Below are 330,021 nucleotides of genomic sequence, written 5' to 3'. Positions count from 1 at the left end.
GAACGGATCTTTATCCAAGATTATTCAATTTTTCTGGCAAATTTTTTGCAAAATAAAATACCCTATTTTACCGATACCGAAAAGATCTATAGGGATAAATTTTAAAAGAACTACCTTACAACGTTTGATTGACTCAACGAATGAGGCTTGATCAATTTTCTAAAATATTACACGCAATAACAAGAAAGCTAGGAACAAAATTATTATAGCACATAAATTTTTAGAGAGAGCCAAGTGCAAAATCCGTAGAGATATTTATATGGTTTATGGATTTACCCGTATTGATAGGAAAGCAATCAGTATGTTACTTATTTAGATTTGTCGAGATGGCGTTTTGTTTTTATCCAGATACAAAATTCATCAATCAGAATGGAAATTGCACCGAGCGTTATAAAGGTATCAGCAAGATTGAAAATGGCGAAAGAAAAGACACCATCAATATAAAATAATATATAATCCGTGACAGCTTGAAAACGAATACGGTCAATAAGATTACCGATTGCTCCACCAATGATAAGAACAATACCAAAACGTGATAAAGCTTTGTCAAGCTCAGTGTTTTTCCATAGCCAGAAAAGAAAAACAATAATGGTGATTGTGAGAGCAATGAGCCCCCAATGGGAAAAAGAGGAAAAAAACGAAAATGCAATGCCAGAATTACGCACATGATAAAGAGAAATAAAGGGAAAAAGTGGAATTTCTGTCCCTAAGAGCATAGTGTGCGTAATCCAATATTTGATGGCTTGATCAAGCAATACTGTAATTATTAAACCCAAAAGAAGAAAAAACAGTGATTTGAGTGTCATTTTTGTTCTCACTTTAGGGTTAAGTGTTAAACACGTGGTTCAAGCGTTAAATCAGAGCGACGGATTTCATAAAGCATAATTGCTGTGGCTATCGCTAAATTAAGAGAATCAGCATGCCCATTTTGTGGAATACGTGCAAGTTGGTGACAGCGATTTGCCAGCGCATTTGATAGACCTTGTTGTTCATTTCCCATTAAAAGTATAATAGGACCTTTAAAATCGATAGTGCGGTAATCGACAGCCCCTTGGAGGTGTGCACCAATTATCATACCTTTGAAGTTTGTAGACCAGTCCAAAAAGGCATTTTCGTTAAAACGGTAAAGGGGGATAGAAAAAATTGAACCCATTGTTGAACGGACTGTTTCAGGCGAGAAAGGATCTGTTGTCTCGCCAATCAAAATAACACCTTTTGCTCCTACTGCATCGGCTGTGCGGATTATGGTGCCGAGGTTTCCAGGGTCTCGCACACGATCAAGAGCAATATAAACATCTTTTGCTGACTCTGTTATGGTTTCGATAGGGTGCCATTGTTGCTTGAAAATACCAACAACAGTTTGCGGATTATCGCGGTGGGTGATGGATTCCATAATTTTTTGTGAAGCTCTGATAACGTAACCACCATTGGCAAGAATATGTGCGGCAGTATTTTCAATAGTGGTGTTACCTTGTGTGCTTTTGGAAAAAATGAGTGTTTGAATCGTCCAACCGAGATTTAAAGCATCAATTACCAATTTAAGTCCCTCTGCCATAAAGAGTCCCTCTTGATTGCGCTTTTTCTTTTTATTGAGCGCTTTAAGATCTTTAATGATAGGGTTACTAAGAGAAGTAATTTCTTTAACTTGACCGTGCATATTCAAGCAATCCAACGGCTAAAGAGAGAAGTAGACAGAGCACGTTTGCCAGCTTCTTCACGTAAAATCAATTCTCCTGATTCAATTATACCACCAAGATTTGTGAATTCATCGCGCATTAAAGTATGAAGTGCATAAAAGGAAGCGCGAATAGAATAAGCCGTGAGTACAACAGCAAGTGGCTCATCAGATAAAAGGTTGCGACAGTTTTTAATCATTGTTGGTAAGTGATCGAAAAGTTGCCAAATTTCACCATTGGGTCCGCGTCCATAAGCAGGAGGATCGAGAAGGATCATATCATAAGTTTTTTGACGACGCAGTTCACGTTCGACAAATTTTACTGCATCGTCGCAAATCCAGCGAATAGGGTGATTTGATAATTCTGCTCTTTCCTGATTGGTTTTTGCCCAAAGAATAGCTTTTTTAGAGGCATCAACATGGGTGACAGAAGCACCGGCACGCGCACCAATCAAAGAGGCAATACCTGTGTAGCCAAAAAGATTTAACAATTTGATGGGACGTTCTGCTTGCAAAATTTGCTTTTCTATTGAGCGCCAATGTGCGTCCTGTTCAGGAAAAACACCTACATGGCGAAAAGAAGTAAAACGCCCTAGAAACGACAAGCCATTCCAAGAAAGAGGCCATGTTTCATCAAGAGTTTTTTTAGGAAAATGCCAACGACCTATACCTTCTTCATCTCGATTGCCTGTGAAAATAGCGTCAACATCATCCCAAATTTCTTCTGGTAAGATTGGTTTCCATAGCGCTTGGCCTTCTGGCCGAATAATGCGATAAGAGCCGTAACGCTCCAGCTTTTTTCCGTTACCAGAGTCAATCAAAGCATAGTCTGTACTAGCTCCTGTTTCTAAAATAATAGGTAATTTCTCTTTCGGATATACACTGTCGGAATGTGGTTGAAAGTGTTGTGTAGGTATATTCAGTGTCATGGCACGTTTATTGTAAAAGGAAATAGTTTTTAAGAGGCTTTTAAATTTTCATAGAGCTTTAGAGTTTAAGGCTAATGAAAATACGATAAGAGAAGAAAAATACCTTTGAATCTGTTATCAAACACAATAGAAAAAAATCATTAAAGTACTGATATTAGATTTTTGAGCTCTCGTCATTCTAATTTCTTAAAGTTCAGCGCTATTTTTTCTTAAGATCCTTACGATATTGGCATCGTGTAAACCAATTGATGCTACTGTTTAATACAATACCAAGACCAAAAAAAATAAAAAGCCAAACGAAAAAAGGTGCTTGATATGTAAAGCTTTGAGAACTGCTCCAAAAAGGGTTGAGAGTTAGTGTAACAATTTGACGATTGGCTACAATAAAAGCGACCAAAAAAACTGTGAGAGGTATCAAAATAATTGTTAAAAGAATATTTTTAGGTGTCATAAATTTACTCATTGATTTAAGCGGTCACGCAGCTCCTTACCTGTTTTGAAAGAAGGAACCCATTTTTCTTCAACCATAACAGTTTCCCCTGTCCGTGGATTACGACCATTACGAGCGGATCTATTTTTGACAGAAAAAGCTCCAAAACCGCGAAGTTCAATGCGATGACCTTTGGCAAGAGCTATTGAAATTTCCTCAAAAACGGTGTTAACAATATTTTCTACATCGCGTTGAAGAAGATGTGGATTGCGACGAGCAATAATTTGTATGAGTTCTGATTTGATCAAAATAACCTCTCCAATTTATACGAAAAAAATCATTTTCCTATTTATTTTTACGTGTACGTTACACACATAAATTGATGAAAGCAAAATAAAACCAAAAAAAGTTGAATTGCAATAAGCGAAATTTAAAAATACATTGTTATAAAAACTCCATGGACTAAAAGATGGGGTGTTTGAGAGATGAAAACAATATGGCCATACACAATCGCAATGAAGTTTTTTCAGTAAAATCGTCTTTTAGCGATGTTTTTAAAACAGCTTATTGTCATTCGCGTTGGATTCACGTGTTAAAAATTTTTTTACCCTTCTTTGCATTTATTATAGCGCTTGTTTTTTGCTGGTTTACATTTTTTTCCGTTTCTACTTCTTTTGAGACTGTAATTTTGAATAATGGAGAAGATGGGATAACAGCATTGACAATGGTTGATCCAAGATTAGAAGGTTACACAAGTTCTAATCAACCTTATCAGCTTAAAGCGGAAAAAGCGTTTCAGGATCATATGCGTTTAGGAGTGGTGGAGTTAGAAAATATTACAGCTGAAGTTCCTGCAAGTAAGCAGGTATCGGTTTTTCTCCAAGCACAAAGAGGAATTTACGACAATAGTAATACTCACTTGCAATTGAACAAACCCTTTACAATGAAAACAAAAGATGGATTGGTTGCACAATTTATGGCCGCAGATATTAATTTATCTGAAGGTCAATTAAAAACTGATCAACGTGTAGATATTTACAATGCAGATTTTTCTCTCACAGCTGGTAATTTGCGGGTTTGCGAAAAAGGACAAATAATGCATTTTCAAGGTGGTGTGCATTTGCTTATTAGCCAGCAATAGATAATTTCAATATGAACCTTAACGCGTGTTTGAAATTTATATAAATATAAGAGCTGAGAGTGATCAGATGAGATCAAAAACATCATGGAAAAAATGGGTAGGTGGGTTTTTGATTTTAAGCATAGGGTTATTAAAATGGGGGGGGCTTGGACATGCTGAAGTGGCTCATATGGGAATTGATTTATCAAATGGAGAAAAGCCGATAGAATTATATTCAGATTCTTTGGAAATACATGAAAAAAAGGGTATCGCTATTTTCAATGACAATGTTTCAATTGTTCAGGGTGAACGGCTTTTGCAAACATCAAAATTAGTTGTTTATTATGATCAAGATCATCAAACAGTTGGTATCAATGAAGTAAGAAAAAAGTCTAGATTGTTTGTCGGATCTGGTTTAACTGGTGTAAAAAAAATGGAAGCGTTGGGGAATGTTTATATTAAAATAGCGACACAAATCATTACAGGCGATAAAGGTATTTTTGATGGAAAATCAAATGTGGTGACCTTGACAGGCAATGTTGTTTTGAAGGATGGCCGTAACGTTGCGACAGGATGTAAATTGACAATCAATATGAAAACAGGAAAAGCGTTGCTTGAAGGATGTGAAGCATCTGAGAAAAAAAGCCGTGTTTCGATCATTTTACAATCAAATCAAAAGAGTGGCCATTAAAATTTTATGTTTGCAATCAAAACAGTGAAACGAGTAACGAGACAAAACTCTGAAAGTAAAGCTTTGGAAAAACCTTTAAAACGAACCTTAGCTGCCCGCGATTTGATTAAAATTTATCAAGGAAGACAAATCGTTAATGGTGTTTCTTTTAGTCTTCGTACGGGAGAAGCTGTTGGCATTTTAGGCCCTAATGGTGCTGGTAAAACTACCTGTTTTTATATGGTTACAGGCTTAGTTAAAGCCGATGGAGGGTCCATAGAGATTGATGGATTTGATGTTACGCATATGCCGATGTATCGGCGCGCTCGTTTGGGTATTGGTTATTTGCCGCAAGAAGCTTCTATTTTTCGTGGTCTCTCAGTAGAAAATAACATTAAAGCTGTTTTGGAGATTGTTGAAAAAGATCGTTTTAAACGCGGTGAAGAGTTAAATGCACTTCTGCATGAATTTAAAATTGATCATTTGCGCAAAGTCCCTGCAATTTCCTTATCAGGGGGTGAAAGGCGGCGGCTTGAAATTGCTCGTTCTTTAGCGTCTCGTCCTGATTTTATTCTGCTTGATGAACCATTTGCAGGAATTGATCCTATTGCTATTTCTGATATTCAACAACTTATTCGTCATTTAACTCAACGCGGTATTGGTGTTTTAATAACTGATCATAATGTGCGTGAGACATTAGGTCTTATCGATCGCGCTTATATTGTTCACGCAGGACAAGTGTTAATTCACGGGTGTCCAAACGATATTATCAATGATGCTGACACACGAAGAATTTATTTAGGAAATCAGTTTTCTCTCTGAGAGTTGTAGTTTGTAAACAGTTCATTGAAGTTTAGGTAAAGCAACGACTGCAGATATAATGTCATTTTCAATGAGAGACAATCAATTTTATTTGTTTGTATCAATGAAGCTTTATTCTTGATTTCTCATATGAGCGCTGTTAACATACGTTTCCATCGCAGGATAAGAAGCCTATAAGTTGTTGTAGGTGAATGACGTAATGATCTGGTTAAGACCTTATGAATTAAGGGGGAAAGTGCGGTGGTTTAAAGGGATCTTCATGAAGAGTGAAGAAGGGATGATCGTTAAGTCTTTTCGTGTTATTTGTTGGCATCATGAGATATTTTTTCTCGGTGGGATATAACATTTTTCTTCTAAGTTTTTTTTATTTGTATGAAAATTTCTTTTTGACGATAAACCGGAATGAATTTTCCTGCTGATTGCTTAGAAAGACATCTTATGAAAAGATGATTTTTGTTGGTTTTTCGATTTGTTTTGTTTTTTATTTTATAGGAAATCTATCGTTAGATTAATCTTGTAATGAGTGATAAACGAGTTTGTTATGGATCTGCAAGCGTCTGAAAGGGATATGGATTGGTAAGTTTTTTTACAATCAGCACAAACGACGTTTTGGTGATGCCGTCTTGATATATTTTAGTCATCATACTATGGGTACAGTTGTTGAGCCTAGAGTGCACTATTTTGTATGGGGCATTGTGCATCTAAAAAAGAAGGCGTCGTTACACGTGTTAAATCAAACACGAAATATGCAGATGATTTTTAGTAATATTGCTAAAAAAGTAATCTCTTTTTGTGTTGTCATGATTTTTACTTTAAATCGCGTAATCATAGCCAATTTAAGAACATTATTGGGTTCTTATGCATGTCTCATTATTGCAGCAATCTTTGAGAAAAATTTTCTAAAGAAAAGTGATACTGCTGAGGTTGGGCGATTAATGTATTTACAAATGATATTTATTGTTTTTGCTGTGGTAGCAATAAATGTAACGGATCGTCTTCTTTTTCCAGGAGCAAATAATGATGATAATTGAACCAAGATAATATGGGCAGGATGTTATCATTAGGGAGTAAATATACATGCGGTGATGCAAACAATTGACGAAAATCTTTAGAATCAAAACTATTTATTTGTAGATTTTATGAGTGACATTTTAGTGTGTAAAAGGAAAATGAAACATGGATTTGAGTGAGTTAATTGCACCGGAGGCAATTATTCCAGTGCTTAAGGCAAATTCGAAAAAACAGGTTTTGCAAATTTTAGCTGAAAAAGCTGCTGAGTTAACAGGGCTTGAAGGGCGTGCTATTTTTGATATTATTTTGCAACGTGAAAAATTAGGATCGACATGTGTAGGGGGTGGTATTGCAATTCCTCACGGAAAACTTGCTGATATTGATCGAATCACAGGTATTTTTGCTCGTCTTGAAACTCCTGTTGATTTTGAAGCTCTTGATGATGAACCGGTAAGCCTTGTTTTTCTACTTTTGGCACCTGAGAATTCAGGAGCAGATCACTTAAAAGCTTTGTCGCAAGTTGCGCGTGTTTTGCGCTATTCTGGTATTAGCCAGAAATTATACAATACAAATGACGTTTCTGTACTTTACAATTTATTGGTTCATCACTCAGAATTAAGTGCAGCCTGAAACATTCTTAATGATCGACTGAACATAGGTTAAGAGAACGACACACTATGTTTTGAAAGTGAGTGATTAATTGGTATCGCATTGGAGCGCATTATATTTTTCTAGTGTACATAATTCTCTGTCTGTAATCATTGTATTGATTATGGTTAAAAAATTTTCAATTTAAATTTTATAGAGAAATTTTTACAAGGATTTACAATAAATTGTTTATTGATGACATAGGTGATTTGTGCTTGATTGATTAAGTCGTGTATTCACTTTTTTTCTATTTTGAAGTTGAAATGAAAAAAGATTTTTTGTTTTGAAAATGAGAAAAACGTTTATCGTATTCAAAAACCTGTATGTTTTTTGAAAAAAATTAACAAAATAAAATCAAAATATTATTTCGAAAATTTGGTTATTGAATAAAAAAAGTTCATGTTTTAGTAAGATCTAAGAGGTCACAATTAAGTGAAAGATCTGTTTTGGCGATATAATATGATTTCTATTAAAGAAAATTTTGTTGAAAAATAAAGAAGTGAGCTAAATGAGAATGTTTAAGAAGATTTTTGTCACTATATCTATGATGATTCTTGCAACTACTGGAACAGTATGGGCACAAACACCAAGTCGTTTACATCAGTTTGAATCTTGGGGAGCCTATTCTTATAAATCTGCAGAGAATACAATTTGCTATGTGTTATCAATGCCTTTAAATGCATTACCAACAAATGTTAGGCATGGCGATAATTTCTTTTTAGTGACTAAGCGTTTTAGTTCGCCTGTTTCATTTGAACCGCAATTTATGGCTGGCTACGTCTTGAAAGAAGGGTCAGAAGTTATTGTGACTGTTGGTGATAAGGTTTTTAATTTCTTCACGAAGGATTCATCGGCTTGGTTAGCGTCTTCAGGGATGGAAACGCAGCTTGTTGCAGCTATGCGTGCAGGTGCAACGATGAAAGTGCAAGCCGTCTCAAAACGGGGAACACGCACGACTTATACTTATTCCTTAAAGGGAGTGACTGCGGCATTGAATGCAGCGCAAAATTGTCATTAAGAACTTATAACCTAAAATTGGGAAGTAATGGCTATTTCGTATAACCACTCAATGAGTGCATGCCAAAAAATTAAAACAGATCAGGCGATGGTAAGAGATAGATTAAAGCAGTCTCAGTCTTTGATTGGTTTGTCGCATGATGAAATGGTACAAGCATTGAGGAGTATTGGTGTTCCAGAGCATCAAACGCGTATGCGTGTACGTCAACTTTGGCATTGGTTTTATGTGCGTGGTGTCTCATCTTTTGATGAGATGTTCAATATTTCTAAGCCGATGCGGGAGATGCTAAAAGATAATTTTTCTATTGCATATCCCGAAATTGTTGAAGAACAGATATCAAAAGATGGCACATATAAATGGCTTTTACGGTTTCCAGCACGTGGAGCAGGAAAGCCCGTTGAAATTGAAACAGTCTATATTCCTGGAGAAGGGCGTGGTACTTTGTGTGTCTCATCTCAGGTAGGATGCACGCTGACTTGTTCTTTTTGTTATACGGGAACACAAAAACTGGTTCGCAATTTGACCGCTGAAGAGATTTTGTTGCAGTTATTGTTTGCACGTAATCGTTTAGGCGATTTCCCTGGGAAAGATAAACCTGATCATTCAAGTCTTTCAGAGGAAAGACGTAAAATCACCAATATTGTTATGATGGGTATGGGTGAGCCGCTTTATAATTTTGAAGCGGTCAAAAAAGCTTTATTGATTGCTTCTGATGGCGATGGACTTTCTTTATCAAAACGCCGCATTACTCTTTCAACCAGTGGGGTTGTGCCTGAAATTATACGTGCTGGAGAAGAAATTGGTGTAATGTTAGCCGTTTCGCTTCATGCGGTGTGTGATAGTTTGCGAGATGTTCTTGTTCCTATCAATAAAAAATACCCACTGAGCATGTTAATGGAGGCTTGCCGTAATTATCCTGGTCTTTCTAATGCTAAGCGTATTACGTTTGAGTATGTTATGTTAAAGGACGTCAATGATAGTTTGGATGACGCTAAGAAATTAATTAAACTGCTTAAGGGTATTCCTGCTAAAATTAATTTAATTCCCTTTAATCCATGGCCGGGGAGCCATTATGAATGTTCTGATTGGGAGCAAATTGAACGTTTTGCTGATGTGATTAATAGAGCAGGTTATGCTTCGCCTATTCGAATGCCACGTGGACGTGATATTTTGGCTGCATGTGGAAATCTTAAATCAACTTCAGAGCGTTTGCGTAAATCAGAGCGTTTGCAGCTTGAAAGTATGATGGGCGATGATTTGAGCTCAATTTAAAATCTATTGTCGATCAGAAGACGTAGAGCAAAGCTTGTAAAAATACCCGCAACGATCCAATCAAGAACGCGCATATAAGAAGGGTTTTGTCTAAGACTCGTGGAGAGTTTGTGGGCCATAAAAACGATAGAAATTGTGACAGGTAGAGAAAGAGGGATATAAAAAAACCCTAAAAAGAGCAATTTTTGTGTGGCCATAGGGTCATTAGCATTAATAAATTGCGGTAAAAAAGTTATGTTAAAGAGAATAGCTTTGGGATTTAAAAGACTGGTTCCAATGCCAGCCAAATAGTTACGTTTGAGGCTTTGTTTTTTTTGCGGTTTTTCTTTTAGAGAAAATTTTGAGTGTGTTCGCACCATTTGAAAGGCAAGCCATAAAAGATAAAAAGCGCCAGCAATTTTAAGAAGAAAAAAGGCGATTGGTGAAGTAAAAATAAGTGCTGATAAGCCAATGGCAACAGATAATACCTGAATAGCAAAACCTGTTGAACTCCCTAAGACACACATAATTCCAGCTGTTGTGCCCTGTGCAATGGTTCGTCCCACTGATAGCATGACATCAGGTCCTGGTATGAGAGCGAGAACCAATGATGTTAAAGCGAATTCTATAAGAACAGACCATTCAGGCAAAAATGACATAACCTCTCCCCTTATAATAAAGAAGCAGTTGCGATTTACATCACCTCTCTTCCATTTTTTCTTTACGCTTTTTTATTTTTTTTTGCATCTTTTAAATGCTGTTTACAAAGAATTTATTTTCATTGCTTGCATGGTTTTAATTTGTGAGTAAAAGAGTAGAAAACAAGTATTGTAGAGCTTTAAAATGAACAAATGGACAGATGTTAAGAAAGTTGTTTTGGCCTATTCGGGGGGATTGGATACATCGATTATTCTCAAATGGTTGCAAAGCGAATTGGGTGCTGAAGTTGTAACTTTTACAGCTGATTTAGGTCAGGGGGAAGAGTTAGAGTCTGCGCGTCGTAAAGCTGAAATAATGGGTATTAAAGAGATCTATATTGAAGATTTGCGTGAAGAATTTGTGCGTGATTTTGTATTTCCCATGTTTCGAGCAAATGCAGTCTATGAAGGGGTCTATCTTTTAGGAACGTCAATTGCTCGTCCACTTATTTCAAAACGTCTCATTGAAATTGCTAAGGAAACCGGAGCTGATGCAATTGCTCATGGTGCAACAGGAAAAGGGAATGATCAAGTTCGTTTTGAACTTTCTGCTTATGCTCTTGATCCTGATATAAAAATTATTGCTCCATGGCGAGATTGGACTTTTAAAAGTCGAACAGATTTAATTGAATTTGCACGTGTGCATCAAATTCCAGTAGAGAAAGATAAGGAAGGTGAAGCACCTTTTTCGGTAGATGCAAATTTATTGCATTCATCATCAGAAGGGAAGATTTTGGAGAATCCTGCTATTCCTGCTCCTGAATATGTGCATATGCGCACTCTTTCGCCGGAGACTGCTCCAGATAAAGCAACGATAATCACAATCGGCTTTAAAAAAGGTGATGCTGTTTCGATTAATGGAGAAATGTTATCTCCAGCTACCTTACTGGCTCAATTGAATAATTACGGACGTGACAATGGTATCGGTCGGTTAGATTTAGTTGAAAACCGCTTTGTGGGTATGAAATCGCGTGGCATTTATGAAACACCAGGAGGAACCATTCTCTTAACAGCTCATCGAGCGATAGAATCCTTAACCTTAGATCGCGGTGCAGCGCATTTGAAAGATGAATTAATGCCACGTTATGCAGAGCTGATTTATTATGGCTTTTGGTTTTCACCTGAGCGTAAAATGTTGCAGGCAGCTATTGATTTATCTCAAGAACATGTTGAAGGAGAGGTTACATTGAAGCTTTATAAGGGTAATGTGATTGTTGAGGGTCGGCAAAGTAAAAAGTCGCTTTATTTTGATAAGTTGGTAACTTTTGAAGATGATCAGGGTGCTTATGATCAAAAAGATGCTGCTGGATTCATTAAATTAAACGCTCTGCGCTTACGCACATTAGCAGCACGTTCATCAGTATTATGAATAAGAAATAACAGTTTATGATTCTCATATTCTTTGTTCTATCAACATGAAAAAGATTAGAACTAAAATAATGAAACATAAGCTATAGAGTGAACAAAAATGGGATAAGAATTTTGCAGTTTTTATTCTGCTATTCTTGGCGAAAAAGTTCAACAACCATACACCTTGATTGTTAAAGAATTTAATATATAGGATAAAATCATGACGCGTAATCAGTTTGATGCTTTTGGTTTTACATCTAAATTAAGAGATGAAGCTGTTCAGTCGAAAGCTTGGCCGTTTGAGGAAGCACGCAAGCTTATCAAGCGTTATGAAAAGACAGGTTATCCAGAGACTGTTTTATTTGAAACAGGTTATGGACCCTCTGGTTTGCCGCATATTGGAACCTTTGGGGAAGTCGCACGGACGACGATGGTACGCCACGCATTCCATGTTCTAACTGAGGATAAAATTAAAACAAAACTTATTTGTTTTTCTGATGACATGGATGGTTTGCGTAAGGTTCCTGAGAATGTGCCTGACCGTGAAAAAATGGCAAATTATCTTGGTCAACCGCTCAGCCGTGTTCCAAATCCTTTTGGCGATGCATCTCCTTCTTTTGGAGCGGCGAATAATATGCGCTTATGTGCTTTTCTTGATCGTTTCGGTTTCGATTATGAATTTGCTAGCGCTACCGATTATTACAGTTCTGGCCGTTTTGATGAAGTCCTCCTAAAAATACTGGCTTCTTATGATGAAGTGATGAAAATTGTTTTGCCAACATTGGGGGAAGAACGGCAAGAAACTTATGCGCTCTTTTTGCCTATTTCTCCTGTTTCTGGAAAAGTATTGCAAGTCCCGCTTATCGATCGGAATGTTAAAAAAGGCACTGTCACCTATATTGAGCCTGAAACAGGTGAAACTGTTGAGACAGAGGTTACTGGTGGAAAAGTTAAGTGTCAGTGGAAGGTGGATTGGGCGATGCGCTGGAAAGCGCTTGGAGTTGATTATGAGATGGCAGGAAAAGATCTGATTGATTCAGTGAATCTGTCTTCTAAAATTTGCAAAGTGCTTGGTAGCAATCCACCCGAGGGATTTAATTATGAGCTCTTTTTGGATGAGAAGGGGCAGAAAATTTCCAAATCCAAGGGAAATGGTTTGACCATTGATGAGTGGCTAACTTATGCACCAACAGAAAGTTTAGGGCTTTATATGTTTTTAAAGCCTAAAACAGCAAAACGCCTCTATTTTGATGTTATTCCAAAAGCTGTTGATGAATATTATGCGCATCTTTCTGCTTACGGTCGCCAACAATGGAAGGAACGACTTAATAACCCTGTATACCATATTCATAGCGGTTGTCCTCCACAGGTTGATATGCCCGTATCTTTTGCTATGCTTTTGAATTTGGTTAGTGCTTCAAATGCTGAAAATGAAGACGTGCTTTGGGGATTTATTTCTCGCTATTCTAAGGGAACTAATGCGCAAACATGTCCAGCGCTTGATTTGTTGGTGAAGTGTGCCATTAAATATTTTGATGTTTTTGTTAAGCCCAATAAACAGTTTCGAGCACCTGATGATATTGAGCGCGCGGTATTAGCTCAAATCGATGAAAAATTAGCAAATTTGCCAGAAATTGTTGATGACAACGCACTTCAAAATTCACTTCTTGATGTTGCGCGTTTAACGGAACGTTATCAAGATCATAACAAAAAAAGTCCTGAAGGTGGCCCAGGTGTTTCAGTTGCTTTTTTTCAAATGCTTTACGAAGTTTTGTTAGGACAAGAACGAGGACCAAGATTTGGATCTTTTATAGCGCTTTATGGGGTTGATGAAATGCGGGCCCTGATTGCTAAAGTACTTTCTCAGCCTATGGGGGAATAATGGATTGTAGAGTGCAAGAAGTAAAGCGGCGGCGTACATTTGCTATTATTGCTCACCCTGATGCAGGAAAGACAACGCTAACAGAAAAATTGTTGTTGTTTGGTGGGGCGATTCAGCTCGCTGGTGAGGTTAAGGCAAAAAAAGATCGTATTCAAACACGTTCTGATTGGATGAATATTGAACGTGATCGCGGTATTTCTGTTGTGACATCGGTCATGACGTTTGAATATGAAGATCATATCTTTAATTTATTAGATACCCCAGGCCATGAAGATTTTGCAGATGACACATATCGCACTCTTACAGCTGTTGATAGTGCGATTATGGTTTTGGATGGTGCCCGTGGGATTGAACCAAGAACACTAAAATTATTTGAAGTGTGTCGTATGCGAGATATCCCTATTGTTACTTTTGTTAACAAAATGGATCGTGAGGCCTGTGATCCTTTAGAAATTTTAGATGAAATTGAAGAAAAACTCGCGCTTGATACTGCACCAATTACATGGCCCATTGGTATGGGTAAAGATTTTGCTGGTACCTTTGACCTTCATCATAATTCTTTTCGTCAACATGATGATGAAATAACTTCACGGGCGGTTTCTGGGCCGGATGAGGTTGCCGATTTACTTCCTGAATATCAGCGTTCCCTCTTCATTGAAGGTGTAGAGCTTGCCCGCAATGCTTGCAAACATTTTGATATTCAAGCTTTCCGTGAAGGACATATGACACCGGTTTATTTTGGTTCAGCTTTACGCAATTTTGGTGTTCGTGATTTGATTAATGCATTAGTCGATTTTGGTCCCAGTCCTCGTGATCAGATGGCAGATCAACGCACAGTCAGTGCTGATGAGCCAAAAATGACAGGATTTGTTTTTAAAATTCAAGCCAATATGGATCCCAATCATCGTGATCGTATTGCATTTTTGCGTGTGTGCTCGGGAAGGCTTGAGCGTAGCATGAAAACGAAGTTGGTACGGACAGGAAAGCCAATGACACTTTCATCTCCGCAATTTTTCTTTGCTCGTTCGCGTCAAATTGCTGATCAAGCTTATGCTGGTGATGTAGTGGGGATTCCCAATCATGGAACTTTGCGTATTGGAGATACATTGACTGAGGGAGAAGATATTCTCTTTAAAGGTGTGCCAAATTTTGCACCGGAAATTCTGCGTCGTGTTTGTTTGCATGATCCTATGAAAGCAAAAAAGCTCAAGCAGGCGTTGCAACAAATGGCTGAGGAGGGAGTTGTACAATTATTTACTCCTGATGATGGATCGCCTGCTCTTGTCGGTGTGATTGGTGCTTTGCAAATTGATGTTTTAACCGAGCGGCTTAAAGTAGAATATTCTTTGTCTGTGGGCTTTGAGCCAGCACGCTTTAATGTATGTCGTTGGATTTCTGCAGAAAGTAAAGATGAACTCCAAAAATTTCTCACTAATCATCGATTCGCTATTGCTTATGATTTGGATAATGATCCAGTTTTTTTAGCAGAAAATGCTTTTTCCTTGAATTATGAAGCAGAACGAGCTCCGAAAATAAAATTTGCAACTTTCAAAGATTATCAGACGCGTTCTGAGTAAAAGAATGATTCTTAAAAAATCAAAAAAAGGGGCTGCTTGTTTGCCCCCTTTTCTTTACGAAAAAAGTTATTATGCGTGAAATTAGCGAAGATTATCTTTAATCCATTCGCAAAGACGCCCTTTAGATGTAGCGCCAACCACATTGGATGAGACATTGCCATTTTTGAACATCAAGAGGGTAGGAATTGAACGCACTCCATATTGTGTGGCCAGTTCTGGATTTTCGTCAATACTTATTTTGGCGATTTTAACTTGACCTTCCATTTCTGCTGAAATTTCATCAAGTATTGGTGCAATCATTTTGCAAGGACCACACCATTCTGCCCAAAAATCAACCACAACAGGAATGGAGGAGGTGAGAACTTCATTTTCGAAATTGCTATTATCAATTTTTATACAAGTCATTGATTTATTCCTTTATATTCCACTTTTGTACATTGATTGGTATGATTTCGGTTTATGTCAAGTATAATAAAGATAAGTGATTATAGGCTCTTTTGGAAAGGATTTTTTACTTATAGAGCAATTTCATCAAGAAGCGTATCGAGTTTTTTAGGGAGAAGCGTAAAGATTTTCGCTCCTTGACTATAAATAAGAAAGGCCTGAATGGTTTTTTCGGGGTAAATAGTTTGCAGCATTTTTCGATAAAGAGCCATTTGTGACCAATAGTTTTGGGTAATCGCAGTTTCATCTTCTGGTGGAGTTCCAGTTTTGAAATCAGCGAAGAGAATACAATCTTGGGTGATACATAAACGGTCAATGCGACCAGAAATCATTTGTTCTTTACCACGGATTTTTACAATGCCCATTAGGGATACTTCGGCGCGTGAAGAGTCTGAAAAAAGTAATTTAAGATGCGGATTGTCTAAGATTGCCCAAATATCGTGTAAGGCATTGTTTTTTTTGGTATCATCCCAATGAGAAGCCTTGATATTAAGATATTGTTGAGCGTAATCTTGTCGTTTTTCAGGAGGGCAATCAGGCAAATATTGCAGCAGTTTGTGGATCAAATTACCATATTCGATGCTAAAGGCTTTGTTGGTGTTTTTTGCTTCTAAAATAGGTGAAACATTTAAAATTTTCTGAGCAGAGAAAAGTTCAATTTCGCTATCTGTATCCGTTGCAAAATTAGTAACGGAGGGTTTGAGTATTTTGGGTAGAGCTGATTCTGCAGGTATTTTATGATGAAAAAAAGCAGGCAAAGGTGGAAATTCTTGGCTCGCCTCACCAAGTATTTTCTGGTCTATTGGGAAGGAGGTCGAGGGGGTGATGGAATAGCGCCAGGCGGCAATATCGTCTGCGGGGCCTTTTGTGGGGACAGCATAGGGCTTAAGGGCATTTTTCACTAAATGTAACCACGTATTGGGAACTTCCCGTTTTTGGCTGTAACCGCAAATAATCAATCGATCCTCAGCACGTGTCATTCCTACATAAAGAAGGCGTCGATATTCTTCTTCAGCGCTTTCTTTTAAATGGGAAAGTGCTTTTTCAAAGGGCTTTGTTTTAAATTCCGCATTTGGGCGCCAGATAAACGCTTGTTTGCCATTTAAGGGAAGTTTGAAAAAGTGTGGCGCGTAATGTGAATTCCAGATAGCACTGCCTGAATCAACCAAAAAGACAACAGATGCTTCAAGCCCTTTGGCAGCATGGACAGTCATGATACGCACTTCTTCGTGATTTTGATCAAGTTCACGTTTAATTTCTGGTTCGTTTTTACTCAATGTTTCCAAAAAAGCTTGTAGCCCTGGTAAACCAGTCTTTTGAATCGTGAGTGTATAATCCATAAAAGCATCAAGAACTTCATTGGATTCAGGTCCGAGACGAGCAAGGATTTTTTGTCGTCCTTTATCATTATTGAGAATATGGCTGTAGAATTCAAAAACCGGTATTTGGTCAACCAAAGCGCGATATTTACTTAAATTTTCAAAAATTTCTTTAAAATAGTCATGTGATGATGCATGAGCGTTCAAGCTTTGCCAAAGTGATCCTGTGCGTTGAGCTGCCAATTGATAAAGTGCCTCTTCACTCAGCGCAAAAAGTGGGCTTTTTAAAACACAAGCCAAGGACAGATCATCTTTGGGATGCAAGACAAAACGTGCAAGCGCCATCAAATCTTGTACACTAATATGGCTAGTAAGTTGTAAACGATCGGCACCAGCCACGGGAATATTGCGCAGTTTTAGTGCACGAGAAAGAGCGGGTACAAATTGATCCCGTTTACGGACCAAAATCATAATGTCACTGGCACGGAGTAGACGCCCTTTTGCAGGAAGCATTTCGCCTTTTTGCAACCAATCGGCAATGGTTGTTGCAATTTTATCTGCTAAACGCACTTCAGGTGTATCTAAGTGATCAACCGTTGAGTGCCAATCATCAGGTAGGGTACTTGTTTGTTTGGAGATGACATCCCATACAATGACATCACCCGGGCTGTTCACCCGAATGGGTTCATGCACTGTTTTTGCATTGTCTGCTGAAAGTCCTTTATAATTTTCTGGTGTTTCAAACACGAGATCGACGCTTTTTAGCACATCAGCTGTCGAGCGAAAAGAATAATGCAGCTGTATCTTTTCAAATTTCTCGTTAACATGCTGTATCTGTTTTTGGATCATCCGTCCATTTTTAGCAAAATTTTCTGGTTCAGCTCCTTGAAAGGAATAAATAGACTGTTTTTCATCGCCAACGGCAAAAATAGTCCGTGTATTTGTTCGTTGACTGTCTCCTGTGAAAAATTCTTTCGCTAAAAGCTGAATAATTTGCCATTGTGCAGGATTAGTATCTTGCGCTTCATCAAGCAAAATATGATCAATACCATGATCAAGTTTATACTGCACCCATTGGCTTGCACCTCTGCGTTGCAATAGATGGAGTGTGCGTTCAATGAGATCATCAAAATCTAACAGACCATTGGCCTTTTTTAAATCTGCATAGATTTTAAGATAAAGAGAACAAAGCTGAAAAACAGCCATATTCAGTGTGACGAGTTGTACACATTGATATTTTTCTAACAGAGTAGAGAGCTGATTTTGTTTTTTTTCAATCTCTTTTTGAACAAAGGGCCAAATTTCATCTGATTTGTTAGAAAACAAACGTGAGAAATCACGTGGTTTCCCTGTTGTTGTCAAATAAATATTTGAAACAAGAGTGATGATATTTTCTTCATCAGATGTGCTCACTAATTGTAAAAAATCAGCAATGATATTTTTAGCTTTTGAATTGCCATTAGTTTGATAATATTTCATTGCATGGGGCGAGAGTAGGGCCGTTTGTTTAATTTTTTCTAAGAGCCGTTGGTGTGTTTCATCAACTGCTAAGTTGAAAAGCTGGCGCAACTGCTCCTCTCCATTTTCATAGAGAATGAAAGATAAGAAATCAGAGAATTCATGTTGTTTTTGAGTTGCTTCATGCAGCAATTGATTGAATGTTTCTTCGCTAATAATTTTAAACAGTTGTTTTAAAAGCGATTGTGCATCGTCATGTATCAAAAGTTGACAACGGGCTTGTTGTAATAATTTTTTACGGCTTATATCGTCTAATAATTCAAAATGACCAGCAATATTGGCCTCTAGAGAAAATTGGTGCAATAAAGCTTCACAAAAGGCGTGAATGGTCTGGATTTTTAGACCCCCTGGTGTTTCTAAGGCTCGGGCAAAAAGCTGGCGAGCATAGGTAAGTTTTTGCGCATTTACGGGCTTATTTTCAAGTCGTGATAAAATGGTTTGAAGTTGATGGTCATCCAGTTCACTCCAGCTGGAAAGTGTGCGAAAAATACGCGATTGCATAACAGCAGCAGCAGCTTTGGTATAGGTTAGGCATAAAATGCGTGCTGGAGGTGTCCCATTTAAAAGCAGGCGGATAACACGTTCGCTCAAAACATGCGTTTTCCCAGATCCCGCATTGGCAGAAACCCACACGCTTGTTGTTGGATGTGTAGCGGTTGCTTGTGCATCAAGGGCAGCTTGGGGAATAGAAAAGATTGTCATGATTGGCCTGCTTTATGAAGATCATTTGACCATTCTAATACTCTTGCTAAGTGATCATAATCCCCTTCATAACGGTTTTGTGAGGGGAGAGCATACGAGAGATAACCTTGTTGTGGATTTTGATAGTAGTTCATTAATGAGATAAGGCGTTTCCATGCTTCTTTACCAAGATCAGCAGCGCTTTTTTGATTTATTACTTTTTTATTTAGGATGATCGATTGTGGTTTGATCTTATTCTTTCCTTTAAGAGGAATGTATAATAAATTTAAAGGGGTAAGATCCTGAAAGTCTACGAACGCGCCTTGCATTAATAAAGCTGCTTCCAGTGCCAATTGTGGAGATAATAAAGTCAAAACCTGTGTGGATGAAGGAGGAGTGCTGATTTTAAAATCAAGAATTTCAGCCATTTTGCCAGGTAAAATATCAATACGATCAGCGCGTCCTGAAAGGGTTACACCTGTTGTGCCTATGGGTGTTTTTTGAGCCTCTACTTCAGCGTGTCGTTTTCGGGGGCCAAGGCTTTGTTCCCATTGAATAAGGAGAGGTGCTAGATTTTCAAACATTGGCCACCAGATAGCTTCGATATCGGATGGTAAGTTTAGTTTGTCAAATTCTTCACGCCCAATGGTCAATAATGTATCTAGCGCATCCGTGGCATGTGGATTTTTTATACGCGTGCAAAAGGCAGAAAGAATAGCGTGATAAAGTGTCCCTCGTTCAGTATTACAAGGATCATGGATAAGCGGTTTAAGCGGTTTGAGACGCAGGATTTTTTTAGCATAAATGGCATAAGGGTCCTGTCGTAATGTTTCTATTTCAGTAATTGAAAAATGACGTGGACGCATCTCGAGTGGTGGAATAGGGCAAGGCCGTTCTACAAAGGAAATCATATTTGTTGTGTCAAGAATTTTTGCCCAATAAAGCAATGTGTTTCCCCGTGCGCAAATTTGTTTCCAAACTTGTTGACCTATGACTGTTTCTAGGCGTTGTAACCAGCGTGAGGGAACAGAAGGAACGTGGTTAACCCGCGTAGCTCGGCTCATGATCACTTTATCCATTCCCATAGCCCATTGGAAATCATGTGCGGAAAGGCCAATACGCTTTTCTGGTGGTTCAAGAGTTAACATCATTTTCATTGGTCGTGATAAAAAAGCATCATTGCGGGTTGTAACAGGCCATGATCCTTCATTAAGACCGCCAATGACAACTGTATCAACTGTTTGCAGGCGTGATTCCAAGGTTCCCCAGATAAATAAACGTGAATGTCCCCCAGGGGCAGGACTTACAGAGCGGGTTGCTATGAGAGCTGAAAAAATAGCTGGCCATTCGTAAAGATGAAATTTTAGTCCTGATTGGTCATTGACTAATTCACGCAGAAAAGTTGATAAGGCCTCTCCTGCTTCATCCTGATAAAGATGAGCAAGAGAATGATTATCATCACGCCCAAAATTTTCTAAAACTTCAACAGTGGCTATAATTGTTTCATTGATTGTGCATTCTCTATCTTGTTGTATCAAAGAGACCAAGGGTTTTACAGCTTTTACCAACAGGTGGCAAAGCAGGCGTGCTTCTTCACTCTTTTGTGGATCAAGGCTACAATCATTTAAATTATTGGCATTTAAACTATTGAGTGTGCGTGTTTTGATCCATGTTTCAAAAAATTGATCACATGTGCAAAGATTAATGCGGCCAGTTCCACCTCGGAGAACAAAGAGCTCAAAATTTTCCACTATTTCACGTAAGCGGTGACGGTTTTGCTCCAGAGTTGTGAGTGGATGTTTGAGAAGAGAGAGAAACGCAATAGGGTCACCAGGTTTGAACAGATTTTCTAAAAGAAGCCGTAACAAAGTTGCAGGCAATGTTTGAGCAAGTGGTATACCCCCTGAATCATTGGCTTCAATTCCAAATCGCTGCAACTCAGCAGAAACACGGCGTGCTAAATTACGATCATTGGTGATAAGCGCTGCAGTTTTTTTAGGGTCTTCAATGGCATGGCGTAAAGCAATAGCAATAGCCAGAGCTTCTTCATGTTCATTGGTAGCTTCAATCAATGATAAATCAGCACAGAGATTTTCATAATCATCGCGTGTGATTTGTACCCATTGATCTGTCGTAGAGGCAGGTCTTAACGCTTCTGATAAGAGGGCAGCGCGTTTTTTTTTCATGCTACTTTGCTGGCCAATTTCTTTAACATGGGCGCGCTGACATTGCATAAGAAAGAGAAGTTTTTTTAAGTGATATTGAGGATGGCTAAAAGCAGCGGATGCATGGTTCAGGAAGTCAAAAGTTGTTGTTTCTTCATTAATCAAACCTAATGCGTTCCATTGTTCTTCATCCATTTGGAGATCAAGGTTTGGAAGAATAACAGCTCCTTTAGGCAGGGAGGCGATCACCTTTAAAAGATTTGCAATTGAAGGGATAGACCCTGTTGCACCGGCAGCAATAATTGGTTTATTGGGTTGTGTTCGGTATAAAATGTCTGCCTGCATTTTGAGGATTTGGTTGCGCCATTCAACTGGATTATTTAACTGTCTTTCTTTTAAAATATGTGGCCAATTTTGTGTAACAATTGTCAAAAAATCGAGAGTGATTTGCCACCATTCAGCAACCATATCAGGCTCAATTTCTTTGAGTTTTGACCAATCAGCAGATTCAGTTTCAACTTCATCCATCAAGCGTGCTAAATCTTGGGCAAGCCAGATCGCATCAGCTGTATTTGTAGGAATGAGCACATCTTCTGTTCCAAATATAGCACGTAGATGCATTGGTAATTTTTCACGCCAAGGGCGAATGAGACGCGCTAAAAGCAGGAGACGTTCACTCTCTTTGATAGGAGGATGAATCGTCAAAGCATTGGTATAATCGTCAGTAAAAAGGAAACTATCTTCATCCATATTTCCCAAAGGAAGGATTTTTGGCAAGAAGCTTGATTGGGTAGGACTTTTTTCAACAAAAGTTGCGCGTAAAGCGCGGGCAGCACGGCGCGTTGGTACATAAATGAGGGTATCAGCAAGAGCCGCTTGGATATTTCCATTAGGTGCAAAATCACGAATAATCTCTCCTGAGAGAAGGGCATCAACAAAATGAGGTAGAAACGGAGTTCCAGGAGAAATAGAAAATATACGTGGCTGATAGGTCATTTGCTTTGATTGTGAGTGTGTCAAAATTATTTAATTTACCGATCATTTTAATAAGTTTTACTGTATATTAGTTTTATTCACGGCAAAATTGAAAAATTGCATCTACATAATAGCTTTACCGTTATAAAAGTTAAGAGAATAAGCCATATAGGTAATGCATTCAAAATTGGATGTTTATGTTGTTTCTACAAGAATGCCAATTTCTTGATAAAAGCTTTTTAAAGGAGCAAGAATTGGGTGTGAAAGATTACGGGCAAGATAATCCTGCATATGGGGTAAATGTTTGAGATAAGACGATTTTCCATATTGTTGGTGTAATTGTACAAAAATGCCTAAAATTTTTGAAACACGTTGAGCACCTGCAAGAGCGTAAAGTTTGCGCAATTCATTTTCATCAAAAGGTTGCGGTGCTTTATGGCGCGCATGACAATAAGCATTGAAAATCTTCATCTCAAGTTCTGGTGAAATATAAAGACGTGCATCTTGTGCCAAGGAAACAAGATCATAAGCTGTTGGTCCTTTTAAGCCATCTTGAAAATCAATAAGACCAATGCGAGCCACTCCCTCTTTATTTGCACGCCACAGTATATTGGGCGAGTGATAATCGCGCATAACAAGGGTATTTTCTCCTTCAATGAGCATGTCAAGATAAGGTTGCCAGCAGGTAAAGAAAGCTTTCCGTTGTTCTTCATTTAAGGTTTTTTGCTGCTGAAAAGGTATGTACCAGTCTAGCAGTAATGCAAGTTCTGCTTGCATAGACTGGTGATCATAGCAAGGAATTTGAAGCGAAAATGTTGCAAATTGCTTTTTAAAAACCCATGATTTTTGATGGAAGGTAGCCAACAATTCACTACAAGCGATATAACGTTCTTCTATAGGATTGCCAGTTTGATCTAAAATTCCTTCACGTCCCAAATCTTCTAAAATCAAGAACCCCTTTTCAAGATCTTCGACAAAAATATGAGGAGCAGAAAATCCATTCTCTAAAATGATCTGGTTAATGCCTACAAACTGACGGATATCTGTTGCAAGATGCATTTTTTCTGCAAAGGCAGGATCAGTCTTTTGTGCCATTTGCATGATGGATGCATTCATAAAGATTTCTTGATGATGGTCACTATGCAAAAGTTCATAAGATCGTGCAGAAGCGTCGCTTGCTAAAAAACGACGATGAACATGACCGCGACCATGAGTGGTTAAAAAGGTGCGGATTGCAAGGGATTGTTGTAGACGTTCAATATCATGTGTTGCTGCTGTGATGGTGATATGACGTCCACAGTCTTGGTGTTGTAAACTGATAGCAAAAGTCGTGGGCCCTAAAGAATCTGCACCTTTTTCTGGCCATTCAATTAATAAAATACTTTGTTCACGTGCTTCGTGAAGCCCTAATTCATCAATTTCTTCTGCCATAGAGAGGCGGTAAAGATCAGCGTGAATAACTTCAAATTGTGGCAGTTTATAGTTTTGAACAAGAGTAAAAGTGGGGCTTGGTACTTCTAAATTATCATCATTGGCAAGTGTATGAATGATTGCACGTGCAAGAGTTGATTTTCCTGCTCCAAGATCACCTTGAAGTGTTACAAGATCACCTGGTTTTAAAGCAAGGGCTAGGTCTTGCGCAAATAATTTTGTTGCTTCTTCATTTGCAAGAAAAAAACTAAAATTCATAAAAATTTCCATTGAATTGGTGAATGAATAAGTGAAAAAATGGTTTTGATGACAAGAGTACAGACTTAAAGGATTATATCTCCCTTTTTCAGTGAGAAAAAACATTTAACTGTTGTTCCCTGACCTGTGCCGGTGAGAATTTCAACATATCCACCATGGAGTTCAACAAAGCTTTTGACAAGAGAGAGGCCAAGGCCTGCTCCAGCACGTCCACCATGATGTGCATGAGAAGAAAACCGTTTGAAAATCCTATCAAGAATATCAGATGGAATGTCCGATCCCTCATTATGGACACTGAAAACGATATGATTATCTTGTTTATGAGCACAAAATTCGATGGTGCTTGCTTCTGGGGCAAAGTTAACAGCATTACTAAGTACATTCACAAAGATTTGATGTAAACGTGTAGCATCCGCAAAAATGACATCTAAGGAAGGAGAAATGTGTTGAGAAAATAGAATATGACGCCCGTTGAGGTGTTCTTCTATGCGTGTTACTGCTTGTGCCATAGCATCAACAATGTTGACCGATTGTATATTTAATTCCATAATCCCTGCATCAAGAGTTGCAAGGTCAAGAATATCATTAACAAGATTCAAAAGTGTGTTAGACTCTGATTGAATATGGCCGAGATATTCGTGTTGACGTTCATTAAGAGAGCCAAACATTTGATCGCGTAAAATATCAGAAAATCCAATAATATTGGTGAGAGGTGTGCGTAATTCGTAGGACACATGTTGGACAAATTCATTGCGTAGACGATCAGTACTTTCTAAGGCTTCATTTTTTTCTTGCAGGGCACGCGCTATATGGACGGTGTCAGTAACATTCACAAAAGTTAACATTGTTTGTCCATTGGGGAGTGGCACGAATGTGTAATCAATAATCATCCCATTTCTCAGATCTATGCGACCTGAACGGGCATCGCGTTTTTCAGCAAAGCCTGTAATCAATTGGGTAAATTGCTTCCATTCTTCCCCGACTGTCAAGGCTGAGCAATGGGTCTGTAATTGCGTAATATGAGTACCTTCTACCAGTAAATTATAGGGTAAAGACCACAATTTTGATAAAGCAGGATTTGATAAGCATAGACGTCCATCTGTGCCAAAAACCACTACGCCTTCGGAAAGTTTATCAAGTGTTTCACCTTGTATTTTGATCAATGTATTATAGCGTCGTTCAAGATCAATTTTTTCTGTAAGATTTTCGTAAAGCCAGGTAATACCTCCTTGTGGGTGGGGGCGAGACATGACACGCACTGTACATCCGTTAGGAAGATTCCAAATTTTGGGGTTAGATTCTATTTGGTGGTGGCTTGTTAAAAGCTCTTCTTTCCATGCGCGCCAATCGGGATGTTCACCGATAAATCCTTTTTCGCGCAAACGCTCAAGAAGGAGTGTATGGCTTGGTTCACTCTCTAGAAAAGAACTTTCCAACGGCCATAAAATTCTAAAGGCATGGTTGCAAAATTTTAATTTTTGATTGCTATCAAAAATCGCCACAGCTGTTGAAATTTGATCGAGTGTTTCATGGTGGCTTTGAAGAATTTGTTCCATTTCATTGGTAAGATTTTTATATGCGCTGTCATCACGGGCAAAAGCTGCCATTCCTTCTTCTGTTGTGATACGTGTTAGGTGAAAATGACGTCGTTCTCCATTCACGACGGTATGAACGTGTTTTTGAAACACTGTCTTTGTCTCATCTAGTTGATTTGTTCCGTTTGTTTGGCTCCTCTCATTTATTTGATTTCCTTTATTTATTTGGAATTGTATTGTTTCATTGAAAGGATCAGTGATGGTATCACAGCCTTCTTGAAAATTTGTCATGTCTCGAAAAGCATTATTTACGAAACAAATTTTCCCCTCACTATTTCGAATCCACACCGGTTCTTGGATATAATCAAGAAGGTTGCGCTGTATTTTCAGCTCTGTGAGCATTCGGGTCATATCTTCCCGTAAGCGAATGTTTTCACTCTGCTGTTTTGAGAAATCTTGGAAACGTGCAATGGCTGCTGTTCCTGCAATAACCCCTGTAACTTGTAAGGCGATTTTATTGATGGTGGTGATAGAAAGTTCAAAAGAACAGCCATGACAACGTAATTGAGTCAGTGCTTGGTCAAGTTGTTGCAGAAAAGATTCTTCGAGCCAGTCTTCGAAACACTGAAAATTTTGTTCGTTTATTCCTGCCTTTTGTAATTTAGAAATATTGCCAACGATATGTGGTAGGGCTGTTGGGTGCTCCCAAATAAGAAGGTATTGTTCTGTTTCTTCTAAAAGCCATTCATATTGTTTAAGCTTTTCAGAAAAATTGGCTTGAATCACTTGTAAAGATTTCTCAGCATTTTTCTTTATGTTTATAATAACGGTTATGCATGTTAGCAAGGAAGCGCAAGAAATACTTCCGCAAAGTGCTAAGATAAGCCATTGATGTTCTGACCAAATAAAGGCCGATAGTAAGTGAGATATTGGTGATTGGGCAATAGCATGTATCGGAAAAAACAGCGAAAGAAAGCAAAAAATACAGGCAAAAATTCTGATCATTTTTAAGGTCTTTCTTTGGGATTATTGCTATCAAAATTGTGCACGATGCATCTCCTTTTACTTTTTAGCAAGGAAAGATTCTCGTAACAGTAACAATTTAACTTACAATGTTTTTGTCATGTAATCTCAATAAGATATTTTATCTTATTTTCAGCTGATCAGGATAAAAATATACGACTTTTTTGTCAAAATGGTCAATCTTGCGAAGAGATACACATATCTTCAGTTGGCCGCAATATATCAAAAGGATATCATTTTTATCGTTCATGGTTGTTATGATCGTGAGGTTATACCATACAGGTTCATCACTGCGTGATTGTCTAAAATTTTTTAATATAAAGAATCGTTGCTTAATGAGATCAGGAAAAATCTTATCTGTATAAGCTCAATATACTACGAAGATTTGGATTACAAAAGGAAGTATTAATATCTTTTCCAGGAAAGAGAAGGCACAACATAGATTTTACTGCTGATGTCTGTTATTATTTTCCTTTTTGGGGATGAAACAGATTTGGTTATAAAAATATCCGTCAGGGAAAATTGATTAGGTTAGTAAATTTTTAGAAAACTGTCCTTGTGGACGGAAATGCCATAAATAACTTGGCAAAATAGACGCCATAGTTTTTGGAGTAATGCCTACCCCTTCTAAAGTATATCCACTATCTATAGCTTTTTGAGAAACAATATTGTTTAGTTGCAGAAAGCGTATTTGATCAGCTGTTGTTAGTGTTGGCAATAAAGGTAATTTACCGATAATGCCCAAGATATCTCCAACACAAAGTCCTACAGAAAGTGGCATGGATAAAATTGTTTTTTTGCGATGAATAATTTTTAATATATTTTCAATGATATGCCGGACTGTAATTACTGTCGGCCCACCAAGTTCATAACTGTTCCCAAAGGGGATTTTTTCCTCTAAAGCACGCACAACAAATTCAGCAATATCGCCGACATAAATAGGTTGCAATTTATTGTGTCCACCGCCAAAAACTGGCATGATCGGCAAAAAACAGGATGCCTTTGCCAAGACATTGAAAAAACGATCTTCTGGTCCAAAAATGACAGATGGGCGCATAATGATTGTTTGAGAGTGCTTGTCCTGAACAATTTTCTCGCACATAAATTTAACGCGTGCATAAAGAAGCGATGCATTTTCATGAGCGATGAGCGTTGATGCATAAATGAGAGGGATACCTGCTTTTTGAGCTAATTCCGCAACATTTGTTGTTCCATCAATTTGTGTGGTTTGAAACTTTGATTGATTGGATTGCGCCAAACTCCCAGGCAAAAATACCACACCATCTGCTCCAGATAGTGCACGTGCAACAGAAGCACGATTCGTAACATCTGTTGTACACATTTGGGTTTGGCTTACTTCACCTATTTGTAGCATGTAATAAGCTCTTTGTGGACGACGCACAGCGACGCGAACGCGATAACCCCGTTTCGTTAAAGCTTCAACGACATGCCGCCCCACAAAACCTGAACCACCGAAAACAGTAATAAGTTTAGGATTTTGATAAAGTGTGTGATCAAGTTTCATAATTAGAGATTTTATCCATTAAAATGCCATGAACAGCAAATTTCTAGCATGGAGGTGTCTCATTGTCACGTAGAATATTGCCCGCAAGGTAAAGAGAACCACCAATAAAGATGATGGCTTCTTTATGTTTTAAACTGATTTTAAGAAGGGCTTCTTGAAGATCCGCTTGTGGGCTAGCCATGAGGCCTGCTTTTTGTGCTAATTCTGCTAAAATTTTTGGGCAGAGACCTGCGTCGCTAGAGGTTAAAGGGATTGTATAGACTTCATCGACAAGATTTTTGAAAGGACGAAAATAACCGACATTGTCTTTGGTCTTGAGCATACTAGCAATCATAACAATGGGGCGTTTTGTTTTTTTTTTCCATCGAGTAAATTCTGCTGCAACAGCTTTGCCAGCAGCAGGATTATGGCCACCATCGAGCCATAAATCTGTATGGGGAGGAAGTTGATTAACCAATTGGCCACGAGTCAGATGTTGCATGCGTGCTGGCCAGTAAAGATTGCGTAAAGCTTGGTTGATTGCTTGTTCCGAAAGTTGAAAACCTGCTTGGTAAACTGCTTCAATAGCAGCACCAGCATTGGCAATTTGATGCGCACCGATAAGGTTAGGAAGTGGTAGATCCATTAAACCATGGTTATTTTGAAAGACCATACGTCCATGTTCTTCATAGCTTTGGTAGTCTTGGTCAAAAATAGAGTAAGGTGCTTTGTTTTTATCAGCAAGGCTACTTAAAACAGAAAGAGTGACATCATGGTCTTGTTTGCCAATTATAACAGGAATTTTTGGTTTGATGATACCCCCTTTTTCAAAAGAAATTTGCGCAATTGTGTTGCCTAGAAAAGTTTCATGGTCATAATCAATAGGCATGATAAGGGATACGGCTGGATTTTTAATAACATTGGTTGCATCAAAACGTCCTCCTAATCCAACTTCTAAAATGATTGCATCAGCTGGATGGGTGCTAAATAGAGTAAAGGCTGCAGCGGTAAAAATTTCAAAAACGCTAATTGGTTCTTGACGGTTCACTTTTATGGTGTGACGAATGACCTCAAGCAGTTGATTATCTGTAATAAGTTGGCCGCCTCCTATTTGACCTAGTCGACAGCGTTCATTCCAATTTACCAAATGTGGTGAGCTGTATACATGAACGCAGTAGCCTGCACTTTCTAAAAGAGCACGACAAATTGCTGAAGCCGATCCTTTACCATTTGTTCCAGCAATATGGATAATAGTAGGGGTAAGCTTTAAATGTGGGTTACCAAGGCGCTTTAAAAGGCGGATGATACGATCTAAGGAAAGATCCAGCTTTTTGGGGAATAGCCCCAATAGATCATCAACCACCCTTTGCACATGGCTTGTTTCCATAATTTAAGCGGCTTTTGTTTTAGAAATCTGTGTTTGAGAGTCTTTGGAGAATGCATGAGAAGGTTCGGGCGCTGCCGGAAATTTCATCATCAGGCGTAAAATCTTTGCAATTGTAGCTTTCATATCCAAACGCGACACGACCATATCAACCATGCCGTGCTCAAGGAGATATTCACTGCTTTGAAAACCCTCTGGCAAAGTTTCTCGAATCGTTTGTTGAATAACACGTGGACCTGCAAAACCAATCATGGCGCCAGGTTCAGCAATGTGAACATCACCAAGCATAGCATATGAGGCGGTTACACCGCCGGTTGTAGGATTAGTAAGCACCACAATATAAGGAAGCCTTGCTTCTTTCATCATTTCAATTGCTACTGTCGTACGAGGCATTTGCATAAGGGATAATGTTCCTTCTTGCATTCGAGCTCCCCCTGAAGCGGCAAAAAGAACTAAAGGGCATTTGTCTGCAATGGCAGTATGAAAAGCTTCGATAATAGCTTCTCCTGATGCCATACCAAGTGACCCACCCATAAAGGCAAAATCTTGAACGGTAGCAATGATTGGTAAACCTTCAATGGTGCCTCGTGCACTTAAAATATTATCATCAACACCGAGCTTGGCCCGATATTCTTTTAATCGGTCAATATAGCGTTTTGCATCACGGAATTTTAATGGGTCCGTTACCACTTTTGGATTTTCAATTGGTGTATATACACCATCATCAAAAAAATGCATGAGACGGTTTTTGGCGCTAATATGCATATGATGACCAGAAGCAGGAATCACATATTGATTAGCTTCTAGATCTTTATGAAAGACCATTTCACCACTGGTAGGATCTTTGATCCACAAATTTTCTGGAATTTCACGACGACCTAATATGGAATTAATTTTAGGACGAACGTAATTTGTAATCCAGTTCATTTTTGTAGTCTCTCCTTAAAATTTTACATTTTGTGTGTGGTTTAAAGGAATGTAAGACTGAACGGTTGGGTTCATTTTACTAGCTGTATGGATGCTTTATTTAATTCTTTTATCAAAATATGTACAGCTTTAATTGCAGTATCAATGGCTTCAACATAATTCAAATCGCCTATTGCAACTTTTTAACAAATATTTCTAGTGTTGCGAAACTGCATTAAAGTTGAGAGAATTTTTTAAGAAAATACTTCTAAATTGATCTATCCGATAGCCATTATTTCGATGAAACGGGCACGGGGATATAACAGAAGAGCATTTTGTGTAGATATGTCATGAAGGCGGCTGCGAAAAGCGGTGTTGCTAAATTTAAAATGGGAATAGAAACAAAAAACGCTATTAACAAACCTCCACCAAATACTGTTATCCAGTGGGTGCGTAGCAAGGTATAAGCTTCTTTTTCGGATTGGAAACGATAAGCAGCAAATAAAAAATATTCACGACCAAATAGATAGCCATTAATAACATAAAAAGCGATCAAATTGATACCTGGTACGAAAAACAAGATAAGAGCGATTCCATTTCCTAAAAGGCTTAAAAGAACAAATTTTAGTGAAAGAACAAGAGAACAGCTAAAGGACATAGCTTGCCCTATGGGTTCATTTGGATAATCTTCTTTTTCAATAATTTCAGCTGCATCATCAATAAAAAAACTCCCTATCATAGCTGTGATAGGAGCAATCAAAAAGGCCATAAGGAAAACGAGGCCGACGTTAAAAATGATAAGCACACTTAGTCCTAGCCATCCTGCTAAATCCGGAAAATCAGGAAAAAAATGGACAGTCCAAGGCCAGAAATAAGCTATAAAAAATTCATATACCGATAGCAATAGGGCTATAAGAGAAGCACAAGTAAGTCCTAAAACTTTCAAGAGGATAGAACGATATTGCCTAGTAAAAAGGCGCTGTAAGGCACGGTGGGCGGCAGAAAAAATCATAAATGGTAAATAAGAAGAAAAGATTAAAAAACAAGAGATGGATTATGGAAGATTTCATATAATTTTTAATTATTTTGTTAATTATATGAATTAGCTTAAATTTGACATAATTAAAAATGCAAAATAATTTTAAAGTTTATATTGAGTGTAATTTTTACCCCTCTATGGTTGCGACGCATGAGAGTGATTTTGGACTTGCGATCACCAAGAAGATGGCCAATTTCGTCATTGAATATAATTCAGGAATAATCGATAATTCTTTTAAAATGAGAAGAAATTTCCTAATTTTTATGGAAAGTCCTTTTAGGCGGTATGTAAGATGTGTTTATTTGGGCTGCATCAAATTTCTGAAGATTATTTGTTTTCATTTAAAACAAAAAAAGTTCTGTTTTTCTTAATCAGCGAAAGCAGAAGAGTCAAAAAATGATATGATAATGTCAGTCAATTTTTGGGCTACTTGTTGTTTACTCATGCGTGGCCATTGTTCAATATTGTCTTTGCTGATGAGACATATTGTATTTGTATCAGAACCCATAACGCTTGTACCATCAGCATGGAGAGAAATGTCATTAGCAAGAATAAAATCTGCTTTTTTCTGGATACATTTTTCCTTCGCATTGATGACGATATCACATGTTTCAGCTGCAAAACCAATTACGAGTGGAGGGCGGTTGAGGGCGTGGCCGATCGTTGCCAAAATATCAGGATTTTCGACCATATGTAAGGATGGTGGTGTTGTATTCGCTTTCTTTTTGATCTTTTTTAAAGAGTGCGTTTGGCTTCGCCAGTCACACACAGCGGCAGCAAAAATAGCACCATCAGCAGGCAAAGCTGCTTGAACAGCCTGTAACATTTGCAAGGCTGTTTCAACGTGAATAGTTTTTACTCCCTGAGGATCAGGAAGATTAACAGGGCCGCAAATAAGTGTTACTGTAGCACCTAAGTGAGCCAAGGCTTCTGCAATGGCATGGCCTTGTTTGCCTGATGAGCGATTGGCAAGATAACGTACCGGATCGATGTGTTCATGGGTAGGGCCAGAAGTCACAATAAAATGACGGTTGACAAGAGGTTTTTTTTTCACACATAAAAGAATTTGTGCTGAGGCTACAATAGCTAAGGGTTCACTCATTCGCCCATAACCACTTTCATCGCGTTCGGCCATTTCACCGTTTTCTGGTCCCACCATATGCACTCCATCTGCTTGCAATCTGGCAATGTTGCGCAGGGTTGCGGGATGTGTCCACATAGCGGGATTCATAGCTGGTGCAATTAAAAGCGGGCAGCGTGCTGCCAAAAGAATACAATTGGCTAAGTCATCTGCTATGCCGTTGGCTATTTTTGCAATACGATTGGCAGTTGCTGGTGCTAAAATAATTAAATCAGCGTGACGTGCTAATCGAATATGGCTAATGTCGAATTCTTTTTCAGATGAAAATAAATCACAATACACATTACCATGGCTCAAGGTTTCAACAGCTAAAGGGGTAATAAATTTTTGCGCTGCTTGTGTCATAATAACATTCAAGTGCGCTCCATGTTCCTGTAAACGACGGATCAAATCAAGAGCTTTATAGGATGCAATACCACCACCGATAATAAGAAGAATCGATTTTGATTGCAGTGATCGCATCTCTGCAATACTTTCTTGATTTGTTGATATGGATGATCCTTTGGTGTTACTGAGCAGGTAATGCGTTTCTTCTTTCATAGACATAGAAATCCCTTTTTCGCAGCGTGCATACATATAAAAATTCTCTGGCTTTAGATGCAAAGACTGCGAATGGTCATACTAAACATAAAATGCATCTAAGAAATAAAATAATTTCAACGATTTCATATGCTACATTTTTTTAGCATGTTAAGCAGGTTAGGCAAAATGAAAAAAAAGCAAAAAGGTCGAAAGAATACAACAAAGAGCAATGATGAATAGACTATAGCGACTATGACGATTAATGTGTTTTTGTTCAAAAGCAAGCTGTTTGAGAGTGAGAGGGGAAAGATAAAGTCCTGTTTTTGTCATTTGGCTTAAGCCTTCTTCTATACGCTCAAAATTTTGTACCAATTGCGGCGTTTGACGTACTAATGAAAGCAGTGCTTGTGCTCCTTCATTTAAATCTTTTACAAGTCCTACAGGCCCTAAATTTTTGCTAATCCACTCTTTGACAACAGGTTCAGAAGCTTTCCACATATTAAAATTTGGATCCAACGTGCGGGCAACCCCTTCAACAACAACCATAGTCTTTTGTAGCAACAACAATTCAGGTCTTGTTTGCATGTCAAATAATTCAGTAACTTCAAATAAGAGTGTGAGCAATTTGGCCATGGAAATGCTTTGTGCTGATTGTCCATGAATGGGTTCACCAATCGCTCGGTTAGCTTGAGCAAAGCTCTCAATATTATGATGCGCTGGTACATAGCCTGCTGCAAAATGTGCTTGTGCTACACGATAATAGTCGCGCGTGATAAAACCATAAAGAATTTCAGCAAGAAAATATTTTTCTTTTTTACCAAGTCGTCCTGTAATTCCTAAATCAACAGCAACAATACATCCCTGTTGATCCACAAACAAATTACCAGGATGCATATCAGCGTGAAAAAAACCATCACGTAAGGTATGACGGAGAAAAGATTGAATGAGTGTAGCTGCTAAGGCTTTCAAATCAAAACCAGCTTTTTTGAGTGCTGAAATGTCAGATATTTTTATGCCATCAATCCATTCCATTGTTAAAACATTACGCCCTGTTCGTTCCCAATTAATAGCAGGAACTCGAAAACCCACGTCATTTTGAGTATTTTCAGCCATTTCTGATATGGCTGCTGCCTCTAAGCGTAAATCCATTTCCATGTGTGTGGTTTGTGCTAACGTGTCAACGACACGAATAGGGCGTAGGCGCCGGGAAGCAGGTATGTAACGTTCCTGTAAATGAGCAATAAGATAAAAGCCTTTAAGGTCTTTAGCAAAACGTGTTCTGATATTGGGGCGAATAACTTTAACAGCACATTTTTTTTTATTCCCCATTTCGTCATAATATTCAGCTGGATGGACTTGAGCAATAGAAGCAGCCGCAATAGGTGGATGAAAATTTAGGAATAAATCACTGATAGAGCGGCCAAGTGAATTTTCAATTTGGGAAATGGCTGCAGTGCAAGGAAATGTTTGAACACGATCCTGGAGTTGTGACAATTCTGTTGCAATATCGCGTCCAACAATATCAGGGCGGGTCGCAAGAAATTGACATAATTTGATATAAGAGGGACCAAGTTTATTTATGGCATATGAGATATTTTCAGCTCGGCGCTTCTTTTTTGTTTTGCTTCGCGCTAAAATACTGGCTATACGATGACAGAAAGCTGGAAAGCCTTGCAGGCCATCATTGGGGAGAGCACTTATAACTCCTTCACGTGTTAAAACCCATCCTGCACGTATAATTTGGAAATAAGTGGAAATTCGTGCCATTGCTTAGATTTTCCAGCCTGAATGCAGCGCTGCGATGGCGCCCGTGAAATTGCGATAAGATACCCGTGAGAAACCTGCGCGATTGATCATACATGCAAAATCATCTTGTTTAGGAAACATACGAATGGATTCAACCAAATAGCGATAAGCATCACTATTTCCTGCAATCAGCTGACCAAGTTTAGGAATAGCATGAAAAGACCAAAGGTCATAAAGTTTATCAAGGAGAGGCATTTCAACGTTTGAAAATTCTAAACATAAAAAACGTCCTCCTGGTTTTAAAACACGAAAAGCTTCAGAGAGAGCTTTATCAATATGTGGTACGTTGCGAATTCCAAAGGCAATCGTATAGGCATCGAAGCTTTGATCTGAAAAAGGGAGTTGTTCTGCATTGGCTTCAACAAAGTCAATAAAAGGGGCAAGACCATTTATCTGTGCACGTTTTTTGCCGACGTTAAGCATCGAATGATTAATATCAAGTACTGTGGCATGAGCTTTTTTGCGTGAGGCGTTGAGGATTCGAAACGCGATATCACCAGTGCCCCCGGCGACATCGATTACTTTCCAGCCAGATATCGCTGGTGGAGCTAACCATGTAATCATGGAATTTTTCCAAATACGGTGTAGTCCAAGAGATAAGATGTCATTCATTCTGTCATAATTTTCAGCAACAGAATGAAATACACCATCAACCATAGATTGCTTTTGTGCTTCATCAATCTGTGTGAAGCCAAAAGAATTTTCCATGCCACCTGTAGCTCCTACACGTTTTGTTTCAGCTGTCATGTGTGTGATCCTTTTTATTTTTCTTTTATCGTAGATGCAGGATAGAGAAAACGCCAAATACGAGAAAATAATTTCAACAACCACGATGGTTGATACAGCTTAAAATAAAGAGCACACTTAGATATCAAGATTAGCAACGTTTAGGGCATTTTTTTGAATAAAAATTCGCCGTGGTTCAACTTCATCACCCATTAACTGGGAGAAGAGAGAATCTGCATCAGTTGCGTCATTGATTTTAACTTGTAAAAGAGAACGCGCATCAGGATCAAGAGTTGTTTCCCAAAGCTGATCAGCATTCATTTCTCCAAGGCCTTTGTAACGCTGTAAAGTAATACCTTTTTTACCGTTTATAAAAATACTTTCCAATAAACTCGTAGGACCAAAAATGCGTTCTGACTTATCTTTGCGACGCAAAAGAGGAGGATCACGATAGATGTCTTTGAGATTTTTGGCAATATGACCAATTTGGCGTGCATCTGCTGAATTTATAAACCCTGCATCAAGAGTAATAACATCTTTAACTCCGCGCAAAACGCGTTCAAAGCATAAACTTCCATCTGATGTATATTGACCGCTCCAACCACGTTCCATATCATCAGCAATTAAATCAAGACGTTTTGCTATCGTATCCGCTATTTTTTGTGCTGTTTCTGGTGTTGCAAAAGCCTCAAAATTGAAAGCACCAGCGATTGCTGCTTGCTCAACAATATTGCGGTCATAGCGGGTATGGAGACCGTTTAAGAGTTGGCGCAACAAACGGGCATCTTGGACGAATTGGCGTAAATCAATGCCTGCACAAACCTCACCACTTGATAATTCTAATGTTGTTTCTTCCAAACCACTATCAATTAAGAAATCTTCAAATGCTGCTTCATTTTTAATGTACTGAGAGGATTTACCACGTGATACTTTATAAAGAGGTGGTTGCGCGATATAAAGATGACCACGTTCAATTAATTCAGGCATTTGTCTGAAAAAGAAAGTGAGAAGCAAGGTGCGAATATGAGCGCCATCAACATCTGCATCTGTCATAATGATGATTTTGTGATAACGCAATTTATCAGGTGAAAATTCATCCTTACCAATAGAGGTTCCAAGGGCAGTAATAAGCGTACCAATCATTTCGGATGAAAGCATTCGGTCGAAACGTGCTCGTTCGACATTAAGAATTTTACCGCGTAAAGGCAAAATTGCTTGATTTTGGCGTGAACGTCCGCTTTTAGCTGAACCACCAGCTGAATCCCCCTCGACGATAAAAATTTCTGATTTTGTAGGATCACGTTCCTGACAATCAGCAAGTTTACCTGGTAAAGAAGTGATATCGAGAGCTCCTTTTCGCCGTGTAAGTTCACGCGCTTTGCGTGCTGCTTCGCGCGCTGCAGCAGCTTCTACAACTTTGCTAATGAGAATTTTTGCTTCATTAGGGTGTTCTTCTAGCCATGCTGAAAGTCCTTCATTTACCAAATTTTCAACAATTGGACGGACTTCAGAAGAAACCAATTTATCCTTTGTCTGTGAAGAAAATTTTGGATCGGGAACTTTAACGGAAAGAATGGCTGTGAGTCCTTCACGGCAATCATCGCCAGTTAAATTAACTTTTTCTTTTTTTGCAATGCCTGAGGATTCAGCATAACCGTTAATTTGACGTGTTAAGGCGCTGCGGAATCCCGCTAAATGGGTTCCTCCATCGCGTTGAGGAATATTATTGGTGAAACACAATACTTTCTCATGATAAGAATCGTTCCACCATAAAGCAACATCTACACTGATCCCATCTTTTTCGCTTGTGATGTAAATCGGTGCATCAATTAAGGGTTTTTTTGATTGGTCAATATATTTGATAAATTCAATTAATCCACCTTCGTAATATAATTCTACTGATCGAACATCAGCATGGTGTTGGTTAACAAGAAGAATGTGTACACCAGAATTCAAAAAAGCTAATTCTCTAAGACGACGCTCTAATGTTTCGAAATCAAATTTAACCATGGTGAAGGTTTCGGGGCTTGGTAAAAAGCTGATTTCTGTGCCACTTTCTGTACCGCATTGACCAACGACTTTGAGCGGAGCATCAGCCACTCCATGAGTAAACGACATTTCATGGATTTTACCATCACGCTTGATTCGAAGGCGCAACCAAACCGATAGTGCATTAACAACAGAGACACCAACGCCGTGTAATCCCCCTGAAACTTTATAAGAATTTTGATCAAATTTTCCACCAGCATGAAGTTGCGTCATGATCACTTCAGCAGCTGATACATGTTCTGTTGGGTGAATATCAGTTGGAATTCCACGTCCATTATCACAAACAGAACAGGATCCATCGGCATGGAGCGTAACATTTACAAGAGTTGCGTAGCCAGCTAATGCTTCATCAATAGCGTTGTCGACGACTTCATAAACCATATGGTGTAAGCCTGAACCGTCGTCGGTATCACCGATGTACATACCAGGACGTTTACGGACAGCATCAAGACCTTTGAGAACCTTGATAGAAGCGGCACCATAGTCACCAGATGTCGGTGAGGTTGTTTCATCACTCATAAGTCAATCCATTTCTGTTTTAAGTTTATTAGCTCTTTTTAGGCTTATTGTTCAAATAAGTTATTGATGAAATAATCATATTGACATTTACCGTATATCACCCAGATGTTCAACATTTGCCAATTATAATAATGGAATGATTTGTGCATACCCAAATGATATCAATTTTCTTATTTTTTGTGTTTATTAGATTGGAAGAAAATCAAAGAGATTTTCTGGTATTTTTACGATTAGTAATTTTAATTGAGAGAGTGTGATAGTATTTTACTACTTCACAATTATTAGGGGAAAAATAATATCAGTAAATATACTTACTACAGAAATTTTTAGAGTATGATGGCATTCTTACAGGGTTTTATTTTTCTGATTATTTCATTTTGTTTTGATAAAAGATTCCGTTTAATTGAGAGCTACTAATCGTTCATTGCCCAATCTATAAGAAATAGCTTCTGCGAGATGGTGACGAGAAAGTTTCTGCGCTTCATCAAGATCGGCAATAGTGCGTGCAACTTTGAGAATACGATGATAAGCGCGTGCAGAAAGGCGCATTTTTTCACTAACATCCCTTAGTAAGACAGCTGCATTTTGGTCTGGGGTGGCAATCTGTTCAATAATTTTTGCAGGACAATCGCCATTGGTGCGAATATGGGCAAGATCCATTTTGGCAAACCGTTTAGCTTGAATAGCACGGGCTCGTGCGACGCGTTTTGCAACATTACAACTTTTTTCGGATTGTTCTGGCTGCATAAGATCCATTGCTGTTAAAGCAGGGACATCAATGCGCAAATCAATTCGATCGAGCAGGGGACCAGAAATACGAGCCTGATAATCGGTTTGGCAACGTGTCCCTTTGGCACAAACATAACCTTTTTCACCTGCCATTCCGCATCGGCATGGGTTCATTGCAGCAATAAGTTGGATACGCGCGGGGTAGCTAATATGATGATTAACACGGGCGATGATACATTCTCCACTCTCTAAGGGTTGACGAAGAGAATCGAGGACTTGAGGAGCAAATTCAGGAAATTCATCAAGGAATAAAATGCCATTATGAGCGAGAGATACTTCTCCTGGTCGTCCTTTAAGGCCACCGCCAATCATTGCTGCCATAGAAGCAGAATGATGTGGAGCACGAAAAGGGCAGTGGAGTGAGAGGGTATTATAGGCTGTTTCCCCTGCAATAGAAGCAATTAAAGAGACATCTAAAAGCTCACGGCTATCAAGAGGTGGTAGAATAGAAGGTAAACATTGGGCTAACATAGATTTTCCTGCTCCAGGAGGGCCTACAAACAGGAGGTTATGTCGCCCAGCTGCGCAAACTTCTAAAGCACGTTTAGCGGTTTTTTGTCCTTTAATCTCGCAAAGGTCTGGTAGTTCAGTTTGGATTGTGTATTGTCGCGGTTGTGGCCGTTTTTGAATTTGAATTCCTTTAAAATGATTAATTATTGTAAGAAGAGTATCGGGTGCTAGGATGTCCATATCTGCATTAACCCATGCAGCTTCGGGTCCGCATTGGCGAGGACAAATTAGACCTTTATCAAGTGATAAAGCTGTCATTGCAGTTGGTAAAACGCCATTGACAGCAGTAATAGATCCATCCAGTGATAATTCCCCTAAAATGAGGTAGTTTTTTACGATTTCAGAGGGTAAAACTCCCATAGCAAGCATTAAGCCGATAGCAATGGGTAGATCATAATGCGATCCTTCTTTGGGCAAATCAGCCGGAGCAAGATTAATGGTAACTCGTTTGTTTGGCATTGAAAGTCCGCAAGCGTAGAGAGCTGCTTGCACACGTTCACGGCTTTCTGCGATGGCTTTATCCGCTAACCCAACAATAGCCATTCCTATTTTGCCGGAAGAAATCATGACCTGCACATCAACAGGGATTGCCTCTAGACCACGAAAAGCAACTGTCGTAACACAGGCAATCATTAATTGATTTTCCCCCTTGATAATTTTAAGAAACAACCATATCTGCTTATAAAAATCAAGAAATGTCTATATATTTTTTTGATAAAAAGATCTGTATAAGCAATAAATACGCTTTTTATGGTGCCGTTATAATTTGTATAAATTTAACTATAATATATACGGCCGAAAAAATATATTAGATTAATTCAATGAATATGTTATAAGGGAAAAAGACAACTATTTTGTTTAACGAGGGGTTAGATTTTTAGCATAAGAGAAAAAACACTGTAGAAAACACACTATAGGTGAGAGTGCTATTTACTCCCATTAAAATGCGTAAGAATCTCAAAATAGATATGTTTGTATTGCTCTTTTGGCGTTATTTTTAAGGAAAACAGTACTAAGTATTTGTTTAAGAGTATCTGATTTGATGATATGTCAGGCAAAGGTTTTGTTGCAATCAGGAATCTTACGCACTGCGTGTTTAGGCTTGTGTTTAGTCTTTTCTTTTCCGCAGCCACTTGCAGCATTTGAAATTTTTGGCATTCATTTATTTGGTGAAAAAAAGTCAAATGCTCCTTCAGATGGCATTCAGGGTGCACAAAAATCCTATAAAGTTGATGTTGTTGCGCCGCCAGGTGCACCACTAGAGGGCGTGAAAATAGTAAAAACTGTTTCTTCTCTTGTTGCGGATCAGGATAAATCTGTTTCTAGTTCTGCAGGTTTGTTGGCAAAAGCTCGTTCAAATTATAGGGAAATTCTGTCTGCTTTGTATGCGGATGGGCGTTATGGCGGTGTTATTAGTATTAAGATCAATGGATTGGAAGTTGCTGATGTATCTCCCATGACTGAATTACCCGATAAATCGACTATTGTCATTACGGTTGATGCGGGTCCACAATATGTTTTTAATGCTGTGCGTATCAATAAGGCTTCTCCGCTTGCAAAGTATAAAACAGGTGGAATGATTTCAGTTGAGGATTTAGGCTATAAAGTTGGAGCTTTGGCAAAATCAGAGACTATTCTTAATGCAGAAAGGTGGGCAATTGAAGGGTGGCGCCAGCGAGGTTATGCGAAAGCAGATGTTATCAGTCGTGATATAGTTGCGGATCATGCTAGGCGTATAATTGATGCGCAAATTGTAGTTGATCCTAAGCAAAAAGCTTATTACGGTTCGATAAATGTGCGCGATGTAAATAAACACCCACACATAGATCCAATGTATGTCGTATGGATGACAGGATTGAAGCCTGGGCAGCAATATGATTCTGAGGCTGTGGCCAAAGCGAATAAGCGACTCGCACGGCTTGATGTTTTTCGTTCTATCGATGTGCGTGAAGCAGATACAATTAACTCTGATGGTCATTTACCGCTTACAGTCGTTGTAGAAGAACGTAAGCTAAGACGTTTAGGCATGGGTGGTAGCTATTCAACATTAGATGGTAGTGGGGGTGAGATTTATTGGACCCATAGCAATCTTTTTGGTCATGCAGAACGTTTTAAAATTGAAACCAAAATAAACAGTATCGGTCGTCGCAAAGAGCAATCTTATCATCCAAAGAATTTCAATTATCTTTTGGAGGTAACGTTTATTAAGCCTGGTATCATCACCCCTGATACAGATTTGGGGGCAGAACTAAAAGTGCAACGGGACGTCTTAGATAGTTATATCACAACAGCTATTAAAGGAAAATTGAGTCTTACACACGTCATCAATGATAATTTATCAGGGCGGGTTGCTATGGTTATTACTAGAGGCCATTTACATGATAATCATCTTGGAAACCGCAATTTCACGGTGATTGGGTTACAAAGTGATTTAATTTATGACAGCCGTAACAATAAGCTTAATGCAACAAAAGGTTTGTATAGTGAAGTGATCCTTAATCCTTTTTACGAAATGAACTTGAGCAGTTTTATGACAAAAATGACAGTAGAAGGTCGTTCTTATTGGGTACTTGACACGAAAAATCGTTTTGTTTTTGCAACGCGGGCAAAGCTTGGCACAATCATCGGGAATAATAAGATTTTATTGCCTCCAGATGTGCTTTTTTTCTCTGGTGGGGGTGGATCTGTTCGTGGTTACGCGTATCATAATATTGGCATTAAAACAGAAAATGGTATTATTGGCGGGCGTTCACTTATTGAAGGTTCAGCGGAATTACGTTTTTCTTTGAATGATGATATAGGGCTTGTCAGTTTTGTTGATGGTGGTCGTGTAGAGGAAAAAGCAAATTTTGGTTTTTTACAAAAAATCAAATGGGGAATGGGTATCGGAGGACGTTATATGACAGGTCTTGGTCCTGTACGGTTTGATGTAGCCTGGCCTCTTAAGCGGGAGAAAGGTGATCCTCGCATAGGGATTTATGTGGGGATAGGGCAAGCATTCTAATGAAAAAAATATTATGTTTAGGGGGAATTTTATTTGCTGTTTTTCTTCTTGTGATAAGTTTTTTTCTGTTTATACAGAGAGATCGTTCATCTTCTCTTGAAGCGGCAGCAGATAATCGTTCTTGGTTTATTTCTTTTATTGAACGTAAACTTTCAACGCCTAATCACCAAGTTCGTTTGAACAATGTGCAAGGAATACTGTTTTCTAAGACGTCAGTTGATGCCATTACTGTCAGTGATCATAAAGGTATTTGGCTTAAAATTGTCAATGCTAAGATAGATTGGAATCGTCTAGCTTTGCTCAAAGGGCATGTTCAGATTGATCAGCTTTCAGCGGAATATATCACGTTTTTACGCAAACCGCAGGATTCTTCATCAATTTCTTCTTCCGACTCTAGCCGATTTTCCATACCTAAATTACCTATAGATATTTCCATCAATACGTTTGTTGCAGAACATATAAATTTTGAACAAGATTTTTTTGGTCTTTCTTCTGATGTGTCGTTAAAAGGACATGTAAGCTTGGTCAATGGTGATTTTAACGCGGATATAACAATTGATCGTTTGGATGCGCCGGGTCATTTTTCTATTCTAACAAAGTTATTGAATAGCAGCCGTACAGCTAAGATTAATATCACTGCTGATGAGCCCAAAAATGGTATTTTGGCCAATATTCTTCGTGTTGATAAGCGTCCTGCACTCAATTTCGTCGTTACAGGCAATGGTACTTTTGATGATTTGAATATTGCACTTCGTTTGGAAGCTGATCATCAACCTATTTTGAATGGTAATATTGTTCTTGCCAGTGTTTCAGAAGGTCACCGCCTTTTTACTGAGTTAGCAGGAAAAATTGGTTTCTTAACACCTGCACAATATCGCAGCTTTTTTGAATCTGATGTTGCATTAAAAGCAGAAGCGGTGATGACAAAAGAAGGTGCGCTGCGCCTTGATCATATGATGATTCAAGGTGATGTGATTAACGTTGTTGCTAACACTGAAATAACAGCTGACGGATTTTTACGACGTCTTTTTGTTGATGGCCAAATAGACTTGAGTAAACACGGTGAATCTGTCCGTTTACCAATGTTAAAGGGAAAAGCGCGTGCAGATAATCTTGCTTTAACCATTGATTATGGTGGTGAGGGGCAACAAGCTTGGAAAGGCCAGCTTCATATTCACCATTTAAGTAGTGGAAATGTTCATATTAATGATGCAGTCTTTGATATGGGAGGAGTAAGCGAGAATCTTGATGATGTAGCTTCTCGTCATGTCGGTATTCAGATTAATGGTACTCTCCAAGGTGTTGTAAATTCTAATGATGAGTCTGCGGATGATAGTCAAACGATTTATGTAAAGATGGATACGGATATTTTTGCTGATAAGCCTGTATTGGTTCGTGATTTTAGTATTACAGCTCAAGATTTTTCCGTTTGGCTAAAAGGAGAAATAGATCGTTTCGTTTTTAAAGGTGATCTTGGTTTAAAAGCAAAAACACTTGCACCATTTGGTTTTTTAAGTGGGCAACCATTTTCTGGTAGTGCAGATATTGAAGCGAGGGGAGCTATAAATTTAACTGGGAGTGTTTTTAATCTTGAACTATCAGGGACTACTGATACAGTGAAAATGGGAGTAGAGGCGGTTGATCGTTTTATGCAGGGGAATCTTGTTGTTTCAGCTGCTGTTATTCGGAACACGAAAGGTGTGATTATCCGTCATTTACATTTAGAAAATCAACGCGCAAATGTAAGAGCTAATGGTCATTTTTCAAATTTAAACGCTGAGATGGATTTTTCTGCTCAAATATCCGATCTTGCCATTTTAGATCCAAGATTGGTGGGGGCAACTACAATAAAGGGTGCTGCTAGAGGGCACAATAATTTCATAACGATTAGCACGCATGTTGATGTTTCTGAAGCGCTTTTTGTGGGCAAAAAACTGCAAAATGCAACCCTGAATATCAATGCACTCATAGATAATACATCGCCGGCCATTTCCTACTTCAATGGTCTTGTAAAAGGAGAGGGAACTTTTGCTGAGAAACCATTGCAATTATCTGTTGCTTTTAACAATTCTGATCATCTTTGGAAATTTCAGGATATTGATATTAAAGGAGGTTATGCAAGTATAACAGGTAATCTTGCGCGAACGCTTAAAGGCTTTATGAAGGGGACTTTGCATATTGATGCTGATGATATTTCAATAATTTCTGCACTGATCTTGCAAGAAGGTAGCGGAGATGTGAAAGGGGATGTTGTTTTTGATGAACAAAATGGTAAACAAAGCGTCAATCTAAAAGCCAATATTGATCATTTAATATTTGCGAAAAATGAAATCAAAAAGTTAGAGATACAAGCGAATATATTCGATCCTTTTGGCACGATTCAGTTTGAAGGCTTTGTGAATGCAGAGCAAGTTCAGACACCGTTGATAATGGTCAATCATTTAAACGCTCATGCCAATGGTAGTCATGGGCAAACAGCCTTTCACGTTCAGGCGATGTTGCATGATGATGCAGATGCAAAGCTTTCTGGTTCTATAGTGACAAAAGGGTTGCCAGAGGGTGTGAAGCGAAAAGTGCAGCTTGAAACTGTAAATGTGGAGCAATCCGATTTTCATGCAACATTACTCAAGCCGGTTACAATCATTTTTAATGAAGACGAGGTAACGATAGGCAAGCTAGGACTTGCTATCAATGAAGGCAAGATTGTGCTTGCAGGAAATTTGCAAGATACTCTTAACCTACAGCTCACAATGGATGCTATTCCTGTTGCTTTAGCCAATTTGTGGAGACCTGATCTTGGTGCTGATGGAACTTTGACAGGGACAGTTTTGATGAACGGTCCTTTTGAAAAGCCTGATGTAACCTATGATGTCAAAGGTCAGGGATTGACGATTGCTGCTCTCCGGGAGAAAAAAATAACACCTTTTGTGCTTTCTGCTACGGGAAAAATGACTGATGGAATCCTTACTGTAGACTCGGATTTGTTAGGAGAGGGGTTGCAAGCACAGACACAAGGGACATTAGCTTTAAAAAACAACAAGCTTGATTTACATGTTCATTTAAAAAACTTACCTGCACATTTTGCCAATGGCTTGATGAATAATCAAACCTTTGGAGGAGTGGTAACAGGCAAAATCGATATTAGGGGAACATTAAAAGATCCATCCGCTCATTTTGAATTTTTGGGCCATGATTTAATTTTTTATTCTACAGCACATAAGAGGAGTGTACCGGTTAATATGGATGCTCGTGGTTCCTATGAACAATCAATACTTCATATTGACCATCTGATAGCGACTGGATCTAAGGAGTTGGATTTTGCTGTAAAAGGGTATGTTTCTTTATATGATGCCGGAATAGGATTGAGTATTAAAGGGACAATGCCTCTCGTTTTTATTGATCAATTTTTGGCTGAGCGTGGGGCGCATATAACAGGAACAGCAGAAGTTGACACGACTATTAATGGTGTTTTGTCGCAACCACAATTAGTGGGTCAATTTTCTGTAACTCATGGTAGTTTTTCTGATTCACAAACAAATTTGGGACTACGCGATATAACACTTGAGGGTAAATTAAATGGCGATCATATGATTCTAGAGCGCGCCCATGCTACTTCATCTAGTGGGGGATCTATTTCTGCTACAGGTCGTATTTCTAATGATTTGCAAACAGACTTAGTGATTAAGCTCAATCGTGCTAATTATAATAATGGGTCTATTCTGGCAACCCTAACAGGTGAAATGACAGTAACTGGTCGTGTTTTACATGATGATCTTGTTCTTGGTGGTGATATTACCGTTGAAAAGGCTGAAATTTTTATTCCTGACCATTTTCGAAATAATATATTTTTCAATATTAAACAGAAAAATTTAACTAAACCAATTCGAAAAACGCTTGAATATGCTAATGTTAAAATTGATAGCCAAAATCACAATGCTTCTGAACAAGATTTCTCTCTTATACATTTGAATATGAAAATTAAGGCTAATAATCAGTTTTTTGTACGTGGTCGAGGTTTAGATGCTGAGTTGGGAGGATATATTAATTTAACTGGTCCATTGCATGACGTATATCCAGTTGGTGAGTTACAGATGATACGTGGACGTTTTGATATTCTTTCACGACGTCTCAGTTTTGATCAAGGGCGAGTAAACTTTAATGGTTATCTTAGCCCTACTGTTTATTTTGTAACCAACAGTGATAATGCTGATGTTAATGTCATGGTAACGGTAAGCGGAACTATTGATAATCTCGATATTAAATTTACTTCACAGCCTGTTTTGCCGCAGGATGAAGTTTTGGCGCGTTTAATTTTTAACCGTTCTCTTAGCGAATTATCGGCCTTTCAAATTGCTCAGCTTGCCACTGCTGTAGCTGAACTTGCAGGCGCGACTAACGCATCTTTGTTAAGCGCTTTACGTAATAAAATTAATCTTGATGATCTTGATATTGTTGTTGATGAAAAAGGGAATACAGGTTTACGTGTTGGACGCTATATCCATGATAATATTTACCTAGGTTTTGAAACAGGACCGGATGGGGCAACAAAAGGAACAATTAATTTAGATATTTCACGCCGTTTCAAAATGAAAACTGCTATATGCAATGAAAAGAACTCTAGTTTTGGTCTATTCTATGAGAAGGATTATTAAAGATTATATTTTAAAGGAGGATCACTTACAATTTTTGCTCTTTAAATTGAATATCGTGCAGCTTTTTGTAAAGACTGTTTTTCTTTTTCAGTAATTCTGACTGAGTTCCTTGCTCAACCAATTGTCCATTTTGTATCACAATAGTTTTATGAGCATGGGCAATTGTTGAAAGGCGATGGGCGATGACAATTGTCGTGCGTCCCTTGGTAAGGCGATGAAGGGCTTCATTGATTTGTGCTTCAGCATGTGAATCCAAAGCGCTTGTTGCTTCATCAAGAATCAAGATTTCGCCATCATGAAGCATTGCTCGGGCAATAGCGATGCGTTGTCTTTGTCCACCTGAAAGATTATTACCATTGTCACCTATTTGTGTATCATAACCATTCGGAAAATCCATAATAAAATCATGAGCATTGGCCGCTTTTGCTGCTTTTATAATATCGTCGTTATTGGCTCCTTCTTTGCCAAGTCCGATGTTATATTTGATAGTGCCTTGGAATAAGAAAGTATCCTGTCCTACATAAGATATGAGATTACGAAGGGAATGAAATGTGATGTAGCGGATATCTTGATTACCGATGAATATACGTCCCTGTGTAGGGTCATAAAGGCGCATAATGAGATTAATAAGGGTTGATTTTCCTGAACCAGATGGCCCTACCAAGGCTGTCATTTTTCCTGCTTCTATTTCCAGATTGATATCATTGAGCACTTCCTGATCATCTTTATAGGCGAAAGAAACATGTTCGAAGCGAATAGAATGTTGCGTTTTATTAAGGTTTTTAGCTTTCTTATGTTCTATAACAGTTAAGGGGTAGTCGAGTATTTCGAACATTGTACGGATACTCACCAAACCAGATTCAATTTTAACGCGGACATTTGCTAATCTTTTGGCAGGTTCATAAGCTAGAAGTAAAGCTACAATAAAAGACATTAGCTCACCTTGAACACCTGCATGTTGGTTTGCAAGGTAACCAGAAAAACAGATAACAACAGCGATTGCAATGCCAGCGAGTGTTTCCATAATAGGACTTGTTGCAGCTTCAAGTGTTGAGATACTATTTGCTTTTTGTTCGACATCACTAATGGCTTCATTCATGCGTTTTTTCATCAATTCTTCTAGCGAAAAAGCTTTAATCACTTGAATGCCGATAGCAGTTTCTTGCATGACTTTAATGATTTCACCAAGCGAATGAAGTTCTTTCTCCATAAGGTTACGCACGCGCTTTAAGGCTATTCGAACCCCTAAAAATGCTAATGGCCCAACAGTTAAACTAATAGTCATTAATGTAAAATTTTGAATGAACATAACAAACAGGAGCCCAATAACAGAAAGTAAGTCACGCACAAAAGTTGTGATAATTGTGTCAATAACAATACGGGCTTCTGTCGCGTTGTGGGTTACACGAATAAGAAGATCAGATGAGGTATTATTATGGTAAAAGGAAACTCCTTGTTGCATAAGTCTGGCGTAAATTTTGCGTTGTTGTTCAGCAACAATACTATTGCCTGCTTTGCTAAGAAAATAGGTTTGAGCAAAGGTTGCAATTCCTTTAAGAGTAAAAATGAAAGCAATAGCACCGGAAATGAAAATAATTACATTAAAATTTTTTGCATCAATAATATGATTGACAACATCGCGCATGATCCACGCACTAGTCGCAGTGGTTAAGGAAATGATAATCATTGAAACAATCGCGGCACTGTACCAGTGCACATGTTTTTGAAAATTTTCTCGCAAAAGGCGGGTAATAAGATGCTTATCGAAAGAGGATGTTTGTTTTTTTACCATAAAACACTTGTATCCTCTATCATTATTCTAGACAAGATTAGATATCCTCTATGGAAAAGATTTAACTTTTCTGGCAAACAAAGAGCGCTTTGTATAAAGAGATTTTATGCATCGATTAATTAATTCTCAAAAATTACTCAAACACTTTAAATAGCATATTATATTTTTAAGACCATGCGTTTGCGTGCTGAATGAAGTTTATAAATGCGCCTTTTGAATTATGATTTAGGTGCGATCACCATCATCATTTGACGATTTTCAAGTTTTGGCTCAGATTCGATTTTAGCAATTTCGCTTACGTCTTCTTTCATTCGTTCAAGAAGCTTTACTCCAAGATCTTGGTGCGCCATTTCACGACCACGGAAACGCAAAGTAATTTTTACTTTATTGCCATGCTCAATAAAACGATGGATAGCTTTAAGCTTAACTCCATAATCATGGACGTCAACATTCGGTCGCAGTTTGATTTCTTTGATCTCGATGATTTTTTGCTTTTTACGCGTTTCAGCTGCTTTTTTTTGATTCTGATATTTCAGCTTACCTAGATCAACAATCTTACACACAGGCGGTTCTGCATTTGGCACGATCTCAACGAGATCAAGTCCAATATTTGCAGCCATAGCGAGCGCTTCTTGTGTCGAAACTATTCCTTGATTTTGTCCCTCATCATTAATAAGTTGAATGCAAGGAACTCGAATTTCTTGATTTGAACGTGGCCCATCTTTTTGATTAGGCGTCATTTTAAACGGCCGGCGAATGATTTATGCTCCTTAATTTTGATTAATTATTGAAGATTTTAATATACAATTATGTCTGAAAAAACAACTAGAATTGATGCTTTTTTCAGGCTTTTGATAAACGCTTTTGATTTATTTTTTCAAAGATAGTAGTTTTTTATTAACAAGGTATCTTATTCAAGGAAAGACAATAATGGATCAAAATACTCTTTGCCAATTTTTTTCGTTTGATAATACAGCTCTTGCTGTACGTTATCGCAAAGGTAATCGTTCTCCAGGAGTAGTTTGGTTATCTGGTTATCGATCCGATATGCTGGGGAGCAAAGCGATGACTGTTGATGCTTTTGCTCAAAAAAATGATTTATCTTGTTTACGTTTTGATTATTCTGGCCATGGAGAATCTGAAGGGGATTTTTTTCAAGGAACCATTTCACGTTGGGTGAAAGAGAGTTTAGCTGTGTTTGAAGCTTATTGTGAGGGACCACAAATTTTGATTGGTTCCTCTATGGGAGGATGGATCGCCATAAAACTCGCTATGATGTTGGCAGAGAAAAAAAAGGCACTAGCTGGTATGGTGTTGATTGCACCTGCTCCTGATTTTACACAAAATTTGATTGAACCGGCTTTGGGTACAGAAGAATGGAAGGCTTTAGAAGAAAAAGGTTATTTTGAATGGCCTTCAGCTTATGGTTTGGAACCAACACCGTTTACAAAAGCATTGATTGAGGATGGGCGAAACAACAGGGTTATGAAAGGGTGTATTGATGTTGGGTGTCCAATTCATATTTTGCAAGGGATGCAAGATGAAGAGGTTCCTTATCAACATACACTAGGTTTACTTGATTATTTACCTTTAAATAATGTAACATTGACACTTGTTCGTGATGCAGATCATCGGTTTTCACGTCCGCAAGATTTGAATTGCTTTGAAAAAATATTGATGTCATTGATTGACCAGATTAACGCAGAATAAAAGCGAGTTTCATTTATTATCAAAAACATTGATTTGGTTATTAAAGACGTAATGTATGGCGGTTTATGAACGGAATTTTATTTTCTGTGATCGCATTGTCCCTTTACGGGTGCGAGAACACCGAAGAGCACGCCGTTTTACATTGCGTATTGATGCAAGTGGGCAGAGGATTAGCCTGACAATACCGCCGGCGGTAAGTTCCTGTGCGGTGCAGCGTTTTATTGAAAAGCATCAGTTTTGGATTGAAGAACGCCTTGCTCGTTTGTCCATTTCTTGCGAAAATTTGCATATTAAAGAAGGTGCAACGATTCCCTTATTAGGCGTTTCACACATCGTAACACGTAAAGAAGGGCGTGGGGTCGTTGAAGTTGTTTCAGGTAATGGAGAACAAAAACCGCAAATCATCATCTATAGTCAATTAGAATATTTACCAAGGCGTGTTGCGGATTTTTTGAAAAAACAGGCTGAGATCACAATAACGCCGTTGGTAGCTCATTATGCATATAAGGTGGGGCGCAAGGTCAAATCAATCCATTATAAAGATATAAAAAGCCGTTGGGGATCTTGTTCAACAGATGGGCGTCTCTCTTTTTCATGGCGCCTTATTATGGCACCAAAAGAAGTTGTTGAATATGTTGTGGCACATGAGGTAGCTCACCTTATCGAAATGAATCATGGGGAGAAATTTTGGACCCTTTGTGAAAGACTTTGCTCTGGTTATAAAATGTATCGCACTTGGTTGAGGAAAAATGGTTATACATTGCATAGGATCAATTTTCACGGATAGTGGATAATATGAGATAATATACAGGAGCATTTTTGAGGTTTTACAATGTTTTTACTTTATCTTTTTTGTAATTCATCTTAACATTTTATAGCCTTTAGTTCAGATCGGAAAAATTCTCATGCCTGTCCTTACAGATCCTGTCCAGTTGTTACAGGCGCTTATTCGTTGTCCCTCTATTACGCCTAATGAAGCTGGCGCTTTATCAATTTTGGAACAGTTTTTAAGAAAAATGGGATTTAGTGTTGAGCGTCCCATTTTTTCAGATAAAAATACAGCAGATGTTGAAAATTTATATGCGAAGATGGGGAATAAGGGGCCGCATCTTATGTTTGCTGGCCATAGTGATGTTGTGCCACCTGGTGAATTAGATAATTGGATGTATCCTCCTTTTGAGGGGATAATTAATCAGGGTAAAATATATGGGCGAGGTGCTGTTGATATGAAGGGCGCAATAGCTTGTTTTATCGCAGCACTGGCCCGAGTTCTTGAAAAACAACCTATAAAAGGGGCTGTGAGTCTTTTGATTACAGGCGATGAAGAAGGTCCCGCTATTAATGGTACAGTAAAACTTCTAAAATGGGCAGCACAAAAAGGCGAAAAATGGAATGCAGCCATTGTCGGTGAACCAACAAGTGTAAAACGTGTTGGTGATATGATTAAGATTGGTCGTCGGGGATCAATTTCTGGCATCATTACAGTTAAAGGTCGGCAGGGACATGTTGCGTTTCCTGAGCGCGCGGCTAACCCATTGCCTTTAGCACATAAACTGATTCAGGCGTTGACAGATACTGCTTTGGACCAAGGAACAAAGAATTTTCAAGCAAGTAATCTGGAATTGACAACTATTGATACAGGAAATTCTGCTACCAATATTATTCCAGCGCAAACAGTAATTCGTTTTAATATTCGCTACAATGATCTTTGGACAAAGGAAGCGCTGATTGCCGAAATTGAAAAGCGTCTTGCTTTGGTGCATTCGGAAAATAATAGCAATCAATACCCCTATTATCAGCTTGAATGGATACAAAATTTAGGCAGTGTTTTCTTGATCAAAAATGATCACTTAATTGAAATATTGTCGAATGCTATTGAAATAGTGACAGGAAAAAGACCAGAATGTTCAACTTCTGGTGGTACTTCCGATGCGCGGTTTATTAAAGATTACTGTCCAGTCGTTGAATTTGGTTTACCAGGGAACACGATGCATATGGTAGACGAATGTGTCACTCTTGATGCTATGGAAAGCCTCACGGTTATTTATGAACGTTTTATCATTGATTTTTTTGCGTAAAAAAGTGATCACTACGGGTGCAATGGTAGGTTGCAATTTTGGAAATTTTAATGAGCTAGTTGGCTGATTATATGGTCAAGCAGGATGCGCCCTGTCTTCGTCACTTTTAAGCGCTGGTTATCAATCATTTCTACTAATCCTTGTTGTTGTAGATTAGTGAGTTTTTCTGACGATACGCTTTTGGTGCTTAAAGTTTCATAACGTGTAAGATCAAAGCCTTCTGAAAGACGCAAACCCATAAGCAGCATTTCATCAGCTTGTTGCTCTCCTGTTAATTCTTCTGTTTCAATGCAACCATGACCTTTTGTGTCTACTAATTTGAGCCAACGTTCGGGATGTTTTTCATTAATTGTCACATGACGGGTCTGTTGAGATGAGGGCCTTTCTGAAAGGGCAAGGGAATGTTTCGTAAAGCGTCCATGTGCACCTGGGCCAAAACCTGCATATTCGTGATAACGCCAATAAAGAAGATTATGACGCGATTCTGCACCAGAAATTGCATGATTTGAAATTTCATAGGCGGGAAGGCCGTGTAGTGCTGTTATTTCTTGAGTAAGATTATAAAGGTCTGCTGCTAATTCTGGCTCGGGGAGGATAAGCTTTCCTTCAGCATGAAGCCGCTTAAAGGCGGTTCCTTTTTCAATGGTGAGTTGATAAAGGGAAAGATGGTCTGCGGCCAGATCAATAGCTTGTAGAAGTTCATCTTTCCATTGTTTAAGCGTTTGCTCAGGGCGAGCATAAATAAGGTCAAAGGAGAGACGTGGAAAGATTTTGCGTGCTAAATTAATAGCATGAAGGGCCTGTTTAACATCATGGAGACGGCCAAGTTGTTGCAGTGCTTTATCATTGAGTGCTTGTACACCTAAAGATAAACGGTTGACTCCTGCTGTACGGTAGCCATGAAAGCGCTCTGCTTCCACACTGGAAGGATTGGCTTCAAGGGTAATTTCGATTTTATCATCGATTGTCCAGTTTTTGGCAACAGATTGTAATAAGGCATCGACTGTGTGAGGAGTCATCAAGGAAGGAGTGCCCCCTCCGATAAAAATACTGGTAATATGACGTGGGCCTATCTCATGATATTGTGTTGTCATTTCGCGTTCAAAAGCTTTTACAAAATGTTGTTGATTTACACCCTTGACGCGAACGTGCGAGTTGAAATCACAATAAGGACATTTAGCAGTACAAAAGGGCCAATGGATGTAAATACCAAAAGGTTCAATCATGAAATTACCAAAAGACTTTCCGCAAAAAGCTTGAAAGCACGTGCGCGATGTGAAAGAGGTATCTCATCATTGAGTTGCCAACCATGTTTTTGCTCTGTTGACATTTCTCCAAAGCTATTGTCGTACCCATCTGGTAAAAAAATGGGATCAAAGCCAAAACCTTTATTTCCGCGTGGTGGCCAAATGAATGTGCCATCAATGCTACCGCGAAAATAATCCGCGTAGCCGTCAGGCCATGCAACACAGATGACAGATACAAATCGGCCTTTTCTTTGGTTTTTTTCAACGGCTCCGATTTTTTGCAGTTCATTTTCTACTTTTTGCATGGCTTTTGAAAAATCACGCGTACCATCGGGTTGCATAGCCCAATTAGCTGTATAAACTCCTGGGGCATTGCCTAGCGCATCAATTTCCATGCCTGAATCATCAGAGAGAGCAGGAAGTCCCGTGGCTTTTGCAGCTGCAAAGGCTTTGATATAAGCATTTTCTTCGAATGTTGTTCCTGTTTCTTTTGGTTCAGGCAGGTTAAGCTCTGCTGCTGATTGTATTGTTAAATCGAAAGGGGCAACCAATGTGGTGATTTCGTATAATTTACCGGTATTATGCGTAGCAATGACGAGTTTTTTACCAATTATACTTCTCATGCCTACTTCTCCTAAAATGAGGAATTCATTGTTTATTTGAGTAAAGAGGTTTGTTTTGACAGGGTAAAACGCTCGGCAATACCAGTTTGATAAAATGGCAAATGTAGCGTTACTGAAAGCTCATTTTTAGTGGTTTCCTTAACATTTACAAGAATTTTATATACTGTCGTATCAGCGTTAATCGGTTTGATGTTTATAAATTATTATAATTAAAATCAATAACGGGTGTTTTTTGTAGAAATCGTAAGAATTTTGTATCAAGAGGGTTTTTAAAGATTTTGTCGTGGAGCGTATATTTTCTATGTTTGCAATGAGTGCAAACAATTATAAAATGTGGGTATTATCAAATTTTATAAATGTTATCCCTTTGTACATCTTTTAATATATCATTCAAAAGCAAGCGTTTGAGTTTAATTAAAGAGTAGTGATTAAAAAACACATAAATTACTTTTCTCATTTGCAATGAATGGTACTTTATACAATAAAATAGTGTGTTTCTCAGACTGATTTAGGTTATTTGACCAGATTTTAGAAAAAATTATGTAAGAGGAAGATATTTTTCAACGGTGACGCAAGAGTAGTAAAATAACATCTATTGCTAATGAATTAGAAGGACTAGATGAGCGTTCTCTTGATATTTTTCGCCACATTGTTGAAGTTTATCTTAATGATGGTGAACCTGTGGGATCGCGTAATTTTTCACAATTTTTATAATAAAACTTATCGTCTGGGACGATTCGTAATGTGGTGAGAGGTTTTCATCATCTGAGTTTAATCTATGCACCTCATGTATTTGCAGGATGAATGCCAACACATCAGGATTACGATTTTTTGTTGATGCATTTACGGAAGTTAAGTGATTTACCTCATTGAAAAGCGTGAAAATATTGACACGTCTCTCAAAAGAGGTTGGTTATGCACAATCTGTGGAATATTTTTTAACCCAAGATAGCCGAATTCTCTCAGGTTTGTCGCGCAGGATTGGGTTGATTTTAGCGATGAAACATGAAAGGACATTGAAGCATGTCGAATTTGTACGTCTTGATGGAGAGCTTATTCTTGCGGTTTTGATGATAGAAAAAGGCGAGGTTGAAAATCGCATTATTCGTTTACCAGAAGGTGTTATCCATGCACATACAATTGACAAAAGTGACAAAAGCAAAAAAATTTCTCAATGTCCATATTCAGAGTTGTACACTCCAGTGAAGCTAAAATAGAAATTGAGTGCTCATGCTTAAAAAACACGGGCGCTCTTGATGAATTGTCTCATCATCTTGTTGAGACCGGGTAGCTCTTTGAGGAGGACAAGACGCAGATCATAAGATGCATCTTATCGTTTGTAGGCGGAGCAATTTGCTTGAGTATATAAGGGTAGGAGAAGATTTAGAGCGGTTGAAATATTTATTAATGATCTTGAAACACGTGAAAGTATGGCATAATAGCTGCTTGATTTGGCAGATGACGGTTTAGGAGTGCGTATTTTTATTAATTTAGAAAATAAGTTATTTTTGCTTTCTGGCCCTTCGTCTAGTGGGTAGTGCCTTATTGTGATGCACAAGCAAGGGTGTGGTGCTCTAGGCATTATTGGGCCAACACAGCTTAATTATGCAAGAATTGAGCCTATAGTTAATTATATAGTTCAGCTTATGTATCTGCTGCATTAGTGTGTGTGTTAAGCATTTTGTTGATAGATATTCATTCGTGTTAAGATGCACAAATACTTCTTGATTTTTGATGACAAAATTTCGATATCAAGAGCAATAAACCTTATAAAGGAATGCAACTTTTATGTTTGATGAAAAAAACAAATTTACTGACGCTTCATTTGAAAATTGCGATTTAAAAAATCCAGCTGATCGTGATACCCTTAAACAGGCTGCTGATGAGCTTTTAAAAATGCACAGAGGAAAAGAAGAAGTATGCGCAGACGTTGAAGAAGAAAAAAATGAGTCTACGGATCTTTTAGCCACTTTACAGGATGAAAATAAAGAACTGAAGGATCAATTTTTGCGTCTTGCTGCAGATATGGAAAATCTTCGGCGTCGTACGATACGTGATGTAGCTGATGCAAAAATTTATTCAATTGCCAATTTTGCTCGTGATATGTTGTCTGTTTCTGATAATCTTAATCGTGCTTTGGAGGCTATTCCAGCGGATGCACGTGAAAGTGATACAAATTTAAAAATGTTAGCTGAAGGTGTGGAAATGACTGAACGTGCGATGATGGCCGCTCTAGAACATCATGGAGTGAAGAAAATTTGTCCAGAAGGGCAAAAATTTGATCCTAATTTTCATCAGGCAATGTTTGAAATTTCCAATTCTGATGTTCCAGATAATACTGTACAACAGGTTGTTCAAGCCGGTTATATCATTGGTGAGCGTGTTTTGCGCCCAGCAATGGTTGGTGTGGCTAAGGGGGGGCCTAAAGAAAATTCCACAGAGGCCGATTCGGCATGAAAATATTAATAAAGCATTTTTAGTGTGAAGCTGCGTTGTTGTTGACTTTTATGCTATTAAGGGTGTTTATTTTGATGGTTGATAAATCTTAGAGGGGGCGCGTAGAAGCTGCCCCGCTGATAGACTTTTCTCTTCCTGTTGAAAGGGATTTGTGTGTAAGTTTTTCACTTTGTTGTTCTGTTTTTTGCTTCACTTAGAGAATTTACCTTTGCAAGGGGAAGCATAATGATAAATCGCGCACCAATTTTGCTATTTTCAAGGGTAGGATCAATAATATTTTCAGCGGTGAGCGTTCCATTATGAGCTTCAATAATTTGCCGACTAATAAAAAGACCCAGTCCTGAATTTTGTCCAAATGCATCTTCATTTGGTCGGTCAGTATAAAAACGTTCAAAAATATGATTAATATTCTCTGAACGAATACCAGGGCCATTATCTTCAACTGTTAAAATAAGCGTGGAAGCTTTACCTGTCATAGTAATCCAAATTTTTCCGTTATCATGAGGAACGAAGGAACGTGCATTCGCAAGGAGATTAGAAATAACCTGACCTAACCGTAATTCATACCCTAAAACAAAGTAATGCTTATCGTGAGGATGGGGAACGATATTAAGATTGATATCGATTGTTTGTTGACTAGAATATACTTCACGAACAGCGTGGATGAGGTTTTCCAAAAGTAGATTCATATCGACGATTTGTGCAGTTTCACGGGCAAGTTCTGCATCTAATCGTGAAGCATCAGAAATATCAGTAATTAAACGATCAAGACGGCGGATATCATGTTGAATAATTTTAAGCAATTTTTCCTGTGTTTCTTTATTTTTAGTTAGTGGTAGCGTTTCGACAGCGCTTCGTAGCGAAGTGAGAGGATTTTTTAGCTCATGGCTTACATCTGCAGCAAAACGTTCAATGGCTTCAATGCGCATGTAAAGAGCATTTGTCATATCACATATAGAAGTTGAAAGATGACCAATTTCATCTTCACGTTCGGAAAAATCAGGAATTTCTATTCGTTTGTTGTTACCATGACGTACACGATTGGCAGAAGCAGATAGTTTGCTCAATGGATGAGCAATTGTATGCGCTAAAAATAGGGAAAGTACTAAAAGAACACTCCCAACGACCGCAAAAACTTTAAAAATTACGAGTCTTTCACCTTTTACGATATCATCAATATCTGAACCAAGGGTTGAAAGAAGAAGAGCACCCACGACTGCACGATAACGCTGAACAGGAACAGCAACTGAAACAATTAATTGACCTTGCCTGTTACGTCGTTTAGCGGTCGCGGAAGAGCCATTTAATGCTTGGTAAACTTCCGGGTGGATATCGACGTAACCTTTGGCTTTCTCTCTATCAAGGGCAAGACCATTGCCATAAAGTGTATTTGAAAACCATGAACATAGAGATTTCCATAGGGTTTCTTTGGTTTCAATAGGTGGTAAATCATAGCTGAAAACTTTGCCACTAGAATAAAGAACACGTGAATCAAGAAGCAAAGTGGCATCACGGTCATAGATACGCGCTCTTGTTGTTTCGGGTGCGATGAGTCGGCGTAATAATGGTGCAATTTGTTCAGGATTAATAGGGAAATCCCAAGAGTCCGTTGATTGAGGTGTTGGAGCAACACTTTCTCCAATTTGTAACTCTAGAAGCTTTTGAGGATCAATTAAAATAGAATTTGTATCTACTGTTGCAGAAGCAGCAATAGCTCCGGCAATAATTTTTCCTTGAGTACGCAAACTTTCAATTTTCGCTTCAATTAAACCATCACGAAATTGATTAAGGTATAAAATACTTGTAACCAGAACACCAAGAGCAGCAAGGTTTAAAATGACAATACGGCGTGTAAGGCTGGAAAGAAATAATTTTTTAAAGAGGCTCTGTATCCGCTGATGCAAATCAGCTAGTATGAAAAGACGTGTTGGAGGAAGAGCACTTGGCGTTTCGTTTGTAAGAGTGCTTGGTTGAATGTTCTTTTTCATTAGTTTCATTGTTACGCAAGCTTTTTCAGTGAAATGGTTTTACACGTCATGAAAACGATAACCTACACCATAAAGTGTTTCAATCATTGCAAAATCATCATCCACTTGTTTAAATTTTTTACGTAAACGCTTAATGTGACTATCGATAGTCCGATCATCTACATAGACTTGATCGTTATAGGCGGCATCCATTAAAGCATCACGACTTTTAACCACTCCCGGACGTTGTGCTAAGGTTTGAAGAATCAGAAATTCTGTGACCGTTAAGATAACAGGTCTATCTTTCCATGTACAGGTGTGGCGTTCTTGATCCATTATCAGGTCTCCTCGTTTAAAGGAAGAGGTAGGGGATACACCTGTTGGTACCGGTTGGTTACGAGCGTTGAAACGGCGCAAAATAGCTTTGACTCTCTCGATGAGAAGACGTTGAGAGAAAGGTTTGGTAATAAAATCATCCGCTCCCATTTTGAGGCCAAAAAGTTCGTCAATTTCATCATCTTTAGAGGTAAGAAAGATAACTGGAATATCAGATTTTTGGCGTAGTCGACGCAGAAGTTCCATACCATCCATACGTGGCATTTTAATATCAAAAATAGCTAAATGTGGAGGATGCAGTGTTAAAGATTTAAGTGCAGATACTCCATTTGTGTAGCTTTCAACGCGATACCCTTCTGTTTCGAGCGCAAAAGATAAAGATGTCAAAATATTGCGGTCGTCATCAACAAGTACAATCGTTTGGGTGACTGTTGGAGTATTCTTCATGGCTTCCTGAACCTCTCTGTTTCTTTAATAAGACATTGACCACACTAAATTATATGGAGATTTACATTTTTTTTGCAAAACAAATATGGTGCAAATTGTGGCAGAGTCAAAGATCTTTCATTTTCACAGTGAAAAGCTATTTTATTTTGCAAATTTTTAATGTTTTTTTGCTAATTAAGATTCCTATACAGATTAGAAAATTCTATTGTGATGTTTTTTTGTCGAAATTTACTACAGTTTTCGTCTAAGAAGTAGATGGAGTTATTTTCAATAATTCAAGTTTATAGAATCTGCCTATATATTTAAAATAGTGAGAGAAAATACTGTTATGGTAAGGCCAAAAGGCCACCATCCTCCTATGAAAAAAGATGAATGGGGTTTTATTTTTTTGAAATGGTTGATATTGGTCATCATTAAACTGAAAGAGACAATTTTGAATGCGAGAGTTTTACACTAAATTTGCTTGATGAAGCTTAATCTTAGAAAAATTCTGTGCGTGTCTGAAATGCGCTCAAGCTTAACAAATTGGTGAATAATCTTTTTATAATAGTAGACTGCTCATTTTAATCTATGCTTAAGCTAAGGGAGAATATAGAATTTTATTCTATGTTTTTCAGTGTGTTATAGGGGTTGGATAATTATGTGAAGCATCTACATTAAAGTAAATATCAATGACACCAGCTTTTTCAAATGTCAACTTTGCATTGATTTTGTCACCTTTTTGGAATGGTTGTGAAAGTCCCATGAACATTATATGATCACCACCAGGTTTCAGTTTAATTTCGCCAGATCCTGGAATTTCAATACCATTGGTGAGGTGTTTCATTTGCATAATATCATTATTAATTGCCATAGAATGAATTTCTGTTGTTTTTACTCCATCCGTTTCAACAGAGATGAGTCGATCGGGAGTATTTCCGTGGTTAATAATGTGAAAATAACCACTGCTGACTTTTGTACCCTTTAACGTTGTACGTGTCCAAGGATGCACGATTTCTATATCACCAATTTTATACTGGTGAGCGTTTGCAGTTATAGGTAAAGTTACAAAAACAGAGATAAGAACAATATACCAAATGCTGGTGACAAGCTTTTTGAATGCATATTGTACGTGAGCAATCGGTGTAGACATAAATTTTCCATTCTGCAAACAATAAATGTTGTCATTGGCTGAATCCTCAGGCATTGAACTTACTTTATCAATGCTTTCTTGTATTTTGAACTGAGCCTTTGCTTATATAAGCATGAAAGATGGTATTGTTCAAATTATATTGGCTTGAAAAATTAAAATAGTTAAGAAAATTCATTAAGAATAGCCAGTTCTTTTTTGCATATCTGTAACTTTAAAAGGATATATAGAGAAATTTATAGCAGCTGATTTTCAGTTTTTCTTCAAAAAATGCATTTAATACTACAATAAATGCAGAATTTTCTGTATTTATTGACGAATACAGGGATTGTTGATTAGTGTAAATCTGATTAAATATGTTCTATTTTTTGTAGATTTATTGTTTGAAAAATATACTTTCACAAAGTTTTCATTTAAGTATTTTTTGTAATTTTGAGAGATAAAACACCAAGCGAAAATTAGACAATAGCTTTTATTTTTCTAATCTTTATAGTGCATTCACATTTTTGTGAGAATTGAAGATAAGATGTGCTATGATATCTGTGCCTATGGTGTTTAAAGCAGTAGAAATACTTATTTTAAAAGAAAATTTTCATTTTAAGAATGTTTTTTTGTTATTCTCTTGTAGGGATGAAAGGCTGTTCTTATATACCAAAAAAGACTCGTTGTGATTCTCAAATTATTGTATGTGATTTGGAGTTAAATATGGGCGTTGAATAATAAGGAGCTGTTTTGGAAAGATGCTTAATAAAGATTTAGACAGCTTGCTGAATGGAGATTAAAATATGGCAAAAGTAATTGGTATTGATTTGGGGACGACCAACTCTTGTGTTGCTGTCATGGATGGCAAAAATGCAAAGGTTATTGAAAATTCAGAAGGAGCACGGACAACGCCTTCTGTTGTTGCTTTTACTGATAGTGGTGAACGACTTGTGGGGCAACCTGCTAAACGACAGGCAGTTACCAACCCTGAAGGAACAGTTTTTGCAGTTAAGCGTTTGATTGGACGCCGCTTTGATGATCCCATGGTTGAGAAAGATAAAGCGCTTGTACCTTACAAAATTGTTAAAGGTGACAATGGTGACGCATGGGTTGAGGAAAACAGTAAAAAATATTCTCCATCACAAATTTCAGCAATGATTTTGCAAAAAATGAAAGAAACAGCGGAATCTTATCTTGGTGAAAAGGTTGAGCAAGCTGTTATCACTGTTCCTGCTTATTTCAATGATGCACAGCGTCAGGCTACCAAAGATGCTGGTAAAATTGCTGGGCTTGAAGTGTTACGGATCATTAATGAGCCCACAGCTGCTGCTTTGGCTTATGGTTTGGATAAGAAAGATGGCAAAACTATTGCTGTGTACGATCTTGGTGGTGGTACGTTTGATATTTCTGTGCTTGAAATCGGAGATGGCGTTTTTGAGGTTAAGTCAACCAATGGGGATACGTTCTTAGGTGGTGAAGACTTTGACATGTGCTTGGTGAGCTATTTTGCCGATGAGTTTAAGAAAGAACAAGGAATTGATCTCAAAAATGATAAATTGGCTTTACAGCGTTTGAAAGAAGCAGCAGAAAAAGCAAAAATTGAGCTTTCTTCTTCACAGCAAACTGAAGTTAATTTACCGTTTATCACCGCTGACCAGTCTGGTCCTAAGCACTTAACGATGAAATTAACCCGAGCAAAATTTGAATCTCTCGTTGATGATTTGGTGCAGCGCACGATCGAACCTTGTAAAGCTGCATTGAAAGATGCAGGATTACGTGCTGGTGAGATTGACGAAGTTGTTTTGGTGGGTGGTATGACTCGCATGCCTAAGATTCAAGAAGTAGTGCAAAACTTCTTCGGTAAAGATCCCCACAAAGGCGTCAATCCTGATGAAGTTGTAGCGATGGGTGCAGCAATTCAGGGTGGGGTTTTGCAAGGTGACGTGAAAGATGTTTTGCTTCTGGATGTTACGCCTCTCTCTTTAGGTATCGAAACGTTAGGAGGGGTATTTACACGTTTAATTGAACGTAATACCACCATTCCGACTAAGAAATCTCAAACTTTTTCAACAGCTGATGACAATCAAAATGCGGTAACTATTCGTGTTTTCCAAGGCGAACGCGAAATGGCCAATGATAACAAATTATTAGCTCAATTTGACCTTGTTGGTATTCCACCAGCACCGCGTGGTGTTCCTCAGATTGAGGTTACTTTTGATATTGACGCAAATGGTATTGTGAATGTTTCGGCTAAGGATAAAGGCACTGGTAAGGAGCATCAGATTCGTATTCAGGCATCAGGTGGTTTAAGTGATGCTGATATTGAAAATATGGTTAAAGATGCGGAATCACACGCTGCTGAGGATAAAAAGCGTCGTGAAAATGTTGAAGCCAAAAATCAGGCAGAAGCCCTCATTCATTCAACTGAAAAGTCATTAACTGAATATGGCGATAAGGTCTCAGCTGAGGATAAAGGTCAGATTGAAGCAGCAATAGCAGATTTGAAAGCTGTTCTTGACGGGGACAATTCTGAAGAAGTGAAAGCAAAAATGCAGAAATTAGCAGAAGTCAGTATGAAGCTCGGACAAGCTATGTATGAGGCTTCGAATGCATCTGCAGAGGCTGATGCTGTAGCAGATTCAGCAAATGATGATGTGGTTGATGCTGATTTCGAAGAAATTAATGATAAAAAGAAATAGTTGAAACCAATGGATTGATAGGTTAATAAGCCCAGCCCGTGAAATATGAGGCTGGGTTTATTGTTGGGGAGCAGTTGTCATTCTGTTGCTGACAAATATACATTGAAACAGATATTATTCATGAAATGAATAACGGAAAATTTATCAGGAATATATGATGAAAGTCGATTATTATGCAGTTCTTGGCGTGACACGTGAATGTGATGATAAAAAGCTAAAATCTGCTTTTCGCAAACTTGCAATGCAATATCATCCTGATCGTAATCCAGGGGATAAAGAAGCGGAACAGAAATTCAAAGAAATCGGTGAAGCTTATGAAGTTCTAAAAGATCCTCAAAAGCGGGCTGCATATGATAAGTTTGGTCATGCGGCTTTTGACAACAATAGTCGTGGAGGAGCTGGCCCATTTGGCGGTGGATTTTCTGCAAGTGGTGGATTTGCTGATATTTTTGAAGATTTCTTTGGCGAAGTTATGGGGGGTGGGTACCGGAAACGAAGCGATGGTCGTGAACGTGGTGCAGATCTAAGCTATAATATGGAAGTGACATTGGAAGAAGCCTTTGCGGGAAAAACTGTGCAAATTAATATTCCAAGTTTGATTATGTGTGATGCTTGTGAAGGATCAGGTGCAAAAAAAGGTTCTAAGCCACAAACTTGTGGAATTTGCCATGGATCTGGACGTGTACGCGCTGCGCAGGGATTTTTTTCTATTGAACGGACATGTTCAAAATGCCATGGTCGTGGCGAAATTATTACAGATCCGTGTTCGAAATGTCATGGGACAAGGCGCGTGGAAAAAACACGTTCGTTACGTGTGAATATTCCAGTGGGTATTGAAGATGGGACCCGTATTCGTCTTTCTGGTGAAGGCGATGCAGGCAGTCGTGGTGGTCCTGCGGGTGATTTGTATATTTTTCTTTCCATTAAGCCGCATGAATTTTTTCAACGAGAAGGAGCAGATCTTCATTGTCGCGTTCCTATTTCAATGACTACAGCTGCTTTAGGGGGAGAGTTTGAGGTTGCTGATCTTGAAGGTATTCAATCACGGGTTAAAATACCAGAAGGAACACAAAATGGACGTCAATTCCGCCTTAAAGGTAAAGGAATGCCTATATTGCGCCAACAGGCAAGGGGTGATCTTTACATTCATATTACCATTGAGACACCACAGAAATTGACGCAAGAGCAACGCGAATTGTTACAACAATTTGATAAGCTTTCAAATCATGAAAATTCACCACAATCACATGGTTTTTTTTCGCGTATGAAAGAATTTTTTGAAAATATTTCTGGTCAGCATTAATGGATCTATGTGAATTTAGGAAAGTGATAAGAAATACACAGTGTGATTGAAAAAAGATTTGTTAGAATATTCGATCAAATAGACAAGCAGATTTTTCTTCAAAAAAGTCATTGAAGTTTTAAATGGAGAACAGAAAATATAAATCGGTATCATATATTTCGTTTTTATTATATGATGCACATTCGTTTGTTAATTGTGCACAGTTTCTCCGAAATTCTTCCGTATTTTTTGCTCATAAATAAGGTTATCGGATAGTGATATTCTGTATTTCCTGAAAGTTCTTCAGTATGAATTAGTATGAGGAAAGAAATTCCTTGTGTTTGATCTCAAGAATATTTAGGGAGCGGTTTTAAGGAAAAATTGATGATTGTCATAGGTTGAGTAGAGAGAAATTTATTTTAAAATCTGTTTTTATTTTCCTAAACTCCTTTAAGAGAAGGAAAAAATAATAAAGAGGTTCTTTTGATGGATAATGTTGCAAATAATGATGTAGATGTTTTGGAAAAACAAGCGGCATTTTTGTCATCTGCTTTACCTTATATGCAAAAATATGAAAATGAAACGGTTGTTATAAAATATGGCGGACACGCTATGGGCAATCTCGCTTTAGGGCAGGCGTTTGCACGTGATATTGCTTTATTGAAGCAATCTGGCGTTAATCCTATTGTCGTTCATGGTGGTGGTCCACGAATTGCTGAAACTTTAAAGAAAATGGGGATCGAATCACGGTTTGAAAGTGGTTTACGCGTGACGGATGAAAAGATCGTTGAAGTCGTTGAAATGGTTTTGGCAGGATCAATTAATAAAGAAATTGTAGCGCTTATTAATGCTGAAGGTGAATGGGCGATTGGACTTTGCGGCAAGGATGGTAATATGGTTTTTGCTGAAAAGGTTCATAAAACGGTAATCGATCCTAATTCGAATAGTGAACGTGTTCTAGACTTAGGATTTGTTGGTGAGCCTGTTGAAATTGATCGAACATTGCTAGATTTTTTAGCGTGTTCTGAAATGATTCCGGTTATTGCTCCTATTGCTCCGGGTCGTGATGGCAAAACTTATAATATTAATGCTGATATTTTTGCAGGAGCAATTGCTGGAGCTTTGGAAGCTAAACGCCTTTTGTTTCTAACAGATGTGCCTGGTGTTCTGGATAAAGAGGGGAAGGTTTTAAAAGAATTAACAGTTACTGAAGCTAAAAATCTCATCAAAGATGGAACAATTTCAGGTGGTATGATTCCAAAAGTTGAAACCTGTATTAACGCTATTCAAGGTGGTGTAGAGGGTGTGGTTATTTTAAATGGCAAAACCTCCCATCCTGTTTTGTTGGAATTATTTACCGAGCATGGAGCCGGAACGCTTATCATTTCGTAATATATAAGGAGTAAGTTTAAGGGTGAAGCTTTTCATGGCCAGAATAAAACAGTTTAAATACCCTTTATTAAGTAAGCAAGAATTGGCCTTGTGTGCTGCAACAATGCTCTGGGGTATTACATTTTTAATCATCCATATTGCGGTACGTTATAGCGGTCCCCTTTTTTTTGTAGGATTTCGTTTTATGGTTGCAGCACTTATCTCTGGGATGATTTTTTGGCGATCGATGAAAGGCATAACCATTTATGAAATTTTTGCTGGTATGTGTATTGGTCTGGGAATGTTTCTTGGTTATGTTTTACAAACAGCAGGACTTCAGACGATTATCAGTAGTCAGTCAGCTTTTATTACGGCGCTTTATGTGCCGGTGGTACCAGTATTGCAATGGATTTTTTTAAAAAAAACCCCACATTTAGCGAGTTGGGTTGGTATCGTTTTCGCTTTTATCGGGCTTATGCTTGTTTCTGGGCAGGGGATACAAGGTATTAATTTTTCAACAGGCGAAATTCTCACCCTGTTAGGAGCTGTAGCAATTGCTGTAGAAATTATTCTGATAGGTTTTTTCGCAAGCAAAGTAGATAGTCGGCGTATAACGGTTATACAGTTATTTTTTGGAGGTCTTTTTTCATTTTTCTGTATGCCTTTGATGGATGAAACTATTCCTGAATTTTCATGGGTGTGGTTCAATATAGGTATAGCGTTAGCTCTTATGAGTGCAGTGATTCAATTAATAATGAATTGGGCACAGAAATCTATTTTGCCTACTCGTGCAACACTTATTTACGCAGGCGAACCTGTGTGGGCTGGTATTGTTGGGCGTTTAGCTGGTGAGCGTTTATCTGCTTCTGCTTTATTAGGTGGTTTGCTCATTCTGATTGGGATTATAGTATCAGAGTTACAACCTTCACAATGGTGTAAAAAAGATAAAATTGTCAAAAAGATCGATTAGGTTTCTTGTTTTTAGGTCGTTCTCTTGTGCGACAATGTTTCCTGAAAAAAGTCAGTGCGTGACATTTTTTAAAGATCTATGAGCTCTAAAAAGAGTAAAAATTAAAATAGGGCAATTTTATTAGTCAATTTTTTTGATATTTTTCAAGGCTCTTAAGAGGGGGGATAATTGGTCTTTGCGTTTTGTGTTATTCTTTGCTAAATCGCCCTCTATGACAATAGATCGTAATTATATCCGTAATTTCTCCATTGTGGCTCACATTGACCACGGCAAATCAACTTTGGCTGATCGTTTAATTCAAATGACAGGAGGCCTTGAAACACGAGAGATGAAGGATCAAGTACTTGATTCTATGGATATTGAGCGTGAACGTGGCATTACGATTAAAGCGCAAACAGTACGCTTGCGCTATAAAGCAAAAAATGGTGAAACATACATCTTAAATCTTATTGATACACCTGGCCATGTTGATTTTGCTTATGAGGTATCGCGTTCATTGGCAGCTTGTGAGGGGTCATTGCTGGTGGTAGATGCTAGCCAAGGGGTGGAAGCACAAACGTTAGCAAATGTTTACCAAGCTATTGATAATAATCATGAATTAGTTGTTGTTCTCAATAAGGTGGATCTCCCTGCTGCAGAACCTGAGCGTGTGAAAAAGCAAATCGAAGATGTGATCGGCATTGATGCATCTGAAGCAGTAGAAATATCAGCAAAAACAGGTTTAGGTGTTATTGATGTCTTAGAAGCAATTGTAATGCAATTGCCACCTCCTAGCATTGGTGATGTTACCAAACCTTTAAAGGCGATGTTGGTTGATAGCTGGTATGATGCTTATCTTGGTGTTATTGTTTTGGTGCGCGTGATTGATGGTGTCTTGAAAAAAGGCCAAATTATCCGCATGATGGGTACAGGCGCAAAATATCCAGTTGAACGGGTTGGAGTATTTACTCCCAAAATGGTTCAGGTTGATGAATTAGGGCCAGGAGAGATTGGTTTTATCACGGCTTCTATTCGTGAAGTTGCCGATACGCGTGTTGGGGATACAATCACTGAAGAGCGACGCGCTTGTGAAGAGATTTTACCAGGTTTTAAACCTGTTCAGCCGGTTGTTTTTTGTGGTCTTTTTCCAGTTGATGCAGCCCATTTTGAAGATTTACGTATCGCCATGGGAAAGTTGCGTTTAAATGACGCTAGCTTTTCTTTTGAGATGGAAACATCAGCGGCTTTGGGTTTTGGTTTTCGTTGTGGCTTTTTGGGGCTTCTTCATCTTGAGATTATTCAAGAACGGTTAGAACGCGAATTTAATTTGGATTTAATTGCGACAGCGCCTTCAGTTGTTTATCGCATGAATATGAATAACGGTTCTGTTAAGGAATTGCATAATCCAGCTGATATGCCTGATATTGTTAAAATTTCTTCCATTGAAGAACCATGGATTCGTGCAACAATTATGACACCTGATGATTATTTGGGATCAGTTTTAGCACTTTGCCAAGAACGACGTGGGTTACAAGTTAGTTTGAGCTATGTTGGGACGCGTGCTATGGTAACCTATGATTTACCCTTAAATGAGGTAGTGTTCGATTTTTATGACCGTTTAAAGTCACTTTCGAAAGGATATGCTTCTTTTGATTATCAGATGACAGATTATGCTGAAGGGGATTTAGTCAAAATGTCTATTTTGGTTAATGGAGAACCGATTGATGCATTGTCGATGCTGGTACACCGCAGCATAGCAGAAAAGCGTGGGCGTTCCATGTGTGAAAAACTAAAAGATCTTATTCCGCAACATATTTTTCAGATTCCAATTCAAGCAGCCATTGGTGGTAAAATTATTGCACGTGAAACAATTCGTGCATTGCGCAAAGATGTGACAGCAAAATGTTATGGTGGTGATGTTACCCGTAAGCGCAAACTGTTAGAAAAGCAAAAAGAGGGCAAAAAACGTATGCGCCAGTTTGGAAAGGTGACAATTCCGCAATCAGCTTTTATTCAAGCACTAAAAATGGATAAATAGTCAAAAAATAGAAAAAATTTCCTTTTTTACTTTATTGGTTCACTGCTTACTGTACTGCTCATTCTTAGGTATTTGAGAGTTTTTTAGTCACGCAAGAGATCATTAATCGATGTTTTTTCTCGTGTTTTTTGATCAACCCGTTTAACAATAACAGCGCAGTAAAGGTTGGGACCTGCTTCACCGTTTGGTAATGGTTTTCCAGGGAGAGAACCTGGAACGACAACTGAATAAGCTGGCACTTCACCTATAAACACTTCACCTGTTGATCGGTCGATAATTTTTGTAGATTTTCCAATAAAGACTCCCATGCCTAAAACAGAACCTTCACGGATAATACATCCTTCAACAACTTCAGAACGTGCACCGATAAAACAATGATCTTCAATAATTGTTGGGCTTGCTTGTAGTGGCTCTAAAACACCTCCAATGCCCACTCCACCAGAAAGGTGAACATGTTTACCAATTTGTGCGCAAGAACCAACAGTTGCCCATGTATCAATCATCGTTTCCTCATCTACATAAGCACCAAGATTAACAAAGGATGGCATCAAGATGACATTGGATGCAATATAAGCAGAATGGCGTACAATGGCTCCAGGAACTGAGCGAAAATTAGCTTTTTTAAAATCAGTTTCCTGCCAACCAGAAAATTTTGAAGGTATTTTATCCCACCAAAATGATTCATTTGCACCACCAGAAATTATATGCATAGGATTAAGCCGAAAGGACATAAGAACTGCTTTTTTCAACCATTCGTGAACATGCCATTGGCCGTTTTCTTGGCGTTCTGCAACACGAATTTCACCTTTATCTAAAAGGTTTAGGGTATACTCAACACTGTCACGGATTTCTCCTTTTGTCGCTGTGTTAAGAGAATCGTGATTATTAAATGCTTTTTCAATAATCATTTTAAGTTGTATCAAATCGGTCATAGCTAAAGTTCCGTTAAACAAGTTTAAAGCATCGTATCTGTATTATTATTATGATCTATAGTGTATGCGGTCAATAAAAGGATTCAAAAAGGGTACAAGATCAAGACAGAGGTATAGAAAAGGCTAAAAAAAGATGAAAAAAAGCTTTCCCATCCGCAACAATGAGAGAATAGGTGATAAAGTGTCTAATACACCACAAATGCGTTCGCTAACGTATCGTTTAGCTTATGTAGATCAGGAATTTATGATGCGCCCTGAATTGCGTTCACAACGTATTGGCCTTGAATTTTTAAAGCCAGAAATAGTGCTTCAGGAATGTGATATTGAATCAACAGTTGTTATATTCGGTGGGGCCAGAATTCCTGAACCTGGGCAAGATGCTTGGACAGCAAAAAATGAAACGCAAAAGAAAAATTTGCAAACAATGTCACAATATTATGATGAAGCAAGAGAGTTTGCACGTTTATGTTCGCGCTATTCTGCTACCACAGGGTATCGCGAATTTGTGATTGTCACAGGGGGAGGGCCTGGGGTTATGGAAGCAGGAAATCGTGGTGCTGTTGATGTTGATGCTCCAACGATAGGTTTGAATGTTGTTTTGCCTCATGAGCAAACACCCAATATTTATGTGTCTCCGCATTTGTGTTTTAATTTTCATTATTTAACAATGCGCAAAACGCATTTTTTAATACGGGCGAAGGCATTGGCTGTTTTTCCAGGGGGATTTGGGACTTTGGATGAGCTTTTTGAAGCTTTAACTCTTATGCAAACAAGACGTATGCAAAAGGTTCCAATTTTAATGTTTGGTAAGAAATTTTGGAAAAATCTTATCAATTTTGATTACTTATCTGAGCAAGGGGTGATTTCTCCTACGGACATAGATTTGTTGACATTTGTTGATACAGCAGCAGAAGCGTTTGAAGAAATTCGTTCTTTTTATCAGCTTGCTTAATGACAGTTTGAGAATAAATTCTCTGAAATGTGCTAATAATCAACTTGTGTCAAATAAAGGCCTGAAGGAGGTGCAACCATGCCACAGCGTGCGCGATCTTTAGCATGGAGGGCTTCTTCAAGATCTTGAGCTGTCCAGCGTCCTATACCAACTTCCATAAGGCTTCCCGCAAATGAACGGATTTGATGATGAAGAAAAGAGCGGGCTCGTGCATAAAGAAAAATTTCTTCTCCTTCTCTTTGAACATCCAGACATTCAAGAGTGCGAATAGGACTTTTAGCTTGGCAGTGTGCTGATCGGAAAGTCGTAAAATCGTGTTTTCCTACAAGTTTTTGTGCGGCTTTATGCATCGCATCGGCATTCAGAGGTCTCGGCAGCCACCATACGCGTTTGGCGTTTAAAGCTGGCGGTGCACGACGGTTGAGAATTTTAAAAAGATAATGACGTTTAACTGCAGATAATCGTGCATCAAAGCTATCGGGAATATTTTCTACATTTAAGATAGCAATATTGTCGCCTTGTTGCCGTAAATGAGCATTAAGCGCATTATGTATCGTATTCACATGCCAGTCTTTTTCAAAATCAACATGAGCAACTTGCCCGGTAGCATGCACACCAGCATCGGTTCTTCCTGCTGTTGTAATGGTGAGTTGTTGGCCGCTAAAGTGAAAAATAGCTTGTTCAACAGCACCTTGCACGGTACGAAGTTCTGCTTGGCGTTGCCAGCCAGCGTAATTTGATCCATCATATTCAAGGGTAAGTTTAAAACGTGCCATATCAGAAAACTGCAGAAATATTAGCACCACGCAAAAATGTTGAACTATCAAGAATTCTACTACCGGCTCTTTGGAGGTGGGTTATTTCTATTCGTCCTTGTCCACAATGGATAATCAAATGTCCAGCTTCTATTCGACCGATCCCAAGAGAATCTCCTGTGGCTAAGCGACTGCCAAGAATTTTTACCCGTTCTGGCTTGCCACCGATAGTCATTGTGCACCAGCAACCAGGATAGGGAGAGAGCGCGCAGATATATTTGTGAATAACTTCTGCGGATTTTGTCCAATCAATTTGGGTTTCTTCTTTTTTGATTTTGGAGGCATAGGATACGCCTTCGAGTGATTGCGGGGTCAATGTGAGTTGACCTTTTTCAAGAGCAGATAAAGCTTCTACGATGAGTTCTGCTCCCATATGTGAAAGTTTATCTGACAGTTCAGCTGCGGTGATATTTTCAGTGATAGCAATAGAACGAGATAAAGCAATGGGTCCTGTGTCAAGCCCTTCATTCATTTGCATAATCATCATGCCAGTTTCTTTGTCACCAGCCATAATTGCACGCTGAATAGGTGCTGCACCACGCCAGCGTGGTAATAATGAAGCATGGGCATTAAAACAACCAAAACGTGGTGCTTCGAGAATAGCTTTTGGTAGAAGTATTCCATAAGCAACAACGACAGCAGCATCGACGGATAGGGCTGCAAATCGTGCTTGCTCTTCAGCTGTTTTAAGACTTTGAGGGGTAAAAACGGGAATGGACTTTGCTTCTGCGGCATTTTGAACAGGTGAAGAAACTAGCTGAAGACCCCGCCGTCCTGCTGGGCGTGGAGGTTGGCTATAAACAGCTACAATATCATGACCTGCGTTTAACAAAGCATGTAAAACAGGAACAGCAAAATCAGGTGTTCCCATAAAACTTAGTCGCAATGCCATTTACAAAATTTCTTTCTCTAGATTATTCTCTTTTGCCCGTTTTTCAAATTTGCGTATCACCATATTACGTTTGACCTTTGAAAGGTGATCAATAAAGAGGCAGCCATTCAAATGATCAATTTCGTGTTGAAGACAAGTGGCCAAAATATTATCTGCTTCAATTTCTTTTTGTTCCCCTTCGCGATTTCTATAACGAATACAAAGGCGTTTAGGGCGCTCAACTTCTGCAGAATATCCAGGAATAGAAAGGCAGCCCTCCATGCAAATATTGCGCTCATCTGATAACCACAAGATTTCTGGGTTAATAACAATAATTGGATCTTGAGGAGCATCTGGTTCAAAAATACTCGTAAATATGGAAACATCTACCACTAACATCCGCAATGGGATACCAACCTGAATAGCAGCAAGGCCAATTCCTCCAGCATTATACATGGTTTCTAACATGTCATCAGCAAGTTGTTGAATAGTGGAATCGATATGTTCGACAGGTTTTGAAATTTCACGGAGAATTGGGTCAGGTAAAATAACTAAAGGTTTTATTGGCATGGCTGTAAATTAATCAATGGTTTATAACTGGTCAATATTGAATCGGTGATTCATAGACTTTTTGCGATGACTTTTTTGCGATGAAACCGCTATATTATTTTCTATGTCTGATTCACTTTTGATCTCTTTTAGTAAATATTGGGGCGAATTTATGGCTATGCCTTTATTAGTTGGCATAGGATTCTTTGTTATCATACATTATTATCGAAAAAGAGCACTGTTGGGAAGTGAAGCGGCTGAACGTGCTCGTGAAACGCAAATGCAGATGGCCACGTTGCTGAAAACACAGGCTGAAATGCAAGGACGTATGCAAACAATAGCAGAAATCTTTGGTCAAAGACAAGCAGAGTTGAATCAGTCTATTTGTGAGAGGCTCAATGGAATGACAACCAATTTAGGCCAAACCCTTCAGGTACAGACACAGTCTACTCATGAGAATTTGACTCGCTTGCAAGAACGTTTAGCCGTTATTGATGCAGCGCAAAATAATATTCAATCACTTACAGGGCAGGTTATTCAATTGCAGGCTATTTTAAATAATAAGCAAACGCGTGGCATTTTTGGTCAGGGACGGATGGAGGCAATTATTGCTGATGCTTTGCCAGCTAATGCTTATGTTTTTCAGGCGATTCTTTCAAATGGAAAGCGACCAGATTGTCTCATTCATATGCCCAATAAGGCGCCAGATCTTGTTATTGATGCTAAATTTCCTTTAGAAGCTTGGAATGCAATGCAGAAAGCTTCATTGTCTCAAGAACGTCAAGAAGCTGAACGCCAATTTCGCACCGATATGGATGTCCATATTCGCGATATTGCACAGAAATATTTAATTCCTGGTGAAACACATGATACAGCTTTTCTTTTTGTGCCATCGGAATCAATTTTTGCAACAATTTATGAAGAGTTTGAGCCATTGGTGCAAAAAGCTAATCGGGCGCATGTTATCATTGTATCGCCATCTTTATTGATGTTATCTGTTCAAGTTGTACAGACTATTATGAAAGATGCGAAAATGCGGGAACAAGCGCACTTGATCCAGTCAGAAGTAGCTAAATTGATAGAAGATTTCGAAAGAATGGATGTACGTGTCCGTGCTTTACAGAAGCATTTTTACAAAACGAGTGATGATATTGAAGCGATTTTAACATCATCTTCGAAAATTATGAAACGTGCTAACCGTATTGAATCCTTTGAATTAAAAGAGGATGTTTCTCTTTCGACATCGGTAACAACTCATGCACAGTCGAAAATATTGCATTCGATTGATGAGGAATAAAAAAGCTCTCAATAAAGTATATTTTAATCATTTGATTGATTAATGAGAGTTTTTGAGTATCGATACTTCTTTTTACCGATTGACAAGAGGAACAAGGATGATGCGGCATTTTTTATTTTGGGGAGCATTTGTTTTTCTTTTGGGCGGTTGTTCAACGAAACCTCCTATGTACACAAATAATGCTTGCGCCGTTCTGGCTCAAAAAGATGGTTTTTTTGAAAATTGGAGAAAAGCGTCTAAAAAAGCAGAAGCGCGTTATGGGATCCCGATGCCCATTATTCTTGCGACAATTCGTATGGAATCAAATTTTCGTCATAATGCACGTCCTCCACGTACGAAACTTTTGGGTTTTATTCCATGGAAGCGCCCTTCAACAGCTTATGGTTATTCTCAAGCGCTTGATGGTACATGGGAAGCCTATCTTCGCTCTACAGGACAGTCTTTTGCAAGGCGTACTAATTTTTCTGATGCCGCTGATTTTGTTGCTTGGTATCATCGTCAAAGTGTTCAACGGAATGGTGTTAAACATCATGATGCTTATAATCTTTATTTAAATTATTATATGGGGCATGGTGCTTATGCGCGCAGCAGAGGCCTTGGAAATGCAAAAGCAATAAGAGTAGCGCAGAATATGGAGAAAACAGCTATACTTTACGATCAGCAGTTAAGAATGTGTGGGCAACGCTAGAGAATTATGAAAATATTGCATTATTGCATTATTGCATATTTTTGAGAATTTTCCATATTTTCTGTCGATAATGTATAGAGTGACAAGAGTAATGCATGTAGCAATAACTTAGGTTAAGTGCATTTTTTGATAGCAGGTATGTGTGATACTTTCCAAGTAAGACAATAGAAATTAGATGGCTGAAAGAAGAATAAAATCACTAAAGGTGCAAGATATTACTAAAACAGACATTACTAAAACATTTTATAGAGAAGACGAAATTGCAGAAATATTTCGCCGCTTTTCTATTCAGCGTCCCACCCCTGAAAGTGATCTTACATATACTAATGTTTTTACTCTTTTGATAGCCGTTGTTCTTTCAGCTCAAGCTACAGATGCTGGTGTTAACAAAGTGACGCAAAAATTATTTCGTCTTGCTGATAGACCAGAAAAAATGGTTGCATTAGGGGAAGAAGGAATTGCACATCATATCCGTGCCATTGGTCTTTGGCGTGCAAAAGCTCGCAATATTTATGCACTTTGCTGTCTTTTGATTGATCAATATGGTGGTCACGTTCCTGACAATCGTGAAGCACTGATGGCACTTCCTGGTGTGGGGCGCAAGACGGCTAATGTCATTTTAAATGTTGCTTTTAGTCAGCCCACTATAGCCGTAGATACGCATATTTTTCGTCTCGGAAACCGCCTTGGTTTAGCACCAGGAAAAACACCAGAGATGGTTGAAGAAAAGTTGGTGAAGATTATTCCGTCTTATTACATGCGTTATGCGCATCATTGGCTTATTTTACATGGCCGTTACATTTGTAAAGCACGTAAGGCACAATGCACACAGTGTATCATCGCTGATCTTTGCAAAGCGGCGATCAAGACAAACACAATCCCAGCGCCTTTAGTTGAAATTAAAGGCAATGGAGCACCAGTTTTTTTCCAATAGATCTTGCTATTTTATATATACTGGCTTATGAAAGGGGTTTCGATCCGCCCGGCAGGGCATGCCGTGGCTGTTCAAGTGCTTATTCAAGCTTTGGTCAGCTTGATTAAATTTAAATATATGGAGTAGCAAAATGCCCAAAATGAAGACCAAATCGTCCGCTAAGAAGCGGTTTAAAATTACTGCGACAGGTAAAATTAAGGTGGCAGCTGCAGGTAAGCGCCATGGTATGATTAAACGTTCTAATAAGTTTATTCGTGATGCACGTGGAACAATGATTCTCGCTGAACCCGATGCTAAAAAAGTCATTCATTGTTATTTGCCGAATGGGCTTTAAGCTTTGCGTTTTTGATTTTTAGGAGATTATTACATGGCACGTGTAAAAAGAGGTGTGACAGCTCACGCTAAGCACAAGAAGATTTTAAAGCAAGCTGAAGGTTTTTACGGTCGTCGTAAAAATACTATTCGTGCGGCTAAGGCAGCAGTTGATCGTTCAAAGCAATATGCTTACCGTGATCGCAAAAACAGAAAACGTACCTTCCGCGCTCTATGGATTCAGCGGATCAATGCAGCTGTTCGTATGGAAGGTTTGACTTATGGACGCTTCATTGACGGTTTATCGAAAGCCGGTATTGAGATTGATCGTAAGGTTCTTTCTGATATCGCTATTCATGAACCTACAGTATTTTCTGCTTTAGTAGCTTCTGCAAAGAAAGCTTTAGAATATTTGAAAGATACAACGCCTAATGCTTTCGAAGGAGCTGTTAAGTAAGCTAGTCGCGTTTTCTTAAAGCATTCATTTTTTGGGATCCCGCGCTGGTTATTGCTGGTGCGGGCTTTTTTATTGAAACAACAGGCAGGGATATGAGCGATATTGAGCGTCTGGAACAGGAAATTTTTTTAGCTTTAGAAGCTGCGTGTGATGAACAGGAACTTGAAGCCGTGCGTGTTGCTGCGTTAGGCAAAAAAGGCAGCATTTCTGAACGATTAAAAGCATTGGGAAATATCAGCGCCGATGAGCGTCTTAAAGTTGGGCCGGCGCTTAATGAGTTAAAGAAACGCATTTTAGAATTATTAGCGCAAAAACGTGATATTTTTAAGCGCCAGGCAACGGCTTTGCGCCTTTCCAAAGAGAGAGTGGATGTGACTTTACCTGTTCGTTCTTCACCTGTAGAACGAGGCCGTATTCATCCTATCTCGCAGGTTATTGATGAACTCATAGCCATTTATGCGGATATGGGTTTTTCTATTGCGGAGGGGCCAGATATTGAAACAGATTATTATAATTTCACGGCATTAAATTTTCCTGAAGGTCATCCAGCACGGGAAATGCATGATACTTTCTTTTTTAGTGAGGATGCAACAGGGAATCGGAAGGTGCTACGCACGCATACGTCACCCGTGCAAATTCGCGTAATGGAAAAAAAACAGGCACCGATACGTATTATTATTCCTGGAAAAACTTACCGTATGGATTCTGATGCAACGCATTCACCGATGTTTCATCAGGTAGAAGGATTGGTAATTGATAAAACTTCTAACATTGCTCATATGATGTGGCTTCATGAGACTTTTTGTAAAGCTTTTTTTGAAGTGCCGTCGGTGAAGATGCGTTTTCGTCCATCTTTTTTTCCTTTTACGGAACCATCTATGGAAGTTGATATTCAATGTGATCGTTCTGGTTCAGAAGTGAAATTTGGAGAAGGTCATGATTGGTTAGAAATTTTAGGATGTGGTATGGTGCATCCTCAGGTTTTAAAGAATGTTGGTTTTGACCCAGATGAATACCAAGGATTTGCTTGGGGCATGGGTATTGATCGTATTGCTATGTTAAAATATGGCATGCCTGATTTACGTGCTTTTTTTGATGCTGATCTGCGTTGGTTAGATCATTATGGCTTTCGCTGTTTTGATATTTCCACCCTTTTTTCTCGTTTGGGCAATGTGTGATCTTGTAACAGTTTTCATGTGAGGTTTTAAAATGAAATTTACATTATCCTGGTTAAGGGATCACTTAGAGACAAATGCGTCTTTGGATGAAATTTGTGACAAATTAACAGCAATTGGTCTTGAAGTTGATCATGTTGATTGTGCTTCTTTAGAAGGCTTTGTTATTGCAAAGGTTTTAACAGCTGCTAAGCATCCTGATGCCGATAAATTACAAATTTTGTCTGTAGATACGGGGGCTGGTACACCTATACAAGTTGTTTGTGGAGCAAAAAACGCGCGTGTTGGGCTTGTTAGTGTGCTTGCGTTGCCAGGCACCTATGTTCCTGGGTTGGATATTACATTATCTGTTGGTAAAATCCGTGGTGTTGAAAGCTTTGGTATGATGTGTTCACAGGAAGAGCTGAAGCTTCCAGGTATGCGTGATGGAATTATTGAACTTCCCGAAGATGCTCCTGTTGGGGCACAATTTGCAACCTATGCAGGATTAGATGATCCGGTTATTGATGTTGGTTTAACACCTAATCGTTCTGATTGTACTGGCGTTCGTGGAATTGCTCGTGATTTAGCGGCAGCTGGAATTGGGCGATTGAAAGAGTTACCTTTGTCACAGTTGACGGGCTCTTTTGAAACATCAACTCAGGTTTCTTTAGATTTTTCATCAGGTGCATCATTATGTTTAGGCTTTGCTTGGTGTGAAGTGCGCAATGTGAAAAATGGTGCATCACCACAATGGATGCAACAACGCTTAATTGCAATCGGTTTGAGACCAATTAATGCACTGGTTGATATAACCAACTATATGACTTTTGATCTTGGCCGTCCACTGCATGTATTTGATGCAGATAAGGTAAAAGGGGTTTTAAAAGTCCGTCGTGGTTTTGAAGGAGAACAACTCCAAGCACTTAATGGCAAAATCTATAATTTAGGACCACAAAATTGCGTAATCGCAGATGATGAGGGCGTTGTTTCTATTGCTGGTATTATGGGGGGTAAAAGAACAAGCTGTGATGAAATGACACACCGTGTTATTATTGAATCTGCGCTTTGGGATTCGCAAAATATTGCACAAACGGGTCGAGCCCTTGGATTGATTAGTGATGCACGTTATCGTTTTGAACGAGGTGTTGATCCTGCTTTTATGGAATCAGGGCTTGAAATTGCAACAGAATTGGCTTTGCGTCTTTGTGGTGGTGAAGCATCGATGATGCGGGTTATTGGGTATCAGAAGCCAAAAACTAGACAGATTGTTTTTCCATTTTCTGAAATTAAGCGTTTAACTAATTTAGAAATCGATCATGGACAAACTGTAGCTATTTTGACACGGCTTGGATTTAGCGTTGCAGGAGAAGGAGATGTCGTTACGGTTACAGTACCAACATGGCGCTCTGATGTTGTTGGTAAGGCCGATTTAGTAGAAGAGGTAATGCGGATTTATGGGTTGAATAAGATTGAACCTATGCCGTTGGAAAATTTTGTAGAGGTGAAGAATAAAATTCTAACATTTTCGCAGATTTGCTCACGTTCTGCTCGTTGGGCTTTAGCATGTCGGGGTATGATGGAAGCTGTAACTTGGTCATTTATTTCTGAAAGCCAAGCATGTGCTTTTGGAGGGGGGCAAGCGCAGCTAAAATTAGCAAATCCCATTGCAGTAGATATGTCGGTTATGCGTCCGTCTCTTTTACCTGGTTTGCTTATGGCTGCACAGCGAAATGCTGATCGTGGTTTTGCAGATCTTTCTTTGTTTGAAATCTCAAATATTTATGAAGGTGATACACCGGATAAACAACAGTGCGTTGCTGCTGGTATTCGTCGTGAAACAGAGAAATTTGAAGGAGCTGGGCGCTTTTGGGCTGGAAATGCCAAAGCGGTTGATGTTTTTGATGCAAAAGCAGATGCATTTGCTGTTTTAACAGCGTGCGGTGTGGATGTGAGTAAGGTACAGATTGAGGTTGGAGCACCTAATTGGTATCATCCTGGTTGTTCAGGGGTTATTAAACTTGGACCAAAGATCATTCTTGGTTTTTTTGGGACTTTTCATCCTGATACGCTAGAAACATTGGATGTCAGTGGTCGTTTATGTGGTTTTGAAATTTTCCTTGATCGAATTCCTGAACCAAAGAAAAAGGCAACAAAAATCCGTCCTGCTTTAAAGGCATCTCCTTTCCAAATGGTACGGCGTGATTTTGCGTTTGTGGTTGATAAAACAGTTTCATCTTCTCTGATTATTCGTGCTGCGAGTGCAGCAGATAAAAAATTTATTCATTCAGTGCAAATTTTTGATCTTTTTGAGGATTTAACACTTGGTGAAGATAAAAAATCTGTTGCGATTGAAGTTGCGATACAACCTGTTGAGCGAACTTTGACAGATGAAGATCTCGAAGCTCTTGCGTCAAAAGTGGTAGACAATGTTACCAAAATGACAGGTGCATATTTGCGTGGTTAATTAGTGTAGTTTGCAGAGCTGATTATTTTTTAATTGGTTATTTGATGAATAGGGAGCTCTTTATTATTTTTAAGCATTTAAGAAATAAATATAAGGGGTTAAAGTTCTTTTTAAAATTGTTTTTCATACTGATAAGAACTTATTGAAATCATAAATATTTTTTGGGTAGTTTAAAAAAGCTATTATTTTAGAATGGCTTTCTATTGCAACAATGTATATTAGCTGCTATCTATAAATTCAAATGCAAATCATTTGCAATAGAGAGAAATCAATGAAAATAAAAGCGTTTTTTACAACAATTTTTTTAAGCACAATCTTTTTGATCCCAGGTTTGGCTTTGAGTGCTAATAAATTTAAGGCTGTGACAACCTTTACCATTATTGCTGATATGGCGCGTAATGTGGCAGGTGACATTGCTGATGTTGAATCGATCACTAAACCAGGTGCTGAAATTCACGAATATCAACCTACACCACATGATCTTATGCGTGCGCAGGGAGCTAATCTTATATTGTGGAATGGATTAGATTTAGAACTTTGGTTTGAAAAGTTTTTTCAAAATATTGAAAATGTCCCAAGTGTTGTTGTTTCAAAAGGTGTTAAACCTATTAAAATTGGCGAAGGGCCTTATAATGGTAAACCAAATCCTCATGCATGGATGTCACCGATTTCAGCTCTAATTTACATTGATAATATTCGCGATGCTTTTGTAAAATATGATCCTAAAAATGCGGCTATTTATAAAGAGAATGCCGAAATCTATAAGCAGAAGATCCGCTTAAGTATTGATCCAATCAAAACTAAATTAAAAACCTTACCAAAAGGCAAGCGCTGGCTTGTAACCAGTGAGGGTGCATTTAGCTATTTGGCGCGTGATTTTGGTTTGAAAGAACTTTATTTGTGGCCAATTAACGCTGATCAGCAGGGAACGCCGCAGCAGGTGAAACGTGTTATTGATATGGTTCGCAAATATAATATTCAAGCAGTTTTTTCTGAAAGCACTATTTCTGATGCACCTGCTAAGCAGGTTGCCAGAGAAACAAAAGCTAAATATGGCGGTGTTCTTTATGTCGATTCACTAAGTGAGGAAGATGGTGAAGTCCCTACCTATATTGATTTATTACGTGTTACGAGTGCGCGTATTGCTCATGCTTTATCGGAAGGGTTTAAAGGTCAATGATTAAGTCTGAGATTGAGCCTGGGATATTTGCTCAAGGGATCAATGTGACTTATCGCAATGGGCATACAGCTTTGCGTGAAGTGAGTTTTGAAAGCCCAAGGGGTTCTATTTCCGCACTTGTTGGGGTTAATGGCTCAGGGAAGTCAACATTATTTAAAACGATAATGGGATTTGTGTGTCCTTCAAAGGGGAAAATTCGCGTTTTGGGTTTGCCGGTTGAAAAGGCTTTGAAGAAAAATCTTATTGCTTATGTTCCCCAGAGTGAGGATGTTGATTGGAATTTTCCTGTACTCGTTGAAGACGTTGTTTTGATGGGGCGATATGGTCACATGAATTTCTTTCGTTATGTGAGAAAGCAAGATCATGAAGCTGTTCGTGTTGCGTTGGAACGTGTTGATATGTTGGCTTTTGCCAAACGTCAAATTGGTGAGCTTTCTGGCGGGCAGAAAAAACGTGTTTTTTTGGCACGTGCTCTTGCACAGCAGGCAAAAGCTATCTTACTAGACGAGCCATTTACAGGGGTTGATATTAAAACAGAAGATAAAATCATCGCTTTGTTAGAAGATTTGCGTAAAGAAGGTGCTGTCATATTGGTTTCTACGCACAATCTAGGTTCTATTCCTGAATTTTGTGATCACACAATTTTAATAAAGGGAACTGTTTTGGCTTGTGGGCCAACAGAGAAGGTTTTTACTCAGGAAAATCTTGAAAAAACTTTTGATGGTACTTTGCGACATCATATTTTTAATTTCCAGGATGCAAAAAAAAGTCATAGTGCTACAGAGAACAGAGACCCTACGTTTCTTGATGGCAATCAAAAGCTGGAGCCTATGTCATGATTGCTTGGTTGCTTGAGCCATTTAGCTACCAATATATGGTTAATGCAATGTGGGTTTCAGGGTTGGTTGGGTGTGTTTGTGCTTTCCTTTCTGCTTTTCTGATGTTGAAAGGTTGGTCTTTGATTGGGGATGCGTTATCCCATTCGATCGTACCTGGGGTAGCTGGAGCTTATCTTTTAGGATTACCTTTTTCTCTTGGTGCTTTTTTTTCTGGTGGGTTGGCTGCAGTGGTGATGTTATTTTTTCATCATCGAACAAAGTTAAAAGAAGATACCATTATTGGTTTAATTTTTTCCTCTTTTTTTGCTCTTGGATTATTTCTTAAGTCACTAAAACCAATGGCTGTTAATATTAATACAATTGTTCTTGGGAATATTTTAGCAGTCAGTTTGTCAGATATTGTACAGTTAGCTTTTATTAGTTTTATTTCTCTCTTTATATTACTCTTAAAGTGGAAAGATTTATTGGTTTCTTTATTTGATGAAAATCATGCACGTGCCATTGGGTTGAATGTAAAGTTGCTTAAACTTCTCTTTTTTACATTGCTTGCTGCTTGCACGATTGCGGCTATGCAGACGGTTGGAGCTTTTTTGGTTATTTGTCTTGTGGTGACACCAGGAGCAACGGCTTATCTTTTAAGTGATCGTTTTATAAATCTTCTGATGATTGCGGTGGTGATTGGAACACTAACAAGTATGCTTGGCGTTTATGTTAGTTATTTTTTGAATGCACAAACCGGTGGTGTTGTTGTGCTTTTCCAAGCGTTTTTATTTATGATAGCTTTTATTTTTTCTCCTAAATATGGTTTTATTGCTGCGCGCTTACGCATAAGAGAAGCAAAAAAGATGTGTTAATATCATGATTGATCAGTTACTCCTTCCTTTTCAGTTTTCTTTTATGATTAAGGGTATGATAATTACTATTATTATCGCTATTCCAATGGCTATGCTTTCTTGTTTTCTTATTTTGAAAGGATGGGCGCTTTTAGGAGATGCAATTTCTCATGCCGTTTTTCCTGGTGTTGTTATTGGCTATATAATGACACCGTGGGTGATAGCGCTTTTGTCTTTTTTGCCGTTTTCTTGGTTTCAGCATGTGCGCCCAGCTAATATTACAATGATTTTAATTACTTGTGGCGCTTTTATCGCTGGCATGATGTGTGCCATTGTTACAGGTTTTTTAGGGAGCAATAGTCGTATTAAACAGGATACGGTTATGGGTGTTGTTTTTTCATCGATGTTTGGTTTGGGGCTTGTTTTAGCCACAACAATTCATAGTCATTTAGATTTGAATCATATTTTATTTGGAAATCTTTTGGGTGTGAACTGGCTTGATATTATCCAGACAGCCATAATTGCTATGGTTGTCACTTTGATTTTGGGAACAAAATGGCGCGATTTTATGCTGTATATTTTTGATTCAGTTCAAGGACGTGCCATAGGATTGCGGGTATCGGTGCTTCATTATACTCTTTTGACATTAATTTCTTTAACTATTGTTGCGGCTTTAAAAGCAGTCGGCATTATTCTCGTTGTTTCTTTGTTAATTGCACCGGGAGCTATTGCGTATCTTGTTACTAAGCGGTTTTTTTCTATGGTTTGGATCGCTATATTTATCGCGGCTTTTTCTAGTTTTCTAGGAATTTATCTGAGCTTATTTATTGGTTCTGATTCTGCTTCAACAATTGTTTTGGTTTTAACACTAATTTTTATTGCTATTTTTGTATCGATCTTTTTTCGTCAGAGAATGGTGCAGGATATTTAACTATAACAAACCTGCGCATGGTAGCCATGCATTTTTGTCTGTTGTTTCTAGTCCTTGTCTCCCTTAAGTATAAAGCACCGGGCTACTTCCTCCTAAAGTCTGGTAGATGAATGCAGTATTTTTCCTCCTAAGCACTACATTCGTAATCGTGATAAAGGCTGCATTATAATTTGTTTATGCAGCCTTTTTTTCTTCAGTAATTATTTGATTTCATGCCTATTTTATATTCTCTTCCTTTTTTTGGAAGAATGGTGCAGGATATTTAACTATAACAAACCTGCGCATGGCAGCCATGCATTTTTGTCTGTTGTTTTTAGTTCTTGTCTTCCTTAGATATAGATCATCAGGCTATTTTCCTCCTAGCTTGGTGGATGAGTGCGGTTTTTTCATCCCAAATACTGCACTATAATCATGATCATAATTAAAAAGCTGCATTGATTTATCAGGCAGCTTTTTTTTTGACTTTCTAAATTGATTTTTAATAGCCTGGAAATTTTGAAATAATCAACATATTGTGTAAATTATCTTATATTCCATTTTATCAAGGTGTACTCTTTGATGGATAATATTTGAGTAGTGATTATTTGCTTATTTAATGACTAAAAAAATTCAGATAACGTTGTATTTCTTGAGGGTTTCCAATAGTTTTTTCAGGATTATCTGAGAGCTTTACGGCTGGCCGACCATTAGCGCTGGTAACTTTGCAGACAAGAGAAGTAACGTCAAGATCTGCGATTTCTTGAGGGGCGCAGTTTGCAAAATCATTGGTAAGGTTAGTGCCCCATCCAAAAATCATGCGCACTTTACCATGGAAGTGATGATAGGTTTTTTCAATTGTATCTACATCAAGGGCATCAGAGAAAATCAACAGTTTTTCCTGTGGTTTTTTCCCTTGTTCTTGCCACCATTGGATAATGCGCTCACCTCCTTCAATAGGTGGAGCACTGTCAGGTCTAAATCCTGTCCAATCTGCTACCCATTTTGGTGCATTGCGTAAAAATGCTTCTGTACCAAAAGTATCCGGTAAAACAATTAAGAGATTTCCTTCATAGTAACGCTTCCAATCTTGCAGAACTTGATAAGGTGCTTTGCGCAAATCATCATCATTATTGGTAAGAGCAGCGATAACCATAGGTAATTCATGTGCATTTGTGCCAAGCGCTTCTAAGTCTGTATCCATGGCCAGAAGAACATTGGATGTTCCAGTAAAAGAAGCGCCAATTCCTTCTTTTAAAGCTTCAACACACCAACGTTGCCATAAAAAGGAATGACGACGCCTGGTTCCAAAGTCAGATATTTTAATATCAGGAAGTTTTTTTAGACGTTCAATTTTGCTCCACATTTTTGCTTTAGCACGAGCGTAAAGGACATCAAGTGCAAAACGATCAAGATTTTTCATAGCAGCTCGAGAACGTAATTCACTGATAATCGTTAAAGCAGGGATTTCCCACATGGAGCTATAAGCCCACGAGCCATGAAAATGGAGTATATATTGGCCATCTTTACGGGATAATTCATAGTCAGGCAGCTGGAAATTTTCAAGCCAATGAAGAAAATCCGGTTTAAAAATTTGTTTTTGGCCGTAAAATGTATTGCCGGCAAGCCAAATTATTTCTTTTTTAGTAAAGCGCAAGCTAAGAGTGTGATCAAGCTGAGCGCGTAGCTCACCTTCATCGATATCGTCGGCAAGATGAATGGCTTTATTACGATTGATGAGTGAAAAAGTAACATGAACATCGGGGTAAAGTCCCCAGATCATCTGTAACATAAGGAGCTTATAAAAATCCGTGTCAAGAAGCGAACGAACAATAGGATCAAGTTTCCAGGTATGGTTGTAGACACGTTTAGCGATGTCAGTATGATTCATAATACTTTTTCTTTCAAATATGATGAAGTCTAAAATTATTGCACATTCAATGTGTGTTATCATAAGCAATGAAAGAAGTGTAATAATTCTATAATCTTGAAACAATATAAAACAATCTGATTATTTTGTATGATACTCAAGATTTGAGGGTACGTATGATTTCATAGTGACCTGTTTTTTCAAGTTCTATTCCTATATCAATGTTGTATTCTTTGCCATTAATACTTAGGGTATCTTCTTTTGTTCTTTTGACTTTAATCGTGTAAAGGGCATCGTGAATCTTTATTTTTGCTTCATATTCAGGCCAAAAGGAAGGCAAGCGTGGGCGTAAAAATAATTGATTAGCCTGACGGTGAATCCCAAGAATAGTTTGTGTTGCTGCGTGATAGAACCAACCTGCTGAGCCTGTATACCATGTCCAGCCGCCTTGTCCGCGGTGTGGCTCAATAGCGTAAATATCTGCAGCCATGACATAAGGTTCAACACGATATATTTCAGGATTTTGACCATGGGTTATTGGATTTATCATTGAAAGTAAGGTGTAAGCTTTGTCTATTTCACCTATTTCAGCAAGCGCTATAATGCTCCAAATGGCACTATGGGTATATTGACCACCATTTTCTCGAACGCCTGGTGGATAACCTTTAATATATCCTGGATTAAGGGTATTTTCATTAAAAGGTGGCCAGAAAAGACGTAAAAGATTGCCTTTTTCATCATAAAGATGGTTAAGCATTGATTCCATTGCTTGTTTTTGACGATGAGGAGGGGCTATTTTAGAAATGACAGCCCAAGATTGGGTAATGCTATCAATTTTGCATTCAACATTTGTTTGAGCACCAAGGGGCATTCCATTGTCAAAATAAGCACGTCGATACCAAGCACCATCCCAACCATTCTCTTCCAGAGCTTCTGTTAAACGTTCAAGGTATAGACTCCAAGCTTTATAGTGTTTTTGGTCACCACGGTTTTTAGCGAGAGGAATAAATTGTTGTAAAGTGGTTCCAAGAAACCATCCAAGCCAAATGCTTTCACCTTTTCCCTCAATTCCGACCAAATTCATGCCATCATTCCAATCACCCCCTAAAATGAGTGGGAGACCATGTTGACCAGAGCGCTCGATAGCAAGATCTAAAGCTAAAGCACAATGTTCATAAAGTGTTGCAGTTTTTGAAGATTGCATCGGTTGAAAATAAGCATCGTGTTGCTCAGCTTTCAGCGTATCTCCCTCAATGAAGGCAATGGGGGTATCAAGGAATGCATATTCGCCAGTTGTATTGACATAATGAGCTGTTCCATAAGCAAGCCAGATGATATCATCAGAAATGAGTGTGCGAACACCAGCATTGGTGTGAGGAATCCACCAATGCTGTACATCACCCTCTAAAAATTGGTGAGCTGCAGCGTTTAACAATTGTTCACGTGCCAGGTTTGGTTCAAGCAATAACAGAGATAAGCTATCTTGCAATTGGTCGCGGAATCCGAATGCGCCACTAGCTTGGTAAAAAGCTGAACGGGCCATCATACGGCATCCGTAAATTTGATAAGGGAGCCAATGATTGACCATAAGATCAAAAGAATGATCCGGCGTTTTAACTTGTAACGGGGCGAAAAAATCGTTCCAGTTTTCTACTTGTTGTGCAAGAAGAACTTGAAAATCATCCATAGAAATTTGGTCTAATAATTTTTGGGCTTCTTGCATAGTGTCAGCACTGCCAAGATAGAAGATGATTTCTTTTGTTTGGCCTGGCAGCAAATCAATATCATATGCTAATGCTGAACAGGGGTCGCGGCCTGCTTCAACCGTATTTGAAAGTGCTTCAGCTTTACGGATAGCACGGGGATGTTGAACTGTTCCTGTTGAACCGATGAATTCTGTGCGATCTGTAGTAAAGCTGGTTGGCAATTGGGATGCTGATAAAAAAGTAACGTGTTGGGACTTTTCGAGGTGATAAGGATTTTGAACAAAATGTGCACCACGTTTGGGATCATGATAAGGAATAATAAAAGGGGCATATTTTGTACGGACATTACCCAAAACCCATTCGACGTAGTTATAAAGGCGTAGATTGCGTGGTTTTTTCCCTTTATTTTTGATGGTAAGGCGGGAAAGTCGAATTGGCTTTTCGCGATGAAGTGTGTGAGTCAGTTCTAGTTCGATATCTGAATGTATAGATTTAAAAGTTGAAAATCCAAAACCATGGCAAGCTTCATAGACAACGTTATCATCACATTCAACAGCAGAAACTGGCGAAAAGCATTTTAAAGATAGACGGTCAATGAGATAAAGCGCTTCTCCAGGGCGGTTAGAGACGGGATCATTAGTCCAAGGAGTGAGTTGATAATTGCGGCTATTGTTAGCCCAGGTAAAAATTGCTCCCTCGGCTGATACGTGAAAGCCAAAGCTGTGATTGGCAATCACGTTAATCCATGGATGTGGTGTGGTGGTGCATCCGTTAAAACGCATCACATAATAGTTATGAGAGTTAAAACCACCATAACCATTCCAATAATTGAGATCTTCACCATGAACAGGAGAGTATGATGGTTTTTTTCGGCTGACGAGGCTAGGAGAAGAAAAATCATTTTTCTCAAGTAATAGGGTTATTTGCTTTTTTTTGTCGTGCTTGCTGTCGTTTAATTGATGATTTAATTTTTGATCGCTTTTGCGTGACATCAGATCGGAATCAATATTTTCCATACGCTTGAGCTGTTCAGATAAAGATCCATTTTGAGCGTGCAGGATAATACGTGCTGATGCAAGGAGTGTTTTTAAACTTTGCTCACTCATTTGGTCACGCTGAAGCGTAAAGATGTGTTGGCGCTCATTTATTGCATTGGAGTGATGACGGTAAGATTCACATACCCATTCAATAGTGCGCTGAGTATCTTGTATATAGGAAAATGTCTGCTCATTCAGGATAACGAGATCAACGATTAATCCACGTATACGCCAATATTCATGAGCTTTCAGGAGTTCGCGTAATACAGTTATACCTGTTTCATTATCTAATCTGAGAAGGCAGATAGGATAGTCTCCTGAAATAGACATTGGCCAAAGATCAGATTGTTTTCCAAGAGTGTTTGCTAATATTTCAGGGGGAAGACGCCATGTTCGCTCAGGATAAATAAGCGGTGTTGCATATTTTTGATAAGTCATAGCTTCTTTGGGATGGATGTTGCTCTGATATAATGCAACTTGCGAGCGTGTCCATGCCATTGCAAATTCTCTCTGAAACATATTGGGTTGCCGATAATGTTCAATATGTTCACGCAATCTTTCTTTTGAATGAGCTGCGAAAGTCCAAAAGATGAGTTCTACTTTTTCATGTGCTGGAATTTTTACATAGCAGCGGATAGAGATGATTGGATCAAGAACGCAGCCTTGATTACCACTGAAATGAGAATTTTTATCAAAGGCCGCTGGGCGATGAAGAGATCGACCACGGCCGATAAAAAGACGACGGTCAGTTTCAGCTTCTGCTTTTTGGATTATACCAGAGGTATCCGTAACAAAATGAGCAATATGAATATCAGGATCATCAGGAGCACGTTTGCGCCTTTTGGCAAAAATTGTTCTCCCTGAATCAGTGATTTCTGTTTCTATAAACATGCGTGAAAAAACAGGATGAGCACAATCAGTTTCTACTGTTGCAAGTGCTAATTCACCGTAAGAAGTAATTTCAATGAAGCGATCTTTGTTTGTTGTATTGATAAGTTGGAGGCGTCTACTTTCACCATCACCTTCAGAGGCAACAAGACATTCAAGTGTTGATTTGATTCCATTAACCGCTTTCGTATATTCAGCTTTTTCATCTGTAAAAATGCTGATCATTTCTTCATCAACAACGCGTGTTGGTTCACCCGTGAGAGACCACCAACGTTCATTATGTGTATCACGTAGGAAGAATAAAATGCCTTGTTGATCTTCTGTAGCATCGGGGATAAAGCGCGTGAGAGTATAATCATACCAACGGCTATAACCCGAGCCATTGGCTGTTAACATCGTAGAATAAACGCCATTCGATAAGAGCAAAGTTGCGCGGGGCTTAAGAAGCGGATTCGTAATAATACGCGTAGAGGTATCATCAAATTTTTCAGAATCATTGCACATAGGATTGGCAACTTTGGCGTGAATAACAGGAATTTGATGTGGTGCTTTTTCTTGTAATAACAGTTGCACAGCTTTAATCGCTGGATCACGGTGAAAACGATTGCGCATCCGTTCTTCAAAAATGATATTATTGATAGCAATAATGGACATGCCATGGTGATGTGCATAATAATTGCGTACAATGGCGTATTTTTCTCCTTCTTTCACACGGGAAGGAGTAAAATCAATAGAGTCATAATAACCATAATCCCCCAAAGCTCCAAGATCACGTAAGCGTTTTAAATTGGTTACAGCCTGGGTTGGCATATATTGTGCAGCCAAGAGGCTAGCATAAGGAGCAACGACAGTATTACGTGATAGGCCGCGTTGAAGTCCAAGGCTTGGAGCACCAAAATTAGAATATTGATAATTCATTAAGTGATCACGGGCATTAAATGCAGCTTCTGAAATGCCCCACGGCAGTTTTCTCTTACGGGCGTATTGTATTTGATGACGGATAACTAACCAGTTAGTTTGATTGAGTATCGATCCTAAAGGTTCATGCATAACAAGAGAAGGCATAAGATATTCAAATATGGATCCTGACCATGATAATAAGGCACCTTTCCAGCCAATTGGAATAAGAAATCGGCCGAGATGAAACCAGTGTTTGAATTTGATATCACCTTTAGCAATAGCAAAAAGGCTTGATAGGCGTGCTTCTGAAGCTAGGAGATCATAACAGCTTTCATCGAGTTTATTATCTTGAACACGATAGCCGATGGATAAGAGTTGTCGCTCAGGCCGTTCCAAAAAATCAAATTTCATGTCAAAAGCTATTTTCCGTGCTTTTTCAGCTAAAATATTTAATTTTTGACGCAGTTTTTCAGTATCATAATTATCAGTAATTTTGTGATTGTGAGCTTCGCAGGTCTCGACAAGGCATTTGGCCCAAGATAGTGCATGAGCAGATTGCGCTGTTTGCATTTTTTGATCGAGTTGATTGGTTAAACGCACGATATCATGAGCAATAAGCAAAAGGCTGAGAGGGAAGCAAGTTATTTTTTCTAATTTTTCTGCGAAAGTGCTGACGGAAGCATGAAAATGGATTACTCGTTTTTCGATTTGGTGACGTAAAGAGTGTAAATTATCTTGATTATTTGGAATTTCTTTTAAAGTTTCTTCAAGAATATCATTGACATCCAATAAGCCTAACAGATTGCTTTGTGTAAAAATACTAGGGACTTCAGCCCATTCATTTAAGGCTGAAGAAAGCGTGACTAAATGACCAGCAAGGTTTCCTGAATCAACGGTTGAAACATAGGTTGGTGATAGAGGTTTAAGAGTATCTGTTTCATACCAATTATAGAGATGGCCTCGAAATTTTTCCATTTTTTCAAGGGTATTCAATGTGCGCTCAATGCGCATAAGTGTTTCATTAGAACTAATCCAACCAAAATCATGAGCAGCAATAGTGGAAAGAAGATAAACTCCAATATTCGTAGGTGATGTGCGTTGGGCAATAAGAGGTTTTGGATCCTCTTGAAAATTATCAGGGGGCAAATAGTTATTACGCTCGTTAACAAAGGTTGCATAATACAGCCATGTCCTTCGTCCAATAAGCCGCAGAGTTTTTTTATCTTCTGAAGATAGTGTCAGAGTATCCTGAAATGTTTTTGGTTGGCTCACAAACCATGCAATAAAAGGTGAAAATAACCATGCTATGCCAAAAGGAAAAGCAATAAAGCTTGTTAAATTATGCAAGAGTACAGGCAATGCTATGGCGAAAAAACCAATAAGTGATGCTGGCCACATTGTCAGGGTATAAAATTTTAGACTATTCGGGATTGATTTTGTTGCAGCCGATGTTTTCCATTCAAGGAGATGGTGTTTTGAAATGAGCATACGGAAAAGTGTGCGGATAATCGCATCGGTCATAAAATAAGCTGAATGGGCCATAAATGCTGTTTTAAGAAGTATATTGGCTATCGTAGAAACAATGCTACTCATAATTGATTGGATTTGCCCGCGTGAAGAATATTCAATACCAGGCGGTATAAGTGATCGAAACATTCCTAAAATCGGGGAAATGAATAGACTGAGTAGCAAGAATGTTTGCCAAATAGTTGCTGTCTTTAATGGTAAAATAGACCATCCTATAATTGTAGCGATTAGCCACATGAGTGGTGTAAGAGAACGGCGCAGATTATCCTGCATTTTCCAGCGTGTTATGAGGTTAATGTGACGGTTCTCAAAGAGATAGGGCAATAATTGCCAATCACCGCGTGTCCAACGATGATGGCGAGCAACATCAACATTATAAGCTGTAGGATAATCTTCAATTACTTCTACATCACTAACTAGCGCGGCACGTGCATAGCCACCTTCTAAAAGATCATGACTGAGAACAGCATTTTCTTTGATTTTGCCAGCTAGTGCTTGTTCAAATGCATCAATATGATAGAGACCTTTTCCGGTAAAAGTTCCTTCTCCCAACAGATCTTGGTAAGTATCAGAAACAGCAAAAACATAAGGATCAAGACCACGATTGGCAGAAAAAACACGTTGTAGAATAGATGTTCCCTCTTCTGCCATGAGAGAAGGTGTAACACGGGGTTGTAAAATACTATAGCCTTTTACAACTGTTTTATGTTTAGGATCAAAAACAGGATGATTAAGTGGATAGTTAAGTTTACCAACTAATTTAGCGACGCTTTCAGGGGGTAGGATCGTATCTGAGTCCAGTGTCATAACGAAACGACAATCTAGAGGAAGATGAGGATCTGGAGGATAAAAACTGGTATTTTGATTCCCTCGTAATAAAAGATTAAGCTCATGAAGTTTGCCACGCTTACGTTCCCACCCCATCCAGCATTTTTCGCTAGCGTTATAAAGGCGTCGGCGATGTAAAAGGAAAAATAAAGGAGTGTTATCTTTGCAGTGGCGATGGTTAAGTTTAGCGATATTTGTTTGCGCATAAGATAGCAGATCAAGATCTTCTTGCGTTTTCTCTCGTGGGGAATCTACCCAATCTGTGATAAGTGCGAAATGAATAGCACCTTGTGGGTTAGCAAGATAATGGACTTCAAGATTGCGTATTTGCTCATCAATATAATCGCGTGATGTCATCAAAGTGGGGACAACAACCATTGTGCGTGCGTGCTTGGGAATACCCTCTTTATATTCATAACCAATCAGTTGGTTTGGTGGGATAAACCATGAAACAACAGTGTTGAAGAAAGCAAAAGCAGCATCCATAGCAGGAAAAAGCGCTAACGCGGTGAAAAGAAGAGTCATGGATGGTGTGAGGCTAGAGGTTCGTAAGAAAGCATAAACTGCAAGCAAAAGAGCAAACGTTAAAATAGAAACAGGGATTGCAATCATTCCTATCTGTAAACGGCTGTAGATGCGCATCCACTTCGTGAGAAAGGATGGATTATATCCGCAAGCTTTTTCAAAAATGTAGCGTCCATCATCGACAAGATACCACCCAATAGAGCAATGCTTTTCAACGGAGGAACTGTTTTGATGAGGAGTATATTCAAGAGAGGTTTGTGTCATCTCTACAGCTTTAAGTGTGACGTCTAGTTCACTCAGAGGCGAATGACGTGCAATTTTCTCTATCACTTTTCGATAGGCATTACGTGAGTGAGAATCAATTTCAGAAAAGTCACTGTTTTCACGCAAAACAAGGTCTACAGAACTGACAGTTTCAAACCATACTGTCCAGTCAATGTCATCAATAGTTTTGAGAGAACGAATAATATTGCCCATGGTGACACCGTCTGCTGCTTGACGGGTATGTTCATTGGCTGTTGTAATTTCTGGGCTACTGCCATGGCGACACAAATTTTTTTCAAGCCATGTTAATGCTGTTGTAGAATCAATGGAGGAACCCCGAAGACGATAAAATAAATGGGCTGAAAAGGTCGAATCAGTGATTAATTTTTCATAAAAAGTGAAAAGAGTATGTAATCTAGCTTCATCTTTATCTTTTGCGAGAGCAATTTTATCGGCTGCTTGATTGGCGCAATGGCGCATATGCTGAGCATGTTCAATATGCGATGAAAGACGGCGAACATTTTCAATTAAAATCATACGAATAATAGAGGGTAGAGCCCACAATTCGCCAATTTTTAAATAACAAACTTTTTGAAAGCCATTGACTATAGCCGTAAGTGTTTCTTGTGAAATTATGCTATCTGTATGGGCGATATAAAGCCAGGCTAAAGCAAAAATACGTGGAACTTCTGCTTTTTTTTCATAAGAGGGGAGCTGTTTTATAAATGATTTAGATAAGTTACAGCGTAGTTGTTGTATGGTTTTGTCGATGGTATAATGATTATCGATAAGCCATTGAGCAGAAGGTGCAATTGTCTCGTTGTTTCTGGCTGCAACATCACTGGTGTGAAAGGCGTGGAGAATGAGTTTAGCATTTTCAACCAATCGTTCGCGAAAATAGTTTTTTTCTTCATATTCGGGAAGTAAAATTTCTTGTCCAAAGGCCATATCATAGCCTAATTTATAGAGTTCTTCCTGCGATTTATAAGTCGAACGAATAGGAAAGTTGGTTTGAGAAAGAGAACCGATCTCTATTTGTCGGGAAAAGAACCATTTCATGCATAATTGTTTGAGCACCATAATATTTTTGTTATTCAAAGATACAATCTTTCTCTTTATCCAGTAAGTTTTTAGCATTTTATCCTAATAATGAACGGTACATAGAAAAAATAATTTTTTGTCCGAAAATGTTTGAAATTGTCTTACCAGACAAATAATTGAATTCTTAAGAAGATGTTCCATTGATGGATAAAAAAAGACCGCCCAAATAGGCGGTCTTCATTCTTAATAATTGATGATTAATCTTGTTCTTGCTTTTTTAATGCAGCACCGAGAATATCACCAAGGGAAGCTCCTGAATCTGTTGAACCATATTGAGCAACAGCTTCTTTTCCTTCCGCAATTTCTAAGGCTTTAATGGATACTGAAAGCTTACGCGTTTTTTTGTCAAATGCAGTAATACAGGCATCAACTTTCTGTCCAATAGAGAAACGCTCAGTGCGTTGTTCATCACGATCACGTGCCAAATCAGTTCGACGGATGGTTGTTTCTAAATTATGGTTAACCAATTTTATATCAATACCATTGTCATTGATTCCAATAACTTCACAGGTAACGACAGCACCTTTACGGAGCTCACCAGAGGCTGCTGCTTCTCCAACTTTATCAGAGGAAAGCTGTTTAATTCCTAGAGAGATACGCTCTTTTTCAACGTCAACATCAAGAACAACAGCTTTAACGACGTCACCTTTGTTATAAGTCTCAATGACTTGCTCACCAGGACGATTCCAATCAAGATCAGAAAGATGAACCATACCATCAACATCACCTTCAAGGCCGATGAAGAGACCAAATTCTGTCTTATTTTTGACTTCCCCTTCAACTTGCGAATTTATAGGGAAATTATTGGAGAAAGCCACCCATGGATTTTCGGATACTTGCTTGAGACCAAGGGAAATTCGCCGTTTAGAAGGATCAACTTCAAGAACAGCAACTTCTACTTCTTGTGATGTAGAAAGGAGTTTTCCAGGATGAATGTTTTTCTTCGTCCAGCTCATTTCAGAAACATGGATCAGTCCTTCGATTCCTGGTTCGATTTCAACAAAACAACCGTAATCTGTGATATTGGTAACAGAACCAGTGATTTTTTTACCCACTGGATATTTTTCGCTAATGCTATCCCACGGATCATTTTCAAGTTGTTTCATTCCGAGAGAGATACGATGTGTGTCTTGATTGATACGAATAATCTGAACTTTAATCGTTTGACCGATTGTCAGGATCTCAGAGGGGTGGCTAACACGTCGCCATGCCATGTCGGTAACATGCAAAAGACCATCAATTCCACCAAGATCAATAAAAGCACCATAATCAGTGATATTTTTGACCACGCCTTCAACGATTTGATTTTCTTCAAGGTTTTGAACAATTTCTGAACGCTGTTCAGCACGACTTTCTTCTAAGACGGTACGGCGTGAGACAACAATATTGCCACGACGACGATCCATTTTCAAAATTTCAAACGATTGTGGATTGTGCATTAAAGGGGCAACATCACGAATAGGGCGAATGTCAACTTGGCTACGAGGTAAAAAGGCAACAGCACCATCAAGGTCAACAGTAAATCCACCTTTTACTTGGCTGAAGATAACTCCATCCACACGCACACCGGCATTGAATTTTTCTTCAAGACGGAACCAACTTTCTTCACGACGTGCTTTTTCACGTGATAGAACAGCTTCACCCATCGCATTTTCAATGCGATCAATGTAGACTTCAACTTCATCGCCGATTTGCAACGAACCGTCTTTACCTTTGTTACCAAATTCCTTAAGAGGAATACGTCCTTCTACCTTAAGGCCAGCATCAATAATGGCCATGTCTTTTTCGATTGCGATGATACGACCTTTAACAACAGATCCTTCATTGAGATCGTTGGTTTGGAAAGATTCCATTAAAAGGGCTTCAAAATCCTCTACCATGGGATTGTACTGTGACATAAAAACTCCTAATACATACCTTTATTACAAAAGGCATTAGCGCTGGGTTAGTGTTGACATAGGATCATTCCATAATTTTTTCCTTTAAATGGGAAGAAAAATTAGCGCTAGATATGGAAATCACCTTGATGATTCTACAGAGCTGCTCGGGCTTTTATGAGAGGATCAATCAATGTACAAGCAGCTGCAAATGCTTCTTCTATACTCAATTCGGATGTATCAAGCAAGTGGGCGTTTTCTGCTGATTTAAGAGGACTTTGTTGACGAGTCATATCGCGTTCATCGCGCTGTTTTAAATCAGCAAGGATTTTCTGATAATCTGCGTGTCTTCCTCTTTTTAAAATTTCTTGATAACGGCGCTTTGCGCGTGTTTGAATATTGGCCACAATATAAAATTTTATATCTGCATCGGGACAAACAACGGTGCCAATGTCGCGTCCATCAAGCACGCTTCCTGGAGGAATTTTGATAAAATCCCGTTGCTTAGCGACAAGAATTTTTCGTACAGCTGGTATAGTTGCTATTTTTGAAGCGGCTTCGCCAATTTCATGAGCATTGAGAAGATTTGGATTTAAAATGTTAAGATCAAGTTTTTTTGCATGTGCAATGGCACTTGTTTCATCATCACAAGTCAATCCTTGTTGTAAAAGTGCATGAGCAACGCTACGATAGGTGAGGCCAGTATCCAAATGGTGAAAATGATAATGAGCAGCAATTTTGCGTGCTAAAGTGCCTTTACCAGAAGCGGCTGGGCCATCAATTGCAATGACAAAAGGGTTCAATGAATTTTGCCTCCAAGCTGGTTCATTAAGGGGATAAATGCTGGAAAGCTGGTCGCAATTACCCGTCTATCGTCAATAGTAACAGGTTTTTCTGATGCCAACCCAAAAACAAGAAAGCACATTGCAATACGATGATCAAGATGTGTTTTGATGCATCCACCACCTAGACCTTTGGATGAGTTTTGTCCATGGATAATGAGAAAATCTACACCCTTTTCGCAATCTACATGGTTAATTTTTAATCCTTGCGCAATAGTAGAAAGCCGGTCTGATTCTTTAACACGCAGTTCTTCAATTCCGAGCATGGTCGTCTTACCTTCAGCAAAGGCTGCTGCTACTGCTAAAGCAGGATATTCATCAATCATTGAGGGAGCTCGTTCTTTTGGTACAGTAACACCTTTTAACACTGATGATCTAACACGCAGATCGGCAATATTTTCTCCACCTTGTTGGCGTTGGTTTAAAAATTCAATCTTTGCTCCCATTTCCCACAATGTTTGGATAAGACCGATTCTAGAGCTATTTATGAGAACATTTTCAATTATGATATCGGAATCTTCAATAAGAAGAGCAGCAATGAGTGGAAAAGCAGCAGATGAGGGATCACCTGGGATATCAATACTTTGTCCAGTAAGATGTGGCTGGCCGTGCATATGGATGAAACGCGTGCCCTCTTTATTTGTTTCTATATCAAGTTTAGCACCAAATAATTCTAATATTTTTTCTGTATGATCCCGGGTAAGAATGGGTTCAATAACGGTTGTAATGCCAGCTGTATTCAGGCTAGCAAGGAGGATTGATGATTTAACTTGGGCAGAGGCTATAGGCAGGCGGTAGCAAATTGGATTAGCCATTTTGGGGCCATAAAGTGTTAAAGGCAAATTGTTCGATGTTGCTTCAATATTGGTACCCATTAAACGCAGTGGATTGAGGATACGCTCCATCGGACGTTTGGATAAGGAAGCGTCGCCTGTAAAAGTTGTTTTCATGTGATAGGAACTAACCATTCCCATGATTAAGCGGGCTCCTGTTGCAGAATTGCCAAAATTTAAAGGTTTTTGTGCTTGCAATAGGCAGCCATTACCAGTTCCGCGGATAATCCAAATACCGTTTTCCTTACGAATATGAGCACCCATCGCTTGCATGGCTGCAGCTGTATGCAAAATGTCATCGCTTTCAAGAAGTCCATGAATATGTGTTTCACCATTTGCTAATCCCCCCAATATAAGAGATCGATGAGAGATTGATTTATCACCTGGTATTTTAATTTTTCCAGAAAGAGCAGTTGATTTTTGAGCTGTTGCAGGTATTGCATTTTGCATGGAAACTATATCGATTTTATCTAAATTTGACAGAATTAGGTACTTGTTAGCACATGCTGTGATAAGCTTCATAAGAAAATTCGTGCAGAATATACATTTATCTTTGACAAACACATTGTTTTTCGCTTAAGCACCGTAAAAACTTGTCATTTAAAATGAAATAACTAACTGAAGAGGCACGGTCCATGGCAAATAAAGAACTTGGAACTAAGCGTGTTGACCCAGAAACGGGAAAGAAGTTTTATGATCTTAATCGTGATCCTATAGTGTCACCTTATACGGGGATTTCTTATCCACGATCTTATTTTGAGGTTGTAGCCGCTGAGGCAGGTAGTGAAGAAGACGCTGACACTGAAGAGCTTGATACAGTAGAAAAGTCTGCCTTTATGTTACTTGAAGAAGGTGTTGACGATTCTAAAGATGATGATATTCCTGATTTAGTGGATGAAGATGTAGATCTCGGGGATGATGAAGATACGTTCTTGTCTCATGATGAAAGTGATGAGGATGACGATATGACTGATATCCTTGGTAATAATGTTCTTAGTGATGATAATGTTTAAAAAAGGCAAGAGAATTTTGTATTCTTTTTATTGAAGACGAATTCTTCTTGATCTTAGACTTTTCTCGTTCTAAGAACTTCGTTTTATGCTTTATCTTGTTTTTGAAAGAGAATCTGCTTTTTGTGGGGCTATAGCTCAGCTGGGAGAGCGCTTGCATGGCATGCAAGAGGTCAGCGGTTCGATCCCGCTTAGCTCCACCAAAAATATCAGTATACTTTTCTTTGTAGCATAAACATTTGAAATCAGGTTTATGTACTGATTAAAAAGCGCTGTATATATAATAGTTATTAAATCTCTCTTAAAGAGATGATTCTTTTTCAAGTTTTTTAAGACGATAAAGTTCTTCTAAAGCATCTTTAGGTGAAAGCTCATCAGGATGGATATTTTTTAAAGCTTCTTTAATTGCGTCATATTTATCTGTTTTTTTATGTGTGGTGGATATTGTTTGAAGATTAAATAGGGGTAAGTCATCAATTAATTTGTGCCCTTTTCCAGCCATTTCGCTTTGTTCTAATTGATGGAGAACGTCTGTTGCGCGGGTAATAACTTCTTCGGGAAGTCCAGCAAGCTTTGCAACTTGTACTCCATAAGATCGGTCAGCAGCTCCTTCAGTCACTTCGTGAAGAAAGATGACATTACCCTCCCAATTTTTGACTTTCATGGTTACATTATGAAGGCGGTCGAGTTTCTTGGTGAGTGCTGTCATTTCGTGAAAATGCGTGGCGAGAATGGCACGACAATGATTAACTTCGTGAAGATATTCAACAGCTGCCCAAGCAATTGAGAGGCCATCAAAAGTTGATGTACCGCGTCCAATCTCGTCGAGAATCACAAGAGAGTGGCTACTTGCATGATTAAGAATAGTTGCTGTTTCAACCATTTCCATCATAAAGGTTGAGCGCCCTCGTGCAAGATCATCAGAAGCGCCGACACGGCTAAATAAACGATCAACAACACCGATATGGGCCGAAGTAGCTGGTACAAATGAGCCCATTTGTGCCATAATAGCAATAAGGGCATTTTGTCGCAAAAATGTTGATTTGCCTCCCATATTTGGACCTGTCAACAACCAGATTGCTGCATATTGGTGATTGTTTTTCGCAGAGAGATTACAGTCATTGGCAACAAATGGTTCTATTGCTTGTTTTCGTAGTGCTTGCTCTACGACAGGATGGCGTCCTGCAGTGATATGAAAGGTTAGAGAATTATCAATGATTGGACGACAATATCCTTGTTCTTCAGCTAAATACGCTAAAGCAACAGACACATCTAAAACAGCAAGTGCTTCAGAAACTTTACGAATGAAATCAGCTTGTGCGATAATTTCATTCACAAGCATATCGAAGATTTCAAGCTCAAGCGTTATAACGTGATTTGCTGCATGGGCAATGCGGCTTTCAAGTTCAGCAAGCTCTGTTGTAGTGAAGCGCATAGCATTCGCTATTGTTTGTCGGTGAATAAAATGCGCTTTTGCTTGTGGATTATTCGTGAGCGCGGATGCTTGTAAGGTTGTAACTTCAATGAAGTAACCTAAAACATTATTATGCTTGATTTTAAGTGTTTTAATGTCCGTTTCTTTAGCATATCGTACTTGAAGTTCCGCAATGATGCGGCGTGATTCATCACGTAAATTGCGCATTTTATCCAGCTCTTGGTGATAATTAGGGCGAATAAATCCTCCGTCACGCTTAAGAAGTGGAAGATCATCAGTCAATGCTTGATTGAGACGAATATGCAAGGCAGTAGGTAAGCGTGAAAACACTTCTTTCACATCACTTATTTCTTGGGGAAGCAATTTATTATTGAGTAATTGATTTAGCTCACTAATAATTTCAAAACCACGCCGAATTGTAGCGATATCACGTGGTTCTCCTCGACCAAGAGCTAAACGTGAAACGGCACGCGACATATCTGGCCCCCCTTTCAAAATAAGATGGGCAGCTTCTGAAAGAGAAGTATTACGCAAGAAAAAGGCAATTGAATCAAGGCGTTTATCAATAGCTTCAGGAGATGTTAGGGGAGAAATTAAGCGATCAGCAAGAAGACGTGAACCACCTCCTGTAACTGTGCGGTCAATGGTTTTTAACAAACTTCCGTCGCGTTGGCCAGATGTGGTTCGAATAAGTTCAAGGTTAAGCCTGGTAGCAGCATCAATGAAGAGAGTCGCTTTTTCATTCTGGCGTTCGGGACGCATGAGAGGGGGGCGATGGGTGATTTGTGTTTTTTCAATATAACGAATAGCAGCAGCAATAGCTGAAAGTTCAGGGCGTGAATAATCAGCAACGCCTTCAAGGGTTGATAATTTGAAATAATTGCAAATATCATGTTCAGCGGTGATTGTATCAAAAAGAGTAGCTGATTGAGGTGAGATGATATGACCAAGAACATTAAAAAGTGATTTCAGAGATTTGTCATGCAACAATGAATCGGCCACTATCACTTCTTGCGGGTCTACGCGCATGATATCTGTTAAAAGCTTTTCATGATGACTTTCTGTAACACGAAATATGCCAGTGGAAATATCAATCCAAGACAAAGCAAATTCTTCTCTATCACTAGTTTTGATGCGGGCAAGTGTCATTAGATAATTTGCGCGTGTTGGATCAAGGAGCTTTTCTTCTGTTATGGTTCCAGGCGTAACAAGGCGAACAACTTCACGTTGAACGATTGATTTTGAGCCACGTTTTTTTGCTTCTGCAGGATCTTCCATTTGTTCACATACAGCAACTCGATAACCACAAGCGATGAGTTTTTGCAAATAATCATCAGCAGAATGAACAGGAACACCACACATTGGGATATCTTTACCTAAGTGTTTGCCGCGTGTTGTAAGTGTAATTCCTAAGGCTTGAGAAGCGATAATTGCGTCATTGAAAAATAATTCATAGAAATCACCCATACGGTAAAAAAGCAGGCAATCATTATTGACTGCTTTGATTTCTATATATTGCTCCATCATGGGGGTAAGACGTTCTTGATGTGTGCTAGATGAGGTGAAAGACTGTAGAGTTACGTTACTTTTATGTTCAGTCCCTTTTTCCATTTTTCTGCGCTTATCCCTTTACGTCTTTTTTATTTACTTCAGTCCATATCTTCATTATCTGTGAATGAAAATATATGGTAAATTACCTATAGAGAATGAGCATAATGGTTTCTGGACTATGAATCAAATTTAAAATCAAATAGTTGAACCTATAAGCCAAGCAAGATTTATACTATTTTTGGAGAAAAATAAGTAAAATGAAAAAAAGTGAGCAAGATTACAAAACCCATAAAGCGGTTTATAGTGAAAATGAACAAAAAGCTCTTGATTTTCATAGTTATGGTCGACCTGGAAAGCTCGAAATTGTTGCGACAAAATCTATGAAAACGCAGCATGATTTGGCACTTGCTTATTCGCCAGGGGTTGCTGTGCCTGTTAAAGCAATTGCTCAAAATCCTGAGCTGGCTTATGATTATACAGCCAAAGGTAATCTTGTTGCTGTTATATCAAACGGAACAGCTATTTTAGGTTTAGGAAATTTGGGTGCTTTAGCATCTAAACCAGTGATGGAAGGAAAAGCAGTGCTTTTTAAGCGCTTTGCTGGTATTGATGCCATTGATTTGGAAGTTGATACGAATGATACGGAAAGTTTTGTCAATTTAGTGCGTCATTTGGAGCCATCTTTTGGTGGTATTAATCTTGAAGATATTAAAGCACCTGACTGTTTCATTATTGAAAATCGCTTATGTGAGATAATGAATATTCCTGTTTTTCACGATGATCAGCATGGAACGGCAATTGTTGCGGTTGCTGGTATGATAAATGCTTTGCGTTTAACAGGACGCAATATAGAGAATACGCGGTTGGTTTGCAATGGTGCAGGGTCTGCAGGTATTGCTTGTATTCAATTGCTTAAGGAGATCGGTTTCCGACCTGAAAATATCCTATTATGTGATACGAAGGGGATTGTTTATGAAGGTCGTGAAGAGGGCATGAATCCTTGGAAATCTGCTCATGCTACTAAAACAGATAAACGCACTCTTGCTGAAGCGATGGAGGGTGCTGATATATTTTTCGGGGTTTCAGCGAAAGGCACATTAACCGGAAAAATGGTAAAGTCAATGGCCCCGCGGCCGATTATTTTTGCTATGGCTAATCCTGATCCAGAAATCACACCGGAAGAGGTTATGCAAGTGCGTGATGATGCTATCATAGCAACAGGTCGATCAGATTATCCTAATCAGATTAATAATGTTCTTTGTTTTCCGTATATGTTTCGTGGTGTACTTGATGTCCGTGCGACAATTATTAATAAACACATGAAAATTGCTGCAGCAAAAGCTATTGCAGATTTGGCATGTGAGGAAGTGCCGGAGAGCGTTATGGAAGCTTATAATGGCCGTCGATTGAAATTTGGTCCGGATTATATCATACCCGTTCCATTTGATCCTCGTTTGCTTTCAGTTGTTTCAACTGCAGTAGCCTGTGCAGCTATGGAAAGTGGTGTTGCCAAAAAGAATATTAATAATTTAGAGGCTTATAAGCATGATTTGAATGCTAGACGTGACCCATTTTTATGATAGATGGTGTTTAATTGTCATGTTCATTAAGCATTAGAAATAAAAAAACAGGTTAAAGATACTCTTGGTCGTGCTAAAAAATGCTGAGATCTTTGAAGAAATAATTTCTTTTATCAATGGATTAGGATTATCAGGAATGAAAAATATTGTAAGCATTTCCAAATTTCAGCTTTGTAAACAACAAGAAGGCTATGGAATTTTAAGAGTGTAGTTATCTTTCATACAAATGGAGCCTCTATTATAGAGGCGATGTAGCAATATCCTTTAATGCGATTAACAGGGTCAACTCATTTTATGAAGCCTGGCTAATCATTACCTTAAATGATTAGTATAATGTCCAAGATTATTGGTGAAGCGCTATTATGAACTTTTGAATGGATATGATACAGATTTTATAAATATGATACTACCTATATTCTCGACAAATCTTGCTAAAAAAACAAAAATACCTAATTTTATGATCTTACCAATGATAAGAAAAGCAACAACAGAGTACACATGATTGTGCTAAAAGACTGTTAGGACGATTGTGTTGGTTTATCTTTTTGCTCTGCAGTAATACGTCGTTGAAATAGAGTTACAAAATCAATTGGATCGATCCACAGAGGTGGAAAGCCACCATTTTGAGTCGCATCAGATATAATTTGCCGTACAAAAGGAAATAAAAGACGGGGACACTCAATGAAAACCAGCGGCATAATATGTTCTTGTGGGATATTTTGAATATGGAAAACACCACCATAAACTAGTTCTACATGAAACAATATGTCATTATCATCATCGGCTTTGACTGAAAGTGATAAGACAACATCGTAATTATCATCACCAACTGGATTAGCATCAACGTTAATATTGATGTCAATTTTGGGTGATTTTTCCCGTGGACGCAATGACCGAGGAGCGTTTGGATTCTCAAATGAGAGATCTTTCAAATATTGAGTCAATACAGCGAAAATAGGTTTTTCATTATCATTATTTATTTCACCACCTTGAGCCATATTAAAAACCTTTCATTATCTTAGATAATTTGTTCTAACTCTAAAAATAAGTTGGTTATCATGCCTTGCAAAAGGTTGCAAGAAACGTCCTCATTATCTTTATTATTTTTCTGTGTCTGTTAAGTTTTTTTCATTTGAATGATTATCATTGCTTTTATGCCAAGGAGATTCTTTAGCATCATAGCTTTGATAATTTTCTGCGTTAAGCTCAATTATATTTTCAAATTTATTTTGAGTAGTTGTTTTAGCGTTAGCATTGGTTTTATTTTTTAATAATGAGAGGAGGGATTGAGCACAAGTGCGTACTGATTTTATAAGAAGTAATATTCCTATAATATCGCTTACAAAACCAGGAATAATGAGTAAAATTGCACCAATAAGAATAAAAGCTTCATCGCTTATATTATGGGTTGGCATATGCCCTTGAATAAGATCACGTTGTATATTTTTAAGAAGGTTAATGCCATAAATACGGAGTAAAATGCTCCCACTTATCATTGTCAAAAAGATTAAACTTAAAGTTGCTAAAACCCCAATTTCCCTTCCAACGAGGATAAAACCAGTAATTTCGACAAAAAGAGCGCAAAGGACAATAATCAGTAAAAAGCGGGGTTTTATATGATAAAATTTTGTCACGCGAAAATTCCCTTTTCAATATTTTATATAGAAAGAATTTATATAAGCACTATTGTTTTAACTTAAACAGGGAATCATAAATACAATTTAATTAACACTATTTTGAATGGCTTTGAATGGCGAATTAACTTATTTTACATGTGTATTGATAGATGTTATTGATTGCAATGTTTTTATGGATCATTTTTAGGTTTGGAGATTGACGACAATCATGGGATTTGATGTTGTATTTGTGATTGCTCTTGTTGTTATGGTTATTGTTTTTGTACAATTACGTAATGTATTAGGTAAACGTACTGGTTTTGAAAGACCTCCTTTCAATCCTTATTCTGGTCATTCTAAAAAACAGGTTGAAGCAGATACAACAGGTGATATTACCTCATTTCCTCAGCAAATTAATGCGCAAAAGGGTGATTTTAGTGACATTGACGCAATTGCACCAAAAGGAAGCGCATTAAATGACGGTTTGCGAGCTATTCGTCAGGCTGATTCTAGTTTTTCTCCTCAATTTTTCATAAATGGTGTTCAAGTTGCCTATGAAATGATCATGACAGCTTTTGCGCAAGGCAATCGCGATCAGCTTAAAGAACTTCTTTCTCAAAATGTTTTTGAAAGTTTTTGTAAGGCTATTGAACAGCGCGAAAAAAGAAATGAAAGAATTCAATTTACTTTTGTTGGGATTAATAAGGTTGAATTTATTGCAGCAGAAATGCAAAAAAGAGAAGAGTTGCTCACTGTGCGTATTGTCAGTGAAATTATTTCCGTGATTTATAATGAGCAAGAAGAGCGTATAGATGGTGATCCTGAAGCTATTGTAGAAATCAGAGATGTCTGGACTTTTGTTCGTGACAGTGTATCGAAAAATCCAAATTGGAAGCTTTTTGCAACGGAAGATGAAAGTTAAAATAATTTTTTGTTTATTTGGTGTTTTGAATAAGATTCAATAAAGTTGGAAGATCAAGTGGCCATAAATGAATGGGAAGAAAAACTAAAGCTATTGATTGCACAAGATCGTTTGTTGTGGGAAAAGGTTTGTCAGACTGTCATACCTCTTCATAGAGATTTATCTCCTTCCGTGCAAAAAGATATTGAGAATATCGGAAATAAAAAATTACAAGTGGCACAGGTCGCTCCACTCTTTCAAGAACCTCAACAAAGATCAGCGATGGTTAGGGGAAGAAAGGAGATGGTTGCGCAAACAGAAAAAATACAGCATTTCAATCGCGCAATATATCGTAAAGTTGCGAAAGGTCACCGTCCTATCGAAGCACGGATTGATCTCCATGGTCTTGTACAAGATGAGGCTTATTTTTCTTTAAAAGAATTTTTTCAGTCTTCTCAGCAGCGTGGATTGAGTCATGTTTTGGTTATAACAGGAAAAGGCCGATCACATGGGAGTGATGGTGCTTTGTATCGGTTTGTTCCTCATTGGTTATCAACGGCGGTTTTTCGATGCTATGTTTATGCATTTGAGCAAGCTAGTCCCCAGCATGGTGGCCGGGGTGCGCTTTATGTTTGGCTGCGTCGTTCTATCTAAAGGGCATAATGCTTTTGGCTTTATACCAGTTGCATAGAGTATGATGTTTTCGGGTAATATTTTGGAGAGACGCTGTAGGGTATAAAAGGCGATTTTTACATTACAGTTTTGCTTCTTTCGATTGATTAAGGGCAATATAGTGCAAATTATTTTGTTCTATCCATTTTAATGAAAATAATTTCATATATTTGTGAGCGATAGGAAAACTATAAATTTTCCGAGGTTAATCTGTAACGAATTCTAAAATTTCCTCTTGATTCCTTATTTAAGGTAGCGCTGATGAGTTATCTTTATTTTACAGGCATATAGGTTAAGTGCAGAGATAAAGACAGCATTGATATTCATATTCCGAAAGGCGAAAAATCCGTGTTTTTTGCTATTCTTTAATGAGAGAATAAAATTTTTCTCATCACAGAAAATATTTTTACGTTTTTGTTTCAGACAGTTCTTGTGGTTTGAAATGATGAATTGTTGAGCAAAATTCACATGTAACGGAAATTTTTTCATTTTCTGTTATTTGAATTCGTTCTTCTGAAGAAAATCCATCTAATATTTCTTTAATTTTCTCGTGGGAACAAGAACATTGAGCAACAATTGGGAAGGCTTTAAAAACTTTAACACCTTGTGCATGAAAGAGGCGGAATAATAATCGTCCAGTTCCCACTTGAGGGTCAGTAAGTTCTGTATTTTCAATGGTTTCAGTAAGCGCCTTAACTTCTTGCCATTGGTCTTCAAGTTGGTTATGGGTTTTGACTTCTTGTATTTTTTGATGAGAGGATGCTTGAGGCAGGAGTTGTGTTAAAATACCTCCTGCTCGCCAGCTTTTCTTCATTTGTCCTTGCTGGTCACGATGAATTAATGTAGCGACCGCTAAACGGATATTGGTCGCAATTTGTTCTGATTGGTCAAAATAAGTACAGGCAACTTTTTGTAAATTTGATCCATCTAATGCAACAATTCCTTGGTAGCGTTGCATATGGGCTCCTTGGTCAATAGTGAAGGCCAAAGTGCCTTTTCCAAGCAGCATTTCTGGAGATGTCTGATTGTCAATGATTGCTTGTTTTAAGCGTTCTTCATCAAAACGTGCATAACCTCGTAGATTAGAAGGAACTGTAAAATCGCATACTAACATATTTACTGGCCCATCGGAATGGGTTTGTAAAATAAGTTTGCCTTCAAGTTTAAGTGATGTGCCGAGGAGAACAGTTAAAACTAAAGCTTCTGCTAAAAGATATGAAACAGGTTCAGGATATTGATGTTGTGTAAGGATAGAGTTTAAAACCTCTCCGAGTTGTACAGCTCGTCCACGGGTGTCAAGTCCTTCAACTTGAAAGGGGATGACAGTATCCTCTCTGTTTAAGTCAATGTCATTGAAATGGATGTCATTTTTAGTCTGGTCGGATTTTTTTTTCATATCTTTTTTATGTTTGGTTTTGACAAATTATTATGTGGAGAAGAACGCATCTTGTAAACACCAAGAAAGAATTGCTTTTTGAATGTGAAGACGATTTTCAGCTTCATCAAATACAACAGAATGTGGTCCATCGATTACAGAATCTACAACTTCTTCGCCACGGTGAGCAGGAAGGCAATGCATAAAAAGAGCATCAGGTTTCGCTAGTTTTATTAAGGCTTCATTAACTTGATAGGGTTGAAAAATCGAGTGATTGCGAGCACGAAATTCTTGTCCCATAGAAATCCACGTGTCAGTGATAATGCAATCAGCATTTTCGACAGTTTCTTGCGGATTATGGGTGCATGTAATATGAGCGCCTCGTTCACGTGCCCAGTTGATATATCGTGCTTGTGGTTCGCTCCCCTGTGGTGTCGCAAAGCGTAAGTGAAAATCAAAAAGAGCTGTTGCTTCAATCAAAGAATGGAGAACATTGTTACCATCTCCTACCCAAGCGAATATTTTGCTAGCAATGGGGCCACGATGTTCTTCATAAGTAAGAATATCCGCCAAAATTTGGCAAGGATGTGTGTCATCTGTAAGGGCGTTAATAACAGGAACTTGGGCATATTGCGCCAATTCAAGCATTCGGTGATGTGCTGCAGTACGCAATAAGATAATATCTACAAAACGCGATAATACGCGTGCTGTATCAGCGATAGTTTCACTATGGCCAAGTTGCATTTCTGAACCTGTTAACATAAGCGTGTCCCCACCAAGCTGACGCATACCAATATCAAATGAAACGCGAGTGCGTGTTGATGGTTTTTCAAAAATCATTGCCAGTGTTTTTCCAACAAAGGGTTTTGAGGCTTTTCCTTCTTTAAAAGTTTTTTTGAGGGTTTTGGCGTAATCGATAAGAGTGCGCGCTGTTTGTGGAGTTAAAATAGATAAGTCGGTGAAGTGACGAAGAGCATGTGTCATAGATATTATATTTGTCTTTCTTTGTTAGTTTGCGAAAGATGATCAATTGCTTTTTTAATACGATGCAAGCCTTCACATACTTCGTCTTCAGTTATTATAAGAGGGGGCAAAAAGCGTACGACATTTTTGCTTGTACCAACGCTTAGAATATGTTCATTTTCTAATGCAGTGATTAGCTCTTGTTGAGGGACTACACATTGAACACCTATCATAAGGCCTGTTCCTTGAATTGCGCTGATCACATCAGGATAAGTATCAAGAAGGGTTGAAAGTCCTTGTTTTAGTTTATTGGCTACGTGTTGAACATGATCAAGAAAGCCTGGTTCTAAGACAATATCAAGGACGCTATTGCTAACAGCCATGCCAAGAAGATTACCTCCAAAAGTTGAGCCATGAGTTCCTGGTATCATACATTTTGCAGCTTTATCTGTTGCAAGACAGGCTCCTAATGGAAAGCCTCCTCCTAGTCCTTTTGCAAGGGTAAGAATATCGGGTGTGATATCACTCCATTCATAAGCGAATAATTTTCCTGTTCGTCCTATTCCGGTTTGAATTTCATCCAAAATTAATAACAGATCATTCTCATCGCATAGGTTGCGTAAAAACTTTAAAGTTTCATGAGGGACTATCCGCAATCCTCCTTCTCCTTGAATGGGTTCAATAAGGATGGCTGCTGTATTGTTATTAATGGCATTACGCAAAGCTTTTTCGTCATTAAAGGGAACTTGAACAAAGCCACCAGCCTTAGGGCCAAAGCCTTCAAGATATTTTTCTTGTCCACCGGCTGCAAGCGTTGCAAGTGTACGACCGTGAAATGCACCTTCAAAAGTAATAATTTCAACACGCGTTGGTTGACCTAGGGTATAATAGTAACGGCGAGCAGTTTTAAATGCACATTCCAGTGCTTCAGCACCAGAATTACAGAAAAAAACTTTATCGGCAAAGCTATTCGCACAAAGACGCATAGCAAGAGCCTCTTGTTCAGGGGATTGAAAAAGATTAGAAACATGCCAGAGTTTTTCACTTTGTGTTTTAAGAGCATTAATCAGTTTTTGGTGACCATATCCCAAAACATTGACAGCAATGCCAGATGTAAAATCAAGGTAACGCTCTCCTTTATCAGAAATAAGCCATACACCATCGCCTTGTGTAAAATGTAAATTACGTCGATTAAAGCTATTATAAAGTGACTGCGCAGAGGTTGTGCTCATCATTATTTCCTTTTTCTGAGCACTGTTCATGATAAATAAAACAACGCTGCATTTGTGAAGCAATGTAATCAATGCTTTATTAATGATAGACTATCGCGCTAATTAATAAAAGGTTTCAATAAACTGTATTTGCGTACAAGAGTCGAAATAAATACAAAGGTTTATTTATGATATTGATCTGCAAGTTGGGGAAAACACCTTAAAAGCACACTTCAAGAAGGAAAGGCTCTTGTCATAGAGTTATTGGACATTGTAGTTTAAATTAACAAACGAGATTATATATCCGTTTGCAAATCTCACGGGTTCAATGAAGTTTCGAATGCTTTGTTTCAAAGTATTAAGATACTTCGTTAAACTGTTTTAAATATGGTTAATACATTTGAGGTGCTTTTGAATATACCTCAATGGAATGATCGGAATGGAGTTCTGGTATGAGTTGGACACATGAGCGCGTTGAACTGCTTAAGAAGCTTTGGAATGAAGGTTTAAGTGCAAGTCAAATCGCTGCTCAGTTAGGTGAGGTTAGCAGGAATGCTGTAATCGGTAAAGTACATCGCTTAAAATTACCAGGACGTGTTAAAACAGTGCAGGTAGTGTCGCGTGCGCAAAAAACACTTACCGCTGATATAGTATCTTCAGTATCTAGAGTGCATCGTGTTACGCCATCGGTAACGCCAGAAATTTCTCCGTCTTGTAGTGTTAGAACAACAGCTTTAAAAGTAGATCTTATGACGCATGACACGACAGAAAATAATGATGTCTCTGCAACATCAAAAGTCGTTGTTCCTATGGCGCGTCATCTTAATCTTTTGCAACTGAGTGAGAATACATGTAGATGGCCGGTTGGGGATCCTTTATTATCAGATTTTCATTTTTGTGGTGCTGATTCCGGGGAAGGCAGTCCTTATTGTGTTTTTCATGCTAAGATAGCATTTCAACCAATTTCAGAAAGACGGCGGGCAAGAGTGTAATGCTCGCAATATATTTTGAGTTGAACATCAGATTGCATTAATTAAGTTTTGATTTGGTGGATATAAATTTTCTTTCTTTGAGAAGATGCTGTTATTTTCATTATTTGAGATTTGAGCTTCTTATTGAAATGAAGATGAAAAATTTTCTTCAACAAAATATGAGTAGGTCTTGAGTGCAACAAGAAAAATAGACATGTATTTTTAAGCGTACATAATTTAAATCAAAGCAGAATTTCTGCTTTGTTCGATTTTTAACAGTTCATTTGGGTAAAATGAGTGATTTATCATCGGATGATTTTTGTATAGTCGCTATGGCTTGTTCAATTTTGGGTAGGATTTTTTGCTGATAAATTTGCCATGTTAAAGGGCCAATATGTGTAGCGATAATAACGCTGTCTTTGTTTAAAACAAAAGTTTCCGGTGGTCCATATATGCCCCAGTTGATAGCGGTGTACCCTGAAGCATCAAAACCAACATATTTAAAAGGGTTACCAAAATTATTTAAAAAACGTTGGGCGTTATCTTTATTATCCTTATAATTAATTCCAATAAGATCAAAACGTTGATCTTTTGCGATTTCCATGAGAATGGGGTGTTCTTGACGGCAAGGTGGACACCAAGATCCCCAAAAATTAACCAATGTTACGCGTCCTTTAAATTCTTCTGAATTTAAATAATTCTCATTATTTAATAAAGGAAGGTGAATTTTAGGAGCTGGTTTTCTAATGAATGCGTTCGGAATGAAAGAGGCATCATAGAGATATTTTTTATCTATAGAGCTAAAAAAAAACGTGATCAGAAGGAGAAATAGCAAGAATGGTCCAAAAAGGCTCAATAAAACAAGCCAAGACATTTTTTTTCTAGATTTGGATGGAGCGGTTTTCATTGTATTTTTCTTTCCAAATCAGCTCTTTTGTTTGCAGTTGTTGCAGGATCTTTTTTTGGTGTGCGCTCTTACGAATGATATGTCCAATGAGACAAAGAAGAATTATTGCAGAAAGTACATAGCTTAAGACAACAATCTGTTCATGATGAAGGGTACCGAGGAGACGATCAATGCGTTGAGAAAAATTTTCCAAATGTTGATTTTGGATGTTATTTAGGTCGAGCATAACGAAGAGTCCTGGTTCTGAGTGCGGTCGGCTGCTTTATTTTGAAGTGTTTGTATATAACGGTAAGTGATTTCATTTTGCATAGCCAGTAAATGCAATATGATGAACAGAAAAGTAAAACAAAGAGTCATTGTTATCAATGGCCATAACATGGTGCTGTCAATTGTTGTGCCACCTGCGCGTAATAGTGATGCCGGTTGATGGAGTGTATTCCACCAACTGACAGAAAATTTGATAATGGGGATATTGACTGATCCGACGAGTGTCAGAATTGCTATAGCATATGCAGCTTTGACCTGGTTATGAAAAGCGCGAGAGAGCATGACAATAGCGAGGTAGATAAAAAATAGGATCAAAACTGATGTCAGTCTAGCATCCCATACCCACCATGTTCCCCATGTGGGACGCCCCCAAAGAGCTCCTGTCATTAAAGCCAAGGCTGTAAAGATTGTTCCAATAGGTGCAGCACATTTAAGGGCTATACTAGCAAGGTGATGACCCCAAACTAAGCTGCTGAGTGCGGCGGCGCTCATCATGATGTAACAGAGTGTAGATAACCACGCAAATGGTGCGTGAATATACATAATTCTGACAGTAATTCCCTGTTGATAATCATGAGGAGAATGTATAACCAAAGTTAGACCTAGAATAAGCAAAAACACTGTGATACTAGCTAACCAAGGCAAAATAGTGCTGCTGACCTGCATGAAACGGGTTGAATTTGCGAAGGCCAATTTCGTGTTTTTATTGTGCGATAATTTATCCATAAATTTATAATAGGCAGACTTTGGTTTCGCGACAATTTCTTTTTTACTCTGATAAATATTTAAGTGTTATCGCTGCTACAAAAGAACTAAATACACTAAAAAAGAGTGAAAAGGCTATAAGAAAAGCCAGGGCAGTAAAAAAAGAAACATTTTGTGTTGTTGGAGCTGTGGCAGTTGCAATGCCAAAGATCATTATTGGAATTGTCCATGGTAAAATGATGATAAAAATAAGGATAGTACTGTGTGAAAGTGATATTGCTAATGCCGCACCAATAGAGCCAATAAAAATGATAGCAGGTGTTCCGCATAAAAGGGTAAGCATTGTCGCAAAAATTGTCGTCATATCCAAATAGAGAGTAAATGCCAAAATAGGAGTCACAAAAATGATGGGCAGCATGGTTCCTAACCAATGAGCAAGGCATTTGGTAAAAACAATTAATGCTAAGCTTTGCCTTTGGTCAAAGAGGATAAATTGGTCGAGATTTCCATCATCATGGTCAGTTTGAAAAAGTTTGTTAAGGTTAAGGAGTCCTGCGAAAAGAGCCCCAAGCCACAACATGCCTGGACCTATTCGTGCAAGAATGTCTGGATCTGGCCCTATAGCAAAAGGGGTCATCATAATGATGGCAATGAAAAACAAAAGCCCTGTTAATAAAGAATTTTGTGGAGCTAAGGTTAGTTTGAGATCGCGCCAGAATAGAGCTTTCATTCTACTCTCTCCTGGGAAGGTAAAAAATTCTCTAGAGTAATCATATGGTTTTCAGGAAGACCAAGAGGCGTATGGGTTACCGCTATAATCATTCCGCCTCGGTTGAGATGATGTTGAAAAAGATTAGCGCAGATAGCTTGAGCATGATTATCCAGCCCGGATATTGGCTCATCTAAAATCCAAATAGGGCGATAAGATAATAAGAGGCGAGCGATAGCTACGCGTCTTTTTTGACCAGTTGATAAAACGTTGAAGGGTAAATGTCCAAGATCGGCAAGACCAACATCTGCAAGGGCCTCATAAGGTTGGCAAAGATTTTGACCATAAAATTCTGCCCAAAATTTCAGATTATCGATAACTGATAAAAAAGCTTTCATGGCATTTTGGGTACTAAGATAATGGCATGCAGCTGCTACAGGGTATGTTTGTTTTTGGTCCTGAAGCACGACATGACCTTCAGAAGTTTTAAGAAGACCGACAATGATTCGTAGCAATGTAGATTTTCCAATGCCATTTGGACCTGTGATTGTCATGAGTTGTTGCGTGGATAAACAAAAAGAAAGGCCTTGAAAGAGAATTTTTTCATTTCTATACGCTGTTAAATTTTTGCCCAATAACATCATGGATTGCTTATTCTCTCCTTTGTCTCTGTAATTCTTATTGTATTATAAAGCAAAAAACATATTTTTTGTGCAATTGTATCTAGAATAGTTCTAAGAATAATTCTATAAAGCATGCACTACACTAATGATTGGTGTGAAACAGATTTTGGGGCTAATCTCCAAATTTGCTAGTGAGAAGACGGGGAATGGATAGCGGAAAAGTTTTATACCCGCATTCAAGTTGCGACTTGGCTTGTGGTTTGTATTATTCATTCTGGGAAGCGAGTGATTTGATAGTATGAGGGTGAATAGCCATGTCTCAAGTTGATAGTTTTAATTGTCGCAGAATTTTAAATTTTGGTGGCAAAGAATATATTTATTATAGCTTAATTGAAGCGGAAAAAAATGGACTTGAAAATGCTTCCCGTTTGCCATTTTCGATGAAAGTTCTTCTTGAAAATTTGTTACGATTTGAAGATGGTCGCACAGTCAAGAAAGAGGATATCCTCAATATCGCTAAATGGTTAGGTGATAAAGGTCGTGCTGGTGCAGAGATTGCTTATCGCCCTGCACGCGTTTTAATGCAAGACTTTACTGGTGTTCCTGCTGTTGTTGATCTTTCTGCAATGCGTGATGCTATGGTTAATCTTGGGGGTGATGCTAACAAAATCAATCCTCTTATTCCTGTTGATCTCGTTGTTGATCATTCAATTATCGTTGATCATTTTGGGAATCCGAAAGCATTTAGTCAAAATGTTGAGCGTGAATATGAACGTAATGGTGAACGTTATCGTTTTCTTAAGTGGGGACAGAAGGCTTTTCAAAATTTTCGTGTTGTTCCTCCGAGAACAGGGATTTGTCATCAGGTCAATCTGGAATATTTGGCGCAATGTGTGTGGATGAAGGATGAGAATGATTGTCAGACAGTTTATCCTGACACGTGTGTGGGAACCGATTCGCATACAACGATGATTAATGGTTTAGGTGTTTTAGGCTGGGGTGTTGGGGGTATTGAAGCAGAAGCGGCAATGTTAGGACAGCCGGTTTCAATGTTGTTACCTGAAGTCATCGGTTTCCGTTTGACAGGGAAGTTGAAGGAAGGTGTAACTGCTACTGATTTAGTTTTGATGGTTACGCAAATTCTACGTAAGAAGGGTGTCGTTGGTAAATTTGTTGAATTTTTTGGTCCTGGTTTAGAGCATATGACACTAGCGGATCGAGCAACGATTGCGAATATGGCACCTGAGTATGGAGCGACGTGTGGTTTTTTCCCCATTGATAAAGAAACAGTGCGTTATCTCAATATGACAGGGCGCGATGAACATCGAATTGCTTTGGTAGAAGCTTATTCTAAGGCACAAGGGATGTGGCATGATGAAAGTACAGCTGACCCTGTTTTTAGTGATACAATTGAATTAGATATGCGAAGCGTTGTATCCTCTATGGCTGGCCCCAAGCGTCCTGAAGGACGTATTGCGTTGGAAAGTGTAGGGCAGGGGTTTAAAATGGCCTTAGTTGAGGATTATAAGAAAGTCAGTGGCCACAATGATCGTTATAGGGTTGAGAATGAACACTATGATCTTGGTCATGGGGATGTTGTGATTGCTGCAATTACTTCTTGTACGAATACGTCAAATCCTAGTGTTCTTATTGCAGCGGGTCTTTTGGCGCGTAATGCTGTTGCAAAAGGTCTTAAAAGCAAACCATGGGTTAAAACGTCTTTAGCACCGGGTTCACAAGTGGTAGAGGCTTATCTTCTTAGTTCAGGTCTTCAAAAAGGTTTAGATGCTTTAGGATTTAATTTAGTAGGGTTTGGATGTACAACATGTATTGGAAATTCTGGTCCGTTGCATCCAGCCATTTCTAAAACGATTAATGATAATAGTTTAATTGCTGCAGCAGTTCTTTCAGGTAATCGCAACTTTGAGGGACGTGTGTCGCCTGATGTGCAAGCAAATTATTTGGCTTCGCCACCGTTGGTTGTTGCCCATGCTTTAGCAGGGACAGTGTGTAAAGATTTAACTAAGGAGCCTCTTGGTGAAGGTTCAGACGGTCAACCGGTGTATTTAAAAGATATTTGGCCAACTTCTGAAGAAGTACAGGAATTTATCGAACAAAATGTTACGCGTGAAATTTTTGTTGAGAAATATGCTGATGTGTTTAAGGGGGATGAAAATTGGCAAAAAGTTCAGGTTCCTGCTGGTGTAACTTATTCCTGGGATGATCAGTCAACTTATGTGCGTAATCCCCCTTATTTTGAGGATATGCAAAAAGTTCCTGGTGCATTAGCAGATATTAAAAATGCACGAATCTTGGGTTTGTTTGGTGATAAAATTACAACTGATCACATTTCCCCTGCGGGTTCGATCAAGCTTGATTCACCTGCTGGAAAATATTTGACTGACAACGGTGTTAAAGTCACTGATTTTAATCAATATGGAACGCGTCGTGGGAATCACGAAGTTATGATGCGTGGAACCTTTGCCAATATTCGCATTCGTAACTTTATGCTAGGAGAAAATGGTCGTGAAGGGGGGTATACAATTCATTATCCATCAAAGCAGGAAACAACAATTTATGATGCAGCAGTGTCATATAGGCAGAACGGAGTTCCACTTGTTGTTTTTGCAGGTATTGAATATGGCAATGGGTCATCTCGTGATTGGGCGGCTAAGGGCGCTAATCTTCTTGGTGTAAAGGCTGTAATTGCTCAATCCTTTGAGCGTATTCATCGGTCTAATCTTGTTGGTATGGGTATTGTTCCCTTTGTGTTTGAAGAAGGTGCAAGTTGGCAGTCGTTTGGCTTAAAAGGAGATGAACAGGTAACGATTGAGGGAATCAATGATTTGAAACCTCGTCAAAAGACTAAAGCTACAATCACTTTTATGGATGGAACAGTAAAAATTATGCCCTTGTTGTGCCGTATCGATACTGAAGATGAGTTAGATTATTTACATCATGGTGGCATTTTGCAGTATGTTTTGCGTCAGTTAGTGGTTTAAACAGAGCATATCTGTTTAAGAGCTTAATAAAATCGTGGTAAAAGCGCTTTATTTTTACTCTTGGTTTTTGAGAATTTAATTGACGTCAACCTTAAGGTTACGTTATAAGCTCACAATTAGCAGATAGCTTTAGTTTAATTATTATTTGTTTCGGTATCGATGTGGCTTAGACTCATTTTACCGATGAGTAGAAAAGAGAGATTCATTTATGGCGAATACACCTTCGGCTAAAAAGGCGGTGAATAAGATCGCAAAACGCACGCAAGTTAATAAAGCTCGCCGTTCTCGCGTTCGCACCTTTATTCGTAAGTTTAATGATGCTTTGGCTGGGGGTGATAAAGCATCTGCAGAAACGGCATTTAGAAATTGTGAACCTGAAATTATGCGCGCAGTTTCCAAAGGGGTTTTGCATAAAAATACTGCAGCACGGAAAGTGTCACGTTTGGTAAAACGTTTGAAAGCAATCAGCGCCTAGAGCTTTTTTCATTTGATATAGAAAGCCAGTACCTGCCGTGAGGTACTGGCTTTTTTTATTTACTGCTGGATTATATTGCAAAATGGTTTACCCATTTAAAAATATACTAAATTTATGAAATCCAGATAGTTATCCACAAGAATTGTGGATTTTAATAGAGTCTTTTTTTGTCAAGCTTTTTTTTATTTTTTTTGACATGAGCAGATTTTTTATTATTGGTAAATTTTTTGTAAAAAAAAGTTAATTGAATCAATAAGTTTTCTTATTCTTTTATAAAATTATAAATTTATTGCGGATTTTTTTGGTCTTTTGATTTTATTTTGACCTCTTGCATTTTACCTCTGCTGTTTTGTATGGTTCTTGTGGAAATTGAAAATGCACAAGATTTATGTCAGCTCAGTATTATGGTGTTGAGTAGGAAATTTTTTAATCCAGGATTGTGTAAATCTTTGATTTAAATAGGCTTTGTGTTTGGTTTTTGAGTTTCCTTATTTATATATCTCCGTATGGAAGAACGTATCGTATGATCAGTGTAAGGTAAATTTATTGGTCATCTTTATCAATGAAGCCGTGAGGGTGATGTCCTGGGGGAGGATAAGAAGTCTTATGGGGAAGGGTGTTCTACTCTGCTTCAATTTCTTTGTTTAGCAAAGTGGGAGTATGGTTTTTATCGATATGAAAATGGTGGATAAATTGAGTTCGAAAGTTAGTTCCTTAAAAAGAGTTTCAGTGGATATCTTATCGACGGAGGAAATGGTAAATAAAATGATGGATATCAGTGAACCAGTTAGTGCAAATACTTCTGTGGAATATCCGGTTATTTCAGAAGAGGAAGGAGCAGCTGCTTTTGCACGTGTGATGGCGCAGTTGAAAACGCAAGTTGGTATTGAAGCTTATACCAGTTGGTTTGGCCGTTTGAAGCTTTCCGAATATAATCGTAATCTTGTGAAACTTTCTGTTCCTACAGCGTTTTTACGTTCTTGGATTAATAATCATTATGGCTCTCTTTTAACCGGTTTATGGAAGCAGGAAAATTCTGCGATTCTTCGTGTTGAAGTTATTGTTCGTGATATGAAGCGTGTTGCGAAAAACGTTGTGTGCAGGACGAATGGTAATCCTGTTCTTCCTATGTCGGAGAAATCAAACGCTTTACCTTTAGTTGAGAATTATACAGAGAATTCAGCAAGGAATACGCAAACGGGGGTTTTTGGTTCACCACTTGATTCTCGCTATACTTTTGACAGTTTTGTTGAAGGGGCTTCTAATCGTGTTGCATTAGCAGCGGCGCGTTCGGTTGCTGAAGGGCATAAAAGTGCTTTGCGATTTAATCCTCTTTTTATTCATGCGTCTGTTGGTTTGGGAAAGACTCATTTATTGCAGGCTATTGCTGCCGCTGCTTTAAAGCGTTTGACGTCTACGCGGGTTATTTATTTGACTGCTGAATATTTTATGTGGCGTTTTGCAACAGCGATTCGCGATAATGATGCTTTGTCTTTTAAAGAACAGCTTCGTGATATTGATCTTTTGATCATTGATGATATGCAGTTTTTACAAGGAAGGTCGATTCAGTATGAATTTTGTCATTTGCTCAATATGTTGCTTGATAGTGCAAAACAGGTTGTGGTTGCAGCAGATCGTCCGCCAGCAGAATTAGAATCGTTGGATCTTCGGGTTAGATCTCGTCTTCAAGGAGGGGTAGCTCTTGAGATTGAAGCACCGGATTATGAAATGCGTTTGGAAATGTTACGCCAACGATTAAAGATAGCACAACAAGATGATAATACGATTGCGATTTCTGACGATATTTTGGAGTATATTGCTAAAACGGTTTTAGGATCAGGTCGTGATATTGAAGGAGCATTCAATCAATTATTGTTTCGTCAGTCTTTTGAAACTGATTTATCATTGCAGCGGGTTGATGAATTATTAGGCCATTTGACCCGTTCAAGTGAGTTAAGGCGAATTCGAATTGAAGAAATTCAGCGTACTGTTGCGCGCCATTATAATGTTTCTAAGCAAGATTTATTGTCTAATCGTCGTACTCGTACGATTGTTAAGCCAAGACAAGTAGCGATGTATTTGGCAAAAGTGTTAACACCTCGTTCATTGCCTGAAATTGGGCGTCGTTTTGGAGGACGTGATCATACAACAGTCTTGCATGCAGTACGTAAAATTGAAGATTTGGTTTGTGATGATCAGACTTTAGCTAAAGAGCTTGAATTGCTTAAGCGATTAATTGGAGAGCAGACTGTATAGCATTGATAACTTTAATAGAAGAATAGAAAGTTGATGAGATTGACTATTTTTGCTTATGCAGTGCCTATTGCCATTTTAAAAGAGGTTGAATAAAATTTGATTTGTGATTCTTTTAAGGAATCAAAGACTCTTAGTTTAGCAAGTTTCTAAAGTTATGAAGTCAATGATCAACGGGGATTTTTATGCGCGTTACAATTGATCGCAATCAATTTTTAAAGTCTCTTGGCTGTGTTCACCGTGTGGTTGAACGTCGTAATACTGTTCCTATTTTGTCGAATGTACTCATTGACGCAGATAGTGATGGTATGCGCTTAAAAGCAACAGATCTTGATTTAGAAATTACGGAATTTTCAGTTCCTCACATTGAGCAAACGGGGGGAATCACTGTCCCAGCGCATTTGCTTTATGATATTGTTCGTAAGCTTCCTGATGGTAACGAGATTATATTAGCTGTTGATGCAGACCGCCCAAACACAATGTCTGTTATCTCTGGTTTTGCTAATTTTCGACTTCAAGGATTTCCTAAAATGGATTTTCCTGAATCCCTTCCAGGTCAGTTTAATTTTCGTTTTTCTTTATTAGCATCAGATTTAAAGCATCTGCTTGATTGTACGCAATTTGCTATTTCTACTGAAGAAACGCGTTATTACCTTAATGGTATTTATTTTCATATCGTTAATGATGGCGCTTTGAAACTGCGTTTAGTTGCTACTGATGGTCATCGTTTAGCACAAGTTGATATGGAAGCTCCTTCAGGATCCGAGGGTATGCCAGGTGTTATTATTCCTCGTAAAACCGTGGGGGAATTACAAAGGCTTCTCTCAGAGGAAGCTGATAATTATGTGTGTATAGAGCTTTCAGAAACAAAAATTCGTTTTTCTGTAGGGTCTGTGGTTTTGACATCAAAATTAATTGATGGAACATTCCCAGAATATCAACGCGTTATTCCTCTTGGAAATGATAAAAAATTGACTGTAAATCGGCGGGATTTTTCTTCTACTGTTGATCGTGTTTCTACGATTTCAAGTGATCGTGGACGTGCAGTAAAGTTGACGATTGAAAATGGGCAGTTAAGATTTGTGGTAAATAACCCTGATTCAGGGAGTGCAGAGGATCAATTGGTTGCAGATTATGCGTCTGATCCGCTTGAAATAGGCTTTAATTCACGATATCTCCTGGATATTGCTGCGCAGCTTTCAGGTGATGAGATAGTTTTTATGTTGGATGAAGCTGGAGCGCCAGCGCTGATTCGTGATAGTCATGATACAAATGCGCTTTATGTGCTGATGCCCATTCGTGTTTAAGGATGATGTGTTTTGCAATGCAGTGCTGGCCATGTGCATAGAGTGGCAGTAACACAGCTGAAGTTAGCGCATTATCGTAATTATCACTTTTTGAATGTTAATTTTTCAAGCCGACATGTTGTTTTTACTGGTCATAACGGCGCGGGTAAAACCAATTTACTAGAAGCACTGTCTTTTCTTGCTCCTGGCCGTGGTTTACGGCGTGCAGCTTATTCTGATGTTAGCTGTTCTAGGGGTGAGGGAGAGGGGTTTGTTGTGTTTGCTCGCCTTCAATGTGCTCTCTATGGTGAAGTGAGTATTGGTACAGCTTTGGAAGCTGGTGGTAGCAATCGCAGGTTACACATCAATGGTGAGAATGAGGCGTGTGATTGTTTGACAGATTATTGTCATATTAGCGCATTGACTCCTTCTATGGATGGGCTTTTTATGGGACCTACACTCGATCGACGCCGTTTTTTGGATCGTATGGTTTTGGCTATTGATTCCTTGCATGGTCGGCGTATAGCTGATTATGATAAGGCTATGCGCGCACGGAATCGTTTATTTGCAGATGGAAATGATGATCGTGCTTGGTTTAACGCTCTGGAAATGCAGATGGCTGAGCTTGCGACAGCTATTGCAGCAGCACGGATTGATGTTGTTCAGCTCTTGAATGATACGTTTGTGCAAATGTCAGCATCTATACCTTTTCCAAGAGCTTTTTTACAAATTGATGGTTCTTTGGAGGAAGCTCTAAGGAAGATGTCAGCAGTAGATGTTGAAGAGGAGTTTCTAGACCGATTGCGTCGCAATCGTGCAATGGATCGTGCTGCTGGACGGACACTGGAAGGACCACATCGCACAGATTTGCAAGTTTTTTATGCTGATAAAAATATGGCTGCAGCATCATGTTCAACAGGTGAACAAAAAGCTTTGTTAATAGGCTTAGTTTTGTGTCATGCGCATCTAACAGGTGTGATGTCGAATATGGCGCCTATCTTTCTTCTTGATGAAATGGCTGCCCATCTTGATTTTTATCGGCGTGCGGCTTTATTCGATATTCTTGATGATCTAGGTGGTCAAACATTTATGACGGGGACAGATCGTATTTTGTTTGATTCCTTAAAAGGACGGGCAGAATTTTTTGAAATTGAAGATGGAGCTTTGTTAAAAGAAGAGATATGCACTTAAGTTGTATAGGCTAATAATTGAAAAAAAGAGGCTTATCATGTCCACGGTTATAACGATTTTAAATGGCCCTAATTTAAATTTTTTGGGTAAACGTGAACCAGAAGTTTATGGCACTGAAACTTTAGAATATATTGAAAAATCTTGCCAAGATTATGCAAAAAAGCTTGAATTTATGGTGCAATGTCATCAAACTAATTGTGAAGGTCAATTGGTGGAATGGATACAAGAAGCAATTGGTATGAGTGCTGGGTTGATTATTAATCCAGCTGCTTATGGTCACACATCTATTGCGATTTTTGATGCGTTAAAGATGTTTTCAGGGCCCATAGTTGAGGTTCATTTATCGAATATTCATCGACGTGAAGCTTTTCGTCATCATTCTTACGTTTCTGCAAGCGCAGACGCTGTCATTGTTGGATGTGGTCATGAAGGATATTTGTTTGCTCTTGAATATATCGCTAAACAACTTAGGTATGGGTATAAAAAAAGAAGCAATCAAACACTGTTAACTTAAGTATTTAGAATTTTTGATAACTTTTTGTTGAATAAATAAAGTATGCCTATAATAATGCCATTATTGTTTTCGGTAATTTCCAAGCATATAATGGGACAGGTAAGATGAGAAGCTTTGTTAAACAGATAGAGATGCTCACAATTTTGGGAGTAGGGTTGCTTTTATCTGGTTGCAAGATCGATGTTCTTCAGCCGGCAGGATATGTTGCGCGCCAACAGCTTATTTTGATTGCTATATGCGTTTTTGTTATGCTTTGCGTTGTTATTCCTGTGATGGTTGCAGTGATTGTTTTGGCAATAAAATATCGTGCTTCGAATACGAAAGCAGATTATCTACCTGATTGGGGACATTCAAATAAAGTTGAAGCTTTTATGTGGGGTGTTCCAATTGCGATCATAGTGATTCTAGGTGCTTTGACAGCTTATTATACTTATAGGCTTGAACCCTCAAATCCTCTTCCAGTGGAAGTTGCTGGTGAGGAAAAGCTTTTGCAAGTTAATGCTGTAGCCTTAGATTGGAAGTGGTTATTTATTTATCCGGAATATGGTATTGCATCGATTAATGAGATTTATGCACCGAAAGATCGTCAGGTGTTACTACAGTTAACGTCAGAAAGTTCTCTTAATGCTTTCTGGGTACCAAAACTTGGTACTGTTCTCTATGCTATGCCGCAGATGAATTCTAAATTGCATTTAGTTGCTGATGAAAAAGGAATATTCAATGGAAATTCAGCAAATTATAGCGGTGATGGTTTTTCACATATGCGTTTCCATTGGCATTCTGTGTCTTTGGAGGATTTCAATGATTGGGTGACCAAGGTTCGAGATAATGGTCAAAAGCTTGATCGTGTATCTTATCGTCAGCTTGCTATTGCGCCTCGTATGAATGATATTGCCGCGAAAGAAAAAGATGCTGAAGTGCGTTATTTTGCACCTGTTGAGAAACGGCTTTATTATCGGATTGTTAATCGGTGTGTTGATGAAAATACGATATGTAATGAGGACTTAATGAAGCGTGCTGCTGCTCAGACACTTTGGGGTGCCCTTTGTTCTGTTTTTGATCCGGATGCTATTTAGGAATTATTAATTGAGTAAAAACCCTTTTTAAAAGAAGGGTTTGTTTAAAACTGAAATTATTTTTATACTGAAATTATTTTTATTGGGCTGAAAAATGTTTGGAAGACTCACAGATCCTACAGCAGGTGCTTTTCATGCACTGACACATGAGCCGATTGTTCTTTATACATGTATTGCAATTGTTCTCGGTGGTATATCCGTTGTTATTGCTTTAACAGTACTTGGTTGGTGGGGTGTATTTTGGCGAAATTGGGTCACAACAGTTGATCATAAACGTATAGGCATTATGTATGTCGTTCTTGGCATTATCATGCTGTTTCGTGGTTTTGCTGATGCAATTATGATGCGGACACATCAAGCTTTGGCACTTGGGAGTGAAAAATCAGGTTATTTACCTCCGGATCATTTTGATCAAATTTTTTCAGCTCATGGTGTTATTATGATTTTCTTCATGGCAACACCAATTTTATTTGGTCTTTTCAATTATCTTATACCGCTTCAAATTGGTGCTCGTGATGTTGCATTTCCATTTGCAAATAATTTCGGATTCTGGATTACAGTTGCTGCAGCGATACTAATTAACGTATCGCTTGGTATTGGCAATTTCGGTCGGGGGGGATGGCTTATGTATCCGCCCTTCTCAGGATTGCAAAATAGTCCAGATACAGGGGTAGATTATTATTTATGGTCGCTTCAGCTTGCTGGTATTGGGACGACTATGGGATCAGTTAATTTGATAGCAACTATAATTAAAATGCGTGCTCCTGGGATGACCATGCTGAAAATGCCTGTTTTTTGTTGGGGTGCTTTCGTTAGTAATATTCTTATTGTGGTTATTTATCCTGTTTTAGCTGTGGCGTTCCTATTATTGGCGGGTGACCGTTATTTAGGTATGAATTTCTTTACCAATACAGCTGGTGGTAATCCAATGGTGTGGATTAATTATGTCTGGATTTTTGGTCACCCTGAGGTTTATGTTTTGGTTATTCCTGCTTTTGGAATTATTTCTGAGATCGTGCCAACTTTTTCTTCAAAACGTCTCTTTGGTTATGCTTCAATGGTTTGGGCGATTATCGTTATTTTGGTTCTTTCGCTTCTTGTTTGGGGACATCACTTCTTTACAATGGGAGGTGGTGAAGCTGTAAATACCTTCTTTGGTATTGCGACCATGATTATTTCGATCCCAACCGGTGTGAAAATTTTTAATTGGCTGTTCACAATGTATAAGGGGCGGATTCGCTTTGAACCTCCGATGCTTTGGTGCATAGGAATGATATTTACATTCGTTGGTGGTGGATTAACCGGCGTTTTGATGTCAATTGTGCCAGCTGATTGGCAATTTCATAATTCTCTGTTTTTGATAGCACACTTCCACCATACAATTATTGGAGGTGTTGTCTTTGCTTATTTGGGTGGGTTAGCTTTCTGGTTTCCAAAAGTTTTTGGTGTTAAACCAAATCGCGCTTTGGGGATTGCATCTTTTTGGTGCTGGTTTGTTGGTTTTTATTTAGCTTTTTTCCCAGTTTATATTCTTGGTTTAATGGGCGCTACGCGTCGTCTGCAACATTACATTGAACCTGGTTGGCAGCCGATGTTTATTATTGCTGCACTGGGTGCTTGTATTATCCTTATTGGTATTCTCTGTCTCGTGTTGCAAATTGTTTTGGCAATTTGGTATGGTGTTAAACATAAAGGGCGCTTACCAGTAATTATTAATGATCCTTGGGGTGATGCGCGTACGCTTGAATGGTCTGTTTCTTCACCTCCTCCTGATTATAATTTTGCAATTATTCCAACAGTGCATGCTGAGGATGCTTATTGGGATATGAAAAAGAGAGGCTATCAGCGTCCAACAAGTGGGTTTTCAAAAATTCATATGCCTGCAAATACATCGGCTGGAGTTATAGCATCATTCTTTTCATTAATTGTTGCTTTTTCTCTCGTTTGGCATATTTGGTGGCTTGTGGTGATTGGGCTCATTGGCTTTATTGCGACAATTATGTGTCGTTCATTATTGGGCAATCATCATGGTTATTATATCCCTGCTGAAGAGGTGCAAAAAACGGAAGATATTTTCACAGCTGTTCTTAAAGAACAAGGAGTAAAAGCATGAGTGTGATAACAATGCATGATGATCATCCGCATGAGCATCACCACGACGATAGTTCGACAATGATATTTGGGTTTTGGGTTTATATCCTGTCGGATTTGGTTGCTTTCTCAACGCTCTTTTCGAGTTTTGCTGTATTTTCTGCTGCTTATGGTGGAGGAAAGGCTGGCAATGAATTTATTAATTTAAATTTTGTTTTGGCTGAAACCGCTGTTTTATTGCTGTCATCACTGACTTATGGATTTGTGATGATACAAGTTCATAAGTGTAATCTTGCTGGTGTGCGTTTATGGATGGCTGTTACCTTTGTCCTTGGATTGATCTTTATTGGGATGGAAATTTACGAATTTCATGAACTTTTGCATGAAGTGTACTATTATGATGCTACTGCTTATGCTGGGATCGATCTTGAAACAGGTAAGCAGATTTTTGGGCGAGAAGTTCTATCCGCTTATTGGTCTGCATTTTTTGCTTTGGTTGGTATGCACGGTCTTCATGTGAGTGCTGGTCTGCTTTGGATGGTTGTGATGTTTATTCATTTGCGTCGTAATGGTTTAGATCAAGATAATAAAACACGTTTATCGTGCCTTTCAATTTTTTGGCATATGCTTGATATCGTTTGGATAGGTGTTTTCACAATGGTTTATTTGTTAGGAGCATTATAATGAGTGAGCATAACGAAACACATGATCCAAGTATTCGCTCTTATTTAGTTGGATTTGTTCTGGCTGTAATTTTCACTTTTTGCTCTTTTATACCCGTGATGTACGGTATGCTGGAAGGGTGGGCAATTAGCACAAAGGTTATCTATCTTATCGGCATGGCCATTATTCAGATTATCGTGCAGATTATTTTCTTTTTGCACTTGAATTCTGGTCCAGATGCAAAATGGAATTTTGTAGCTTTGTGGTTTGCAGTGACGTGTGTCACCATTATTATCGGGGGTACTTGGTGGGCCATTTCTCATTTGAACTATAATATGATGGGGGGATCAGGGCGTATTGTTGAGCCAGAGATATTAGACCAGAGACATTAGAAATGGATGTAACTACACCTAAAGAGTCGTTTCCAAGTGCAGAGATACCAGAGGAAAAGTTATTAGATACGCAAGTGCCAGAAGATCGTTTACCAAATGCACCGATGCTAAAGGAACAATCGTCAGATACAGAGCAACTACCAAACGCGTCACAGGTCCAGGAAAGCCGTTACTAGAGGGTTCGTTGCCTTTCAAGGAATAAGAGTTTTAATTTAATTCTGAAGATATAGAGATGACTCTGCTTACTGCAGAGTCACGTTCTTTATAAATTCAAAATATCTTTTAAAAGTCTTGAAGAGTTTTTAAAATAAAAATTTTGGCTATTTTCCGATATTATGAATCATTATTCTTCTTGAGATTCTTCGCTTTGCTTTAATTCTTCAAGCGTTGGCGTAGACATAATATTATATCCTGAATCAACATAATGGATTTCACCAGTAACACCTGATGATAAATCAGAAAGCAAATAAAGAGCAGATTTCCCGATCTCATTGATATCTACAGTACGGCGTAGTGGTGAATTACGACGCTGATATGAAAAAATTGCTCGTGCGGCCGCAATACCATTACCTGCTAAAGTTCGTACAGGACCAGCTGAAATTGCATTAACGCGGATATTTTGGGGACCAAAATCTGCTGCTAAATAACGTACCATAGCTTCTAATGCAGCTTTAGCAATACCCATAACATTATAATTTGGAACAACTTGCTGCGAGGCTCCATATGTCAGTGTTAAGAATGCACCACCATGAGGCATGAGCTTACTAGCATATTGCGCGACTTCAGTGAAAGAATAAGCCGATATTACCATTGTACGTTCAAAATTTTCACGTGTTGTAACATCAACATAGCGCCTTTTTAGTTGTGCTTTATCGGAAAAACCAATAGCATGGACAACAAAGTCGATAGTTTTCCATTCTTTTTCAAGGCACTTAAAGACATAGTCAACGGTTTCAATTTTCTCAACATCACACTCAAATAATAATTTGCAACCAAGTTTTTCTGCTAGTGGCTGGACACGTTTTCCAAAAGCTTCTCCTTGATAGGTAAATGCCAACTCAGCACCGGCTTCGGCTAATTGACATGCAATACCCCAAGCAATTGAATGATCATTGGCAACTCCCATAATAAGGCCGCGCTTGCCTTTCATCAAACCTTTCATATTATTCTCCGTAAGATTATGTTTTGCAGTCAGCTAAAAATTTCCACTCATGCATAGCGCTGAAAAACAAGCGTTGCATTAGTACCGCCAAAGCCAAATGTATTTGATAATACGGTATTAAGTTCTTTATGATCAGAGCGTTTACGGATAATTGGCATATCTGAAAAAGCAGGATCAAGCTCTTCAATATGCGCGCTTTCGCAAATGAAATTATGATTCATCATTAACAGTGTATAAATTGCTTCTTGAACACCCGCTGCGCCTAAAGAATGACCAGTTAAAGATTTTGTAGCGGAAATTGGGGGACATTGGTCACCTGTTCCAAAGATACGGCGAATTGCTTCTATCTCAGGGGGATCACCAACAGGTGTTGCTGTTGCATGGGGATTGATATAATCAATTTTATTATTTACGGTTGCAAGCGCCATGCGCATGCACCGCTCTGCTCCCTCTCCAGATGGAGCAACCATATCATGTCCATCTGATGTAGCACCATAACCAACAATCTCACCGTAGATTTTTGCACCGCGTGCCTTAGCAACTGCTAACTCTTCAAGAATCAAAACACCCGCTCCACCAGCAATGACAAATCCATCACGATTCATGTCGTAGGCACGTGAAGCTTTTTCTGGCGTATCGTTATATTTGCTAGACATAGCACCCATGGCATCAAATAAAACAGACAATGTCCAATCTAGATCTTCACAGCCACCTGCAAAGATACGTTTTTGTTTTCCATACTGTATCAGTTCATAAGCATTGCCAATGCAGTGACTGGATGTAGCACAGGCTGAAGAAATTGAATAATTAACCCCTTTAATTTTAAAAAAAGTTGCAAGAGTTGCTGAAGCTGTAGAACTCATTGCTTTAGGCACAGCAAAGGGACCAACACGTTTTGGACCTTTTTGGCGTGTAATGTCGGCAGCCTCAACAATTGATCGCGTTGAAGGCCCTCCAGAACCCATAATAATACCGGTGTGCTCATTAGAAACTTCGTGAGGTTCTAAACCTGCATCAACAATTGCTTGGTCCATAGCAATGTGATTCCATGCTGTTCCACGACCATGAAAACGCATAGCTCGCCGATCAACAAGTGCTTCTATATCGACATTCGGTTTGGCATAAACATGACTACGGAATCCTAATTCGGCATGTTCTGGTGCATAGGAAATTCCAGATTTTGCTGCGCGCAAACTAGCTAAAACATCCTGTGTTCCATTCCCAATTGCCGAGACAATTCCCATTCCTGTTACAACAACACGATGCATTTACATCTCCTTGTTTCATACAGAGTGACACAATGTTCTATCTGATTGAAATATACTAATCTTCTTTAAACAGAGCAACACGCAAATCACTGGCTTTATAAATGGCTTCTCCATCCGCCTTTACCCATCCATCTGCAATTCCTAAGACTAAATTTCCACGTCGAATACGTTTAAAATCTATTCCATATTCAAGCAGCTGAATTTTCGGAGTTATCATACCTGATAATTTCACTTCGCCCGTTGATATAGCGCGCCCTTTTCCTTTTTCGCCCAACCAACCAAGAAAAAAACCTGTTAATTGCCACATAGCATCTAACCCAAGACATCCTGGCATAACAGGATCGCCAATGAAATGACAAGCAAAAAACCATAGATCTGGCGTTATGTCAAATTCTGCACGAACCATTCCTTTATCATATTCACCACCAGTCTCATTGATTTGAGTGATTCGATTAATCATCAACATTGGTGGAGCAGGTAGTTGAGCATTACCCTTACCAAACATTTCGCCGCGAGCGCAGCTCAGAAGCTCTTCATAAGTGTAGCAAGACTTTCTTTCAGCCATTGTTATTCCCTTTATTTACGTAATTTTTCTGCGCTTCGTATCAACTTGCTTTTTAGAGCAAATTTTAAAGAGAAGGAAATGATTTTATGCTATTTTAAAATGACAAAAGATCTTTTTTATGCATCTTACACTCGAAAGGCTATTTTTGCATAAAACGAAAAGTTCATACTTTGTACTCTCCTTATTTTATTGAACTTCGGACCTATTAAATATATTAGATCCTATTTAAATATAGATGTGATGCAGTTTATAATATGTCAATGGGTAAAACAATTTAGAATTTGGTAAAAAAATATCCGTGAGAAAGTTGTGAATTATCATTCTTTATCTGAACTGGAAGAGCATTTACGTAAAAATGGTTTGCGATTAACACGCCAACGATTGGAGCTTGCTCATATGATTTTTTTTCAAGGCAATCGCCATATTGCTGCTGAGGAATTATATGAAGAAGCAATTAGATCAGGCGTACCCGTGTCTTTAGCAACTGTTTATAATACGCTTCATCAATTTACTGAAGCCGGTTTATTACGGATTATTGCTGTAGAAGGTTCAAAAACTTGGTTTGATACCAATACATCTGATCATTATCATTTCTATATTGAGGGCGAAAATCGTATTCTTGATATTCCTTATAATGTAGAAGGATCTCCTATTATTGAAAATCTACCTCAACCACCTGAAGATATGGAAATTGTGCATGTTGATTTGATCATTCGGTTAAAACCCAAAATCCAGTCTGATGATCAAGAATAGGTCCGTTTGATAAGAGATAAAAACTCAACATAATGGGTGTTAGGACAATTTGTTAATTTTTAATTTTTTCACCAGGATAAATCCCCCATAATTGGGTTTGATGAAGCCATCCACGGACTTTACCAATACTCAATTCACACCAGTATCCATCACATTGACGAATATTACCGATAATATTAGGCTCTACTTCTGCAACAAGTGGTGCATTATCTGTTGGCGTTTTGCGTAACATAAGCCTTTTTGTTTTATCTTTTTGCCATGGAATGGTTATAGCAGTTCGTTTCCCCGATAAAAGTGATTGATAAACCCATCCCTCGTCACCCTCGGCATCACGAATTTTACGCCATTGATCATATTCTTGAATAATTTCAATAGGCAAGCCTTTCTTTTGGTAAGTAAAGACAATGGCGTAGTTGCTACCAGGGCCGACGCGGACATTAACACGGGCAGGTTTAATTGAAACAAATCGCGGGAGTGGCAAACCACTAGGGCCAAAATTTTTATTCAAAACCTCTGCATATGAAAAGGTGAGGGAAGCGAATAAAAATCCTCCTGTTATGGACACACATGTTAGGAGAACGAAAAAGCGAAACCAGAGAGAATTTTTCACGTTTAAATCCCTTTGTTGTCTTCTTTTATAGATATGTAGTTATAAGATTTGGAAGGCATACTCAAAAGTTAATTCAAGCTGTGGCATACAGCTAGTTAAAGAGATCTAAATAATTGGCAAATTGCTATAAAATCAGCAAAAATTCATCATAGTCGTAATGCATTTTTTCTTACGAAAACTGCAGATATGTAAGGCTTTTGATACTAAACAATACACCTATAACATAAAATATTTTGATTAAATTTTTATGTCAACAGATGTCTCAATGAGAGAAAAGCTACGCTTTTTTGCATATAGGAAAGTAACAACGTACCGCATCACTCTGATGAGTTGGAACAGTCTGGTGATGCGAGATGTCGTAAACGATGTTGATAGTATTTTTAAAATGGACGGCGTCTTGCTACAGGATATCCATCTTTTTTGGCAATACGTGCGATTGCTTCCTCTAAAGGTTCGATCGTAACATACATCGAGTTGCCATTGGCATGAATGATATTTTGATAATCGAACATAATAGCAACGTGGCCTTGCCAGAAAATTAAATCGCCTCGTTGAAGATTTTCATTTTCTGAGAGTTGTTTTCCTATAGTTTTTTGCTGCATGTCAGCATCACGTAAAACCGTGTGACCAGCCATCATCATAGATAATTGAACAAGCCCTGAGCAATCAATTCCAAAGCCACTGACACCACCCCAAAGGTAAGGCGTACGGATAAGAGTTTGTGCAACGGCAACATAATCTTCATATACATGTTCAATGGATCGAAGATGTCGGGAAATAATAGCCGTTCCATCTTCAAGAACAGAATAGAGTGTATCACGGACTTCAACTTCATCAACAACACTTACCTTGCTTCCCATAGATAAAGTTCTTTTTACGGGGCCACGTAGTTCAGCTTGTGAATACTGAAAGGTTCGTGGCACAGAAACGATGTGCGTTTGTTTTGTTGTTGGTATCTCAAGAGCTTGTGTATCAATGTAACCTACGTAACCATCTTTGAGTGATTGACCCCATGACCGAGTTTCTCCTTGTTCAAATATCAAGAGCTCCTCCCCGAAAAGACACTCCGTTTGCATTTCGCTTGTTGTACTTTTATCTTTAAACAAACCAGCAACAGCTACACCAACACGCTTTTTTTCTCCTTGAACGAAGCGTTTGGCAGTGACTTCTTGCTCAAGGCGTTGGTCTGCAAGATCATCTCTGAATGCGTGTAACCGTGGATCTTTATGTTCCATCTAAATTACCTTTCATTTTTTTAAAATAGGACAGTGAGTTATGTTGATGTTTTTTCTTTCGATATAAATGGTATGTTATCATCTATTTTTAAGGCAGGATTACAACATTATTTTGATTTTATATAATTTAAGATCTTGATAAATCATTTGTCTTATAGTTTTTTTTAAAAAAATCATAAAGAGCGCGTATAGCTTGTGCTGTGCCACCAGCAGGATAGCCTGGTTTTTCTTTTGGTACCCACCCAAAAAGATCAAAATGAGCAAAATGTTCAGCTTTTTCAACAAAATAGTTAAGAAATAAAGCAGCAGTTATAGAGCCAGCGAAGCTGTCACCCGTTGTGTTATTGAGATCAGCAATCTGTGATGATAATTTCTCCTTATAAGGCTTCCAAAGAGGCATTTGCCAAAGAGGATCAGCAACAGAGTGAGCAGATTGAGAAATCTCTTGTGCCCATAGAGGATCATGACAATAAAATGCAGGAAGGTCTGGACCTAATGCTACGCGAGCAGCTCCTGTTAAAGTTGCCATGCAAATCATAAATTGAGGGCTTTTTTCATCACCATAAGTGAGTGCATCAGCAAGAACAAGTCGACCTTCGGCATCTGTATTGCCAACTTCAACACTTAAACCTTTACGACTTTGAAGAATATCGCCTGGTCGGAAGGCATTAGCAGAAATTGCGTTTTCAACAGCTGGAATCAAAACTTGTAAACGAACAGGCAGTTGTGCATCCATTATAAGTTTAGCCAGTCCTAAAACATGTGCTCCTCCCCCCATATCTTTTTTCATGAGCAGCATGTTTTTGGCTGATTTAATGTCCAATCCTCCAGTATCAAAAGTTACACCTTTGCCAACTAATGTTATTTTGGGGTGATTTTCTTGTCCCCACTGTAATTCAATGAGTCGTGGTGCGATGTTGCTTGCTCGTCCTACAGCATGAATCATTGGAAAATTTTGTGTTAAGAGCTCATCTCCACAAATGCTTGTTACATGAGCATTATAGGTTTTTCCCAGTTGGCGTGTTACTGTTTCCAAGGTTTCAGGATTCATATCATTTGCAGGGCAATTAATGAGATCACGAACAAAAAAGACAGTTTCAAAAATGCGTTTGAGTTCGTTAAGATTAATGACATTATTGACATGGATTGATAATTGTTTGGAAGAGGGGTTTTGGTGATAGCGGTTAAATTGATAGCTTCCTAAGGCTAATCCCAGATAGCTATTCATTTCATTTGCTGCCGTTCCTTCCAAATGCCAATGGCCCGTGGGCAGGTGTTTAGCAAGAAGTCCAGTGATGAAAGGCTCTTCATCATTGCCAAGCCCAAATAAAACTTTTTTTAATGTTCCTGTTTCATGAGGCACAAATAATATTTGTCCTGTTTTTCCAGTAAAATCATTAACTTTCATCCACGCAGTTGTTGACGCATCAAATGATAAATCACTAAGATTTTTTGGGTGTATTAAGAAGATAGGACAGCTGTTGTCAGCACGTTCTGAAGTAAAATTGATTTGGTATTGTTGCATATTTTTTCGGCCTTTATAATTTTCGAAGTGCGACATATTCGACTAAATGGTTTTTTCCCTTCCGTAGAATGAGGTCAGCTCGGGATCGTGTTGGCAATATGTTTTCTTGTAAATTTTTTAGATTGATTGTACGCCAAATATTTTCAGCAATTTTTAAAGCTTCTTCTTCGCTTAATAGTGCGTAACGATAAAAGTAGGATTCAGGATTTTGAAAAGCTGTTTTACGTAAACGTTTGAAACGTTCCAGGTACCAGTAGCAAATCATATCTGTTTCAGCATCCACATAGATCGAAAAATCAAAAAAATCTGATACAAAAGGCACAATTCTTTTATCATTAGGAAAACGATTAACTTGAAGCACATTGACACCCTCAACAATTAAAATATCGGGATGGTCAATAATAACCTTTTGGTCTTCTAATACATCATAGGTTATATGTGAATAAAGTGGTGCGCTGACCTTGCTAATGCCGGCTTTTATAGCAGAAAGAAAATGCAGTAATTTTTTAATGTCGTAAGAATCAGGAAATCCTTTACGATTCATGCGATTTTTTTTCTGCAATACAGCATTAGGATAGAGAAAGCCATCAGTCGTGATTAAATCGACTTTTAGGTTGAATGCCCAACGTTTCAGAAGTTCTTGAAGAATACGTGCAGTTGTTGATTTTCCTACTGCAACAGAGCCAGAAATACCAATGATAAAAGGATTTTTTTTAATATTTTCTTGATGCAAAAATTGTTGACGCTTTTGGAATAGATTCTGTATGGCTTCAACATGACATGATAGCAAACGCGCCAAAGAGAGATAAATGCGTTGCACTTCTTCAAGGTCGACAGGATCATCAAGTGATCGTAAATGTTTAATTTCATCGAAGGTTAAAGTCAGTGGTGTATCTGCGCGAAATTGAGACCATTCTTGTGCAGTGAAGACTTTATAAGGAGAATATTTCTCATACATGCACCGGATCAGGTCATCTTCTTGATCAGTTTTTGACATAGAGGTCCCAAATTATTATTATTGGCTGAGAATTTCTTTTGCTAGGTGTTGTTTCTAATAGTGGCAATAATTAGGAATGAAAAGACAGTTCTTTTTTTTCAAAAAGCTTTTATTGGGCACATTTTCTTTTAATATATTGTTTAGCTGATAGTCCAATCATTCCAATGTGTACTGATTTGTTCTTTCGATAAACCTTGTGCCAAAAAAGCCCATAAAAGTAAACGCGCTTTTAATGCTGATAAATAACCAGACATGAGAACACCAGAAGCAATCATATCGATTTCTGAACCTTTATAGCCATAAGTTGTACGGGTGGTTGAGCCATCATGAGAACGGCTCGCGATGATGATTGGTATTTTAGGGGCATAGTGTCGTACAATATCTGCTTCTTGAAAACTGCAATGACCTGAACCAAAACCAGCTATAACGAGACCTGCGTAATGTCCGCTTTCAAGACAAAACTTCATGAGGTTTGTGTCAGACGATAAAGAGGAATATAAGAGTGCCACTTGGTGGTCATGATTGTGAGGACGCTCGAAAGTTGTTGGGAAAAAATTTTGGTTATTAAAGTAAAAAAAATTTCCTTCTAAAATTGTTCCTAAAGTGCCTGCCGGACCTGATTGAAATGTTTCTACTTTGACGGTATGGCTTTTTTGTACCCAATAAGGTGAATGAATTGTGTCATTCATCACAACTAAGACGCCTCTGTTACGGCTTTGTTGGTCAGTAGCAACACGAATTGCAGCTAAAAGGTTAGCGGGTCCGTCAGCACCTGCATCAATGGGTGTACGCATAGCACCAGTTACAACAATAGGTTCAGGTTTATTCCAGTAAAGAGAAAGAAAAAAAGCTGTCTCTTCTAATGTATCAGTGCCTTGTGTTAAAACAATACCATCTGCACCAGCCTTGATTTGTTGTGTTGCCCACTCTATTGTATCAAAAAGGACTTTAAAAGATAGAGATCCACTTGGCAATTGTGTTAATGTTTGCGCATGAATATGAGCAATATTTTTTAAACTAGGAATATTGTTAATTAGTGCATCTGAAGTCACAATTGGCTGCATTTTTCCACAGCTATCCGTTGCCATTGCAATTGTTCCACCCAATGTTCCTACTGCTATCTTTCTCATAATTTTCCTTTTAACAATGTGTGCTGTTTACAAGAGTTATTTAGCAATAATTTGAATGAACAACAATTATGTCATTGTCTCTGATTCAAATAAATTGAAAGATGCTTAGTCGTTGTGTTTTTTAGTATATGTCCTTAAATAGAGATATTGGTGATTAGATTTTATATCTAATGAAGGGAAGTAATATTAAGGAGTAGCTTATGAGAGAACATAAGCCTGATAGAATGTATGGGACAACTATTATCACTGTACGAAAAGGTAGCAAAGTTGTTATAGCTGGTGATGGTCAGGTTTCGCTTGGGCAAACAATTATGAAAAGCAATGCACGCAAAGTGCGCCGTCTTGGGAAAGATGGAACAGTTATTGCTGGTTTTGCAGGGGCTACGGCTGATGCTTTCACATTGTTAGAACGTTTAGGAATGAAGCTCGAGCAGTATCCTAATCAGCTTATGCGTGCATGTGTAGAACTTGCAAAAGATTGGCGTACTGATCGCTATTTGCGTCGTCTTGAGGCGATGATGCTTGTAGCTGATAAAAAAACAACCTTAGTTTTAACAGGCCTTGGTGATGTATTAGAGCCAAAAGATGGGATTATGGCGATTGGTTCTGGGGGTAATTTTGCTCTGTCAGCTGCGCGGGCACTTATGGATATGGATTTAGATGCAGAAGCTATTGCACGTAAAGCCATGAATATTGCTGCTGAAATTTGTGTTTATACCAATGACAATTTTACCATTGAAACATTGGATACAGAGTTGTCTTCTTTGGAGAAAGTTATTTAAATGTGTGTTGTGTTTTCCCCTCGTGAAATTGTTTCTGAACTTGATCGTTTTATTATCGGCCAAAAGGATGCAAAGCGTTCTGTTGCTATCGCATTGCGCAATCGATGGCGTCGACAACAACTTGAAGGGCAGATACGTGAAGAAGTGATGCCAAAAAATATTTTGATGATAGGGCCAACAGGAGTCGGTAAAACAGAGATAGCGCGTCGATTAGCGAAACTTGCTGGGGCGCCTTTTGTGAAAGTAGAAGCTACTAAATTTACAGAAGTTGGTTATGTCGGGCGTGATGTTGAACAGATTATTCGTGATCTTGTTGAAATAGCAATTTCTCTTGTGCGTGAAAAAAAACGCGATGAGGTGCAAGAAAGAGCGCATATTAATGCTGAAGAGCGAGTCTTAGAAGCTCTTGTTGGCAAAACGGCAAGTCCTGCTACGCGTGACAATTTTCGTCAGAAATTGCGTGCAGGCGAATTGGATGACAAAGAAATTGAGATTGAAGTAGCTAATAATAGCAATAATAGTGCGCCAACTTTTGATATTCCTGGCATGCCAGGTGCACAAATGGGCATTATGAATTTGTCAGATATTTTTGGTAAGATTGGTGGTCGTACAAAAATACGTAAAACAACTGTGAAGGATGCTTTCAAACCATTAATTGATGATGAATCTGAAAAGCTTCTTGATCAAGATCAAATTATTCAAGAAGCATTGTGCATTACTGAAAATGATGGGATTGTTTTTATTGATGAAATTGACAAAATTGCAACCCAAGATGGCGGAGCTGGTGCCGCTATCTCGCGTGAGGGGGTACAAAGAGATCTTTTGCCTTTGGTTGAAGGAACAATAGTTGCTACCAAATATGGGCAGATAAAAACAGATCACATTCTCTTCATTGCTTCTGGTGCATTTCATGTATCTAAGCCATCTGATTTATTGCCAGAGCTGCAAGGTCGTTTGCCTATTCGTGTGGAGTTAAATGCTTTAACGAAAGAAGATTTACGGCGTATTCTTACCGAGCCTGAGGCCAGTTTGATTAAGCAATATATTGCTTTAATGGCAACAGAAGATGTGCATTTAGAAATTACTGACGATGCTATTGATACTTTAGCTGATATTGCTGTTGATTTAAATGCAAGGATTGAAAATATTGGAGCCCGTCGTTTGCAAACAGTGATGGAACGCGTTTTAGATGAAATTTCTTTTACAGCACCTGATAAAGCCGGTACCTCATTTAAAGTGGATGCTACTTATGTTAGACAATCTGTAGGTGAACTTGCTTCTGATGTCGATCTTTCTCGTTTTATTCTTTAGGCGCTATGATTTGTTTATCAGCGTGCTTCGATAACTTTGAAGCCATTTGCTTCTTCATGTATAAAAATTGTGCGAAAAAGGCTTTTTAACAATATTTCATAAGGGAGGTGGTGGTTTGCAACAAGAAGCAACCGACCTCCCGGTTTTAGATATTTTGCAGCATTTGTGATGAAATGCTTCCCTAATGAAATATCTGTCGTGCATGGTGTGTGAAATGGTGGGTTTGAAATGATGGTGTCGTAAAGGTCTATGATGGGCTCATGAACAATATCATGCCAATAAAAATTAATCGGAATAGGACTTGTAATATGCTTTATATGCTGTTTGGCTGCTTCTAAAGCATTATAGTCTGCTTCATAAAGGTCGAGTGCTGTTAAGCTTTCGCTCATTTCAAGAGCAGAATAAGAAAGAAAGCCCCAGCCAGCACCAAAATCAGCCGTTTTTCCAGAAATAACTTTTGGCATATGACGGACCAGCATAGCAGATCCTGGATCAATACGACCATGAGAAAACATACCAGAAGTGGTTTGAAATTTATTGTCAAAACTAATCGGAAATGAGCGCAAATGTTGGATATTGTCTTGATTTATTTGTTGCGGCACTTGAAGCCAAAATACAAGACCGTGATTTTTGGATAATTTATTGCTGATAGGAATAACTTTTTGAATCCATTTCATCATTGAGACTGCACCAGTGGTCTTTTTTCCACTGATAACAATCCATCCCCCTGGTTTAACATGTGTTAGCAAATCAAGAAAACGGTCTTGATTGAAACAACGATATTTATTTAAGTGTAGAAGTCCACCATCATAATATGTGCAGTTTTTGTTTATTTGGGGGTAGCAACAAAATTTCGCGTCAATAAATTTTAAAAAATCTGGGCGCCAAGAAGTTATAATTTCAAGATTTTGTATCCATTGTCTGTCAGGGACTTCAGTGATACCAAAACCCAGCCAACATTGGTCTGGGTTAGGGAGGGAGAGGTCATAGTTTTTAAAGGGTAAAAACAGTGACACATTTAACTCTTTCAAAGAGAAATATTATTCCAACATTGTAAACGACATTTTACTTTATGATAAAAAAGAAGATCAATCTTCTTTTTTCCTATTATGACGCTTTTTCTCAGATTTATTCTTTTCATCAGGATTTTGTTCTTTTTCTGTTTTTATCAAGTCATCCTGGGGTATTTCTTTTCCAGTTTGTTGGTCGACAACTTTCATCGATAACCGGATTTTACCACGTTCATCAAAACCCATTAATTGAACCCAAACCTTATCTCCTTCTTTAACAACATCGGTTGTTTTTGCAACGCGTTTCGATGCGAGCTGAGAAATATGAACGAGCCCATCATGTGAGCCAAAAAAGTTTATAAATGCACCAAATTCTGTAGTTTTGACAACTGTTCCTTGATAGATGGTACCGACTTCAGGTTCATCAACGATTGAATGAATCCAACTTTTAGCAGTTTCAATGGATTTAGTATCAGGAGAAGCAATTTTAATCGTTCCATCATCTTCAATGTTGATTTTTGCTCCAGTTTGTTCGACAATTTCTCGGATAACTTTACCACCAGAGCCGATAACTTCGCGGATTTTTTCTACGGGAATGGTCATCATTTCGATACGCGGAGAAAATTCGCTGAGCTCAGTACGTGCATCGGTTAAGGCTTTTGCCATTTCGTTGAGAATATGGTTTCGGCCATCTTTAGCCTGCTCAAGAGCAATTTTCATAATATCTTCAGTGATACCGTCAATTTTTATATCCATTTGCAAGGAGGTAATACCATTTTTTGTACCTGCTACTTTGAAGTCCATATCACCAAGATGATCTTCGTCACCCAAAATATCGGAAAGAATAACAAAGCGTTCACCTTCTTTAATTAAACCCATTGCAATACCAGCAACAGGACGTGCTAAAGGAACACCAGCATCCATGAGCGCGAGTGAAGTGCCGCAAACAGTTGCCATTGAAGAAGACCCATTTGATTCAGTAATTTCCGATACGACACGAATAGTGTAGGGGAAAGCTTCTTTTGTTGGCAACATAGGATGAATAGCACGCCATGCCAACTTGCCGTGACCAATTTCACGGCGGCCAGGAGAAGAAAGACGTCCTGTTTCACCTACTGAAAAGGGGGGGAAATTGTAATGGAGTAAGAATGTTTCTTTACATACACCTGTTAATAAATCGACATATTGTTCATCTTCGCTGGTTCCTAATGTTGCCACAACAAGTGCTTGTGTTTCACCGCGGGTAAATAATGCTGATCCATGTGTACGAGGTAAAATACCAACTTCTGACTGAATTGGACGTACGGTCGAAAGATCGCGTCCATCAATGCGTTTTCCAGTGTCAAGAATATTCCAGCGAACAATTTTTGCTTGTAACCGTTTGAAAACAGTTGCGATTTTATCTGCAGTTAGCTCGCAATTTACTTCCATTTCTGGCGCAAACTTGCTGAGGATTTCTGTTTTGATGGCATCAATCGCATCATAACGTTGCTGTTTATCAGTGATAGTATAAGCTTTTCGTAGATCTTTTTCGATCATTTTAAGCATAGTTTTTTCTAAGTCAGAGAAGTCTTCGGGGATAAACTCGCGTGGTTCTTTTGCAGCAACTTCAGCAAGCTGAATGATTGCATCAATCACCGGTTGAAAGCCTTTTTGACCAAATGTGATTGCACCCAACATGACTTCTTCAGATAATTCATGTGCTTCTGATTCAACCATTAAGACGGCATTCTCTGTTCCAGCAACCACAAGATCAAGTTTTGACTCGGGCATTTCATCAAGAGTAGGATTGAGGACATAGTGCCCATTACAATAGCCAACGCGAGCACCAGCAATAGGACCCATGAAAGGAATTCCTGACAAGGTCAATGCAGCAGAAGCTGCAATCATAGAGAGAATATCAGGATTATTTTCTAGGTCATGCTGTATAACGGAAACAATAACTTGCGTGTCGTTTTTATAATCATCAACAAAGAGAGGACGGATCGGACGATCAATTAAACGTGAAATTAAAGTTTCATTTTCACTCGGACGGCTTTCACGTTTAAAATAACCACCAGGTATTTTGCCAACGGCATAAGTTTTTTCTTGATAATTAACGGTGAGTGGAAAAAAGTCTTGATCTGGTTTTGGAGCTTTGGCTGAAACAACAGTTGCTAAAACTACGGTTTCGCCGTAGGTAGCGACAACTGCACCATCAGCTTGGCGTGCAACTCTTCCTGTTTCGATGGTGAGCGGCCGGCCGGCCCACTCAATTTCTACCTTATGGGTTTTAAACATTTTTTATCCTTAATAGCCAGGTGTTCGCATTGACTCGGTGCACACATTCTGATTCTATGTGTTATGTTTTTAAAGCAGTGGGCAAGATCAACAAAATGCGTTTGTTTTTCACAAGGGGAGAAGCACATTACAATTTAAACACAAGGTTATTGGTAACTTTGCCACATGACAATTTCCTATTAGCTTTCGGCTGAAAGCAATGAACTGAAATCAAGAGGGTAGTTTTTGTAAAACAAAAACATATACCCACTTTTTTAACGGCGTAGGCCTAATTTTTCGATAAGCACCTGGTAACGACTATGATTAACTTCTTTAAGGTAATCAAGAAGGCGACGACGTTGAGAAACCATCTTTAAAAGACCACGACGAGAATGGTTATCTTTTTTATGAGATTTGAAGTGATTGGTCAAATTAGAAATACGCTCAGAAAGAACAGCAACTTGCACTTCTGGTGATCCTGTGTCACCAGCTTTGGTTGCGTATTCTGTAATAAGCTCTTGTTTACGTTCAGCTGTAATCGACATCGTGTAATCCTTTCAAACAATGAAGAAACAAAATCACCCGTAGCCGAGATGTCGTTCAGCAGGGGTCGTTAGGTCACAAGAGGAGCAAAAATTCTCACTCACTGTGACCACTTATATAGGAAAGAAAATTAAAATGCTAGTCTTTGTGAGAAAACCTTAAAGATCTTCTTGAGCAAAATGTTACCAACATGGGAGGGATTATTATTTTTATAATCATTGTGCTACAAAAGCTGATGCACAAAAGTGCATAATATCTTAATCGATTAGTGTATCCAGTGATACAAGATTGCGCGTAATTGAGCAGCATAAATAATACCACAACATAACCACAGTTGATGATTCATTATAGAGATTTTACAGACCAATAATCTTTAAAGTGTACATTTGAATGCGAAGTAATGAGGATGGATTTATCTTATGTGTTGGTTATAAAAACTATTTTTTGAAGCTATCTTAGGATAGAAATTTATAAAGTAGTAAAAATTCGTTTTGGCTTGAATTGATTTTGATCAATAGTGCCTATAGCAAGCAGTTGGGCTTTATAGGTTACACAGATATCAATATTACTCGTTGGCATGTTTTGATCACATAAGAGGATTGAATTTCCCATTCTAACACGCTGTGCTTGAATTTGGTTAAGGGTATAATGAGCAAGACACTTTAATGCAACATCTGTTTCAATTAATAATCCATCAAGTGTAGAGAAATTTTGCTTGAGAGGTATACAATTTTCATCTGTTGTGTTTTCGTGTGGTATTGCAGCTTTTAATGCATCCCATGTAATGAGATCATTTTCACAAAAAGGCGCGACTGCAGTACGGCGTAAATCAGCAATATACCCATAACAACCAAGATCATGTCCCATATCGCGTGCTAAGGAGCGCACGTAGGTTCCTTTTCCGCATGTCATTTCAAAGATGGAATATCCTTGATCTGTTGTTCCAATGAGTTCAAGGGAATCAATTTTTACTTGGCGGGGTGGAATTTCGAAAATTTCACCTTCACGTGCTAGATCATAGGCACGGTTGCCGGCAATTTTGATCGCAGAGAATTGTGGTGGGGTTTGCAAAATAACACCCGTATATTTAGGTAAAAGAGCAAAGATTTCCTCCTGTGTTGGTCGTTTAGAGGATGTTTTAGTCACCACTCCTTCTAGATCATCTGTAGAGCGTTCTTCTCCCCAAGCTACATGAAAATGGTAGGTTTTTGTTCCTTCCATAACATAAGGAACAGTTTTGGTTGCTTCTCCCAATGCAATAGGGAGTAAACCAGAAGCAAGCGGATCAAGTGTTCCTGCATGTCCTGCTTTTTGTGCATTAAAGAGCCGTTTGATTTTTGAGACGGCTTCTGTTGATTTCATTGCTTTTGGTTTATCAAGAATAACCCAGCCAGAAATAGAACGACCTTTTTTTTTAGATTGCCGTGACATATTTTAATCTTCAGGCTTATGATGATGAAGATCGCGTGCTACTTCAGGTAAGCGAAGTAAAGCATCAATTTTTGAAAAATTATCGAAACTATTATCAAGCCGAAAACGTAATTCAGGCATATATTTCATTTGCCGCAATGAAGAACTGATTTCTCCACGGATAAAGCGACTGTGTTTATTCAAAACTTTAATGAGAGTAGCACGAGAAATGTCATCAACAGTATTCAGAAATGAAACAAAGCAAGTAGCAATTTTTAAGTCTGGTGACATGCGTACTTCAGAGACAGAAAAAACAACATCTTTCAAAGCATCATCAAGCAAAATACCTCGCTGTAGCATATGAGCCAACGCATGGCGAACTTGTTCTCCTACTCTTAGTTGCCGTTGAGATAAATCTGCATGTTTCATTGAAATTATTACCTTTGCTGCAATTTCTGTTCCCTTTTTCATTGTAAAAGAAGAAGCATAAAGACATTAAATTAGATCCAATAGCTTTCCTTATTTTACAGAAAAGAAAGCTATTGGGTAATTTTATAATGTTCGATTAACATGCTCAACTCGAAAGATTTCAATGGTATCGCCTGCACGCATATCTTCATATTTTTCAAATGCTATTCCACACTCTTGACCAATTTGCACTTCATTGACTTCATCTTTGAAACGCTTGAGTGTTTTAAGTTTTCCTTCATGAATAACAATATTATCCCGGATAAGACGAACACCAGCTCCTCGTTCTATTTTACCTTCTGTGACTTGACAGCCTGCAACTTTTCCAATTTTTGTAATGTTAAAGATTTCTAGAATTTCAGCATTACCAAGGAAAGTTTCGCGTTTCTCTGGTGAAAGCAACCCTGACATAGCTGCTTTGATATCATCAACAAGGTCATAAATGATATTATAATAACGAATCTCAATTCCTTGTGTTTCAGCTAAATCACGTACTTGTTTATTGGCTCGAACATTAAAGCCAATAACAACAGAATTAGAGGTTTCAGCGAGAGAAATATCACTTTCAGTAATACCTCCAGCACCAGAATGAACGATGCGTGTCTGCACTTCCTCATTTCCTAATTTTTCTAATGCTGCAGTAATCGCTTCTATAGATCCTTGAACATCTCCTTTAATGATGAGTGAAAACTCTTTAACGCCAACAGTTTGTAGTTTGGTCATCATCTGTTCAAGAGAACTACGAGAGCCAGTTTTGCGGGCTGCAGCTTTATCACGTGCTAATCTTTGGCGATATTCAGCAATTTCACGTGCTTTTGCTTCGTGAGCTACAACAGCAAAGCGGTCACCCGCTTGTGGTGTACCTTGCATACCCAAAATTTCAACTGGTGTAGAAGGACTTGCTGTTTTGATGTGGTTGCCATGATCATCAATCAAAGCACGAATACGTCCCCATTCATTGCCAGCAACGATAATGTCAGAAAGATGCAATGTACCTTTTTGAACAAGAACAGTTGCAACCGATCCACGTCCTTGATCGAGTTTTGCCTCGATAACTATACCATCTGCGGTTCGTTCTGAATCCGCTTTCAGATCAAGAATTTCAGCTTGCAGGAGAATAGCTTCAAGAAGTTTATCAAGGTTTTGACCAGTTTTTGCAGAAACTTCAACTTCTAAAGTTTCCCCACCCATGGTTTCGACAAAGACTTCGTGTTGCAAAAGTTCTGTACGCACTTTTTGTGCATCAGCAGTTGGTTTATCAATTTTATTGATAGCGACAATAATAGGCACATTAGCAGCTTTTGCATGATTAATTGATTCAATTGTTTGCGGCATGACACTGTCATCAGCAGCGACGACCAAAACGGCAATATCGGTAATTTGAGCACCACGAGCACGCATAGCTGTGAAAGCAGCGTGTCCAGGTGTGTCAATAAAGGTAATCTTTTGTCCATTTTGTTCAACTTGATAAGCACCAATATGCTGTGTAATACCACCTGCTTCACTAGAGACAACATTGGCTTTACGAATAGCGTCAAGAAGAGAGGTTTTTCCATGATCGACATGGCCCATTATTGTTACAATTGGTGGACGTGTTTTCATCTTTTGAGGATCATCATCCACATTAAAGATACCTTCTTCTATATCCGATTCTGAAACACGCTTAACTGTATGACCAAATTCGATAGCAATAAGCTCAGCAATGTCTGCATCAATAACATCACCAGGCTTCATCATTTGTTCTTGTTTCATGAGAAATTTAATAACATCAACAGAGCGTTCAGCCATACGCTGTGCGAGTTCTTGTATAGTGATGGTTTCAGGAAGAATAACTTCCCGAGAAATTTTTTCTCGTGGTTCTTGGTTTTGTGCGCGTTTAAATTTTTCCTGTCGACGACGCATTGCAGCCATTGAGCGGCCACGCGAGTTGCCTTCTTCATCCAGCGCGCTATTAAGGGTGAGTTTTCCACGGCGGCGTTCATCGGTACCTTTTATAATTTTAGGTGCACGTATTTCTGATTTTGAAAGATTAGCACGTCGATTATATTTCTCATCGTCGTCATTTTCATCTGCCTTACGTTTGCTGGCAGCTGTGTTTTTAAGCGTGAGAGCAGCTTCTATCGATTCTATTGGAGAGACTGTAGAGGAAAAAAGAGGCGTTGGTTTTGTAGTATTTGAACTACTTTTTTGTATTTTTTCCTTATGAGTTTTTTGCAAATGCAAACCTTCTTCACTCTCTTTGGCTTGTTTTTCTGCAGCCTGCCTTTCTGCAATTTGTTTTTCTGCAGCTTGTTTACGGATTATCTCGTCTTGGATATGCGCTTCTTCTAATGCACGAAGTCTTGCATCCATTTCAGTTGATGAAAGATTGCTTTGAGCCGTAGGGGTAACAAGCACTGGTTTTTCGATTCGTGGCTTGGAACGCGGGGGTGCTACATGCGGTTTAGTAATTGGTTGTGGCATTTCAGTTTTTTCATCAGGACGCGCAATCTTACGCCGTTTGGTTTCGACAACCACAGCTTTTGTACGACTATGATTAAAATTTTGTTTGACCGTATTTGTTTCTGATCCCGACCGTTTTAGAGTTAGCGTCTTTTTAGCTGTTATTTTGTCATTATTATTTTCACTCATTGCATTTCCTTCACGGCTTTTGCCGTCATCTCATCAAGCTTGTTGCGCTTGTCCTCACGATAGGTGATCAGTTTGTATATTATTTTGATAAATCCGTCTGCAGCCTTTGTATTTAATAAGGCTGCATGTATCACATGATTAGTCCCAAAAGCCATACTCATTTCATCATTTGTAAATAAAGATACGGCTTTTACAGTATGATTTGTTTGTCTTTGTAACGCATGAATAGCTTGTGAAATTTTTTGTATTCCGTTATCTGTTGCTTCTTTTGCATGAAGTACAAGAGCGGCTTGACCAGAACGAATAGCCGCATCAACTTTAGTTGCACCTGTAACTATAGTTCCTGCTTTTCGTGCCATAGAAAGTGCACTAAGAGCTGATTTTAACAAGAGTTTATCCACAATACTAGGAAGGTTTACAGCAACCTCAACATCTGTTTTAAAACTTTTGCTAAAACTTTTGCGTTTGACCGCTTCTTCAATGGTAGCGTAGTGGCTAGAAACCCAAACACCACGCCCAGGTAAATTAGCTTTAAGGTCGGGGACAATTTGATTGTTTGGACCAATAACAAAGCGGATCAGCGTTGTTGCTGAAGCGCTTTTTCTTGTTACAATGCAGGTCCGTTCATTCATTTTAAAGTGTATCCACGTCCGAATTACTGATTTCTTGATTTTCCTCAGGATCTTCTGTGGTAAGATCAGTTTGAGTTATCCAGCCTGCTTGCACACGTGCATATAAAATCATAGCTTCTGCATCAGCACGTGTGATATCAAACGGGGTCAAGATACCAGGAAAATTTTGTGTTTGACCTTTTTTGCGTTCTCGCCAACCAACTAGGTCGTCAACTGCATAGCCTGCAAAATCATCCATTGTTTTGACGCCATCTTCGCCAATGGCAATTAACATAGCATTTGTTATACCAGGAAGTGTTTGCAATTCATCAGCAACGCAGAGACTTTTGCGTTTTTCATCCAGTTCTTTTTCTTTATTTTCTAGATATTCGCGTGCACGTTTTTGAATTTCTGTAGCAATTTCACTATCAAAACCATCGATGGAAGCGATTTCATCAAGGCCAACATAAGCAATTTCTTCAATGGAAGAGAATCCTTCCGAGGCCATCACTTGTCCAACTATTTTATCAACATCTAAGGATTCCATAAATAATTTGCTACGTTCGGTGAATTCTTTTTGACGATTTTCAGATTCTTCTTGTTCTGTTAAGATATCAATGTTCCATCCTGTTAATTGTGAAGCCAAACGAACATTTTGTCCACGCCGACCAATAGCAAGGCTAAGCTGGTCATCAGGAACAACAACTTCAATACGCTCCGCATCCTCATCAAGAATGACTTTCGAAACTTCAGCAGGTTGTAATGCATTCACAACGAATGTTGCAGCATCCGGTGACCAAGGAATAATATCGATTTTTTCACCTTGTAATTCCGCAACAACAGCTTGAACTCGACTTCCTCGCATTCCAACACATGCTCCAACAGGATCAATTGAACCATCGCGTGAGACAACAGCAATTTTGGCACGGGAACCTGGATCACGAGCAACGGATTTAATTTCTATAATACCATCATAAATTTCTGGCACTTCCATGGTAAAGAGCTTTGCCATAAATTGAGGATGTGTACGTGAAAGGAAAATTTGTGGCCCCCGCGGTTCACGATGCACATCATTAACAAAGGCACGGATACGATCTCCATAGTGAAAGGATTCACAAGGGATCAACTCATCACGACGTACAACAGCTTCTCCGCGTCCTAGGTCAACAATGACATTTCCATATTCTACGCGTTTGACTGTACCAGAGATAATTTCACCAACTTTGTTTTTGAATTCTTCAAATTGATGATTGCGTTCTGCATCACGCACTTTTTGCACAATAACTTGTTTGGCCGATTGTGCTGCAATACGCCCAAAGTCCATAGAAGGCAGAAGGTCAAAAATAAAATCACCAATTTTTGCATCTGCTTGGTGTTTTAGCGCGTCAGATAAAGAGATTTCCGTTGTATAATCCTCAACAATGTCAACTATTTGAAGTAAACGTTGTAATTTGATTTCACCTGTTTTCGAATTAATTTCAGCACGGATATTGGTTTCCTGACCATAACGCGAACGTGCTGCTTTCTGAATAGCATCGGCCATTGCAGAAATGACAATTTCACGGTCAATTGACTTTTCGCGTGCAACAGCATCTGCAATTTGCAGAATTTCAAGCCTGTTAGCGCTTATAGCCATCGATTTTCTCCTTTTTTGTGCCACATAATGGGCATTGTTCTATTGATATTAATTGCTAAAATTTATCTCGGATTCTGAAATGTTGAAATCATCTTCAGGAATTAGTTGCTGGCGTAAATTTTTATCTTTTTTTAATGCATCGCGAATAAGTTTATCAGTAAGCACTAAATGCGCATTGGTAATATTAGAAAAAGAGACATACACTGTTTCTTCTTCAGGGGCTGCATCAATATTTAAAATAAAGCCATCTTGAGTAACATTTTCAAGCGCCCCACGAAATTTCCGACGTCCGTTAACTATTGTCCTCGTTTCGATTTTTGCAGTATATCCCTGCCAATGAAAAAAATCCGATTTTCTGACTAGCGGGCGATCAATACCAGGGGATGATATTTCTAAGTGGTATTTACGTTCAATAACATTTTGCACATCAAGAAGTGGAGAGATTGTTTTACTAATAATTTCGCAATCTTCTATTGTCATAGTGCCATCAGCACGTTCAGCCATAATTTGAAGTGTTAAACCATTTAAACCGAGAAGTTTTACACGAACTAAACGATAGCCCAAAGGCTTAAGTAATGGTGCTACGAGAGCGACGACAAGTGCTTCAACTCCATCTTCTTCAAACAGGCGCGGCTCGTCAATATCGTCCATTATTTCAGTTGCATTTATGTACTGCATCAAAACTTCTTTTGTTGGCTTTATAACATTAAAAAAGAGCGGATCCAAACGGCCCACTCTTTATCATAAGATCAAGAATTTTCCCAACTGTACTCTTAAATTCAAAATTTTTCAAGTCATCTGTAACCAAAGCATTTCATCATTTATTTTTTGATAAAAGTGAGATAAGTAGGTACTCTATTTTCACGCAAAGCTTTTGCTTCATAGCGGGTACTTGGCCACAGCGGATAAGGAATTTTCCAATCTTTAGGAGTGTCCGATTGCCATTCAAAGCTAATGTGATTTGTAAAATAGTATAGTGTCCAATTTACATAAGTATCTATATCGCTAGCAAAGCGGAATTTTCCACCCTTTTTAAGAACTCGTGCAAAACGATCAAGATTTTTTACATTGATAAAACGTCTTTTCCAATGCTTTTTTTTAGGCCATGGATCTGGATAGAAAAGGTCTATTCCATTCAGAGATTCTTCTGGTAGCCAATCAAGAAGGTATGTAGCATCATCATCATAAAGCCGAAGATGATTTTGATGTTGCGTATATTTTTCAAGATACATCAACATTTTTGCCATGCCATTGATAAAGGGCTCTACACCGATAAAACCAGTTTGTGGGAAACGTGCCATTTCATGGCATAAATGTTCACCTCCTCCAAAGCCGATTTCAAGTCGGATTTCCTTAACTAGATCGGTAAATAAGGATGTTAGATCTGAGGGTGCAGGCTTATTTAGATCGATATTAAGAATGGGAAGAAGTGTCTTTATGGATGTAAGTTGGTTACTACGAAGCTGTTTCCCTTGTCGGCGACCAAAAAAGGCTTTATCTATACATGGTTTATGAGCAATCATGATTTTCTATCGTTGCTTTGAGAGCTTCAATCAAATCGGTTTTTTCCCATGAGAATGAACCATCCTGTTCTGGTTTACGCCCAAAATGACCATAAGCCGCTGTTTTTGTGTAAATGGGCTTATTGAGTCCAAGATGTTTTCGAATACCTGTTGGCGAAAGGTCCATTATTTTGCTGATTGCAGCCTCGACAATTTTTTCATCTACTTTTCCTGTGCCATGAAGATTAAGATAAACGGATAAAGGTTGCGCAACGCCAATAGCATAAGAAAGTTGAATAGTGCATCGTTCTGCTAAGTCTGCTGCTACAATATTTTTAGCTAGATATCTTGCAGCATAAGCTGCAGAACGGTCAACTTTTGTTGTGTCTTTACCTGAAAAAGCCCCGCCGCCGTGAGGTGCTGCACCACCATAGGTATCAACAATAATTTTGCGTCCGGTCAGTCCTGCGTCGCTTTGAGGACCGCCAATAACAAATTTTCCTGTTGGATTAATGTACCAACTACAGTGATCAGAAATAGGAATATCTTGTAAGGCCTTACGAATATAGGGTTCAACCACTGTGCGGACTTTATTTGAATCCCAACGTTCATCCAAGTGTTGTGTCGAAAGAACAATCGATGTTACTTCTGCAGGTTTTCCATTTATATAGCGTATTGTTATTTGGCTTTTGGCATCTGGTCCCAGTTTTCCAGTTTCTCCCTCTTTCTTATGACGAGCCACAGCGAGATACTCTAAAATTTTATGTGCATAATAAATTGGTGCAGGCATGAGATCTGGGGTTTCACGGCAAGCGTATCCAAACATAATGCCTTGATCTCCTGCTCCTTCTCCACTCTGATAATCGTCAGTAGCGTTATCGACTCCTCGTGCGATATCAGCTGATTGCGGACGCAAAAGAACATCAATTTTAACAGTTTTCCAATGGAAGCCTATTTGTTCATAGCCAATTGCACGAATGGCGCGGCGTGCAACTGTTCGAAAACGGGTAGGATTAATAACAGGGGTACCGGTTTTATCAAGTATAAACTCCCCATTTTTATCTTTTTTTAAAAGCGTATCAGGAACACGTATCTCACCAGCAATGACAACGCGGTTTACACTTACTAAAGTTTCACAAGCAACGCGAACAAACCATGGATCAGTGCCTGTTTTCTCAGCTTCTTTATAGATCATATCAACGATTTCATCAGAAATACGATCGCAAATTTTGTCAGGGTGTCCTTCTGATACCGATTCACTTGTAAAAAGATAACTTTGACGCGGCATAAGAGCTCCCTTAAAAGAAAACTGATACTCTACAGATAACATTTTCCCCTATTTGCCAATCTTATGGCAAATCGTCAATGCTGATCAATAAGGTGATATGAAAGAAAAAATAAATTTTTACTTTTATAATTTGTTTGTCTGATCTTCTTCAGAAAGAGCCTTGGCCAAATCAATAATTTTGCGACGCACTTTAGCATCTAGTATATTGGTGAAAGCACGCATTAATTGGATCCCTTCATTACTGGAGCAAAAGTCCATAAAATTGCTATCGCTCTCAGCAAAACTCTCTTCAGGTTGATTATTAATGCCTTTATCAAAAAAATAAGAAACAGGGACATCCATAATTTCTGCAATTGCCTGAAGACGACTCGCGCCAACACGATTTGTGCCTTTTTCGTATTTTTGGATTTGCTGAAAAGTAATCCCTAATTGTTCACCTAATTTTTCTTGGGTGAGACCCAACATGTTACGACGCAAACGAATACGGGTTCCAACATAAATATCTATTGGATCAGGTTTTTTTCTAGTTTCGGTCATAATGCAACTCTTTTATTTTCAGCGCTTTGTTTCCAAACCAATATTAGGTGCACGTGAGGTCAGTTTATCATAAATTAAGATAGCATGTAATACTCTTCCCTGGCGTTACTGGTACGCATAACATGACATTTGTACATAAGAACTCAATCATTAAAGTTGTTTTGCAGAACCAAAACTAATGCGGCACAATAACATAAGAATGAATAAGATGAAAGTAGAGAATATTCTGCACTCATTGTCCCATATTGGGATGATTGGTGATGGAATTGGCGAATCAAGAGAGCCAATAACATTTAGTTTAAGAGAGGAAATGATTCGTCCATAAGGATCAATTACAGCAGATATTCCATTATTGGCTGCTCGTATGAGAGGGATGCCTAGTTCAACAGCACGTAATTGTGCTTGTTGCAAATGTTGATAGGGGCCGGGTGTTACACCAAACCATGCATCATTTGTAACATTAATAATAGCTTGAGGGGGAGAGCCTTTGAAAGTCATTTCATTAGGAAATATAACTTCATAGCAAATGAGTGGAAGATAAGAAAATCCATTAGGCATAGTAACAGTTTTTCTTACAGTAGATGCACTATATCCACTCATAGTGTTAGCAATGGCATGCAATCCAATTTTATTCAATAAACTTTGATAAGGGATATATTCGCCAAAAGGAACCAGATGAAGTTTATCGGAAGTATTAAAAATATTGCCTTCTGAATCGATAACTTGAATTGTATTAAAATAGTTTATTGAGGCGTTAGAGGAGCTAGTGCGTACGGCACCGACAATAGCTGCTTGTTGTGATTTGAGAAGAGAGGCGATTTGCTTTGTAATAGCAGAAATATCATTTAGAATATAAGGAACAGATGTTTCTGGCCACACGATAAAGTCAGGTTCTGGGGTTTTGTTATTTGTCTGTGTTCTGCTTAAATTCAGATGAGTTTCAAATATATTTTCTTGTGTAGCACTGTTTAATTTTTTGCTTTGTTGAATAGAGGGTTGGACGATGCGTACCCAGTAGCTACTGTTTTGATAATCCGCTATATTGGGTGCTGTATCTAAACGGTAAAATCCAAAGCTACTATGGATTAACATAAGAAAGAAACAAAAAAAAAGCGCTCCGCGTTTTTTTTCATTTGTTAATAAAACAGTAGGTAAACTGTAATCTAGAACGGCAAGAATATTCATTCCATAAAGCCCTATGATAGCATTTGATTGCATAAGCATTGGGGTTGGCATGGCTGTGTAAGCGATGGAATTCCAGGGGAATCCTGTAAATAGGGTAGCGCGCAACCATTCTGCTAATCCTACCGCAAAAGCCAATACAAAGAAACGTGCTATTCCTTTTGTCCATAATAAGCTAACAAGTAATCCAGCAAGAAACCAATAAAGAGCAAGGCAAGCAGGAAGACCAAAAATAGCGAATGGGATGACCCAAGCAAAAGCAATCGGATCTACCAGCAAGGCATTGCTTAGCCACCAAAGGCTAAAAACAAAATAACCGAAGCCAAAATTCCCACAGGTAAGTGCACTTGTTAAAAGACGTGTTTTTTTGTTTTGAATGGTGTTTATTGCATCAAGTAAAACAACAAAAACAGGGAAGGTTAAAAAGCTGATAGGGGTCAGAAAAAAGGGTGGGAGCGCAAAAGCCGTAAGACCACCGCATAAAAAGGCACATATTTGCCGTTTCCAACCGGTGACAGAAAGCAGGAAAGATGTAAACTTTTTAAAAAGTACATCGCTATTCTTTTGGCGTAGAATTTTCTTTAAAGTTGTCATTTTCTGAAATGCGAACGATACGTAATCGTTTAATTCGGCGTTTATCGGCTTCTAGAATACGGCATCGGTAACCAGGGACAGCTTCGATGATTTCACCTTTTGAAGGAATACGATCAAGAACAGAAACAATTAAACCACCAATGGTATCGACTTCATCACCGTATTCCCCTACGATGAAATCAGGACCAAGAGCTTTTTCTACATCTTCCAGTTTAGTTCTTGCATCAACAAGCCATTTATTATCAGGTTCACGCACAATAGCATTATCAACACTGTCATGCTCATCTTCAATATCACCAACGACGAGCTCGACAATATCTTCCATAGAAACTAAACCATCCGTGCCACCGTGTTCATCAATGACTAAAGCCATTTGCGTTCGTGTCATTTGCATACGCGTTAATAATTGTTTTGCAAGCATAGAACTAGGAACAAATAAAACAGTTCGAACCAGGTCTAACTCACCAATTGGACGGCTTAAATGTGTGTGGTTTAACTGAAGTGCACTACTGGATTTTTGCCCATTGTGAACTTCTCTGGTAATAAAGCGGGTCATATAGTTCAAAATATCGCGAATATGAATCATGCCTCGAGGATCATCTAAAGTTTCAACGTAAACAGGCATACGAGAATGACCAATTCTTTCAAAACACTCAAAAGCTTCTCCAAGAGGGGTATTTATGTCCAATGCTTCAATTTCAGAACGCGGAATCATAATATCATCAACACGTGTTTCACGCAGGCGTAAAATATTGTGCAGCATGATGCTTTCTTCAGATGAGAAGAGTGCTGTGCCATTTTCATTATCAGCAGCGAGTGCATCGATGAGGTTATTATGCAGAGACGTATGGTTGCGTCCATGCAAAAATGAAAATAAGTAGGTTAGTAAGGAATTTTTTTCTGTATGGCTTGTTTGTTGAGGATGAGACCTTTCAATACTAGAAGATGTTTGACTGCTATTTTGTGTATTCACTTTCTCCGCCATAATCTTAAAATCTTCTAAACTTTCTTTATTGTAATAGATGTACGAAATTCTCTAAACTTTAAAGTTGTAATATTGATCCTTAAAAGTCACTCTTGTATCATTTTAAAGTAGCTCAGTATAGGGATTTTTTATTGCTATCTTTTGTAGAATTTCTTTTTCTAGCTCTTCCATTTGATAGGCTTCATCGTCTGTTTCATGATCATAACCAAGGAGGTGAAGGATGCCATGAACAATCATATGTGTTAAATGATCATGGAATGATTTTCCTTCTTCCTCAGCTTCATACACAATTGTTTCTCTTGCAAGGACAATGTCACCAAGCATTGGTCCAGGATTTTGTCCAGCTTTAAGAGGAAAAGCAGGAAAAGATAAAACATTAGTGGGTTTGTTTTTATTGCGCCATTGTGTATTAATTTGTGCCATGCGCATATTATTCGTAAACAGTAAACTAAGCTCGCTTGTCACTTGAGTTAATGAAAGACGATCGATTGTAGCGATTAGTGCTTTTTCGGTAATAGTATACAATATTTTTTCATCACCCCATTCAGCATTTTCAATAGTCATATTAATAGAAATCATGATAAATTTAAATCATTTTGTTGATGGAAACATGAGGGTGATATGTTTGTCTTTGTTCATTCGAGTCTCGATCATAAGCGTTAACAATAGAAGCAACAAGAGGATGGCGTACGACATCTTTTTCATCAAAGCGAACAATCGCAATATTCTCTATATTTGAGAGAATATGTGTTGCTTCCACTAAACCTGATTTTTGCCCTCTGGGAAGATCAATTTGGCTGACATCACCTGTTATAATCATTCGGGATCCTTCTCCAAAACGTGTGAGGAACATCTTCATTTGCATGGGAGTGGTATTTTGCGCTTCATCAAGGATAATCGCTGAGTGAGCAAGTGTTCGCCCGCGCATGAAGGCAAGAGGAGCAATTTCTATGATTCCAGAAGCGAGAACACGTTCCACTTTTTCAGCAGGCATCATATCATAAAGGGCATCATAAAGTGGCCGTAAATAGGGGTCTACTTTTTCCTTAAGATCACCAGGAAGAAAACCGAGATGTTCTCCAGCTTCAACGGCAGGGCGAGAGAGAATAATCCGCTCAATGATACCGCGCTCTAGGAGCATTGCAGCATGGGCAACAGCAAGGTATGTTTTGCCAGTTCCTGCTGGACCTATAGCAAAAATAAGTTCAGCGTTTTCCATAGCTCGCATATAATAATCCTGCGTTGGGGTACGAGCGTGGATTGTTGTTTTGTAAGTACTTAATCGCGCAGGCACACGTTTTGTTGCAGATTGAGTTGTTTGCGGAAATTTTTGCTGTTCATTTGGCAAATTTGCCATAACAATTGCACTTTCTGTATCTGATAAAGTAAGTTCTTGACGTGTTTTAGCAAGTTCACAAAGCTGGTCGAGTACGCATTGTGCATGTTTTGCAGCTTTAGCTTCCCCACGGATTAAAACTGTGTTACCGCGTGAATGAATATCAAGCCCAAGTCTTTTTTCAATGTAGGAGAGATTTTCATCAAAGGCTCCAAAAATTATTTTTGCGTAGTGATTGTCTTCAAAAGCCAAAACAATATGATCAATATTTTTTGAGTTAATTTTTTCAAAAATATTCATATTTACAAAGGAAGAACTTCTTTTCTTTTTGGTATTTCTTAGTTTTTCGGTTGATATTTTCAACCTATTCTCCTATATTTTTGACTGTTATACGCGTCATTTCAGCGAAATTCATGAAGCAGTACGCTGCTTTTTCTATAAAACCCACACTCAAATATAATCTCTTTCTCTAAAAATAAAAGAATTTTTATACTGTAAATAAAGCTTTAAAATTTTTTTTCATGAATTAGCTTTTTCACCGACAAAACTGTTTGAGCTTGCATTTGTAATCTGAATTGCCATCACAGTACCAATAGGGGCTTGTGTATCCACAACAACAGGTAAAAGCCAAGGTGAGCGCCCCACAATTTGTCCAGGGTGGCGACCATCTTTTTCAATAAGGACATCAGTTGTTTGACCAATTTTAGAGCGTAAAAATCTATGCTGTTGGTCGAGAAGAAGTGCTTGTAAACGTTGAAGACGATCATTTTTCACTTTTTCATCAACCTGATTTTTCATTGTTGCACCGAGCGTTCCAGGACGGGGTGAATATTTGAAAGAATAGGCTGAACTATAGCCTACTTGTTCAATGAGTTTGATGGTTTCTTCAAAATCGTCGTCAGTTTCTCCTGGAAATCCCACAATAAAATCACCTGAAAAAGCAATATCAGGCCGTGCGGTGCGAATTTTTTCAATGAGATTGAGATAATCAATAGCTTTATGTTGTCGATTCATTGCTTTTAAGATGCGATCTGATCCCGATTGAACAGGAAGATGCAAGTAAGGCATCAGTATATCAAGGTTTCTGTGTGCTGCAATGAGACTTTCATCCATATCACGGGGATGACTGGTTGTGTAGCGCAAGCGCTTTAAGCCATCAAGTTTAGCAAGATGATAGAGAAGGTCACCAAGACGCCAAGTTTTGCCGTCGGTACTTTGTCCATGCCAACCATTAACATTTTGTCCAAGAAGTGTAATTTCTTTGACATCAGCTTCGATAAGTTGGCGAGCTTCATCAGTAATTTGTTCAACAGAACGTGATATTTCAGCGCCTCTTGTGTAGGGAACAACACAAAAGGTACAGAATTTGTCGCAGCCTTCTTGAACTGTTAAAAATGCGCTGACTCCTCTTTTTTGGACAGCACGTTTATTATGAGGTGGTAAATGATTAAATTTATCTTCAACAGCATAATTTGTTTCAACAATTTTTTTCCCTTGTTGAGCTTGTTGTAATAGTTCTGGTAGGCGATGGTACATTTGTGGTCCAACAACCAGATCTACCGTTGGAGAACGGCGTAAGATTTCATCTCCCTCAGCTTGAGCGACACAACCAGTAACACCAATCATCAAAGGTTTTTCAGATGTCCGTTTTTGGCGCATCATGCGCAAGCGACCGAGGTCAGAATAGAGCTTTTCTGCTGCTTTTTCACGAATATGGCATGTATTAACAAGAATGAGGTCAGCATCATTAGGTGTTTGTGTCGTGACATACCCTTGCGCGCTGAGACTATCATTCATTCGTTGGCTATCATAAACGTTCATTTGGCATCCATAGGTTTTAATAAAAACCTTTTTGGACGCAATAGGAGGCGTATTTTTCGAGTTTGATTGTTTCATAGTTCATTGTTAAACATTTTTTATGCAAATCTCAATCTGTTTGCTTAAAAGTTTTCTGCATAATGATGGCATCTACGAAACCATCTTTTGAAGGATAGTAAGCAAGACGTTTGGAAATTTTTTTAAATTTGAAGCGTTGATAAAGAGCTAAAGCAGAAAGATTGGTTTCTTCCACTTCTAAAAAAAGTTTTTTAGCGCGCTCATGATAAAGATGACGAAGGGTATGATCAATGAGAAAATAGCCAATTCCTTGCTGACGATGATGAGGATGAACCGCAATCGTTATGATTTCTGCTTCATCAAGAATAAGACGGCATAAACAAAATCCAAAAATTTGGTGAGGTTGCCCAATAGGGCAGGCTTTGTAGCCAAAAATGGAAGGATCTTTTAAAAAAGTATCAAAAGTTTGCTCTTTCCAGGTTGGAATAAAGCAACTTTGGTGAATTTTATGAAGAGCTGCACTGTCATCAGGCTGTAGAAATGTGATCCAAAAATGCTTTTTTGTTAATGAAAATTTAGCCATTATTTTTTCTGGGCAAGGCAAAATTGGTTTGTTGTTTTGCATCAGCATCACGTAAATAGAGTGGACGAGGTGAAGCTTGTGGTTGCTTATTGGAAGCAAGGTGAGCATAGATTGCGATGTCAGCTGTTTCACATGCGACTTGATCTGATATGATCACCGTGTTTGTTTTATCGTTCTGGTTCTGAATGTGTAAAGCAACGGTGTTGGTTGCTGAACCCGTTAATATGGTTTGTGGTGGTAGATCTGCAATAATATGCTCAAGCGTCTTCAGGCTAGGTTCACTCAATGCTGTGAGATCTTTATTGAAATTTTGATGATAAAATATCCCTCTGCCAGCTTCAATGATAACAGCAACTGCTGATAAGGTATCTTCATTGGGGGCTTGTTGAAGTGCTTGTGCTGCTAATGCTTCAAGTGAGCTTATCCCGATAGCTGGTATTTCTAATGCTAGTGCTAGAGCTTTTGCTGTCGAAACACCTACACGCACACCCGTAAAAGATCCAGGTCCAATATTGACGGCAATGCGATTAATTTGATTAAGAGTGATATTGGCATTGTGAATTATTTGGGCGATTTGTTCAATAAGTTTTTCAGCGTGGTTTTTGTTCATGCGTTCGCTGATGCGCGCAACAACTGATGTGTGATGAATAAGTGCAACGGTGCAGTGGGTGAAAGCAGTATCTATAGTAAGAATGAACATAAATACCTTTTAGCTGAATATAGAGATAAACAAAAGATTAGCCATAGCTTTTTAAGTATTTTTGTTTTGTTAGTGTATTTTGGAATTCTACAAGAAAAAGTGATACCAATGTATAAAATTTTAGAAATATTTTATCATGATGATTTACAAATTATATTGAAGAAAACGCAGTTGGATTCTCTAATCAAAAGGAGCAGTAATAGATAAAATAAGATGATGGATAAGCGGAGATAATTTTAAAAATTGGTTCTTGCTCGTAAAGCTGCAGCTAAAGTCCCATCATCAAGATAATCTAATTCTCCACCTACTGGCACACCATGGGCAAGTCGGGTAATTTTAATGGAAAAGTTGGAAAGTTGATCAGTAATGTAATGAGCTGTTGTTTGCCCTTCAATAGTGGCATTAACAGCGAGAATGATTTCTGTAATTGGATCTTTAATAACACGGTTTATTAAGGAGGTAATGTTGAGCTCATCGGGGCCTATACCATCCAATGGAGATAATCTTCCACCTAATACATGATAACGTGCTAGTAAAGTTCCTGCGCGTTCAAGAGCCCAGAGATCAGAAATATCTTCAACAACAATAATCGTTCCATTATCGCGTCGAGGGTCTGTACAAATTGAACATGGATCAGTGGTATCGATATTACCGCAAACAGAACAAATGCGGACTTTATCGACAGCATCTCGTATTGCGGTTCCCAATGGTTCTAAAAGTGCTTCTTTTTTTTTGATAAGGTGAAGTGCAGCACGGCGCGCTGAACGCGGACCAAGTCCTGGTATTCGCGCTAAGAGATGAATAAGACGCTCAATCTCAGGACCTGTAATATGTTTAGCCATGCTATCTGTTATTCTGAAAGTTTAAACCAAAGTTAATTCATGAAAATGGGAGCTTAAAACCTGGTGGAATTGGTAGACCTGCCGTTATATTTTGGGTTTTTTCTGCCATAGCTGTGCTAATTTTTTCTTTAGCTTCGTTATGGGCTGCCATGATAAGATCTTCAAGAATTTCAGATTCTTCAGGTTTGATAAGTGAAGGATCAATTTTAACTTCTGAGATAATATTTTGGCCATTTAAGGTAATGCTGACAAGTCCACCGCCTGCTGTACCTGTGACTTTCAGATTCACCATTTCATCCTGAATCTGCTGCATTTTTTGTTGCATTTCTTTGGCTTTTTTCATTATGTTTGTCATATCATTCATAGCAATTTGTCTCCTCATTTTTCATTCGGGTTATTATTTTCATTTTCAAAGCTATTCAATGTTAAATCAAGATCATTTTCTTGTTGATTTAGACGAATATCAACAATTTTTGCTCCTGGAAAATGGTTGAGAATTTTTACAATATCAGGATTTGTTTGTACATCAGAAAAAAGGGCTTTTTGGGCAGCTGAATTTTCTTCCTGTAAAGTTGGTTTTCCTCCCTTATTGACCAAAGTTATAGCCCAGTGTTGTCCAGTCCATTGATGTAGCATTTTTTTGAGATCACGAGCAAGTGAGTGTGGAGCGTCTTCAGCAAGTCTCAACACGATATGCCCTGGTTCAAAAGAAACAGGGTGAATAAATTCTGTGATAAGCAATTTGAAGTGGATGTCACGATGCTGGTCAGCCAGTTTAACGATATCATGCAAAGAATTGATAACGAAAGGGTGTTGTTCTGATTCTTTCACTGTTGATGAGGTAGAGAATAAATTTGCGGAATCTGGTAAAGATTCAATCATCGAAGAAATTTCTTCTGTCTTAAGAGAGTCTGCGCTTTTAGAAGTTTGAAACCCTAATGATTTTGAGAATTGTGAAGAAAAATCAGGTTTGTTGTCTAAAGGTGTTGTTAGATTGCGTTGGTCTTTTTGTGAGTTTGAGCTTTGTGAAGCAGAATGTATATGTGCAGTTTTTTCCTCTATTGTGTTGTTGATGTTTTGCGTCTCTTGATGAGAATGATTCTGAATAGTTGTGAGGGAAGAAGAAAGATTTTGTGTAAGTTGTGTTAAAGCTTCATCAAGTGTTGGTAAATCAGTAGCGTGGGTGAGACGAATTAACAACATTTCAGCAGCTTGAAGAGGGCGTGCTGCTTGGTTGATTTCTTGCAGACCTTTGAGCAACATTTGCCAAGTTCGAGAAAGAACGCGGATAGAAAGTTTTTGAGAAAAATCTAAGCTTCGTAAGCGCTCATCCTCTGTCAAAGATAGATCTTCCGTTGTTTCTGGTATCAAGCGCAATCGTGTAACCAGATGATTAAAGTTAGCTAATTCTGCTAATACAGAAAAAGGGTCAGCACCTGCATCGTATTGACTGCGTAATTCGTGCAATGCACTAACAATATCTCCTTTCATGACATAGTCAAAGAGGTCGATAATACGTGCCTGATCTGCTAGCCCTAACATTGTGCGCACAGCAGTGGCATTGATTTTGCCATTGCTATGAGCGATTGCTTGATCAAAAATGGATAATGCATCGCGTACAGATCCTTCTGCAGCACGGGCAATTATTGATAACGCTTGTTCTTGAACTTCAACTTTCTCGTGTTGAGCAATTTTATGCAAATGTGCTACCAGAGCAGATGATTCGACACGTCGTAAGTCAAAACGCTGACAGCGAGAAAGAATCGTAATAGGAACTTTGCGAATTTCTGTTGTTGCAAAAATAAATTTTACGTGCGGTGGTGGTTCTTCCAGTGTTTTCAATAAGCCATTAAATGCTTGTGTTGAAAGCATATGCACTTCGTCAATAATATAAACTTTATAGCGTGCAGAAACAGGGCAGTAACGTATTTGTTCAATAATCTCACGAATATCATCAATACCAGTATGCGAAGCAGCATCCATTTCTATGACATCGATGTGGCGACCTTCGATGATTTGTGTACAGTGTTCACCGAGTGTATTAAACACCGTTGTCGGTTTGTTAATATCTTTTGTTTCGTAGTTGAGTGCTCGTGCTAAAATGCGGGCTGTAGTCGTTTTTCCTACGCCACGAATTCCTGTCAATATCCACGCTTGCGCAATACGTCCTGCTTCAAAGGCGTTAGTAAGGGTGCGAACCATTGTTTCTTGACCAATGAGGTCAGAAAAATTTTGAGGCCGATATTTACGAGCGAGAACGCGATAAGGTGTTGCTGTCGGCATATTGTTTATCAATGGTTCCAGTTTTAAAGGCTTTTTTGAGTATATCTCAATAATATAAAGATACAGATTAAAGAGAATATTCTCATATAAAAAAACTTTTTATCAAATCAATTTATTTTCTGTAAGAAAATGGAACTATTTATTTGAGAATATCCAAAATTTCTCAGTTTATTAAACAGCATAACCATAAAGAGATTTAAGATACTGCATTAATCAAAAAGTAGATAGATAGTTGATTTGATGAGGTAGGAAGCTGACACAATGACCCGTACCAGAACTCGTTGGGGCTGCTTCTTTCCAGACCTGACCCGGTTGGCGAGCGGTTCGTCCACTTGCAGCCTCCCAGTTTCATATTGTCGATTTATAACCAAAAATCAAGCTAAGAAACAAAAAATATGGCAAGAATAATTGAAAAGCTTTCCTTTGTTTAATTTTTTATTTGAAATAAAAGGCACTAACTTCTTCCAGTGTTTTAGTCGCTGTTTTTGTTACGCTTGGGCAATATAGAGAATACACAAATTCTTGGTTTAAGACAGGATATTATTTTATTGTTAGCATGTAATTATTCAGATAATTCAACTAAAAGAGAAAATGTTATCAATCTCTATGAATATAGGAGGAAACTGGCTATGAGCCCAGAAATGATAAAGGTTCAACTTGTTGAATAGTCCATCCAATGCGCAATTATTGCCGAATATATATGAGAAACACAAAATTTAAGGAACAGGAATGGTCACTCCATTTTTATGCTAAAATCTTGCGTACTTTTTCAAGGTCGTGGTGTGTATCGACACCTAAGAGAGCTGTATCAACAATTTCTACATCAATACGCATATTATTTTCTAATGCACGTAATTGTTCAAGTTTTTCACGTTGTTCGAGGGTGGATGGTTTAAGTGATACAAATTTTTCAAGCGCTTTGCGTCGATAGGCGTATAGCCCAATATGATGATACAGAGGGCCATTGCCATAAGGAGCTGTTGCACGGGTGAAATAGAGTGCGCGGAGGCGATTTTGAGCAATCGGTGTGCCAATAATTTTGACAATATTAGGATTGTTTTTTTCATTATCTTCAATAATCTCAGCACCCAAGGTTGCAATATCTGTTAAGTTGTTTTTTAAGAGCTGTAAGACACTAATAAGAGCATTGGGTGTAACCGTTGGCAAGTCACCTTGTACATTTAAAATAGCATTGTAACGTTGTTCAGGATCAATGCGGGTTAAAGCTTCATAAATACGATCAGATCCTGATTGATGATGAGTATGCGTCATAACATATTCATGGCCGTAAGCTGTAACGGCTTGAGCAATTGCATCATGATCTGTTGCAATGATGGTAGGCCCTAGTGCAGCTTCTTTTGCTCGTTCTGCAACATGAACAATCATTGGTTTCCCAGAGATTTCAGCAAGAACTTTTTCTGGAAGACGGGTTGACCCCATACGGGCAGGAATAAGAATAAGTGGTTTAAGAGTCATTGCAAAAGTTCCAAATGCTTTAGTTTGATATTCCTGTATTATTGTAAAGGATAATGAAAAAGCTTAAACTTAAGGTGATGTAAAAATATGAACGTTAAATTTTAATGAATCGATTGATATTCGCTTGTTGCATTTGTGTTTGTTTGTTACTGCCAATTGTTTTGGTAGGGTTTTTCTTTATTTACCATGTCGTTGATAGTGATTCTGAACAGGTTCAAAAGTCCCATAACATTAAGGATAATAAAACGATTCAAGAAACACAACATATGTCTCATCCTCCTCTATTATTGAGTGATCGCCTTCAACAAGGAAATATTGAAAATGGGCGTAAGCTTTTTCGTCAATGCGCCATATGCCATGCATCTGAACGTGATGGAGCCAATCGTATTGGTCCACCACTTTGGGGGGTAGTAGATCGACCTTTCGCAGTTATGAAAGGTTTCACATATTCAAAGGCATTACGGGAAAATTCTGATAAGAAATGGGATTTTGTTACTCTGGATCGTTATCTTCAATCGCCTCGTAAAGAAATTCCAGGAACAACGATGTCTTTTCGTGGGGTCAAAAATGATCAAGATCGTGCTGACCTTTTGCTTTATTTGCGCAGTCTATCTGATCATCCTGTTCCTTTATTAGGTCATGAAAATGGTGAACAGAATTAGTTTATGTTAACAATGTTTAATTTAGGAGCATATATAGCAAGTTTTTTTCTGTTATTTTGGCTGCACAGATTTATTAAAAGATTTGTTATCAATCCACTATTTGGAGGAGTTGATTTAATGCAGTTTTGTCAAAAGGTGAAAACAAAAAAATGCTAGCCTATATTCTGCGGCGTTTTTTACTAATTATACCAACGCTTATCGGAATTTTAACGGTAACGTTTATCATTATCCAATTTACCCCTGGTGGGCCTATTGAAAATATTATTGCTCAATTGCAAGGGATGGGGGGTAATGCTGCGGGGTAAATAGCTGGGGAGTGATATTGGTCTTTCTTCCCAGGTGGTGTTGGATGGCGTTTAATTGAATCATCTGCCCATGGGGATTTTAAATATCGTAGTGCACAAGGGTTGGATCCAGAATTTATTGCTAAGCTCGAACAGCAATTTGGTTTTGATAAGCCGCCTTTGGAACGTTATTTGACAATGCTTGGTAACTATTTGCGTTTTGATTTTGGAGAGTCTTATACACAAGGGACGTTCGGTTATTGCACTTATTAAAGATGATTTACCTGTTTCTCTCTCTTTAGGTTTTTGGCATTTATTAATTTCTTATGCTATTTCTATACCACTGGGAATTCGTAAAACTTTCAAAGAAGGATCTTCTTTTGATATTTGGACAAGTGCTATCACTGTTATTGGTTATGCGATTCCGAATTTTCTCTTTGGTATTTTTTATTAGTTTTCTTTGCTGGTGGGTCTTTTTTTGATTGGTTCCTACTGAGCCATTTAATTTCCGATAATTTCGATCAATTACCTTTTTTAGGAAAAATATTTGATTATCTACATCATTTGTCTTTACCATTGACAGCGATGATTATTTCTTCTTTTGCGACAACGACCTTGACTAACAAAAAATTATTTTCTGGAAGAAATTTGCCAACAATATGTCATTGCAGCTCGTGCGAAGGGATTGAGTGAGCGCTCGATACTTTATGGTCATATTTTTCGTAACACCATATTAATATATTAATTTTGGCAGCTGGTTTTCCTGCAGCTTTTATGGGATCATTTTTTAGTGGGTCTTTATTGATTGAAATGCTCTATAAATGGCATGGAGTTTTTGGGTTATACTTCTATTGTTTATCGTGATTACTCTGTTGTATTTGCGACCCTTTATATTTTTTCGCTGATTGGTCTTATTGTTAGTCTCATTTATGATATCATTTATATGCTAATTGATCCACGCGTTGACTTCGATAAAAGGGAGTTATGATGGAAAAGACACAACATCGTAAAGTGTATAACTCTAAATTAGAGAAACAGCCTTTTTGTCTCCGTTGAATGCACGTCGTTGGCGTAATTTTAAACAAAATCGTCGAGGTTTTTTGGTCACTGTGGCTTTTTTTATTTTTGTGTTCTTTTTCAGCAGAATTTATTGCCAATGACCGACCGTTCCATTATCGCTTCTTATAAAGGGGAGCTCCTTTTTCCTGTTTTTTGTGATTATCTTGATGAAAAATTTGGTAGAAGTTTGGCTGTAGCAGATTTTCGTGATCCTTTAATTCAAAGTGAAATTACAGAATATGGTTGGGCAGTATGGCCACTGGTTCGTTATTCTTATAGTACACTAGTCAGTAATAAAACTACAGCATTGGCGCTTCTTTTTTGGTTAGAAAGTACAGTGTATCAATTATTCATAAGGGGGTTCCGATCCAGATTGTACCATAAGTCGGTGGAATTGGCTTGGAACAGATGACCCTGACACGTGATATTTTTGCACGGGTTTTATATAGTTTTCGATTATCAATAATTTTTAGTATTCTTCTGATAGCTATTTCTACTTTTATTGGGATTATTGCGACGGACAGTTGATTATGTAAAGGCTGTTCACGATGTTGATATTACTATTCGTGCTGGTCAAACGCTTTGTGTTGTAGGTGAATCACGTTCAGGAAAAACCACTTTGGGGCTTGCGCTGATACGGATGTTTATTTCTGAAGGTCATATTAATTTTGATGGCATTGACATTAGTAAGTTTACTTTTAAGAAGATGTATCCTTTGCGTCGTCATATCCAGATTGTTTTTCAAGATCCTTTTGGCTCACTTTCACCGCGTATATCTGTGAGTGAAATCATTACTGAAGGGTTATCGATTCATGAATCCAAGCTTTCCTATTTTGAGCGCAATGATCGTGTAGTCGAAGCGTTGTGTGAAGTTGACCTGGATTCTTCTATACGAGATCGTTATCCCCATGAATTTTCTGGTGGACAAAGGCAGAGAATTGCTCTTGCACATGCAATTATTCTTAAGCCGCGCTTTATTATGTTTGATGAACCAACATCATCTTTAGATATGAGTGCACAAGCACAAATTATTGATCTTTTACGTCGTCTACAACAAAAGTATTGCTTGGGTTATCTGTTTATTAGTGATGATTTGAAAGTTGTTAAGGCACTTGCTCATGAAGTGGTTGTGATGCGTAATGGAAAAATAGTTGAGTATGATTTTGCGGATCGTATTTTTTCTTGTCCTCAAAATTCCTATACGCAAAATTTAATGGCTGCTGCATTTTCTTGAGAAGTTGGCCGTTTGTAGAAAATTGTATTAAATTTTGCTGATAGTCCATTATAGAGAAGGATTTTTCCTACCAAGGGATCTCCAATATTTGTAATAAGTTTAATGGCTTCCATTGCTTGTAGGTTGCCTATAACGCCTGGTAAAGTCCCGATGATTCCAGCTTCAGCACATGTGGGTATTATGTTGGCATCTGGTGGGTTAGGGAATAAATCACGATAATGAGGATTATTGTCTTTATAGGGCATGAGTACTGTTAATGAGCCATCAAATCGGTTTATAGCACCACTTATTAGAGGTTTAGACAAAAGAGCAGCACGGTCAGCAAGCAAATAGCGTGTTGCAAAATTATCACTGCCATCGATAATTATGTGATAAGCACTAAGCAATGTATCTACATTACTCTCATCTAAGCGTAAATTATGTTTTTCAACTGTAATATGAGGGTTTATTGCCTTTATAGTGCTTTCAGCACTGACAGTTTTATATTGGTGAAGTGTATTCGTCGTGTGGATAATTTGACGATGTAAGTTAGAAAGTGAAACGATGTCATCATCAACAATTCCAAGTGTTCCAACACCTACTGCAGCAAGATAGGTTAGAACAGAAGAGCCAAGACCGCCTGCGCCGATAACAAGAACACGGGCAGCTTTGAGTTTTTGTTGTCCCGCTCCGCCAATTTCAGGCAAAATAATATGGCGCGCGTAGCGCTCAATTTCTTCTTCGCTAAATTTTTCGTCAATTTCTTGTATCATGAGCTTTCTCCTGTCATAGTCTTTTTATCGTTTAATAAGTTTATGGCTTATTAAGCCAGTTTGCTTTCAGCAATAGGAGATTTTACTGATGAAAATTGCGTTTCAGATGGATCATATTTCAACGATTCAAATTCAAGGAGATACGACATTTGCACTTGCTTTGGCAGCGCAAGAACGCGGACATCATCTTTTTCATTACACACCGGATCGCTTATCTATGCATAATGGCTGTATCATTGCATGGTTAGAGCCATTAACTGTGCATGATAAAGAAGGAGATCATTATCAATTAGGGAAGCCTGTACGCACAGAATTAATGGATATGGATGTGGTTCTTTTACGCCAAGATCCGCCTTTTGATATGCATTATATCACGACAACTCATCTTCTAGAACGCATTCATCCTAAAATTCTGGTTGTGAATGATCCGGTATGGGTACGTAATAGCCCAGAGAAGATTTTTGTTACGGAATTTTCTGATTTAATGCCAGAAACATTAATTACAAAAGATATTGAAGAAGTGAAGGCATTTAGAACAACAGTTGGTGATATTATTATTAAACCGCTCTATGGTAATGGGGGAGCGGGTGTTTTTCATCTGAAACAGGATGATCGCAATTTGACATCGCTCTTAGAAATGTTTGAAAAAAGTTATCGTGAACCTTTTATTGTTCAGCGCTATTTGGATGGGGTTCGAAAAGGGGATAAACGTATTATTTTGCTTGATGGTATGCCTGTCGGGGCGATTAATCGTGTTCCAGCAGAAACGGACGTCCGTTCTAATATGCATGTTGGAGGTCGAGCAGAAAATACTGATTTGACTGAACGCGATCATGAAATTTGTGCACGTATTGGTTCAGTCTTGCGGGAACGTGGTTTTTTTCTTGTAGGAATTGATGTGATTGGGGATTATATAACGGAAATTAATGTTACTTCTCCTACAGGAATTCGTGAAATTAAACGCTTTGGTGGTGCAGATATAGCCTCTCTTTTTTGGGATATTATTGAATCCAAACGTTCGCGTTAAATTTGTTTGAATAGATGGCTAAAGTGTGATTTGGTTATAAAGTAACAAACATTTTTTGATTGTGTGGTATGCTGCAGATTGTAAACGAGCATTTAAGTTGTTTCAATGATACTAAAAAAGGCCTTTTAACATTAGGGAATTTATAGATGAGTAAATTATCATCGGTTGGAGTAGGACTGATTTTCATGGTTACATCGTTGGTTGATGTTAGCAATGCTCGTGATCGAATTCAGATTGCAGGTTCATCTACAGTTTTACCTTATGTAAAAATTGTTGCTGAGACATTTGGAGAAGTTTATCCTAATTTTAGGATTCCAGTCGTCGAATCGGGCGGTTCAGGTGCTGGTATTAAAGAATTTTGTCGTGGTATTGGAAAGAGTACAATTGATATTGTAAATACCTCACGCGCAATGAAACCAAGTGAGTTACGATCTTGTTTTGATGCTGGTGTAAAAGATATTGAGGAAGTTCGCATCGGGTATGATGGGATTGTTTTTGCAACAGATATTAGTGGTCCTGATTGGGAATTACGACCAATAGATATTTATAAAGCTCTTGCTGCTCAGGTTATGGTGAATGGAAAATTGCAGCCAAATAAGGTAAGAAAGTGGAGTGCGGTTAATAGTGCTCTTCCTGATTGGGTGATTGCGGTTTATATCCCTGGTGAAAAACATGGAACACGTGAAGTTTTTGAAGAAAAATTGCTCATTGAAGGCTGTAAGGACAGTGGAGCCGTTAAGGCGATGAAAGCTTTAGGGATGAATGATAAAGAGATTAATGCTGCATGCATTGCTGTGCGTAAGGATGGGAAGGCTATTGATATTGATGGAGATTATTCTGAGACATTTGCTCGTCTAACTTCTCACAAAACAGGTATTGGTGTTTTTAGTTGGTCTTTTTATGAAAATAATGCTGACAAAATTAAGGTTGTACGTATTAATGATGTTGAACCAATCACTGAAACAATTTTCAGTGGTCAATATCCAGTTTCGCGTCCGCTTTTCTTTTACGTTAAAAAAGAGCATTTAGGCATTGTACCAGGTTTATGGGAATATGTTGACTTTTTCCTTTCTGAGGAAATGATTGGTCCAGATGGTCCATTAGCTGAATATGGTTTGGTTATTGCTCCTGAAAAAGAACGGCAAGAACAACGAGATTCTTTTTCTGCGAGTACAGTGATGACTTTGAAGTGATTTTCTGAGTTTTGATATATAGATTCTTCTGTGTTGCTTTTTTGTAAACATTAAAAGATAATATGCCCGTGTCTCTGGTTATTTCACTGCTATTAATTTTGGGTTGTATAGGCTTTTGCATTTCTTATATGCGAGCTTCTCATCTTGAGTCGACAGGACTCAAAATGCATTCTCGTGCACATTATTATGGTTGGTGGACATTTGTAATGATTGTTATTCCAGCCCTTGTTTTTTTAATGTCTTGGCATAGTGGGAGTTTAGTTTACTTAGAATATAGTGCTTTGCAGGAAGTTGAGGCTGTAGAAGAATCTATAATAGAAACTGTTAATCGTGATATTGTTTGGGCGACTATTTGTAGTTTAGTCAAAATTATGCACAATTTTGAGGAGATTCTGTCTATTGCTTCTTATGGAGATGTGCGGACACAATTGTTAGCAAAGGGATTTGTTTTGCCCGTAGAGGCACCGGAATATGTGTTGCGGATAGCAAAGTCGTGGTACTTTTTTTCTGAAAAATTGCAATTTATAGGGCGTATTTTACTTTTTATTATTGCGTTTGGTGGCTTTGTCTTTGGAGTGATGCATGTTGCTCCACATCAACGTGTGCGCAATAAAGTGGAGCGTTTAATTATTATTGGGTTGTTTTGTGCATCTACGATGACGGTTTTAATAACAATCGGTATTGTAGCTTCCATGTTTTTTCAGACGGTTAGTTTTTTTCAATTTGTGCCGTTTTCAAATTTCTTTTTTGGGACGGTTTGGGATCCCCGTTTTTCAGCTAGTGGTTCTGGGGATGAGATCGGACAATTTGGTTTAATACCGTTACTTGCCGGTACATTTTATATTGCGTTTGTGGCAATGATTTTTGCTGTTCCTGTTGGGTTATTTGCTGCTATTTATATGGCTGAATATGCTTCTAGTAAATTACGGTCAATTGTAAAACCACTATTGGAAGTACTTGCTGGTATCCCAACAATTGTTTATGGTTTTTTTGCTTTGATGGTTGTTGGACCTTTTTTGCGTGATCTCTCTATTGCTCTTTCTGGTGGAACTGGTTTTATCATGGCCCAAAGTGTTCTGACTGCTGGTTTAGTGATGGGAATTATGCTCATCCCATTTGTTTCATCTTTATCGGATGATATTATTACTGCTGTTCCACATTCTTTGCGTGAAGGTTCATATGGCTTAGGAGTAACGCAATCTGAAACGATTAAAAAAGTTGTTATACCAGCAGCACTTCCTGGGATTGTGGGAGCAATTTTGTTGACAGCATCACGTGCAATCGGGGAAACAATGATTGTCGTTTTAGCAGCAGGTGTTGCAGCGAATTTGACTCTTAATCCATTTGAAGCAATGACAACGATGACAGTTAAAATTGTTAATCAATTGACCGGTGATCTTGAGTTTAATTCACCACAAACTCTTGTAGCTTTTGCTCTAGGGATGACGCTTTTTGTTTTTACTCTTTTGATGAATATTTTTGCTCTTTACATAGTGCGTAAATATCGAGAGCACTACGAATGAAAGAGCATTCTCTCTCTCATCGTAGAAATATTGGCCTAAAACGTCGCTATTGGGCTGAGCGTCGTTTTCGTGCTTATGGTTTAATCGCCATTTTTATTGGTTTGTCCTTTTTGGCTATTCTTTTATGGTCTGTGATCAGTCGAGGTTATACAGCTTTTTTTCAAAGCGAAATGGCATTATCGGTTTATTTGGACGAGAAAATAATTGATCCAAATGGACAACGTATGATCAATCCAAAAATATTAATGACTGCCAATTATCCGCTTCTTATAAGCAATGCTTTAGCTACAAAACTTGGAGTAGATCACAATGATCAGGTATTGATGCGCAATGTTAGCCGCATGTTTTCTCATGGCATACGTGTTCAGTTGCGTGATATGGTGATAAAGAATCCAAATCTGATTGGAACAACACAAAAAATTAAAGTTTTAGCGGCAGCAGACATTGACTCAGCTTGTAAAGGGCAGATTAATCTTCATGTTACAGGAAAAAATCGCAAGATTTTTGATCAAAGAATAGAGTGGATGAAGCATTTAACGGATGATGGTACGCTTTATCAGGCATTTAATTATGGTTTTTTTATATCGGGTGCATCAAGTCGCCCTGAGACTTCAGGATTAGGTGTCGCCATCATGGGCTCTCTTTTTATGATGATTATTGTTTTAATGGGTTCATTGCCTATTGGGATGGCAACAGCTATTTATCTTGAAGAATATGGGCACAAAAATAAATTGACAGATTTGATAGAGATTAATATCAATAATCTTGCTGCGGTTCCTTCGATTATTTTTGGTCTTTTAGGGCTTTCTGTTTTTATTAATGTGTGTGGGATGCCGCGTTCAGCGTCTTTTGTTGGTGGGCTTGTTTTAACTCTTATGACATTGCCAACAATTATTATTGCTACCCGTTCTGCTTTGCGGGCTGTTCCGTTTTCTATTCGTGCAGCAGCTTTAGGGTTGGGAGCATCGAAAACGCAAATGGTTTTCCATCATGTTGTTCCTTTAGCTGCACCTGGTATTTTGACTGGTACAATTATTGGTTTAGCCCAGGCATTGGGAGAAACAGCACCTTTACTTTTGGTTGGGATGGTTGCTTTTGTTGCGAATATTCCTACAACGCCGATGGATCCAGCAACTGCTTTGCCTGTTCAAATTTTTATGTGGGCTGGTGAGGCAGAACGAGCTTTTGTCGAAAAGACATCGGGTGCTATTATTGTATTAATGATTTTTCTTGCTGTTATGAATATTGCAGCTGTTCTTTTGCGGCGACGATTTGAGCGGCGTTGGTAATTTAAAGAAAGTTTTTATATTAAATAAGGTTAGGTCTGTAATGAAGATCAAAATGCGCGGTCAAAATGTGAAAGTTTTTTATGGAGGGAAAGAAGCGCTTCATGGCATTACTCTTGATATCTTAAAACATAAAGTTACTGCGTTAATTGGCCCTTCAGGCTGCGGGAAATCAACTTTTTTACGTTGTTTTAACCGTATGAATGATATCATTGAAGGCGCTAAAGTAACGGGTCTTGTTACTTTAGATGATGAGAACATCTATGATTCTCAGATTGATGTTGTAGAATTGCGCACACGTGTTGGGATGGTTTTTCAAAAACCCAATCCTTTTCCAAAATCTATTTTTGAAAATGTTGCTTATGGGCCAAGAATTCATGGTTTAGTGAAATCCCGTGCTGAGTTGCATGATGTGGTTGAAAAAAGTTTGAGACAGGCTGGGTTATTTGAAGAGGTAAAAGATCGCCTTCATGGGGCAGGGACGAGTTTGTCAGGAGGGCAGCAACAACGTTTATGTATTGCGCGCGCTATTGCGGTGAATCCTGAAGTGATTTTGATGGATGAACCATGTTCAGCTCTTGATCCAATTGCAACAGCACGTATTGAAGAACTTATTGATGCGTTACGGGAAAATTATACGATTGTTATCGTAACACATTCAATGCAACAAGCTGCGCGTGTTTCTCAATATACAGCTATGTTTCATTTGGGGCATCTAGTAGAAGTTGGTGAAACTGAAATGATGTTTACTTCACCGAAAGAGGAACGTACGCAAGATTATATTACAGGGCGTTTCGGGTAAGTCGAATTGAGGAGTATACGATATGTCTATGAGTCATACCGTCCGTTCTTATGATGTAGAGTTAAAATATTTAGCAGAAAAAATTGTAGAGATGGGTGATTATGCGGAGAGAATGATTGAATGTTCTTTGGCATCGATTGTTTCTGATGATCTTCATCTTGCTGCTAAGGTAATTTCTGATGATTTATTTTTAGATGAAGCAGAACGTGATATTAATGAAAAAGCAATGACGATTATTTGTAGACGTCAACCGATGGCTGTTGATTTGCGTGAAATTGTTGGTGCTATTCGTATTTCTTCTGATCTTGAACGGATTGGGGATATGGCAAAAAACATCGCTAAGCGAGCGGTTGCTATTTCAGAAATACGTCAACCAGCTGCTTTTTACCGTGGGCTTGAAGCGATTACAGCTTTGGCACTCAATCAGCTAAAAGAAGTGTTAGACGCTTATACACATCGATTATTGGATCGCACTGATGCGGTACGTGACCGTGATAATAAAATTGACGCTTTGTATACGTCTCTTTTTCGGGAGCTTTTGACTTATATGATGGAGGATATGCGTAATATTACAGTTTGTACGCATTTGCTTTTTTGTGCAAAAAGTGTTGAACGAATTGGAGACCATGTTACCAATATCGCTGAAACACTGCATTATATTATAACAGGTCATTATATGTCCTTTGATCGCCCTCGTGATGACCTTACGTATGAAGTTGGAGTGAAAGATAAGAAAATAGATTAAGCGCTAGTCTTGAAAGAAAATGAAAGTGGGCAAAAGAATATTTCAGACATTAATAGTTGCTTCAGCGATTAAGAATAGAATAATTTATTAAATACGCATCATGCGGGTAATGAAATATCCTTTAGATTAAGATTTTCTTATTATTTTTTATATATTAGTTCTCCCTGATTACTCTATGTATTAAGATCTTCTGAAAAGCTAATAATTGGCGATATATATTTCTTCAATTTACATTTAGAGTTTATCCTCATTTTATTGTTTTCAGAAACATAGGAACTTATTGCATAAGATGAAAAAAAATCGTTGGATTATGATTGTTGCACTTTCTTTATTATCGTTTATTACGGCGGGCTGCTCTGCAAATTATTTGGGTATAAAAAAGGTAGATGATAATAAAAAAGCTAAGGAAACTGTATATCCACTGACAGAGCGCCAATGTTTGATGCGTGCAATGTATTTTGAATCCAATCGTTCAAGTCGTGAAGGTATGATTGCTGTTGGCACGGTTGTTATGAATCGTGTTAATTCAACGGCTTATCCAAAGACAATTTGTGGTGTTGTTGGTCAGCGCAAACAATTTGCTCCTGGTGTGTTAACGCGTCCTATGACTGAGCGGGCGTCTGTTGCTCGTGTTAAAGAAGCAGCAGATGCTGTTTTACGTGGTGAAAGAGATAAAAAAAGTAAAAACGCCATGTTTTTTCATACCGCTGGATTGTCTTTTCCATATAAGAATATGCACTATGTTCGTGTAGCAGGGGGAAATGCTTTTTATGAAAAGCGGGCGCGTAATGGGTCGCTTCAGGTTCCTATTAATGACCGCCCTTACGATGTTTCTTTTGCTTTTGCTCAAGAACGTTCCGGTAATGTACCGAGCTTTGTCGATTTAGATCTGGACAAGAGAGAAACAAAAGAAAATGAGATTCAAAAAGCGTTTGCTTCAATGGAGGTAAAGCGGAAAAATAAAATAGATATATCTTCTTCTTTTGCTGTTGCGCAACTTAGTACAATTCCCATTCCTATGCCTTCACCTAATCGTACTGATAGGATGCAGGGTAGTAAATTAGTTCAGGTGTATGCTATTCCTTCACAAAGTAAGTTAAATGCAGTTGTTGCAATGTTAGAAGAGCGTTACAGAATTCGATAATTGTTTATAACCAAAGAGGTATTGGTGATGTGCTTTGACATTCATATGAAGGCGATTTTTCCTGAAATGCTTGATCATCTTGCAGAAGTTGCAGTAAAAGTAGGGCTTAATCTACAAAAAGGACAAGATCTTGTTCTGACGGCTCCAGTTGAAGCTTTACCTTTGGTACGACGTATTGCTTATCATGCTTATAAAGCTGGTGCTGGTGTTATTACACCAATTTTGGGCGATGAAGCTCTGGTATTAATGCGCTTCGAAAATGCACATGCTGAAAGTTTTGATTGTGCACCTTCTTGGCTTTACGAGGGAATAGCGAAAGCTTTTGAAAATGGTGCAGCGCGTTTAGCGATTGTTGGTGATAACCCCTCACTTCTTTCTAATCAAGACTTAGATAAAGTAACACGGTTGAATAAGGCCTCTTCAATGGCTTATAAACCCGCTCTTAACAAAATATCCAATTTTGCTATTAATTGGTCAATTATTGCTTATCCCACAGTAGGATGGGCTAAGACGATGTTTCCTGATTTGCCAGTTGATGAAGCCGTTAAAAAATTAGCTGATGCGATTTTTTCTGCTTCACGCATTATAGAAAATGATGCAGTGCATGCATGGAATGCACATAATACAAGTTTAAAAAAGCGTTCATCATGGCTCAATGAGCAGCGTTTTTCTGCTTTGCATTTTACAGGGCCCGGCACTGATTTAATCGTTGGTCTGGCTGATGAGCATGAATGGCAGGGGGGAGCTTCTATAGCTCAAAACGGTGTTGTTTGTAATCCTAATATTCCAACTGAAGAAGTGTTTACTACCCCTCATGCTTATAAGGTTGAAGGTTTTGTTCGTTCAACGAAACCACTATCTTATCAAGGAGCACTGATTGATAATATTGAGGTGCGTTTTGAAGCGGGGCGTATTGTTGATGCGCGTGCTTCGTTAGGTCAGCAAGTCTTACAACAGGTTTTACAAAGTGATGAAGGTGCAAGTCGATTAGGTGAGGTTGCTCTTGTTCCGCATTCTTCACCCATTTCTAAGAGTGGATTACTTTTTTATAATACATTATTTGATGAAAATGCTGCATGCCATATTGCGTTAGGGCAGTGTTATTCCAAATGTTTCTTAGGTGGGTCATCGTTGACAGCAGAAGAGATCGCAATGCGTGGTGGTAATAAGAGTATCATTCATATTGATTGGATGATTGGATCAGGTGAGATCGATATAGATGGTATTACGCAGGCTGGTACGAGAGTTCCTGTATTTCGTCGGGGAGAGTGGGCTTAATATTGTTATTTTTTTAACAGCACTGTGTTTGTAAGATAAAAAGATAAATGCCTGAACTTCCTGAGGTAGAAACGGTTCGTCGTGGTCTTGAGCCAGTTTTGATGGGTTCAAGGATTATATCTGTTTCACTGGGCTGTAAAAATCTACGATTTCCTTTTCCAGAGTCGTTTTCTGAGCGTCTTACAGGTAGAATAATCATAAAGCTTAGTCGGCGTGCAAAATATTTATTGTTTCATTTATCACAGAATGAAACGATTGTAAGTCATTTGGGAATGTCAGGATCATGGCGTGTAGAGGATGATCTTTTAAGGAAAAAGCACTCTTATATGGGTAAATTGGTTGCGCATGATCACTTCATCATGAGTTTTCAAGCAACAAACGGTAAAATATATCGTCTTATTTATAATGACTCTCGTCGTTTTGGTTTTATGCTTTTAGCAGATACAATGAGACTTTATGAACATCCGCTTTTAAGGAATCTAGGGCTTGAACCTATAGACAATGCGGTTTCTGGGGCTTATTTACAAAAGGCTTTTATCAATAAGAAGACATCTCTCAAAGCTGCTTTGCTTGATCAGTCTATTGTTGCAGGTCTTGGGAATATTTATGTGTGTGAAGCACTTTGGCGCAGTTATTTATCTCCAGAGCGTAGAGCATTGACGTTGGCATCAAAAAGTGCACATGCATGCGAATTAGCAAAGTGTTTAGCACAGAATATATGCGATGTGATTTCTGAAGCGATTTTTTCTGGTGGTTCTTCTTTGCGTGATTATGTTCATATTGATGGCTCACTTGGTTATTTTCAACATTGTTTTTCGGTTTATGGGCGAGAAGGAAAAGAATGTTCACGATGTGGTATGCATATTGTGCGTATTGTGCAGTCTGGACGTTCAAGCTTTTATTGTCCACAGTGTCAGAAATAAATAAAGCGTCTTGCAAAATCTTATAATAGGCTTAAAGTAATTTATAAGTTTTCGCTAGGATTAAGAGTTTTTTATGCTTGATAAAGTTTTAACACACCTTGATAAAAATATAGACAAAAGCTTGGAACGTCTTTTTTCTCTTTTGCGTTTTCAATCAATTTCTACAGATCCGGCCTATAAAGACGCGTGTCGTCAAACAGCTGATTGGCTGGTGGAGAATTTGAAAACTATTGGTTTTGAGGCTTCACGCCGTGAAACATCAGGTCATCCGATGGTTGTTGCCCATCATCCAGGGCCTTCAGATGATTGTTTGCATGTATTATTTTATGGGCATTATGATGTCCAACCTGTTGATCCATTGAATTTATGGAAAAATGAGCCGTTTGAACCTTCTTTGCAAGAGCGGGATGGAGAAAAGGTTATTTGTGCTCGGGGCGCTTCAGATGATAAAGGCCAGCTTATGACTTTTGTTGAAGCATGTCGTGCATTTAAGGAAGAGACAGGTCAGCTTCCTGTTAAGGTTACTATTTTATTTGAAGGTGAAGAAGAAACGGGTTCTCCTTCATTGGTTCCTTTCTTAAAAGAAAATGTTGATGAGCTTAAAGCTGATTGTGCATTAGTTTGTGATACCTCAATGTGGGATGCTAATACACCTTCGATTTCTGTTGGTCTTCGAGGGTTGGTCGGGGAAGAAATTATTATTACGGCAGCTGATCGTGATTTGCATTCTGGTTATTTTGGGGGTGCAGCAGCCAATCCTATTCATATTTTAACCAACATTTTAGCGGGCCTTCATGATGATAATGGGAAGGTGACGCTTCCTGGATTTTATGATGGTGTAGAAGAAACACCTCCACATATTTTGCAATCATGGAATGAGCTTGGTTATGATGCAGAAAAATTTCTAAACCCTATAGGTCTTTCTATTCCTGCTGGTGAAAAGGGACGTAGTGTTTTAGAACAAATATGGGCTCGTCCTACAGCTGAAATTAATGGTATTAGTGGGGGCTATGAGGGTGAGGGGTTTAAAACGGTTATTGCTTCTCAAGCAAGTGCAAAAGTTTCTTTTCGCTTGGTACATAGACAAAATCCAGAAAAAATACGTCAAGCTTTTCGCGATTATGTAAGTAGTCTTATACCCGCTGATTGCTCAGTTATATTTAAGGAGCATAGCTCTTCTCGAGCTATTCAACTCTCTTATGATTCACCTTTTGTTGAGGCAGCAAAGGATGCGTTATCACAAGAGTGGGGTAATCCTGCTTTATTAATTGCTATGGGTGGTTCAATTCCAGTTGTTGGTGATTTTCAGTCAATTTTAGATATGGAAGCTATTTTGGTTGGATTTGCATTAGCTGATGATCGTATTCATTCACCTAATGAAAAATATAATCTAAAGTCATTTCATAAAGGGCAGCGGTCTTGGGCACGTATTCTTACAACTTTAGCAAATAGGAAGATAAATGATAGACATTCGCGTTCATCAAGGTGATTTGCCGAATTTAGATAATTATTGTGTTGATGCTGTTGCAATTGATACTGAAACTTTAGGGTTACAACCGCATCGTGATCGTTTATGTGTTGTGCAGCTTTCTTCTGGTGATGGCACAGCGGACATTATACAGATTGCTAAAGGGCAAAATAGTGCTCCCAATTTGGTAAAATTGCTTGCAGATAAGGCAATAACCAAAATATTTCATTTTGGGCGTTTTGACCTTGCTATTTTAGCGCATACATTTGGCATTATGCCAGATGCTGTTTTTTGTACGAAGATTGCATCAAAGCTTACTCGCACCTATACGGATCGTCATGGTTTAAAGGAAATTTGTAGCGAATTATTGAATGTTAATATTTCTAAACAGCAACAATCATCGGATTGGGCAGCAGAAACTTTATCGCGTGCACAGATTGAATATGCGGCATCTGATGTTTTATATCTGCATCGTTTAAAAAGTGTATTTGAAGAGCGTTTAAAGCGTGAAGAAAGAGAAGATGTTGCAAAGGCCTGTTTTCAATTTTTACCTGTGAGAGCAAAACTTGATCTTTTAGGATGGCCAGAAATTGATATTTTTGCACATAGTTGAACTTAAAAACTTATTTTACATGCGTAGAGAAAATGGCTTATCAATGATTCTTATGTGTAGATGTTATGCGTGTCCGTTTTTATTAATGTAAACAATATTACCAAAAGGCATTGATTTTCGTAGAAATTCAAAATCGGTTTCTTCACTTTTTGTTTTCTCAAAGTGGACATCTCCCACTTACGCATTGATTAACTAAAGCGCTTATCGGTAAACGCCCATTTCCTCTTCTATCATCTCCTTCTCCAGTACAATTATTTTGAGAAATCGTGACACTCAGAGGATTTGTTTCTTCTCCGATTAATTGCAATGTTGCGAAAGAACTAACAATGTTTAAATGACTTCTTTGAGCAAGTCGCAATAAAACAAGATTAGGGTCTGTTGTTTCTGAGACTTGATCAGTAAAATCGAAAAGACTCATTGAAGTGTTCGTTGGAATAACCTTAAGTCCAGAAGAAGAACGCAAAATTGGAACTGCATGCCTAGCTATTTCACCACCTGGAAGATTGTAGGTAATTAGACCTATCCAAACTGTTCCAGGAGATGCAGCTAAAAGCGCTCTAATAGAGTTTAAAATCTCACTTTGACCAGTGGCTAAATTTGATAATCTCCAATTAAAACGTGGTAAAATAGACTGTGTTGTTGAAGATGCTATTCTGATGGCTATCATATCACTTGTTTCCGTTGGACTTAAAGGAACGCCATAGAATTGGGGAGCATTACGCATAACACTATGGATAGAGGGAAATCTTTGACTTAATGAGATCATAGGATCAGTATGGGGAGCTGTATCGAAAAAATACCCTCGATTTGGAAGAGATGATCGTGAATAATATTCTTGCAGTTCAGCAATCATCTGGTAAGTGTGCAAAAGACAGGTTCCACATATTCCCACACTCAATGTAGTATCTGTTGTCGTGGTAGCGATATCATGAAGCCGTTTCCGCCATTCATCATTCAATTTGAAAGTAGGAGGCAAAGACCGCTTAACTCTTGTTTTAACATGAGAGACGGTTTCCTTTTTTCCGGGAGCAGGGCAATAGGCAAGTGTGTCCTCTAGATTTCCATTGACATAGCGAGTCCAGCGCTCAATGTCTTCAGAGAAAATAAACCGAGATTTAGGGGAATTGCCTGTATCTTGTTTAAGATAACCGGGTTTAGCTGTATAAGGTATTCCCCAACTGGTGCCATATTGGGTAATTCTTAAAAAATTACCTTGATGATCCATGAGTGGTCCCTCGCGTCCGGTCAAAATAGAAAGGTTCCAAAAGCCAATATCCTTTTTACTATAGACTTTATCGTTGCAAAATTTCCATTCTACCCAATCCCAATTATCTGAGGAGGACTGTTTGGAAACCATGCAAGCAATCACCCCAGAGGAAGGAAAATATCTAGCAATGTGACCATTTTCTGGATTGTAGTAAAGATCAAAAATTTTTGGTTGAGGTCCATTGTCTGAAATATAATATGTAGAAAAGCTAGAGCGGCTTACAAATTTCCAACCCAAGAAGGTTTTGAGATTTAAATTTGCAGGAGAAGCGATAGTATTTATCCATTTCTGCATTGTGATGCTCAAGGTATGATTATAATAATCTCCTGCATTTTTTGAAATATAAGCGTACCATCCGTAGTCTTTAACACGAAATCTTTCATCAGCTGTATAAAAAGCATTATCTTTAATAATCCAACGCTGGTTTGCGTCGTTGATGACACAAGGTCTCAATAAAATATAATTCCAATTTTGTGTGTCATCATCTCCAATGCCCGTAACAGAACTAGGGGCCGTCATGCACAACCAAACATTATTCACATTCCAACCTATTCGTTGAAAGACATCATATCGAGCAGGTAGAGCACTGGAAGAAGAACAATCGTTGAGGTAAATATAACTTTCACCATTCACAAATGCTGGAGCATAACAATATTCGCTTCCAGTATGCACTTTAACACGAATTGCTTTATCAATAGGCTTATCGGGAAGTTTTTGAGAAATAGGCGCAGCAGAGAGAACAGTAATACTAATTACAATTGTATGCAGTAAAAAAACACAGATAAATAGAAGCAATTTCGACAATGTATTTTTCCTGATATTTTGAAAAAACGAGACACTATTGATTATGTATTTTGCTACATGTGCATTCTGACACTGAATATTCTTTATGGTTTATTTAAGGCAAAAGACAGATTAAATTATTTGAAATAAAGGTAAGAAAGTTATGCAAAATTAATAAAAAATATATTGGATTATGATAGTTTATATCTTTATTTACCAATTTAAACAGCTTTGGTTTTATAGAAAAATTATATTATCTTTTTAAATGTATAGTCACAAATGTACGCAAAGGAAGGAGAAGATTATAAAAAAGTCATAATGTAGTCTACATGATTTGCAGAGGTGCCAAAATGTTTACGTTAAGGTGGAGCTACAATATTCATTATAATTTGGGGTTCTGGTATCATTTCCAATAAAGGATGCTGTTTTGTTATATTCTTGGTAGTGGGTGTTAATTACACAATATGAGTATTTTAGCTTTAGCAAACAGGGAGTTTGCAAAGCAAAAATTTGAGATTGGCTATTCACCAGATAATAAGTTGAACTGGTGTTGTTTATCGATCTCATTATACATGGGGTTAAATGGTTAAAAGAAGGCTCTATCTTTGATGGAGCCTTTATTTTTTTATAATTGTATCGTTATTGTGATTTATATAAATCCGTTTTGGATAATTAATCCTGAAGGTAGAGCCAATGAATATAAGATCTATTTATATCATTGTTTTTGATTTTAAATCATATATTTAACCATATAGATTTGTTTTTATTTTTTTGTTTCGTGTTATTTTTCTATAGATATTTAAGATAAAATATTGTACAAAAACACGTTTTGTATAAAATAAAACATGTTTTGGATAATTTATTGAGGAGATAAATCTATGAATGCAAAATATCCTGTTATTATATCTATTTTTTCTTTGGGTTTAATTACTGCGGCTCAGGGAGCTAACTTTGCAGTTATTAAAGAGCAAATGGATGTTGATATGACTATGGAAAATTATCGCTCTGATCATCAAAAAAGTAGCTCTTTAGATCGTGTTTTGGAGAGTGATGTCGATGCTGGTGATTATACTGGTGATTATAAATGGGCATCAACTGATGAACGAGTACAAAAGATAAGTTACAGTAAAGGAAAAAATAGGAATTTCTGGAGTGGTGGCCAGCGGAGAAGGAGTACATCTCGGATGTCTCCGCTTAGCTTTTAATTAGGATAGTGGGCGACTTTTGTCGTTAGGGGGTTGTTTTTCTCAAAGTGTGTCTATCTTTATGTTTGTGTAAATTCTAAAGGTGATGTTCGTTTAGTTGAAGGCGGGGGGTACACTGCTTTCGAGATTAGGCAAATGAAGCAAAAGGATCAGTTATTACGGTATGTGCAGGATAGTTAGCAAAGAGCGAGTTAGTTATTAAATAGCCAAAAAATTGGTGAATTTTTAAGGTGTAGCTCGTGAATTTATTGTTTTGTAATGAAGCTGCTGCGAGGTAGGTAGTGTCTAGAAAACTCCACCTACAATAGGGTTTTTATATACTAAAAGTAGTATTATTTTTATTTATTAACTTTTAGTTGCATTTTTGCTACAGACATCTGGAATGGATTTTTGTAAAGTCTATTGTGTAAGTGTTTACATAGAAAATGGAGATAGGAGCTATGAATAAAAAAAATGTTTTATTGTCGCTATGTGTAGTTGCTGTAAGTTCGCCTTCTTTGGTGCAGGCAGCTGACACTGTAGTTGTATCAAGAGCTGTATCAAAGACGCAAACAGCACAAAATGCAATGTCCGTTGTTGATCATTCTGATCTTTCTTGGGGAGGTTTGTATTTCGGTGTGCAAGTTGGGGGGATATCAGGTAATCTCTCATTAAATCGCAAAGCAGTGAGTGGAGAAGATAAAAGCAGTTCTGAAACATTGCCTAAACTTTCAGGTTTTATAGGAGGCTTTTATTTAGGTTCTAATGTTGAATTCGGTGGTGGTCTTGTAGTGGGTGTTGATACAGATGTGGTTTGGTCTAATCAAAAGTATAAACAACTTAGTGATCCAATACATGTTGATGAAGAAGTATTAAAATTGCATCAGGCGTTAATGAGCGACTATGGCCACAATTCTAATTCTCTTAAAATTGGTGATAAAATTGCTTATAATGTTACTCGTAAAACAAACTGGATTGGCGCTACGCGGATACGTTTTGGTTTGGCTGGTGAGCGTATGATGCCTTATGTTGCAGGGGGTATTGCTTATACACAGCTTCAAGTCACTCCTTGGTTTGAAGTGACTCCAACAAAAGGGGAAGTTTCTTCAATAGACTTTATGAATGATAAGAAGACAATGGTTGGTTACACTCTTGGTGCAGGGTTTGAATTTTTAATGACCGATGATGTTATTCTTCGCACGGAGTATCGTCATTCCGATTTTGGTAAAAAGAACTTTTTGAAAGACACATCAAAAGTTAGCTATAAAACTAATGATGTGCGTATTGGTGTAGCTTACAAATTTTAATCATTTTTTAAGGTTAAGTGAATGAAAGGCCTTACTTTTAGGTAAGGCCTTCGTTTTTTGTCTAGAATTGTGTCATTTTTACTACAGATATTTTGGGAAAGTTAGGTTACATTCTGCATTCTTAACTTACGGAGTATATTATGAATATAAAATGTTTAGTGACAGCGTCTGTTTGCGCTTTAATTTCAGCTTCTGCAGCGCAAGCAGCGGATGTTATGATTCCCCAGGAAATATCACCGATTATTTCTGCTCCTACTTTCTCGTGGACAGGTCTTTACCTTGGTGGTCAAATTGGTGGTCTTTCAGGTAAACATGACTTTAAAGCTATTGGTAAAGATTCAGAATGGCCTTTTGCAAATAAAGATCTGAAAGTTTCAGGTTTTGTAGGTGGTTTGTACGCAGGTTCTAATATTGATCTCGGCAGTGGCCTTGTCTTGGGTGTTGATACAGATATTGTTTGGGTTGATAAGGAAGGTAAATTATCTTCCAACCACAAGGCAGAGACTCAAGATGATGCAGATGCTTTCAAGCAGATTTTTGACGAGAATAAGATTGAGGTCGCTAAGGGCCAAATTAAGGAACTTACACAGAATTTTTCTCTTAAAGAAAAGTGGGCTGGTGCCACACGGGTACGCATCGGTTTTGGTGCTGACCGTATTATGCCTTATGTCTCAGGGGGTGTTGCTTACACGCAGGTACAAGCTATTGGTTCAGCTATCTTAAAAGGCACGAAAGATACTGGTACTGAAGGCGGTGGCGGTACTGAAGGCGGTGGCGGTACTGAAGGCGGTGGCGGTAGTGCTAGCAAAGCAGTACGTTCAGAAGCGCTTGATGTACTTGCTTCTGGCACTATAACCGATGAGAAAAAGACACTGCTTGGTTATACCCTTGGTGCTGGTGTTGATTTTGCAATGACCGACAATGTTATTCTGCGTACAGAGTATCGTTACTCTGATTTTGGCAAAAAGAAATTTGTAAAAGACGCGATCGAAACAAACTACAAAACCAATGATTTCCGCGTTGGTGTTGCTTACAAATTCTGATTTCTTTTACAATTAAATGATTGGAGGCCCTGTAAAAACAGGGCCTTTATTTTTTGTAACTGTATCATTTTTACTACAGATATTTTAAAAATTGTGTTTTATATGAACTCCATTTCGAATATTTGTTTATGGAGATAAATCTATGAAAATGAGATATCTGAGTGTCTTATTTGGTATCACTTTGGGTTCATCCTCTGTGGTAAATGCAGCTGATGTTGTTGTTATTAATAAAACGGAAGAAGAAGCACCAGCGTCGTCGTCTGTTTTTACTCCTGCGGATCTTTCTTGGACAGGTGTCTATCTTGGCGGTCAGATAAGCGGTTTCTCAAGTAAGGTTGATATAGACCGCTATAGTGACAACACATGGAGTTCAGTTGAAAAAAGTTTGTTACCTGAAATCTCAGGTTTCTCAGGTGGTCTTTATGTAGGTTCTAATATTGACCTTGGTGAAGGATTCATTTTGGGTGTTGAAACAGATGCATTGTGGTCTAATACAGGGGATAAAAAGACTTTACCAACTAAGAAAGTTGGAGCAGCACATCGTTTAGAAGCAGCAGAAAGAAATAGAGAGGATGAAGTCGTTCAGGAAAGAAGGGTTGCTGCGGCTAATAATTCTGCTAAAGCTCCTGAAGCTAATGTGCGGATGACAGGTGAATACGCTCTCAGACAGCAGTGGATTGGTGCTACACGTGCTCGCGTTGGTTTTGCTGTTGAACGCTTTATGCCTTATGTTACCGGCGGTCTTGCTTATGGGCAGCTCCGAGGCGTTAATCTGCTCGCTCTTGCCACAAATAATACAGAAAATAGTGAAAAAGAAGAAAAATTGATGGTTGGTTATGCTGTTGGTGCAGGTCTTGACTTTGCAGTTAGCAGCAACATTTTCTTGCGTACAGAATATCGTTTTTCGGATTTAGGTAAAAAGAAATTTGCAAACGAAAAAATTGAAGTAAACTACAAGATCAATGACTTCCGTGTTGGTGTTGCATATAAGTTCTAATTTGTTAAACAATTAAATGACTAAAAGGCCCTGTTTTTAACAGGGTCTTTTTTTTAGTTTTATTTTATGGTTTTCTTTCTGAATAGTTTCATGATAGAGCTGCTGAAGCAGAAGATGTATCTTCTTGATTAATGTTTGAGTGAATTGTTTGTTTAGTTTTTTCTATTATAAATAATTAGGGAGCAAGATTCAAAGAAGTTATACAAAAATAAAATCATAGAATTGGACAGGAAAATTTCACAATGGCTGTGAAAAATGAAACGATAGATTATTCAAAAACTCTTTATTTGCCACAAACCAATTTTCCTATGCGTGCTGGTTTGCCACAAAAAGAACTTGAATTGTTAGCGCGGTGGGAGGACATGGATCTTTATGTTCAACTGCGCCAGCAAGCAAAGGAACGTCCATGCTATATTTTACATGATGGGCCACCTTATGCAAATGGTAATATTCATATTGGGCATGCTCTGAATAAAGTTTTAAAGGATGTTATTATTCGTTCATTTCAAATGCGTGGTTTTAATGCGAATTACGTTCCTGGTTGGGACTGTCATGGGCTTCCGATTGAATGGAAAATTGAAGAAAAATATCGCTCCCAGGGAAAAAATAAAGATGATGTGCCCCTTAACGAATTTCGTCGAGAATGCCGAGAGTTTGCGCGATATTGGGTAACTGTTCAAAGTGAGGAATTTAAGCGTCTTGGTATTATCGGTGATTTTAAAAATCCTTATACTACGATGGCTTTTCACTCAGAGGCGCGCATTGCTAGTGAATTGATAAAATTTGCTATGTCAGATCAGCTGTATTGTGGTTCAAAACCTGTAATGTGGTCTGTCGTTGAGCGTACAGCTTTGGCTGAAGCAGAGGTTGAATATCACGATCATGAGTCGGAAGTTATTTGGGTTAAATTTCCAATTTTCGAAACCATTTCTGATGATTTACACGGTGCTTTTGTTGTTATTTGGACAACAACACCATGGACCATTCCTGGTAATCGTGCAGTTAGCTATTCTTCGCAGATTTCTTATAGTGTTTATGAAGTTGAAAGTGCAGAAAATGATTTTGGTCCTCAAGCAGGGGAAAAATTACTTTTTGCTGATGCTTTAGCTGATGCTTGTGCAGAAAAAGCAAAGCTTATTTTGAAACGTTTGCGTTCTGTTTCTGCGGAGGAATTGAAAACACTTGTTCTTTCTCATCCACTTAAAGGTTTTGCTGGAGGTTACAGCTATAAAATTGCGATGCTTGATGGTTCGCATGTGACGGATAGTGCTGGTACAGGTTTTGTCCATACAGCACCTAGCCATGGGCGTGAGGATTTTGAAATTTGGAATGCACATAAGTCTATTTTAGAACAGGCAGGTATTGATTCATCTATTCCTTTTCCTGTTGATGATGCTGGTTTTTATACAAAAGATGCTCCTGGTTTTGGACCAGATCGTCAAAAGGGAGCTGCTCGTGTTATCGATGAAAATGGAAAAATGGGTGATGCAAATAAAGCGGTTATTAATGCTTTGATTGAAGCACATCGATTATTTGCACGTGGTCGTTTGAAACATTCATATCCTCATAGTTGGCGTTCGAAAAAACCAATCATTTTTCGCAATACGCCGCAATGGTTTATTGCAATGGATAAAGATCTTGGTGATGGTTCAACATTACGAAGTCGAGCTTTAGAAGCTGTTTCAACAACACGTTTTGTTCCTTCTTCTGGCCAAAATCGTTTGGCTTCTATGATAGCAGATCGTCCTGATTGGGTGTTATCTCGTCAGCGTGCTTGGGGCGTTCCTATTTGTATTTTTGCAAATGAGGATGGTCTCATTTTGAAAGATCAAGAAGTGAATAAGCGTATTTTGCAAGCTTTTGAAGAAGAAGGAGCAGATGCATGGTTTGCAGAAGGTGCACGTGAACGTTTTTTAGGTTCTCGTTCACATGAATCTTGGTATCAGGTGCGTGATATTTTAGATGTTTGGTTTGATTCTGGGACAACACATAGTTTTGTGTTAGAGGATCGTCCTGATTTGCAATGGCCTGCTGACGTTTATTTTGAAGGATCTGATCAACATCGTGGTTGGTTTCAGTCTTCTCTCTTGGAAAGTTGTGGTACGCGCGCGCATTCACCTTACAAAGCAGTGGTTACACACGGTTTTACTTTAGATGAACATGGCAAGAAAATGTCTAAGTCTCTGGGGAACACAGTTGTTCCACAAGATCTCTTGAAGACATCTGGTGCTGATATTTTTCGTCTTTGGGTGATGATAACTGATTATTGGGAAGATCAGCGTTTGGGTAAAACGATTCTTCAGACGAGTGTGGATTCATATCGTAAATTGCGGAATGCCATTCGATGGATGCTTGGCACTTTAGCACATGATGAAGGTGAAAAAATTCCCTATTGCGCTATGCCAGATCTTGAAAAATTTATATTACATCAGCTTTATGAGCTCGATCAACTAATCCATCGCTCTTATGATGCATTTGATTTTAAGAAAATTATGCGTGCATTGTTAGATTTTGCAATCACTGACTTATCTGCGTTTTATTTTGATATTCGCAAGGATTCTCTCTATTGTGATGCACCTTCATCATTAAAACGTAAGGCTTCTTTGAACGTTGTTCGTGAGATTTTTAAGCGGATAGTAACATGGCTTGCGCCGATGTTGCCTTTTACAATGGAAGAGGCTTGGTTAGAGCGTTATCCAGAGAGTCGTTCAGTGCATTTGGAGCAGTTTCGTCCTGCTTTAGCAGAGTGGAAAAATGAACCTTTAGCTGAACGTTGGAAAAAAATTAAAAAAGTTCGCAAAGTTGTCACGGGTGCTTTAGAGATTGAACGAGCAGATAAGCGTATCGGATCATCTTTGGAAGCTGCACCTATTGTGTTTATTTCTAATTCAGTCTTATTGGAAGCATTAGAAAATATAGATATGGCGGAAATCTGTATCACTAGCGCTTTGACAGTTATTCAGGAAATGCCTCCATCAGATGCTTTTATTTTAAATGATGTTGAAGGTGTTGGTGTATTTCCAGGCAAAGCGGATGGTAAAAAATGTGCTCGATCATGGCGTTATACTCAGGATGTTGGAAGTGACCCAGAGTATCCTGATGTATCTTCTCGTGATGCAGCTGCTTTGCGTGAATTACGGGCTCTTGGTAAAGTTTAAAAGCTCTTAGATCAAGGATGATCTCAATGGGAGGAGTTAAAAGCTTTGTAGTCATTTAATTTCTGCTATTGATAAGAAGAGGCTGTTTAATAGTAGCGAAGGTTGTTTTTCCTATGAGTGGGTAGTAGATGTGTGCGTATATAGTTCCAGTAAGCTGTCATGATAGAGGTAAACCCTATGCTTAGCAAAGCGGATAGATAGACAGCGAAAACAAAACATTTAAAGCATTAGGAAATTTATATCAATAAGAGGCAAATCAAAGAGAGGTGGATCGTCGGTGTTTGAGTGATCTTCTTTTGATGGAGTGTTAATCAGTTAAGACTGATCCATTAATTAATAAAATAGGATAAAAAAGCAAAAAGAAACTTGTTTTGTAATTGGGTTTTAATAAAAGAATTAACCATTTTTCTTCAAAAGAGAGACTTTATTGTTCAAGGGGTAATTTTTTCAGGTGAAAGGAGAAATTTTTTATTTCCGCTTTTGTGCAAAAAAATCTTTAAGTAATTGAATGGCCTCCCTTTCCTTAAAACCAGAATATACATCAGGTCTGTGGTGACAGGTTGGTTGTTGGTAAAGGCGCGGACCATGTTCGATAGCTCCACCCTTTGAATCACTTGCTGCGTAATAGAGGTGCTGTATGCGTGTGAATGAAATGGCTGCAGCACACATCGCACAGGGTTCAAGTGTTACATAAAGATTGCAATCGGGCAGCCTTTCGCTTTTGAGTGTTTCACAAGCCATACGAATGACACGTATTTCTGCATGTCCTGTAGGATCATACGGTTTTTTTATAGAGTTGCCAGCGCGGGAAATGATTGTTTTTCCACGTGTAATGACAGCCCCTACAGGGACTTCACCTTTTTCTGCTGCTAATTGCGCTTCTAAAAGGGCTATTTCCATAGGAGTCAGTGTCATATTTTGCTTTCTATTTGAAGAGGAGGTCATCAAAAGTTATATAAAGGTTTGCTGTGAAGTAAGTGAGCTTTTTTATAATACAAGGATTTCATTACTTTTTAAAAGTGTCTAGAGCTGATTTGGAAGTAAACAGGTACATTATGGCTACCAAAGGATAGAAAATGATAAATGATCACGCTACCCCTACTTTTCAGAATAAACAACATAAGAAACGATATAGGACAGGTGATGTATTATCTGAACAGTTTAGAAAAAACCAAAATGAGGAGGACGTATATACCAACTGTGACAGTGAGCGGATTGCTAAAAGGTTAGCGCGTGCTGGTATAGCATCACGTCGTGATGCAGAAATGATGATTATCGCAGGCCGTATTGCTGTAAATGGTACAGTTGTGACAACTCCTGTTTTGAATGTTATTCCTTCTGATCACATTACAGTGGATGAGATACCTATTCCTCCTATAGAACGAACGCGGTTATGGCTTTATCATAAGCCTTCAGGATTAGTGACTACCAACCGTGACCCTGAAGGAAGGCCAACAGTATTTGATAACTTGCCGAAAGAAATGCCCCGTGTTGTTTCTGTAGGTAGGCTTGATATTAATACAGAAGGATTATTGTTGTTGACCAATGATGGTGGTTTAGCACGTGTATTGGAGCTTCCTTTAACAGGATGGGTACGTAAATATCGGGTTCGTGCTCACGGAAAGATTAAACAGAGTGAGCTTGATAAGCTTAAAAACGGTATTGCAATTGATGGTATTTTTTATGGTTCGATTGATGCATCAATTGATCGTGAGCAGGGATCCAATGTATGGCTATCTGTAGCTTTGCGTGAAGGAAAAAATCGTGAAATTAAGAATTTCTTGGGTGCTTTAGGGTTATCAGTTAATCGTTTGATACGTGTGTCCTATGGACCGTTTCAGTTGTCTGATCTGGAAGAAGGAGCCGTCCGTGAATTAAAAGGTCGGACATTGCGTGATCAATTGGGTGAGCGTTTGATTATGCAAGCCAATGCAAATTTTGATGCTCCTATTTTAAAGCCATTTTCAAATTCTGCGGTTGTTGTTAAACAACAAAGCAATAAAAAATTATCTCAAGCAAATGATGAATGGATTTCTTCTAGCGGTCATCACAAACAGCGTAACAAAAAAGATGGCTTTATTGAACATAATCGTGCTCAATTAAGTAAAAAGCCTAATGAGCAGCCTATAGAACAAAGGAAAACAGAGCGTTTTTCATCACGTTCACGTCGTTCTAATGTTTGGATGGCTTCTGGTGCACGCCCGCAGATTACACGCAAAAGACCTTATTATGGTGAAGAGGATAATCAAGATCGTTCGAGAGTTTTTGCTGGTGAAAAATTCTTATATAAAAACAAGGAAAAGCAACCAGAAGGTCGTTCTCAGAAAGAAAAGTCTACTAGTTTAAATAAAAAACACAGCAAAATATCGCATTCTGAAGCACGTGTTTCTAATCATAATCCTCGGTTTTCTAAGAAAGAAGGAAAAATTGTTAAGGGAGATAGTGATAAGAATTTTTCAAATAGCAAACGAAAACCTAAAGTATCTTATGATAGCACGAGGAAATCTAAGTTGCATCGCACTGATGTAAAAATGTCTAAGCCATTTGGAGGGGAGCGTGCGAGTCGTAAGTGGTAAATTTGCGGGGCGTGTTTTATTTTCGCCTAGAGGTCAGTCTATTCGCCCGACAAGTGATCGTACACGTGAAAGTCTTTTTAATATTTTTTCCAGTCGAGAAGGACAATTTTGGACAGGTAAGCGTATTCTTGATCTTTTTTCTGGCACGGGTGCTTTAGGGATTGAAGCACTTTCGCGTGGTGCAAAAGCTGCTGTTTTTGTTGAAAATTCAATTGAAGGGCGCAGCTTAATTCAAAAAAATATTGAATCTTTTGGGTTGCAAGGCATTGGACGGATTTTGCGCCGTGATGCAACCAAACTGGGTAATATTGGGACAATGCTGCCCTTTGATGTCATCTTTGCAGATCCTCCTTATGGGTATCGCTTAGGTGAATTGGCTTTTGTAGAAGTCTTAAAAGGGGGATGGGCAAAAGCTGACGCACTCTTCGTTCTTGAAGAAGCAAAAGAAGCGGTAGTTAATTTACCTGATATATTTTGTTTGGATGATGAGCGTTTTTATGGTGATACAGCAATACGTATCTATAAGCTGCAGCCATAATTTGCAAATTGTGAGGAAAGTTTTATTCTAATCCGAATTTAATATTCTTGCTTATTAATTAACGGGAGAGCACAATACATGTGCAAAGTAATTGCTGTGGAGAGAGGGAATTTCCTTATATTTTCTCAAGAATGATAAAGGGAAAATAAGATAAAATTGATTGAGCACTTGATAGCAGAAAAGCAAGCAGTGTAAACTTAGAAAAATCTGCTTTTTGTTGGAGTGCTTGGGGATTTTGGTTGAAAGCTCAAGCGTTATTTTTGAGATCTCTTATTGATTCGATTGTCGATGCAGATTTGTAAAAAAGCTAGAGGAAACAATTATTCGATTTATTATAAAGAAAAAGAGTGCATTCACGGTGTATAATTTAAAAGCTATCAGTATACAGGAATTATATTTTATAAGTTTTCCAGATTTCTTGCCAAATTGAATGATAGATATTTATAGGAGTCTATGATGCTTATTGAAGACCAGATTGATAAAACTGTTTCTTTGGTTAAAGCAGCCAAGCATTTTGGAGCTGATGCTGCTGATGCTGTTGTTATCCGTTCACGCTCTATTTCTGTATCAGTTCGCCTTGGTAAAGTTGAGTCGACAGAGGCTTCAGAGAGTGATGATTTTACATTGAGGGTTTTTGTTGGAAAGAAAGTAGCAAGTGTTTCTGCTAATTTAGCAACTCATTCGCAAGAACTAGCAGAACGTGCTGTTGCCATGGCTAAAGCTTCACCTGACAGTATTTTTGAAGGTTTGGTTGATAAGAAATACCTAGTTACACATCCTCAGGATCTTGATCTTTTTGATAATTTTGTTCCACAAAGTGATTTTTTGGCAGAGGATGCGTTGAAAGTGGAAGCTGCAGCTCTTGATGTTAAAGGAGTTAGCAATTCTGGTGGTGCTGCAACAGCCTATGGCAATAACAAAGTTATTCTTGTTACGAGCAATGGTTTTTGTGGTTCTTATCGTTCTAGTAGTTTTTCACGTTCTTGTAGTGCACTTGCTGGTGAAGGCACGATGATGGAACGGGATTATGATTATACAATGGCTTTGCATTTTTCTGATTTGAAAGAAGCAGAAATTGTAGGTAGAAATGCAGGAATAGGTGCAGTTAGACGTTTAGGAGCAGTTCGTGCGGCTACGGGGGATATTGATGTTATTTTTGATCCGCGTACAGCTCGTAGCATTGCTGGGCATATTGCATCTATGGTTAATGGAGCATCAGTTGCGCGCAAAACCAGCCTCTTACAAAATTTAAAGGGGCAAAGAGTGATGAAGTCTAATATCAATGTGACAGACCAACCTTTAAGATTGCGTGGAAATGCTTCTCGCCCTTTTGATGGTGAAGGAGTAGAAGGACAAGCACTGAATATCATTGAAAATGGTGTTTTAAAAAATTGGCTTCTTGCATCATCTTCAGCGCGTGAACTGGGGCTTGAAACGAATGGGCGTGGTGTACGTTCTGGGTCGTTTGTTCAACCAGCAAGTACCAATTTTTCTATCGAGCCAGGTTCAGTATCGTCTCATGATATGATAAAAGCTTTGCGAAAGGGTTTTTATGTTACAGAATTATTTGGGCATGGTGTTGATTTTGTAACAGGTCAATATAGTCGTGGCGCTTCTGGTTTTTGGATTGAGAATGGTGAGATTGCTTATCCCGTAAATGAAGTAACGTTAGGTTCTAATCTACTTCATATGTTAGCACATTTAACACCTGCAAACGATATTGATTGGTGTTATAGTACAGCTGCTCCAACATTGTTAATTGAAGGGATGGTACTTGCAGGAAAATAACGCGCACTATTCCTCTGATCTCAATCTTTTGCTTAATGTTTGTCAGGAAGCAGGAGATTTAGCGATGAAATATTTTGGATGTGAGCTGAAAGTGTGGATGAAAGATGGCAATTCACCGGTTAGTGAAGCGGATTCTGTAATTAATCACTTTTTGAGGGAAAGACTTATTGGAGCACGGCCTGATTATGGTTGGATTTCAGAAGAAATGGAAGATGAGCGAAAATTACAGACTCATGGGCGCTGTTTTATAGTTGATCCCATTGATGGGACTCGCGGTTTTCTTGCTGGAAGTATTTATTGGTGTATTTCAGTTGCTATTATTGAAAATGGGCGTCCTGTTGTAGGTATTTTGCAGTGTCCTGCTAAGGGTGATGTTTATGCAGCTGTTATTGGTGAAGGGGCAACACTAAATGGCGTAAGATTGCCTCTTATTAAATCGCAGATCAATCAGAAATACAGGGTTTTTCTCGATAAATCGATTGCTCAAAAATTACCACATGATTTTTGCAATCAAGCTAGTTTTTTTCTGATATTCCCTCTCTTGCTTACCGTATAGTTCTCGTTGCTCGAGGTGAAATTGATATTGTGTTGGTTCGACCAAATTGCCATGATTGGGATATTGCTGCTGCTGATCTTATTCTTCAAGAATGTGGGGGGCATTTTATGTCGCTTGATGCGCCATTTATTCCTTATGGGGGTGAAGTTTATCAGTATGGATTTTTAATTGCTGGTGAAAAAAAATGCTGTCAAAATATGATAGATGTTGTTCGTCGAGCAAAGTTAGTTTAATCAAGTAACAACATACTGAAATTTTTTCATGATACGCAGGTGAATATGACTGAAGATAACAAAAAACAGTTACTGTATTTTGTATTTGGTGGGAAATTAAAAAATCTTAATAGTAACGAATTCACAAATCCAGATGATTTGGATATTGTTGGTATTTTCATGGACTATCAATCAGCGCAAGATGCATGGCGAGCGAAAGCGCAAAGTACTGTAGACAACGCATTACAACGTTATTATATTGTTGACTTGCATCAGTCTCTTCACTCTGAAATTAAGTGATGCGTAATAAAGTTTAAGCATTTAATCACTTTTTTAAACTTAAGCTGGACAGCGATATTCAATGAGCTGGATTTAATATTAAATGAGTAAAATAATTCAAAAAGAAAAGGAGGGAATTTTAAGGCGATTTTGGAGAAAAAATCGTAATTTATTGTTAAAAAATTGGTTTGTACAGGTTTTTTTTGTTTGGGTATTGGCCAGCTATCTGCGTTTTGTTTATTGGACAAATCCGCGATTGAAAAGTTCAGATGATGCGCGACAAGCGCATAATACCTATAACCCATTTATTATTACTTTTTGGCATGGACGCCACATTATGGGGCCTTTTCTTCGTCCTTCGGATGAGGTAATTATGGGGATGTTTTCTCGTTCTGCAGACGCAGAGATCAACGCACAATTAGCAAAAAAATTAGGGCTTGAGATTGTACGTGGTTCGGGGGGGCGCGGTAAAACACATTATGTTAATAAAGGAGGGGCAAAAGCGTTGTTGACGCTTAAAAATTCCCTCAAATCCGGCAAGACAGTGGCTATGATTGCAGATATTGCAAATGGAAAAGCACGGGAAGCTGGGAAAGGAATTATTTTATTAGCTAAAATATCTGGTCGTCCTATTATTCCTTACATATACGCATTTTCAAGAGAGAAAATTCTTGAAAACACATGGGATCGAGCTGCAATTCCGCTTCCTTTTGGTCGTTCAATCTTTCTTATGGGGGAAGCGCTTTTCGTTCCCGATGATGCAGATGACATTCTGTTGGAGGAGAAACGTATAGAATTAACAGATATGATGAATCGCTTAACAGATGAAGCTTATAGCCGTCTCAGAAATGGTCAATGAGGTTTAATAAAAAATGATGGAATTAAAGGCACGTACAGTTCTTTTTCTCTATCGGATAATTGGCTTTTGTCTGTATCCTCTGATGTTCTTTTATTTATTTTTTCTTTCTGTACGTGATCAAGAAGAACTAAGGCGCCAAAAAGAACGTTTAGGTAAAAGTTGTAAAGTGCGTCCCTCTGGTCCGTTAATTTGGTTTCATGCGGTTAGTGTTGGAGAAACACAGGCTCTTGTACGACTCATTAATTATATTTTATCTCTGAAAATCAATGTATTATTAACAACAGGTACGGTAACATCTTCTATCTTTGCGCAGAAATATTTTGGTAATCGGTTAATTCATCAATATGCTCCATTGGATTTAGGGTTGGTCGTGCGCCGTTTTATTGGCCATTGGAAGCCTGATTTGGTATTGACGTGTGAATCAGAAATTTGGCCTTTACGTATTATAGAGCTTTCTAAAATGCGTATTCCGCAGATTTGGGTGAATGCTCATATATCTGAACATTCTTTTCAAGCTTGGGAAAGACGGCCAGCTCTTGCTCAATATGTTTTTAGGCATATTGATGTGGCTATTGGCCAGAATGAAAGAGATATAGCTTGTTATCAAACGCTTGGAGTGAAATCTGTTGTGCTTTCTGGAAATCTCAAGGCTGATATTATTCCAGTTGAAGATCAGGAATTACTCATGCGTTATCGCCATGCTGTTGGAAACCGTCCAGTTTGGGCGGCTGTTTCCACTCATGAAGGAGAAGAACAAATTGCTCTTGAGGTTCATAAGACTCTTAAGAAACATTGGCCAAATTTATTAACTATTATTGTTCCACGTCATCCTGAACGTGCAGGTGATATTATTAAGATGTGTAGTGATAGAAGCATGCATTTTGTTTGTAGAAGCAATAATGCTGTTCCAGATGTCGAGACGGATATTTTATTGGGAGATACGATTGGGGAGATGGGGCTTTTCCTACGTTTATCACAAGTTGCTTTTATTGGTAAGTCTTTATGTAGTCGTGGTGGCCATAATCCATTAGAGTCTGCTTTTCTTGGTGCAGCTATTGTCACAGGGCCGCATGTCTCAAATTTCCAGGATATATTTGAGAAATTTTTATCTCATTATGCAGCTTATATGGTTGAAGATACGATACAACTTACCTTTCAAGTGAATGAGCTTTTAAAAAATGAAGCATTACGACAGAAAATGGTCGATAAAGCTTATGAGGTGGCAACAAATATGGCAGGCGCTTTTGAATGTACGTTAAAGGTTTTATATCCGTTTTTACAGCCACTTATTATTCAAAAAACTCTAAGCCAGTGTTCAGAGTAGGTAATGTATATTAGCGCTCCCCATTTTTGGTGGAAAAATAAAAGTTTTCTAAGTTTTTTACTGACGCCGTTTTCTAAAGTTTATGGCTATTGTGCACGTCGTGGTATGGAAAGGAAGCCTCCCGTTATTGACTTACCAGTTTTATGTGTTGGTAATTTCACACTAGGAGGGGCAGGTAAAACGCCTGTTGTTATTGTTTTGTCTCAAGCCGCTAAGAAGCTTGGTTTAAAGCCTGGAGTGGTATCACGTGGTTATGGCAGAACAGTTAAAGGGGTACATCTTGTCGATGTGGAATGTGATGATGCGTATCATGTGGGGGATGAGCCGCTTTTACTAGCACGCCATGCTTTGGTTGCAATATCACCTGATCGTTATGCAGCAGCGAAACGGCTTAAAGAAGAGGGCTGTGATCTTATTTTGATGGATGACGGGTTTCAAAGTCGTCGCCTTTATATGGATTATGCACTGCTCGTTGTAGATGCTATGCGCGGTTTAGGGAATGGAGCTGTTTTTCCGGCAGGGCCTCTGCGTGCACCTTTAGAAACGCAGCTTTCTTTGATGGATAGTGTTTTATGCATTGGCCATTTGAAGGCTTGTAATCATGTAGATGCTTTTATAACGGGTACTGGCAAGTCTTTGCATTATGCTCATCTTAAACCTTTGGCTTCTGATGAGGTTTCTGGAAAATCTTTTTTAGCATTTGCCGGTATTGGCAATCCAGATAAATTTTTTGAATCCATTGAAGAAATATCTGGTCATGTCATAGAAACTTGCTCTTATCCTGACCATTATTTTTTTACTGATGCGGATCTAAAAAATCTTAAACAAAAGGCTAAGATTCAAAATCTGTGGTTAGCTACAACTGCTAAGGATTACACACGTATACAAGCAAAAGCTTTGCAAAAAGATATAGAAAATTTGATCGTATTTGATGTCACACTTGATTTTGCTCAAGCAGATTTTTGTTATAGGTTGCTTGAAGAAGTTATTGCTCGTTTTAAGAAAAGAAAACATTCTCTTTAATCTGTTGATTGTAAAAAAATTCTTCTTAGTGTTGTAGAGGATCAATGGGTTATTTTTGCGTGTTTAACAATTGGCGAAGATATGAATTGCATTCCAATTCACGCTGATAAGAAAATTCACAACAGGCATATGCTTCCTGACGCTTATGGTTCCAGTATTTTAGATCATCTATAGGGATTTTTTGTCCACTGACAGCACAAAGAGTATACGTTCCATATTTTACAATTTTGTATCCACCACTCGAATAATGAATTATTGCTTCACGTTCATCACTAGAAAACATCTTTTATATGTCCTTTCTATTTTTTATAAAGAGATCATGTTAAGAGGTACCGTAAGGCGCTTTATATAATTGAGAGTGAATTTAAAAATATTTTTTCCCAGTTACAATAGTTAATCAAGTTTTATTTTCTACCAAAAAGGCGCTCTATATCAGCGAGTTTAAGTTCAATATAAGTAGGGCGGCCATGATTGCATGTACTTGAATGGGGTGTTTCTTCTATTTGTCGTAAAAGTGCATTCATCTCTTCAGGGCGCAGGAGGCGTCCTGAACGTACTGAGCTATGGCAAGCCATAGTTGCTGCAACATAATCAAGCATTGCCTTTAAATTATTCGTTGTATCATATTCAGCTGCTTCGTCAGCAAGGTCTTTAATAAGAGCTTGTGCGTTGATTTCTCCTAACATGGCAGGTGTTTCGCGCACAAGGATTGCACCAGGCCCAAATGGTTCAATTCCTAGACCAAATTTTTGCAAAGAATCTTTGTGCGTTAAGAGACATGCTGCATCTTCTTCAGAAAGTTCTACAATTTCAGGAATAAGCAATAACTGTGAAGAGAGTGGTTTGGAATAAAGCGCGTTTTTAAGTGCTTCATAGACTAATCTTTCATGCGCTGCATGCTGATCAACAATGATTAAGCTATCTTGGGTTTGAGAAATAATGTAATTTTTATGGATTTGTGCTTTTGCAGCACCTAGTGGATAGTGTAATTCTTCTGTTGGAGAAGTTTGGATTGTTGCCCGTGTATCACTACTTGGCGCGCTTAAGCATTCCATCATAGGAACAATACCTTCTCTTAAATCAATAGAGTCATCTAAGGGTTTTTGAAGCATTGATGTGGTTGTTGATACCCTATGATATGGTTGTGAGGTATAAGAAAAAGGCCGTTGAGCACTTTTCAAATTTTCCAATGGATGTATTTGAAATGCTGTCAGCACTGATTCAGAGTGTGTTGAGGTATGACGAACGCCAGCTTGATGCAAAGCCTCATGGATTGCTCCAATAATTAAGCCGCGAATTAGACCTGGATCACGAAATCGCACATCAGCTTTCGTTGGGTGCACATTGACATCTACATCAGCAGGCGGCAGATCAATAAAAATAATAGAGACAGCATGACGATCCCGGGCGATAGCATCAGCATAGGCTCCTCGAATTGCTCCCCATAGCAATTTATCACGTACTGGGCGCCCGTTAACATAAGCAAATTGATGCAGACTATTGCTGCGATTGAAAGATGGTAAGCAGGTAAAACCAGTTAAACGAACGGATTCGCGTTCGGCATTAAGCGCTATACTATTGGGTGCGAATTCTTTTCCCATGATCTGTGTAATACGTTGCAATTGCCCTTGAGTGTTGTTTTCTGTGGCAGGAAATTCCATGAGCATTCGATCTGTGCTAGAAAGAGAAAAGCGAATATGTGGAAATGCGATAGCAATTCGTTTAATCATATCCGTGATCGCACTTGTTTCAGCACGATCTGTTTTCATAAACTTTAATCGTGCTGGTGTAACAAAAAAGAGATCACGAACTTCAACAATAGTTCCAGGATTAGCAGCAGCGGGTTTTGGTCCTTCAATCTTTCCTGCTATGACGCTAATTTCATTAGCATTATCAGCATCTTGCGTTCGTGAGGTCAGCTTAAGTTTGGCAACAGAACCAATAGAGGGGAGAGCTTCTCCTCGAAAGCCAAGAAAGCAGATATTACTTACGTCATCGACAATTTTAGATGTACAATGGCGAGAGACAGCTAAAGTCAATTGATCTGCTGGAATGCCGCAACCATTATCACTGACTCTTATAAAATTTTTTCCACCGTTTACTATGGAAATTTCGATTCGGGTCGCTTGTGCATCAATAGCATTTTCAACAAGTTCTTTGATAACATTAGCTGGCCGCTCAATCACTTCCCCAGCGGCAATTTGATTAATAATGTTCTCGCTAAGATGACGTATAATCATAAACAAATTTTAACAGATTTTACTTTTTCTGTATAGAAACTTTAGAAAAAGACAACACTATTCGCTGAATACACAAAAATAGCTGGAAACAGTATGTTTAGAATAAGTCAATCTATTTCCAATAGAAAAAGTTGCTCACAATTAGTCCTTCTCTTATCATGTCGTTCTTTACTGAGTAGCTTTCTATCGTTTACAATTTTAAATCATTAATTATGGTTGCAAACCAGTTAGTTAAATTGGAAAAAGATAAATTATTTATTGTCTTTAAAACAATTTAGGCCAATTATGATTTAGGTCAAAAAGCAGTCAAGAGAAATGGAAAGCAAATATATGATGCGTACAAATGGCATTCTTGCAGATAGTGATATAAAAGCCTTAATTGATAATGGCGTTCTTCAATCTATAAGCACGTTTGATACGGATCAAATACAACCCGCAAGTCTTGATTTACGTTTAGGAAATAAAGCCTATCGTGTACGTGCTTCCTTTATGCCAGGACCTGATACACAAGTTTTTGATAAGCTTGAACGATTAAAGTTGCATGAGTTTGATTTGCGAGACGGAGCAGTTTTAGAAACGGGTTGTGTTTATATCGTTCCTCTTTTGGAAAGTTTAGCTTTACCACAAATGTTGGCTGCGGTGGCGAACCCTAAAAGCTCGACAGGACGGCTAGATATTTTTACACGTGTAATCACTGATAATGCTCAGGAATTTGATAAAATTGGTGCAGGTTATCATGGTCAACTTTATCTTGAAATTAGTCCACGGACATTTCCGATTTTGGTACGTACAGGTTCGCGTTTATCACAACTTCGATTTCGGAAGGGGAAAAGTTGTTTAAATGAAGTTGAATTGTACACTTTGCACAAAAATGAAACACTTATATCGGATGATGTTCCCAACATTAGTGATGGAGGTGTTGCACTCTCCATTAATTTGAAGGGAGATAAAAATGGGTTTGTGGGGTATCGTGGTAAACGTCATACGAGTGTCATTGATGTTGATAAACGCGCTGTTGCTAATGTTTTAGATTTTTGGGAACCTCTTTATGATCATGGTCAAAAAGAACTTGTTCTTGATCCTGACGAGTTTTATATTTTAGCATCACGAGAAGCTATCCATATTCCTCCACTTTATGCAGCTGAAATGACACCATTCGATCCTTTAGTTGGTGAATTCAGAGTGCATTATGCCGGTTTTTTTGATCCAGGATTTGGGCATATGGAAGCGGGTGGAAAAGGGGCAAGGGTAGTTTTGGAAGTGCGTAATCATGAAGTTCCATTTATTTTAGAACATGGTCAAATTATTGGGCGTTTGGTGTATGAGCATATGCTAAATAGACCATCAGCACTTTATGGTCATGATATTGGTTCACATTATCAAGCACAGGGATTAAAACTGTCCAAGCATTTTAAATGAATATAAGGCGTACGTAAAATTCTACTCTGAAAAAGAAAAATTGAGCTTTATCATCGATAAGGCTAGTATCGTGGTGATTATTTCTTCAACATTTGATTATCGCAAAGTAGCAGAACGTCAGTTACCTCCTTTCTTATTTCATTATATTGATAGGGGTGCTTATGCCGAAGAGACAATGCGGCGTAATTATACAGATCTTTGTAAACTGACATTACGTCAGCGAATTTTGCGTCAGATTGGTGAGGTTGATCTTTCAACAAAGATTTTTGGTCAAACCCTTGATATGCCGGTGGTGCTTGCTCCTGTTGGGTTAACGGGTATATAGTGCGTCGTGGTGAAGTACAAGAAGCGCATGCAGCCGTTGCGAAAGGCATTCCGTTCACTCTCTCCTCAGTTTAAGTTTGCTCTATTGTAGAGGTGCAAGCAGCCGTTGGAAATGCATTTTGGTTTCAACTTTACGTTCTCAAGGATCGTGGTTATGCGTGATGTTTTGGAGCGTTTTCGGGAAGTTGGCGTGCGTACATTTGGTTTTTACAGTTGATATGCCGGTTCCTGGTGCGCGTTATCGTTATGCTCGCTCAGGGATGGCTGGTCCTTATGCTAGAGTACGTCGTTTACAGGCTATGATTCACCCGCATTGGGCTTGGAACGTTGGTATTATGGGGCGTCCGCATGATCTTGGAAATGTTTCTACTATTTCCAGAGGAAAGTCGAATTAGAAGATTATATTGGTTGGCTTAATGCAAATTTTATCCATTAATTGGTTGGCCTGATTTACAATGGATACGCGACTTTTGGAAAAGAAAAATGATTTTGAAAGGTATTCTTGATCTACAAGATGTGCATGAGTCAGTAAAATTTGGTGCAGATGGGATTGTTGTGTCTAATCATGGATCATGGTGACGCCAGCTTGATGGAGTGTTGTCAACTGCACAAGCCTTGCCTATGATTGCTGAAGCTGTAAAAGGTGATATCGCTATTTTAGCTGATTCTGGTGTTCGTTCTGGTCTTGATATTGTGCGCATGTTAGTAGCACAAGGGGCGAATGCCGTTATGATTGGCCGCGCTTTTGTTTATGCGCTTGCCGCTGCAGGTGAGAAAGGCGTTACTCATTTGCTTGATCTTTTTGCTAAAGAAATGCGGGTGGCTATGACATTGATTGGTGTATGCGCAATTAGAGAGATTGCACATGAGACTCTCGTTCATGATTGATATTTAAAAGATTGATCAGAGACAGAAGGATATGAGGTAATCTTTTTGGCAAAAAAGTACCGATTATTGAGTGCGAGAAAGATGTAACTTAATGTGTCGTTTTTGATATGTTTCCAATAATTTCTAATGTAAACTTCGCAATGGAAAGAATTGCAATTTAAAATCTTACTGAATTAATTTTATGGCTATTTTTGGTGCCGCATGCCGGATTCGAACCAGCGACCCCATCATTACGAATGATGTGCTCTACCGACTGAGCTAATGCGGCATAAGTTTGTATATTAATTAGATAGAAATTAGAGTGAGGGTAATAGCCAAAAGTATGTATAAAAGCAAGCATGCAATTTTTTCGGGATTTTATGGGGTGGAGATTGAAGAGAGAGGTTTTGCGAAAATTTATAGCAAAATTCTTTATCTTATAAGGGGAAGGCGATCGCTTGTTAGAGACGTTTTGCAACAAATTGGGCGTGTTTTTTCGTGAGTAAAAAATTATGTCATATGAAAATCGATTAATTTAATGGAATCAAAAGTTAAGTTAATTAAGCAAGAAAGGCATATTATTGAGCTTTTTCGTATAGTAACTGATCAATAAAAAGTTTAGCACTGTTCAGAAATTTAAATATTTTCGTAAAGCGGTTTGCAGATTTAGAAAAATAAATTTTTTCCTTACTTTTTAATCTTTGTAACGCATTCAAATAAATGAGTTGCATAATGGTGAAAAAATAAATTACCATCTACAGTTTAAAAAATATATAAGTGTTTTTTGTGTAAAGGTTGGTACACAAAAATGAGGGGGAAATTGATGTTTGAGGTAAAACACGGTGAATTGAAGCGTGACCTTCAAAATCGTCACATTCAGATGATTGCTTTAGGAGGCGTCATTGGAACAGGGCTTTTTTATGGATCAACAGAAGCTATTCAATTAGCGGGGCCTGCAACTATTTTAGCTTATCTTTTGGGTGGTATAATTATCTATTTTATTATGCGAATGCTTGGGGAAATGTTGGTTGAAGAACCAGTTTCAGGTGCTTTCAGTTTTTTTGCTTATAAATATTGGGGGAACTTAGCTGGTTTTATAGCTGGTTGGAATTATTGGTTTCTTTATATTCTTGTCAGTATGGCGGAATTGACAGTTATCGGATTTTATCTTGATCATTGGATTATAATCGATCATTGGAAATCATCTTTCATTATTCTTATTTTGGTTACATTAGTTAATCTTATTAATGTTCGCTTTTATGGAGAATTTGAATATGGTTTAGCTTTAATCAAAATATTAGCTGTTATTGGTATGATTATTTTTGGAATTTTCCTTGTTCTCACTGGGATGAATGGGGGGCAAGCGAATATCCATAATCTCTGGGATCATGGCGGTTTTTTCCCTTATGGAGCGACAGGAGTTTTATTGGCGACTTCTGTGATCATGTTTGCTTTTGGTGGAACCGAGCTGATTGGTGTAGCTGCTGGAGAGACATCGAATCCACAAAAAACAATTCCTATTGCTATTCGTAAAGTTATGTGGAGAGTTTTGATTTTTTATATTGGTTCTATTGGTATTATTATGATGATAATGCCGTGGAATATGATTGGAAAAAGTGGGAGTCCCTTTGTTGCTATTTTTGAAGCTGTAGGCATTCCTGCAGCTGGCCATATTTTGAATTTTGTGGTAATTATGGCCGCCATCTCAGTTTATAATAGTGGTATTTATTCGAATGGTCGTATGCTTTATAGTTTAGCAGTGCAAAAGAACGCGCCACGTATTTTTAGTAAATTGAATCGTTCTTGTGTTCCTTATGTTGGCGTTCTTTTTTCATCACTTTGTACTGCGGTGATTGTTGTTGTTAATTGCCTTATGCCTGATAATAGTTTTATGCGCATAATGGCTATTGCAACTGCAGCGGCGGTTATTACTTGGGCTCTTATTGTTATTGTTCATTTGAAATTTCGAAAAGCGCATAAAAGTAAAAAAGATAAGCTTGTTTATCCATTTGCTTTATATCCTTATGCTAATTACTTCTGCCTTTGTTTTCTTGCTTTATTGCTTTGCATTATGTTTATCAGTGGTTTTGGGAAAAGTGGATTCATGACTCAATTCAGTCATATAGTAGGAATAGAAGTGCCTTCTATTGATTCTTATATTCCTGTACAGATGCCCGATATGAGTTTGGCAGTTATCATCATTCCTATATGGTGTTTGCTTTTAATGGTAGGATATAAGTTTAAGCGATAGATAATTTCTGAAAAGAGCACTTAAATAGGGCGATGGGAATAAAGCTTGGGAATAATAAAATTTGATAAGGTGACACAAGTTTTTGGTCATTTGTGCGTTTTAAGAGATATTACGGTACAAATTACTGAAAAACGGGTTGCTATTGTTGGTTCGAATGGGTCTGGAAAGAGTACATTTGTTCGTCTTATTAATGGTTTGCAACTACCGTCAAGTGGTTTTGTAAGTGTTGATGGGCTTGATACAAAGCATGACGCAAAGGCTATAAGACGTAAAGTGGGATTTGTTTTTCAAAATCCTGATAATCAAATTATACTACCATTGGTAGAAGAGGATTTATCTTTTGGTCTCAAAAATTTAAAACTGAGCAAAGATAAAATCAGAGAGCGTGTTGATGAAATTTTACAGCGTTATGATCTCCAAGCGTTCAAAGATCATGCTGTTCATTTATTAAGTGGTGGACAAAAACAATTAATTGCTATTTCGGGTGTGGTAGCAATGAAACCAGATTATATTATTTTTGACGAGCCGACGACATTACTTGATTTACGTAATAAACGCCGAATTGCGCAAGTTATAGAAGAATTACCGCAACAAGCGATTGTCGTCTCGCATGATTTAGAATTTTTAGAAAATTTTGATAGAGTTCTCGTTTTTGATAAGGGAGAGATAGTGGTTGATGATGTACCTGCAGTTGCTATCAAAGAATATGTAACAAGAATGACATGATTGGTTTATATCTCCCAAAGGATACATTGATTCATAAGTTGCAACCAGGGGTTAAGCTCATATTTCTCACTGTGTATGGAACCAGTATATTTTGGGTTTCATCAATGTCTGTTCTTTTACTATTTTTACTGTTAGTGGTCTTATTATATAAAATGGCTGAGATCCCTTTTCATCATGTGGTAAAGCAGATTAAACCAGTATGCCCATTTTTAGTTCTGGTATTTGTTTTTCAAGCTATTTTTGATAATTGGCTTACAGGATTTTGGATTATATCGCGTTTTATACTTCTCATTTCTTTAGCATCGCTTGTTTCGTTAACAACCAAAGTTTCAGATATGGTCCACTCAATTGAAACAGGGCTTCGACCTTTTCAATGCTATGGTGTTAATTCATCAAAATTGGGTATGGTTTTGTCCATGGCGATTAGGTTTATTCCTGTTGTTAGTGAAAAATTTAATGAAATACGTGAAGCGCAGAAAGCACGTGGGCTTGATACAAACATCATGGCTCTTGCTATGCCCTTAATTATACGCACAATAAAGATGGCCTCGGAAGTTGCTGAGGCATTAGATGCGCGCTCTTATGATAGTGATATTGATAAGCTACCGAGTGATAACAAAAATTCTCATACAGAAGGAATAATTGAATGAGTACAAAAGATCTAATTTATATTGCTTTATTTGCTGCCATCTACGCAGTTTTAGGTCTTTTCCCGCCTATTCTTCTCCCTTTTTTGGTTGGAATTCCTATTACCGCTCAGTCTATGGGATCGATGTTGGCAGGATCTATACTAGGAGCGAAGAGGGGAGCTTTAGCGTCAGCGCTTTTTCTTTTTCTTGTTGCCATTGGCCTTCCTCTGTTAGCTGGTGGTCGAGGAGGTATTGGTGCCTTTTTAGGAGCTGGTGGTGGTTATATGATAGGTTACCCATTTGCTGCATTTTTTATTGGTTGTATGGTTGAGTTATTTTGGCGGCGGCTCAATTTTGTGACACTGGTTTTGATAAATGCTGTGGGCGGTATTGGAATTGTATATCTTTTTGGCATACCGTGGGTTGCTTATGTTGCTCAAATTCCTTTACTTACTGCTTTAGTGGGATCGTTAGGTTTTATGGTTGGCGATTTTTTAAAAGTGCTGATTGCTTCCTCTATAGCGCTTACCGTTAAGAAAACTATACCTCTCATTTTTCCAAAAAACAGATAAAGATAATTGGTACTTATACAGGATTTTGAGAAGCAAAAAGAGAGAGGCAGCTCATTATTGAGCAATAATTACTTTCTTTTTCTGTATCTAACAAAAAAGAGAAGACGCTGAATAAAGGGAGTGCAATTATTATAGCCATCATTCCTAGGAACAATGCTGTAATGTTATCAAATTTTTTATGAAAATATTGAAAAACGCTAAAAAAGCAGAGAATATGATTGATAAATTAATGGAAATATCTCTTATTTTGGTGCCGTGACCTTGTTAATGAGGGAATTTAATGGCATAAAACCTGTGTATAAGTTGGTCGATTTCCTAAATATCTGCCTGAAAGAGATTATCCAATATTGTAACAAAAACTATTTTGGTCCAGCATAACACGTTTGTGAAGCGTGAAGTATCGATGATTGATGTTTTGTTAGTGTAACAAATATAAACGTCATAAATTGAAATAGAGAACGAAATATATTTATTTCCTATTATTTGAATAGATTAATTCATGTGACGCATTCAAATAAACGAGTTGCATAACGATAGAAAAATAAATTAATTTTTGTTTTTTAAAAAATACATAAATGCCTTTTTTATAAAGGTCGATTACGTAATGATGGTGAGGAATAATGTCTGAGGTAAAAAACAACGAATTGAAGCGTAGCCTTAAAGATCGTCACGTTCAAATGATTGCTCTGGGAGGCGTCATTGGAACAGGGCTTTTTTATGGATCAACAGAAGCTATTCAATTAGCGGGGCCTGCAACTATTCTTGCTTACGCTTTGGGTGGGCTGATTATCTATTTTATTATGCGGATGCTCGGAGAGATGTTAGCCGAAGAGCCAGTTTCAGGTGCTTTTAGTCATTTTGCTTATAAATATTGGGGGAACTTAGCTGGTTTTATAGCTGGTTGGAATTATTGGTTTCTTTATGTTCTTGCGAGCATGGTCCAAATAACAGTTATTGGACTTTATCTTGATTATTGGATTATGATCGATCACTGGAAAACATCTCTTATTGTTCTTGCACTTGTTACATTGCTCAATCTTATTGATGTTCGCCTGTATGGAGAATTTGAATATGGTTTAGCTTTGATCAAAGTATTAGCTGTCATCGGTATGATTATTTTTGGAATCTTCCTTGTTCTGACTGGGATGAATGGGGGGCAAGCGAGTATTCGGAATCTCTGGGATCATGGCGGCTTTTTCCCTTATGGAGGAGTGGGAGTTTTATTGGCGACTTCTGTGATCATGTTTGCTTTTTGTGGAACTGAGCTTGTTGGTGTGGCTGCTGGAGAGGCAATGGAACCAGAAAAAACAATACCCACTGCTATTCGTAAAATTATGCAACAGGTTATGTTTTTTTATGTTGGCTCTATCGGTATTATTATGATGATAATGCCGTGGAATATGATTGGAAAAGAGAAAAGTCCTTTTGTCACTATTTTTGAAAGCGTAGGCATTCCTGCAGCTGGCCATATTTTGAATTTTGTGGTAATTATGGCTGCCATTTCAGTTTACAATAGTGGTCTTTATTCGAATGGTCGTATGCTTTACAGTTTAGCGGTACAAAAAAATGCGCCAAGTATTTTTGGTAAATTAAGTAGTGCTCATGTTCCTTATGTTGCTGTTCTTTTTTCGTCACTTTGTACTGCGACAATTATCATTGTTAATTCTTTTATGCCCGATAATGTTTTTGCGCGTGTCATGGCTATGTCAACTACAGCAGCAGCTATGACGTGGGCTCTTATTGTTATTGTTCATTTGAAATTTAGAAAAGCTCATAAAGACAAAAAGGATAAGTTTGTTTATCCATTTGGTTTATATCCTTATGCTAATTATCTCTGTCTTTTCTTCCTTGCCCTATTATTTTGCGTTATGTTTATCAGTGGCTTTGGGCAAGATGGATTAATGACTCGATTTTGTCATATGATAGGAATAGAAGCATTTCCTCTTGATTCTTACCTTCCTGTGCCAATCTCTGACATGAGTTTGGCAGTTATTATCATTCCTATATGGTGTTTGCTTTTGGTGGTAGGATATAAGCTTAAGCGATAGATAATATATGATAGAGGCTTTATTAAAACTTTAGTTTCTATCTTAATGAGTAGATTTAGTAATAATTTTAGATCTATATTCTTGATATAGGGCCGATGTTATTGTCTTCGGTCCATCCAAGAATGATTTCAGTTGCAATGCGGTTAATCTGAATAGAACTGCTCTCATTATGGCCAGTTTTTTAGCTTATGTACTGTTTTTCTCTATGTTATATCAAGTTTAATGAATCTCTTACTAAAAATTTCCTTAATTAGCTTTTTTCTTCTTTTTCCATAAATAAATGTTTCGTGTCTTGTAGAGTTAGCTTCAGGTGTTGTAGCTAGTTTAAGAAAAATGTTAAAAAGATATCTATTTAGAATATGGTTTAATGATGATATGAGCTTTTCAGAGGGCTAATGATGCAAAATCTGTTGCTATCTAAATTAGATCAAGCTGTGAATGCACTTTGATTTTTTGATAGGAAGTTTTAATGATAACAGCTGGATTATTCTCTAAAAATCTTTGGTTAACGACCCCATATTGAATTTAAATTGCTTTTGCGGGGTTCTCCTGCATTAACGAACGAATTAAAGCTGTCATTTTTTCATCAGGGTACTCATACTTTCTAGGGGGCTTTTCCCTTGAATGATTTTTTGGATTTCTGTAGCGATAGGAGTGTAGATACCTTCTTTTTCAGAAATTTGAGTAATTGCTTGAGAAGTTTTAATACCTTCCGCTACTTCGCCCAAATCTCTTAAAATATCTTCTAAACGGTTATTTTGAGCCAGTCCCAGTCCAACACGATAGTTCCTGGAAAGAAGAGAATTAGCTGTTAAAAACAAATCACCTGCACCAGAAAGTCCCAAAAAAGTTTGCATTTTTGCGCCGAAATATTCTCCAAATTTGCACATTTCCACAAGTCCACGTGATAAAAGAGATGCTTTAGCATTCTGGCCTAAATTCAGCCCGTCGCAGATTCCTCCTGCTATAGCAATAACATTTTTATACGCACTCGCTACTTCGCCACCAATGATGTCATCTTCAATGTAGGGTTTGATAAAAGAAGGCATTTGGTTTGCAAATTTTTGAGCCAGGATTGGATTACACGAATGAATGGCTAATGCACATGGGAGACCCAGGATAATTTCTTTAGCAAAACTTGGACCTGCTAAAAAACAAAGATTTTCTAAAGAAATGAATTTTTTTGCGATTTGGCTAACGAATATCCCTGTTTTTTCCTCAATACCTTTGCTAGCAATGAGTATTTTTGAGTTTTGGTTTAAGCGTGCGCGAATAAACCATTCTCTTAAGGCTTGAACACTTATGGCAATGACAAAAAGTTCAGAATTCAAACTCTCTTCTAAGGAAGATTGTAAGATAATTCTATGGGAATTTTTATTCAGGATTTCATTTAAAGGCATTAGTGCAGTTGAAATGTTTCGTCTCGAAACAATTTGAACTTCATTTTTTTGCGCAAAAGCAAATGCAAGGGCTTGTCCCCATGCCCCACCTCCAAAAATTGTTATTTTCATCTTACTCTCTAATTATTTGGACAGTATATTTTATCTAATATGCTGTTAAATTTTGCTCTTCAGGGTAGAAGGAGATTAAGGTAAAAGTTTGGATAGTACAATTATAGAGGATATTTACTTGAGTAACAAAAAATACTGCAAAGTTAGGAAAAAACAGGCAACAGTTTATAACAGAAAAAATCTATAAAATATTTTGTGAAACATGTAAATTTCTATATTTTTAATAAGTTAAACTGATTTTTTTGAGGGTATTGTTGGTTTTTTCTATCTTTAGCGTTATAAAAGTGACTTATTTTTTTAAACAAGAGGACAAGAGCAATATAAAGAGTGCAGCTAAGAGTCTTCATGCTGCACTATAATATTTTGTCGTAGAAGACCAAATCTTGTCGTATCTTGTTGGTTCATGGTATATCGCTCTCAATGCATTCAGAATTTTAATTTTTATTGAATAGCACATCTACCACTTAAACACTGATTGATAATAGAAACTCTTGGAAGTTCTCTATTGCCTCTTCTATGATCACCTTCTCCAGTGCAATTCCTCTGCGACACATAAAGGTTTAAAGAGGGAAGATTTAGCTGAGTCATTTGAATGGTTGAGAGTGAATGAAGTCTCAGAGTGCCCCTCTCTGAGAGATGATAAAGCAAGGTTTCTGGATTTGTTGTTGCGATAATATTACGTCTGAATGTTCTGAGATTATAGTTAGGTATATTTGTAGGAATTAAGAATAATTGTTCGCGTATTCTTAAAATAGGTTGGACATGACCAGATATTCCTGTAGAACCTTCAACAACAATTGTTACAAATCCAAGTGTTCCAGGAGGAGTATTTATAAAATCTTGAAGCAAGATTCTCATCTCATCATTGGTTCTTGCAACTGGTGAAGGTCTCCACAGATATTGAGGTAAAAATATTGATGCTATAGTGCGAGATATTCTATCTGTTCGTTCATAAATATCTTCTCCTGGATGAGAAGGCATTGTAATATACTGCTCTGTAATTTGAAGTCTATTTACAATTTCAGGAAATCTAGAACGCAGCGAGTTAAAAGGATCTGTTCTTTGCTGCGTATTAAAGAAATAACCTTCTCCGTCTTGAGGAGGAGTACTGTTGTGATATTCTTGCAATTCAGCAAGCATTTGCATAGCATGCAGCATGCAAATTCCACAATAGCCAATTATTTCGTCACCTTTTTTAGTATTACTTCTAGAGATTTCCCATAGTCTTTTTGTCCATTCATCGGAGAGAGTAAATTCAGGAGGTAACTGTCGTTTTTTTCGTGTCTGAGAAGCTTGCAGAATATTTTTCTTATTTCCAGGAGCAGGGCAATAAGAAAGTGTTTCTCCTAAATTCCCATTCACATAACGGTTCCATTTTTCAATATCAGCAGAAAACAGAAAATTAGAGGTTGGCGAGTTACTGGTGTCTTGTTTAATATAACTGGGCTTTGCTGTGTAAGGGACCCCCCAATAAATACCATATTGCGTTACTCTTAGCGGATTACCTTGAAAATCCAAAATAAGACCTTCAGTCTCATCTAACTGAGAAATATCCCAAAAAGAGGCATCCTTACTTGAAGGAACTTTATCCGTACAAGGTTGCCATGTAACCCAATTCCAATCATCTTCAGCAGATTGCTGAGAGACCATACAATAAAAATCCCCAGATGCAGTGTAATATTGAGCGATATGGCCATTTTCTGGATTGTAATAAAGAGGCAGCGGCGTTGTAGAGAGGGAGGAGGAGTCATTTTGCAGATAATAGAGGGCAAATACAGGAGGATATGTATTGACATATAGCCAGGCGACAAATGTCTTGGAACTGAGATTTACAGGAGGAGAAATCGTTTGTGTCCAGTGGTTCATTTCAAAAGTTAAATGATGGTCATAATAATCTTTCTCGTTCTTTGAAATATAGGCATACCATTTATAGTCTTTAACACGAAATCTTCCATCGGCTGTGTAGAAGCTTCTGTCTTTAATGATCCAGCGTTGATTTTGATCATTGATCACACAAGGCCGTAAGAGCAGATAATCCCAGTCAGCGGTGGAGCTTCCGTCAATGCCTGTAACAGAGCTAGGAGCAGTCATGCACAACCAGGTGTCGTTGATATTCCAGGCGACTCTTTGAAATAGGTCATAGCGAGCGAATTTAACGTTAGAGGAAGAACAATCACTGAGATAGATGTAGCCCTCTCCTTTTGTAAAGACAGGGGCATAGCAATATTCATATCCTGTATGGACTTTAACGTGAATAGCTTTGTCATGAGGGTGGTCCGTAGGGGTTTGCAGGATTTGAGCAGGAATAGGTGCGGCAAAAGAAGTATGAAGAGACAATAAGAGGCTAGACAAGAACAACAACAGCTTCGATTTCATTGTGTGTTTCCTTTGACGTCGTTTTCGCTATGATATTGATGTGTGAGTTGGAAAATGTGCTTGATCGCTACGTTCTGAATGAAGAACAAGGGGATGGGATTTGGGATAAACAATAAATTCGTGATTTATTGATGTTATGTTTGTGGTTTGTTTATGGTTTGCTATTTGTAATGGAGGTTGTTTGAACATGAACCTTCATTATAATTAGGAGAAAAAAGGCACTGTGATGAGATTGCTGAAGAGCGCGCATAATTAGGTATCCTACCTGCATGAAAATTTGCAATTAAGCTCAAAGAGATGTCCTATAAAAGCGCGTCAAATATGTTTTAAGGTTTAAGGATAGGGCGATTTATTTGTGATTGATGATTAAGGCTTGAGTGAATAAACATCATTCAGATTAGCGTGCCAATTTATTGATGTTATATTTTATCTATAGAGCGCATCGAAAATTTTAAACATCATTTTTGTACAGTGGTGGTTATACGACAAGCAGTGATTGCGAATTATTTGAGGAAGAGCAAGAAGACACTGTAAAAAGTATGACAGACATTACCCAAAGCGATGTGTAAAGCTTATCTCGTTAGGACAAGAAAGGATATCGAATAGTTTTCGCCTATTTGCGCGAAGACCGTTAAGATTGTAGCTATCTAAAATGATAATGCCATACACACATTGCAGTTTTTTGTTTTTGAGGAATATATGGGGAGAGAGGCTTAATCAGAGGATTTTTAGAGGATAAGAAATATCAAAAAACACAAAACAGGTATTACTTTGTTGACAATTATGACCATAATGTGTACCGGGACCTTGATAAGGTCCTTTAAATAAGGTCCTGCGTAAATTTTGTTATTTTATAATTATTTTTTGCGTAAGGAGTTTATCTCAATGAAACGTTTTGTTTTAGCTTTAGCTTTGTGTTCGGCCGCTTTTTGTTCAGTAGCAGAGGCCAACAAGTACGATCGTAATTATGTTAAGAACATGAATCTTCGTCATAATTTTATGATGAAATTAGAAATGTATAAGAGTTTGATGCAATTCGATCTCTTTAGGGAAAAAGTGAGGGGGTATGAGTGTCAGCGCTTTAGCCGTTACTCGAGATCTCAAGGATATAGAATGTACATGAAGTGTTCCAAAGATAGTATAGTGTAGATATTTTCTAAATAAGAGAAATTTATTATTTCGTGAAAGCGCATGCTTTTATTAAAGAGGAAACACTGATATTTGTATCGGTTTAGGTTTGAAAAAACAGAATGAGCGAGATTTATCTTCTGTTTTTCTTACCGAGTTTGCTATGAGTGCTTTTGAAATCTTTTTGCCTTAAATGATAGGGTTTATCTATCACGCAACAGATCAAATCTAAGATATGTTGCGCATTTATTGCAGATAAATCAGATCATGTTTACAGTGTAGCGCTACATTACATATCTTACTATCTATAAAAATAAAATTTCTATACTTTTCTAAAAAGTATTTGAAGAATTCATTTAATTGGTCTTGCAGCATATCTGGTTTTTATATCCTCATCTCCTTGAAGGACGAGGTTTTACGACGCTCAGGAATAATACTTAGTGTTTCGATTAATACCTCAATTTCACAAATGGCGTTTTGTTTCGTACTTTTCCTTGACAATATTGTTTCAATATGAAACTTTCGAGTCAGGTGCTTAAGAAACACCTTACAACAACTAGCGGATAGATTGCCGAAACAATTATCCTCCTGCACATCAAAGGCTTTAACTCGTTGTATGTTTGCAAGCATACAATGATCTTGTCGGGTGTGGTTACGCCGTAAAATACCCTCATAGGAAAAGTGTATGACGGACTATGCACCGTGTTTTCTAGCACCTGATGCCTTTTAAAGGTATCAATAGAAAACCTCTAATTGCATAGGAGTTCATTATGAACACTCTTATAGAAATATCAGAACAAACTGTTAGAAATATCAGAACAAACTGTTGGGCAGGAAACTATTCAAACTGTCTATGCACGTGAATTGCATGTGTTTTTGGAAGTGACATCTCGTTTTAATGACTGGATTATTAATCGTATTAAAGAGTATAATTTTTAAGAAAATCAATACCTTATAGATTTCACTAAAATTTTAGTAAAACCTAAAGATAGTCGTCCAAGCATGGAATACTATTTCAGCTTAGACATGGCAAGGGAACTTGCCATGGTTGAAAGGAACGAGAAAGGAAAACAAGCACGCCAATATTTTATCGAGTGTGAATAGCGTGCAAAACAATAGAAGCACCTCGCGTTGACTACTCCAGCCCCGAAGCAGTTCTTGGTGTTTTGACGTATCTAAAAAGCGAAAATGAACGCAAAGACAATGTCATTGCTGAATTACAACCAGAGGCAAAAGTCCTTGAAAGCTTAAAGCGGAGTGATGGTCTATTCGGTCTCATTGAAGCAGCAAAGGTTTTAGAAATGCGGCCAAAGGATTTCATTAACTATTTGTGGAAGCACGATTTGGTTTATAGGCCTGTTCCAGGGGCTCCGTTATTACCGTATCAGGATAAAATCAAGAAAGGTCTGATGGATTGTTCAACTCTGACTATTCACAAACTTGATGGGACAGAAAGAATAGTTTCCTCAGCTAAAATCACTGCTGATGGATTGGCGAGCTTAAGAGAGCCATTCCATGGAGGTGTGCAATGAAGATAGAGACCGACTTTTTGTGAAGATAGAGACCGACTTTTTGTGCGATTTGTGGATGAAGCTGTCTCAGCTTTCTAATCATGAAGACATTGAAGATGAAGAATGCACCGCCTTGGTTAGTATCATGGATGAGGTAGAAATAGCTTTACTGTTAAAGCTTCAGGATGAAGTTCCGAATGCTTTTAAGATTTTGGCCGTTTTGACAAATTTTGGCGATTCAGAATTGTCTCCGAGTTTTGATCCTTGGTTGAAGGCTTATAGCTCGGATTTAGACAAGGCACTTTGCCATTAATGAGAAACACACAAAGGCTGGAATTGAACACCAGCCTTTTCTCATTCTTAGGATTATCTTGAGTGCTATAAAACCTCGTTCTGCAAGAAAGAGGATGCCAATTCTTAATGGCTGTATTCCGTTTGTTTATCAATTTTTATAATTGTTAACATTAAGAATAGCAAAAACATCAATATCTCGCAATACGTGCCAATGTATCTTGACATCTTCTTCATACTGAAGAGCGATGTTGTATGGCATTTAGAAAAAACACTACAAATTATCTGTTTTAAAAAATGGAAGTGAATGATGCCTGTCCATAAGGGATGGGCTTTTTTATGGGGAGAGACATATGCGAAAAATATCCAAAGAAGGACTTGCACTCATTAAGCGATGGGAGGGGGTACGTTTATGCGCCTATCAAGATGCCATTGGAGTGTGGACAATAGGCTATGGCCATACAGCACAAGCAGGACAACCCATTATACAGGAGGGCATGAAGATCACTGAAAGTGAAGCAGAGATCGTTTTACGACAAGACTTAAAACAATTTGAAAAAACTGTTGAACAGGCTGTCATTATTTCTTTAAGCGATGAGCAATTCGCTGCTCTTGTATCATTTTGTTATAATGTGGGAGGAGAAGCTTTTTGCAACTCGACGCTTTTGAAAAAGCTGAACAAAGGTGATTATGAAGCCGTACCCTTCTGAATTGCAGAAATGGATCCGGGCAGGGGGAAAGCGTTTGCAGGGGCTTGCCCAATCGTCGGGCAGCAGAAGCAGGCCTATGGGTTAAAGGGGCTTATGTGTGTTCCAATTATCAAAAAGTAGAAACCAAAGGGCCCAGTCATTCTTTTAAAGCAGAAGTTCTTGCTCCCATCATTGGTTCTTTATCAGGTTTAACAGGGATTTTTACAGGGTAGGGTCCTGTTCAATGGGCTTTAGCCTTCCATTATGGGTTTTTTCTGCCTGTATAGGACTTGTCTTCGTTGCCAAACATTTTCAGGAAAAACGCTTATGATTGTTATGACCTGGTTGAAAGAATATTTCTTGATTACTCTAGCAGCTTTGGCTGCTTTTTTATGGCCTTAGCAAAAGTCTTTGATCTTGGGAAGAAAGCTGAACAGTGCCAGCAGACGGAGCGTGCCTTAAAGATAGCAAAAACACGGCTTGAGGTAGAAAATGAGATTAACCGAAAAAGTGATGCTGATGTGCGTTCTGCTCTGTTTCAGTGGGTGCGCAACAAATGAGTGTGCTTCTTGTGTGGGGTGGTTACCCATTTATTTGGAGCGTCAGGATTTAGAGGTGATCAGTTCTAATGTAGTGAAAGATCTCTTAAAGCATAACAAGCAGGGGGGAAGATATGTGTGGTTAGCAGCATGGCAAGAAGACAAAATAACAAAAATGTAGAGCTCACGGAATCAGAGAAAGAGCTTTTGCAGGAGATGATGAGTATTACCAGGGGATGAAACTGATGTCTCGTTTGACGCGATGGATAGTGTTGATCATATTTTTGTTAGTTCTTGATCTTGAACGGCTTATGAATGCACTGGATACGATCTTCACACATTTGAAGCAATGGCTTTGCAAAGACTTAAAAGGCTAAGCTATTGTCCATTGAAAGAGTTTAGTAACATTCGTCTTTTTGAAAAAAACTTATCTAGCTGATCCCGTGCTATTTCTTTACAAAACTCTTCTGGACAATAACTTTTAATCTTCAATATGATTCACATACATCTGCCGCTACCACATTGATTAATGGTTGCAGTGTTTGGAAATTCTCCGTTACCTCTTCTATGCTCTCCTTCTCCAGTACAGTTTCTTTGAGACATAAAAACACTCAAAGGAGGTGCATTGAATCCAACCATTTGAAAAGTTGTAATTGCATAAATGTGTCGACGTCCCTCAGTTGAAAGATAATACAACAATCTTGCTGGGTCTGTGGTTGGGGTAAGAAGAGTTCTGTATCGTTCAAGAGGTATGCCAAGTGTATTTGTAATTATTAATGTGAATCCTTGGTGTGTCGTTACAAAAGGTTGAACATGAGCAATTCTGCCTGTACCAGCTGCATTAGCTCTGGAAATTAAAAGAAACCCAATCGTTCCAGGAGGAAGATTCACCAGATCTCGAAGCGTTCTTTGCATGTCTTGTGACGTGCTTGCAGTAGCTGAAGATCTCCACAGATAGTCGGGTAAAAGCATTGACATCATTAGATGAGCTGCTCTATGCGCTCGTTCATGTCTACTCTCCCCTACAGACAGAGGTACTGTAGCATAACTTCGTGTTGTTTCAAGTCTTGCTGTAAGACCAGGGTATCTTTGACGAAATGAGAGAAATGGATCCGTACCTCCTTGCGTATTAAAGAAGTAACCGCCATCTCTAAGGGGGGGGCCTTGATAGTGTTCTAGCAATTCAGCGAGCATTTGTGCAGTATGCAACGTGCAGGCTCCACAATAGCCAACTTCTTCTTGACGTCCAGGGGCAGTACTTGTAGCAATCTGCCATAGTCTGCGTATCCACTCCGGAGTGAGAGTAAAATCAGGAGGTAAATGTCGTTTTACGCGTGTCTTGGAAGGTTGAGCAACATTCTCCTTGTTTCCAGGAGCAGGGCAATAAGTGAGTGTCTTTCCTAAATTCCCATTAACGTAGAGATTCCATTGTTCAATACCAGGAGAAAGCATAAATTTAGATTTTGGAGAATTTGTCGTGTCTTTTTCAAGGTAATCAGGCTTAGCTGTATAAGGGACACCCCAATGGGGACCATGTTGGGTAACTCTTAACGCATTACGATTAAAATCCAGAATAAAACCGTCACGCCCATCTAACTGAGAAAGATCCCAGAAGGCAGAATCCTTCTTTTTAGGAATTTCATCTGTACAATATGTCCATTCTACCCAATTCCAATTTTGTGAGAGAGATTGTTTGGAAGCCATACAATAGAGGTACCCACTGTTAGGGTAATATTGCGCGATATGGCCATTTTCTGGGTTATAATAAAGAGGCGTTTCAGAGAGTGAGGAGGAGTTATTTTGAAGATAGTAGAGCTGGAAAACAGGAGGGTATACATTAATAAATAACCACGCTATAGACGTTTTGAAACTGAGATTAACGGGAGTAACAATCCTTTTTATCCAGGAATCCATTTGAGGGGTTAAAGTGTGGTCATAATAAGCGCTTTTGTCTTTTGAAATATAAGCATACCAATTATAGTCTTTAACACGGAATTTTTTATCGGCTGTATAAAAGATGCGGTTTTCAATGACCCAACGTTGATTAGGATCATTGAGAACACAAGGTCTTAGTAAAAGATAATCCCAATCAGTTGTAGAGTTTCCGTCAATACCTGTGATTGAACTAGGGGCGGTCATACACAACCAGGTATCATTTACTTCCCAAGCTACTCTTTGAAATAGGTCGTAGCGCGCCTTTTTAACACTAGAAGAGTTACAATTATCGATGTAGATATAGCCTTCTCCTTTTGTAAAAACTGGAGCATAGCAATATTCCTTTCCTGTATGGACCTTAACTTGGATAGCTTTATCCTCAGGATGGTTAGGAGGAGTTTGAATCACTCCAGGAACAGGAGCTCCTAAAGACGTACGAGCAGTTAGTAATAAACTAAAGAAGAATAAAAGGATCTTCCATTTCACTTTGTTTCTCTTTGACTTCCTCCCCACTTTTTTGATTAGTTAGTTGAAAAACCACATTTTACAATCCTCTTTTTGAGGATAAGATTTCACGATATTCTAGATGAAATAATTTTTTTATGTTTTATTTATGTCGTTTGTCTTCATGATACACGACGTATCATTCATCATAACATTTTTTGTCATTAGCTTTAGCTTTGTCTGCTGTCTCTGATTCATATGGATAGATGCGGTTATAAGAAATGCAACGCCCCTTGCGCGTAACTCTTCACATCCAGAATCCCTTATATAACTTTTGGGAAGTCTTTATTTATGGAACACATCTCCTTATGCTGTTTCCATTAATCTAAATGCTTATGATACTATCTTATAATATTATTATAATACTAATTGTATCATTAGAATCTTTCAATTTTTGACTATTCTCTCCCTCTACTTCTGTAACAGGAACTTCAAGATTCGCTAGGAGAAAGATTTTTATGCAGAAGAATACTAGAGAGTTTAAGCATTGACATGAAGAATAAGGCAAAAGGCAAGAAGTTGCAGTTTTTTATTTTTCTAAAAAACACGCGGAAGAGGCGTAATAAGGGGGTAAGAGACTGAAAGATATAGAATACAAAACCGATAATAAAGACAAAAAAAGAACACAAAAGAGACATTATCTGATTGACAATTATGGCCGAAATGTGTACTGATTAATCCGTAATCAGGATCCTTCAATGGGATCCTTCAATGGGATCCTTCAATGGGATCCTTCAATGGGATCCTTCAATGGGATCCTTCAATGGGATCCTTCAATGGGATCCTTCAATGGGATCCTTCAATGGGATCCTTCAATGGGATCCTTCAATGGGATCCTTCAATGGGATCCTTTGTAAATTTAATTATTTATGGAGGAATTTATCTCATGAAACGTATCGTTCTCGTTGCAGCTTTATGTTCTGCTTTGTCTTCAGTAATAGTACCAGTAACCGCTAATGCACTGCCGGTGGGGGGTGGTTGGGGTACTGTGAGGGATAAAGTAGTGGGTGCACTTGTAACAGAAGGTAATTTGGGAGAAGGAGGGAGAGCCATTCTTGAAAAAATTGTTGTTCCTAGTAGAAAAAACCTGTTTGAATACAAAGATAAAGCGTTTGAAATTCAAGAACGCTATCGTAGTATTATTTCCGCTCTTGGGTTGAGGGTTAGTTGTGGGTTGTTAAACCCGGACAGATATAGTGGCCAAAGATGGATGTCATGCGAGTTTAAGTAATTGTGAAGCGTCGTTATAATAAAAGAGGCTCTTGGAAAAGCAAGAGTCCTGCTGCGCGAGATTCGCAGTCTCATGAAGAAACACCATTGTGTTAGCAGCTGAGGTTTAGGGAAAACAGAGTGAGTTAGATTTATCTTCTGTTTTTCCTTATTAATTTTTTGTAAGCATCTTATAATGATGGTTACTTATAGGTACAGATAAGCATAGATTGTAAATCTAATGTTGATACTGATATAAAAGTTTAATCTTTATCATGGGGATCCTCTCCTGTATAAAACTCAGGATAATTATCAAGAGTAAAAGACTCGTGAAGCTTGTTGCTCTGCCTTATCGATTGCGCTCTAAAACTTAAAACACAGGCTTTAAGCACCTTATTGGATCGCACATCTGCCACTGAGACACTGATTAAAAAGCGCTGCTCTTGGAAAAAGGCCACTGCCTCTTCTCCCATCTCCTTCTCCCGTGCAATCTCTTTGCGACAAATAAAAATCTAAAGGAATCTCATATCTCAAAGCCATTTGAGTTGTTGCAAGTGAATTAAGTATTAGAGCGCCTCCACGTGTAAGATCATTTAACACTCCTTCTACTGTTGTTATTGGAGTAAGACGTTGTAGGTATTGCTCAAAAGTTGTTCCAACTGTATTTGTAGGGATTAATACGAGCCCATCCCTTGTTCGCAAAATAGGTTGAGCATGGCCAGATGTTCCTGTAGAGCTTGTTCTCACCATTGCAAGATACCAAAGTGTGCCACTAGGAGCAGTAAGCATATTTTGAATTATGCTTCTCATCTCTTCACGTGTTCTAGCAACAGCTGAAGGTCTCCAGTCATAATTGGGCAATAATATGAGTGCTGCTGAACGACCTATTCTCGTTGTTCGTGTATAGTCACTCTCTCCTGTGTGCAAAGGGACATTAATATAATTTTCTGTGCTACGTAGCCTTTCTGCAAGCAGAGGGAATCTTGCGTGAAAGGAAATAAATAGATTTCTATTAGGAGCTGTATTAAAGAAATAGCCTGCTCCATCTGGAAGAGGTCCTCTTGGATAACGTGTTTGTAATTCAGCAAGCATTTGTAAAGTCTGCAGCATGCAGGGGCCGCAATAGGCAATTCTTGGTGTTGTGCCATGAACATTACTTCTAGCAATCTGCCATAGTCTTTCTTTCCATTCCTCAGTGAGTTCAAAACTAGGAGGTAACGATCGTTTTTCTCGTATGTGAGCCGTCTGGGTAACATTCTTCTTTGTTCCAGGAGCCGGGCAATAAGTAAGCGTATCCCCTAAATTCCCATTGACAAAGCGGTTCCACCGTTCAATGTCGTACTCAAAAATAAAATCAGAGGTAGGGTGATTATATTGCGATTCTTGTTTAGTAATATAATCACTTGTAGCGGTGTAAGGGAAACCCCAATTGGAGCCGTATTGGGTAAGTCTTAACAGATTGCCTAGATAATCCAAAATAGGACCTTCGTTTCCGTTTAACTGAGAAATATCCCAAAAACCAATATCTTTGTCTTCTGTGTTGTGGGAAATAGTTTCCTTACATGATAACCACCTTACCCAATCCCAACTTTCTGATTGAGCTTGTTGGGAAACCATGCAAGACATTGCTCCAGAGGAAGGAAAATACCGAGCAAGGTGACCATTTTCTGGATTATAATAAAGATCAAATAGTTCTGCTCGAGATCCATCGTCTGTAACATAATATCTAGTCTGGGTAGGACTACTGATAAAGTTCCAACCTAAGAAAGTTTTTGTATTAAGGTTCACAGGAGGAGCTACAGTGTTTGCCCACTTATCCATCCCGATAAGGGTATGATCATAGTAATCGCCTGAGTTTTTTGAAATATAAGCGTACCATTTGTAATCTTTAACCCGGAATTTTTTATCAGCTGTATACAAAGCATTTTCTTTAATGATCCAGCGTTGATTAGCATCATTGATGACACAAGGTCTTAATAAGAGATAATCCCAATCTTCTGTAGACTTTCCATCAATGCCTGTTACAGAGCTAGGAGCCGTCATACATAGCCAAACATTATTCACATTCCAAGCTATTCGTTGAAAGACATCATATCGAGCAGATGGAGCCCTGGAAGAAGAACAACGGTTAAGGTAAACATAGCTTTCACCATTTACAAATGTTGGCGTATAACAATATTCATATCCTGTATGAACCCGGACACGAATAGCTTCATCATGAGCGGTATCAGTAGGGGGTTGAATGGGAGAAGAAGGAATGGGAGCCGCAACAGAAATATGAAGCGTCTGTAATAAAATAAAAAAAAATAACAACAGCTTCAATTCCATTCCTGTTCCTTTTCGTGATAATCTCTCCCCTTTTTTGATGCATTAGCTAGAGAATAGCGCTTCATCCCCTCTCTGCTGAAGATGGAATTAACGCTATTCTCGATAAAATAATAAGTTCATCCTGTTGTTCGCTCTTGGCAATGGATGGGTTCGAACGTTAAAATTTCTAAGACATCATAAAAACCTAAAGAAAATTGAAGAAAAAAATACGATTTTAAAGAAAGTAGTCCGTTGTCTTTTCTTGACAAGAGAAGCCTTTGAAAAAAATGGTACAGGATATGCTTTTTAAGCGAGATTGGCTTTTGATTTAAAAGTTCGTGACAGTTAAAAGTTAATGAAAATAGAATAGAAATTAAGAGGGAGGTAGGGAAAAAAGGGATTGCTTTATGCTATAAAAGCAATCTTTTTGTTACCTTAGGCTTATCTTGATCAGGATTGGGCTCAGTTTTATAAAGTCATTGCAGCATGTGTTGCTATGCGATAGACACAAATAACTTATCATTATAAAGATAGATTGTTGCTAGAGAAAATAATGTCAAAAAAAGAAGAAAAAACAAAAGTCCGTTTACCGCGCGGTTTTGTTGATCGCACAAGTGCACAGTTGCATGCTTTGGAAACAATGATCGCGCAAATTCACGAAGTTTATGAGTCCTATGGATTTGAAGCACTTGAAACACCTATTTTTGAATATACGGATGTTTTAGGGAAATTTTTGCCCGATTCAGATCGCCCCAATGCTGGTGTTTTTTCTTTGCAAGATGAAGATGAACAATGGATGTCTTTACGCTATGATTTGACAGCACCTCTTGCGCGCTATTTTGCTGAAAATTTTGAAATTTTACCAAAGCCTTATCGCAGTTATCGTTCTGGTTTTGTTTTTCGTAATGAAAAACCAGGGCCAGGGCGTTTTAGGCAATTTATGCAATTGGATGCTGATATTGTTGGCTCATCAACAGTTGCAGCGGATGCTGAGATTTGCATGATGGCAGCCGATAGCTTGGAACGATTAGGTATTCAACGTCATGATTATGTTATTCGTTTGAGTAATCGGAAAATTCTTGACGGTGTTTTAGAGCTGATTGGTTTGCAGGGAGATGAACAAGCTGAGAAACGCTTAACTATTCTTAGAGCAATTGATAAGTTCGATAAATTTGGCATGGAAGGTGTGCGTCTGCTTTTAGGCAAAGGCCGTCTAGATGAAAGTGGGGATTTCACAAAAGGAGCAGGCTTAAGTCAGCAAGAAAGCGAGCCTATCCTTTCTTTAATTTCTGTTGGTGCTGAAACGGCTGAAGCGACATTGGATAATCTTAAAAACATTGTGGGCCACACAATTCGCGGGTTAGAAGGGATCCATGAGTTAGAAGAAATGCAGACTATTTTTAGCAAAAATGGCTATCAAGATCGCATCAAGATCGACCCTTCAGTGGTACGTGGGTTGGATTATTATACAGGGCCTGTGTTTGAAGCCGAACTGCTTTTTGATGTTCTCAATGAAGAAGGCCAAAAAGTTGTCTTTGGCTCTGTGGGTGGCGGGGGACGTTATGATGGATTAGTTGCACGTTTTCGCGATGAAGCTGTCCCTGCAACTGGTTTTTCTGTGGGCGTATCGCGTTTGATGGCAGCTTTACACAATCTGGGAAAATGTCCTGTTAAAAAAACAGTAGGCCCAGTTGTGGTTTTGATGATGGATAAAGACCCTGAATATGTGGCGTATTATCAAAAGATGGTGATGCAGTTGCGCCATGCCGGCATTCGTTCTGAATTATATCTCGGGGCTGCAGGCATAAAGGCGCAAATGAAATATGCAGATCGGCGTCATGCCCCCTGTGTGGTGATCCAAGGGGCATCTGAGCGCCAGGAGGGTAAAGTTCAGATTAAAGATCTGATTGAAGGAGCTCGTTTATCTGCAGAAATTAAAGATAATCAAACATGGCGAGAAAGCCGCCCAGCGCAAATAATGGTTGATGAAAATCAACTGGTGCAAGCGGTTCAAGAGATTTTGGTTGCTCATCAATTCTTATAAAAGCCTGCTTTTTGATCTTCTTAATGAGAAGAAGAAAAAACGCATATGACGAAGAGAAGAAAAACTTATCCTTGGTTCTATCGGCAGTGAGGGATTTTGGCCAAAAAAGTATCAATTATTTTATTTTTATGATGATGTTTTTCAATAAAAAACAGCGCAAACTGTTATTGGGAGAAGTTTGCGCTGTTTGAATAAAGTGATGCTTTATTTATGAATTTTGCAACACTTTTAAAACATGTTGTGGTGAAGAGACTTCATAAGGATCTGTTCCGCAATTGTCTGCGAAGCCTTCTTCTTCGAACCAGTGTTCAATGAGACCATCATTAATAACAGCAGCATAACGCCATGACCGCATGCCAAAGCCAATATTGGTTTTTTCAACGAGCATGCCCATTTTTCGTGTAAATTCACCAGAACCATCAGGGATCAATTTCACATTTTTTATGCCTTGCTTTTTTCCCCAAGCGTTCATCACAAAGGTGTCATTTACAGAAAGGCAGTAAATGTCATCAATACCGATTTTTTTAAAGTCATCATAAAGTTTTTCAAAGTCAGGGAGCTGAAAGTTTGAACAAGTAGGCGTAAACGCTCCTGGGAGAGAAAAGAGTATCACGCGCTTTCCTTTGAAATAAGCATCGCTGTTGACATCTTGCCACCGATAAGGATTCTCCCCGCCTATCGATTCATCACGTACGCGTGTGTGGAACGTTACGTTAGGAATTTTTCTTCTAACCATGATTACGCCCTCCTATGGCTTTTAGAATGGTGTTTCAAAAATAATTTTATTTTTGATACGGACAACAAATACTCTAGTCTATTGCAATAAATTTGCAAGAATTTCATGCATGCATTTTATTAAATTAAATTCATCTTCAACTTGAGTCTGTTTTTCTTTTCAATTAAACCAAGAAAAGGGATATGAAGGCTCTTTGTATGAATGTTAAAACTATAGAGACAACACCTTTTGATGATCAGAAGCTAGGAACATCTGGTTTGCGCAAAAAGGTATCGGTTTTTCAACAACCCCATTATGTTGAAAATTTTATTCAATCCATTTTTAACACTGTTGGGTCTCTTGAAGGGCAAGTTTTGATCCTTGGTGGCGATGGACGCTATTTGAATCACACTTTAATTCAGCGTATATTGCAAATGGCTGCAGCTCATGGTGTGGGGTGTGTTAAGGTTGGCAAAGGGGGGCTCTTGTCAACGCCTGCTGCATCACATCTTATTCGCAAATATAATGCTCAAGGTGGCATTATTCTTTCAGCAAGTCATAATCTTGGTGGACCAGAGGGGGATTGTGGCATCAAGTATAATATTGCCAATGGTGGTCCAGCTCCCAATGCCGTGTGTGAGGCTATTTTTGCAGCATCGCAGCGTCTTTCTTCTTATAAAATAATCGAGGCTCCAGAGATTGATTTGGAAACAAAAGGGCATAGCTTTATTGGTTCTATGCAAGTCGAGATTATTGATCCTGTTGCGGATTATCATACTTTAATGCAGGAGATTTTTGATTTTGATTGTATTGCACAGGCCGTGGCGGAAGGGTTAACTTTGCGATTTGATGCTATGCATGCTGTGACAGGCCCTTATGCAAAAGAGATTTTTGAAAAATCTTTGGGTTTCCCTCAGGGGACAGTGGTTAATGGTACACCTTTACCCAATTTTGGTGGAAAGCACCCAGACCCTAATTTAATTCATGCGAAGGATCTTTACGACTTATTGCTTTCTGATCATGGACCTGATCTTGGTGCAGCTTCGGATGGTGATGGAGATCGTAATCTTATTATCGGTCGCCACCAATTTATTAACCCTTCAGATTCCCTTGCCATTATGGCGGATCAGGCGCATCTGATTAAAGGATATCGCCACGGTATCACGGGGATTGCACGCTCTATGCCAACGGGGCGTGCAGTAGATCGGGTGGCGGAACAAAAAGGGGTGCCGTGTTTTGAAACACCAACAGGGTGGAAATTTTTTGGCACATTGTTAGATTCTGGCAAAGTGACCTTTTGTGGTGAAGAAAGCTTTGGAACGGGGTCAAACCATGTGCGTGAAAAAGATGGTTTGTGGGCTGTATTATTTTGGTTAAATCTTTTGGCGGTGACAAAGAAAAGTGCAGCGCATATTGTGCAGCAGCATTGGCGCTGTTATGGGCGCTTTTATTATTCGCGCTATGATTATGAAGATGTTGAAACGCAAAAAGCTGAAGCAATGATAGAAGATTTGCGTGCTCATCTTCCTCAGGCAGGAACGCAGATCGCTGGATTTACAGTCGAAAAAGCGGATGATTTTTCTTATCATGACCCGATTGATCACAGTGTGAATACACAGCAAGGGGTGCGTGTATTTTTCGACAATGGCGCACGTTTGGTGGTGCGTTTATCTGGAACAGGAACTGCAGGAGCTACTGTGCGGCTTTATCTTGAGCAGTATGAAGGCAATCCTCAATATCATGCTCAAGAGTGTCAAAAAGTTCTGCAGCCGTTATTTGTCGCAGCGCTTGAAATGTTAAAAATCAACCATTATTTGGGCCGAGAACGACCTGATATTGTGACATAAAGCATTGCGACAAAAGCATTGATCAAGAATTGCAACAAAAGCACTTATTGTGGGTGGATCATCTTTTTAGGATCGACGAACCGGTCATAAATTTCAGCAGAGACACCTGCTTTCAAGGCTTCATCACGTAAATTTGTGCCATTTTTATGAGCTGTTTTAGCGATTTCAGCTGCTTTTTCATAGCCAATTTCCGGAGCCAATGCTGTCACTAACATGAGAGAGCGTTCCATAAGAGAATGGATATGGTCTCGGTTGGCGCGCAGTCCTTGAATACAATGCGTGCTAAAGGATCGCATAGAATCTCCTAAGAGAGAAAGCGACTGTAAAACATTATAACCGATGATCGGTTTAAAGGTGTTGAGCTCAAAATGACCTTGGCTAGCTGCAAACGTTATACTGGTATGATTACCAAAGATTTGGCATGCAACCATGCTCAAGGCTTCACATTGTGTAGGATTAACTTTTCCTGGCATGATAGAAGACCCAGGTTCATTTTCTGGGAGACTAAGTTCGCCTAATCCTGAACGCGGTCCTGATCCTAAGAAGCGAATGTCATTGGCAATTTTAAACAGATCTGCTGCTAATGCATTGAGGCTGCCGTGAAAATTTGCAAGGGCTCCATGGTGTGCGAGGGCTTCAAATTTATTGTTAGCAGTTTTAAAGGTCACACCTGTGAGAGAAGTAATTGTTTCAGCAAAGGCAACATCAAAACCTTGTGGTGCATTAAGACCGGTTCCAACAGCCGTGCCACCTTGCGCAAGGGTTTGGACATCAGTCAAAGCCATTGCAATACGATGGCGGTTTGCTTCAAGCGCGGCCCGATAGCCTGAAAATTCTTGCCCCAGTGTAAGGGGCGTTGCGTCTTGCGTATGGGTACGCCCAATTTTAATAATGTCTGAAAATTCAGTTTCCTTTTTTTGGATGTCACCGATAAGAGTGTCAAGAATTGGAAGGAGATGTTGGTGTGTTTGCAGTGCGGTAGCGATATGGAGAGCTGTTGGGAAGGAGTCATTTGAGGATTGGCTCATATTAACGTGATCATTGGGGTGAACAGGCGATTTACTGCCAAGTTTCCCTCCCAAAAGGACGCTGGCGTGGTTGGCAATCACTTCATTGACATTCATATTGCTCTGCGTTCCAGAACCTGTTTGCCAGACTGAGAGTGGGAAATGTGTATCGAATGCACCAGCAAGCACTTCATCAGCAGCAAGGATAATTGCTTCTCCTATCTTTTTCTCGAGTTTTCCTTTTTGCATATTTACGAGAGCTGCTGCCTTTTTAATAAGGCTTAAAGCATAAATCAAAGAAAGGGGCTGCTTTTCTGTTCCAATATTAAAATGATGTAAAGAACGCTCAGTTTGAGCACCCCAGTAGCGGTCTTGAGGGACTGAAATTGCTCCAAAACTATCCATTTCTTGACGTGTTTTGACCATAAATAAAATCCTTCTATCTTCATCTCATTTTTGTGGTTTAAATCGACGTATAAAGAAATTTGTTTTAAGATAATGTATAGAAAAATAAATATTACTCAACAGAAATTAAAGGAGCCAAAATATAAAATTACTCCGAAACCGCAGTGATAAAATTTTGTTCTAAAGTTCTTGACATCGTAGAGCCGCATTTTTATATAACCAGTATTGGCGCTCGTAGCAAGGGAGTGCTAACTGAGTTTAAAATCAATACATAGTTATATTCAAGTTTTAAGGGTTTAAAACATGGCTAACACAAAGTTCCGCCCGCTTCACGATCGTGTTGTCGTGCGCCGGGTTGAATCAGAAAACAAGACAGCTGGTGGGATTATTATTCCCGACACAGCACAGGAAAAACCTCAAGAAGGGGAAGTTATTGCTGTTGGCAATGGCGTCCTCAATGATAATGGACAGCGTGTATCTCTCGAAGTAAAAGAAGGAGATCGCATTTTGTTTGGCAAGTGGTCTGGAACCGAAGTCAAGATTAATGGTGAAGAGCTCTTAATCATGAAAGAATCTGATATCATGGGAATTCTCGCTTAAATCCGATTTTCCATTATTTGTAGTACATTATTTAAGACAATTAAGGAGAAAATAGATGGCTGCTAAAGAAGTAAAATTTGGCCGTGACGCACGTGAAAGGTTGTTACGTGGTGTGGATATCCTTGCTGATGCTGTTAAGGTAACACTTGGTCCTAAAGGCCGCAATGTGGTGATTGATAAATCATTTGGTGCTCCACGCATTACAAAAGATGGTGTGTCCGTTGCAAAAGAAATCGAACTTGAAAACAAGTTTGAAAATATGGGCGCGCAAATGTTGCGTGAAGTTGCCTCAAAAACCAACGATATTGCTGGTGATGGAACGACAACAGCAACTGTTTTAGGGCAGGCCATCGTTCAGGAAGGTGTGAAAGCTGTTGCAGCCAGTATGAATCCAATGGATCTTAAGCGCGGAATTGATGCTGCTGTTGAAGCGGTTGTTGCAGATCTTTTCAAAAAAGCGAAGAAGATCCAAACCTCAGAAGAAATTGCACAAGTTGCAACTATTTCTGCTAATGGCGCTGAGGACATCGGTAAAATGATTGCTGATGCTATGGAAAAAGTCGGTAATGAAGGTGTTATCACGGTAGAAGAAGCAAAAACAGCTGAAACTGAGTTGGAAGTTGTTGAAGGAATGCAGTTTGATCGTGGGTATCTTTCTCCTTACTTTGTCACCAATTCTGAAAAAATGATGGTTGATCTTGATGATCCTTACATCCTTATTCATGAAAAGAAATTGTCTAATCTGCAATCTTTGTTGCCTGTGCTTGAAGCTGTTGTTCAGTCTGGTAAGCCTCTTCTCATTATCGCTGAAGATGTAGAAGGTGAAGCTTTGGCAACGCTCGTTGTAAACAAGTTGCGTGGTGGTTTAAAAATTGCTGCTGTTAAAGCTCCAGGTTTTGGTGACCGCCGTAAAGCTATGTTGGAAGATATTGCAGTTTTGACTTCTGGTCAGGTGATTTCTGAAGATGTCGGTATTAAGCTTGAAAATGTAACTTTAGAAATGCTTGGACGCGCTAAAAAAGTGCATGTTTCTAAAGAAACCACAACCATTGTTGATGGTGCTGGACAAAAGTCTGAAATCAATGCACGTGTTAGCCAGATTAAGGCACAGATTGAAGAAACAACTTCTGACTATGACCGTGAGAAATTGCAAGAAAGACTTGCAAAACTTGCTGGTGGTGTTGCCGTTATCCGTGTTGGTGGTTCAACAGAAGTTGAAGTGAAAGAAAAGAAAGACCGTGTTGATGACGCGTTGAACGCAACACGTGCTGCTGTAGAGGAAGGGATTGTTCCTGGTGGTGGAACTGCGCTCTTGCGTGCTGCAAAGGCTCTTTCTATTAAAGGGAAAAACCCAGATCAAGAAGCAGGTATTGGTATCATCCGCCGTGCTTTGCAAGCTCCAGCACGTCAGATTGCTCATAATGCAGGTGAAGAAGCAGCGGTTATTGTTGGCAAAGTGCTTGAAAATTGTTCAGATACATTTGGTTACAATACAGCAACGGCTCAATTCGGTGATTTGATTTCTTTTGGGATCGTTGATCCAGTGAAGGTTGTGCGTTCTGCTCTGCAAAATGCAGCATCAATCGCAAGTCTTTTGATCACGACAGAAGCGATGGTTGCTGAAGTTCCGAAGAAAGAAGCAGCAGCGCCTGCAATGCCAGGTGGCGGAATGGGCGGAATGGATTTCTAAGCCAACTCACAAAGAAATAGATAAGAAACGGGCCAATCGGCCCGTTTTTTTATGCTTTTCTTTATTTGAAAGACATGAAAGAGCTGCATGTAAAAGATCTGCAAAAGAGAGCTTCTAAGAGTCGCTAATAGTCCTTGATCCTTGATTGGCAGCGCTTACCGTTTCTTGGCAGAAAAAACTTCATATTTGCTAGCGAAAAAGCTCGCTATTGATTTTCTAGCGAAAAAGCCCGTCTTGAAAACATCTTATCTTGAAAAAAGCTGAAAAAGCTTGTTTTGAAAAAATCCCGCTATTGAAAATATTTTGTCTTGACTGGAGAGATACAGTTGAAAGTTGGCATGTGTTAAAACTGATATGTATAAAATGTTAAAATTGACATGTATAAAATTGGTACAGGACAGTTGGTAAGACACTGATTGTTTAGCTAAGAGCCATTCGTTCATTCGCAAATATTTTTCTAAATTAGCTATAGTTTTTTGTATGTTCTGCTCTTGTTTATCATAAATGAGCATACGACTACATTATAGAAAGAGATCTTACTCTTTGCACTCATAAAATGCTTTTTGCGTGCAAGAGTATGGGCAATGTTATGAATGAATAGTCTTGAAAAGTAAAATCTTTCTTATTCCGTTGTGTAATAGAGGATGAAGCGTGTCATAGATTTGTCTTAGTTTTTCTCACTGTGGCATGGCTTCAACGCCTACAACTTCTGGAATAAAATGTCGTAGCAGATTTTCAATACCATGTTTTAATGTTGCTGTAGAAGAAGGGCACCCAGCACAAGCCCCGCGCATATTAAGGTAAACAATACCATGTTCAAAACCGCGGAAGGTGATATCTCCGCCATCATTCGCAACAGCTGGACGCACACGTGTTTCTAGCAATTCTTTTATCGTGCTCACAATATCAGCATCTTTTTCATCATAAAATTCTTCATTATGAGTATGGCTTTGTGCATGTGCAGCAGCCCCTGTACTGACAATCGGGGCATTGGACAGAAGATGTTCCATAATGGTGCCCAGAATAACCGGTTTAAGGTGTTGCCACTCACCGTCACTCTTTGTCACCGTGATAAAATCATACCCTAATAAAACGCCACTAACATTAGAAATTTGAAATAATTTAGCCGCTAAGGGGGAGCCTAAAGCAGCAGCTTCGCTATCACGAAATTCTAACACACCTTCAGAGAGGATTACGCGGCCTGGCAAAAATTTGAGTGTTGCAGGGTTAGGTGTGGTTTCAGTCTGTATAAACATATAGACGATCCTTTTATGTCTCGGGTTTAGGAAAAAATTGGACCTATAAATATCTTTCAAGGGAAGTGCTTTATATTTTTTATTCCAAAGACACCATAGGGACTTTATTGCAGAGATCTTACAAAATAGGAAGGATAAAAATGGAAAAATCTCTTCTCTGATAGATGATGCAAATCTGGTAGATGATATAAATCTGATAGCTGGTGATATAGGCATTTTAGTTTTTCCTATGATAAAAAGCTAAAGCTTATGATAACGATAGTTCTGATGATCATTAATCATTTTGTCTTCTTATTTGTGAGAATTTCTTTGTCTTCTTATTTATGAGAATTTCATTGTACACTTTTTATTGCAGAGGCTATTTTTTGGCGTGCATTTTTCGTTTTTTCATGCGTGTATCTGAAAAATAGAGGGAACGTCTGCTTATTCAATGAATTGAATCTTCAGTATAGCCATAGCGCTTAAGACAATATCTTCTATTAATAAGTAAAAATATGTATAATGTATGTCAACTATATGTAAGATATATTTAGGACATAAGTTATCTATCCATACACTATATTTTAAAAAGCGTGATAAGAAGGGTTATGCCAGCAATCGTGTTTTGCTCAACAAAAGGCGGTGTTGGAAAGTCGACATCTGCACTTGACTTGTTTTTCGCAAGTCGTGGCCTATCATGAATGAGAAGTAAAAATCATTAATATGGATTCCCAATCAGTCCGTTGTGCATGAATGATGAGCAAAGTGCTCATCCTCATTATCCATCCAACATAGAAGTTCAGGGTGGAGTCAATGAAAATAACATTATTGAAATTATTGACGAAGCAGCTAAAACCCATAGCTGTGTGATTATGGATCTTGAAGGATCAGCTAATCTACCAGCATCTCATGCGATGAGTCGTGCTGGTATGCTTATTACCCTGATGTCAGGAACAAAACTTGATAGCCATGAAGCGGCAGAAGTTATTGCTTTTATTGCATGTGAAGGTAAAGCACGCAGGCATCATATTCCTTATCGTATCTTATCTTCAAAATATTCTGCGATCCAGATGCGTGAAGAAAGAGACATTCGTAAAGAAATGGGGGAAGCTAAGATTCCTATTCTTGCACATGGAATGGTGAATAAGGCTGCCTTTTCTACTTTTTTTGGTTTTGGTTGCACAATTTATCATCTTAATAAGGGGGATTTTCAAACATTGAATCTGCTGTTGTTAATGCTGAACACGTTGCTACAGATATTGTGCAAGAGTTGAAGAATGAAACAGGAATATGGTGGTCAAAGAGCGTAAATCAACAGTTTCACCCTTTAGATACACTTTCCGGTTTAGAGCCTATGACGAAAGCTTTTAAACGTGAGAGAAGAGATATTGAAAAATTGCTCAACAAAGCGAAGCGGGTTCACAATACGTTATGATTTTTTTGTAAACTAAGATGAGCCTATTTTACAAAATCTGATCATGTTGATGGTCGCTCCAAGCGTCATAGTCTGAAAACAAATCGCATAAACCTTTTCTATTCGACCAGATGTTGATGAAAATTTCGTCTTCTTGCTGAGGAATTAACACTACCAAAGCAAAGTATTTTGTCTTTTGCCATGTTTTGCAATTTTTGATCGATCATTAAAAAATAAATAATGTTTCTGACTGATTATTGAATTTGGCTAACTATTGATTTTTTCGGCTGTTGAATTTGGCCAATTTTTGAAGAAACCATAGGAGACTGATGATGCTTTTAAAGTGAGTATTGTCATTCTTAATTAAAGAGGAAGTAAAGCAGAAAATTGCTGAATTTTTTACTTTACGAAGAAAAATAGTTTTTCTCAAATTGTGCAATCAAGCGCTTAACTTTCTGAGCGAATGATTTATTATACTAACCTCTATTGAGTCATTCTTATCCCTGATAAATTAAGCTATGAATTTTATTAATGCAAAGGACACTTATTATTGAAGAAGCGGTGCGGTTATGCACATGATGCGCTATTGATTGTTAGCAGCGAAATAGCAACCAATAGGCTAACATCTATAATACAAAGGAAGAAAGTTACGACAAGAAAAATAGCATAAAAGAGGAGCACAAAAGGAAAAGGTCGAGTCGCAGGGCGAGCAAGCATCCTCTAGGGTTTCAGATTAGGTACAAGGCATTCAAGATAAAAAAGTTAAGAGGGCAAGCCAAAAGGGGGAAGGGGGGAGCCCCAGAAAGTCTTTATTTCCTTGTTTTGGTTGCCATGTGTTTTGTATTATATTGTGTTTTATATTATATCATGTGTTGTTTATGGAACAGATAGACTTTATGAATTTTGTAACAATCCTACAATATCACGGATTTGTTTCATATTTTTTTCTGCCAAAGCACTTGCTCGTTCTGCACCATTGCGCAAAACAGTATCAATATACGCATTGTCTTGATGAAGGCGCTTTAATTCTTGTGTGATGGGTGCCAATTTATCAACGGCAAGATCAGCCAAAGCAGATTTAAAAAACGAAAATTGTTGACCAGAGAATTCTAACAGAACCTTTTCTTTACTCACTTCTGCAAGTGCGGCATAAATACCAAGCAAATTATCAACTTCCGGGCGTTCTTTTAGATCATCCAATGTATCCGGTAAGGGAGCGGAATCAGTTTTTGCTTTGCGTATTTTTTGGGTAATGAGATCCACATCATCTGTTAAATTAATCCGTGAAAAATCTGAAGGATCTGATTTTGACATTTTCTTCGTGCCATCACGCAAAGACATAATGCGTGTAGCCGCGTTGCCAATAATCGCTTCTGGTATGGGAAAAAAGCCTTGTACTTTTTTTTCATCATCTGGCTGAGACAGACCATAGTTTAAGTCTGCAATACGCTCAGCATAGTCATTATTGAATTTTTGAGCAATGTCACGTGTTAGCTCAATATGTTGTTTTTGATCTTCGCCCACGGGGACATGGGTTGCACGGTAGACGAGAATATCAGCAGCCATAAGGCTGGGGTAAGCAAAAAGGCCAAGGGATGCTTGTTCGCGATTTTTGCCAGCTTTATCTTTAAATTGTGTCATGCGTTGCAGCCAGCCGATGCGAGCAATACAATTAAAGATCCACGCTAATTCAGTATGTTGAAAGACCCGTGATTGGTTAAAAATAATCTGTTTTTCGGGGTCAATACCACTGGCTAAAAAGGTCGCTGCAGCTGCTCGGGTAGAGTGCATTACGGTGAGCGGATCCGGATTAACGGTTAAGGCATGCATATCAACGACACAATAAAGGCAAGGATAGGATGCTTGCAAGGCCACCCACTGTTTGATAGCGCCAAGATAATTCCCAAGATGCAGATTGCCACTCGGTTGTACACCAGAAAAAACAAGCGGTGCAAAGGTATCCATAGAATAGGCCTTTCTCAATAAGGTTCTACAATAGAGATTTTACTTTGTGGCAGAGCGTTTATCTGAAAGCAAGATAAAACATTATAAGTGCTTTTTCAATTTTTTCCATAAAAGCGAAATATAATCAGTGCCCAACAAAAAGCATATGATAAAATAAATCGCTAGGATTGTAATGACTAAGCCTGTCAAAGTGCTAGCACGCAAGAAAAATGATGCAGATGAGGACAAAGGAACAGACAAAAACTCATGCGCATAATATAAAGCTACAGCCATCAAACAAATAGCGATGATCAGGCGCATAATCCATTTGATGAGCTTTATGTCATATTTCCAATAGCCGCGTTTGATCAGGGCTGTGCACAGTAAGAGTGTATTGACCCATGCAGAGGTAATTTCAGCAATGACTATGCCTCGTGCTGAGAAAAGCGGGAATAAGATCAAGGCTAAGCTGACATTAATGAAAACGCAAATGCCTGAAAAAATCATCGGTGTTTTTGTGTCTTCATGGGCAAAGAAGCTTGGGATAAAAATCTTGATCAGCACAAAAGCAGGCAGCCCTAATCCATAAAGGGCCAGCAGATATGCCACACTGTCTGTCGATTCACTGGTAAATTGACCACGTTCAAAAAGCAAACTAACAATAGGGGTAGAAATAAGGAAGAAAAGAACAGACGCTGGTAAGGTTAAGAACAAGGTCAGCTCAATTGAACGATTTTGTAGATTGTTCGCTTCCGTATAATTTTTGCTACGCAGAGCTTTTGTTAATTCGGGCAACAAAACAGTTGCCACAGCAATGCCAACAACACCAAGTGGGACCTGATAAAGACGGTCCGCATATACAAGCGAGGAGACAGCCCCTGATTGGCTAGAGGCAATGTTGGTATTGATTAACAAATTGATCTGTGTGATCCCCCCTGTGACGGCCGCAGGGAGCGCCAAAGTTAAAAGTTGACGTACATTGGGGCCAAAATGAGGAAAGCGTAAGCAAATTTTCATACCGCTTTGGCGCAAAGCAAAGGCAATTAAGCCCAATTGAATAAGGCCTGCTGCCATCACACCCCAGGACAGGTTTAACCCAATATGCCAGGGATCAAGCTGGTAGATCCAAGTATAGATAAGAACACCAATCAGGATAATATTCAAAAAGACAGGGGCAATAGCGGCAACAAAATAGCGTTGCAGTGCATTAAGCATCCCTCCCATCATGGCAGCCAGAGACATGCATGTTAAATAAGGAAACATGATCGCAGTAAAACGAACTGTAGCGCTAAATTTTGTTGCGTCTTCTACAAATCCTGGTGCAATAACTGTCCGCACTAAAAAAGGCATGCTCAATTCCATGACAATGGTTAAAAGTAAGAGCAAAGAAAATAAAACACCAAATACTTCTTCTGCGAATTGACAGGCTTTTTCTCTCCCATCTTCAGTAATTTTTTTTGAAAAAAGAGGGACAAAGGCTGCATTAAAAGCCCCTTCAGCAAAAAATCGGCGGAATGTATTGGGAAACCGAAAAGCAACGTTAAATGCGTCAGAAACAGGGCCTGTTCCAAAGGCGGCAGCCATCAGCATTTCACGTACAAAGCCAAATATGCGGCTCATTAAAGTTCCAGAAGCAACGGTTGCAAATTTTTTAATTAAGCTCATAAATATTCTTTTTTATTCGGCTAAAGGTACGTTGGGTATCGTATCCATGGGAAAATGTATCATGGAATACTGAGCAAGAAGCCCTTTAAAATCATGAACATGTCATTAATGTGTTTATATAATCCTATATTCCGCGGTATCTTTATTTATGGTGGTGCTCATCCTACTATGGTTTTACCCTAAAGGGACACTTATGTGACAAGGGTGCCGATATGATAAAAATATCGATAGGATAAGCGTACCATGTTACGATGCACTGATGTTACAATATATCTATGTTACGATGGCGATGATCCCTCTGTCAATGAAATGCATCAATGCTGCAATTCATCAATAGCCATTTCATGGGCAAGCATAAGAAAATGATTGATTTTATATCAAGCCTATCAAAAAAATATTAAGCGATGATGTAAGACAAAATCACCTATTCTTTTTTCTGCAGTTCACATATTATAAGCAGGCTGTTTGTTTTCTCTTTATGATATCTGTCAACTATTTTGGCGTATGGGCAGGGGTGGTTTGTTGAAGGGGTCAACAGGAAAAAGAGAGAATGCAGCCAGGTGAGATGCCATATAAAATCAGGTGAGATGCCGTATAAAATAAAGAGATCTCTCGGTGTTTTAGGGTGAAAACTTGCGAAAGTGCAGTGGCCACATTTTGAGAAAGAAGATGACAAAAAAACGATCTTACGATAAAACGCGTTGCGATCAAGAATTTGGTCATGAAAACGATCCCATAAACAGCTCAACATATGATGAGATGTAGCATGAAAGAACTGACCCATATTGATCCTATGATAGCCGATTATGATGCTGTATTTTGTGATGTTTGGGGCGTTTTGCATGATGGTGTGTGCGCGTTTGAGCCAGCGCTGAAAGCGCTGAAAACAATGCGACAAATGGGAAAAACTGTCATTTTGTTGACCAATTCACCCCGGATACAGCAAGATATTATTACTCAATTGCACAGTGTGAAGGTGAGTGCTGAATGTTATGACGCCATCATCACTTCGGGTGATGTTACACGTGATCTTATTCGTGCTGCACCGCGTAAGGTTTTTTTCATTGGTCCACAACATGATTTAGTTTTGTTGGCAGGGTTAGACCGTGAACTTGTTGCAGAAGAGGAAGCTGCTGCGGTGGTGTGTACTGGCTTTCTTGAAGAGGTTGGGCTTACACCACAAGATTATGAAGAGCTATTTCAGCGTATGCAAGCACGAAATTTGCCTTTTATTTGCGCCAATCCTGATATCGTTGTTTATTATGGGAAGCAGGAAGCCTGGTGCGCAGGCGCCTTGGCTCGTCTGTATCAAAATTTAGGGGGTAAAGTGCATTTTGCTGGCAAACCCCATCCCCCTATTTATGATTGTGCTTTTAAGATTTTGCAAAATCTCCGCGGGACAGTAGAAAAAAGCCGGATTTTAGCGATTGGCGATGGTCTTTTGACGGATGTGAAAGGTGCTGTCGATTTTGGCATTGATGTACTTTATATTGCCGGTGGTATTCATCGTCATGATTATATAAAAAATAATGTCATAGATAAAGATGCGTTATCCTCTCTTTTTGACCGTCACGGTTATCAGCCACAAGCAATTATGTGGGCGCTTCAATAATGACAGATTTTTTACGTCTTCAAAGCTATTCAATGCTTCCCTCCGTTTTGCGTGGTGCTGTGTTGGCTATTGGAAATTTTGATGGTGTTCATCGGGGTCATCAACAAGTGCTACAGAAAGCTCTTGAAATAGCGCGGGCTCAAAATAAGCCAGCTCTTGTTTTAACTTTTGAACCGCATCCAAGGGTTTTTTTTCAAAATTCAACGCCTGTTTATCGTTTAACAGAGGCTGCTGAAAAGGCTGAAATTTTCAAAGTTCTTGGATTTAATGGTGTGATTGAACAGCCTTTTGATGCGCAATTTGCCTCTCTTTCAGCAGATGACTTTGTTACTACCATTTTAAAACAAGATTTGGATGTCTCTGTTGTGGTGACGGGGGATAATTTTCAATTTGGTTGTCATAAAAGCGGCAATGTCTCCTTTTTATCGCAAAAAGGAAAAGAAGAGGGTTTTGCGGTTGTTCAGGTATCTTCTGTGCGGAGCGCATCAGGGCAGACGATTTCTTCTAGTTTGATTCGTCAACTTTTAGCACAAAAACAAATAGAGCAAGCAGCGTGTTTATTGGGGTACCATTATCGTGTGCGTTCAGACATTATCCATGGTGAAAAGCTTGGCCGCCTTTTGGGTTTTCCAACGGCCAATCAAGCCTTGCCTTACCAAACGACTTTAGCGCATGGTGTTTATGCTGTACGTTTGCGCCGTGCACATGGTGTTTTGTATGATGGGGTTGCCAGTTTTGGATGTCGCCCAACTATTGTAGAAAATGGGGAGGTGCTCTTGGAAACGTATGTATTTAATCTGGCGGAAGAATTTTATGGTGAAAGCTGTACTGTTTCTTTTTTACGGTTTTTGCGCGGGCAAGAAAAATTTGATGGAGTAGAACCTTTGATTGCTCAGATGCAACGGGATGAAAGAGAAGCAAAAGAAGTGATAACGAATGTGCAGCCCCTCTCCCCTTTAGATCAGTGTTTAACTTTTACAGATACCAATTAATGTTGAGACGATCTGAAAAAGACAAAAAAGCTGCAATAAGGGCGCTTAAACTCATCACAATAACGAAAATATATTGCACAATATCACGGATGATGCGGCGTTTTCTTTGTGCGATGGAGGAATCAAGAGTTTGAAGATCTGAGGGGATCATTGTTTTTTCCTTTACTGCTTGCATAAGTTTATAAGCTTTGCTGCAATAAAGGAGTTTATCGTTAATTACTTTCTGATCCGTTAAAACGAAAATTAAGGACGCGCTAAATGATAAAGATGAACAGAGCGTATCCCGTAGTTACAATAAGCAAGAATGGGATAAGACGCTGTTGTTAAAATTTGGCGCATGGCCTCTACGCTTGACTGTTCTATGGTCGGGGGCACAACAGGAACGTAATAGGCTTGTATGCCATGGTGCTGTGCTGCTTCTTGAATGGTAGAAAAATCAGGTTGATTCGGATCTTCTTTATCAGGTCTATTGCAGATGATTGTTTTAATGCCAGCATCTACGAGTGTTTGCATATGTGTGATGTCGATTTGGTTACTAACGAAAACGTCATCTTCAATTTGCCGCAATTTCATTTTATTCATCCTTATTCACGATACAATGCGTGATACTTTTTTGCCCACAAAGAAAAGATGTCTCCTATCAAGGCACGATGAAGGTTGAGATATTTATCAACTCTAAAATTTAGAAGAAATTTATACGCGATCTAAAAGGTAAAGAAGCACAAAAAATATACACCAAAAATCTTTTTATTGCTAAATTTCTATCAACTCTATGCCTGACGCTCTGCCTATTTTCAATAGGGTGTTTTTACTGAAGTGCTTTCTCAGCTTATAAAAGCATATAGAGTAAATCGGTTACCAGAGTGTTTCCGTCATCATAGCAATAACAATCATAGCATTAGTGCCGATAATCAGCATTGAATAAAGCACTGCTGTTTTTACTATGTCTGTCATAGAAGCTTCTTTCATCCTTCCCTTGTTTTGTGTAAAGATTCACAAAATGTTACAAGATGTAATATATGCTGATCTCCAACATTCGGCAAGTTTAAAATGACTTTTATTGCTTGATTGCAGAAATGAGATATTGCTTGATTGCAGAGATGAGAGGCAGGTTTACGCACCATGGGGAGAGGGAAGATTAGGCATTTTTTATTTATTCGCGGGGGATTACTTTTGTGTAAGGAAACACCGCTTTTTGAAGAAATTTGAAGAAATACGTCTTTTTGCGTGAAAACAACACATCATTTTCACGCAAGATTCATTCCGTATTTTAGAAACTGAGATAATGATCACTGAGGTCATCAATGGGGCCAAAAACCTATAACTTATAAATCTATCAAACAAGGAGAAAGGGAGAGGGTTCTCCTTGTGCTGTTGTCGCTGATGATAACCATTTAATTGCGCTGAAAATAACCATTTAAGGGAGAAATGTGTGCCGCATAATCTGAATGTTGAAGGCCAGAATCAATTTTCTGGTCGAGATGTTGCGTTTGCAGCAGGAATTATTGTGATTCTGACGGTTCTCTTTTTACCGGTTCCTGCTTTTGTTTTAGATTTAGGGCTTTCCTTTTCCATTGCTTTTTCTGTTTTGATTTTAATGGTTTCATTATGGATTCAGCGGCCGCTTGATTTTTCAGCTTTCCCAACAGTTTTGTTGATTGCGACCATGTTACGTTTATCGCTTAATATCGCGACAACTCGTGTTATTTTGACCCATGGGAATGAAGGCTATCAAGCAGCAGGGCACGTGATTCACGGTTTTTCGCAATTTGTTATGGGGGGCGATTTTGTCATTGGTCTTGTTGTTTTTGCCATTGTTATTATCGTCAATTTTTTGGTCATTACCAAAGGGGCAACGCGTATTGCTGAGGTGGGTGCGCGTTTTACACTGGATGCGATTCCAGGTAAACAAATGGCCATTGATGCGGATCTTTCATCGGGTCTTATTGATGAAAAAGAAGCACAGAGTCGCCGTCGAGAGCTAGAGGAAGAAAGCTCCTTTTTTGGGGCGATGGATGGGGCATCAAAATTTGTGCGTGGTGATGCGATCGCTGGGTTAATCATCACAGCTGTTAATATTTTTGGGGGCATTGTTATCGGTGTAACACGCCATGGGATGACCTTGTCCGGTGCGGCAGATGTGTTTACAAAGCTTTCCGTTGGTGATGGTTTGGTTACTCAGATCCCTGCATTGATTGTGTCTTTAGCCGCAGGTCTTTTGGTTTCAAAAGGGGGAACGCGTGGTTCTGCTGAAAAAGCTGTTTTAGGGCAATTAGGGGGGTATCCTAAGGCTCTTTTTGTTTCATCAATGCTTTTATTGATGCTGGGGTTAATGCCGGGCTTGCCTGCCTTTCCCTTTATTTTGCTGGGGTGTATTATGGCTGCCATTGGCTATTCTATTCCACGCCGCTTGCAAAAAGAAGCGCTTGCGCAAGAAGCTATGCAACAACAGGCAGCTCAAAGGGCTTCTCAGGAAGATGGTCAATCGGTTAAGGCCTCACTTGAGATGTTGCAAATTGAAATTGCTATGGGCAAACAATTGTCGCAACGTTTGCTGCCACAGCAGGTTGAATTGGCTAATCGCGTTGCAAAAATGCGTCGAAAATTTGCGCAAGAATATGGTTTTGTTATTCCAGAGATCCAAGTTTCTGATGATTATACCGTTCCTGCAAAAAATTATTGGATCAAATTACATGGTACAGTAGTGGCCTCTTACGAAATGCGTATCGGTGATGTGCTGATTATGCCAGGCAATAAGCCTATTCCTAATATTCCTGGTGAACAGGTAAAAGAACCCGCTTTTGGTATGAGCGCCTTTTCAACTTCAGAAACATTCCGCTCAGAATTAGTGCGTGAAGGCTATATTGCCGTTGATAATCTTTCTGTCTTATTGACCCATTTAAGTGAGGTTTTGCGCAATAATTTAGCGCAACTCTTTTCTTATCGGGATATGCGTATTATGCTAGAGCGTTTGGGCGGCGAGTATCGTAAATTGTTAGAAGAAATTTGCCCTGCGCATCTTTCTTATTCAGGGTTACAGTCAGTTTTGAAACTTCTTTTGTCTGAGCGCATTTCTATTCGTAATCTGCATCTTATTTTGGAAGCAGTTGCTGAAGTTGCTCCCCATGTTCGGCGTTCTGACCTGATTGTTGAACATGTACGGTTACGCTTATCGCAACAAATTTGTGGTGATTTGTCTGACGGTGGTGTGTTGAATGTTTTGCGGATGGGAAGCCGTTGGGATCTGGCGTTTCAGAAGGCTTTAAAATTCGATACAAAGGGTGAGATTGTTGAATTTGATCTTGATCCGATGGAACTTGAAAAATTTGGCACGGAAGCCTCAGTGATGATTCGTCAGCATATGGAAAAAGCGATACGTTTTGTCCTGATTACATCGCCACAAGCGCGGCCTTATGTCCGTATGATTATGGAGCGTCTTTTCCCAACATTGCCTGTGCTTTCTCATGCAGAAATTGCTCGTGGTGTTGAAGTCAAAACATTAGGAGTCCTCTCTTAAAAGAAGAAGGGTTGATGCCGTTGACATCCTTATCCTCACTTATATCGCCATTGGCTTCTGTACCTTTGAACCAGTTGGTTCTTCTTGCCATGCTTGTTTTTGCGCGAGTGGGGGCTTGTTTGATGTTGATGCCAGGTGTTTCAAGTATTCGTATTCCTGTCCAGGTACGTTTATTTATCGCGGTTTCTTTTTCATTGATTATATTGCCTATGGTGGCTGATTTTTTTAAGGATTTTGGCGAAAAACCTGATTTTGCCTTATTTGTGCGTGCTTTATGTTCTGAAATGCTGATTGGGGTTACTTTTGGGGTTATTGCCCATGTTTATCTGTGGGCTTTGCAATTTATGGCGACGATTATTGCCATGTCGATGGGATATTCTGGTCAACCAGGCCATAATGTGATTGACTCAACACCAGAAACTCAAATAGCGCATCTGCTGGTTTTGGTTGGTGTTATGCTTTTTTTTGCAAGCGATTTGCACATGTTTGCGATCCGCGGTCTCTTGGCTTCTTATGATGTGGTATCGCCAGTTTTTATTCCTAATCCAGAGGCTGCATTGATAGATTATCGTGATGCTTTGTCGAAGGCCTTTCTAACGACATTGCGTATTGCTGCACCTTTTATTGTTTATGCGGTTTTGGTCAATATTGCTGTTGGATTGGTCAATAAATTAACCCCCAACATTCCTGTATATTTTATTTCACTGCCTTTTGTGGTCGCAGGGGGATTATTTTTGCTTTACTTTATTATGCCGGAGATTTTGAATTTTTTCAGTTTAGAGTCACAAGACTGGCTGAGGAGAGGGCCTTAAAACATGCAAAAAAGCAAACGTTATGGCAAACTTCTTAAGATACAAGGCCTTATGGATGCGTATCATAAAGTTGAATTGGAAAATTTGAACACACAAGCGTCTTTTTGTGAAGAAGAGATGTATGTGCTTTTTTCTTTGATGGAAAAAGAATCAGAGAATCATTTTTGGGATGCCAATTTTTTAGCACGGCGCTTAAAACATATTGCCAGAATGGAAAAATATCTTCAAGAGAGAATTGTCCAGCAGAGACAGGTTGTGCGTGAGGCTTCTAGTCGTTTACAACGGTTAGAAGATAAGTATAAAAAGGCTCAGTCTCGTGAAGATCGTAAAGATTTTGAGATGATGCTAGAAGATCACATTGCAGATAAAGTCATCAGAATATCAAAGTGATATAATGCCTTTTGGGCTTTAAGGGATGACATGTTAAGCAACCAATAATGTTGCAAAATCTTCTTTCGTACAAACACATATTGCACAAATTAATTAGAGTGATGAGATTGGTCAAAGAGAGTGATAAGAGGATGCGCACTGTCGATTGTGGAGCCTTGGTATAAGCAATTTTAGGGCAGGCATGTTCAGAGCCAGTATGCTCAGAGCAGGCATATCCAGAGAAGATATGCTCAGCAAAAATATCAATGGACAAATTTTGATAGAGTGTTGAAAAAAGAATTCAAATCATGCTGAGGGTCAGTTTGACGTAAGTTTGGTTTTTTATATATCCAAAATAGTATTTACACTTTCTTTCGAGAATTTCCGAAATTTTTAGAAATTCTTGGAAGAAAAGGCATCAGTTGTTGTTCAATCATGAGCACAAAGAAGGGCCAATTGTTACGCTAAGGAGGGATTTATGGCTATTCAGCCACCTTCAGATATTGTTCTTGACGTTGCACGTGCAGCCGATCCGCTTGAATATCATGCGTCGATCGAGAAATTGCGTATTGCGCAAAATGCTGTGCGCACGCCGGATTCTGCTTCAGTTTCGGTTAATGAGAAAGCAGATTTTGCTAACTTAGTGCGCTCTGATCTTGTCCCACCAAAAGAAGTTGTTCATCAAGTTCATATAAAATCAAGAGCAATTAATGACAAAAATAGTGAAGTTTTTAAAGATTTTGAAGCTTTTATGTTACAAACTCTTATTGAAAATATGTTTACGACGGATCTTCCCTCCGTTTTTGGGAAAGGGCAAGCAGGGAAAATATGGAAATTTATGATGGTTGAGCAATTGGCTAAAGAATTTGCAATGTCCGGTGGCATCGGCATTGCGCAGATGTTAGCCTCTGAGCAAGAAAAAAAGACAGAAGGTTTGTTGAAAGAAAATTTGTCTCACGAGAAAGAACTTAAACAAACGCTTGTGGTGCAAGACTATCGCACGATTGCTGATGTGATTGTTCATGCAAATGAACTTAATTTGGTCCGTCAACATCGTTAATTTTGTAAGTAGTGATGATTATATAAATAATCCATTATCTTATTAGGAATAAAGTTAAATACGAATAATAACAAATATTGTCTAAGAAAATTAAAAAAGGGGAATAATATCGTGTCTGTAGCGCAATATAATGATGAGAATACTGTATCTCAAGCAAACATTCCGAATAATGACCTGATTGGTCGTGATTGGGCGATTACAAAATTTATGGCTGCTGTTAAGGGGCTAGTAGAAGTCGTTGAATATGAAAGTATGATGCTTGAAAGCCATGGAACACCAGATTATGAAGAAGTTAATTTGCGTAAAACACGTGGATTACGTGATCTTAATCAATCGATGAAAGATGTTGCACGGTATATGGACTCAAATGTTGAAACTGAGGTTGCAAATGCGCTTTCCGATTTGCAGGTTAAATTGCATCGTAATAGTGAATTGCTTCAAACACATTTAGAAGCTGTTCGGGAGCTTTCGCAAATCGTTCAGATGGCTGCACGTGCTGAAGATACAGATGGAACCTATGATCCAATTTTGGTTAATGCTGGGCGTCATAAATGATCAAGATGATCGCACTGGGGTTATGGGTTTGCTTGGTTTCTTTAGGGGCTTTGATGCTTGGCATTAACAGCTATAAAAGAGATCCAAACATTCCCACAACTCCAGTTTCTACGGGTGAAGAAATTGGCTCTAGCGATACGGAAATAATGAATATTCCGATCTTAGTTGATGGATCTGTACAAGGGTATCTGATTGCACAGCTCACCTATGTTGTTGACAAAAAAGCAGCACAAAACATAGTGGTTCCTGTAAGTGTTTTGATTCATGATGCGATCTTTCAAAATTTTTGGGGCAGCTATTCAAATGTTCGCATGATCGAAAGAGTTAAATTTGATATGGTCAAACAACAGATCATGGATCAAGTGAATCAGCGTTTTTCAAATCCTATTTTGAAAGATTTGCTTGTTAAACAGTTCAATTATATCTCGGTTGAGAAAATACGCGGTGCGACAAGACGTTCAGGTTAAAGTTGGCCTATTGTTTAAGAAGCGGTTTTAATTTTCAAGAGCACTTTTTTATAGGGCATTGGGCATCGCTTTTAAGAGGGAGTGTGCACACCTATGTGTGCTGCCTTTGCAAGAGGGTAAGGCTTTCCTATAGGCACTTTTTCCATATGGACCACTACAGGGATTGGGCACCTATATTTTTCTTTTGCAAGAAGGTAAGGGCTTTCCCGTATTTAGCGCACAGAGCTTTTCTTAAGTTTTTTAAGAGACGTTGTTGTTGAACAAGTCTTTTCTTATTATCGCTTAGTTTTCAGAGATATTTTGCATCTATAACCTGTTTATTAAAGGGTAACTTTTCCCTATAAGCAAGAGCGTCTGCGTCTTATGTAAAGATTCTGGATCATTATGTGTATAAAAGGAATTCTTGCATAGAAAAGAGCTTTTTTGCACTCTTTAGGGTATGGATGTTTTTTTTAAATACATATATTGGATATGAGAGTGATACGAGGGAAGCGCACGCTTAGTGAGCGAGCGGTCTTTGTTTTTGTATCCGTGCATTATTTAAGGCATTCATAAAAGTGCTGGTATTGGTTTCTTCATCTGCAGGGTTGTCAAAAATACAATGATCGATTTCAACACCAAATTGTTCTGCAGACATGGTGAGCTGGAAAAAAGCTTGCACACCGTCATTTGAAAATTTCATATGCAGTAATATGTTTGGGGTGGTATCCCAATCTAATTCATAACTGGCATTTTGAGCAAAGAGCATAGTATTCGGGTAAAAACGCAATTCTGCAGCACTTTCAATCAATTCAGAAAGATGATGAAAACGTTCTGTATGAATACAGGAAATGAAATCACCCACATCAATGAGCCGTAATTCTGGAATAAATTGTGCAACCTGTTTAGCCAAAACCATTTCACGAATTTCAGTGATATAATCTTTTTTCGTTTTTTTATCTCCTGATATCGTTGAGGTATTTAAAGTTTTATACTGGCTCATGGCTGCTCTACATATCGGTTTAAGGTTAAATTTTTAAAATAAACATGGTGATTCTACAGAGCTAAGGTTAAATTTTTAAAAAGAAAGTAGATAAATAGAAATTTTTTTAATGAATTTTTTGACTATTAATAAATCGAATGAGAGCGGCAACACCTTCATAAAATTCAGGTGGGATTGTTTGGTCGACTTCGACTTGTTTGTAAAGTGCGCGTGCTAAGGGTTGATCTTCAATAATAGGGATATCATGTTTGGTAGCGATTTCGCGTATATGGAGTGCTAGAATATCTTGTCCTTTCGCAATCACAACGGGTGCATGATCAAGAGGTGGCTTATAGCGCAGAGCAACAGAAAAATGCGTTGGGTTTGTAACAATTAAGGTTGCTGTGGGCACATTAGCGATCATTTTTCGGCGAATGCGATCTCGTGCGAGTGAGCGCATTCTTGATTTGACCATGGGATTACCTTCAAGGTTCTTATATTCATCCTTAACTTCTTGTTTCGTCATGCGCAATTGTTGACGCCAATAAAAGCGTGACCACGCTAGGTCAAATCCTGCAATAATAGCAACGGCAACGATAAAAGACAGGGATAAATCAACCAGTTTTTGGCGGATATATTCTGGTAAAGCCGGTGCATCCGTTAAGAGCGCATTGATGAAAATCGTATTATTTTTGAAAAACATAATGTAAACAATAATGCTGACACCGATGAGTTTAACAAGTGATTTTAAAAACTCAATAAATCCTGCTTTCCCAAAAATCCGTCCAAATCCATTAGCAGGTGAAATGCGTGACCATTTTGGGCTGATGCGTTCTGTAACAATACGCGGTGCATTTTGTATAGCAGAGGCAGCAATAGAAATCAGAGGGATAATAATTAAAAGAGCAGCTAAAGCTAAGCCTAGATTTCCACCAACTAAATAAATCAAATGTTTAACGTCTTCTGCGGTATTAATGTGCCATGATTCTGGACGTTCAAGCCATTCAGTTAAAAAACGAGACAAGTTTGACATGGCAGGAAAAGCAACAAAAATGGTAATGAGACTAAAGCTCATAAGAGAAGCAAGAATAGGTAATTCACGCGAAAAGGGCAGATTACCTTTTTCTTCTGCTTTGTGAATTTTATGTTCTGTAGGTTCTTCTGTTTGACTTTCTTTGTCTGGTTTTTCATCTGACATGGTGGTTTAGTCCGTCTTTCGAGGATGTTTCTTCTTGACCTAGAAGATAGACCATTCCTTGTTTTGATACTGTGATGGCTGTTTGAGCCATCGTTCGGTATGCACTAAGAAGAGCACTTTGCTGATTGGTTGATCGCCTGAGATTAGGTTCATTTTTAGCATTTAGGATTTTCCTTCTTGACCTAAAAGGTCAATCGTTCCTTGTTCTGATAATTTGATGGCCGTTTGAGCAATTATACGGCGTGCATTGAGAATATCACTTTGCTGAATCGATTGATTTTCTGAGGACAGCTCTGTTTCCACCATGCGGCGTGTTCTTTGTGAAAGAGAAGCCAAGATAAGCTCCTTCATAAGATCATCGGCTCCTTGTAATGCAGTAATGATCGCATCTGCTGCAATGCCATCAAAAAGCAGTAACCGCGCACGTTCTGTTAACCGTGGAATATCATCAAACACAAAGAGTTTTTCTTTAATTTTTTTCAGATCTTCTGGTTCCAAATCTTGAAGACTTGCTAACATTTCATCAATATCGGTTTTATCAAGCTCGTTAAGAATAATGGCAACCTGACCGTGATGTGCTTGTTCTCCTGCTCTGTTCTCCTGTAAAAAGAGAGGTCGCAGCGCTTGATCAAGGATCGTTTCCATTTCTGGGGCTACGTTACGCAAATGCAATCGTCTTCGGGTGAGATCAGCGCGTACAGTAGCGCTTTGTGCCATGAGAATTTTTGCAGCTGTTTCAGAAGGAAGACGCGAAATAATATAGCTGATCACCTGTGGATGTTCTTGCACAAGATGCATTTGTGTTACGTCAATATTTGCTTTTGCGATAATATTCCAAAGGCTTTCAACGGGTGGTTTTGGTGCTTTTGAAGGGTCAAAAATTAAAGCAGCCTCATCTTCTGGTAATGTTTCTTGTACTAGATTGTCGAAGCGTAAACCGGCTTCAGAAAAAGAAGCGCCTTCTGCAAAGGCATCTTCAAATTGACGAACCAAAATTTCGAAATCAGCAAGAGAAATATTAGGCAAGCTATGGGCTTGTCCACTAAGATGGCGCAAATCATCGGGTGTAAAATGTTTTAAAAGACGTGCGGCAGCAGGCTTCCCTAGAGCAACAAGCAGCGCAGCAACTTTTTGTTGTCCGGAAAGTGTATCGATAAGTGTAGAAGAGGTTTGAGCATCACTTTCGGAGGCTATATCGTTTGATGCGGCATCGATCTCTTCTGCTATTTTTTCTCTGTCTGCCTGTGTCATAATTTGTCTTCCGCGTTGTTTGAATTTTATTATTTATCAATGACTTCGGTAAGACTAACCCCAAAACGGGAAGAATCATCTTCGAGAACAATGACTTCACCACGCGCGATAATGCGGCCATTGACGACAATATCAATGGGATCACCAATTTGTTTATTGAGAGTAATGACAGAGCCACGCCCTAAATTCATCAAATTGGCAACGGGCATGGTGGTTGAACCAAGAACAATTTGTACCTCGACAGGAATACTCATAACGAGTTCTGTATTATTGGAGGCGTCATTGGTATTTTCTTGTGTTTTGCTGCTCCCAAAATTGCCAGCAGCCGTTCTCCCCGCTGCAGCACCAAGAGCAGAAGAACTGCCTGTTGCTGCCTGAGAAGCCCCACTCCCTGGTCTTTGTATGCCGGCACCAAAACCTCCTGGTGTTCCCGTTGAACCTTCCCCCATTCTCGATGATGTCGGGCGGGAGGGTGTTGTTGGGTTGATCCCTTTAACGCCGCTGGGCGGATTTACGTCATTTGTCATTCTGTCACCATAATTATTTTATTCGTTTAACCTTGCTTGTTGAATGGGCTTGTCGTGTAAAATAGGCTCATAGGATGGCATGGATTAAGCTATCAGAGAGCGTTTTGTTTAAAATTGTGTTTTGCTATAAAGAGAGGCTTTCTGTGTTTTGCGCTGAACAAAAACTGGAAAATTTTTAGAATCAGTAGGTTGTGTAGTGTTATGAAGAAGCGCTTTCTGTGCGCTACGTTGCACAAAAACCGGAAATTTTTTAGGAAGGATAGACCGTTTTGAGTAAGTTTGTGTTGTTTTCAGTGTGGCGGCATGCTCCTGTGTTTTCACGGTTGGTAGATTGCGAAGAAGATTAAAATCATTTTGTAATTGGTTGCGAACCTCTTCCATATGCGCAACGCAACGGTCAATCTCACGCCGGATGCGTGTTGATTCGATAATACGCGCATCCATTTTGCGATTTTCATCACGGAAATCTTGATGCTCTTCACGCAAAGCAAGGATTGCTCGATCAAGGCATGATGTGCCAATGTGGACTTGCTCAGCAAGTTCACGCCCCATCTGAATGGTTGTCGCCAATTTTCGTGCGATGACAATAAAAACACTTAGTGAAATTAGTGCTAAAAGTGCACTGGCAATATTAACCATGAACCAGCTCATTAATCATTTCCTTTTCTTCATCGATGGGATCCGTGACTCGGATAGAAAAATTTTTGCCAATTTTACCAAGGGAGCACTTGTAAAGAGACTTGTCACCGCTGCGCAATTTGACCTGTTTAACAGCATTGATTGGAAGAGGCAGGACTTGACCCACTTTAAGATTTAATAATTCATTTAAGGTCATTGATCCTTGTTGCATAAAGGCTTCAATCTGCACATGCGCTTGGCTGACTTCTTTTCTTAAGCGTTTTGTCCATAGAGGGTCCATACGTTTTTCAGGGGCACGAAGAGCGCGTGTAATGGCCTCATGAATAGGGCGATGACAACTGCGGGGCATTAAAATATTTAAATGTGCCTCTGCTTCTCCGCATTTGATGGAGAGCGTACAAGAAAACATTTGTGATTGATGAAATGTTTCTGTGTTAAATTCTTGCGCCTTGCGTGTTTGTGTAAATATCAGCAGTGATTTATCGCCCGTACCAAAGACACTATCCATGGCATTGGCAAGCAATTTGCCAAAATGTTCGCTTATGCTACATTCTGTTGGGCTGAAAGGGCGTCCATTACGGTTTATTATTTTTGGTTCTGTCGCGCCGAAAAATGTTTCTGTGATCAGCTCAACCAAAACAGAATCAAGAACGAAGATGACGTCATTTCCCCAACGATCAGAGCTAAAATCAATCAGGAGTGTATCTGTTCCAATAGTTTGGGTAATTTTGTCAATTTTGAGTGTATCGAGCGATACTACGTCGATAGTAAATTCTAATGGTGTATAATGATTGATCTGCGAGCAAAGATGGCTTGCGGCATCCCGAAAAATATATTGGAATGACATAAGATCATCACTCGATAGACCAGCAGCCCGCAAGATATGTTGTGCTAACACATCTTGTTTTTTTTCTTCATTTTCCTGTGTTTCAGGATTTTTTTGTTGTTCGGTTGTTTCGGTCATGGTCAATCCGCCTTTTTTTCAGCACTGTGGCCGGAAATTGCATGTTGTTCCACGACGTCGATTGTTGGGCGATCCTTTGCTGAGATGGTTTTTCGTCCATATTCTAAGGCTATTTGTGGTATAGCACCATTCATATAGGCTAAGAGAGTTTGTTTCACGACAATGTAAATGCGTGTTTTTTTACTGCGCACGGCTTTAATTTTTGTCGCGATAGGACCAAAAATACTATAGGAAAAGAAGATTCCTGCAAAGGTTCCAACAAGAGCTGCTCCAATCAAGTGTCCTAACACTTCTGGCGGTTCAGTGATGGCACCCATGGCTTTAATAACACCTAAAACGGCAGCAACAATTCCAAGAGCAGGAAGAGCATCGGCCATATTTTGCATAGCTTGATACGGTTTTTGAGAATCTGATGAAATTGTGTGAATTTCTTCATCCATTAAAGCTTCAATTTCGAAAGGGCGTGTATTCCCCATGACAATCAGGCGGCAATAGTCACAAATGAAATTGGTCAAAGAATCATCTTTTAAAACTAAAGGATATTGTTGAAACAGTGTTGATTCTTTAGGATTGTCGATATGGCTTTCCATTTCAGAACGCGATTTTGAACGCATTTCCCGCATGAGAGTATAGAGCAACCCTAGGGTTGCTAAAAAATCTTTTTGTTTTGGAACAGCATCTGTCAGGGCTTCTGTTGTTGCTTTGAGTGTATCTTTGATCACGGGGAAAGGGGTCGATACGATGAAGGCTCCAATAGCGGAACCGACAATAATAACAAATTCCCACGGCTGCATTAAAACATCAAGATGTCCCCCCATGGCAACATAACCGCCAAGGATACATCCTAAAGTAATGATTAATCCAATAATAACACTCAATGCTATGCCCCCCTTTAATTTTTCTGGCAAAATAAATATCTATGCTTGTGTAAACCTTACCACTTTCATGATGAATTATTTGTCGCTCATCGCTTGTTTTATGCTATAAGTGCGTCATTGGCGCATTATTGGTATGTACAAGAATTTATGAAATAAAGCTTAAGACTGTTAAATTTTTAAACATATCAAGAGGCTGAGTGGGGGCTGTTGTTTTAAAGAGAGAGCACTATCATCAGTTTCGGGTAAGTTTTGTGCTTTATTAATATAAAGTCTATTCAGGAAGGGGGGCTGCTATGATTGGTACATATACGAGTTATAGAAGTACAATCGACAATATGAAGAAAACGCTTGATCGGCTTCTTAAAGAGCCACAGGTTAAGCGTGAGACAGATTATTATGTCCGGAATATTGCAAGTGTTCAATCTGTTGATGAATTTCTGGCCAATGATAAACTTTACCGTTACGCGATGCAGGCACACGGCCTGGAAGACATGATTTATGCAAAAGGCATGATGCGTAAGGTTCTGTTAGATCCTCGTTATGCGTCTCAGTTAAGCGATCAACGTTATCAGCAATTTGCTGCGGCATTTAATTTTAACCTTTATGGTGAAAAAGCAACTCAGCAAAATAGTGCGCAAACAGCAACTGTAAACAAATACATGCAGCAAACTTTGGAAGTGCAAGTTGGGCAGGACAATGAGGGAGCACGTTTAGCCTTGTATTTTACCCGCACAGTTGGGGGAATGGCGAGAGACGGCCTTCTTTCAGAAAAAAACTGGGCTTATCAAATTCTTGGCGATAAAGCTTTGTCAGCTGTTGTTTTTACAGCATTGGACATTCCTGAAAATGTGCGTTTATCAAAGATTGAAGCGCAAAAATCTTTATTAGAATCACGTATGTCACTTAAGGACTTAAAAGATCCTAAGAGATTAGAGCATTTTATTGCTCAATTTTCCGCTCTGTATGATGCAAAGAATCAGGAAGAAATAAATCCTGCTTTAATGATTTTGCAAAATTCATCAAACGGGTTGGCTTTTTCAAATGAAACAATGATGGCTCTCCAATCTCTAAAACGGGGTGGATTTTAGATTCATTAATGGGAGAGAGGTCTAGTTTTATTGACTAGAAAAAAGAAGGGTCAGGTTTATGCAAAATCCGATTTATGTTGGCGTGTCAGGCCAAATTAGTTTAGCACGGCGGATGGAAACAATTGCACAAAATATGGCGAATGTGAATACACCAGGGTTCCGTGCTGGTGGTATGAAGTTTGACACGTTGGTGTCTCCCATTGCTCAAGAACAGGGGGATCGCGTTTTTTTTACGAGCGCTGGGAAGGGATATATTTCGACAGAGCGGGGCTCTTTAGAACAAACGGGTAATGCACTGGATGTCGCTGCAACAGGTAATTCTTACTTTTCTATGGAGGCCTCTTTTGGGGTAGTCTATACCCGTGATGGCCGGATGACTATGACCCCGGAAGGGATGTTGGTTTCGGTGACAGGGTTGCCTTTTTTGGATGATGGGGGAGCACCGATCCAGCTAAATCCTGTGGGGGGCGCACCGCGTATTGGTGCAGATGGGAGTATTTATCAAGGAAATGTTTTGGCAGGAAGAATTGGTTTGTACCAATTCCAACCAGGAACTCAATTACGCTACGGTCCCAATGCTTCTGTTATTCCTGATAGAGCAGCGATTCAGATAGAGGGGGGCACTGGTGATGGTGTTATGCAAGGGTATGTTGAAAGCTCAAATGTTAATGGGGTAGCAGAAATGACGCGCCTTATTGAAGTGAGCCGCGCTTTTGAACGGGTTGAGGCAATGCTGCGTCAGCAAGAAGAAATGCGTTCTAAATCTATTCAAATTCTAGGTGGGAAAGCTTAAGTGATAGATCACAAGAGGCCTTTATATCGTAGGGGACTTTTATAGCAAGAGTATGTTGCGCCAATGCATAATAGCCAAAATGATTCCACGCTCACCGTTACTTCAACATTAGAAGCTGTTCAGACAGATGGGCTTAGTCCTTCTTTAAAAGTTTCTGATGAAGAGAGCATGAAATCGTTAAATGCTTTAGCACCAGAATCCTCCCAGACAACAGATGTAGGAAATGTTTCTGCAAGGGGTAAGGGGGAAGACAAGACCAAGGAACCTATTGCTTTAGCATTAGAGACTTTTCAAGAAGAGACATTAGAGGCTTCTTCAGGGGATAAAAGGGAGGCAACACGTGTTTTCCCTACTGCTTTAAGTCGCTTATTGTCTTTTGTTACCCATAACTGTGAGTATTCTTCTCATTCTATAAATCAAGGAGGGGTGATAAGTGATGTCGCGCGTGGGATATTGACCGCGCGTGGTTTATCACAATCTGTCTTTCTTGGTGATACTGTGTGTATTGAATGTGGGACACAGACTGTGCGGGGTGAAATTATTCGTGTTAATGAAGAAAGTGTTTTGATTAAACCTTATGATGAAACGATTGTTCCGGTTCTGAAAGCTTCTGTTTTTCCGCAAGGTCCTCTCTTCGTTGCACCGGATGCTTCTTGGTGTGGGCGGGTTGTGAATGCTTTTGGTGAGGCAATTGACGGGAAGGGAGCACTTCTTTTAGGTTCCTCTCCGATGGCGGTTGAGGCGCATGCACCCCCAGCACTTGCACGTGCACGTGTGGGAAATGGGTTGCGTACGGGCGTTAAGGTGATTGATATTTTTACGCCTCTTTGTTTTGGACAGCGCATAGGGATTTTTTCTGGCTCTGGAGTAGGGAAATCAACGCTTTTGTCGATGATGATGCAAGCTGATCATTTCGATAAAGTTGTTTTAGCGCTTACGGGGGAACGTGGTCGTGAAGTGCGTGATATGCTTGATGATACGTTGCAGGATAAATTGGATAAGGTCGTTGCCGTGATTGCAACCAGTGATGAAAGTCCAATGATGCGGCGCTTAGCCCCTATTATGGCCACAACAATTGCTGAATATTTTTCTTCCCTGGGGGATAATGTTTTATTAGTGGTCGATTCAATAACCCGTTATGCCTTGGCTGTGCGTGAAATTGCTATTTCTGCGCATGAACCTCCTGTATCACGTGGATTTCCGCCGCGTGTTTTTAGCGAATTGCCACGCTTATTAGAACGAGCAGGTCCGGGAAGAAAAGGCAAGGGGTCTATCACCGGTGTTTATGCTGTACTGGTTGATGGGGATGATCATAATGATCCTATTGCTGATGCCATTCGTGGGATCTTGGATGGTCATATTGTGCTGGATCGTGCGATTGCTGCACAGGGGCGGTTTCCTGCTGTTGATATTTCTTCTTCTATTTCACGTTTGGCATCGCATAGTTGGACGGGTGAACAGCGGATATTAGTGCAAAGTTTGAAGGAAATGATTTTTCGCTATGAAGAAACACGCGATTTGCGTGCCATGGGGGCTTATCGCCCAGGAACGGATCATATTCTCGATCAAGCTGTTCATTTAGTGCCATCCATTTATGCTGCTATGAACCAAAATATTGATACTCCTCTTGTTCGTAATCCTTATGATGAATTAGCGAAGTTATTGAAAAGTCAATAATGGCTGAACGCGAGAGAGCTGCAAACAGCTAAGAATGGCCTGTAAGAATTCAATGATGTAAAAATTTAATCATAGCTTGGGTGCACAATACCATAATAGTCTGAAAATTGAGAATCAGAGGCTTTTTTCTGCACAATATTTATTGAAGGTGAGGAGATTGGTGAGATCTTTTAGTATAAGGCTCCTATGATGGATAGGCGAACAGCGGATCTTTGTGATGTTACAAGCTTGAAGCAGTTGTTGTTTTTTTATTTTGCTTTTTTAGCTGTGCTAAGCTTAATTTAACCAATATAATTAATATTCTTGTTACTTTCTTAAAAAGAACCAATGGCAAGTCTCGCACAAGATTTCTTTTTTATTCTGACTCTCGTATAACCTGGCTCTAATATAAATGGGGGGCTTCAGTAATGGATCCGGTCAATCTTTTTGATCTTGCCAGTAAACAGGCAGAATGGCTTTCTGTCCGTCAAAAGGCTGTTGCGAGTAATGTAGCAAATGCTAATACCCCAGGGTATCAGGCTCGTGATGTCCAAAATTTTACCGATATTGTGCAAAATAAAGCAATCTCTATGAAAGTAACCCATGTGCAGCACATGGATTTGACAGAAAATGGCATGGAAGCGCAAGTTATTCGACCTGACAATGCAGGAGGGGTGACCCATTCTGGTAATAATGTCAATTTAGAAGAAGAAATGAGTAAAGGTGCGGCTATTGGTCGAGAAATGTCTCTCAATACTGCGATTGTTAAAGCTTTTCACCGAATGACAATGTTAACGGTTAGAGGAGGCTCTTAAGAATGTCTGATCCTTTAATGATAGCAGAGCGGGTTTCGACAACAGGGTTGGGGGCTCAATCAACACGTTTGCGTATTATCGCTGAAAATTTGGCTAATGCCAATTCAACAGGGCGAGCACCGGGGGCAGCACCTTATCGACGCAAAACAGTCAGTTTTGAAACTGCTCTTAATCCTTATGTTGATGCACAAGGTGTGCATGTGAAGCGTATTGGTGTTGATAAAGCCCCTTTTATTATGCGTTATGAACCAGGTCATCTGGCTGCAGATAGCAATGGCTATGTTAAATATCCCAATGTCAATGCGGTGATAGAAATGGCTGATATGCGTGAAGCGAACCGTTCTTATGAAGCGAATTTACAAGTTATTCGCCAAGTGCGCGATTTGGTATCACAGACGATTGATTTGTTGAAATGATAAAGAAGCTCATGAGGCAATTTCATCACTTTGTTTACGAATTTTGTATAGTTGAATCTTTTGAGGAGCATAAAAAATGATCGGGGCACTTACTTCTATTGCGATGCGTGCGAATTCATTAGGGCCAGAAGGTGGGCTAATGAATAGCATCAACAATAGGCAAAATATATTAAGTGAGGGTGCAAATACAGCCAGTTTTGATCAAGTTCTCGCTAAAATTACAGAATCTGTTGGCACTAAATTACAAAAAGCAGAAAGCCTTTCTATGGGGAAGATTTCTGGGAACGATATTGGGGTGCGTGAGATTGTCTCTTCAGTCATGGAAGCGGAACAATCGTTAAGTACGGCCATCGCTTTGCGCGATAAGATGGTGCAAGCTTATCTCGAAGTAAGCCGGATGCAAATTTAACATCTATTTCGGTTTTTCTGGATAGAGCTGAGAATATGAGGGGAAAAAACTATGGTCATGAGGTCACTGTCAATTGCTGCAACAGGGATGGCTGCACAGCAAACTAATCTTGATGTGATTGCAAATAATTTGGCAAATATTAATACCACAGGGTATAAGCGTGCGCGCGCAGAATTTGCTGATTTAATGTATGTCACAGATCGCGCTGTTGGTGTTCCCAATATGATGAATCAAGCCATTGTTCCTGAAGGTGTTATGGTAGGTATGGGGGTGCGCACAGCAGCCGTTCGTACGGTCAACACACAAGGTGCTTTTATTCAAACTGGAAATGCGTTGGATTTGGCGATTAACGGAAATGGCTGGTTTGAAATTCAAGACCCTAATGGCAATGTTTTTTACACGCGCTCCGGTGCTTTTAATTTGAGTGAAACAGGACAAGTTGTCACATTAGATGGAAATGTTGTGCAACCGGCTATCACCATTCCTATTGGCAGCAAGAGTATCACAGTGAGCCCTGATGGAACGGTTTTTTATAAACCTGCTGAGGAGGCTGATCCTGTAGAAGCGGGCCGCCTTAATTTAGTTAATTTTGTTAATGAGGTTGGTTTAGAGCCGGTAGGGGACAATCTTTTCCGTGAGACACCAGCTTCTGGTGCTCCAGTACCAGGCAATCCAAAAGAAGATGGCTATGGCAGCATTATGCAAGCTACGCTGGAAGCTTCCAATGTGGATCCTGTAAAAGAAATTACCGAGCTGATTACAGCGCAGCGCTCTTATGAAATGACTTCCAAAGTCATTCAAGCGTCCGATGAAATGGCAGCAGTTGTTTCCAAAAATCTAAGGTAAAGACCATGAAACAACTTTCGCTTTTGCTGGTGAATGTTTTTTTCTCACTCTGTTTATTGACTGCGGCTTATGCTGATCGGGTTAGTTTTCTTGTTCCTGAGCGGTCAATTTATGTTGGTCAGCGTGTGAGTGATGTCGGTTTAAGCGAAAAGAATTTTATTATTAAGTCTGAAGCTGCTTCTTTATATGTCATTGATATGAAGCAGGTTCTGAATAAGGTTGCAACCCGTCCTTTAAGAGCGGGGCGTCCTATTGCCCTTACTGCTTTGGGTGATCCGGTTTTGGTTGAGCGTGGTCAGACAATCAAATTGATTTTTCAGTCAGATAATTTACAAATCACTGCTATTGGTGTGGTGTTGCAGTCAGGGTCTTCGGGGGATGTTGTTCGAGTGCGCAATGCTGATTCAGGGCGCATTGTGATGGGAACTGTCTTACAAAATGGTAGCGTGAGGGTGGGGTCATAATGAGAGTGTATCATCATCTCTTTCATTATTTTTTGGCTTTTTGGTTTAGCTTTTTTGCTGTCTTTTTTCCGATTTTTGCGAATGGACAAGAGGAAGGAACGCGCTATAACTCTGCAGTTGAGTCGGATGCTGCTTTATTAGGATCAGGCGGCGATCCTAGTCAGATGCATTATTCTGATTTAGCACGCCCAGGTGCTGTGGCACGTTTGAAAGATATTGCAGAAATTCAAGGTGTGCGCTCCAATCAATTGGTTGGCTATGGTTTGGTGATTGGGTTAAATCGTACAGGGGATTCTTTACGAAATTCACCTTTTACAGAGCAATCTATGCGGGCTATGCTTGATAATTTGGGGATTAGTCCTCCTGCTGGTGCATCGCGTGCTAATAATATCGCTGCTGTTATTGTGACGGCTGAAATGGTACCTTTTGCGACACCAGGTTCACGGATTGATGTGACAGTTTCTTCGTTAGGCGATGCAACATCTTTGCAAGGGGGAACGTTGGTGATGACCCCACTGCTTGGTGCAGATGGTAAAACTTATGCTGTTGCGCAAGGAAATATGGTGATTTCTGGTTTTGGTGCCCAAGGCGTGGCAGAGAGTGTAACACAAGGTGTACCAACATCGGGTCGTATTCCTAATGGTGCGTTGGTCGAGAGAAAAATTGAAGGCAATTTCAACAAGAGTAACGAGATTATTTTAGAATTACGCAACTCTGATTTTTCAACAGCAGTTCGTGTGACAGATTTAATTAATATTTTTTCTAATCAACGTTACAAGCAGGGTGTAGCGAAAGAGAGAGATTCAAAAACCATTGTGTTGAGTAAACCTCGCAATATTTCAATTACGCGCTTTATTGCTGAAATTGAAAGATTGCCTATTCCTACAGATGAAGTAGCACGTGTGGTTGTTGATGAGCGCACGGGAACTGTTGTCATTGGTGAAAAAGTGCGTGTTTCACGTGTTGCGATTTCCCATGGAAGTTTGACAGTTCGTGTCACAGAAGATCCGCTTGTTTCGCAGCCAAATCCTTTTGCTGAGGGGAATACGGTTATTGTGCCAAGAACTAATGTAGATATAGCACAGCCACCCTCCAATATAGGTATTCTCAATGGGGTCGATTTAGACAATCTCGTTAAAGGACTTAATCAAATCGGTGTTAAACCAACAGCAATTATAGCGGTTTTGCAGGCTATTAAAACCTCAGGCGCTCTTCATGCGGAGCTGATAGTACAGTGATACAGTTACGTTTTTCTTTTTTCATTTTTTTTATGGCAATGTTGACCGTTAGTGGAATAGGGAGCACTGTGCCTATACCAAATTCAGTTCCGGTGCCAATATTTTCATCTACAGTGCGTGCACAACAAAGACAAGAGTTTCACTCCACTTCTCAGTGGGTGGCTCAGTCAAAAGTATTTGCAGACGCTGCTTCGGAAACATTTTCCCCTTCTGTTTCCTTGATAAGCGAGCCTCAACTTGTTCCCCAACAAGTGGCTCAGTTAGCAGTGTCTGCAGATGCTTCCCCAAAAACAACCGCTTTTTCAACATCAGAGTCTCCATCTATTCTCAAGCAGGTGGCCCAGGCAACAGTGCCTTCAGATGCTTCTTCTACAAAAACAATAGCCTCTACTGCTTCGTTGATAGAGGGCATGTCTGGGATGAACACGGAAGAAATAGAACGTTTTTGTAGCAATATTGGCAGTCAGGCTGCGGATGCACGTTTCCAATTGCAACGTCAACAATTGCAACAATTGCGTGATCAAATTAGTGAGCGTGTGAAAACTTTGGAAGAAAAACAACAAGAATATGAAACTTGGCTCAAAAGGCGCAATGACTTTATCTCCATGGCAGAAGACTCTTTGGTTGAAGTTTTATCAAAAATGCGTCCTGATGCAGCAGCAGCTCAATTAGCTTTGATGAATAGTCTTGTTGCGGCTTCACTTGTTTTGAAGCTTAGCCCCAAGGTATCGAGCACTATTATGAATGAATTACCCCCTGAAAAGTCAGCTGAACTGACTCAAATATTGGTTAGTGCACAACAATTTTCAGCGAGAAAGAATCCTGTCAATTAGATTGTTAAAAAAGTAATGATGAAAGTAAAAACAGATGAAATACAAGGATAAACAATATTCTCGATTGTATTTGGTGTTTGGCATCATTTTTACATCAGTGATAGTGACTTCTTGTTCATACAATACGAAAGATTTTAATTCGGTTCCAGATTTTTCACCTGTGCGTGCAGATTTAGGCTATGCTCCTTCGCGTACAGCGCAGACCTATCCATTGCCCCCGAGGGAGAGCAATTATTCACTTTATCGTGCAAGCGGGAATAGCTTTTTTCGTGATCCACGGGCTATGCAGCCGGGTGATGTGTTAACTGTGCAAATATCAATTAATGATCGCGCTAGTTTGAATAATAAAAGCGACCTAAAGAGTGATTCTAGTTCTAAATATACCATTGGGACGGGATATTCTTTCATGGATAGAATTGCAGGGAGCCTTGAAGGTGAGTCATCAAACCAATCTAAAGGGGATGGCAAGATTGAGCGGCAAGAAAATATTCGCTTGTCTGTGGCTGCAATTGTGACTGATGTTTTGCCCAATGGGAATTTAATTATTCGCGGTTCACAAGAGGTTCGGGTTAATCATGAATTGCGTATTCTCAATATTGCAGGGGTCGTTCGTCCACGTGACATTTCAGGCAATAACATGATTGAGTATGATAAAATTGCTGAAGCACGCATTTCATATGGTGGGCGTGGGCGTATAAGTGAAATACAACAACCTCCCTATGGTCAGCAGTTATTAAATCAAATTTCGCCTTTTTAATTGATGATCATCTCAGGTTTTTATTGGGTTTATGACTGATGAAAGACAAAAGGCAGTCAATGACTTGCATTATTTTTTGTAACAGGGGTTTTTATGGATAAAGAGCCAAAACAAGAAGAGGCAACAGTCAACAAAGATAATAGTGTGAAAACACTCTTGATTGTTGGACTTATCTTAACATTGATTGCTGGGGCTGCTGGGTGGTTTTTAAGTTTATGGGTGAGTCAAGAAATTAGGCAGACTTCTGGTGCTTCTAAAGACTCTTCAATCGCTATTCCAGCGAGTAAAATCATGGCTGATACCCATACGGTTGTTTTGCCTCCTCTTGTAACGAATATGGCATCACCAGAAAAGGCTTGGATTCGGGTCGAAATTGCTTTGATTGTTAAATCTGGTGAAACTATTTCCTCAACTGAGGTAGCTAATATATCGAGTGATTTTTTAGCGTTTCTGCGTCAAATAACAATCGATCAGGTGAAGGGGCCATCTGGGCTGATGCATTTGCGCTCGGACCTTTTTGATCGTGCTAAAATTCGTTCTGGCGATAAAATCAGCAATATTTTAATTTCCAATTTGGTAATAGAACAATGAGACGGTTGAGTAGTCTTATTGTGTTGATGCTGGTATTGGCTATACCAGATGCTTTTGCTCAACAAACAGGTGCGGCAAGTCCTGGTGGGCTTGCTGGGCTTCTTCCATCTGTTGAGGGATCCGTGAGTGGATGGATTGTTCAATTATTCGGTTTATTGACTGTTTTGTCAGTTGCACCCGGTTTGCTCATGATGGTGACGAGTTTTACTCGTTTTGCCATTGCTTTTTCACTTTTACGTTCAGGGTTAGGATTGCAAACGACACCTCCTAATCTTGTCATGATATCCTTGGCTTTATTTATGACTTTTTATGTGATGGCGCCAACATTTAATGCCGCGTGGGAGCAGGGGGTGCAACCTCTCATGAAAAATGAAATCACTGAACAGCAAGCGATCGATAAGATCAGTCAACCTTTTCGTGAGTTTATGATATCGCAAGTCCGTGAAAAAGATCTTGATCTTTTTGTGGACCTTTCTGATCCTTCTTTTCAGGTGAGAACAGGTGCCGATATCGATTTTCGCATCCTGGTTCCTGCTTTTATGATTTCTGAATTACGTCGTGGGTTTGAGATTGGCTTTCTTATTGTTTTGCCTTTTTTGGTGATAGATCTTGTGGTGGCAACATTAACCATGTCAATGGGAATGATGATGCTTCCGCCAACAGTGATTTCTCTACCCTTTAAAATTTTATTTTTTGTATTAATTGACGGATGGAACCTATTAGTTGGTAGTTTAATAAGGTCTTTTTAATTTATAGTTTAATAATAAAGTTTTTTACTGTGTTTATATTGGCTTATTATAATTAAAATACTTTAAAATCATGATAAATTGATAATTTTAATCTAAATATACTTTATAAATTTATACAAATTATTCTAATCTTTGTATAAGAATAGTTCGTACAGTCTCTTTATTTTTCTTTGGGGGATATCATAATCACTACAAGATTATTGATATGTAAATCATCCATCCCATCATCATTTAAATGAAGCGTAAAATCATATGGAAATAAACTTACGTTTTGACGGTATCTCAGATGATGTCACCTATGGGTCGATGGGATCCATGATAAAATATGAGATTGGTACAGTGGTTTCGGTTCTTGATGTTCTTCAACTCAGCAGAGAGCAGGTTAATACGGCAAGAATTATTATCGATATTACAAGAGATTTGTTAGCCGAAATTCAAAAATCGATTGTGTATCCATGCGAAAAGGGCTCAGCAGATATTGCAAAAATGCAAGAAACCATCGCAAAAAATGTGAAAAAAATCTCTCATATTATTCGAGCGTCTATTTTAAAGAAAAGCAATATTCTTACCAATGGTGGTATAAAAATCAGGGTGCCTTCCTCTTATAACAGAAGTGAGGGGTTCTCAGATATTATTGAAATTGGTGGTCCAGAATTCAATTTTGGTGTTGTTGATGCTAACGGTACGATTGATATATCTCAAGGTGTTTTGACACCTATTTTTGAGACAGGAACAACAGAGAATTTTTCGATAGCTCGAGAAATTTTTGAGACAGCATATCAAGATTTTAAAAAATTAGAAGACGCTCTTATAAAGGCAAAAGCATATTATGTAGCGGATCCTTCATTGGCCAATGAAACAATTTATAACAATGCTCAGAAAGCTGTTGATGAAAGCACAAGGGATAGTGGCGCGTGGAGTCAAGCAAAAGCCCGGTTTAAAGTCATTACAGATAATATTTCTATGACGGATTTTGTGACTATACAAGGAATTGCTTCGTTATCTTTTGAAGCACAAATGATTCTTTTTAATAGTTTTCAAAAAAATGTTCAGTATTTAATTATTGCGATTTTGATTACAGAAAAAAAAATAAATTTTGCAATTGCTTTAATTGACACTCAGCCAGCATGTGTGAAACTCTTGATTCAGACTCTCAATTCAGACACTCAAGCTTTGATTGATACTAACTGCGATGCTGCATCGATCCGCCTTTCTATTTTAGAAATACGCAAACAGCTTAGCCTTCAAAGATTGCCAATTGCGAATCATAATAGTCAAAGTATGATGACTTTCTTACATCGATAAAAGACCTTTTTTCGTGGAATATAGATCTAAAAAAAAAGGCAGCACACTGTGCTGCCTCTTGTATAAAGGTGACTTGATATCGTTTAGAAACGATAGCGTATTCCACCTGAAAAAGAAGTTCCTGATGTACCAGATCTTTGCAATGCACACCGGTAGCTGATCTCACTGTGAAGAGAGAGAGAATTAGAAAATTCGCTAACAAATCCCAATCCACCTTCAAGTGAAGATCCCACAGAATCAACATGGAACTGATCACCCATCGTTATTGTACTGTTATCACTAAAAGTTTTAATGAGGTGTAGTTTGGTGTAGAGCGAAACAAAATCATTCTTATTACCCATAGGAATAATATTATTCATAGGAATAATCTTACTTACACGTCCACCAACACGCACCAACCATTGACGAGGGTCATCCATATCAACATCAAATTTATCAATGTCTGAAATGGTCTCAAAGTTCAAACCCTGATAAACAAGCTGCGCTTCTGGTTCAAATCTAACCCCTTTAACTTCGGTATCAATTTTTTTACCGAGAGCTAAAGAAATATTCCATGCTTTTGCGTCATCTATGGTTGCTGTATCACCAATAACAGCATTGGTAATAGTTCCTTTCATCATACCATAGGATATAAGTGCATTTGCATAAAAGCCATCATAGTGTTGCGTACTACTATAAACTGCAACTGACCATTTATTCAGGTTACTTTCATCAGAATCAGGCACATCCTTCGGAGTGAAGAATAAGCGACCATAATTCCCTAAAAGACCGAAATGCGTAATGCTATCTTTATTATCCCATTCAACCAATGACAAACCTGCTTGCAACGCACCATAGTTAACATCTGCGTGATAACCGTAATCAAAAGGAGTACGGTCAGATGATAAGGTCAATTTGTTTCCATAAGAAGAGAGCGAGATAGCAAATTGCTCACCTTTCTTTTCTACAGGATTTTTCTGCATGCTCGTTATAAGCGTGTTGTGATTGATTACATCGGCCAATCCCGAAGAGAATACAGCATTAGACATCACTAAATAGCTTGCAGCCTGCGGTACAATAGCGCTCACATATCTATCAGAGTCAATATATTCATTTTGCAAGCGGTAATCCCAAAAAGCAGGACTTTCTGAAGAATTGGCTGTAAGAAGGTCATACACAGCACTAACGTCCGCTTCACGAGACTCCCCGTGTTGTGATCCTGGCCCATAAGCTTTTAACACATATTTGTAAGGCGAACCACCGAGTGTAATATATGGATCACTTAGCTTAAAGGAATCCTCCTTTGCTGTTCCAAAAACCTGAACAACTGAAACTCCTCTTTCATTCAAGGGGATAATTCCCTCAGATGCAGCTAAAATAGAAGGTCTGTGAGTAATCTTAGGAAGCTTAACAAGCTCACTGTTTGTCATGTCTTGAACATGAATCGTAGTGTTACCTATAACATTCCCACTAACGATAACCTGATCGCTCTTTAAATTTCCTATTTTTTTAGAATCATCTAACTCAGCATTGATAAGCAACCTTGCATCACCCTTTGCAACGTAGACATTCCTTTCAGGATTATCAAACCCTACATACAAAGTTTTGTAATGATTACTGCTTTTGGGTTCAACAAAAATAACGGAACTATCATGGACCTTAAGAGAGGAAAGATCAGAACTTAACCGCCGTTTTCTATTTTCAATCCGTGTTTCGTCTTTAGACTCCAAACTTACATCGTCCATTTCGTGTTTACTGAACGTTAAATACCACTTACTGTTATTACGCAGATCTAAATTTACTGTGCTTAGTGATGTACTTCCTGTCTGAGTACTCGGATCTACTTGCTGCTGCCGAGGTGCAAGCTCTACCCGAGGACCCAAAACTGTCACTCCTTGCGGAGCATCCCAAACTGTTAGCCTTGGCTGAGAAGTCGGTTCACCTGAAATTTCTGATACCGCCAAAGCAACAGTCGAAGCCTCTGATACTTGCGTAGAATCCTGATTTGCTTGTGCTTGCACATTAATATCCGGATTTCCTAATACTTGCTGAACACCATTTACCTGCTGATTGTTCTGAACTTCTAAAGCTCCTGCTTCCAGCTGAACTCTTTGCCCTCTGTTTCGTTGCAAAAGAAGGCTCAAAACATCTTGTCTTTGTTGATCGGTCTGAGTATCTTGAGGATCTCTAACTCCTTCTCTTTCTCCCAGGACTGCTCTTACACTCGCTCTTTCTTCCAGGGCTGTTCTTATTCCACCTCTTAAGACAGAATTATCAGCTGTGATTGTAAGATGAAGAGGGGATTGATTTGCATCTTCTTTTTTTACCAAAATATCAGCGCTAATTTTTGAATTTTCAAGACTGATTTGACCTGTTACATCGCCAAAAGTGGATCCAAAGATACCAACACCATCTTCAACATGAATGTTTGTGTTAACTAATTTGACTACATGATCATTTGCATCTTTTGACGCAAATACGATACCAGCACTCTCACGCCATGCGACGTTGATATCTGAATTATACAGTTCAAATCTACCCCCTAAGTTGGACAAAGCGACCATCGCTTCTTCGGACGTATTAACATTCACTCCGTAAATTGTACCGCCCTCCGATACGATCATAGGAAATTCTCCATGAATTTTTGTATCTTTAATGGTTACAATTTGGCCTGGATATTCCACATTAGAAACTACAATTGAAGAATCACCAACTGGATTACCAGCTAATTCAGCTTCGCTATCATAGCTAGCCAGAACATCACCAAACCATTTAATCTGATCTTGAAAGTCTTTCACTCGAGCTAAAAAATTGTTCACCTCAACTTTATTTTGTTCCAATTGATCTTTTTGTCCATTTTGTTTTTGCAACTCAGAATCAAGCTGAGTTTTCAAGTATTCCACCCTACCTTGCAAAGCTTGCACCGTATTCTTCATACTATCTTGCTCTTGTCTTAACAAAGCTTTACCTTCGTTACCTTGCGCAAGATCACTAACCTGATGTTCAAAGTCTAACATCTGCTTTGAAAAAGCAGATACATCTCGCTGCAGCTTTTCTATCTTCTTCGCAATCCCCCATCCATAATTCGCCTGATCATCCAAAAAGTCCACCCTACCTGGATCATCAGCACCATACAAACCTTGTACTCGTACGTCTGTCTTTATTCTCTCCCAACTGTTTGGTTTTATTTCATCCACAGGGACACTAGCAAAAGCTACATTAAAATTAGAACACAACAAGGTTCCAGCAACTGTACATAATAAGATATTCTTTTTTAACACCTACGCACTCCTAAGTATTCATTTTTTTTCTCCTCCCCTTAAAACTCTGGAAGCCATTTAACTTATTACGTATTTTTTGTAAAGTGGAAATTAGTGCATATTGTACTTTATATATTGATAAAAATACGTAAGGTATTTTTAGAAACGGTAGCGCATTCCAGCAGAGAAGCTATTTCCTGAGATACCTGCTTTTTGCAGCTTGTGCCGATGGCTTATATCGCTATGCAATGAGACATGTTGAGACAATTGTGCACTCATGCCCACTCCACCTTCAATAAAAGATCCTATCGAGTCACGCTGAAACTCATCGCCAATCCATAGTGAACCTTCATCACCAAAAGTTTTTATGAGATTCAATTTGCTATAGAAAGAAAAAGCTTCTCTTTTTTCAACTGAATTGATCGTTTTGATTAAACGCCCGCCGATAAGCATGAGCCATTGTTCTGGCGAACCTACCTTAACATCAAAGCCATCGATATCTGCAATAGTGTCAAAACTCAAATGCTGGTAAGCAAGTTGTGCTTGTGGTTCGAAGGCAAGATTTTCAACACCGGTTTGCAGTGGTTTTCCAATAGTGGCGGAGAGGCTCAGAATCTTTGTGCCGTCCAATTTGGCTGTATTGCCAATGAGAGCATTGGTGATATATCCGTTTAAAATACCATAAGATAACAGCGTATCCAAATATATTCCATTGTTATATTGGGTGCTGCCATAAGCGGTAAGTGACCATTTATTCAGCTTACTTTTGTCAGAATCTTCCATATCCTTTGGCGTAAAAGACAGTTCTCCATAGGTGCCTAAAAGGCCAAAAAGTGTGGTGGAATTTTTATGTTCCAGTGTTGTCAATGCTAAACCTGCTTGTAAGGCAGCATAATACATACCTGCGCCATAACCATATTCTAAAGCACTCCGGTTAGAGGATAAGGTGAGGCTATCGCTATAAGAAGATATGAGAAAGATGTTCTTTTTATCCTCTATCATATAGAGAGGAACTGAGCGCCTATTCGATAGGAATGTATTTTGATTATTCATATCGGTGATGCCAGCAGAAAATAGGGCATTGGGCAAGACTAAATAGCTTGCTGTTTGTGGGACAAGAGCTTGTACACCAGAATGAGGGTCAATATATTCTTCTTGTAAACGGAAATCCCAGAAATCATCGCCCTCACCAACTAAATTTTGGTCTGCATCGGCTACCCCATTGCTGGAATTTTTTCCGTAGGCATAGAGCATATATTTGTAAGGTGTGTTGTTTAATGTGGTATAGCCATGTGCTAATTTGAAAGAGTTTTCATTAGCTTTTCCAGAGACTTGAATCAAGGAAACACCTTTTTGATTGCGAGGAATAGAAGTGTTTTCTTGTGTATCTTCTTCTTCACTTTTACTTTCGTCTCCATCATTTTTCAGTTTAACATAAACTATGGTGGTGCCTGAGACATCGCCATTGATGAGAACTCGATCGGTTTTTTGATCTTCTATTTTTTCACCATTACTCCATTCAGTATTTAAATGAATTTGTGCATTGCCTTCTGCGATATAGGTCGCGGTTGCGTTATTAGTCTCTTCTACAAATGAGGCTGATTTTTTAGAGCCAATAACCAATGTCTGATAGTCATCTCCCGTGGGTTCGTTAAAAATAATGCTGCTATCTTTCAGTTTGAGCTCAGAAATTTGCGAGCGTGATCTGTCTTGAAGATCAAACAGTGCACCATTGTTTTGATTACTGATTTTTAAATACCACGTTGTGTTGGTGAGGTCGAAAGATATTTTATCATGTTCTTCAGCTTGCACACCTCCTTCTAAGATTGAGTTTTCTGTTTTCAGCTTAAAATTAGAGGGATTTTCATTAAAAGTGCTAGATTTTAATAAAATATCGGCTCGGATTTCCGAATTTTTCAAGTTCACTTCGCCACTGACAATATTTCCAGTAGCACCAATGCCAACGCCATTTTCTACGATAAGCTTTGTATTGGTCAAATTTACTTTACTGGAAACGTCTGAAATCTCGATACCTATTTGACCCGCTACTGCAGAAACCCCTGTTACTTCAATGGTTCCGCCGGTTGATGCGGAAAATGCGAACATGTTTCCAGTAACTGTTCCTCCATTCATGATGATTTTTGTGTTTTGATGGGACGAGTAAAGACCTATATTCGCTGTAATATTAACATCATTGAGAGTAACAAGAGTTGGTTGTTGTACATTATTGTTAGAAGAAGCGACTATACCTATCGCTCCTACATTGATAGAGCCACCATTTATTGTGACTTGGCCGCCAGCTGTGACGAAAAAACCAGTTGTAATTTTACCAGTAGTTGTAATTTTACCAGTAATTGTTATGTTATTCACTTCAACTTTACTGTTAGCCCCATCTACATACACACCAGTGCTGTTTCTATCGCTCGTTAGTGTTATATTTGTGCCGGTAACTGTGCCATTGGTTACATAGATAGCGCTATCCTCCATGGCTGGGCTTGTAGATTGATAGGTTTCATCACTAACATTTTCTGTTCTTCCATCTTCAACAACGAGAGTTTTTGCATTTGCATTGAAATTAAAATTCATTAGCGCCATGGTAACAGCGGCTGTGCACAATAAAAGAGCTTTTTTATTCATTGAAATTCCCCAAAAATTATAATCCCCATTTCTTCCTTCTTTCGTTAAAGAAGAAAGATAAAATTTGTACTTTTAAAAGTACCCCGGTAAAAGTTTGACCGGGCTATCATTGCCATATTTATGTCAATGATGATTTATGCATCCATGAACACATAAATCGTTCATGGATGCAAATTTAGAAAATATCCTTTGTTATATTACATTCTATAAAAATTTTGTTGCTATACCGTTAGAAGCGAAATCGTATTCCAGCAGAGAAACTGTTCCCTGAGATACCAGACTTTTGCAGTTTGCGTCTGTGGCTTATGTCCCCATATAATGAAAATTTTGCAGACAATTGCATGTTGACACCTAGTCCTCCTTCCACAAAAGACCCTGTGGGATCACGTTTAAAGTCATCACCAATTTTTATTGAGCCCTCATCCCCAAAAGTTTTGATCAGGTCTAGTTTACTATAAAAGGAAACAGCCTTTCCTTGTTGAAGAGAAGTAAGCGTTTTGGTTAAACGCCCGCCGATACGCATGAGCCATTGTTCTGGAGAGCCTATATCAACCTTAAAGCCATCAATATCTGAAATAGTACCAAACATTAAGCGCTGATAGGCAAGTTGCGCTTGTGGTTCAAAAGTGAGATCAGCAATTCCGATGGCTAATGGTTTTCCAATAGTTGCAGATAGGCTCAATGTTTGTGTTCCATCCACTTGGGCTGTATTGCCGATGAGAGCATTGGTGATATTTCCACTGATCAAGCCGTAGGATAGGAGTATATCTGCATATAGCCCATTATTATGTTGTGTGCTGCTATAAGCGGTCAAGGACAATTTATTGAGTGTGCTTTTACTAGCATCGGCCATGTTTTTTGGGGTAAAGAATAATTGACCATAGGTTCCTAACAACCCAAAATCTGTTGTGATATTTTGGCTTTCTAGTGTTTCTAAGACAACACCTGTTTGTAAGGCCGTATATTGAATATCAGCGCCATAGCCATATTCCCAAGCTGTGCGCTCAGATGAAAAAGTGGTGGTATCACTATAAGTGGAGGCTAAGAAAGTGTTTTTTCTCTGACCTTTCATGAAGAGAGACATGGAACGCATATTGGCTAAGAACGCGTTTTGATAGTTCATATCAGTGATACCAGTGGAGAAGAGAGCATTGGGCAGAACTATATAACTTGCTGCTTGTGGAACAAGAGCTTGTACACGTCCATCTGTGTCCGGCCCCCCCAGTGTCTGGTCCTCCGGTGTCCGGTTCCCCAGTGTCCGGCCCCCCAGTGTCTGGTCCTCCGGTATCTGGTTCCCCAGTGTCTGGTCCTCCGGTATCTGGTTCCCCAGTGTCCGGCCCCCCAGTATCCGGTTCCCCAGTGTCCGGTCCTCCAGTGTCCGGTCCTCCAGTGTCTGGTTTCCCAGTGTCCGGTCCCTCTGGATTAGGATCTGGAGGAGGGGGAAGGTATTCCCCTTGTAAGCGGAAATCCCAGAAATCATCACCGTCACTAACTATATTTTGCCCAGCACTAGCTCCTCCATGGCTGGAGCCTTTTCCATAGGCATAGAGGATATATTTATAGGGTGTACCATTTAATGTGGTATAGCCGTTTGCTAGTTTGAAAGAGTTTTCATTGGCTATTCCAGAGACTTGAATAAGAGAAACACCTCGTTGATTCCAAGGAAGAGAGGTATCCTTTTGTACATTGTCACCTTCCTTCACATTGACATGAATCATGGTGGTTCCTGAGACATCACCATGGATGAGAACACGATCGGTTTTTTGATCCGTTATTTTGGCACCATCACTCCATACAGTATTGAAATGAATTTGTGTGTTTCCTTCTGCACTATAGATAGCAGTTTGATTTTTCTGGTTAAGATCTTGATCTTCTATAAAGGAAGCCGGTCTTTGCGCACTGATGAGCAATGTTTGATAATTATTTCCTGTTGGCTCTTTAAAAATAATGGAACTATCTTTCAGTTTAAGCGTAGACAGTTGAGAATGTGATCTATCTTTAATACTAAGCAGATTGCCATTCGCATCTTTTTCATTACTAATTTTTAAATACCATGTTGTGTTGGTAAGGTCGAAGGATACTGTGTCATTCGCGGCAATTCGTACGTTCCCTTCTAAAATTGAATTTTCTGCTTTAAGATTAAGCCTAGCAGGATTTTTATTCTCATCTACATTGATGCTGTTTAATAAAAGATCAGCGCGAATTTCAGAATTATTTAGGTTTATTATACTATTTTCAGCAGATCCTATAATGCCAATACCATTTTCAACGATAAGCTTTGTATTGGTTAAATCGATTCTGTTAGGTCTCTTATCATTGTTTGTGTTTGCAAGGATTATGCCTATTTCATCTGCTGTTGCAGAGACATCAGTAACTCTAATCATTCCACCGTTTTCCACGGTAAATGCATTTTGTGTTGCAGCAATTGTTCCCCCGGTCATGATGATATTTGCGTTAGGACCTTTTGTATAGAGAGCAACTTTAGCTTCAATAACAACATTATTTAAAATAACATTAGTTGCTTGGGGATTGTGTGTTGTCCATGTGCTTTCTGATATTACAGCTGTTTCAGCGTCTCTGATGGAGCCGTTGATCATTGTGATCTGACCGCGATCTTTTGCAAAAAGACCGACTGTAACGTATCTTATGAGAGTATCCTGAAACTGTATTATGCTTTTACCTCCGTTATGGGTTATAGCATTATTTCCATCAGCTGTGGCTCCGTATCCATTTCCTGCTGTGCCAAAGATTATTAAATCTGAGCCATTGAGTGTGCCATCGGTTACGTAGACACCACCATGTTCTGGTCTAGGGCTAACAGCTGAGAGGGTTAAGTCACTAATGTTTTCTGTTCTTCCATCATCAATGACGATGCGTTGCGCATTTGCATCCAAATGAAAGCCAAGTAATAAAAAGCTAACAGCTGTTGTACATGACAAAAGATATTTCTTATACATGGAAAATTCCCCCAATTTACAAGCTTCACCTATTTCCTCTTCAGTGAGCTATTTGAAAAAATTAGATATCCCCAAAAAAAATAGAGTACCCTCAATTAAGCGTGGTCGGATCTATCTTCTTTTTTATTTTGTGTCAATCAGTGTACATTTCGTGAACGTCCATTTAGAAGGTATTGCTCTATACATTTTGTAAAAATCTTTTTTAGAATAACGTTAAAAATAATCATCTATTTTCTGCAGAAAATTATTGCCGGAATATATCTGCGTTTGGTGTTGGTATTAGCAGTTTATATCCTCATGCAATGGAGCCTTTTGAAACAAGGTTACATGGATATCCAATTTCTATTAAAGTTATGATTCTGTAGGGGGATAATGCAGAGGAGGAATGTATTTTTTCATTAAAAATACGCATCATTTTCGCGCAAGCTTTATTGTTTATGATGAGAGGAAAAAGTGTCGGTCAACAGCTTTAAATGTGTTGCCTTTTTTATACGTAGTAACTGCTTTTTCTTTAAAACAAAATGGTGCAAATATATGCTTGATAAATTTTTTGTTTTTCTTTCTTCTTCAGGGAGTGCTCTTTATAAATTAGGAGCAAAGCGTCTAATTGCGCTTGGTTTGGTTGGGGTAACGCTTTTTGGAACGATTTTATTTTCTAGCTTTTATCTCACGCGTCCCTCTCACGAAACGCTTTATGTTGGTCTTTCTCGCGATGATGTAAACCGTATAGGGATGGCTTTGGGGGAAGCAGGAATTGCTTTTGATGTTTCTTCCGATGGGGGGTCTGTTCAGGTTCCTGTAGGGCAAGCAGAGCATGCTCGAATGTTTCTTGCAGAAAAAGGACTTCCCACATCGAACAATGCAGGGTATGAATTGTTTGATAATATGGGGTCCTTGGGGTTAACATCTTTCATGCAAGAAATCACACGTCAACGTGCTTTAGAGGGCGAGATTGCGCGCACAATTCAAGCTGTGCAGGGTGTAAAGGCTGCACGTGTCCATATTGTTTTACCTGATAAAGGATCTTTTCGTCGAGCCAATCAAAAGCCTACAGCCTCTGTTGTGATTCGTACGGATGGCGGTTTTTCAGTTGAATCTGCTCAATCTATTCGACATTTAGTGGCAGCCGCTGTTCCCTCGCTTGAAGCAAGTTCAGTAACGGTGATGGACACACGCGGACAGATGTTAGCTTCTGGGGTTGATGCCATCAATGGGGCACCTGTTGTCATGGCTTCACTAGAACACCAGGTTGCATCGCAAATTGATGCCAATATTCGTAAGCAATTGGTTCCTTATCTTGGGCTTGACCATTTCCAAACCAGTGTGCAAGTGGCTTTGGATACAGATCGTCGTCAAATCAATGAAACAATTTTTGATCCGGAATCGCAGGTTGTACGTTCTATACGTTCTGTGCGTGATCAAGCAGATAGCCAAAATAGTCGCAACAGTGATGCTGTTGGGGTCGAGCAAAATATTCCACAAGAAGAAATTGCTAATGGTAGTGGAGAAACGTCAACAGATAAAAAAGACCGTCGTGAAGAAACAACCAATTATGAAATTAATTCTAAAATTATCTCTACGGTTAGAGATGGTTATAGTGTGAAAAAATTGGCTATTGCCATTGTGGTAGATCGTGCACGTTTGGTGCCTGCAAATGGGGAAACGACAGTTTCTGAAGATTTTATTAATGACGAAGTAAACCGTATTCAACAAATGGTTTCAGCCGCTGCAGGGCTTGATCCAAATCGCGGTGATATCATCAATGTAACAGCTGTTGATTTCATTGGTCATAATGATGCTGATTTGACACCTATTGAAACGCCTCTTTGGAAGTCTGTGTCACGTTACATACCTGGTGTGGTCAATGGTGTTGCATTGGTAATTGCTGTTCTGTTGATTTTGTTTTTAGGCGTGCGCCCTTTAATGCGTGAAATGCGTGAAGGACAAAAAGCTCGTAATAGTGGTGAAAATGCTTTGGCTGGCTTAGGCGCTGTTCCTGCTTTGGATAATCAATCGCAGGCTGCTGCCGGTGTTGGTGGGGTGACAAAAACAAATGATGATACACTGCGTGATTTACGCAATCGTATGCGTGTTCCCCCACAAAATCGTTTGGAAAAAATGATAGATATGGATGAAGAGCGTTTTGCTGGGATTTTGCGTGAATGGGTTAATGATACAACGGCGCAGCCTGTGTAGATTTATAGAATGCAATGCTGAATGAATGTGGTCAATAGAATGGAAAAGATAAGTGAAGAATTTCAAAGAAAGGCAAGTTTGCCATTTTCTTCCGTTCTTAGGGATTTTTCACGACGACATGTCGTTGATGAAGAGGAAGAAATTCTGTCTTTTGTTGAGCAAGCTGGGAGGATGTGTGAAGATGAAGGGCATGAAGCATTTTCATTATCTGGCGTTGTTTTATCAGAAGAAAATATGGAAGATATTTTACCTCTCCACGTAAATGCTGAAAAAACTATTGATGTTCATGCGCTGCAACAAGAAGTTGTTCACCAAGCAGTGCAGGAAACAACAGAAAAGTTGCAAATGCATTTTTCAGCTGAAAAAAAGCGCATGGAAGAAGAACATGTAAAAGCTCTTGAAATAGCAAAGGACAGTGCAATTGAAGCTTTAGGTGCTGATATGCATCGCCAATTAACAGAAGGTTTGGCGAATTTACGTCAAGAAATCGCTCAGGATATTGCACAGATTCTCTCTGGCTTTATAGGGGAGAGGATGACACAAGACGTGTTGAAGCAATTTGCTGCAAAGTTAGCAGGGCAAGTTGTCGATGCAAATCAGTCTTTGATTCTTGAAGGCAATGAAAAACTTTTTGAGCAGCTCAAAAAGCAGCAGGAATTTAATTCATCTCAATTTGAATTTCACCCGACCAACAGCACAGAGATACGTTTGCGCCGTGGTGAAGTAGTTGTCGCTACGCAGCTTGCTCCGTTACTGGCGTCATTACAGGAGTTGATTCAGTGAAATCAGAAGATCAACACACTCATTCTGAAATTATTATCGTTCGTCGTGGTGGGCATGATGATCATGATGATCATCATGGTGGTGTTTGGAAGATTGCTTATGCCGATTTTATGACAGCAATGATGGCACTTTTTCTTGTGATGTGGTTGGTCAATGCAAAGGATGAAGAAGAAAAAGCCGTTATTGCAAATTATTTTAATCCCATCAAACTCGTGGATCATGAAACAACTATTCGTGGTGTTAAGCAAAATGATGCTGAAGATAACAATACGCCCTCTGTTGATCCAACACGTAGAGAAGAGGCGCAATCAGAAAATGGTCAGCTTAATCTCACAGAAGAAGCAGAGCTAATGCGTGATCCTTATACAGGGTTAGAAAAGATTGTTGATGCAAAACGAACGATGCAAGATCAGTCTGATAAGAATGCAGAAAATAGCACGTCGATGGAACAAGAAAATGGTGATTCAAGAGAAAATTCAAAGGTCGGAATTGATTATTATGATCCATTCTCACTAAATTATTGGAAACAAGCGGCGTCTGATGCGTTGGTAAAAGCAGAGACACCACTAGCATTCCAAAAACTTGCACAGGAGAATTTTCCTTCTCAAGAATCGATCGATTTCGCGAAAGAATTGACAGAGTTTATGAAAGAAACAGTCAATGATCACCATGTATCGGTTTATGTAGAGCCAATCAAAGAAGGTGTTATCATTGAATTAATGGATCAGCCTCAACGTGAGATGTTTAGAGTGGGTTCCTCTCTTCCAACAGCAGAAACGGTTGAAGTTATTGGCGAGATGGCAAAAATTATCGCAAAGCATCAAGGAGATGTTATCATTAGTGGCCATACAGATTCTCGGCCTTACCGTAGTGCTAATCGTGATAATTGGCAGCTTTCAACAGCACGGGCACAAATGGCTTATTACATGTTAGTGCGGGGTGGCTTGGATGAAAAACGGATTTTGCGAGTTGAAGGGTATGCAGATCGAGATTTAAAAAATAAGGCAGATCCATATGCTGCTGAAAATCGGCGTATCTCTATTTTTATACGCAACCCAAATGGTGAATAGATGCAAAAGGTGCTGGCATTTAAAAAGTTATCTAAAAAGCCTATTTAACTTAGGCTCGTCCCCAAAGAGGAATAAGGTACCATGATAATGGAAAGGACACAGAGTGTCTGTCTTTTGCTTTTTTTTGTTTTGACTCAAGCGATATGTCTGCAAAGAGTAGAGGCCTCTTTAAAACAAGTCAAAACAGCTACTGACACAAAATTTGGAGAGGTTTTTGTCGCCCAAGCGGCTCTTCCTTCTGAAGATTTATCTGCTTCTTCAGAGGAAAAATCTTATACTTCATCAAGGATTATTTTATCTCAGCCTATACAGCTTGTTCGTTCCTTACAAAATTTACAAGACAAAATTATGTCAGGTCAGGAAGGGGCGTTACAGAAACAACCAGAACTTTTAAGAGAGATTGGTGAAAAATTTTTAACCCTTAGTCCTGATGTTTGGCAAGATGAGCATAATCTTTATGCCTTATTGATCTATCTTTTAAATGGTGGAAATCCTCGGGTTGTTAGGATAATTTTAGAGGATCATGGGCAGGGGAGGATTGCCCAAAATTTGATAACAGGTGCTTTGGCCTATACGTCTCATAGAAGAGAGGAATTTTTTAGAGCTTTTGCAAATTTGAGCGATCAAGAACTTCAGTTACTTCCCCCTGCTTTATTCTTATCCATTGTGCTCTCTACTGTTACAAATACCAGTGAAAAAGATCCTGCTTTGGCTTTGAAACAACTTAATCAAGTTAGGCTGTTAGCTCCAGGAACTTTGTTTGAAGAAAGTGCAATTCGTCGTGAACTTAGGGTCGCTGCAACGCTTGGTAAGGCAGAGCTTTTGATGTTGTTAGTACGCAATTATGCGCATCGGTTTGAAAAGTCACCTTATGTGAATAATTTTTGGAGTGAGTTTAGGCTTGCTATTCCGCGCATTGAAAAAGACCTGAGTGATGAGCAATTCGAAACATTGGTTTCATATGCACCGACAATGCTGCAATTGATGACATATACAGAAGTGAGCCGTGCAGCATTGATTGATGCACGCATGGAAAGAGTGAAACTGAGTGCTCAAAAAGCTCTGATGTTAGCGCATGAACTAAATGTTAGTGATGCACCTATCCGCCTTTATTATGCTGCAAGTTTGGCTGGGTCAGTCACAGCAGAAGAGGCAGCAAAAATGTTGCAGACTATTTCTAGCAACGATTTATTAGAAAGAGATCGCCCTTTATTGACTGCTGCGCAAGCTATAGCGGACAGGGTTTCTTTTTCTTTATCGGATGATTCCCAAACCGTTGAAACACAAGCTTTGATATCGTCGCAAAGCCAAGAAACATTAGAAACACAGTCAAAGAGACGTGTTGGACAACAAAGTGATCTACCTTCTATTGCAACCGAGACAGATCAATTTATCGAACAAACACGAGAAAAAATCAATATAGTCGACAAATTATTAGGAGAGCAGATATGATGATCAATATTGATGGATCAAGAGGTTTTCTTTCCACGCTAATGTCTCCAGTGAATAAGACTTCAGAACAATCAGAAAGGGCACAAGGGGGTATAGATAATCAGTTTGATCAAGGATTTGGAGCACTGGTTAACCGCGATAAAAAGGATTTTTCTCAAAATTCATCACCGATGCAGACAACGGAAGGGATGCTAGCATCAAATGCGACGACATCTTCTTCTGCATCGACGTTCAATAAAGTATCAGACGAAAAAGGCGAAAAGCATCACACAAATAAAGCGTTTGAAAAGGTGATCAATCAAGATGAAGCAGAGCAAGAGGGGGGGAATGAAGACTTCTTATGGATGCAAACAGAAGAAGAAGTTTCAGAACAGGACGTGGTTAAAGCTTTAAAAGCAAAGCATCAGCGTTCAAACATGCAGAAAAGTGTTGCACTTCAGGGCGAAGAGCATCCGCTATGTTTATCTCAACAATTTGTAAAACAAGAAATCATTGAAAAGAAAATTGGTGAATTTACAGAAAATGAGCGTGGTCAATCCGCTATAAGGGGTAACAGGGGAGAGCAATGGATTGCAAATATGCAGAAAACAGAGAGTGTTGAGGGAGATACTCAAACGAGCATAAAGGAAAGAAATCCGAGAATCCATAAGCATTCACAGCATTTTACACAAAATTTCACACAAAGTTTAATACGGGGCAGTGAATCTTCGACAGTGCGTTTTGATGTTGAGACCGCAAAATCTCTGTTTCTTGGGGATTTGAAAATGGGTGATAATGTTGCTGTGCAACAAGAAAAGCCAAATTTCATTAGCCAATTCAATGATGTTCATGTCACTTTGAATAAAAAGGTTGGTCATGTGCAGCTTTTGCATTTAAAGCTCACACCTGTTGAACTTGGCTCGATTGATGCAAAGTTGCGGATGACTACACAGGGGCTGCATGTTGAATTACAAGCTCAGCATCAAGAAACAGCGCGCCTTTTAGCCAATAATCAAGAAATGTTGATCCACATCTTAGAAAAAGCGCATATTCATGATGGTGGCCGCTTGTCAGTTACCATTATTGATAAAAATGCTCAATCAGGTCAGTTTTCACAGATGGATCAAGGGTTAGGGCAAAATAATAGCGAACAAAATTCTCATGGACAGCATCAGGCGTTTGATCATAACGATCAAAGTGGACAAAATGAATCAAGGCAATTTTTTAAACGATTTTTGTTGGAGGATTCGTCACTTATGGATCTTTCTCTTGAAGATGTTCATTCGCGCAATTCCCATCGGTTGGTTGTATAGTTTTACTATATTAAGCAGTGCTGCTGCTGGCAATGTATGTGAAGCAGAAATGATGAATGCTTCTAAGCGTTATCATATCCCTTTGGGTATTCTTTATGCCGTTGGATTAACAGAAACAGGCCATAAGGAATCATTGCAACCTCATGCACTGAATATTAATGGTAAGGCTGTTTTTGCGAAAACGAAGACAGAAGCTGTTCGTCTCTTTAAAGACGCAAAAAGCCGTGGTGTAAAATTAATTGATGTTGGGTGTATGCAGATCAATGATTATTATCACGGGTCACATTTTGCTTCTATAGAAGAGATGCTACAGCCTCGCAAAAACGTGGATTATGCAGCGCGTTTTTTACAAATTTTGCATCAAAAAGAAGGCAACTGGACTATGGCAGTTGCACGTTATCATGCCGGACCCAATAACAATCCAGCTCAAAAGCGCTATGTCTGCCGTGTTATAAGTAATATGGTTGCAAGTGGTTTTGGTAAATGGACTTCTAATTCTAAGATCTTTTGTAAAGACTCATCGAAAAAACACTAAGTAAAAAATAGCAAAATGTTTTATTTTGATAATTTTTTAAATATAATTCTACAATTTTAAATTGTTTTTGTAGGAAAAATCTTACAGTCCAGGATATAAAAATCCCATTTTTGTACAATAAATTAGAAAAATAGCTTGTTTTTCTAATGATTAAAGTTATATTAGTCTAAACTGAAATTGTACAGATTATGAAGACATTGTGTTATTAATATGTGCAAATTTAGGCAACATATATAATTGGGCTGCGTGTATAATATAAATTATTGGGGTGGAGGGCTCATGATAGTTGTAGTAGATGACCGCAAATTAGTAACTGATGGCTACTCTACGCTTTTCTCTCAGGAGGGGGTAGCAACAACGGGTCTTTCTCCTTCTGACTTTAGTAATTGGATTTCAAAAGCTCCAAGCAGCGAAGTTTCCTCAATCGAGGCAGTCCTCTTAGGTGATTGTGAGAACCGAGTTGAACTTCCTAAAGAAATCCGATTTTACAGCTCAGCTCCTATTTTGGCGATGACAGAGACAAATTTTCTTGATCACACGATAGAGCTTTTTCAAGCTGGTATTGATGATGTGTTGCGTAAACCAATTCATGTTCGTGAGATTTTAGCACGTATTGCTGCTATTCGCCGCCGTATAGGGGGGGACATTCGTAGTGCTGATGCTGCAATAAAAGTTGGCCCTATTAGTGTCTTTAATGATGGGCGTGATCCGCGCATTAATGGTGTAGATTTTCCTTTGCCACGTCGTGAGCGACGCATTCTTGAATATCTGGCAGCAAATTTTGGACGGCGCGTCAATAAAACACAAATATTTAATGCTGTTTATGGTGTTTTTGACGATGTTATCGAAGAAAATGTCATTGAGAGTCATATCAGTAAACTTCGTAAAAAACTGAAACTGAAGGTTGGGTATGACATCATCGATTCAAAGCGATTTCTTGGATATAGTTTAGTCATCAAAAACTAATTCCTGGACCTAGCTAATTTTAACTGCTTTTCTTCTCTTTATTCACCTGACAATTTGTTAAGCGATTTCACTTCTTGAGCATATTCAATGTGGCATAGCTTTTTTAAATGTGTCTTTTTAAAGGTCGTATTTTTTTAATAAAAAGGCTTCAGCAAAAGCTTCACACAAGAAAGTTTTTTTAAACAGGTGTTACAGGCTAATTTCAAGTGATGTCATAAGTTCACGATAATAGGAGATGATATGGGTATTTATGGGATGATGCATACGAGTGTTTCAGGGATGAACGCTCAGGGAAAGCGCCTTTCTGGTATAGCAGAAAATGTTGCTAATGCTGGTACGGTTGGATACAAACGTACGAATGTTCAATTTTCCAATTATGTAACGCCTTCAGGAGATTACGCTTATGTTCCTGGTGGGGTGAAAAGTCATGTTGGCCATGATATTTCAATATATGGTCCCGCACGTGCAACAGGTCGTCCGGGTGATGCGATGATCAATGGCAATGGCTTTTTTCGTGTTGAAGATGAAAATGGAAACGAATTTTTAACACGTGCAGGGTCTTTTTCGCGTGATAAGGATGGGTATTTGCGTAATTCATCAGGGCATTATCTTTTGAATGATGAAGGTCAGAGGATTCAAATTAGAGGGGGGCCAACAGATTTATTTGGTCCTGAAGTAACAACAGGAATTGATTTTAAAGCTAACTTTGATGCAAGTGCAGAGTCTTTAGGAGAGGGTGTGATTGATCCCGAAGATCCTAAGAGTTATAATCAGAAAAAATCAGTAACTGTTTATGACAGCCAAGGTAAAAAAGTTCAGGTTGATTTCTATATGCGTAAGACTGCTGATAATAAATGGACAGTCGATGCTTACCATGGAGACAATAAGGTTGGTACTGCAGATTTCAACTTTGATAAAGAGGGAAATCTTCAGGCTCCTCTTCCAGACTTTACACTAACATTGCCAGAAAATGATGGAGGAGATCCTCCGGGGACTTTCCAAGTTGCTATAAATTTGGGTGGGCTAGGAGAAGATTCTTTAGTAACGCAAAAGGGGAATTCGTATGCTTTTGAAGCAGAAGCAAACGGTATGGAAGTGGGCTCTTTTGATGGTTTTACTTTTGGTAAAAATGGTGAAGTTGAGGTTAAATACACTAATCAGAAAACGCGTGTTATCAGTTATGTAGGCCTTGCAACTGTCACATCACCAGAAAGCTTAACGGTTTTGAGTGGTACTGTTTTTCAAACAAATACCCGTACAGGGGCTCAAATGGTAGGGCGTCCTGGTGATGGTGTATTTGGTTCATTAACTGCCGGTTATCTTGAAGATTCAAATGTTGAGATGAGTGAAGAATTAACAGATATGATTGAATCTCAACGTAATTATACAGCTAACTCTAAAGTTTTTCAAACCGGTTCGGAATTGATGGATGTGATTGTTAATTTGAAGCGGTAGTCTAGAAAATCAAAGGGGGGTAAGATCATGGCTCTTAGTTCAGCACTTAACACTGCGCGCAATTCGCTCAAGGCAACAACAAGTCAATTTGATGTTGTAGCAAAAAATATAGCGGGTGCTCGAGATCCGAATTACACTCGGCGCACATCCTATTTAGAATCGGGGCCAAGGGGTGCGGTTCATGTCGCGGTTCGTCGTGATGATAGTCCCTTTTTATTAGACAATTACTTAGTCAAATCAAGCCAAGCTGCTGCTGCTGGCAGCTTGGCTAATGGTCTGCATCGCTTGGCTGAGATTCATGGTGCAGATGGGTTTTCAAATTCGCCTTCCCAATTGCTCAGCGATTTTCAGAAAGCACTACAAGCTTATGCTAATGATCCAGACCAGCGTGCTGCTGGAGACGCTGCGGTTGATCGTGCGCGTGATTTAGTGAATGCTCTGAATAAAGGCAATCGTGAAATTGAAAAATTACGCAATGATGCAGATAGTGATATTCAGGATTCTGTTGATCACATTAACGATCTTTTACAAAAGTTTCACGATCTTGATCAAAAAGTAGTTCAAGAAAAAAATGCAGGTCGAGATGCATATAGCTATATGGATCAGCGCGATGCAGTTTTAAAGCAATTATCCCAAGAAATTGGGATTAACACGGTTAGTCACCAGGATGGGAGTACAAGCATCTATGGTATGGACGGTAGTACCTTATATGACAAAAGTCCACGGAAAGTAACGTTTGAATCTAGCAATTCTTTACCTGCTGGTGTAGCAGGAAAGCAAGTCTTTGTTGATGGTGTTCCTTTAGGGCATCCATCTTTTGTAGAGCCTAATGGTGGTGGAAACCTTGGTGGATTGTTAAAGGTGCGTGATGAAATGGCACCACAATATCAAAAACAATTGGATGAAATGGCCAGTGCTTTGATGTCGATATTTCCCGGACCTCCTCCTTTATTTTTAGACAGTGATAAGCCAGAGGGCGAGATAGGTCCTATGGTAGGCTTATCAGGGCGGATAAAGCTCAATCCTATATTTGATAGCAATACGCCAGGTGGTGGTCCAGAACATTTTGGTAAAGATATTCAATCATTAGTTGATGCTTTTGACCAAAAGCGTGAATTTGGCTCTGATACAGGTTTGGCTACAGAACAATCTCTTATGAGTTTTGGTAAAAATTCAATGGGTTGGCTTGAAGGGGTGCGTTCAGATGCTGATAAAAATGCAAAATATCAAGGAACAATGTTTGCACGCGCTGCTGAAGCATTATCCAACGAAACCGGTGTTAATACAGATGATGAAATGGCGGTGATGTTGCAATTAGAGCAAGCCTATGCAGCAACCACACGTATTATCAGTACAGTTGGCAAAATGTTAGATGATCTTATGATCGCAATTCGGTAGGTGTATAATGAGAATTCAATCAATTTCTACATATGTTTTAAATAATTCGCAGCGTGATACGATTGCTAAGGGGCAGTCTGAATTGATGCAGGCTGCTTATGAGTTGGTGACTGGGCAGTTATATGATCCAGGTTTGACATTAGGTCGTAAAACAGGACGATTGGTCGATATTCAAAATCAGATGAATTTTTTAGAAGGTTTTAGTAATACCAATAAACTGGCTCTCTCGAGGATGTCTTCTGCACAGGCTGCAATTCAAAGTTTGATCGCAGCAGGTGATGATGAAACAGCACCAGGAGCGTTGACGCTTTTTAATAATATGCTTGTGGGTGATGCCGCCAATCAAACACCATCTGCAGCGCAAGCCGTAGCAGAAAATGCTTTAGCTTCCTTTATCTCTGCTTTGAATACCAGCTATAATGGTGACTATATATTTGGTGGAACAAATACCACTCAACCGCCTTTAAATGCTTATAAAGTAGGGGGAGAAAGCGGGCCTAGTAAAGTTGTTCATGATGCCTTTACAACATTTCTAGATGGGAGAAATCCGGAAGATCTCACTGCAGAGGATATGGACAAGTTTATTGATGAGGTATTTAGCACATTATTTGATGAAGAGAATTTTAGCAAAATTTTTTCAAATGCTAAAGATGGTTCTATTGAAAAGCGTATTGGTCCTAATGGTGAGACAGTGAATGTTGCGGCAAGCGCGAATGAGAAAGGTTTTCGCGATGCCATGAAAAATATGATTTTAGTCGCAGAATTTGGCGACATTGGTTTATCGAAAGAGGCACAGGAAGCTCTTTTTGCAAAAGCACGTAATTCTTCTGATCAAACATCCACAACAACTGCTATCAATGAGATTATTGCAACAGCTTCTAGATTGGGGAGCACTGAAGCAAGAATTAAAGGAGCAACAAAACAGATCGAGATTCAAACAAATCTTCTTAAAGGTCAACAAATTGACATGATTGGTGTAGATTCCACAGAGGCTGGACAAAGATTAAAAGCTTTGGAGGCGATGCTCAATCTCTCTTATACTTTGACAGCGCGGATAAGCCAATTAAGTCTTGTGAATTATCTAAAATAAACAAAGGTGTAATGATCCAATGTATCAGATGCGATACGAAGATGTCATGGAAGATGATGCAATGAGTGCGCGCGAGCGTGAACGATCTCTGTTTGATCGGTGTATTAAGCTTCTTCAGGATGCAAAGGAAAAAGGCCCTGGTACATATGAAGCCAATGAAGCTGTTCAATTTGCGCGAAAGCTTTGGGTTATTCTTATTGAAGATCTAGGACAGGCAGAAAATGCTTTACCACAAACATTGAAAGCATCACTTATTTCTATTGGTTTTTTTATTTTAAAAGAAATTCAGAGGTTAGATGAAGGAGAAATTGCTGATTTTGATGTTCTCGTTGAAATTTCTGAATCTATCCGTGATGGCCTTGCTGCAAATTCGGAAAGATATGAATGAGATAAAAACGATATAAGGGGTGGAAAAAGCAGTGGGGGAGAACACAATGTATTTGAGATTAAAGCCAAATGAAAAAATCTTTCTCAATGGTGCAGTGTTACGTGTAGATCGTAAGGTGACCTTGGAATTGTTAAATGATGCGACTTTTCTTTTAGAAGGGCATGTTTTGCAAATAGAAGATACCGATACACCACTCAAACAGCTCTATTTTTCTGCTCAACTCATGTTAATCAATCCGGAAGGAGCTGATCAAGCTTTGGTTGTTTTCGTCGAATTATTAAAAAAATTGCTGCAAACTTTTACTGATAGAGAGCTCTTAGAAGGGTTAAAAGAATGCACCTATTTAATAGAAAAAAATAAAATTTTTGAAGTGTTAAAAGTTATTCGTAGTTTGTTTCAAAAAGAAGCTCAAATTATGGGAATATCCCCAACGGATGACACTATAAAAAAAATTGCAATGTAACGTTAGTGAGGTATGAGATGACGGTAGGTACAGTTGGTGGTCCTGGATTTCTTCGGGGTGGTGGTGAGAAACAACAAGATACTCCAGATACTGGGGCAAAAAAGAATACAGATTACGATACATTTGTGAAATTATTGGTAGCACAGATGAAAAATCAAGATCCAACAAATCCAATGAATTCAACAGAATTTGTTGCACAATTAGCAAGCTTTTCGATGGTTGAACAAGCTATAAAAATGAATGATAAGCTTGAGCAAGTGCTTGCAAATGGGGCAATAAGTGGAGCAGAAGGGTATGTTGGCAAGTATATTCAATTCGAGGATAAAGATGGCAATATAATTGAAGGATATGTGAAATCCGTTGATATCTATAGTGATGGTATTGTTGCGACATTAGATAATGGTGAAAAAGTTCTGATTGGCCCAGGTGTAACCGTTATGGCTGAGAAACCTGAGACGTCTGAAAAACCTGATACAGACAAGCCTGATAAACCTGAAACACCTGATGCAGGCTGGCCTGATGCGAACAAACCGGATAAAGATAAGCCCGATACAGATGGTGGTAAATCTAAAGGTGGAGCTAAAGCGTGAATGAAGCTGATGCCATTGATATGGTAACTGCTGCTATTTGGACTGTTTTGATTGCCAGTGGACCGGCAGTTCTTGCTGCTATGTCTGTTGGCATCATTATCGCTTTATTTCAGGCGTTAACGCAAATTCAAGAAATGACCCTGACTTTTATTCCAAAAATCATTGTGATTTTTTTAGTATTAGCGTTCACGGCTCCCTTTGTTGGGGGGCAAATTTATGCTTTTACGCAATTAGTTTATAATCGAATAGAAGCAGGCTTTTAAAATTTTCATATCACATGTTGGTATATGATGTTCAAGAATATTTTAGCAAAATTCTTTCAGTATTTACGATGAAAGATAGAAAAAATGCTTTTATTAAATGGCTTCATAATAGAAATTTATTTTGAGTATATTTGCTTCTTCTTACTTAGAAGGAGCCTTGGAAGCTAGTGCTCAAATATTTTTCATGAATAGATTTTGTAAATTGATTGGCTAGCATAAGTTCAGAAATTTATTTTTAGAATTAATTTTTTTAGAAATTTTCACTATCATTTTTCATTTACATTTTCTTGCGTCTTTGTTATTGCTTTTTTGTAAGCATAAATTGACAATAGAGTATTTTAAACATATATTAATAATTTTTAAATATAGGGAGAATAACTTATAACAGTGAGGGTTAAAAGACATGAGAATAATATACAATATACTTTTAATGTTATTACTTGCTTTTCCAACGCGTGCGCAAGATCTTAGAGTAGTTAGTAATCCTACTTCCGATATCTTATCTGTTATATCCATTTTGGTATCGTTTCTTCATATAATCGCCTTTATTATTTTTATATAATTGTTGATTACCTCTCTATATGAGCATTGATTATTTTGTTCCCTTTTTAGAAAAAAATTTGAACAGAAAGACTCGATTATCTCTATAATAAATCTCTTTCTGAGGGCCGATGCGTTTTACAAGTATGAGCTATCTATCAATATGAGGGTTTTATTAATAAAAGAAGGCGACAAGACCTAAGATTCAAGGAAAAATAAGGTTTGTAGTCGGAAAAGATTCATACTTATCTATTTGTGTTTTTTGAAAATTAAAAATTGCCATTGATTTTACGGCGATTTTGAAAGCTCATAAAGTTGGAAAATGCTTTTAAAGCTCATGATTGCCGTTTTCTGTTATGCATATAAACGAATAAGCATTAATTTATGAAATATCGTAAAAGTTTAAATTTTACACTGGGGTTTCATATAATTAAGCATTTCAGGATGCTGATCATACAGATGTTATATCATCTGTTTTGATAGCTTTTGGGAGCGGTTGTGATTTTATATTATAGCTCAAAATGAGAAAAAAGAGCTATAAGCACAACGAGATTTATTAAGAAAAAAATGGCTGGGGAACCTGGATTCGAACCAAGATTAACGGAGTCAGAGTCCGCTGTTCTACCATTAAACTATTCCCCAATACGAAAAGCTTATTGCTTTTAGCAAATTTTTGGGTGTGTGCAAGCTTAAATTTGGGGCGTGCGCGCACTTAAAAAGAGTTATTAAAATTATTGGTAATACAGGGCAATGGGTACGTCATCGATCATTTTAACTTGAATATTTGCGTCGTAAATTTCTTTGAGAATTTCTGGTTTCATAATTTCTTTTGGGTTTCCGCAGTAAGCGGCTTTACCGTGTTTGAGTGCAACGATTATATCTGAATAAGAAGATGCGAAATTAATGTCATGCATGACAAGAAGAATTGTTTTGTTGAGTTCATTAGCCATACGGCGTAATTGCTTCATCATAGCAATGGAGTGTTTCATATCGAGATTGTTCAAGGGTTCATCTAACAATACATAGTCCGTATCTTGACAGAGGAGCATGGCGATAAAGGCCCGTTGGCGTTGTCCACCAGAGAGCTCATCTAAAAATCGTGTTTCTAAGCCTTGTAGATCAAGATATTGGATAGCATTGTCGATAAATTTCTTATCCTCATGATGATATCGGCCTTTAGAATAGGGGTAACGTCCAAAGCTGACTAGATCATACACAGTAAGACGGACAGACAAAGGATTGTCTTGACGCAGGAGTGAGAGTTTTTGGGCCAAAACATCGTGTGGTGTTGTATGAATGTCAAGACCATCAATGTTAATCGATCCCTGATTTTTTGGCAGAAGGCGTCTTATCATCATCAAAAGGGTTGATTTTCCAGAACCATTGGGACCAATAAGAGAGGTAATTCCTCCCTTTGGCAAATGAAGGCACAGATTATCAATAACCAATTGAGCACCATAAGATTTAGAAAGATGATTGATTTCAATCATTTTAGTCGTCCCTTCATCAACAAAGTCAGGAAGACAATGCCACCACAAAATTCCATGATGAAGCTCAAACGTCCTGCCATATTGAAAATTTGCTCTAAAATAAACTGCCCACCAACTAAACAGATGATAGCCAGTAATACCGCGATTGGTATAATAACACTGTGTTTTGCTTGTGGTGAGATATTATAAGCAAGGTTGGCAACAAGCAGTCCGAAAAAGGTGATAGGCCCGACAAGTGATGTTGAAATGGATACAAGAATAGAAACGGAAATGAGAATAGTTATAGCACTTTTTTTATAATCAACACCAAGATTAAGAGCAAATTCATTGCCGAGTGCGAGAATGTCAAGCATATGATATAAACGCCAATTCATCACACTAATAATCAGAACAAGGACTGTAGCAATGCCGATTAATGATGAATTAAATGTATTAAAATTTGCAAACATGACGTTTGCTAAAGTCATCATTTGATCTGGATCCAGTTGTAACTGCATAAACATGCGCAAACTGAAAAAAAAACCGCCTAAAATTACACCAATTAAAAGGGTAAAGTGAAGTCCTTTAAAGCTTCCTGAAAAAAAACAGCGAAAGAGAATTATTGAAAAAATAATTAAGATAAGAGCTTCAAGAAGAAATTGTCCTTCTTTACTCAAAAAGGGTAGAGAAAGAGAGCCTAGATAATAAATAAGTACAGTTTTGATTAAGATATAAAGTTGATCAAACCCCATAATAGAGGGGGTCAGCAGTCGGTTATTGATGATTGTTTGAAATAAGACAGTAGAAACAGCAATTGTATAAGAAATAAGAAGGAGAGAGATCAGTTTTGTTAAACGTAATGACCAGGTATAAATATTTATATTCCACGTCATATAAAGGCTGATGACAGCACAAGCACTGAAAATAAGTGTTATAAGTATGAGAGGGGTCGTCTTTTGCTTATCCAAGACGTTTTCTCCAACGTAAAAGAAGCATGATAAAAATAAAGCTACCAATAACACCCATCATAGTTCCAATAGGGATTTCAGCACCATGATGCAATATTCGTCCTAAAATATCACAGATTAATACCAATCCTGCACCACTTATTGCTATCCAGGGGGCACTGTAACGCATATTGTCGCCCATGATGTTTGATACAAGATTTGGAATAATAAGCCCAACAAAAGCAATGCGACCGACTGTACAGACCACAAGGGCAGTGATTAATGCAATAATAAAGAGACCCAAAAACATAACGCTACGGTAATTTAGGCCAAGATTGTTTGTCAAATCTTCTCCAAGGCTAGCAACTGTGAAGCGGTCAGCAAAACAATAAGCAAGAATACACACAGGGAGAGACAGCCATAAGAGTTCGTATCGTCCTTCAAGAACCATTGCAAAACTACCAAATAAATAAGCTTGAAGAGAGGGAAGAAGCGTCTCATAATCAGCGATGGTATTTGTTAGGGCGCTAATCACATATCCAAGCATGATGCCTGTAAGTGGCACAATAAGGGTAGATTTTAAAGGGATTTGATATAATAAAAATATAAAAAGCAATGAGCCTGCCATAGCAAAAATGGTAGCAATGGCCATTTTCCCAAGAACGGGCATGCCAGGGGCGAACATCATAATCAAAAGTAGGCCAAGCGATGCAGATTCAACAGTTCCGGTTGTTGAAGGTTCAACAAAGCGATTGCGCACAAGCATTTGCATAATCATTCCTGAAAGTGCAAGTGCCATCCCTGATAAGAGTGCTGCAGCAGTGCGTGGTAGGCGTGTTTGCCAAAAAAGGAGCCACGCAGTAGAATCTTTTAAAAGTAGGTTGGAGAGCGTTACATCAGAATAACCAACAAAAATACTGAGAATGGAAAGCAGAATAATAGCTATTATGGCTATCCAGTAATTTTTCACGCTCAATAATTCCTACGAGAAAAAAATAACAGAGGTTGTTTTACCAAACTTCCTCTGTTCTTAAATTTTATTTTATAGAAAGCAAGTCATTTATGCGCTTATTTGCTATTTTCAAAAGCATCACCGATTTGTTTTATTGTGTTATGAAGCCCAGTGAGGTTTCCGCTTGCTAAATACCAGCTCTGGGGATCAAGATAAATGATCTGGCCTTTTTCCCAAGCTTTTGTGCGGTGAATTAGTTTGTGGTCAAGCAACTCTGCTGCTGATTTTCCTTCTTGTCCGATTGCAGCATCCCGGTCAACAACCAATAACCAATCAGGGTTGTGTTTAAAAATGAATTCAGGGGAAATAAGCTGGCCATGTCTTTCTTGAGATATTTTATCTGTTACAGTGGGGATCCCAAAGCTAGAGTGGAGAAGATCAAAGCGTCCTCCAGGAGCAAAGGCGCTTATTTTACCACCACTGGTCATGATGACTAGTGCCTTTCCTTTTCCTTGTGTTTTTTTGCGCACTTTAGCTAAAGCATCATGAAGTGTGGCAATTTCTTGTTTAGCTTCTTTTTCTTTGCCAAAAATTTGCCCAAGTATAGTAAGATTGCGTTCAATATCTTTAAGGATGGTTGAGTATCTTACTGTCATATCAAGCGTTGGGGCAATTTGGGAAAAATCCTCATATTTAGACCGCACTCGTGAAGAAACCAGGATAAGATCAGGCCTGAATGAAGCAATTTTCTCAAAATTGGGATCCGTGCGTGTTCCCATTTTTTCGTATTCTGCTCCATTAAAATATTCGAGGTATGTAGGTTTTTTCCCATCAATCACACCGAAAGTGGCGTCGACACCAAGACGAACCATATTATCAAGGGATGCGAGATCATAAACTACAATCTTTTTTGGATAAAGGGGAACAGAAGTTTTCCCTGAAGTATGATCAACGGTTATATCTGCTAATGAAATGGTTACCAAGCTTATTACCGCAGCTAAGATAGAAGCCACCCATTTGATATATTTGGTAATCATCATTTTAATCCTTTTATTCAAAAATATCACTGAAAATATGTCATAAAGAGAATAGTTAATAGAATTTGTTATTCGCTTAAAAATTACACTCTTGTCTTAAATAAGAATAACACAGCTATTATATCAATGTGACAAAATTTAGATTTATATTTATCCTATACTTTCTGGTTCTATTTTGGGTAAAATCAATTTGTAACACGACAAGAGTGAAACTACGGTATCATTTTATCGATGCGTTTTTATAATGCCTATCTTTGTGATAATATTGACATAATATAATACAATGTGTGTGCGGAAATTGATTATTTAGAGACATTATATAAAAACAAAATCGATTTTTGGTATAAATCAATGTCATTCATTCTTATATTATAAGAAACAAAGTGAACCATACGCCTCTAATCAGGGATTATGTCACATAAGGTGGCTCATTTCAGTCTATGACAAAATGGCAGGATAGAGGAAAGCTTTTCAAACTCCATTATGAAATGCGGCGAGATTGATGATCGCTTTACATCCAGACATAAAAGATCATGCCGCAATAATATTTATGTATGTTCTTTTCATAAGCTAAAAATGAATGATTATTTTCAGACATTTAGCTTATAAAGACATAAGCAAGGAAATTGGGTGCGGATGGAAGCAATCATGAAAAGAATTGGGCAAATAATAAAATAACTGGCAAATTGATTTCACGTATTTTCTATAAACTATAAATTTGCGTTCTCTGTAGATTGAGGCAACCAGTGTGTGAGAATCTGTTCAGTTAACAAAGCAAATATGGCTAAAGGTAGGAATATTAGTGCTTTGAATGTGAGTCATGAGATTATAAGAAGAATGGGAAGATTGATATTATAGATAGAATAAAGGCCTATCTTAATTATTTGATTATTCTTCGAAGGAATTGAGGAGCTTATCTTCAATATATAGAGCACTTAATTGCGATAATTTGTCCTTTTTTGGTACTATTTTAAGAATAATTTGTGTTTATCGCTTTTCGTTCATAATATACAACTCTTTAATTTATTATTGTTTTTCAATTACTTATTATCTTTTGTAGCCAATAAATTGATAATAAAATGTTTTTATCGATTTGTAGCTTTTTTTGCCATAATTTTATTATAAATACGCGCAAATCTAAATTTGTATGTGGAATTCATTGTATTTCAAGTATTTTTTATGAGTATTTTTTGAAAGGTTTTGTATGGTGACAATGATGGCCCAGAAGTTGCGGAATTCTATTAGTTCATGTTTTTCTTCTTTTTTATTTATTCTTTCTGTGTTTGTTTTTTATTTTTTGCAAGATCTAGCTGCAATGATAATTCAAAATCGTTGGAATGCGTCAGCTAGGGCTTCTGAAAGCTGTGATTATAATGATGATTATGGATTAATTAGAGGAAAAAAATATTACGTTGCGTGTAGGCAACAAATGAAAATAGAAAGTTCCCGTATTAACAGGAATGATAAATTTAATATTGTCGGAAAAGGAGAAATTAAAGGAAAGCAAGTTGCTGTAGTTTCAGAGCAGGATGCAGATGTACAAATACACAACGTTAGTATCGATGGTAAAGATATCCAAAATTCATCAGTAAGTTCACTTGCTTTGTATGCTGTTAAAGAGCGAGGGAATATATGGGGTCGTAATGTAAAGATATTTAACGTACAAGACGGTATTCGCGCTGATAAGGGAGGGACAATTACTCTAAGCGGCAAACAACTTAATGCGACACAAACGGCGGTTCATGCAGGGAAAGAATCAAGAGTTATTTTAAATGAATTTGATGAAATTAGAGGAAGAAAAGTGGTTGTAGCTAGTGATGGAGCGATAGTTACTCTAAACGGCAACAAAAACAGCAACAAACTTATTGCAACAGACAACAAACTTATTGCAACAGACACGGTAGTTCATGCAAAAAAAAGCTCAAAAGTTATTTTAAATGGATTTAGTGAAATTAGAGGGGTAAATGGGATTCTAGCTGAAGGAGCAAGCGTTGAGGTAAGTGATTCAATTTTTCATGGGACAGAAACAGCTTTCAAGGTAAATAACAATCAAGAAGAAAAAGGAATTCTCAGATTAAAAAATGTCATCATAGGTCAAAAAACGCTCCTAAATCAACAAGTCCGGACTGGAAAATTAACTGTCTCATCCCAAAATAATCCAAAATATGGGATTGTGATTCAAGATGGTTCGTCAGCAAGAGTGGAGGGGGGAGAAATTGTAGCACTCGATGTAGCTCTTAAGGTGGACAATGGAGGGGATGCTCATCTGTCAAGGACAGAAATTACGGCCAAAACTGGAATTTTTGTTCTGGGTAGAGAATCAAAAGTTACGATGAATTCCGGATCTGTTACCTCGAACAGTGAAGATACTATTTTGCTATCGGGGCAGGGAAGTGTCAACTTATCAGGTGTGGCATTAAAAAACATTGCTAAAAAACAAGTGGTTCGTGTTAAAGCGGGGGGGAGCTTTTATATGGAAGGGGGATTGATTGATTCAAAAGGAGGGAGAGCTGTTCAGCTAGAGGATGGAGAGATCACATTACATGGTGTTAACGTAACAAGTGAACAATCAGCAGGGCTTTGGGTTGAGCAGGGAAGAATTGTAATGACAAATGGGGAAGTTAGTGCGTTTAAGACAGCAGTTAGAGTGGAAAAGAAAACAAGAGGCAATAAGGACGTTAGTGTTTTATTAAACGAGGTAACAGTGAAAAGTAAAGGCGGCGGTAGTGAACAAGGACTTTACGCTAAGTATGGAATGATTGATATGAAAGGTGGGGAGGTTGAAGGCGGAAGCGTAGCTGTTGAGGCCTCAAGTGATGGGCAGATCAGATTATCAAAGGGTGTACACGTGAAGAGTACAGAAGCAAAGGGGCTTGTGGTTAATGGTGATAAAGCCACTATTGAAATGGCAGGGGGATCGATCACTGCGAAAAAAGTAGCAGTTCAGGCATTGAATGGGGCTATCAAATTATCAAGTGATGTAACAGTGAACAGTGGAGAAGTGAACGGTAGAGAATCAAGAGAATCATATGGGCTTATGGCTGCAGGTAATGGAGCCACTATTGAAATGGTAGGGGGGGTGATCACTGCGAAAAGTGTAAAAAAAGTGCATTAGTATTAGCTAGGAGTCTTAATGAAGCGGGGGCTCAAGGTAAGAAGAGTGAGGAGGTTGTTAAAGCCTCAAATGTTGTAGCCGTTAAAGCCTCAGATAATGGGTACATCAGCTTATTAGGTGATGTAGAAGTGAAGGATACTGCAGAAGGGCTTGTAGCTAATAAAAGTGCATCCATTGAAATGATGAATGGATCGATCACTGTAAGAAAAACAGCAGTTAAAGCATCGAATGAGGGGAGTATCAAATTATTAGGTGATTTAGAAGTGATCAGTCAAGAATCAGATGGGCTTTGGGCTGAAGAGGGAGCCACTATTGAAATGACGAAGGGATTGATTACTGCGAAAGGGGTAGCAGTTAGGGCATCGGATAGGGGGAGTGTCAAATTATTAAGTGATGTAACAGTGAGAAGTAGAAGATCAGATGGGCTTGTGGCTGAAAAGGGAGCCACTATTGAAATGATAAAGGGATCAGTTACTGCAAGGTATACAGCAGTTAATGCATCGGATAAGGGGAGTATCGAATTATTAGGTGATTTGGAAGTGATCAGTCAAAAATCAGATGGGCTTTGGGCTGAAGGTGAGGAAGCTACTATTAAAATGACAGGGGGATCGATTAATGCACAAAATACAGCAGTTAGGGCATCGGATAGGGGGAGTATCGAATTGTTAAGTGATGTAAAAGTGATAAGTAAAGGATTAGATGGGCTTTGGGCTGAAGGTGAGGGAGCCACTATTAAAATGACAGGGGGATCGATTGATGCACAAAAGACAGCAGTTAATGCGGATATGGGGAGTATCGAATTATTAGGTGATGTAAAAGTGATAAGTAGAGGATCAGATGGGCTTTTTGCTGATGGTGAGGGGGCCACTATTAAAATGACGAAGGGATTGATTACTGCGAAAGAGGTAGCAGTTATAGCGTCACATAAGGGGAACATCAAATTAGATGGTGTAGGAGATTCTATAAAGGTATGGAGCCAGGGCAATATAGGTTCTTTAGCGAGTGAAGAAGCAAAGATTACTTTGAAGAATGTTAAAATTGCTGTGTTGGGTGAAGGGGATGGTTCTGCTGTCATGAAATCAGAAAATAGCGGTATAATTGAAGCGGATGGCGTAAAAATTGTTGCTCACTTAACCGAATCTGTAGAAACTACAGTAGAAAATGTAGGTCGTCGCGTGGGTGTACATGCTAAAGACAAAGGAGTAGTTCGTTTGAATAACACGACACTTGAAGGTGTGCATACAGGTCTTCGTGCTGACGGTAAAGAAGCCAACATTGAGATGACAGATGGAAAAATTACTGCGATTACTGGGATTATAAACGAAGGAGGGGCTGTAACTCTAAAGAATACAGAAGTGGTAACCATAGGAGATTCAGCAGGTTTTATAATGGGTAAAGGTGGAAAAGCTGAGATGTTTGGTGGAAGTCTTAATTTTTCCAATCATGGGATTTCTTTAAGAGATGCCTCTTTTGCTGCCAAAGATGTTTCTATTACTGGCACTGGTGAAAAGGTAATGGATATGGTGTTTGGTGCAGCTTTTAATGCAAATAAAACTGGTTTGATCACTCTCAGTGACAGTAAAATTGATGTTACTCATCATCATGGGTTGTATATTACAAATGATTCTGACTTTGATCGTTCAGATAATAATTATGGCCTTAATCTTCCTAAGAGTCTTGGCATTAATGTCGGTCGCTCGGAATTGTTGGTGAATGGTGGCGCGTCTTATGGTATATATGTTATGGGCTCTACACTATTGCCAGAACATACAAAACAAGTATGGCTAGCAGAAAGCCCTATAAGGGAAAGAGTCGCTCTCGGAACATCTTTTGTTTCTTTACAAGAGACAACTCTTAAAGTTCCAGATAGTGCAGCTATCTATAGTGATCATGGGCGTGCTTATATTCAATTATCACAAGGAACGGAGATTTCTGGTAGTTTATTGTTAGAAACTAAAGAAGGTAAAGATGAAATAATCATTGTCGCTGATAATTCTTCCTTAATAGGTGGTACGCGTATTAATGATAATTCTAATGTTGGGTTTTATTTGAGTAATAACTCAAAATGGACTTTAACAAAAAACCAATATGAAATGTTGAATGGTTCAGATTCTAAAAAACCTAGAGATGCAGGTCTTCCAGATTCAAGTATTTCATTCATTCACCTTGATCGTAGTAGTATTTCTTTTGCATCTCAAAGTGTAGCCCCACAAAAGTATCAAACACTTCGTATTGGTAAGCCAGGAGCTGCACGTGGCGATATTGCTTACTACGTGAGTGGTGGCGCGCATCTTTATCTTAATGCCTATGTAGATGAGAAAGGCCAGCTTGATAATCAAAAGACTGATCGTGTTTTGATAGAAGGATCTGTTGCTGGACGCACTACTAAAGTTCATGTGAATGGGCATTTAGACGTTAATGATAAAAAGCCGGTAACTAAGAATGACGGAAAGAAGAAAGGTATTTCACTTATTCAGGTTTCTGGTGAAGCGTACAAGGATTCATTCGAATTGGAGAGTGGTTATATCACGCTTGGTGGGTTGCCTTATCAATATCGTTTAAAAGCTTATGGACCAAATCATTCTGATACGAAAAAAGAAAAGTCTGTGAAAAGACAAAGATTTGTTTCAGGAAATGGTGATAATTTCTGGGATTTCCGCTTACAAGAAGTTATGTTTGGAGAAAATGGAGAAGAGTTGGATTGGGACGAGTTTGGAGAAGATGAAGACTCTCTGTACGGAAGACATGGTCGTGCTTTCAGAGCTGTTGCTCCGCAAGTTCCGGTCTATTTAGTGTTGCCGAATGCCTTTTTCCATACTGATTTGATGGATATTGATTATCAAAACAAGCTGTTGGAGACGATGCAGGTTGATGCTGGTGATCTTTCAAATAAAATTTCTATACAAGGTTATGATGGAAGTCATCGCTATACTTCTAACCTAACTGAAAATGAGTATGGTTATGGAGCAGATGTTGGGTATCAGGGTGTGCAAGGAAGTGCTTTGCTGAAAACAGTAGAAAACAAGCACAGCAACATGTTCTTTGGGGTTATGGGGAATTTTGGACATTTGTCTTTGCAACCTAGACAAGTTGCAAAAGGCCTAAAAAGCACATTGGATAAATGGTCTCTGACCGCTTATGGACGTGTGCAACATGATAACGGTTTTTATGCAAATGGTACTTTCTCGTATGGGTTTTTAGCAGGTGATGTTTTGACAGCTGAACGTGGCGTAACGGTTAATTTACGTGGTCAACCGTTGAGTGCTTCTTTGACAACAGGGAAGGCTTTTGTCACGAACTATAAAGGGCTTGTCCTTGAGCCACAGGTTCAGCTGATTTATCAATCTGTTTCCTTCAGTGAAGCTGTTGATGTTGATGGTTTGAATGTTCAATTTGACCGTCCAGATCAATTTACAATGCGTGTTGGTGGGCGTTTCGGAAAAACGATGGCAACTTTGCAAAAAGGTCATTTTGTTTCCTTCTACGGAAGAGCTCATCTCACGAGTAGTTATGGAAGAGATCAGTTTATGTACATTCATGATGCATTCCGTTTAGGTGCTTTCGGTTCTGCAATCGAAGGAGGTTTTGGAGTTAATGCTCAATTAACTTCAGCTGTGATGGTCTACGGAGATTTGGTCTATAAGCACAAACTTGGCACTTTTGGTTTCACTGGAACGAGTGTTTCAGGAGGTCTACGCTACCGCTTCTAGTGTGTAGTTTGGTTGATTTCTGATCGTTGATTACCCCTTTGTTGCTTCATAGCTGCAAAGGGGTGATTTTTATTTTTATGTTTGTTTGATTATTTTTTTCAAAAAAGTCTAAAAATGGATTATGCTTGTGGTGATTGAATAAAATAAGCAATAAATCGGTACGTCTTTTTTTATATTGGGAGAAAGACAATAGAAAGCTTAAAGGGAAATGATAGAACAGGGAAGATTTTGCAATTGAAAGGGGAGGTATCTAATTTGGTAACTTATGAGGATTGCAATGAAAAATTTTCAGGTGTATTTTGCACCTTCCTTAATAGTTATGTTTTTCCCCATAGTTACGTTTTTTATTGTAATGCATCTATTTTAAATTGATTAATATCATCAAGTAAGTCACAAAGTCCGCAAAGAACATGAGAAAAAATTGCCTCACCTGCTTGAGAAGTTGCCTGACTTGCATTACCTGCTGCTCCTTGCGCATTAAGATCACGCATGATCCATCCAAAAGCATGGGGGCCATAAGCACGTAAATATTTATGATAGGCAATCATGTCAGCTTGTTTGTTATGAAAATTTTTTGCTTTTTTCATATGCACTTTTTCTGGTGCTAAATAGAGCATTAAGGAGGTTTCAAGAAATCCTCCGTGAATATCAAGATGGTGTTGTGATGCTTCCATTAAACCTTCTGGTAAGCCAAAACGCTTCCAACTTGTAGCAACTGCAAGCATTGAAAATCTCTTCCGTAATTCAGTAATAACAATGCTCATTAACGGTGAGTTACCTCCATGAGCATTGAGAAGAAGAAGACGTTTTATACCTTTTCGGTAACAATTTTCACCAATATTGATCCAGCGTTCTATGGCATCAAAAAAAGTAAGCGTTTGTGTTCCAGCGATATCCATATGCTCTACTGAATAGCCAATTTTTTCAACTGGTAAACATGTGATATGAAACTGCTTTTTTGTTTTTAAGATGAGCGCTTTTGCAAAAGATTCTGCAATAATCCAGTCTGTTTCAAAAGGGAGATGATCTCCATGATATTCGTGAGCTCCCAGGGGTAAAAGAGCAAGGAAAGGGATGTCTGAAACCATAAATTCATCACAAAAAAAGGTCACTGAATAGGATGCGGAATGCATTCGCTCTGATAAGCGAGCTCTCCTAAAATTATAATCTATATATAAGCAAAGTTCAAATTAAGAGTTTTATTTTATTCAATCTGCGTTGCGTATGATAAAAAATGGGCGCTTTATTGAAAAGGCTGGCAATTATAAGATAATCATCATTATAAATGATAAGAGATTATGAGAATATTATTGTCGTGAGTGTGCTTATTTTAGCATGCTTATTATAATAACTCAGTGTTTTTTCAAAAAACAGATGTTGATGTGCGCTATTAGGAAGCATGTAAATTGAGCAAAAGGTCTTGCTTTGTGCGAAGATTAGCAATCCACTGGTTTTCGCGAATGGCTGTATTGTGCATTGTAATGAGCTCATTTTTTTTTATTTCAGCTGTAACTGTTGCTTTTTCTAGCAGGCCACAAGGAATAGCTTGCTGGCTACGTGCCTCTGCAACACTCATAGTCCAAGCGCGATAGGTATGGAGACCAATAAAATCTAATTGGTCGCCTGGGTGCAGGTCCTTTTTGGCAACAGCACAGACTTCTGCTACTGGGTGACTGAGCGGTGCCATATCTGCCTTACCATACAGCATAACGCGTGCGCAGGTAAGAGGAACTTCCATTGCAGTTAAATGATATGGGCGATGAAAGGTGAAATAGGGTCCTCGTCCGATTTTTAAATCTTCCATACGCTCACGTAGACGTGGATGTGCTATTTTTGCAATCACAAAAACACCAGGAGATACTCCCCGACCTATTGAATAATCCACAACACCACATCGATTTAAAATGCCACCATCTTGTTGGGGAATGAATACTCTATCTAACTCTTCAAGCGCAGCTTGTGGACCATGCATTCCTGCACAATCAGGAACAAGACCTGTTGCATTGGCAATAGCCGCCATTTCAACCATTGTCTTAGAACCATCAATAAACTCAACTAACATGCGAACATTCATATTACGCCGAGAGGCTTCTTCTTCATAATGATCAGGAATAGCGTCAAAAATAAGCGGATTATTCTTCCCTTTACCTGCCGCAATAATCTGATGCCCAAGGGCTGAAACAAATTCGATCAATTCCATACAGGAAGAGGGTTCGTCACCAGCACCCAATGTATAAATGAGGCCTCTTTTATCGGCTTCATGTTTGAGATAAGTGCCAATTGTAACATCGGCCTCAACATTCATCATGACAAGATGTTTATTATTTTCAAGCGTTTTGAAGCCAATTTCTGCACCAGCTTCAGGATAGCCCGTTGCATCAACGATAATGTCAATTTGTTCATGTTTTAAAACAAGGTCAAGATCATCTGTGGCAGCAATTAAGCCTTTTTCAATGGCTTCAGTTAAAGCTTTTGTGTTTTCAACTGCAATAGCATGGCCTTTTTCACCATAGGCCAGAGCGGCAGCATCTAAAACACGCAAAGGTGTTCGGGTGACAACAGCTGCAACCGTTATGCCCTCTATATGCGCAACGCTTGATAATAAATCCGTTCCCATTTCACCACATCCAACAAGTCCAATACGGATTGGGTGATGCTGTTCTGCATATTGTTTTAAATCACGTGCTAAACCTGTCAAGGTTACATTACTGGCCATTATTTTTTCCTATTTGAAAAGTGTCTCTTTCACGAGACATTTTCTTGATAAGGTGCATTTATTTTTGAAATATTTCATTTCTTTTATTCTTGATGCTCTAATTAATCGCTTCTATAAAAGCAAGGGGGAAGAGAGTGAGCTTTTTATCGAACAAAATAGGAATGGTATTATGCAGCGAAAAATAGCAGTACAAGACATCCCTAATTTCATTGGACAGGAAATTGGTGTATCGTCGTGGCGTTTGGTAACACAAGATATGATTAACCAATTTGCATCTGCAACAGATGATCATCAATGGATCCATGTTGATGAAGAAAAAGCAAAAGAAACACCTTTTGGGGGCACTATTGCACATGGTTTTTTAACATTATCGCTTTTGTCTACGCTGGCTTATGAGGTTTTGCCAGAGTTGGAGGGGGCAACGATGGGGATTAATTATGGTTTTGATAAAGTGCGTTTTATGACCCCTGTGAAAACAGGTGCGCGAATACGAGCTCGTTTTGTTTTAAGTGATGCAAAAGTGCGTCTTTCTGGTCGGGTGGTTTTTTATTATCAAGTTACAATAGAAATTGAACAGTCAAAAAATCCAGCTCTTACTGCTGATTGGATTGTTATTACCACTGTTGAAAAAGAAAAATCAGATTCTTAAATTGTTCAAGGATTTTTTTTGTCCAATTTTTGAGTTATGCGATCAGAAAACCATTGAACCGTGATGTTCAGTATGATCAGAGCAATAATAACGATTGTCATGATTGAGGTATTATAGCGCTGATAGCCGTAGCGAATTGCCATATCTCCTAAACCACCACCGCCAAGATATCCAGCAAGTGAAGTGGCTCCGATAAGAGAAATAATCATCACTGTAAAGCCATTAATTAGGTTAGGGAGTGCTTCAGGAATAAGCACATGCCTAATAATCTGTAAACGACTAGCCCCCATAGAACGGACTGCTTCTACTAAACCATGGTCAACCGTTTTGAATGATAATTCTGCAATACGTGCATAAAAGGGGATAGCTGAAATGGCGAGTACAAAGATCACGGCGTGAATTCCCACACCGCTTCCTAAAACTATACGCGTGACAGGCAAAAGATAAAAGGCGAGAATAATAAAAGGAATAGCGCGAGTACTATCAATAATGACACTCAGAGGACGATTAATAAGAGATGATGCATAAAGCCCCCCACATGCTGTTGTATAGAGCAGCAAGCCAAGCGGAAGTCCGATGATAAGAGCGATTAAAGAGGCACTTGTTGTCATCAATAACGTATCAAGAATGGCGTTAAGTAGCTCATGCAGGAGAGTCTTAAACATAGCCTAAAACCTCGCAATATCGACCTTTTTCTGTTAACCATTTAACAGCTTGTTCCAACACTATTTTATCTTGGCTGGGGAGACCTAAAAAAAGGCGTCCAATGGTTTCTCCCTGAACAGTATCAATACCGCCGTGTAGAATACGTGCCCTTAATCCGATATCATCTTCAAGAAGATTTAAGAAAGGTTGTTGTGCGATTTCGCCGTCAATGTTAATTTCAATGACAGCTTCTTGACCACTTGGTTTGAGTTTTTGTGCAATTTTTTTTGGAAGCTGTGGTGTTACAAGTTTTAGCATAGCGATGGTTGTATCTTCTTGTGGTGATGTAAAAATATCTTTAACACGTCCTTTTTCTACAATGCTTCCTTGATTAAGGACGACAACGCGATGCGCGATCGTGCGTACAACTTCCATTTCATGAGTAATGAGAACAATAGTCAGGTTGAGACGGTGGTTGATATCAGCAAGAAGCTCTAGAATAGATTGCGTTGTTTCAGGATCAAGAGCAGAGGTAGCTTCATCTGATAATAATATTTTAGGATTAGCAGCCAGAGATCGTGCAATACCGACACGCTGTTTTTGCCCTCCTGAAAGTTCTGAAGGATAGTGGTGTTCTTTGCCACATAACCCGACCAATTCAATGAGTTCAAAAGCACGTTTATGGCGTTGTTTTTTGTTTATGCCTGCTAATTTTAGTGGTAATGCAATATTATCAATAACTTTTTGAGACGATAAAAGATTGAAATGTTGGAAGATCATCCCGATATGTCGGCGATAAGGAGCCCACTCTGTTTCTGATAGGTTTGAAATATTCACTCCTTCAAAAAAAAGCTTTCCTTCATTGATTTTCTCTAGTCCATTTAAACACCGCATCAATGTGGATTTTCCTGCCCCACTGCGTCCGATAATACCAAGAATTTCACCTGCATGGATATCAAGAGATAAATTGTTAAGCGCTGGAATAGCTGCTGTTTTAGAAAAACAATGACGAACATTTTTTAGGGAAATAAGGGCAGGATTCTCCATTCACAGTTACCAAGATGTTTGGGCAGTTGTGCCAAAAATTTCTTTAAGTTTTGCTCGGACTGGTTCGCTATTATAAGCAGCAACTAATTTTTGGATCCATGGTTCATCTTTATTTGCAGTGCGTACGACAATGACATTACTATAAGGATTATTTTCTGCTTTTTCCCATGCAATGGCATCTTTTTGTGGGTTTAATCCAGTTGTCAGCGCCCAATTTGTATTCACAATTACAATATCAAAATCATCAATGGCGCGTCCTAAAATACCGGCATCTAATTCATGGATTTTCACATTTTTAGGATTTTCAACGATATCAAGTGGAGATGCAAGAACATTATGAGGATCTTCTAGCTTAATGATACCTAAAGAATCGAGCAAGAGTAAGGCTCTGCCACCATTAGATGGATCATTGGGGATGCCAATATTTGCCTTATTTTGTAGATCTTTTATATCTGTAATTTTGTGTGAGTAGATACCAATTGGAGTGATAAAAGTATATCCGATAATTGAAAGTTTATAGCCACGCTGTTCCATCTGCGTGTCAAGATAAGGTGTGTGCTGAAAAGCGTTGGCATCAATATCTCCAGCATGAACAGCATCGTTGGGCAGTGTGTAGTCAGAAAAATAAACGAGCTCAATATCAAGACCATCTTTTTTAGCTTGCTCAATGGCAACTTCCCAAATAGTGGCCTCTGCTCCTTCCATGACACCGAGTTTGATTTTTGATTTGTCTACTGCCATGGCAACGGGAGCATAAAAAAAACATGCAGCAAGAGAAAGGAATAATCCAATTATAGTGTACCAGGACAGTTTGTTCAGTGTCATAAATATTTGTCTTTCTTGTGTTTTTTCAGAGAATTTCTAAAGAAAAATTTATATATTTTCTTTATAAATTAAATATTAAAATAGAATAATATAATAATATTTTATAAAATATTTAATAATTTTATTTTTAAATAAATTATTTATTTTATAATATAAGATTTTTTATTAAAATATGATTTTATCAATGGATATTTTTCTTAAAATTTAGCAAATAAAATTTACGTTTTTATTATTTGATAAAATCATTAAAAAATTTCTTTAAGCAGTAATTACTTGAAAAAGAGTAATCAGATTATGTTCTTTGAAAGAAGTTAGTTATGATATGAGCAGGACTATAAATGTAATGCTTATATGTAATGTATGAGGGGTATTAGGGAGAAAACAAAAAGAACTTTTCTCGAAATATAGCTTTTAAAAGAAAATAAAAGAACACCTCATCATTTTATAACGCAATCAATTATTACAAAGACAAATATTTTATTCCTGAAAATTATCGCAAAGGAAAAAGGATAATTTATAGAGAAATTTTATCCACGATGATAATTTTAGTATCTTTGGAGGATTAAGGTTTAGAATTGCTAATGGTGAGATTGTTCGGATAATTGTCTAGTAGCTATGGGCAATATTTATGTTATGCGCAAAAGTCACCTGTAATGTGTACAACATACAGGGAAGACTTGTTTTATTTTGTTGTTTAGCAGCTATTTTTAGGCAGATGCTTTGGGTTTGATCCAATGATTATTAATCAAAAGTTCAGCAATTTGAATCGCATTCAATGCTGCTCCTTTTCTTAAATTATCAGCAACAATCCAGAAAGCTAAACCATTTTCAACAGTGATATCTTCACGAACACGGCTGATAAAAGTATCATCCTCTCCTGTGCATTCATAAGGTGTAATATAGCCACCATTTTCGTGCTTATCCACAAGTTGGCAACCAGGTGCATCGCGCAGTAGGGTTTGTGCTTCATGGACGCTTAGTGGTTTTTCAAATTCAACATTAACGGCTTCAGCATGACTGATAAAGACAGGAACTCGAACAGCTGTGGCTGTCAATTTGATTTTAGGGTCAAGAATTTTTTTCGTCTCAACCATCATTTTCCATTCTTCTTTAGTGTAGCCATCTTCCATGAAAACATCGATATGGGGAATGAGGTTAAAGGCAATACGTTTGGTGAATTTTTTTGATGAGATTGGATCAGCAACAAAAACAGCACGTGATTGTTCAAACAACTCGTCCATTCCTTCTTTGCCCGCTCCGGAAACTGATTGATAAGTGGAAACAACAACACGTTTAATGATTGCTGCGTCATGGAGAGGTTTCAAAGCTACAACCAGTTGAATTGTTGAGCAATTGGGGTTAGCAATAATATTGCGTTTAGAAAAGCCGCTAATCGCTTCTGCATTAACTTCGGGTACAATCAAAGGAATATCAGCATTGTAGCGCCAAGTCGATGAATTATCGATCACTACACAGCCAGCGGCACCAATTTTAGGGGCATATTCTTTGGAAATTCCTCCTCCAGCAGACATCAGGCACAGATCAGTGTCGGAAAAATCGTATGTATCAAGTGCTTTCACTTTTAAGGTTTTATCACCATAAACGATGTTCTGTCCTAATGAACGTCGTGAAGCTAAAGGAACGACTTCACTTGCAGGAAAACCACGCTCTTCTAGAATTTTTAGCATTTCACGGCCAACATTCCCGGTTGCGCCAACGACTGCAACTTTAAAAGCCATGGCTTTACACTCCTATACCTTTATTTTAAAAAACTAATACACTGTCGATCTTCTTTCCTGTACTAGATCAGGAAAGGGTGAGTTGGCTGACGAATATTGAATAATCTTTATTTTCATTTTCTTAAATACGATCTTACACGTATATTGGTTATGATCACAACATTCACAACCGATTTATTTTGCAATTAACCGCTTTTGCTAATCTTGAAAACTGAGAAAAATTTGAGTATTTTATGCTGGGCTGTATGAACATTTCTCTGACGAGGCTCCAATCTAGAGAATTCCTCATATCCTGTCAATTATTACACTGTTATTATTATGTTAGCTGTGAGGCTTTTGAATTTTAAAACATTGATTATACACATAAAATTATTTGTATCTTAACATTATAAATATTTTTTGCATAAATATAAAATAATATTTGACAAATAGATTTAAATATTTACAAAACAAGAGTTGGGGGTTTCTGAAATTAATAAAGATGTTTACCTTAATCTAAGACACAAGCGCTCAAACATGAGTGCTTACGTAGATGTATTTTTATTTTGTCTAAGTATCTTGTTAATTATTATAATACAAGGGGGGTATTGTGATTTTTGCATTTCTTGTTTCTTGGGTTTTTAATATTGTGTATGGATTAGAAGTATAATACTTCATACATTCACGGTTAGTGTAATTTTTTTGTTTTTTCATGGAAAATTGCCTAATTGTATTTCTCATTTGTTTAAATCAGATAGAATTGAGTAATCTTTTCTATTTTTACAATGAAATCTAGAAAGATATCCTAAGGGTAACACTACTACTTCTATTTTTGATTTATATGGAAGAGAAAGCTTAAACAGAGTGGTTTATCAGTCATGTTTAAGCATACAATAATGCATTAAAGCTCCGTATATTTTTCTGTGAACGTCAGAACATTTTTACGTTCATAGAGAAAGTTAAGCCTTTCAGATGTGAGTGTTTATCTGGAATTTTGTTAATTGTCTGTAAAAATGGGGGGCTGCATATGTTTGGTTTTCTTGCATTGCTTGCTGTCGAGCTATTTTCTATTTTTGGTTAAGCATGTTCTGTAGAGCTTTTATTCTTCAATAGAGGAGTTCTGTTGTTTTTTATCCATTGAAATCAGGTAGAGATTGAATAATCTTTTCTATTTCTACAATGAAATTTAGAAAAATATTCTAAGAGTAACACGATTTCTGTTTTATGATTTTTATGGAAGAAAGGCACTTAGACATAGGGTTTACCAGTCATGTTTAAACATACGGTAAATGCATTGAGCTCTGTATATTTTTCTATGAACATCAGAACATTTTTACGTTCATAGAGAGAATTTAAGCTTTGCAAATACGATTGTTTATCTAGATATTTTTTAATTATTTATAATGGGGGTTATTATGGCATTTTTGTATGCTTTATGGGTTTTGGTAACTTGGGTGGTATATCCATTAGAAGCTGCGTATTTCATGCATCCGTAACAATTTGTGTTGCTCTTTATTCTTTAATAGAAGATTCTTGTAGTTCTTCATCCTTCTAAATTAGGTGGATTGGATAATGTTTTCTAATTTCAAGATGAACTGTAGCAAGATATTCTACAAGTAAAATTATTTTTATAGAAGATGGAAGAGAGCGCTTAAACAGTAAAGCTGACAAATGAATGTTTAAGCGCGCAATACATGCGTTAGGGGAGGGTAGGTGTTTTTCTATAATTGAGAGCATTTAAGCCTTTTGGATGCGAATATTTATTAATTCTTTATAAGAGGGGAGGATATTATGGTTTTTATGGCTATCGTTGGGTTTGTGTACGCACTAGAATTCTGGTTCATGCTTCCATAACGGTTCTATATAGCTTTTTATTCTTTAATAGAGGATTGCTATTGTTTTTATCATCTGTGTAAATCAGGTAAAATGAAGCTGTTTTTTATCTTCAAGATGGATTGTCGAAAGATATTTTAAGGGTAATACGACTTCTATTTCATGATTTTTATGGAAGATGGAAGAGAGCGTTTAAACAGTAAAGCTGACAAATGAATGTTTAAGCGCACAATACATGCGTTAGGGTTCTCTCTATGAAGTGTAAGAGAATCCTTACGTTAATTAGGAAAATTTAAGCTTTTCAAATAGGAATGCTTATCTAGATATTTTTAATTATTTATAATGGGGGTTATTATGATTTTTGGTGTTTTCCTTGGGATAGTCTACGTATTTGAATCAATATTGTTCACGTTGAATCTATAAGCTTATTGATCTTTCTTCTTTAATGGAAGACTGTCTTATTATCTGAGTATCCGTTTAAATTAGGTAAAACTGAACGATATATTTTACTTCTAAAATGTAATGTAAAAATTTTACGAATAAGATTATCAGCTATTACAGTAAGTATAACTAAATTTTGTGGATTATAGATAGAAGGTTATTCAGTTTCCAATTATTGATAAAAATTGTTCAATAACTGAAGTGTTGTAATACGCTATATACAATCACCCCATTTAGGTTTGTTGCCTATTTGGGATTTTTGTCTGCTTAGAGATTTTTCCTACTCGACTTTTGATAGAGCAATCAAGAATAACACAAATTTCCTGTCTACTAACTTATGTCATGCTATGAAAATAATGTAATTAAGCCATTTAAAAACGATCATTTTAATAATTTTTATATTCAAAATTGAAAATAATATCTTGAGAAAGCAAGAAGGGATGGGTTTGCCTATTTTACGGCTTTTTTAACATTGTTGTTAAGAAAATTTTATGCCTTTTTTTAAGATAGGAAAAATTTGCTTTGAGTGAAATAAGCTCTTGTGTTTTTCGATTAAAAGAGAGATTTCCCCCTGTAATGGGGCAAACAAGAAGTTCAAGCATTTTAGGATCGGTTGTCATTTTTTTCATATCATTAAATCCATTAATTTAAACGGTTGTTTAATCCTTTCTGTTTCATGAGGGAACGCTCTGTTAAAGCGAGAAGGGTTTGAGCACGGCTCTCAATGTCTGGCGCTTCCAGCAGAGCTTGTTTTTCTTCTGGAGCAAAAGGAATAAGGGCTGAGAGTGCATTAACCAATACCGGTGTCGGTGTTTATCAATGCTGTCCCAGTTATGCTCTATTTCATGGATGGTTAGGTAATGCTCAATAGCGTTTAATAAGTTTTCCCGATTAATGCTCTCTGAAATGTCAAGGGATTGCAAGGTTCTCTGTGTTCATCAGTTCTGGTTGATGATTTTCTGATATGAGGTTTTTAAATTTTGTAATATTTGTTGCACAGATAAAACTATTTGTATTTCATCAATATCAATGTCAATATTTGTGATGAAAAAAAGAGAATATTTAAATCATAAGGTTGACAAGGAGAGTTTGGGACATATCTTCTTTATTGAAGTTCTGAATATATTTAGAGAAGATTAGAGGGAGGAATATAAGCAGTATTTCATTTTTTAAATCTTTGAAGAAGTGTATTTTGATATAATGTTTATTTAAATCTTTAATTATTTTTCTTATGGGGGGGGTATCATGATTGCACTTTTAATATCTATTATTATGTCTATAGTTCCGGGAGTTGCGTCATATGGCGTGATTAGTGGCTTTATTGCTTAGATAAGTTTAAGTAGTTGGTATTCTCTGCTTCCATGAGTGCAGATGTGTATAGAAGTTTGACTTCTCATTTTCAATGAGGGAGCAGAGAGATATCAATGATTTTACTGATACGAGACAATATGAGCAGAAGATTATTTAATCATTCTCATTGACAGTAATCTGAAAGATGAACAAGTAAGTTTTTATAACACTTGTTGCCAACTTTTTGCAACATAAGCTAATAGACGGGAAGCTTGTGTTATTCTTGATTGCTCTATCAAAAATCGAGAAAAAATCTCTAAACAGACAAAAACCCCAAATAGGCAGGGAATCCAAATGGGGTAATTGCATTAATTGTATCACAATACTTCAACTATTTAACGCGATTATTCATGGATCAGTGATTGAATAATTCTTCTACTCATATCGTTTCGTATCAGTAAAATCATAGGCCTTTTCACTTTTTTCTTATTTTAAAAAACTAGAAAATGAGTGAAAAATCAACTTCACGCATACATACCAATTTGGGCAATATACTGGAAGAAAAGAGCACCGTTTGATTTCACCCTACTTAACGGATGAACAGTAAATCATAAAATCTCTCCTCGTTGAAGAATTGAGATGATTATAAACTCATTAGAGTTATTTACGTGAAATTGTGAATGATGTCATTCACCATGCCGCCTACGCTCACCAAAAAACCAAAAAGACTTAAAAAAATACCAATCATGGTATAACCCCCCTTATAATAAATAATTTACCAGATGCTCAAACATACATTAAGAATGTCCAGATGAACATCTAGATATCCAGTTTCAACTTTTAAAAGATTAAAAACGAAAGATTTTCTGCTTCCCTCCCTTAATCTTTGACGAAAAACGTCCAAAGCCTTAATAACTAAACTATGTATTTAAGCCCTGTTTGTCAATTGAATTATTTGAATATACTCTTCTACACAAAACCCGACTTTTACGAATATTAAAGGGAATTTTAAACTTATATTATACAGAAAATCTGGATATTCTCTTAGAAATTTGGAGAAAATAGAGGAGTTTTGATATTGAGAAAATTGAAATTTTTCAGACATCAATACTCATTTTAACTTTTGGTAAAATTATAGTATCATGAAGGGAGTATCGTGTTGATATTTTATCACTTTACTCATGGTTATTGCCGATGATACTGTTTTTTGGGGATAGTTAATTTTTTGATATCATCACGGGGGGAAATTTTTTGATATTTCTTTAATTTTTCAGAGTGTTTTCTTTAAAGAAATACACCTTGAAGAAGAGTAAATTTGAGAAAGTCTATCCATTGGCGTTATGGGTGATCTACAAGCCGTTTTTTATAAAGAGAAAAGATTTATTTCCATTTTCCTATAGAGGACGAGCTTCTGAAGCGAGCATAATGGGAACACCGTCGCGAATAGGATAGGCAAGTTTTGCTTTGAGTGAAATAAGTTCTTGTGTTTTTCGATTAAAAGAGAGGTTTCCCCCTGTAATGGGGCAAACAAGAAGTTCAAGCATTTTAGGATCGGTTGTCATTTTTTTCATATCATTAAATCCATTAATTTAAACGGTTGTTTAATCCTTTCTGTTTCATGAGGGAACGCTCTGTTAAAGCGAGAAGGGTTTGAGCACGGCTCTCAATGTCTGGCGCTTCCAGCAGAGCTTGTTTTTCTTCTGGAGCAAAAGGAATAAGGGCTGAGAGTGCATTAACCAATACCGGTGTCGGTGTTTGTACAATACTATCCCAGTTATGCTCCATTTCATGGATGGTTAGATAATGCTCAATAGCGTTTAATAAGTTTTCCCGATTAATGCTCTCTGAAGTGTCAGGTTCTTGTAAATCTTTTGTATTGGATTGAATCATGGCAACTCGATAAGATTTTGTGTTTACTAATTCTTGTTCTAGGGTAAAACGACAAATGCCTTGTAGTGCAATCAGGAGTCGTCCATTTCCTGTTTCATTGTAATTTGTGATGCGACCTATGCAGCCCATCTTGTAAAGCTGGGTAGAGGGGCAGTCTCCATCTGACGAAAGTGGTTGAATAATGCCTAATAGACGGTTAGATGCCATAACATCCTCAATCATTTCAAGAACGTTTGGTTGAAAGATGTTGAGCGATAAAAAACCTCCAGGGAGAAGCAGCGCACCTTCTAAAGGAAAGAGAGCAATTTTCTTTGGTAAGTCATTTTCGCAATTATAGCAAATATTTCCAGCTTTCATGGTGGTTTTATAACCTTTATCCAATGTCGTTTGGTGTGCAAACGATCCTAGTTTATGATATCATTAAGCCATAGGTAAAGACTATATTATTTAAGTTGAAGTCATCATTTAAAAAACTTTATTTGCTTATAATGAACAGCAATTTCAATCACATATATAATGGGAAGTAAAAATAACTGCAACAATATGAATTGTATTAAGCAAGATTTTATATGTATAAGTTTATGTGATTGTAATTTTCTCATTATTGGTTGGATTTATAATAACATCTTTACTAAGAAAGGTGTTTGATGTGAGGGTTGAGCTACGGAAGGAAGTTATTCTTGATCTAAGATGGTTTGATTTTTCTTAGAGGTGCTTTCATTTATAATTTTTACATTTTTTTCTTTTCTCTTTAATTTCACTTAGCACGACAATTTTTGTTTATAATGTTAAAAAGATTAGCATGATAGAGTTTCAGAATAATCTAAACATATACAAAGATTTGAAATTTAAAAATACTATTGTCAATTTGTTAATAACCCTAAAGAGACGATAGATTATAACGAAAAAGAATGTTACCATCGATTCTTTCATTAATTTTACAGAAAAATACAAAGTATAAATTATTTTTCTACTGCCCGAGAAGGAATTATTCTATAATCTCTTAGGATACAAAAGTATAAAAAAATGAGGTGGATCTGGCAAGTTAAAAGGATCTGAGTCAATGATATAATTGGGGGCGTTATTTAAAGTTTTTCAAACTTAATGATGGCGGGGCAGAAGTTGTCGCACTATGGGATAGAGGTGCGGCTTTGGAGAAATTATGGGCGCTGTATCGCAAAAATTTGAAACATCTTCTTTAAAAAAACTTCCTTTACATGAATTGCATGAAAAAGCAGAGGCAAAATTTGGTGCTTTTGCAGGGTGGAAGATGCCTCTAACTTATCCTCTTGGAGTTTTGAAAGAACATCTTCATACTCGTGCTCGTGCCGGTCTCTTTGATATTTCTCATATGAAATTGATTGTTGTTGAGGGGCCGCAAGCCGTTGAGTTTTTATCCTATGCTCTGCCTGTCGATGCAGCGCTTTTAAAAGATCGACAATCACGATATAATTATTTGCTTAATGAGCAAGCTGGTATTCTTGATGATCTTATTATTACCCGTGTTGGAGAATGCCGTTTCATGCTTGTGGTCAATGCAGGTAATGCGCAAGCTGATTTTATAGAACTTGAGCGGCGTGCTGTTGGTTTTGATTGTCAGGTAACAGCGTGTGATAGGGTGTTGCTCGCACTTCAAGGGCCGCAAGCTGCAGCTGTTATGGCTGATGCAGGTTTTCCTAGGAATGAGCTGTTTTTTATGCAAGGATTTGAACCGCAACAGGATTGGTTTGTGACACGTTCTGGTTATACGGGGGAAGATGGTTTTGAAATTGCACTTCCGGTAAATCAAGCTTGCTCATTAGCAGAAAAATTACTGAGTGATGATCGCGTTGAGTGGATTGGTCTTGCTGCACGTGACAGTCTTCGGTTAGAAGCGGGGTTATGTTTACATGGTAATGATATTACACCCGATACTAATCCCATTGAAGCTGCACTGACATGGGCTGTTCCCAAAACTGTTCGAGAAAAAGCTAAATTTTATGGGGCAAAAGCTTTTCTTGAAGCCTATGAAAAGGGGCCATCTCGCCGTCGGGTTGGTTTAAGGCCACAAACCCGTCAGCCTGTTCGTGCGGGTGCTATGCTTTTAGATAATGAGGGTAATCAGATTGGGGTGGTAACATCAGGTGGCTTTGGTCCTTCTTTTGATGGACCCGTGGCAATGGGCTATGTTTCTGTTGGTTGGGAAACCGTAGGAACAGAAGTATTTACTGAATTACGTGGTAAAAAGATTGCATTATCTGTTCATGTACTTCCTTTTGTTGAACAACGTTATTTTAAAGGATAAAGCTTCATGTCTAAGGTTTATTTTACACAAGATCACGAATGGCTTAACATTGAAGGAGAGATCGCTACCGTTGGCATCACTCATTATGCTCAAGAGCAGTTAGGTGATTTGGTTTTTGTTGATTTGCCGCAGTGTGGAACTCAACTCTCTCAGGGGGATTCTGCAGCTGTTGTAGAATCTGTTAAAGCAGCTTCAGATGTTTATTCACCTATTGATGGTGAAGTTGTTGAAATTAACGAGGCTTTAGCAGATGATCCTGCGCTGGTGAACAAAAAAGCTGAAAAAGAAGGCTGGTTATGGAAAATGAAATTGCATGATAAAACACAGCTTGACGGCTTAATGGATGAGGATGCTTATAAAGTCCTGATAGGATAAATATTATGCAAGAACGTAGTTTTTTTTCACGGCATATTGGAATTCGTCATAGTGAAATGAAGGAAATGCTGAGTACTTTAGCACTTGATTCTATTGACACATTGGTCTCTCAAGCAGTTCCTTCATCTATTCATTTAAATCGTTCACTTGACTTGCCAAAAGCAGCAAGTGAAGGACAGGCGTTAGAAGAATTGTCTCAGATCATGGGATGCAATCATTTGCGTAAGAGTTTTATTGGTCAGGGGTATTATGGGACATATGTTCCCCCTGTTATTTTGCGTAATTTTTTTGAAAATCCAGCTTGGTATACTGCTTATACACCCTATCAGGCAGAAATTAGCCAAGGTCGCTTAGAGCTTTTATTTTATTTTCAGACATTGGTCAGTGAGCTCACAGGGTTGCCTGTTGCAGCAGCCTCACTTCTGGATGAAGCAACAGCTTTGGCTGAAGCGAATGCAATTGCTGTGCGTTTTACACGTGGGAAAAAAACAAAGATTTCAGTTCAGAGTCTTTTGCATCCTCAAATTTTAAGCGTTGCGCAAACGCGTGCTGAAACACAAGGCATTTTCTTAAGTCAGGATAAGGAGATTTGTTCTGAAACGGCAGCTATTATTCTGTCTTGGCCAGATACAACAGGTTGTTTTAAAGACTACAGTGAAGTTATTAATGAAGCAAAAGCGCAAGGGGCTTTGGTGATTGTTGTTGCAGATCCTTTAGCGCTTACGATTATGGAACCACCCGCTAAATGGGGAGCCGATATTGTTGTGGGATCTATGCAGCGTTATGGTGTTCCAATGGGTTTTGGTGGCCCTCATGCAGGGTATCTTGCGGTCAGTGATGATCTAACACGCTTGATTCCGGGGCGTATTGTTGGTCAGTCGACGGATACTCAAGGGCGTGTTAGCTTTCGTTTAGCTTTACAAACTCGTGAACAACATATTCGACGCGATAAGGCAACATCAAACATATGTACAGCGCAAGCTTTGTTAGCAAATATGGCTACTGCTTATGCTCTTTGGCACGGGCCACAAGGCTTACAGACGATTGCTAAGCGGATTCACAATTTAACATGTCGTTTTGCAAGTGGTTTAGAGAAAGTTGGTGTACCTTGTGAAGGAAAATATTTTTTTGATTGTGTGAGTGTTGTTGTTAAAGGAAAAGCACAAGAAATTGCAAACCAAGCAAAAATAGTTGGGTATCTTATTCGTGTTCTTGATGAGGATCGGGTTGCGATCAACTTTGATGAATTATCAACAGAAGAAGATGCCAGTGCTTTGGCCAAGCTTTTTGGTGCGCAATTAGCAGATCAGGCCTCTCCTCAACTTTTTGGGAAAGGGCGTGATGCTGGTTTTCTTTCGCAGCCATTTTTTCATGCAGTTCATTCAGAAACAGATATGATGCGTTTTTTGCGTCGTTTGGCAGACAAAGATTTAGCGCTGGATCGGGCGATGATACCGCTTGGTTCTTGTACGATGAAACTTAATGCAGCTGCTGAATTAATGCCTATAAGTTGGCCTACGGTAGCGAATATGCACCCTTTTGCACCTAAAGGGGATGAAGCAGGATATCAGGAAATGATCAGCCAGTTAAATGCTTGGTTGTGTGAAATTACAGGATTTTCCCAAATTTCTTTTCAACCAAATTCTGGTGCTCAAGGTGAATATGCTGGGCTTTTGGCTATTCGCCGATATCACCAATCGCGTGGTGACCATCAACGCAATATTTGTCTTGTTCCTGCATCTGCACATGGCACAAATCCAGCTTCTGCGCATATGGCAGGGATGGAAGTCGTTGTCGTTAAGTGTTTAAATGATGGTGATGTTGATATTGATGATTTGAAAGCGAAAGCGCAATTGCATAAAGATTGTTTAGCAGCTTTAATGATCACCTATCCTTCAACACATGGTGTTTACGAAGAGAGCATTAGAGATATTTGTGCTATTACTCATGAAAATGGTGGGCAGGTTTATTTTGATGGGGCTAATTTGAATGCACTGGTAGGCCTCACACGTCCAGCAGATATAGGAGCGGATGTTTGTCATATGAATCTTCACAAGACATTCGCAATTCCCCATGGTGGTGGTGGTCCTGGTGCTGGTCCAATTGGTGTAAAAGAGCATTTGGAGCCATTTTTGCCTGGTCATGAACAAGATAAGACAACACATGCGGTTTCAGCAGCGCCTCATGGAAGTGCTTCCATTCTTGTCATTACATGGATGTATATTCGAATGATGGGGGCTGATGGTTTAAAATATGCAACGCAAATAGCAATATTAAACGCTAATTATATTGCTGAGCGTCTTTCGAAAGCTTATTCTATTCTTTATCGGGGTAAGTTTGGGCGTGTTGCTCATGAGTGCATTGTTGACGTACGCTTGTTGAAAGAGCAATATGGTATCAGTGTTGATGACATTGCTAAGCGTTTGATTGATTATGGGTTTCATGCGCCGACCATGTCGTTTCCAGTCCCTGGGACTTTGATGATTGAACCAACTGAATCAGAGCCAAAAGCAGAGATTGATCGTTTGTGTGATGCTTTGCTGTCTATCGCTGAGGAAGCTAAAAAAGTTGGTATGGGTATTTGGCCTAAAGAAGATAACCCGTTGGTTAATGCACCCCATACATTGACAGATATTGTAGAGGGCGAGTGGAAGCGGCCTTATTCACGACAAGAAGCTGTTTTTCCTGGTTGTCACCTTGATCCTGCAAATAAATATTGGCCACCTGTTTCGCGTATTGATAATGTTGCTGGCGATAGAACGTTAATTTGTTCTTGCCCACCACTTGTTGATACGTATTAAATTATTTGCAAATCTTGATGTAAAAAAGCTCACATATTGTGTGAGCTTTTTAGACTCTTGATGAGTCGTGGGTGATTTCAAATTTTACTTGGTTAATACTTAGTTTTTCTACTGATGAATTGATCACTTTTCTTGCTATGATTTTATGATCGACATTGTAAAATATTTAACATAAACTTTTTATGTTTACCAAGTATTTCTCTGATCCTTTTGCAATAGAGGCAGCAATTTGTAATATTTTGATTCAGGTTAAGATTATTGTGCGTTGGTAGCAGTTTAGCGATGGTGTTTAAGAGAAGGAAGGTCTCACAGGAAAAGCTTATTTATATCTTCACACAACACACTATTTAGTTACTTTAGGATGAGATGTTCATCATGATAAGTTAGTTGTTTGGAATGTAAAATAAGGTGGGATATCCATGAGCCATTTCTCAAGATAAGTGGAGTATTTTGATCATTCTTCGATGATTTAAATGTAAATTCGTTTACAGCGAGGGCCAAGAGATGTCAAAATTTCATACGGAATGGTATCTGCATCTGCAGCAACATCTTCAACAGTTTGATGGGGGCCAATCAGCTCTACCCAGTCGCCTATTTTAGGTTTTTCACACTCAAGATCGGTTGCATCCACAATTGTGGAATCCATAGAGATACGTCCAATAATAGGGAGTTTATGTCCGTTGAAATAAACGACACCTTTATTAGAAAGAGTGCGCAGCCAACCATCAGCATAGCCGATAGAAATAGTTGTGAGGGTGCTCGGTCGAGAGGTCACGAAACTTCCTCCATAGCCAACAGGGGTGCCTGCATCAACATGGCGGCTCTGAATAACCTGGGTTTCGAGTTTTAAAACAGGTTTGATAGGGGTTGGACATTTTCCATGAGGGTCAACCCCGTAAAGTGCAATGCCTGGACGAACGAGATCAAAGTAAAAGTCTGAATTAAGGAAAATTCCCCCAGAATTGGCAAGTGAGACTTTACAGGTGGGGAGCTGTGCGAGCGCTGTTTTCATCGCAGTTAATTGAGTATCATTTGATGCATGTGTAGCGTCATCTCCATTGGAAAGATGGCTCATAATATATTTTATGTTGGCTTTTTCAAAAATGGTAGGTTGTTTAATAAGCTGTTGTAACTCTTCTTGATCAAGCCCCAATCGGTTCATATGCGTATCAATTTGGATGATTGCTGGAAATTTTTGATGTTTTTTTTGGCAAAGCATTTGCCAACTTTCGATCGCATGCCAAGAATTCAGAACAGGGATAAGACCCGCTTGAGCGACAAATTCCTCTGTCGTCGGTGGAAAGCCGTTAAGAAGGACGAGGGTAATATTGGAAGGTAAAATGGTTTTTAGCTGCAGTGCTTCTTGGATTTGAGAAACAAAAAAGGTACGGCAACCAGCCTGATAAAGTGCAGAAGAAATTTTTTCAGCTCCCATTCCATAGGCATTTGCTTTCACAACAGCGGAGCATTCTGCAGGAGCAATATGTTGGGCTAAAATTTTATAATTTGCAATAATAGCACCAAGATCAATGGTCGCTACAGTTGTATAAGGAAGTTCAGCGTTTGTTTTATAATCAACGAGTTGGTTCATTTTAAAATTCTATCTCTTTTTATAAGACACGAAATTTTCTACACGTTATTATTGATTAGCTCCTAAAGAGGATTTGAATATGCTTTCTTTTTAAAATCATTAACGATTTATACCGAATTATGATCTGTAAAGAGAAAATTTTAAAATAAAAAGCTCAATTTTAATATACTGAATAGAGTTATTTCCTGCTTTGTTTGCATTTTACTAAAATAGCCTCAATGTAAAATTTGTAAAAGCAATACCAGGCCGGTTCTTTTTTATCGATTTTTGTATGTGTTACGGGTGCGTAATTGAGATAAAAGAGATTATCTATCGTTATAAGTGGTCTATTCATTTTTAAAAAAATACATCAGAGATTATTTTCATTGATTGGATGGTAAGTAGACCTGCTCATTGGTTATATTATGAAAGATGACGATGCAGCTGAACTAATTTATGATAAGAGATTTGCATATTGATAGGGTGATGCACCACTTTCATCTTTTCTCTCGAAGCAGTTTTTGTATAAAATTACCAAGAATTGTTCATGATTGAAGAGAGATATTGGCAGATGAGCGTGTAAGCATTATACAATTTGCACAATCTGAGATTAAATGTTCAATAAAGATGTAAAGAAGAATTTTATGAGTACATCTATTCCCAATGTTAAGGCAGATATCAGTAGCACTGCGTCGAATTTTCCAATTCCTGAAAATGTTTTTACACTTACTGTTCAGGAAGTTTGTCACTATACGGACCGTTTGTTTAAATTTCGCCTGAACCGTCCAAACAATTTTCGTTTTCGTTCGGGTGAGTTTATTATGATCGGTTTACCAAATGCAGAAAAGCCGGTTTATCGTGCGTATTCAATTGCAAGTCCATTTTGGGATGAACAGCTTGAGTTTTTTTCGATTAAAGTTCCAGGGGGGCCATTGACTGAACATCTCCAAAAAATCAAAATTGGTGATACGGTTTTAATGCGTAAAAAATCTACTGGAACATTGGTTCTTGATGCTCTTATTCCTGGAAAGCGTCTTTATCTTCTTTCAACGGGAACAGGAGTTGCTCCTTTTGCAAGCTTGATTCGTGATCCTGAAACATATGAAAAATTTTCTCAAGTGGTCCTGATTCAAACCACGCGTGAATGTAACGAACTGACTTATGCAAAAGATCTTGTAGCGTCTTTGCAACAAGATTCATTGATTGGTGAATATGCTCAGCAGTTGATGTTTTATCCTATGACCACTCGTGAGCCTTCAGAACATATGGGGCGTATTACCACTGTTATGAAGAGTGGTGCTTTTTTTGAAGAAACTGGTTTACCTAAAATCAATTCTGATGAAGATCGGGTGATGATTTGTGGCTCAATAGAGATGATAAAAGATTGTGCTGCAATGTGTGAAGATTTTGGGCTTGTCGAGGGAGCAAACAACGCGCCTGCTACTTATGTTGTGGAACGTGCTTTCGTAGGTTAAGGCAGTCGTTTTATGTGCAGCGTGGTACTTATGCCATCACTTGGTCTTTTAAGCTTTGGCAGGGGTGTCTTTAAAAGATTGCATTTTGTAAATCATGACTGACAAAAGCTAAAATAGATATTGATGGTTTGTTTGTGGATGCATGATACAGGGTGATCTATTTTGGGTGTATGATTTTATGGGATGATTGAATAAGGGTGGTTGAATGAGGTACTCTATATAGAGTACAAAAGATCGGAATGAATAATTCTTGAAATTGAATAAAACGCACGGTATGGCAAGAATATGGAAAAGAAATTTAAAGTTGCTGCCCTTTATTGTTTTGCAGATTTGAAGCATTACCAAAAATTACAAAAGCCTTTGCTGGATTTATGTCAGGAAAATGGCATTAAAGGAACCCTTCTTTTAGCAAAAGAGGGGATTAATGGAACTGTTGCCGGTTCTTGTGCTGCAATTGAAACATTGGTGCGTTTTATTACTGCAGAACCTGCATTCCAGACACCAGAGCTTAAATATTCATGGGCATCAAAAATGCCTTTTCATCGTATAAAAGTGCGATTGAAAAAAGAAATTGTAACAATGGGAGTTGAAGGGATTAACCCGCTGAAAGCTGTTGGTACTTATGTTGCTCCTGAAGATTGGAATGCTCTGATTCAAGATGAAGAGACCCTTGTTGTTGATACGCGTAATGATTATGAATATATGCTGGGTAGTTTTCAAGGGGCAGTAGATCCTAATATTAAAACATTTCGTGAATTTCCTCAATGGGTCGCCAATCATCAAGATGAGCTTAAGAAGAAAAAAAGAATCGCAATGTTTTGCACGGGTGGTATTCGGTGTGAAAAATCAACGTCTTATATGCGTGAGCTTGGTTATGAGGAGGTTTACCACCTAAAGGGTGGTATTCTTCAATATTTGGAAACAATTCCAAAAGAAGAAAGTTTGTGGCAGGGCGAGTGCTTTGTTTTTGATGAGCGTGTTTCTGTTAGGCATGGTCTTGAGGAATCTGGACGCGAATTATGCCGGGCATGTCGCTATCCTCTTGGTGCTGAGGGTAAATTATCCTCTCATTATGAAGAAGGGGTGTCTTGTGATGCGTGTTATGATACGCGTAGTGAATTTGATAAACAGCGTTTTCGGGAACGTCATAGGCAGTTTCAATTAGCAAAAGCTCGCACCATGAACTCTCATCAAGGGCTGTAAGGGCACTAAGCTATAAGATACCATTTGGGATGTTCCTTCTATTTTAAAGAGGGAGGTATTTTCATAAAATATTTTTTATTATTTTTCATAGAAAAATAGAGAAGTAAGTTAAGCTACTAGTATGTGTGGAGCAATGTTGCTTTTTTGCAGTTATTTTTGGCTGAAAGATTAAAAAAATCTTAAAATTAAAAAAAAGATTGCAATGAATTGAAATTCATCTTATACGCAGCATTGCCCAAAGTCGCACGTGCCTGTGGGTGTCCGCTGGTTCCCAAATGGTGGGATTAACCGGTACGGTACCTGGAACTAACCGCTCCAGTCATTCTTGCGGCCAATCGAAAGAATGAGGACATCTTGAAGCAACGACGGTGCGGGCCTTTCTGGTGTCTTTCAGCTATAGATGCTGAGATAACTAAAGAGGCACACCTCATTGCCTTCAGTGCGGAAGTGTTTTGTGCAACTCCAATCAAAAAGGCAGACAAAGTAGAGTAACGCGATTTTCGCGCTATTCCTTCGTGGCATACAATACCGTTATTCCTGACGTTATGGGGTAGGAGTGGTGGTTGTATGTATTTGTCCTTTAGCCATGAGCAGTTTTATGCTGCTGAATTGGCATAGATTAGAAAACTTTTGTTTTCTGGGGAGGATTGCAAATGGCAACGCAACGTATTCGTGATTTTCTTTCAACACATCGTTCTGAAGGTCCGTGTTTGGTTGTGGACCTTGATATTGTCCATGAGAATTATTTGAATTTTGAAAAAGCTCTTCCACAGTCGCGCATTTTTTATGCGGTGAAGGCAAATCCCGCACCTGAAATTTTGCGCTTGCTTGTTTCTTTAGGATCATCTTTTGATGCAGCTTCTGTTGCAGAAATTAAAATGATTTTAGAATCAGGTGCAACGGCTGAGCGTATCTCTTTTGGGAATACCATTAAGAAGGAGCGTGATATTGCCTCTGCACATGCACTTGGTGTCTCGCTTTATGCCGTTGATTGCATTGAAGAAGTGGAAAAAGTGGCTCGTGCTGCACCGGGAGCTCGCGTATTTTGCCGAGTTCTTACCAATGGGGAAGGAGCCGAGTGGCCATTATCACGTAAATTTGGCTGCGTTCCTGCTATGGCAGTTGATGTATTGTGTCGGGCGCACCAATTAGGTTTACAGGCACATGGAGTTTCCTTTCATGTAGGATCACAGCAGACAGACCTGAATGCATGGGATCGTGCTCTCTCAGATGTGGCTATAGTTTTTGAGCGCCTGGAAAAAGAAGGAATTCAGTTGAAATTGATCAATATGGGAGGAGGATTTCCAACACGTTATTTACATGATGTTCCTACTGCACAAGTTTGTGGTGTTGTTATTTTTGATTCATTGAAAAAATATTTTGGCAATCGTATACCTGAAACAATTATAGAACCAGGGCGTGCAATGGTTGGTAATGCTGGGGTTATTCGCACAGAAGTTGTCCTGATATCCAAAAAAGCGGATAATGATAATATACGCTGGGTTTATCTTGATGTGGGTAAATTTAATGGCCTTGCTGAAACTATGGATGAAGCCATTCGTTATCCCATTGAGACAATGCGTGATGATAAAGCAATGGAGCCTTGTATTTTAGCGGGGCCTACGTGTGATTCGGCAGATGTTATGTATGAAAAATCACTTTATCTGTTGCCTCTATCTTTAACAGTGGGTGATGAATTGTTAATTCATGGGACCGGCGCTTATACAGCAACTTATGCATCTGTTGCTTTTAATGGTTTTGAACCTCTACGATCTTATGTAATTTAAATTTTTCTCGTAACAATGGGGTACGCCATTATTTCCAATGGTGAAAGATATTGCATGCACTTAAAACAGAAAAAACTGAGTTTATAGAGCTATTTTGTTTGTAAGTGATTTTTAAACACAGCTTAGTTATTAAGATACTTGGGGCAGGTTCTAATTTTGTAAACATTGTCTCCAAGTTTAAGAACTGATCTTACAGAATTCTGATTCTATATTGTTGCATTGCTCTCATCCTATAATTGCATTGCGTGTGACATGCAGGGAAATCTGCAGTATTTTTATGTCATAAGGTCATAAGGTCATAAGGTCATAAGGGAGATGAGGGTGTCATCTGTTAGTGCACGAGATAGGTCTTTTGTTGATTCCCATGGAAGCTGAAGCTGTATGATCACCTATTGATGATAGGTGATCGTGAAAATTCTCTAATTTGCACAGAGAAAGATATAGCTATAACCCTTAACAACGTATTGCTTACATTGTAACTTTTCTCATAGAGTAGGCCTATGTAATCAATGTGAAAAGGGGTTTCTTTATATTTAATGCTGTTTAAACTCAGTGCTCTGCGCGGATATTGGTGGATGGCGGTATTTTTTTGAGAAAAAAAGTTAAGAAAGTTAAGATACTAAAGAGAAAAAATATCATAAAAAAGAGATCACTAAAAGCCATGACTGCAGCTTGTGTGTAAACCATATTAAAAAGTTGAACTAAAGCAAGAGCTTGTGGATCAAAAGTAGAAAAGCTGAAAAGTTTAGTAAAGCTTGCAAGTGTTTCAGTCGCTTGGATATTTCCAGGTTGGACGGCTTCAGCTATGCGTTCATAATGGAGATTAGTCCGTTGTGTTATAAGAGTGCTAATAATAGCAAGGCCTACTGCACCGCCAAGATTTCGCATTAAATTAAAAATCCCAGAAGCATTTTTCATCCGTTCTGGTGATAAGGATCCAAAAGCAATGTTATTGATAGGAACCATGCATAACATCATAGAACTACCGCGAAGAATTTGAGGCCACAAAAGTTCCCAGAATCCCCAATCATCTGTGATTGAGGTAGCAAGCCAAGTTCCCCATGCAAAGCCAGCAAATCCTACAGCTATCATAATACGTGGATCGATTCGTGCTGAAAGAAATCCAGAAAGAGGAGCAGTAAAAAACATAGCCAAACCTGAAATAAACAGCGTTTTTCCAATCATGAGTGCATCATAATGACGAATTTGACTTAAATAGACAGGATATAAATAAGTAAGGCCATAGAGGCCTATTCCAAGCATAAAGGCAAATATAGTAGAGATTGAAAAATTAAAATTGGAAAAAGCAGTAAGATCAACAATTGGTTCTTTTACATTAAAAACACGCCAAAAGAATACACTAGCAGATAAAACCATAATAATAAAAAAGCTAAATACTAAATTATCATTGAACCAATCACGATGTGCTCCCTCTTCTAAAACATATTCTAAAGATCCCAGGAAGAGTGCCATAGAAATAAGTCCCCACCAGTCAAATTTAGCCAATAGAGACGGATCTGCTTTATCAAAATCAATCAATTTCCAAGCTAAAATTGAAATAATGATTCCAAAGGGTACATTGATAAGAAAGAGCCAATGCCATGATAAGGCGTGGCTGACATATCCTCCCACTGTTGGACCAATGGTGGGTGCTAATGTTGCAACCAGTCCAATGATCGGTGAAATAATTGGACGTTTCGAAGGAGGAAACATGATATAGGAAGCAACAAAAACACAAGGAATAATGCCTCCACCGATAAAGCCTTGGAGTGCTCGATAAACAATCATCTGTTCAATAGATGTTGCTGTTGCACAAAGGATGGAGGCAATAGTAAATCCAGCGGCTGATACACTGAATAAAACCCGTGTTGAAAGTAAACGCCCTAAAAAGCCAGAAAGGGGTAACATAATGACTTCTGCAATGAGATAGGAGGTTTGAACCCATGAAATTTCATTAGAGCTTGCTGAAAGACCAGCTTGAATTTCAGCTAAAGATGAGGAAACAATTTGGATATCCAAAATAGCCATAAACATGCCAACAGTCATAGCAATAAAAGCTACGATTTTACGCATTCCTATGCGTTCTTGGACATCAACATCGGAAGAAGAAGGGGTAGAATTTTTCATAAAGGAATGATTAACTTTTTATAAAAGACTTTTTGTCATGTGGTTGTGTGCGTGTATCAATTGTTACTGAAACACTCATTCCTGCTCGGAAACGACCGCTTTTTAATGCGTCTGCAGGGATAGCAATGCGAACTGGCACACGTTGGGTAATTTTAGTAAAATTGCCTGTGGCATTTTGTGGGGGCAAGAGAGAAAAAATAGCTCCTGTTGCAGGTGAAATAGACAATACGGTTCCTTTAAGGACTTCATTTTTGAAAGCATCCACAGTGACATAAGCAGTTTGTCCGCTATGAATATTTTTCAATTGCGTTTCTTTATAGTTGGCGTCAACATAAAGTACATGGGTGGGCACTAATGCTGCGAGGCGTTGGCCATTCACAACAAAATCCCCTGTTTTTGCAGTTAAATTTCCAATAATTCCGTCAAATGGAGCGTGCAGAGTGGTTGAATTAAGATCATATTCTGCTTTGTCACGCATAAGCTCAAGACTCTTCGTTTGGCTTTTTACTTCATCTTGTTGTGCTTCTAAAATTCGGATATTAGCCCGTGCAGCAGCTATTTGTGCATCGGTACGGGTGACATTGGCAACGGCTTGTTCATAGGCTGATTTGGCATTATCGACATTAGACTGAGCGACGTAACTATCAGCTTTAAGTTGTGTTGCACGTTCCAAGGTTAGTTTTGCGTTGGTTGCTACAGCTGAAGCAGCATCTTTTTGAGCTCGAGCTTCATCTAAAGCGCTGCGAGCAGCTGTAATTTGCGCATCGATACGCATAAGGGTTTTTTGTTGTGTGTTGAGATTCGCTTCAGCTTGATCCAGACTATTTTGATAATCATCACGTTTTAAATGGAATAGGACATCACCTTTTTTAACAGCTTGATTAGCATCGACAGGGATGTCTTGAATATATCCATTTAACTTGGTGGCAATAGCCGCGATATCTCCTTGCAGATGAGCGTCATCAGTTGTAAGCATATAACGCCAGTTTGTCAGCCACTTATAGCTGAACCAAAATATAAAAAGAGCAAGGATAATAAGAAGATTTTTGATTATTTTTTTCTTTGGTGTCTTGTTAAGACGTGTTTTCACTGAAACAACCGTTTCAAAAAAGGACATAAATTTTATTACTTTCAATTCGAATATAATTTCCAACGAGTAAAATAATTACTCGAAGAAAGATGATCCTATTGAGGGTAGTCCTAAATTTGCAAACTTGCAAGTCTAGATCATTAATTTATTTACATTTTTGACATATTCCTCGTATTTCTACGGTGCTTTTATGGGCTTGAAACCCAATGTTTTGTGTCAATTGTTTGATATTATGTGCGATCGTTTGCTCCTGTATTTCGTTGACCTTGCTGCAGTTATCACAAATGGTAAACGTTGTTAATTCATGCTGACAATTTTCAGGATATGAACAAACCATGAAGGCATTTACACTTTCAAGGCGATGAACACATTTTAATTGAATAAGTTTTTTGAGAGCCCGATAGACTTGTAGGGGAGCTTTTAGCCCTTTTTCGTGGAGGCGATCGAGGATTTCATAT

General features: G+C 38.5%; 255 protein-coding genes, 3 tRNA genes, 1 other RNA gene and 11 pseudogenes (1 of these 270 cut by a window edge). 144 read left to right on the top strand and 126 right to left on the bottom strand.

Translation table 11 applies throughout. The features are described 5' to 3' along the window. Nucleotides 1–308 precede the first annotated feature (308 nt). From lspA to BARBAKC583_RS06670, 5 genes are all read right to left on the bottom strand, one after another. Nucleotides 309–806 (bottom strand): signal peptidase II, encoded by a 498-nt coding sequence (gene lspA, locus BARBAKC583_RS06690; RefSeq protein WP_005768206.1) that lies wholly within the window; start codon nt 804–806, stop codon nt 309–311. A gap of 26 nt (nt 807–832) precedes the next feature. Further along, nucleotides 833–1,657: a TrmH family RNA methyltransferase gene (locus tag BARBAKC583_RS06685; protein WP_005768203.1), complete on the bottom strand. Its 825-nt coding sequence runs from the start codon at nt 1,655–1,657 to the stop codon at nt 833–835. Nucleotides 1,658–1,659: 2 nt separating this feature from the next. After that, on the bottom strand, nt 1,660–2,592 hold the full coding sequence (locus tag BARBAKC583_RS06680; RefSeq protein ID WP_104408433.1) for a class I SAM-dependent rRNA methyltransferase: 933 nt from the start codon (nt 2,590–2,592) through the stop codon (nt 1,660–1,662). Between the two features lie 211 nt (nt 2,593–2,803). Beyond that, nucleotides 2,804–3,055, bottom strand: coding sequence for a LapA family protein (locus BARBAKC583_RS06675; protein WP_011807453.1), 252 nt, complete (start codon nt 3,053–3,055; stop codon nt 2,804–2,806). 8 nt (nt 3,056–3,063) lie between these two features. Next, nucleotides 3,064–3,342 carry an integration host factor subunit beta gene (locus BARBAKC583_RS06670; protein WP_005768193.1) on the bottom strand — a complete coding sequence of 93 codons (279 nt, stop codon included), beginning with the start codon at nt 3,340–3,342 and terminating at the stop codon, nt 3,064–3,066. 188 nt (nt 3,343–3,530) lie between these two features. Between BARBAKC583_RS06670 and lptC the strand changes: the two genes are divergently transcribed. From lptC to rlmN, 7 genes are all read left to right on the top strand, one after another. Next, nucleotides 3,531–4,175, top strand: coding sequence for an LPS export ABC transporter periplasmic protein LptC (gene lptC, locus BARBAKC583_RS06665; protein WP_005768191.1), 645 nt, complete (start codon nt 3,531–3,533; stop codon nt 4,173–4,175). A gap of 67 nt (nt 4,176–4,242) precedes the next feature. After that, nucleotides 4,243–4,845: an LptA/OstA family protein gene (locus tag BARBAKC583_RS06660; protein ID WP_005768189.1), complete on the top strand. Its 603-nt coding sequence runs from the start codon at nt 4,243–4,245 to the stop codon at nt 4,843–4,845. 6 nt (nt 4,846–4,851) lie between these two features. Then, a complete protein-coding gene (lptB, locus tag BARBAKC583_RS06655; RefSeq protein ID WP_005768187.1) occupies nt 4,852–5,646 on the top strand; it encodes an LPS export ABC transporter ATP-binding protein in 795 nt (264 codons plus the stop codon). 725 nt (nt 5,647–6,371) lie between these two features. After that, entirely contained in the window at nt 6,372–6,677 is a 306-nt protein-coding gene (locus BARBAKC583_RS06650) for a hypothetical protein (protein ID WP_005768184.1), read from the top strand. A 145-nt stretch (nt 6,678–6,822) separates the two neighbouring features. After that, nucleotides 6,823–7,287: a PTS IIA-like nitrogen regulatory protein PtsN gene (ptsN, locus tag BARBAKC583_RS06645; RefSeq protein ID WP_005768183.1), complete on the top strand. Its 465-nt coding sequence runs from the start codon at nt 6,823–6,825 to the stop codon at nt 7,285–7,287. Between the two features lie 532 nt (nt 7,288–7,819). After that, nucleotides 7,820–8,323, top strand: a complete 504-nt coding sequence (locus BARBAKC583_RS06640) for an invasion associated locus B family protein (protein WP_035453280.1) — start codon at nt 7,820–7,822, stop codon at nt 8,321–8,323. Between the two features lie 27 nt (nt 8,324–8,350). Next, on the top strand, nt 8,351–9,595 hold the full coding sequence (rlmN, locus tag BARBAKC583_RS06635; RefSeq protein ID WP_005768181.1) for a dual-specificity RNA methyltransferase RlmN: 1,245 nt from the start codon (nt 8,351–8,353) through the stop codon (nt 9,593–9,595). Here the strand turns inward: rlmN and BARBAKC583_RS06630 are convergent. Further along, nucleotides 9,592–10,233: a LysE family translocator gene (locus BARBAKC583_RS06630; protein ID WP_005768178.1), complete on the bottom strand. Its 642-nt coding sequence runs from the start codon at nt 10,231–10,233 to the stop codon at nt 9,592–9,594. The genes rlmN and BARBAKC583_RS06630 overlap by 4 nt on opposite strands. A 184-nt stretch (nt 10,234–10,417) precedes the next feature. On the opposite strand from BARBAKC583_RS06630, the gene BARBAKC583_RS06625 reads away from it, so the two are divergent. The 3 genes from BARBAKC583_RS06625 to BARBAKC583_RS06615 all read left to right on the top strand — a co-directional run bounded on the left by BARBAKC583_RS06625 (nt 10,418) and on the right by BARBAKC583_RS06615 (nt 15,081). Continuing rightward, nucleotides 10,418–11,641, top strand: a complete 1,224-nt coding sequence (locus tag BARBAKC583_RS06625; protein ID WP_005768174.1) for an argininosuccinate synthase — start codon at nt 10,418–10,420, stop codon at nt 11,639–11,641. Between the two features lie 201 nt (nt 11,642–11,842). After that, nucleotides 11,843–13,504, top strand: a complete 1,662-nt coding sequence (locus tag BARBAKC583_RS06620; RefSeq protein WP_005768172.1) for a lysine--tRNA ligase — start codon at nt 11,843–11,845, stop codon at nt 13,502–13,504. Then, nucleotides 13,504–15,081: a peptide chain release factor 3 gene (locus BARBAKC583_RS06615; RefSeq protein WP_005768170.1), complete on the top strand. Its 1,578-nt coding sequence runs from the start codon at nt 13,504–13,506 to the stop codon at nt 15,079–15,081. The genes BARBAKC583_RS06620 and BARBAKC583_RS06615 overlap by 1 nt, the downstream gene beginning before the upstream one ends. A gap of 81 nt (nt 15,082–15,162) precedes the next feature. Here BARBAKC583_RS06615 and trxA read toward each other — a convergent pair whose 3' ends face one another. The 14 genes from trxA to BARBAKC583_RS06540 form a co-directional block, all read right to left on the bottom strand. Next, complete coding sequence (gene trxA, locus BARBAKC583_RS06610; RefSeq protein WP_005768168.1) at nt 15,163–15,486, bottom strand: thioredoxin; 324 nt, start codon at nt 15,484–15,486, stop codon at nt 15,163–15,165. 110 nt (nt 15,487–15,596) lie between these two features. Continuing rightward, nucleotides 15,597–19,064: a double-strand break repair helicase AddA gene (gene addA / locus BARBAKC583_RS06605; protein WP_005768166.1), complete on the bottom strand. Its 3,468-nt coding sequence runs from the start codon at nt 19,062–19,064 to the stop codon at nt 15,597–15,599. Beyond that, complete coding sequence (gene addB / locus BARBAKC583_RS06600) at nt 19,061–22,204, bottom strand: double-strand break repair protein AddB (RefSeq protein ID WP_005768165.1); 3,144 nt, start codon at nt 22,202–22,204, stop codon at nt 19,061–19,063. The genes addA and addB overlap by 4 nt, the downstream gene beginning before the upstream one ends. 174 nt (nt 22,205–22,378) lie before the next feature. Next, on the bottom strand, nt 22,379–23,872 hold the full coding sequence (locus BARBAKC583_RS06595; RefSeq protein WP_005768164.1) for a bifunctional tRNA (adenosine(37)-N6)-threonylcarbamoyltransferase complex ATPase subunit type 1 TsaE/phosphotransferase: 1,494 nt from the start codon (nt 23,870–23,872) through the stop codon (nt 22,379–22,381). Between the two features lie 65 nt (nt 23,873–23,937). Continuing rightward, entirely contained in the window at nt 23,938–26,412 is a 2,475-nt protein-coding gene (locus tag BARBAKC583_RS06590; protein WP_005768163.1) for a sensor histidine kinase, read from the bottom strand. A 544-nt stretch (nt 26,413–26,956) separates the two neighbouring features. Next, nucleotides 26,957–27,955 carry a complex I NDUFA9 subunit family protein gene (locus BARBAKC583_RS06585; protein WP_005768160.1) on the bottom strand — a complete coding sequence of 333 codons (999 nt, stop codon included), beginning with the start codon at nt 27,953–27,955 and terminating at the stop codon, nt 26,957–26,959. A gap of 43 nt (nt 27,956–27,998) precedes the next feature. After that, entirely contained in the window at nt 27,999–29,321 is a 1,323-nt protein-coding gene (locus BARBAKC583_RS06580) for a bifunctional folylpolyglutamate synthase/dihydrofolate synthase (RefSeq protein WP_005768158.1), read from the bottom strand. 3 nt (nt 29,322–29,324) lie between these two features. Further along, entirely contained in the window at nt 29,325–30,245 is a 921-nt protein-coding gene (gene accD / locus BARBAKC583_RS06575; protein WP_005768157.1) for an acetyl-CoA carboxylase, carboxyltransferase subunit beta, read from the bottom strand. Between the two features lie 271 nt (nt 30,246–30,516). Further along, entirely contained in the window at nt 30,517–31,236 is a 720-nt protein-coding gene (locus BARBAKC583_RS06570; RefSeq protein WP_005768156.1) for a sulfate transporter family protein, read from the bottom strand. 394 nt (nt 31,237–31,630) lie between these two features. After that, nucleotides 31,631–32,950 carry a bifunctional phosphopantothenoylcysteine decarboxylase/phosphopantothenate--cysteine ligase CoaBC gene (gene coaBC / locus BARBAKC583_RS06560; protein WP_080512682.1) on the bottom strand — a complete coding sequence of 440 codons (1,320 nt, stop codon included), beginning with the start codon at nt 32,948–32,950 and terminating at the stop codon, nt 31,631–31,633. Between the two features lie 153 nt (nt 32,951–33,103). Continuing rightward, nucleotides 33,104–34,693, bottom strand: a complete 1,590-nt coding sequence (gene ubiB, locus BARBAKC583_RS06555) for a 2-polyprenylphenol 6-hydroxylase (protein ID WP_005768153.1) — start codon at nt 34,691–34,693, stop codon at nt 33,104–33,106. Between the two features lie 3 nt (nt 34,694–34,696). After that, the gene (ubiE, locus tag BARBAKC583_RS06550; protein WP_005768151.1) at nt 34,697–35,479 is read right to left on the bottom strand and encodes a bifunctional demethylmenaquinone methyltransferase/2-methoxy-6-polyprenyl-1,4-benzoquinol methylase UbiE; all 783 of its coding nucleotides are present in this window, start codon (nt 35,477–35,479) and stop codon (nt 34,697–34,699) included. A gap of 117 nt (nt 35,480–35,596) precedes the next feature. Next, the gene (gyrB, locus tag BARBAKC583_RS06545) at nt 35,597–38,026 is read right to left on the bottom strand and encodes a DNA topoisomerase (ATP-hydrolyzing) subunit B (protein ID WP_005768149.1); all 2,430 of its coding nucleotides are present in this window, start codon (nt 38,024–38,026) and stop codon (nt 35,597–35,599) included. A gap of 399 nt (nt 38,027–38,425) precedes the next feature. Next, entirely contained in the window at nt 38,426–39,958 is a 1,533-nt protein-coding gene (locus BARBAKC583_RS06540; protein WP_005768147.1) for a YifB family Mg chelatase-like AAA ATPase, read from the bottom strand. Nucleotides 39,959–40,367: 409 nt separating this feature from the next. Here BARBAKC583_RS06540 and BARBAKC583_RS06535 point away from each other — a divergent pair, with 409 nt between their 5' ends. Together BARBAKC583_RS06535 and BARBAKC583_RS06530 are read left to right on the top strand one after the other, a co-directional pair. Next, entirely contained in the window at nt 40,368–42,329 is a 1,962-nt protein-coding gene (locus BARBAKC583_RS06535; RefSeq protein ID WP_005768133.1) for an autotransporter assembly complex protein TamA, read from the top strand. Beyond that, entirely contained in the window at nt 42,329–46,981 is a 4,653-nt protein-coding gene (locus tag BARBAKC583_RS06530; protein ID WP_005768131.1) for a translocation/assembly module TamB domain-containing protein, read from the top strand. The genes BARBAKC583_RS06535 and BARBAKC583_RS06530 overlap by 1 nt, the downstream gene beginning before the upstream one ends. 25 nt (nt 46,982–47,006) lie before the next feature. Here the strand turns inward: BARBAKC583_RS06530 and BARBAKC583_RS06525 are convergent, their stop codons facing one another. Further along, nucleotides 47,007–48,773 carry an ABC transporter ATP-binding protein gene (locus tag BARBAKC583_RS06525; RefSeq protein ID WP_005768130.1) on the bottom strand — a complete coding sequence of 589 codons (1,767 nt, stop codon included), beginning with the start codon at nt 48,771–48,773 and terminating at the stop codon, nt 47,007–47,009. A 218-nt stretch (nt 48,774–48,991) separates the two neighbouring features. Beyond that, nucleotides 48,992–49,513, bottom strand: a complete 522-nt coding sequence (infC, locus tag BARBAKC583_RS06520; protein ID WP_005768129.1) for a translation initiation factor IF-3 — start codon at nt 49,511–49,513, stop codon at nt 48,992–48,994. A 190-nt stretch (nt 49,514–49,703) separates the two neighbouring features. Between infC and BARBAKC583_RS06515 the strand changes: the two genes are divergently transcribed. From BARBAKC583_RS06515 to dapE, 3 genes are all read left to right on the top strand, one after another. After that, nucleotides 49,704–50,483 carry an alpha/beta hydrolase gene (locus BARBAKC583_RS06515; protein WP_005768128.1) on the top strand — a complete coding sequence of 260 codons (780 nt, stop codon included), beginning with the start codon at nt 49,704–49,706 and terminating at the stop codon, nt 50,481–50,483. A gap of 55 nt (nt 50,484–50,538) precedes the next feature. Continuing rightward, the gene (locus tag BARBAKC583_RS06510; RefSeq protein WP_005768127.1) at nt 50,539–51,270 is read left to right on the top strand and encodes a M48 family metallopeptidase; all 732 of its coding nucleotides are present in this window, start codon (nt 50,539–50,541) and stop codon (nt 51,268–51,270) included. Nucleotides 51,271–51,388: 118 nt separating this feature from the next. Continuing rightward, on the top strand, nt 51,389–52,561 hold the full coding sequence (gene dapE / locus BARBAKC583_RS06505; protein ID WP_005768126.1) for a succinyl-diaminopimelate desuccinylase: 1,173 nt from the start codon (nt 51,389–51,391) through the stop codon (nt 52,559–52,561). A gap of 47 nt (nt 52,562–52,608) precedes the next feature. On the opposite strand, the gene hemW is transcribed toward dapE, so the two are convergent. Both hemW and BARBAKC583_RS06495 read right to left on the bottom strand, forming a co-directional pair. Then, entirely contained in the window at nt 52,609–53,787 is a 1,179-nt protein-coding gene (hemW, locus tag BARBAKC583_RS06500; RefSeq protein ID WP_005768125.1) for a radical SAM family heme chaperone HemW, read from the bottom strand. Continuing rightward, the gene (locus BARBAKC583_RS06495) at nt 53,784–54,431 is read right to left on the bottom strand and encodes a non-canonical purine NTP pyrophosphatase (protein WP_005768124.1); all 648 of its coding nucleotides are present in this window, start codon (nt 54,429–54,431) and stop codon (nt 53,784–53,786) included. The genes hemW and BARBAKC583_RS06495 overlap by 4 nt, the downstream gene beginning before the upstream one ends. Before the next feature lie 585 nt (nt 54,432–55,016). On the opposite strand from BARBAKC583_RS06495, the pseudogene BARBAKC583_RS06490 reads away from it, so the two are divergent. Together BARBAKC583_RS06490 and grpE are read left to right on the top strand one after the other, a co-directional pair. Continuing rightward, a pseudogene (locus BARBAKC583_RS06490) lies at nt 55,017–56,095 on the top strand (HrcA family transcriptional regulator). A gap of 124 nt (nt 56,096–56,219) precedes the next feature. Beyond that, nucleotides 56,220–56,888 carry a nucleotide exchange factor GrpE gene (gene grpE, locus BARBAKC583_RS06485; RefSeq protein WP_005768122.1) on the top strand — a complete coding sequence of 223 codons (669 nt, stop codon included), beginning with the start codon at nt 56,220–56,222 and terminating at the stop codon, nt 56,886–56,888. Nucleotides 56,889–57,052: 164 nt separating this feature from the next. Here the strand turns inward: grpE and BARBAKC583_RS06480 are convergent, their stop codons facing one another. The 3 genes from BARBAKC583_RS06480 to BARBAKC583_RS06470 all read right to left on the bottom strand — a co-directional run bounded on the left by BARBAKC583_RS06480 (nt 57,053) and on the right by BARBAKC583_RS06470 (nt 60,770). Next, nucleotides 57,053–58,876: a sensor histidine kinase gene (locus tag BARBAKC583_RS06480; RefSeq protein WP_011807451.1), complete on the bottom strand. Its 1,824-nt coding sequence runs from the start codon at nt 58,874–58,876 to the stop codon at nt 57,053–57,055. 39 nt (nt 58,877–58,915) lie between these two features. Continuing rightward, nucleotides 58,916–59,638 carry a response regulator transcription factor gene (locus tag BARBAKC583_RS06475; protein WP_005768120.1) on the bottom strand — a complete coding sequence of 241 codons (723 nt, stop codon included), beginning with the start codon at nt 59,636–59,638 and terminating at the stop codon, nt 58,916–58,918. A gap of 613 nt (nt 59,639–60,251) precedes the next feature. Next, entirely contained in the window at nt 60,252–60,770 is a 519-nt protein-coding gene (locus tag BARBAKC583_RS06470; protein ID WP_011807449.1) for a copper chaperone PCu(A)C, read from the bottom strand. Nucleotides 60,771–61,552: 782 nt separating this feature from the next. Here BARBAKC583_RS06470 and dnaK point away from each other — a divergent pair. The 5 genes from dnaK to lepA all read left to right on the top strand — a co-directional run bounded on the left by dnaK (nt 61,553) and on the right by lepA (nt 69,088). Next, entirely contained in the window at nt 61,553–63,448 is a 1,896-nt protein-coding gene (gene dnaK / locus BARBAKC583_RS06465) for a molecular chaperone DnaK (RefSeq protein WP_005768116.1), read from the top strand. 157 nt (nt 63,449–63,605) lie between these two features. Beyond that, nucleotides 63,606–64,751, top strand: a complete 1,146-nt coding sequence (gene dnaJ, locus BARBAKC583_RS06460; protein WP_005768114.1) for a molecular chaperone DnaJ — start codon at nt 63,606–63,608, stop codon at nt 64,749–64,751. A gap of 465 nt (nt 64,752–65,216) precedes the next feature. Continuing rightward, a complete protein-coding gene (gene argB / locus BARBAKC583_RS06455) occupies nt 65,217–66,122 on the top strand; it encodes an acetylglutamate kinase (protein WP_005768112.1) in 906 nt (301 codons plus the stop codon). Nucleotides 66,123–66,156: 34 nt separating this feature from the next. Continuing rightward, on the top strand, nt 66,157–67,071 hold the full coding sequence (locus tag BARBAKC583_RS06450; RefSeq protein ID WP_005768111.1) for a DMT family transporter: 915 nt from the start codon (nt 66,157–66,159) through the stop codon (nt 67,069–67,071). 211 nt (nt 67,072–67,282) lie between these two features. Further along, nucleotides 67,283–69,088 (top strand): translation elongation factor 4, encoded by a 1,806-nt coding sequence (gene lepA, locus BARBAKC583_RS06445; RefSeq protein WP_005768110.1) that lies wholly within the window; start codon nt 67,283–67,285, stop codon nt 69,086–69,088. An 83-nt stretch (nt 69,089–69,171) separates the two neighbouring features. Here the strand turns inward: lepA and dapD are convergent, their stop codons facing one another. Beyond that, nucleotides 69,172–70,020: a 2,3,4,5-tetrahydropyridine-2,6-dicarboxylate N-succinyltransferase gene (dapD, locus tag BARBAKC583_RS06440; protein ID WP_005768109.1), complete on the bottom strand. Its 849-nt coding sequence runs from the start codon at nt 70,018–70,020 to the stop codon at nt 69,172–69,174. 133 nt (nt 70,021–70,153) lie between these two features. Here dapD and BARBAKC583_RS06435 point away from each other — a divergent pair, with 133 nt between their 5' ends. Further along, nucleotides 70,154–70,972, top strand: coding sequence for an LOG family protein (locus BARBAKC583_RS06435; RefSeq protein ID WP_005768108.1), 819 nt, complete (start codon nt 70,154–70,156; stop codon nt 70,970–70,972). A gap of 32 nt (nt 70,973–71,004) precedes the next feature. Here BARBAKC583_RS06435 and truA read toward each other — a convergent pair whose 3' ends face one another. The 3 genes from truA to def are packed head-to-tail and all read right to left on the bottom strand — an operon-like array spanning nt 71,005 to nt 73,228. Next, nucleotides 71,005–71,748 carry a tRNA pseudouridine(38-40) synthase TruA gene (gene truA / locus BARBAKC583_RS06430; protein ID WP_005768107.1) on the bottom strand — a complete coding sequence of 248 codons (744 nt, stop codon included), beginning with the start codon at nt 71,746–71,748 and terminating at the stop codon, nt 71,005–71,007. 1 nt (nt 71,749) lies between these two features. Next, on the bottom strand, nt 71,750–72,679 hold the full coding sequence (gene fmt / locus BARBAKC583_RS06425; RefSeq protein WP_005768106.1) for a methionyl-tRNA formyltransferase: 930 nt from the start codon (nt 72,677–72,679) through the stop codon (nt 71,750–71,752). Beyond that, entirely contained in the window at nt 72,680–73,228 is a 549-nt protein-coding gene (gene def, locus BARBAKC583_RS06420; protein ID WP_005768105.1) for a peptide deformylase, read from the bottom strand. Between the two features lie 151 nt (nt 73,229–73,379). Here def and BARBAKC583_RS06415 point away from each other — a divergent pair, with 151 nt between their 5' ends. From BARBAKC583_RS06415 to BARBAKC583_RS06365, 11 genes are all read left to right on the top strand, one after another. Further along, nucleotides 73,380–74,504 (top strand): DNA recombination protein RmuC, encoded by a 1,125-nt coding sequence (locus tag BARBAKC583_RS06415; protein WP_005768104.1) that lies wholly within the window; start codon nt 73,380–73,382, stop codon nt 74,502–74,504. A gap of 100 nt (nt 74,505–74,604) precedes the next feature. Next, nucleotides 74,605–75,192: a transglycosylase SLT domain-containing protein gene (locus BARBAKC583_RS06410; protein ID WP_035453351.1), complete on the top strand. Its 588-nt coding sequence runs from the start codon at nt 74,605–74,607 to the stop codon at nt 75,190–75,192. A 175-nt stretch (nt 75,193–75,367) separates the two neighbouring features. Next, complete coding sequence (gene nth / locus BARBAKC583_RS06405) at nt 75,368–76,126, top strand: endonuclease III (RefSeq protein WP_005768102.1); 759 nt, start codon at nt 75,368–75,370, stop codon at nt 76,124–76,126. 130 nt (nt 76,127–76,256) lie between these two features. Further along, nucleotides 76,257–76,460, top strand: a complete 204-nt coding sequence (rpmI, locus tag BARBAKC583_RS06400) for a 50S ribosomal protein L35 (RefSeq protein ID WP_005768101.1) — start codon at nt 76,257–76,259, stop codon at nt 76,458–76,460. 33 nt (nt 76,461–76,493) lie between these two features. Beyond that, nucleotides 76,494–76,895 carry a 50S ribosomal protein L20 gene (gene rplT / locus BARBAKC583_RS06395; protein ID WP_005768100.1) on the top strand — a complete coding sequence of 134 codons (402 nt, stop codon included), beginning with the start codon at nt 76,494–76,496 and terminating at the stop codon, nt 76,893–76,895. A gap of 92 nt (nt 76,896–76,987) precedes the next feature. Beyond that, on the top strand, nt 76,988–78,073 hold the full coding sequence (pheS, locus tag BARBAKC583_RS06390) for a phenylalanine--tRNA ligase subunit alpha (protein ID WP_005768098.1): 1,086 nt from the start codon (nt 76,988–76,990) through the stop codon (nt 78,071–78,073). Nucleotides 78,074–78,104: 31 nt separating this feature from the next. Next, nucleotides 78,105–80,516 carry a phenylalanine--tRNA ligase subunit beta gene (gene pheT / locus BARBAKC583_RS06385; RefSeq protein ID WP_005768096.1) on the top strand — a complete coding sequence of 804 codons (2,412 nt, stop codon included), beginning with the start codon at nt 78,105–78,107 and terminating at the stop codon, nt 80,514–80,516. Between the two features lie 271 nt (nt 80,517–80,787). Beyond that, the gene (locus BARBAKC583_RS06380) at nt 80,788–81,696 is read left to right on the top strand and encodes a metal ABC transporter substrate-binding protein (protein ID WP_005768094.1); all 909 of its coding nucleotides are present in this window, start codon (nt 80,788–80,790) and stop codon (nt 81,694–81,696) included. Then, entirely contained in the window at nt 81,693–82,535 is an 843-nt protein-coding gene (locus tag BARBAKC583_RS06375; RefSeq protein ID WP_005768092.1) for a manganese/iron ABC transporter ATP-binding protein, read from the top strand. Before BARBAKC583_RS06380 ends, BARBAKC583_RS06375 begins: the two co-directional genes overlap by 4 nt. After that, a complete protein-coding gene (locus tag BARBAKC583_RS06370) occupies nt 82,532–83,389 on the top strand; it encodes a metal ABC transporter permease (RefSeq protein ID WP_005768090.1) in 858 nt (285 codons plus the stop codon). Before BARBAKC583_RS06375 ends, BARBAKC583_RS06370 begins: the two co-directional genes overlap by 4 nt. A 4-nt stretch (nt 83,390–83,393) precedes the next feature. Beyond that, nucleotides 83,394–84,299 carry a metal ABC transporter permease gene (locus BARBAKC583_RS06365; RefSeq protein WP_005768088.1) on the top strand — a complete coding sequence of 302 codons (906 nt, stop codon included), beginning with the start codon at nt 83,394–83,396 and terminating at the stop codon, nt 84,297–84,299. 592 nt (nt 84,300–84,891) lie between these two features. On the opposite strand, the gene pncB is transcribed toward BARBAKC583_RS06365, so the two are convergent. The 5 genes from pncB to aroA form a co-directional block, all read right to left on the bottom strand. Then, a complete protein-coding gene (gene pncB / locus BARBAKC583_RS06360; protein ID WP_005768086.1) occupies nt 84,892–86,166 on the bottom strand; it encodes a nicotinate phosphoribosyltransferase in 1,275 nt (424 codons plus the stop codon). Between the two features lie 136 nt (nt 86,167–86,302). Beyond that, a complete protein-coding gene (locus BARBAKC583_RS06355) occupies nt 86,303–94,900 on the bottom strand; it encodes a GH36-type glycosyl hydrolase domain-containing protein (protein ID WP_035453288.1) in 8,598 nt (2,865 codons plus the stop codon). Between the two features lie 218 nt (nt 94,901–95,118). Then, the gene (gene rpsA, locus BARBAKC583_RS06350; RefSeq protein ID WP_005768082.1) at nt 95,119–96,819 is read right to left on the bottom strand and encodes a 30S ribosomal protein S1; all 1,701 of its coding nucleotides are present in this window, start codon (nt 96,817–96,819) and stop codon (nt 95,119–95,121) included. Nucleotides 96,820–96,953: 134 nt separating this feature from the next. Next, nucleotides 96,954–97,601, bottom strand: coding sequence for a (d)CMP kinase (gene cmk / locus BARBAKC583_RS06345; protein WP_005768080.1), 648 nt, complete (start codon nt 97,599–97,601; stop codon nt 96,954–96,956). Next, nucleotides 97,598–98,923 carry a 3-phosphoshikimate 1-carboxyvinyltransferase gene (gene aroA / locus BARBAKC583_RS06335; protein WP_005768078.1) on the bottom strand — a complete coding sequence of 442 codons (1,326 nt, stop codon included), beginning with the start codon at nt 98,921–98,923 and terminating at the stop codon, nt 97,598–97,600. Before aroA ends, cmk begins: the two co-directional genes overlap by 4 nt. A 185-nt stretch (nt 98,924–99,108) precedes the next feature. Here aroA and BARBAKC583_RS06330 point away from each other — a divergent pair, with 185 nt between their 5' ends. Both BARBAKC583_RS06330 and BARBAKC583_RS06325 read left to right on the top strand, forming a co-directional pair. Then, a complete protein-coding gene (locus BARBAKC583_RS06330) occupies nt 99,109–99,486 on the top strand; it encodes a TIGR02300 family protein (protein WP_005768077.1) in 378 nt (125 codons plus the stop codon). A 124-nt stretch (nt 99,487–99,610) separates the two neighbouring features. Then, a tRNA-Ala gene (locus BARBAKC583_RS06325) sits at nt 99,611–99,686 on the top strand. Between the two features lie 98 nt (nt 99,687–99,784). Here the strand turns inward: BARBAKC583_RS06325 and mutS are convergent. Continuing rightward, nucleotides 99,785–102,529, bottom strand: a complete 2,745-nt coding sequence (gene mutS / locus BARBAKC583_RS06320; RefSeq protein ID WP_005768075.1) for a DNA mismatch repair protein MutS — start codon at nt 102,527–102,529, stop codon at nt 99,785–99,787. 197 nt (nt 102,530–102,726) lie between these two features. On the opposite strand from mutS, the pseudogene BARBAKC583_RS06315 reads away from it, so the two are divergent. Continuing rightward, nucleotides 102,727–104,040 (top strand): annotated as a pseudogene (locus BARBAKC583_RS06315) (malic enzyme-like NAD(P)-binding protein); the annotation flags it as partial. A 527-nt stretch (nt 104,041–104,567) separates the two neighbouring features. Here the strand turns inward: BARBAKC583_RS06315 and secB are convergent. Together secB and BARBAKC583_RS06305 are read right to left on the bottom strand one after the other, a co-directional pair. Continuing rightward, complete coding sequence (gene secB, locus BARBAKC583_RS06310; protein ID WP_005768069.1) at nt 104,568–105,047, bottom strand: protein-export chaperone SecB; 480 nt, start codon at nt 105,045–105,047, stop codon at nt 104,568–104,570. A 102-nt stretch (nt 105,048–105,149) separates the two neighbouring features. Next, complete coding sequence (locus tag BARBAKC583_RS06305; RefSeq protein ID WP_005768066.1) at nt 105,150–105,683, bottom strand: FxsA family protein; 534 nt, start codon at nt 105,681–105,683, stop codon at nt 105,150–105,152. A gap of 211 nt (nt 105,684–105,894) precedes the next feature. On the opposite strand from BARBAKC583_RS06305, the gene BARBAKC583_RS06300 reads away from it, so the two are divergent. Further along, entirely contained in the window at nt 105,895–106,587 is a 693-nt protein-coding gene (locus BARBAKC583_RS06300) for a Tim44/TimA family putative adaptor protein (protein WP_005768063.1), read from the top strand. A 57-nt stretch (nt 106,588–106,644) separates the two neighbouring features. After that, entirely contained in the window at nt 106,645–107,220 is a 576-nt protein-coding gene (locus tag BARBAKC583_RS06295; protein WP_172952863.1) for a Smr/MutS family protein, read from the top strand. Between the two features lie 424 nt (nt 107,221–107,644). Here BARBAKC583_RS06295 and BARBAKC583_RS06290 read toward each other — a convergent pair whose 3' ends face one another. Genes BARBAKC583_RS06290 through BARBAKC583_RS06280 form a run of 3 tightly spaced genes read right to left on the bottom strand, consistent with a single transcriptional unit; the run spans nt 107,645 to nt 110,808 of the window. Beyond that, nucleotides 107,645–108,634 (bottom strand): Hsp33 family molecular chaperone, encoded by a 990-nt coding sequence (locus BARBAKC583_RS06290; RefSeq protein ID WP_005768059.1) that lies wholly within the window; start codon nt 108,632–108,634, stop codon nt 107,645–107,647. A gap of 30 nt (nt 108,635–108,664) precedes the next feature. Further along, nucleotides 108,665–109,597, bottom strand: coding sequence for an ornithine carbamoyltransferase (gene argF / locus BARBAKC583_RS06285; RefSeq protein ID WP_005768057.1), 933 nt, complete (start codon nt 109,595–109,597; stop codon nt 108,665–108,667). A 5-nt stretch (nt 109,598–109,602) separates the two neighbouring features. Further along, nucleotides 109,603–110,808 carry an aspartate aminotransferase family protein gene (locus tag BARBAKC583_RS06280; RefSeq protein WP_005768054.1) on the bottom strand — a complete coding sequence of 402 codons (1,206 nt, stop codon included), beginning with the start codon at nt 110,806–110,808 and terminating at the stop codon, nt 109,603–109,605. Nucleotides 110,809–111,239: 431 nt separating this feature from the next. Here BARBAKC583_RS06280 and BARBAKC583_RS06275 point away from each other — a divergent pair, with 431 nt between their 5' ends. Beyond that, the gene (locus BARBAKC583_RS06275; protein WP_005768052.1) at nt 111,240–111,779 is read left to right on the top strand and encodes a GcrA family cell cycle regulator; all 540 of its coding nucleotides are present in this window, start codon (nt 111,240–111,242) and stop codon (nt 111,777–111,779) included. A 259-nt stretch (nt 111,780–112,038) separates the two neighbouring features. On the opposite strand, the gene BARBAKC583_RS06270 is transcribed toward BARBAKC583_RS06275, so the two are convergent. The 5 genes from BARBAKC583_RS06270 to ccmA are packed head-to-tail and all read right to left on the bottom strand — an operon-like array spanning nt 112,039 to nt 114,990. Beyond that, nucleotides 112,039–112,665 carry a DsbE family thiol:disulfide interchange protein gene (locus tag BARBAKC583_RS06270; protein ID WP_005768049.1) on the bottom strand — a complete coding sequence of 209 codons (627 nt, stop codon included), beginning with the start codon at nt 112,663–112,665 and terminating at the stop codon, nt 112,039–112,041. Beyond that, nucleotides 112,640–112,891, bottom strand: coding sequence for a heme exporter protein CcmD (gene ccmD / locus BARBAKC583_RS06265; RefSeq protein WP_005768047.1), 252 nt, complete (start codon nt 112,889–112,891; stop codon nt 112,640–112,642). The genes BARBAKC583_RS06270 and ccmD overlap by 26 nt, the downstream gene beginning before the upstream one ends. Then, a complete protein-coding gene (locus BARBAKC583_RS06260) occupies nt 112,879–113,658 on the bottom strand; it encodes a heme ABC transporter permease (RefSeq protein ID WP_011807442.1) in 780 nt (259 codons plus the stop codon). The genes ccmD and BARBAKC583_RS06260 overlap by 13 nt, the downstream gene beginning before the upstream one ends. A gap of 43 nt (nt 113,659–113,701) precedes the next feature. After that, on the bottom strand, nt 113,702–114,367 hold the full coding sequence (ccmB, locus tag BARBAKC583_RS06255; RefSeq protein WP_005768042.1) for a heme exporter protein CcmB: 666 nt from the start codon (nt 114,365–114,367) through the stop codon (nt 113,702–113,704). Beyond that, nucleotides 114,364–114,990, bottom strand: coding sequence for a heme ABC exporter ATP-binding protein CcmA (gene ccmA, locus BARBAKC583_RS06250; protein WP_005768040.1), 627 nt, complete (start codon nt 114,988–114,990; stop codon nt 114,364–114,366). Before ccmA ends, ccmB begins: the two co-directional genes overlap by 4 nt. A gap of 293 nt (nt 114,991–115,283) precedes the next feature. On the opposite strand from ccmA, the gene acnA reads away from it, so the two are divergent. The 10 genes from acnA to cyoD all read left to right on the top strand — a co-directional run bounded on the left by acnA (nt 115,284) and on the right by cyoD (nt 127,912). Further along, the gene (gene acnA / locus BARBAKC583_RS06245; RefSeq protein ID WP_005768038.1) at nt 115,284–117,971 is read left to right on the top strand and encodes an aconitate hydratase AcnA; all 2,688 of its coding nucleotides are present in this window, start codon (nt 115,284–115,286) and stop codon (nt 117,969–117,971) included. Between the two features lie 208 nt (nt 117,972–118,179). Beyond that, complete coding sequence (rpsT, locus tag BARBAKC583_RS06240; protein ID WP_005768036.1) at nt 118,180–118,446, top strand: 30S ribosomal protein S20; 267 nt, start codon at nt 118,180–118,182, stop codon at nt 118,444–118,446. Nucleotides 118,447–119,127: 681 nt separating this feature from the next. Beyond that, a complete protein-coding gene (gene dnaA / locus BARBAKC583_RS06235; RefSeq protein WP_011807439.1) occupies nt 119,128–120,702 on the top strand; it encodes a chromosomal replication initiator protein DnaA in 1,575 nt (524 codons plus the stop codon). 182 nt (nt 120,703–120,884) lie between these two features. Further along, nucleotides 120,885–122,006 carry a DNA polymerase III subunit beta gene (dnaN, locus tag BARBAKC583_RS06230; protein ID WP_005768031.1) on the top strand — a complete coding sequence of 374 codons (1,122 nt, stop codon included), beginning with the start codon at nt 120,885–120,887 and terminating at the stop codon, nt 122,004–122,006. Nucleotides 122,007–122,018: 12 nt separating this feature from the next. Further along, on the top strand, nt 122,019–123,176 hold the full coding sequence (gene recF, locus BARBAKC583_RS06225) for a DNA replication/repair protein RecF (protein WP_005768028.1): 1,158 nt from the start codon (nt 122,019–122,021) through the stop codon (nt 123,174–123,176). A gap of 37 nt (nt 123,177–123,213) precedes the next feature. Next, nucleotides 123,214–123,690, top strand: coding sequence for a type II 3-dehydroquinate dehydratase (gene aroQ / locus BARBAKC583_RS06220; protein WP_005768027.1), 477 nt, complete (start codon nt 123,214–123,216; stop codon nt 123,688–123,690). A 104-nt stretch (nt 123,691–123,794) separates the two neighbouring features. Further along, nucleotides 123,795–124,766, top strand: a complete 972-nt coding sequence (gene cyoA, locus BARBAKC583_RS06215) for a ubiquinol oxidase subunit II (protein WP_005768025.1) — start codon at nt 123,795–123,797, stop codon at nt 124,764–124,766. A 94-nt stretch (nt 124,767–124,860) separates the two neighbouring features. Beyond that, nucleotides 124,861–126,879: a cytochrome o ubiquinol oxidase subunit I gene (cyoB, locus tag BARBAKC583_RS06205; protein ID WP_005768023.1), complete on the top strand. Its 2,019-nt coding sequence runs from the start codon at nt 124,861–124,863 to the stop codon at nt 126,877–126,879. Next, entirely contained in the window at nt 126,876–127,541 is a 666-nt protein-coding gene (locus BARBAKC583_RS06200) for a cytochrome (ubi)quinol oxidase subunit III (protein WP_005768021.1), read from the top strand. The genes cyoB and BARBAKC583_RS06200 overlap by 4 nt, the downstream gene beginning before the upstream one ends. Then, nucleotides 127,541–127,912 carry a cytochrome o ubiquinol oxidase subunit IV gene (gene cyoD, locus BARBAKC583_RS06195; protein WP_005768019.1) on the top strand — a complete coding sequence of 124 codons (372 nt, stop codon included), beginning with the start codon at nt 127,541–127,543 and terminating at the stop codon, nt 127,910–127,912. The genes BARBAKC583_RS06200 and cyoD overlap by 1 nt, the downstream gene beginning before the upstream one ends. A gap of 343 nt (nt 127,913–128,255) precedes the next feature. On the opposite strand, the gene fabI is transcribed toward cyoD, so the two are convergent. Genes fabI through fabA form a run of 3 tightly spaced genes read right to left on the bottom strand, consistent with a single transcriptional unit; the run spans nt 128,256 to nt 130,907 of the window. Further along, nucleotides 128,256–129,074 (bottom strand): enoyl-ACP reductase FabI, encoded by an 819-nt coding sequence (gene fabI / locus BARBAKC583_RS06190; protein WP_005768015.1) that lies wholly within the window; start codon nt 129,072–129,074, stop codon nt 128,256–128,258. Nucleotides 129,075–129,121: 47 nt separating this feature from the next. Next, nucleotides 129,122–130,342: a beta-ketoacyl-ACP synthase I gene (gene fabB / locus BARBAKC583_RS06185; protein ID WP_005768014.1), complete on the bottom strand. Its 1,221-nt coding sequence runs from the start codon at nt 130,340–130,342 to the stop codon at nt 129,122–129,124. 55 nt (nt 130,343–130,397) lie between these two features. After that, nucleotides 130,398–130,907, bottom strand: coding sequence for a 3-hydroxyacyl-[acyl-carrier-protein] dehydratase FabA (fabA, locus tag BARBAKC583_RS06180; RefSeq protein ID WP_005768012.1), 510 nt, complete (start codon nt 130,905–130,907; stop codon nt 130,398–130,400). 294 nt (nt 130,908–131,201) lie between these two features. On the opposite strand from fabA, the gene irr reads away from it, so the two are divergent. Next, nucleotides 131,202–131,660, top strand: a complete 459-nt coding sequence (gene irr, locus BARBAKC583_RS06175; protein WP_044051781.1) for a Fur family transcriptional regulator Irr — start codon at nt 131,202–131,204, stop codon at nt 131,658–131,660. Nucleotides 131,661–131,712: 52 nt separating this feature from the next. Here the strand turns inward: irr and BARBAKC583_RS06170 are convergent, their stop codons facing one another. The 5 genes from BARBAKC583_RS06170 to BARBAKC583_RS06150 all read right to left on the bottom strand — a co-directional run bounded on the left by BARBAKC583_RS06170 (nt 131,713) and on the right by BARBAKC583_RS06150 (nt 137,157). Continuing rightward, nucleotides 131,713–132,270: an SH3 domain-containing protein gene (locus BARBAKC583_RS06170; RefSeq protein ID WP_005768008.1), complete on the bottom strand. Its 558-nt coding sequence runs from the start codon at nt 132,268–132,270 to the stop codon at nt 131,713–131,715. A 380-nt stretch (nt 132,271–132,650) separates the two neighbouring features. Beyond that, nucleotides 132,651–133,505, bottom strand: coding sequence for a C40 family peptidase (locus tag BARBAKC583_RS06165; RefSeq protein ID WP_005768006.1), 855 nt, complete (start codon nt 133,503–133,505; stop codon nt 132,651–132,653). Nucleotides 133,506–133,632: 127 nt separating this feature from the next. Next, nucleotides 133,633–135,030, bottom strand: coding sequence for a leucyl aminopeptidase family protein (locus BARBAKC583_RS06160; RefSeq protein ID WP_011807437.1), 1,398 nt, complete (start codon nt 135,028–135,030; stop codon nt 133,633–133,635). Nucleotides 135,031–135,043: 13 nt separating this feature from the next. Continuing rightward, nucleotides 135,044–135,988, bottom strand: a complete 945-nt coding sequence (coaA, locus tag BARBAKC583_RS06155; protein WP_005768003.1) for a type I pantothenate kinase — start codon at nt 135,986–135,988, stop codon at nt 135,044–135,046. A gap of 179 nt (nt 135,989–136,167) precedes the next feature. Then, entirely contained in the window at nt 136,168–137,157 is a 990-nt protein-coding gene (locus BARBAKC583_RS06150; protein WP_011807436.1) for an asparaginase, read from the bottom strand. A gap of 200 nt (nt 137,158–137,357) precedes the next feature. Here BARBAKC583_RS06150 and hslV point away from each other — a divergent pair, with 200 nt between their 5' ends. Then, a complete protein-coding gene (gene hslV / locus BARBAKC583_RS06145) occupies nt 137,358–137,939 on the top strand; it encodes an ATP-dependent protease subunit HslV (protein ID WP_005767998.1) in 582 nt (193 codons plus the stop codon). Continuing rightward, a complete protein-coding gene (hslU, locus tag BARBAKC583_RS06140) occupies nt 137,940–139,250 on the top strand; it encodes an ATP-dependent protease ATPase subunit HslU (protein ID WP_005767996.1) in 1,311 nt (436 codons plus the stop codon). Between the two features lie 17 nt (nt 139,251–139,267). Here hslU and BARBAKC583_RS06130 read toward each other — a convergent pair whose 3' ends face one another. The 24 genes from BARBAKC583_RS06130 to BARBAKC583_RS06020 form a co-directional block, all read right to left on the bottom strand. After that, entirely contained in the window at nt 139,268–140,266 is a 999-nt protein-coding gene (locus BARBAKC583_RS06130) for a class I SAM-dependent methyltransferase (RefSeq protein WP_005767995.1), read from the bottom strand. Nucleotides 140,267–140,338: 72 nt separating this feature from the next. After that, nucleotides 140,339–142,540 carry a polyribonucleotide nucleotidyltransferase gene (gene pnp / locus BARBAKC583_RS06125; protein WP_005767993.1) on the bottom strand — a complete coding sequence of 734 codons (2,202 nt, stop codon included), beginning with the start codon at nt 142,538–142,540 and terminating at the stop codon, nt 140,339–140,341. A gap of 254 nt (nt 142,541–142,794) precedes the next feature. Then, complete coding sequence (gene rpsO, locus BARBAKC583_RS06120) at nt 142,795–143,064, bottom strand: 30S ribosomal protein S15 (protein ID WP_005767991.1); 270 nt, start codon at nt 143,062–143,064, stop codon at nt 142,795–142,797. 466 nt (nt 143,065–143,530) lie between these two features. Further along, entirely contained in the window at nt 143,531–144,493 is a 963-nt protein-coding gene (gene truB / locus BARBAKC583_RS06115; protein ID WP_005767988.1) for a tRNA pseudouridine(55) synthase TruB, read from the bottom strand. A 3-nt stretch (nt 144,494–144,496) separates the two neighbouring features. Continuing rightward, the gene (rbfA, locus tag BARBAKC583_RS06110; RefSeq protein ID WP_005767985.1) at nt 144,497–144,901 is read right to left on the bottom strand and encodes a 30S ribosome-binding factor RbfA; all 405 of its coding nucleotides are present in this window, start codon (nt 144,899–144,901) and stop codon (nt 144,497–144,499) included. A gap of 123 nt (nt 144,902–145,024) precedes the next feature. Continuing rightward, complete coding sequence (infB, locus tag BARBAKC583_RS06105) at nt 145,025–147,571, bottom strand: translation initiation factor IF-2 (RefSeq protein WP_005767983.1); 2,547 nt, start codon at nt 147,569–147,571, stop codon at nt 145,025–145,027. Beyond that, complete coding sequence (locus BARBAKC583_RS06100) at nt 147,568–148,203, bottom strand: RNA-binding protein (protein WP_005767982.1); 636 nt, start codon at nt 148,201–148,203, stop codon at nt 147,568–147,570. Before BARBAKC583_RS06100 ends, infB begins: the two co-directional genes overlap by 4 nt. A gap of 1 nt (nt 148,204) precedes the next feature. Then, nucleotides 148,205–149,818 carry a transcription termination factor NusA gene (gene nusA / locus BARBAKC583_RS06095; RefSeq protein WP_005767980.1) on the bottom strand — a complete coding sequence of 538 codons (1,614 nt, stop codon included), beginning with the start codon at nt 149,816–149,818 and terminating at the stop codon, nt 148,205–148,207. 48 nt (nt 149,819–149,866) lie between these two features. Next, nucleotides 149,867–150,496 carry a ribosome maturation factor RimP gene (gene rimP, locus BARBAKC583_RS06090; protein WP_011807434.1) on the bottom strand — a complete coding sequence of 210 codons (630 nt, stop codon included), beginning with the start codon at nt 150,494–150,496 and terminating at the stop codon, nt 149,867–149,869. Nucleotides 150,497–150,639: 143 nt separating this feature from the next. Further along, a complete protein-coding gene (trmB, locus tag BARBAKC583_RS06085) occupies nt 150,640–151,341 on the bottom strand; it encodes a tRNA (guanine(46)-N(7))-methyltransferase TrmB (RefSeq protein ID WP_005767976.1) in 702 nt (233 codons plus the stop codon). Next, a complete protein-coding gene (metK, locus tag BARBAKC583_RS06080; RefSeq protein ID WP_011807433.1) occupies nt 151,328–152,608 on the bottom strand; it encodes a methionine adenosyltransferase in 1,281 nt (426 codons plus the stop codon). The genes trmB and metK overlap by 14 nt, the downstream gene beginning before the upstream one ends. 123 nt (nt 152,609–152,731) lie before the next feature. Beyond that, complete coding sequence (locus BARBAKC583_RS06075; RefSeq protein ID WP_005767971.1) at nt 152,732–153,145, bottom strand: helix-turn-helix domain-containing protein; 414 nt, start codon at nt 153,143–153,145, stop codon at nt 152,732–152,734. Nucleotides 153,146–153,295: 150 nt separating this feature from the next. Beyond that, the gene (gene lnt / locus BARBAKC583_RS06070) at nt 153,296–154,921 is read right to left on the bottom strand and encodes an apolipoprotein N-acyltransferase (protein ID WP_005767968.1); all 1,626 of its coding nucleotides are present in this window, start codon (nt 154,919–154,921) and stop codon (nt 153,296–153,298) included. Next, nucleotides 154,884–155,906 (bottom strand): hemolysin family protein, encoded by a 1,023-nt coding sequence (locus tag BARBAKC583_RS06065; protein ID WP_005767965.1) that lies wholly within the window; start codon nt 155,904–155,906, stop codon nt 154,884–154,886. The genes lnt and BARBAKC583_RS06065 overlap by 38 nt, the downstream gene beginning before the upstream one ends. A 102-nt stretch (nt 155,907–156,008) precedes the next feature. After that, entirely contained in the window at nt 156,009–156,485 is a 477-nt protein-coding gene (gene ybeY / locus BARBAKC583_RS06060; protein WP_005767962.1) for an rRNA maturation RNase YbeY, read from the bottom strand. Between the two features lie 7 nt (nt 156,486–156,492). After that, nucleotides 156,493–157,605, bottom strand: coding sequence for a PhoH family protein (locus BARBAKC583_RS06055; RefSeq protein WP_011807432.1), 1,113 nt, complete (start codon nt 157,603–157,605; stop codon nt 156,493–156,495). A gap of 156 nt (nt 157,606–157,761) precedes the next feature. Further along, nucleotides 157,762–159,138 (bottom strand): tRNA (N6-isopentenyl adenosine(37)-C2)-methylthiotransferase MiaB, encoded by a 1,377-nt coding sequence (gene miaB / locus BARBAKC583_RS06050; RefSeq protein ID WP_005767957.1) that lies wholly within the window; start codon nt 159,136–159,138, stop codon nt 157,762–157,764. Nucleotides 159,139–159,169: 31 nt separating this feature from the next. After that, on the bottom strand, nt 159,170–159,661 hold the full coding sequence (gene rimI, locus BARBAKC583_RS06045) for a ribosomal protein S18-alanine N-acetyltransferase (RefSeq protein ID WP_005767955.1): 492 nt from the start codon (nt 159,659–159,661) through the stop codon (nt 159,170–159,172). After that, complete coding sequence (gene tsaB, locus BARBAKC583_RS06040; protein ID WP_005767953.1) at nt 159,654–160,361, bottom strand: tRNA (adenosine(37)-N6)-threonylcarbamoyltransferase complex dimerization subunit type 1 TsaB; 708 nt, start codon at nt 160,359–160,361, stop codon at nt 159,654–159,656. The genes rimI and tsaB overlap by 8 nt, the downstream gene beginning before the upstream one ends. Before the next feature lie 236 nt (nt 160,362–160,597). After that, nucleotides 160,598–161,203, bottom strand: a complete 606-nt coding sequence (recR, locus tag BARBAKC583_RS06035; RefSeq protein ID WP_005767951.1) for a recombination mediator RecR — start codon at nt 161,201–161,203, stop codon at nt 160,598–160,600. 37 nt (nt 161,204–161,240) lie between these two features. Beyond that, nucleotides 161,241–161,567, bottom strand: a complete 327-nt coding sequence (locus BARBAKC583_RS06030; protein ID WP_005767949.1) for a YbaB/EbfC family nucleoid-associated protein — start codon at nt 161,565–161,567, stop codon at nt 161,241–161,243. A gap of 14 nt (nt 161,568–161,581) precedes the next feature. Further along, entirely contained in the window at nt 161,582–163,495 is a 1,914-nt protein-coding gene (locus BARBAKC583_RS06025) for a DNA polymerase III subunit gamma/tau (protein ID WP_035453357.1), read from the bottom strand. Between the two features lie 236 nt (nt 163,496–163,731). Then, an RNA gene (gene ffs / locus BARBAKC583_RS06890) (signal recognition particle sRNA small type) lies at nt 163,732–163,829 on the bottom strand. 401 nt (nt 163,830–164,230) lie between these two features. Then, nucleotides 164,231–164,962 carry a 3-deoxy-manno-octulosonate cytidylyltransferase gene (locus BARBAKC583_RS06020; protein WP_005767945.1) on the bottom strand — a complete coding sequence of 244 codons (732 nt, stop codon included), beginning with the start codon at nt 164,960–164,962 and terminating at the stop codon, nt 164,231–164,233. A 104-nt stretch (nt 164,963–165,066) separates the two neighbouring features. On the opposite strand from BARBAKC583_RS06020, the gene BARBAKC583_RS06015 reads away from it, so the two are divergent. From BARBAKC583_RS06015 to BARBAKC583_RS06000, 4 genes and pseudogenes are all read left to right on the top strand, one after another. Then, the gene (locus tag BARBAKC583_RS06015; RefSeq protein ID WP_005767943.1) at nt 165,067–165,624 is read left to right on the top strand and encodes a c-type cytochrome; all 558 of its coding nucleotides are present in this window, start codon (nt 165,067–165,069) and stop codon (nt 165,622–165,624) included. Between the two features lie 149 nt (nt 165,625–165,773). Next, nucleotides 165,774–166,896 (top strand): annotated as a pseudogene (gene yejB / locus BARBAKC583_RS06010) (microcin C ABC transporter permease YejB). Then, a pseudogene (locus BARBAKC583_RS07250) lies at nt 166,893–167,483 on the top strand (ABC transporter permease family protein); the annotation flags it as partial. The pseudogenes yejB and BARBAKC583_RS07250, both read left to right, overlap by 4 nt. Further along, nucleotides 167,458–168,201 (top strand): annotated as a pseudogene (locus tag BARBAKC583_RS06000) (ATP-binding cassette domain-containing protein); the annotation flags it as partial. The pseudogenes BARBAKC583_RS07250 and BARBAKC583_RS06000, both read left to right, overlap by 26 nt. On the opposite strand, the gene BARBAKC583_RS05995 reads toward BARBAKC583_RS06000, so the two are convergent. Next, nucleotides 168,165–168,953 carry a molybdopterin-synthase adenylyltransferase MoeB gene (locus BARBAKC583_RS05995; protein WP_005767938.1) on the bottom strand — a complete coding sequence of 263 codons (789 nt, stop codon included), beginning with the start codon at nt 168,951–168,953 and terminating at the stop codon, nt 168,165–168,167. The pseudogene BARBAKC583_RS06000 and the gene BARBAKC583_RS05995 sit on opposite strands and share 37 nt — an antisense overlap. An 88-nt stretch (nt 168,954–169,041) precedes the next feature. Here BARBAKC583_RS05995 and gshB point away from each other — a divergent pair, with 88 nt between their 5' ends. The 11 genes from gshB (at nt 169,042) to BARBAKC583_RS05940 (ending at nt 180,955) form a co-directional block, all read left to right on the top strand. After that, nucleotides 169,042–169,980: a glutathione synthase gene (gene gshB / locus BARBAKC583_RS05990; protein ID WP_005767936.1), complete on the top strand. Its 939-nt coding sequence runs from the start codon at nt 169,042–169,044 to the stop codon at nt 169,978–169,980. 146 nt (nt 169,981–170,126) lie between these two features. Next, nucleotides 170,127–171,173, top strand: coding sequence for a PstS family phosphate ABC transporter substrate-binding protein (locus tag BARBAKC583_RS05985; RefSeq protein ID WP_005767934.1), 1,047 nt, complete (start codon nt 170,127–170,129; stop codon nt 171,171–171,173). Nucleotides 171,174–171,235: 62 nt separating this feature from the next. After that, the gene (pstC, locus tag BARBAKC583_RS05980; protein WP_011807429.1) at nt 171,236–172,696 is read left to right on the top strand and encodes a phosphate ABC transporter permease subunit PstC; all 1,461 of its coding nucleotides are present in this window, start codon (nt 171,236–171,238) and stop codon (nt 172,694–172,696) included. Next, nucleotides 172,693–173,985, top strand: a complete 1,293-nt coding sequence (pstA, locus tag BARBAKC583_RS05975) for a phosphate ABC transporter permease PstA (protein ID WP_005767927.1) — start codon at nt 172,693–172,695, stop codon at nt 173,983–173,985. Before pstC ends, pstA begins: the two co-directional genes overlap by 4 nt. A 40-nt stretch (nt 173,986–174,025) precedes the next feature. After that, nucleotides 174,026–174,784, top strand: a complete 759-nt coding sequence (gene pstB / locus BARBAKC583_RS05970) for a phosphate ABC transporter ATP-binding protein PstB (RefSeq protein WP_005767925.1) — start codon at nt 174,026–174,028, stop codon at nt 174,782–174,784. Nucleotides 174,785–174,806: 22 nt separating this feature from the next. After that, nucleotides 174,807–175,529 (top strand): phosphate signaling complex protein PhoU, encoded by a 723-nt coding sequence (gene phoU / locus BARBAKC583_RS05965; RefSeq protein WP_005767923.1) that lies wholly within the window; start codon nt 174,807–174,809, stop codon nt 175,527–175,529. A gap of 289 nt (nt 175,530–175,818) precedes the next feature. Continuing rightward, nucleotides 175,819–176,673 (top strand): cell wall hydrolase, encoded by an 855-nt coding sequence (locus BARBAKC583_RS05960; protein WP_011807428.1) that lies wholly within the window; start codon nt 175,819–175,821, stop codon nt 176,671–176,673. Nucleotides 176,674–176,700: 27 nt separating this feature from the next. Further along, nucleotides 176,701–177,951 (top strand): aminopeptidase, encoded by a 1,251-nt coding sequence (locus BARBAKC583_RS05955; protein ID WP_005767919.1) that lies wholly within the window; start codon nt 176,701–176,703, stop codon nt 177,949–177,951. Between the two features lie 47 nt (nt 177,952–177,998). Continuing rightward, nucleotides 177,999–178,874: a bifunctional DNA-formamidopyrimidine glycosylase/DNA-(apurinic or apyrimidinic site) lyase gene (gene mutM / locus BARBAKC583_RS05950; protein ID WP_005767917.1), complete on the top strand. Its 876-nt coding sequence runs from the start codon at nt 177,999–178,001 to the stop codon at nt 178,872–178,874. A 73-nt stretch (nt 178,875–178,947) separates the two neighbouring features. Continuing rightward, nucleotides 178,948–180,363, top strand: coding sequence for a dipeptidase (locus tag BARBAKC583_RS05945; protein WP_005767914.1), 1,416 nt, complete (start codon nt 178,948–178,950; stop codon nt 180,361–180,363). Beyond that, nucleotides 180,338–180,955 (top strand): ribonuclease D, encoded by a 618-nt coding sequence (locus BARBAKC583_RS05940; RefSeq protein WP_172952870.1) that lies wholly within the window; start codon nt 180,338–180,340, stop codon nt 180,953–180,955. The genes BARBAKC583_RS05945 and BARBAKC583_RS05940 overlap by 26 nt, the downstream gene beginning before the upstream one ends. A gap of 157 nt (nt 180,956–181,112) precedes the next feature. On the opposite strand, the gene BARBAKC583_RS05935 is transcribed toward BARBAKC583_RS05940, so the two are convergent. Beyond that, complete coding sequence (locus BARBAKC583_RS05935) at nt 181,113–183,026, bottom strand: DUF1561 family protein (protein ID WP_005767908.1); 1,914 nt, start codon at nt 183,024–183,026, stop codon at nt 181,113–181,115. Between the two features lie 857 nt (nt 183,027–183,883). On the opposite strand from BARBAKC583_RS05935, the gene BARBAKC583_RS05930 reads away from it, so the two are divergent. The 5 genes from BARBAKC583_RS05930 (at nt 183,884) to ileS (ending at nt 190,694) form a co-directional block, all read left to right on the top strand. After that, nucleotides 183,884–184,210, top strand: a complete 327-nt coding sequence (locus tag BARBAKC583_RS05930) for a hypothetical protein (RefSeq protein WP_005767905.1) — start codon at nt 183,884–183,886, stop codon at nt 184,208–184,210. Nucleotides 184,211–184,650: 440 nt separating this feature from the next. After that, nucleotides 184,651–185,496: an outer membrane protein gene (locus BARBAKC583_RS05925; RefSeq protein WP_005767902.1), complete on the top strand. Its 846-nt coding sequence runs from the start codon at nt 184,651–184,653 to the stop codon at nt 185,494–185,496. Between the two features lie 140 nt (nt 185,497–185,636). Further along, nucleotides 185,637–186,539 (top strand): outer membrane protein, encoded by a 903-nt coding sequence (locus BARBAKC583_RS05920; RefSeq protein ID WP_005767899.1) that lies wholly within the window; start codon nt 185,637–185,639, stop codon nt 186,537–186,539. Between the two features lie 142 nt (nt 186,540–186,681). Beyond that, nucleotides 186,682–187,536 carry an outer membrane protein gene (locus BARBAKC583_RS05915; protein ID WP_005767896.1) on the top strand — a complete coding sequence of 285 codons (855 nt, stop codon included), beginning with the start codon at nt 186,682–186,684 and terminating at the stop codon, nt 187,534–187,536. A gap of 242 nt (nt 187,537–187,778) precedes the next feature. Then, the gene (gene ileS, locus BARBAKC583_RS05910) at nt 187,779–190,694 is read left to right on the top strand and encodes an isoleucine--tRNA ligase (protein ID WP_005767894.1); all 2,916 of its coding nucleotides are present in this window, start codon (nt 187,779–187,781) and stop codon (nt 190,692–190,694) included. A 468-nt stretch (nt 190,695–191,162) separates the two neighbouring features. Here the strand turns inward: ileS and BARBAKC583_RS05905 are convergent, their stop codons facing one another. Further along, a complete protein-coding gene (locus BARBAKC583_RS05905) occupies nt 191,163–191,609 on the bottom strand; it encodes a nucleoside deaminase (protein WP_005767892.1) in 447 nt (148 codons plus the stop codon). A gap of 161 nt (nt 191,610–191,770) precedes the next feature. On the opposite strand from BARBAKC583_RS05905, the gene BARBAKC583_RS05900 reads away from it, so the two are divergent. The 8 genes and pseudogenes from BARBAKC583_RS05900 (at nt 191,771) to lpxK (ending at nt 199,849) form a co-directional block, all read left to right on the top strand. After that, entirely contained in the window at nt 191,771–193,270 is a 1,500-nt protein-coding gene (locus BARBAKC583_RS05900) for a pseudouridine synthase (RefSeq protein WP_005767890.1), read from the top strand. Next, nucleotides 193,251–193,808, top strand: coding sequence for a 16S rRNA (guanine(966)-N(2))-methyltransferase RsmD (gene rsmD / locus BARBAKC583_RS05895; RefSeq protein WP_005767888.1), 558 nt, complete (start codon nt 193,251–193,253; stop codon nt 193,806–193,808). Before BARBAKC583_RS05900 ends, rsmD begins: the two co-directional genes overlap by 20 nt. A 456-nt stretch (nt 193,809–194,264) precedes the next feature. Then, entirely contained in the window at nt 194,265–195,596 is a 1,332-nt protein-coding gene (locus BARBAKC583_RS05890) for a TldD/PmbA family protein (RefSeq protein WP_005767886.1), read from the top strand. After that, nucleotides 195,583–196,385: pseudogene (locus BARBAKC583_RS05885) on the top strand (3'(2'),5'-bisphosphate nucleotidase CysQ). Before BARBAKC583_RS05890 ends, BARBAKC583_RS05885 begins: the two are co-directional and overlap by 14 nt. A 45-nt stretch (nt 196,386–196,430) precedes the next feature. Next, entirely contained in the window at nt 196,431–196,664 is a 234-nt protein-coding gene (locus tag BARBAKC583_RS05880) for a DUF4170 domain-containing protein (protein WP_005767885.1), read from the top strand. Nucleotides 196,665–196,746: 82 nt separating this feature from the next. Beyond that, the gene (locus tag BARBAKC583_RS05875) at nt 196,747–197,502 is read left to right on the top strand and encodes a lysophospholipid acyltransferase family protein (protein WP_005767883.1); all 756 of its coding nucleotides are present in this window, start codon (nt 196,747–196,749) and stop codon (nt 197,500–197,502) included. A 13-nt stretch (nt 197,503–197,515) separates the two neighbouring features. Beyond that, nucleotides 197,516–198,826, top strand: coding sequence for a lipid IV(A) 3-deoxy-D-manno-octulosonic acid transferase (gene waaA, locus BARBAKC583_RS05870; RefSeq protein WP_005767881.1), 1,311 nt, complete (start codon nt 197,516–197,518; stop codon nt 198,824–198,826). Nucleotides 198,827–198,829: 3 nt separating this feature from the next. Beyond that, on the top strand, nt 198,830–199,849 hold the full coding sequence (gene lpxK / locus BARBAKC583_RS05865) for a tetraacyldisaccharide 4'-kinase (RefSeq protein WP_005767879.1): 1,020 nt from the start codon (nt 198,830–198,832) through the stop codon (nt 199,847–199,849). Between the two features lie 49 nt (nt 199,850–199,898). On the opposite strand, the gene BARBAKC583_RS05860 is transcribed toward lpxK, so the two are convergent. Together BARBAKC583_RS05860 and mutL are read right to left on the bottom strand one after the other, a co-directional pair. Beyond that, the gene (locus BARBAKC583_RS05860; RefSeq protein WP_005767877.1) at nt 199,899–200,132 is read right to left on the bottom strand and encodes a DUF2093 domain-containing protein; all 234 of its coding nucleotides are present in this window, start codon (nt 200,130–200,132) and stop codon (nt 199,899–199,901) included. 121 nt (nt 200,133–200,253) lie between these two features. Continuing rightward, complete coding sequence (gene mutL, locus BARBAKC583_RS05855) at nt 200,254–202,089, bottom strand: DNA mismatch repair endonuclease MutL (protein WP_005767876.1); 1,836 nt, start codon at nt 202,087–202,089, stop codon at nt 200,254–200,256. Between the two features lie 330 nt (nt 202,090–202,419). Here mutL and BARBAKC583_RS05850 point away from each other — a divergent pair, with 330 nt between their 5' ends. Together BARBAKC583_RS05850 and lldD are read left to right on the top strand one after the other, a co-directional pair. Further along, nucleotides 202,420–203,508, top strand: coding sequence for a 2'-deoxycytidine 5'-triphosphate deaminase (locus tag BARBAKC583_RS05850; protein WP_005767874.1), 1,089 nt, complete (start codon nt 202,420–202,422; stop codon nt 203,506–203,508). 73 nt (nt 203,509–203,581) lie between these two features. Next, nucleotides 203,582–204,720 (top strand): annotated as a pseudogene (gene lldD / locus BARBAKC583_RS05845) (FMN-dependent L-lactate dehydrogenase LldD). A 192-nt stretch (nt 204,721–204,912) separates the two neighbouring features. Here lldD and BARBAKC583_RS05840 read toward each other — a convergent pair. Then, a tRNA-Thr gene (locus BARBAKC583_RS05840) sits at nt 204,913–204,988 on the bottom strand. A gap of 534 nt (nt 204,989–205,522) precedes the next feature. Between BARBAKC583_RS05840 and BARBAKC583_RS05835 the strand changes: the two genes are divergently transcribed. The 5 genes from BARBAKC583_RS05835 (at nt 205,523) to BARBAKC583_RS05815 (ending at nt 210,925) form a co-directional block, all read left to right on the top strand. Further along, nucleotides 205,523–206,950 carry an amino acid permease gene (locus BARBAKC583_RS05835; RefSeq protein WP_005767870.1) on the top strand — a complete coding sequence of 476 codons (1,428 nt, stop codon included), beginning with the start codon at nt 205,523–205,525 and terminating at the stop codon, nt 206,948–206,950. A gap of 45 nt (nt 206,951–206,995) precedes the next feature. Further along, complete coding sequence (locus BARBAKC583_RS05830) at nt 206,996–207,676, top strand: energy-coupling factor ABC transporter ATP-binding protein (protein ID WP_005767869.1); 681 nt, start codon at nt 206,996–206,998, stop codon at nt 207,674–207,676. Beyond that, nucleotides 207,673–208,326: an energy-coupling factor transporter transmembrane component T family protein gene (locus BARBAKC583_RS05825; RefSeq protein ID WP_005767868.1), complete on the top strand. Its 654-nt coding sequence runs from the start codon at nt 207,673–207,675 to the stop codon at nt 208,324–208,326. The genes BARBAKC583_RS05830 and BARBAKC583_RS05825 overlap by 4 nt, the downstream gene beginning before the upstream one ends. Beyond that, the gene (locus tag BARBAKC583_RS05820) at nt 208,323–208,877 is read left to right on the top strand and encodes a biotin transporter BioY (protein WP_005767867.1); all 555 of its coding nucleotides are present in this window, start codon (nt 208,323–208,325) and stop codon (nt 208,875–208,877) included. The genes BARBAKC583_RS05825 and BARBAKC583_RS05820 overlap by 4 nt, the downstream gene beginning before the upstream one ends. A gap of 620 nt (nt 208,878–209,497) precedes the next feature. Continuing rightward, a complete protein-coding gene (locus BARBAKC583_RS05815; protein WP_005767866.1) occupies nt 209,498–210,925 on the top strand; it encodes an amino acid permease in 1,428 nt (475 codons plus the stop codon). Nucleotides 210,926–211,500: 575 nt separating this feature from the next. Here the strand turns inward: BARBAKC583_RS05815 and BARBAKC583_RS05810 are convergent. Then, a complete protein-coding gene (locus BARBAKC583_RS05810; protein ID WP_005767865.1) occupies nt 211,501–212,436 on the bottom strand; it encodes an NAD(P)H-dependent glycerol-3-phosphate dehydrogenase in 936 nt (311 codons plus the stop codon). Nucleotides 212,437–212,877: 441 nt separating this feature from the next. Continuing rightward, nucleotides 212,878–214,812 (bottom strand): DUF1561 family protein, encoded by a 1,935-nt coding sequence (locus BARBAKC583_RS05805; protein WP_005767864.1) that lies wholly within the window; start codon nt 214,810–214,812, stop codon nt 212,878–212,880. 1,929 nt (nt 214,813–216,741) lie between these two features. Between BARBAKC583_RS05805 and BARBAKC583_RS07135 the strand changes: the two are divergent. From BARBAKC583_RS07135 to BARBAKC583_RS07195, 5 genes and pseudogenes are all read left to right on the top strand, one after another. Next, nucleotides 216,742–217,472: pseudogene (locus tag BARBAKC583_RS07135) on the top strand (antA/AntB antirepressor family protein). A gap of 19 nt (nt 217,473–217,491) precedes the next feature. Next, nucleotides 217,492–217,764 (top strand): hypothetical protein, encoded by a 273-nt coding sequence (locus BARBAKC583_RS05785; protein WP_035453368.1) that lies wholly within the window; start codon nt 217,492–217,494, stop codon nt 217,762–217,764. A gap of 331 nt (nt 217,765–218,095) precedes the next feature. Continuing rightward, nucleotides 218,096–218,762 (top strand): annotated as a pseudogene (locus BARBAKC583_RS05780) (lysozyme). Between the two features lie 5 nt (nt 218,763–218,767). Continuing rightward, nucleotides 218,768–218,991: pseudogene (locus BARBAKC583_RS07000) on the top strand (hypothetical protein). Between the two features lie 224 nt (nt 218,992–219,215). After that, nucleotides 219,216–219,347 (top strand): hypothetical protein, encoded by a 132-nt coding sequence (locus tag BARBAKC583_RS07195; RefSeq protein ID WP_335617962.1) that lies wholly within the window; start codon nt 219,216–219,218, stop codon nt 219,345–219,347. Between the two features lie 121 nt (nt 219,348–219,468). On the opposite strand, the gene BARBAKC583_RS05775 is transcribed toward BARBAKC583_RS07195, so the two are convergent. Then, entirely contained in the window at nt 219,469–221,391 is a 1,923-nt protein-coding gene (locus BARBAKC583_RS05775; RefSeq protein WP_005767854.1) for a DUF1561 family protein, read from the bottom strand. A 742-nt stretch (nt 221,392–222,133) separates the two neighbouring features. Between BARBAKC583_RS05775 and BARBAKC583_RS05770 the strand changes: the two genes are divergently transcribed. After that, complete coding sequence (locus tag BARBAKC583_RS05770; protein WP_005767852.1) at nt 222,134–222,640, top strand: hypothetical protein; 507 nt, start codon at nt 222,134–222,136, stop codon at nt 222,638–222,640. Nucleotides 222,641–223,011: 371 nt separating this feature from the next. Here the strand turns inward: BARBAKC583_RS05770 and BARBAKC583_RS05765 are convergent, their stop codons facing one another. Further along, the gene (locus BARBAKC583_RS05765) at nt 223,012–224,946 is read right to left on the bottom strand and encodes a DUF1561 family protein (protein ID WP_005767656.1); all 1,935 of its coding nucleotides are present in this window, start codon (nt 224,944–224,946) and stop codon (nt 223,012–223,014) included. Nucleotides 224,947–225,478: 532 nt separating this feature from the next. Here BARBAKC583_RS05765 and hisS point away from each other — a divergent pair. Then, complete coding sequence (hisS, locus tag BARBAKC583_RS05760; protein WP_005767850.1) at nt 225,479–226,969, top strand: histidine--tRNA ligase; 1,491 nt, start codon at nt 225,479–225,481, stop codon at nt 226,967–226,969. 208 nt (nt 226,970–227,177) lie between these two features. Here the strand turns inward: hisS and BARBAKC583_RS05755 are convergent, their stop codons facing one another. Continuing rightward, nucleotides 227,178–227,705, bottom strand: a complete 528-nt coding sequence (locus BARBAKC583_RS05755) for a peroxiredoxin (protein WP_005767848.1) — start codon at nt 227,703–227,705, stop codon at nt 227,178–227,180. A gap of 197 nt (nt 227,706–227,902) precedes the next feature. Between BARBAKC583_RS05755 and BARBAKC583_RS05750 the strand changes: the two genes are divergently transcribed. Then, the gene (locus BARBAKC583_RS05750) at nt 227,903–229,531 is read left to right on the top strand and encodes an alpha-D-glucose phosphate-specific phosphoglucomutase (protein ID WP_005767846.1); all 1,629 of its coding nucleotides are present in this window, start codon (nt 227,903–227,905) and stop codon (nt 229,529–229,531) included. A gap of 44 nt (nt 229,532–229,575) precedes the next feature. Here the strand turns inward: BARBAKC583_RS05750 and fumC are convergent, their stop codons facing one another. Further along, complete coding sequence (fumC, locus tag BARBAKC583_RS05745; RefSeq protein ID WP_005767844.1) at nt 229,576–230,964, bottom strand: class II fumarate hydratase; 1,389 nt, start codon at nt 230,962–230,964, stop codon at nt 229,576–229,578. A gap of 282 nt (nt 230,965–231,246) precedes the next feature. Here fumC and groES point away from each other — a divergent pair, with 282 nt between their 5' ends. Together groES and groL are read left to right on the top strand one after the other, a co-directional pair. Further along, nucleotides 231,247–231,543: a co-chaperone GroES gene (gene groES / locus BARBAKC583_RS05740; RefSeq protein ID WP_005767842.1), complete on the top strand. Its 297-nt coding sequence runs from the start codon at nt 231,247–231,249 to the stop codon at nt 231,541–231,543. Nucleotides 231,544–231,598: 55 nt separating this feature from the next. After that, a complete protein-coding gene (gene groL / locus BARBAKC583_RS05735; protein ID WP_005767840.1) occupies nt 231,599–233,233 on the top strand; it encodes a chaperonin GroEL in 1,635 nt (544 codons plus the stop codon). Between the two features lie 677 nt (nt 233,234–233,910). Here the strand turns inward: groL and BARBAKC583_RS05725 are convergent. Further along, a complete protein-coding gene (locus BARBAKC583_RS05725; protein WP_005767837.1) occupies nt 233,911–234,489 on the bottom strand; it encodes a NifU family protein in 579 nt (192 codons plus the stop codon). A 728-nt stretch (nt 234,490–235,217) separates the two neighbouring features. On the opposite strand from BARBAKC583_RS05725, the gene BARBAKC583_RS05720 reads away from it, so the two are divergent. Next, nucleotides 235,218–235,742, top strand: a complete 525-nt coding sequence (locus BARBAKC583_RS05720) for a hypothetical protein (RefSeq protein WP_005767835.1) — start codon at nt 235,218–235,220, stop codon at nt 235,740–235,742. A gap of 1,034 nt (nt 235,743–236,776) precedes the next feature. Here BARBAKC583_RS05720 and trpS read toward each other — a convergent pair. Continuing rightward, nucleotides 236,777–237,847 (bottom strand): tryptophan--tRNA ligase, encoded by a 1,071-nt coding sequence (gene trpS / locus BARBAKC583_RS05715; protein WP_005767831.1) that lies wholly within the window; start codon nt 237,845–237,847, stop codon nt 236,777–236,779. A gap of 81 nt (nt 237,848–237,928) precedes the next feature. Beyond that, the gene (gene murJ, locus BARBAKC583_RS05710) at nt 237,929–239,491 is read right to left on the bottom strand and encodes a murein biosynthesis integral membrane protein MurJ (RefSeq protein ID WP_005767829.1); all 1,563 of its coding nucleotides are present in this window, start codon (nt 239,489–239,491) and stop codon (nt 237,929–237,931) included. A 766-nt stretch (nt 239,492–240,257) separates the two neighbouring features. Here murJ and BARBAKC583_RS05705 point away from each other — a divergent pair. Together BARBAKC583_RS05705 and BARBAKC583_RS05700 are read left to right on the top strand one after the other, a co-directional pair. Next, complete coding sequence (locus BARBAKC583_RS05705) at nt 240,258–241,103, top strand: TIGR01459 family HAD-type hydrolase (protein WP_005767826.1); 846 nt, start codon at nt 240,258–240,260, stop codon at nt 241,101–241,103. Beyond that, entirely contained in the window at nt 241,103–242,095 is a 993-nt protein-coding gene (locus tag BARBAKC583_RS05700) for a bifunctional riboflavin kinase/FAD synthetase (RefSeq protein ID WP_005767824.1), read from the top strand. The genes BARBAKC583_RS05705 and BARBAKC583_RS05700 overlap by 1 nt, the downstream gene beginning before the upstream one ends. On the opposite strand, the gene BARBAKC583_RS06995 is transcribed toward BARBAKC583_RS05700, so the two are convergent. Beyond that, nucleotides 242,079–242,246, bottom strand: a complete 168-nt coding sequence (locus BARBAKC583_RS06995; RefSeq protein WP_005767823.1) for a hypothetical protein — start codon at nt 242,244–242,246, stop codon at nt 242,079–242,081. The genes BARBAKC583_RS05700 and BARBAKC583_RS06995 overlap by 17 nt on opposite strands. A gap of 92 nt (nt 242,247–242,338) precedes the next feature. Further along, on the bottom strand, nt 242,339–242,668 hold the full coding sequence (locus BARBAKC583_RS05695; RefSeq protein ID WP_005767821.1) for a protein tyrosine phosphatase family protein: 330 nt from the start codon (nt 242,666–242,668) through the stop codon (nt 242,339–242,341). Nucleotides 242,669–243,527: 859 nt separating this feature from the next. On the opposite strand from BARBAKC583_RS05695, the gene flhA reads away from it, so the two are divergent. The 6 genes from flhA to BARBAKC583_RS05650 all read left to right on the top strand — a co-directional run bounded on the left by flhA (nt 243,528) and on the right by BARBAKC583_RS05650 (nt 248,875). Next, on the top strand, nt 243,528–245,612 hold the full coding sequence (flhA, locus tag BARBAKC583_RS05690; protein ID WP_005767817.1) for a flagellar biosynthesis protein FlhA: 2,085 nt from the start codon (nt 243,528–243,530) through the stop codon (nt 245,610–245,612). 14 nt (nt 245,613–245,626) lie between these two features. Then, nucleotides 245,627–246,424, top strand: coding sequence for a flagellar biosynthesis protein FliR (gene fliR / locus BARBAKC583_RS05685; protein WP_005767815.1), 798 nt, complete (start codon nt 245,627–245,629; stop codon nt 246,422–246,424). Nucleotides 246,425–246,427: 3 nt separating this feature from the next. Further along, nucleotides 246,428–246,814 carry a hypothetical protein gene (locus BARBAKC583_RS05680; protein ID WP_005767813.1) on the top strand — a complete coding sequence of 129 codons (387 nt, stop codon included), beginning with the start codon at nt 246,428–246,430 and terminating at the stop codon, nt 246,812–246,814. 457 nt (nt 246,815–247,271) lie between these two features. Further along, a complete protein-coding gene (locus BARBAKC583_RS05675) occupies nt 247,272–247,853 on the top strand; it encodes a rod-binding protein (RefSeq protein WP_005767811.1) in 582 nt (193 codons plus the stop codon). Nucleotides 247,854–247,964: 111 nt separating this feature from the next. Next, complete coding sequence (locus BARBAKC583_RS05655; protein ID WP_005767810.1) at nt 247,965–248,408, top strand: hypothetical protein; 444 nt, start codon at nt 247,965–247,967, stop codon at nt 248,406–248,408. Then, nucleotides 248,405–248,875, top strand: coding sequence for a hypothetical protein (locus BARBAKC583_RS05650; RefSeq protein ID WP_005767808.1), 471 nt, complete (start codon nt 248,405–248,407; stop codon nt 248,873–248,875). The genes BARBAKC583_RS05655 and BARBAKC583_RS05650 overlap by 4 nt, the downstream gene beginning before the upstream one ends. A 499-nt stretch (nt 248,876–249,374) precedes the next feature. Here the strand turns inward: BARBAKC583_RS05650 and BARBAKC583_RS05645 are convergent, their stop codons facing one another. The 7 genes from BARBAKC583_RS05645 to motA form a co-directional block, all read right to left on the bottom strand. Beyond that, complete coding sequence (locus BARBAKC583_RS05645) at nt 249,375–249,857, bottom strand: hypothetical protein (protein ID WP_005767806.1); 483 nt, start codon at nt 249,855–249,857, stop codon at nt 249,375–249,377. A 106-nt stretch (nt 249,858–249,963) separates the two neighbouring features. Further along, nucleotides 249,964–251,034, bottom strand: coding sequence for a flagellar biosynthesis protein FlhB (gene flhB / locus BARBAKC583_RS05640; RefSeq protein ID WP_005767804.1), 1,071 nt, complete (start codon nt 251,032–251,034; stop codon nt 249,964–249,966). A 162-nt stretch (nt 251,035–251,196) separates the two neighbouring features. Beyond that, a complete protein-coding gene (locus BARBAKC583_RS05635; RefSeq protein WP_005767802.1) occupies nt 251,197–252,285 on the bottom strand; it encodes a flagellar motor switch protein FliG in 1,089 nt (362 codons plus the stop codon). Nucleotides 252,286–252,314: 29 nt separating this feature from the next. Beyond that, entirely contained in the window at nt 252,315–252,734 is a 420-nt protein-coding gene (gene fliN, locus BARBAKC583_RS07245; protein ID WP_011807419.1) for a flagellar motor switch protein FliN, read from the bottom strand. 186 nt (nt 252,735–252,920) lie between these two features. After that, a complete protein-coding gene (locus BARBAKC583_RS05625; RefSeq protein ID WP_011807418.1) occupies nt 252,921–253,463 on the bottom strand; it encodes a BAB2_0123 family type IV secretion system effector in 543 nt (180 codons plus the stop codon). Beyond that, nucleotides 253,444–254,415: a FliM/FliN family flagellar motor switch protein gene (locus tag BARBAKC583_RS05620; protein WP_005767793.1), complete on the bottom strand. Its 972-nt coding sequence runs from the start codon at nt 254,413–254,415 to the stop codon at nt 253,444–253,446. The genes BARBAKC583_RS05625 and BARBAKC583_RS05620 overlap by 20 nt, the downstream gene beginning before the upstream one ends. A gap of 2 nt (nt 254,416–254,417) precedes the next feature. Then, nucleotides 254,418–255,293 carry a flagellar motor stator protein MotA gene (gene motA, locus BARBAKC583_RS05615; RefSeq protein WP_005767791.1) on the bottom strand — a complete coding sequence of 292 codons (876 nt, stop codon included), beginning with the start codon at nt 255,291–255,293 and terminating at the stop codon, nt 254,418–254,420. A gap of 293 nt (nt 255,294–255,586) precedes the next feature. Between motA and BARBAKC583_RS05610 the strand changes: the two genes are divergently transcribed. From BARBAKC583_RS05610 to BARBAKC583_RS05540, 14 genes are all read left to right on the top strand, one after another. Continuing rightward, nucleotides 255,587–256,381 carry a DUF1217 domain-containing protein gene (locus BARBAKC583_RS05610; protein WP_005767788.1) on the top strand — a complete coding sequence of 265 codons (795 nt, stop codon included), beginning with the start codon at nt 255,587–255,589 and terminating at the stop codon, nt 256,379–256,381. 58 nt (nt 256,382–256,439) lie between these two features. Beyond that, nucleotides 256,440–257,174 (top strand): flagellar basal-body rod protein FlgF, encoded by a 735-nt coding sequence (gene flgF / locus BARBAKC583_RS05605; protein WP_005767784.1) that lies wholly within the window; start codon nt 256,440–256,442, stop codon nt 257,172–257,174. 63 nt (nt 257,175–257,237) lie between these two features. Beyond that, nucleotides 257,238–258,851 carry a flagellar protein export ATPase FliI gene (locus tag BARBAKC583_RS05600; RefSeq protein WP_005767781.1) on the top strand — a complete coding sequence of 538 codons (1,614 nt, stop codon included), beginning with the start codon at nt 257,238–257,240 and terminating at the stop codon, nt 258,849–258,851. A gap of 407 nt (nt 258,852–259,258) precedes the next feature. Next, nucleotides 259,259–259,645 (top strand): flagellar basal body rod protein FlgB, encoded by a 387-nt coding sequence (gene flgB / locus BARBAKC583_RS05595; RefSeq protein WP_005767779.1) that lies wholly within the window; start codon nt 259,259–259,261, stop codon nt 259,643–259,645. A 2-nt stretch (nt 259,646–259,647) separates the two neighbouring features. Beyond that, complete coding sequence (flgC, locus tag BARBAKC583_RS05590; RefSeq protein WP_005767776.1) at nt 259,648–260,061, top strand: flagellar basal body rod protein FlgC; 414 nt, start codon at nt 259,648–259,650, stop codon at nt 260,059–260,061. A gap of 76 nt (nt 260,062–260,137) precedes the next feature. Next, a complete protein-coding gene (fliE, locus tag BARBAKC583_RS05585) occupies nt 260,138–260,470 on the top strand; it encodes a flagellar hook-basal body complex protein FliE (RefSeq protein WP_005767773.1) in 333 nt (110 codons plus the stop codon). Nucleotides 260,471–260,527: 57 nt separating this feature from the next. Continuing rightward, on the top strand, nt 260,528–261,316 hold the full coding sequence (gene flgG / locus BARBAKC583_RS05580; protein ID WP_005767770.1) for a flagellar basal-body rod protein FlgG: 789 nt from the start codon (nt 260,528–260,530) through the stop codon (nt 261,314–261,316). Nucleotides 261,317–261,321: 5 nt separating this feature from the next. Further along, entirely contained in the window at nt 261,322–261,780 is a 459-nt protein-coding gene (flgA, locus tag BARBAKC583_RS05575; RefSeq protein ID WP_005767768.1) for a flagellar basal body P-ring formation chaperone FlgA, read from the top strand. Further along, the gene (locus BARBAKC583_RS05570; RefSeq protein ID WP_005767766.1) at nt 261,780–263,018 is read left to right on the top strand and encodes a flagellar basal body P-ring protein FlgI; all 1,239 of its coding nucleotides are present in this window, start codon (nt 261,780–261,782) and stop codon (nt 263,016–263,018) included. The genes flgA and BARBAKC583_RS05570 overlap by 1 nt, the downstream gene beginning before the upstream one ends. 68 nt (nt 263,019–263,086) lie before the next feature. Next, on the top strand, nt 263,087–263,851 hold the full coding sequence (locus tag BARBAKC583_RS06990) for a MotE family protein (protein ID WP_011807415.1): 765 nt from the start codon (nt 263,087–263,089) through the stop codon (nt 263,849–263,851). A 64-nt stretch (nt 263,852–263,915) separates the two neighbouring features. Beyond that, nucleotides 263,916–264,608 carry a flagellar basal body L-ring protein FlgH gene (gene flgH, locus BARBAKC583_RS05560; protein WP_005767762.1) on the top strand — a complete coding sequence of 231 codons (693 nt, stop codon included), beginning with the start codon at nt 263,916–263,918 and terminating at the stop codon, nt 264,606–264,608. Nucleotides 264,609–264,701: 93 nt separating this feature from the next. Further along, entirely contained in the window at nt 264,702–265,199 is a 498-nt protein-coding gene (locus tag BARBAKC583_RS05555) for a flagellar basal body-associated FliL family protein (protein WP_005767760.1), read from the top strand. Next, a complete protein-coding gene (fliP, locus tag BARBAKC583_RS05550; protein ID WP_005767758.1) occupies nt 265,196–265,948 on the top strand; it encodes a flagellar type III secretion system pore protein FliP in 753 nt (250 codons plus the stop codon). Before BARBAKC583_RS05555 ends, fliP begins: the two co-directional genes overlap by 4 nt. 252 nt (nt 265,949–266,200) lie before the next feature. Beyond that, nucleotides 266,201–267,253: a hypothetical protein gene (locus tag BARBAKC583_RS05540; protein ID WP_005767757.1), complete on the top strand. Its 1,053-nt coding sequence runs from the start codon at nt 266,201–266,203 to the stop codon at nt 267,251–267,253. Nucleotides 267,254–267,336: 83 nt separating this feature from the next. On the opposite strand, the gene BARBAKC583_RS05535 is transcribed toward BARBAKC583_RS05540, so the two are convergent. The 4 genes from BARBAKC583_RS05535 to BARBAKC583_RS07130 form a co-directional block, all read right to left on the bottom strand. Then, the gene (locus BARBAKC583_RS05535; protein ID WP_011807413.1) at nt 267,337–270,513 is read right to left on the bottom strand and encodes an autotransporter outer membrane beta-barrel domain-containing protein; all 3,177 of its coding nucleotides are present in this window, start codon (nt 270,511–270,513) and stop codon (nt 267,337–267,339) included. 138 nt (nt 270,514–270,651) lie between these two features. Further along, nucleotides 270,652–273,129 carry an autotransporter outer membrane beta-barrel domain-containing protein gene (locus BARBAKC583_RS05530; protein WP_005767753.1) on the bottom strand — a complete coding sequence of 826 codons (2,478 nt, stop codon included), beginning with the start codon at nt 273,127–273,129 and terminating at the stop codon, nt 270,652–270,654. Nucleotides 273,130–273,358: 229 nt separating this feature from the next. Beyond that, nucleotides 273,359–274,252, bottom strand: coding sequence for an autotransporter outer membrane beta-barrel domain-containing protein (locus BARBAKC583_RS05525; protein WP_052467648.1), 894 nt, complete (start codon nt 274,250–274,252; stop codon nt 273,359–273,361). A gap of 1 nt (nt 274,253) precedes the next feature. Then, nucleotides 274,254–276,086 (bottom strand): autotransporter outer membrane beta-barrel domain-containing protein, encoded by a 1,833-nt coding sequence (locus BARBAKC583_RS07130; protein WP_051007750.1) that lies wholly within the window; start codon nt 276,084–276,086, stop codon nt 274,254–274,256. Between the two features lie 534 nt (nt 276,087–276,620). Between BARBAKC583_RS07130 and fliF the strand changes: the two genes are divergently transcribed. From fliF to fliQ, 14 genes are all read left to right on the top strand, one after another. After that, the gene (gene fliF, locus BARBAKC583_RS05510; RefSeq protein ID WP_005767748.1) at nt 276,621–278,282 is read left to right on the top strand and encodes a flagellar basal-body MS-ring/collar protein FliF; all 1,662 of its coding nucleotides are present in this window, start codon (nt 276,621–276,623) and stop codon (nt 278,280–278,282) included. A gap of 39 nt (nt 278,283–278,321) precedes the next feature. Then, the gene (locus BARBAKC583_RS05500) at nt 278,322–279,065 is read left to right on the top strand and encodes a hypothetical protein (RefSeq protein WP_005767746.1); all 744 of its coding nucleotides are present in this window, start codon (nt 278,322–278,324) and stop codon (nt 279,063–279,065) included. After that, nucleotides 279,062–280,135: a flagellar motor protein MotB gene (locus BARBAKC583_RS05495; protein WP_005767744.1), complete on the top strand. Its 1,074-nt coding sequence runs from the start codon at nt 279,062–279,064 to the stop codon at nt 280,133–280,135. The genes BARBAKC583_RS05500 and BARBAKC583_RS05495 overlap by 4 nt, the downstream gene beginning before the upstream one ends. Nucleotides 280,136–280,222: 87 nt before the next feature. Further along, complete coding sequence (motC, locus tag BARBAKC583_RS05490; protein WP_005767742.1) at nt 280,223–281,587, top strand: chemotaxis protein MotC; 1,365 nt, start codon at nt 280,223–280,225, stop codon at nt 281,585–281,587. After that, on the top strand, nt 281,584–282,879 hold the full coding sequence (fliK, locus tag BARBAKC583_RS05485) for a flagellar hook-length control protein FliK (RefSeq protein ID WP_005767740.1): 1,296 nt from the start codon (nt 281,584–281,586) through the stop codon (nt 282,877–282,879). The genes motC and fliK overlap by 4 nt, the downstream gene beginning before the upstream one ends. Beyond that, nucleotides 282,842–283,414, top strand: a complete 573-nt coding sequence (locus tag BARBAKC583_RS05480; RefSeq protein WP_005767738.1) for a transglycosylase SLT domain-containing protein — start codon at nt 282,842–282,844, stop codon at nt 283,412–283,414. The genes fliK and BARBAKC583_RS05480 overlap by 38 nt, the downstream gene beginning before the upstream one ends. 279 nt (nt 283,415–283,693) lie before the next feature. Then, the gene (locus BARBAKC583_RS05475) at nt 283,694–284,380 is read left to right on the top strand and encodes a response regulator transcription factor (RefSeq protein ID WP_005767732.1); all 687 of its coding nucleotides are present in this window, start codon (nt 283,694–283,696) and stop codon (nt 284,378–284,380) included. Nucleotides 284,381–284,620: 240 nt separating this feature from the next. After that, entirely contained in the window at nt 284,621–285,835 is a 1,215-nt protein-coding gene (locus tag BARBAKC583_RS05470) for a flagellar hook protein FlgE (RefSeq protein ID WP_005767730.1), read from the top strand. Nucleotides 285,836–285,862: 27 nt separating this feature from the next. Then, nucleotides 285,863–287,233: a flagellar hook-associated protein FlgK gene (gene flgK / locus BARBAKC583_RS05465; protein WP_005767728.1), complete on the top strand. Its 1,371-nt coding sequence runs from the start codon at nt 285,863–285,865 to the stop codon at nt 287,231–287,233. Between the two features lie 7 nt (nt 287,234–287,240). Continuing rightward, complete coding sequence (locus BARBAKC583_RS05445; RefSeq protein ID WP_005767726.1) at nt 287,241–288,323, top strand: flagellar hook-associated family protein; 1,083 nt, start codon at nt 287,241–287,243, stop codon at nt 288,321–288,323. 19 nt (nt 288,324–288,342) lie between these two features. Then, nucleotides 288,343–288,711, top strand: a complete 369-nt coding sequence (gene flaF / locus BARBAKC583_RS05435) for a flagellar biosynthesis regulator FlaF (RefSeq protein WP_005767724.1) — start codon at nt 288,343–288,345, stop codon at nt 288,709–288,711. 46 nt (nt 288,712–288,757) lie between these two features. Next, nucleotides 288,758–289,174 carry a flagellar biosynthesis repressor FlbT gene (gene flbT / locus BARBAKC583_RS05430; RefSeq protein WP_005767722.1) on the top strand — a complete coding sequence of 139 codons (417 nt, stop codon included), beginning with the start codon at nt 288,758–288,760 and terminating at the stop codon, nt 289,172–289,174. Between the two features lie 17 nt (nt 289,175–289,191). Beyond that, nucleotides 289,192–289,764 carry a flagellar hook assembly protein FlgD gene (gene flgD / locus BARBAKC583_RS05425; RefSeq protein WP_005767721.1) on the top strand — a complete coding sequence of 191 codons (573 nt, stop codon included), beginning with the start codon at nt 289,192–289,194 and terminating at the stop codon, nt 289,762–289,764. Then, the gene (gene fliQ, locus BARBAKC583_RS05420) at nt 289,761–290,027 is read left to right on the top strand and encodes a flagellar biosynthesis protein FliQ (RefSeq protein ID WP_005767719.1); all 267 of its coding nucleotides are present in this window, start codon (nt 289,761–289,763) and stop codon (nt 290,025–290,027) included. Before flgD ends, fliQ begins: the two co-directional genes overlap by 4 nt. Nucleotides 290,028–291,135: 1,108 nt before the next feature. On the opposite strand, the gene BARBAKC583_RS05415 is transcribed toward fliQ, so the two are convergent. The 5 genes from BARBAKC583_RS05415 to BARBAKC583_RS05395 form a co-directional block, all read right to left on the bottom strand. After that, nucleotides 291,136–291,209, bottom strand: a tRNA-Gln gene (locus BARBAKC583_RS05415). An 89-nt stretch (nt 291,210–291,298) separates the two neighbouring features. Then, a complete protein-coding gene (locus BARBAKC583_RS05410) occupies nt 291,299–292,057 on the bottom strand; it encodes an iron ABC transporter ATP-binding protein (RefSeq protein WP_005767717.1) in 759 nt (252 codons plus the stop codon). After that, on the bottom strand, nt 292,054–293,004 hold the full coding sequence (locus BARBAKC583_RS05405) for an iron chelate uptake ABC transporter family permease subunit (protein ID WP_005767715.1): 951 nt from the start codon (nt 293,002–293,004) through the stop codon (nt 292,054–292,056). The genes BARBAKC583_RS05410 and BARBAKC583_RS05405 overlap by 4 nt, the downstream gene beginning before the upstream one ends. Then, nucleotides 292,997–293,953, bottom strand: coding sequence for an ABC transporter permease (locus BARBAKC583_RS05400; RefSeq protein WP_005767713.1), 957 nt, complete (start codon nt 293,951–293,953; stop codon nt 292,997–292,999). The genes BARBAKC583_RS05405 and BARBAKC583_RS05400 overlap by 8 nt, the downstream gene beginning before the upstream one ends. A gap of 98 nt (nt 293,954–294,051) precedes the next feature. Next, nucleotides 294,052–294,972 carry a siderophore ABC transporter substrate-binding protein gene (locus tag BARBAKC583_RS05395; RefSeq protein ID WP_005767710.1) on the bottom strand — a complete coding sequence of 307 codons (921 nt, stop codon included), beginning with the start codon at nt 294,970–294,972 and terminating at the stop codon, nt 294,052–294,054. Nucleotides 294,973–296,176: 1,204 nt separating this feature from the next. Between BARBAKC583_RS05395 and BARBAKC583_RS05385 the strand changes: the two genes are divergently transcribed. Beyond that, nucleotides 296,177–298,087, top strand: coding sequence for a hypothetical protein (locus BARBAKC583_RS05385; protein WP_011807408.1), 1,911 nt, complete (start codon nt 296,177–296,179; stop codon nt 298,085–298,087). 128 nt (nt 298,088–298,215) lie between these two features. Continuing rightward, on the top strand, nt 298,216–301,797 hold the full coding sequence (locus BARBAKC583_RS05375) for an autotransporter outer membrane beta-barrel domain-containing protein (protein WP_005767706.1): 3,582 nt from the start codon (nt 298,216–298,218) through the stop codon (nt 301,795–301,797). Nucleotides 301,798–302,141: 344 nt separating this feature from the next. Here the strand turns inward: BARBAKC583_RS05375 and BARBAKC583_RS05370 are convergent, their stop codons facing one another. Together BARBAKC583_RS05370 and BARBAKC583_RS05365 are read right to left on the bottom strand one after the other, a co-directional pair. Then, nucleotides 302,142–302,885 carry a creatininase family protein gene (locus tag BARBAKC583_RS05370; protein ID WP_005767704.1) on the bottom strand — a complete coding sequence of 248 codons (744 nt, stop codon included), beginning with the start codon at nt 302,883–302,885 and terminating at the stop codon, nt 302,142–302,144. Between the two features lie 302 nt (nt 302,886–303,187). Beyond that, nucleotides 303,188–304,513 carry an NAD(P)H-dependent oxidoreductase gene (locus BARBAKC583_RS05365; RefSeq protein WP_005767702.1) on the bottom strand — a complete coding sequence of 442 codons (1,326 nt, stop codon included), beginning with the start codon at nt 304,511–304,513 and terminating at the stop codon, nt 303,188–303,190. A 169-nt stretch (nt 304,514–304,682) separates the two neighbouring features. Here BARBAKC583_RS05365 and BARBAKC583_RS05360 point away from each other — a divergent pair, with 169 nt between their 5' ends. Continuing rightward, a complete protein-coding gene (locus BARBAKC583_RS05360) occupies nt 304,683–305,162 on the top strand; it encodes a MaoC family dehydratase (protein ID WP_005767700.1) in 480 nt (159 codons plus the stop codon). Nucleotides 305,163–305,167: 5 nt separating this feature from the next. Here BARBAKC583_RS05360 and BARBAKC583_RS05355 read toward each other — a convergent pair whose 3' ends face one another. The 8 genes and pseudogenes from BARBAKC583_RS05355 to BARBAKC583_RS05330 all read right to left on the bottom strand — a co-directional run bounded on the left by BARBAKC583_RS05355 (nt 305,168) and on the right by BARBAKC583_RS05330 (nt 315,208). Then, nucleotides 305,168–305,827, bottom strand: a complete 660-nt coding sequence (locus tag BARBAKC583_RS05355; protein WP_005767698.1) for a methionine ABC transporter permease — start codon at nt 305,825–305,827, stop codon at nt 305,168–305,170. Next, entirely contained in the window at nt 305,820–306,854 is a 1,035-nt protein-coding gene (locus tag BARBAKC583_RS05350; protein ID WP_005767696.1) for a methionine ABC transporter ATP-binding protein, read from the bottom strand. Before BARBAKC583_RS05350 ends, BARBAKC583_RS05355 begins: the two co-directional genes overlap by 8 nt. Before the next feature lie 6 nt (nt 306,855–306,860). Then, nucleotides 306,861–307,679 carry a MetQ/NlpA family ABC transporter substrate-binding protein gene (locus tag BARBAKC583_RS05345; protein WP_005767694.1) on the bottom strand — a complete coding sequence of 273 codons (819 nt, stop codon included), beginning with the start codon at nt 307,677–307,679 and terminating at the stop codon, nt 306,861–306,863. A 707-nt stretch (nt 307,680–308,386) separates the two neighbouring features. Continuing rightward, complete coding sequence (locus BARBAKC583_RS05340; protein WP_005767683.1) at nt 308,387–309,418, bottom strand: aspartate-semialdehyde dehydrogenase; 1,032 nt, start codon at nt 309,416–309,418, stop codon at nt 308,387–308,389. A 2,708-nt stretch (nt 309,419–312,126) separates the two neighbouring features. Continuing rightward, nucleotides 312,127–312,300, bottom strand: a complete 174-nt coding sequence (locus BARBAKC583_RS06985; protein ID WP_005767682.1) for a Trm112 family protein — start codon at nt 312,298–312,300, stop codon at nt 312,127–312,129. Nucleotides 312,301–312,313: 13 nt separating this feature from the next. Further along, nucleotides 312,314–312,600 (bottom strand): annotated as a pseudogene (locus BARBAKC583_RS05335) (LON peptidase substrate-binding domain-containing protein); the annotation flags it as partial. A gap of 1,755 nt (nt 312,601–314,355) precedes the next feature. Then, nucleotides 314,356–314,532, bottom strand: a complete 177-nt coding sequence (locus tag BARBAKC583_RS06865) for a Trm112 family protein (RefSeq protein ID WP_005767680.1) — start codon at nt 314,530–314,532, stop codon at nt 314,356–314,358. A 13-nt stretch (nt 314,533–314,545) separates the two neighbouring features. After that, nucleotides 314,546–315,208, bottom strand: coding sequence for an LON peptidase substrate-binding domain-containing protein (locus BARBAKC583_RS05330; RefSeq protein WP_005767679.1), 663 nt, complete (start codon nt 315,206–315,208; stop codon nt 314,546–314,548). 805 nt (nt 315,209–316,013) lie between these two features. On the opposite strand from BARBAKC583_RS05330, the gene gcvT reads away from it, so the two are divergent. The 3 genes from gcvT to gcvP are packed head-to-tail and all read left to right on the top strand — an operon-like array spanning nt 316,014 to nt 320,311. Beyond that, nucleotides 316,014–317,135: a glycine cleavage system aminomethyltransferase GcvT gene (gcvT, locus tag BARBAKC583_RS05325; RefSeq protein WP_005767678.1), complete on the top strand. Its 1,122-nt coding sequence runs from the start codon at nt 316,014–316,016 to the stop codon at nt 317,133–317,135. A 6-nt stretch (nt 317,136–317,141) separates the two neighbouring features. Continuing rightward, a complete protein-coding gene (gene gcvH / locus BARBAKC583_RS05320) occupies nt 317,142–317,510 on the top strand; it encodes a glycine cleavage system protein GcvH (protein ID WP_005767677.1) in 369 nt (122 codons plus the stop codon). A gap of 5 nt (nt 317,511–317,515) precedes the next feature. After that, nucleotides 317,516–320,311, top strand: coding sequence for an aminomethyl-transferring glycine dehydrogenase (gene gcvP / locus BARBAKC583_RS05315; RefSeq protein WP_005767676.1), 2,796 nt, complete (start codon nt 317,516–317,518; stop codon nt 320,309–320,311). Nucleotides 320,312–320,780: 469 nt separating this feature from the next. On the opposite strand, the gene alr is transcribed toward gcvP, so the two are convergent. Continuing rightward, on the bottom strand, nt 320,781–321,902 hold the full coding sequence (gene alr, locus BARBAKC583_RS05310; protein WP_005767675.1) for an alanine racemase: 1,122 nt from the start codon (nt 321,900–321,902) through the stop codon (nt 320,781–320,783). 623 nt (nt 321,903–322,525) lie between these two features. Between alr and BARBAKC583_RS05300 the strand changes: the two genes are divergently transcribed. The 3 genes from BARBAKC583_RS05300 to BARBAKC583_RS05290 all read left to right on the top strand — a co-directional run bounded on the left by BARBAKC583_RS05300 (nt 322,526) and on the right by BARBAKC583_RS05290 (nt 326,346). Next, complete coding sequence (locus BARBAKC583_RS05300) at nt 322,526–323,356, top strand: ferredoxin--NADP reductase (protein WP_005767674.1); 831 nt, start codon at nt 322,526–322,528, stop codon at nt 323,354–323,356. 285 nt (nt 323,357–323,641) lie between these two features. After that, nucleotides 323,642–324,559 (top strand): oxygen-dependent tRNA uridine(34) hydroxylase TrhO, encoded by a 918-nt coding sequence (gene trhO, locus BARBAKC583_RS05295; protein ID WP_005767671.1) that lies wholly within the window; start codon nt 323,642–323,644, stop codon nt 324,557–324,559. Between the two features lie 653 nt (nt 324,560–325,212). After that, nucleotides 325,213–326,346 (top strand): type III PLP-dependent enzyme, encoded by a 1,134-nt coding sequence (locus BARBAKC583_RS05290; protein WP_005767668.1) that lies wholly within the window; start codon nt 325,213–325,215, stop codon nt 326,344–326,346. 549 nt (nt 326,347–326,895) lie between these two features. Here the strand turns inward: BARBAKC583_RS05290 and BARBAKC583_RS05285 are convergent. The 3 genes from BARBAKC583_RS05285 to BARBAKC583_RS05275 form a co-directional block, all read right to left on the bottom strand. Next, complete coding sequence (locus BARBAKC583_RS05285) at nt 326,896–328,473, bottom strand: DHA2 family efflux MFS transporter permease subunit (RefSeq protein WP_005767666.1); 1,578 nt, start codon at nt 328,471–328,473, stop codon at nt 326,896–326,898. A 10-nt stretch (nt 328,474–328,483) separates the two neighbouring features. Next, complete coding sequence (locus BARBAKC583_RS05280; RefSeq protein ID WP_005767664.1) at nt 328,484–329,590, bottom strand: HlyD family secretion protein; 1,107 nt, start codon at nt 329,588–329,590, stop codon at nt 328,484–328,486. A gap of 118 nt (nt 329,591–329,708) precedes the next feature. Further along, nucleotides 329,709–330,021, bottom strand: partial view of a Fur family transcriptional regulator gene (locus BARBAKC583_RS05275; protein ID WP_005767662.1) — the 3' portion only. The gene runs 74 nt beyond the window's last position; only the last 313 of its 387 coding nucleotides appear in the window; the start codon falls outside the window, past its right edge; it ends in the stop codon at nt 329,709–329,711.

Origin of the sequence: Bartonella bacilliformis KC583 (genome assembly GCF_000015445.1) — a bacterium.
Classification (GTDB): domain Bacteria; phylum Pseudomonadota; class Alphaproteobacteria; order Rhizobiales; family Rhizobiaceae; genus Bartonella; species Bartonella bacilliformis.
The sequence above is the reverse complement of the archived record's forward strand: the minus strand, read 5'-3'. Positions and strand labels throughout refer to the sequence as shown.

Excerpts from the sequence above, each read along its gene's own strand:
- lspA (WP_005768206.1), bottom strand. The coding sequence starts at position 806 with ATGACACTCAAATCACTGTTTTTTCTTCTTTTGGGTTTAATAATTACA.
- BARBAKC583_RS06685 (WP_005768203.1), bottom strand. The coding sequence starts at position 1,657 with ATGCACGGTCAAGTTAAAGAAATTACTTCTCTTAGTAACCCTATCATT.
- BARBAKC583_RS06675 (WP_011807453.1), bottom strand. The coding sequence starts at position 3,055 with ATGACACCTAAAAATATTCTTTTAACAATTATTTTGATACCTCTCACA.
- lptC (WP_005768191.1), top strand. The coding sequence starts at position 3,531 with ATGGCCATACACAATCGCAATGAAGTTTTTTCAGTAAAATCGTCTTTT.
- BARBAKC583_RS06660 (WP_005768189.1), top strand. The coding sequence starts at position 4,243 with ATGAGATCAAAAACATCATGGAAAAAATGGGTAGGTGGGTTTTTGATT.
- lptB (WP_005768187.1), top strand. The coding sequence starts at position 4,852 with ATGTTTGCAATCAAAACAGTGAAACGAGTAACGAGACAAAACTCTGAA.
- ptsN (WP_005768183.1), top strand. The coding sequence starts at position 6,823 with ATGGATTTGAGTGAGTTAATTGCACCGGAGGCAATTATTCCAGTGCTT.
- BARBAKC583_RS06640 (WP_035453280.1), top strand. The coding sequence starts at position 7,820 with ATGTTTAAGAAGATTTTTGTCACTATATCTATGATGATTCTTGCAACT.
- rlmN (WP_005768181.1), top strand. The coding sequence starts at position 8,351 with ATGGCTATTTCGTATAACCACTCAATGAGTGCATGCCAAAAAATTAAA.
- BARBAKC583_RS06630 (WP_005768178.1), bottom strand. The coding sequence starts at position 10,233 with ATGTCATTTTTGCCTGAATGGTCTGTTCTTATAGAATTCGCTTTAACA.
- BARBAKC583_RS06625 (WP_005768174.1), top strand. The coding sequence starts at position 10,418 with ATGAACAAATGGACAGATGTTAAGAAAGTTGTTTTGGCCTATTCGGGG.
- BARBAKC583_RS06620 (WP_005768172.1), top strand. The coding sequence starts at position 11,843 with ATGACGCGTAATCAGTTTGATGCTTTTGGTTTTACATCTAAATTAAGA.
- BARBAKC583_RS06615 (WP_005768170.1), top strand. The coding sequence starts at position 13,504 with ATGGATTGTAGAGTGCAAGAAGTAAAGCGGCGGCGTACATTTGCTATT.
- trxA (WP_005768168.1), bottom strand. The coding sequence starts at position 15,486 with ATGACTTGTATAAAAATTGATAATAGCAATTTCGAAAATGAAGTTCTC.
- addA (WP_005768166.1), bottom strand. The coding sequence starts at position 19,064 with ATGACAATCTTTTCTATTCCCCAAGCTGCCCTTGATGCACAAGCAACC.
- addB (WP_005768165.1), bottom strand. The coding sequence starts at position 22,204 with ATGACCTATCAGCCACGTATATTTTCTATTTCTCCTGGAACTCCGTTT.
- BARBAKC583_RS06595 (WP_005768164.1), bottom strand. The coding sequence starts at position 23,872 with ATGAATTTTAGTTTTTTTCTTGCAAATGAAGAAGCAACAAAATTATTT.
- BARBAKC583_RS06590 (WP_005768163.1), bottom strand. The coding sequence starts at position 26,412 with ATGATCAGAATTTTTGCCTGTATTTTTTGCTTTCTTTCGCTGTTTTTT.
- BARBAKC583_RS06585 (WP_005768160.1), bottom strand. The coding sequence starts at position 27,955 with ATGAAACTTGATCACACACTTTATCAAAATCCTAAACTTATTACTGTT.
- BARBAKC583_RS06580 (WP_005768158.1), bottom strand. The coding sequence starts at position 29,321 with ATGGAAACAAGCCATGTGCAAAGGGTGGTTGATGATCTATTGGGGCTA.
- accD (WP_005768157.1), bottom strand. The coding sequence starts at position 30,245 with ATGAACTGGATTACAAATTACGTTCGTCCTAAAATTAATTCCATATTA.
- BARBAKC583_RS06570 (WP_005768156.1), bottom strand. The coding sequence starts at position 31,236 with ATGATTTTTTCTGCCGCCCACCGTGCCTTACAGCGCCTTTTTACTAGG.
- coaBC (WP_080512682.1), bottom strand. The coding sequence starts at position 32,950 with ATGTCTATGAAAGAAGAAACGCATTACCTGCTCAGTAACACCAAAGGA.
- ubiB (WP_005768153.1), bottom strand. The coding sequence starts at position 34,693 with ATGGCACGAATTTCCACTTATTTCCAAATTATACGTGCAGGATGGGTT.
- ubiE (WP_005768151.1), bottom strand. The coding sequence starts at position 35,479 with ATGACAGCTGAAACAAAACGTGTAGGAGCTACAGGTGGCATGGAAAAT.
- gyrB (WP_005768149.1), bottom strand. The coding sequence starts at position 38,026 with ATGAGTGATGAAACAACCTCACCGACATCTGGTGACTATGGTGCCGCT.
- BARBAKC583_RS06540 (WP_005768147.1), bottom strand. The coding sequence starts at position 39,958 with ATGATTGCCTGTGTTACGACAGTTGCTTTTCGTGGTCTAGAGGCAATC.
- BARBAKC583_RS06535 (WP_005768133.1), top strand. The coding sequence starts at position 40,368 with ATGATATGTCAGGCAAAGGTTTTGTTGCAATCAGGAATCTTACGCACT.
- BARBAKC583_RS06530 (WP_005768131.1), top strand. The coding sequence starts at position 42,329 with ATGAAAAAAATATTATGTTTAGGGGGAATTTTATTTGCTGTTTTTCTT.
- BARBAKC583_RS06525 (WP_005768130.1), bottom strand. The coding sequence starts at position 48,773 with ATGGTAAAAAAACAAACATCCTCTTTCGATAAGCATCTTATTACCCGC.
- infC (WP_005768129.1), bottom strand. The coding sequence starts at position 49,513 with ATGACGCCTAATCAAAAAGATGGGCCACGTTCAAATCAAGAAATTCGA.
- BARBAKC583_RS06515 (WP_005768128.1), top strand. The coding sequence starts at position 49,704 with ATGGATCAAAATACTCTTTGCCAATTTTTTTCGTTTGATAATACAGCT.
- BARBAKC583_RS06510 (WP_005768127.1), top strand. The coding sequence starts at position 50,539 with ATGGCGGTTTATGAACGGAATTTTATTTTCTGTGATCGCATTGTCCCT.
- dapE (WP_005768126.1), top strand. The coding sequence starts at position 51,389 with ATGCCTGTCCTTACAGATCCTGTCCAGTTGTTACAGGCGCTTATTCGT.
- hemW (WP_005768125.1), bottom strand. The coding sequence starts at position 53,787 with ATGATTGAACCTTTTGGTATTTACATCCATTGGCCCTTTTGTACTGCT.
- BARBAKC583_RS06495 (WP_005768124.1), bottom strand. The coding sequence starts at position 54,431 with ATGAGAAGTATAATTGGTAAAAAACTCGTCATTGCTACGCATAATACC.
- grpE (WP_005768122.1), top strand. The coding sequence starts at position 56,220 with ATGTTTGATGAAAAAAACAAATTTACTGACGCTTCATTTGAAAATTGC.
- BARBAKC583_RS06480 (WP_011807451.1), bottom strand. The coding sequence starts at position 58,876 with ATGAAAAAGAACATTCAACCAAGCACTCTTACAAACGAAACGCCAAGT.
- BARBAKC583_RS06475 (WP_005768120.1), bottom strand. The coding sequence starts at position 59,638 with ATGAAGAATACTCCAACAGTCACCCAAACGATTGTACTTGTTGATGAC.
- BARBAKC583_RS06470 (WP_011807449.1), bottom strand. The coding sequence starts at position 60,770 with ATGTCTACACCGATTGCTCACGTACAATATGCATTCAAAAAGCTTGTC.
- dnaK (WP_005768116.1), top strand. The coding sequence starts at position 61,553 with ATGGCAAAAGTAATTGGTATTGATTTGGGGACGACCAACTCTTGTGTT.
- dnaJ (WP_005768114.1), top strand. The coding sequence starts at position 63,606 with ATGAAAGTCGATTATTATGCAGTTCTTGGCGTGACACGTGAATGTGAT.
- argB (WP_005768112.1), top strand. The coding sequence starts at position 65,217 with ATGGATAATGTTGCAAATAATGATGTAGATGTTTTGGAAAAACAAGCG.
- BARBAKC583_RS06450 (WP_005768111.1), top strand. The coding sequence starts at position 66,157 with ATGGCCAGAATAAAACAGTTTAAATACCCTTTATTAAGTAAGCAAGAA.
- lepA (WP_005768110.1), top strand. The coding sequence starts at position 67,283 with ATGACAATAGATCGTAATTATATCCGTAATTTCTCCATTGTGGCTCAC.
- dapD (WP_005768109.1), bottom strand. The coding sequence starts at position 70,020 with ATGACCGATTTGATACAACTTAAAATGATTATTGAAAAAGCATTTAAT.
- BARBAKC583_RS06435 (WP_005768108.1), top strand. The coding sequence starts at position 70,154 with ATGAAAAAAAGCTTTCCCATCCGCAACAATGAGAGAATAGGTGATAAA.
- truA (WP_005768107.1), bottom strand. The coding sequence starts at position 71,748 with ATGGCACGTTTTAAACTTACCCTTGAATATGATGGATCAAATTACGCT.
- fmt (WP_005768106.1), bottom strand. The coding sequence starts at position 72,679 with ATGGCATTGCGACTAAGTTTTATGGGAACACCTGATTTTGCTGTTCCT.
- def (WP_005768105.1), bottom strand. The coding sequence starts at position 73,228 with ATGCCAATAAAACCTTTAGTTATTTTACCTGACCCAATTCTCCGTGAA.
- BARBAKC583_RS06415 (WP_005768104.1), top strand. The coding sequence starts at position 73,380 with ATGGCTATGCCTTTATTAGTTGGCATAGGATTCTTTGTTATCATACAT.
- BARBAKC583_RS06410 (WP_035453351.1), top strand. The coding sequence starts at position 74,605 with ATGCGGCATTTTTTATTTTGGGGAGCATTTGTTTTTCTTTTGGGCGGT.
- nth (WP_005768102.1), top strand. The coding sequence starts at position 75,368 with ATGGCTGAAAGAAGAATAAAATCACTAAAGGTGCAAGATATTACTAAA.
- rpmI (WP_005768101.1), top strand. The coding sequence starts at position 76,257 with ATGCCCAAAATGAAGACCAAATCGTCCGCTAAGAAGCGGTTTAAAATT.
- rplT (WP_005768100.1), top strand. The coding sequence starts at position 76,494 with ATGGCACGTGTAAAAAGAGGTGTGACAGCTCACGCTAAGCACAAGAAG.
- pheS (WP_005768098.1), top strand. The coding sequence starts at position 76,988 with ATGAGCGATATTGAGCGTCTGGAACAGGAAATTTTTTTAGCTTTAGAA.
- pheT (WP_005768096.1), top strand. The coding sequence starts at position 78,105 with ATGAAATTTACATTATCCTGGTTAAGGGATCACTTAGAGACAAATGCG.
- BARBAKC583_RS06380 (WP_005768094.1), top strand. The coding sequence starts at position 80,788 with ATGAAAATAAAAGCGTTTTTTACAACAATTTTTTTAAGCACAATCTTT.
- BARBAKC583_RS06375 (WP_005768092.1), top strand. The coding sequence starts at position 81,693 with ATGATTAAGTCTGAGATTGAGCCTGGGATATTTGCTCAAGGGATCAAT.
- BARBAKC583_RS06370 (WP_005768090.1), top strand. The coding sequence starts at position 82,532 with ATGATTGCTTGGTTGCTTGAGCCATTTAGCTACCAATATATGGTTAAT.
- BARBAKC583_RS06365 (WP_005768088.1), top strand. The coding sequence starts at position 83,394 with ATGATTGATCAGTTACTCCTTCCTTTTCAGTTTTCTTTTATGATTAAG.
- pncB (WP_005768086.1), bottom strand. The coding sequence starts at position 86,166 with ATGAATCATACTGACATCGCTAAACGTGTCTACAACCATACCTGGAAA.
- BARBAKC583_RS06355 (WP_035453288.1), bottom strand. The coding sequence starts at position 94,900 with ATGGTGCTCAAACAATTATGCATGAAATGGTTCTTTTCCCGACAAATA.
- rpsA (WP_005768082.1), bottom strand. The coding sequence starts at position 96,819 with ATGTCACAGTACAATCCCATGGTAGAGGATTTTGAAGCCCTTTTAATG.
- aroA (WP_005768078.1), bottom strand. The coding sequence starts at position 98,923 with ATGCAAAATGCAATACCTGCAACAGCTCAAAAATCAACTGCTCTTTCT.
- BARBAKC583_RS06330 (WP_005768077.1), top strand. The coding sequence starts at position 99,109 with ATGGCAAATAAAGAACTTGGAACTAAGCGTGTTGACCCAGAAACGGGA.
- mutS (WP_005768075.1), bottom strand. The coding sequence starts at position 102,529 with ATGGAAAAAGGGACTGAACATAAAAGTAACGTAACTCTACAGTCTTTC.
- secB (WP_005768069.1), bottom strand. The coding sequence starts at position 105,047 with ATGGCTCAAGGTGGTGAAATAAATAATGATAATGAAAAACCTATTTTC.
- BARBAKC583_RS06300 (WP_005768063.1), top strand. The coding sequence starts at position 105,895 with ATGGGATTTGATGTTGTATTTGTGATTGCTCTTGTTGTTATGGTTATT.
- BARBAKC583_RS06290 (WP_005768059.1), bottom strand. The coding sequence starts at position 108,634 with ATGAAAAAAAAATCCGACCAGACTAAAAATGACATCCATTTCAATGAC.
- argF (WP_005768057.1), bottom strand. The coding sequence starts at position 109,597 with ATGACACATGCTCTTCGTCACTTCACCGACTTATCTATTTTAACTCCA.
- BARBAKC583_RS06280 (WP_005768054.1), bottom strand. The coding sequence starts at position 110,808 with ATGAGCACAACCTCTGCGCAGTCACTTTATAATAGCTTTAATCGACGT.
- BARBAKC583_RS06275 (WP_005768052.1), top strand. The coding sequence starts at position 111,240 with ATGAGTTGGACACATGAGCGCGTTGAACTGCTTAAGAAGCTTTGGAAT.
- BARBAKC583_RS06270 (WP_005768049.1), bottom strand. The coding sequence starts at position 112,665 with ATGAAAACCGCTCCATCCAAATCTAGAAAAAAAATGTCTTGGCTTGTT.
- ccmD (WP_005768047.1), bottom strand. The coding sequence starts at position 112,891 with ATGCTCGACCTAAATAACATCCAAAATCAACATTTGGAAAATTTTTCT.
- BARBAKC583_RS06260 (WP_011807442.1), bottom strand. The coding sequence starts at position 113,658 with ATGGATAAATTATCGCACAATAAAAACACGAAATTGGCCTTCGCAAAT.
- ccmB (WP_005768042.1), bottom strand. The coding sequence starts at position 114,367 with ATGAAAGCTCTATTCTGGCGCGATCTCAAACTAACCTTAGCTCCACAA.
- ccmA (WP_005768040.1), bottom strand. The coding sequence starts at position 114,990 with ATGATGTTATTGGGCAAAAATTTAACAGCGTATAGAAATGAAAAAATT.
- acnA (WP_005768038.1), top strand. The coding sequence starts at position 115,284 with ATGTCTCAAGTTGATAGTTTTAATTGTCGCAGAATTTTAAATTTTGGT.
- rpsT (WP_005768036.1), top strand. The coding sequence starts at position 118,180 with ATGGCGAATACACCTTCGGCTAAAAAGGCGGTGAATAAGATCGCAAAA.
- dnaA (WP_011807439.1), top strand. The coding sequence starts at position 119,128 with ATGGTGGATAAATTGAGTTCGAAAGTTAGTTCCTTAAAAAGAGTTTCA.
- dnaN (WP_005768031.1), top strand. The coding sequence starts at position 120,885 with ATGCGCGTTACAATTGATCGCAATCAATTTTTAAAGTCTCTTGGCTGT.
- aroQ (WP_005768027.1), top strand. The coding sequence starts at position 123,214 with ATGTCCACGGTTATAACGATTTTAAATGGCCCTAATTTAAATTTTTTG.
- cyoA (WP_005768025.1), top strand. The coding sequence starts at position 123,795 with ATGAGAAGCTTTGTTAAACAGATAGAGATGCTCACAATTTTGGGAGTA.
- cyoB (WP_005768023.1), top strand. The coding sequence starts at position 124,861 with ATGTTTGGAAGACTCACAGATCCTACAGCAGGTGCTTTTCATGCACTG.
- BARBAKC583_RS06200 (WP_005768021.1), top strand. The coding sequence starts at position 126,876 with ATGAGTGTGATAACAATGCATGATGATCATCCGCATGAGCATCACCAC.
- cyoD (WP_005768019.1), top strand. The coding sequence starts at position 127,541 with ATGAGTGAGCATAACGAAACACATGATCCAAGTATTCGCTCTTATTTA.
- fabI (WP_005768015.1), bottom strand. The coding sequence starts at position 129,074 with ATGAAAGGTTTGATGAAAGGCAAGCGCGGCCTTATTATGGGAGTTGCC.
- fabB (WP_005768014.1), bottom strand. The coding sequence starts at position 130,342 with ATGCATCGTGTTGTTGTAACAGGAATGGGAATTGTCTCGGCAATTGGG.
- fabA (WP_005768012.1), bottom strand. The coding sequence starts at position 130,907 with ATGGCTGAAAGAAAGTCTTGCTACACTTATGAAGAGCTTCTGAGCTGC.
- BARBAKC583_RS06165 (WP_005768006.1), bottom strand. The coding sequence starts at position 133,505 with ATGGAACATAAAGATCCACGGTTACACGCATTCAGAGATGATCTTGCA.
- BARBAKC583_RS06160 (WP_011807437.1), bottom strand. The coding sequence starts at position 135,030 with ATGCAACAATACCAAATCAATTTTACTTCAGAACGTGCTGACAACAGC.
- coaA (WP_005768003.1), bottom strand. The coding sequence starts at position 135,988 with ATGTATGAGAAATATTCTCCTTATAAAGTCTTCACTGCACAAGAATGG.
- BARBAKC583_RS06150 (WP_011807436.1), bottom strand. The coding sequence starts at position 137,157 with ATGAGAAAGATAGCAGTAGGAACATTGGGTGGAACAATTGCAATGGCA.
- hslV (WP_005767998.1), top strand. The coding sequence starts at position 137,358 with ATGAGAGAACATAAGCCTGATAGAATGTATGGGACAACTATTATCACT.
- hslU (WP_005767996.1), top strand. The coding sequence starts at position 137,940 with ATGTGTGTTGTGTTTTCCCCTCGTGAAATTGTTTCTGAACTTGATCGT.
- pnp (WP_005767993.1), bottom strand. The coding sequence starts at position 142,540 with ATGTTTAAAACCCATAAGGTAGAAATTGAGTGGGCCGGCCGGCCGCTC.
- rpsO (WP_005767991.1), bottom strand. The coding sequence starts at position 143,064 with ATGTCGATTACAGCTGAACGTAAACAAGAGCTTATTACAGAATACGCA.
- truB (WP_005767988.1), bottom strand. The coding sequence starts at position 144,493 with ATGTCACGGCAATCTAAAAAAAAAGGTCGTTCTATTTCTGGCTGGGTT.
- rbfA (WP_005767985.1), bottom strand. The coding sequence starts at position 144,901 with ATGAAACATGCAGATTTATCTCAACGGCAACTAAGAGTAGGAGAACAA.
- infB (WP_005767983.1), bottom strand. The coding sequence starts at position 147,571 with ATGAGTGAAAATAATAATGACAAAATAACAGCTAAAAAGACGCTAACT.
- BARBAKC583_RS06100 (WP_005767982.1), bottom strand. The coding sequence starts at position 148,203 with ATGAATGAACGGACCTGCATTGTAACAAGAAAAAGCGCTTCAGCAACA.
- nusA (WP_005767980.1), bottom strand. The coding sequence starts at position 149,818 with ATGGCTATAAGCGCTAACAGGCTTGAAATTCTGCAAATTGCAGATGCT.
- rimP (WP_011807434.1), bottom strand. The coding sequence starts at position 150,496 with ATGCAGTACATAAATGCAACTGAAATAATGGACGATATTGACGAGCCG.
- trmB (WP_005767976.1), bottom strand. The coding sequence starts at position 151,341 with ATGATTGCTCATAAACCATGTATAGATAAAGCCTTTTTTGGTCGCCGA.
- metK (WP_011807433.1), bottom strand. The coding sequence starts at position 152,608 with ATGCCGCGTCAAAGTTATCTTTTTACAAGTGAATCGGTATCAGAAGGA.
- BARBAKC583_RS06075 (WP_005767971.1), bottom strand. The coding sequence starts at position 153,145 with ATGACCGAAACTAGAAAAAAACCTGATCCAATAGATATTTATGTTGGA.
- lnt (WP_005767968.1), bottom strand. The coding sequence starts at position 154,921 with ATGACAACTTTAAAGAAAATTCTACGCCAAAAGAATAGCGATGTACTT.
- BARBAKC583_RS06065 (WP_005767965.1), bottom strand. The coding sequence starts at position 155,906 with ATGGCGGAGAAAGTGAATACACAAAATAGCAGTCAAACATCTTCTAGT.
- ybeY (WP_005767962.1), bottom strand. The coding sequence starts at position 156,485 with ATGATTTCTATTAATATGACTATTGAAAATGCTGAATGGGGTGATGAA.
- miaB (WP_005767957.1), bottom strand. The coding sequence starts at position 159,138 with ATGAAACAATCAAACTCGAAAAATACGCCTCCTATTGCGTCCAAAAAG.
- rimI (WP_005767955.1), bottom strand. The coding sequence starts at position 159,661 with ATGGCTAAATTTTCATTAACAAAAAAGCATTTTTGGATCACATTTCTA.
- tsaB (WP_005767953.1), bottom strand. The coding sequence starts at position 160,361 with ATGTTCATTCTTACTATAGATACTGCTTTCACCCACTGCACCGTTGCA.
- recR (WP_005767951.1), bottom strand. The coding sequence starts at position 161,203 with ATGGCTAAACATATTACAGGTCCTGAGATTGAGCGTCTTATTCATCTC.
- BARBAKC583_RS06030 (WP_005767949.1), bottom strand. The coding sequence starts at position 161,567 with ATGAATGATATGACAAACATAATGAAAAAAGCCAAAGAAATGCAACAA.
- BARBAKC583_RS06020 (WP_005767945.1), bottom strand. The coding sequence starts at position 164,962 with ATGACTCTTAAACCACTTATTCTTATTCCTGCCCGTATGGGGTCAACC.
- BARBAKC583_RS06015 (WP_005767943.1), top strand. The coding sequence starts at position 165,067 with ATGAATCGATTGATATTCGCTTGTTGCATTTGTGTTTGTTTGTTACTG.
- BARBAKC583_RS05995 (WP_005767938.1), bottom strand. The coding sequence starts at position 168,953 with ATGATACAAGAAATTGACGAAAAATTTAGCGAAGAAGAAATTGAGCGC.
- gshB (WP_005767936.1), top strand. The coding sequence starts at position 169,042 with ATGAAAATTGCGTTTCAGATGGATCATATTTCAACGATTCAAATTCAA.
- BARBAKC583_RS05985 (WP_005767934.1), top strand. The coding sequence starts at position 170,127 with ATGAGTAAATTATCATCGGTTGGAGTAGGACTGATTTTCATGGTTACA.
- pstC (WP_011807429.1), top strand. The coding sequence starts at position 171,236 with ATGCCCGTGTCTCTGGTTATTTCACTGCTATTAATTTTGGGTTGTATA.
- pstA (WP_005767927.1), top strand. The coding sequence starts at position 172,693 with ATGAAAGAGCATTCTCTCTCTCATCGTAGAAATATTGGCCTAAAACGT.
- pstB (WP_005767925.1), top strand. The coding sequence starts at position 174,026 with ATGAAGATCAAAATGCGCGGTCAAAATGTGAAAGTTTTTTATGGAGGG.
- phoU (WP_005767923.1), top strand. The coding sequence starts at position 174,807 with ATGTCTATGAGTCATACCGTCCGTTCTTATGATGTAGAGTTAAAATAT.
- BARBAKC583_RS05960 (WP_011807428.1), top strand. The coding sequence starts at position 175,819 with ATGAAAAAAAATCGTTGGATTATGATTGTTGCACTTTCTTTATTATCG.
- BARBAKC583_RS05955 (WP_005767919.1), top strand. The coding sequence starts at position 176,701 with ATGTGCTTTGACATTCATATGAAGGCGATTTTTCCTGAAATGCTTGAT.
- mutM (WP_005767917.1), top strand. The coding sequence starts at position 177,999 with ATGCCTGAACTTCCTGAGGTAGAAACGGTTCGTCGTGGTCTTGAGCCA.
- BARBAKC583_RS05945 (WP_005767914.1), top strand. The coding sequence starts at position 178,948 with ATGCTTGATAAAGTTTTAACACACCTTGATAAAAATATAGACAAAAGC.
- BARBAKC583_RS05930 (WP_005767905.1), top strand. The coding sequence starts at position 183,884 with ATGAATGCAAAATATCCTGTTATTATATCTATTTTTTCTTTGGGTTTA.
- BARBAKC583_RS05925 (WP_005767902.1), top strand. The coding sequence starts at position 184,651 with ATGAATAAAAAAAATGTTTTATTGTCGCTATGTGTAGTTGCTGTAAGT.
- BARBAKC583_RS05920 (WP_005767899.1), top strand. The coding sequence starts at position 185,637 with ATGAATATAAAATGTTTAGTGACAGCGTCTGTTTGCGCTTTAATTTCA.
- BARBAKC583_RS05915 (WP_005767896.1), top strand. The coding sequence starts at position 186,682 with ATGAAAATGAGATATCTGAGTGTCTTATTTGGTATCACTTTGGGTTCA.
- ileS (WP_005767894.1), top strand. The coding sequence starts at position 187,779 with ATGGCTGTGAAAAATGAAACGATAGATTATTCAAAAACTCTTTATTTG.
- BARBAKC583_RS05905 (WP_005767892.1), bottom strand. The coding sequence starts at position 191,609 with ATGACACTGACTCCTATGGAAATAGCCCTTTTAGAAGCGCAATTAGCA.
- BARBAKC583_RS05900 (WP_005767890.1), top strand. The coding sequence starts at position 191,771 with ATGATAAATGATCACGCTACCCCTACTTTTCAGAATAAACAACATAAG.
- BARBAKC583_RS05890 (WP_005767886.1), top strand. The coding sequence starts at position 194,265 with ATGCTTATTGAAGACCAGATTGATAAAACTGTTTCTTTGGTTAAAGCA.
- BARBAKC583_RS05880 (WP_005767885.1), top strand. The coding sequence starts at position 196,431 with ATGACTGAAGATAACAAAAAACAGTTACTGTATTTTGTATTTGGTGGG.
- BARBAKC583_RS05875 (WP_005767883.1), top strand. The coding sequence starts at position 196,747 with ATGAGTAAAATAATTCAAAAAGAAAAGGAGGGAATTTTAAGGCGATTT.
- waaA (WP_005767881.1), top strand. The coding sequence starts at position 197,516 with ATGATGGAATTAAAGGCACGTACAGTTCTTTTTCTCTATCGGATAATT.
- lpxK (WP_005767879.1), top strand. The coding sequence starts at position 198,830 with ATGTATATTAGCGCTCCCCATTTTTGGTGGAAAAATAAAAGTTTTCTA.
- BARBAKC583_RS05860 (WP_005767877.1), bottom strand. The coding sequence starts at position 200,132 with ATGTTTTCTAGTGATGAACGTGAAGCAATAATTCATTATTCGAGTGGT.
- mutL (WP_005767876.1), bottom strand. The coding sequence starts at position 202,089 with ATGATTATACGTCATCTTAGCGAGAACATTATTAATCAAATTGCCGCT.
- BARBAKC583_RS05850 (WP_005767874.1), top strand. The coding sequence starts at position 202,420 with ATGATGCGTACAAATGGCATTCTTGCAGATAGTGATATAAAAGCCTTA.
- BARBAKC583_RS05835 (WP_005767870.1), top strand. The coding sequence starts at position 205,523 with ATGTTTGAGGTAAAACACGGTGAATTGAAGCGTGACCTTCAAAATCGT.
- BARBAKC583_RS05825 (WP_005767868.1), top strand. The coding sequence starts at position 207,673 with ATGATTGGTTTATATCTCCCAAAGGATACATTGATTCATAAGTTGCAA.
- BARBAKC583_RS05820 (WP_005767867.1), top strand. The coding sequence starts at position 208,323 with ATGAGTACAAAAGATCTAATTTATATTGCTTTATTTGCTGCCATCTAC.
- BARBAKC583_RS05815 (WP_005767866.1), top strand. The coding sequence starts at position 209,498 with ATGTCTGAGGTAAAAAACAACGAATTGAAGCGTAGCCTTAAAGATCGT.
- BARBAKC583_RS05810 (WP_005767865.1), bottom strand. The coding sequence starts at position 212,436 with ATGAAAATAACAATTTTTGGAGGTGGGGCATGGGGACAAGCCCTTGCA.
- BARBAKC583_RS05805 (WP_005767864.1), bottom strand. The coding sequence starts at position 214,812 with ATGAAATCGAAGCTGTTGTTGTTCTTGTCTAGCCTCTTATTGTCTCTT.
- BARBAKC583_RS07195 (WP_335617962.1), top strand. The coding sequence starts at position 219,216 with ATGTCTCGTTTGACGCGATGGATAGTGTTGATCATATTTTTGTTAGTT.
- BARBAKC583_RS05770 (WP_005767852.1), top strand. The coding sequence starts at position 222,134 with ATGGGATCCTTCAATGGGATCCTTCAATGGGATCCTTCAATGGGATCC.
- BARBAKC583_RS05765 (WP_005767656.1), bottom strand. The coding sequence starts at position 224,946 with ATGGAATTGAAGCTGTTGTTATTTTTTTTTATTTTATTACAGACGCTT.
- hisS (WP_005767850.1), top strand. The coding sequence starts at position 225,479 with ATGTCAAAAAAAGAAGAAAAAACAAAAGTCCGTTTACCGCGCGGTTTT.
- BARBAKC583_RS05755 (WP_005767848.1), bottom strand. The coding sequence starts at position 227,705 with ATGGTTAGAAGAAAAATTCCTAACGTAACGTTCCACACACGCGTACGT.
- BARBAKC583_RS05750 (WP_005767846.1), top strand. The coding sequence starts at position 227,903 with ATGAATGTTAAAACTATAGAGACAACACCTTTTGATGATCAGAAGCTA.
- fumC (WP_005767844.1), bottom strand. The coding sequence starts at position 230,964 with ATGGTCAAAACACGTCAAGAAATGGATAGTTTTGGAGCAATTTCAGTC.
- groES (WP_005767842.1), top strand. The coding sequence starts at position 231,247 with ATGGCTAACACAAAGTTCCGCCCGCTTCACGATCGTGTTGTCGTGCGC.
- groL (WP_005767840.1), top strand. The coding sequence starts at position 231,599 with ATGGCTGCTAAAGAAGTAAAATTTGGCCGTGACGCACGTGAAAGGTTG.
- BARBAKC583_RS05725 (WP_005767837.1), bottom strand. The coding sequence starts at position 234,489 with ATGTTTATACAGACTGAAACCACACCTAACCCTGCAACACTCAAATTT.
- BARBAKC583_RS05720 (WP_005767835.1), top strand. The coding sequence starts at position 235,218 with ATGAATGATGAGCAAAGTGCTCATCCTCATTATCCATCCAACATAGAA.
- trpS (WP_005767831.1), bottom strand. The coding sequence starts at position 237,847 with ATGGATACCTTTGCACCGCTTGTTTTTTCTGGTGTACAACCGAGTGGC.
- murJ (WP_005767829.1), bottom strand. The coding sequence starts at position 239,491 with ATGAGCTTAATTAAAAAATTTGCAACCGTTGCTTCTGGAACTTTAATG.
- BARBAKC583_RS05705 (WP_005767826.1), top strand. The coding sequence starts at position 240,258 with ATGAAAGAACTGACCCATATTGATCCTATGATAGCCGATTATGATGCT.
- BARBAKC583_RS05700 (WP_005767824.1), top strand. The coding sequence starts at position 241,103 with ATGACAGATTTTTTACGTCTTCAAAGCTATTCAATGCTTCCCTCCGTT.
- BARBAKC583_RS06995 (WP_005767823.1), bottom strand. The coding sequence starts at position 242,246 with ATGATCCCCTCAGATCTTCAAACTCTTGATTCCTCCATCGCACAAAGA.
- BARBAKC583_RS05695 (WP_005767821.1), bottom strand. The coding sequence starts at position 242,668 with ATGAAATTGCGGCAAATTGAAGATGACGTTTTCGTTAGTAACCAAATC.
- fliR (WP_005767815.1), top strand. The coding sequence starts at position 245,627 with ATGCCGTTGACATCCTTATCCTCACTTATATCGCCATTGGCTTCTGTA.
- BARBAKC583_RS05680 (WP_005767813.1), top strand. The coding sequence starts at position 246,428 with ATGCAAAAAAGCAAACGTTATGGCAAACTTCTTAAGATACAAGGCCTT.
- BARBAKC583_RS05675 (WP_005767811.1), top strand. The coding sequence starts at position 247,272 with ATGGCTATTCAGCCACCTTCAGATATTGTTCTTGACGTTGCACGTGCA.
- BARBAKC583_RS05650 (WP_005767808.1), top strand. The coding sequence starts at position 248,405 with ATGATCAAGATGATCGCACTGGGGTTATGGGTTTGCTTGGTTTCTTTA.
- BARBAKC583_RS05645 (WP_005767806.1), bottom strand. The coding sequence starts at position 249,857 with ATGAGCCAGTATAAAACTTTAAATACCTCAACGATATCAGGAGATAAA.
- flhB (WP_005767804.1), bottom strand. The coding sequence starts at position 251,034 with ATGTCAGATGAAAAACCAGACAAAGAAAGTCAAACAGAAGAACCTACA.
- BARBAKC583_RS05635 (WP_005767802.1), bottom strand. The coding sequence starts at position 252,285 with ATGACACAGGCAGACAGAGAAAAAATAGCAGAAGAGATCGATGCCGCA.
- fliN (WP_011807419.1), bottom strand. The coding sequence starts at position 252,734 with ATGGGGGAAGGTTCAACGGGAACACCAGGAGGTTTTGGTGCCGGCATA.
- BARBAKC583_RS05625 (WP_011807418.1), bottom strand. The coding sequence starts at position 253,463 with ATGAGCTGGTTCATGGTTAATATTGCCAGTGCACTTTTAGCACTAATT.
- BARBAKC583_RS05620 (WP_005767793.1), bottom strand. The coding sequence starts at position 254,415 with ATGACCGAAACAACCGAACAACAAAAAAATCCTGAAACACAGGAAAAT.
- BARBAKC583_RS05610 (WP_005767788.1), top strand. The coding sequence starts at position 255,587 with ATGATTGGTACATATACGAGTTATAGAAGTACAATCGACAATATGAAG.
- flgF (WP_005767784.1), top strand. The coding sequence starts at position 256,440 with ATGCAAAATCCGATTTATGTTGGCGTGTCAGGCCAAATTAGTTTAGCA.
- BARBAKC583_RS05600 (WP_005767781.1), top strand. The coding sequence starts at position 257,238 with ATGCATAATAGCCAAAATGATTCCACGCTCACCGTTACTTCAACATTA.
- flgB (WP_005767779.1), top strand. The coding sequence starts at position 259,259 with ATGGATCCGGTCAATCTTTTTGATCTTGCCAGTAAACAGGCAGAATGG.
- flgC (WP_005767776.1), top strand. The coding sequence starts at position 259,648 with ATGTCTGATCCTTTAATGATAGCAGAGCGGGTTTCGACAACAGGGTTG.
- fliE (WP_005767773.1), top strand. The coding sequence starts at position 260,138 with ATGATCGGGGCACTTACTTCTATTGCGATGCGTGCGAATTCATTAGGG.
- flgG (WP_005767770.1), top strand. The coding sequence starts at position 260,528 with ATGAGGTCACTGTCAATTGCTGCAACAGGGATGGCTGCACAGCAAACT.
- flgA (WP_005767768.1), top strand. The coding sequence starts at position 261,322 with ATGAAACAACTTTCGCTTTTGCTGGTGAATGTTTTTTTCTCACTCTGT.
- BARBAKC583_RS05570 (WP_005767766.1), top strand. The coding sequence starts at position 261,780 with ATGAGAGTGTATCATCATCTCTTTCATTATTTTTTGGCTTTTTGGTTT.
- BARBAKC583_RS05555 (WP_005767760.1), top strand. The coding sequence starts at position 264,702 with ATGGATAAAGAGCCAAAACAAGAAGAGGCAACAGTCAACAAAGATAAT.
- fliP (WP_005767758.1), top strand. The coding sequence starts at position 265,196 with ATGAGACGGTTGAGTAGTCTTATTGTGTTGATGCTGGTATTGGCTATA.
- BARBAKC583_RS05540 (WP_005767757.1), top strand. The coding sequence starts at position 266,201 with ATGGAAATAAACTTACGTTTTGACGGTATCTCAGATGATGTCACCTAT.
- BARBAKC583_RS05530 (WP_005767753.1), bottom strand. The coding sequence starts at position 273,129 with ATGAATAAAAAAGCTCTTTTATTGTGCACAGCCGCTGTTACCATGGCG.
- BARBAKC583_RS05525 (WP_052467648.1), bottom strand. The coding sequence starts at position 274,252 with ATGAACTATCAAAACGCGTTCTTAGCCAATATGCGTTCCATGTCTCTC.
- BARBAKC583_RS07130 (WP_051007750.1), bottom strand. The coding sequence starts at position 276,086 with ATGTATAAGAAATATCTTTTGTCATGTACAACAGCTGTTAGCTTTTTA.
- fliF (WP_005767748.1), top strand. The coding sequence starts at position 276,621 with ATGCTTGATAAATTTTTTGTTTTTCTTTCTTCTTCAGGGAGTGCTCTT.
- BARBAKC583_RS05500 (WP_005767746.1), top strand. The coding sequence starts at position 278,322 with ATGGAAAAGATAAGTGAAGAATTTCAAAGAAAGGCAAGTTTGCCATTT.
- motC (WP_005767742.1), top strand. The coding sequence starts at position 280,223 with ATGGAAAGGACACAGAGTGTCTGTCTTTTGCTTTTTTTTGTTTTGACT.
- fliK (WP_005767740.1), top strand. The coding sequence starts at position 281,584 with ATGATGATCAATATTGATGGATCAAGAGGTTTTCTTTCCACGCTAATG.
- BARBAKC583_RS05480 (WP_005767738.1), top strand. The coding sequence starts at position 282,842 with ATGTTCATTCGCGCAATTCCCATCGGTTGGTTGTATAGTTTTACTATA.
- BARBAKC583_RS05475 (WP_005767732.1), top strand. The coding sequence starts at position 283,694 with ATGATAGTTGTAGTAGATGACCGCAAATTAGTAACTGATGGCTACTCT.
- BARBAKC583_RS05470 (WP_005767730.1), top strand. The coding sequence starts at position 284,621 with ATGGGTATTTATGGGATGATGCATACGAGTGTTTCAGGGATGAACGCT.
- flgK (WP_005767728.1), top strand. The coding sequence starts at position 285,863 with ATGGCTCTTAGTTCAGCACTTAACACTGCGCGCAATTCGCTCAAGGCA.
- BARBAKC583_RS05445 (WP_005767726.1), top strand. The coding sequence starts at position 287,241 with ATGAGAATTCAATCAATTTCTACATATGTTTTAAATAATTCGCAGCGT.
- flaF (WP_005767724.1), top strand. The coding sequence starts at position 288,343 with ATGTATCAGATGCGATACGAAGATGTCATGGAAGATGATGCAATGAGT.
- flbT (WP_005767722.1), top strand. The coding sequence starts at position 288,758 with ATGTATTTGAGATTAAAGCCAAATGAAAAAATCTTTCTCAATGGTGCA.
- flgD (WP_005767721.1), top strand. The coding sequence starts at position 289,192 with ATGACGGTAGGTACAGTTGGTGGTCCTGGATTTCTTCGGGGTGGTGGT.
- BARBAKC583_RS05410 (WP_005767717.1), bottom strand. The coding sequence starts at position 292,057 with ATGATTGAAATCAATCATCTTTCTAAATCTTATGGTGCTCAATTGGTT.
- BARBAKC583_RS05395 (WP_005767710.1), bottom strand. The coding sequence starts at position 294,972 with ATGATTACCAAATATATCAAATGGGTGGCTTCTATCTTAGCTGCGGTA.
- BARBAKC583_RS05385 (WP_011807408.1), top strand. The coding sequence starts at position 296,177 with ATGGTGACAATGATGGCCCAGAAGTTGCGGAATTCTATTAGTTCATGT.
- BARBAKC583_RS05370 (WP_005767704.1), bottom strand. The coding sequence starts at position 302,885 with ATGGTTTCAGACATCCCTTTCCTTGCTCTTTTACCCCTGGGAGCTCAC.
- BARBAKC583_RS05365 (WP_005767702.1), bottom strand. The coding sequence starts at position 304,513 with ATGGCCAGTAATGTAACCTTGACAGGTTTAGCACGTGATTTAAAACAA.
- BARBAKC583_RS05360 (WP_005767700.1), top strand. The coding sequence starts at position 304,683 with ATGCAGCGAAAAATAGCAGTACAAGACATCCCTAATTTCATTGGACAG.
- BARBAKC583_RS05355 (WP_005767698.1), bottom strand. The coding sequence starts at position 305,827 with ATGTTTAAGACTCTCCTGCATGAGCTACTTAACGCCATTCTTGATACG.
- BARBAKC583_RS05350 (WP_005767696.1), bottom strand. The coding sequence starts at position 306,854 with ATGGAGAATCCTGCCCTTATTTCCCTAAAAAATGTTCGTCATTGTTTT.
- BARBAKC583_RS05345 (WP_005767694.1), bottom strand. The coding sequence starts at position 307,679 with ATGACACTGAACAAACTGTCCTGGTACACTATAATTGGATTATTCCTT.
- BARBAKC583_RS05340 (WP_005767683.1), bottom strand. The coding sequence starts at position 309,418 with ATGGCTTTTAAAGTTGCAGTCGTTGGCGCAACCGGGAATGTTGGCCGT.
- BARBAKC583_RS06985 (WP_005767682.1), bottom strand. The coding sequence starts at position 312,300 with ATGAAAAAAATGACAACCGATCCTAAAATGCTTGAACTTCTTGTTTGC.
- BARBAKC583_RS06865 (WP_005767680.1), bottom strand. The coding sequence starts at position 314,532 with ATGAAAAAAATGACAACCGATCCTAAAATGCTTGAACTTCTTGTTTGC.
- BARBAKC583_RS05330 (WP_005767679.1), bottom strand. The coding sequence starts at position 315,208 with ATGAAAGCTGGAAATATTTGCTATAATTGCGAAAATGACTTACCAAAG.
- gcvT (WP_005767678.1), top strand. The coding sequence starts at position 316,014 with ATGGGCGCTGTATCGCAAAAATTTGAAACATCTTCTTTAAAAAAACTT.
- gcvH (WP_005767677.1), top strand. The coding sequence starts at position 317,142 with ATGTCTAAGGTTTATTTTACACAAGATCACGAATGGCTTAACATTGAA.
- gcvP (WP_005767676.1), top strand. The coding sequence starts at position 317,516 with ATGCAAGAACGTAGTTTTTTTTCACGGCATATTGGAATTCGTCATAGT.
- alr (WP_005767675.1), bottom strand. The coding sequence starts at position 321,902 with ATGAACCAACTCGTTGATTATAAAACAAACGCTGAACTTCCTTATACA.
- BARBAKC583_RS05300 (WP_005767674.1), top strand. The coding sequence starts at position 322,526 with ATGAGTACATCTATTCCCAATGTTAAGGCAGATATCAGTAGCACTGCG.
- trhO (WP_005767671.1), top strand. The coding sequence starts at position 323,642 with ATGGAAAAGAAATTTAAAGTTGCTGCCCTTTATTGTTTTGCAGATTTG.
- BARBAKC583_RS05290 (WP_005767668.1), top strand. The coding sequence starts at position 325,213 with ATGGCAACGCAACGTATTCGTGATTTTCTTTCAACACATCGTTCTGAA.
- BARBAKC583_RS05285 (WP_005767666.1), bottom strand. The coding sequence starts at position 328,473 with ATGAAAAATTCTACCCCTTCTTCTTCCGATGTTGATGTCCAAGAACGC.
- BARBAKC583_RS05280 (WP_005767664.1), bottom strand. The coding sequence starts at position 329,590 with ATGTCCTTTTTTGAAACGGTTGTTTCAGTGAAAACACGTCTTAACAAG.